418 protein-coding genes, 1 other RNA gene and 6 pseudogenes (2 of these 425 cut by a window edge) are annotated in these 456826 nt (G+C 60.9%); 241 read left to right on the top strand and 184 right to left on the bottom strand.

Features of this window, described 5'->3' with window-relative positions:
* Together DTP52_RS08470 and DTP52_RS08465 are read left to right on the top strand one after the other, a co-directional pair.
* A protein-coding gene (locus DTP52_RS08470; RefSeq protein WP_109752911.1) for a cytochrome c oxidase assembly protein crosses the window boundary here: on the top strand, positions 1 to 115 show its 3' end. It extends 437 nt beyond the left edge of the window; only the last 115 of its 552 coding nucleotides appear in the window; the start codon falls outside the window, past its left edge; the stop codon is at positions 113 to 115.
* Between the two features lie 24 nt (positions 116 to 139).
* Entirely contained in the window at positions 140 to 1027 is an 888-nt protein-coding gene (locus DTP52_RS08465) for a cytochrome c oxidase subunit 3 (RefSeq protein WP_109752910.1), read from the top strand.
* Between the two features lie 7 nt (positions 1028 to 1034).
* Here DTP52_RS08465 and DTP52_RS08460 read toward each other — a convergent pair whose 3' ends face one another.
* Positions 1035 to 1238: a twin transmembrane helix small protein gene (locus DTP52_RS08460; protein ID WP_109752909.1), complete on the bottom strand. Its 204-nt coding sequence runs from the start codon at positions 1236 to 1238 to the stop codon at positions 1035 to 1037.
* Positions 1239 to 1308: 70 nt separating this feature from the next.
* On the opposite strand from DTP52_RS08460, the gene DTP52_RS08455 reads away from it, so the two are divergent.
* Genes DTP52_RS08455 through DTP52_RS08435 form a run of 5 tightly spaced genes read left to right on the top strand, consistent with a single transcriptional unit; the run spans position 1309 to position 5205 of the window.
* Positions 1309 to 2046, top strand: coding sequence for an SURF1 family protein (locus DTP52_RS08455; protein ID WP_109752908.1), 738 nt, complete (start codon positions 1309 to 1311; stop codon positions 2044 to 2046).
* Positions 2012 to 2596, top strand: coding sequence for a hypothetical protein (locus DTP52_RS08450; RefSeq protein WP_109752907.1), 585 nt, complete (start codon positions 2012 to 2014; stop codon positions 2594 to 2596). The genes DTP52_RS08455 and DTP52_RS08450 overlap by 35 nt, the downstream gene beginning before the upstream one ends.
* A 10-nt stretch (positions 2597 to 2606) precedes the next feature.
* Positions 2607 to 3686, top strand: coding sequence for a heme A synthase (locus DTP52_RS08445; RefSeq protein WP_109752906.1), 1080 nt, complete (start codon positions 2607 to 2609; stop codon positions 3684 to 3686).
* The gene (cyoE, locus tag DTP52_RS08440) at positions 3674 to 4573 is read left to right on the top strand and encodes a heme o synthase (protein WP_109752905.1); all 900 of its coding nucleotides are present in this window, start codon (positions 3674 to 3676) and stop codon (positions 4571 to 4573) included. Before DTP52_RS08445 ends, cyoE begins: the two co-directional genes overlap by 13 nt.
* On the top strand, positions 4570 to 5205 hold the full coding sequence (locus tag DTP52_RS08435; protein ID WP_109752904.1) for an SCO family protein: 636 nt from the start codon (positions 4570 to 4572) through the stop codon (positions 5203 to 5205). The genes cyoE and DTP52_RS08435 overlap by 4 nt, the downstream gene beginning before the upstream one ends.
* A gap of 457 nt (positions 5206 to 5662) precedes the next feature.
* Here the strand turns inward: DTP52_RS08435 and DTP52_RS08430 are convergent, their stop codons facing one another.
* From DTP52_RS08430 to DTP52_RS08420, 3 genes are all read right to left on the bottom strand, one after another.
* Positions 5663 to 5905, bottom strand: a complete 243-nt coding sequence (locus DTP52_RS08430) for a hypothetical protein (RefSeq protein WP_109752903.1) — start codon at positions 5903 to 5905, stop codon at positions 5663 to 5665.
* A 12-nt stretch (positions 5906 to 5917) separates the two neighbouring features.
* Complete coding sequence (locus tag DTP52_RS08425; protein ID WP_109752902.1) at positions 5918 to 6397, bottom strand: hypothetical protein; 480 nt, start codon at positions 6395 to 6397, stop codon at positions 5918 to 5920.
* A gap of 338 nt (positions 6398 to 6735) precedes the next feature.
* A complete protein-coding gene (locus tag DTP52_RS08420) occupies positions 6736 to 8928 on the bottom strand; it encodes a TonB-dependent siderophore receptor (protein ID WP_109752901.1) in 2193 nt (730 codons plus the stop codon).
* A 687-nt stretch (positions 8929 to 9615) separates the two neighbouring features.
* Here DTP52_RS08420 and DTP52_RS08410 point away from each other — a divergent pair.
* From DTP52_RS08410 to DTP52_RS31015, 5 genes are all read left to right on the top strand, one after another.
* Positions 9616 to 9978, top strand: a complete 363-nt coding sequence (locus DTP52_RS08410) for a DUF6124 family protein (protein WP_109752899.1) — start codon at positions 9616 to 9618, stop codon at positions 9976 to 9978.
* Positions 9979 to 10142: 164 nt separating this feature from the next.
* The gene (locus DTP52_RS08405) at positions 10143 to 10706 is read left to right on the top strand and encodes an NADAR family protein (RefSeq protein ID WP_109752898.1); all 564 of its coding nucleotides are present in this window, start codon (positions 10143 to 10145) and stop codon (positions 10704 to 10706) included.
* A gap of 141 nt (positions 10707 to 10847) precedes the next feature.
* On the top strand, positions 10848 to 11543 hold the full coding sequence (locus DTP52_RS08400) for a DUF1963 domain-containing protein (protein WP_109752897.1): 696 nt from the start codon (positions 10848 to 10850) through the stop codon (positions 11541 to 11543).
* A gap of 71 nt (positions 11544 to 11614) precedes the next feature.
* The gene (locus tag DTP52_RS08395) at positions 11615 to 12097 is read left to right on the top strand and encodes a hypothetical protein (protein ID WP_109752896.1); all 483 of its coding nucleotides are present in this window, start codon (positions 11615 to 11617) and stop codon (positions 12095 to 12097) included.
* A 707-nt stretch (positions 12098 to 12804) separates the two neighbouring features.
* Positions 12805 to 13011 (top strand): hypothetical protein, encoded by a 207-nt coding sequence (locus DTP52_RS31015; protein ID WP_146206844.1) that lies wholly within the window; start codon positions 12805 to 12807, stop codon positions 13009 to 13011.
* Between the two features lie 172 nt (positions 13012 to 13183).
* On the opposite strand, the gene DTP52_RS08390 is transcribed toward DTP52_RS31015, so the two are convergent.
* The 5 genes from DTP52_RS08390 to def all read right to left on the bottom strand — a co-directional run bounded on the left by DTP52_RS08390 (position 13184) and on the right by def (position 17914).
* The gene (locus DTP52_RS08390; RefSeq protein WP_047229821.1) at positions 13184 to 13495 is read right to left on the bottom strand and encodes a tetratricopeptide repeat protein; all 312 of its coding nucleotides are present in this window, start codon (positions 13493 to 13495) and stop codon (positions 13184 to 13186) included.
* A gap of 175 nt (positions 13496 to 13670) precedes the next feature.
* Entirely contained in the window at positions 13671 to 15044 is a 1374-nt protein-coding gene (gene trkA, locus DTP52_RS08385) for a Trk system potassium transporter TrkA (RefSeq protein WP_109752895.1), read from the bottom strand.
* 25 nt (positions 15045 to 15069) lie between these two features.
* A complete protein-coding gene (gene rsmB / locus DTP52_RS08380; protein WP_109752894.1) occupies positions 15070 to 16380 on the bottom strand; it encodes a 16S rRNA (cytosine(967)-C(5))-methyltransferase RsmB in 1311 nt (436 codons plus the stop codon).
* Positions 16377 to 17336, bottom strand: a complete 960-nt coding sequence (gene fmt / locus DTP52_RS08375) for a methionyl-tRNA formyltransferase (RefSeq protein WP_109752893.1) — start codon at positions 17334 to 17336, stop codon at positions 16377 to 16379. The genes rsmB and fmt overlap by 4 nt, the downstream gene beginning before the upstream one ends.
* Positions 17337 to 17407: 71 nt before the next feature.
* A complete protein-coding gene (gene def, locus DTP52_RS08370) occupies positions 17408 to 17914 on the bottom strand; it encodes a peptide deformylase (RefSeq protein WP_109752892.1) in 507 nt (168 codons plus the stop codon).
* 169 nt (positions 17915 to 18083) lie between these two features.
* On the opposite strand from def, the gene DTP52_RS08365 reads away from it, so the two are divergent.
* From DTP52_RS08365 to DTP52_RS08355, 3 genes are all read left to right on the top strand, one after another.
* A complete protein-coding gene (locus DTP52_RS08365; protein ID WP_109752891.1) occupies positions 18084 to 19109 on the top strand; it encodes a LysM peptidoglycan-binding domain-containing protein in 1026 nt (341 codons plus the stop codon).
* Positions 19110 to 19189: 80 nt separating this feature from the next.
* Positions 19190 to 20284, top strand: a complete 1095-nt coding sequence (dprA, locus tag DTP52_RS08360) for a DNA-processing protein DprA (protein ID WP_109752890.1) — start codon at positions 19190 to 19192, stop codon at positions 20282 to 20284.
* Positions 20285 to 20345: 61 nt separating this feature from the next.
* Positions 20346 to 20903, top strand: coding sequence for an L-threonylcarbamoyladenylate synthase (locus DTP52_RS08355; RefSeq protein ID WP_014335849.1), 558 nt, complete (start codon positions 20346 to 20348; stop codon positions 20901 to 20903).
* A gap of 287 nt (positions 20904 to 21190) precedes the next feature.
* Here the strand turns inward: DTP52_RS08355 and DTP52_RS08345 are convergent, their stop codons facing one another.
* Positions 21191 to 22168, bottom strand: coding sequence for an NADPH:quinone reductase (locus DTP52_RS08345; protein ID WP_109752888.1), 978 nt, complete (start codon positions 22166 to 22168; stop codon positions 21191 to 21193).
* 164 nt (positions 22169 to 22332) lie between these two features.
* On the opposite strand from DTP52_RS08345, the gene hemF reads away from it, so the two are divergent.
* Complete coding sequence (hemF, locus tag DTP52_RS08340; protein WP_109752887.1) at positions 22333 to 23247, top strand: oxygen-dependent coproporphyrinogen oxidase; 915 nt, start codon at positions 22333 to 22335, stop codon at positions 23245 to 23247.
* Positions 23248 to 23260: 13 nt separating this feature from the next.
* Positions 23261 to 24082, top strand: coding sequence for a shikimate dehydrogenase (gene aroE / locus DTP52_RS08335; RefSeq protein WP_109752886.1), 822 nt, complete (start codon positions 23261 to 23263; stop codon positions 24080 to 24082).
* A 129-nt stretch (positions 24083 to 24211) separates the two neighbouring features.
* Here aroE and DTP52_RS08325 read toward each other — a convergent pair whose 3' ends face one another.
* The 3 genes from DTP52_RS08325 to betC form a co-directional block, all read right to left on the bottom strand.
* On the bottom strand, positions 24212 to 25780 hold the full coding sequence (locus tag DTP52_RS08325; protein WP_109752885.1) for a SulP family inorganic anion transporter: 1569 nt from the start codon (positions 25778 to 25780) through the stop codon (positions 24212 to 24214).
* Positions 25781 to 25939: 159 nt separating this feature from the next.
* Positions 25940 to 26860, bottom strand: a complete 921-nt coding sequence (gene choX, locus DTP52_RS08315) for a choline ABC transporter substrate-binding protein (RefSeq protein WP_109752884.1) — start codon at positions 26858 to 26860, stop codon at positions 25940 to 25942.
* A 16-nt stretch (positions 26861 to 26876) separates the two neighbouring features.
* Positions 26877 to 28391: a choline-sulfatase gene (gene betC / locus DTP52_RS08310; protein WP_109752883.1), complete on the bottom strand. Its 1515-nt coding sequence runs from the start codon at positions 28389 to 28391 to the stop codon at positions 26877 to 26879.
* A 114-nt stretch (positions 28392 to 28505) separates the two neighbouring features.
* Here betC and DTP52_RS08305 point away from each other — a divergent pair, with 114 nt between their 5' ends.
* A complete protein-coding gene (locus DTP52_RS08305; RefSeq protein WP_109752882.1) occupies positions 28506 to 29456 on the top strand; it encodes a LysR family transcriptional regulator in 951 nt (316 codons plus the stop codon).
* 5 nt (positions 29457 to 29461) lie between these two features.
* Here DTP52_RS08305 and DTP52_RS08300 read toward each other — a convergent pair whose 3' ends face one another.
* Positions 29462 to 30121 carry an NAD(P)-dependent oxidoreductase gene (locus tag DTP52_RS08300; RefSeq protein ID WP_109752881.1) on the bottom strand — a complete coding sequence of 220 codons (660 nt, stop codon included), beginning with the start codon at positions 30119 to 30121 and terminating at the stop codon, positions 29462 to 29464.
* 85 nt (positions 30122 to 30206) lie between these two features.
* Between DTP52_RS08300 and DTP52_RS08295 the strand changes: the two genes are divergently transcribed.
* From DTP52_RS08295 to DTP52_RS08245, 10 genes are all read left to right on the top strand, one after another.
* Positions 30207 to 30533 (top strand): DOPA 4,5-dioxygenase family protein, encoded by a 327-nt coding sequence (locus DTP52_RS08295; protein ID WP_109752880.1) that lies wholly within the window; start codon positions 30207 to 30209, stop codon positions 30531 to 30533.
* A 390-nt stretch (positions 30534 to 30923) separates the two neighbouring features.
* The gene (locus DTP52_RS08290; protein ID WP_109752879.1) at positions 30924 to 32231 is read left to right on the top strand and encodes a CitMHS family transporter; all 1308 of its coding nucleotides are present in this window, start codon (positions 30924 to 30926) and stop codon (positions 32229 to 32231) included.
* 76 nt (positions 32232 to 32307) lie between these two features.
* A complete protein-coding gene (locus DTP52_RS08285; RefSeq protein WP_109752878.1) occupies positions 32308 to 33075 on the top strand; it encodes a TerC family protein in 768 nt (255 codons plus the stop codon).
* 334 nt (positions 33076 to 33409) lie between these two features.
* Positions 33410 to 35068, top strand: coding sequence for a Na/Pi cotransporter family protein (locus DTP52_RS08280; protein ID WP_109752877.1), 1659 nt, complete (start codon positions 33410 to 33412; stop codon positions 35066 to 35068).
* 186 nt (positions 35069 to 35254) lie between these two features.
* Entirely contained in the window at positions 35255 to 36646 is a 1392-nt protein-coding gene (locus DTP52_RS08275) for a pitrilysin family protein (RefSeq protein WP_109752876.1), read from the top strand.
* Between the two features lie 223 nt (positions 36647 to 36869).
* Entirely contained in the window at positions 36870 to 37895 is a 1026-nt protein-coding gene (locus DTP52_RS08265) for a DUF5924 family protein (protein WP_109752875.1), read from the top strand.
* Between the two features lie 52 nt (positions 37896 to 37947).
* On the top strand, positions 37948 to 39096 hold the full coding sequence (locus DTP52_RS08260) for an ABC transporter permease (protein ID WP_109752874.1): 1149 nt from the start codon (positions 37948 to 37950) through the stop codon (positions 39094 to 39096).
* Entirely contained in the window at positions 39093 to 39896 is an 804-nt protein-coding gene (locus DTP52_RS08255) for an ABC transporter ATP-binding protein (RefSeq protein ID WP_109752873.1), read from the top strand. The genes DTP52_RS08260 and DTP52_RS08255 overlap by 4 nt, the downstream gene beginning before the upstream one ends.
* Position 39897: 1 nt before the next feature.
* Positions 39898 to 40836, top strand: a complete 939-nt coding sequence (locus DTP52_RS08250; protein WP_109752872.1) for an MlaD family protein — start codon at positions 39898 to 39900, stop codon at positions 40834 to 40836.
* Positions 40833 to 41465 (top strand): ABC-type transport auxiliary lipoprotein family protein, encoded by a 633-nt coding sequence (locus tag DTP52_RS08245; RefSeq protein ID WP_109752871.1) that lies wholly within the window; start codon positions 40833 to 40835, stop codon positions 41463 to 41465. The genes DTP52_RS08250 and DTP52_RS08245 overlap by 4 nt, the downstream gene beginning before the upstream one ends.
* A gap of 5 nt (positions 41466 to 41470) precedes the next feature.
* On the opposite strand, the gene DTP52_RS08240 is transcribed toward DTP52_RS08245, so the two are convergent.
* The 5 genes from DTP52_RS08240 to DTP52_RS08220 all read right to left on the bottom strand — a co-directional run bounded on the left by DTP52_RS08240 (position 41471) and on the right by DTP52_RS08220 (position 46048).
* Complete coding sequence (locus DTP52_RS08240; RefSeq protein ID WP_109752870.1) at positions 41471 to 42700, bottom strand: nucleoside recognition domain-containing protein; 1230 nt, start codon at positions 42698 to 42700, stop codon at positions 41471 to 41473.
* A 312-nt stretch (positions 42701 to 43012) separates the two neighbouring features.
* Positions 43013 to 44344 (bottom strand): glutamate/aspartate:proton symporter GltP, encoded by a 1332-nt coding sequence (gene gltP, locus DTP52_RS08235; protein ID WP_109752869.1) that lies wholly within the window; start codon positions 44342 to 44344, stop codon positions 43013 to 43015.
* A gap of 704 nt (positions 44345 to 45048) precedes the next feature.
* Positions 45049 to 45513, bottom strand: coding sequence for an inhibitor of vertebrate lysozyme family protein (locus DTP52_RS08230; protein WP_109752868.1), 465 nt, complete (start codon positions 45511 to 45513; stop codon positions 45049 to 45051).
* A gap of 2 nt (positions 45514 to 45515) precedes the next feature.
* Positions 45516 to 45680: a DUF1328 domain-containing protein gene (locus DTP52_RS08225; RefSeq protein WP_003177151.1), complete on the bottom strand. Its 165-nt coding sequence runs from the start codon at positions 45678 to 45680 to the stop codon at positions 45516 to 45518.
* An 80-nt stretch (positions 45681 to 45760) separates the two neighbouring features.
* Positions 45761 to 46048, bottom strand: coding sequence for a hypothetical protein (locus tag DTP52_RS08220; protein ID WP_109752867.1), 288 nt, complete (start codon positions 46046 to 46048; stop codon positions 45761 to 45763).
* Positions 46049 to 46486: 438 nt separating this feature from the next.
* On the opposite strand from DTP52_RS08220, the gene algB reads away from it, so the two are divergent.
* The gene (algB, locus tag DTP52_RS08215) at positions 46487 to 47833 is read left to right on the top strand and encodes a sigma-54-dependent response regulator transcription factor AlgB (protein ID WP_003196247.1); all 1347 of its coding nucleotides are present in this window, start codon (positions 46487 to 46489) and stop codon (positions 47831 to 47833) included.
* 10 nt (positions 47834 to 47843) lie between these two features.
* Positions 47844 to 49634 (top strand): ATP-binding protein, encoded by a 1791-nt coding sequence (locus tag DTP52_RS08210; RefSeq protein ID WP_109752866.1) that lies wholly within the window; start codon positions 47844 to 47846, stop codon positions 49632 to 49634.
* Positions 49635 to 49640: 6 nt separating this feature from the next.
* On the opposite strand, the gene DTP52_RS08205 is transcribed toward DTP52_RS08210, so the two are convergent.
* The 7 genes from DTP52_RS08205 to DTP52_RS08175 all read right to left on the bottom strand — a co-directional run bounded on the left by DTP52_RS08205 (position 49641) and on the right by DTP52_RS08175 (position 56931).
* Positions 49641 to 51254 (bottom strand): EAL domain-containing protein, encoded by a 1614-nt coding sequence (locus tag DTP52_RS08205; protein WP_109752964.1) that lies wholly within the window; start codon positions 51252 to 51254, stop codon positions 49641 to 49643.
* 75 nt (positions 51255 to 51329) lie between these two features.
* Positions 51330 to 52109 (bottom strand): N-acetylmuramoyl-L-alanine amidase, encoded by a 780-nt coding sequence (locus DTP52_RS08200; RefSeq protein ID WP_109752865.1) that lies wholly within the window; start codon positions 52107 to 52109, stop codon positions 51330 to 51332.
* Between the two features lie 104 nt (positions 52110 to 52213).
* Positions 52214 to 54250 carry a diguanylate cyclase gene (locus DTP52_RS08195; protein WP_109752864.1) on the bottom strand — a complete coding sequence of 679 codons (2037 nt, stop codon included), beginning with the start codon at positions 54248 to 54250 and terminating at the stop codon, positions 52214 to 52216.
* A complete protein-coding gene (locus DTP52_RS08190; RefSeq protein ID WP_109752863.1) occupies positions 54247 to 55125 on the bottom strand; it encodes an endonuclease/exonuclease/phosphatase family protein in 879 nt (292 codons plus the stop codon). The genes DTP52_RS08195 and DTP52_RS08190 overlap by 4 nt, the downstream gene beginning before the upstream one ends.
* Before the next feature lie 15 nt (positions 55126 to 55140).
* Positions 55141 to 55785 (bottom strand): thiol:disulfide interchange protein DsbA/DsbL, encoded by a 645-nt coding sequence (locus DTP52_RS08185; protein ID WP_109752862.1) that lies wholly within the window; start codon positions 55783 to 55785, stop codon positions 55141 to 55143.
* Between the two features lie 197 nt (positions 55786 to 55982).
* Positions 55983 to 56594: a cytochrome c gene (locus DTP52_RS08180; RefSeq protein WP_109752861.1), complete on the bottom strand. Its 612-nt coding sequence runs from the start codon at positions 56592 to 56594 to the stop codon at positions 55983 to 55985.
* A 46-nt stretch (positions 56595 to 56640) separates the two neighbouring features.
* Positions 56641 to 56931, bottom strand: coding sequence for a cytochrome c5 family protein (locus tag DTP52_RS08175; protein WP_003196231.1), 291 nt, complete (start codon positions 56929 to 56931; stop codon positions 56641 to 56643).
* 191 nt (positions 56932 to 57122) lie between these two features.
* Here DTP52_RS08175 and yihA point away from each other — a divergent pair, with 191 nt between their 5' ends.
* A complete protein-coding gene (gene yihA / locus DTP52_RS08170) occupies positions 57123 to 57764 on the top strand; it encodes a ribosome biogenesis GTP-binding protein YihA/YsxC (RefSeq protein ID WP_109752860.1) in 642 nt (213 codons plus the stop codon).
* Between the two features lie 413 nt (positions 57765 to 58177).
* Here the strand turns inward: yihA and polA are convergent, their stop codons facing one another.
* Positions 58178 to 60946: a DNA polymerase I gene (polA, locus tag DTP52_RS08165; RefSeq protein WP_109752859.1), complete on the bottom strand. Its 2769-nt coding sequence runs from the start codon at positions 60944 to 60946 to the stop codon at positions 58178 to 58180.
* A gap of 74 nt (positions 60947 to 61020) precedes the next feature.
* Here polA and DTP52_RS08160 point away from each other — a divergent pair, with 74 nt between their 5' ends.
* Positions 61021 to 61308, top strand: coding sequence for a DUF2782 domain-containing protein (locus DTP52_RS08160; protein WP_014335817.1), 288 nt, complete (start codon positions 61021 to 61023; stop codon positions 61306 to 61308).
* Positions 61309 to 61367: 59 nt separating this feature from the next.
* Entirely contained in the window at positions 61368 to 62318 is a 951-nt protein-coding gene (locus DTP52_RS08155; RefSeq protein ID WP_109752858.1) for a homoserine kinase, read from the top strand.
* Between the two features lie 173 nt (positions 62319 to 62491).
* On the opposite strand, the gene znuA is transcribed toward DTP52_RS08155, so the two are convergent.
* A complete protein-coding gene (znuA, locus tag DTP52_RS08150) occupies positions 62492 to 63421 on the bottom strand; it encodes a zinc ABC transporter substrate-binding protein ZnuA (RefSeq protein WP_109752857.1) in 930 nt (309 codons plus the stop codon).
* A 66-nt stretch (positions 63422 to 63487) separates the two neighbouring features.
* Between znuA and zur the strand changes: the two genes are divergently transcribed.
* Genes zur through DTP52_RS08130 form a run of 4 tightly spaced genes read left to right on the top strand, consistent with a single transcriptional unit; the run spans position 63488 to position 66284 of the window.
* Complete coding sequence (gene zur / locus DTP52_RS08145) at positions 63488 to 63970, top strand: zinc uptake transcriptional repressor Zur (protein ID WP_109752856.1); 483 nt, start codon at positions 63488 to 63490, stop codon at positions 63968 to 63970.
* Positions 63970 to 64752 carry a zinc ABC transporter ATP-binding protein ZnuC gene (gene znuC / locus DTP52_RS08140; RefSeq protein WP_109752855.1) on the top strand — a complete coding sequence of 261 codons (783 nt, stop codon included), beginning with the start codon at positions 63970 to 63972 and terminating at the stop codon, positions 64750 to 64752. The genes zur and znuC overlap by 1 nt, the downstream gene beginning before the upstream one ends.
* The gene (znuB, locus tag DTP52_RS08135; RefSeq protein ID WP_109752854.1) at positions 64745 to 65533 is read left to right on the top strand and encodes a zinc ABC transporter permease subunit ZnuB; all 789 of its coding nucleotides are present in this window, start codon (positions 64745 to 64747) and stop codon (positions 65531 to 65533) included. Before znuC ends, znuB begins: the two co-directional genes overlap by 8 nt.
* A 37-nt stretch (positions 65534 to 65570) precedes the next feature.
* Entirely contained in the window at positions 65571 to 66284 is a 714-nt protein-coding gene (locus DTP52_RS08130; protein ID WP_109752853.1) for a PA5502 family lipoprotein, read from the top strand.
* A gap of 118 nt (positions 66285 to 66402) precedes the next feature.
* Here the strand turns inward: DTP52_RS08130 and katE are convergent, their stop codons facing one another.
* Positions 66403 to 68595: a catalase HPII gene (gene katE, locus DTP52_RS08125; protein ID WP_109752852.1), complete on the bottom strand. Its 2193-nt coding sequence runs from the start codon at positions 68593 to 68595 to the stop codon at positions 66403 to 66405.
* A 210-nt stretch (positions 68596 to 68805) separates the two neighbouring features.
* On the opposite strand from katE, the gene DTP52_RS08120 reads away from it, so the two are divergent.
* From DTP52_RS08120 to DTP52_RS31010, 6 genes are all read left to right on the top strand, one after another.
* Complete coding sequence (locus DTP52_RS08120) at positions 68806 to 69813, top strand: methionine ABC transporter ATP-binding protein (protein ID WP_109752851.1); 1008 nt, start codon at positions 68806 to 68808, stop codon at positions 69811 to 69813.
* Positions 69813 to 70487 carry a methionine ABC transporter permease gene (locus DTP52_RS08115; RefSeq protein WP_003196204.1) on the top strand — a complete coding sequence of 225 codons (675 nt, stop codon included), beginning with the start codon at positions 69813 to 69815 and terminating at the stop codon, positions 70485 to 70487. The genes DTP52_RS08120 and DTP52_RS08115 overlap by 1 nt, the downstream gene beginning before the upstream one ends.
* Positions 70488 to 70566: 79 nt before the next feature.
* On the top strand, positions 70567 to 71340 hold the full coding sequence (locus DTP52_RS08110) for a MetQ/NlpA family ABC transporter substrate-binding protein (protein WP_109752850.1): 774 nt from the start codon (positions 70567 to 70569) through the stop codon (positions 71338 to 71340).
* Between the two features lie 429 nt (positions 71341 to 71769).
* On the top strand, positions 71770 to 73512 hold the full coding sequence (locus DTP52_RS08105; protein ID WP_109752849.1) for an AIPR family protein: 1743 nt from the start codon (positions 71770 to 71772) through the stop codon (positions 73510 to 73512).
* 40 nt (positions 73513 to 73552) lie between these two features.
* Complete coding sequence (locus tag DTP52_RS08100) at positions 73553 to 74605, top strand: FRG domain-containing protein (protein ID WP_218278348.1); 1053 nt, start codon at positions 73553 to 73555, stop codon at positions 74603 to 74605.
* Between the two features lie 165 nt (positions 74606 to 74770).
* Positions 74771 to 75571 (top strand): hypothetical protein, encoded by an 801-nt coding sequence (locus DTP52_RS31010; RefSeq protein ID WP_146206843.1) that lies wholly within the window; start codon positions 74771 to 74773, stop codon positions 75569 to 75571.
* Between the two features lie 150 nt (positions 75572 to 75721).
* Here DTP52_RS31010 and DTP52_RS08095 read toward each other — a convergent pair whose 3' ends face one another.
* On the bottom strand, positions 75722 to 76069 hold the full coding sequence (locus tag DTP52_RS08095) for a DUF6124 family protein (RefSeq protein ID WP_109752847.1): 348 nt from the start codon (positions 76067 to 76069) through the stop codon (positions 75722 to 75724).
* Positions 76070 to 76572: 503 nt separating this feature from the next.
* On the opposite strand from DTP52_RS08095, the gene DTP52_RS08090 reads away from it, so the two are divergent.
* The 5 genes from DTP52_RS08090 (at position 76573) to DTP52_RS08070 (ending at position 80798) form a co-directional block, all read left to right on the top strand.
* A complete protein-coding gene (locus DTP52_RS08090) occupies positions 76573 to 77130 on the top strand; it encodes a hypothetical protein (RefSeq protein WP_146206842.1) in 558 nt (185 codons plus the stop codon).
* Positions 77131 to 77266: 136 nt separating this feature from the next.
* Positions 77267 to 77641, top strand: coding sequence for a lysozyme inhibitor LprI family protein (locus tag DTP52_RS08085; protein ID WP_109752845.1), 375 nt, complete (start codon positions 77267 to 77269; stop codon positions 77639 to 77641).
* A 742-nt stretch (positions 77642 to 78383) separates the two neighbouring features.
* Positions 78384 to 79508 (top strand): diguanylate cyclase, encoded by a 1125-nt coding sequence (locus tag DTP52_RS08080; RefSeq protein ID WP_109752844.1) that lies wholly within the window; start codon positions 78384 to 78386, stop codon positions 79506 to 79508.
* A 429-nt stretch (positions 79509 to 79937) separates the two neighbouring features.
* Complete coding sequence (locus tag DTP52_RS08075) at positions 79938 to 80357, top strand: organic hydroperoxide resistance protein (protein WP_003196182.1); 420 nt, start codon at positions 79938 to 79940, stop codon at positions 80355 to 80357.
* A gap of 33 nt (positions 80358 to 80390) precedes the next feature.
* Positions 80391 to 80798 (top strand): hypothetical protein, encoded by a 408-nt coding sequence (locus DTP52_RS08070; protein ID WP_109752843.1) that lies wholly within the window; start codon positions 80391 to 80393, stop codon positions 80796 to 80798.
* Between the two features lie 116 nt (positions 80799 to 80914).
* Here the strand turns inward: DTP52_RS08070 and DTP52_RS08065 are convergent, their stop codons facing one another.
* From DTP52_RS08065 to DTP52_RS08050, 4 genes are all read right to left on the bottom strand, one after another.
* Positions 80915 to 81703 carry an SDR family NAD(P)-dependent oxidoreductase gene (locus DTP52_RS08065; protein ID WP_109752842.1) on the bottom strand — a complete coding sequence of 263 codons (789 nt, stop codon included), beginning with the start codon at positions 81701 to 81703 and terminating at the stop codon, positions 80915 to 80917.
* A gap of 273 nt (positions 81704 to 81976) precedes the next feature.
* On the bottom strand, positions 81977 to 82702 hold the full coding sequence (locus DTP52_RS08060; protein WP_109752841.1) for a hypothetical protein: 726 nt from the start codon (positions 82700 to 82702) through the stop codon (positions 81977 to 81979).
* A gap of 277 nt (positions 82703 to 82979) precedes the next feature.
* The gene (locus tag DTP52_RS08055) at positions 82980 to 83867 is read right to left on the bottom strand and encodes a lysophospholipid acyltransferase (RefSeq protein ID WP_109752840.1); all 888 of its coding nucleotides are present in this window, start codon (positions 83865 to 83867) and stop codon (positions 82980 to 82982) included.
* Positions 83868 to 83910: 43 nt separating this feature from the next.
* The gene (locus DTP52_RS08050) at positions 83911 to 84468 is read right to left on the bottom strand and encodes a DNA-3-methyladenine glycosylase I (protein ID WP_109752839.1); all 558 of its coding nucleotides are present in this window, start codon (positions 84466 to 84468) and stop codon (positions 83911 to 83913) included.
* Positions 84469 to 84549: 81 nt separating this feature from the next.
* On the opposite strand from DTP52_RS08050, the gene glyQ reads away from it, so the two are divergent.
* From glyQ to DTP52_RS08030, 4 genes are all read left to right on the top strand, one after another.
* A complete protein-coding gene (glyQ, locus tag DTP52_RS08045; protein WP_022641565.1) occupies positions 84550 to 85503 on the top strand; it encodes a glycine--tRNA ligase subunit alpha in 954 nt (317 codons plus the stop codon).
* The gene (gene glyS, locus DTP52_RS08040; RefSeq protein WP_109752838.1) at positions 85500 to 87551 is read left to right on the top strand and encodes a glycine--tRNA ligase subunit beta; all 2052 of its coding nucleotides are present in this window, start codon (positions 85500 to 85502) and stop codon (positions 87549 to 87551) included. The genes glyQ and glyS overlap by 4 nt, the downstream gene beginning before the upstream one ends.
* Before the next feature lie 4 nt (positions 87552 to 87555).
* A complete protein-coding gene (gmhB, locus tag DTP52_RS08035; protein WP_178082468.1) occupies positions 87556 to 88095 on the top strand; it encodes a D-glycero-beta-D-manno-heptose 1,7-bisphosphate 7-phosphatase in 540 nt (179 codons plus the stop codon).
* Positions 88096 to 88175: 80 nt separating this feature from the next.
* Positions 88176 to 88955, top strand: a complete 780-nt coding sequence (locus DTP52_RS08030; protein ID WP_109752836.1) for a 1-acyl-sn-glycerol-3-phosphate acyltransferase — start codon at positions 88176 to 88178, stop codon at positions 88953 to 88955.
* Positions 88956 to 89145: 190 nt separating this feature from the next.
* Here DTP52_RS08030 and DTP52_RS08025 read toward each other — a convergent pair whose 3' ends face one another.
* The gene (locus DTP52_RS08025; protein ID WP_109752835.1) at positions 89146 to 90663 is read right to left on the bottom strand and encodes a PAS domain-containing sensor histidine kinase; all 1518 of its coding nucleotides are present in this window, start codon (positions 90661 to 90663) and stop codon (positions 89146 to 89148) included.
* Positions 90664 to 90904: 241 nt separating this feature from the next.
* Between DTP52_RS08025 and DTP52_RS08020 the strand changes: the two genes are divergently transcribed.
* On the top strand, positions 90905 to 91639 hold the full coding sequence (locus tag DTP52_RS08020) for a response regulator transcription factor (RefSeq protein ID WP_109752834.1): 735 nt from the start codon (positions 90905 to 90907) through the stop codon (positions 91637 to 91639).
* A gap of 108 nt (positions 91640 to 91747) precedes the next feature.
* On the opposite strand, the gene gabP is transcribed toward DTP52_RS08020, so the two are convergent.
* The 5 genes from gabP to dnaA all read right to left on the bottom strand — a co-directional run bounded on the left by gabP (position 91748) and on the right by dnaA (position 99653).
* Positions 91748 to 93142 (bottom strand): GABA permease, encoded by a 1395-nt coding sequence (gene gabP / locus DTP52_RS08015; protein WP_109752833.1) that lies wholly within the window; start codon positions 93140 to 93142, stop codon positions 91748 to 91750.
* Between the two features lie 301 nt (positions 93143 to 93443).
* Positions 93444 to 95861 carry a DNA topoisomerase (ATP-hydrolyzing) subunit B gene (gene gyrB / locus DTP52_RS08010; RefSeq protein WP_109752963.1) on the bottom strand — a complete coding sequence of 806 codons (2418 nt, stop codon included), beginning with the start codon at positions 95859 to 95861 and terminating at the stop codon, positions 93444 to 93446.
* Positions 95862 to 95866: 5 nt separating this feature from the next.
* Positions 95867 to 96970, bottom strand: a complete 1104-nt coding sequence (gene recF / locus DTP52_RS08005) for a DNA replication/repair protein RecF (RefSeq protein WP_003196148.1) — start codon at positions 96968 to 96970, stop codon at positions 95867 to 95869.
* A 13-nt stretch (positions 96971 to 96983) separates the two neighbouring features.
* Positions 96984 to 98087, bottom strand: coding sequence for a DNA polymerase III subunit beta (gene dnaN / locus DTP52_RS08000; RefSeq protein WP_109752832.1), 1104 nt, complete (start codon positions 98085 to 98087; stop codon positions 96984 to 96986).
* 39 nt (positions 98088 to 98126) lie between these two features.
* Positions 98127 to 99653 carry a chromosomal replication initiator protein DnaA gene (gene dnaA, locus DTP52_RS07995; RefSeq protein ID WP_109752831.1) on the bottom strand — a complete coding sequence of 509 codons (1527 nt, stop codon included), beginning with the start codon at positions 99651 to 99653 and terminating at the stop codon, positions 98127 to 98129.
* A 566-nt stretch (positions 99654 to 100219) separates the two neighbouring features.
* Between dnaA and rpmH the strand changes: the two genes are divergently transcribed.
* The 23 genes from rpmH (at position 100220) to DTP52_RS07875 (ending at position 122540) form a co-directional block, all read left to right on the top strand.
* The gene (gene rpmH / locus DTP52_RS07990) at positions 100220 to 100354 is read left to right on the top strand and encodes a 50S ribosomal protein L34 (RefSeq protein ID WP_003213577.1); all 135 of its coding nucleotides are present in this window, start codon (positions 100220 to 100222) and stop codon (positions 100352 to 100354) included.
* Between the two features lie 16 nt (positions 100355 to 100370).
* Positions 100371 to 100772, top strand: a complete 402-nt coding sequence (gene rnpA, locus DTP52_RS07985) for a ribonuclease P protein component (protein ID WP_003207107.1) — start codon at positions 100371 to 100373, stop codon at positions 100770 to 100772.
* On the top strand, positions 100765 to 101010 hold the full coding sequence (gene yidD / locus DTP52_RS07980; RefSeq protein WP_010465488.1) for a membrane protein insertion efficiency factor YidD: 246 nt from the start codon (positions 100765 to 100767) through the stop codon (positions 101008 to 101010). The genes rnpA and yidD overlap by 8 nt, the downstream gene beginning before the upstream one ends.
* Before the next feature lie 2 nt (positions 101011 to 101012).
* Entirely contained in the window at positions 101013 to 102695 is a 1683-nt protein-coding gene (gene yidC, locus DTP52_RS07975) for a membrane protein insertase YidC (RefSeq protein ID WP_109752830.1), read from the top strand.
* Between the two features lie 79 nt (positions 102696 to 102774).
* Entirely contained in the window at positions 102775 to 104145 is a 1371-nt protein-coding gene (gene mnmE, locus DTP52_RS07970) for a tRNA uridine-5-carboxymethylaminomethyl(34) synthesis GTPase MnmE (protein ID WP_109752829.1), read from the top strand.
* A gap of 564 nt (positions 104146 to 104709) precedes the next feature.
* Complete coding sequence (mnmG, locus tag DTP52_RS07960; RefSeq protein WP_109752828.1) at positions 104710 to 106608, top strand: tRNA uridine-5-carboxymethylaminomethyl(34) synthesis enzyme MnmG; 1899 nt, start codon at positions 104710 to 104712, stop codon at positions 106606 to 106608.
* A 5-nt stretch (positions 106609 to 106613) separates the two neighbouring features.
* Positions 106614 to 107249, top strand: coding sequence for a 16S rRNA (guanine(527)-N(7))-methyltransferase RsmG (rsmG, locus tag DTP52_RS07955; protein WP_178082472.1), 636 nt, complete (start codon positions 106614 to 106616; stop codon positions 107247 to 107249).
* 18 nt (positions 107250 to 107267) lie between these two features.
* Positions 107268 to 108065, top strand: a complete 798-nt coding sequence (locus tag DTP52_RS07950) for a ParA family protein (protein ID WP_003207100.1) — start codon at positions 107268 to 107270, stop codon at positions 108063 to 108065.
* Positions 108066 to 108074: 9 nt separating this feature from the next.
* Complete coding sequence (locus tag DTP52_RS07945) at positions 108075 to 108947, top strand: ParB/RepB/Spo0J family partition protein (RefSeq protein WP_060739912.1); 873 nt, start codon at positions 108075 to 108077, stop codon at positions 108945 to 108947.
* A gap of 148 nt (positions 108948 to 109095) precedes the next feature.
* Entirely contained in the window at positions 109096 to 109503 is a 408-nt protein-coding gene (locus DTP52_RS07940; protein ID WP_109752826.1) for a F0F1 ATP synthase subunit I, read from the top strand.
* Between the two features lie 16 nt (positions 109504 to 109519).
* On the top strand, positions 109520 to 110389 hold the full coding sequence (atpB, locus tag DTP52_RS07935) for a F0F1 ATP synthase subunit A (RefSeq protein WP_003187195.1): 870 nt from the start codon (positions 109520 to 109522) through the stop codon (positions 110387 to 110389).
* 131 nt (positions 110390 to 110520) lie between these two features.
* A complete protein-coding gene (gene atpE / locus DTP52_RS07930) occupies positions 110521 to 110778 on the top strand; it encodes a F0F1 ATP synthase subunit C (protein ID WP_003097235.1) in 258 nt (85 codons plus the stop codon).
* Between the two features lie 58 nt (positions 110779 to 110836).
* A complete protein-coding gene (locus DTP52_RS07925) occupies positions 110837 to 111307 on the top strand; it encodes a F0F1 ATP synthase subunit B (RefSeq protein ID WP_003187193.1) in 471 nt (156 codons plus the stop codon).
* Positions 111308 to 111319: 12 nt separating this feature from the next.
* Positions 111320 to 111856 (top strand): F0F1 ATP synthase subunit delta, encoded by a 537-nt coding sequence (locus DTP52_RS07920; protein WP_003187192.1) that lies wholly within the window; start codon positions 111320 to 111322, stop codon positions 111854 to 111856.
* 21 nt (positions 111857 to 111877) lie between these two features.
* Positions 111878 to 113422, top strand: coding sequence for a F0F1 ATP synthase subunit alpha (gene atpA, locus DTP52_RS07915; RefSeq protein WP_024777788.1), 1545 nt, complete (start codon positions 111878 to 111880; stop codon positions 113420 to 113422).
* A 50-nt stretch (positions 113423 to 113472) separates the two neighbouring features.
* Entirely contained in the window at positions 113473 to 114333 is an 861-nt protein-coding gene (gene atpG, locus DTP52_RS07910) for a F0F1 ATP synthase subunit gamma (protein ID WP_072397487.1), read from the top strand.
* A gap of 27 nt (positions 114334 to 114360) precedes the next feature.
* Entirely contained in the window at positions 114361 to 115737 is a 1377-nt protein-coding gene (atpD, locus tag DTP52_RS07905) for a F0F1 ATP synthase subunit beta (protein WP_003187186.1), read from the top strand.
* A gap of 45 nt (positions 115738 to 115782) precedes the next feature.
* The gene (locus DTP52_RS07900; protein WP_058438442.1) at positions 115783 to 116208 is read left to right on the top strand and encodes a F0F1 ATP synthase subunit epsilon; all 426 of its coding nucleotides are present in this window, start codon (positions 115783 to 115785) and stop codon (positions 116206 to 116208) included.
* Between the two features lie 116 nt (positions 116209 to 116324).
* The gene (gene glmU, locus DTP52_RS07895) at positions 116325 to 117692 is read left to right on the top strand and encodes a bifunctional UDP-N-acetylglucosamine diphosphorylase/glucosamine-1-phosphate N-acetyltransferase GlmU (protein ID WP_109752825.1); all 1368 of its coding nucleotides are present in this window, start codon (positions 116325 to 116327) and stop codon (positions 117690 to 117692) included.
* A 206-nt stretch (positions 117693 to 117898) separates the two neighbouring features.
* The gene (locus tag DTP52_RS07890; RefSeq protein WP_106274775.1) at positions 117899 to 118675 is read left to right on the top strand and encodes a DeoR/GlpR family DNA-binding transcription regulator; all 777 of its coding nucleotides are present in this window, start codon (positions 117899 to 117901) and stop codon (positions 118673 to 118675) included.
* A 1-nt stretch (position 118676) separates the two neighbouring features.
* Complete coding sequence (glmS, locus tag DTP52_RS07885; RefSeq protein ID WP_109752824.1) at positions 118677 to 120509, top strand: glutamine--fructose-6-phosphate transaminase (isomerizing); 1833 nt, start codon at positions 118677 to 118679, stop codon at positions 120507 to 120509.
* A 320-nt stretch (positions 120510 to 120829) separates the two neighbouring features.
* Complete coding sequence (locus tag DTP52_RS07880) at positions 120830 to 121291, top strand: helix-turn-helix domain-containing protein (RefSeq protein ID WP_109752823.1); 462 nt, start codon at positions 120830 to 120832, stop codon at positions 121289 to 121291.
* A complete protein-coding gene (locus tag DTP52_RS07875; RefSeq protein WP_109752822.1) occupies positions 121284 to 122540 on the top strand; it encodes a type II toxin-antitoxin system HipA family toxin in 1257 nt (418 codons plus the stop codon). Before DTP52_RS07880 ends, DTP52_RS07875 begins: the two co-directional genes overlap by 8 nt.
* 3 nt (positions 122541 to 122543) lie before the next feature.
* Here the strand turns inward: DTP52_RS07875 and DTP52_RS07870 are convergent, their stop codons facing one another.
* Positions 122544 to 123251, bottom strand: a complete 708-nt coding sequence (locus tag DTP52_RS07870) for an NUDIX hydrolase (protein ID WP_109752821.1) — start codon at positions 123249 to 123251, stop codon at positions 122544 to 122546.
* On the bottom strand, positions 123241 to 123798 hold the full coding sequence (locus DTP52_RS07865; protein ID WP_109752820.1) for a cytidyltransferase: 558 nt from the start codon (positions 123796 to 123798) through the stop codon (positions 123241 to 123243). The genes DTP52_RS07870 and DTP52_RS07865 overlap by 11 nt, the downstream gene beginning before the upstream one ends.
* 182 nt (positions 123799 to 123980) lie before the next feature.
* Here DTP52_RS07865 and DTP52_RS07860 point away from each other — a divergent pair, with 182 nt between their 5' ends.
* Genes DTP52_RS07860 through nadE form a run of 3 tightly spaced genes read left to right on the top strand, consistent with a single transcriptional unit; the run spans position 123981 to position 126708 of the window.
* The gene (locus tag DTP52_RS07860) at positions 123981 to 124628 is read left to right on the top strand and encodes a nicotinamidase (protein WP_109752819.1); all 648 of its coding nucleotides are present in this window, start codon (positions 123981 to 123983) and stop codon (positions 124626 to 124628) included.
* A 9-nt stretch (positions 124629 to 124637) separates the two neighbouring features.
* The gene (pncB, locus tag DTP52_RS07855) at positions 124638 to 125867 is read left to right on the top strand and encodes a nicotinate phosphoribosyltransferase (protein WP_109752818.1); all 1230 of its coding nucleotides are present in this window, start codon (positions 124638 to 124640) and stop codon (positions 125865 to 125867) included.
* A gap of 1 nt (position 125868) precedes the next feature.
* Positions 125869 to 126708 (top strand): ammonia-dependent NAD(+) synthetase, encoded by an 840-nt coding sequence (gene nadE, locus DTP52_RS07850; protein ID WP_109752817.1) that lies wholly within the window; start codon positions 125869 to 125871, stop codon positions 126706 to 126708.
* Positions 126709 to 126711: 3 nt separating this feature from the next.
* On the opposite strand, the gene DTP52_RS07845 is transcribed toward nadE, so the two are convergent.
* A complete protein-coding gene (locus DTP52_RS07845) occupies positions 126712 to 128601 on the bottom strand; it encodes a methyl-accepting chemotaxis protein (protein WP_109752816.1) in 1890 nt (629 codons plus the stop codon).
* A gap of 193 nt (positions 128602 to 128794) precedes the next feature.
* Between DTP52_RS07845 and nudK the strand changes: the two genes are divergently transcribed.
* Positions 128795 to 129391 (top strand): GDP-mannose pyrophosphatase NudK, encoded by a 597-nt coding sequence (gene nudK / locus DTP52_RS07840; protein ID WP_109752815.1) that lies wholly within the window; start codon positions 128795 to 128797, stop codon positions 129389 to 129391.
* A gap of 62 nt (positions 129392 to 129453) precedes the next feature.
* On the opposite strand, the gene DTP52_RS07835 is transcribed toward nudK, so the two are convergent.
* Positions 129454 to 131667 carry an LTA synthase family protein gene (locus DTP52_RS07835; protein ID WP_109752814.1) on the bottom strand — a complete coding sequence of 738 codons (2214 nt, stop codon included), beginning with the start codon at positions 131665 to 131667 and terminating at the stop codon, positions 129454 to 129456.
* 344 nt (positions 131668 to 132011) lie between these two features.
* Here DTP52_RS07835 and DTP52_RS07830 point away from each other — a divergent pair, with 344 nt between their 5' ends.
* Positions 132012 to 132914: a LysR family transcriptional regulator gene (locus DTP52_RS07830; RefSeq protein ID WP_109752813.1), complete on the top strand. Its 903-nt coding sequence runs from the start codon at positions 132012 to 132014 to the stop codon at positions 132912 to 132914.
* A 125-nt stretch (positions 132915 to 133039) separates the two neighbouring features.
* Complete coding sequence (locus tag DTP52_RS07825) at positions 133040 to 133666, top strand: glutathione S-transferase family protein (RefSeq protein ID WP_109752812.1); 627 nt, start codon at positions 133040 to 133042, stop codon at positions 133664 to 133666.
* A 195-nt stretch (positions 133667 to 133861) separates the two neighbouring features.
* On the opposite strand, the gene DTP52_RS07820 is transcribed toward DTP52_RS07825, so the two are convergent.
* Genes DTP52_RS07820 through DTP52_RS07785 form a run of 8 tightly spaced genes read right to left on the bottom strand, consistent with a single transcriptional unit; the run spans position 133862 to position 142865 of the window.
* Positions 133862 to 134992, bottom strand: coding sequence for a glycosyltransferase family 4 protein (locus DTP52_RS07820; protein WP_109752811.1), 1131 nt, complete (start codon positions 134990 to 134992; stop codon positions 133862 to 133864).
* Entirely contained in the window at positions 134993 to 136123 is a 1131-nt protein-coding gene (locus DTP52_RS07815; protein ID WP_109752810.1) for a glycosyltransferase family 1 protein, read from the bottom strand.
* Entirely contained in the window at positions 136114 to 137481 is a 1368-nt protein-coding gene (locus tag DTP52_RS07810; protein ID WP_109752809.1) for a glycosyltransferase family 1 protein, read from the bottom strand. Before DTP52_RS07810 ends, DTP52_RS07815 begins: the two co-directional genes overlap by 10 nt.
* A complete protein-coding gene (locus DTP52_RS07805) occupies positions 137478 to 138743 on the bottom strand; it encodes an ABC transporter ATP-binding protein (RefSeq protein ID WP_109752808.1) in 1266 nt (421 codons plus the stop codon). The genes DTP52_RS07810 and DTP52_RS07805 overlap by 4 nt, the downstream gene beginning before the upstream one ends.
* Positions 138743 to 139540, bottom strand: coding sequence for an ABC transporter permease (locus DTP52_RS07800; protein WP_109752807.1), 798 nt, complete (start codon positions 139538 to 139540; stop codon positions 138743 to 138745). Before DTP52_RS07800 ends, DTP52_RS07805 begins: the two co-directional genes overlap by 1 nt.
* A complete protein-coding gene (locus tag DTP52_RS07795; protein WP_109752806.1) occupies positions 139540 to 140982 on the bottom strand; it encodes a mannose-1-phosphate guanylyltransferase/mannose-6-phosphate isomerase in 1443 nt (480 codons plus the stop codon). Before DTP52_RS07795 ends, DTP52_RS07800 begins: the two co-directional genes overlap by 1 nt.
* Positions 140983 to 140985: 3 nt before the next feature.
* Positions 140986 to 141954 carry a GDP-mannose 4,6-dehydratase gene (gene gmd / locus DTP52_RS07790; protein ID WP_109752805.1) on the bottom strand — a complete coding sequence of 323 codons (969 nt, stop codon included), beginning with the start codon at positions 141952 to 141954 and terminating at the stop codon, positions 140986 to 140988.
* Complete coding sequence (locus tag DTP52_RS07785; RefSeq protein ID WP_109752804.1) at positions 141951 to 142865, bottom strand: GDP-mannose 4,6-dehydratase; 915 nt, start codon at positions 142863 to 142865, stop codon at positions 141951 to 141953. Before DTP52_RS07785 ends, gmd begins: the two co-directional genes overlap by 4 nt.
* 425 nt (positions 142866 to 143290) lie before the next feature.
* Between DTP52_RS07785 and DTP52_RS07780 the strand changes: the two genes are divergently transcribed.
* From DTP52_RS07780 to DTP52_RS07750, 7 genes are all read left to right on the top strand, one after another.
* Positions 143291 to 144901: a glycosyltransferase gene (locus tag DTP52_RS07780; RefSeq protein ID WP_109752803.1), complete on the top strand. Its 1611-nt coding sequence runs from the start codon at positions 143291 to 143293 to the stop codon at positions 144899 to 144901.
* Positions 144895 to 146187 carry a glycosyltransferase gene (locus tag DTP52_RS07775; protein WP_109752802.1) on the top strand — a complete coding sequence of 431 codons (1293 nt, stop codon included), beginning with the start codon at positions 144895 to 144897 and terminating at the stop codon, positions 146185 to 146187. The genes DTP52_RS07780 and DTP52_RS07775 overlap by 7 nt, the downstream gene beginning before the upstream one ends.
* The gene (locus DTP52_RS07770; RefSeq protein WP_109752801.1) at positions 146184 to 147056 is read left to right on the top strand and encodes a bifunctional 2-polyprenyl-6-hydroxyphenol methylase/3-demethylubiquinol 3-O-methyltransferase UbiG; all 873 of its coding nucleotides are present in this window, start codon (positions 146184 to 146186) and stop codon (positions 147054 to 147056) included. Before DTP52_RS07775 ends, DTP52_RS07770 begins: the two co-directional genes overlap by 4 nt.
* Positions 147053 to 148207, top strand: coding sequence for an acyltransferase (locus DTP52_RS07765; protein WP_109752800.1), 1155 nt, complete (start codon positions 147053 to 147055; stop codon positions 148205 to 148207). Before DTP52_RS07770 ends, DTP52_RS07765 begins: the two co-directional genes overlap by 4 nt.
* On the top strand, positions 148201 to 149025 hold the full coding sequence (locus DTP52_RS07760; RefSeq protein WP_109752799.1) for a class I SAM-dependent methyltransferase: 825 nt from the start codon (positions 148201 to 148203) through the stop codon (positions 149023 to 149025). The genes DTP52_RS07765 and DTP52_RS07760 overlap by 7 nt, the downstream gene beginning before the upstream one ends.
* 175 nt (positions 149026 to 149200) lie before the next feature.
* Positions 149201 to 150394 (top strand): DUF3142 domain-containing protein, encoded by a 1194-nt coding sequence (locus DTP52_RS07755; RefSeq protein WP_109752798.1) that lies wholly within the window; start codon positions 149201 to 149203, stop codon positions 150392 to 150394.
* The gene (locus DTP52_RS07750) at positions 150381 to 152531 is read left to right on the top strand and encodes a hypothetical protein (protein ID WP_109752797.1); all 2151 of its coding nucleotides are present in this window, start codon (positions 150381 to 150383) and stop codon (positions 152529 to 152531) included. The genes DTP52_RS07755 and DTP52_RS07750 overlap by 14 nt, the downstream gene beginning before the upstream one ends.
* A 182-nt stretch (positions 152532 to 152713) precedes the next feature.
* On the opposite strand, the gene lpdA is transcribed toward DTP52_RS07750, so the two are convergent.
* Positions 152714 to 154114: a dihydrolipoyl dehydrogenase gene (gene lpdA / locus DTP52_RS07740; protein ID WP_109752795.1), complete on the bottom strand. Its 1401-nt coding sequence runs from the start codon at positions 154112 to 154114 to the stop codon at positions 152714 to 152716.
* A gap of 219 nt (positions 154115 to 154333) precedes the next feature.
* Here lpdA and DTP52_RS07735 point away from each other — a divergent pair, with 219 nt between their 5' ends.
* The 5 genes from DTP52_RS07735 to cfaB all read left to right on the top strand — a co-directional run bounded on the left by DTP52_RS07735 (position 154334) and on the right by cfaB (position 161669).
* On the top strand, positions 154334 to 156295 hold the full coding sequence (locus tag DTP52_RS07735) for a protease modulator HflK (RefSeq protein ID WP_109752794.1): 1962 nt from the start codon (positions 154334 to 154336) through the stop codon (positions 156293 to 156295).
* Positions 156292 to 157332: a protease modulator HflC gene (hflC, locus tag DTP52_RS07730; RefSeq protein ID WP_109752793.1), complete on the top strand. Its 1041-nt coding sequence runs from the start codon at positions 156292 to 156294 to the stop codon at positions 157330 to 157332. The genes DTP52_RS07735 and hflC overlap by 4 nt, the downstream gene beginning before the upstream one ends.
* The gene (gene hflK / locus DTP52_RS07725) at positions 157329 to 158381 is read left to right on the top strand and encodes a protease modulator HflK (RefSeq protein ID WP_109752792.1); all 1053 of its coding nucleotides are present in this window, start codon (positions 157329 to 157331) and stop codon (positions 158379 to 158381) included. Before hflC ends, hflK begins: the two co-directional genes overlap by 4 nt.
* Positions 158378 to 160297 (top strand): heavy metal translocating P-type ATPase, encoded by a 1920-nt coding sequence (locus tag DTP52_RS07720; protein ID WP_109752791.1) that lies wholly within the window; start codon positions 158378 to 158380, stop codon positions 160295 to 160297. The genes hflK and DTP52_RS07720 overlap by 4 nt, the downstream gene beginning before the upstream one ends.
* Before the next feature lie 184 nt (positions 160298 to 160481).
* The gene (gene cfaB, locus DTP52_RS07715) at positions 160482 to 161669 is read left to right on the top strand and encodes a C17 cyclopropane fatty acid synthase CfaB (protein WP_109752790.1); all 1188 of its coding nucleotides are present in this window, start codon (positions 160482 to 160484) and stop codon (positions 161667 to 161669) included.
* Here the strand turns inward: cfaB and cls are convergent.
* A complete protein-coding gene (gene cls / locus DTP52_RS07710) occupies positions 161666 to 163105 on the bottom strand; it encodes a cardiolipin synthase (RefSeq protein ID WP_109752789.1) in 1440 nt (479 codons plus the stop codon). The two genes, cfaB and cls, sit on opposite strands and share 4 nt — an antisense overlap.
* 141 nt (positions 163106 to 163246) lie before the next feature.
* Between cls and DTP52_RS07705 the strand changes: the two genes are divergently transcribed.
* On the top strand, positions 163247 to 163768 hold the full coding sequence (locus DTP52_RS07705) for a DUF3617 domain-containing protein (RefSeq protein WP_053126737.1): 522 nt from the start codon (positions 163247 to 163249) through the stop codon (positions 163766 to 163768).
* Between the two features lie 65 nt (positions 163769 to 163833).
* On the opposite strand, the gene DTP52_RS07700 is transcribed toward DTP52_RS07705, so the two are convergent.
* The 5 genes from DTP52_RS07700 to DTP52_RS07680 form a co-directional block, all read right to left on the bottom strand.
* Positions 163834 to 164709 carry a metal ABC transporter substrate-binding protein gene (locus tag DTP52_RS07700; protein ID WP_109752788.1) on the bottom strand — a complete coding sequence of 292 codons (876 nt, stop codon included), beginning with the start codon at positions 164707 to 164709 and terminating at the stop codon, positions 163834 to 163836.
* Positions 164710 to 164720: 11 nt separating this feature from the next.
* A complete protein-coding gene (locus DTP52_RS07695; RefSeq protein ID WP_109752787.1) occupies positions 164721 to 165587 on the bottom strand; it encodes a metal ABC transporter permease in 867 nt (288 codons plus the stop codon).
* Positions 165587 to 166255 carry a metal ABC transporter ATP-binding protein gene (locus tag DTP52_RS07690; protein ID WP_109752786.1) on the bottom strand — a complete coding sequence of 223 codons (669 nt, stop codon included), beginning with the start codon at positions 166253 to 166255 and terminating at the stop codon, positions 165587 to 165589. The genes DTP52_RS07695 and DTP52_RS07690 overlap by 1 nt, the downstream gene beginning before the upstream one ends.
* Positions 166252 to 167148 carry a GTP cyclohydrolase FolE2 gene (gene folE2, locus DTP52_RS07685; protein ID WP_109752785.1) on the bottom strand — a complete coding sequence of 299 codons (897 nt, stop codon included), beginning with the start codon at positions 167146 to 167148 and terminating at the stop codon, positions 166252 to 166254. The genes DTP52_RS07690 and folE2 overlap by 4 nt, the downstream gene beginning before the upstream one ends.
* Before the next feature lie 116 nt (positions 167149 to 167264).
* Positions 167265 to 167657, bottom strand: a complete 393-nt coding sequence (locus DTP52_RS07680; RefSeq protein WP_109752784.1) for a glutamine synthetase — start codon at positions 167655 to 167657, stop codon at positions 167265 to 167267.
* Positions 167658 to 167801: 144 nt separating this feature from the next.
* Here DTP52_RS07680 and zigA point away from each other — a divergent pair, with 144 nt between their 5' ends.
* Complete coding sequence (gene zigA / locus DTP52_RS07675) at positions 167802 to 169010, top strand: zinc metallochaperone GTPase ZigA (RefSeq protein WP_109752783.1); 1209 nt, start codon at positions 167802 to 167804, stop codon at positions 169008 to 169010.
* The gene (locus DTP52_RS07670; RefSeq protein ID WP_109752962.1) at positions 169010 to 169660 is read left to right on the top strand and encodes a DUF1826 domain-containing protein; all 651 of its coding nucleotides are present in this window, start codon (positions 169010 to 169012) and stop codon (positions 169658 to 169660) included. The genes zigA and DTP52_RS07670 overlap by 1 nt, the downstream gene beginning before the upstream one ends.
* Here the strand turns inward: DTP52_RS07670 and DTP52_RS07665 are convergent.
* Positions 169657 to 170010, bottom strand: a complete 354-nt coding sequence (locus DTP52_RS07665; protein ID WP_109752782.1) for an NADH:ubiquinone oxidoreductase — start codon at positions 170008 to 170010, stop codon at positions 169657 to 169659. The two genes, DTP52_RS07670 and DTP52_RS07665, sit on opposite strands and share 4 nt — an antisense overlap.
* A 27-nt stretch (positions 170011 to 170037) precedes the next feature.
* Between DTP52_RS07665 and DTP52_RS07660 the strand changes: the two genes are divergently transcribed.
* Positions 170038 to 171003: a GTP-binding protein gene (locus DTP52_RS07660; protein WP_109752781.1), complete on the top strand. Its 966-nt coding sequence runs from the start codon at positions 170038 to 170040 to the stop codon at positions 171001 to 171003.
* A gap of 12 nt (positions 171004 to 171015) precedes the next feature.
* Here the strand turns inward: DTP52_RS07660 and DTP52_RS07655 are convergent, their stop codons facing one another.
* Positions 171016 to 171438 (bottom strand): DUF3301 domain-containing protein, encoded by a 423-nt coding sequence (locus DTP52_RS07655; protein WP_109752780.1) that lies wholly within the window; start codon positions 171436 to 171438, stop codon positions 171016 to 171018.
* Positions 171439 to 171557: 119 nt separating this feature from the next.
* On the opposite strand from DTP52_RS07655, the gene pdxY reads away from it, so the two are divergent.
* Positions 171558 to 172430, top strand: coding sequence for a pyridoxal kinase PdxY (gene pdxY / locus DTP52_RS07650; RefSeq protein ID WP_109752779.1), 873 nt, complete (start codon positions 171558 to 171560; stop codon positions 172428 to 172430).
* Positions 172431 to 172512: 82 nt separating this feature from the next.
* On the opposite strand, the gene DTP52_RS07645 is transcribed toward pdxY, so the two are convergent.
* From DTP52_RS07645 to DTP52_RS07630, 4 genes and pseudogenes are all read right to left on the bottom strand, one after another.
* On the bottom strand, positions 172513 to 174690 hold the full coding sequence (locus DTP52_RS07645; RefSeq protein WP_109752778.1) for a lipase: 2178 nt from the start codon (positions 174688 to 174690) through the stop codon (positions 172513 to 172515).
* Between the two features lie 12 nt (positions 174691 to 174702).
* Positions 174703 to 175473: a hypothetical protein gene (locus DTP52_RS07640; protein WP_109752777.1), complete on the bottom strand. Its 771-nt coding sequence runs from the start codon at positions 175471 to 175473 to the stop codon at positions 174703 to 174705.
* Entirely contained in the window at positions 175470 to 176324 is an 855-nt protein-coding gene (locus DTP52_RS07635) for a DUF4123 domain-containing protein (RefSeq protein ID WP_109752776.1), read from the bottom strand. Before DTP52_RS07635 ends, DTP52_RS07640 begins: the two co-directional genes overlap by 4 nt.
* Positions 176321 to 178383, bottom strand: a pseudogene (locus tag DTP52_RS07630) (type VI secretion system tip protein VgrG). The gene DTP52_RS07635 and the pseudogene DTP52_RS07630 overlap by 4 nt, the downstream one beginning before the upstream one ends.
* A 436-nt stretch (positions 178384 to 178819) precedes the next feature.
* On the opposite strand from DTP52_RS07630, the gene tssA (DTP52_RS07625) reads away from it, so the two are divergent.
* The 16 genes and pseudogenes from tssA (DTP52_RS07625) to DTP52_RS07550 all read left to right on the top strand — a co-directional run bounded on the left by tssA (DTP52_RS07625) (position 178820) and on the right by DTP52_RS07550 (position 198622).
* Positions 178820 to 180376 (top strand): type VI secretion system protein TssA, encoded by a 1557-nt coding sequence (tssA, locus tag DTP52_RS07625; protein WP_109752775.1) that lies wholly within the window; start codon positions 178820 to 178822, stop codon positions 180374 to 180376.
* A 32-nt stretch (positions 180377 to 180408) separates the two neighbouring features.
* Positions 180409 to 180912: a type VI secretion system contractile sheath small subunit gene (gene tssB, locus DTP52_RS07620; RefSeq protein WP_109752774.1), complete on the top strand. Its 504-nt coding sequence runs from the start codon at positions 180409 to 180411 to the stop codon at positions 180910 to 180912.
* A 25-nt stretch (positions 180913 to 180937) separates the two neighbouring features.
* Positions 180938 to 182407, top strand: coding sequence for a type VI secretion system contractile sheath large subunit (gene tssC, locus DTP52_RS07615; RefSeq protein ID WP_109752773.1), 1470 nt, complete (start codon positions 180938 to 180940; stop codon positions 182405 to 182407).
* 8 nt (positions 182408 to 182415) lie between these two features.
* Positions 182416 to 182826 carry a type VI secretion system baseplate subunit TssE gene (gene tssE, locus DTP52_RS07610; protein WP_109752772.1) on the top strand — a complete coding sequence of 137 codons (411 nt, stop codon included), beginning with the start codon at positions 182416 to 182418 and terminating at the stop codon, positions 182824 to 182826.
* Between the two features lie 6 nt (positions 182827 to 182832).
* A complete protein-coding gene (tssF, locus tag DTP52_RS07605; protein ID WP_109752771.1) occupies positions 182833 to 184620 on the top strand; it encodes a type VI secretion system baseplate subunit TssF in 1788 nt (595 codons plus the stop codon).
* Positions 184584 to 185582 (top strand): type VI secretion system baseplate subunit TssG, encoded by a 999-nt coding sequence (gene tssG / locus DTP52_RS07600; protein WP_109752770.1) that lies wholly within the window; start codon positions 184584 to 184586, stop codon positions 185580 to 185582. Before tssF (DTP52_RS07605) ends, tssG (DTP52_RS07600) begins: the two co-directional genes overlap by 37 nt.
* 11 nt (positions 185583 to 185593) lie before the next feature.
* Positions 185594 to 188179, top strand: coding sequence for a type VI secretion system ATPase TssH (tssH, locus tag DTP52_RS07595; RefSeq protein ID WP_109752961.1), 2586 nt, complete (start codon positions 185594 to 185596; stop codon positions 188177 to 188179).
* A 10-nt stretch (positions 188180 to 188189) separates the two neighbouring features.
* The gene (locus DTP52_RS07590) at positions 188190 to 189707 is read left to right on the top strand and encodes a sigma-54-dependent Fis family transcriptional regulator (protein ID WP_109752769.1); all 1518 of its coding nucleotides are present in this window, start codon (positions 188190 to 188192) and stop codon (positions 189705 to 189707) included.
* Between the two features lie 53 nt (positions 189708 to 189760).
* Entirely contained in the window at positions 189761 to 189901 is a 141-nt protein-coding gene (locus DTP52_RS07585) for a type VI secretion protein (RefSeq protein WP_109752768.1), read from the top strand.
* Positions 189902 to 189920: 19 nt separating this feature from the next.
* Positions 189921 to 190712 (top strand): annotated as a pseudogene (gene tagH, locus DTP52_RS07580) (type VI secretion system-associated FHA domain protein TagH); the annotation flags it as partial.
* A 59-nt stretch (positions 190713 to 190771) separates the two neighbouring features.
* Positions 190772 to 191275 carry a type VI secretion system lipoprotein TssJ gene (gene tssJ, locus DTP52_RS07575; RefSeq protein ID WP_109752960.1) on the top strand — a complete coding sequence of 168 codons (504 nt, stop codon included), beginning with the start codon at positions 190772 to 190774 and terminating at the stop codon, positions 191273 to 191275.
* Positions 191272 to 192603, top strand: a complete 1332-nt coding sequence (tssK, locus tag DTP52_RS07570) for a type VI secretion system baseplate subunit TssK (RefSeq protein WP_109752766.1) — start codon at positions 191272 to 191274, stop codon at positions 192601 to 192603. The genes tssJ (DTP52_RS07575) and tssK (DTP52_RS07570) overlap by 4 nt, the downstream gene beginning before the upstream one ends.
* 5 nt (positions 192604 to 192608) lie before the next feature.
* A complete protein-coding gene (icmH, locus tag DTP52_RS07565) occupies positions 192609 to 193472 on the top strand; it encodes a type IVB secretion system protein IcmH/DotU (RefSeq protein WP_109752765.1) in 864 nt (287 codons plus the stop codon).
* A 13-nt stretch (positions 193473 to 193485) separates the two neighbouring features.
* Positions 193486 to 196971 (top strand): type VI secretion system membrane subunit TssM, encoded by a 3486-nt coding sequence (tssM, locus tag DTP52_RS07560; protein ID WP_109752764.1) that lies wholly within the window; start codon positions 193486 to 193488, stop codon positions 196969 to 196971.
* A complete protein-coding gene (locus tag DTP52_RS07555) occupies positions 196968 to 197693 on the top strand; it encodes a PP2C family serine/threonine-protein phosphatase (protein WP_249411828.1) in 726 nt (241 codons plus the stop codon). The genes tssM (DTP52_RS07560) and DTP52_RS07555 overlap by 4 nt, the downstream gene beginning before the upstream one ends.
* The gene (locus DTP52_RS07550) at positions 197690 to 198622 is read left to right on the top strand and encodes a serine/threonine-protein kinase (protein ID WP_109752762.1); all 933 of its coding nucleotides are present in this window, start codon (positions 197690 to 197692) and stop codon (positions 198620 to 198622) included. The genes DTP52_RS07555 and DTP52_RS07550 overlap by 4 nt, the downstream gene beginning before the upstream one ends.
* Positions 198623 to 198838: 216 nt before the next feature.
* Here the strand turns inward: DTP52_RS07550 and DTP52_RS07545 are convergent, their stop codons facing one another.
* Entirely contained in the window at positions 198839 to 199198 is a 360-nt protein-coding gene (locus DTP52_RS07545; protein WP_109752761.1) for a DUF6124 family protein, read from the bottom strand.
* Positions 199199 to 199910: 712 nt separating this feature from the next.
* Here DTP52_RS07545 and DTP52_RS07540 point away from each other — a divergent pair.
* Complete coding sequence (locus DTP52_RS07540) at positions 199911 to 201080, top strand: hypothetical protein (RefSeq protein WP_109752760.1); 1170 nt, start codon at positions 199911 to 199913, stop codon at positions 201078 to 201080.
* 199 nt (positions 201081 to 201279) lie between these two features.
* Here DTP52_RS07540 and DTP52_RS07535 read toward each other — a convergent pair whose 3' ends face one another.
* The 4 genes from DTP52_RS07535 to tssI all read right to left on the bottom strand — a co-directional run bounded on the left by DTP52_RS07535 (position 201280) and on the right by tssI (position 208831).
* A complete protein-coding gene (locus DTP52_RS07535; RefSeq protein WP_109752759.1) occupies positions 201280 to 201753 on the bottom strand; it encodes an SMI1/KNR4 family protein in 474 nt (157 codons plus the stop codon).
* A gap of 12 nt (positions 201754 to 201765) precedes the next feature.
* Positions 201766 to 206166, bottom strand: coding sequence for an RHS repeat-associated core domain-containing protein (locus DTP52_RS07530; protein WP_109752758.1), 4401 nt, complete (start codon positions 206164 to 206166; stop codon positions 201766 to 201768).
* 280 nt (positions 206167 to 206446) lie between these two features.
* A complete protein-coding gene (locus DTP52_RS07520) occupies positions 206447 to 206881 on the bottom strand; it encodes a DcrB-related protein (RefSeq protein WP_109752757.1) in 435 nt (144 codons plus the stop codon).
* Between the two features lie 18 nt (positions 206882 to 206899).
* A complete protein-coding gene (tssI, locus tag DTP52_RS07515) occupies positions 206900 to 208831 on the bottom strand; it encodes a type VI secretion system tip protein TssI/VgrG (RefSeq protein ID WP_109752756.1) in 1932 nt (643 codons plus the stop codon).
* 248 nt (positions 208832 to 209079) lie between these two features.
* Here tssI and DTP52_RS07510 point away from each other — a divergent pair, with 248 nt between their 5' ends.
* From DTP52_RS07510 to DTP52_RS07490, 5 genes are all read left to right on the top strand, one after another.
* Positions 209080 to 209514, top strand: coding sequence for a DUF1795 domain-containing protein (locus tag DTP52_RS07510; RefSeq protein ID WP_109752755.1), 435 nt, complete (start codon positions 209080 to 209082; stop codon positions 209512 to 209514).
* Positions 209515 to 209568: 54 nt separating this feature from the next.
* On the top strand, positions 209569 to 210834 hold the full coding sequence (locus DTP52_RS07505; RefSeq protein ID WP_109752754.1) for a PAAR domain-containing protein: 1266 nt from the start codon (positions 209569 to 209571) through the stop codon (positions 210832 to 210834).
* A gap of 19 nt (positions 210835 to 210853) precedes the next feature.
* Positions 210854 to 211117, top strand: a complete 264-nt coding sequence (locus DTP52_RS07500; protein WP_109752753.1) for a hypothetical protein — start codon at positions 210854 to 210856, stop codon at positions 211115 to 211117.
* 118 nt (positions 211118 to 211235) lie between these two features.
* Positions 211236 to 212447, top strand: coding sequence for a PAAR domain-containing protein (locus tag DTP52_RS31480; RefSeq protein ID WP_109752752.1), 1212 nt, complete (start codon positions 211236 to 211238; stop codon positions 212445 to 212447).
* Positions 212440 to 212772, top strand: coding sequence for a hypothetical protein (locus tag DTP52_RS07490; RefSeq protein ID WP_109752751.1), 333 nt, complete (start codon positions 212440 to 212442; stop codon positions 212770 to 212772). Before DTP52_RS31480 ends, DTP52_RS07490 begins: the two co-directional genes overlap by 8 nt.
* 171 nt (positions 212773 to 212943) lie before the next feature.
* Here DTP52_RS07490 and DTP52_RS07485 read toward each other — a convergent pair whose 3' ends face one another.
* The 11 genes from DTP52_RS07485 to tssA (DTP52_RS07430) form a co-directional block, all read right to left on the bottom strand.
* Complete coding sequence (locus tag DTP52_RS07485) at positions 212944 to 214884, bottom strand: type VI secretion system tip protein VgrG (RefSeq protein WP_109752750.1); 1941 nt, start codon at positions 214882 to 214884, stop codon at positions 212944 to 212946.
* Positions 214885 to 215059: 175 nt separating this feature from the next.
* On the bottom strand, positions 215060 to 217738 hold the full coding sequence (tssH, locus tag DTP52_RS07475) for a type VI secretion system ATPase TssH (RefSeq protein WP_109752748.1): 2679 nt from the start codon (positions 217736 to 217738) through the stop codon (positions 215060 to 215062).
* A complete protein-coding gene (tssG, locus tag DTP52_RS07470) occupies positions 217731 to 218783 on the bottom strand; it encodes a type VI secretion system baseplate subunit TssG (protein ID WP_109752747.1) in 1053 nt (350 codons plus the stop codon). The genes tssH (DTP52_RS07475) and tssG (DTP52_RS07470) overlap by 8 nt, the downstream gene beginning before the upstream one ends.
* Positions 218747 to 220606 carry a type VI secretion system baseplate subunit TssF gene (tssF, locus tag DTP52_RS07465; protein ID WP_109752746.1) on the bottom strand — a complete coding sequence of 620 codons (1860 nt, stop codon included), beginning with the start codon at positions 220604 to 220606 and terminating at the stop codon, positions 218747 to 218749. Before tssF (DTP52_RS07465) ends, tssG (DTP52_RS07470) begins: the two co-directional genes overlap by 37 nt.
* On the bottom strand, positions 220603 to 221115 hold the full coding sequence (gene tssE, locus DTP52_RS07460) for a type VI secretion system baseplate subunit TssE (protein WP_003206934.1): 513 nt from the start codon (positions 221113 to 221115) through the stop codon (positions 220603 to 220605). The genes tssF (DTP52_RS07465) and tssE (DTP52_RS07460) overlap by 4 nt, the downstream gene beginning before the upstream one ends.
* The gene (locus DTP52_RS07455; protein WP_109752745.1) at positions 221109 to 221558 is read right to left on the bottom strand and encodes a hypothetical protein; all 450 of its coding nucleotides are present in this window, start codon (positions 221556 to 221558) and stop codon (positions 221109 to 221111) included. Before DTP52_RS07455 ends, tssE (DTP52_RS07460) begins: the two co-directional genes overlap by 7 nt.
* Positions 221555 to 222010 (bottom strand): T6SS effector amidase Tae4 family protein, encoded by a 456-nt coding sequence (locus tag DTP52_RS07450; RefSeq protein ID WP_109752744.1) that lies wholly within the window; start codon positions 222008 to 222010, stop codon positions 221555 to 221557. Before DTP52_RS07450 ends, DTP52_RS07455 begins: the two co-directional genes overlap by 4 nt.
* Before the next feature lie 81 nt (positions 222011 to 222091).
* Positions 222092 to 222580: a type VI secretion system tube protein Hcp gene (locus DTP52_RS07445; protein WP_003206927.1), complete on the bottom strand. Its 489-nt coding sequence runs from the start codon at positions 222578 to 222580 to the stop codon at positions 222092 to 222094.
* A gap of 227 nt (positions 222581 to 222807) precedes the next feature.
* Positions 222808 to 224304 (bottom strand): type VI secretion system contractile sheath large subunit, encoded by a 1497-nt coding sequence (gene tssC / locus DTP52_RS07440; protein WP_063323773.1) that lies wholly within the window; start codon positions 224302 to 224304, stop codon positions 222808 to 222810.
* A 2-nt stretch (positions 224305 to 224306) separates the two neighbouring features.
* Positions 224307 to 224813, bottom strand: coding sequence for a type VI secretion system contractile sheath small subunit (gene tssB / locus DTP52_RS07435; RefSeq protein WP_003177230.1), 507 nt, complete (start codon positions 224811 to 224813; stop codon positions 224307 to 224309).
* Positions 224814 to 224894: 81 nt separating this feature from the next.
* Positions 224895 to 225926, bottom strand: a complete 1032-nt coding sequence (gene tssA, locus DTP52_RS07430; RefSeq protein ID WP_109752743.1) for a type VI secretion system protein TssA — start codon at positions 225924 to 225926, stop codon at positions 224895 to 224897.
* 417 nt (positions 225927 to 226343) lie between these two features.
* Here tssA (DTP52_RS07430) and tagH (DTP52_RS07425) point away from each other — a divergent pair, with 417 nt between their 5' ends.
* The 12 genes from tagH (DTP52_RS07425) to tagQ all read left to right on the top strand — a co-directional run bounded on the left by tagH (DTP52_RS07425) (position 226344) and on the right by tagQ (position 243755).
* Complete coding sequence (tagH, locus tag DTP52_RS07425; RefSeq protein ID WP_109752742.1) at positions 226344 to 227873, top strand: type VI secretion system-associated FHA domain protein TagH; 1530 nt, start codon at positions 226344 to 226346, stop codon at positions 227871 to 227873.
* Positions 227874 to 227941: 68 nt separating this feature from the next.
* Positions 227942 to 228448 (top strand): type VI secretion system lipoprotein TssJ, encoded by a 507-nt coding sequence (gene tssJ / locus DTP52_RS07420; RefSeq protein WP_060740022.1) that lies wholly within the window; start codon positions 227942 to 227944, stop codon positions 228446 to 228448.
* Between the two features lie 15 nt (positions 228449 to 228463).
* Positions 228464 to 229798: a type VI secretion system baseplate subunit TssK gene (gene tssK, locus DTP52_RS07415; RefSeq protein WP_003206916.1), complete on the top strand. Its 1335-nt coding sequence runs from the start codon at positions 228464 to 228466 to the stop codon at positions 229796 to 229798.
* Positions 229799 to 229804: 6 nt separating this feature from the next.
* Positions 229805 to 231124: a DotU family type VI secretion system protein gene (locus DTP52_RS07410; RefSeq protein ID WP_109752741.1), complete on the top strand. Its 1320-nt coding sequence runs from the start codon at positions 229805 to 229807 to the stop codon at positions 231122 to 231124.
* A complete protein-coding gene (gene tssM / locus DTP52_RS07405; RefSeq protein ID WP_109752740.1) occupies positions 231121 to 234621 on the top strand; it encodes a type VI secretion system membrane subunit TssM in 3501 nt (1166 codons plus the stop codon). The genes DTP52_RS07410 and tssM (DTP52_RS07405) overlap by 4 nt, the downstream gene beginning before the upstream one ends.
* Complete coding sequence (gene tagF / locus DTP52_RS07400) at positions 234618 to 235271, top strand: type VI secretion system-associated protein TagF (RefSeq protein ID WP_109752739.1); 654 nt, start codon at positions 234618 to 234620, stop codon at positions 235269 to 235271. Before tssM (DTP52_RS07405) ends, tagF begins: the two co-directional genes overlap by 4 nt.
* Positions 235272 to 236003, top strand: a complete 732-nt coding sequence (locus DTP52_RS07395; protein WP_109752738.1) for a PP2C family serine/threonine-protein phosphatase — start codon at positions 235272 to 235274, stop codon at positions 236001 to 236003.
* The gene (locus tag DTP52_RS07390) at positions 236000 to 239095 is read left to right on the top strand and encodes a serine/threonine-protein kinase (RefSeq protein WP_109752737.1); all 3096 of its coding nucleotides are present in this window, start codon (positions 236000 to 236002) and stop codon (positions 239093 to 239095) included. The genes DTP52_RS07395 and DTP52_RS07390 overlap by 4 nt, the downstream gene beginning before the upstream one ends.
* Positions 239095 to 239811 (top strand): ABC transporter ATP-binding protein, encoded by a 717-nt coding sequence (locus DTP52_RS07385; protein ID WP_109752736.1) that lies wholly within the window; start codon positions 239095 to 239097, stop codon positions 239809 to 239811. The genes DTP52_RS07390 and DTP52_RS07385 overlap by 1 nt, the downstream gene beginning before the upstream one ends.
* Positions 239811 to 241007: an ABC transporter permease gene (locus tag DTP52_RS07380; RefSeq protein WP_109752735.1), complete on the top strand. Its 1197-nt coding sequence runs from the start codon at positions 239811 to 239813 to the stop codon at positions 241005 to 241007. The genes DTP52_RS07385 and DTP52_RS07380 overlap by 1 nt, the downstream gene beginning before the upstream one ends.
* On the top strand, positions 241000 to 242727 hold the full coding sequence (locus tag DTP52_RS07375) for an SUMF1/EgtB/PvdO family nonheme iron enzyme (protein ID WP_109752734.1): 1728 nt from the start codon (positions 241000 to 241002) through the stop codon (positions 242725 to 242727). Before DTP52_RS07380 ends, DTP52_RS07375 begins: the two co-directional genes overlap by 8 nt.
* 86 nt (positions 242728 to 242813) lie before the next feature.
* A complete protein-coding gene (tagQ, locus tag DTP52_RS07370) occupies positions 242814 to 243755 on the top strand; it encodes a type VI secretion system-associated lipoprotein TagQ (protein ID WP_109752733.1) in 942 nt (313 codons plus the stop codon).
* 786 nt (positions 243756 to 244541) lie between these two features.
* On the opposite strand, the gene DTP52_RS07365 is transcribed toward tagQ, so the two are convergent.
* On the bottom strand, positions 244542 to 244925 hold the full coding sequence (locus DTP52_RS07365) for a DUF6124 family protein (protein ID WP_109752732.1): 384 nt from the start codon (positions 244923 to 244925) through the stop codon (positions 244542 to 244544).
* Positions 244926 to 245458: 533 nt separating this feature from the next.
* On the opposite strand from DTP52_RS07365, the gene DTP52_RS07360 reads away from it, so the two are divergent.
* Positions 245459 to 245842: a helicase gene (locus DTP52_RS07360; RefSeq protein WP_109752731.1), complete on the top strand. Its 384-nt coding sequence runs from the start codon at positions 245459 to 245461 to the stop codon at positions 245840 to 245842.
* A 171-nt stretch (positions 245843 to 246013) separates the two neighbouring features.
* Here DTP52_RS07360 and DTP52_RS07355 read toward each other — a convergent pair whose 3' ends face one another.
* The 6 genes from DTP52_RS07355 to exbB all read right to left on the bottom strand — a co-directional run bounded on the left by DTP52_RS07355 (position 246014) and on the right by exbB (position 252837).
* Entirely contained in the window at positions 246014 to 247411 is a 1398-nt protein-coding gene (locus DTP52_RS07355; protein WP_109752730.1) for an aminoacyl-tRNA deacylase and HDOD domain-containing protein, read from the bottom strand.
* Positions 247412 to 247490: 79 nt separating this feature from the next.
* Positions 247491 to 249566, bottom strand: coding sequence for an ATP-dependent DNA helicase RecG (gene recG, locus DTP52_RS07350; protein WP_109752729.1), 2076 nt, complete (start codon positions 249564 to 249566; stop codon positions 247491 to 247493).
* A 9-nt stretch (positions 249567 to 249575) separates the two neighbouring features.
* Positions 249576 to 250496, bottom strand: a complete 921-nt coding sequence (locus DTP52_RS07345) for a hydrogen peroxide-inducible genes activator (RefSeq protein ID WP_109752728.1) — start codon at positions 250494 to 250496, stop codon at positions 249576 to 249578.
* Between the two features lie 182 nt (positions 250497 to 250678).
* Positions 250679 to 251434 (bottom strand): energy transducer TonB, encoded by a 756-nt coding sequence (locus DTP52_RS07340; RefSeq protein WP_109752727.1) that lies wholly within the window; start codon positions 251432 to 251434, stop codon positions 250679 to 250681.
* Entirely contained in the window at positions 251431 to 251859 is a 429-nt protein-coding gene (exbD, locus tag DTP52_RS07335; RefSeq protein ID WP_109752726.1) for a TonB system transport protein ExbD, read from the bottom strand. The genes DTP52_RS07340 and exbD overlap by 4 nt, the downstream gene beginning before the upstream one ends.
* A gap of 6 nt (positions 251860 to 251865) precedes the next feature.
* Positions 251866 to 252837, bottom strand: a complete 972-nt coding sequence (gene exbB, locus DTP52_RS07330; RefSeq protein WP_109752725.1) for a tonB-system energizer ExbB — start codon at positions 252835 to 252837, stop codon at positions 251866 to 251868.
* Positions 252838 to 253025: 188 nt separating this feature from the next.
* On the opposite strand from exbB, the gene DTP52_RS07325 reads away from it, so the two are divergent.
* Both DTP52_RS07325 and DTP52_RS07315 read left to right on the top strand, forming a co-directional pair.
* Positions 253026 to 253883, top strand: a complete 858-nt coding sequence (locus DTP52_RS07325; protein ID WP_109752724.1) for an SDR family oxidoreductase — start codon at positions 253026 to 253028, stop codon at positions 253881 to 253883.
* A gap of 248 nt (positions 253884 to 254131) precedes the next feature.
* Complete coding sequence (locus DTP52_RS07315; RefSeq protein WP_109752723.1) at positions 254132 to 255031, top strand: DMT family transporter; 900 nt, start codon at positions 254132 to 254134, stop codon at positions 255029 to 255031.
* Between the two features lie 51 nt (positions 255032 to 255082).
* Here the strand turns inward: DTP52_RS07315 and DTP52_RS07310 are convergent, their stop codons facing one another.
* The 6 genes from DTP52_RS07310 to DTP52_RS07285 all read right to left on the bottom strand — a co-directional run bounded on the left by DTP52_RS07310 (position 255083) and on the right by DTP52_RS07285 (position 260390).
* Complete coding sequence (locus tag DTP52_RS07310) at positions 255083 to 255823, bottom strand: hypothetical protein (RefSeq protein ID WP_109752722.1); 741 nt, start codon at positions 255821 to 255823, stop codon at positions 255083 to 255085.
* Positions 255824 to 255878: 55 nt separating this feature from the next.
* A complete protein-coding gene (locus DTP52_RS07305; protein ID WP_014340863.1) occupies positions 255879 to 256259 on the bottom strand; it encodes a RidA family protein in 381 nt (126 codons plus the stop codon).
* 37 nt (positions 256260 to 256296) lie between these two features.
* Complete coding sequence (gene spoT / locus DTP52_RS07300) at positions 256297 to 258402, bottom strand: bifunctional GTP diphosphokinase/guanosine-3',5'-bis pyrophosphate 3'-pyrophosphohydrolase (protein WP_109752721.1); 2106 nt, start codon at positions 258400 to 258402, stop codon at positions 256297 to 256299.
* A 60-nt stretch (positions 258403 to 258462) separates the two neighbouring features.
* Positions 258463 to 258726: a DNA-directed RNA polymerase subunit omega gene (gene rpoZ / locus DTP52_RS07295; RefSeq protein ID WP_003177259.1), complete on the bottom strand. Its 264-nt coding sequence runs from the start codon at positions 258724 to 258726 to the stop codon at positions 258463 to 258465.
* Positions 258727 to 258893: 167 nt separating this feature from the next.
* On the bottom strand, positions 258894 to 259514 hold the full coding sequence (gene gmk, locus DTP52_RS07290) for a guanylate kinase (protein WP_109752720.1): 621 nt from the start codon (positions 259512 to 259514) through the stop codon (positions 258894 to 258896).
* A 12-nt stretch (positions 259515 to 259526) separates the two neighbouring features.
* Positions 259527 to 260390 carry a YicC/YloC family endoribonuclease gene (locus DTP52_RS07285; protein WP_109752719.1) on the bottom strand — a complete coding sequence of 288 codons (864 nt, stop codon included), beginning with the start codon at positions 260388 to 260390 and terminating at the stop codon, positions 259527 to 259529.
* 272 nt (positions 260391 to 260662) lie between these two features.
* Between DTP52_RS07285 and rph the strand changes: the two genes are divergently transcribed.
* The 3 genes from rph to gltS all read left to right on the top strand — a co-directional run bounded on the left by rph (position 260663) and on the right by gltS (position 263354).
* On the top strand, positions 260663 to 261385 hold the full coding sequence (gene rph, locus DTP52_RS07280; RefSeq protein WP_003177262.1) for a ribonuclease PH: 723 nt from the start codon (positions 260663 to 260665) through the stop codon (positions 261383 to 261385).
* 30 nt (positions 261386 to 261415) lie between these two features.
* Entirely contained in the window at positions 261416 to 261784 is a 369-nt protein-coding gene (locus DTP52_RS07275) for a DUF4870 domain-containing protein (RefSeq protein ID WP_109752718.1), read from the top strand.
* Between the two features lie 361 nt (positions 261785 to 262145).
* The gene (gltS, locus tag DTP52_RS07265) at positions 262146 to 263354 is read left to right on the top strand and encodes a sodium/glutamate symporter (RefSeq protein ID WP_109752716.1); all 1209 of its coding nucleotides are present in this window, start codon (positions 262146 to 262148) and stop codon (positions 263352 to 263354) included.
* Between the two features lie 96 nt (positions 263355 to 263450).
* On the opposite strand, the gene DTP52_RS07260 is transcribed toward gltS, so the two are convergent.
* Positions 263451 to 264230 (bottom strand): exodeoxyribonuclease III, encoded by a 780-nt coding sequence (locus DTP52_RS07260; RefSeq protein WP_013694557.1) that lies wholly within the window; start codon positions 264228 to 264230, stop codon positions 263451 to 263453.
* An 83-nt stretch (positions 264231 to 264313) separates the two neighbouring features.
* On the opposite strand from DTP52_RS07260, the gene pyrE reads away from it, so the two are divergent.
* Complete coding sequence (pyrE, locus tag DTP52_RS07255) at positions 264314 to 264958, top strand: orotate phosphoribosyltransferase (protein ID WP_109752715.1); 645 nt, start codon at positions 264314 to 264316, stop codon at positions 264956 to 264958.
* A gap of 112 nt (positions 264959 to 265070) precedes the next feature.
* Here pyrE and argB read toward each other — a convergent pair whose 3' ends face one another.
* From argB to coaBC, 4 genes and pseudogenes are all read right to left on the bottom strand, one after another.
* Positions 265071 to 265976, bottom strand: coding sequence for an acetylglutamate kinase (argB, locus tag DTP52_RS07250; RefSeq protein WP_003206871.1), 906 nt, complete (start codon positions 265974 to 265976; stop codon positions 265071 to 265073).
* A 27-nt stretch (positions 265977 to 266003) separates the two neighbouring features.
* Positions 266004 to 267407: pseudogene (locus DTP52_RS07245) on the bottom strand (phosphomannomutase/phosphoglucomutase); the annotation flags it as partial.
* 251 nt (positions 267408 to 267658) lie between these two features.
* Entirely contained in the window at positions 267659 to 268114 is a 456-nt protein-coding gene (dut, locus tag DTP52_RS07240; protein ID WP_003206867.1) for a dUTP diphosphatase, read from the bottom strand.
* Positions 268115 to 268119: 5 nt separating this feature from the next.
* On the bottom strand, positions 268120 to 269328 hold the full coding sequence (gene coaBC / locus DTP52_RS07235) for a bifunctional phosphopantothenoylcysteine decarboxylase/phosphopantothenate--cysteine ligase CoaBC (protein ID WP_109752713.1): 1209 nt from the start codon (positions 269326 to 269328) through the stop codon (positions 268120 to 268122).
* 139 nt (positions 269329 to 269467) lie between these two features.
* Here coaBC and radC point away from each other — a divergent pair, with 139 nt between their 5' ends.
* The gene (radC, locus tag DTP52_RS07230) at positions 269468 to 270142 is read left to right on the top strand and encodes a DNA repair protein RadC (protein ID WP_109752712.1); all 675 of its coding nucleotides are present in this window, start codon (positions 269468 to 269470) and stop codon (positions 270140 to 270142) included.
* A gap of 148 nt (positions 270143 to 270290) precedes the next feature.
* On the opposite strand, the gene DTP52_RS07225 is transcribed toward radC, so the two are convergent.
* The gene (locus DTP52_RS07225) at positions 270291 to 271877 is read right to left on the bottom strand and encodes an ABC transporter substrate-binding protein (RefSeq protein ID WP_109752711.1); all 1587 of its coding nucleotides are present in this window, start codon (positions 271875 to 271877) and stop codon (positions 270291 to 270293) included.
* A gap of 436 nt (positions 271878 to 272313) precedes the next feature.
* Here DTP52_RS07225 and rpmB point away from each other — a divergent pair, with 436 nt between their 5' ends.
* Positions 272314 to 272547, top strand: coding sequence for a 50S ribosomal protein L28 (rpmB, locus tag DTP52_RS07220; protein WP_003177273.1), 234 nt, complete (start codon positions 272314 to 272316; stop codon positions 272545 to 272547).
* An 11-nt stretch (positions 272548 to 272558) separates the two neighbouring features.
* Positions 272559 to 272714, top strand: a complete 156-nt coding sequence (gene rpmG / locus DTP52_RS07215; protein ID WP_003177274.1) for a 50S ribosomal protein L33 — start codon at positions 272559 to 272561, stop codon at positions 272712 to 272714.
* Positions 272715 to 272788: 74 nt separating this feature from the next.
* Here the strand turns inward: rpmG and DTP52_RS07210 are convergent, their stop codons facing one another.
* Complete coding sequence (locus DTP52_RS07210) at positions 272789 to 273043, bottom strand: peptidase inhibitor (RefSeq protein ID WP_232199874.1); 255 nt, start codon at positions 273041 to 273043, stop codon at positions 272789 to 272791.
* 170 nt (positions 273044 to 273213) lie between these two features.
* On the bottom strand, positions 273214 to 273576 hold the full coding sequence (locus DTP52_RS07205; protein ID WP_109752710.1) for a cupin domain-containing protein: 363 nt from the start codon (positions 273574 to 273576) through the stop codon (positions 273214 to 273216).
* A 244-nt stretch (positions 273577 to 273820) separates the two neighbouring features.
* Between DTP52_RS07205 and DTP52_RS07200 the strand changes: the two genes are divergently transcribed.
* Positions 273821 to 275314, top strand: a complete 1494-nt coding sequence (locus tag DTP52_RS07200) for an aldehyde dehydrogenase (protein ID WP_109752709.1) — start codon at positions 273821 to 273823, stop codon at positions 275312 to 275314.
* Positions 275315 to 275506: 192 nt separating this feature from the next.
* Entirely contained in the window at positions 275507 to 276649 is a 1143-nt protein-coding gene (locus DTP52_RS07195; protein ID WP_109752708.1) for an MFS transporter, read from the top strand.
* Positions 276650 to 276677: 28 nt separating this feature from the next.
* Here the strand turns inward: DTP52_RS07195 and DTP52_RS07190 are convergent, their stop codons facing one another.
* Together DTP52_RS07190 and DTP52_RS07185 are read right to left on the bottom strand one after the other, a co-directional pair.
* Positions 276678 to 278243 (bottom strand): phospholipase D family protein, encoded by a 1566-nt coding sequence (locus DTP52_RS07190; protein ID WP_109752707.1) that lies wholly within the window; start codon positions 278241 to 278243, stop codon positions 276678 to 276680.
* Between the two features lie 61 nt (positions 278244 to 278304).
* A complete protein-coding gene (locus DTP52_RS07185; RefSeq protein ID WP_109752706.1) occupies positions 278305 to 279738 on the bottom strand; it encodes a PLP-dependent aminotransferase family protein in 1434 nt (477 codons plus the stop codon).
* Positions 279739 to 279917: 179 nt separating this feature from the next.
* On the opposite strand from DTP52_RS07185, the gene DTP52_RS07180 reads away from it, so the two are divergent.
* Positions 279918 to 280163 carry a DUF1127 domain-containing protein gene (locus tag DTP52_RS07180; RefSeq protein ID WP_109752705.1) on the top strand — a complete coding sequence of 82 codons (246 nt, stop codon included), beginning with the start codon at positions 279918 to 279920 and terminating at the stop codon, positions 280161 to 280163.
* Between the two features lie 113 nt (positions 280164 to 280276).
* Here DTP52_RS07180 and DTP52_RS07175 read toward each other — a convergent pair whose 3' ends face one another.
* Positions 280277 to 281590, bottom strand: a complete 1314-nt coding sequence (locus DTP52_RS07175) for an FAD-binding oxidoreductase (RefSeq protein WP_109752704.1) — start codon at positions 281588 to 281590, stop codon at positions 280277 to 280279.
* 145 nt (positions 281591 to 281735) lie between these two features.
* Here DTP52_RS07175 and DTP52_RS07170 point away from each other — a divergent pair, with 145 nt between their 5' ends.
* Complete coding sequence (locus tag DTP52_RS07170) at positions 281736 to 282089, top strand: YkgJ family cysteine cluster protein (protein WP_109752703.1); 354 nt, start codon at positions 281736 to 281738, stop codon at positions 282087 to 282089.
* Between the two features lie 120 nt (positions 282090 to 282209).
* Here DTP52_RS07170 and DTP52_RS07165 read toward each other — a convergent pair whose 3' ends face one another.
* Positions 282210 to 282698, bottom strand: a complete 489-nt coding sequence (locus DTP52_RS07165; protein WP_003206849.1) for an Lrp/AsnC ligand binding domain-containing protein — start codon at positions 282696 to 282698, stop codon at positions 282210 to 282212.
* Positions 282699 to 282853: 155 nt separating this feature from the next.
* Between DTP52_RS07165 and dadA the strand changes: the two genes are divergently transcribed.
* The 6 genes from dadA (at position 282854) to DTP52_RS07135 (ending at position 288984) form a co-directional block, all read left to right on the top strand.
* On the top strand, positions 282854 to 284158 hold the full coding sequence (gene dadA / locus DTP52_RS07160) for a D-amino acid dehydrogenase (RefSeq protein WP_109752701.1): 1305 nt from the start codon (positions 282854 to 282856) through the stop codon (positions 284156 to 284158).
* Positions 284130 to 284483: a RidA family protein gene (locus DTP52_RS07155; protein WP_109752699.1), complete on the top strand. Its 354-nt coding sequence runs from the start codon at positions 284130 to 284132 to the stop codon at positions 284481 to 284483. The genes dadA and DTP52_RS07155 overlap by 29 nt, the downstream gene beginning before the upstream one ends.
* A 95-nt stretch (positions 284484 to 284578) precedes the next feature.
* Complete coding sequence (gene alr / locus DTP52_RS07150) at positions 284579 to 285652, top strand: alanine racemase (RefSeq protein WP_109752696.1); 1074 nt, start codon at positions 284579 to 284581, stop codon at positions 285650 to 285652.
* Between the two features lie 128 nt (positions 285653 to 285780).
* The gene (locus DTP52_RS07145) at positions 285781 to 286329 is read left to right on the top strand and encodes a cupin domain-containing protein (protein ID WP_109752694.1); all 549 of its coding nucleotides are present in this window, start codon (positions 285781 to 285783) and stop codon (positions 286327 to 286329) included.
* Between the two features lie 182 nt (positions 286330 to 286511).
* Positions 286512 to 286925, top strand: a complete 414-nt coding sequence (locus DTP52_RS07140; protein ID WP_003206840.1) for a cytochrome c5 family protein — start codon at positions 286512 to 286514, stop codon at positions 286923 to 286925.
* Between the two features lie 136 nt (positions 286926 to 287061).
* Positions 287062 to 288984: an acetyl-CoA hydrolase/transferase C-terminal domain-containing protein gene (locus DTP52_RS07135; RefSeq protein ID WP_109752692.1), complete on the top strand. Its 1923-nt coding sequence runs from the start codon at positions 287062 to 287064 to the stop codon at positions 288982 to 288984.
* 108 nt (positions 288985 to 289092) lie between these two features.
* On the opposite strand, the gene DTP52_RS07130 is transcribed toward DTP52_RS07135, so the two are convergent.
* Together DTP52_RS07130 and rep are read right to left on the bottom strand one after the other, a co-directional pair.
* Complete coding sequence (locus DTP52_RS07130; protein ID WP_109752690.1) at positions 289093 to 289665, bottom strand: xanthine phosphoribosyltransferase; 573 nt, start codon at positions 289663 to 289665, stop codon at positions 289093 to 289095.
* 69 nt (positions 289666 to 289734) lie between these two features.
* Positions 289735 to 291744: a DNA helicase Rep gene (gene rep, locus DTP52_RS07125; protein WP_109752688.1), complete on the bottom strand. Its 2010-nt coding sequence runs from the start codon at positions 291742 to 291744 to the stop codon at positions 289735 to 289737.
* Between the two features lie 272 nt (positions 291745 to 292016).
* On the opposite strand from rep, the gene DTP52_RS07120 reads away from it, so the two are divergent.
* Entirely contained in the window at positions 292017 to 293687 is a 1671-nt protein-coding gene (locus DTP52_RS07120) for a bifunctional diguanylate cyclase/phosphodiesterase (RefSeq protein WP_109752686.1), read from the top strand.
* Positions 293688 to 293795: 108 nt separating this feature from the next.
* On the opposite strand, the gene DTP52_RS07115 is transcribed toward DTP52_RS07120, so the two are convergent.
* The gene (locus DTP52_RS07115; RefSeq protein ID WP_109752958.1) at positions 293796 to 295190 is read right to left on the bottom strand and encodes a NorM family multidrug efflux MATE transporter; all 1395 of its coding nucleotides are present in this window, start codon (positions 295188 to 295190) and stop codon (positions 293796 to 293798) included.
* 158 nt (positions 295191 to 295348) lie between these two features.
* On the opposite strand from DTP52_RS07115, the gene DTP52_RS07110 reads away from it, so the two are divergent.
* The 4 genes and pseudogenes from DTP52_RS07110 to DTP52_RS07095 all read left to right on the top strand — a co-directional run bounded on the left by DTP52_RS07110 (position 295349) and on the right by DTP52_RS07095 (position 299893).
* Positions 295349 to 296269, top strand: a complete 921-nt coding sequence (locus DTP52_RS07110; protein ID WP_109752684.1) for a LysR substrate-binding domain-containing protein — start codon at positions 295349 to 295351, stop codon at positions 296267 to 296269.
* A 187-nt stretch (positions 296270 to 296456) separates the two neighbouring features.
* Positions 296457 to 297530, top strand: a pseudogene (locus DTP52_RS31545) (Cache 3/Cache 2 fusion domain-containing protein); the annotation flags it as partial.
* A gap of 42 nt (positions 297531 to 297572) precedes the next feature.
* Positions 297573 to 298433 carry a methyl-accepting chemotaxis protein gene (locus tag DTP52_RS31540; protein WP_370873841.1) on the top strand — a complete coding sequence of 287 codons (861 nt, stop codon included), beginning with the start codon at positions 297573 to 297575 and terminating at the stop codon, positions 298431 to 298433.
* Positions 298434 to 298678: 245 nt separating this feature from the next.
* A complete protein-coding gene (locus tag DTP52_RS07095; RefSeq protein WP_109752680.1) occupies positions 298679 to 299893 on the top strand; it encodes an aldose 1-epimerase family protein in 1215 nt (404 codons plus the stop codon).
* A gap of 6 nt (positions 299894 to 299899) precedes the next feature.
* Here DTP52_RS07095 and DTP52_RS07090 read toward each other — a convergent pair whose 3' ends face one another.
* Positions 299900 to 301393 carry a YifB family Mg chelatase-like AAA ATPase gene (locus tag DTP52_RS07090; RefSeq protein WP_109752679.1) on the bottom strand — a complete coding sequence of 498 codons (1494 nt, stop codon included), beginning with the start codon at positions 301391 to 301393 and terminating at the stop codon, positions 299900 to 299902.
* Between the two features lie 215 nt (positions 301394 to 301608).
* Here DTP52_RS07090 and DTP52_RS07085 point away from each other — a divergent pair, with 215 nt between their 5' ends.
* On the top strand, positions 301609 to 303054 hold the full coding sequence (locus DTP52_RS07085; RefSeq protein ID WP_109752677.1) for an alpha/beta fold hydrolase: 1446 nt from the start codon (positions 301609 to 301611) through the stop codon (positions 303052 to 303054).
* A 150-nt stretch (positions 303055 to 303204) separates the two neighbouring features.
* Positions 303205 to 304482 (top strand): sensor histidine kinase, encoded by a 1278-nt coding sequence (locus DTP52_RS07080; RefSeq protein WP_109752675.1) that lies wholly within the window; start codon positions 303205 to 303207, stop codon positions 304480 to 304482.
* Between the two features lie 7 nt (positions 304483 to 304489).
* Here DTP52_RS07080 and DTP52_RS07075 read toward each other — a convergent pair whose 3' ends face one another.
* Genes DTP52_RS07075 through DTP52_RS07065 form a run of 3 tightly spaced genes read right to left on the bottom strand, consistent with a single transcriptional unit; the run spans position 304490 to position 308097 of the window.
* Positions 304490 to 306124, bottom strand: a complete 1635-nt coding sequence (locus tag DTP52_RS07075) for a GMC family oxidoreductase (protein ID WP_109752674.1) — start codon at positions 306122 to 306124, stop codon at positions 304490 to 304492.
* The gene (locus tag DTP52_RS07070; protein ID WP_109752672.1) at positions 306121 to 306669 is read right to left on the bottom strand and encodes a sugar dehydrogenase complex small subunit; all 549 of its coding nucleotides are present in this window, start codon (positions 306667 to 306669) and stop codon (positions 306121 to 306123) included. The genes DTP52_RS07075 and DTP52_RS07070 overlap by 4 nt, the downstream gene beginning before the upstream one ends.
* A 3-nt stretch (positions 306670 to 306672) precedes the next feature.
* On the bottom strand, positions 306673 to 308097 hold the full coding sequence (locus DTP52_RS07065; protein ID WP_256594245.1) for a cytochrome c: 1425 nt from the start codon (positions 308095 to 308097) through the stop codon (positions 306673 to 306675).
* 423 nt (positions 308098 to 308520) lie between these two features.
* Here DTP52_RS07065 and DTP52_RS07060 point away from each other — a divergent pair, with 423 nt between their 5' ends.
* Entirely contained in the window at positions 308521 to 310161 is a 1641-nt protein-coding gene (locus DTP52_RS07060) for a methyl-accepting chemotaxis protein (protein WP_109752670.1), read from the top strand.
* A gap of 52 nt (positions 310162 to 310213) precedes the next feature.
* On the opposite strand, the gene DTP52_RS07055 is transcribed toward DTP52_RS07060, so the two are convergent.
* Positions 310214 to 310468 (bottom strand): accessory factor UbiK family protein, encoded by a 255-nt coding sequence (locus tag DTP52_RS07055; protein ID WP_109752668.1) that lies wholly within the window; start codon positions 310466 to 310468, stop codon positions 310214 to 310216.
* 414 nt (positions 310469 to 310882) lie between these two features.
* Between DTP52_RS07055 and glnK the strand changes: the two genes are divergently transcribed.
* The 4 genes from glnK (at position 310883) to sutA (ending at position 313653) form a co-directional block, all read left to right on the top strand.
* A complete protein-coding gene (gene glnK, locus DTP52_RS07050; protein WP_002555808.1) occupies positions 310883 to 311221 on the top strand; it encodes a P-II family nitrogen regulator in 339 nt (112 codons plus the stop codon).
* Positions 311222 to 311254: 33 nt separating this feature from the next.
* Complete coding sequence (locus DTP52_RS07045; RefSeq protein WP_025216105.1) at positions 311255 to 312589, top strand: ammonium transporter; 1335 nt, start codon at positions 311255 to 311257, stop codon at positions 312587 to 312589.
* A gap of 212 nt (positions 312590 to 312801) precedes the next feature.
* The gene (locus DTP52_RS07040; RefSeq protein WP_109752956.1) at positions 312802 to 313227 is read left to right on the top strand and encodes a secondary thiamine-phosphate synthase enzyme YjbQ; all 426 of its coding nucleotides are present in this window, start codon (positions 312802 to 312804) and stop codon (positions 313225 to 313227) included.
* A 102-nt stretch (positions 313228 to 313329) separates the two neighbouring features.
* A complete protein-coding gene (gene sutA / locus DTP52_RS07035; protein WP_003206813.1) occupies positions 313330 to 313653 on the top strand; it encodes a transcriptional regulator SutA in 324 nt (107 codons plus the stop codon).
* 330 nt (positions 313654 to 313983) lie between these two features.
* On the opposite strand, the gene DTP52_RS07025 is transcribed toward sutA, so the two are convergent.
* Genes DTP52_RS07025 through DTP52_RS07000 form a run of 6 tightly spaced genes read right to left on the bottom strand, consistent with a single transcriptional unit; the run spans position 313984 to position 318585 of the window.
* On the bottom strand, positions 313984 to 314688 hold the full coding sequence (locus DTP52_RS07025) for an HAD family hydrolase (RefSeq protein WP_109752664.1): 705 nt from the start codon (positions 314686 to 314688) through the stop codon (positions 313984 to 313986).
* The gene (gene xerC, locus DTP52_RS07020) at positions 314685 to 315584 is read right to left on the bottom strand and encodes a tyrosine recombinase XerC (RefSeq protein ID WP_109752662.1); all 900 of its coding nucleotides are present in this window, start codon (positions 315582 to 315584) and stop codon (positions 314685 to 314687) included. The genes DTP52_RS07025 and xerC overlap by 4 nt, the downstream gene beginning before the upstream one ends.
* Positions 315585 to 315586: 2 nt before the next feature.
* Positions 315587 to 316309, bottom strand: coding sequence for a DUF484 family protein (locus DTP52_RS07015; RefSeq protein ID WP_109752660.1), 723 nt, complete (start codon positions 316307 to 316309; stop codon positions 315587 to 315589).
* 13 nt (positions 316310 to 316322) lie between these two features.
* Positions 316323 to 317153 (bottom strand): diaminopimelate epimerase, encoded by an 831-nt coding sequence (gene dapF, locus DTP52_RS07010; protein ID WP_109752658.1) that lies wholly within the window; start codon positions 317151 to 317153, stop codon positions 316323 to 316325.
* A gap of 4 nt (positions 317154 to 317157) precedes the next feature.
* A complete protein-coding gene (gene lysA, locus DTP52_RS07005; protein ID WP_109752657.1) occupies positions 317158 to 318405 on the bottom strand; it encodes a diaminopimelate decarboxylase in 1248 nt (415 codons plus the stop codon).
* A 9-nt stretch (positions 318406 to 318414) separates the two neighbouring features.
* On the bottom strand, positions 318415 to 318585 hold the full coding sequence (locus tag DTP52_RS07000; protein WP_109752655.1) for a lipoprotein: 171 nt from the start codon (positions 318583 to 318585) through the stop codon (positions 318415 to 318417).
* A gap of 184 nt (positions 318586 to 318769) precedes the next feature.
* Between DTP52_RS07000 and cyaY the strand changes: the two genes are divergently transcribed.
* From cyaY to rnk, 3 genes are all read left to right on the top strand, one after another.
* The gene (gene cyaY, locus DTP52_RS06995) at positions 318770 to 319102 is read left to right on the top strand and encodes an iron donor protein CyaY (RefSeq protein WP_109752653.1); all 333 of its coding nucleotides are present in this window, start codon (positions 318770 to 318772) and stop codon (positions 319100 to 319102) included.
* 4 nt (positions 319103 to 319106) lie between these two features.
* A complete protein-coding gene (locus DTP52_RS06990; RefSeq protein ID WP_109752651.1) occupies positions 319107 to 319325 on the top strand; it encodes a DUF1289 domain-containing protein in 219 nt (72 codons plus the stop codon).
* A gap of 309 nt (positions 319326 to 319634) precedes the next feature.
* Positions 319635 to 320045, top strand: a complete 411-nt coding sequence (gene rnk, locus DTP52_RS06980) for a nucleoside diphosphate kinase regulator (RefSeq protein WP_109752647.1) — start codon at positions 319635 to 319637, stop codon at positions 320043 to 320045.
* Between the two features lie 11 nt (positions 320046 to 320056).
* Here rnk and DTP52_RS06975 read toward each other — a convergent pair whose 3' ends face one another.
* The 3 genes from DTP52_RS06975 to DTP52_RS06965 form a co-directional block, all read right to left on the bottom strand.
* Positions 320057 to 322900, bottom strand: a complete 2844-nt coding sequence (locus tag DTP52_RS06975; protein ID WP_109752645.1) for a class I adenylate cyclase — start codon at positions 322898 to 322900, stop codon at positions 320057 to 320059.
* 168 nt (positions 322901 to 323068) lie between these two features.
* Positions 323069 to 323314, bottom strand: a complete 246-nt coding sequence (locus tag DTP52_RS06970) for a TIGR02647 family protein (RefSeq protein WP_003206789.1) — start codon at positions 323312 to 323314, stop codon at positions 323069 to 323071.
* A gap of 266 nt (positions 323315 to 323580) precedes the next feature.
* Positions 323581 to 323865 carry a hypothetical protein gene (locus tag DTP52_RS06965; RefSeq protein WP_109752643.1) on the bottom strand — a complete coding sequence of 95 codons (285 nt, stop codon included), beginning with the start codon at positions 323863 to 323865 and terminating at the stop codon, positions 323581 to 323583.
* Positions 323866 to 323989: 124 nt separating this feature from the next.
* Here DTP52_RS06965 and DTP52_RS06960 point away from each other — a divergent pair, with 124 nt between their 5' ends.
* Entirely contained in the window at positions 323990 to 324649 is a 660-nt protein-coding gene (locus DTP52_RS06960) for a glutathione S-transferase family protein (RefSeq protein ID WP_109752641.1), read from the top strand.
* 128 nt (positions 324650 to 324777) lie between these two features.
* On the opposite strand, the gene argH is transcribed toward DTP52_RS06960, so the two are convergent.
* Positions 324778 to 326172: an argininosuccinate lyase gene (gene argH / locus DTP52_RS06955; RefSeq protein ID WP_109752639.1), complete on the bottom strand. Its 1395-nt coding sequence runs from the start codon at positions 326170 to 326172 to the stop codon at positions 324778 to 324780.
* Between the two features lie 315 nt (positions 326173 to 326487).
* Here argH and DTP52_RS31305 point away from each other — a divergent pair.
* The 8 genes and pseudogenes from DTP52_RS31305 to DTP52_RS06915 form a co-directional block, all read left to right on the top strand.
* Positions 326488 to 326637, top strand: a pseudogene (locus DTP52_RS31305) (sensor histidine kinase); the annotation flags it as partial.
* On the top strand, positions 326634 to 327380 hold the full coding sequence (locus DTP52_RS06945; protein ID WP_109752637.1) for a LytTR family DNA-binding domain-containing protein: 747 nt from the start codon (positions 326634 to 326636) through the stop codon (positions 327378 to 327380). The pseudogene DTP52_RS31305 and the gene DTP52_RS06945, both read left to right, overlap by 4 nt.
* A gap of 137 nt (positions 327381 to 327517) precedes the next feature.
* Entirely contained in the window at positions 327518 to 328459 is a 942-nt protein-coding gene (gene hemC / locus DTP52_RS06940) for a hydroxymethylbilane synthase (RefSeq protein WP_109752635.1), read from the top strand.
* Positions 328456 to 329202: pseudogene (locus DTP52_RS31300) on the top strand (uroporphyrinogen-III synthase); the annotation flags it as partial. The gene hemC and the pseudogene DTP52_RS31300, both read left to right, overlap by 4 nt.
* 36 nt (positions 329203 to 329238) lie before the next feature.
* Positions 329239 to 330372, top strand: coding sequence for a uroporphyrinogen-III C-methyltransferase (locus DTP52_RS31295; protein ID WP_256594246.1), 1134 nt, complete (start codon positions 329239 to 329241; stop codon positions 330370 to 330372).
* Positions 330369 to 331622, top strand: coding sequence for a heme biosynthesis protein HemY (locus DTP52_RS06930; RefSeq protein WP_109752631.1), 1254 nt, complete (start codon positions 330369 to 330371; stop codon positions 331620 to 331622). Before DTP52_RS31295 ends, DTP52_RS06930 begins: the two co-directional genes overlap by 4 nt.
* 302 nt (positions 331623 to 331924) lie before the next feature.
* Complete coding sequence (locus tag DTP52_RS06925; RefSeq protein ID WP_109752629.1) at positions 331925 to 332467, top strand: disulfide bond formation protein B; 543 nt, start codon at positions 331925 to 331927, stop codon at positions 332465 to 332467.
* A gap of 174 nt (positions 332468 to 332641) precedes the next feature.
* A complete protein-coding gene (locus DTP52_RS06915; RefSeq protein ID WP_003206770.1) occupies positions 332642 to 333100 on the top strand; it encodes an Rsd/AlgQ family anti-sigma factor in 459 nt (152 codons plus the stop codon).
* Positions 333101 to 333161: 61 nt separating this feature from the next.
* On the opposite strand, the gene DTP52_RS06910 is transcribed toward DTP52_RS06915, so the two are convergent.
* Complete coding sequence (locus DTP52_RS06910) at positions 333162 to 333827, bottom strand: FKBP-type peptidyl-prolyl cis-trans isomerase (protein ID WP_109752626.1); 666 nt, start codon at positions 333825 to 333827, stop codon at positions 333162 to 333164.
* A 191-nt stretch (positions 333828 to 334018) separates the two neighbouring features.
* Here DTP52_RS06910 and DTP52_RS06905 point away from each other — a divergent pair, with 191 nt between their 5' ends.
* Positions 334019 to 335218: an AlgP family protein gene (locus DTP52_RS06905; protein ID WP_109752625.1), complete on the top strand. Its 1200-nt coding sequence runs from the start codon at positions 334019 to 334021 to the stop codon at positions 335216 to 335218.
* Here DTP52_RS06905 and DTP52_RS06900 read toward each other — a convergent pair.
* The gene (locus DTP52_RS06900; RefSeq protein WP_109752624.1) at positions 335215 to 335679 is read right to left on the bottom strand and encodes a TIGR02444 family protein; all 465 of its coding nucleotides are present in this window, start codon (positions 335677 to 335679) and stop codon (positions 335215 to 335217) included. The two genes, DTP52_RS06905 and DTP52_RS06900, sit on opposite strands and share 4 nt — an antisense overlap.
* A gap of 50 nt (positions 335680 to 335729) precedes the next feature.
* Here DTP52_RS06900 and DTP52_RS06895 point away from each other — a divergent pair, with 50 nt between their 5' ends.
* From DTP52_RS06895 to rhtB, 3 genes are all read left to right on the top strand, one after another.
* Positions 335730 to 337640, top strand: coding sequence for an ATP-binding cassette domain-containing protein (locus DTP52_RS06895; protein ID WP_109752623.1), 1911 nt, complete (start codon positions 335730 to 335732; stop codon positions 337638 to 337640).
* Complete coding sequence (locus DTP52_RS06890) at positions 337640 to 338221, top strand: mechanosensitive ion channel family protein (protein ID WP_109752622.1); 582 nt, start codon at positions 337640 to 337642, stop codon at positions 338219 to 338221. The genes DTP52_RS06895 and DTP52_RS06890 overlap by 1 nt, the downstream gene beginning before the upstream one ends.
* A 103-nt stretch (positions 338222 to 338324) precedes the next feature.
* Positions 338325 to 338957, top strand: a complete 633-nt coding sequence (gene rhtB, locus DTP52_RS06885; protein ID WP_109752621.1) for a homoserine/homoserine lactone efflux protein — start codon at positions 338325 to 338327, stop codon at positions 338955 to 338957.
* Between the two features lie 59 nt (positions 338958 to 339016).
* On the opposite strand, the gene DTP52_RS06880 is transcribed toward rhtB, so the two are convergent.
* The 4 genes from DTP52_RS06880 to DTP52_RS06865 form a co-directional block, all read right to left on the bottom strand.
* Entirely contained in the window at positions 339017 to 339760 is a 744-nt protein-coding gene (locus DTP52_RS06880; RefSeq protein ID WP_109752620.1) for a penicillin-binding protein activator LpoB, read from the bottom strand.
* A gap of 3 nt (positions 339761 to 339763) precedes the next feature.
* Positions 339764 to 340351, bottom strand: a complete 588-nt coding sequence (gene lpoB / locus DTP52_RS06875; RefSeq protein ID WP_109752619.1) for a penicillin-binding protein activator LpoB — start codon at positions 340349 to 340351, stop codon at positions 339764 to 339766.
* A 141-nt stretch (positions 340352 to 340492) separates the two neighbouring features.
* Positions 340493 to 340864, bottom strand: coding sequence for a YcfL family protein (locus tag DTP52_RS06870; RefSeq protein ID WP_109752617.1), 372 nt, complete (start codon positions 340862 to 340864; stop codon positions 340493 to 340495).
* Positions 340865 to 340882: 18 nt separating this feature from the next.
* On the bottom strand, positions 340883 to 342277 hold the full coding sequence (locus DTP52_RS06865; RefSeq protein ID WP_109752955.1) for a COG3014 family protein: 1395 nt from the start codon (positions 342275 to 342277) through the stop codon (positions 340883 to 340885).
* Between the two features lie 314 nt (positions 342278 to 342591).
* Here DTP52_RS06865 and DTP52_RS06860 point away from each other — a divergent pair, with 314 nt between their 5' ends.
* Both DTP52_RS06860 and DTP52_RS06855 read left to right on the top strand, forming a co-directional pair.
* Positions 342592 to 344490, top strand: a complete 1899-nt coding sequence (locus DTP52_RS06860; RefSeq protein ID WP_109752615.1) for a cytochrome c/FTR1 family iron permease — start codon at positions 342592 to 342594, stop codon at positions 344488 to 344490.
* Between the two features lie 155 nt (positions 344491 to 344645).
* A complete protein-coding gene (locus DTP52_RS06855; protein WP_109752613.1) occupies positions 344646 to 345101 on the top strand; it encodes a YaiI/YqxD family protein in 456 nt (151 codons plus the stop codon).
* Between the two features lie 125 nt (positions 345102 to 345226).
* Here DTP52_RS06855 and elbB read toward each other — a convergent pair whose 3' ends face one another.
* On the bottom strand, positions 345227 to 345895 hold the full coding sequence (gene elbB / locus DTP52_RS06850) for an isoprenoid biosynthesis glyoxalase ElbB (RefSeq protein WP_109752611.1): 669 nt from the start codon (positions 345893 to 345895) through the stop codon (positions 345227 to 345229).
* Between the two features lie 123 nt (positions 345896 to 346018).
* On the opposite strand from elbB, the gene DTP52_RS06845 reads away from it, so the two are divergent.
* Positions 346019 to 347254: a sterol desaturase family protein gene (locus DTP52_RS06845; protein WP_109752609.1), complete on the top strand. Its 1236-nt coding sequence runs from the start codon at positions 346019 to 346021 to the stop codon at positions 347252 to 347254.
* Here DTP52_RS06845 and DTP52_RS06840 read toward each other — a convergent pair.
* Positions 347235 to 347858, bottom strand: coding sequence for a DedA family protein (locus DTP52_RS06840; RefSeq protein WP_003206742.1), 624 nt, complete (start codon positions 347856 to 347858; stop codon positions 347235 to 347237). The two genes, DTP52_RS06845 and DTP52_RS06840, sit on opposite strands and share 20 nt — an antisense overlap.
* 205 nt (positions 347859 to 348063) lie before the next feature.
* Between DTP52_RS06840 and hemB the strand changes: the two genes are divergently transcribed.
* The gene (hemB, locus tag DTP52_RS06835) at positions 348064 to 349077 is read left to right on the top strand and encodes a porphobilinogen synthase (RefSeq protein WP_109752608.1); all 1014 of its coding nucleotides are present in this window, start codon (positions 348064 to 348066) and stop codon (positions 349075 to 349077) included.
* Between the two features lie 17 nt (positions 349078 to 349094).
* Complete coding sequence (ppk1, locus tag DTP52_RS06830) at positions 349095 to 351311, top strand: polyphosphate kinase 1 (protein WP_109752606.1); 2217 nt, start codon at positions 349095 to 349097, stop codon at positions 351309 to 351311.
* A gap of 204 nt (positions 351312 to 351515) precedes the next feature.
* Here the strand turns inward: ppk1 and ppx are convergent, their stop codons facing one another.
* The 5 genes from ppx to DTP52_RS06805 form a co-directional block, all read right to left on the bottom strand.
* Positions 351516 to 353018, bottom strand: coding sequence for an exopolyphosphatase (gene ppx, locus DTP52_RS06825; RefSeq protein ID WP_109752604.1), 1503 nt, complete (start codon positions 353016 to 353018; stop codon positions 351516 to 351518).
* Between the two features lie 264 nt (positions 353019 to 353282).
* Positions 353283 to 354017 (bottom strand): amino acid ABC transporter ATP-binding protein, encoded by a 735-nt coding sequence (locus DTP52_RS06820; protein WP_109752602.1) that lies wholly within the window; start codon positions 354015 to 354017, stop codon positions 353283 to 353285.
* On the bottom strand, positions 354004 to 354654 hold the full coding sequence (locus tag DTP52_RS06815) for an amino acid ABC transporter permease (protein ID WP_109752601.1): 651 nt from the start codon (positions 354652 to 354654) through the stop codon (positions 354004 to 354006). The genes DTP52_RS06820 and DTP52_RS06815 overlap by 14 nt, the downstream gene beginning before the upstream one ends.
* Entirely contained in the window at positions 354651 to 355331 is a 681-nt protein-coding gene (locus tag DTP52_RS06810) for an amino acid ABC transporter permease (protein ID WP_109752599.1), read from the bottom strand. The genes DTP52_RS06815 and DTP52_RS06810 overlap by 4 nt, the downstream gene beginning before the upstream one ends.
* Before the next feature lie 21 nt (positions 355332 to 355352).
* On the bottom strand, positions 355353 to 356138 hold the full coding sequence (locus DTP52_RS06805) for a transporter substrate-binding domain-containing protein (protein ID WP_109752597.1): 786 nt from the start codon (positions 356136 to 356138) through the stop codon (positions 355353 to 355355).
* 254 nt (positions 356139 to 356392) lie between these two features.
* Here DTP52_RS06805 and DTP52_RS06800 point away from each other — a divergent pair, with 254 nt between their 5' ends.
* The 6 genes from DTP52_RS06800 (at position 356393) to DTP52_RS06775 (ending at position 362581) form a co-directional block, all read left to right on the top strand.
* Positions 356393 to 357100, top strand: a complete 708-nt coding sequence (locus DTP52_RS06800) for a FadR/GntR family transcriptional regulator (protein ID WP_109752596.1) — start codon at positions 356393 to 356395, stop codon at positions 357098 to 357100.
* A 121-nt stretch (positions 357101 to 357221) separates the two neighbouring features.
* Complete coding sequence (gene trxA, locus DTP52_RS06795) at positions 357222 to 357551, top strand: thioredoxin TrxA (RefSeq protein WP_003206727.1); 330 nt, start codon at positions 357222 to 357224, stop codon at positions 357549 to 357551.
* Positions 357552 to 357792: 241 nt separating this feature from the next.
* On the top strand, positions 357793 to 359052 hold the full coding sequence (rho, locus tag DTP52_RS06790) for a transcription termination factor Rho (RefSeq protein ID WP_003206716.1): 1260 nt from the start codon (positions 357793 to 357795) through the stop codon (positions 359050 to 359052).
* Positions 359053 to 359176: 124 nt separating this feature from the next.
* Complete coding sequence (gene ubiD / locus DTP52_RS06785) at positions 359177 to 360643, top strand: 4-hydroxy-3-polyprenylbenzoate decarboxylase (RefSeq protein ID WP_014340789.1); 1467 nt, start codon at positions 359177 to 359179, stop codon at positions 360641 to 360643.
* Positions 360643 to 361611, top strand: a complete 969-nt coding sequence (locus DTP52_RS06780; RefSeq protein ID WP_109752594.1) for a CDP-6-deoxy-delta-3,4-glucoseen reductase — start codon at positions 360643 to 360645, stop codon at positions 361609 to 361611. The genes ubiD and DTP52_RS06780 overlap by 1 nt, the downstream gene beginning before the upstream one ends.
* A 301-nt stretch (positions 361612 to 361912) precedes the next feature.
* Entirely contained in the window at positions 361913 to 362581 is a 669-nt protein-coding gene (locus tag DTP52_RS06775; RefSeq protein ID WP_109752592.1) for a gamma-glutamylcyclotransferase, read from the top strand.
* On the opposite strand, the gene glpT is transcribed toward DTP52_RS06775, so the two are convergent.
* The gene (gene glpT, locus DTP52_RS06770; RefSeq protein WP_109752590.1) at positions 362557 to 363906 is read right to left on the bottom strand and encodes a glycerol-3-phosphate transporter; all 1350 of its coding nucleotides are present in this window, start codon (positions 363904 to 363906) and stop codon (positions 362557 to 362559) included. The two genes, DTP52_RS06775 and glpT, sit on opposite strands and share 25 nt — an antisense overlap.
* A 330-nt stretch (positions 363907 to 364236) precedes the next feature.
* Between glpT and DTP52_RS06765 the strand changes: the two genes are divergently transcribed.
* Positions 364237 to 364824 carry an energy transducer TonB gene (locus tag DTP52_RS06765; protein ID WP_349306135.1) on the top strand — a complete coding sequence of 196 codons (588 nt, stop codon included), beginning with the start codon at positions 364237 to 364239 and terminating at the stop codon, positions 364822 to 364824.
* Positions 364825 to 364869: 45 nt separating this feature from the next.
* On the opposite strand, the gene DTP52_RS06760 is transcribed toward DTP52_RS06765, so the two are convergent.
* The 3 genes from DTP52_RS06760 to DTP52_RS06750 form a co-directional block, all read right to left on the bottom strand.
* A complete protein-coding gene (locus DTP52_RS06760) occupies positions 364870 to 365145 on the bottom strand; it encodes a bacteriocin immunity protein (RefSeq protein WP_109752586.1) in 276 nt (91 codons plus the stop codon).
* Positions 365142 to 367481 (bottom strand): S-type pyocin domain-containing protein, encoded by a 2340-nt coding sequence (locus DTP52_RS06755; protein ID WP_146206840.1) that lies wholly within the window; start codon positions 367479 to 367481, stop codon positions 365142 to 365144. Before DTP52_RS06755 ends, DTP52_RS06760 begins: the two co-directional genes overlap by 4 nt.
* Before the next feature lie 417 nt (positions 367482 to 367898).
* The gene (locus DTP52_RS06750) at positions 367899 to 368876 is read right to left on the bottom strand and encodes an NADPH:quinone oxidoreductase family protein (RefSeq protein ID WP_109752584.1); all 978 of its coding nucleotides are present in this window, start codon (positions 368874 to 368876) and stop codon (positions 367899 to 367901) included.
* Between the two features lie 150 nt (positions 368877 to 369026).
* On the opposite strand from DTP52_RS06750, the gene DTP52_RS06745 reads away from it, so the two are divergent.
* A complete protein-coding gene (locus tag DTP52_RS06745; protein ID WP_109752954.1) occupies positions 369027 to 369443 on the top strand; it encodes a flagellar basal body-associated protein FliL in 417 nt (138 codons plus the stop codon).
* A gap of 67 nt (positions 369444 to 369510) precedes the next feature.
* Here the strand turns inward: DTP52_RS06745 and DTP52_RS06740 are convergent, their stop codons facing one another.
* The 4 genes from DTP52_RS06740 to DTP52_RS06725 form a co-directional block, all read right to left on the bottom strand.
* Positions 369511 to 370629 (bottom strand): ABC transporter permease, encoded by a 1119-nt coding sequence (locus tag DTP52_RS06740; protein ID WP_109752583.1) that lies wholly within the window; start codon positions 370627 to 370629, stop codon positions 369511 to 369513.
* Positions 370629 to 373352 carry a ribosome-associated ATPase/putative transporter RbbA gene (rbbA, locus tag DTP52_RS06735; protein ID WP_109752582.1) on the bottom strand — a complete coding sequence of 908 codons (2724 nt, stop codon included), beginning with the start codon at positions 373350 to 373352 and terminating at the stop codon, positions 370629 to 370631. Before rbbA ends, DTP52_RS06740 begins: the two co-directional genes overlap by 1 nt.
* Complete coding sequence (locus DTP52_RS06730) at positions 373349 to 374314, bottom strand: HlyD family secretion protein (RefSeq protein ID WP_109752581.1); 966 nt, start codon at positions 374312 to 374314, stop codon at positions 373349 to 373351. The genes rbbA and DTP52_RS06730 overlap by 4 nt, the downstream gene beginning before the upstream one ends.
* Before the next feature lie 81 nt (positions 374315 to 374395).
* Positions 374396 to 374845, bottom strand: coding sequence for an EVE domain-containing protein (locus DTP52_RS06725; protein ID WP_109752580.1), 450 nt, complete (start codon positions 374843 to 374845; stop codon positions 374396 to 374398).
* 195 nt (positions 374846 to 375040) lie between these two features.
* On the opposite strand from DTP52_RS06725, the gene DTP52_RS31175 reads away from it, so the two are divergent.
* On the top strand, positions 375041 to 375187 hold the full coding sequence (locus DTP52_RS31175) for a hypothetical protein (RefSeq protein WP_162893876.1): 147 nt from the start codon (positions 375041 to 375043) through the stop codon (positions 375185 to 375187).
* A gap of 35 nt (positions 375188 to 375222) precedes the next feature.
* On the opposite strand, the gene DTP52_RS06720 is transcribed toward DTP52_RS31175, so the two are convergent.
* From DTP52_RS06720 to DTP52_RS06705, 4 genes are all read right to left on the bottom strand, one after another.
* On the bottom strand, positions 375223 to 375828 hold the full coding sequence (locus DTP52_RS06720) for a 5-formyltetrahydrofolate cyclo-ligase (RefSeq protein WP_109752579.1): 606 nt from the start codon (positions 375826 to 375828) through the stop codon (positions 375223 to 375225).
* A gap of 117 nt (positions 375829 to 375945) precedes the next feature.
* Positions 375946 to 376125: non-coding RNA, 6S RNA (gene ssrS / locus DTP52_RS06715), on the bottom strand.
* Positions 376126 to 376155: 30 nt separating this feature from the next.
* Complete coding sequence (locus DTP52_RS06710; RefSeq protein ID WP_039590276.1) at positions 376156 to 376473, bottom strand: cell division protein ZapA; 318 nt, start codon at positions 376471 to 376473, stop codon at positions 376156 to 376158.
* Positions 376470 to 376679, bottom strand: coding sequence for a TIGR02449 family protein (locus DTP52_RS06705; RefSeq protein ID WP_003177365.1), 210 nt, complete (start codon positions 376677 to 376679; stop codon positions 376470 to 376472). The genes DTP52_RS06710 and DTP52_RS06705 overlap by 4 nt, the downstream gene beginning before the upstream one ends.
* 130 nt (positions 376680 to 376809) lie before the next feature.
* Between DTP52_RS06705 and DTP52_RS06700 the strand changes: the two genes are divergently transcribed.
* The 8 genes from DTP52_RS06700 to gcvH all read left to right on the top strand — a co-directional run bounded on the left by DTP52_RS06700 (position 376810) and on the right by gcvH (position 385887).
* Positions 376810 to 377364 (top strand): YecA family protein, encoded by a 555-nt coding sequence (locus tag DTP52_RS06700; RefSeq protein ID WP_060740134.1) that lies wholly within the window; start codon positions 376810 to 376812, stop codon positions 377362 to 377364.
* Between the two features lie 25 nt (positions 377365 to 377389).
* Entirely contained in the window at positions 377390 to 378724 is a 1335-nt protein-coding gene (gene pepP, locus DTP52_RS06695) for a Xaa-Pro aminopeptidase (RefSeq protein ID WP_109752578.1), read from the top strand.
* Entirely contained in the window at positions 378721 to 379908 is a 1188-nt protein-coding gene (ubiH, locus tag DTP52_RS06690) for a 2-octaprenyl-6-methoxyphenyl hydroxylase (protein ID WP_109752576.1), read from the top strand. Before pepP ends, ubiH begins: the two co-directional genes overlap by 4 nt.
* A gap of 67 nt (positions 379909 to 379975) precedes the next feature.
* Entirely contained in the window at positions 379976 to 381193 is a 1218-nt protein-coding gene (locus DTP52_RS06685) for a 2-octaprenyl-3-methyl-6-methoxy-1,4-benzoquinol hydroxylase (RefSeq protein ID WP_178082470.1), read from the top strand.
* A gap of 225 nt (positions 381194 to 381418) precedes the next feature.
* Positions 381419 to 382423, top strand: a complete 1005-nt coding sequence (locus DTP52_RS06680; RefSeq protein ID WP_109752573.1) for an extracellular solute-binding protein — start codon at positions 381419 to 381421, stop codon at positions 382421 to 382423.
* Between the two features lie 174 nt (positions 382424 to 382597).
* Positions 382598 to 384214, top strand: coding sequence for an iron ABC transporter permease (locus DTP52_RS06675; RefSeq protein WP_109752571.1), 1617 nt, complete (start codon positions 382598 to 382600; stop codon positions 384212 to 384214).
* Positions 384215 to 384369: 155 nt separating this feature from the next.
* Positions 384370 to 385452, top strand: coding sequence for a glycine cleavage system aminomethyltransferase GcvT (gene gcvT, locus DTP52_RS06670; RefSeq protein ID WP_109752569.1), 1083 nt, complete (start codon positions 384370 to 384372; stop codon positions 385450 to 385452).
* Between the two features lie 51 nt (positions 385453 to 385503).
* A complete protein-coding gene (gene gcvH / locus DTP52_RS06665; RefSeq protein WP_109752567.1) occupies positions 385504 to 385887 on the top strand; it encodes a glycine cleavage system protein GcvH in 384 nt (127 codons plus the stop codon).
* Between the two features lie 179 nt (positions 385888 to 386066).
* Here gcvH and DTP52_RS06660 read toward each other — a convergent pair whose 3' ends face one another.
* From DTP52_RS06660 to DTP52_RS06640, 5 genes are all read right to left on the bottom strand, one after another.
* Positions 386067 to 386387, bottom strand: coding sequence for a DUF2388 domain-containing protein (locus tag DTP52_RS06660; protein ID WP_170846005.1), 321 nt, complete (start codon positions 386385 to 386387; stop codon positions 386067 to 386069).
* A 65-nt stretch (positions 386388 to 386452) separates the two neighbouring features.
* On the bottom strand, positions 386453 to 386902 hold the full coding sequence (locus DTP52_RS06655) for an NfeD family protein (RefSeq protein WP_109752565.1): 450 nt from the start codon (positions 386900 to 386902) through the stop codon (positions 386453 to 386455).
* 9 nt (positions 386903 to 386911) lie between these two features.
* Positions 386912 to 387832, bottom strand: coding sequence for an SPFH domain-containing protein (locus tag DTP52_RS06650; protein WP_014340768.1), 921 nt, complete (start codon positions 387830 to 387832; stop codon positions 386912 to 386914).
* Between the two features lie 197 nt (positions 387833 to 388029).
* The gene (locus DTP52_RS06645; protein WP_109752563.1) at positions 388030 to 389814 is read right to left on the bottom strand and encodes a GspE/PulE family protein; all 1785 of its coding nucleotides are present in this window, start codon (positions 389812 to 389814) and stop codon (positions 388030 to 388032) included.
* 144 nt (positions 389815 to 389958) lie between these two features.
* Positions 389959 to 390297, bottom strand: coding sequence for a hypothetical protein (locus tag DTP52_RS06640; protein WP_109752561.1), 339 nt, complete (start codon positions 390295 to 390297; stop codon positions 389959 to 389961).
* A 126-nt stretch (positions 390298 to 390423) separates the two neighbouring features.
* Between DTP52_RS06640 and DTP52_RS06635 the strand changes: the two genes are divergently transcribed.
* Entirely contained in the window at positions 390424 to 390894 is a 471-nt protein-coding gene (locus tag DTP52_RS06635; protein ID WP_109752560.1) for an Lrp/AsnC family transcriptional regulator, read from the top strand.
* 110 nt (positions 390895 to 391004) lie between these two features.
* On the opposite strand, the gene DTP52_RS06630 is transcribed toward DTP52_RS06635, so the two are convergent.
* Complete coding sequence (locus DTP52_RS06630) at positions 391005 to 392372, bottom strand: inorganic triphosphatase (RefSeq protein WP_109752558.1); 1368 nt, start codon at positions 392370 to 392372, stop codon at positions 391005 to 391007.
* Between the two features lie 158 nt (positions 392373 to 392530).
* Between DTP52_RS06630 and argE the strand changes: the two genes are divergently transcribed.
* From argE to DTP52_RS06615, 3 genes are all read left to right on the top strand, one after another.
* Complete coding sequence (gene argE, locus DTP52_RS06625; RefSeq protein WP_109752556.1) at positions 392531 to 393688, top strand: acetylornithine deacetylase; 1158 nt, start codon at positions 392531 to 392533, stop codon at positions 393686 to 393688.
* A 137-nt stretch (positions 393689 to 393825) separates the two neighbouring features.
* Positions 393826 to 395124 (top strand): amino-acid N-acetyltransferase, encoded by a 1299-nt coding sequence (argA, locus tag DTP52_RS06620; RefSeq protein WP_109752554.1) that lies wholly within the window; start codon positions 393826 to 393828, stop codon positions 395122 to 395124.
* Between the two features lie 419 nt (positions 395125 to 395543).
* Positions 395544 to 396863 carry an OprD family porin gene (locus DTP52_RS06615; protein WP_109752552.1) on the top strand — a complete coding sequence of 440 codons (1320 nt, stop codon included), beginning with the start codon at positions 395544 to 395546 and terminating at the stop codon, positions 396861 to 396863.
* Positions 396864 to 396947: 84 nt separating this feature from the next.
* Here DTP52_RS06615 and DTP52_RS06610 read toward each other — a convergent pair whose 3' ends face one another.
* Together DTP52_RS06610 and DTP52_RS06605 are read right to left on the bottom strand one after the other, a co-directional pair.
* Positions 396948 to 397376 carry a DUF86 domain-containing protein gene (locus DTP52_RS06610; RefSeq protein WP_109752550.1) on the bottom strand — a complete coding sequence of 143 codons (429 nt, stop codon included), beginning with the start codon at positions 397374 to 397376 and terminating at the stop codon, positions 396948 to 396950.
* The gene (locus DTP52_RS06605; RefSeq protein WP_109752548.1) at positions 397366 to 397761 is read right to left on the bottom strand and encodes a nucleotidyltransferase domain-containing protein; all 396 of its coding nucleotides are present in this window, start codon (positions 397759 to 397761) and stop codon (positions 397366 to 397368) included. The genes DTP52_RS06610 and DTP52_RS06605 overlap by 11 nt, the downstream gene beginning before the upstream one ends.
* A 336-nt stretch (positions 397762 to 398097) precedes the next feature.
* On the opposite strand from DTP52_RS06605, the gene DTP52_RS06600 reads away from it, so the two are divergent.
* From DTP52_RS06600 to DTP52_RS06570, 7 genes are all read left to right on the top strand, one after another.
* A complete protein-coding gene (locus DTP52_RS06600; protein ID WP_024617266.1) occupies positions 398098 to 398736 on the top strand; it encodes a peroxiredoxin in 639 nt (212 codons plus the stop codon).
* 306 nt (positions 398737 to 399042) lie between these two features.
* The gene (gene ssuE, locus DTP52_RS06595) at positions 399043 to 399636 is read left to right on the top strand and encodes an NADPH-dependent FMN reductase (RefSeq protein ID WP_063323891.1); all 594 of its coding nucleotides are present in this window, start codon (positions 399043 to 399045) and stop codon (positions 399634 to 399636) included.
* Between the two features lie 90 nt (positions 399637 to 399726).
* On the top strand, positions 399727 to 400692 hold the full coding sequence (locus DTP52_RS06590; protein ID WP_109752546.1) for a sulfonate ABC transporter substrate-binding protein: 966 nt from the start codon (positions 399727 to 399729) through the stop codon (positions 400690 to 400692).
* Between the two features lie 24 nt (positions 400693 to 400716).
* Entirely contained in the window at positions 400717 to 401865 is a 1149-nt protein-coding gene (ssuD, locus tag DTP52_RS06585; protein ID WP_109752544.1) for an FMNH2-dependent alkanesulfonate monooxygenase, read from the top strand.
* A 7-nt stretch (positions 401866 to 401872) separates the two neighbouring features.
* The gene (gene ssuC / locus DTP52_RS06580; RefSeq protein ID WP_109752542.1) at positions 401873 to 402655 is read left to right on the top strand and encodes an aliphatic sulfonate ABC transporter permease SsuC; all 783 of its coding nucleotides are present in this window, start codon (positions 401873 to 401875) and stop codon (positions 402653 to 402655) included.
* A complete protein-coding gene (gene ssuB / locus DTP52_RS06575) occupies positions 402652 to 403458 on the top strand; it encodes an aliphatic sulfonates ABC transporter ATP-binding protein (RefSeq protein WP_109752540.1) in 807 nt (268 codons plus the stop codon). The genes ssuC and ssuB overlap by 4 nt, the downstream gene beginning before the upstream one ends.
* 25 nt (positions 403459 to 403483) lie before the next feature.
* Positions 403484 to 403699 (top strand): molybdopterin-binding protein, encoded by a 216-nt coding sequence (locus tag DTP52_RS06570; protein WP_003177394.1) that lies wholly within the window; start codon positions 403484 to 403486, stop codon positions 403697 to 403699.
* A gap of 76 nt (positions 403700 to 403775) precedes the next feature.
* Here DTP52_RS06570 and DTP52_RS06565 read toward each other — a convergent pair whose 3' ends face one another.
* Together DTP52_RS06565 and DTP52_RS06560 are read right to left on the bottom strand one after the other, a co-directional pair.
* Positions 403776 to 404408, bottom strand: coding sequence for a TetR/AcrR family transcriptional regulator (locus DTP52_RS06565; protein ID WP_109752538.1), 633 nt, complete (start codon positions 404406 to 404408; stop codon positions 403776 to 403778).
* A 243-nt stretch (positions 404409 to 404651) separates the two neighbouring features.
* The gene (locus tag DTP52_RS06560; RefSeq protein WP_109752536.1) at positions 404652 to 406028 is read right to left on the bottom strand and encodes a glutamine synthetase family protein; all 1377 of its coding nucleotides are present in this window, start codon (positions 406026 to 406028) and stop codon (positions 404652 to 404654) included.
* 278 nt (positions 406029 to 406306) lie between these two features.
* Here DTP52_RS06560 and DTP52_RS06555 point away from each other — a divergent pair, with 278 nt between their 5' ends.
* The 8 genes from DTP52_RS06555 to DTP52_RS06520 all read left to right on the top strand — a co-directional run bounded on the left by DTP52_RS06555 (position 406307) and on the right by DTP52_RS06520 (position 415487).
* On the top strand, positions 406307 to 407083 hold the full coding sequence (locus DTP52_RS06555) for a gamma-glutamyl-gamma-aminobutyrate hydrolase family protein (protein WP_109752534.1): 777 nt from the start codon (positions 406307 to 406309) through the stop codon (positions 407081 to 407083).
* Between the two features lie 40 nt (positions 407084 to 407123).
* Positions 407124 to 408482, top strand: a complete 1359-nt coding sequence (locus DTP52_RS06550) for a glutamine synthetase family protein (protein ID WP_109752532.1) — start codon at positions 407124 to 407126, stop codon at positions 408480 to 408482.
* Between the two features lie 58 nt (positions 408483 to 408540).
* Positions 408541 to 409905: an aspartate aminotransferase family protein gene (locus DTP52_RS06545; RefSeq protein ID WP_014340744.1), complete on the top strand. Its 1365-nt coding sequence runs from the start codon at positions 408541 to 408543 to the stop codon at positions 409903 to 409905.
* A 197-nt stretch (positions 409906 to 410102) separates the two neighbouring features.
* Positions 410103 to 411200, top strand: coding sequence for a polyamine ABC transporter substrate-binding protein (locus DTP52_RS06540; RefSeq protein WP_109752530.1), 1098 nt, complete (start codon positions 410103 to 410105; stop codon positions 411198 to 411200).
* Between the two features lie 184 nt (positions 411201 to 411384).
* Entirely contained in the window at positions 411385 to 412482 is a 1098-nt protein-coding gene (locus tag DTP52_RS06535) for a polyamine ABC transporter substrate-binding protein (RefSeq protein ID WP_109752529.1), read from the top strand.
* A 61-nt stretch (positions 412483 to 412543) separates the two neighbouring features.
* Positions 412544 to 413686, top strand: coding sequence for an ABC transporter ATP-binding protein (locus tag DTP52_RS06530; protein WP_109752527.1), 1143 nt, complete (start codon positions 412544 to 412546; stop codon positions 413684 to 413686).
* On the top strand, positions 413683 to 414603 hold the full coding sequence (locus DTP52_RS06525; RefSeq protein ID WP_109752525.1) for an ABC transporter permease subunit: 921 nt from the start codon (positions 413683 to 413685) through the stop codon (positions 414601 to 414603). Before DTP52_RS06530 ends, DTP52_RS06525 begins: the two co-directional genes overlap by 4 nt.
* Entirely contained in the window at positions 414600 to 415487 is an 888-nt protein-coding gene (locus tag DTP52_RS06520; RefSeq protein WP_109752523.1) for an ABC transporter permease subunit, read from the top strand. Before DTP52_RS06525 ends, DTP52_RS06520 begins: the two co-directional genes overlap by 4 nt.
* Before the next feature lie 194 nt (positions 415488 to 415681).
* Here the strand turns inward: DTP52_RS06520 and DTP52_RS06515 are convergent, their stop codons facing one another.
* Positions 415682 to 416320, bottom strand: a complete 639-nt coding sequence (locus DTP52_RS06515) for an HD domain-containing protein (protein WP_109752521.1) — start codon at positions 416318 to 416320, stop codon at positions 415682 to 415684.
* Positions 416321 to 416507: 187 nt separating this feature from the next.
* On the opposite strand from DTP52_RS06515, the gene DTP52_RS06510 reads away from it, so the two are divergent.
* Positions 416508 to 417473, top strand: coding sequence for a GlxA family transcriptional regulator (locus tag DTP52_RS06510; protein ID WP_109752520.1), 966 nt, complete (start codon positions 416508 to 416510; stop codon positions 417471 to 417473).
* Between the two features lie 11 nt (positions 417474 to 417484).
* On the opposite strand, the gene DTP52_RS06505 is transcribed toward DTP52_RS06510, so the two are convergent.
* The 4 genes from DTP52_RS06505 to DTP52_RS06490 all read right to left on the bottom strand — a co-directional run bounded on the left by DTP52_RS06505 (position 417485) and on the right by DTP52_RS06490 (position 423267).
* A complete protein-coding gene (locus DTP52_RS06505) occupies positions 417485 to 417826 on the bottom strand; it encodes a carboxymuconolactone decarboxylase family protein (protein ID WP_014340738.1) in 342 nt (113 codons plus the stop codon).
* Between the two features lie 101 nt (positions 417827 to 417927).
* Positions 417928 to 420333, bottom strand: a complete 2406-nt coding sequence (locus DTP52_RS06500; RefSeq protein WP_109752518.1) for a penicillin acylase family protein — start codon at positions 420331 to 420333, stop codon at positions 417928 to 417930.
* A gap of 319 nt (positions 420334 to 420652) precedes the next feature.
* On the bottom strand, positions 420653 to 422767 hold the full coding sequence (locus DTP52_RS06495; RefSeq protein ID WP_109752516.1) for a type III effector: 2115 nt from the start codon (positions 422765 to 422767) through the stop codon (positions 420653 to 420655).
* A gap of 11 nt (positions 422768 to 422778) precedes the next feature.
* Positions 422779 to 423267, bottom strand: coding sequence for a CesT family type III secretion system chaperone (locus tag DTP52_RS06490; protein ID WP_109752514.1), 489 nt, complete (start codon positions 423265 to 423267; stop codon positions 422779 to 422781).
* A gap of 187 nt (positions 423268 to 423454) precedes the next feature.
* Here DTP52_RS06490 and DTP52_RS06485 point away from each other — a divergent pair, with 187 nt between their 5' ends.
* Complete coding sequence (locus DTP52_RS06485; protein WP_109752512.1) at positions 423455 to 424579, top strand: transglycosylase SLT domain-containing protein; 1125 nt, start codon at positions 423455 to 423457, stop codon at positions 424577 to 424579.
* 174 nt (positions 424580 to 424753) lie between these two features.
* On the opposite strand, the gene DTP52_RS06480 is transcribed toward DTP52_RS06485, so the two are convergent.
* On the bottom strand, positions 424754 to 425911 hold the full coding sequence (locus tag DTP52_RS06480) for a serine hydrolase domain-containing protein (RefSeq protein ID WP_109752510.1): 1158 nt from the start codon (positions 425909 to 425911) through the stop codon (positions 424754 to 424756).
* A 144-nt stretch (positions 425912 to 426055) separates the two neighbouring features.
* Between DTP52_RS06480 and DTP52_RS06475 the strand changes: the two genes are divergently transcribed.
* The gene (locus DTP52_RS06475) at positions 426056 to 427270 is read left to right on the top strand and encodes a cytochrome P450 (protein WP_109752508.1); all 1215 of its coding nucleotides are present in this window, start codon (positions 426056 to 426058) and stop codon (positions 427268 to 427270) included.
* Positions 427271 to 427587: 317 nt separating this feature from the next.
* Here the strand turns inward: DTP52_RS06475 and DTP52_RS06470 are convergent, their stop codons facing one another.
* Both DTP52_RS06470 and DTP52_RS06465 read right to left on the bottom strand, forming a co-directional pair.
* Positions 427588 to 428184, bottom strand: coding sequence for a GNAT family N-acetyltransferase (locus tag DTP52_RS06470; protein ID WP_109752505.1), 597 nt, complete (start codon positions 428182 to 428184; stop codon positions 427588 to 427590).
* The gene (locus DTP52_RS06465; RefSeq protein ID WP_109752503.1) at positions 428181 to 428732 is read right to left on the bottom strand and encodes an RNA polymerase sigma factor; all 552 of its coding nucleotides are present in this window, start codon (positions 428730 to 428732) and stop codon (positions 428181 to 428183) included. The genes DTP52_RS06470 and DTP52_RS06465 overlap by 4 nt, the downstream gene beginning before the upstream one ends.
* A 295-nt stretch (positions 428733 to 429027) precedes the next feature.
* On the opposite strand from DTP52_RS06465, the gene DTP52_RS06460 reads away from it, so the two are divergent.
* The 12 genes from DTP52_RS06460 to DTP52_RS31170 all read left to right on the top strand — a co-directional run bounded on the left by DTP52_RS06460 (position 429028) and on the right by DTP52_RS31170 (position 440193).
* Positions 429028 to 430170, top strand: coding sequence for a TyeA family type III secretion system gatekeeper subunit (locus DTP52_RS06460; RefSeq protein ID WP_178082467.1), 1143 nt, complete (start codon positions 429028 to 429030; stop codon positions 430168 to 430170).
* The gene (sctV, locus tag DTP52_RS06455; protein ID WP_109752501.1) at positions 430167 to 432254 is read left to right on the top strand and encodes a type III secretion system export apparatus subunit SctV; all 2088 of its coding nucleotides are present in this window, start codon (positions 430167 to 430169) and stop codon (positions 432252 to 432254) included. The genes DTP52_RS06460 and sctV overlap by 4 nt, the downstream gene beginning before the upstream one ends.
* A gap of 156 nt (positions 432255 to 432410) precedes the next feature.
* Positions 432411 to 433304 carry an FHA domain-containing protein gene (locus DTP52_RS06450; protein WP_109752499.1) on the top strand — a complete coding sequence of 298 codons (894 nt, stop codon included), beginning with the start codon at positions 432411 to 432413 and terminating at the stop codon, positions 433302 to 433304.
* Entirely contained in the window at positions 433304 to 434662 is a 1359-nt protein-coding gene (locus tag DTP52_RS06445; RefSeq protein WP_109752498.1) for a FliI/YscN family ATPase, read from the top strand. The genes DTP52_RS06450 and DTP52_RS06445 overlap by 1 nt, the downstream gene beginning before the upstream one ends.
* Positions 434649 to 435068 (top strand): YscO family type III secretion system apparatus protein, encoded by a 420-nt coding sequence (locus tag DTP52_RS06440; RefSeq protein WP_109752496.1) that lies wholly within the window; start codon positions 434649 to 434651, stop codon positions 435066 to 435068. Before DTP52_RS06445 ends, DTP52_RS06440 begins: the two co-directional genes overlap by 14 nt.
* On the top strand, positions 435061 to 435630 hold the full coding sequence (locus DTP52_RS06435) for a type III secretion protein (RefSeq protein WP_256594244.1): 570 nt from the start codon (positions 435061 to 435063) through the stop codon (positions 435628 to 435630). Before DTP52_RS06440 ends, DTP52_RS06435 begins: the two co-directional genes overlap by 8 nt.
* The gene (sctQ, locus tag DTP52_RS06430) at positions 435627 to 436733 is read left to right on the top strand and encodes a type III secretion system cytoplasmic ring protein SctQ (protein ID WP_109752494.1); all 1107 of its coding nucleotides are present in this window, start codon (positions 435627 to 435629) and stop codon (positions 436731 to 436733) included. The genes DTP52_RS06435 and sctQ overlap by 4 nt, the downstream gene beginning before the upstream one ends.
* Positions 436730 to 437383: a type III secretion system export apparatus subunit SctR gene (sctR, locus tag DTP52_RS06425; RefSeq protein WP_109752492.1), complete on the top strand. Its 654-nt coding sequence runs from the start codon at positions 436730 to 436732 to the stop codon at positions 437381 to 437383. Before sctQ ends, sctR begins: the two co-directional genes overlap by 4 nt.
* A 9-nt stretch (positions 437384 to 437392) precedes the next feature.
* A complete protein-coding gene (gene sctS / locus DTP52_RS06420) occupies positions 437393 to 437647 on the top strand; it encodes a type III secretion system export apparatus subunit SctS (RefSeq protein WP_109752490.1) in 255 nt (84 codons plus the stop codon).
* A complete protein-coding gene (sctT, locus tag DTP52_RS06415) occupies positions 437647 to 438444 on the top strand; it encodes a type III secretion system export apparatus subunit SctT (RefSeq protein ID WP_109752489.1) in 798 nt (265 codons plus the stop codon). Before sctS ends, sctT begins: the two co-directional genes overlap by 1 nt.
* A 15-nt stretch (positions 438445 to 438459) precedes the next feature.
* Entirely contained in the window at positions 438460 to 439560 is a 1101-nt protein-coding gene (gene sctU / locus DTP52_RS06410) for a type III secretion system export apparatus subunit SctU (protein ID WP_109752487.1), read from the top strand.
* A 114-nt stretch (positions 439561 to 439674) separates the two neighbouring features.
* Positions 439675 to 440193 (top strand): type III effector, encoded by a 519-nt coding sequence (locus tag DTP52_RS31170; RefSeq protein WP_178082466.1) that lies wholly within the window; start codon positions 439675 to 439677, stop codon positions 440191 to 440193.
* A gap of 70 nt (positions 440194 to 440263) precedes the next feature.
* On the opposite strand, the gene DTP52_RS06400 is transcribed toward DTP52_RS31170, so the two are convergent.
* From DTP52_RS06400 to DTP52_RS06335, 14 genes are all read right to left on the bottom strand, one after another.
* Complete coding sequence (locus tag DTP52_RS06400; protein WP_109752485.1) at positions 440264 to 440713, bottom strand: type III secretion system chaperone; 450 nt, start codon at positions 440711 to 440713, stop codon at positions 440264 to 440266.
* A 204-nt stretch (positions 440714 to 440917) separates the two neighbouring features.
* Complete coding sequence (locus DTP52_RS06395; RefSeq protein ID WP_109752483.1) at positions 440918 to 441295, bottom strand: transcriptional regulator; 378 nt, start codon at positions 441293 to 441295, stop codon at positions 440918 to 440920.
* A 6-nt stretch (positions 441296 to 441301) separates the two neighbouring features.
* Positions 441302 to 441511 (bottom strand): HrpT family type III secretion system protein, encoded by a 210-nt coding sequence (gene hrpT, locus DTP52_RS06390; RefSeq protein ID WP_024619913.1) that lies wholly within the window; start codon positions 441509 to 441511, stop codon positions 441302 to 441304.
* On the bottom strand, positions 441508 to 443658 hold the full coding sequence (sctC, locus tag DTP52_RS06385) for a type III secretion system outer membrane ring subunit SctC (protein ID WP_109752481.1): 2151 nt from the start codon (positions 443656 to 443658) through the stop codon (positions 441508 to 441510). Before sctC ends, hrpT begins: the two co-directional genes overlap by 4 nt.
* Entirely contained in the window at positions 443651 to 444088 is a 438-nt protein-coding gene (locus DTP52_RS06380; RefSeq protein WP_109752480.1) for a type III secretion system chaperone, read from the bottom strand. Before DTP52_RS06380 ends, sctC begins: the two co-directional genes overlap by 8 nt.
* Positions 444075 to 444299 carry a type III secretion protein gene (locus DTP52_RS06375; RefSeq protein WP_109752478.1) on the bottom strand — a complete coding sequence of 75 codons (225 nt, stop codon included), beginning with the start codon at positions 444297 to 444299 and terminating at the stop codon, positions 444075 to 444077. Before DTP52_RS06375 ends, DTP52_RS06380 begins: the two co-directional genes overlap by 14 nt.
* Positions 444300 to 444683: 384 nt before the next feature.
* A complete protein-coding gene (gene sctL / locus DTP52_RS06370) occupies positions 444684 to 445277 on the bottom strand; it encodes a type III secretion system stator protein SctL (RefSeq protein WP_109752476.1) in 594 nt (197 codons plus the stop codon).
* On the bottom strand, positions 445255 to 445845 hold the full coding sequence (locus DTP52_RS06365; RefSeq protein ID WP_109752474.1) for a type III secretion protein: 591 nt from the start codon (positions 445843 to 445845) through the stop codon (positions 445255 to 445257). Before DTP52_RS06365 ends, sctL begins: the two co-directional genes overlap by 23 nt.
* Positions 445842 to 446729, bottom strand: coding sequence for a type III secretion system inner membrane ring lipoprotein SctJ (gene sctJ / locus DTP52_RS06360; RefSeq protein WP_109752472.1), 888 nt, complete (start codon positions 446727 to 446729; stop codon positions 445842 to 445844). Before sctJ ends, DTP52_RS06365 begins: the two co-directional genes overlap by 4 nt.
* Before the next feature lie 14 nt (positions 446730 to 446743).
* Entirely contained in the window at positions 446744 to 447118 is a 375-nt protein-coding gene (sctI, locus tag DTP52_RS06355; RefSeq protein WP_109752471.1) for a type III secretion system inner rod subunit SctI, read from the bottom strand.
* A 46-nt stretch (positions 447119 to 447164) separates the two neighbouring features.
* Positions 447165 to 448094: a type III secretion protein gene (locus DTP52_RS06350; RefSeq protein ID WP_178082465.1), complete on the bottom strand. Its 930-nt coding sequence runs from the start codon at positions 448092 to 448094 to the stop codon at positions 447165 to 447167.
* A gap of 61 nt (positions 448095 to 448155) precedes the next feature.
* The gene (locus DTP52_RS06345; RefSeq protein ID WP_109752469.1) at positions 448156 to 448365 is read right to left on the bottom strand and encodes a type III secretion apparatus protein RspA; all 210 of its coding nucleotides are present in this window, start codon (positions 448363 to 448365) and stop codon (positions 448156 to 448158) included.
* A gap of 93 nt (positions 448366 to 448458) precedes the next feature.
* Positions 448459 to 449382, bottom strand: coding sequence for a sigma 54-interacting transcriptional regulator (locus DTP52_RS06340; protein WP_109752466.1), 924 nt, complete (start codon positions 449380 to 449382; stop codon positions 448459 to 448461).
* Positions 449383 to 449786: 404 nt separating this feature from the next.
* Entirely contained in the window at positions 449787 to 450362 is a 576-nt protein-coding gene (locus tag DTP52_RS06335; protein WP_109752464.1) for a DUF6436 domain-containing protein, read from the bottom strand.
* 108 nt (positions 450363 to 450470) lie between these two features.
* Here DTP52_RS06335 and DTP52_RS06330 point away from each other — a divergent pair, with 108 nt between their 5' ends.
* Complete coding sequence (locus DTP52_RS06330; RefSeq protein WP_109752463.1) at positions 450471 to 451418, top strand: alpha/beta hydrolase; 948 nt, start codon at positions 450471 to 450473, stop codon at positions 451416 to 451418.
* A gap of 129 nt (positions 451419 to 451547) precedes the next feature.
* Here DTP52_RS06330 and DTP52_RS06325 read toward each other — a convergent pair whose 3' ends face one another.
* Entirely contained in the window at positions 451548 to 452291 is a 744-nt protein-coding gene (locus DTP52_RS06325) for a DUF2059 domain-containing protein (RefSeq protein WP_109752461.1), read from the bottom strand.
* Positions 452292 to 452432: 141 nt separating this feature from the next.
* On the opposite strand from DTP52_RS06325, the gene DTP52_RS06320 reads away from it, so the two are divergent.
* Complete coding sequence (locus DTP52_RS06320; protein WP_109752460.1) at positions 452433 to 453065, top strand: 2OG-Fe(II) oxygenase; 633 nt, start codon at positions 452433 to 452435, stop codon at positions 453063 to 453065.
* 2 nt (positions 453066 to 453067) lie between these two features.
* Positions 453068 to 453559 (top strand): DUF523 domain-containing protein, encoded by a 492-nt coding sequence (locus tag DTP52_RS06315; protein ID WP_109752457.1) that lies wholly within the window; start codon positions 453068 to 453070, stop codon positions 453557 to 453559.
* Positions 453560 to 453758: 199 nt separating this feature from the next.
* On the opposite strand, the gene DTP52_RS06310 is transcribed toward DTP52_RS06315, so the two are convergent.
* Together DTP52_RS06310 and DTP52_RS06305 are read right to left on the bottom strand one after the other, a co-directional pair.
* Positions 453759 to 455132 (bottom strand): GTPase/DUF3482 domain-containing protein, encoded by a 1374-nt coding sequence (locus tag DTP52_RS06310; RefSeq protein ID WP_109752455.1) that lies wholly within the window; start codon positions 455130 to 455132, stop codon positions 453759 to 453761.
* Complete coding sequence (locus DTP52_RS06305; protein WP_109752454.1) at positions 455125 to 456492, bottom strand: DUF2868 domain-containing protein; 1368 nt, start codon at positions 456490 to 456492, stop codon at positions 455125 to 455127. Before DTP52_RS06305 ends, DTP52_RS06310 begins: the two co-directional genes overlap by 8 nt.
* Before the next feature lie 86 nt (positions 456493 to 456578).
* Between DTP52_RS06305 and DTP52_RS06300 the strand changes: the two genes are divergently transcribed.
* Positions 456579 to 456826: the 5' end (the start) of a dihydrofolate reductase gene (locus DTP52_RS06300; protein ID WP_109752452.1), read on the top strand. 265 nt of this gene lie beyond the right edge of the window; the window shows 248 of its 513 coding nt (coding positions 1-248); the start codon lies at positions 456579 to 456581; its stop codon lies beyond the right edge, outside the window.

Here is a 456826-nt window from a genome sequence, read left to right as displayed (position 1 = left end):
GCGCTTCATCGTCGACCGGGACATGCCCAAGGAAGTGAAGCACCTGACGCTGTCCTACACGCTGTTCGATATCACCGCTCGTCATCCACCGGTGGCTCTAAACACTGACCGATAGCGTGCCCGATAAGGAGAACAATAAATGGCAACTCACGAACACTATTACGTCCCGGCCCAGAGCAAATGGCCGATCATCGCCACGGTCGGGATGTTCGTCACGGTGTATGGCCTGGCGACCTGGTTCAACGACCTGAAGGCGGCGCGCCCGGAATCCCATGGCCCGCTGATCTTTTTCATTGGCGGCCTGCTGGTGGCCTACATGCTGTTCGGCTGGTTCGGCGCGGTGGTCAAGGAAAGCCGCGCCGGGCTGTACAGCGCACAACTCGACCGCTCGTTCCGCTGGGGCATGAGCTGGTTCATCTTTTCCGAGGTGATGTTCTTCATCGCGTTCTTCGGCGCGCTGTTCTATGTGCGCAACATCTCGGCGCCTGGCCTGGCGGGCGAAGGCACCAAAGGCCTGTCGCACATGCTCTGGCCGAGCTTCGAGTTCGCCTGGCCGTTGCTGAACAACCCCGATCCGAAACTCTTCCCGGCGCCCAAGGAAGTCATCAGCCCGTGGGGCTTGCCGCTGCTCAACACCGTGCTGCTGGTCAGTTCCAGCGTCACCGTCACCATCGCCCACCACGCCCTGAAAAAAGGCCATCGCGGCGCACTGAAGCTCTGGCTGGCGATCACGGTGCTGCTGGGTTGCGCCTTCCTGGGCTTCCAGGCCGAGGAATACATCCACGCCTACAAGGAACTGGGCCTGACCCTGGGCTCCGGTGTCTACGGCGCAACGTTCTTCATGCTCACCGGGTTCCACGGCGCCCACGTCACCATCGGCACGATCATCCTGTTCGTCATGCTGATGCGGATCATGCGCGGGCACTTCGACAACGAGCACCAGTTCGGCTTCGAGGCGGCGAGCTGGTACTGGCACTTCGTCGATGTGGTGTGGATCGGCTTGTTCGTCTTCGTCTACGTGCTCTGAGGCACGACTACCAGGGTGCGTGAGACACCAACTGGCCGCTGAAAAAACCCCAGGCGATCAAGCCGACGGTGACAGCGGCCAGGCTGACCCTCACCGCCAGGGCGATGACCAGGCGATTGGAATCGCTGTCGTCCTTGACCAGAAAAAACAGGCCGCTGAACAGGCTGGCAATCGTGGCAATCAGCATCAGGACGATGGCTGCTTTTAGCATCAGGGACACTCCGGGGGGACGCGATGCACGTGAGTATAGCTATCCCGTTCGACGGCTTTCGGACGGCGCCATGAAACACTTCCGGCCGGGCATCGTGCCGTCGCTGGTGGTCGCCATTCTGGTGCCCGTGATGGTGTGCCTGGGGTTCTGGCAATTGAGCCGGGGCGAACAGAAGCGTGTGCTCATGGAAAATTATGCCGAGCGCCGCGTGGCCCCGCCGATGGACAGCACCGAGCTTGCGCATACCAGCGATCCGGCCTTTCGCCCGGTCACGCTGCAGGGCCAGTTCGACGGCGAGCACAGCATCCTGCTGGATAACCGCCAGCACGACGGCAAGGTCGGCGTCGAGTTGCTGCAACCGTTCCTCGACCACCGGACCGGGCTGTGGCTGCTGGTCAATCGCGGCTGGCTGCCCTGGCCTGACCGCCGCACCCCGCCGGTCTTCAACACACCGGAACAACCAATAAGCCTACAAGCCTGGGTCTACGTCGCACCCGGCGCGACATTCCAGCTCCACGCCGACCCGGCGGGCGCGCCCTGGCCACGACTGGTCACCGCCATCGAGCCGGACAAGCTCTGGGCCGAACTGGACCGCAACGGCTTCAACTATGAATTACGCCAACAGAGCGGTCCCGGCGCCTACCGGACCGATTGGCCCGTAGTGGCCATGGGCCCGGAAAAACACCTCGGCTACGCCGTGCAGTGGTTCGCCATGGCGACGGCACTGTTCGGCCTGTTCCTTTATCTCGGATGGCACAACGCAGGGAGACACCATGGGAAGCACCATGAATCCAACCAACACGTCTGAGGCGCCCAACCGTCGCAAGGGCCGCGTGCAATTGCTGCTGATCGTGCTCGGGGTGATCGGCCCGATGATCCTGGCCACCGGCATGTACAAATTCCAGTTCTGGGTGCCGGAAAGCCGCAGCTACCACGGCGAACTGATCGGCAACGGCCAGACCCGAGCCGAGATCGGCGTACAGGCCGATGAGCAGCGCTGGCAGATCCTGGTCACCGCACCGCAGGAATGTTCGGTGGATTGCCGGCAACTGGTGTACCTGGCCCGCCAGGTCCAGATCGGCCTGGGCCGCGAAGCCGGCCGCGCCAGCCATGCCCTGGCGGTGACGCAACCGCTGGACGCGGACTATGACGCTCAACTGCAGCGCGAATACCCACAACTGCAACGTTACCCACTGGACCTGCCGGCCTATCAGAAGGGCGCCCAAGGCTCCGGCGGCGCCCAACTGTGGATCATCGATCCCCACAGCAACCTGGTGCTGCGCTACGACGCCCGGGTCAAGGGCAAGGACTTGCTCAACGACCTGCGCCATTTGCTGAAACTGTCGAACATCGGATGAGGGCATCGACATGGCCAAACCTGGATTTCGCCTCGCGCTGTTCGCCACGCTGCTGGCACTGATCGTCGTCCTGCTGGGCGCCTACACCCGGCTGACCCACGCCGGCCTCGGTTGCCCGGACTGGCCCGGCTGCTACGGTTTTATCAGCGTGCCCAAGAGCGAAGCCCAACTGGCCCATGCCGAACTGCATTTTCCCGACGCCCCGGTGGAAGCCCACAAAGGCTGGAACGAGATGGTCCATCGCTACTTTGCCGGGACCTTGGGGCTGTTGATTACCGTGCTGGCTGCCCGGGCCTGGATGAACCGCCGTCACCCGGGCCTGCCATTGAAGTTGCCACTGTTCCTGCTGGCCGTGGTCTTTGCGCAAGCGGCGTTCGGCATGTGGACCGTGACCCTCAAGCTGTGGCCGCAAGTGGTCACCGGGCATCTGTTGGGCGGGTTCGCGACGTTGAGCCTGCTGTTTCTACTCACCTTGCGCTTGTCCGGCGTATTGCCGGCGCTGACCGTGCCCAAGCGCCTGCAACATTGGGCGACGGCCGGGCTGCTGCTGGTGATCGGCCAGATCGCCCTCGGCGGCTGGGTCAGCTCCAACTACGCCGCCGTGGCCTGCATCGATTTCCCCACCTGCCACGGCCAATGGCTGCCACCGGCCGATTTCGCCAACGGCTTCCACCTGACCCAGCACATCGGTCCCAACTACCTGGGCGGGCAACTGGACAGCGACGCCCGCACCGCCATTCACCTGACCCACCGCATCGGCGCGTTGCTGGTGACCGTGGTGCTGCTGGGGCTGGCCTGGCAATTGAAGACCGTCGGCATGACCCGCCTCGCCGGCCTGGTGCTGGCGGCACTGGCGGCGCAGATCACCCTGGGCATCAGCAACGTGCTGTTCCACCTGCCGTTGCCGGTGGCGGTCGCCCACAACGCCGGGGGCGCCGCGCTGCTGCTGACCCTGGTGCTGGTCAACTATCACGCCCGCACCAGCCTGGTCCGGGTCAAGCATCAAGTCCCGCTGCGCTGGCGGTTCAACCCGCATAAACACAGCCCCAGCCCCATAACAATAAAAGGAGAGATGCCATGGCAACCTTGACCGGTGAACGCCACAGCCAAGCGATCTGGCGCGATTACCTGGAGCTGACCAAGCCGAAAGTGGTGGTGCTGATGCTGATCACCTCGCTGGTCGGCATGTTCCTCGCCACCCGCGCCGGCGTGCCGTGGACGGTGCTGGTGTTCGGCAACCTGGGCATCGCCCTGTGTGCCGGCGGCGCGGCGGCGGTCAACCATGTGGTGGACCGGCGCATCGACGCGGTCATGGCCCGCACCCACAAACGGCCGCTGGCCGAGGGACGCATCTCACCGGCCGCCGCGCTGACCTTCGCCTTGGCACTGGCCGTGGCCGGCCAGGCCATGCTACTGGCGTTCACCAACCCGCTGACAGCCTGGCTGACTCTGGCCTCGTTGCTCGGTTATGCGGTGGTCTACACCGGGTTCCTGAAACGGGCGACACCGCAGAACATCGTCATCGGCGGCCTCGCCGGCGCGGCGCCTCCGCTGCTGGGCTGGGTAGCCGCCACCGGTCATGTCAGCGCCGAACCGCTGCTGCTGGTGCTGATCATCTTCGCCTGGACCCCACCGCACTTCTGGGCCCTGGCGATTCACCGCAAGGAGGAATACGCCAAGGCCGACATCCCGATGCTGCCGGTGACCCACGGCGAGCACTACACCAAGATCCATATCCTGCTATACACCTTGGTGCTGCTGGCAGTGAGCCTGATGCCGTTCGTGATCCATATGAGCGGGATGCTGTACCTGATTTGCGCGCTGGTACTGGGTGCCAGGTTCCTGCAATGGGCCGTGGTGTTGTACCGTGGCAGTCGGCCGCACGCGGCGATCAACACCTTCAAGTACTCTATTTACTACTTGTTCCTGCTGTTCATCGCCCTGCTTGTAGATCACTACTTACTGTTGAGCCTATGACTCGAACCCAGAAAACCGTCTTCATTCTCGTGGCCGTGATCGCACTGATCCTCGGCCTGACCATCAATAAAGTGCTGTCCGGTAAAGGCCAGGGCGACCCGACTGCGCTGATCGATGCCGGCATCATCCTGCTGCCCCAGAGCCGCAACCTGCCGGACGTGAAAATGACCGACCAGGACGGCCAGCCCGTGGCGATGGACGGCTTGAAAGACAAATGGAGCCTGCTGTTCTTCGGCTACACCTTCTGCCCGGACATCTGCCCGACCACCCTCGCCCAACTGCGCCAGATCAAAAGCGAACTGCCGCCCGAGGCTGTGGATAAGTTGCAGATCGTATTGGTGAGCGTCGACCCCAACCGCGACACGCCCAAGCAACTCAAGCAGTACCTGGGTTACTTCGATCCGCAGTTCAAAGGCCTGACCGCTTCATCGGTTGAAGACCTGCAGAAACTGGCGAATGCGGTGAGCATTCCGTTCATTCCGGCGGACACCAGCAAACCCAACTACACGGTTGATCACAGCGGCAACCTCGCCGTGATTGGGCCGGACGGTACTCAACGCGGGTTTATTCGGGCGCCGTTGAATAATCAGAAGCTGGTGGCACAGTTGCCGGAGATGCTCAAACGTAAATAGCACTTCCAACGGCATGCCGTTCAGTTAAGCCATGCCGATTCCTTGTGGTGAAGGAATTCATTGTGGCGAGGGGATTTATCCCCGCTGGGCTGCGCAGCAGCCCCCCACCCGAAAGGCTAAATGCGATCAACCTGGCACAACGCGGTGGCTGGATTCAGGGCGAGGTCTTCCTGCCTCCACTCTCTCTGTGGGGGCGAGCCTGCTCGCGATGATATCGACTCGGTTCCAGACCAAAACAGGTCCCCGCATCGCCGGCAAACCCCGCTCCTACAGACCCTGGCTACACCCCTCCACCAAGCCACGCATCCTTGGGGCAGAAACGGAGACAGACCACAATTATGAGACGGTCCGATTACAGGTGAGCGCAAAATCGTGGTCTGTCCCCAGTTTCTTTATAAGGGGACTACTTAAGGAGGCGGAATTATTTTCTGATATTAAATCCGCCCGCCTTTCCTGCTCAGCCAACCTCCTCAAACCGCCGCCGCTTCATGAACAACCCCATCCCTATCGCCACGGCAAAAACCGACAGCAACCCCAGGTCAAACCCCAACACGCGGGTCTGACCGGCCAAAACGCAGCCAACCGCACCCGCCGCCACCAACACCACGCCTAGCCACTTGCGTAGCAGATAGGGTTTGAGGAATCGATCAAGCAGAAAGGACACCACCAAGGCAATGACCAATTGAGTAATTTCGGACATGTACGTCTCCGGTCAGGCCTTGATGATCAATGTCGAGAGGGTGCGTTGCGGGCCGATACCGCCGTTGACCTGCGCCTCGATGCTGACCAGTACGTCGCCAGCATGGTAGGTGGGTAGAATTTGATTGGTATACGTGCGCACACCCATCCCTACAGATGCCGCCACGTAAGAGGGGGCCACGGCCTTGGCGGCGGAAGCGAAGGCCGCGGCTGCAAGGGTGGCGATCGTGGTGCGCTGGGCGTTGAGGGCGTCGCCCTGTTGCCGGGTCAGCGGCTTGGAAATGCCGATCATCATCACGCACGGCAGGTTTTTGGCCTGCATCTTGTCGTACACCTCGACGACCTTGCTGTTGACCTCATAGTGGGCGCTTTTCGCTTCGCCAAAATGCAGCTCCCGCAGGCGTCCACGTTCGCTGTCGGTGAGGGTGATCTGCGAGACGTTGAAGACGATCCCGTGATTGCCCATGTATTGGAAAGTCCCTTCGAACTTCATCGCCCATATCCTTTTGGGGTAAGGTGGCAATTCTCTGCAACGGGCGGATTGGATTCAAATCATTTCGTATCGCTGGATTGAGTAAAACAACCCACCTGCATCGCCAAAACACCCCTCTCCTACAGCCCCCGCCTACAACGCCAATCTAGCTACGCATCCTTGCGCCTTTACCTACAACTACGCCAGAATCCGCCCGCTTGTGCGCCTTGTCCCTGGGTTTTATTGTCTTCCTGCCACTGCCCATCAGTGGTCGGGTTTAGTAGCCCGGAGAAAAGAGGACAGATTTATTACCAGCAAATAAATCTGTCCCCTTTTCACTTAATAAATCCCCTTTTTACTTAGAAATCGATAGTCCCCGAGAACTTCACCAAGCGCGGATCACCCTGCGAAAGGTAGCCGCCGTTTGCCGAGGCCCAGTAGTTCTTATCGGTAATGTTTTCCACGTTGACGCGCAACGTCAGGTCTTTCTCCACGAATTTCATTTTGTAACGTGCGCCAGCGTCGAAACGGTTCCAGGTCGGCAAGCTCAGGTTGTTAGCCTGATCCGCGTACTGCCCGCCAGTACGCAACATCCTTGCGCTGAGCGCGGCCCCTTCGATACCCGGAACGTCCCAATCTACGCTGGCATTGAGCTGAAACGTTGGCACGCCAATGGCGTGATTGCCATCGTTGAGACCGCCAGCGGTTTTTTTCAGCTCAGACGTCATGCGGGTACCGCCAGCCATCAACCGGAGGCCTTCGATGGGTTCGCCGAAAACGCTGAGCTCCAGCCCCTTGTTGACCTGCTCACCATCACGCACATAGAGGCTCTGCGCGTTGTCGACGTAACCATCGGAAGGTTTCTCGATGCGGAAAACACCCAAGTTCGCACCGAAGGTCTGCAGGTCCAGCTTGATGCCCGCTTCCAACTGCTTGGTGCGGCCAGGGGGAAAGGCTTGGCCCAGGTTCGTGATGCCGGTACCGGACGCCACGGGCCCTTTTGCAAGGCCTTCGATTCGGTTGGCGTAGAGCGACACGCTCTGCACAGGCTTGTAGACGATGCCGTAAACAGGCGTGGTAATAGCTTCATCGTAGAGCGCGCTACGACTGCCATCGTTTGCTGGATTGGCTACACCGTTTGAAGTAGTGCCATCGTACTTATAGTTTTCGACACGCAACTGCTGACGACGAACACCATAAGTGACCAGCAATGTGTCATCGAACAAGCCCAGCGTGTCGGAAACCGCCAGGCTGCGGTTGCGGGTTTTGCCGGTCACCCCGGGATCCCCCATTTCACCGCCCGTGCTGGACACCGCCGTCGGCTTAGGCAGCTTGGGGGTGTCGTAGATATTGCTGTTCCCGGTCACGGAACGATAGAACGTGTAGGCGTTTTCCTGCTCGGTCCAGATCGTCGAGCCACCAATCGCAACCTGGTGGGAAACAGGGCCCGTGTTAAAGCGCCCGTTCAACCCGCCACTGAACGATGTGTTGTCTTCATTGTGAGGAATTTCCGAGCCACCGATCGTCGCTACGCCGTTATTGCCGACCAGTGTCGGCGTGGCGTATACCCCGGTTTCTCGGGTGTGCTTTGCACCACCGGCAAGGTATGCGGTCCAGTTTTCGTTCAGATCCCAATCGCCACGAACCATGCCGAAAGTGTCTTCCGTTTCGGAGTAAGTCCAGTCCTGCCCATAATTGTGGCTGGCGTGCGGAGCCGTGGGAATGCGGGTGGCGTTGCCGATATTCACGGAATTACGCAGCCCATTGATACGCTGTTTCTGATACCCGAAATCGGTGGAAACGCGGAAGTTATCACCTTGATAGTCCAGGCCCGCAACGAACAACTTCGTGCGCTGATCCTGGTTGTCGATCGCTGTTTCACCTTCCCGCTGGCTCAGATTCAACCTGGCACCAAAGCGGTTATCCTCGCCGAATCGCTGCCCGATATCCAAATGCTCGCCAATGCGGCCATCGGTGCTGATGTCCTGGGTATAACGACGCGTCGGCACATCCTCTGCGCGTTTGGGCTGCAAGTTGACGCCGCCCCCAAGACCCGAGCCCGTCGGACTGACACCATTGATAAACGCGTTGGGGCCTTTGAACACCTCGACACGCTCGATAGCATCCGTCGACAGAATCTGACGCGGTAAGACGCCATACAGTCCGTTGTAGGAAATGTCGTCGCTGTTAAGCGGCAAGCCTCGAATCACGAACACCTGGGATTGGTTACCAAACCCATAGGATTGACGCACCGACGGATCATTGAGAAGCACATCACCCACGTCTTCAGCTTGTTGATCTTCAATCAACTGCGAGGTGTAACTCGTCATCACGAACGGGACATCCATGTTGTCCTGATTGCCCAACACCCCCATCTGGCCTCCCCTCGCAACCTGACCTCCCGCATAGGGCGTTGGTAGCGTGTTGGAGTTGGGTTTGATCGCACTGGCAGTAACGTCGGTCGCTCCCAATTCAATAGGTTCTGCCGCCTGGGCAAGAAAACTGACTGAGCAGCACGCAGCCAGCAACGTAAGGCGAGATGGAAATAGCATGGAGTGAGTACCTGCGGGGAAACGGGAAACCAATGCAGGTAATGCTAATGATTCGCAGATAGATTATCTATAACGAATGGCACGCTGCCATAAAAGATTTGGAAAGCGGTTTAGTCAGCCCCCGTGGCGAGGGAGCTTGCTCCCGCTCGGCTGCGCAGCAGACGCAAAACCGGACGATGCGGTTTGCCTGAAGAAATGCAGGGGCCTGCTGCGCATGCCAGCGGGAGCAAACTCCCTCGCCACAGGGGACTTATGTCGAGCCGAACACCTAGCCCTGTGGGAGCGAGCCTGCTCGCGATGAAATCGCCCCAGCTCCAGAGCCGAACACCCCACCCACATCACCAAAAACCCTCCCTCCTACAGCCCCCACCTACACCCCTCTATCAAGCCACGCATCCTTGCGCCTTTGCCTACAACTACGCCAGAATCCGCCCGCTTGTGCACCTTGTCCCTGGGTTCTATTGTCTTCCTGCCACTGCCCATCAGTGGTCGGGTTTAGTAGCCCGGTTTACGTCTCGGTGTACAAGTCTCATCGGTCAGGCATTGCCTGTTCTCGATGGTGGCTGTGCGCATGGCACCTTCGGGTGCGCCGGGTTTGACGTAATCACCGGTCTACTAACTTGCGCACAGCCGCCACCCTTTCGTTTAGTAGCGAGAGGGTTGCGGCCTAATTGAGAGATTACGTCAATGTTCAAAACGACCCCGAATCCGCCAGAGGCAGATTCCACTTCTACATCCGCAAAATCGAAAGCCAAACAGCAAGACGAAACCACCAAACGCGTGCTCGATCACTACTTGCTACCGAAATCGGATAAATCCCAAGACGACCCCAAACCGGGGCAGCTATTCACCGTCGTGAAAGGCCTCGATAACGAATGCCTGCTCGCCAACCTCACTGAGACGCTGGCTTCGGCTGATGCGATGGTGAGTGATTTGGCGTTTGATCTGGAGGGATCGAGACGTCATGTGGCGCAGGGGATTCAGCAGTTGATTGAGCTGAGTTCGTTGCTGGCGAACCGGGTATTGGATAACGTGGAGCCGCGGCAATAGGATTTAATTCCTCAACGAAAAAACCCGACGTTTTGCGTCGGGTTTTGTTTACGAAGAGTTGCGCGTATGCATCAATCTGTGGACGTTCGACCTACCAAGCTTCGTGGTTGTCTTGGTCAGCACAGTAGCTGTAACTTCGATCTTCAGTTAACGAGGAAATCTCATTGAACGACTCTGAACATCTGAAAGAACTGTGCGCACGTTTCAACTCTGGAGAACATCTGAGCTTTACGTTTTTCTGGGGGCACCAGCGCAGCAAAACTGTCGTCACGGCGTCGTGCTTCAGCCAATGGTTCGAGGCTGGCTTCATTGTCGAGGGGCAACATTACCCGACGGCCGAACACTTCATGATGGCCGAGAAAGCGGCCTTGTTCGACGATCAGGAAATTCGTGCGCAGGTGCTCCAAGCCCCTACTCCTAATGCCGCCAAAGCACTTGGCCGCAACGTGCGCGGATTCAATGATAAGGTTTGGCTGCAACACCGATACGACATTGTCGTTCGAGCGAACCAGGCCAAGTTCTCTCAGAATCCACAGTTGAACGAATATCTTCTACAAACCGGTTCGCGCGTTATTGTCGAAGCCAGCCCGGTTGATAACATCTGGGGTATAGGGCTCGCACAGGACAACGCAGATGCGAACAATCCGAATCAGTGGAAAGGCTTGAATCTGCTGGGGTTTGCACTGATGCAGGTGCGGGACGGGACTAGTACGCCAGCCCCAAGGTAGTGCCCTGACCTTACTCACGAAAAACGCAAAAAACCTTGGCGAACACAGAGAGCGCACAGAGGGGAGAGATTTATTTTCCAGCAAATAAATCTGCCCCCTTTTCAGTATTAATCCTGTAGTAAAAAGGAGGTTTACATCGCCATGGATATCCAGGAAATCAAGCAACGCCTGGCCCGCCCCGCCGTGAAGCTCATTGCCGGCGGCTTTCGTCCTGCCGGCACCGATGAAGAAAGCTGGCTGGGCAATGTATTCCTGTTCCGACCGGATGAAGAGGTGCCCACTAATCAGGCGGGGCAACAGTTGCTCCCCTATGCGCAGTTTTACCTGCCCGCCCTGCCTATCAATAGCCCTCTGCTAGCAGGGGTTCGTGTGCTGACGGTGTTCATTTCAAACCCGTTCCCCGAGCACTTTGAGCCGATGGGGGATAATTGGGTTATCCGCGAGTACGGGCCGGATGATGTGTTGGTGCGCAAGTCTCTGTCGGTGGCAGGTACGTTCCTCAAACCCTTCCCACTGACAGCGCAAGCGGTGCCGGAGGACTTTCCATTGTGGGATGGCGGTGGTGTCCCGGAGGACCTTGAGCAAGCAATCCTCACGCTGGAACGCGCGGGCAAGATCCAAAGCTATTACGACTTGGTCACCCACACCTACGAACACAAGATCGGTGGTTACCCTTCGTTCTGCCAGTCGGGTGTTGATCCGGGTGAAGGCTTCGAGTTTGTGTTCCAGATTTCATCGGACTCGAAGATCAATCTGAACGTGGTCGACAGTGGGAGCCTGATGTTCTGGAAGCACAATGAAACTGGGGAGTGGGCGCTTTATTACGACTTTTACTAGGAGTCGGGGAACAGGTTTATTTTCAGGAGATAAATCCCTTTTTTGTCATCGCTGATCCTCAAAGGAAATACATGACAACCAAACTGCATACCGGGGCGCACGCGGGCTACCGCACTCTCGACTGGCACGATGGATACGACGTTAACCTGGGTGACCTCATACACCAGCTTCCTCAGCTCGTACATGGGCGTTATGTGGCGATTGCTGCGTCGGATAGCGGGCCCTATAGCCTTAGCGCCGTTGAAATCGCTAGCGGGTGGCAACGTGTAGGTGACTTGGCGATCAGTCCTATCATTACGGATATCGATCAGTTGCCCACGCCGGGCTTTGATGAATGGTACGTTTTTGAGCGCTTGCCTGATCGGGCGAGGCTCTCCAAATTCAGCAACGCTATCGCACTTAAACCGTTCGGAGAGAGCGATAAGGTCGACGCGCTCTGGGCACAAATTGAAGATTTACAACCCGTGCATGCTCTGCTTGGCGCCTGTCGCCTCTTACTGATAACTCAAGACGCAGCAATATATGAGAGCGTGCTTACGTTCTATTCAACCTAAGGGTTGAGGTGTTGTCTTGGGGAAACGGGAACAGACCACGAATATGAAACAGTCCGATTACAGGTGAGCCCAAATCGTGGTCTGTCCCCCGGTTTCTTCTTTCTCGTACACCTTAAAAGCGCAGTGGATAGGCGACCCCAGCGCCACAAGGCCAGTGGAGTTGTCACGTGTGATTTGCATCCAAGAGTTTGAACCGTTCGTCGCCACTGTTATCTCTGACAGGAGACAGCGGCTTTCCTTTAATCTTGAATGAGGGTGCACAGCAGGAAAAACCCTGTATTAAATGTTTCCGTTCAGGGATAGATAGCTTGTGCTTAAAAGATCACACCCAACCCAGTGAGGAATTTTAAATGAGAGTTATTCTGAACGTCGCAGGTCAAGGCTCAGTTGACAGTTCCGCCTTCATCAGCTGGATGCTACCAAGCCCTGGAGATAAGGTCTGGGGATATTGGGGAAATGCAACATATACAGTCAAACAAAGAACATATAATTTCACTAAAGAGGGCACAGGCTCTCACATCTCTATTGAACTTGAATAGGATTAGCTACTATCGGTTGAGCTCAGGAGCGCTACAATATGGAGAGCCATGAGAACTGGATGCATCAGGCGTATAACATAGAGAAGACTCCTGTTCACAGTCACTTCCTTCAAGGATTGGAAGGGTTGTACTAAGGATAATCACAACCAGATTCATGAGGAGCTAAAAATGGCTAATAAAATCACGTTGTCTTATATAGAGCCAAATGGTAATAAATATTATGACACCGCTGCTATCCTCGAAATGATTCCATATCCTGGTGATAACGTTACGGGATTTTGGGAACAAAATTCTTACCGCGTAAAAGATCGAAAACAAGTATTTGATTCGTCAGGTACAGGTTCCCATATTGAAATTCACCTAGAATATACATAACCGCCTATTGATCGAGAGCAGACGCTCTACCATGTTGCCAACTATCCCGAAACCCAAACTTCATTGCTTGCAGTCTTTGTTTCGGCTAAAAGCGGCCAGAGGATTGGCCGCTTTTCTATGAGTGCTTCGCACTCAAGCGGGAGCAAGCTCCCTCGCCACGAGGGGGTGGGTGTCAGGGGTGGCGATCCAGTTTTTTGAGGAACACCGTCATTTCCTTTTCGGCCTGTTTGTCGCCATGGGCGCGGGCGGCTTCAAGGCCTTGTTCCCAGGCTTGGCGGGCGGCTGGTAGGTCGCCTTGGCCTTGATGGGCTTTGCCCAATAGTTTCCATGCAGCCGAATACTTGGGATCGAGTTCGACGCAGCGTTGGAAATGTTCGGCTGCCCGGGCGAATTCGCCGAGGTCCAGGTAGCCCTTGCCCAGGCCGAAGCGCAGCAGTGAGTTATCCACACCCTTGGCGAGCATTTTTTCCAGGGAGTCGAGCATGGGGAAGGTCCTCTGGGGTTGTGTCAGTGATTGGTCTGTCGAGTGTTAGATAGCTATCGCGAGCAGGCTCGCTCCCACAGAGGATCGCCATTGCTCACAAATACTGTGAACACCTCCCCCTTGTGGGAGCGAGCCTGCTCGCGATGAGGCCCTTCCTGTCACTGCATACTTTGGATCAGAAGAAACTCAACCCCACATGGAACAGCTTCTCGACGTCGCGAATGTGCTTCTTGTCCACCAGGAACAGGATCACATGGTCGCCGGTCTGGATCATGGTGTCGTCATGGGCGATCAGCACTTCTTCGTCGCGGATGATCGCGCCGATGGTGGTGCCGGGGGGCAGGCCGATATCGCGGATGGCCTTGCCGATGACTTTGCTGGACTTGGCGTCGCCGTGGGCAATCGCCTCGATGGCTTCGGCCGCGCCGCGGCGCAGGGAGTGCACGCTGACGATGTCGCCGCGGCGCACGTGGGCGAGCAAGGTGCCGATGGTTGCCAGTTGCGGGCTGATGGCGATGTCGATGTCACCGCCCTGGATCAGGTCGACGTAGGCTGGGTTGTTGATGATGGTCATGACCTTCTTCGCCCCCAGGCGCTTGGCCAGCAGCGACGACATGATGTTGGCTTCGTCGTCGTTGGTCAGGGCCAGGAAGATGTCGGCGTCGGCGATGTTTTCTTCCAGCAGCAGGTCGCGGTCCGAGGCACTGCCTTGCAATACCACGGTGCTGTCGAGGGTGTCCGAGAGGTAGCGGCAGCGGGCCGGATTCATCTCGATGATCTTGACCTGATAGCGGCCTTCGATGGCTTCGGCCAGGCGTTCGCCGATCTGCCCGCCGCCGGCGATGACGATGCGTTTGTAGTTCTCGTCCAGGCGACGCATTTCGCTCATGACCGCGCGAATGTTCGCCTTGGCGGCGATGAAGAACACTTCGTCGTCGGCTTCGATCACCGTGTCGCCCTGGGGCAGGATCGGTCGGTCACGACGGAAGATCGCCGCGACCCGGGTCTCGACATTCGGCATGTGCTCGCGCAACTGGCGCAGCTGCTGGCCCACCAGCGGCCCGCCGTAGTAGGCCTTGACCGCCACCAGTTGCGCCTTGCCTTCGGCGAAGTCGATCACCTGCAAGGCGCCCGGGTGTTGGATCAGGCGCTTGATGTAGTTGGTCACCACCTGCTCGGGGCTGATCAGCACGTCTACCGGGATCGCTTCGTTGTCGAACAGGTCGGCGCGGGTCAGGTAGGCCGCTTCGCGCACCCGGGCGATCTTGGTCGGGGTGTGGAACAACGTATGGGCCACCTGGCAGGCGACCATGTTGGTTTCGTCGCTGTTGGTCACGGCCACGAGCATGTCGGCATCGTCGGCGCCGGCCTGGCGCAGCACTGTCGGCAACGAGCCCCGGCCTTGTACGGTACGGATGTCGAGGCGGTCGCCGAGGTCGCGCAGGCGTTCGCCGTCGGTGTCGACCACGGTGATGTCGTTGGCCTCGCTGGCCAGGTGTTCCGCCAGCGAACCACCGACCTGCCCTGCGCCGAGGATGATGATTTTCATCCACTCACTCCCTATCGAATCGGTTTTAACCGCGTGCGGCGGCGATCTTGATCAGCTTGGCGTAGTAGAACCCGTCATGCCCACCTTCCTGGGCCAGCAACTGGCGGCCATGGGGCTGCTTGAGGCCGGCCTGGCTGGCGATGTCCAGCTCCCGGGCGCCCGGGGTGCGGGCGAGGAAGGCGTCGATCACTTCGGTGTTCTCGGTCGGCAAGGTCGAACAGGTGGCGTAGAGCAGCATGCCGCCCACTTCCAGGGTCAACCACAGGGCGTCGAGCAGTTCGCCCTGCAACACGGCCAGTGCGGCGATGTCGTCCGGCTGGCGGGTCAGCTTGATGTCTGGATGGCGGCGGATCACACCGGTGGCCGAGCATGGCGCGTCGAGGAGGATGCGCTGGAACGGTTTGCCATCCCACCAGGTTGCAGTGTCGCGACCGTCGGCGGCGATCAGTTCGGCCTCCAGGCCCAGGCGTTCGAGGTTTTCCTTCACCCGCACCAGGCGCTTGGCTTCCAGGTCCACCGCCACCACGCCGGCCAGCTTTGGCTCGATCTCGAGGATGTGACAAGTCTTGCCACCCGGCGCGCAGCAGGCGTCCAGCACCCGTTGGCCGGGCGCCAGTTCCAGCAGGTCGGCGGCCAGTTGGGCGGCTTCGTCCTGGACGCTGATCCAGCCCTCGGCGAAACCCGGCAGTGCGCGCACATCGCCGGGGGTTTCCAGCACGATACCGTCGCGGCTGTACCGGCACGGGATGGCCGGGATACCCGCCTCGCCCAGCAACGCCAGGTAGGCATCGCGGCTATGGTGGCGACGGTTGACCCGCAGGATCATCGGCGGATGGGCATTGTTGGCCGCGCAGATGGCTTCCCATTGTTCGGGCCAGAACGCCTTCAGGGATTTCTGCAACCAGCGCGGGTGGGCGGTGCGCACCACCGGATCGTGTTCCAGTTCGGCCAGCAGGGTTTCGCTTTCTCGCTGGGCGCGGCGCAACACGGCATTGAGCAGGGCCTTGGCCCAGGGCTTTTTCAGCTTGTCGGCGCAGCCCACGGTTTCGCCGATGGCGGCGTGGGCGGGGACGCGGGTGTAGAGCAGTTGATAGAGCCCCACCAGCAGCAGCGCCTCGACGTCGGCATCGGCGGCCTTGAACGGCTTCTGCAACAGCTTGGCCGCCAGGGCCGACAAGCGCGGCTGCCAACGGGCGGTGCCGAATGCCAGGTCCTGGGTGAAACCGCGATCACGGTCTTCCACCTTGTCCAGCTGGGTCGGCAGGGAACTGTTGAGCGAGGCTTTGCCGTTGAGGACGGCAGCCAGTGCCTTGGCGGCGGCCAGACGTGGGTTCATGAGGCGTCCGCCGCTTGGCCCAGGACCGTGCCGACGGCAAATTTCTCACGGCGGCTGTTGAACAAATCGCTGAAGTTCAGCGCCTTGCCGCCGGGCAGTTGCAGACGTGTCAGGCACAACGCCTGCTCACCGCAGGCCACCACCAGACCGTCCTTGCTGGCACTGAGGATTTCACCCGGTGTGCCCTTGCCTTCGGTGCGGCTGGCGGCCAGCACTTTCAGGGCTTCGCCGTTCAAGGTGCTGTGGCAGATCGGCCAGGGGTTGAAGGCCCTTACCAGGCGCTCCAGCTCGATGGCCGGGCGGCTCCAGTCGATGCGGGCCTCGTCCTTGTTCAGTTTGTGCGCGTAGGTGGCGAGGCTGTCATCCTGCACTTCGCCTTCCAGCGTGCCGGCGGCCAGGCCGGCAATGGCCTGGACCACGGCCGGCGGGCCGATCAGCGCGAGGCGGTCGTGCAGGCTGCCGCCGGTGTCTTCGGCGCTGATGGGGGTGCTGACCTTGAGCAGCATCGGCCCGGTGTCCAGGCCGGCTTCCATGCGCATCACCGTGACGCCGCTCATCGCATCGCCGGCTTCCACGGCGCGCTGGATCGGCGCCGCACCGCGCCAGCGCGGCAGCAGCGAGGCGTGGCTGTTGATGCAACCCAGGCGCGGGATGTCCAGCACCACTTGGGGCAGGATCAGGCCGTAGGCGACCACCACCATCAAGTCCGGCTTCAGCGCCGCCAGTTCGGCCTGGGCTTGGGCGTCGCGCAGGGTCGGCGGCTGCAACACCTCGATGCCGTGCTCCAGGGCCAGTTGCTTGACCGGGCTGGGCATCAGTTTTTGCCCGCGACCGGCCGGGCGATCCGGCTGGGTGTAGACCGCGACGATTTCGTGGGGGCTGGCCAGCAGGGCCTTGAGGTGTTCGGCGGCAAATTCGGGAGTGCCGGCAAAGACGATGCGCAGTGGCTCAGTCATGGGAAGCTCTCAGTTACAAAGCAGTCGCAAAAAGAAAAAGGCTTGCCGCGGCAAGCCTTTGAAGGAGGGCATCAAGCATTCTGGCGATGAAGTTTTTCCAGTTTTTTCTTGATCCGGTCACGCTTGAGGGTGGACAGGTAATCGACGAACAACTTGCCGTTGAGGTGGTCACACTCGTGCTGGATGCACACCGCCAGCAGGCCTTCGGCGATCAGTTCGTAAGGTTGGCCGTCGCGGTCCAGGGCCTTGATCTTGACCTTCTGCGGGCGGTCGACGTTTTCGTAGAAGCCCGGCACCGAGAGGCAGCCTTCCTGGTATTGGTCCATCTCGTCGGTCAGGGTTTCGAACTCGGGGTTGATGAACACCCGCGGCTCGCTGCGGTTTTCGGAAAGGTCCATCACGACGATACGCTTGTGCACGTTGACCTGGGTCGCGGCAAGGCCGATGCCTGGCGCCTCATACATTGTTTCAAACATGTCGTCGACCAACTGACGCACTTCGTCGTCCACTACGGCCACCGGTTTGGCGATAGTGCGCAGGCGCGGGTCCGGAAATTCGAGAATGTTCAAAATGGCCATAAGCTTGATAAATGCACGTGTGAGGTAAAGTCGGGTGGCTGGCCTGGCGTGTCTTGGGATGCAGGCTACCGTTGTAAAACGTTGCTCTTGTGAAGAATAGCGCCTCACGGAGCGAGCCACGGGGGCTCTGGCGTTTTACGCGAACGCACATAATAAAGGGATTCACCGCATGAGGAAATCACTACTCGCCCTGCTGCTCCTGGCCTCGGCCGGTATCGCGCACGGGCAAGTGCAACTTCGGGAAGGTTTTCCCCAGCAATACACGGTGGTGACGGGGGACACACTCTGGGACATTTCCGGCAAATACCTGCGCGAGCCGTGGAAATGGCCGGAGCTCTGGCAGGCCAACCCGCAAATCGAAAACCCCAACCTGATCTATCCCGGCGATACCCTGTCGCTGGTCTACGTCAACGGCCAGCCGCGCCTGACCCTCAATCGCGGCGCCTCGCGCGGCACGATCAAGCTGTCGCCGCGCATTCGCAGCTCGCCGGTGGCCGATGCCATCCCGAGCATCCCGTTGCAAGCCATCAACAGTTTTTTGCTGAGCAATCGCATCGTCGACACGCCTGAGGAATTCAACAAGGCGCCGTACATCGTCGCCGGCAACGCCGAGCGGGTCCTCAGCGGCATGGGGGATCGGGTCTTTGCCCGTGGCTCGTTCGATGCGGGCCAGTCGGCCTACGGCATCTTCCGCCAGGGCAAGGTCTACACCGACCCCGAGACCAAGGAATTTTTGGGCATCAACGCCGACGACATCGGCGGCGGCGAGGTGGTCGCTACCGAAGGCGACGTCACCACCCTGGCCCTGCAACGCACCACTCAGGAAGTGCGCCTGGGTGATCGCCTGTTCAGCGGCGAAGAGCGCTCGATCAATTCGACGTTCATGCCCAGCGCGCCGAAATCGGACATCAACGGGTTGATCCTGGACGTGCCCCGGGGCGTGACCCAGATCGGCGCGCTGGACGTGGTCACCCTGAACAAAGGCCGCCGTGACGGTCTGACCGAAGGCAATGTGCTGGCGGTGATGAAGACCGGTGAAACCGTACGCGACCGCATCACCGGCGAGTCGGTGAAAATCCCCGATGAGCGGGCCGGCCTGCTGATGGTGTTCCGCACTTACGACAAGCTCAGCTACGGCCTGGTGCTGTACGCCTCGCGCTCGTTGGCAGTGCTCGACAAGGTCCGTAATCCATAACGGGTCTCACAAGTTACCAACAGAGTTATCCACAGCTTGTTCCCGTTTGTACGGGGCTTATAACGGTCAAGGATGATCGCATGTCACTACCTGAATCTGCTCCGGTTTCCCCTGCGGAACTGGAGGCCCGGCTACGCCTTCACCGCTTGCCGGAACTGGGACCCAAGCGGTTCATGACCCTGATGGAGGCCTTCGGCTCGGCGTCCAAGGCCATCAGTGCACCGGCCAGCGCCTGGCGCGCATTGGGCTTGCCGCTGGCCTGCGCCGAGGCCCGGCGCAGCCCGGATGTGCGTGACGGCGCCGCCCACGCATTGGCCTGGCTAGAGCGCGCGGGCCAGCATTTACTGATGTGGGACCAACCCGACTACCCGGCGCTGCTGGCGCAAATCAGCGACGCGCCGCCACTGCTGTTCGTCGCTGGCGATGCCACCATTCTGGAAAAACCCCAGCTGGCGATGGTCGGCAGTCGCCGGGCATCGCGGCCAGGCATGGACACCGCGGCGGCGTTTTCCCGAAGCCTGGCCGGGGCCGGTTTCGTCATCACCAGCGGCTTGGCCCTGGGCATTGATGCGGCGGCTCATCAGGCGGCGCTGGATGTGGGCGGGCGCACCGTCGGGGTGCTGGGCACCGGCCTGGAAAATTTTTATCCACAGCGCAATCGTCGGCTGGCGGACGCGATGATTGCCCAAGGCAGCGCGGTAGTGTCGGAGTTCCCGTTGGACGCCGCGCCCCATGCCAGCAACTTTCCGCGTCGCAACCGGATCATCAGCGGTTTGTCCCTGGGTGTGCTGGTGGTCGAGGCCAGTGTCGCCAGCGGCTCGCTGATCACCGCCCGACTGGCGGCAGAACAGGGCCGCGAGGTGTACGCCATCCCTGGATCGATCCATCACCCCGGGGCCCGAGGCTGCCATCAGTTGATCCGCGACGGTGCGGCACTGGTGGAAACCGTCGAGCACATCCTTGAGGCGCTGCGCGGTTGGCAACAGTTACCGCCGGCCTCGGAACCCGTGCCCGTTACCCATCCGCTGCTACGCCTGCTGCATGCCGCGCCGCTGAGCAGCGAGGCGTTGGCCGACGCCAGCGGTTGGGGTTTGCCCAAGGTGCTGGCGGCGCTGACCGAGCTGGAAATGGAAGGACGCGCCACCTGCGACAACGGACGCTGGTTCGCGCGCTAGGTTTTATGAGGAAGATCGGTAAACTGCCCACAGCCTTATTTGCGTTGCGGGAGAATCTTTCATGGTCAACAGTTGGCGTGTGCAACAAGCCGCGCGAGAAATTCGCGCCGGGGCGGTGATTGCCTATCCAACCGAAGCGGTATGGGGCCTGGGCTGCGACCCGTGGAACGAGGAGGCGGTGGAACGCCTGCTGGCGATCAAGTCGCGGCTGCCCGACAAGGGGCTGATCCTGGTGGCGGACAACATCCACCAGTTCGACTTTCTGTTCGAAGACTTCCCCGAAACCTGGATGGACCGCATGGCCAGCACCTGGCCCGGGCCCAATACCTGGCTGGTGCCGCACCAGAACCTGTTGCCCGAATGGATCACCGGCGTGCATGACACCGTCGCGCTGCGGGTCAGCGATCATCCCACCGTGCGCGACTTGTGCTCGTTGGTGGGCCCGCTGGTGTCCACCTCGGCCAACCCGCAAGGGCGCCCGGCGGCGCGCACGCGGATTCGCGTCGAGCAGTATTTTCGCGGGCAGATCGACCTGGTGTTGGGCGGCAACCTGGGCGGGCGCAAGAACCCCAGCGTGATTCGTGACCTGGCGACCGGCAAAGTGGTGCGGCCGGACTAGGCGCGAACACACATCCCCTCTTCGACACAGATCCCATGTGGGAGCGGGCTTGCTCGCGAAGGCGCCGGCACATCCAACATTGATGCAAGCTGACCCACCGCTTTCGCGAGCAAGCCCGCTCCCACAAAGGTTTGTGGTGAACACAGTATTTATGAACACCACAGAATGAATGTGGGAGCGAGCCTGCTCGCGAAAGCGGTGGGTCAGTTAGCATTGATGTTGGCTGACATACCGCTATCGCGAACAGGCTCGCTCCCACAGGTTTTTCAATCCAGGATCACCGAATTTCAGGGCAGGAGAATGGTCGACCCGGTCGTGCGCCGTGCCGACAACTCGGTATGAGCCTTGGCCGCTTCCGCCAGTGGATAACGCTGGTTGATGTCCACCGTGATCTTGCCGCTATTGATCATCCCGAACAGCTCATCGGCCATGCGTTGCAGGTTTTCGGCGTTGTTGGCGTAAGTCGCCAGGGTCGGGCGGGTGACGTACAGCGAGCCCTTGGCCGAGAGAATCCCCAGGTTCACCCCTTCCACCGCACCCGAGGCATTGCCGAAGCTGACCACCAGGCCACGGGGGGCGACGCTGTCCAGGGAGGTCAGCCAGGTGTCCTTGCCCACTCCGTCGTACACCACGGGCACTTTCTTGCCATCAGTCAGCTCCAGCACCCGCTGTACGACGTTTTCCTTGCTGTAGTCGATGGTTTCCCAGGCGCCATGGGCTTTGGCGATGGCGGCTTTTTCCGGCGAACTGACGGTGCCGATCAGCTTCACGCCCAGGGCCTTGGCCCACTGGCAGGCCAAGGACCCCACGCCACCGGCGGCGGCGTGGAACAGGATGGTTTCGCCACCCTTGAGTTCATAGGTCTGGCGCAACAGGTATTGCACGGTCAGGCCCTTGAGCATCACGCCAGCGGCCTGTTCGAAACTGATGGATTCGGGCAGGTGCACCAGGTTGGCCTCGGGCAACACATGCACCTCGCTGTAGGCCCCCAGTGGGCCGCTGCCGTACGCCACCCGGTCGCCGACCTTGAACCGCGTGACATCTGAACCGACCGCCTCGACCACACCCGCGCCCTCGGCCCCCAGTCCCGACGGCAACGCTGGCGGCGGATAAAGACCGCTGCGGTAGTAGGTGTCGATGAAATTCAGGCCGATCGCCTTGTTGTTGACGCGCACCTGCTGCGGGCCCGGCTCGGCAGGCTGGTAGCCGACGTACTCGAGCACTTCGGGACCGCCGTGGGAACTGAACTGGATACGTTTGGCCATCTTCACTTTCTCCTTGTCGCGGGACTTTTAACCAAGCCTTCTATCGGACTCCTAAGCTTGACCGTCGTCAACTGTGGTGTCGGCAAGTGCGGTGGTATCCTGTGCGCCCATTTGCCACCGGCCCGCTATACGCCGCGTAGCGTAGCCCTGAACAAGGTGATGTCATGTCCACTCGCACCGAGGCCGTGAAAGCCTACCTGCTCGACTTGCAAGACCGTATCTGCACCGCCCTGGAAACCGAGGACGGCGGCACTCGCTTCGTCGAAGATGCCTGGACCCGGCCAGCCGGTGGTGGCGGTCGCACGCGCGTGATCGAAAACGGCACGGTGATCGAAAAGGGCGGCGTCAACTTTTCCCACGTCTTCGGCAGTGGCCTGCCACCCTCGGCCAGCGCCCATCGGCCGGAACTGGCCGGGCGCGGCTTCGAAGCCCTGGGCGTGTCGCTGGTGATCCACCCGCACAACCCCCATGTGCCGACCTCCCACGCCAACGTGCGGTTCTTCATCGCCGAGAAGGAAGGCGAAGAGCCGGTCTGGTGGTTTGGCGGCGGCTTCGACCTGACGCCGTACTACGGCGTGGAAGAAGACTGCGTCCATTGGCACCGTGTCGCCGAGCAGGCCTGCGCGCCGTTCGGCCCCGAGGTGTATCCGCGCTACAAGGCCTGGTGCGACAGCTACTTCCACCTCAAGCATCGCAACGAGCCCCGGGGCATTGGCGGCCTGTTTTTCGATGACCTGAACGAGTGGGGTTTCGACACCTGCTTCGCCTTCATTCGCGCCATCGGCGACGCCTACATCGAGGCGTACCTGCCGATCGTGCGCCGCCGCAAGCACGACGCGTTCACCGCCAAACAGCGGGAGTTCCAGGAGTTTCGCCGTGGACGCTACGTGGAATTCAACCTGGTCTACGACCGCGGCACCCTGTTCGGGCTGCAATCGGGCGGGCGTACCGAATCGATCCTGATGTCGCTGCCGCCGCAAGTGCGCTGGGGCTATGACTGGAAAGCCGAGCCGGGCAGCGAAGAAGCGCGGCTGACCGAGTATTTCCTGCAGGATCGCGATTGGCTGGCGACGGCCTGAACGAGGATTATCCATGGACCGCTACGTTGTAATGGGTAACCCGATCGGCCACAGCAAGTCGCCGTTGATCCATCGCCTGTTTGCCGAGCAGACCGGACAAACCCTGGACTACAGCACGCTGCTGGCGCCCCTGGAGGATTTCGTCGGCTGCGCCCGGGAATTTTTCCGCGAAGGTCGTGGGGCAAATGTCACGGTGCCGTTCAAGGAGGACGCCTTCCGCCTGGCCGACAGCCTGACCGAACGCGCCCAGCGGGCCGGGGCGGTCAATACGTTGAGCAAACTGGCTGACGGTCGCCTGCTGGGGGACAACACCGACGGCGCCGGGCTGGTCCGGGACCTGACCGTCAACGCCGGCTTCTGCCTCAAGGGCAAGCGCATCCTGTTGCTGGGCGCCGGCGGTGCGGTGCGTGGCGCCCTGGAACCCGTGCTGGCCGAAGCGCCGGCCTCGGTGATCATCGCCAACCGCACGCTGGAAAAAGCCGAATTGCTGGCCGAGTTGTTCGCCGATCTGGGCCCGGTTTCCGCCAGCGGGTTCGATTGGCTGCAAGAACCGGTGGACCTGATCATCAATGCCACCTCCGCAAGCCTGTCGGGGGACGTGCCGCCGATTGCCACTAGCTTGATCGAGCCCGGCAAGACGGTTTGCTACGACATGATGTATGGCAAGGAACCGACCTCATTCTGCCGTTGGGCCAGCGAACACGGTGCGGCGGTGGCGATGGATGGCCTGGGCATGTTGGCCGAACAGGCGGGCGAAGCCTTCTACCTGTGGCGCGGGGTTCGCCCGGACACTGCGCCGGTGCTGGCCGAGTTGCGCCGCCAGTTGGCACTTTAAGCTGTTGTGGGAGCAAAGCTTGCTCGCGACGCAGGCGCCTCGGTTTCCAAAAGACCGCGTCGTATTCATCGCGAGCAAGCTTTGCTCCCACAAGTCCTCTTGCACCAAGTTTTGTGTGCCTGAGCCTGATCAGTCCTCAAAGTGAATCGGGCACTTCTGCGCCCCCTCCAACTTCAGCAACTCCTCCACCACCTGGGGCCGGGCCATGCGCAAGGTCAGGCTACGTCCTTGGCTAAGCAGGCGCCGGGCTTCCTGATGGAGCATTTCCACGCCGGAATAATCGATGAAGTTGATCTGCTGGGCATCGATGACCACCCGCTGCGCCTGCAACCGTTGCAGGCGCGCTTGCAGGTAATGGCTGGCCCCGAAAAAGATCGAGCCGCCGACCCGCAGGATCTCCGCTTCCCCTTCGCGAAAATGCTGCACTCGCGGCTGCGAGGTGCGCTTGAGGTAAAAGAACAGCGAGGCCAACACACCGGCATAGATGGCGGTTTGCAGCTCCAGCAGCAACGTGGCCAGGCAGGTCAGGCTCATCACCACGAATTCGGCACGGCTGACCCGGTACAACGCGCGGAGGCCGCGATGGTCCACCAGCCCCCAGGCGATCAACAGAATGCTGCCGGCCATGGCTGGAATCGGGATGTGCGCGATCAGATTCGCCCCGGCGACCGCAAACAACGCCACCCACAAGGCCGAGAACACCCCGGCCAACGGCGAGCAGGCCCCGGCTTCATAGCTGAGGCCGGAACGGGTAAAGGAACCGGCTGACAATGACCCGGAGAAAAATCCGCCAACGATGTTGGAAAGCCCCTGCGCCCTCACCTCCTGATTCGCATCGAGCAACTGCCCGGAACGCACCGACAACGAGCGGGCGATGGACAGACTGGTGACCAACCCGAGCATGCCCACCGCGACCGCACCGGGCAGCAGGCGCAGGATCAACTCCAGGTCCAGCGGCAGCGGCGTAAACGGTGGCAGGCGCCCGGCAAAGGCACTGACCAGCGCCACATGCCCGAACATCGCCGGCCACAGCCAGACCACCAGGCTGCTGATGACCAAGGTTATCAACAGGCTCGGCCAACGTGGCAGCAAGCGCTTGAGCACCACACCCAGCACCAAAGTGCCGATTCCCAGCAGCAACGACGGCTTATCCACAGCCTCGATGTGGCTGAGCAACATCAGCAGGCCTTTCAACGCCGTGGCTTCGTTCGGCAGGTCGAGACCCAGCAGGTTCGGCAACTGCCCCAGCGCAATGACCACCGCCGCCCCCAGGGTGAACCCCAGCACCACCGAGTGCGAGACGAAATTCACCAGCGCGCCGAACCGCAACAGCCCCAGCAGCCATTGGAAAATACCGGCCAACACTGTCAGTAACAGGATCAAGGTCACGTAGTCATCAGTGGCGGGCACGGCCAGAGGGCTGACGCTGGCATACAGGACGATGGAAATCGCCGCCGTAGGACCGCAGATCAGATGCCAGGACGAGCCCCACAAACAAGCGATCAACACCGGGACAATCGCCGCGTACAAGCCGTATTCAGGTGGCAAACCGGCAATCAGGGCGTAGGCGATGGATTGCGGCAACGCGAGAATCGCGCCGCTGAGGCCAACGATCAGGTCACGGCCGACACTGGCACGGGTCTGCCGGGGCAGCCAGTTCAGGAAAGGCAAGAGTGAACGGCGCGTGGGGATTGCCATGGGGCCTCAAGGATGGGGTTTGGCGCAAGAGTATCAGGTGAACCAATGTGGCGAGGGAGCTTGCTCCCGCTCGGTCGCGCAGCGGCCGCAAAAATTGGGACCGCTGCGCAGTTCAGCGGGAGCAAGCTCCCTCGCCACAAAAGCGGCTCGCGATTATGCCTAGAGCTTGGCCTTCACCGCCGCCAACGCATCCTTGCCGTCCACCGTCTTCACGCCGTCCAGCCACTTATCCAGCACCGCCGGATTCGCCTTGATCCAGGCCTTGGCCGCATCGGCGTTGCTGACTTTGTTGTTCACCACCTCGGACATGATGCTGTTTTCCATTTCCTGGGTGAAGCTCAGGTTGGTCAACAGCTTGCCAACGTTCGGACAGGCCTGTGCATAACCCTTGCGGGTCAAGGTATAGACGCTACCGGTGTCGCCGAAGTACTTCTCGCCACCCTTGAGGTAGTGCATTTTCAGTTGCACGTTCATCGGGTGCGGGGTCCAGCCGAGGAAGGTCACGAACTTCTGTTTCTTCACGGCCCGGGAAACTTCCGCCAGCATCGCCTGTTCGCTGGATTCCACCAGTTTCCATTCGCCCATGCCGAAGTCATTGGTCTTGATGATTTCTTTCAGGGAGAGGTTGGCCGGGGCGCCGGAACCGATGCCGTAGATCTTCTTCTCGAACTTGTCGGCAAATTTGTTCAGGTCGGCAAAGTTATGCACACCCGCGTCCCAGACATAGTCCGGTACCGCCAGGGTGAATTCCGTACCGTCCAGGTTCTTGGCCAATTGCGTGACATCGCCGGTGGCGACGAACTTGTCGTAGAAACCCTGCTGCGCCGGCATCCAGTTACCCAGGAACACATCCACCTGGCCGTCCTTGAGGCCACCGAAGGTGATGGGCACCGCAAGGGTGTCGACCTTGGCCTTGTAGCCCATCCCGTCCAGCAGGAAACCGGTGATCGCATTGGTCGCGGCGATGTCGCTCCAGCCCGGGTCGGCCATCTTCACGGTTTCGCAGCTTTGCTCGGCCCACGCCGAAACACTGCTCAACGCCAACAGCCCGGCGGTCAGTACTGTGGATAACTTTTGCATGTGCGTGCCCCTTACGTTATTGGTTTTGGCAGGGTTGTGGATAACGGGCCTTGCGCTCCAGATCGTCGAGGTCGATGTGGTTACGCATGTACTGCTGGCTGGCGTCCACCAGCGGCTGGTGGTCCCAGCTCTTGAGTTTGCCCAGGGTCAGCGCCTGGGCGACGAAACGGCGGCGGCGCTGGCTGGCGAGCACCTGTTGGTGAATCGTCGGAATGTCCCATTTGGCGCGCGCCTCGGCGAGAAAATCGGCGAACACGGATTGATGCTCGGGGGATTGGCTGAGATTTTCCAGTTCCTTCGGGTCGTTGCGCACGTCGAACAGCAGGCATGGGTCATCTTCGCTGTAGATGAATTTCCACGGGCCGCGGCGGATCATCATCAATGGGCCGATGGTGCCTTCGGCCATGTATTCACCGAAGACTTCGTCATGCCCGCCCTGCCCTTGCAGATGCGGCACCAGTGAGCGGCCATCCAGCGGCAAGCCCGGCTCCAGCGTGCCGCCGGCCAGCTCCACCAGGGTCGGCAGCAAGTCGGCGGTGGACACGGCTGCGCTCACCCGGCCGCTGGCGAACTGCCCCGGCGCACTGATCAGCAACGGTACGCGGGCAGCCATTTCGAACCAGTGCATTTTGTACCAGAGGCCCTTTTCGCCGAGCATGTCCCCATGATCGCCGGAGAACACGATGATGGTGTCGTCCAGCAAACCGGTGTCTTCCAGGGTTTGCAGGAGTTTGCCGACGTTGCTGTCGATGTAGCTGCAGGCGCCGAAGTAGGCACGACGGGCATCACGAATCTTATCCACAGGCAGTGGCTTGTCCCACAGGTCATAGACCTTCAGCAGTCGCTGGGAATGTGGATCGAGTTCTGTTTGCGCCGGGGTCTGCGGCAAAGGGATGTCGTTGTCGTCATACAAATCCCAGAACGCCTTGGGAATCGTGTACGGGTCGTGTGGGTGGGTCATCGATACGGTGAGGCAAAACGGCTGGTCACCGTCCTCGCGGATGTGGTCGAACAGGTACTGCTGGGCCTTGAACACCACTTCTTCATCGAAATCCAGCTGGTTGGTGCGCACGCACGGCCCGGCTTGCAACACCGACGACATGTTGTGGTACCAACTCGGCCGCACATCCGGCTCGTCCCAGTTCACCGCCCAGCCGTAGTCGGCCGGGTAAATGTCACTGGTCAAGCGCTCTTCGTAGCCGTGCAACTGGTCCGGCCCGCAAAAGTGCATCTTGCCGGACAGCGCCGTGCGATAGCCAAGGCGCCGCAGGTAATGGGCGTAGGTCGGCACGTCCGCCGGGAAATCCGCCGCGTTGTCGTACGCACCGATCTTGCTCGGCAATTGGCCGCTCACCAGGGTAAAACGCGACGGGGCGCAAAGTGGGCTGTTGCAATAGGCGGCGTCGAATACCACGCCCTCAGAGGCGAGGCGCGACAGGTTGGGCAACTTGATCGGTGAAGGGCCGTAGATCGGCAACATTGGCGCGGCCATTTGATCGGCCATGATGAAAAGAATGTTCTTGCGCTTCATGTATTCGCGGCATTCCATAGTAGGCAGTTATGCGACATTGCTGCGATTGAGCATGTAGCCCCCGGGTTTTGGGGTAAAGCCCATACAGGATAATGACTAGGATAAGCACAGCTTATGTATGACGCCCTGGGTGACCTGTCTCTGGAACTGTTCCGCGCCTTTGAAGCCGCGGCGCGCCAGCAAAGCTTCACGGCGGCGGCGATTGAGCTGGGCACCACGCAACCGGCCATCAGCCAACAGATCAAACGCCTGGAAGAGCAACTGGGTACGCGGCTGTTCGACCGCATCTACCGCGGCATCGAACTGACCGAGGCCGGGACGATCCTGTTCGAGCAGGTACAGGCCGGCTTGCAGAGCATCGATGCCGGGTTGAGCGCGATCACCGCCCAACATCAACACGAAGTGCTGCAAGTCGCCACGGACTTCGCGTTCGCCGCCTATTGGCTGATGCCGCGCCTGCATCGCTTTCACGCGGCCAACCCGCAGGTGGACGTCAGCCTGGTGACCAGCGAGCGCAACCACAACATGCTCCGGACCGATATCGACGTTGCCGTGCTATTCGGCGATGGTCGCTTCAAACAAGGCGAAAGTCGCTGGCTATTCAGCGAAGAAGTCTTTCCCGTGTGCAGCCCGCTGCTACTCAAGGAACGCCCCCTGCCCTTGCCCGCCCAGGACTTGGCGGAATTTCCGTTGCTGCACCTGCGCGCGGGTAACAGCAGTAGCTGGTTCGACTGGAGTGGCGTATTTCGCGAGCTGGGCATCACTTCGCCGCCGGCGCCAGGGCAGTTGCGCTTCGACAACTACACATTGCTGATCCAGGCGGCGATTGGCGGCCAGGGCGTGGCCATCGGCTGGCGTCACCTTGTGGATAACTTATTGGCACAGGGGCTGCTGTGTCGTCCGATCGCTGAAACGGTGCTGTCGCGGCTGGGGTATTACGTGGTCTTGCCCCAGCGTAAACGGCGCGGCGTATTGATCAGGCAATTCGTGGATTGGCTGATGGAAGAACAGGCCAACAGTGCCGAGTCGCTGACGGGCTTGCCGCTGCCTTCCATTGCCGTTTAACGCGCCTACACGGCCGCGACAAAGCTGACGTGCTCGCCCACATGCAGGTTCAGATGCAGCTCATCGGCGATGCCGACCGCCACCCGGTTGAGCCGCTCCAGGGATTCGGCCATTCCAGGCTCCAGGCTCGTACTGACTTGGCTGAAATGCTCGATGCCCAAGCCTGGCGCGGCGTAAGGCGCATTGATCAAGGTCCATTGCAAGGTGCTGTTCTTCAGCGCATCGAGCACTTCTTCGGCGGCATGGCGCTGCAAATCGTCATCCGTCGGCTCTTCGTCGAGCACGGCGAAGTCACCCACCAGGAACAGCCGTGGAATATTCACCGCCTGCATGCCGGCGATCAGTGAATCCACAGCCAATACTTGCTCTACGGGGCCGGGAATCAATGTGCGCTCCACTTGTTCGCTGTTCATCGGCAACCCTGGCGCATTCAACAGACACACCACGGCACTGGCGCCGGCCACACTCTGCTTGACCCGCTCGGGGTCGAAAAGATCACCGGTCTTGGTCCGCAAGCCCGGGCGTGGAGCCAGGGCGGTGAGATCGTCGAGAATGGCGATGACTTCGTGCTGGCGCCGTAGCATTTCAGCCATCAACGCACTGCCGAGACTACTCATGGCACCATAGAGCACCACTTTGATGACCGGGGTTTCGGCGTTTTTCATGGCTGTTTTTCCTTTTTTTCCGCGTATAAGGCCTCTGACCCGCGGAAAACGGCGAGGGTTCGGCCTCTTTTTCAAGGAGTGACAGATGCAGCGGATCAAGGGCTACCACGCCCACGTGTATTTCGACGCCAATACCCTCGACCAGGCCCGGGCCCTGTGCGAGGAAGCGGCGCAACTGTTCCCGCTGAAAATGGGCCGCGTCCACCAACGCCCGGTCGGCCCGCACCCGGACTGGAGCTGTCAGCTGGCGTTCGATCCGCAGTACATCGGCGTGGTCCTGCCGTGGCTGGCTCTCAATCGCAAGGGGTTGGTGATTTTCATGCACCCGGACACCGGCGACGACTTGATGGACCACACCGAGCACGCGATCTGGATGGGCGCGGTGCGGCCGTTGAATCTTTCAGCATTTTGATTGACCGGTGGCGCACCGATTTTCTGTGGGAGCAAAGCTTGCTCGCGATGAAGTTGACGCATTCCCGCTTGAGAGCTGCGGCGTTTTTATCGCGAGCAAGCTTTGCTCCCACAAGTAAACCTCGCCCCTCACAGAAAAACTCCATTGTCTGCGGCGAAAGCTTGCTGAAAGCTAGCGCGATTAGGATCGCCCCCACTACCGGCAAAAGACCGGTGGCCAGAGGCGAGCTCCAAAGGCTCGTTCGGCCCCTTTACAACAACAATGGTGATTCTGATGTCCGCTGCTACCCGTCCCGCTGCACCCACTCCATCCGTCCGTCCCGAGCCCTGCATCCTGCGCTGACCCATCCGGTTCGCCTTTGCCCGCCGCGCCACGCCTGGAGTATTTCCTATGCTGACTTTCCTTGGCTTCGCCATGGTCATCACGTTCATGTTCCTGATCATGACCAAGCGCCTGTCCGCGCTGATCGCCTTGATCATCATCCCGATCCTGTTCGCCCTGTTCGGTGGCTTTGCGCCGAAGATCGGCCCGATGATGCTCGAAGGCATCACCAAGCTCGCCCCGACCGGGGTGATGCTGATGTTCGCGATTCTGTATTTTGCCCTGATGATCGACTCCGGCCTGTTCGACCCGGCCGTGCGCAAGATCCTCAAGCTGGTCAAGGGCGACCCGTTGAAAGTTTCGGTCGGTACCGCCGTCCTGGCGCTCGTCGTTTCCCTCGATGGTGACGGCGCGACCACTTACATGATCTGCGTCGCCGCGATGCTGCCGCTCTACAGCCGCATCGGCATGAGCCCGCGCATCATGGCTGGCCTGATCATCCTCGCCGGTGGCGTGATGAACATGACCCCGTGGGGCGGTCCGACGGCCCGCGCGGCCAGTGCGCTGCACGTGGACCCGTCCGACATCTTCGTGCCGATGATTCCTGCGATGGCCGCCGGCGTGGTGGCGATCTTGGTGATTGCCTACTTCTACGGCAAGCGTGAACGGGCGCGCCTGGGTGAATTGCACCTGGTCGGCGACGAGATCGATCACAGCGAAATCAGCGTTTCGCAGTTCCCGGATGCTCGCCGTCCGAAGCTGATCTGGTTCAACGGCCTGTTGACCCTGGCGTTGATGTGCACCCTGATCGCCGGCCTCCTGCCGCTCCCCGTGCTGTTCATGGTGGCGTTCAGTATCGCGATGATCGTCAACTACCCTTGCCTGCAACAGCAGAAGGATCGCGTCGCGGCTCATGCCGGCAGCGTGTTGTCGGTGGTCAGTCTGATTTTCGCGGCAGGTATTTTCACTGGTATCCTGTCCGGCACCGGCATGGTCGATGCCATGTCGAAAAGCCTGCTGGCGGTGATCCCTGATTTCCTCGGCCCGTACCTGGCGGTGATCACGGCGCTGGTAAGCATGCCATTCACGTTCTTCATGTCGAACGACGCGTTTTACTATGGTGTGTTGCCAGTGCTCTCCGAAGCGGCCAGCCACTACGGCATCACCGCGGTGGAAATGGCCCGGGCCTCGATCGTCGGCCAACCGGTCCATCTGCTGAGCCCGCTCGTACCATCGACCTACCTGCTGGTAGCGCTGGCCGGGATCGAGTTCGGCGATCACCAACGTTTCACCCTGAAGTGGGCAGTACTGGTCTGCCTGTGCATACTGGTTGCGGCATTGCTGTTGGGGACTTTCCCGCTGTTCAGCACTCTGTAACTGTAACGGCATCAAACGACTACGCCGCCAGCTCATCGCTGGCGTCGTGGTTTAACACTCGCTCAAAGGAACTCACATGGAATGGCTGACCAACCCGGAAATCTGGGTTGCCTTCTTTACCCTGACCGCCCTGGAAATTGTCCTGGGTATCGACAACATCATCATGATCTCGATCCTGGTCAGCCGCATGCCCAAGCACATGCAGGCGCGCACCCGGATCTTCGGCCTGGCGCTGGCCATGGTCACGCGGATCCTGTTGCTGCTGTCCATCACCTGGGTCATGCGCCTGACCGCCGACTTGTTCGAAGTGTTCGGCCAGGGTATCTCCGGTCGTGACCTGATCCTGTTCTTCGGTGGCCTGTTCCTGCTGTGGAAAAGCTCCCAGGAGATGTACCACGCGCTGGAAGGCGAAGATGAAACCAACGACGAGCCTGCGGGCAAGGGCGGCAATTTCATCTACACCATCATCCAGATCGCGATCATCGACATCGTGTTCTCCCTGGACTCGGTCATTACCGCCGTCGGCATGGTCTCCCACGTACCGGTGATGGTGGCGGCGATCATCGTTGCCGTGCTGGTGATGATGCTGGCCTCGGCCACCATCAGTGAGTTCATCGACAAGCACCCGTCGCTGAAAATGCTGGCGCTGTCGTTCCTGCTGGTGGTCGGTACCGTGCTGATCGCCGAATCGTTCGACGTGCACGTACCAAAAGGCTACGTCTACTTCGCCATGGCCTTCTCCCTGGCGGTGGAAGCCATCAACATCAAGATGCGCACGGCGATTGCCCGCAAGCGCAAGCAGCAGGATCCGGTGAAACTGCGTAAGGATGTTCCGGGCCAGTAAGGGTTGCGGGGCAATGAATGAAGGGGCTTTCGAGCCCCTTTTTCATGCCTGCCGGAAGGTAACCGGATGCAAAACCTGTGGGAGCGAGCCTGCTCGCGATGAGGCCGCAACATTCAATATCTTCATTGGCTAACAGACCGCTATCGCGAGCAGGCTCGCTCCCACAGGGTTTCGTGTCTTTGGTGAATGGTTTTTTATGACAGTTTTGTTTCAAAGCCATCTTTAGCTGTGCAATGCTGGCGCTCGAACCGTTCGGCAACTACAGCTTAAGTACAAGAAAGAAGAATGTGGCATCGTCAATTTGTCCCTTTGGGACGCTAACAGGGGGCTTCTCATGCTGACCCTGCTGAATTTGCTCTCCGCCGTGGCCCTGCTGATCTGGGGCACGCATATCGTGCGTACCGGCATCTTGCGGGTCTATGGCTCGAACCTGCGCCATGTCATCGGCCAGAACATGTCCAGGCGCTGGCTGGCGTTTGTCGCCGGCATCATGGTCACGGCCATGGTCCAGAGCAGCAACGCCACGGCCATGCTCGTCACCTCGTTCGTTGGCCAGGGCCTGATGGCGCTGACCCCGGCCCTGGCGACGATGCTGGGCGCCGATGTCGGCACCGCGCTGATGGCACGGGTGCTGACCCTCGACCTTTCGTGGCTGTCGCCGCTGCTGATTTTCCTCGGGGTGATATTTTTCCTGTCGCGCAAACAGACCCGCGTCGGGCAAATGGGTCGGGTCGGCATCGGCCTGGGCCTGATCATCCTGGCCCTGCAATTGATCGTCGAAGCCGCCGCGCCCATCACCCATGCCCAAGGCGTGAAAGTGATCTTCGCCTCGCTGACCGGCGACATCCTGCTCGATGCCTTGGTCGGTGCACTGTTCGCGATGATCTCCTATTCCAGCCTGGCCGCCGTGCTGTTGACCGCGACATTGGCCGGCGCCGCGGTGATCAGCCTGCCAGTGGCCATCGGCCTGGTGATCGGCGCCAACATCGGCAGCGGCGTCCTGGCATTCCTCAGTACCAGCATGCAGAACACCGCCGGGCGCCAGGTGGCGCTGGGCAGCCTGTTGTACAAGCTGATCGGGCTGTTGCTGATCATTCCAGTGCTCGATCCGCTGGTGGGCTGGCTGGACGGCCTGGATTTCAGCCCTCAGGAAACGGTCATCGGTTTCCATCTGCTCTATAACGCCGTGCGCTGCCTGGTGCTGCTGCCCAGCGTCGCGCCGATGGCCAGGCTCTGCACATGGTTGCTGCCGGAACGTCCGAACACCAACGGCACGGCCACGCCCCGGCATCTGGACCTCGCGGCCCTCGCCACGCCAAGCCTGGCGCTGGCGAACGCCGCCCGGGAAACCCTGCGCATCGGCGACCTGATTGAAAACATGCTCGAAGCCATGCTCGACGTGCTGCGCGGCGAGCAGACCGCGGTCACCCAGGAAGTACGGCGCATGAGTGACGACATTGAGGCGTTGTGCAGTGCCATCAAGTTGTACATGGCGCAAATGCCCCGCGAGGACCTCAGTGAACAGGACAGCCGTCGCTGGGCGGAAATCATCGAGCTGGCGATCAACCTCAAGCTGGCCAGCGATCTCATCGAGCGCATGTTGCGCAAGGTCCAGCAGCAGAAGACCTCGCAACGGCGCTCGTTTTCCGAGGTAGGCCTGGAGGAGCTGGCCGGGCTGCACAGCCACTTGATCGCCAACCTGCGGCTGGGCCTGTCGGTGTTCCTCAGTGCCGATCGGGAAAGCGCCCGCCAGTTGCTGCGTGAGAAACGGCGCTTTCGGGCGCAGGAACGGCGAATGGCCCATGCCCATGTCAGCCGCCTGCAGCGCAAGGTCGTGCAAAGCCTGGAGACCAGTTCCCTGCACCTGGAGCTGATCGCCGACATGAGACGCCTCAATTCGCTGTTTTGCGGCAGCGCCTATGTGGTGCTGGAGACGTCCGAGATCGGCGCGCTGGCGGCGGATGAAATTAGCGACATTACCCATTCGCCGTGAACGACTGGCGCGTTGGTCAGTCAGTAACAATGGCTCGGGCCTGAAACCGTTCACCGGCCCGCCTGCTCCCGCTGTCATGAAAACCCCATAGATTCGATAGGAGGAGCGAGCCGACCCCGGGCGACGATCCGCCGATGATGGCCTGCCCGGCACCATGGATCTCCACTCAGCCGCCAGGAAGCCCTTATGCGTTGTCTGTTGCTCGCCTTTCTTTTGCTCGGCTCATTGCCCGTGGTTGCCCTGGACCGGTTCCAGGTCGAAGGTTATACGTTGCCCAACGGCATGCAGCTGATGCTCAAGCCCGGCACCGAGCGCGGGCATGTGGCGATCCGCCTGGTGGTCGGCGTGGGCCTGGACGACTTCAGTTGCGCCGACAAGGAACTGCCCCATTTGCTCGAACACCTGCTGTTCAGCGGCGTCGACGAGAGTGGCGAAGGCGGCCTGGAGGAGCGCATGCAGGCCTTGGGTGGCGAGTGGAACGCCTTCACCAGCAACGCCGACACCACGTTTGTCATCGAAGCGCCGGCGCGCAACCAACGCAAAGTCCTGGACCTGCTACTGGCGTTGTTGACCCGCACCCGCCTCGATGAAAAAGCCCTGGAGGCGGCCAAGCGGGTGGTGGAACGCGAAGACGGCGGCCACTACACCCATCTGCAACGCTGGCTCGATCATCAGGACCTGGGCCACAAGGCCAGCAATCAGCTCGCAGTCGAGTTGGGCCTGCGCTGCGCGGAACGGGCCGAGGTCGAACACCTCACCCTTGCCCGGCTCAAGCAGGTGCGCAAGGACTGGTATGCGCCGAACAACATGACGCTGATCGTGGTCGGCGATCTCGACCGACTGCTGCCGGCCTACCTGGAACGCGCCTTTGGCGAACTCGAGCCAGTGGAGCCCAGCGTGCACGAGGCACTGCCGCAGATCCGCTACAAAGCGGTCACCAAACGCAACCTGATCCGTGGCCTGGTGGGCAACAGCGCCAAGCTGCATTGGCTGTTCCCGGAGCCGGTGCTGGACGAGCAGCATGACGAAACCTTCGACCTGCTCAAGGATTACCTGGACTGGGCGCTCTATCGCCAACTGCGCCTGGCCCGCGGCCTGTCCTACGGGCCGTGGACCGAGCGCGAGGTGTTCGGCGGCGTCGGCTTCTTCAGCCTGAATGCGGACCTGGCCCGCGAGGATCTACCCCAAGCGGAACAGGCGCTCGAGGAACTGCGTAATACGCTGCTCAAGGATGGCCTCGATCCCGACAGTTTCATGCGCATCAAACGTGCGGCCATCGCGCATCAGACCTGGGCGGTTCAAGGGAACAGCGCCCTGGCCGATTACTATTGGGGCGCCCTGGGTGATTATGAAGACGGCCGCTTCGCCAACCCGGCCGTGCGCTTGCAGGGGGTGAGCCTGGAACAGGCCAACGTGGCCCTGCGTGAACTGCTCAAGGACCCGGGTTACCTGCGTATCGAGAAGCCGTTGCTCAGTGATGATGAGCTCGTGTGGGGGTTGGGCGGTGTGCTGGGATTGCTGTTGCTCGGGTTGGTGGTGTGGCAGGTGCGACGCAGGGCCCGACCGAACGAAGAATGATTCGTGGCGGCCCACATTTGTGGCGAGGGAATCTGTCTGCTGTGTGGGAGCAAGGCTTGCCCGCGATGGACGCGACGCGGTCTTTCCGAAACCGAGGCGTCTGTTTCGCGAGCAAGCTTTGCTCCCACAGCAAATCCCACTTGCCACAAGAGCACTCGTCACATCGATGTCCTGACGATACTCTGTCAAGGATATTTCCTACGACTTACTGTGAAACCACCGAATGCAAAACCTGACGCTCTACGTCCAGCGCATCCTTGAATTGATGAAGCGTTATCCAGGGGTCATTGCGCTCGGTGGTTTCATCTCCGGGGTCGGCAGTTTCATGTTGGTGGACCGCCAGCAGGGCCTGGCGACCTGGATCGCCATCATGATGCTGGTGAGCTGGCTCTGGCTGATGGTCGAGAACAGCATGACCCGGCTGTTCACGCGGATTTTCAAGCGGGAAATACCCCAGCCGCTGTTGCGCTACGCCACGCAGATGATTCACCAGGAGAGCCTGTTTTTCGTCTTGCCGTTTTTCTTCATCACGACCACCTGGAACAGCAGCCAGCTGATTTTCACCGGCCTGCTGACGGTCGCGGCGCTGATCTCGATCACCGACCCGCTCTACTACAAATGGCTGGCACCGCGGCGCTGGGCGTTCCTGGCGTTGCACACGCTGACGCTGTTCGCCGCCCTGCTCACCGCGTTGCCGGTCATCCTGCACCTGACCACCGACCAGAGCTTCAAGCTGGCGCTGGGCATTGCCATGCTGCTGTCGTTTCCCAGCCTGGCCTCGATCTTCCCGATCCGCACCGTGCGCAACGCCTTGGCAATCCTGTGCATCACCTTGGGCATTGGCGCCGCCGGCTGGGTATTGCGCTCCTGGGTGCCGCCGGCCACGCTGTGGATGACCGAAGTGGCGATCAGCACCCAACTGGAGGACCGCACGCCGGGCGCCAGTCTCAAGGAAGTCAGCGCCGCCCAGATTCGCGGCAATGGCTTGTACGCCTACACGGCCATCAACGCGCCGCGTGGGCTCGATGAGCGGATTTATCATGTCTGGCAGTTCAACGGTAAAGAAGTCGACCGCATCGCCCTGGACATCCATGGCGGACGCAAGGAAGGCTATCGCGCCTGGACCCACAAACAGAACTTCCCGGATGACCCGACCGGCAAATGGCAGGTGCGGGTGTTGACGGAAAATGGCCAGATGATCGGTGTGCTGCGTTTCAATGTGAGCGCCGCCACACCCGAAGCAAAATGACCGCGGCCGTGCTATTAGGTAGCGCTGTTCAAGTCGAACGAGCATGGAGCTTATGACCCCAGGATCCCACACCGGCACTGCCCGACTGGATACGTCCGGCTCTGCGGCGAAGCTATGGGTCAGCGGCGACTGGACGCTGGCCCACTACCCGCAGCTCAAGCGCTTGAGCGACTCACTGCGCGGCCAATACGACGAAAACACCCTGATCGACCTCAACGGCCTCGGCGCCCTCGACACCGCCGGGGCTTCGTTGCTGGTGGAGTTGCTGGGTTCCGAACGGCTGGGCAAGACCGCCGAGCACCCCGATTGCAGCTTGCCGGCCGCCGAGCGGGCGCTGCTGCAGACGGTCTATTGCTCGCTGACGGACTTCTGTGTGCCGCTGAAAGAGCCCCAGGTCAGCGTGATGACACAGTTGCTGACGCGCATCGGCCGGGCCGTGGACAAAGTCTGGCAAGACACCCTGCAACTGCTGGGCTTTGTCGGCCTGATCCTGGAAACCCTGGCCCGCAACCTGTTTCGCCCCAAGCGCTGGCGCATGACAGCGATGGTCGTTCACATCGAACAGACCGGCCTGGACGCAGCCCCCATCGTCGCCCTACTGACGTTCCTGGTGGGCGCGGTGGTGGCGTTCCTCGGGGCGACCGTGCTGGCCGACTTCGGCGCCAGCATCTTTACCGTGGACCTGGTGGCGTTCTCATTCCTGCGCGAATTCGGTGTGTTGCTCACGGCGATCCTCATGGCGGGCCGCACCGCCAGCGCGTTTACCGCACAGATCGGCTCGATGAAGGCCAACGAAGAAATCGACGCGATCCGCACCCTTGGCCTCGATCCGGTCGAATTGCTGGTGGTACCACGGGTGCTGGCGCTGTTGGTGGCGCTGCCGATGCTGACCTTCCTGGCCATGCTCTCGGGCATTGTCGGCGGTGGAGTCGTGTGTGCCCTGTCGCTGGGTATTTCCCCGGCCATGTTCCTGTCGCTGCTGCAATCGGACATCGGCGTGCAGCATTTCCTGGTGGGGATGGTCAAGGCGCCGATCTTTGCCTTCCTGATCGCTGCCGTGGGCTGCCTGGAGGGCTTCAAGGTCAGCGGCAGCGCCGAGTCGGTCGGAGCCCACACCACGTCCAGCGTGGTGCAATCGATTTTCGTGGTGATCGTGCTGGATGCCGTGGCCGCGCTGTTTTTCATGGAGATGAACTGGTGAGCCAACCTTTGCGGCCGCCCACCGAGGCGGTGATTCAAGTGCGGGGCCTGTGCAATCGCTTTGGTCGCCAGAGTGTGCATGAAAACCTCGACCTGGATGTGTACAGGGGCGAGATTCTCGCCGTGGTCGGCGGTTCCGGCAGCGGCAAATCGGTGTTGTTGCGCAGCATCGTCGGCTTGAACCAGCCCAGCGAGGGTTCCGTGCGGGTGTTCGGCGAGGACTTGCCGAGCCTGCCCCCGGAACGACGTTCGCGGGTGGAGCGGCGCTTTGGCGTGCTGTTCCAGAAAGGCGCGCTGTTTTCGTCCCTGACCGTGACAGAGAACGTCGCCCTGCCGCTGATCGAACACGCCGGCCTCAGCCGCGCCGACGCCGAGCACCTGGCGGCGGTGAAGCTCGCCCTGGCCGGGCTGCCACTTTCTGCCGCAGACAAGTACCCCGCTTCGCTGTCCGGCGGCATGATCAAGCGCGCCGCCCTGGCCCGGGCGCTGGCCCTGGATCCGGACATCCTGTTTCTCGACGAACCCACCGCCGGGCTCGACCCCATCGGTGCGGCGGCGTTCGACCAGTTGATCCTGACGCTGCGCGATGCCCTGGGCTTGAGTGTGTTCCTGGTCACCCATGACCTGGACACGCTCTACACCATCACCGACCGGGTGGCGGTGCTGGCGCAGAAAAAAGTACTGGTGGCCGATGTCATCGACAAGGTGTCGGAAACCGACGACGCCTGGATTCACGAATACTTCCATGGCCCTCGCGGCCGCGCGGTGCTATCGGCCGCTATACAATCGAACGAGGTCTGACATGGAAACCCGAGCCCATCATGTGCTGATCGGCCTGTTCACCGTCATTGTGGTGGCCGGCGCCCTGCTGTTTGGCCTATGGCTGGCCAAGTCCAGTGTGGACAGCGAGTTCAAGGATTACGAAGTAGTGTTCAACGAGGCGGTCAGCGGCTTGTCCCGGGGCAGTTCGGTGGAATACAGCGGCATCAAGGTCGGCGACGTCGTCAATCTGCGCCTGGACCCGAACGACCCGCGCCGGGTGCTGGCGCGGATACGCTTGAGCGGTGAAACACCGATCAAGCAGGACACCCAGGCCAAGCTGGCCCTGACCGGCATCACCGGCACCTCGATCATCCAGCTCAGCGGCGGCACGCCCCAGAGCCCGGCGCTGACGGGGCACGACGGTGAACCGCCGGTGATCATCGCCGCGCCCTCGCCTATTGCCCGCCTGCTCAACAACAGCGATGACTTGATGACCAGCATCAACCTGTTGCTGCACAACGCCAACGAGGTGTTTTCCTCGGACAACGTCCAACGCCTGGGCAACACCCTCGAACACTTGGAGCAAACCACCGGGGTCATCGCCGAGCAGCGCGGCGACATTCGCCAGGCCATGCAGCAACTGGCGTCCATCGGCAAACAGGCCAGCGCCACGCTGGAACAGACCACGGCGTTGATGCGCAACGCCAATGGCTTGCTCGACGATCAAGGCAAGGCAGCCGTGGGCAGTGCCGGGCAGGCCATGCAATCGCTGGCCCGCAGCACGGCAACCCTCGACAAATTGCTGAACGACAACCGCGACTCGCTGAACAACGGCATGCAGGGCCTCAATGCCCTGGCACCGGCCGTGCGCGAGCTGCGCGAAACCCTCAGTGCCCTGCGCGGCATATCCCGGCGCCTGGACGCCAACCCCAGCGGCTATTTGCTGGGTAACGACAAGGACAAGGAGTTCACGCCATGAAGCCGACCCATCGACTCGTCCGCCCTGCCCTGTTGCTGACAGGGTTCATCCTGCTGGGCGGTTGTTCGATCCTGCCCAAGAGTGAACCTGCGGACATCTATCGCCTGCCCGCCACTCAGGCGTCCAGTGCTCCTGGCGTTGCGGTCAACTGGTCGTTGCGCCTGGCCAGCCCGCAAGCCAGCGAAGTGCTCAACAGCCCGAAAATCGCGGTCATTCCCCAAGGCAATCTGTTCAGCAGTTATGCGGCCTCGCGCTGGAGCGACCCAGCCCCGGTGTTGTTGCGCAACCGCCTGCTCGATGGCTTTGCCCAGGACGGGCGCGTCAGGCTGTTGAGCGTCGCCGACAGTAACCTGCAAGCAGACCTGGAGCTGGGCGGGCAGTTGCAAGCGTTCCAGACCGAATACCAGGGCACGGCGGCCAGCGTGGTGATTCGCCTGGACGCCCTGCTGGTGCGCGGGTTCGACCAACGCATCCTGGCCAGCCGCCGTTTTGAAGTGCACCAGCCGCTGGGCGATACAAAAGTGCCAGCGGTGGTGGACGGTTTTGGTCGGGCTGGTGATCGGCTGACCGCCGAAGTGGTGAACTGGACGTTGGAGCAGGGTCAGCGCTTCGCAACGCCGGCGCCCTGAAGGCCTCAGCCAAAGAACCAGTAGCAGACCCCGATCGCCGACAGCACGCCCGCCAGTTCGGCCAGCAACGCGCAGCCCACGGCATGGCGCGCTCGCTGGATGCCCACGGCGCCGAAATACACCGCCAGCACGTAGAATGTGGTCTCGGTGCTGCCCTGGATGGTCGCTGCCGCCAGGGCCGGGAAGCTGTCCACGCCGGAGGTCTTCATGGTCTCGATCAACATCGCCCGAGCGGCGCTGCCAGAGAACGGCTTGACCATGGCCGTCGGCAAGGCATCGACGAAACGCGTATCCCAGCCGGCCCACTGCACCAGGTGGCGAATGCCGTCCAGGCCGAAATCCAGCGCGCCCGAAGCCCGCAGAACACCCACGGCGCAGAGCATTGCCACCAGGTACGGCAGCAGGTTCTTGGCGACGTCGAAGCCTTCCTTGGCGCCCTCGATGAAGGCTTCATACACCTTGACCTTGCGCAGCGCGCCCACCACCAGGAACAGGATGATCAGGCCAAACAGCGTCAAGTTGCCGAGGATCGATGACAACCCGGCCAGGGCCGTGGCCGAGAGCGTCGCCAGCAGAGCCATGAAACCGCCCAGCGCCAGCGCACCTGGAATCAGGTAGGCCAGCACCACCGGATCCCACAGGCGCAGGCGCTGCATGAACGCCACGGACAGCAGCCCCATCAGGGTCGAGCCCGTGGTGGCGATCAGGATCGGCAGGAACACCAGCGTCGGGTCCGGCGCGCCCTGCTGGGCGCGGTACATGAAGATCGTCACCGGCAACAGCGTCAGTGACGAAGCGTTGAGCACCAGAAACAGGATCTGCGCATTGCTGGCGATGGTCGGGCTGGGGTTGAGGTCCTGCAGGGCGCGCATGGCCTTGAGGCCGATGGGCGTGGCGGCGTTGTCCAGTCCCAGGCCGTTGGCGGCGAAGTTGAGGGTGATCAGGCCAATGGCCGGGTGGCCGGCGGGCACTTCCGGCATCAAGCGCAGGAACAGCGGGCCGAGGGCCTTGGCCAGCCAATCGACGATGCCGGCCTTTTCGGCGATACGCAGAAAGCCCAGCCACAGGGTCAAGGTGCCGAACAGCAGGACCATCACCTCCACCGACAGCTTGGCCATGGCGAAAATGCTTTCCACCATGGCCGCGAAGATCCCGGCATTGCCGCCGATCAGCCACTGCGCCAGCGCCGACACGGCTGCCACGATAAAGAAGCCAAGCCACAGGCCATTGAGCATCGGTTAAATCCCCCGGAAGATGCCGCGAATGATAGCGGGGCTGGCAGAAACGACAAACCCCGGATTGCTCCGGGGTTTGGTCTGTTACTGCCAACGGCGAACTTTGTTGGGACAACTGTCTTGATCAATCAGTAAGACCGAGTCGCCACTTTCGCGAGCAAGCCCGCTCCCACAGGTTTCGAGGTGTTTATGAATAATGTGTTCACCTCGGATCAAATGTGGGAGCGGGCTTGCTCGCGAAGGGGCCGTCACATCCAACCTCTCTCTTGAGCCAGTCGGATCGCCGCACTGCAGCCCCCATAGGGTTGTGAATTAATGGCTGGAAGTTTCCCCCGCCGGCAGCGGCTCCTTGCTGCGCCAGTGCGGCAGGGAGTTCCAGTAGCGCTGGCCCTTGGCATCGTCGTACATGCCTTCCCAACGGGCGATGACCAGCACGGCCAGGGCGTTGCCGATGACGTTCAGGGCAGTACGGGCCATGTCCATGATGCGGTCGACACCGGCGATGAAGGCCAGGCCTTCCAGGGGAATACCCACGCTGCCCAAGGTAGCCAGCAACACCACGAACGACACACCCGGCACACCGGCAATGCCTTTGGAGGTGACCATCAAGGTCAGCACCAGCAGCAATTGCTGGCTGATGGACAGGTCGATGCCATACAGCTGGGCAATGAAAATCGCCGCGATGCTCTGGTACAGGGTCGAGCCGTCGAGGTTGAACGAATAGCCGGTAGGCACCACAAAGCTGCAGATGGCTTTCGGCGCGCCGTAGGCTTCCATCTTCTCGATCACCCGTGGCAGCACGGTTTCGGAGCTGGCGGTGGAGTAGGCCAGTACCAGCTCATCCTTGAAGATGCGCATCAGCTTGAGCACCGAGAAACCGAACAGGCGGGCGATCAGGCCCAGCACCACAAAGGCGAAGAAGGCGATGGCGACGTAAACCAGGATCACCAGTTTCGCCAGCGGCAGCAGGGATGCGAAACCGAAGTTGGCGACCGTCACCGCGATCAGGGCGAATACGCCAATCGGGGCGTATTGCATGATCATGTGGGTGACCTTGAACATGCTTTCCGACACGCCCTGGAACATTTTCACCAGCGGCTCGCGCAGGTCCGATTGCAGGCTGGACAGACCCAGGCCGAACAGTACGGAGAAGAAAATGATCGGCAGCATCTCGCCACGGGCAACGGCGGCGAAGATGTTCGACGGGATCAGGTTGAGGATGGTCTGGACAAACGCATGCTCATGCTGGACTTCAGCGGCGGTGGCCTGGTACTTGGAAATATCCACGGTACCCAGGGTGCTCATGTCGATGCCGCTGCCGGGCTGGAAGAAGTTGGCCAGCAACAGGCCGACGACGATGGCGATGGTGGTGACGATTTCGAAGTAAAGGATGGTCTTCAGGCCAATGCGCCCGAGCTTCTTGGCATCACCGACCCCGGCAATGCCGACGATCAGCGAGGAAATCACGATCGGGATCACGATCATCTTGATCAGACGGATAAAGATATCGCCCGCCGGTTGCAGAACGTTGCTGATCCACCAGGCCTTTTCGGCACTGAAATGGTTGAGCAGCGCGCCCAATGCAATCCCCAGCACCAGACCGATGAGGATCTGCCAGGCGAGGCTTAGTCGTGCCTTCTTCATATCGTTACCCTTACTTCAGTTGGTCTCGGACAGGGGTACGAACGGAATCGTCGATGACAAAACACATTCGCGCCCCTGCCCCCGTATAAGGTCACCCCGAGCGCATTAGCGGCTTACTGGCAGGCGAAAAAAGGCGCAACTATTGCGACGCAAGGGGGGCTCGTCTAATGCCGTAAACGCCTACCCTATGCCGAATCGGCATGAGATTTTTCAAACGAAACCCGCATCCCAACCGGTTCGAATAGGCCATTTATGCAGGCATAAGTGCCGTGAGCCGGCCATTTCAGCGTAGCTGCGCCTTCTCTCGCCAGCGGGGGCAACCAATAAAACGACTGCGAATCGAGACGTGTCCCGTGGGAGAAAACGCGCCGGCATTCTCCGATATACGGTCAGGGAAAGGGCAATAAATCGGCGGGAGGAGACAAAATGCCGCATCGCGCAGCAACCGGTGGCATCCAATCCATCAACCGCTCTGGCACAGGTATTCTGCGTTATAAAGCGCTACGCAAGTTCGCCCAGCCGTAATGGCTTTGCGAACCTGCGTTGCAGCTTTTACCTGACCCGGCCCTTTCGCAGGCACTCCTTGTGCCCGTAGGTCACTCCGACTCTCATCAGTCAGAACGTCCCGGCCCCTTGGTCATGCACTGGCCCTCCTCGGGCCGTGCAGAAGGGAAAAGCAGGGCTGCTTTTCCCATTTTTCAGAATCAGTACCAGTTCGGATCTTGCTTGAGTTGTTCCATTAACAGTTTCTGCATACCTTCGTCGGGCTTGCCGAGGAAACGGTAGTCGGCATGCCGCGTCGGCGACTTGTCGGCCGGCAGCCCCGCAGGGACTTGTACCCACAAGGCGTAGGCTTCGTCCTTGTCGAAGCTGAAGGCGACGATCAGGCGCTGGCTGCGACACGTCGCCTGGGTTTCACACAGGGGTCCCACCAGATACTTGTCGCCATCTTCCTCGACAGCATTCATCTGTTGCGAATCGCCTGACAGGTTCATCACCCATTCGGGCAGGCGTTCTTCTTTTTTCACGACGTGCTGCCAGGTCTCACGGTATTGCGGGTCTGACGCCAGCAACTCGTTGGCCCGCATCTGCCCGTCATTGGCAGCCATTGCCATGGCACTGCCGCCCAACAACAGGGCGGCGGCCAGTCCTTTGAATGGAACGCTCATGGTCAGCCTCGGCCGCGACGGCCAAAGAAGAAGGAAGCGATGAACATCACCAGAAACACGACAAAGAGAATCTTGGCGATGCCCGTGGCGGTGCCTGCGATACCACCGAAGCCCAGTACTGCGGCGATGATGGCAATGATCAGGAAGGTAATTGCCCAGCTCAACATGGTGATTCTCCTTACGCTTTTCTATTTAGTGAGGGTCTGGCGATGATGGTTCCGGCGCGATGGACGACCGGTCCATCGGGTTAAAACACCCAGCGCTCTTCACGTGGCATATCGACCACTGGCTGAGCCTGATCGACATCCATCATGCGCATTGAAGCGGAGGCTTCCGCGACACTGCTGACGGCGCTGAAATGGGTTTGTGGGGCACGATGAATCGACGTCTGTGGCGCCTCTGGCTGTTGACGCTCTTGCCAGAGCATCCATTGCTGGCCTATCACGAGGGTGACCAGCAATGCCAGGGCAGCCCATAAGCCTTGCTGAATGTGCAGAGAAGAAAATCGAAATTGGGCGGCACTTTGACGATTCATCCTGGAATTCCTCCCCACCCGGGTGCGGTGATCTGGTTGAGGCGCTCTAAACGCCACGTTGATCAGGACATTGCAGTCGGCGTGCCAGGATTTTTTATATAAAAAACTATTTAAAATCAGATAGTTACAAAATAGTTATCGGAGGCTGGGAGCGCATCCTGCACGATGGCCCGCGTGGCAGTCGTGCGTATTGCACGAATGAGGGAGAAAAGACGCTAGATTGTTTTTGAATTGCCCGTCAGACGTAGCTGTCGGAATGAGCAATGCGAACCGTCCGAACCACACGAATCATAAAAAAAGGAACTCAAATCAGTCTTTTAGGAGTCAGACGTCCACAGGGGCATACTGCGTGGGTAATATCCCCTCAGAATCGACCATGCAACTTGCCCGATTTTTCTGACACTAATCATCATCATTCATTAAAGGAGCGTAGGAAAAATGGAATCCGCCACTGAGCATCAAGGCCGCATTCTGCTGGTAGACGATGAGTCCGCCATCCTGCGTACGTTCCGATACTGCCTGGAAGACGAAGGCTACAGCGTTGCCACCGCCAACAGCGCCGCGCAAGCCGACGCTCTGCTGCAACGCCAGGTGTTCGACCTGTGTTTCCTCGACCTGCGCCTGGGCGAAGACAACGGCCTGGATGTGTTGGCGCAGATGCGTATCCAGGCCCCCTGGATGCGCGTGGTCATCGTCACCGCCCACTCGGCGGTCGATACGGCAGTGGATGCGATCCAGGCCGGGGCCGCCGACTACCTGGTCAAGCCTTGCAGCCCCGATCAATTGCGCCTGGCGACCGCCAAGCAACTGGAAGTACGCCAGTTGTCGGCCAGGCTCGAAGCCCTTGAAGGGGAGGTGCGCAAGCCCAAGGACGGCCTCGACTCCCATAGCCCGGCGATGAAAGTCGTCCTGGAAACCGCACGCCAGGTTGCCAGCACCGATGCCAATATCCTGATCCTCGGCGAATCGGGCACCGGTAAAGGCGAATTGGCCAGAGCGATCCATGGCTGGAGCAAGCGCGCGAAAAAGTCCTGCGTCACCATCAACTGCCCGTCACTGACCGCCGAACTGATGGAAAGCGAACTGTTCGGCCATAGCCGCGGGGCCTTCACCGGTGCCAGCGAAAGTACGCTGGGGCGTGTCAACCAGGCCGACGGAGGTACGCTGTTTCTCGACGAGATCGGCGATTTTCCACTGACATTGCAACCCAAGTTACTGCGTTTCATCCAGGACAAGGAATATGAGCGGGTAGGGGATCCGGTCACCCGTCGTGCCGACGTGCGGATTCTCGCGGCGACCAACCTCAACCTCGAGGACATGGTGCGCGACGGGCGTTTTCGCGAAGACCTGCTGTATCGCTTGAACGTCATTACCTTGCATCTACCGCCGCTGCGCGAGCGCGCCGAAGACATCCTGACCCTGGCCGACCGCTTCCTGGCCCGCTTCGTCAAGGAATACGCACGCCCGGCCCGGGGCTTCAGCGACGAAGCACGCGAAGCGCTGCTAGGCTATCGTTGGCCAGGCAACATCCGGGAACTACGTAACGTGGTCGAACGCGCCAGCATCATCTGCCCCCAGGAAAAAGTCGAAATCAGTCACTTGGGCATGGCCGAGCAGCCGGTCAACAATGCGCCGCGCATCGGCGCCGCCCTGAGCCTGGACGAACTGGAAAAAGCCCACATCGGCGCGGTGCTGGCCACGGCCGACACCCTCGACCAGGCGGCCAAGACCCTGGGGATCGATGCTTCCACGCTGTATCGCAAACGCAAGCAGTACAACTTGTGAGCAGCACCTCATGAAACTGGCGATGAAGCTGCGCACACGACTGTTTCTCAGTATCTCGGCCCTGATCACGGTGGCCTTGCTGGGACTGGTGCTTGGCCTGGTCAGCGTGATGCAGATGGCCAACACCCAGGAACAATCGGTACGCGACAACTTCATCCTGCTGGACCTGGGCCTCAAGCTGCGCCAGACCCTGGGCGATCAGTTGATTATCATGCTCGACGACAAGCCCGACCTCGCGGCGCTGGAGACATCCAAACAGCAATACCTGGCGTTGATCGACGAGGGGATTGCCCACGAACGGGAACTGGATGAGTCGACGAACAGCTTCAGTAAGGCCAAGGCCGACTACATTGAGTTTCTCGAGGCCTTCACCGCATCTCGCCAGCAGCCGAGTCAGCTCTCGGGCATCAAGGACCTTACCGAAAAATTCAACGTACTGCGCAATGGGCTGATCGAGGGCTATCGCCAGGCCCTGACCAACATCAGTGAAACCCAGGACCGTGCCCGTGAACGGGCGCTGTGGATTTCCGGACTGCTGGGGCTGGTGGGGTTTGCGGTGCTGATCATCGGGTTTATCACCGCCCATGGCATCGCCCGGCGTTTCGGCGCGCCGATCGAGGCGCTGGCGGCAGCGGCGGACGACATCGGCCAGGGCAATTTCGAGGTCACGCTGCCCATATCCTCCGCCGCCGAGCTGAATCTCCTGACCCGCCGCTTCGGCGTCATGGCCCAGGCCTTGCGCGAGCACCAGGCCACCAATGTCGACGAGCTGCTCGCCGGCCAGCAACGCTTGCAAGCTGTGCTCGACAGCATCGATGACGGCTTGCTGATGATCGACCGCCAAGGCCGGCTGGAACACCTCAATCCGGTGGCCCAGCGGCAATTGGGTTGGGATGAGGCGCGCCTGGGCCAAGGACTCGGCGAGGCGCTGGGACGCCTTGAACTGGATGAAGAACTGCACCTGGTCCTGCGTGGCGGAAGCCTGGAGCGCGTGCCGGAGGACCTGAGCATCGAAGTCGATGGCGAGTCGCGGGTGCTGACTTACAGCCTCACGCCGGTCAGCCACACCCAGGGCCACATCCTCGGCGCGGTCATGGTGCTGCATGACGTGACCGAACAACGCGCCTTCGAACGGGTGCGCAGCGAGTTCGTCCTGCGTGCCTCCCATGAACTGCGCACGCCAGTGACGGGCATGCACATGGCGTTCGGCCTGTTGCAGGAGCGCCTGCATTTTCCAGAGGAGTCACGCGAGGCGGACCTGCTCAACACCGTCACGGAAGAAATGCAGCGGCTGATGCAGCTGATCAATGACCTGCTGAACTTCTCTCGCTACCAGAACGGCCTGCAAAAGCTGACCCTGGCGCCTTGCTCCATCGACGATCTGCTGGAAGCCGCCCGGCTGCGGTTTACCAAACAGGCCCAAGCCAAGGGCATCGAGCTGCTCGTGGCGATCCAGGGCCCGCTCCCGCGACTGCATGCCGACGCCGCGCAGCTGGACAGAGTGCTCGATAACCTGATCGACAACGCCATGCGCCACACTGCCGAAAACGGCCAGATTCGCTTGCAGGCCCGACGCCATGGCGAGCGGGTGATCATCAGCGTCGAAGACAACGGCGAAGGCATTGCCTACGGCCAGCAAGGACGGATCTTCGAGCCTTTCGTCCAGGTCGGACGCAAGAAGGGCGGCGCGGGCCTCGGCCTGGCGCTGTGCAAGGAGATCGTCCAGCTCCACGGCGGACGCATGGGCGTTTATTCAAGGCCGGGGCAGGGCACGCAGTTCTACATGGCGCTGGCGGTCTGAGCAGACTCAGGCTTCGTCATCGAAACGGCGCCCAAGCAGGCGGCGGCCACGGGTAATCAGTTCGATGAGCTGCACCGCACTGAGAGCATGGGCGAACAGCCAGCCCTGACCGAACCTCACCCCTTCGCTGCTCAAATAAGAGGCCTGGGCTTCATGCTCGATGCCTTCGGCGATCACCTTGAGTTCCAGCGCATGGGCCATGCGAATGATGTGCGGAGCCACGCCGCTGCTGGCGGCATCGTGGCCCAAGGCATCGATGAAGGCCTTGTCGATTTTCAGGCAGTCCACCGGCAGGGTTTGCAGGTAGGCCAGGCTGCAATAACCGGTGCCGAAATCGTCGATCAACACCTGATGCCCGACATCGCGCAGCGATTGCAGGTTATCCCGGGCGACCAACACATCGATCAGCCCGCGCTCGGTCACTTCGAAGGCGATCTGATGGGCCGACACGCGATGCAGCGCCAGCAGGCGGGCGATCACTTCGCCGATACGCGGCACCATCACATCGCAGGCCGCCAGATTCACCGAGATGTACAACTGCGGATTGGCCCGCAGCAACTGGCCCAATTGATCGAACAGCCGCTGCAAGACGAAATCGGTGATCTGACGGATCTGCCCGGTGTTCTCGGCCATCGGGATAAACAAGTCCGGGCTGGTCAGGGTGCCGTCGGGTCGGCGCCAGCGAAGCAAGGCTTCGGCACCGACGCAATTGCGGCTGTTGAGGTCGAAAATCGGTTGGTAAAGCACCTGCAACTCACCGCGGCGAATGGCCCCGTGCAGTTCGGCATCCATGGATTGGCGCTGGCGCGCCAGCAGAAACACCTGAAAACCAATCCCCAGGCCCAACATCAGGCTGATGGGCAACATCCACCAGGCGTTGGCCGGAACCGTGAAACCGTTGCGCTGGGCAATCAATACCAGTTGATATTCCGGGCTGTCGGTGGGCATCCGATAGATCAGCCGGGTTTGCGTCGCTTGCAAGGCATTGTGGCTTTTGGGTGGCCAAGGCTCCGTGGGCGGCCAGTGTTGAGGGGGGCCCAACACGGGAATGGCTCGCTCGCCATGATCCAGGACCACCAGCAGGCTGCTGCCCGGAGGCAGGTCGACCACGTCGGCCAGATGCCCGCGGGAAGTGGCGACCCGAAAATTGCCGCGCCCCAGCATCAATGCCGCGCGGTCTTCGTTGGGTTCGGTGGTGGTATTGAGCCAGTAACTGTAGGTCGGCCCCCGGAGATCGGGTGGGCGGGTCACCGACAATCCGCTCTGGCGCGGACGATTGGAACAGACGCCGCTGCCATCGATATACACCGCCTCATAAACGAAACGGTAATTGAAACTGACCTCTCGCAAGGTCGCGATCATGTCATCGTCACACCCACGCAACGGCTGGTTTTGCAGGTCGTCGAGGCTTTCGCGCAGTTGCCCGAAAAGCTGTTCCAGCCGTTGCAGAAAGCGCTCGCCCTGGGCATTCATCTGGTCGCTTTCGCGTTGCTGGATCTGTTGCATGACCACGAACAGACTTCCCGCCAGCAGCAGGACGGTACTCAGGGCAGCCGCTATCATCGCCAAAAAAAGCGGGCGATGGAGCCAGCTCTGCAGGGTTTCACGGGCAGCCGTCATCATGGGTAATCCGAAAGTTACCAGTGAGTTATAGCTTCTGATTTGGATTTGGCCCGATTCGTCAGACGGGCGTCATTATTTTGTCTGGTTGAGCACCTGCAGGATCGCCGCGCTTTGCGCGTCCGGCGTGCCATCGAAACGGGTGGGCCGATAATGCATCTGGAAGGCGGCCAGCACATGGTGGGTGGCCACGTCCCATTCGCCGGTCTGCGGCGTCGGGTAACCCAGGCGGGCCAGCTCGGCCTGGAACCAACTGGCAGGCGGCAGCTGTGGCGCGAAGATGGCCTGCTGGCGAGCCACTGCCTGCTCGTCCGGCCAAACCCCCAAGCCGGCTTGCGCCAGGCGCTTCCAGGGAAACAGCGGGCCGGGATCAAGCTTGCGCAGGGGCGCGATGTCGCTGTGGCCGATGATGCTGCGCGGGTTGATTCCGTTGCGCTGGATGATGTCCTTGAGCAATACGATCAAGGCCTGGACCTGGGCTTCGCTGTAGGGATACCAGAGGCGTCCGGTAGGCGTGTCGACGAAACCCGGATTGACGATTTCGATGCCGATGGAACTGGAGTTGAGCCAGGTCCGGCCTTCCCATTCACTTTCCCCGGCGTGCCAGGCGCGTCGACTTTCATCCACCAGTTTGTAGACGGTCGCGCCTTTATCATCGCCGATCAGGTAATGGGCACTGACTTCGCCATGGGTCAGCAGGGCCAGTGAACGCTCCAGGGAAGCCGAGGTGTAATGCACCACCACGAATTGGATGCGGTTGTCATGGTTGACGGAAGGGTGACTGGTGTCGAGCCGCGGGCCGCTGGTGCAGCCGGCCAGGATAAATAAAGAAACAATGAGGGAAAGAAATTTCATGGTGGAGGGCATTACGCGCTGGAAGTAATGCAACAGTGTAACGTATCGCCCCGCGATGATCCGATGCGCGCGCCGATATTAAACAAATTGGAACAATTAGCCTCTCAGCCCAGCTCTACACGGTTGCGCCCGGCATTTTTTGCCCGATAGAGCGCCTGATCGGCTCTTTTAAACACCGAATCACTGTGTTCGCCCGGTTTGAAGGCCGTCAGGCCAATGGATACCGTCACTGTCACCGGCTCCCCCTTGAAATGAAACGGGCAGGCTTCGATGGCCAGGCGCAGCGCCTCGGCCAGCTTCGCGCCGGCGGCCAGGGGCGTGTCGGGCACCAGCAGGACAAACTCCTCGCCCCCGAAACGCGCAATGAAATCGCCGCCACGCAGGCGTTTGCGCAAGACCGAGGCAATGAGTTTCAACACCCGATCCCCGGCCAGATGGCCGTAGTTGTCATTGATGCGCTTGAAATGATCGAGATCGAGCATGGCCAGCAGCAAGCTGTTGCCGTGCTGCTGCCACTGGCCGACTTCATGCTCCAGGCGCTCGGACCAGGCCGCGCGATTGGGCAGCCCGGTGAGCGGATCGACCAGTGCTTTCTGCCGCTGCTCCTCGAGATTCTCCCGCACGACCTGGGCATCCTGCTCCATCAGCGCGACGCGATCGGCCAGGCTTTTCAGGCGCGCCGAGACTTCTTGCTCGCGTTGATCACGTTGCTGGCGGTGTTGATCCATCGTGCCGAGCAAGCCTTCGAGGTGATTCTCGAGCACCTGCTTGAGGCCTTCCAGGTCATCGGCTTGTTGCACGCTGCTTTGCAGGCCGTCTACCTGTTCGCGAATCTGCGTGTCCATTTCCCTGGAGGCCGACAGGTTGTCGGCGTGGTCTTCACTGGCCGCCTGCAGGCTGCTCTGGAATGACTCGAGCCGGTCATTGAGCCGTTGCAGGTACGCTTCGAACTCATGCTGGCCGGTGTCGGTGATAGCCAACATCAATACTGCAAGATCGTCGAGGATCGGCAGCAGCTCGTACCAATTCAAGCCATTTCGCAACCGCTCACGCATGGCTTCGGCTTGTGGCCGATGCCGCTCGGGCAAGGTCAGGTCGCCCAACAGGCCCAACAACGTGTCTTCGATGTGCTTGGCGACCGAACTGTAGGACGGTTCCGGCGAGTCGGGCAGGGCGTACTGGGCGTCAGCCACATCGACGGCTTCCAGCGGCTCGGTGGGCTCCTCTGGAGGTAGCGAGGGGGGCAGGGCCTGTGCAGGCTCCTCGGGCATAAGTTCGTCGGGATTCTCCAGCGCAGGTGCCGCTATCGGAAGTTCTTCGACGACTGGCGTCGGCAATGGCGCGGGTTCGGTTGCTTCATCCGGCTCACTGATGGGCTGAACCACTTCGGCTTCAGGTACGGGAGCGGGCTCGATCTTCGGTGCAGTCGGGACAACCGGTTCGGGCGCTGCCTCCAACGTGGGAGCTTGCTCCGCGACCGATGGCTGCGGTGCTGGTGCTAGCGCGACGGATTCTGCGTCGGTTGCCGGCTCCGGGACTACGCGCACGAACGTTTCTGCCTCAGGCGCTACGCCGGCCTGGGCATGCTCGTGGGGCTGGGGCGCCGCTTCTTCATGGCCTTGGCCACCAAACAGCCGTTGCAGCAGGCCAGGTCGACTCGGTTCGACAGGAGCGTCCAGGGCGCTCAGCGCCTTGCCTTGCAAACCGCTCAATTCGCTGAGCAGCAGCGGAATCTCCCGGGCCTGGCCGACCCGCTCCTCCAACTGCTTGGAAAATTTCTTCAGTGGCCGGCTGACTTCCTTCGGCAGCGGCAGGCTCTGCAACTGGGCAACCAGGGCCGTCAACGCCGTGCTCATCTGCTCGATCCGGGTTTCGCGGCGCTGCTCGGAATCGAGTACGGCTTTCTCCAGGCGCGGCAGCAGGGCGGCGAGACCGGCGTCCATTTCATCGGTGCGCACCACCTCGCGCATCTCTTTCATGCATTGGTCGACAGCTCGGTCAGTGCCCTCGGCGGCCAGGGTACTGCGCACCAGGCCACGACGCAGCAAGTCGAGCCGAGCAGCCCAACGGCGCTCGAGCTTTTCCTGCTGTTCGATACTCTTGAGGTACTTCTCTCTCCAGCGTTCGGCGTCGTCGCTCATTCATCGGATCCGCGAGGGGCAGGACTCAGCGCGGGAAAGGCATCAGCCGTGAGCGAACCAGGCAAACGAATTTCTACCGCGACCGGCAGGTGATCGGAAATGGGTTGGGCCAGCACCTCGACGCGTTCGAGGGTCAGGGTCGGGCTCAACAGGATATGGTCCAGGCAACGCTGGGGACGCCAACTGGGGAACGTCGCTTCCAGCTGTGGAGCGAGCAGACCAAGATCGCGCAGGGGCGAGGTCTGCAGCAAATCGGAGGCATGGGTGTTCATGTCACCCATCAGTATCTGGTGCTTGTATCCACCGATCAGTTCGCGAATGTACGCCAACTGCATCGTCCGGGTACGCGCCCCGAGCGCCAGATGCATCATGACCACCACCAGCGCTTCCGGACCTTCGCCGAACCGCGCGAGGATCGCCCCGCGCCCCTTGGGCCCGGGCAGCGGATGATCCTCGATCGCCCAGGGGCGCAAACGACTCAACACGCCATTGCTGTGCTGGCCGAGCCGTCCGAGGTTGCGATTGAGTTGCTGGTACCAGTAGGGAAAGGCGCCCAGTTGGGCCAGGTGTTCCACCTGATTGACGTAACCTGATCTCAGGCTCCCGCCGTCAGCCTCTTGCAGGGCCACCAGGTCGAAATCTTTCAGCAGGTCGCCGATTTTCTGCAGGTTACCGGCGCGTCCGGTGTGCGGCAGCAGATGCTGCCAGCCCCGGGTCAGGTAATGCCGGTAGCGCTCGGTGCTGATGCCCACCTGGATATTGAAGCTGAGCAGCCGCAAGCGGCTGTCGCCAGGCAGGCCCGTGGACGTGACATGGTGCTCGTTGACCCGCGGTTCATGCAGGCCAACGATGCGTTCGGTACTCCAGCGGGCCATGGGCGTGAGCCGCGCTTAGTTGGCGGCAGCCTTAGGGGCTGCTCGCTCTTTGGCGATCAGCTGGTCGGCCAGTTGCAGCGCTTGTTCGGCACCGCCGGCAGAGCCGATGTCAAAGCGATATTTGCCGTTGACGATCATGGTCGGTACGCCGGTGATTTCGTATTTCTTCGCCAGCTCCCGGGCCTTCTTGATCTGGCCCTGGATGGCAAAGGAGTCGAAGGTGGCGAGGAACTTATCCTTGTCGACGCCTTGGGTCGCGAGGAAGTCAGCCATGTCTTCTTTCTTGACCAGCTTCTTGCCTTCTTTCTGGATGGCATTGAATACCGCCGCGTGAACCTGATGCTCGACGCCCATGGCTTCGAGGGTCAGGAACATCTGGCCGTGGGCGTCCCATGGGCCGCCGAACATGGCGGGGATGCGTACGAAGTTCACATCCTTAGGCAGCTTCTCGACCCATGGGTTGATAACGGGCTCGAAAGCGTAGCAATGCGGGCAGCCGTACCAGAACAGCTCCACCACTTCGATCTTGCCAGGCACGGCCACCGGAACCGGATTGGTCAATTCGACGTAAGGGGCCTTCGATTCTTCCGCGTTGGCTTGGGCGGCCATGCCGAACAGGCTGGCGACGACGAGCGCGGCGCTGGTGATCAGATTACGCATGCTTTACTCCTGGACAATGAGGGGACCTCGCGAGGCCTGTTTTTAAGACTGACCGTGGCGGGTTCTAGTTCGCTAGTGTAACGGCAGCGGCCACAAAAAAGGGCGGCCAAAGCCACCCTTTTGATGCTCGCATCGACAGATTAATCGAGCGTTAACGTTACAAGCGGTGTATCCCCTCGCAACGCTCGCCAATGGCCTTAGTGCAGGCCCTGGATGTAGCTCGACACGGCTGCGATATCTTCGTCGCTCAGCTTCTTGGCGATGCTCTGCATGGGCTTGGTGTCGCCATCGTTGGTCCGGCCGCCTTCTTCTTTGCGGAAATCGGTCAGTTGCTTGCCGACGTACTGGGCATGCTGGCCGCCCAGGTGAGGGAAACCGGCAGCGGCGTTGCCCTTGCCGTCAGGCGAGTGGCAACCGGTGCAGGCTGGAAGCCCTTTGTCCAGGTTACCGCCGCGGAACAGCGCTTCACCACGGGCCACGAGTTTCGGATCGGCAGCGCCGACGCTACCTTTCTGGCTGGCGAAATACGCCGCGATGTCCGCCAGGTCCTGATCGCTCAGGTTGTTCAGCAGGCCGGTCATCTCCAGCACCGTGCGCTTGCCGGACTTGATGTCGTGCAGTTGCTTGTTCAGGTAACGCTCGCCCTGGCCCGCCAGTTTCGGAAAGTTGGGCGCCATGCTATTGCCATCCGGGCCATGGCAGGCCCCGCATACGGCCGCTTTCGCCTGACCGGCAGCGGCATCGCCAGCGGCGTGGGCTACGCCGGATATCCCCAAGGTCAACAGCAGACTCACGATCAGTTTGTTCATCAGCTAATCCAACTACGGCTAAGGGTTAAAGAGTTATGGACCGGGTTCACTCGCTCATCCACTGGATGATGGCTCGGTAATCCTCGGCACTGCAGTCCATGCACAAACCACGCGGCGGCATCGCCTTGAAACCCTGGGTCACGTGTTGCACCAGCGTCTCCATACCTTTCGCCAACCTCGGCGTCCAAGCTTCCTGATCGCCCTTGCGGGGCGCCATGGGGAGTTGGCCGGAATGACAGGCACCACAAACACGGTTGTACACAGCTTCCGGATCCTGTGTAGCCTGAGCGCTGTAAAGCGGCATCAAGACACCGGCAGCTAGCAGCCATTTCGTCATAAAACGACCTTTTCAGGGTTGGGAACGAGCTGCGTTCTAATGCGCAATTTCGGTCGGTCGCTCCCGTGTGCTTCATCCTACGCTGGGACAAAGCGCACACAAAATCTGCGGCATTATATACTGGCGTCACTGAAACGGAAACGACACTGCTTGCCGCGTCCATTCCCGACGCCGCCCACATCGGAAATCCCATGCAACTGAAGAACCCCATCCTTGGCCTGTGCCAACAGTCCACTTTCATGCTCAGCGCCGCCAAAGTCGATCAATGCCCCGACGACGAAGGTTTTGAAGTGGCTTTTGCCGGGCGTTCCAATGCCGGCAAATCCAGCGCGCTGAACACCCTGACCCATGCCAGCCTGGCACGCACTTCGAAAACCCCAGGTCGCACGCAGCTCTTGAACTTCTTCAAGCTAGACGATGAACGGCGTTTGGTCGACCTGCCCGGTTACGGCTACGCGAAAGTGCCGATCCCGCTCAAGCAACACTGGCAGCGCCACCTGGAAGCCTACCTGGGCAGCCGCGAGAGCTTGAAAGGCCTGATCCTGATGATGGACATCCGCCATCCGATGACCGACTTCGACCTGCTGATGCTCGACTGGGCGGTCGCCAGTGGCATGCCGATGCACATCCTGCTGACCAAGGCCGACAAGCTCACCTACGGCGCGGCAAAAAATACGTTGCTCAAAGTGCAGTCGGAAATTCGCAAGGGCTGGGGCGATGCGGTCACCATCCAGCTGTTCTCGGCCCCCAAGCGCATGGGTCTGGAAGAGGCCTACACTGTATTGGCCGACTGGATGGAATTGGCGGACAAGGGCAGCGAAACGGCGGAATAAGCCAAATCGCAGGCAAAAAAAACCCCGGACTTCTTATGGGGAGGGGGAAGTTCGGGGTCCAAGTTCCGGACCGCTAGGGCGGGGTCCAGATATCTGCCAACACTTAACACAACATAGGAGCATTGAAGGGCTTCACCAGCCATTCAAAATCTCTGAGTGGCAATTCACCGGTTTAGTTCAGATTATTTTTGGAAATAGCCTTAGGAAGTTTCCGAACTAATAAACCGGGTGATTCACTGTGGCGAGGGGATTTATCCCCGCTGGGCTGCGCAGCAGCCCCCAAAAAAGCCGAATGCAATCAGCTGACACACTGAGGTGAAAGGTCTTAGGGCTGCTTCGCAGCCCAGCGGGGATAAATCCCCTCGCCACAGGGCTCACCCTATCCCCAGTTCGTTCAGTCCAGCCGTTACGACTCAGTGCGCCTCGTCCCAGTTATTGCCCACGCCCACCTCCACCAGCAGCGGCACGTCCAGGGTGGCGGCGGCGCTCATGTGCTGGCGGATTTCCTCGCGCACCTGATCGACCAGGTCTTCCCGCACTTCCAGCACCAGTTCGTCGTGTACCTGCAGGATAACCTTGGCATCCAGCCCTGACGTGGTCAGCCAGCGATCCACCGCCACCATGGCTTTCTTGATGATGTCGGCCGCCGTGCCCTGCATCGGCGCGTTGATGGCAGTGCGCTCGGCGCCTTTGCGCAGGGCCGGGTTTTTCGCGTTGATGTCCGGCAGGTACAACCGGCGGCCGAAAATGGTTTCGACAAAACCTTGCTCGGCCGCCTGGGCGCGGGTGCGCTCCATGTACGCCAGCACACCTGGGTAGCGGGCGAAGTAGCGGTCGATGTAGGCCTGGGACTGCTTGCGATCGACACCAATCTGCTTGGCCAGGCCAAACGCGCTCATGCCATAGATCAAGCCGAAGTTGATCGCCTTGGCGCTGCGACGCTGGTCATGGGTGACTGCCTCCAGCTCGACACCAAAAACCTCGGCCGCCGTCGCCCGGTGCACATCCAGATTATTGCGGAAGGCATGGAGCAGGCCTTCATCCTTGGCCAGGTGCGCCATGATCCGCAGTTCGATCTGCGAGTAGTCCGCCGCCAACAGCTTGTAGCCTTTCGGCGCGATGAAGGCCTGGCGGATGCGTCGACCTTCGGCGGTGCGAATCGGGATGTTCTGCAGGTTCGGGTCGATGGACGACAGACGCCCGGTAGCGGCCACGGCCTGTTGATAATTGGTATGAACGCGACCGGTGCGGCTGTTGATCTGTTCCGGCAGGCGATCGGTGTAGGTGCTCTTGAGCTTGCTCAGCGAGCGGTACTGCATCAGCACCTTGGGCAGCGGGTAATCCTGCTCCGCCAACTCGGCGAGCACCGCTTCGGCGGTGGACGCCTGGCCCTTGGCGGTTTTGCTGAGCACCGGCAAGCCGAGTTTTTCGTAGAGGATCACACCCAATTGCTTCGGCGAGCCCAGGTTGAATTCCTCGCCGGCGATGGCAAACGCCTCACGCTCCAGCGCCACCAGCTTCTCGCCCAACTCGACACTCTGCACGCCCAGCAGGTTGGCATCGACCAACGCACCCTGGCGCTCGATACGCGCCAGGACCGGCATCAACGGCATTTCGATTTCAGTGAGCACCTTACCCAGGCTCGGCGTGGCCGCCAGCTTCTCCTGCAAGGCCTGGTGCAGGCGCAAGGTCACGTCCGCATCCTCGGCGGCGTAAGGGCCGGCCAGTTCCAGGGAGATCTGGTCGAAGGTCAGCTGTTTGACGCCTTTGCCGGCGATATCCTGGAAATCGGTCTTGCTCTGGCCCAGGTACTTGAGCGCCAGGCTGTCCATGTCGTGGCGGGTCGCGGTGGAGTCCAACACGTAGGATTCGAGCATGGTGTCGAAGGCGATGCCCTGGACCAGGATGCCATTGCCTTGGTCGCCACCGATGGCGCAGTTGGCCAGGATATTGGTTTCGAACTTGGCGTGCTGGCCGACCTTGAGCTTGTTCGGGTTTTCCAGCAGTGGCTTGAGGGCCTTGAGCACCGCATCGCGGTCCAGTTGCTCCGGCACGCCCATGTAGGAGTGGGTCAGCGGGATGTAGGCGGCCTCGAACGGCGCAACGGCGAACGACAATCCCACCAGCTGCGAATGCTGGGCGTCGCTACCGTTGGTTTCGGTGACGAACGCGAACAGCGGCGCTTTGTCGAGTTTGGCCAGCCAGGCATCGAAGCGCGCCTGATCGAGGATGACTTCGTACTTGGCCTCGGCGGCGCCGGGTTGTTCGTCGCTGACTTCAACGATCTCCTGGCCGGCACGCTTGGCGTCGCGCTGGTTTTCTTCGAACCAGCTCTTGAACTCCAGCAACGTGTACAGCTCGGCCAGTTTCTCGTGATCTGGCGTGCCCATTTGCAGGTCGTCGAGACCGACGTCCAACGGCACGTCGGTCTTGATGGTTGCCAGCTCATAGGAAAGGAACGCCATTTCCTTGTGCTCTTCAAGCTTGGCGGCCAGGGTCTTGGCACCACGGATCGGCAAAGTGGCGACGATGTCCAGTTGCGCATACAGCTCGGTCAGGCCGCCATTGACGCCCACCAGCAGGCCGGAAGCGGTCTTCGGTCCGATGCCCGGGACGCCCGGGATGTTGTCGGACGAATCGCCCATCAACGCCAGGTAATCGATGATCTGCTCGGGAGCGACGCCAAACTTCTCCTTCACGCCAGCCACGTCCAGGGCGCTACCGGTCATGGTATTGACCAAGGTAATGTGCCCATCGACCAACTGCGCCATGTCCTTGTCGCCGGTGGAGATCACCACTGGGCGGTCGGCCGCGGCGCTGCTGCGGGCCAGGGTGCCGATTACGTCATCGGCCTCGACGTTGTCCACGCACAGCAGCGGGAAGCCCAGGGCCTTGACGCTGGCATGCAGCGGCTCGATCTGCACGCGCATGTCGTCGGGCATGCTCGGGCGGTTGGCCTTGTATTCGGCGTACAGCGCATCGCGAAATGTCCCACCCTTGGCGTCGAACACCACCGCGAACGGACTGTCCGGATACTGCTTGCGCAGGCTCTTGAGCATGTTCAGCACGCCCTTGACCGCACCGGTCGGCAGGCCTTTGGAGGTGGTCAGCGGTGGCAGCGCGTGAAAGGCGCGGTACAGATAAGAAGAACCGTCCACCAGGACGAGGGGGGCTTGGCTCATGAGCAGGATCAACCTTTTCGGCGGGTCCGGGGCTAGAATAGCGGGACCGTTGACGACAAAGGGACAAGGTTATCATGCGTACACTAAATCGCCTGTTACTGGCTGGCTTGTTTGCAATTACACCGTTGGCCGTCATGGCAGCGGATGACGCACCCTCGGCGGACCCGGACGTCACCATCCGCACCGAAGGTGATAGAACCATTCAGGAGTATCGGCAAAACGGATTTTTGTACGCGATCAAGGTCACGCCCAAGAACGGCAAGCCTTATTTCCTGGTACGCGCCGATGGCACTGATGCAAACTTCATCCGCTCGGACCAGCCGGATATGCTGATTCCGTCGTGGAAAATCTTTGAGTGGTAATACCGCTCGCGACTTCAACCGGCGCCCGCTGAAGGGCGCCCGTACTGGCAGTTTTAACCATGTCTGTGTTCACCCCCCTGGCTCGGCCCGAGCTGGAAACCTTTCTCGCCCCTTACGGGCTTGGCCGTCTGCTTGATTTCCAGGGGATCGCCGCCGGCAGCGAAAACACCAATTTCTTCATCAGCCTGGAGCAGGGCGAATTCGTCCTGACCCTGGTCGAGCGCGGCCCGGTGCAGGAAATGCCGTTCTTCATCGAACTGCTGGACGTGCTGCATGACGCCGACCTGCCGGTGCCTTATGCCTTGCGCACCACCGATGGCGTGGCGCTGCGGGAACTGGCGGGCAAACCGGCACTGTTGCAACCGCGCCTGGCGGGCAAGCACATCAAGCAGGCCAACGCGCAACATTGCGCCCAGGTCGGCGAGTTGCTGGCGCACCTGCACCTGGCGACCCGGGACAAGATGATCAAGCGCAAGACCGACCGCGGCCTGGACTGGATGCAGGAGGAGGGTGCCAAGCTGCTGTCGCACCTCGATACCGAGCCCCGTAGGCTCCTTCAGGTTGCGCTGGACGAAATTTCGTCGCAAAAGGTAGGCATCCTGGCGCTGCCCCGGGCCAACATCCATGCGGATCTGTTCCGCGACAATGCAATGTTCGAAGGCACGCACCTGACCGGGTTGATCGACTTCTACAACGCCTGCTCAGGGCCGATGCTGTATGACGTCGCCATTGCCTTGAACGACTGGTGCTCGGACGACGACGGTGTGCTCGATGGCGCGCGGGCGCGGGCGTTGCTGGGGGCCTATGCGGCGCTGCGACCGTTCACTCCCGCCGAGGCCGAACTCTGGCCGACCATGCTGCGCGTGGCGTGCGTGCGGTTCTGGCTGTCGCGGTTGATCGCCGCCGAATCGTTTGCCGGGCAGGATGTGTTGATTCACGATCCGATGGAGTTCCAGCAGCGGCTGGCGCAGCGGCAGACGGTTCACACACCGTTGCCTTTCGCTTTATAGCAGCAGGCAAGCGCGAATCTGAATGCTCTTGTGGCGAGGGGATTTATCCCCGCTGGGGCGCGAAGCGGCCCTCAAGAAATATCTGCCGCCGCAGCTCATCAGACCGAAAGCAAGGGGCTGCTGCGCAGCCCAGCGGGGATAAATCCCCTCGCCACAGGTTTTGCGTTGGCAGGCTATAGCGACTCCAGGCACCCCGCCAAATCATTGCCCAACTTCTCCAACAACTGCTCATACCCCTGCGCCGTCGCCGGGGTATAGCCGCCCAGTGCATCCAGTTCCGCCAGCTTCACCGGCAACCCGGCCACCAGGGTTTCGGCCAGGCGCGGGCGCAGCGGTGGTTCGCTGAACACGCAGGTCTTGCCCACCGCTTGCAAGCGCGTGCGCATCGCCGCCACGTGCTGGGCACCGGGCTGGACTTCGGCAGCCACGGCGAACACCCCGGCGTGCTTGAGGCCGTAGTTGTCTTCGAAATAATCAAACGCTTCGTGGAACACGAAATACGGCTTGCCCGCGACCCCGGCCAGGCGCGCCTTCAAGCGTGTATCCAGGGCGTCGAGACGCTGGTTGAAACCCTTGAGGTTGCTTTGATAGCGGGCAGCGTTGGCCGGATCCGCCGCGCTCAGGTCAGCCGCCATTTTTGCCGCGATCACCCGCGCATTGAGCGGCGAGAGCCACAAGTGGGCATCCACGCTGCCGGGGCGATGGTCGTGATCGTGTTCATCGCCGTCATGATCATCGTCCTCGTGGGAGGCGCTGTCCTGGGCGAAGTGACGCAACTTGAGCCCCGGCAGATCCTGCACCGCGACGGAGGGCAGGGTACGACCGTTCAACACTCGCGGCAGGAAACCTTCCATGTCGGGCCCAATCCAGTACAGCAAGTCCACTGACTGCACCTTCCGTACGTCGGATGGCCGCAAGGCATAGTGATGCGGCGAAGCACCGGGAGGCAGCAACACTTCCGGAACCGCCACGCCGTCCTGTACCGCAGCGGCAATCAGCTGTAACGGCTTGATGCTGGTGAGCACCTTGACGTCGGCCTGGGCCGGGCCAATCAATAGAAAACTTGCGACAAAAACGACAAAGAGCGAAAAAAATCGGGACACGATGACCACTCGTAGAGGCGAGAACGGGTAACATAATAACGTCTCTCACTAAACTCGTCGCTGCCCATGCCTATTACACCCCTTGCCAGTCGTCCCCACGATCACTCCCACTGCGTGCACAGCGCGCTGTCCGAGGCCGATGCCATCTGCGCGCGCCAGGGGTTGCGCCTGACCGCCTTGCGTCGGCGCGTGCTGGAATTGGTCTGGCAGAGCCACAAGCCGCTGGGCGCCTACGACATCCTCGCCGTGCTCAGCGAGCAGGACGGCCGCCGCGCCGCGCCGCCGACGGTCTATCGGGCACTGGATTTCCTCCTGGAAAACGGCCTGGTACATCGCATTTCGTCGCTGAACGCCTTCGTCGGCTGCAACCATCCGGAGCACGCCCACCAAGGCCAGTTCCTGATCTGCCGCGAATGCCATGCGGCCATCGAGCTGGAGCAGAAGTCCATCAGCGATGCGATCATCGCCAGCGCCAAAGAAGTCGGCTTCGTGGTCGATACCCAGACCGTCGAAGTGGTCGGTCTGTGCTCCGGCTGCCAGGGGGCCTGATGAGCAATGCGTTGATCCGCCTTGAGCAGGTGGCCGTGACGTTCGCCGGGCAGAGCGTGCTGGACAACATCCAACTGAGCGTCGAGCCGGGGCAGATCGTGACCCTGATCGGCCCCAACGGCGCCGGCAAGACCACACTGGTGCGCGCCGTGCTCGGTTTGCTCAAGCCCGACAGCGGCAGTGTCTGGCGCAAGCCAAAGCTGCGGGTCGGCTACATGCCGCAAAAACTCCACGTAGACCCGACGCTACCGCTGTCGGTGTTGCGCTTCCTGCGCCTGGTGCCTGGCGTGGACCGCGCACGGGCCTTGGCGGCGCTCAACGAAGTCGGCGCCGAACAGGTAATCGACAGCCCGGTGCAAAGTGTTTCCGGTGGCGAAATGCAGCGCGTGCTGCTGGCCCGCGCTCTGCTGCGCGAGCCTGAACTGCTGGTGCTCGACGAACCGGTGCAAGGTGTCGATGTAGCGGGGCAGGCCGAGCTGTACAGCCTGATCACGCGCTTGCGCGACCGTCATGGTTGCGGCGTGCTGATGGTGTCCCACGATCTGCACCTGGTGATGAGCACCACCGACCAAGTGGTCTGCCTCAACCGCCACGTCTGCTGTTCCGGGCATCCCGAGCAGGTCAGCGGCGATCCGGCCTTCGTCGAGTTGTTCGGAAAGAACGCACAAAGCCTGGCGATTTATCACCACCACCACGATCACGCCCACGACCTGCATGGTTCAGTGGTCAGTGCCCCTTCTGCTTCCAATCATGTTCATGGAGATGGCTGCAAGCATGGCTGATTTTCTGTTGTACGCCCTGCTCGCAGGCCTGGCCCTGGCGCTGGTGGCCGGCCCCTTGGGCTCGTTCGTGGTCTGGCGGCGCATGGCTTATTTTGGCGACACCTTGTCCCACGCGGCGTTGCTCGGCGTGGCCCTGGGGTTTCTGCTGGATGTCAGCCCCGCGGTGGCGGTGACCGTTGGCTGCCTGTTGTTGGCGGTGTTGTTGGTGACGTTGCAACAGCGCCAGCCGCTGGCGTCCGACACACTGTTGGGCATTCTGGCGCCGAGCACCCTGTCCCTCGGGCTGGTGGTACTAAGCTTCATGCATGACGTGCGAATTGACCTGATGGCCTATCTGTTCGGCGATCTGTTGGCGATCAGTCCGACAGACCTGTCGTGGATCCTCGGCGGCAGCGCGGCGGTGCTGTTGTTGCTGGTGGCGCTCTGGCGGCCCTTGCTGGCCGTCACCGTGCACGAGGAACTGGCGCGCGTCGAAGGCTTGCCGGTGGTGGGTTTGCGTCTGGCACTGATGCTGCTGATTGCCGTAGTCATCGCGGTGGCGATGAAGATCGTCGGTGTCTTGCTGATCACTTCATTGCTGATCATCCCGGCGGCTGCGGCACAGCGTCACGCCCGCTCCCCGGAGCAAATGGCCCTGGGCGCGAGCCTGCTGGGCATGCTCGCGGTGTGCGGTGGATTGGCGTTGTCGTGGTTCAAGGACACCCCGGCCGGTCCGTCGATCGTGGTCAGCGCCGCTGCGTTGTTTCTGCTGAGTTTTGTCCTGCCTCGTAGAGGGGTGTAGACTTGCTCGCTTTTTGCGCAAATAGAGAGTCGCAGGAATGAAGCCGTTCGCCTCCCGTTATCTGCTCCTTGTCGCATTTTCCCTGCTGCTGGGCGCTTGCCAGAGTACACCGCCGGTCATCCAGGCCCCCGATACGCGGGGCCCGGCCATCGCGCAGCTCGAGCAAAGCCTGGCCAGCAATGAGCTGGCCACCGCTGAAGACCAGTTGGCCGCCTTGCAAGCCCAGTCGCCCGAAGACCCGTCGCTGGAACCCTACCAGCGGCAACTGGCCGAGGCGTACTTGCGTCGCAGCCAGATCGATCTGCAAAAAGGCGATGTCAACGCCGCCGCCACGGCCCTGAGCCGTGCCCGAGCCTTGATGCCCAAGGCCCCGGCGCTCACCGGCGAGGTCAACAGCGCCATTGCCGAAGCGCGCAAGGCCGAGCTGGATAAAGCCGAGGCCGCCCTCCAGGCCGCCGAAGCCAAACCGGTCGCCAAAGTGATCGATCCGAGCGCCGAAAGCACCACGGTGGCACTCAACATCGCCGATATCCAGCAACTGCGCCGTCAATTGGATGCCATCGCCGCTGATGTGGTGAATTTTCAATGTGACGTCAGCATCCAGGCGCCACGCACCGATGATTATCCGTGGTTGGCGACGTTGCTGACCAAGCGGGTCAAGAAACTTGATCCTGGGTTTGACCTGAAGTTGCAAAAGCAGATTTTGCGCAGCGTGCCGGCGCAGATGGTTCTAACTCCGCGTAAGCCTTAAAAAGCATCGCGAGCAGGCTCGCTCCCACAGTGATTTTGTGTCGATCACAAAACCCCATGTGGGAGCGAGCCTGCTCGCGATAGCGTCCTACCAGCAAACAATCTCTTTCAGACAACCCTCAAGCCGGAACCGCCTTGGCCTTAGGCTCCCGCGCCCAAACCCGATGCTGAGCAATCGCCGCAAAAAACCGCGAAAAACCGCTCGCCTCCGCGTCTTCGATCAACCCCGCATCCACTTCCAGCTTCAACTCCACCAACAACTGCCGGGCCTCACCATGAAGCCCAATGGCTTTCAGATGCTTGTAGGCCTCCAGCACGTAATGCAACGCCACGCCGTCGCGACTCAAGGCCTTGATCGACTCCGCGCCACCCGGTACGAACACCGCGTCAAAGGCAATCGACGGCAAGCCTTCCATGGACGCATCCACCGCTAGCTTTTTCCCATCGGCCGTAGTCACTGGCGCCGAAGTCGGCCCAAGTACTTTGGCATGGGCGCCCTCAGCCTTCAGGGCTTGCTTGAGCGCATCGATGATCGCGCCATCGACACCGTCGGCCACCAGCACCGCCACCTTGCGGGTCTTGATGTCCCCGGACAGCAGGTTCGCCTGGCTCAAGGCCGGGGACTGCTCCAGCGAAGGCTTCGGTACATCGACGGTGCCGGCGGTGGGTGCCGGCAAGCCGAGGTTCTTCGCGACCCGTCCGGCCAGTTCCAGATCGATGTTGGCGAGGATTTCGTTGACCTGCCGCGCCCGGATGAACTCCCGCTCCACCTTGCCCAGTTCGAAGCTGTAGGCGGCGATGATGTGCTCCTGCTCATGAGGGCTCATGCTCTTGTAGAACAACCGCGCTTGGGAAAAATGGTCGGCGAACGAATCGCTGCGTTGGCGGATCTTGTAGGCGTCGATGCGCTCTGGATAGCTTTCGAAGCCACCGTCCTCAGGGCCGGGCGGGGTTTCTTTCGGCCAACCGCCATCGATGGAGTTCGGCTCGTAGGAAGCGCGCCCCTTGTCGATGGTGCTGCGGTGCATGCCGTCACGCTGGCCGTTGTGCACCGGGGTAATCGCCCGGTTGATCGGCAGCTCATGAAAATTCGGCCCACCGAGTCGGCTGATTTGCGTATCGGTGTAGGAAAACAGCCGGCCCTGCAGCAATGGGTCGTTGGAAAAGTCGATACCCGGCACGATATGTCCGGGGCAGAAGGCAACTTGCTCGACTTCGGCGAAGAAGTTGTCCGGGTTGCGGTTCAACACCATCTTGCCCAGGGGCGTGATGGGAACCAGCTCTTCAGGGATGATCTTGGTCGGGTCGAGCAGGTCGAAATCGAACTTGTGCTCGTCTTCCTCGGCGACGATCTGTACGCCAAATTCCCATTCCGGGTAGTCGCCCATTTCGATCGATTCCCAGAGATCGCGACGGTGGTAGTCGGTATCTTTACCCGCCAGTTTCTGGGCTTCGTCCCACACCAATGAACAGGTGCCGACTGTAGGGCGCCAGTGGAATTTGACGAAGCTGCTTTTGCCTTCGGCGTTGATCATGCGGAAGGTGTGCACGCCAAAGCCCTGCATGCTGCGCAGGCTTTTCGGAATGGCCCGGTCGGACATCGCCCAGATCACCATGTGCGCCGATTCCGGCACCAGCGAGACGAAATCCCAGAAGGTGTCGTGGGCCGAACCGCCGGTAGGTATTTCATTGTGCGGTTCGGGTTTCACCGCGTGGACGAAGTCTGGAAACTTCACCGCATCCTGGATGAAAAACACCGGCATGTTGTTGCCCACCAGGTCGAAGTTGCCTTCGTCGGTAAAGAACTTCACCGCAAAGCCACGCACGTCCCGCACGGTATCGCCGGAACCCCGCGGCCCTTGCACGGTGGAAAAACGCACGAACACCGGGGTTTTCTTACTCGGATCCTGTAGGAAACCGGCTTTGGTCAAGGCCGAGTGCGCATCATAGGTCTGAAAATAACCGTGGGCCCCGGTACCACGAGCGTGGACGATGCGCTCCGGGATGCGCTCATGGTCAAAGTGCGTGATTTTTTCACGCATGATGAAGTCTTCCAGCAGCGAAGGCCCGCGAGCGCCGACGCGAAGGGTGTTCTGGTTATCGGCGATCTTCACGCCCTGATTGGTGCGCAATGCTTGTTCGGTGGCGTCGGAGCGAAACCGTTCCAGGCTCTCGAGCTTGGCGTTGGTGTTGCCGCGATCCAGCGTGTCGGTCCCGGCCAGTTGGCTCTTGTTGACCGTGGGCTTTTCGGTACTCATCAGGCATAACTCCTCTTTGCGATCCCCGCCGTGGCCAGGACTCTTGAGTTCGATACCGCAGGTCGGTACCTGGGCATTTTCGAGTTGCTTAATGAGTGACCGATGCCGTTTGGCTGTGTTCCTTTTTTATGGCCTTTGATCGCGTTATTGCCAAATGACAGGTCCGATCGCAAATAAATGCTAAGAACCTCTATACGGACAGGCTAAAATGCGCGCCCGGCTAACCGCTGACCCTTTTCCAACGCGCCCCACAAGGTTCGCTACGTGATCGAGTTTCAAAACGTTTATAAAACCTACCGGGTCGCCGGTAGGGATATCCCCGCCCTGCATCCGACCAGTCTGACGATTGAGAACGGTCAGGTCTTCGGCTTGATCGGCCATTCCGGTGCGGGAAAAAGTACCCTGCTGCGTCTGATCAATCGCCTGGAAGATTCCACAGGCGGCAAGATCATCGTCGACGGCGAAGAAGTCACCGCCCTGGACGCCAGCGGCCTGCGGCGTTTCCGCCAGCAGGTCGGGATGATTTTCCAGCACTTCAACCTGCTGGCATCCAAGACCGTGGCCGACAACGTCGCGCTGCCACTGACGCTCGCGGGCGAACTGTCCCGCAGCGACATTGACCGCCGAGTGGCCGAGTTGCTGGCGCGGGTCGGGCTGTCCGACCACGCCCGCAAGTACCCGGCGCAATTGTCCGGCGGCCAGAAGCAGCGCGTCGGCATCGCCCGCGCCCTGGCGACCAAGCCGAAGATCTTGCTGTGCGACGAGGCCACCAGTGCCCTCGACCCGCAGACCACCGCCTCGGTGCTGCAACTGCTGGCGGAAATCAACCGTGAGCTGAAGCTGACCATCGTGCTGATCACCCATGAAATGGACGTGATCCGCCGCGTCTGCGATCAAGTAGCGGTGATGGACGCTGGCGTGATCGTCGAGCAAGGCCCGGTGGCCGAGGTGTTCCTGCACCCCAAGCACCCGACCACCAAGCGTTTCGTCCAGGAAGACGAGCAAATCGACGAAAGCGAACAGCGCGACGATTTCGCCCACGTACCCGGGCGCATCGTGCGTCTGACCTTCCAGGGCGACGCGACCTACGCGCCATTGCTCGGCACCATCGCCCGGGAAACCGGCGTGGACTACAGCATCCTGGCCGGCCGCATCGACCGCATCAAAGACACCCCCTACGGGCAACTGACCCTCGCCATCACCGGCGGTGACATGGAGGCGGCGTTTGCCCGCTTCACCGCGGCCGATGTCCACATGGAGGTGCTGCGCTAATGGAACTGTTGAGTTCGTTCTTCTCCAACATCGACTGGCTGGAAATCTGGCTGGCGACGGGCGACACCTTCCTGATGCTGTTCGGTTCGCTGTTGTTTACCGTGCTGCTCGGCCTGCCGCTGGGCGTGTTGCTGTTCCTGTGCAGCCCGCGCCAGTTGCTCGAAGCCCGCGGCGTTTATGCGCTGCTGTCGCTCATCGTCAACATCCTGCGTTCGCTGCCGTTCATCATCCTGTTGATCGTGATGATCCCGTTCACGGTATTGATCACCGGCACCTCCCTGGGCGTGGCCGGCGCGATCCCGCCGCTGGTGGTCGGCGCGACACCGTTCTTTGCGCGGTTGGTGGAAACCGCCTTGCGCGAAGTCGATCGCGGCATCATCGAAGCGACCCAGGCCATGGGCGCGACCACGCGGCAAATCATCGTCAACGCCTTGCTGCCGGAAGCCCGCCCAGGCATTTTTGCAGCGATTACGGTGACAGCGATTACGCTGGTGTCCTACACGGCGATGGCCGGTGTAGTCGGTGCCGGTGGTTTGGGCGACCTGGCGATCCGTTTTGGTTACCAGCGTTTCCAGACCGATGTGATGGTGGTCACGGTGGTGTTGCTGCTGGTGCTGGTTCAGGTCCTGCAAACCGTGGGCGACAAACTGGTTGTGCATTTTTCTAGAAAATAAGGCCTCGCGGCCAATAAACCATGAGCCGGCCATTCGCTGGCAGGCGCCGAGAGCAGGCGCTTCAAAAGGAGTTAGCTGAATGAAGAAACTACTGGTTGCCTTCGCTGCCGCCGCAGCATTTTCCGCCCACGCCGCCGACACCCTGACCGTCGCCGCCACCCCGGTGCCGCACGCGGAAATCCTCGAATTCGTCAAACCGGCCCTGGCCAAAGAAGGCGTGAACCTCCAGGTCAAAGTCTTCACCGACTACATCCAGCCGAACGTACAAGTCGCGGAAAAACGCCTGGACGCCAACTTCTTCCAGCACCAGCCGTACCTGGATGAGTTCAACAAGGCCAAGGGCACGCACCTGGTAAGCGTGGCCGGTGTGCACCTGGAACCCCTGGGCGCGTACTCCAGCAAGTACAAGGCCCTTACCGAACTGCCGGGCGGCGCCAACGTGGTCATCCCGAACGACGCCACCAACGGCGGCCGTGCGCTGTTGCTGCTGGCGAAGGCTGGGGTGATCAAGTTGAAGGATTCGAACAACATCCTGTCCACCACCAAGGACATCACCGAGAACCCGAAGGATCTGAAATTCCGTGAACTGGAAGCCGCGACCATTCCGCGGGTGCTGACCCAGGTGGATCTGGCGTTGATCAACACCAACTATGCGTTGGAAGCCAAGCTTGATCCTTCCAAGGACGCGCTGGTGATTGAAGGTAGCGACTCGCCTTATGTGAATATCCTGGTGGCTCGTGAGGATGACAAGGACAGTGAGGCGATGAAGAAGCTGGTGGCGGCGCTGCATACGCCGGAAGTGAAGGCTTTTATTCTGGAGAAATACAAAGGGGCGGTTTTGCCGGCGTTTTGAGCTGATTGAGTGGTAAAAAAGGGCCTGCATGGGAATGCAGGCCCTTTTTTTTGGGGGGACGTCAAATCATCCGTGGGTTCGCTCCCGATCAGTGGAAAGAGAGACTGCGTCGGGATTACGTCCCCATCGCCCTATCGTGGCCAACGACATCTCCCTTGATTAGCTACTGGATATCAAAGGCTGGCGAGCAGGCCTTCGTTGTCAATGATTTTATGAGGAAGGACTGGCCTGAGAGGAGCGCATTATTAGACTCCTCCGGTTTTCGAAAGCAGATGGAAATCCCAAGCGCTTAGGGCTCAGATAATTTGTATCCCGGTAAATAATGTAGAAGCAGACGCTGGACAGAATGATGGCGAAATAGTAGCGTTCAGTTAGCGGCGCAGAAACAGATGTCTGTGCCAAAAAACTAACTCGCCAAGGACGCGCCCCATGCACCGCATTGTTAACGCCCATTTAAATAACTTTGCCAAAAGCTTTGGATTTGAGTCAGACCCGCAAGATAAACAATTTGAATATTTTTGCAATTATGCGGTGTTGTATTCTAGGTGCGCATCCGGCTTTGATTTAGATGACGTGACCACTAGTTCGGGAGATGACGGCATAGATGGAGTAGCAATAATCTTAGACGAAGAAGTAATAGTCTCAGATGAGGATGCACGTTCAGCTTTTAATACAGAACGCAAAAATCATGACGTGGAAGTTGTTTTCATTCAGGCAAAAACATCCGATGGATTCGACCTTGGAAATTTTTTGAAATTCAAGGAGTCAATTCTACGCTTTCTTAATGAAGAACCGTATCTAGCTACAGATTCAATTCAGAAAAATACTAGAAATGTTTTTGATGAATGCATTGGAAACGTTCCAAAAATTCGTAATGGCAAACCGCGTCTGACCGCACGTTTCATAACTACTGGAAATTACCTTTCCCCGAAAGAGTTTAGCGCTGCTATTATTGCTTTTGAAAATCAAATTAATGATTTTGGCTACTTTTCTGAAGTTGATATAAAGTGTTTGGGGCGTAATGAACTAACGGAGTTGTGGATATCTACCTATTCTGGCATTACAGCACAGCTCCCGCTATTTGGGTCGGCGCCGCTTCCTACAATCGCGGGTATCGAAGAAGCATATTTGGTAGTCGCCAGAGCCGTAGACGTCGTTGCCAACCTGCTAGTCGCTGAAGATGGCAGTTTACGGACTCAAGTTTTCGAAGAAAACGTACGGGCATATTTGGGGGGAGATAATATAGTTAACCAATCAATTGCCGACACGCTTAATAGCAGCACTTCATCCACTAGATTTCCAGTTCTGAATAATGGGATAACCATTGTCAGTCCAGATGTTCGCCTACAAGGCAACACATTACACTTGGAAAATTTTCAAATCGTCAACGGGTGTCAAACCTCAAATATCCTTTATGAGAATAGAGGAAAATATGACGATAAGGTAATGGTTACTCTTAAGGTAATTGAAACCTCCAGCGAAGATGTATTTTCAGAGTTGGTCAGAGCGACAAACAGCCAATCCAAGGTTGATGAAACGCAGTTCTTGACTCTTCGCCCCATAATAAAGCGTGTTGAACAGCTATTTAATTCATTTGAAGGACAGGATGGGCGCTTATACTTCGAGCGCAGAGAGAAACAATATTTCGGGAAAGAAGTGCCTGCTATCCGCACCTTCAATATTAATACTGTAGCTAAGTGCGTTGCCTCAATGTTCTGCCATCGCCCTGACCTAGCTTATCGCTACCCTAAGAAAATGTATGAAAGTCTCTCCGACATTATGTTCGATGAGGAGAACAAGGAAATAATTTTTTATGCGTCATGCTTGACATTGTATCGACTACATTTGTACGTAGCTAGCAGCAACGTCCCCCAAAACATGAGAAGATTTAAATGGCATATCCTAGTTCTGGTATGCACCATTATTGCTGGAAAAGATAAACCGGCGTTGAAATCAAAAAAAATGGACGCCTACTGTCAAAAAATCATCGACAAGCTCACCAAGCCCGGCGAACAAGCACTAGCCCCATTCAAGCAAGCAGTAGAGATTTTGGATACTCTTGGGGAAATTTCAGATGATAGGCTCAAACGACAAGCTGTACTTGATGAAATGCTTGCAGCAATACCCGACCCAACTCCAGTTAAAAAAACTAAACGCCCGGTAAAAGCCTAGGGCTCGGTCAACCTTATTTTCATTCTAAGCGAAGAAGCGGATGGGCCATATTTTTATACAGTATGTTCGTCCCGTTTACTCTGATGTAAAGCGAGCAAAAGCAGGTCGCGGCTTTCCATTGTCTGCTCCCGATAGCTACATTGTTCGTAGGGCTCAACGCTTAATATACCCACCACTTAGTGCATTAAATACATCTGCTGACTATGTAGAATTATTACAAAGGATTCAAATGAGCCCTCTTAAAAAAATTAGTATTGCCGGAACGGAATGGGTCTGCGATGAAGGTACAGGTGTAGAAACACTTCACGTAAAAGACCCGCACGCTTTGATAAAGGCTGCTGGGTATCTAAAGTTCACCCATGCAGGGATACAAAAAAGTGAGGCCATATATTTTCGTGGAGAACGAAAGTTATACGAAAGCCTATCTCCGACTTTATTCCGGGGAATACATCAATCAAAAACGAAAGAAAGAAAAACAATCGCAGTTCAAGATATAATAAAGTCATTTCAAGAAAAATGCAGGATATTTAATTCATTTGGCCAATATTCACACGAGCCGCTTCTACAACATTACGGTATTTCGACGAGCTGGGTTGATGTAGTAGATAACATATGGGTCGCCCTTTGGTTTGCCTGCCATCAGGCAAAATCATCAGGCGAAGGTGGTCACTACTTACATTTTGAGAAGCGGATACCGGCCTCTAGCAGTGACTACGCATACATCTTGCTAATAGGCGCTGACATAGAAAAAAGAAATGGACAAAAGCCAGGTTACTACTTTGGAAAAAATACGGAATTAGTTGATTTAAGAATGGCTGCACCATCGGTTTTTCTTCGTCCACATTCGCAGCATGGACTACTATTCCGATGCAAAGGAGCGGATAACGAAAGGCCTAACGATTACTCTCGGCAAATTCGAGGAATTGTTCGGGTCTCTCTTAAGGATGCCTTGGCCTGGCTTGGCGAGGGAAAAATTGTAGGCACACATTCATTATTCCCACCGCCATTTTATGATGATGGCTATAGAATTCTATTGGAGTCAGGTGTCAGTATCGATAAGAGTATTGGCAGCATTTCTATGGTTGGCGCTTAAATAGCAGTAACCTAACAAACTTAAATAGCAGTAACCTAACAAAAAAGGGAGACAGCAAAAAATTAAACCCCTTGACTTTTGCCGCCACAAAATAAATCCGCTCTTTTTTAATTTTATATACAATAAATTAATATTTTGCTTGGGTACATCCAAAGGAAGGCGCTAGTGATTGATAATAAATTCCCATCTGCGCAAGAGTTCTGCTCAGAGCTACCATTGTATTATTATTATGAAGTCAACGACAGCAATCTTGAAAATTTCGTCTCCTTTGCCCGAAAAACAGCAACCATTGATGTATTTTGTCCTGCATGTTTAAAAGATAGCACTTTTAAGTTGCGGGAGAATAACTACGGTAGAAATAGTATAGATATTGACACGTGGTGGGAATATTATCCATTTTACGAGATGAGATTTATTTGCTCACGAGATCGTGAACATGAAATCAGCTATACGTTTCAATTTGATAAAAATAAGGGGGTGCAGAAGATTGGGCAGTACCCCTCGGTATATGATGTGGCAATCCCTAAAGTGAAAAGCTACAGAAAAGTTCTAGGAGAGGAGCAATATAAGGAGTTCATCAAAGCTATAGGTTTGTTCTCGCATGGTGTAGGAGCCGGAAGCTTAATCTATCTTCGCAGAATTTTTGAAAACTTACTTGAAAAAGCCCATTTGGAGGCAAACCAATCGGAAGAATGGCTAAAGGTCCACTCAGCAACTTATACCAGAGCAACTGTCTCTAAAAAAATCGAAGCTCTCGCTGACTATCTTCCCGAATACTTAGTTGGGAATAAAAAAATTTATAGTATTCTTAGCCTTGGAGTTCATTCGACCCCAGAAGAGGAATGTCTTCATTTATTTCCCTTAATGCGCGTGGCAATCGAATTAATTCTTGATCAAAAAATTCAGACTGCACGACGCAAGCGTAAAGAAGCAGAGATCGCAAGTTTGTTACATCAAATTCCTTAGTTGTTCCTGCCTGCAGGATAGAGGGCTTTAACGCTCCGGAGGACAAAAACTTCTAGCTATATAATGAGATAGCTGAGCAGCAACGTTTATTAATTAAAACAAACCCGACACAAGATGTCGGGCTTGCTTTTTAGGGAGGGTGTTTATCTGCTATCGCGGATCGACGTTATCCAACACTCGATTCGCCAGCAATGAACTCAACTCAATCAACTGTTGAATGCCGAGGAGGATGTGGCGGCGAGGACCTTCCAGGTCAAAGGCCAGGTTGCTGACCATCGCGTCGGCTGCCGCCAGGGTTTCGCTAAGGTTAGCGAGGAGGGATTCGTTGTCGGCGTTTTTTGCGACGGTGAAGAGCTGGCCTGGTTGGGACGCATCTTCGGACTTTTCCGGTTTTGGGAGCAGGTAGTGATCCAGGACGCGTTTGGTGGCTTCGTCGTGCTTTTTGGCCTTGGATTTAGCATGGCCTGTCTCGGGCGGATTTGGAGTAGGTTTGAACATTGGGACTTTCCATAGTAGGGCCGCCACTATCTCGCTACTAAACGAAAGGAGGCAGCTGTGCGCAAGTTAGTAGACCGGTAAAGTCACCAAACCCGGCGCGCCCGAAGGCGCCTTGCGCACAGCCACCATCAAGTGCAGGCAAACGCCTGACTGGATGACACTCATGCAACCGTAGATGACTAACCGAGCTACTAAACCCGACCACTGATGGGCAGTGGCAGGAAAACGATAGAACCCGGAGGCAAGGCGCACAAGCGGGCGGATTCTGGCGTAGTTGTAGGCAATGGCGCAAGGTTAGGTAGCCTGGCGGACGGGGAGTGGTGAGGAGGATAAACAGGGCTTGGTTTTGGCCCGTAAATTGGGGCTAGACGGGTTTACGGTTGAGGTTTGAAGTAGGTGGGGCTGCGTTGCAGCCCAGCGGGAGCAAGCTCCCTCGCCACGAATGTTTGACCGGCTTGGGGATGTTTGGGGATGCTGCAAAACCTTTTTATCCGAATGCACTCATGAATTCATTACGCGAAAACAATCGAAAGCGCTTGATACGACTCATCGACCAGATCCCTGTCGATGAGAATCCCGAGGGCTGGAGTCATATTGCCTCGATAGCCGTCGGCGGGCTGCTATCGGTAGGGTTTTCGCAAAAAGGCCCCTATTTGCTGGTCGTCTCAAGCTCGGGTCGAAGTGTTGTGCACTGCGACACAGGCGAAAAAATTGAGCGCGACTATGAAGAATATGCGGGCTTGAGCGAACTTGGGTTGCATTGCCAGGGCATTGGCGTGATCGCCGATGAAGTCATATCGCTGTGTGGCATAAACGGCGGTGGCTTGCCAACCGGCAACATCGCCGGGGAAGGGCTGGAGCTGGTTTCCCCGGATTGGCCCGAGAACAGCCTTGTTCTGAGCAAACCCTTCAAAAATGCGCTGATTGAGGGTCATCAAGCAGATTGCACGGTGATCTACAGGGACCATGTGAGGGCATTCGGATTTTCTTGGTGTGGGAACTACATCGTTGCGGCGTGCGGCAGCGACCTCGATCTTTGGTCGAGAAAATCAAAGTTGTAGCGCAAGGCAGTCGCGGCCGATCGTGGGCCATGGAAAACATGAAGGCGGTAGGATCCGCTTCATTGTTCGACAACCCTCATGATAAATTCCCCGCCGCGACCTCTAATCAATAGAGGGCATTCAGGGAGAGAAGTAAGTGATCAAGTCTTTGTTGGTTGGGGCATTGCTGGCAATGGCATCAGCATCGGCATCTGCGATGAGTTGCGATAACCCTAGAAATGCCTATGACAGAACCTATTGCGCGTCGCTGAAAATGGTTCAGTCGGATCAGGAAATCAACGAGCAATACAAGAAGACGATGGGTGCTCTGAACCCGGAGCAAAAGAAAAAAGTAAAAGCCGCTCAAATCCAGTGGATCAAAAATCGTGACAGCGCCTGTTCCAACGATGGCCTGCTCTACCTGGACTGTGCCAATGAGAAGACCGAGGCGCGTATCGTCATACTCAAGGCTGTCGAGCGCGAGTGCCGTGCTGCCGGTTGCGATGACGCCAAGCTGTCGCAAGTCGAGTAACCCGTAAACAATGAGCACGTCGGGCTTGCTCTCGCTCATTCAACATAGCGCTCCATCCCTTTTGCACCCGTGACTCACTTGCGGGTCGGAATAAGCTGCGTTTGAGTGGCCGTTTTTGGCCGATAGCAGTCTGCCAAGGGCCGCTGACCTCTATCGCTAAGAAGAAGCGATAGGACAAGCGAAAGTCGTACCCCACGAAAAACCCGACGTAAAGCGTCGGGTTTTTCTTTTGGCGGGATTGATTCCAGCTTGATTGCCTCTTCCTTGTAAAACAGAAGATGCGGTTTGTCTGCGCAATGGTTAAGGCTGCTTTGCATCCCAGCGGGAGCACGCTCTCATGGAACAAATCACAACCTGCTGATTTTAAAAATAAAATTTTCTGCTAAACACAGTTCGACAACGTGATCTCAGTTAGGCGAGCACCTCCCTTTGTGGCGAGGGGATTTATCCCCGCTGGGCTGCGCAGCGGCCCCAAACCCGGCAACTCGGTGTGCCAGAAAGATTGAGTTCACTGCTTTAGGGCTGCTGCGCAGCCCAGCGGGGATAAATCCCCTCGCCACAGGGCCTAGTTCACTGCGCGACAGCGCAGCGTCGAAGACGCGGCGGGGACTCCCTCGCCACTGGGTTCAGTTTTAATCGAGATATTGGAACCTGGTTGGAGCCAAGAGCGTAATTCAGTTGTTTGCGCTAATGGCAGGGTGCCACAATCGTTTTTTTGTTGCGTCATAACCAGGTGGTTCAAATGGATGGCCCAAGATTGCGCAATGGCCAGGATTTTGTAATAGCCGAGCAAGTGCGAACTGACCGCTTGCAGCAACTGTTTCGCCAATCCGTTTCTGCGGTTTTCGGTAGCTACCTCGCAGCCATCATGCTGAGCTGGCTGTGCTGGGATCGGTTTGAGCACAGCGTCATTCTTTGGTGGCTGGCCATCCTGACCGCTTCGACGCTGTTGCGTATCGCGCTATTTGTGGCCTATTTCCGCAGCGACGAAAGTCAGCGCACGCCTCAACGTTGGGAGCGCAAGTACTGGATCACGCTGGTGTCGTCCGCCAGCATCTGGGGCGGAGGCGCATTGGCTGTCATGCCGGCAGACGATCTTTTGACGCAGGCACTGGTCATGCTCTTTGCTGTCGGGATGTCTGTCAGCGCGGTGTCGTGCTACTCGGCCTACCGTGATATGACACTGGTCTCCATCGGCCTGGTGCTGTTGCCATGCACCGCCTGGCTGCTGTTTCAACCATCCCCGATCCAAGTCGGCATGGCCCTCTCGATTCTGGTGTTCGCGGCATTCGCTGCCCGCGCTACGCACAAAATGTCCCAGGCACTGGAAACCGCCTTCCGACTCACCCGTGAAATGGAACAGGCGAACAGCATTTCAACCCGCGCCGCTCAAACCGATGAGCTGACTGGCTTGAAGAGTCGGCGAGCATTTTTCGAGCATGCCCAGCGGCTTTACAACGAATGTAAGGCCAAGCGGCAAGGGTTGTGCGCGGTCATGTTGGATATGGATCACTTCAAGCACATCAACGACACCTACGGCCATCAGGTCGGGGATCAGGTTTTGCGCCAAATGGGGGAGGTCATCAGCTCGTCGTTTCGCACAACGGACATCCATGGCCGGCTAGGTGGGGAAGAATTCGCCATTCTGCTGCCCAACACCTCCATCGAAGTCGCCACCCAGATTGCAGAGCGGCTTATCGATACGCTCGCAGCCTTGGTGATCGAGCCTGTGCACTGCATATCAGCCAGCCTCGGCGTTGCATCGACGGAGGCCTGTAATAAGGATCTCCACAGCTTGATGAACGATGCGGATAAAGCGCTGTATCGAGCGAAGGCGTTGGGGCGCAATCGAGTGGCTGTGGCTTAGTCAGGTTGGCTTTGCATCGTTAGTCGGGAGTTGATCGTCCCCACGCACCGCGTCATGTTCCAGAAGCGGAACGCGGAGCGTCCCCGGCGGCATTCCCACGCAGGAGCGCGGGAACGATTGAAAATCCCATGATTCTGCTTGTGGATTCCCCTCTCTTCGAAGGCCAGCTATTGCGCGGGCCCTGTTGATCCCCCAAACACCTCCTTCGTCCTGGCTCACTTGCGACCCAAACAGGTTGGCGGTACTGCGACGAGAAAATTAATTTCCTTTCAGATCAATTGGTTAATTAAAAGTCGGAAAATTTTCAAAAAATTATCTTGCGCGCAAACTATTTGTTCGTTAATTTTATCGCAACTGGTTAGCGCACAAACATTTAGCGCAATCCAAACCCGACACTCGATCAAACCAATCAGCAAGAGAGGAAACACCATGAACGTTCTCTATACCGCAGTCGCAACCTCCACCGGTGGCCGTGATGGCCGTGCTGTTTCCAGCGACAAGATTCTCGACGTGAAACTGGCCACTCCCAAAGCCTTGGGCGGCGCTGGTGGTGAAGCCACCAACCCTGAGCAGTTGTTTGCCGCCGGCTACTCGGCTTGCTTCATCGGCGCATTGAAGTTTGTCGCCAGCCAGAGCAAACGCAGCATCCCCGCTGACGCCTCGATCACGGCACACGTTGGCATCGGCCAGATCCCTGGTGGTTTCGGTCTGGACATCGACCTGCACATCAACCTGCCGGGTCTGGATCAAGCCGATGCTCAAGCGCTGGTCGACGCGGCTCACCAGGTTTGCCCGTACTCCAACGCGACCCGCGGCAACGTCGACGTCCGTTTGCACGTCACCGTCTAACTCACTCCATCTACGAATAAAAAGGATCAGGACATGAACACTTTCAGCAAAACTCTCGTTGGCTCGCTTCTGGCACTGTCCCTCGGCAATGCGTTCGCGACTTCTTCTGTTCAACCTACGTTCGCTGAGGGTGGTTCTGATCGCCTGATCGAAAAACGTGTGGCTGAAGGCGGCTCCGATCGACTGATCGAAAAACGTGTAGCCGAAGGCGGCTCGGATCGACTCATCGAAAACCGTGTAGCTGAAGGTGGCTCGGATCGACTCATCGAAAACCGTGTAGCTGAAGGTGGCTCGGATCGACTCATCGAAAACCGTGTAGCTGAAGGTGGCTCGGATCGACTGATCGAGAACCGCGTGGCCGAAGGCGGCTCGGATCGACTGATCGAGAACCGCGTGGCCGAAGGTGGCTCGGATCGACTCATCGAAAACAGGGTGGGCTGAACTGTCCCTTCACCGCTCCAAAAATCGGTTGAATCAACCCATGTTGCTTCCAAAAGAAAAAACGCCGCTTATCTCTCATGAGAAAGCGGCGTTTTCTTGCGACCTGTCATAGGACCCTAAACGATGCTATCCACCACACCACCATCCACACGCAACGCCGCACCGGTGGTGGCCGAGGCCTGTTCCGAGCTGGCATAGATGATCATGTTGGCGACTTCCTCGACGCGTGCCGCACGCTGGATGATCGAGGTGCTGCGGTGCTGATTGACGAAATCCGCCGCGACTTTTTCCAGGCTTTCCCCGCTGCGCTCGACATCTGCCTGCAGCATCTGGGCAACACCTTCGGAAAGCGTCGGCCCAGGCAACACCGAGTTCACCGTCACGCCCGTGCCGGCGAGGCGCTTGGCCAGGCCGCGAGCGATTGAAAGTTGCGCGGTTTTGGTGAAGCCGTAGTGGATCATGTCAGCGGGAATGTTTACGCCCGATTCCGACGAGACAAACACAATCCGCCCCCAACCGCGCTCGACCATGCCTTGGGCGTAAGCCCTGGAAACCCGCACGCCGGACATCACGTTGGTTTCGAAGAAGCGCTGCCATTCGCTGTCCGGCGTTTCGAAAAAGTCTTCCAGTTTGAAAATGCCCAGGTTGTTGATGACGATATCGAAACTCGGGTGCTTGGCGATCAGTGCCTGGCAGCCAGGCGCGTTGCTCAGGTCGCCCACAAAACCGGTGGCATTTGAAGCAAGGGCGCCCAAGCGCTGCAACGCGTCCTCCACGCTGCTCTCGCTGCGACCGTTGATGACCACGTGGGCGCCGGATTCGAGGAAGCCTTTGGCTGTGGCAAAACCGATACCGCTGGTGGAGCCAGTGACCAGGACGTGACGTCCGGTGAAGTCGATTTTCATGAGGGGACTCCTTGATTAATGAACCAGAGGAAGTGCGATATGGCTGGCTGGACAGTCATCCGACGGGTTAAGAGATGACTTTGTCATGCCAACGTCGCCGATCGCAGGCCCTTAATCATGGACACGATTGAGGTTTTGCGCCTCTTTGTGATCAATCGACCATCAGGAAGCCGACCACACGGCCAGTTCATAGCCATCCGGATCGACAAGCTCCAACCGGCATTCATGCGAATGTGCCGGCTTCTTCACGAGCAGGCTCGCTCCTACAGGTTTTCAGGCCTGCGCGCTGAATCGCTGGGCTGCACGCCGTTCAAACATCGCCGCTTCCGTCTCTCGCGTAGCGAGTTCGCCTTTGTATGCCAGCTGGTTGAAGAACAACCCGTCCGAAAACTCCTGGGGCGGTACCGAGCCGGGGCGCTTGAGCATCGGCGCCAGGTCGATGGTGTTGGCGAAGTTTTCCTTGGTCAGGTTGTAGCGGCCCAGGTAGCTGCCGGACCAGGGCGAGTCGGCGTCCACCATGTCGATAGAAGCATCGCGGAACGCCACGGCGGCGGCTTTCAGATCAGTGGATTCATTGAGCAGATCGGTCAACCGCTGGGTGTCCGAGCTGCTGAGCTGGCCGGCGGTGTTGAGCACCTTGAGCTTGCCATCGGCCTCGACGGTGAAGCCGTATTTCTTGCCGGCCAAATCCGGATGGGTGGCCGAGAGCGTTGTCTGGAACGTCTCGAAAGAGCTTTTCAGAGTATTTTTCGCGCTCTCGGTGATCGCAGCAAATCGAGGGAAATCTGGCGATTGGGAGCGACCGATCCAGGTTTCGATGACCACTGGCGACTCCACCATGATCTGGGCTTCTTCACTGGGGTGGTAGATAGCCGCTGGGCCGGCCTCTGCCAGCTGCTTTACGGCGTCCGCTGGAGGATTGCTCACCAACTTCTGGTCGGAGCGGGTGAGGTTGGTGTTGGCGGGCGGGATATTGGCAGCGTTCAGGGAGAGTTCCATTTCATCGGTCCATGATTGGCGGATACATTAGGTTATCGACAGCGGGGGACCAAGCTTTAGGAGGGGGCTGTTCTGCGCAGCCCAGCGGGAGCAAGCTCCCTCGCCACAGAAGTTGGATCAGGTAATTATTGTGGCGAGGGGATTTATCCCCGTTCGAGTGCGAAGCGCTCGCCTGTGGATTGTGGCGCTGCGAGGAATAGGGGGGTTGCTGCGCAACCCAACGGGGATAAATCCCCTCGCCACAATTAGGACCCCTTGCAGAATTGATTCCCGGCGTTCAGTACCACCGCGCCTCACCCGGCGGGCGTTTCTTGAAGCGTTTCATGCTCCACATGTACTGGCTCGGGTAGGCCCGCACGTAGCGTTCCACCACTTGGCTCATGGCGGCGCAGGCGGTTTCGGTGTCGGTGCTGTACATCGCGTCCGGGGCGGCTTCGAGGATGACTTTGTAGCCAGAGCCGTCCGGCAGGCGCAGGGCATGGAGGAAGACGCCGACTGCCTTGCCGCCGGCGAGCATGTTCGGTACGAACTTGCTGGTCAGGGCCTGGGTGGCGAAAAAGGGCACGAAGATGCCGGCGGATTCGGCCGGTTCCGGGTCGGCGGGGATGCCCACCTGGCCGCCTTTGCGCACTTCCTTGATGACGCTGAGGATGCCTTCCTTGGTCGATGCGGCGACTTTGTTGCCCAGTTGCACGCGTTGCTTTTGCAGCAATTCATCCACCGCCTTGAGCTTGGGCGGGCGATAGAAAATGATCGGTTTGCACTGGCTGCAATAGAAGTGGTTGAGCACCTCCCAGTTGCCCAGGTGGCTGGTGATGCCCACCACGCCTTTGCCGGAGGCCAGCGCTTCTTTCAATACTTCCAGGCCTTCGACTTCACGCACCAGTTCGATGGAGCGCTGGGCCGGCCAGATCCAGGCGCAGGCGCTTTCGGTCAGGGATTTGCCGATGTCCTTGAGGCTCTGGCCCACCAGGCGTTCGCGCTCGGCCGGGTCCATCTCGGGAAAACATTTGGCGAGGTTGATCCGCACCACATCGCGGGAGCGGTTGGGCAGCTTCCACATGAGCCAGCCAATGGCCGAACCCACCGCTTGCACCGCGCGCCAAGGCAGCAGCGCAAACAACCGCAGAGCGCCGACCAGCAAGGCGCCTTTCAACTTATCCACAGGTCACTCCTGAATGTATGGGCCGTGTTGCGAGCCGGCTATTCTAACCACCGTTTGCCAGCTCGGCGTAGCGGTCGCAGTCCTGGGTGTGGTCCATGACCATCCCCGAGGCCTGCATCAAGGCGTAGCAAATGGTCGGGCCGACGAAGGTGAAGCCGGCTTTTTTCAGGCCTTTGCTCATCGCCAGCGCCTCGGGCGTGATGGCCGGCACTTCGGTACGGTCCTTGAAATGGTTGATGATGGGTTTGTCACCGACGAACGACCAGAGGAACGCCACCGGGTCTTCCAGGGCCAGCCAGGCCTGGGCATTGCGCCGGGCGGCCTTGAGCTTGAGGCGGTTGCGGATGATGCCGGGGTCGAGCATCAGGTCGTCGATTTCCGCATCGCTCATCTGCGCCACCCGTTGCACATCGAAGCCGTACAGCACTTCCCGGTAGCGCTCGCGTTTGCGCAAAACGGTGATCCAGGACAGCCCGGCCTGGAACCCTTCGAGCAAAAGCAACTCGAACAAACCCTGCGCATCGCGCAGCGGCGTGCCCCACTCCTGATCGTGATAAGCCATGTACAACGGATCTTCGGAACACCAAAAGCAGCGTGGCATAAGGCTCCAGGGGGCGTGCGCACGAACGAATCGGGTATACTCCCGCTCTTTAAATCGCAGCCCAAGAAACAGGTGAATTTCGTGAGCCAGCCTACGCCAGCCGTGCGTACCTTCCAAGACTTGATCCTCGCCCTCCAGCAATACTGGGCCGAGCAAGGTTGCGTGGTACTTCAGCCCTACGATATGGAAGTAGGCGCCGGCACTTTCCACACTGCCACGTTTCTGCGTGCCATCGGCCCGGAAACCTGGAACGCCGCTTATGTGCAGCCCAGCCGCCGCCCGACTGACGGCCGCTACGGCGAAAACCCGAACCGTCTGCAGCACTACTACCAGTTCCAGGTGGTTCTGAAGCCGAACCCGGAAAACTTCCAGGAGCTTTACCTGGGCTCGCTCAAGCACGTCGGTCTCGACCCACTGGTGCACGACATTCGTTTCGTCGAAGACAACTGGGAATCGCCAACCCTGGGCGCCTGGGGCCTGGGCTGGGAAGTCTGGCTCAACGGCATGGAAGTGACTCAGTTCACTTACTTCCAGCAGGCCGGTGGCATCGAGTGCTACCCGGTGACCGGCGAAATCACCTATGGCCTGGAACGCCTGGCCATGTACCTGCAAGGCGTGGATTCAGTCTACGACCTGGTGTGGGCCGACGGCCCGTTCGGCAAAGTGACCTATGGCGATGTGTTCCACCAGAACGAAGTGGAGCAGTCGACCTACAACTTCGAACACGCCAACGTCGACAAGCTGTTCGAGCTGTTCGATTTCTATGAAAGCGAAGCCAAGCGCCTGATCGAGCTGGACCAGCCGCTGCCGTTGCCGAGCTACGAAATGGTGTTGAAGGCGTCCCATACCTTCAACCTGCTGGACGCACGCCGGGCGATTTCCGTGACCGCGCGCCAGCAATACATCCTGCGTGTGCGCACCCTGGCGCGTTCCGTTGCGCAAGCCTATCTGCTGGCCCGTGCCAAGCTGGGCTTCCCGATGGCAACCCCGGACCTGCGTGATGAAGTGTTGGCTAAGCTGGAGGCTGCACAATGAGTGCTCAAGATTTTCTGGTTGAACTGGGCACCGAAGAACTGCCACCCAAAGCCCTGAACACCCTGGCCGATGCGTTCCTGGCCGGTATCGACAAAGGCCTGCAAGCCGCTGGCCTGAACTACGAAGCCAAGCACGTCTACGCCGCACCACGCCGCCTGGCCGTGCTGATCACCGCCCTGGCGACCCAGCAGCCGGACCGCAGCATCAACCTCGACGGCCCGCCACGCCAGGCCGCGTTCGATGCCGATGGCAACCCGACCCAGGCCGCCCTGGGCTTCGCCAAGAAGTGCGGCGTGGACCTGAGCGAAATCGATCAGAGCGGCCCCAAGCTGCGCTACAGCCAGAACATCAAGGGCAAGCCGACCGCCAGCCTGTTGCCGACCATCGTCGAAGACTCCCTCAATGACTTGCCGATTCCCAAGCGCATGCGCTGGGCTGCGCGCAAGGAAGAGTTCGTGCGTCCGACCCAATGGCTGGTGATGCTGCTCGGTGACCAGGTCATCGACTGCACGATCCTGGCCCAGAAGGCCGGTCGCGATTCCCGCGGCCACCGCTTCCATCATCCGCAGAGCGTGCGCATCACCTCGCCGGCCAACTACCTGGCCGACCTGCGTGCCGCCTACGTGCTGGCCGACGCCAACGAGCGTCGCGAGCTGATCAGCAAGCGCACCGAGGAGCTGGCGACCCTGCAGGAAGGCACCGCCATCGTGCCCGCCAACCTGCTGGATGAAGTGACCGCGTTGGTGGAATGGCCAGTGCCGCTGGTGTGCTCGTTCGAGGAACGTTTCCTCGAAGTGCCCCAGGAAGCGCTGATCACCACCATGCAGGACAACCAGAAGTACTTCTGCCTGCTGGACGCCGAAGGCAAGTTGCTGCCGCGCTTCATCACGGTCGCCAACATCGAAAGCAAGGACCCGCAGCAGATCATCGCCGGTAACGAAAAAGTCGTTCGCCCGCGCCTGACCGATGCCGAGTTCTTCTTCAAGCAGGACAAGAAACAGCCCCTGGAAAGCTTCAACGAGCGCCTGCGCAACGTGGTGTTCCAGGAAAAACTCGGCAGCGTCTACGACAAGGCCGAGCGCGTATCGAAACTGGCGGCGTACATCGCCCCACGCATCGGCGGCGACGCCCAGCGCGCGGCCCGTGCCGGCATCCTGTCCAAATGCGACCTGTCCACCGAGATGGTCGGTGAGTTCCCGGAGATGCAAGGCGTCGCCGGTTACTACTACGCCCTCAACGATGGCGAGCCACAAGACGTGGCCCTGGCGCTGAACGAGCAGTACATGCCGCGCGGTGCCGGCGCTGAATTGCCGACCACCCTGACCGGTGCGGCCGTGGCCATCGCCGACAAGCTCGACACCCTGGTCGGCATCTTCGGCATCGGCATGCTGCCCACCGGCAGCAAGGACCCGTACGCTCTGCGTCGCGCGGCCCTGGGCGTGCTGCGGATCCTGATCGACAAGCAACTGGACCTGGACTTGAACGACGCCGTGGCCTTCGCCGTCAACGCGTTCGGTAGCAAGGTCAAGGCTGTCGGCCTGGCCGAGGCGGTGCTGGAATTCATCTTTGACCGCCTGCGTGCGCGTTATGAAGATGAAGGCGTCGAGGTCGCGACCTACCTGTCGGTGCGTGCCCTGAAACCGGGTTCGGCCCTGGACTTCGACCAGCGCGTACAGGCGGTGCAGGCGTTCCGCAAATTGCCGGAAGCCGCAGCACTGGCGGCGGTGAACAAACGAGTGTCGAACCTGCTGAGCAAGGCCGAACCTTCGGTCAAGGCCGTTGAAGCACGCTACTTTGATAATGCCGCGGAGTTTTCGCTCCACTCGGCAATTCAACAGGCGTATGCGTCGGTACAACCGCTCATGGAGAAACGCGAGTATGCCGAAGCACTGGCCCGCTTGGCGGCACTGCGCGAGCCTGTCGATGCGTTCTTTGAAGCCGTGATGGTGAATGCGGACAACGAAGACGTGCGCAAGAATCGCTATGCGTTGCTGGCACGTCTGCGCAGCCTGTTCCTCAATATTGCCGATATTTCCGTGCTGGGTTGAGGAGTTGCTGTTGAAACTGCTGATTCTCGATCGGGATGGCGTGATCAATCACGACTCCGACGCATACATCAAATCGGTGGAGGAGTGGTTGCCACTGCCCGGTTCGATCGAAGCCATCGCGCAGTTGAGCAAGGCCGGCTGGACGGTGGCGGTTGCCACCAACCAGTCGGGCATTGCCCGCGGTTATTATGACCTTGCCGTGCTCGAGGCCATGCATGAGCGCTTGCGCGAATTAGTGGCCGAACAGGGCGGGGAAGTCGGGCTGATCGTTTATTGCCCACATGGGCCGGATGACGGTTGCGATTGCCGCAAACCCAAGCCGGGCATGTTGAAGGCCATCGCCGAGCATTATGCTGTGCCGCTGGCGGGTGTGTGGTTCGTCGGCGACAGCCTCGGTGACCTGGAGGCAGCCAAGGCCGTCGACTGTCAGCCAGTTTTGGTTAAGACCGGGAAAGGCGAAAAGACCCTGGGCAAGACTCTTCCGGTGGGCACCTTGATTTTTGACGACCTGGCGGCCATTGCCGCTGAACTTATCCACAATTAGAGCTCCCAAGACATCCTGATCAAGGATTGTTCGGGAAGCGCTTGAACAGGCGGGCATTGCCCGCAACGGTAAACGCCGCTATGTCGATATTGCAGGCCATCAGAACCTTTCTCTTTTACCTGCTGCTGGGCACCAGCTCCTTGCTGTGGTGCACCCTGAGTTTTTTTATCGCGCCGTTCATGTCATTCAAGGCGCGCTATCGCTTCATCAATGTGTACTGGTGCCGTTGCGCACTGTGGCTGAGCAAGGTGTTCCTGGGCATCAGCTATGAAGTGAAGGGCGCCGAGAACGTGCCGGACCGGCCCTGCGTGATCCAGTCCAACCACCAGAGCACCTGGGAGACATTCTTTCTCTCGGCCTATTTCGAGCCGTTGAGCCAAGTGCTCAAGCGTGAGCTGCTGTTCGTGCCGTTCTTCGGCTGGGCCATGGCGATGCTGCGTCCGATCGCCATCGATCGCGACAACCCCAAGGCTGCGCTCAAGCATGTGGCGAAGAAGGGTGACGAGTTGCTCAAGGACAATGTCTGGGTGTTGATCTTTCCCGAGGGCACTCGTGTTCCTTACGGAACGGTCGGCAAGTTTTCCCGGGGCGGTACCGCATTGGCCGTGAACGCCGACCTACCTGTGCTGCCAATTGCACACAATGCCGGCAAATTCTGGCCCAAGGCGGGCTGGATCCGCACGCCAGGGGTCATCACCGTGGTGATCGGCGCGCCAATGTATGCCGAAGGCAGCGGGCCCCGCGCCATTGCCGAGCTTAACGATCGTGTCCAGGCCTGGAATGAACAGACACAACGGGAAATGGGTTCGCTGCCACCGGCGCCGGCCACTCCGGCCAGCACCGATCAGATCGCCGTCTGACATCTGTGGATAACCTGTGTACCGTTTTTTCGAAATCCGTTGCTTTTACGCTGTAGGTATATGTTTTTAATACATATTTCTTAAACACATAAAAGCCATTCCTAGGTGCATAAGTTTTTATAGCACCAAAAATTCACAGTCTTCGGTGGCCTCTACACGTATTGGTAGGAGCCGCCGAACGCTGTAATTTTTACTCTTCCAGCAACGGGAATTTCAGGCTAAACGTAGTGCCTTTACCTACCACGCTATGGCACTCGATTTTCCCCTCGTGATGGTCAACCACGGCCTTGACCATCGACAGCCCCAAGCCAATTCCATCGACCCCTTGGGCCGATGAAAACCGTCGGTACTGACTGAACAGCTCGGGTAACTCTTCGGCGCCGATGCCCTTGCCTTGGTCAGCGACATTGCAGATCAACCAGCCCGACGTGCAATGAACCTGCAGCGAAATGCAGGAGTCTGGCGAGCTGTACTTGATGGCATTTTCCAGCAGATTGAACAGAGCACGGGTCAGCAACGATTGATCCGCCCTCACCATCGCCTCTTCATCCTCTATTTCATGGACCAACTGGATACGCTTTGCCTGGGCGGTGGGCAGTGCCTGGTCGAACACGTCCAGGACCAACATGGCGAACAACGTCGGCTGGAATTGATACGCCTCGGATTCGGCCTTGGCCAATTGCACGAAGCCTTCGGTCAGGTCCAGGGCGCGACGCACCTGGCGCTCGATCTGGTCGAACAACGGATTATCCCCACCAGCCTGGTGCCGCTGCACATCGAGCAGCGCAAGAATCGCCGAATGCGGGGCGCGCAAATCATGGGAGAGGAAACGCAGCATGACGCTGCGCTGTTCTTCCGCTTCACGTTCGGCGCTCAGGTCAGTGAGGCTCAATAACCAGCCAATCGGCGCATCGCCATCAACCGGCAACAGCGCCGCCCGTTCCAGGCGCAAGCTGCGCTCGCGAATGTCGCGAAACTCCACCAAGGGCAATGTGGATAACCGGTGATGCGCCCCATGCTCCAACCCTGGATAGCCCAATTGCCCGAGATGCTCCAGCACATCGCCGCCCGCCAGGCCATGGCCGAACAGCTCGCGCGCCTTGCGATTACCGAGCAACAGCTTGCCTTGGGGATCGCTGATCATGGTCGCCACGGGCAGGTATTCCAGGCCATCGGCAATGAAGCGACGAGTGTCGCGGGTTCGGCTCATGGCTTGCTCCAGGGCCATGATCTGGCCCTGCAAACGGTCGCTACCGGTGTAGGAAGCACGACGACGTTCCGGAAAGACCTTGGGCTCCGCGTCCAGGCGGGCCAGCTCCCAGCCAAAATAAGCCAGCACTACGCTCAGGCGTCGCCAATTCCAGATCAGGTAGCCGAACATAATCCCCAGCACACTGGCCATGGGCGACCACCACCAACCTCGCGCGCCCAGCACGGCGCTGATCAACAAGGCCAGGCTCATGCCACCCACCGTCGTCCACAGGGCCAGGCGCGGGCGCAACAGCAGCAAACCCAATACACAGGCCACCAGACACACCGACACCAGCGCAGCACCTGAACGGTTGCCTGTTGATTGGCTACTCAACGACAACAAGGCTGTCAGAGGCAACAGCAGCAGACTTATCCACAACCACTCTCGCACCAACTGTCGAAACAACCGCTGGACCTGGGTTGGCTCACGACTTTCACGGCGACGCTGGTTACTCATAGGCATCCTGGCCGAATTCAAGGGTTGGGGGATTTCTTCGCAGGCCTGCATCAAGCCCATAGCCGGAAAAGCCCACGACTATAGCGGACTCGATGGGTGGCGCGCTGCTGCCTTTCCCTCTGTGCCGCGAGCCGGTATTGTCGCAGCCAGCGACAGGTCAATGACAACAAATCAGCCGCTGGCTGCCTTTCATTGCCACCTGAAGATGTCCGTTACTCTCGAGATCAAGGAATCGCATTGCATGCGTGTCGCCATACTGGACGATGAACCGGCCGAGCTGCGCCGGGTAGAACAGACATTGCAACAAATCCCCGGCAGGGGCGAGCAAGCCTGGACCCTGCACAGCTTTGAACGAGGCGAGGACCTGTTGCGACAACTGCGCCGGGAAACTTTCGACCTGTTGATCCTCGACTGGCAACTGCCGGACATCAGCGGCCTTTCATTGTTGCGCTGGACCCGCGAGCACATGGATTCGCCACCGGCCGCCATCATGCTGACCAGCCGCGATGGCGAGCATGACATCGTCCAGGCCCTCAACGGCGGTGCCGACGACTATGTGAGCAAACCCTTCAGGCCCAACGAACTCAAGGCCCGGGTCACCGCCGTGCTGCGCCGCCACAACCTGCAACGCGCGCCCGCCAGCGACGTGCTGGTGTTCAACGACCTGGCGTTCGACGACGCCGAACTGACCATCACCCGCGCCGGCATTCCCATCAGCCTGACCGAACGGGAATATCGCCTGGCCCGATGCCTGTTCGCCAACCTGGGCCGGCCGCTGTCCCGGGAGTATTTCTACGAACGTTTCTGGACCCACGAGGAAATGACCTCGTCACGACCGCTCGACACCCACATTTATCGCCTGCGCAACAAGCTCGGGCTGACGGCGGATCGCGGTTGGCAACTGCTGACGATCTACGGGTATGGGTATCGGTTGGAGAGTGTGGCGGCGGGAAGCGAGGCGTCTGTCGCGAGTTAGGGTTGCATCCGTGGCGAGGGAGCTTGCTCCCGCTTGAGTGCGCAGCACTCATCAAAAGGGGCCGCTACGCAGCCCAGCGGGAGCAAGCTCCCTCGCCACAGATGGAGATCACCCTATGGTCTGTACCAAGCTGCCTGTCTTTGTGATCCGGCGACGCTGTATCAGCACGCCGGACAGCACCACCAACACACTCAACAGCCCCGTCGCCAGGATCTCCACACGATGGGCTTCCTGGAACAGCATGATGGTCAGGGCCCCTACGATGAAGACAATCACCGCATAGGTCAGGCCGGGGAACAGCCACATGCTGAAGGCGATTTTTTCACCGCGAGCCATGCGCTGTTTGCGCATACGCAGCTGCGAAATCGCAATGACCAGGTACACCAGCAGCGCAATGGCGCCAGAGCTGGCCAACAGGAACTCGAAGACCGCTGCCGGGGCCACATAGTTGGCGAACACCGCGAGGAAGGCCGCCCCGGTCGACAACATCACGGCCCAGTAAGGCGTGCCGCTCTTGTTGGTGCGCTGGGAAACCGCTGGCGCATCACCGCGTTTGCCCAGCGAGAACATCATCCGCGAAGCCGTATACAGCGCCGAATTCAGGCAACTCGTAACCGCTACCAGAACCACGATATCGACGATCAGCTTGGCGTTGGGGATGCCCATGCGTTCCAGCACCGTCTGGTAGGAACCCACGCTGGCCAGCAGCGGATCGTTCCACGGCACCAGGGCTACGACGATGAAAATGGAGACGAGATAGAACAAGCCAATCCGCCAGATCACCGAGTTGGTTGCCTTGGAAATCTGCTGGCCAGGGTTCTTCGATTCGGCCGCCGCGATGGTCACGATCTCAGTGCCCATGAACGAAAACATAGTGGTCAGAATCGCGCCCAGCACTGCGCCCATGCCGTTCGGCAAGAAACCTTGCGTGTCGAACAGGTGCGAAACACCACTGACCTGGCTGGTAGGCAGCAAGTCGAAGATAGCCATGATGCCGAGGCCAATGAAACCAATGATCGCCACGACCTTGACCAAGGCGAACCAGAATTCGAATTCCCCGTAATTCTTCACGCTGAACAGGTTAGTGACCGTCAGCAGCAGGGTGATGACCAGGGTGAAGGCCCAGATTGCCACGTTCGGGAACCAGGCGTGCAGGATAGTTGCGGCGGCGTTAGCCTCCAGCGGAATGACCAGGACCCAGAACCACCAGTAAAGCCAGCCGATGGTGAAACCGGCCCAATGCCCAATCGCACGGTCAGCATAAGTCGAGAAGGAGCCGGTGTCCGGCGACGCCACTGCCATTTCGCCCAGCATCCGCATCACCAGCACCACCAAGGCACCCGCGGCGGCGTAGGCCAGCAGCACAGCCGGACCCGCCGCTGCGATAGCGTGGCCGGAGCCAACGAAAAGGCCAGCGCCGATCACGCCGGCGATGGATAGCATCGTCACATGACGGGGCTTGAGCCCTTGCTCCAGATGATTGGAAGTTTGCGTACCGCTCATTGAGACTACCCTTGGTATTTGGATTTATTCGTACCGCCTCGTCCCATCGTTTTCTGTAAATTTAAAAAAACGATGTGTAAGTTATTTAACACGCAAGTTTTGCGCCAAAAAACCGCAAGCCCCCGGTATCCGCGGCTCTCGTCCAGTTCCTAACCTATTGAGCAGGAAGGCTTTGTTCCAAAGTGTTACCGAGCTACCCCATTTTCGACCACAGGGTCTGAAAGTGGGCATCGATTTTTGAGCGTAAAAAAAAGCCAACGCATGAGCGTTGGCTTTTTTGGATGTGAGGCGCGCTTAAGGATCAGAAATCCAGGTTGGACACCGCCAACGCATTGCTCTCGATGAAGTCACGACGAGGCTCGACCGCATCACCCATCAGGGTGTTGAAGATCTGGTCCGCGCCAATGGCGTCTTCGATGGTGACTTTCAGCATCCGGCGCGAGCCTGGGTCCATGGTAGTTTCCCACAGCTGATCCGGGTTCATTTCACCCAGACCTTTGTATCGCTGGATGGTGTGGCGCTTGGTGCTTTCGGCCATCAGCCATTCAAGGGCTTCCTTGAACTCGGTCACGGCTTTCTTGCGTTCGCCCCGTTGGATGTAGGCGCCTTCGTCCAGCAGCGTGCTCAGTTGCGCGCCAAGGGATACGACGGTCTTGTAGTCGTTGCTGCCGAAGAAGTCGCGGTTGAAGGTGACGTAGTTCGACAGGCCGTGGGAGATCAGTTCGACCTCCGGCAGCCAGACGTTACGCTCACGGTCTTCGCGCAGGCTGGCTTTGTAGACCAGGCCGGATTTTTCGACGGTGCGCAGGCGAACTTCGTACTGAGCCAGCCAATCCTGCATCGCCGCGTGATCGGACAACTGTTCCATGCTGACCGCTGGCAGGTAGATGAAGTGCTCGGTCAGCTCCTGCGGGTACAGGCGCGACAGGCGCTTGAGGGTCTTCATCACCAGGCGGAAGTCGTTGACCAGGCGCTCAAGGGCTTCACCGGAAATGCCTGGGGCATCTTCGTTCAGGTGCAGGCTCGCGTCTTCCAGGGCCGACTGCGTCATGTACTCTTCCATGGCGTCGTCGTCTTTGATGTATTGCTCTTGCTTGCCTTTCTTGACCTTGTACAGCGGCGGTTGGGCGATGTAGATGTAGCCGCGCTCGATCAGCTCCGGCAACTGACGGAAGAAGAACGTCAGCAGCAGGGTACGGATGTGCGAACCGTCGACGTCAGCATCGGTCATGATGATGATGTTGTGATAGCGCAGCTTGTCGATGTTGTACTCTTCGCGGCCGATGCCACAGCCCAGCGCGGTGATCAGCGTACCGACCTCCTGCGAGGAGATCATCTTGTCGAAGCGCGCCTTCTCGACATTGAGGATCTTGCCCTTGAGCGGCAGGATGGCCTGGGTGCGACGGTTACGACCCTGCTTGGCGGAACCGCCAGCAGAGTCACCTTCCACCAGGTACAGTTCGGACAGGGCAGGGTCCTTTTCCTGGCAGTCGGCCAGTTTGCCCGGCAGGCCGGCGATGTCCAGCGCACCTTTGCGGCGAGTCATCTCACGGGCCTTGCGCGCCGCTTCACGGGCACGGGCGGCGTCGATCATCTTGCCGACCACCAGCTTGGCTTCGTTCGGGTTTTCCAACAGGAAGTCGGAGAAGTACTTGCCCATTTCCTGTTCGACCGCGGTCTTCACTTCGGAAGAGACCAGCTTGTCCTTGGTCTGGGAGCTGAACTTCGGATCCGGCACTTTCACCGAAATGATCGCGGTCAGGCCTTCGCGGGCATCGTCACCGGTAGTGGCGACTTTATGCTTCTTCGCCAGGCCTTCCTGTTCGATGTAGTTGTTCAGGTTACGGGTCAGCGCCGAACGGAAGCCCACCAGGTGAGTACCACCGTCGCGCTGCGGAATGTTGTTGGTGAAGCACAACAGGTTCTCGTTGAAGCTGTCGTTCCACTGCAGGGCGATTTCCACGCCGATGCCGTCTTCACGCTGGACGTTGAAGTGGAACACCTGGTTGACCGCCGTCTTGTTGGTGTTCAGGTACTCAACGAACGCGCGCAGGCCACCCTCGTACTTGAACAGCTCTTCCTTGCCGCTGCGCTCGTCCTTGAGGACGATGCCGACACCGGAGTTGAGGAAGGACAGTTCACGAATCCGCTTGGCCAGGATGTCCCAGCTGAAGTGGATGTTCTTGAAGGTTTCGCTGGAAGCCTTGAAGTGAATCTGGGTGCCGGTGGTTTCGCTGTCGCCAACGATAGCCATCGGTGCCTGGGGCACGCCGTGAATGTAAGTCTGTTCCCAGATCTTGCCGCTGCGGCGGACGGTCAGGACCAGTTCTTCGGACAGCGCGTTCACCACCGATACACCTACACCGTGCAGACCGCCGGAGACCTTGTAGGAGTTATCGTCGAACTTACCGCCGGCGTGGAGGACGGTCATGATGACCTCGGCGGCGGAAACGCCTTCCTCTTTGTGCACGTCTACCGGGATGCCACGGCCGTTGTCGCGAACGGTGATGGACTCATCCGGGTGGATGATGATGCTGATGTCGTCGCAGTGGCCGGCGAGGGCTTCGTCGATGGAGTTGTCGACCACCTCGAACACCATGTGGTGCAGACCGCTGCCATCGTCGGTGTCACCAATGTACATACCGGGACGTTTGCGTACGGCATCCAGGCCTTTCAGCACTTTAATGCTCGTTGAGTCGTACGTATTTTCTTCGCTCAATGCCTTCACTCCCGATGGTCGTGGGTCTGGGTGATACGGCCCTGTTCCACGTGGAACAGAGCGACTGGCGTTTCCGTCTGCCAGCCTTCCCTCAATAATTCGTGGTCTACACAGGTGATGAACACCTGGCAGCGTAAGTCTTCCAACAAGCGGCAAAGCGCGCGACGGTGGGCTTCGTCCAGCTCGGACGGCAAGTCATCCACCAGATAAATACACTGACCGCGACGGGCCTGGCTGACCAGATGCCCCTGGGCTATGCGCAAGGCACACACCACCAACTTCTGCTGCCCCCGGGACAAGATGTCCGCGGCGTTATGGGCGCCCAATCTGAGGCGCAAGTCAGCGCGTTGTGGTCCAGCCTGGGTATGGCCCATCTGCTGGTCCCGCTGCAGCGAGCCGGCCAGTACGGTGCTCAATTCCCGGTCCTTGTCCCAGCCTCGGTAATAGCTGAGCGTCAGGCCCTCAAGCTCAACCAGTTCGCTCAAGGTCTGCTCGAAGACCGGTTTCAAGGCTTTGATGTAAGCGCGGCGGTATTCATCGATTTCAGCGCTGGCCTGGCACAGTTCCCTGTCCCAAACCGCTTGCGAAACGGCGTCAAGTGTACCATGTCGCAGCCAAGAGTTTCGCTGGCGCAGCGCCTTCTGCAGACGCTGCCAAGTGGTCATGAAACGCGGCTCTACGTGAAACACGCCCCAATCGAGAAATTGCCGACGAATCTTCGGCGCGCCCTCCAGCAGGCGGAAGCTGTCCGGGTTGATCAACTGCAACGGCAGGATCTCGGCCAACTGCGCAGCGCTGCGCGCGTTCTGCCCATCGATGCGAATCTGGAACTCACCTTGCCGGTCCCGTGATATCCCCAGGGCGCTGTGGCCGCCTTCGGCCAGCTCCACCTGCCCAAACACCGTGCACGCCAGTTGATCGTACTGGATGACCGGTAACAGGCGGGTGCTGCGAAACGAACGGGCAAGCCCGAGCAGGTGCACGGCTTCCAGGACGCTGGTTTTGCCGCTGCCGTTGGCGCCGTAAAGGATATTGATGCGGGGGGAAGGGGAGAAGGTCACCGGGTGCAGATTGCGCACCGCGGTGACCGAGACGCGACTTAAGGACATCTAGTGGCCAGGATTACAGACGCATCGGCATGACAACGTAAGCCGAATCGTCGTTATCGGACTCCTGCACCAGTGCGCTGCTGTTGGAGTCAGACAGGATCAGACGTACTTGCTCGGTGGTCATCACGCCCAACACGTCGAGCAGGTAACTGACGTTGAAGCCGATTTCCAGGGAGCCGCCGGTGTATTCCACACCCACTTCTTCCTCCGCCTCTTCCTGCTCCGGGTTGTTCGCCTGGATTTTCAGCTGACCATTGGCCAGTTGCAGGCGGATGCCACGGTACTTCTCGTTGGAGAGGATCGCAGTGCGGCTGAAGGCTTCGCGCAGTGCCTGGCGATCGCCCAGTACCAGCTTGTCGCCACCTTTTGGCAGCACACGCTCGTAGTCGGGGAATTTGCCGTCCACCAGTTTCGAAGTGAAGGTGAACTCGCCAGTGGTGGCGCGAATGTGGTGCTGGCCCAGCACGATACTGACGTTGCCGTCCGGCTCGGTCAGCAGGCGGGCCAGCTCCAGGATGCCTTTACGCGGCACGATCACCTGGTGGCGATCCGGCTGACCGATATCGGCCTGCATCGAGCACATGGCCAGGCGATGCCCGTCGGTGGCGACGGCGCGGATGACCCCGGCGGACACTTCAAGGAGCATGCCGTTGAGGTAATAACGCACGTCCTGCTGGGCCATGGCGAAGCTGGTGCGTTCGATCAGGCGACGCAGTTTGCTCTGGTCCAGGCTGCAGGTCAGCGAACCCGGGCCTTCTTCCACAGTCGGGAAATCGTTGGCGGGCAGTGTGGACAAGGTGAAACGGCTGCGGCCGGCCTTGACCACGAGCTTCTGCTCATCGACCTTGATGTCGATCAGCGCGTCGTTGGGCAGGCTCTTGCAGATGTCCATCAGCTTGCGCGCCGGCACGGTGATGGAACCCGGATCGGCCGGTTCTTCAAGTTGCACACGACCGACCAGCTCGACTTCCAGGTCGGTACCGGTCAGCGACAATTGCTGGCCTTCGACAACCAGCAGCACGTTGGAAAGTACCGGCAAGGTCTGGCGGCGTTCGACGACGCCTGCGACCAGTTGCAGGGGTTTCAACAGGGCTTCGCGTTGAATGGTGAAATGCATGGTCTAGTCCCTTGCCTTAATAAGCTGCGCTGGTGGTCATCAAGTGGTCAGTGTACGCAGCAGGTTCTTGTAGTCCTCGCGGATGTCCGCGTCGGATTCCTTAAGTTCGTTGATCTTGCGGCAAGCGTGCAGCACGGTGGTGTGGTCGCGTCCGCCAAACACATCGCCGATCTCCGGCAGGCTGTGGTTGGTCAGTTCCTTGGACAGGGCCATGGCCACCTGGCGCGGACGCGCCACCGAACGCGAACGACGCTTGGACAGCAAGTCGGAAATCTTGATCTTGTAGTATTCAGCAACAGTTCGCTGAATGTTATCCACAGAAACCAATTTGTCCTGAAGCGCCAACAGGTCCTTCAAGGATTCGCGAATCAGCTCGATGGTGATGTCGCGGCCCATGAAGTGCGAGTGAGCGATCACCCGCTTGAGGGCACCTTCGAGTTCACGCACGTTCGAGCGAATACGCTGAGCAATGAAGAATGCCGCATCGTGAGGCAGCTCGACCTTGGCCTGGTCGGCTTTCTTCATCAGGATCGCAACCCGGGTTTCCAGCTCCGGTGGCTCGACGGCCACCGTCAGGCCCCAGCCGAAACGAGACTTGAGGCGTTCTTCGAGACCTTCGATCTCTTTCGGGTAGCGGTCACTGGTGAGAATGACCTGCTGTCCGCCTTCAAGCAACGCGTTGAAGGTGTGGAAAAACTCTTCCTGGGAACGTTCCTTGCGGGCGAAGAACTGAATATCGTCGATCAGCAAGGCGTCCACCGAACGGTAGAAACGCTTGAACTCATTGATCGCGTTCAGTTGCAGCGCCTTGACCATGTCGGCCACGAAACGCTCGGAATGCAGGTACACGACCTTGGCATTCGGGTTCTTCTTTAATAGGTGGTTGCCCACTGCGTGCATCAAGTGGGTCTTACCCAGACCTACGCCGCCATAAAGGAAGAGCGGGTTGTAGCCGTGCTTGGGGTTGTCTGCGACCTGCCAGGCGGCCGCGCGGGCCAGCTGATTGGATTTACCCTCGACGAAATTCTCGAAGGTAAAGGTCCGGTTCAGGTAGCTGGTGTGCTTGAGCGCACCTTCAACCTGGACGGTACGTTGTTCGGCACGCACCGGCGCCTGCTGGGAACTGGCACCGGCCATCGGGTCGAAGCTGTCCCGGGAGGGCTCTTCGCTGACCTCGGCGACCTTTTGTGCGTTGCGTTTGCTCGGGGCAGGCGCGGGCGCCGGGGCAGCATGGTTGTTAACCGGTGCCGTGGCCGCTTGCTGGGCCTGTGACGCGGCGGCTGCCAGTGGCGCATTGGGTGCGGCGCGTGGTGCCGAGCTGCGCTTGCTGCCTATTAATAAGGACAGCGCAGGCGCCATGCCATTGCCATGCTCGTCGAGCAGTTCCATGACCCGGCCCAGGTACTTTTCGTTGACCCAGTCGAGAACGAAACGGTTCGGTGCATAGACACGCAACTCGTCGCCTTCGGCTTCGACCTGTAGTGGACGGATCCAAGTGTTGAATTGTTGGGCAGGCAGCTCCTCGCGCAAAAGCTCCACGCACTGCTGCCAAAGTTCCACTGACACGGATATCCCCTAAGTTGAAAGCCGGTGAGGCAAAAACAAGCGGCCATTGTAGCGAGCAGGCGTCCACTTATCCACATGCAGGTTGCCCATCGCGCATGATTTATCAATGCTTTAACTCAGAAAAAGACGACAGGCGGTCGGTGGATAAGCTCTGTGGATAACCGACCCTGAGGGCATTGCACAAGTGGGGGCGAAAGTCGGTGGATAACCGCCCTGTGGATAACTGACCATTCCACGCACAGCTTATCCGACAGTACAGCACAGGCTTGCCACCGTTTTCCCCTGTAGTTGTCATTCCCTGTACATGGCGGATTACAAGGTCTAGGAATGGTTATCCACAGCTAGGTGCCGGCCTTGCTTTTATAAGCTTTACAGAAAAGCTTTAAATAATTCCCTTCTTTATTTCTATATCTAGCGTGGTGTGATGAATCCGCCCAAGCAGCTGGATATCTATTTAAAGGAAACGCTGGTTGGAAATTGACCTAGAGGCTTGCTTTCTCTAGAATCCCCGGTCTCTTAAAACGGGGGCCATTCCGGCCCGTTGTGGACGAACCAGGTAACACGACATGAAACGTACTTTCCAACCAAGCACTATCAAACGCGCTCGTACCCACGGTTTCCGTGCTCGCATGGCTACCAAGAACGGTCGTGCCGTCCTGTCGCGTCGTCGCGCCAAAGGTCGTGCGCGTCTGGCAGTTTGATAATCCGGCACTGGAGGTGAGTCAGGACTTCAGTCGGGAAAAGCGTCTGCTTACACCCCGGCATTTCAAGGCAGTCTTTGACTCCCCTACCGGCAAGGTTCCGGGGAAAAATCTCCTGCTCCTTGCGCGCAGCAACGATCTCGATCACCCCCGACTAGGGCTGGTTATTGGGAAAAAGAGCGTCAAGCTCTCCGTTCAGCGCAATCGCCTCAAACGTCTGATGCGCGAATCGTTTCGCCTGAACCAGGATTCACTGGTTGGATGGGACATTGTTATCGTCGCGCGCAAAGGTTTGGGTGACGTAGAAAACCCCGAATTGATTCAGCATTTCGGCAAGCTCTGGAAGCGTCTGGCACGCAACAAGCCAGTACCAGCAGTCAACACCGAAACTGTAGGGGTAGACAGTCCCGATGCGTAAACTGGCACTCGTTCCGATCCAGTTTTACCGCTATGCCATTAGTCCTTTGATGGCCAGTCACTGTCGTTTCTACCCCAGTTGTTCCTGCTACGCGTACGAAGCCATAGAAAATCATGGCCTACTGCGCGGTGGCTGGCTGACCTTTCGTCGTTTAGGTCGCTGTCATCCGTGGAATCCCGGCGGTTATGACCCGGTTCCGCCTATCCCTACCTCCCGTTCTTCTTCGATGGCCGAGTAATCATGGATATCAAACGCACGATCCTGATCGTCGCCCTGGCAATCGTGTCCTACGTCATGGTCCTTAAATGGAACCAGGACTATGGCCAGGCTGCCTTGCCGACTCAGAATGTTGCAGCCAGCAATACCGCACCGAGCCTGCCGGATGCCCCTGTTGGCAACAACGCCGCCAACAATGACGACATCCCGCGCGCGGCAAGCGATACCAGCGCTCCTGCCGAAGCCCCAGTGGCCGTAAGCAAAGATCTCATCCAGATCAAGACGGACGTGCTCGAGCTGGCAATCGATCCACAAGGTGGTGATGTCGCCCAGCTGAAGCTGCCGCTGTACCCACGTCGCCAGGATCATCCGGAAATCCCGTTCCAGTTGTTCGACAACGGTAACGAGCGGACCTACCTGGCCCAAAGTGGCCTGATCGGTACCAATGGCCCGGATTCGAACCCGGCCGGTCGCCCGGTCTACTCCGCCGAGAAGAAGGCTTATCAACTGGCTGACGGTCAGGACCAACTGGTCGTGGACCTGAAGTTCAGCAAGGATGGCGTCAACTACATCAAGCGTTTCACCTTGAAACGTGGCCTGTATGACGTAACCGTCTCCTACCTGATCGACAACCAGAGCGCCCAGCCTTGGTCTGGCGCGATGTTCGCGCAACTCAAGCGTGACGCCAGCGACGATCCGTCCTCCAGCACCGCCACCGGTACCGCGACTTACCTGGGCGCTGCCCTGTGGACAAGTTCGGAACCGTACAAGAAAGTGTCCATGAAGGACATGGACAAGGGCCAGCTCAAGGAAACCGTCCAAGGTGGCTGGGTTGCCTGGCTGCAGCACTATTTTGTAACAGCCTGGATCCCGCAGAAGGGCGAAAGCAACGTCGTCCAGACGCGTAAAGACAGCAAAGGCAACTTCATCATCGGTTACACCGGCCCGACATTGACTGCCGCGCCAGGTGCGAAAGCCGAAACCAGCGCCATTCTGTATGCCGGTCCGAAAAGCCAGGCGGTGCTGAAAGAGTTGTCCCCAGGCCTGGAACTGACTGTGGACTACGGTTTCCTGTGGTTCATTGCCCAGCCGATCTTCTGGTTGCTGCAACATATCCACAGCATTGTCGGTAACTGGGGCTGGTCGATCATTTTCCTGACCATGCTGATCAAGGGGATCTTCTTCCCATTGTCGGCCGCCAGCTACAAATCCATGGCGCGCATGCGAGCAGTGGCCCCGAAACTGGCTGCCCTGAAAGAACAACATGGCGATGACCGGCAGAAAATGTCCCAGGCCATGATGGAGTTGTACAAGAAAGAGAAGATCAACCCGCTGGGTGGATGCTTGCCGATTCTTGTGCAGATGCCGGTGTTCCTGTCGCTGTACTGGGTTCTGCTGGAAAGCGTGGAGATGCGTCAGGCACCGTTCATGCTGTGGATTACCGACCTGTCGATCAAGGATCCGTTCTTCATCCTGCCGATCATCATGGGCGCGACCATGTTCATCCAGCAGCAGTTGAACCCAACGCCTCCGGACCCGATGCAGGCGAAGGTCATGAAAATGATGCCAATCATCTTCACCTTCTTCTTCCTGTGGTTCCCGGCAGGTCTTGTGCTGTACTGGGTTGTGAACAACGTGCTGTCCATTACTCAGCAGTGGTACATCACGCGTAAGATCGAAGCGGCTACGAAAAAAGCCGAGGCGTAACTTGCTCTGTGGATAACCACACAAAACGCCCCCTAGTGGGGCGTTTTGCTATCTGCCACTTTTGTCTGGATACCGGTTTATGAGCGCACCGCGTGAAACCATCGCCGCTGTTGCCACCGCCCAAGGTCGCGGCGGTGTCGGCATCGTCCGTATTTCGGGGTCCTTGGCCAGTGTCGCGGCCAAGGCTATCAGCGGTCGTGAACTCAAGCCGCGGTTTGCGCATTACGGCCCGTTTTTCAGTGATGACCAGCAGGTGCTCGACGAAGGGCTGGCGTTGTATTTCCCGGGACCGAATTCGTTTACCGGCGAAGATGTGCTGGAACTGCAAGGACACGGCGGGCCCATCGTGCTGGACATGCTGCTCAAGCGCTGCCTTGAACTGGGCTGTCGCCTGGCCCGGCCGGGGGAGTTCAGCGAACGGGCATTTCTCAACGACAAGCTCGACCTGGCCCAGGCCGAGGCGATTGCCGATCTGATCGAAGCCAGTTCTGCACAGGCTGCCCGCAACGCATTGCGTTCCCTGCAAGGAGCGTTTTCCCAGCGTGTGCATAACCTCACCGAACAATTGATCGGCCTGCGGATCTACGTCGAGGCGGCCATCGACTTCCCGGAGGAGGAGATCGACTTCCTCGCCGATGGCCACGTGCTGAGCTTGCTCGATAAGGTACGCGATGAGTTATCCACAGTGCTTCGTGAAGCCGGGCAAGGCGCCTTGTTGCGCGATGGGATGACTGTGGTGATCGCCGGACGGCCCAATGCTGGCAAATCCAGCCTGCTGAACGCCCTGGCCGGTCGCGAGGCAGCAATTGTCACCGAGATCGCCGGCACCACCCGGGACATTCTGCGTGAACATATCCACATTGATGGCATGCCACTGCACGTTGTGGATACCGCAGGTTTGCGCGACACCGAGGACAAGGTGGAAAAAATCGGCGTTGAACGGGCGCTGAAGGCCATTGGTGAAGCCGACCGGGTATTGCTGGTGGTGGACGCCACCGCGCCGGAAGCGGACGATCCATTTGCCTTATGGCCTGAATTCCTCAAAGTCCGCCCGGATCCGGCAAAGGTCACGTTGATTCGCAACAAGGCCGACCTGACCGGGGAAGCGATTGTTCTCGAGGTCAGCAACGACGGCCATGTGACCATCAGCCTGAGCGCGAAATCGGCGGGCGAGGGCCTGGAACTGCTGCGCGAGCACCTCAAGGCGTGCATGGGCTATGAGCAGACATCGGAAAGCAGCTTCAGCGCCCGCCGGCGGCATCTTGAAGCCTTGCGCCACGCCAGCGCCGCCCTGGAACACGGGCGCGCGCAGTTGACCTTGGCGGGGGCAGGAGAGTTGTTGGCCGAAGACCTTCGCCAGGCACAACACTCCCTTGGGGAAATTACCGGCGCCTTCAGTTCCGATGACTTGTTGGGGCGGATCTTTTCCAGCTTCTGCATCGGTAAATAGCCCCACCTTTCAAACCGGGTTTGTCCTCGAAGCCTATCGAGTCCAACGCAAACCCGGTCGCTCCTTCTCCTTTTTTAGAACGATTGCCCTTGATGGCGGCTTGCCTGTGGGCACCGGCCTGCCCATCACGGCGGCTTTCTGTGGATTAAGCCCTGTGAATAACTGCCACTGAGGTCGGTTGATAACCCCCCTTCAAAACTGAAGATAAGCGCCTCTGTGGATAACAGGCCCATTCATCCACAGGCTTACACCGGTTATCCAAGCCCCTCAATGTCACATGACCACAGGGTTTTGAATCTTTGTACACATTGAAAATAAAGGCTTATAAGACCTTATCCACAGATAGTGAGCTCAGTAAGAATAAACATAAAAACAAAGATTCTATAAATTTCTTTCTTTTTTATTTTTTTAACCGCGAGTTCTCCACAGCTGGTTAAATTTTGTGCAAAGGGTTCTTTAGAAAGGGCGAAGTCCCTATACTTGCCGACCTGGTTCGAAAAACGCCCAGGGCCAGACTCAAAACCTATTCCGAATTACCTGAATAAAGCAGGCACGAGGTGCGTGGTGGATTTCCCTTCCCGTTTTGAAGTGATCGTCATCGGCGGCGGTCATGCCGGTACCGAGGCAGCACTTGCATCAGCACGCATGGGGGCAAAGACCCTGTTGCTGACGCATAACGTGGAAACCCTTGGCGCCATGAGCTGCAACCCTGCCATTGGTGGGATCGGCAAAAGCCACCTGGTCAAGGAAATCGATGCCCTTGGCGGTGCGATGGCCATGGCCACCGATAAAGGTGGTATCCAGTTTCGCGTGTTGAACAGCCGCAAAGGCCCCGCCGTGCGCGCTACTCGCGCCCAGGCCGACCGAGTCCTGTACAAGGCTGCTGTCCGTGAAATCCTGGAAAACCAGCCGAACCTGTGGATATTTCAACAAGCGGCCGATGACTTGATCGTCGAGCAGGACCAGGTGCGCGGTGTCGTCACGCAAATGGGCCTGCGTTTCTTCGCCGACTCCGTGGTGTTGACTACCGGGACCTTCCTCGGCGGACTTATCCACATCGGTTTGCAGAATTTTTCTGGCGGTCGCGCCGGTGATCCGCCGTCGATTGCTCTGGCTCACCGTCTGCGTGAGTTGCCATTGCGTGTCGGGCGCCTGAAAACCGGTACACCACCTCGCATCGACGGCAAGTCCGTGGATTTCTCGGTGATGACCGAGCAGCCTGGCGACACGCCGATCCCGGTGATGTCGTTCATGGGCAACAAGGAACAGCATCCACGGCAAGTCAGTTGCTGGATCACCCACACCAACGCCCGCACCCACGAAATCATCGCGGCGAACCTCGATCGTTCGCCGATGTATTCCGCTGCCGGTGAAATCGAAGGTGTCGGTCCGCGCTATTGCCCGTCGATCGAAGACAAGATCCATCGCTTTGCCGACAAGGAAAGCCACCAGGTGTTCATCGAACCGGAAGGTTTGACCACCCATGAGCTGTATCCGAACGGGATATCCACAAGTCTGCCGTTCGACGTGCAATTGCAGATCGTGCAATCGATCCGGGGCATGGAGAACGCGCACATCGTGCGTCCGGGTTATGCGATCGAGTACGACTACTTCGATCCGCGCGATTTGAAGTACAGCCTGGAAACCAAAACTATCGGCGGTCTGTTCTTCGCCGGGCAGATCAACGGCACCACCGGTTACGAAGAGGCCGGTGCCCAAGGGCTGTTGGCCGGTGCCAACGCAGCGCTGCGCGCCCAGGGCAAAGACAGCTGGTGCCCACGCCGCGATGAAGCGTACATCGGGGTGCTGGTGGACGACCTGATTACCCTGGGTACCCAGGAGCCGTATCGGATGTTCACCTCCCGTGCCGAATATCGCCTGATTCTGCGTGAAGACAACGCCGACCTGCGCCTGACCGAGAAAGGTCGTGAGTTGGGGTTGGTGGACGACGTGCGCTGGGCCGCGTTCTGCAAGAAACGCGAGAGTATCGAGCTGGAAGAGCAGCGCCTGAAAAGCACTTGGGTTCGTCCCGGCACCGAGCAAGGTGATGCCATTGCGGCGAAATTCGGCACGCCACTGACCCATGAATACAACCTGCTCAACCTCTTGAGCCGTCCGGAAATCGACTACGCCGGGCTGGTGGAAGTGACTGGCCAGGGCGCGGACGATCCACAGGTGGCCGAACAGGTTGAGATCAAGACCAAATACGCCGGTTACATTGACCGCCAACAGGACGAAATCGCCCGTCTGCGCGCCAGTGAAGACACCAGGCTGCCTGTGGATATCGACTACACCGGCATTTCCGGGCTGTCGAAAGAAATCCAGAGCAAGCTCGGTGCGACCCGTCCAGAGACCCTGGGCCAGGCTTCGCGCATTCCCGGCGTCACGCCGGCGGCGATTTCCCTGTTGTTGATTCATTTGAAAAAACGCGGCGCGGGCCGCCAGTTGGAGCAAAGCGCTTGAGTTCGATGGTCACCTCGCAACACGCTGAAGAGTTATCCACAGGTGCCCGTCAGCTCGGCGTCAGCCTGACCGAAGCCCAGCATGCGCAACTGCTGGGTTATCTGGCGTTGTTGATCAAATGGAACAAGGCCTACAACCTGACCGCCGTGCGCGATCCGGATGAAATGGTCTCGCGGCATTTGCTCGACAGCCTCAGCGTCATGTCCTTCATCGAAAACGGTCGCTGGCTGGATGTCGGCAGCGGCGGTGGCATGCCGGGAATCCCGCTGGCGATCCTGTTTCCCGGCTCGCAAGTGACCTGTCTGGACAGCAACGGCAAGAAAACCCGCTTCCTGACCCAGGTCAAACTCGAACTCAAACTGGATAACCTGCAAGTTATCCACAGCCGCGTCGAAGCGTTCCAACCTGCGCAGCCGTTCAACGGGATCATCTCCCGGGCGTTCAGCAGCATGGAGAACTTCAGCAACTGGACTCGCCACCTGGGCGACGCCAATACGCGCTGGCTGGCAATGAAGGGCGTTCATCCGGCCGATGAGCTGGTAGCATTGCCGGCAGACTTCCACCTCGATAGCGAACACGCCTTGGCCGTACCTGGTTGCCAAGGCCAACGCCATCTGCTGATACTGCGCCGCACGGCATGATTGGGAACACAAGCAAGAATGGCTAAGGTATTCGCGATAGCGAACCAGAAGGGTGGTGTGGGCAAGACCACCACCTGCATCAACCTCGCAGCATCCCTGGTCGCGACCAAGCGCCGGGTGCTGTTGATCGATCTCGATCCACAGGGCAACGCCACCATGGGCAGCGGTGTGGATAAACATGGCCTGGAAAACTCCATCTATGACGTCCTGATCGGCGAATGCGATCTGGGCCAGGCCATGCACTTCTCCGAACACGGCGGTTATCAACTGCTGCCGGCCAACCGTGATTTGACGGCGGCCGAAGTGGTGTTGCTGGAAATGCAGATGAAGGAAAGCCGCCTGCGCAGCGCCTTGGCACCGATCCGGGAAAACTACGATTACATCCTGATCGACTGCCCGCCGTCGTTGTCGATGCTGACCCTCAACGCCCTGGTGGCGGCCGATGGGGTAATTATCCCCATGCAGTGCGAGTACTTCGCCCTGGAAGGGTTGAGCGACCTTGTGGATAACATCAAGCGCATCGCCGAACTGCTGAACCCGGATCTGAAGGTCGAAGGCCTGCTGCGGACCATGTATGACCCGCGCCTTAGCCTGATGAACGATGTCTCGGCCCAGCTCAAGGAACACTTCGGCGAGCAGCTCTACGACACTGTCATCCCGCGTAACATTCGCCTGGCCGAAGCGCCGAGCTACGGCATGCCGGCCCTGGCCTACGACAAACAATCCCGTGGTGCGCTGGCCTACCTGGCCCTGGCGGGCGAGATGGTTCGCCGTCAGCGCCGTAACCCACGCACCGCTGCAGCCCAGCCAACTTAAGGAAACCCCATGGCCGTCAAGAAACGAGGTCTCGGACGTGGACTGGATGCACTGCTCAGCGGTCCGACTGTCAGCTCGCTGGAAGAACAGGCCGTCCAGGCCGATCAGCGCGAGTTGCAGCATCTGCCCCTGGACCTGATCCAACGCGGCAAATACCAGCCGCGCCGAGACATGGACCCGCAGGCGCTGGAAGAACTGGCCCAGTCGATCAAGAGCCAGGGCGTGATGCAGCCGATCGTGGTCCGTCCGATCGCCAATGGGCGTTTCGAGATCATCGCCGGTGAACGCCGTTGGCGCGCCAGCCAGCAGGCCGGCCAGGAAACCATCCCGGCCATGGTGCGCGATGTGCCGGATGAAACCGCCATTGCCATGGCGCTGATCGAGAACATCCAGCGTGAAGACCTCAACCCGATCGAGGAAGCCGTGGCCCTGCAGCGTTTGCAGCAGGAATTCCAGCTGACCCAGCAACAGGTCGCCGAGGCGGTGGGCAAGTCCCGCGTGACCGTGGCCAACCTGCTGCGCCTGATTGCGTTGCCGGAAGTCATCAAGACCATGCTGTCCCATGGCGACCTGGAAATGGGTCATGCCCGGGCATTGCTCGGTTTGCCGGAAAATCAACAAGTTGAAGGGGCGCGACATGTTGTCGCACGAGGTCTGACTGTGCGCCAAACCGAGGCACTGGTTCGTCAGTGGCTCAGCGGTAAACCGGCCCCCGTCGAAGCCCCCAAAATCGATCCTGATATCGCTCGTCTGGAACAGCGCCTGGCCGAGCGCCTGGGCTCTGCGGTGCAGATTCGCCACGGCAAGAAGGGCAAAGGGCAACTGGTGATCGGTTATAACTCCCTCGATGAACTGCAAGGTGTCCTTGCACACATTCGCTGAAACAATTGCTCTTGTAGCGCGCAGTCGGAAATCACTACCTGACAGTTGAATAGGGGCAGAACCGCCCCTATACTCTGCGCGCATTTTGTCGGCACAAATTATGCCAAGTTATTGAATTATGGCGGCCGACCCTTGGAGAGCAAAAGCGATGGAAACCCGCACGCCAAACCGCTTGCCGTTCCATCGTCTGGCAGTTTTCCCGGTTTTGATGACTCAGTTCATCGTTGTACTGATCGCCGCATTGGCGCTCTGGCAATGGAAAGGAGTCGTCGCCGGATACTCAGGTCTTTGCGGAGGCCTGATAGCCTTGCTCCCCAATATTTACTTCGCTCACAGGGCATTTCGGTTTTCCGGCGCCCGAGCAGCCCAGGCTATCGTCCGGTCTTTTTATGCCGGCGAGGCGGGGAAACTGATTTTGACGGCAGTGCTGTTTGCGCTGACGTTCGCAGGTGTGAAGCCATTGGCACCACTGGCTGTATTCGGTGTCTTCTTGCTGACCCAACTGGTTAGCTGGTTCGCTCCCCTGCTAATGAGAACAAGACTTTCGAGACCTTAGGGCGTTTGAGGCAACCATGGCAGAGACAACCGCTTCGGGCTATATCCAGCACCACTTGCAGAACCTGACCTTCGGTCAGCTACCCAACGGCGGCTGGGGCTTTGCCCACTCCGCAGCAGAAGCCAAGGAAATGGGCTTCTGGGCTTTCCACGTCGATACCCTCGGCTGGTCGGTCGCACTGGGCCTGATTTTCGTTCTTCTTTTCCGCATGGCGGCAAAGAAAGCGACCTCCGGTCAGCCCGGCGCACTGCAGAACTTCGTTGAAGTACTGGTCGAATTCGTCGATGGCAGCGTGAAAGACAGCTTCCATGGCCGTAGCCCGGTGATCGCACCGCTGGCACTGACCATCTTCGTCTGGGTGTTTCTGATGAACGCCGTCGACCTGGTACCGGTCGACTGGATTCCTCAGCTGGCCATCCTGATCTCCGGCGACCACCACATCCCATTCCGCGCCGTGTCGACCACCGACCCGAACGCGACCCTGGGCATGGCGTTCTCGGTCTTCGCACTGATCATTTTCTATAGCATCAAGGTCAAGGGCATCGGCGGCTTCATCGGCGAACTGACCCTGCACCCGTTCGGCAGCAAGAACATCCTGGTTCAAGCCCTGCTGATCCCGGTGAACTTCCTGCTGGAATTCGTGACCCTGATCGCCAAACCAATTTCTCTGGCACTGCGTCTGTTCGGCAACATGTATGCCGGCGAGCTGGTGTTCATCCTGATCGCTGTGATGTTCGGCAGCGGCCTGCTGTGGCTCAGCGGCCTGGGTGTAGTCCTGCAATGGGCGTGGGCTGTATTCCACATCCTGATCATCACCCTGCAGGCGTTCATCTTCATGATGCTGACCATCGTCTACCTGTCGATGGCGCACGAAGAAAACCATTAAGGCCAGTCTCGACTAGTCTGATGTCCTTCCCGGTCAAACGGGAAGGAGCCCGAACCGGGCTGAGAAACGATTTGTTTTACCGCTTTAATCTAAAAAACCTAAACCATACGACGTAAAAGTCGGGAGGAAAGATGGAAACTGTAGTTGGTCTAACCGCTATCGCTGTTGCACTGTTGATCGGCCTGGGCGCACTGGGTACCGCAATTGGTTTCGGCCTGCTGGGCGGCAAGTTCCTGGAAGGCGCAGCGCGTCAGCCAGAAATGGTTCCAATGCTGCAAGTAAAAATGTTCATCGTGGCTGGTCTGCTCGACGCCGTGACCATGATCGGTGTTGGTATCGCTCTGTTCTTCACCTTTGCGAACCCGTTCGTTGGTCAAATCGCTGGCTAATTACTCGGATGTCTCGAGTAGATTGGTGTGATGGACAACGTAACTGCGAGGTGTTGGCGTGAACATTAATGCGACCCTGATTGGCCAGTCCGTTGCGTTCCTGATTTTTGTACTGTTCTGCATGAAGTTCGTATGGCCTCCGGTCATTGCGGCATTGCACGAACGTCAAAAGAAGATCGCTGATGGTCTGGACGCTGCCAGCCGTGCAGCTCGCGACCTGGAGTTGGCCCATGAGAAAGTGGGTCAGCAACTGCGCGAAGCGAAGGCTCAGGCAGCTGAAATCATCGAGCAAGCCAAGAAACGCGGTACCCAGATTGTTGACGAAGCCCGTGAACAGGCTCGCGTCGAAGCTGACCGTGTGAAGGCTCAGGCTCAAGCCGAGATCGAACAGGAACTCAACAGTGTCAAAGACGCGCTGCGTGCCCAAGTGGGTGCCCTGGCCGTTGGCGGTGCTTCGAAGATCCTGGGTGCCACAATCGATCAAAACGCGCACGCAGAGCTGGTAAACCAACTGGCTGCTGAAATCTAAGCGAGGGCGATCATGGCAGAACTGACCACGTTGGCCCGACCTTACGCTAAGGCGGCCTTCGAGCACGCTCAGGCCCACCAGCAACTGGCCAATTGGTCAGCCATGCTCGGCCTGGCAGCAGCGGTGTCGCAAGACGACACCATGCAGCGCGTGCTCAAGGCCCCGCGACTGACGAGCGCAGAAAAGGCCGCCACGTTCATTGACGTGTGCGGCGACAAGTTCGATGCCAAGGCACAGAATTTCATTCATGTCGTTGCCGAAAACGACCGTCTCCCGCTTCTGCCGGAGATCGCCGCTCTTTTCGACCTGTACAAGGCCGAGCAAGAGAAGTCGGTAGACGTGGAAGTGACCAGTGCTTTCGCATTGAACCAAGAACAGCAAGACAAACTCGCCAAGGTTCTCAGTGCACGACTCAACCGGGAAGTGCGCCTGCAAGTCGAGGAAGACAAGTCCCTGATAGGGGGCGTTGTAATCCGCGCCGGCGACCTGGTTATCGATGGCTCGATTCGCGGCAAAATCGCGAAACTTGCCGAAGCATTGAAATCTTGAGTTTGAAGGGGCAGCAGAGCAATGCAGCAACTCAATCCTTCCGAAATAAGTGAAATTATCAAGGGCCGCATCGAAAAGCTCGATGTGACCTCCCAAGCCCGTAACGAAGGCACTGTCGTCAGCGTATCTGACGGCATCGTGCGGATTCACGGTCTGGCCGACGTCATGTACGGCGAGATGATCGAGTTTCCGGGCGGCGTCTACGGTATGGCCCTCAACCTGGAGCAAGACTCTGTAGGTGCCGTGGTATTGGGCGCATACACGACTCTGGCTGAAGGCATGAGCGCCAAGTGCACCGGCCGCATCCTCGAAGTTCCGGTTGGTAAGGAACTGCTGGGTCGCGTAGTCGACGCACTGGGTAACCCTGTTGACGGCAAAGGTCCGCTGAACAACACCGAGACCGACGCGGTCGAGAAAGTTGCTCCTGGCGTGATCTGGCGTAAGTCGGTAGACCAGCCTGTACAGACTGGCTACAAGGCTGTCGATGCCATGATCCCTGTCGGCCGTGGCCAGCGTGAGCTGATCATCGGTGACCGTCAGATCGGTAAGACCGCTCTGGCGATCGACGCGATCATCAACCAGAAAAACAGCGGCATCTTCTGCGTCTACGTGGCAATCGGTCAGAAGCAATCGACCATCGCCAACGTGGTTCGCAAGCTGGAAGAGAACGGCGCCCTGGCCAACACGATCATCGTGGCTGCCAGTGCTTCGGAATCGGCCGCGCTGCAATTCCTGGCACCGTACTCCGGTTGCACCATGGGCGAATACTTCCGCGACCGCGGTGAAGACGCGCTGATCGTCTATGACGATCTGTCCAAGCAAGCAGTGGCCTACCGCCAGATTTCCCTGCTGCTGCGCCGTCCACCAGGCCGTGAAGCCTACCCAGGCGACGTGTTCTATCTCCACTCCCGTCTGCTGGAGCGCGCTTCCCGCGTTTCGGAAGAGTACGTAGAGAAGTTCACCAACGGCGCAGTGACTGGCAAGACCGGTTCCCTGACCGCTCTGCCGATCATCGAAACCCAGGCTGGCGACGTTTCCGCGTTCGTTCCGACCAACGTGATTTCCATCACCGACGGTCAGATCTTCCTGGAATCGGCCATGTTCAACTCGGGCATCCGTCCTGCTGTGAACGCCGGTGTTTCGGTATCCCGTGTGGGTGGTGCCGCTCAGACCAAGATCATCAAGAAGCTGTCCGGTGGTATCCGTACCGCCCTGGCTCAGTACCGTGAACTGGCGGCATTCGCCCAGTTCGCTTCTGACCTGGACGAAGCGACCCGTAAGCAACTTGAGCATGGTCAGCGCGTTACCGAGCTGATGAAGCAGAAGCAATACGCACCAATGTCGATCGCTGACATGGCGCTGTCGCTGTATGCCGCTGAGCGTGGGTTCCTGACTGACATTGAAATCGCCAAGATCGGCAGCTTCGAACAAGCGCTGATTGCTTTCTTCAACCGCGATCACGCCGATTTGATGGCCAAGATCAACGTTAAAGGTGACTTCAATGACGAAATCGACGCTGGCCTCAAAGCCGGTATCGAGAAGTTCAAGGCCACCCAAACCTGGTAAGCCGCAGCGGGAGCCGCAAGGCTCCCGCTTGCTAACCTGATAGGTGTTACATGGCAGGCGCAAAAGAGATTCGCAGTAAGATTGCGAGCATCAAAAGCACGCAAAAGATTACCAGCGCCATGGAAAAAGTGGCGGTCAGCAAAATGCGCAAGGCACAAATGCGCATGGCTGCTAGCCGTCCTTATGCGGAGCGCATCCGCCAGGTGATTGGTCATCTGGCCAACGCCAACCCGGAATACCGCCACCCGTTCATGATCGAACGCGCCATCAAGCGCGTCGGTTACGTTGTGGTGAGCAGTGACCGTGGTCTGTGCGGTGGCTTGAACACCAACCTGTTCAAGGCCCTGGTCAAGGACATGGCGGTAAACCGCGAACAAGGCGTCGAGATCGATCTGTGCGTGGTCGGTAGCAAGGGTGCGGCTTTCTTCCGTAACTTCGGCGGTAACGTCGTCGCTGCTATCAGCCACCTGGGTGAAGAACCGTCGATCAATGACCTGATCGGCAGCGTCAAGGTGATGCTGGATGCTTACCTGGAAGGCCGGATCGACCGCCTGTCCGTGGTATCCAACAAGTTCATCAACACCATGACGCAACAGCCGACCGTGGAGCAGTTGATTCCACTGGTGGCGACCCCGGAACAGGAACTCAAGCACCACTGGGACTATCTCTACGAACCGGACGCCAAGGAGCTGCTCGACGGCTTGATGGTCCGCTACGTGGAGTCGCAGGTCTACCAGGCGGTGGTCGAGAACAACGCAGCTGAACAAGCGGCGCGGATGATCGCGATGAAGAACGCTACCGACAACGCCGGTGATTTGATCAGCGATTTGCAGCTGATCTACAACAAGGCGCGTCAGGCTGCGATCACCCAAGAGATCTCGGAAATCGTCGGCGGCGCTGCCGCGGTTTAACGGTTCAAATATTCAGAGGATCCTGCTATGAGTAGCGGACGTATCGTTCAAATCATCGGCGCCGTTATCGACGTGGAATTTCCACGCGACAGCGTACCGAGCATCTACGACGCCTTGAAGGTTCAAGGCGCCGAAACCACCCTGGAAGTTCAGCAGCAGCTGGGCGACGGTGTGGTTCGTACCATTGCGATGGGCTCCACCGAGGGCTTGAAGCGCGGTCTGGACGTCAACAACACTGGCGCAGCCATCTCCGTACCGGTCGGTAAAGCGACCCTGGGCCGGATCATGGACGTACTGGGCAACCCGATCGACGAAGCTGGCCCGATCGACACCGAAGAGCGCTGGGGCATTCACCGTCCTGCGCCAACCTTCGCTGAGCAGGCAGGTGGCAACGAGCTGCTGGAAACCGGCATCAAGGTTATCGACCTGGTTTGCCCGTTCGCCAAGGGCGGTAAAGTCGGTCTGTTCGGTGGTGCCGGTGTAGGCAAGACCGTAAACATGATGGAACTGATCCGTAACATCGCCATCGAGCACAGCGGTTATTCCGTGTTCGCTGGTGTGGGTGAGCGTACTCGTGAGGGTAACGACTTCTACCACGAGATGAAGGATTCCAACGTTCTGGACAAAGTGGCACTGGTCTACGGCCAGATGAACGAGCCGCCGGGAAACCGTCTGCGCGTAGCCCTGACCGGCCTGACCATGGCCGAGAAGTTCCGTGACGAAGGTAACGACGTTCTGCTGTTCGTCGACAACATCTACCGTTACACCCTGGCCGGTACCGAAGTATCCGCACTGCTGGGCCGTATGCCTTCGGCAGTAGGTTACCAGCCGACCCTGGCTGAAGAGATGGGCGTGCTGCAAGAGCGCATCACTTCGACCAAGCAAGGCTCGATCACCTCGATCCAAGCGGTATACGTACCAGCGGACGACTTGACCGACCCGTCGCCAGCGACCACCTTCGCCCACTTGGACGCCACCGTCGTTCTGTCCCGTGACATCGCTTCCCTGGGTATCTACCCAGCGGTTGACCCACTGGACTCGACTTCGCGCCAGCTGGACCCGAACGTGATCGGCCAGGAGCACTACGACACCGCTCGCGGCGTTCAGTACGTGCTGCAGCGTTACAAGGAACTGAAGGACATCATCGCGATCCTGGGTATGGACGAGCTCTCGGAAGCCGACAAGCAGTTGGTAAACCGTGCTCGTAAGATCCAGCGCTTCTTGTCGCAGCCGTTCTTCGTGGCTGAAGTCTTCACCGGTGCCTCGGGTAAATACGTTTCCCTGAAAGACACCATTGCTGGCTTCAAAGGCATCCTCAACGGTGACTACGACCACCTGCCAGAACAAGCGTTCTACATGGTCGGCGGCATCGAAGAAGCGATCGAGAAAGCCAAGAAACTGTAATCCCGGCGCCCGGCAACGGGCGCTAATTTAGGTTGAGGCAATCAGATGGCTATGACAGTCCATTGCGATATCGTCAGTGCGGAAGGGGAAATCTTCTCCGGTCTGGTCGAGATGGTGGTTGCGCATGGTGAGCTGGGTGATCTTGGTATCGCTCTGGGTCACGCACCGCTGATCACTAATCTGAAACCGGGTCCGATCCGCTTGATCAAGCAGGGCGGGGAAACCGAGGTGTTCTACATCTCCGGTGGTTTCCTCGAGGTTCAGCCGAACATGGTCAAGGTCCTTGCCGACACCGTGCAACGTGCTGCCGACCTGGACGAAGCCTCCGCTCAGGAAGCCGTCAAGGCTGCCGAGAAGGCCCTGAACGAAAAAGGCGCAGACTTCGACTACGGTTCTGCTGCTGCACGTCTGGCCGAGGCCGCAGCCCAGCTGCGCACCGTCCAGCAGATCCGCAAGAAGTTCGGCGGCTAAGCCGTCTGCTTTCTGTGCGATTGATTAAAAAGGGTAGCCTCGGCTACCCTTTTTTCATTTTTCCGACACTCATCATCTGGTCGCAGCCGCTGACCACCCAGGATTGGTAGCCAGTCATGTCTCTCGAAATCGTTATCCTCGCGGCCGGTCAAGGCACCCGCATGCGTTCGGCGCTGCCCAAGGTATTGCACCCGGTAGCCGGCAATTCCATGCTCGGCCATGTTATCCACAGCGCGCGGCAACTTGATCCACAGCGCATCCACGTGGTGATCGGCCATGGTGCCGACGCGGTACGCGAACGCCTGGCGGCGGATGACCTGAATTTCGTCCTGCAGGACAAACAACTGGGCACCGGCCATGCCGTGGCCCAGGCCGTGCCGTTCATCACGGCCGATACAGTGCTGATTCTCTACGGCGATGTGCCGCTGATCGAAGTCGAGACCTTGCAGCGCCTGCTCAAGCATGTCGCGCCACAGCAGTTGGGCCTGCTGACTGTCGAGTTGGATGACCCCACCGGTTACGGCCGCATTGTGCGTAACGCCGACGGCCAGGTGACGGCGATTGTCGAGCAAAAGGACGCCAACGAAGCCCAGCGCGCGATCACCGAGGGCAACACCGGTATTCTTGCCGTGCCGGCTGAACGCCTGGGTGACTGGATGAGTCGTCTGTCGAACAACAACGCCCAGGGCGAGTACTACCTGACCGATGTGATCGCCATGGCCGTTGCTGACGGCCTGGTCGTCGCCACCGAGCAGCCGCTGGACGCCATGGAAGTGCAGGGCGCCAACGATCGCCGGCAACTGGCCGAGCTGGAGCGCCACTATCAATTGCGCGCCGCCCGCCGGCTGATGGCCCAAGGCGTGACCCTGCGCGATCCGTCCCGCTTCGATGTGCGCGGTGACGTCAGCGTGGGTCGCGACGTGGTCATCGATATCAACGTCATCCTCGAAGGCAAGGTTGTCATCGAAGACGACGTGGTGATCGGCCCGAACTGTGTGATCAAGGACAGCACCTTGCGCAAAGGCGTGGTGATCAAGGCCAACAGTCATATCGACGGTGCGATCATGGGCGAAGGCAGCGACGCCGGCCCGTTTGCCCGCCTGCGGCCAGGCTCTGTGCTGGAGGCCCGTGCCCATGTGGGTAACTTCGTCGAACTCAAGAATGCTCACCTGGGCGAAGGCGCCAAGGCCGGGCACCTGACCTACCTCGGTGACGCTGAAGTCGGCGCCCGCACCAACATTGGCGCTGGCACCATCACCTGCAATTACGATGGCGCCAACAAGTGGAAAACCGTATTGGGCGAAGACGTGTTCATCGGCTCGAACAACTCCTTGGTCGCGCCTGTGGATATCTCCAGCGGTGCCACCACGGCGGCCGGTTCGACCATCACGCAGAATGTGGATAACGCTCAATTGGCGGTTGGACGCGCTCGCCAGCGCAATATCGATGGTTGGAAGCGACCAGAAAAAATCAAGAAACCCTGAAGTTATCCACATTCCCCTGTGGGAGCGAGCCTGCTCGCGAAGCGGTGGGTCAGAAGAGCAGTATTGGCTGACTCACCGCTTCGCGAGCAGGCTCGCTCCCACATTTCATTAGGATATTTCTGAATTTTTCTTGTTGCGCCTTGACGATATCGCTCCAATAGGTTTTGATTGCTTACGTTATCTTTCGAATCGAAACTTATCCCGCCATGTCGAAACGCAACACGCCACAACGCCGGCACAACATCCTTGCCTTGCTCCAGGAGCAGGGTGAGGTCAGTGTGGATGAACTGGCCAAGCGCTTCGAAACCTCGGAAGTTACGATTCGCAAGGACCTCGCCGCCCTGGAAACCAACGGCCTGCTGCTGCGGCGCTACGGTGGCGCGGTGCCAATGCCGCAGGAATTGGTGGCCGATAACGGGCAGACCGTCTCCAAGTACAAACTCGCCATTGCCCGGGCCGCTGTGAAGCGGATCCGCGAACATGCGCGCATCATCATCGACAGCGGCAGCACTACGGCGGCCATGATTCCTCAACTCGGCCAACAGCCAGGCTTGGTGGTGATGACCAATTCCCTGCATGTCGCCAATGCCTTGAGCGAATTGGAGCATGAGCCGGTGCTGTTGATGACCGGCGGCACTTGGGACCCTCACTCCGAGTCGTTCCAGGGCCAAGTGGCCGAGCAGGTCCTGCGTTCCTACGATTTCGACCAGCTGTTCATCGGCGCCGACGGCATCGATCTGGTTCGAGGTACCACCACCTTCAACGAACTGCTGGGCCTGAGCCGCGTGATGGCTGAGGTGGCCCGCGAAGTGATCGTGATGGTGGAGGCCGACAAGATCGGCCGCAAGATTCCCAACCTGGAGCTGCCGTGGAGCAGCGTCCATACCCTTATTACCGATGATCGCCTGCCCGTAGAGGCCCGCGATCAGATTCAGGCCCGCGGCATCACCTTGATCTGCGCGCCTGTCAGCCAGGAGAAATAGCATGTGTGGAATTGTCGGCGCCGTTGCTGAACGCAACATCACTGCAATCTTGCTCGAGGGCCTCAAGCGCCTGGAATACCGCGGCTACGACAGCGCCGGTGTAGCGGTGTTCACCAACGACGAGAAGCTCGAGCGCATGCGTCGCCCAGGCAAGGTCAGCGAGCTGGAACAGGCCCTGGAGGCCGAACCGCTGATCGGTCGCCTTGGCGTTGCCCACACTCGCTGGGCCACCCATGGCGCGCCATGCGAGCGTAACGCTCACCCGCACTTTTCCGGCGACCTGGCGGTGGTGCACAACGGCATCATCGAAAACCACGAAGCTTTGCGTGAACAGCTCAAGGCGCTCGGCTATGTGTTCAGCTCGGACACCGACACTGAAGTCATCGCTCACTTGCTCAATCACAAGCTCAAGGACCTGGTGGACCTGACTGTGGCCCTCAAGGCCACCGTCAAGGAACTGCACGGTGCCTATGGCCTGGCGGTCATCAGCGCGAAACAACCCGATCGCCTGGTGGCGGCCCGCAGCGGCAGCCCTTTGGTTATCGGCCTGGGCCTGGGGGAAAACTTCCTGGCCTCCGATCAGTTGGCGCTGCGCCAGGTCACCGATCGCTTCATGTACCTGGAAGAAGGCGACATCGCCGAAATACGCCGCGACAGCGTGCAGATCTGGGATCTGGCCGGCAAAAGCGTGGAACGTGAGACCGTCCAATACCGCGACGGTGCCGAAGCTGCCGACAAAGGCGAGTTCCGCCACTTCATGCTCAAGGAAATCCACGAACAACCGGCTGTGGTGCAACGCACCCTGGAAGGCCGCATGAGCCAGAGCCAGGTCCTGGTCCAGGCATTCGGTCCACAGGCGGCGGAGTTGTTCGCCAAGGTCCGCAACGTGCAGATCGTGGCCTGCGGCACCAGTTATCACGCCGGCATGGTCGCCCGTTACTGGCTGGAAGAACTGGCGGGTATCCCGTGCCAGGTCGAAGTCGCCAGCGAGTTCCGCTATCGCAAAGTGGTGGTGCAGCCCGATTCGCTGTTCGTCACCATTTCCCAGTCCGGCGAAACCGCCGACACCCTGGCCGCCCTGCGCAATGCCAAGGAACTGGGGTTCCTCGCCAGCCTGGCGATCTGCAACGTCGGCATCAGCTCGCTGGTGCGCGAGTCCGACCTGACCCTGCTGACCCAGGCCGGTCGTGAAATCGGCGTGGCGTCGACCAAGGCGTTCACCACGCAACTGGTGGGCCTGCTGTTGCTGACCCTGTCCCTGGGCCAGGTTCGCGGCACCCTGGGTGAAGGCGTCGAGGCCAAGCTGGTGGAAGAACTGCGTCGCCTGCCTGCCCGCCTGGGCGAAGCCTTGGCCATGGACAGCACCGTGGAAAAAATCGCCGAGCTGTTCGCCGAGAAGAACCACACCCTGTTCCTCGGCCGTGGCGCGCAATTCCCGGTGGCGATGGAAGGGGCCTTGAAGCTCAAGGAAATCTCCTACATTCACGCCGAGGCCTACCCGGCCGGCGAGCTCAAGCACGGCCCGCTGGCGCTTGTGGATAACGACATGCCCGTCGTCACCGTCGCGCCGAATAACGAGCTGCTGGAAAAGCTCAAGTCCAACCTGCAGGAAGTCCGCGCCCGCGGCGGCCAGTTGATTGTCTTTGCTGACGAAAAGGCCGGCATGACCAATGGCGAAGGTACCCACGTGGTGCACATGCCACACATCCACGACATCCTGTCGCCAATCCTCTACACCATCCCGCTGCAACTGCTGTCGTACTACGTTGCTGTGCTCAAGGGCACGGATGTGGACCAGCCGCGGAATTTGGCGAAGTCTGTGACGGTGGAGTGAGTCGTCCCTGCTGATTCCAAGTAATAAGTCCTTTCGGGTTTAGCGCTGCTAAACCCGATCATCAAACCAGACACTCCGTACTGTCGAGCCTGGGGTAACCACGCCGCTGCGTGTTACTCCTGCCGTCGCCTTAGCCGTCAGGCCAGTAACGTCTGGGCTGATCCCTTCGATTTAGCAAGCACAGTCTCTATACAAAGTATTTTTTTATTTAGCGCTATTTTTTGAAGAAATACTTTCATAAGCTGCCCTTCCGAGCAGATCTAGGAGAGATGTATGCTAGTATTTTTTCAAATTCATGCAGAAATTGAAAAAATACAGCCATGCCTAAAAAAACCGCACCCCTCATGCCGTCAGCCGAGCGGCTCCTGCGCCAGTTTGGTGAACGCATTGAGCTGGCTCGTAAGCGCCGTAAGATAACGGCGGCGCAAATGGCGGCGCGGGCAGGCATGAGCGCCCCCACGTTGAGAGCGCTGGAGAGTGGCAGCCCCGCTGTGACCATCGGCGCCTACGTTTCAGTGCTAGTAGCCTTGGGGTTGGAGAAGGACCTCGAATTGCTCGCACGCACAGATGAGTTAGGCCGTGATCTGCAAGATGCTGAGTTGAAAGGGCGCTCTGCGGTCGAGCACATCAAGCCAAAAGTACGGCTGCCCAGTGAGTTTCATTGGAACAACCTGGTCAGCGTTTCAGCGAAAGAGAATATTTCTACATCGCCAGCCGCTGACAGTCGGAGCCAGACAAGCTCTGAACTGGCCAAGAAACTTTTAGGGGACGACGATGCCTGAAAGGATTTTCGTCTACGCAGACTGGGATGAAACAGCACCGGTACTGCTTGGGACCCTTCATTCCCGCAGATTGGCAGGATCCGAGCGTATGGAATTTGAATACGCGCGGGCTGTTCTTCAATCCATCCACACTCAAATCGCCATCGACCCTCGGATTCAGCCTTACGAAGGACGGCAATATCCAGCGAGAAATTGCTTTGGGTGCGTATCGGACTCCTCACCTGATCGATGGGGGCGACTGCTGATGGATCGTCGCTTGGAGCGGGATAAAAGAGCAGGAGTTGTACCGCAGGACGCACGGCTATTTGACTCGGACTACCTCATCGGTGTCCACGACGTCTACCGGGTAGGGGGACTGCGTTTCAAAGTCGAGGAAGAGGGAGAGTTCCTTGATGACCATGTGGAGCAAGCCGCCCCACCCATGGCCCGCATGCGTGAGCTTGAAGAGGCTTCGCGTCGATTTGAAGCTGGAGAGGATCGGGGGGCTCAGGGTCAGGACTGGATTCGAATGCTCATTGCCCCAGGTGGCTCCCTGGGTGGAGCGAGGCCCAAGGCAAGCGTAGTAGATGACGATCACGCTCTCTGGATAGGAAAGTTCCCCAGTAATAGAGATACCCACGACGTAGGCGCTTGGGAGATGGTCGTCAACACATTGGCCCAAGGCTGTGAGCTATATGTTGCCGAAGGAAGAGCGCAACGATACGCAAGTGATCACCACTGTTTCATGGTTAAGCGTTTTGACAGAACAGCAGAGGGTGGGCGACTTCACTTTGCTTCAGCGATGACCCTGACGGAGCACCAGGATGGTGATGGGCATGAGACAGGGGCAAGCTATCTGGAGATTGCAGAGGTATTGATAAGGGCGGGTGCCGCACCCGAAGCAGATCTTCGCGAGCTTTGGCGAAGAATAGTCTTCAACATGCTGGTTTCGAATACTGACGATCATCTACGAAACCATGGCTTCCTATTAGTGCCAGGGCGCGGTTGGCGTCTTTCGCCTGCATATGACATGAACCCTGTCCCTGGCGACACTGGCTTGAGGCTCAACGTTTCAGAGGCAGATAACGCCATAGACCTTGATTTGGCAATGAGCGTGGCCGGCTACTTCCGCGTGTCTGCTGACGATGCCAGACAAACCATCGAGAGATTCCAGGGGGTAGTCAGGAAATGGCCCAGAGTCGCGCGCTATCTGGGAATTTCCTCTAATGAGCAGGAGCGGATGGCGCCAGCATTTGCGCTTGCCCGCTAAGCGCTACTCCAGAAAACAACGATCAAACAGGTAAACGCTACCCGGTTTGAGATTTTCCACCGTGCGTTGCGGGCGGCCGCCTTCGCCGCTTTTCTTGCGACCGGTTTCCTGCAGGTAACCGGCCTCGGTCATCTTCAGCAACCGCTGGCGCATGCTGGTCTTGAGCACCGGGCGGTCGAGCACCACGGAGAAAATATTCACCGCTTCCGGCGCGCTGAATTCCGGACCCAGGAACATCAGTGGCAGGCTGCTGTAGAGGGCCTTGGACAACAACCGCTCCTGGACAGCCGCCACCAGGCTGTTGTGATCGAAAGGAAGTTTGATCGAGGCGTCAGCGACGTCCTTGAGGGGGAAAAATCCCTGGTGTTCGGCGAGCTGGACCGCATCGCTGACAATCGCCAGGTAGAACGTCGAGGACGACCAGCAGCGTGGATCGCGGAATGCGTCGCCGACGGTGCCCACCTGTTCGATCCAGGCCAGCGGCATGCCGACCTTGTTTGAATGACGCAGGCGCTCCACGGCGTCGTTCAGTGTGAGGTCTTCGACACCACCATTGACCACGATCCCGGGCAGGGCCCAATGACCGGTGAACGGCTCGGCTTCCCGTCGGTTCAGGAGGATTTCCAGAGCCTGGGTCTCCCGGCAGAAGCGCAGCACACAGAGGTCGATGGTGTGCAGATAATCGCGCGCGGGGGCTGTGTTAGTGGGCATGTCGATTTCCGTGGGTAGCGTAAAGGTCATAGTTTAACGGGTTCATGCCGGGTGCCATCCAGTCGATGGGAAGCGGCTTGCCCAAGGCCAGTCGTTCGCGAACCCCTGTGCTGCGCACGTGGATCTTTTCCTCCACGCAAAGGATGGAAAAACGCTCCAGCAATTCCTGGCCGCGATAGAAGGTCGGCAGCTGATCCGCGACATCCCGACCCACCACCAACGCGATCCGCTTGCCGTCCAGGGCCAGGCTGTCGGCGAGGTGGGCGAGCAGGGTGTAGCTGTAGATTGCGCCTTCAACGCCACGGGCCACGACCTGTTCCACCCGGCTTGCCCGCACTTCGGCGCGGCACAGCGGCTGAACCTTCTCGACGATCGATTCCAGCCAGCTCAGGCGCACCTCATAGTCAACCATTTGCTTGCCGCAGGGATGCCGCAAGCTGGGGACCACCAGCACGCGTCTGGCCTGGCATGAGGCCTCGATCATCACCTGGGCGTGACCGGCGTGAGGAGGGTTGAAGGCACCGCCATAAAGGGCTATCTCGAACATGGCTTATCCTCTATTGGTACATGACATGTACTCTATCAGTAAAATCTTTCTGGTGAAAATCAACTGTTAGCTAAGCCATAGGCACTGATTAGAGAAGGATCAGCAAAAATATTTTCTGCGAGTGGCTTGTTATGAAAGTACATCTTATGTACTCTCGTGGCCATGAAGAGGAGAAACCCAGCATGAACAGCCTGACCCGGAAAACCGCTTCCTTCGATGTCGATGCGCAAAAGAGCTTCACGCCGCTATGCCCCGATGAGCTTCCAGTGCCGGGCGGTGACCAGATTGGCGGCGAGCTGAATTTCATCGCGTCCCTGGCCAGCCTCCGTATCGGCAGCAAGGACGCCCATACGCCCCTGGCCCCGTGGGTAGTCGCCGATCACGCGCAAATGTTCGTGCCCACCGGGCTCGAGCACGCCGACATCACCTGGGTCAGCCACTGCGTTCCTGGTACCGAAGGTTTCGCTTTGCTGGATCAACTGCCGACCCCCTACGACTACGACTATTTCGTCTGGAAGGGTGTCGAGCCGGATTTGCACCCGTACGGCGCCTGCTACCACGACCTGCACGGCAAGCTGTCCACCGGGGTGATCGAGTACCTCAAAAGTCTGGGTGTGGAGCAGGTCATTGTCGGTGGGCTGGCGCTGGATTTCTGCGTCAAGACCACCGCGCTGCAACTGGCCGCCGCCGGCTTCGAAGTGATCATTCACCTTCCGGCCTGCCGGGCCATCAGTGAGGAGGGGGCTCTTCAAGCCATTCACGACATGCAGCAAGCAGGCATTTCGGTTGCCGCGACTCGCGAAGAAACCATCCGCCTGGCAAACGCATAAGGACGAACCATGGACAGTGCATACGATTCAAGCAACGGCGTCATCCAGAGCCTTCTGGATACCGACTACTACACCTTCACCATGATGCAGGCGGTCTTGCACCAGCACCCGAATGTCGAGGTGGAATACCAGTTCATCGTGCGTTCCAAAGAGCGGCTCGGTCACCTGATCCCGGACATTCGTGTGGAGCTGGAGAAGCTCGCCGGGCTGCAGCTGCGCGAGGGGGAGCAGCGGTTTCTGTTCAACAAGCGTTTCCGTGAGTACCTGACACCGGACTTCGAACAGTTTCTCGGCCTGTTTCGCTTCAATTTGCGCTACATACATGTTTCGGAAGTCGACGGCCAACTGCACATCCGCGTCCGTGGGCCGATGCTGCACTGCATCATGTTCGAGCAACCGGTGTTGGCAATGGTCAGCGAACTGCGCAACCGCGAGAAATACCCCGAAGTCGAGTTGGCCGACGTCACCCGCAAGCTGTACCAGAAGTTCGAATGGCTGGAGAAAAATGCCAGTCGTGAAGAGCTCGCCGAGTTTCGCGTTTCAGACTTCTCCACCCGGCGGCGCCTGTCGTTCAGGGCCCAGCGTGAAGTGGTGAATGTGATGCGCAGCGATTTCCCCGGGGTCTTTGTCGGCACCAGTAACGCTCACTTGGCCTACGAGTTCGATCTGCCTCTGATCGGCACCATGGCTCACCAATGGTTGATGGTGCACCAGCAACTGGGGCGGTTACGCGAGAGCCAGAACGCAGCGTTGGAAAACTGGGTGCACGAGTATCGCGGCCGGCTCGGTATCGCCCTGACGGACTGCATCAGCACTGACTTCTTCCTCAAGGATTTCGACCTGTATTTCGCCAAGCTTTATGACGGCCTGCGCCAGGATTCCGGTGACCCGATTGTCTGGGCTGACAAGGTGCTGGGGCGCTACCAGGAACTGGGCATCGATCCACGTACCAAGGACCTGATGTTCTCTGATGGCCTCAATTTCGAAAAGTGCCTGCCGATCCTGCGTCATGTTCGCGGCAAGGCCAAATTCGGTTTTGGCATGGGCACCAGCCTGGCCTGCGATGTCGACGGTGTCGAACCGCTGAGCATCGTCATGAAACTGGTGCGGGTCCACGGCGAGCCGGTGGTGAAGTTCTCCGACGATCCGATCAAGAACGTCTGCGAGGATGCCTCGTTTCTGCGGTACGCCGCCCAAGTGTTCAACGTTGCCCTGATCAATCCACAGTTGGGAGCCTGATATGACTACGCTTGCGCAAGACCGCATTGCCCGGGAACTGGGTATCGACCGCCAACTCACCCGGGGCGACGAAGCAACCGAGATTGCCCGCCGCATCGAATTCATAAAGCAGATATTGCGCGCGTCGGGTTGCAAGTCCCTGGTCCTGGGTATCAGTGGCGGCGTCGATTCGCTCACCGCCGGCCGTCTATGCCAGCTCGCGGTGGAGCAACTGCGGGGTGAAGACTACGCGGCGCGATTTATCGCCGTCCGGCTGCCGTACAAGGCCCAGGCGGACGAACAAGACGCCCAGGCTTCCCTGGACTTCATCCGCCCGGACTCGATCACCACCAGCAACATCGCTGCGTGTGTCGACGGGCTGATGGGCAGTATCGAAATCGATGGCTTGCAGCCTTCGGCCGAGCTCACCGACTTTGCCAAAGGCAACGCCAAGGCCCGGGCACGGATGCTGGCGCAATACGCTATTGCCAATCTGAGCAACGGGTTGGTGGTTGGCACCGATCATGGGGCAGAGGCGGTGATGGGGTTTTTCACCAAGTTCGGCGACGGCGCGTGCGACCTGGCACCGTTGTCCGGGCTGACGAAGACTCAGGTGAGAGGGTTGGCCGACGCGATGGGTGCCCCCGCGTACCTGGTGCGCAAGGCGCCGACCGCGGACTTGGAAGACCTGGCACCCGGCAAGTTGGATGAAGTGGCGTATGGCTGCAGCTACGAGGAAATCGATGCGTATCTGATGGGTGAAGAAGTGTCGCCTCAGGCGCGACAGATCATCGAACGTGCCTATCTCAAAACGGCCCACAAACGAGCATTGCCACGGGTCCCGCCAACCCGATTCCAATGATGTTCAGATTCTGAAGGTGTTGACCATTTGTTGCAGGCGGCGCGACTGGTTTTCCAGTTCGGTGCAGGCCCGCAAGGTGGATTGCAAATTGCCGACCATTTCCTGGTTCAGGTCATTGATGTGGCTGATGTCGCGATCCAGATTGTCCACCACTGAGGTCTGTTCTTCGGTGGCGGTGGCGACGGACAAGTTGATCTCGTCGATCTCGCCGATGCCCAGCAGCACGCGATTGAGTCGCTCGCCCGCGAGCTTGGCGGCACTGACGTTGTCGTCGCTGTGACGCTGGCTTTCGAGCATGGCGCTCACGGCGCTGCCAGCACCTGCTTGCAGCTCCTCGATCATGCTGTGGATTTCCTGAGCTGATTGTTGGGTGCGATGGGCGAGCGTACGTACTTCGTCCGAGACCACCGCAAAACCGCGTCCGGCATCCCCGGCGCGGGCGGCCTCGATGGCGGCGTTAAGGGCCAGCAAGTTGGTCTGGTCGGAGATGCCTTTGATGACGTCGAGGATACGTCCGATCTTCAGCGTTTTTTCATTAAGGCTTTCGATGTCCCGGCGGGTATTGACCACTTGCGACGAGAGCTGCGACATGGCGCTGATATTGCGCTGCACCACAGACTGGCCTTCCTGGGTCTGATCCCGGGTATCCGAGGCGCGGCTTGACGCATGGGCGGCGCTGCGGGCGATTTCCTGGGCCGCGGCCCCCAGCTCATTGATTGCCGTGGCGACGTTATGGGTCAGGGCCGATTGAGTGTCAGAGCTTTTCAGGGAGGCGTTTGACGCCTGGCTGACCTGTGCCGCCAATTGGGTGAGCTGGATACTGGACGCCAGGACTTCCCGGATCGATTGCTGGATACGTTCGACGAAGCGATTGAACCCTCCCGCCATCATGCCGAACTCATCCCGGGACAGGCTGTGCAGGCGCTGGGTCAGGTCGCCTTCGCCATCGGCGATGGATTGCATGGCCAAGCCCATGCTGCGCAATGGTCGCATCAGGGCGTTGATCAACAGGCCTAGCAAACCGACCGTGACCAGCATGGCGATCAATGTGGCGACCAGCGCCGAGGTGCGGAATTCGTGGAGTGCGGCGTAGGCTTTGTCTTTATCCACCGAAAGACCGATGGACCAGTGCAATGAGGGTAGGCCATTGATCGGCGTAAACGTGACGATCCGTGTTCGGCCGTTTTCCTGCACTTCATTCAAGGCGTTGTTGATGCTCGGCGGGCCTTCGGGGAACGCTTGTGTGAGAGTCTTGGTCACCAGTGTGTTGTCCGGGTGCACCAGGATCTTGCCGTCGTCGCTGACCAGGAAGGCATAGCCTATGCCGTTGAGGTCCACGGCATTGATGATTTTCGCGAGCTGCTCCAGGCTCAGGCTCGCACCCAGCACACCGACGGCCTTGCCATTGACCTTGATCGGAGCCGCCTGGGTCATGATCAGATAATCAATACCGGCACCGATGTAGGGTTCGGTCAGCACCGGTTCAAGGGTACGCGCCGCGTCTTTGTACCAGGCGCGCTGGCGAACGTCGTACCCGTCGGGCATTACCCGGTCGGGATGAATAAAGAAACGACTGTCTTCAAGGCCGGCGTAGCTGGCGATGAAGGTCTTTGTAATGATGTCCTGGGAGAGAATCGCGCCAATGGTCTGCGGGGTGGGATTGGCGGCGATGGTTTGGGCGGCACCTTCGATCAATAGGATCCGACCGGCCAGCCAGCTGTCGAGGTTCGCGCCTAGCAACTGGCCGGTGGCTTGTAAGTTGCGGTGCAGTGCTTCGCGGGTGCTGGCTTGCTGGCGATGGTCGTTGAACAACGAGAAAGACAGGAATACCGCCATCACAATGACGCAGGCACCCAGAAGAATCTTGTGCCCGAATTTCAGATTGATGCCCATGAGGAATTCTCGTCTGGTTTGTTTTTTTATGGATGGAACCCCCGCAGGCTCAGGGCTGGTCGAAGATTTAATGAGCGGGCAGATTTTGTCGAACTAGAAAAAACGATGGGCCATCGTGAGTTTTTTTGTGGGTATGAAAGAGGTGCGAATGGAGTTTTCAAAGTGGACCACTGGTCCCGAACGGAGTGGGCAAATGACACAGGCAACCAGCACCAAAGATCGCGTACGCATCAAGCACGTCGAAGTCCTCTCGGACAATTGGTACGTGCTGCGCAAGACCACCTATGACTACCTCGGTCGCAACGGCCAATGGCGCGAGCTGACGCGCGAGACCTACGACCGTGGCAACGGCGCCACCATCCTGCTGTACAGCAAGGCCAAGCAGACCGTGGTACTGACCCGGCAATTCCGCTTCCCGGCCTTCGTCAATGGCCACGATGACCTGTTGATCGAAACCTGCGCCGGCCTGTTGGACAACGACGACCCGCACACCTGTATCCGCAAGGAAACCCAGGAAGAAACCGGCTATATCATCCAGGACGTGCGCAAGGTGTTCGAAGCCTTCATGAGCCCGGGTTCGGTGACTGAGCGGTTGCATTTTTTCGTCGGCGAGTACTTTGACGAAGACAAGCAGCACGAAGGCGGTGGCCTGGAAGAAGAAGGTGAAGAAATCGAAGTGCTGGAGCTGTCCCTCGACCAGGCCCTGGGCATGATCGAGACCGGAGAGATTTGCGACGGCAAGACCATCATGCTGTTGCAGTACGCCAAGCTGCATCGGTTGCTGGATTAGCCCCAGGCCTTCTGTGGGCGGACCTCAGCGCAGCCGTGTTCAAGGGCTGCGCGTTTTTTTGTTCAGCTGGATTGGGCCTCGCTGTCTTCCTGCATATCGTCCAGGTATTGCGGCTGGTCCGTCTGCTCCGGCAGTTCGGTCACGACGCTGAAGTCGCTGATTTCGATGGCGCCGACGCCATGACCGAGCAAATGAAAGGAAAACGCCTTGCGCTGCTGCGGGTTGTCGAAACTGATGTTCATCACCAGCGGCTGGTCGGGTGTCACCGCGACGTCGGTGGGCAGGTCCATCAGCACTTCCTTCTCGAACTCCTTGGCCTTGAGGGAAATGTAGGCGGCATGGTCAGCCTCCACGGTGCGGATGGTCAGGCTGACGCGGGTCTGTGAACCCTTGGGCATTTCCAGGTATTGGGCGCCGATCAGGTTGTCGGTCCAATCGTTGGTGACCTGGGCCGGCAGCGGGATTTTATCCGTGCTGCCGAATTGATAATGCTGGTTCAAGGGTGTGCGCATCAGGGTCTGGCCCAAGGCCATGGCCTGGGCTCCAATCAGCCTGGCGCGCTGGCCGCTGTATTGCCCGCCGTAGGTGGCGCGGTCGGCGATGAAGCCTTCGCTGGTGTAGTAACGGCAATGCTGGAGGAAGTCGCACTCGGTAAACGTGCCCTTGCCGTCGTGATAGCGCAGCTTGCCGTTGGTGAACGACATGATCTCCCGGCCCGTCGGGTAGTCCCTGAACAGCGAGCGGCCGGACAACGACGTGGGCACCGCAAAGCCGAAGTAATCGAGGATCGAGGCGGTCAGGTCGACGTGGCCGTAGGTCCCTGACTTGATCCGGGGCAACGGTTCCGGGGCCAGGGTCAGGTTGAATCCCCAGGACGACGCCAGGCGTACGTCGTCGATGCCGTGGGATTCGTCCGAGGTGATGACCACCAGGGTGTTCTCCAGGATGCCTTGGCGTTCCAGGCCCGCCAGGAAGCTCGCCAGTGCGTCATCCAGATAACCCACCGCCGCCTGCTTGGCGGTGTCGTAGCGTTGCAGGTATTCATCCGGCGCCGAGTAGGGCTGGTGCGTGCCCACGGTCAGCAGGGTCAGCATCCAGGGCTTGTCCGTTTGTTGCAGTTGCCCGACATAGTCCAGCGCGCCTTCGAAGAAGGTCCTGTCGTCCTTGCCCCACGGGAATTCCAGGTAGGCGGGACGAGTGAACCACTCCATGCCCAGGGTCGTGTCGAAGCCGATGTGCGGCATGATCCGATCCTTGGCCATGAACCGCAGGCCCGCGCCCTGGAGGAAATGCGTGGAAAAGCCGTTCTGGCGCAACTGGGCCGGTAGACAGGCCTGGTTGCGCTGGGTCTGGTTGAGCATTTCGACGCCTTTGGGCGTACCGTCGTCGAGTTTGTCGTAGTCGCCACACAGCATCGCGTACAAGCCACGAATGGTCTGATGGCTGTGCAGGACGTAATCGGGGGTGTTCATGCCGCGCTCGGCCCAGGCACTGAGGTGCGGCATCAGGTTCTCCTGATAGCTGCTTTTCAGGGCCTGACGGTTGGCGCTGACGTAGGCCCCGGGAATGCCCTCCAGGGCGATGACCAGGACGTTGCGTGCACGCCCCGGTTCGGCCAGCAACCTGTTGCCATCGAGGTCCAGGCGGGTCAGCCCTGCCATGGCCGGGGCTGGGTCCACTGTATCGCCGTCGAGCCATTGCCGGGCTTGATCCTGCCCGGCGGCGATACCCGCCGTGACGAGTTGGTGAGGCAGGTTGAACACATTCCATTGGTCCGCCTCGCTGGGGCGCCAGGACTGCAACGCGCCGTGGCCCATCAGGAGCAACACGGGCACGGCCCAGGCGTGACGAGGCAAGCGTGGCGCCTGGCGTGGGCGGTGGGTCCATTGGATCGCCAGCCAGAACACCAGCGCGGCCAACTGGAGCGCGGCCAGCCACGGATGAGCGAAGCCGCCGCTGGTGGAATTTTCAACGAACTGCGGGTCGGTCAGATAATGAATGTCCGAAGGATTGGGCATTCGCCCGACCGCGCTGACCAACTCGATGCTGGCCAGGGTCAACGCACTCCAGGCCAGCAATACCGGCAATGCCAGCCACCAGGGGCGACGGTAAAGCAACGCGATCAGTAGCCCACCGATGCCCAGGTCCGACAGATAGCCCAACGGGTCGGACCAGCCCAGGGCCAGGCGCAGGATCATCGGGATCAGCAATACGCATCCGACCAGGGCGATAAGGGGGGCGAGGGGATGGGTTAAGTGGCGGTAAAAAACTTTCACAGCAGGTCTTCCAGTTGAAGCCAATCCATTAAACAGCACGCAAACCCTGTGGGAGCGAGCCTGCTCGCGATAGCGTTGTGTCAGTCGATAAGAATTTGTGCTGATCGACGCTATCGCGAGCAGGCTCGCTCTCACAAAGGGGGTTCTCCCACAGGGTGGTCTTACAGTCATTAAACTGTCACAAAAATGGATGGTACCAAGCACAGTCGCCAGCGGTCGGGCCAATGTCCCAGTGTCCGGCGGCGTTACGCTGTGGTTCACTGGCCCAGGTCTCTACAATGGCCGTGTAGCGCGGCTTTGGGCCGGGTAAAAAACTTGTATCAGGATTTCTCATCGGGGGATGGATGGACAGGTTCCAGGAAATGCAGGTTTTCCTTGCCGTGGCCCAGGAGTCGGGGTTTTCGGCGGCGGCGCGGCGCCTGGGGCTGTCGGCGGCCAGCGTCACGCGGGCGGTGGCGGCGTTGGAGCAACGCATCGGCACGCCCTTGCTGGTGCGCACCACGCGCAATGTGTACCTGAGCGAAGCTGGCCAGCGTTTTCTCGAGGACTGTCGCCGGATCTTGAGCGATTTGCAGGAAGCCGAGGATTCGGCGGCCGGTAGCCACGTCCAGCCCCGTGGGCAGTTGACGATTACCGCACCGGTGCTGTTCGGTCAGTCGTTCGTCACGCCGTTACTGGTGGATTACCTGCAGCGGTTTCCCGAGGTCTGCATCAACGCCTTGCTATTGGACCGCACGGTCAGCCTGGCCGAGGAGGGCATCGACGTTGCCCTGCGTATTGGCGAACTGCCGGATAGCAACCTGCACGCCGTGCGTGTCGGTGAAGTGCGGCGGGTGGTGTGCGGCTCCCCTGATTTCTTCGCGCGCCATGGGCGGCCCCGGCATCCGGATGACTTGGAACGAATGCCCGTGGTGGCGTCATCGGCCATTGGCCAGGTCAAAAGCTGGACCTTCGTCGACTCGGGCCAACCGTTGGCCGTCCGGCCCGTGCCTAGGCTGGTGGTGACGGCCAACCAGGCCGCGATCACCGCCGCCTGCCAGGGACTGGGGATGACGCGAGTGCTGTCTTATCAGGTGGCGGGCAACGTGGCCGCTGGTGAACTGGAAATCGTCCTGGCCGATTTCGAATTGCCGCCTCTGCCGATCCATGTGGTGTACCAGGGCGGACGCAATGCGCCCGCGCGGGTTCGAAGCTTTGTCGACTTCGTCGTCAGTGCGTTGCGCGAACATCCGGCTTTGAATGGCTGAAGCATTATTTCTTTGGGCGAAACAATGGATTGCGTTTCTGGGTGATTCTCTTGTTTTTGCCTGGAGCGGAAGATGACTCCATCGACGCCGTTGTGCTGATGGCGTCACTTGCAGCGGAGTCGACCATGAACCCTATCAAGCACTATCACTTCCCGCTTTCCGGCCATTCCCATCGCGTTCAACTGATGCTTTCGTTGCTCGGGCTACCTGTCGAGGAGATCTTCGTCGACTTGGCCAAAGGGGCGCACAAACAGGCGGATTTCCTGGCGCTCAATGCGTTTGGCCAGGTCCCGGTCATTGACGATGACGGTGTGGTGTTGGCGGATTCCAATGCGATCCTGGTGTACCTGGCGCTCAAATATGGCGAGGGCCGTTGGTTGCCGAGCGATCCAATCGGCGCCGCCCGGGTGCAGCGCTGGTTGTCGGCGGCGGCCGGGCCGATTCATGCGGGGCCGGCCACGGCGCGGCTGATCACGGTGTTTGGCGCGCCCTACAACGCCGAGGACGTGATTGCCCGTTCCCACAACGTGCTGAAAGTCTTTGATCAGGAATTGAGCCGCCGCGCTTTTCTGGCGGGTGACGCTGCGACCGTCGCCGACATCGCCGGCTACAGCTACATCGCCCATGCACCGGAAGGTAATGTGTCGTTGGAGGACTATGCCAATGTACGGGCCTGGCTGGCGCGGATCGAAGCCTTGCCCGGGTTCGTGGGCATGCCGCGTACGATTGCCGGGTTGCAAAAGCAGGCCTGAGCATTTGAATGGGGGGCTGTGTGGCGAGGGAGCTTGCTCCCGCTGGGTTGCGAAGCAACCCCTTGAAAAGGGCGCGCGGTGTGCCTGGCATGGCTGCGGTGTCGGCTTTGGGGCTGCTGCGCAGCCCAGCGGGAGCAAGCTCCCTCGCCACAGGGTGAGCTATGTCCCGGTACAAACACGGATCCAGTTGGGGGATCAGGCGTAGGAAAGCGCCTTTTCCTCCAGCAGTTCCTCGTACAGTCGCACCCACTTGTGGCCCATCTCCTCGGAAGTGAACAACTGCCGGTAACGGGCTTCGGCCCTGGCACCCATGGCCTGGGCTTGTGCCGGGTTTTCCCACAGGGTGCGCATTGCTTCGCGGAACGCCTCGGGATCGCTCGGTGGCACCACCAGGCCGGTTTCGTCGTGGATATTGATGTAGCTGGTACCGGTGCCGATTTCGCTGGAGATCATCGGCTTGCCGAACATCGCGCCTTCGAGCAGGGAGATACCAAAGGCTTCGGAGCGCAGGTGCGAAGGAAACACGATGGCATAACTCAATTCCAGCAGCGCGACCTTGTCTTCGTCCCCCAGGCGTCCGAGGAAATGCAGGTTGCGCAGGCCCAAGGCTTTCGCCTGGGCGTGCAGTTGTTTCTCCAGGGGACCGGCGCCCACGATGACCACGGGGTACTCCACGCCTTTGAGGGCGTCGAGCAGAATGTGCAGGCCTTTGTAGTAACGCATCACCCCCACGAACAAAAAGAACCGCTCCCCTAGTTTTGCCTTCCACTCCGCCATGCGCTCGGGGTCAGGCTGTGGATAACTCGCCTTGTTCAGGCCGTAGGTGATGATCCGGGTCTTGGCGCGATATTCCCTGAGCACATCACTGGTGTGCACATAGTTCGGCGACGCCGCGACGATGCGTTCGGCGCCGTCCAGAAAGCGCCGCATCAATGGGCGATAGAGCTTGAGCAGGTGCCGCTGACGAACGATGTCTGAATGGTAGGTCACGACATAGGGTTTTTTCACGGCGCTGCAAAAGTGCACCAGGTCCATGAATGGCCAGGGGAAGTGGTAATTGATCACGTCTGCTTCAGCGGCCAGCTCACGGAATTTCTTGAATACGCTGTAGGAGAAGCCGGTGGACGCCAGTTGGAAGTTCATTCGGGCCTGATGAACGACATGCTGGCGGATCTTGATCGGCTCGGGGGCCGGCTGGCCGCTCAGGGCCAATACGGTGTTATCGATACCCAACCGGTCAGTGCTGTCGCACAGCTGGAAGATGACCTGTTCTATGCCGCCCATGGAGTCAGGCAAATAGGTTTTGTAAAAGTGCAGGACTCGCATTCAACCTCCCAATACCTGGCGATACGCTTGGGCGGTAACCTTTGCACAGCGTTCCCAGGAAAACAGCGCCGCTTGTTGCAACCCCGCCTCGCGACACGCTTGCCAGTGCGGGTGATCTTCCATCAACCGGCTCATGGCGTCGCGCATGCCTTGCGGATCGTCCGGCTCGCAGTAATTGCCAGCGGGTCCCGCCACCTCGGGCATCGCCGAGTGACGGGTGGTAATCACCGGTGTGCCACTGGCCATGGCTTCAAGCACCGGTAGGCCAAAGCCTTCGTAGTAAGACGGGAAAATCAGTGCCCGTGCTCCCGCCAATAGCTGGGCGACCTGTTCGTCAGGCAGGTAACCCGCCAGGCAAACATGACCGTCAGCCAGGGCGCATTTCAACTCATCATTGAGCTGTGCCTGTTGCCATCCGCTCATTCCTACGATGAACAGGGGAAAGGTCTGACGCACTGATTCCGGGAGCCCGGCATGGGCGCGCAGGGCCAACGACAGGTTCTTGCGGGGTTCCAGGGTGCCGACACAGAGAAAATAACGGCGGTGCTCCAGGCCATGGGCCTTGAGCACGGCGTCAATCGCTTCCGGTTCGCGTGGGTGGAAACGTGCCGCCACCCCCAGCGGCGCGACCCTCAGGCGCTCGGCAGGCAGGCCAAAATGCTGCTGGGCTTCATCGGCGATGAACTGCGAATCGGTCAGGATCAGTTGCGCCTGTTCCACCGCGCGACCGAGCCGTCGCTCGATTTCCTTCAGGCGTGCCGGCGGTTGTGTTTCGGGGTAGCGCAGGTGCGTGAGGTCATGGAGGGTGATCACCATCGGCCCTTCGAAATCCAACGGCCAGAGGCTGGGTTCGTGATACAGGTCGATGGCCTTTGAACGGCCTTGATCGAAACGTTTCTGCTCCAGCCAGCGCCGTGCCTGATAGGCGCCCGGAACCCGTCGCAGCAAGGGGCTTAGCTTTGAATAACCAGGCTTGGCTGTTTGCGGCAATTGCGGGCTCCAGCCCCAGCCGTGGAACAGTGACAGCTGTACATCCGGTTCCCGGGTCAAGGCAGTCGCCAGCTCGGCTACGTAGTGGCCGATGCCGGTGCGTGGTGCCTGGAGAATGCGCGCGTTGAGGGCTATCCGCATGCTGTTTCCCTGTCGGGGACCACTTCACTGATGTGGCACTCGATCCGCTCCACCAATTGCGCACTGGCCTGGCGCCAGCTCAGCCATTGCCATTGATCCAGGTTACGAGTGGCCGGGAATACTCCGGTACGTTCCATCTCGATGACCAGGTTCGCCAGGCTTTGCGGATCGTCGAGATCGAAATAGGTCATGAACTCGCCGCCGATTTCCCGAAACACCGCGATATCGCTGCCCATTGCCGGCAAGCCGCGCTGCATGGCTTCCACCAGCGGCAGGCCGAAACCTTCCACGTAGGATGGGAACACCAGTGCAGTAGAGTGTCGATAGGCGTGTTCCAGGCTTTGGTCCGTCAGGTTGTTGAACATGAACAGGCGGCTGTCGAGTTGTGGATGACGTTGGATACGCTCGATCAGGGGGGCGCATTTCCAGCCGATTTTTCCGACGATGCATAACCGTGCCTGTGAACCGGCGGCCCAGGCCCGCTCGAATGCGTCGATCAGGTAGGCGTGGTTTTTCCGCGGTTCGATGGTGCTGACCATCAGGAACACCGGCTCAGGGCGTTTGAATAGCCGCAGCAAGCTCGGATCGACGGCGTGAGTGGCGTCGATCAGGTCCAGTTCGCTGCCCAGGTGGAAATAGTCGAACCAGCGCTTGCGCACTTCTTGCTCGCCGATGCGCCGGACCATTTCCTGGCGAAGCTGGTCACGAATGGTGGTGGAGATAGCGATATAGCCGTCGGCGGTGCGGGCGATCCAGTCGAACCAATAGTTGAACACCTTGACCAGTCCGGCGTCGCAGAATTGTGGATGGGTCAGGGGAATCAGGTCGTAGATCACCGAGATGATCCCGACGCCATCGCGCTTGAGCTGTTCGGCCAGGGGGAAGAAGCCTGAGTGCCAGGAAGAGTCCAGCAATACCAGTTGATCGCCGGCCCGATGTGCCAGCGGTACGCTGCGCGCCGGCGCTGGCTTGCGCTTGAGGAGGCGATCGAGGATTCGAATGGGCAGGCTCAGGCACCCCAGGGCGAACAGTCGGCAGGCAACGTACAAGAAGCGGCGCGCCCAGATCGACTGGCTGAAGGGGCGCCGCCGTTCGAGGGTCCGCTGCCTGAGCCAGAACAGATTGGCGAACTGTACCAAGCGTGCTCGCAGGCCGGCCAGATCCCACCCATTCGTAGGCAGGGGGGCCAGGCTTTTCACTTCGTACAGCTTGCCCTGCAGCATCGCCACGGGGATGCATTCGCGATCCTGGTCCTTGGCCGGCAATTCGCGAATGACATTGCGCACCACTCGCTGAATGCCGGAGTTGTCATTCGGGTGGTCGTATACATAGGTGCAATCCACCAACAGACGGCTCATGGCAACTCCTTTTGCGGCACCGCTTCGACGGCAGTCTGGCTCGAACGCCGGATGCTGGTTTCGGCCTGGAGCCAGGAACAGCCGACGAAATCCTCCTGGCGATTATTGATGACGTGAAACACCAACCCGTAGTCGCGCCATTCGAAATTACGGTCCAGGTGCGAGTCCAGCCGCGACAGGCTGAGCGCGACGGAGTAATTGCCCTTGCCCAGGCGCATGTCGAAACTGAAGCGGAAGGTGATCTGTTCGCCGGCCTTGAGGTCGGTCACGGCTTTGTCCTGGCGATGGGTGTTGATCCCGTACATGGGCTGGCCAAGTCGGTCCTTGATCAAGAAGCCCAGCACCAGCCGCTCGATGTCCTGGCGGATTTCAACCCGCACTTGCAACACCATGGGCTGGCCGATCTCGGCCACTTCCACCGACTGCCCCTGGCTGTTGAGCAGTTGTACATCGATGATGCCCGCCTCGCCGGTGCCGGAAATGGTGCGCACCTGGCCGTTGGCGAGCATCTCCTGGCGGACCACCTGGCCCTCGCGCTGGGCCAGCATCGCGTTGTAGTAATCCATCACTTCTTCCGGCTTGCCGCGCATGGCCATGCGCCCGTGTTCGAGCAGGATGGCGGTGTCGCAGATCGACTGGATCGCCGAGCGATCGTGAGACACGATCAGCAGCGTGGTGCCGGCCTTGCGGAAGCTGCGGATGCGTTCGAAGCTCTTGTGCTGGAAATAGGCATCGCCCACCGACAGCGCCTCGTCGACGATCAGGATATCCGGGCGCCGGGCGGTGGCGACGCTGAACGCCAGACGCATCTGCATGCCGCTGGAATAGGTGCGCACCGGCTGGTCGATGGCTTCACCGATTTCGGCAAACCCCTCGATCTCGGGCATCAAGGCTTCGATTTCCTCCACCTGCATGCCCAGCAACTGACCGGCCATGAACGCGTTCTGGCGGCCGGTGAAGTCCGGATGAAAGCCCATGCCCAATTCCAGCAACGCGGCGACGCGGCCTTGCAACTGGATGTGGCCGCAGGTCGGTTGGGTGGTGCCGGTGATCATTTTGAGCAAAGTGCTTTTGCCGGCACCGTTGACCCCGACGATGCCGACGGCTTCCCCGGGCTGGATCTCGAAATCCACACCTTGCAGGATCCAGTGCAGTTGATGGCGCGGGCGGGAAAAGGGGATCAGCCATTCGAACAGCCGGCTCCAGCGGTTCGGATACTGCTTGTAGGCTTTGCCCAGGCCGGTGACGCGCAAGTGTCCCATCAGAGTTCATCCACCATTTCACCGCCGCGTCGGCGAAACATGCGCAGGCCCAAGGTGCATAACAGCAGGCCGGCCACCAGCAACGGCACCAGCGAGCTCCAGACCGGCCACTGGTTGTAGAGAAACAGGTTCTGGTAGCTCTGCATCAGGGCGGTCATGGGGTTGAAGGCGAGCAGTTGCTGGATCGACGGCGGCAGGATGGTCATCGGGTAAACGATCGGCGTGAGCCAGAACCAGAATTGCAGGCAAATGCCGAACAACTGCCCGACATCGCGGAAAAACACATTGAGAATCCCCAGCAGCATGCCCAGCCCGGCGGCGAACAGCACTTGCAGGGCCAGCAACGGCACCAATGCCAGCAAGGTCATGCCCGGCCAGCGCCCGGTGATCAGCAGGAAACCGAGAAACAGCCCGAGGATGATCGCGAAGTTGATTCCGGCGTTGAACAGTACGATCACCGGCAGGCAGATCCGGGGGAAGCTGATTTTCTTCAGCAGGTTGGCGTTTTCCAGGAACATGCCCTGGCTGCGCGTGGTGATTTCCGCGAACAAACCCCAGGTCAGTAGCCCGGCACAGAGGTAGACGCTGTAGGCCATGCCGTCTTCCACCCCGGGCAGACGGGCACGCATGATGTGGGAAAAAATCACCGTGTAGACGAGGATCATCGACAACGGGTTGAGCACCGTCCACAACGCGCCGAACAGCGAGTTGCGATAGCGTGCCTGGAACTCGCGCTTGACGCTGCCAAGGACGAAACCGCGGTAGCTCCACAGTGTGCGTTGCAAGGCCAGCAGCATCAGACGGCCCTGCCATAGTGATCTTCGAAGCGGACGATGTCGTCTTCCCCCAGGTATTCGCCGCTCTGGACCTCGATGATGACCAGGTCGATGACACCGGGATTCTCCAGGCGGTGCTTGTGGCCGGCGGGGATGAAGGTCGATTCGTTCTTGGCGACCAGGTGCGAGCCCGAGCCGTTGTTGGTGACCTTGGCCATGCCCTCGACCACCACCCAGTGTTCGTTGCGATGGTGGTGCATTTGCAACGACAGCGACGCGCCAGGCTTGACCACGATGCGCTTGATCTTGAAGCGTGGCCCCTCTTCGAGGACGGTGTAACTGCCCCATGGCCGGCTGACCGTGCGGTGCAGGCGATAGGCTTCGTGGTCCTTGTCCTTTAGCTGCCGGGCGACGCGGCGAACATCCTGGGCGCGGTCGGCATGGGCCACCAGCACGGCATCGGCGGTGTCGATGATGATCAGGTTTTCCACGCCCAGGGCGGCCACCAGACGGCCTTCGCTCTGGACGAAGTTGTTCTGGCTGTCGATAAACAGGGCCTCGCCGGTGGCGCGGTTGTTTTGTGCGTCGGCGGGTACCAGGTCGGCGACGGCGCTCCAGGAACCGATATCGCTCCAGTCGAAGGCGGCCGGAATCACCACGACATTGGCGGAGCGCTCCATCAGGGCATAGTCGATGGAGATGTCTGGCATTTCGGTGAAGTGCGCCGCGGATAATTCCTGCTGCACACAACCTGAGGTTTCCACCGCGGTACTGGCCGTGACACAGGCGCGCGCCTGTTCCAGCAGCTCGGGGGCGTGGGCTTGCAGCTCCGCCAGCAGGGTCTTGACCGAGAAGCAGAACATTCCCGAGTTCCACAGGAAGCGACCGCTTTCCAGATATTGCGTGGCGGTCTGCAAGTCGGGTTTCTCAACGAAACGCACGACCTTGGCAGCGCCCTTGGTATCCAGGGGCTTGCCTCGTTCGATATAGCCGAAGCCGGTTTCCGGCGCCGAGGGCAGCACGCCGAAGGTCACCAGATGGCCGTTTTCAGCCAGTTCCACCGCGTGTTCCACGGAGGCCTTGAAGGCGGCCTCGTCCTGGATCAGGTGGTCGGCAGGCATGACCACCAGGATCGCGTCGTCACCGTGCTGGGCCTGCACCGCGAGGGTGGCCGTGGCAATGGCCGGCGCGGTATTGCGCCCTGTCGGTTCCAGCACGAAGTGACCGCGATAACGCTCCAGGTGAGCGCTTTGATAGTGATCGCGGCTCTGGAAGTAGTACTCGCGATTGGTGACGGTGACGATGTCGCCGCGGCCATCGAACAACCCCGCGGCGCGCCGATAGGTCTTGCCCAGCAGCGACTGGCCATCGGGCAAGATCATGAAGGGCTTGGGATGACCCTCGCGGGACACCGGCCACAATCTCGTCCCGGCACCGCCGGAGAGAATCACGGGAATGAGCATGGCCTACTCCTTGGCGACGCGTTTCATGTCCGCATCCATCATCATGCGGATCAGGGTGTCGAGGTCGGTCCGGGGTTTCCAGCCCAGGACGCGTTGTGCCTTGGCCGGGTTGCCGAGCAACACCTCGACTTCGGCCGGGCGGAAAAACGCCGGGTCGATCTTGACGAAGTCACGGTAGTCGAGGCCCACGTGGTCGAAGGCAATCCTGCACATCTCGCGCACGGTGGTGGTGACGCCGGTGGCTACCACGTAATCGTCGGGCTTGTCTTGTTGCAGCATCAGCCACATGGCCTCGACGTAATCGCCGGCAAAGCCCCAGTCGCGCTTGGCGTCGATATTGCCCAGGCGCAATTCCTGCTGTTTGCCCTGCTTGATGCGCGCAGCGGCGTCGGTGACCTTGCGGGTCACGAACTCGATGCCGCGCAGCGGTGATTCGTGGTTGAACAGGATCCCGCTGCTGGCATGCAGGCCGAAGCTTTCCCGGTAGTTGACGGTGATCCAGTGGCCATACAGTTTCGCCACGCCATAGGGGCTGCGCGGGTAAAACGGGGTGTGTTCGTCCTGTTGCTCGGCCTGGATCAAGCCGAACATTTCGCTGGTGGAGGCTTGGTAGAAACGGGTATGCACACTGAACTGGCGAATGGCTTCGAGCAGGTGGGTGACCCCCAGCCCGTCGACGATTCCGGTGGTCACCGGCTGGTCCCAGGAGGCCGCGACGAAACTTTGCGCCGCCAGGTTATACACCTCGTCTGGCGCTGACTTGATCACAGCCCGTTGTACCGAGCAGGCATCGGCCATGTCACCGTCCAGGTAAACGATGTCCTGTTCGATGCCCATCTCTCGCAGCCGCCAGCGCGAGTCACTGCTTCGTCGCGCCACCAGGCCGTGGACCTTGTAACCCTTGTCGAGCAGCAACTTGGCCAGATACGCGCCGTCCTGGCCGGTGATCCCTGTGATCAATGCACTTTTCATTCTTGTTGTACCCGTATCTCCCAGTCGGACAGGATCGCCCGCAAGGATTGTTGTGTTGTTGTTTCAGGCGTCCATCCGGTGGCCTGTCGTAGCTTGGCTGGGCTACCACAGACACGACGCTGTTCTGCGCGACGAAGACGCGCAGGGTCCTGGATCAGTTGCACATCGACCTGGGCGATATCGCCCAGTTGTTCGATCAGGCTGCGAATGCTCTGCTCGCGGCCCGAGCAGATGTTGTAGATCTGCCCCGGGACGCCTTTGTCCAGGAGGGTCAGGTAGGCCGAAATCACATCGCCGACATCGAGGAAGTCGCGTGTCACGTCGATATCGCCCACCTGTAGCCGAGCCGGTTGCAGGCCCAGCTTGATCCGGCTGATTTGCCGGGCGGCGCTGGCAATGACGAAGCTGTCCTTCTGACCGGGACCGATGTGATTGAACGGGCGGGCCACCAGCACCGGCCAGCCTTCGCTCATGCCCCATTGCAGGCTCAGCAGTTCGGCCGACAGCTTGCTCACGGCATACGGGTTGCGTGGAGCGGGCGGTTGCAGTTCGGTGATTGGCAGTTGCTCTTCGCTGACCTGGCCATAGACATCACCGGAGCTGACATACAGGAACGTTCCGGTGAAACCCCGGGCCTTGAGGGCCTGGAGCAGGTTCAAGGTGCCCAGTAGGTTGATGTGCAGGGTGCGCGCCGGATCGCGGAAGGCTTCCGGGACAAATGTCTGGCCCGCCAGGTGGATCACGGCGTCGGGAACCTCGGGCCACAGGCCTTCCAGGGTCTTGGCATCCGTCAGGTCGTAGCGGGCAGCGACAGGCATGACCTGCCACGCCGAATCATGACCGTTCAGTCGAGATTTGATGTGACGTCCCACGAAACCGTTGAGGCCCGTAACGAACAGACGTTTTTTCAAGCACCAGCTCCCTTGACGGTTGCTTCGTCTATTGCGAACTGAGTGGGAAATTTCCGTAAGATCGGGGAAAAATCACTCAACGTTCAGCCTAGAGAAGCATTTGTTGTAGTTGTTTGGTTGCCAATCTGTGCCAATTTTGTCGCAATTTCAACAGGGCAAACCGTGACTGGTCAGTTCTCATATTTATAGACGGTTTATTCTCGCCAAGCGGTTCACGAACCCTTGGCGGATGTGTTTAGAATGCCCCTCGTCACGCTGCCCCTGGCGCCGATCTTCGGATCGCCCCCGGGGGCCTGACCACAAAAAAACAAGAACGAGACGGGTAGCAAGACGAACGACGAGCGGCGGCCTCCGGACCGGTTCGATGCGTGACTCGACCGTCATGAAGTGGGGCTGCCGGGATGGCGGCGCCATGATGGGATGCCATGAATTTCATTCTTTACTCGGACGTAAACGATCACTCCATCAGCCAGAGCCTCGGTCGCCCTGAGTACAGCTATTACTTCGTGCTCAAGGCCTATCGTCCCGTGCTGGAAAGCCTGGGGCCGGTGCATGTGGTGTCGTCGGTCGCCGAGGTCGATCCGCTTTATCAAACGTTGCAGCAGGCTGGGCAGGACTGCTTGTTCCTGTCGTTTTCCCCTCCGCACAAGACGCCGCTCGACCTGCTTTGCCCGATGGTCTGCGTGGTGGCCTGGGAGTTCGATTCGATCCCGGCCGAGCACTGGGACGACGACCTGCGGCATGACTGGAGCCGCACGCTGGCTCGTCATGGCCGGGTAATTACCCTGTCCAGCCACACAGCCGAGGCGATCCGCCGGACCTTGGGCGAGGATTTCCCGGTACTGGTATTGCCCACGCCGCTGTGGGAGCGTTTCGCGGCGGTTCGTGAGCAACACCCGAGCTTGCCGATCAACCCGGGAACGACCTTGCAGATCAAGGGCTGCATCATCGACAGCCGGCCGCTCGGGCTGTCGGCTGACGGCTTGATCGCGCCGATCTTCGAAGAGACGCCTGAGCCAGAACCGGAACCAGAACCGATCATCGAACCGCCGCCCCTGACTTGGCGGCGGCGGGCATTCGTTTCCCGCCATTACCTGCGTGAAGTCATCCGTGCTTTTACCGGCAAGACCGAGCAGGGCCCCGTGTGGCTGTTCAAGCACAACCTGTTGTGCTGGTATCGCGAGGCGGTCCGCGACCTGGTACCGGTGCCGGTACGCGTTGCGATCAGCAGGATCCTGAGAGGGCCGGCCCCGCCGCCGGTGTTCGTCGAGGAGCCCACTCCCGAGCCCGCGCCACCGGAACATCCCCAGGCCATCCTGCCGGACACCAGCCAGGTGGTGGAGACCGACGTCAGCGGGGTGGTGTACGTCAGCGTGCTCAACCCCGATGACGGTCGCAAGAACTGGCATCACTTGATCACCGCCTTTTGTTGGGCCCTGCGCGACGTCGAGGACGCCACGCTGGTGCTGAAAATGACCCAGAACGACCTGTCGACCTACTACGTCGAGCTGCTGACGCTGCTGTCCCAACTGTCGCCGTTCAGTTGCCGGGTGGTGGTGATGCACGGTTACCTGGAAGACGAACAATTCGCGCGGCTGTATGGCGCCGCGAGTTTCTACGTCAATGCGTCCCGCTGCGAAGGCCTGTGCCTGCCGTTGATGGAGTTCATGTCCTGCGCCCGCCCGGTCATCGCACCGGACCACACGGCGATGCGCGATTACATCGACGCCGAGGTGGCCTTCATCGTCAAGTCCAGCCGCGAGCCGACCATCTGGCCGGAAGACTCGCGCATCTTGTATCGCACCCTGCGCCATCGGCCTGACTGGGGTTCATTGAAGCTCGCCTACCAGCAGAGCTACGCCATGGCCAAGCACCAACCGCAGGCCTATCAGGCCATGGCGGTTGCCGCGAACGAGCGGATGCGTCGCTATTGTGCGTTCACCCCGGTACAGCAGCGCCTGGCGGATTTCCTGGCTGCGCCGGGCTGTGACGAAAGGTTGCCGCTGGTGGTCCAGGCAGGTACCGCCTCATGCTGATCATCATTTATTCGGAAACCAACCAGAGCAACATCCTGGAAAACCTCGGCAAGCCCGAGTACAGCTATTACTTCGTGCTCAAGGAGTTTCGCCCGGTGCTGGAGCGGTTGGGGCGGGTCGTCGAAGTGACTCGGCCTGACGAAGAGGTCGATCAGCTGTACGCCGATTGCCTGGGGCGGGGCGAGGATTGCGTATTCCTGTCGTTTTCACCTCCTCATTGCACCGCCGCCCACTACGCCTGCCCGACGATTCCAGTGTTCGCCTGGGAGTTCAGCACCATTCCCACCGAAAGCTGGCAGGGCGAGCCCCGGCACGATTGGCGGGTGGTTTTGGGCGCAACCGGCATGGCGATTACCCATTCCAGTTTCACCGTCACGTCCGTTCGTGAGGTGATGGGCGTGGACTTCCCCATCGCCGCCATCGCGGCGCCGGTATGGGACCGCTTTGCCGCTCGCGGCGCGATGCTGGCCCAGCGGCCGACGGTGGATCACATGCGCCTGCAATTGCGTGGCCTGTTGATCGACAGCCGCACCACGGATCTGCGGCCTTATGGCCCGCCGGCGCACCAGGCCGGTACGCCGCTGGTGCTGGACGGTCCGGCCCAGGATTGCGAGTTGCTCCTGGACGGCGTGATCTATACCTCGGTGTTCAACCCTTACGACGGGCGCAAGAACTGGAAGGACATGATCAGCGCGTTTTGCACGACGTTCCGCGACGTTGCCGACGCAACCCTGGTGCTCAAGCTGACGCATCACGACGTCACAGCCGCGCTCGTCGACATGCTCCATCACGTCTACAAGAACCAGTCGTACCGCTGCCGCATCGTGCTGATACATGGCTACCTGGCGGATGCGGACTACGAGCGGCTGGTGGAAGCCACCCGGTATGTGGTCAACAGTTCCTATGGCGAAGGACAGTGCTTGCCGTTGATGGAGTTCATGTCTTGCGGCCGTCCGGCGATCGCGCCGCTGAACACGGCCATGGCCGACTACATCGACCACGATAACGCCTTCGTGGTGGATTCCACCGAGGAACTGACTGCCTGGCCCCACGACCCGCGTGCGGCGTACCGGACCCTGCGTTATGTCACCGATTGGGACTCGCTGTGTTCGGCCTACCGCGCCAGTTATGACGTGGCTAAAAACGACCCCGAGCGTTATCGCCGCATGTCGGCCCACGCCGTGCGCAGCCTGGAGAAGTTCTGCAGCCAGGCCAACGCCGAGCAGCGTTTGCGGGCGTTTTTCGAAGACCTGACTGAGCGGCGCCGGAACGCGCAGCAGCCATGATCCGGCGATGGCTGGCCGGGTTCAGACCCGCGGTGGAGCCTTCACCACTGCCGGCGGTGGCCGTTTCGCCCCGGGATGTTGGCCTCTACGACGCGATGCTGGATGGCTGGTTTCGCAGTGAAACCGGCGAATTGCTCAAGGGTTTTGCCATCACGGCCGCCGATACCTTGCTGGATGTCGGTTGCGGCGAAGGTGTGGCGACGCTGTTTGCGATGCGCCAGGGCGCGTCCGTGATCTTTACCGACAGCGAACAGGACAAGGTGCGCGACCTGGCCCGCCAGGTTGAGACCCAGGCCGTCGCGCCGTTCCTGGGCCTGGTCAGTAACAGCCTGCCGCTGCCCTTGGCCGATGGCTGCGCGAACAAGATCGTCTGCATGGAGGTGCTCGAGCATATCCATGAGCCAGAGCCGTTCATGGCCGAACTGGTGCGCATGGGCCGGCCAGGGGCGCAGTATTTGCTCAGCGTGCCGGCGTCGGTGGGCGAACATTTGCAGCAAGGCATCGCACCGCCGGGCTACTTTCGAGCGCCCAACCATGTGCAGATTTTCAGCGCCGAGCGATTCGCTGCGCTGGTGGAGGAGGCCGGGCTGGTGATCGAGCATCGCCAGGCCAGCGGGTTTTTCTGGGTCATGGGCATGATTTTCTTCTGGGCCAGCGAACAGGCGGCAGGCCGGGACCTCGAGGGTGCCGTGCGCGACCGTATCCAGGCACCGTATCCCGCGTTGATGGAGCGCTGGGCGAGCCTCTGGCAGGGCTTGTTGGCGCAGCCCGACGGCCTGGCGATCAAGCAGGTGCTGGACCGGTTCATGCCCAAGAGCCAGGTCATCATCGCGCGTAAACCCGATCCTTTCTCCGGGAGTACTTCATGAGCAGCAAGCGGATCATGGACATCGAGTTGCTGCGCGCCGTCGCGGTGATCGGCGTGTTGTTCCATCACCTGCAAGGCATGCCGTTTCCTGGTGGATGGCCGCGTCTGGCAGCCCTGGCCGAGAGTTTCCAGCTGTGGTGGGGCGTGGATCTGTTCTTCGCGATATCCGGGTTCGTCATCGGTCGCAGCCTGATCCCGCAATTGCGTCGCTGCGACAGCCCTCGGCAATTCTGGGCCGTCACCCGGGAGTTCTGGATTCGCCGGGCGTTTCGCCTGCTGCCGTCGGCCTGGCTCTGGCTACTGCTGGTGTTGTTCGCGGTGTTCTTCCTGAACCGCTCCGGCGCGTTTGGCTGCGTGCAGGCCAACCTGCAGGCGACCCTGGCCGGTTTCCTGCAATTCGCCAACCTGCGTTTTGCCGATGCGTTCATGCGGTATGAATACGGCGCGAGCTTCGTGTACTGGACGCTGTCGTTGGAAGAGCAGTTCTATTTGATCCTGCCGCTGCTGGTGTTCGTCTCGCGCCGCTATCTGGTGTGGGTGCTGCTGGCTGTGGTGCTGGTGCAGTTTTTCACCTGGCGGGCGCTGTGGTTGTCGGTGATTCGTACCGATGCCTTGGCGTTGGGGGTGTTGTTGTCGATCTGGAGCCTGCGGTCCAGCTATTGGCGCTTCGAGCCCACATGGTTGCGCCGCCCGCCCTTGGGGGTGTTGTTGGTACTGGCCCTGGGCAGCGTGATGGCCTGGATCGCGACCGAGCACTTCAATTTGTCGTTCTACCGGCTCGGGGTCATTGCTGTGCTCAGCGCCGTGCTGGTCTGGGTGGCCTCTTACGATCGGGATTACCTGTTGCCCCGCAGCCGATTGAAAACCGCGCTGACCTGGGTGGGCAGTCGTTCCTATGGGATCTACCTGATCCACATCCCGGTATTTTTTCTGCTGCGCGAGTTGTGGTTTCGTTTCGCGCCCTTGGGTTCGCCGGACCCGGCCAGCCATCCCTGGCTGGCCCTGGCTTGCGCCCTGTCGCTGATCGGGCTGTTGAGCGAACTCAACTACCGCTGGGTCGAAATGCCCATGCGCAATCGTGGCGCCCAACTGGTTGAACGCCTGTCCGCCGCCCGAACTGTCCTTCCTGTCTCTGGAGCCCCGTCATGCTGAGCCTTTTGAAGAAACTCACCACGGGCACGCCCGCGCCTGCCGAGCCGGTGGCCGACAAGGTCGATCCGTACATGCTCGGGCTGCACGATGCGATACTCAGCGGCTGGTTCAACCAGCAAACCGGCGAACTGTTCACCGGTTTCCCGGTGACGCCTGAAGACACGCTGCTGGACGTGGGCTGCGGCGATGGCGGCAACGTGCATTTTTGTGGGATGCGCGGGGCGAAGATCATCATCGCCGACATCGATGCGGCCAAGGTCGAAGCCACTCGCCAGCGCTTGAGCGACACTCCCGCGCGGGAAGTCGAGTGCCACGTGACCGACTGCAACCCGCTGCCGATTGCCGACGCCACGGCCACCCGGGTGGTGTCCACCGAAGTCATCGAGCATGTCGACGACCCGGCGCAGTTTCTCGCCGAGCTGGTACGGGTCGGCCAGCCCGGCGCGCTGTACCTGCTGAGCGTGCCGCACCCCAGTTCCGAAGACCTGCAAAAAGACATCGCCGCGCCGGAGTATTTCCGCAAACCCAACCACATTCGCATCATCAGCGAAGAGCAGTTCAAGGCGATGGTCAGCGACGCTGGACTGGAGGTGTTGAGCCACAGCCAATACGGTTTCTACTGGTCGATGTGGATGCTGTTGTTCTGGGAGGCCAAGGTGGATTTCAGCAACGCCGACCACCCGTTGCTCAATCATTGGGCCGACACCTGGCAAGCCGTGCTGAACTCGCCCCGTGGCGCGCAGATCAAGCAGGCGTTGGACGCGGTGGTGGCCAAGAGTCAGGTGATTATTGCGCGTAAGCCTGGTGGCCTTTCATAACACTCATTGTGGCAAGGGCGCTTACTGTGGCGAGGGAGCTTGCTCCCGCTGGGTTGCGAAGCGACCCCTTTTGGTGGGTGCTGCGCACCCAAGCGGGAGCAAGCTCCCTCGCCACAGAGTTTCTCTTCGACGCGGGTGGCGGTAATCTGCCGGGCTTTATGGGTGGTAAGGCTTCATGACGTTTCTTTTCCGGCTCTCCCTGGCCCTCGCCATGTTGCTTTTGGGGGGCTGCGAAAAGCCTCCAACCCCGGCCCTCGATCAACAGGTCTATATCTGGCAACGCCAATGGACGCCTGCCCATGAGTTGGCGCTGCGCCAAAGCCAGGGCGATTTTTCCGCGCTGCGGGTGCTGGCGTTGCAGGCTTTTCCCGGAGCGGGCTGGAGCCGTGCGCGGATCGATCCGGCGCTGCTCAAGGCTGACGGCCGTCCGCCGATCGCCGTGATTCGCCTGGACGGCCAGCTCAAGGCCTTGGATCAGGACGAGGTGATCGCGCAAATCCAGCAAGTGCTGAGTGATTGGCAAGCCCAGGGCTTGGCGCCGATAGGGATAGAGATCGACCACGATGCCGGCAATGCACGGTTGCCGGCCTATGGAAAGTTTCTCGGGCAACTGCGGCAAGTCCTGCCCGCCAATCTGCGGCTAAGCATCACGGCGCTGCCGGCCTGGCTCGACAGTCCAGCATTGCCGGGGCTGTTGGAAGCGGTGGACAGCAGTGTGTTGCAGGTCCACGCGGTGAGCGACCCACGGCAAGGACTGTTCGATCCGAAACAGGCCCGGCACTGGGCGCAACGCTGGGGCAAGGTCACCCAGAGGCCGTTTTATCTGGCCCTGCCGGCCTACGGCGTGGCGCTGCTGACCCAGGAGAGCGGCGTGCCGGTGGTGGAAAGCGAAGTGCCGATCGATCGCGGTGGCGAGCGGCGTGAGCTGCTGGCCGATCCGCAGCAAGTGGCCGGGCTTGCGGCGGATTTGCGGGCTGATCCGCCGCCACATCTCGCCGGGCTGATCTGGTTTCGCCTGCCCTTGGCCGGCGACCGACGGGCGTGGAGCCTGACCACACTCGGCGCCGTCGCCCGGGGCGATCATCTGGACAGTCGCCTGGCGTTGCAGTGGGGAGAGCAGGGCGGTTTGTACGATATTCGTCTGGTCAACCAGGGCAATCTCGACAGCCCCTGGCCCCAGCGTCTGACGCTCGCCGTGGGCGCGTGTGACGGCGTCGATGCCTTGGCCGGTTATACATTGCAACAAACCCCCGGACTGCTTACCTTCACCCGCATTCAGGAAGGCCGCTTGGCGGCCGGTAGCCAACGGGCAATCGGCTGGGCGCGCTGTACGAAAATCGACCAAGGAGGTTTCAATGTTTACCCGTAAGTGGCCTCGTCACCTGCTGTGCCTGAGCCTGTGCCTGCCGCTGGGCCCGGTGCTGGCCTGCGGGCCGGATTTCCCGATGCGCCTGCTGGATAACCGCGCCCAATCGCTGGCCGAATTGCCCGAAGGCAGCTTTCGCTTCGAGGTCAGTCGACTCGGCCAGGCGATTGCCGGGCTCAAGCCAGCCACCGAGGCGACGCGCAACCCGGATTACAGCTATGACGATCAGTCTTCCTACGTTGAACAACGCACCAAGGCCGAGCAGATTGGCCTGACCCCGCCGCAGCAAGCGGTGGTGGAGCGCCTGCGGGCCTTGACCGATGTAGACCAGGTGGCAGCCGAAGCGGCCAACCTGCCCGATGAGCTGCGTCTGTATGCCATTGGCGCGGCGGCTTTTAACATCGGTGAGCATCAGCGCGCCGTGGAAGCGTTCCAGCAGCTGCTGGCATTACCGGCCGACCAACGTCGGTTGCGCAGCACCTGGGCCGCGTACTCCCTGGGCCGGGCATTGTTCGCCGTGAGCACCGAGGCTGGCAGCGGTGACCCTGTGGTCTTGCAGGACCAGGCGCGAGCTGCGTTTCGCCAGGCCCGGGAAATGAGTATTGCCGGCTTCAGCGATCCGCTGGAGCTGGGCATCGCCAGCCTTGGCGAAGAAGCCCGGGTGGCCTACACCGCTGACGACTGGGACAGCGCTATCGGCCTGTACGCGACCCAGAACCTGCAAGGATCTGCGGTCGGCTACAGCTCGTTGCTGCAATTGGCTGGTGATTTGAGCGTCCAGCCCGATGAGCGCTTGAGCGAATTGCTCAAGACTAAGGCGGTGCAGCGGCTGGTCACCGCCTACTTGCTCAGCCGCGTCGGCTGGTGGGACGGAGAAGAACCCTCGGGCGAGAAAAGGCTCTTCGAGCTGTTGCAGGCCAACGCCCGGGACAACCTGGACGACTCCGACCGTTTGGCGGCGGTGAGTTACCAGCACGGCGATTACGCCAGCGCCCAGGCTTTTGTGCAAAAAGCCGCTGACACCGGCCTGGCCTGGTGGGTGCGGGCGAAGCTGGCATTGCGCGATGGCGACAAGGTGGCCGCAGCGGCGGCTTATGCCAAGGCGGCCCAGGCCTTTCCGAACGATGAATCCTGGGGGCCGCGGCGCACAGCGGATTGGAATTTCGAGTCGGTGCAGCCCAAGTGCCGGGTCGAAGGGGAAAGCGCGATCCTGGCCTTGCAGCGGGGTGATTACCTGCAAGCCTTCGATCAGCTCTATCGCGGCCAGAGCAACTATTGGTACGACGCGGCCGCAGTGGCCGAGCGTGTGCTCACGGTGGATGAGCTCAAGCAGTACGTCGACGCCCAAGTCCCGGCGCCACCGGCGTTGAGCCAGGAGGATCGGGACAACTACGTGCCGCTGCCGGTGGCCGCGAGCCTGCGCAATCTGCTGGGCCGTCGCTTGCTGAGGGAAGGGCGCTTCGATGAGGCACCGGCTTATTTCGATAACGCGGACCTGCAGAACAAGGCCCGTGCCTATGGGCAATTGCGCCAGGATGCCGAGTCCAAATGGTGGCCAACCCGGCGGGCCGAGGCGTATTTCCATGCGTCCCGGATGGCTCGCGAGTGGGGCATGGAACTGCTTGGCTATGAGATGGCGCCGGATTACGCCAGCCTGGGAGGCAACTACAGCCTGGAACCGGTCGAGCTGAGCGTCGGACCGCTGGTGGCCGAAGGCGAAGTCCAACGCCAGCAAGCCAGCGCGGCGCAGCCGGATGTGCGTTATCACTATCGCTTTGTCGCCACGGCGCTGGCCAGCCAGGCTGCGGATCATTTGCCGCATACCAGCCAGGCGTTTGCGGCGGTGCTGTGCAAAGCGGTGGGGTACAACTCCAGCCTCGAAGAGCAAAGCGCGTTGTATCAACGCTATGTGAAGGAAGGTCCCTATGTGGATTGGGCCGGGGATTTCGGTCATCAATGCCAGGAGCCGGACTTCGGCAAAGCGAACAAACGCTACGTGACCCAGGCCCTGGACCCGATTCGTTCGGCGCTGCGACCTTACAAGGTTTGGCTGGAAGTGGGCGGGGCCGTGCTGGTGGTGGCAGTGGCGTTGGGATTGATCAGTCGGCGCCGGCGCAAGGCGCGGATGGCGGCCAGCTAAGCTAACGGCCAGCCGAACACAGCCTGTGGCGAGGGAGCTTGCTCCCGCTGGGTGGCGCAGCCGCCCCAAATGGGCTGACGCGATTTTCAGGCAAATCGCATCAGCCGGTTCTACGACGGCTTCGCCGCCGAGCGGGAGCAAGCTCCCTCGCCACAGGTGTTCATTCCCGCTTTGCGTCGTCCCTACATCTGCGTCGCCATCCCCTCCACATTCATCGCCGCCTGGCGCAATGCCTCCGAGCGGGTCGGGTGTGGGTGGCAGGTCAGGGCGATGTCCTCGGCCGAGGCACTGAACTCCATGGCCACGCAGTATTCACCGATCATCTCACTGACGCTCGGACCCACCAGGTGCACGCCCAGGACTTCATCGGTACGTTCATCGGCCAGGACTTTGGCGAACCCTTCGGTCTCGTGGTTGATCTTGGCCCGGCTGTTGGCCGTGAATGGAAACTTGCCGACCTTGTAGGCGCGGCCTTCGGCCTTGAGCTGTTCCTCGGTCTTGCCGACGCTGGCCAGTTCCGGACGGGTGTAGATGACGCTGGGAATCAGCGCGTAGTTGACCTCGGCGGCCTTGCCGGCGATCTGTTCGATGCAGGCCATGGCTTCGTCCTCGGCCTTGTGGGCCAGCATCGGTCCGGACGTCACATCGCCGATCACCCAGACACCCGGTGCTTCGGTGCGGTGATGCTGGTTGGCGAGCATGCCGCGCTGGTCAGGGCTCAGCCCGACGTTCTCCAGCCCCAGCCCTTGCGTGTAAGGCCGTCGACCGATGGCGACCAGCACGTAATCGGCGTCCAGGGTCTGTGATTCGCCGCCCGCCGCCGGTTCAATGTGCAATTGCACGCGGTCGGCCGAAGCAGCGGCGCCCGTGACCTTGGAACTCAGCTTGAACTGGATGCCTTGTTTACCTAAGGCGCGCTGCAAGGTCTTGCCGGCCTCGCCATCCACCCCCGGGCAGATGCGGTCGAGATATTCCACCACGGTGACCTGGGCACCCAGGCGTCGCCAGACCGAGCCCAGTTCGAGGCCGATGACGCCGGCGCCGATCACCACCAGATGCCGGGGCACCTCACTCAGGGACAAGGCGCCGGTGGAGTCGAGGATGCGCTGGTTATCGATTGTCACGCCTGGCAGGGGCATGGGCTCCGAGCCGGTGGCGATGACGATGTCCTTGGCGCTGAGTTCGGTCTTGGTGCCGTCGTCGCTGGTGACGGTCACTTTGCCCGGCCCATCGATGTGGCCCCAACCTTTGATCCAGTCGACCTTGTTCTTGCGAAACAGAAATTCGATGCCCTTGGTCAGGCCCGCCACGCTTTCGTCCTTCTGCTTCATCATTTGCGCAAGGTTGAGGGTGGGGCTGACTTCAATGCCCAGGTTGGCGAACTCCGCTCCTGTGGCGGCCTCGTACAGTTCCGAGGCGTGCAGCAATGCCTTGGAGGGCATGCAGCCGACGTTCAGGCAGGTGCCGCCGAGGGTGGCTCGGCCTTCGACACAGGCGGCTTTCAACCCTAGCTGCCCGGCCCGAATTGCCGCGTTATACCCTCCGGGTCCGCCACCTAGAATGACCACATCGTAATTGCCCATCGCTGTTCTCCCGCTTGGCCTGATAAAAAATTATGCTCGTAATATGAGCGTTTCCAGAGATTTCGGTCAAGGCTTAAGTCAAGAGGTCGGCGCGGACCTTGTCATGAAGAATTCAAAACGGAAATTTCACAGGAACCGTTATAAGGTAACGGCATATAACGGAGTGTCGGTGGCATCTGTCACGGGCCGGATTTTGATCGCCACGAGTGCTGGGGTGGTATGCAAGTCGATCTTGATGTCGAAGGGGCACAGGTGGCCGAATGGCCGCGTTTTCAGCGAGCGTCGTTCCAAGGGCGCCGCTTGAAGCAAATCGCCTTCGCCCTGGGAAGCGTGGCGGGTTTGGGCCTGGTGCTGGCATTTTTTATCGGGGTGTTTTCACCGCAATCGCTATGGCCGGCTCTGCTGGTCAGCCAAGCGGCGGGACTCTTGGTGTTGGTAGCAGGTTTGCAATCGGCCTGGTGGGTGTCGCAATGGCGTAGCAGGGCGCTGTTGCCGGTTGTGGATAACTTGCCTGCGCAAAGCGAGCCTGTTGATAACTTGGGTTGGTATGAGCGACTGCTGGAGCGAATCGGCGCGCGCTGGGTCGGCCTGCTCAAGCAAATCGGTGCGCCTGCGTTGTGGCTGGCCGGTTGGGCAGTGCTGGTGTTGCTGAGCCTGGAGCAAGCCTGGAACTTGACGCTGCCCGCTGCCGCCCTCGGTGTCTCGGCCAGTGTGGGGGCGGTGCTGTCGTTGCTGTTGGCGTTCGGATTACTGGTGTTCGAGCGGCAATTGGCCCAGCAATCCCCCGTGGAATGGCCGGAAGCGCCGCCGTTGGCGCAACTGACGCGAGTGGCGATCATCGTGCTGGTGCTTGGCGCCTTGTGCCTGTTGTTCGCCGCAGAAACGTCCATCTGGCCGATGCGCCTGGCGGTGTCGATGGGGCTGTTGCCGGGGCTGGTGGCGGCAGAGTTGTTGCTGCGCGCCGTGCTGTCGTTATTCATCCCGCGCCGGGACGCCCTGGAACCGTCGCTGTTGGGCCGAAGTGTCATCGCCGATCTGCTGCGTTGGCCACCGCAACCGTTGCTCGCTTTGCAACATGAACTGCACAACCGTTTTGGCATCGACCTGCGCCAGATCTGGGCCTTCAGTTATATGCGCCGGGCTTTTTTTCCAGTGTTGGCGCTGGTGGCGTTGGTGGGCTGGTTGTTGACGGGCGTGCACGAAGTGCCACTGCAGGGGCGTGGCATCTATGAGCGTTTTGGTAAACCGGTGGAGGTCTTCGGCCCGGGTTTGCATGTTGCGTTGCCTTGGCCGTGGGGCAGGGTGCTCAACGTCGAGAATGGCGTTGTGCATGAACTGGCGACCAGTGTCGTCGATAGTCGGGCGGTTGCCGAGGCTGAACCGGCGGAGGGGCCGGCTCCGGCAATTGCCAATCGGCTGTGGGACGCCAGCCATGTGAACGACAAGTCCCAGGTCATTGCCAGCCGCCGTGCCGACCAGCAGAGCTTCCAGATCGTCAACATGGATGTGCGCTTTGTCTATCGCATCGGCCTGACTGACGCCGCAGCACTGGCGGCGACCTACAACAGCGCCGATGTGCCGACGCTGATCCGCAGTACCGCCAGCCGCATCCTGGTGCATGAGTTCGCTTCACGCACGCTGGACGGTTTGCTGGGCGCGGACCGTGTCAGCCTGGCCGACGAAATCGGTCGCGCCGTCCAGGCGGACTTGCAAGCGCTCGATAGCGGTGTGGAAATCCTCGCGACGGTCGTGGAGGCGATTCATCCGCCGGCCGGTGCGGCCAATGCCTACCACGGCGTGCAGGCGGCGCAGATCGGCGCTCAGGCGCTGATTGCCCGAGAGCGTGGCGCGGCGGCGGAACAGACCAACCAGGCACAACTACAAGCCAGCATCGCCCATGACCAGGCTAATGCCACTGCTCGGGAAATCAACGCGACCGCCCAGGCCGCCGACTTGCGTTTCAACGCTGATCGCAAAGCCTACGCCACGGCGGGGCACGCTTTTGTGCTGGAACATTATTTGAGCCAACTCAGCCAGGGCCTTGGCAAAGCCCAGTTGCTGATTCTCGATCACCGCCTGGGCGGCAGCGGCAACGCGCCGACTATCGACTTGCGAACCTTCACGCTGCCGGCAGACCCCGCGTCGCCGCGTAACCCTGTCCAGCCAGGAGCTGCCCATTGAGCCAGTCCTCTTCACACGGTCACCACGACCACGCCGGTCACGATCACGGTCATGCCGGTCATCATCATGGACATCATCACCACCATCATGGCGATCCGCAGCAAACCGGTCCGTTCCCCTGGCGGCGGATGGGCTGGGCGGTGCTGCTGGTGGCGTTTGCCGTGGCGGCTGCGAGCCTGGTGCAGGTGCGCTCGGGGGAGGCCACCGTCATCACCCGTTTCGGCAACCCGGCACGGGTGCTGCTGCAACCCGGTCTCGGTTGGCGCTTGCCGGCGCCGTTCGAAGCGGCGATCCCGGTGGACCTGCGATTACGCACCACCTCCAGTGGCCTGCAGGATGTCGGTACCCGTGATGGGCTGCGGATAATCGTCCAGGCGTACGTGGCTTGGCAGGTGCAGGGCGACCCCGACAACGTGCAGCGTTTCATGCGCGCAGTGCAAAACCAACCAGACGAAGCTGCGCGGCAGATCCGCACTTTCGTCGGCTCGGCGCTGGAAACCACGGCCGCCAGTTTTGACTTGGCGAACCTGGTCAACACCGATGCCAGCCAGGTGCGCATCGCCGATTTCGAAGCGCAGTTGCGTCAACAGATCGATCAACAATTGCTTACCACTTATGGCGTGCGGGTATTGCAAGTTGGCATCGAGCGCCTGACTTTGCCCTCGGTGACGCTGACGGCGACGGTGGATCGCATGCGGGCCGAGCGCGAGACCATCGCCACCGAACGCACTGCCATCGGCAAGCGCGAAGCGGCGCAGATTCGCTCCGCCGCAGAACGTGATGCGCGAGTCGTGCAGGCTGACGCTACCGTGAAGGCTGCCGATATCGAAGCGCAGTCGCGGGTAGAAGCGGCCGAAATTTATGGCCGGGCCTACGCTGGCTCTCCACAGCTCTACAACCTGCTACGTTCGCTGGACACCTTGGGCACCATTGTCAGCCCAGGCACGAAATTGATTTTGCGCACCGATGCCGCGCCATTCCGTGTCCTGGTGGATGGTCCTGTTTCCGTGGAAGGCAAAGGTGGAACACAACCATGAGTTTGGTTCCACGTGGAACAAACGAGTTATCCAGCCCGTGGATTCAAGCCGGGCGCCTGGCGTTTCTGGCGCTTTACGCCGTCACGGTGCTGGCCGCATTGGCCTGGGTCTTTTCCAACGTGCGGCAGATCGATCCGCAGAATCGCGCGGTGGTGCTGCACTTTGGTGCCTTGGATCGAATCCAGAATGCCGGCCTCTTGTTGGCGTGGCCGCGTCCTGTGGAACAGGTGATCCTGCTGCCAGCGGCGGATCGAGTGCTTGAGCGGCGAGTGGAAAATCTGCTGCGCTCGGATGCGGCCCTGCAGGCCGACCGGGTGGCCAGTTTCGCCACGCCGGTCAGCGATGCGTTGGCCGGCTCTGGTTATTTATTGACCGGCGATGCCGGTGTGGTGCAGTTGGATGTGCGGGTGTTCTACAAGGTCACCGACCCTTACGCCTTCGTCTTGCAAGGTGAACATGTCCTGCCGGCCCTGGACCGGCTGGCGACCCGCAGTGCCGTGGCTCTGACCGCGGCCCGGGACCTGGACACCATCCTGGTGGCGCGCCCCGAACTGATGGGCAGCGACAACCAGGCTGCCGAGCGTCGCGAACGCTTGCGGGGTGATCTGGTGCAGGGTCTTAACCGACGCCTGGCTGACCTGGCGGCGACAGGGCAGGGGCTGGGCATCGAAGTGGTGCGGGTCGATGTGCAATCGAGTCTGCCCGGGCCGGCGGTGAGTGCGTTCAACGCGGTGCTGACCGCTAGCCAGCAGGCCGACAAAGCCGTGGCCAACGCCCGGACTGAAGCGGAAAAACTTACTCAGTCCGCCCGTCAGGACGCCGACCGCGCCGTGCAAGTCGCCCATGCCCAGGCCAGCGAGCGCCTCGCCAAGGCTTCGGCCGATACGGCCACGGTACTCGGCCTGGCGAAGACCCAAGGCAGCGATCCGCAAATGCTGCTGCGCCTGTATCGCGAACGCATACCGGCCATCCTTCGCCAGGCCGGTTCAGTGACCACGGTCGATCCGAAAGACGATTCCCGCCTGATCATCCAGGGAGCCGGCCAATGACCGCTCAAACCCCTGCGGTACCGATGTTGTCCTCGACCGAACAGCGCGTCGCCGCTCGGCAATTGACCTTGGCGATGCTCGCCCTCGGCCTGCTCGCATTGGGCCTGGTATGGCGCGCCTGGTCGCCGGAGCAGAGCGGTGTCAGCCAACTGTTGTTGGGTTTTGCCTCGCTGCTGGTGGCGGTGCCGGTGATGCGTTCGGCCTGGTACAGCTTGCGATACCCGAGCCTGCACGGGATCACTGACCAACTCATCGCCCTGGCGATGCTCGGTGCCTGGGCCACCGGCGATCTGCTGACGGCGGCATTGTTGCCGATCATCATGATCTTCGGCCATGTGCTGGAAGAGCGCAGTGTCATCGGTTCCCAGGAGGCGATCCATGCCCTGGGTCAACTGACCCGCAGCCAAGGTCGCAAGGTGCAAGCCGACGGTTCCATCATTGATGTCGACAACGCGACGCTTCGAGCCGGCGATATTGTGGAGGTGCGTGCCGGCGACCGGGTGCCGGCCGATGGCCGGGTGTTGTCCGGCCAGGCCAGCCTCGACACTGCGCCCATCACGGGTGAGTCGGTGCCGTTGGAGGCTGTGGTCGGCACTGAAGTCTTCGGTGGCGCGATCAACCTCGATGGCCTGCTGCGCCTGGAGGTGACCCGTACCGGTGAAGAATCCACCCTGGGCAAAGTCATCGCCCTGATGCAAAACGCTGAACGCTCCAAGCCACCCATCACACGCTTGTTGGAGCGTTACGCCGGCAGTTACCTGGTATTGGTGCTGCTGCTGGCGGCGGTGACCTGGTTCGTGACCAACGATGCCCAGGCGATGCTGGCGGTATTGGTAGCTGCCTGTCCTTGTGCGTTGGTGCTGTCGGCGCCGGCCACCGCCATTGCCGGAATCGCGGTGGCGGCGCGCCACGGGATCCTGATCCGCAGCTCGGCCTTCCTGGAAGAGCTGGCGGACCTGACCTCGTTGGTGGTCGACAAGACCGGTACCTTGACCTACGGCGTGCTGCGCCTGCAATCCATTGAACAGGCCCAGGATGCTCACGCACCGTTGCTGCTACCGTTGGCCGCCAGCCTCGGTTCGGCCAGCAGCCATCCGGTCAGTCGCGCGTTGGCAGGGTTGGTGGAACAGGAAAACTGCCTGCCGCTGACGGATATCCATGAGCGCCAAGGGCTGGGTGTGGTCGCCATGACCGCGCAGGGTGAAGCGGCGCTTGGTCGGCCAGAATTGTTTGCACAGCTGGGGATTCAAACATCAGCGGTCCCTGAACACGACGGTCCGATTGCCGGCCTGGCCCTGGACGGGCAATTTCTCGCCTGGCTGTTGTTGGCCGACAGCGTCAAGCCGGAGGCACGGGTTGCCATGGCCGAGCTGCGCGAGCTGGGTCTGGGGCGTCAGTTGCTGTTGACCGGCGACCGCCAGAGCGTGGCCACGACCCTGGCGCGGGATGTCGGTATCGGCGATCTGCAAGCCCAGGCTTTGCCGGAAGACAAACTCAAACGGGTCATGGCCGAAATCGACCATGGTTTCCGCCCTATGGTGGTGGGCGATGGCATCAACGATTCCCTGGCGCTCAAGGCCGGGGTGGTGGGCGTCGCAATGGGCGCGGGCGGTGCGGACATCGCCCTGGCATCGGCAGACATCGTACTGATCGGCAGCGACCTGCGGCGCCTCGGCACTTGCGTGCGATTGAGTCGCCAATGCCGGCGCACGTTGCAGGTCAACGTGATCATCGGCCTGGGCTGGACGCTGGCAATTGTCGCCTTTGCCGCCTTCGGCTGGCTCGGCGCGGCGGGGGCGATGATCGCTGCGTTGCTGCACAATCTCAGTACCCTGCTAGTGTTAGGTAATGCGGGGCGATTGTTGCGGTTCCAGGAGCCACTGCTGAAAATCCAGGCGAAGGGAACCGTTGGATAACGCTCGGCGAACTGTGCATCACCCTTGCAGTCTCTGTTGGAGAGGGCGTACCCATACTGGCCGTACCCGGCACAAGGAGTGAATTTGGGACAGTGATAGAGAAAGGCTATAAATTCGATAGCCTGCTATTTTTCTATGATGGTCTACCCTCATTTCAGACGTCTGGAAAAAGGGGGGATTACTCATGCTCGCGCAACTTCCACCGGCCTTACAGAATCTGCATTTGCCGCTTCGGCTGCGGCTCTGGGACGGCCATGAATTTACCCTGGGTGCCGATCCCAGTGTCACGATCGTGGTCAAGGACCCACAAATGGTCGCGCAATTTACTCATCCCAGCCTGGACGCGCTGGGAGCGGCGTTCGTTGAGGGCAAACTGGAGCTCGAAGGTCCGATCCACGAAGTCATTCGGGTCTGCGATGAGTTGAGCCAGGCATTGGTCGAGGACGATCCCGACAACCAGCCGGTGCGCTCGGTCCACGACAAGGAAGCCGACGCCAAGGCGATCTCCTACCACTACGATCTTTCCAACGCGTTTTATCAGCTATGGCTCGACAGCGACATGGCCTATTCCTGTGCCTATTTCGAGACGGGCAGCGAAACCCTCGAACAGGCCCAGCAAGCCAAGTTCCGCCACCTGTGTCGCAAGCTGCGACTGCAACCGGGTGACTACCTGCTGGATGTCGGTTGCGGATGGGGCGGCCTGGCGCGTTACGCCGCGCGGGAGTTCGGTGCCAAGGTCTTCGGCATTACCCTGAGCAAGGCGCAGCTGACGCTGGCCCGGGAACGGGTCAAGGCCGAAGGCCTGGAGGACCAGGTCGAGTTGCAACTGCTGGATTACCGCGATCTGCCCCAGGACGGCCGCTTCGACAAAGTGGTCAGCGTGGGTATGTTCGAACATGTCGGCCACGCCAACCTCGAGCAGTACTGCAAGACGCTGTTCGGCGCCGTGCGCGAGGGGGGACTGGTGATGAACCATGGCATCACCGCCAAGCACACCGACGGGCGTCCGGTCGGGCGCGGCGCGGGCGAGTTCATTGAGAAGTACGTATTCCCCAACGGCGAGCTGCCGCACCTGTCGATGATTTCCGCCCACATCAGCGAAGCGGGACTGGAGATCGTCGACGTGGAAAGCCTGCGCCTGCACTACGCGCGTACCCTCGATCACTGGAGTGAGCGCCTGGAAGACAACCTCGAAGCCGCGTCGAAGGAAGTACCGGAACAGGCACTGCGGATCTGGCGCTTGTACCTGGCCGGCTGTGCCTACGCGTTCGCCAAGGGCTGGATCAATCTGCACCAGATCCTGGCGGTGAAGGCCCACGCTGACGGTAGCCACGAATTACCCTGGACCCGCGACGACATCTACGCGCCTTAAAGTATCGGGGAAATAAGCCGGGCGACCCGCATGCCGACTTTCTGAAGGCGATGGGTTTCCCGGCTTTCCTGTATGTCGATTTCCTGGGCCTGGGCGAAGTCCTGCTCAAGCATTTGCTCGACCTCGGTGGCGAACGGAATGTCCACGGTGAGCAGCATGACTTCGAAGTTCAAGCGGAACGAACGGTTGTCCAGGTTCGCGCTGCCGATGGCGCTGATTTCCCGGTCGATCAGCACAACTTTCTGATGCAGGAAGCCCGGCGCATAACGGAACATACGCACCCCGGCCCGCACCGCTTCAAACGCATACAGGCTGGACGCGGCGTAGACGACTTTGTGGTCGGGTCGCGAGGGCAGCAGGATGCGCACGTCGACCCCGCGCAGTACCGCCAGGCGTAAGGCCGCGAATACCGCCTCGTCAGGGATGAAGTAGGGCGTCGTGATCCACACGCGTTCGCTGGCTGCGTGAATGGCCTCGACGAAAAACAGTGAGCAGGTTTCGTAGGCATCGGCCGGGCCGCTGGCCAGCAACTGGCAAAGCACCCCGTCGTCTGGATAGCTGTCGGGCAGGATCAACGGTGGCAGCGAACGGGCCGCCCAGAACCAGTCTTCAGCGAAGGATTCTTGCATGCTGGCCACCACCGGCCCGCGCACTTGCACATGGGTGTCGCGCCACGGCGCCAGGGGCGGTTTCTGGCCCATGTATTCGTCGCCCACGTTGTGTCCGCCGACAAACCCCAGCACACCGTCCACTACCACGATCTTGCGGTGGTTGCGAAAGTTGACCTGGAACCGGTTGAGCCAGCCGCTGCGGGTGGCGAATGCTTTTACATGGACCCCACCGTCGCGCAAGGCCTGTACATAGCGGTGGGGCAGGGAGTGGCTGCCGATGCGGTCATAGAGCAAATACACAGCCACGCCTTCGGCGGCTTTCTTCAAGAGCAGGGTTTGCAGGCGTTGGCCGAGACGGTCGTCATGGATGATGAAAAACTGAATCAGCACGGCCTGTCGAGCCTGCTCGATGGCCTGGAAAATTGCCTCGAACGTGGCAGGGCCATTGATCAGCAAACGCACCTGGTTATTCGCCAGGCACGGTGTGCGTCCCAGTTTTGGCATGGCCCGTAACGAGGCGTAGGCCTGGGAGGCGCGGGCGGTCAGGGCTTCTTCGACCCAGGGACGCCAGTTCAGCTCGGAGATTGCCCTGCGCATCTCTTCGTTGGCTTGGCGGCGAGCCTTGATGTAACCATCGAACGTGCTGCGGCCAAACACCAGATAAGGAATCAACGTCAGATAGGGAATGAACGTCAGCGACAGGGCCCAGGCAATCGAGCCTTGGGCCGTGCGCACCGTCAGGACGGCGTGGACGGCGGCGATGGAACCCAGGGTGTGAAGCAGCGCGATCAAGTAACCGAAAACATGCGGGCCAAAATAATCCATGGGGCAGCCTTGCTCCGGAAGTTTCAATGCTTAACAGACCATGTTCCATGGCGAATGTCGCTATTTAATTCACTCGTCCCGAGCCTGAACCGAAGCCTGTGGGCGGCGTCTAACGGCCACTTGTCCTCTGGAGTTTATGCAATGAATGTTCGTCTGCTGGGTGTGGCCTTGGCAATTGGTTTGTCGGTTCCGATGGCGGCTCAGGCGCAGATGCTCCAGCCGGGTTTGTGGGAACTGACCACCAGCAACATGAAGGTCGATAACCAGAACCTGCCGGATCTGCAACTGATCCTCGGCCAGCTGCAAACCCAGATGACCCCGGAGCAACGGGCGATGCTGGAAAAACAGGGCATCACCATGGGCGGTAAAGGCATTCGTGTCTGCCTGACCCCGGCGCAGGTACAAACCAATGACATCCCGCTGCAAGACCCGCAATCGGGGTGCAAGCAGCAGATCACCGAGCGCACCGGCAATCAGTGGAAGTTTCGCTTCAGTTGCCCGAAAGCCCAGGGTAACGGGGTAGCGACGTTCCAGAGCGATCGTGAATTCACCACAAAGGTCAACGGCACTTTCAATGCCACCGGCATCCAGCAGAACGGTAGCCTCGACACGCGCGCGGTGTGGCTGGGGCAGGATTGCGGGACGGTCAAGCCGAGGGCTTGAACCTCGTTTGAAGTAATCGCGTGGGGCAACCTGTGGGAGCAAATCTTGCTCCCACAAATGCCTGATCAAGGCCGACTCAATGCCTCATACAACGTGTTGAGGTTGTATTCGAAAAGGCCGGTGAAGGTGCTGGCCGGTCCGCTGGCTGCGAGGGCGTCGGAGTACAGCGTACCGCCGATGTGGGCGCCGCTCTCGTCGGCGATCTGCTTGAGCAAGCGCGCATCCTTGATGTTTTCCATGAACACCGCTTTGACCTTCGCTTGACGGATCTGGGTAATCAGCGCCGCGACTTCTGCCGCCGAAGGTTCACGTTCCGTGGACAATCCCTGGGGGGCCATGAACTCAATGCCATAGGCCTGGCCCAGGTAACCGAAGGCATCGTGGGAGGTCACGATCTTGCGATTACCGGCCGGCAATGTGCCGAGCTTGGCCTTGGCTTCGGCGAGCAGGGCGTAGATTTTCTTCAGGTACGCCTGGCTGTTGCGCTCGTAGTCAGCCTTGTTGGCCGGGTCTGCAGCTTCCAATGCCTTGGTGATGTTGCTGACATACAGCTCGGCGTTCGCCAGGTTGTGCCACGCATGCGGGTCGGGGACGGTCTCGCCATCCTCATCCAGTGACCGCGGGATTACGCCGCGGCTGGCGCTAATCACCGGCGCGCTGGTTTCGGTGCTGGTCACCAGGCGATCCAGCCACGGCTCGAAGCCCAGTCCATTCTTGATGATCAGTTTTGCCTTGAGCAATGCCTTGGCGTCGTCTGGCGTCGATTCGTAGGTGTGTGCATCGGCGTCCGGCCCGACCATGTTGGTGATTTGGATATGCTCACCGCCGACCTGTCGGGTCATGTCGGCGAGGATGCTGAAGCTGGTCACCACCTGGAGCTTTTCGGCGGCGGACGCGGACATGGACAGCATCAGACTGATTAGCACGAGCAGAACGCGCATCGGGAAACACCTCATTGGGATGTGAGCAAAGGCGGGCGGCGCAGCAAGCCGTGCACCGGACCAAATACCACCGACAGCAGGTACAACGCACCCGCCACCAGTACGATGGACGGTCCGCTGGGCAGTGAGTAATAGAAGGACAACAACAGGCCAAGCCACACGGAGAGGCAGCCAGACAGTGCCGCTATCAACATCAGGAGCGGCAGGCGACGGCTCCAGAAGCGCGACGCAGCAGCCGGCAGCATCATCAGGCCGACCACCATCAATGCGCCAATGGCCTGGAAGCCGATCACCAGGTTCAACACCACCAGGGTCAGGAACACGCCATGGGCCAACGGGCCGAGACGGCTGACGGTTTGCAGGAACAGTGGGTCGAGGGTATCGAGTAGCAACGGTCGATAAATCAGCGCCATCGCCAACAGGCTGGCTCCTGAAACCCACAGCATGCCGGTGAGCGTCGGGCCGTCTACCGCCAATGCCGAGCCGAACAGCAGGTGAAGCAAGTCCAGGCGTTTACCGGCCATGCCGAGGATCAACACGCCGGCCGCCAAGGAAATGGGATAAATCGCCGCGAGACTGGCGTCCTCCCTTAGACCGGTACGCCGGGTAATCCAGGCGGCGAGCCCGGCCATGCTCAAGCCCGCGCCCAGGCCGCCAACGGTCAAGGCAGGCAGGCTCAGCCCGGCAAACCAGAAACCGAGGGCGGCGCCAGGCAGAATGCCGTGCGCCACGGCGTCACCAATCAGGCTCATGCGTCGAAGAATCAGGAATACACCCAATGGAGCCGTGCTACACGCCAGTACAAGACCGCCAAGCAAAGCCCTGCGCATGAAGACAAACTCTTGAAACGGTTGCCAGAGATGAGAGGCCGCAAGCATCAGGCCACCCACGTCTGAGGTTGTTGGGCGATCAAGTCGACGCTGCGCCCCAGCACGCAGCCCGTGCTACGAATCAGCAGGGTATGGGGGATGTGTTGGCGTACCGCTGCCAGATCATGACAGACCACCACGACGGTCCGGCCCGCGGCATGCCAGCGATGTATGTGCTTCCACAACAGCGCTTGGCCTTGTTCATCCAGGGCGGCGTGGGGTTCGTCGAGCAACAGCAGCGGCGCTTCGGCCAGGCTCAAGCGAGCGAGCAGGGCACGTTGCAGCTCGCCTCCAGACAACGCCATTAACGGCCGATGTTCGAGGCCGGTCAGCGCCCAGTCGGCCAGTACGTCCTGGAGCAACTGCCTGCGTATGGCCGGTGTGTGTTGATTACCCCAAGAGCCGGCGGCCACCAACTCCTGCAAACTGATGGGGAATTGCCGATCCAGATGTTGCTGCTGCGGCATGAACGAAACCCCGCCGCGCCGCGGAACATCCAAGGTAACTTTACCGGATAGCGGTTTTTGCAGCCCTGCGAGCACCTTCAACAGACTGCTTTTTCCAGAGCCGTTGGCACCGATGATCGCCGTGAGGCTGCCGGCCGGTCGCTCCATGGCCAGTGGCGGCGTGAGAGGTTGTCCGGGAGCACCCCAGCGTAGCGCTTGGCAGTTGATCATGACGCGCCTCGGGTCCAGCGACTTTGCGCCACGGCGTCATGGGCGTGCAGGCTTTCGGCGTGAACGACGCGTACATCCAGGGCAACGATGTCGGGGGAGCGACTCAGGGCTGTACTTAATCGCCGTGCGGCGTCTTCGCAGAACATCAGGTTTTGTCCATTGGCCAGGGCGAATGCCTGTTCATCGGCGCGCTTTACTGCGGTCTGGACAGCGGTGCCGAGGGCTGCTTCGGCTTCATTGATGAGCGACAGCAGCGGCAATTCGTTTGCGTTGGCGTTCAGGCGTAGGGTCAGGGTAGCGGTGCTGCGCTGACTATGAGGGGTAGCGACAATGCCGTTCGATGAACCCAGCCAGGACAGGATTTCGGCATGCTCGAGTTTCTTGTTGGCGAAGTCGTCGACGAACTGCTGCTGGATTAACTGTCGAGCAAGCGCGGCTGAACAGGGACAAGTCGAGGAATAAGCGATCTGAATTTTCAGTTCCACGTGGAACATTTTGTTTTTCAGATGAGCTTCGATGCTCACTGGATAGCTTTTCCAACCCACCAGCGGGCTGATTAACGCCGGACGTTTGAGGAGCAGATCTGTATGCACACTGAGTGATGCCGCGTGGGACAAGCCCTCATGGCTATCGAGAAATTGCTGCAGTATTCGGCGCAACAACGCTGGCGAAAGTGCCGTCTCTTCAAGCAGTTCAAGCGCCAGGTATAAGCGCGACATGTGAATGCCGCGCGCCTCACCGTTATCGAGGCTGACACCCGCGTCGGCCAATGCACTCAGACGCTGGCCGTCAATCAACACCGGCGTTGCGATGCCACACATGCCCACCCAATCAAGAGGTAGGGTTTGACGTGAAGCCTGCGCAGCGACGTCGGGCAGGGTTAACGCGTTCATGGTCAAGGTCCATCGAAGGTTCAAAATTAGATGTTATAGTATAACGGTTAATTTTAAGAAACCTTTTCCATGAAAGGAGTTTCATCTCGCCAAGCGTTCGCGTTCCACGTTAAACATCAGCGAGCAGAGTCCTGGCAGCCGTTCATGCGTCCGCATACAAATGCGCCCGCGCTCCCGCCTGAGCTTGAGAAACGATTGAGGGTCGTCCAGCCCACACGCCGGCTGTACCCGACCCAACTTTCTCCATCCGATGCCAAGCCAGTAAAAAATGTGAGCTGACCATAACGGCTATTCGTTTGCGCCCAATAGCGGTGACTGGCTGCTTCAAAACCTCGCAAATAAATGGTGTTTCCAGCCGTCGCGACGCTATAGGCATTGCCTTGGCTATCCACACACGCCAGCAAATTCGCACTGCGGGTGCAGTTCGCCAGGAGCGGGCTTTGGGCCGAAGCGCTTAACACCCACAGCAACAACGAGCTCGCCAATACCAATTTCAGAAGATTGCGCATGGATTGATCTCAGACCAATGGGGGACGGCGGGACTGGTTGAATTGTGTTGTTATACTATAACATAAAAATATCTGGATCCTGAACCAAGCCAACCCCTGGAAACGAGCCGTAATCGAAGCGGCCGCCCGATGAGGATATACCTGATGCCCAATCGTCTTCCTGTAACCGTCCTTTCCGGATTCCTCGGTGCCGGTAAAAGCACGTTGCTCAACCACGTCCTGCGTAATCGCGACAATCTGCGAGTTGCCGTGATCGTCAACGATATGAGCGAGATCAACATCGATGGCAGCGAAGTCCAGCGCGATGTCACCCTGAGTCGTTCCGAAGAGAAACTGGTGGAAATGAGCAACGGCTGCATCTGCTGCACGTTGCGCGAAGACTTGCTCGAAGAAGTCGGCCAGCTCGCCAGAGAGGGGCGTTTCGATTATCTGCTCATCGAATCCACGGGCATATCCGAACCGCTGCCAGTGGCGGAAACCTTCACCTTTCGTGATGAAGATGGCCGAAGTCTGGCCGATGTGGCGCGACTCGACACCATGGTGACGGTGGTCGACGGGGTGAATTTCCTGCTGGATTACCAAGCCGCCGACAGCCTTGCGTCACGGGGCGAAACCCTGGGTGAGGAGGATGAACGCTCGATCACCGACCTGCTGATCGAACAGATTGAGTTTGCCGACGTGATTCTGATCAGCAAAATCGACCTGATCAGCCAGCATGATCGGGAAGAATTGATCGCGATTTTGCAGCGCCTCAACGCCCAGGCGCAGATCATTCCCATGGTCATGGGGCAGGTGCCACTGGGCAGGATCCTCGACACGGGCCTTTTCGACTTCGAGCGCGCGGCCCAGGCGCCTGGCTGGCTACAGGAACTACGTGGTGAGCACGTGCCAGAAACCGAGGAATATGGCATCGCCTCGACCGCCTATCGGGCACGTCGGCCGTTTCATCCCGAGCGGTTCTTCAACTTTATCGACCGCCCATGGCCCAACGGCAAGCTCCTGCGCTCGAAAGGTTTCTTCTGGCTGGCCAGCAAACCTGAGGAGGCGGGCAGTTGGTCCCAGGCCGGCGGCTTGATGCGGCATGGCTTCGCCGGGCGCTGGTGGCGGTTCGTGCCGAAAAACCAATGGCCGCAGGATGAGGAAAGTACAGCAGCGATCATGAAGCACTGGCTCGCCGCCACGGGCGATTGCCGGCAGGAGTTGGTGTTCATCGGTCAGGACATCGACTTCAGCCAGCTCACCGCCGAACTGGACGCGTGCCTGCTCACCGATGCGGAAATGGCCCTCGGCGTTGAAAACTGGCGCTTGTTGCCGGATCCATTTGGCCCATGGCATGAAGAGGTCGCAGCATGATGCTGGCGCCCAGTCTTAAGAGGGCCACGCGAGCACGACAGGCCCACGGTGATACGCCAGGGATCTTCACGCAGATCCTGGAAGACGGCACCAACCTGGCGGTCTGGCAGCGTCAACTTCCCGCACACATCAGCGATTTTGCGGCCATGGTGTTGGCGATGGACCAGCCGCTGGCAGAATCACGCGTGCTCGACCTGCCGGAAGAAGATACCCCGCCGGCGCTACAGGGCCTGGCGGCAGGCTTCAGCGACCTGCAAGGCTACGAGGGCTTCATCGCCGATGTCACCTGGCTGGTCAGTGCGTTTGCCTGCCTGTTGGGTGCGCAACGTGTCGGCTTGCGCTTGCGCACGCTGGACAAGGCAATGTGCCCGCGCTTTCACGTTGACCACGTGCCGGTGCGGCTACTGACCACCTATGCCGGAGTCGGCAGCCAGTGGCTCAAGGAAGGCGCCATGGACCGCCGTCGCCTGGCACAGCCTGAGGCCGAACCCGTTGATCCGCAGGTCATCCAACAGTTTTGTTGCGGTGATGTCGGGTTGCTCAAGGGCGAAAAATGGCACGGTAACGAGGGGCTTGGCTTGATCCATCGCTCGCCGGAGCCCGCGCCGGGAGAGCGTCGGTTGATCCTCACGCTGGATTGGCTGGCCTAAGGTTTGAGCCAAGTGCCCTGGCTTTGCCCTTCGCAAAATGGCTGCAGATAAGCGGCATCGGTCGCTACGCCGTAATAGTGAATATCCTGGCGGTAAGGCATATTGGCGACTTGGGCGTTGCTGCAAACGCCGAACGCGCCGCCAGGGCACTGATCGACGTATTGCACCTCGACCTTCTGGCCGGCAAGGTTTGGCTGGCAGAAGCCCTCGGCAAACAGCTTCTGCGGAATGCTGCGGTTCTGCTGGCAGACTTTCACATCGAGCCGCTCTGCCTGGCTGTGAACCACACAGGCTTGCGCCAGTGCCTGGTTCGACGTCAGTGCCAGTAACAACCAGCCGATCATTCGCATTTTCACCTCCATCGAAAGCCGTCGATTATGTTGCAGCACATCCCCACCCATGTCATCGCCGGCCCCTTGGGCGCCGGCAAGACCAGCCTGATCAGGCACCTGTTGGCCCAGCGCCCGGCCAATGAGCGCTGGGCGGTGCTGATCAATGAGTTCGGTCAGGTCGGCCTGGATGCCGCCTTGCTGACCCAGGCTGGCGATGGTATCGCACTGGGCGAAGTGGCCGGTGGCTGCTTGTGCTGCGTCAACGGCGCGCCGTTCCAGATCGGTCTTGGGCGTTTGTTGCGCAAGGCCCGCCCGGATCGGCTGTTCATCGAACCCTCGGGCCTGGGTCATCCGGCACAGTTGATGAGGCAATTAAGTGAAGCTCCCTGGCTCGGCGTGCTGGCGGTGCAACCCTGCGTGCTGGTGTTGGATGCCCGGGCGATGGCCGACGGCAAGCCCTTGCCCGACGCACAGCAACAGACCCTCGCGGATGCCGGGCTGCTGGTGCTGAACAAGTCCGAAAGCCTCACACAAGCCGAGCGCGACCAAGTGACGGCGCAACTCTCGGGGCGTGCGCTGTATTGGACACAACACGCTGCGCTGCCGATCGAGCGATTGCCAGGCCATGCGGCTCGGGGCAGCGGAGCTGTGGATAACTTGAATTTACCCAAGAGCCTGGGCCAGATACCGGCCATCTGGCCTGACCCGACGCAACCGATCTGCCTGTATCAGCAGCAGGAAGGTGGCTGGAGCATTGGTTGGCGCTGGCACCCAAGCCAGCCATTCGACGCAGCGGCGCTGACGCGCTGGCTACAAGGCCAAGACTGGAAACGGGCGAAGATGGTTATCCACAGCCGCGACGGTTGGGTTTCAGCCAATGCGTTGGAGGGGGCGGCACTGGGCTGGCAAGCCAGTGAATGGCGCCAGGATTCTCGGATCGAGCTGATTTTCGATCAGCCGCAAGACGTTGATCGCCTGCAAGCCGGTCTGGCGAATTGTCGGCATCGCTGAGTCAGCGCTGTTTCAAGGCTTCCACTTGTTGTGTTCCTGGCGCCACTGGCTCAACTCGATGATCTCAGCCCTGGGCCGGGTCTGGACCGCTTCAATCGGCGGTGGCGGGGCTTCTTCGAAGGGCATCGGGTAGGGGGCCAGCTCGATGTACGCGCTGTGGGCGCCAAACTGGGTAATGGTGCCCAAATGGCGGCTTTCACCGGTGACGGTGAATTCGAAGGTGTAGACGCGTGCCAGGCGTCGTCGTCCGCTGGCATCCTTCACGAAACCGATTTTTTTCAGCGCTACGTTGCCGTCCAGCAGCTCGATCTTGAGGTTGGCACAATGCTGCATGACCCTCGCCAAGGCCCGTTCGCGCAAGCCATGGTTGTGCCACAGCCAGGCGCCGCCGGTAGCCAGCAGCATCAGCACGAAAATATTTCCAAGGGTCAGCATGAACGAAGTGCTCCAACAAGTTGCGGTCAGCTTAACTGTGTCGCTGGTCTGTCGTACAGGCTGCGTTTAGTCGCATACTGCGCGGCTTGAATTTCAATCGTTTTACGGAAACTTCCCGCATGAAACGTACACCTCATCTGCTTGCCATCCAGTCTCACGTGGTATTCGGTCACGCTGGCAACAGCGCGGCCGTATTTCCGATGCAGCGGGTCGGGGTGAACGTATGGCCGCTCAACACCGTGCAGTTCTCCAACCACACCCAGTACGGGCAGTGGGCCGGCGAAGTGCTCGCGCCAGAGCAGATCCCGGCCTTGGTCGAAGGCATCGCGGCCATCGGTGAGCTGGGTCAATGCGATGCGGTGCTGTCCGGTTACTTGGGCAGCGCTGCCCAGGGGCGGGCGATCCTGACGGGCGTGGCGCGGATCAAGTCTGCCAATCCCAAGGCGCTGTACCTGTGCGACCCGGTCATGGGGCATCCGGAGAAGGGCTGCATCGTGGCGCCCGAGGTAAGCGAATTTCTCCTCGAAGAGGCCGCTGCCGTGGCAGACCTCATGTGCCCGAACCAACTGGAGCTCGACAGCTTTTCGGGGCGCAAGGCGCAGTCTTTACTGGACTGCCTGGCCATGGCCCGGGCGTTGCTGGCCCGTGGGCCGAAGGCGGTCCTGGTCAAGCACCTGGCCTACCCTGGCAAACCCGACGACAGCTTCGAAATGCTGTTGGTGACCGACGAGGGCAGTTGGCACCTGCGCCGTCCGCTGCTGGCGTTCCCGCGTCAGCCGGTGGGCGTGGGCGACCTGACGTCTGGGTTGTTCCTGGCGCGGATATTGTTGGGCGACAGCCTGGTGGCCGCGTTCGAATTCACCGCCGCAGCGGTGCATGAGGTGCTGCTGGAGACCCAGGCCTGCACGAGCTACGAGCTGCAACTGATCCGCGCCCAAGACCGGATCGTCCATCCACGGGTACGGTTCGAGGCTGTGCCGATCAATATGTGATCAAACAGGGCTCACCCAGGTGGGAGCGAGCCTGTTCGCGATAGCGGCGGCGCAGCCGTCGTAAACCGTTTGGCCCTGCCGGTCAGACGATGGAATCGAGATCCAGCACGTAGGGTTTACCAACAGCGTACCCGTGAGCGCCGCAGATCAATTCACTGTCGTCATCCAAGGGCGGCGCCATAGCCAGTGGTTCGGCCACTCGGTTTTCCGGGTGGGCCTGCCAGCGAGCCAGGTTGTGTGCCAGCTGTTCGGGGTGTTCCGACAAGCTCCCGTAAACGTCTTTTTCACTGACCGACGCGGTACGCAGCGTAGCCAGGCGCGCACGGGTGCTGTGCAGCTTGTCCACCTCACGGATGAGCGCAATGTTGATCGATCTGTCGCTACGACCATTGGGTGCTGCTCGTCCAGCCAGGTAGCGCTCTTCATCGCGCAATTGTTGGGTAACCCGCGTCAGAGCATGATCGATCCATTCATATTCGCGTTTTGTCACCAGTGTGCTTGCGTTGCTGTGCGCTTGCTGCCAGCGGCGCAAGGTCGCCCAGCAAGCGGGAATGTAGCTGGGGAGCATGAAGTGATCGCCGGTCTGGATGAGTTGCGCCAGTAATGCCGGACGGTTCGGTAGGCCATGTTTATGCTTTAGGGCGACTTCGCAGGCGGCGTGTTGGGTGATGGTGTCGCAATGGGGCATCCACAGGATCGAAGAGCGTTCCTTGCGATCGAACTCCACCGGCAGGAAGTGCCGCAAGATGCCGTGGTGTTCGTAGGGCTCGCCCGTCAAGTTAGTGATGCCCGCCACGAACACGGAAAGGCCGACTGGTACGTTGGCGAACGTAAGGGCCAACCCTGTGCCATAAACACTGCCCTTGGTATTCATCCAACTGCCGGGCACGCTGGGTATCGGGTCGTTGTGGTTGACCATTCGGTAATGCACCAGGGCTTCGGCGTTTTTTGTGAAGGTGGCGTCGGCGGCTCGGGGGGCGCCATAGGTGTAGAGCTGGAGGGTGTAGCCTTCCGGTCTGCGCCGCAGCATCTCTGAAAGTAGTAACGCCACCGCGCCTCCCAGGCTGTGGCCGCAGATCAGCAGTTTTTGCCCTGCGTAGAACCTGTCCAGATAACTCGTCACGAAGGCCGCAGTTGTTTTGGCGGCGCCATAGAACCCTCGATGCACCTGGCCGACCCCTTCTTCAAACGGTACTTGGAGCGCATCGGCGTCGCGCAGGAAGTCTGCGGGTTGCTGGGTGCCACGTACTGCAATCAGGATCAGTTCGTCGTTGTGGGTGATGTAGGCCTGGGTATCAGTGCTTTCTTCTTTGTCGGTGTCGTCGAGAAAATGGACTTTGGCGGGATGCTCCTGATGTACACCCAATTGCGGATCGTTGACCGCGTAGAGGGCCGGGTCGAACGGCACGATCTCCAGGCGTTTGGAATAGGGCACCTCCTCGTACAGTGGATAGTAGGGTTTTGTTTGTTCCGGATAGAACTTCCCGAGTTCCTCGAACTTCGCCAAGGCGTCGGCGAACCAGTTGCCCACGCTTGGTTGCTCGGTGAAGCTCACCGGTGTTTTTATCGGAGCTTTGTCAGGCGTCTGGCCGAAGGGGCAATAGGTCAAGGTCGACATGAGCGCCAATTGGTACAAGTTGAGCGCACAGAATTCGGGAGCGGTGGACAGCATGGGCCGCAAGGCGCGCAACGGTCGAACTTCAAGCACCGTGTGTTTTTGCGGCATCAAGGTCACGCCGAGCTTGCCATGCTCGCCCATCAGACGTGCCGGCCCTGCAGGGAGTGGATAATGGCGGTACACCTCGGGAGGCAAATGCGCGACGTACTTGACCAGGTGCCGTACTTCCACTTGGAAGAAGTCGTCTGCACAGGCTTGTGCGGGATTTTCCCGGGTGCGCGTGGCGTTTGGGTTCAGGTAACGGGTTTGCTCGGCGCGGACTTGTAGTTCGGTGATCTTGAGAGGGTAGTGCGGTCTTGTTTGTAGAAATGAGTAGACCTCTTCAAACCCCTGATACGTCTGATCAAAAAGCAGGGCAATTGGTCCTGCATAGTGGTTGCTAACCTTGCCGACACCCATGACATCCAGGTTGCCAGGGTATTTTTGTCCTTCTGAATCGGTAGCGACATAAGCCAGCCCTGCATAAGGCTCACCAGAGCCAAACTCATCGACGAGCTGAAAACTGCTCCACTTACCCCCCACAGGGCAGGTCAGATTGCGATGGCTCAGCCGTGACTCCAATTCTTTTTGCAATGACGTCATACGCGGATCTCCTTATTCCGTACAACCGGGGTAAATAGTGCATCTCTGTCCGTCGGGCATTTGAAAACCGCTGAAGTCCTGGTAATTGCCATAACAAAATGCGTACTGGTCCTCAAAGTGCTTGCCCAGGCAGCGTTTCCAACCGTTAGGCACTTTCACCCAAGTGTCTCCAATGGCGGGTCTTTCCTCGTCCGCCAATTTGATTTTCATCCTCACGGTCTTACCCGGCAGTTGATCCAGGGTGTACGCCGAGAAAGGACGCCCACGCCCAAGCTCGCCCTGTGGGTTGGTTTTTTTGCAGTCGAGGATTTTTCTGAGAATGCGGGGCTTGCCTGAAGTACGGAACAGCCACTGGCATTGGCCGTAAAAAGTGCTTTCACCCGCTTCGCTGAACATGCCTTTGTATTGCGCTTCCAGCTCATCGCGAATCACCACGTTGGCTGAATCGTGACTGATATCGCTCCAGTCCTTGCCATAGGCGGAATAGATTTCGAGCTCAATGCGGCTGATCACCAGGGGGCAACCCATACGGGTTCGGCGAATAACGATTTCGGAATCAGGCTTGTACGCCTTACGCCACTCCCTATTGAACACAGGCGCTTTGTTATACCGGGTCTCGACGGTACAGGTTTCACCTGGCGCAGGTACGTAGTACACCGCAGCTTCGTAGGCAAAATCGGGCGGCAAATCTGCCGTAAAAGTAAACGTGTTCGGCTGTGTGTTGACGCACCCCGCCGACATCGCCAGACCGCTCAAACTTGCAATGCGCAAAACCTGTTTCATAGCGGCGCATCTCCCTGCCAGAACGCCGCCATCAGGCGCACCCGTTCAAAATGCTCATCGGGACTTTCAGCTGGGCGTACTTGCCAGTACGACACCGGAGTATCGGTGGGTGCTTGCAGGCGCTGAGTCAGCAAGAACTCCAACTGCTCAGGTGCTTGCCAGTGCCAGGCCTCGGCCTGATCGAGCGTGGCACGCAACCACACCTCCGGGTCCTGTTGCTCGGCCAGTGTGGCGAAGGCCAGGATATGCTCGGCCAGCAGGAAGCGGCGGGCATTGAGGAGGCGAGTCTGCATCGCTTGTTGCGGGGTAACAGGCACCTGCAGCCAAAGAGGCAAATCGGGCACCGGGTATGTCCCAGGGGCCGGGTTATAGGTGCTTGACCAGCGAGTGCCCTGCCAATAGCAGACACTGATCGCTGGCCCAAGGTAGGCCGGATAGGCTTCAACGGGCAGGTGCTTGAGCGCCCGGGCCAAGACACGGTTGTCATGGAAGCGGTACAACGCCTGATGGGGGCGCTCTCCGATGACCAGCCGTTCACGCCAGTGCTCCACCAGCGTTGGCAGGCCCCCTTTTGGAAGGCTGGCGAGCCATCCCCAGTGGCTGTCCGGCCGGTTGAGCAATTCATTGATGTGCTCGTCGCCGGGCCGATCGAAGGTGAAGACAAAGGGCCCGGCGTCAGCGAGATCAGCGACCAGCGTTTGGCCGTACACGCTCAGGTACTGGTCGGGGCGACTGTTCTTGAGCATTGCCTGGCGCGTGTGGTGTTCATTTTCTGAGTCCAGGACGACACACAAGGCGTGGCCGAGGCGTTGCTGTTCGATCAACCATTGATGGGGGAATGAGCGAGTCATGCGGCGGCCACTTCCGTTGGGCAGAGCCCTCCGCGGCAGGCCTCGCAGATCGGACAAAAATCCAATCCCGCTGCTTGGCTGGCCGTTATCAGCGAGCGTTGAGTGGGGGCGAACACTGGGGCTGGCGCCGCCAAGGGATCCGTCAAGCCAGGCGCAAATGATGAGGCGGTGGCGCCGACCATGGGGGCGCCGCCGAGCTGGATTTCACTGCTGCTGTAGACACCGCTGTGGTCGATCACGATGTGCTGGCCTCCGGCTTTCAAACTGAGGTTGCACCTGCTTCAAGGACCACATGAGCGCCTGCCTTGATCTGTATTTGCTGTCCGGTCTCGACCACCAATGTCTGATCGACGCGGGTGTGGCGGTTGGTGACGCGCAGGTAGTCATTGCCTTCGACTTGGACCGTGCGGTCGGCGGCGGTGGTCCGATGTTCCTCGGCGTGCAGGACGGTGAAGCTATTGCCCTTGATGGTCTCCCGCCGCTCGTTACCAATCTCCAGTCGGCTGTCGTTTTCGATCTTCTGTTCCATGTCACGCTGGGCACGCAGATAGATCAGTTCCTGACCGGCGCGGTCTTCCAGGTGCAGCTCGTTGAAGCCTTTGTTGCCCGGCGAGCTGCAAGAACGAAACACGGTGCGGGTCTTGTGCGCAGGCAACGGGTAGGGCGGAGCGTTGGCGCTGTTGGTCAGGCATCCGCTGATCAAGGGCTTATCGGGATCGCCTTCCATGAAGGTCACCAACACCTCCATGCCCACCCGTGGGATCGTGACGCCCCCGTAGCTGTTGCCCGCCCAATTGGAGGCGACTCGTAACCAACAACTGCTGCCATCGTCGAAGTGCCCCGCACGATCCCAGAAAAACCTGACCTTGACCCGGCCATACGGGTCGCAGTGGATCTCTTCATCCTTGGGCCCCGTGACGATTGCCGTCTGGCTGCCCCATACACGTGGTTTTTGGTAAACCCGCTGCGAACGAAAGACCGCATCCCAAGGCGTGGAAACGAAGTGATTGCGATAGCCCTGATAGAAATGATCCGCAGTCCTGCCAGTGTCGCTGGGCGTTATTTCCTCAAGCACCTGCGGCTGTTTGCCTTCGTGATGCACTTCGGTCAGGAGCCATAGATCATTCCATTCCTGGCGTGGGTGCTCACTCAAGCTCAGGAAGTGCCCCGTCATCAGTGCTGGCTGATTACTCTTTCCTTCGGCTTGGCAGTAGTCGGCGCGATGGCGTTCCAAGGCGCGGCGGCTCAGCGACTTGCCGCGTTTTTCCTGGGTAAAGTCACCGGGATAATCATAGGCCTCCAAGTCTGGCCTATTTTTTTTGATACCAGGCTGACAGCTAGTCTCCAGTAGGAATGTCGATTTCTTGAAATCGTAATCACGGCGCGTGACGCGACTGGTCCGGGTCTCCAGTCGCAGGCCAAATCGATGGATGACCGGTTCCTCGCTAGCCATGCCGCTGCCGTGTTTGTAAACAGTGCGGCCTTCAAGTCGGGGAAAGACGGTCTGGTCATCACCAAATACCAGGTAGTGACCGGAGTCACTGTGCTGGAAGTGATAATGCAAGCCTTCTTCGTGACACAGGCGCTCGATGAAGTGCAAGTCAGATTCGCGATACTGCACGCAGTAGTCACGAGGCGGATAACTTGCACTCAACTGGAAGCGATGAGCATCGGTGAGGATGCCGTGTTCCTTGAGGATCAATGTGATGATCTGCGGCACGCTGACCTGTTGAAAAATGCGCTGGTTAGTGCGGTGCTCCAAGTAAGCCAGTCGTGGAGCCACTCTTATTTTGTAATGCGTCAAGCGTTTACCGCTGTCACCTTGTTCAACACGATAAATCAGCCCGTGAACACCGTGCCCCTGTTTATTGAATGCAAGAAATACCTGCTGGTTTAACAAGTTCTCCAAGTCCATATCGCGTTGTTCACTGACGAGCTCGATATCGAACGAATAAGGTGTGCTGATGGCTTCGCAGCCTTCGAAGGCCAACACTTGAAGGTCATATTCGAGGTCAGGAATGGTGAGATGGAAGTCGTGTAAATCAGGGGTGTGGAACATACGAGGGTCCTTGGGCGTTGGCTTTGACTCCTGATTACATTGAAGCAGTCCTGCTGGGTGCGTGCGCAGAGGCCCGTAAAAAAAGAAAAGGATGTAGGAGTTCTCTTCGCAGCAAGTAAGAGTTGAGAGCGAAATGATTTGAAGTGGTTTTTAGGAGGTTCGATTGTGTATTCAGCCTTGACAGAAAAAACTTTCGCATTGGGGATTTTCGAAGGGGTAATTTTTTGAAAAAAAGGAAAGTTCCTACTTTTTTATGTTTAAAACCTTGGCATGCTTCGCAGCGTTCGGTTGATTGAAGGCGATGTGAGTTTTGTGGGTATGCCTTGATTGCACTTTTGCGAAACTTCCTACAAGCGAAGCCGAACATTTACCTTGATTAATCATGTCGCCAAAACTACCCGTGTCACAAACTGAACTGTTCTTAACAGGGTCGTGAATGTCGTATTCCGGAAAACTGTCCGCTCATTATCTGGCTCTTGCCAAAACTCCCATTTCCCAAGAGGACTTTGCGGGTGCGGATGTGCGTTTTTCGAATGAATACGAGGCGTTGGAAAGCGAGCTGGGCAAAGCCCAGTCGATGCACGAGAGCGGCCAGGTCGACTGGTTGAAGATCCGTGAAGGATGTGAAGCGCTGTTGCGTACCGAGTCGAAGGATTTGCGGGTGGCGGCCTGGTTGGTTTGGGCGCTGTATCAGCGTGAGTCTTTCCAAGGGCTGCTTGCCGGCCTCTGTCTTTTGCAGCACTTGTGTAAAGACCATTGGCCTGAGATTCATCCGGCCAAAAATCGAACCCGTGCCGCCAGTATCAATTGGTTGGTGCCACGCTTGGAGCAGGTGTTGGGCGATGACGTGGCGATCAAGGAGCAGTTGCCGCTGTTCCGTCATCTGACACAACAGCTTGAGGGGCTCGACGCCGCTTGCACTGCCCACTTAGGGGATGACGCTCCTCTGCTACTGCCGTTGTGTCGGCGCCTCAACACAATGATCCAGCGTGCCACTGACAACCTGCCGCAGGCGGGTGCCCTCGGGACGGTAGTGGCTCAGGTGAAGCAAGTTGCCACCCAACTGCTCACGCCCGGCGCTCCGATCGAAAACGAAAAAGAAGCCCACAAGGCCTTACGCGCCCAGCAGGAAAGCGCGGCTTCGTTATGCATCTGGTGGCTCAAGCAAAAAGCGACCGACGTTCGCGCCCTGCGTCTGAATCGTACTTTGACCTGGCTGACCATTGACGTCATGCCCGAGCGCAACGCCGAGCAGATCACGCCGCTGCGTGGGCTGCCGGCGGACAAACTCAAGGCTTATCAGGACAGCCTGCAACGGGGCGATTACGCGAACCTGCTTGTGGAGATCGAGGCCAGCCTGGCGAAGGCACCGTACTGGCTCGATGGCCAGAGGCTTGCCTGGGAGTGCCTGCAAGGGCTGAATGCCGAGTTGGCCATGCGTGAAGTGGAGGTCCATCTCGCACTATTCATCCAGCGCCTGCCGGGCGTTATCGAATTGCGCTGGCATGACGGTGTGCCGTTCGCCGATCCGGCCACCCGGGCCTGGATCGCTGCCCAGGTCATGCCTCACCTGCAAAGCCCCGGCGCGACACACGAAGTCGATGTCATTCACAACGATGCGCCTTGGGAGCTGACGCTGGAAGAAGCCCAGTCGATCCTGCCCAAGGATGGCCTCAAGCCCGCCGTCCAATTGCTCAGGCAAGGCATGCAAAACGCCCTTGGGGCACGCGAGTGTTTCCTCTGGCGGTTCGCGATGGCTCGCTTGTGCTTCTCGGCCAGGAAATACGAACTCGCCAAAGTCCAGCTGGAGGCCCTCGACCAGACACTGCAACACGCAGGCCTGAATACCTGGGAGCCCGCCCTGGAGTTGCAGGTGCTGCATTTGTTGCACAGCTGCTGCGAGTTATTACCCCAGAACCACTCCATACGCGAGTGCAAGGAAGAAACCTATCGCAGGTTGTGTCACCTCGACCTCGAACGGGTCATTGAATAGGCCTTCGGGTCGCAAATTGTAAGGAGAAAGTCATGGCCAAAGAAGGCTCGATCGCCCCTAAGGAACGCATCAACGTCACCTTCAAGCCTGCCACTGGCGGTGCCCAGGAAGGAATTGAACTGCCATTGAAACTCTTGGCGATCGGTGATTACACCCACCGCAGGGACGAACGCAAGATCGAGGACCGCAAGCCGATTGGCATCGACAAGATGAGCTTCGACGAAGTGTTGGCCAAACAGGAGCTGAACCTGACCCTGAGCGTACCGAATCGTCTTCAGGACGGGAGCGAAACTCAAGAGTTGGCCGTACAACTGCGTGTGAACTCGATGAAGGATTTCAACCCGGCGAGCCTGGTCGAGCAAGTGCCGGAGCTCAGCAAACTGATGGAACTGCGTGGCGCCCTGGTTGCGCTCAAAGGGCCATTGGGTAACGCACCGGCGTTTCGCAAGGCCATCGAGGGCGTACTCGCCAATGACGATTCCCGCCGCCGCGTACTGGATGAGCTGGGTCTGAACACCACAGCGAAGAGCGCTTGATTCTTTCAGCCAAGGAAGCCGAAACATGAGTACCCATGCAGTACAGAAGCAGGGCCAGAACAACGCCACCATTCTTGAAAGCATCATCGCCCAGACTCACCTGACTCCGGACGATGACGCCTACGACATTGCCAAGCGCGGCGTGTCTGCGTTCATCGAAGAGCTGCTCAAGCCGCAAAACAGCGGTGAGCCGGTCAAGAAGGCCATGGTAGACCGCATGATCGCCGAGATCGATGCCAAGCTCAGTCGCCAGATGGACGAAATCCTCCACCACCCGCAATTCCAGGCATTGGAGTCGGCATGGCGCGGTTTGCAACTGCTGGTGGACCGCACCGACTTCCGCGAAAACATCAAGATAGAAATGCTCAACGTTTCCAAGGACGACTTGTTGGACGACTTCGAGGATTCGCCAGAAGTCATGCAGTCAGGCCTGTACAAGCATATCTACACCGCTGAATACGGTCAGTTCGGTGGGCAGCCGGTAGGAGCGGTCATCGCTAACTACTTCATGTCCCCAAGCTCGCCGGACGTGAAATTGATGCAGTACGTGTCCAGTGTCGCCTGCATGTCCCATGCGCCGTTCATCGCAGCGGCCGGTCCGAAGTTCTTTGGCCTGGAGAGCTTCACTGGTCTGCCGGACCTCAAGGACTTGAAAGACCACTTCGAAGGTCCGCAATTCGCCAAGTGGCAGAGCTTCCGTCAATCGGAAGATGCTCGCTATTTTGCTCTGACCGTCCCGCGCTTCCTGTTGCGCAACCCCTACGATCCGCAAGAGAACCCGGTCAAGGCGTTCGTCTACAAGGAAACCGTTGCCAACAGTCACGAGCACTATCTGTGGGGCAACACCGCCTATGCATTCGGTACAAGGCTGACCGACAGCTTTGCCAAGTTCCGCTGGTGCCCGAACATCGTCGGTCCTCAAAGCGGTGGCGCGGTTGAAGACCTGCCATTGCATCACTTCGAAAGCATGGGCGAAATCGAAACCAAGATCCCGACCGAAGTGCTGGTGTCCGACCGGCGCGAATACGAATTGGCCGAGGAGGGCTTCATCTCCCTGACCATGCGCAAAGGCAGTGACAACGCTGCGTTCTTCTCCGCCAGTTCCGTGCAGAAGCCGAAGTTCTTTGGTATCGGCGCCGAGGACAAGCATGCAGAGCTGAACTACAAGCTTGGCACTCAGTTGCCATACATGATGATCGTCAATCGGCTGGCTCACTACTTGAAGGTCCTGCAGCGCGAGCAATTGGGGTCATGGAAGGAGCGCACGGACCTGGAGCGCGAGCTCAACAACTGGATCCGCCAGTACGTGGCCGACCAGGAGAACCCTAGCGCCGAAGTCCGTGGCCGCCGTCCGCTGCGTGCAGCGAAGATCATTGTCAGTGACGTGGAAGGTGAGCCTGGCTGGTATCGCGTTGGCCTGAACGTACGGCCTCACTTCAAGTACATGGGCGCCGATTTCACGCTGTCGTTGGTTGGCAAGCTGGACAAGGTGTAGGCGCGCTCATGACGTATGGCAGCCTTTTCGAGCGCCTGGCAGGTGATTCTGAAAAGCGCGCGGGTTTGAACCGCGAGGTTTGTGTCGTGACATCGGTGGCTGCGCATCTGGCCAAGATGCTCAGCACCCGGGCGGGTAGCGTGCAGACACTCTCCGATTATGGGCTGCCGGACCTCAATGACATGCGCTTGAGCCTGCACGACGCGAGGAGCCAGGCCCGCAAGGCGATCGAGATCTTCATCAAGACCTACGAGCCACGCCTCAGGAATGTCTGTGTCGTTTCAATGCCCAGTAACGCCGATCAACTTCGCCTGTCCTTCAGCATCGACGCTTTGCTGGACGTGGAGGGGGTCAGGCGGCAGGTCAGTTTTTCCGCATGCCTGGACGGCAGCGGCCAAGTCAAGGTCAGACAAGGATAGCCATACATGTCGTTCAATCATTACTACCAGAGTGAGCTGACGGCGCTCCGCCAGCTGGGTCGGTGTTTCGCCGAACGTAACCCAGCGCTGGCCCCCTTTCTGGGGCAGGCCGGACGGGACCCGGATGTGGAGCGGCTACTGGAGGGGTTTGCCTTTCTGACCGGGCGACTGCGCCAGAAGCTCGATGACCAATTGCCGGAGCTGAGCCATTCGCTGATGCAGCTATTGTGGCCGAACTACATGCGGCCATTGCCAGCCTTCAGCATCTTGCAGTTCGATCCGCAGCGGCGATCCGGCCCCGCGTTGCGGGTGGAACGCGATACGCCGGTCGAAAGTAAACCTGTCCAGCAGGTGCGTTGCCGTTTCCTGACGTGTTACCCGACCGAGGTGCTGGCGCTTGATCTGACCAGGTTGAGTTATTCAGTGAAAGGGGATGGGTCGCTGTTGAGCCTGCGTCTGGAGATGTGTTGCGACGGTCATTTGGGCGAACTGCAACTGAGCCATTTGCGTCTGCACCTGACCGGCGAGCGTTACATCAGCCAGATGCTCTACATCAGTCTGTTGCGCAACCTCGAGGGTATCGAGCTGATTCCGCTGGACGGCGCTGGCGCAGCTTTGCAGGCGGCAGACGGCAGCCCAATGACGTTCAGGATCCCAGCCGCTCGTGTCCAGCCAGTAGGCTTTGCCGAAGAGGAAGCGCTGATCCCGTATCCGCTGAATACCTTTCGCGGCTATCGCTACCTGCAGGAATATTTCGCTTTCCAGGACAAGTTCCTGTTCGTCGATATCCATGGCCTGGACGTGATCAACATTGCACCGCACAGCAGTGTCGAACAGATGCGGGGCCTGGAACTGCGCTTCGATATTGGCAAAAGTGGTATCCAGCGGATGCGTCCGACACTGGATAACATAAAGCTGTACTGCACGCCGATCGTCAATCTGTTCAAACATGACGCGCAGCCGATCCGCCTGGACAGCAAACAGGACGAATATCTGCTGCTGCCGGCCGATTATGACCAGGAGCACTGCGGCGTGTTTTCGGTCGAAAGCGTCACTGGCTGGAACCCCGGCGGCCTGGGTTATCAGGCCTATGTGCCGTTCGAATCCTTCGAGCATGATTCAAGCTTCGATGTGCCCCACAGCAGACCCTACTACAGCGTTCGTCAGCGTCCTTCATTGCTGCACGGTGGCCTGGACACCTGCCTGGGCTTCGGTGTCCGCCACACTCACCTCCATGAAACCCTGTCTATCGAGTTGATGTGCACCAACCAGAACCTGCCGCGCCAGCTAAAGCCGGGTGACATCGACCAGCCCGGTGAGAAAAGCCCTGAATCACTGAGTTTCCGCAACATAGGTCCGGTCACTTCGAGCTTCGCCCCTCCGCTCAATCGCGATTTCCTCTGGAAGCTGATCAGCAACATGTCACTCAACTACCTGTCGCTGGCGGACGTCAATGCGCTCAAGGTGATTCTCGAAACCTATGATTTTCCGCGTTACTACGACGAACAGACAGAGAAGGTCAGCAAGCGTTTGCTGGACGGGCTCAAGTCGATCAGGCACCAGCATGTCGACCGTCTGCACCGGGGCTTGCCGGTTCGTGGCTTGCGCACCGAGCTGACCATCGACCCGCAGGGTTACATCGGCGAGGGCGACCTGTTCGTCTTCGCGTCGGTCCTCAACGAGTTTTTCACGCTTTATGCCAGCCTCAATTCGTACCACGAACTACGGGTGAACAGCACACAAGGAGAGGTCTACCAATGGACACCCCGCATGGGCCAGCAGCCGCTTCTATAAGCGTGCTGACACGAGGGATACGCGAGTACTCGCTATTTCAGGCCGTGTTGTTGGTCGTTGATCGGCTGCGCGAGGTTCATCCAGCGCTCGATGATGACGCGCTGTATGACCGGCTGGAATTCCGAGCCAACCCAAGCCTGGGGTTCCCCGCCAGCGACATTGATCGTGTGGAGTTTTTCGAAGAGCACGGCCAGGTGCGGGCGCGCCTGAGCATGAATCTGGTCAGCCTGGTAGGGGCAGGGTCGCCGCTACCGGCGTTCTATGGTGAACAGGCCTTGGGGGATGGCAATCCGACGCGCGACTTTCTCGACGTTTTCCATCACCGCCTTCAACGGCTGATGCTACCGATCTGGCGCAAGTATCGTTATTGCGCAAGCTTTCAGAGCGGTGCTCAAGACCCGTTTTCCGAGCAGCTGTTTGCGCTGATCGGCCTGGGCGGCGAAGACATTCGCAAGGCCAGCCAACTGAACTGGAAGCGTCTGCTGCCGTACCTGGGCCTGCTGAGTCTTCGTGCTCATTCGGCGGCTCTGATAGAGGCCGTGCTGCGTTATTACTTCAAGCATGCCGAACTGAACCTTGAACAGTGCATCGAGCGGCGCGTGGACATCCTTGGCGAACAGCGCAATCGCCTGGGGAGCGCCAACAGCCTGCTGAGCCAAGACCTGGTGCTCGGCGAACGGGTGCGCGACCGCAGCGGCAAGTTCCGGATCCATATCAGCGAACTGGATTGGCAGCGTTTTCACGAATTCCTGCCCATCGGCACCGGTTACCAGCCGTTGTGCTCGCTGGTGCGATTCACCCTGCGTGATCCCCTCGAATATGACATTCGCCTGGTCCTGCGCCAGCAGGAAATTCGTGAGCTGTGCATGGGTGAACAGAATACCTGTCGCCTGGGATGGACCAGTTGGCTGGGGCACGAGCGCGCCGATGGCGTAGTGATCCTCGGCAGCAAAATTCACTAGGAATGGATGACATGATCAACGTAGACCTTCAGCAACTGATTCAGGCATTGGACGCCGAAACCAGGAGCGATCTGGAGCGCTCGGCCGAGCAATGCATCGCGCGTGGCGCAGACAAGGTCCTGGTGGAAGACTTGATGCTGGGCTTGCTGGAGCGTCCGCAAGGCCTGCTCGCGCGAGCCTTGCAAGATGCCCAGGTCAGCGCGGGTGAACTGAGCGCCGCCCTGCAACCACGGATGGGGCACAGTGCTTCGCGCAACCCGGTATTCGCCCCAGCGCTGGTGCAATGGTTACAGGATGCCCTGCTGGTGGCCAATCTCGAGCTGGGCCTTAGCCAGGTCGGACAAGCCGCGTTGATCCTGGCGTTGCTGCGCAACCCGCTTCGTTACGCAGGGAGTGCTTATCATGCGCTGCTCACCCGGCTGAATATCGATCGGTTGAAAGATTTCGCCTTGTCGCAACAGGCTCAACCGGTCGCCGATCAGACCGCCAAACCGGGCGACTCCCTGCTGGCGCGCTTTACCCATGACCTGACTCGGCAGGCCCGCGAAGGCCATCTCGACCCGGTGCTTTGTCGCGACGGTGAAATCCGGCAGATGATCGATATCCTCGTTCGTCGCCGCAAGAACAACCCAATCGTGGTCGGTGAGGCTGGAGTGGGCAAGACCGCCATCGTCGAGGGGCTGGCGTTGCGCATCGCCGCAGGGGAAGTACCGTCAGTGCTCGAAGATGTCGAGCTGCTTTCGCTGGATATGGGGCTGCTGCAGGCCGGCGCCGGCATCAAGGGTGAATTCGAGCGTCGTCTCAAGGGGGTGATCGACGAGGTCAAGACTTCGCCGAAATCCATCATTCTGTTCATCGATGAGGCCCACACCTTGGTTGGTGCGGGCAGCAGCGCGGGGGCCGCCGATGCGGCCAACCTGCTCAAGCCAGCCTTGGCCCGGGGCGAGCTGCGCACGATCGCGGCCACTACCTGGACCGAGTACAAAAAATACTTTGAGAAAGACCCAGCCCTGGCCCGTCGTTTCCAACCGGTGCAATTGCACGAGCCCACTGTCAGCGAGGCGGTGACCATCCTGCGTGGCCTGGCCCGCGTCTACGAGAACAGTCACGGCATTTACCTGCGTGATGACGCGGTGGTCGCGGCGGCGCAATTGTCGGCCCGCTACCTGGCTGGTCGTCAGTTGCCAGACAAGGCTGTGGATGTACTGGACACCGCCTGCGCTCGCGTACGCATCAGCCTGGCCGCTGCGCCGCAAAGCCTGGAGCGAATACGCAGCGAGCTGGCCGAAGGCGAGCGTCAGCGCCAGGCGCTGCGCCGTGATGGGCAGGCCGGTTTATCGATCGATCTTCAGGCGCTGGAAGCGCTGGAGGCCCGCCTGGAGGCCATCGAAGACGAGTGCCGAGCGCTGGAAACCCAATGGACCGAGCAACGTATTCTTGCGCAACGCCTGTTGTCGCTTCGTCAACAATTGGCCAGGGCACGGGAATCCGAGCAGGATCAAACCCACGGTGTCGAAGCCCTGGAAGCGGCGCTGCATGAAACACACGGCACGTTGGTGGCTGCGCAGGCTCAGGAGCGCTTGGTCAGCTTCGAAGTTTGCCCGCGACTGGTCGCCGAGGTCATCAGTGCCTGGACCGGTGTACCGCTGGCGCAACTGGCCCGAGAGCACAATTTGAAAGTCGCCAGTTTCGCGGCGGACCTGCGTGCGCGTATTCGTGGTCAGGAGCCAGCTGTACAGGCGCTTGATCGCGCGATGCGTGCCGCCGCCGCAGGCCTGAACAAACCCGACGCCCCAGTGGGCGTGTTTCTGCTGGTGGGGCCCAGTGGCGTCGGCAAGACTGAGACGGCGCATGCCCTGGCCGACTTGCTCTATGGCGGTGATCGTTTCATCACCACGCTCAACATGACTGAATTCCAGGAGAAACATACCGTTTCGCGGTTGATCGGCGCACCGCCGGGCTACGTTGGTTTTGGCGAAGGTGGCATGCTCACCGAAGCCGTGCGGAAAAAGCCTTATTGCGTGGTGCTGCTCGATGAAATCGAAAAAGCCGACCCGGATGTGTTGAACCTGTTCTACCAGATATTCGACAAAGGCTTGGCCAACGATGGGGAAGGGCGGGAGATTGATTTTCGCAATACCTTGATTCTGATGACGTCGAACCTGGGCAGTGAGCGCATCGACGAACTGTGCGAAAACGGCGCACACCCGAGCGCCGAAAGCCTCGAAGAGTCCATTCGCCCGATCCTCAGTAAACATTTCAAACCCGCTCTGTTAGCCCGCATGTGCGTGGTGCCGTACTACCCGGTCAGCGGGCCGGTGTTGCGTGAGCTGGTGACGATCAAACTCGACCGCATGGGCGAGCGGCTGCGCCGTCGTCACTTGGGCTTCAGTTACTGCGGCCAACTTGTGAACCATCTGGTCGCGCGTTGCAGTCGCAATGATCGCGGCGCACGACTGATTGACCAACTGCTTGACCTGCACCTGATGCCGCTGGTTGCCGACCGGTTGCTCGCGGCCATGGCCGGCGACGAACAGCTGCGGCATGTACACGCCGTGCTCAACGACGATGCCAGCATTGCGTGTGAGTTCTCCTGAGGTGGGTGCGATGTTCAAGAAACTCTCGCAACCGCTGGACTATGCCGAGGCACTTTTGGCGCAGTTTTCCAACCTTTCACGCTTGGTGGACGGTGCTGAGCTGGTGGGGAATTTCATTCAGGGGGTTGCGCGGCTCAGTGGCTGTGAACTGGTGCAGTTGTACCTGCTCGATGCCACTCGCGCCCGCCTGGAAATGAACACCGAGTATCTGGAAGGCCTGGTGCAATTTCGTGACCCGCAAAGCCTGTCCTCCGATTATCACGCTGAGCAATTGTTGCAATTTTCCCTACGCCAGAACCGTGTGGTATGCCTCGGCGCGCTAAGTGACAGTGTGCACGAAACCCGTTTTCTGCCCGCGCGGGCCACACCATGGCAGTCGCTGCTTTGTGTGCCCCTGGTCGACCCGCAGGATGAGGTTGGTGGCTTGTTGTTGTGCGCCAGCAATCAGCACCTCGACTTGCATGGGGTCGCTGAATCCCTGGGACGTCTTGGGACCTTTACACTTGGTCAGATGCATCTGTTGCAGCGCCTGCGCGGTCCTGTCGACGAGTCGGTGTCCGATGCCACAAGCTTGCCGAGCGGTATCAGTTACGGCCTGATCGGCAAGAGCGTCGCCATGCGCAAGACCTGCTCGTTGCTCAGTAAAGTACTGCATAGCCCCTATACCGTCCTGCTGCGGGGTGAGACCGGTACCGGCAAGGAAGTCGTGGCCCGGGTCCTCCATGATTACGGTCCGCGTCGATCCAAGGCGTTTATCGTGCAGAACTGTGCGGCGGTTCCCGAGAACTTACTGGAGAGTGAGCTTTTCGGCTATCGCAAGGGCGCGTTCACCGGTGCCGACCGAGACCGTGCCGGGCTGTTCGACGCGGCCAACGGCGGCACGCTGTTGCTCGATGAAATCGGCGATATGCCGTTGTCCCTGCAAGCGAAGTTGTTGCGAGTGTTGCAGGAAGGGGAAATCCGGCCGTTGGGTTCCAACGACACTCACCATGTCGACGTGCGCATCATTGCCGCCACTCATCGCGACCTGAAGCAGTTGATGGAGGAGGGCAAGTTCCGCGAAGACCTGTATTACCGCCTTGCGCAGTTTCCAATTCAGTTGCCAGCGTTACGTCAGCGCGACGGCGACATCATCGAGCTGGCGCGGCATTTTGCCGACAAGGCTTGCACACTCCTGAGGCGCGATCCGGTGCGCTGGTCAGACGCGGCACTCGATCACCTGGCTGCCTACGACTTCCCGGGAAATGTCCGTGAACTCAAGAGCATCGTGGAAAGGGCCGTGCTTTTGTGCGAGAGCGGCGAATTGCTCGTCGAGCATTTTGCGCTGCACATCCAGACCCCATCCGAGCGCGGCCGCGTGAACCTGCGTGAGCGGATGGAACAGATAGAACGTGGCCTGTTGATCGATTGCCTGCGCGAGAGTGCAGGCAACAAGACACGTGCCGCCCGCGAACTCGGCCTGCCGCTGCGCACGCTGATCTATCGTCTCGCGCGCCTGAACGTTCAGCGCAGTGATTTCAATGATTGATCCTTGCCCCTCATACCCATCCCAGCCGGCCCTTCATTACTGGAGAAGTTTCCATGCCTTTCTTTACCTGGCGAACCGTTCTGCTGACGCTCCTGATGTCATTCACCCTCGGCGGTTGTAGTGGCAACTACAAATTCAACGACAGTGATTATCGCCCTCTGGGTGATCCACAGGCGATCAATCGCGGCAAGTGACCCAAGGAGCCGTTAAGAGATGGATCTTGTTTTTGAAATGCTGAACGCCAACCAGTTCGTCCCTGTACAGCTGTGTCACAAGACCTTCGGGCCGGGCGGCGGAGTAATAGGACGGGGCGAGGGTTGCCATTGGATGATCCCCGACCGCGACCGCCTGCTGTCCAAGTGTCACGCGCAGGTCAGCTTCCGCGAGGGCGCGTTTTTCCTGACCGACACCAGTGGTAACGGTACGATCCATCGCGAAAGCGGCGCGCGCCTGCCTAAGGGCGAACCGGTCCGGATACAGGACGGAGACGCCTACATCATGGGTGATTTCGAGATCCTGGCGCGGCTGGTCGCCGGGCCGTCGAACAGCTTTGCCGAAGTCAGCCGCTCAATGCCGGTCGACAGTCTTATTCCCGACGATGCCTTCCTGGAACTCGACCCGCTCAAAGCGCTGGATCAACAGGAGCGGCTCTCGCTGGACATCGACGAGCTGATAAATCCTGCGGCGGTACCACCGGACACCCTTGGACGTGCGGATTATGCGCGTATCGACAGGGAAAGCCTGCTGTTGCCGGAGCTGGTCGAAGAGCCAGTTGAGCCAAGGCCTGCGCCCGTCCCGCCCGCCAACGCTATTGATCACTCGCACGACGTTTTTTGGCAGCGCTTCGGTACCGCCTTGGGCATGGATCTCGAAGGCCTGGACAGCGAGGCCCGCGAAGGTCTGGCGATCAACGCCGCGCTGTTGCTCAAGCAAAGCATCCAGGGTTTGCAACAGAGCCTGCGTACTCGCTCGGAGCTGAAAAGCGAACTGCGCCTGACCCAGACCTATGAAGAACAGGTTCGTCTGATTGCCGGCCTGCAAATCGATCACCACGGATGACGTTCATGTCCCACTGCACGATGCACTTATCCAAGCCTTTGACGGCGCTGGCCATGACCTTGTTGTTGGCCGGCTGCACCACGCTGTCGCCCTTTTCGACGATGACCAAGCTCAACCTCGCCCTGACGGCCAGTGAGCGACTCAACCCCGATATCAATGGGCGACCATCGCCGGTGGTGGTGCGGCTGTTCGAACTCAGGCATCCGGTGGCTTTTGAAAACTCAGATTTCTTCAGCCTCTATGAACGTGCGAGGGAAACACTGGCCCCTGACCTGGTTTCCAGCGAAGAGCTGGAACTGCGTCCAGGTGAAACCGTCGAGCTCAGGCTCGGTCTCTCTGGGGATAGTCGTTACGTCGGCATACTCGCGGCGTACCGTGACCTGCCACAGGTTCGCTGGCGCTACACACTGCCAGTGGCTGCGACGCAGTTGACCGAAGCGAACCTGACCCTTGACCAGGATGGGCTTGCCAACACGCTTGAAAGACAGGCCGGGGCAGATGACCGATGAATCACGATAAAGTCATCTGGCAAGAAGGCATGTTGTTGCGCCCGCAGCATCTACAGCACAACGATCGCTACATCGACCACCAATTGAAGGTCCGTACCCGGTTGCTCGGCAGTTACGCCTGGGGATTCCTGGCACTGGAAATCGATGTGCAGTTTCTCAATATGGGTCAGCTGGTAGTCAGCCAGGCCAGCGGGGTGCTACCGGACGGCAGTCTGTTCGAACTAGGTGGCAACGCCGAGCCGCTGGCGCTGGAAGTACCGTCCAATACCAGCAATACACCGATCTACCTCGCGCTGCCATTGGTGACCGGCAATCACATCGAGTCCCGTCGTCCAGAGCAGTCTGACGTGTTGGCACGCTACACCATCTACGAGACACAAGTGACCGACTCCAACGCCGGGGATTGCGGCGGGAGCCAGATCAGTTGCGGAAGGCCGGACCTGCGCCTGCTGTTGGGCGAGCAACAGAGCGACCATGCGTTTGTGAAGCTCAAGCTCTGTGAGGTGCTGGATACCACGGCCGATGGTGTGATCAGGCTCGATCCGGACTTTGTACCGACCTTCATCCAGGCACGCTCATCCCATTACTTGCTGTCGTGCCTCAAGGAGATCATCGGCATGCTTGCTCATCGGGGCGACAGCCTTGCCGAGCGGATCCGTTTCAATGGCAAGGCAGGTGGCGCGCAAGTCGGCGATTTCATGATGCTGCAACTGATCAATCGCAGTGAATTGCTGCTGCGTCATTATCTGGACCTGGAGCAAGTACATCCTGAAACGCTGTACCGAATGCTGCTGGCCCTGCTGGGTGACCTGGCGACGTTCTCCAGCGACAGCAAACGCCCACCGCTGACCCACCGCTACCAGCACAGCAACCAAGGCGCGTGTTTTCGAAGCCTGATGCAAGCGATCCGCCAGGTTCTATCGATGGTGCTCGAACAGCACGCGATCGAGCTGCAATTGCAGCCGCGCCAGTATGGAATTATCGTCTCGCCAGTGCAGGATCTCTCCCTGCTGGATACGGCTTCGTTCGTACTGGCGGCAAGTGCCAACTGTGACAGCGAAGAACTGCGCCATCGATTGCCGTCGAACCTCAAGGTTGGCTCGGTGGAGCGTATCCGCCAGTTGGTCAACCTGCATCTGCCCGGTATCAAGATCAGGCCTCTGCCCGTGGCTCCGCGGCAGATCGCATTTCACGCCAACAAAACCTATTTCATCCTTGAACCCAATACCGAAGACCTGGCGCAACTGAAGCGATCCGCAGGCTTTGCGTTCCATGTTTGCGGTGATTTCGCTGAGCTTGAGCTGAATTTTTGGGCCATCAGGAATTGAACGAAATGGATAAGGAAAATCCTCAGGACGAAACGACCGTCCTGCTCGACCATCATGGACAACGTCCTGCTTCCGGGCCCTTGACCGATGCTGCTTCGCCGCCGCGTTTCGAACAGTTGCAAGAGCGGATGATCTACGCCGCGCACCTGCCACGTTCCCAGTCACTCAATGTCAGCCTGAATCCGCTGGTCGCGGCGGCGTCCGGATTGCTTTCGCAAATGGTGCAGCTCAAACACGGCCGCGCACGCGAGGACCTGCAAGCCCTTAAAGGGGAACTGAAGCGAGGTCTGGAGCAATTCGAAGCCTGTGCCTTGCAGGGCGGTGTTGAAAACAGTCAGTTGATCGCCGCGCGTTACGTGCTCTGCTCAGTGATCGATGAGGCGATCGTCACCACGTCGTGGGGTCAAGGAGGCGGCTGGTCACAGATAAGCCTGCTCAGCACTTTCCACAACGAAACCTTCGGCGGCGAGAAGGTCTTCCAGTTGCTTGAGCGCCTGTCGAAAAACCCTATCAAGCACCTGCCGACGCTTGAACTGTTGTATCTGTGCCTATCCCTGGGCTTCGAGGGTAAGTATCGGGTTCAGGCCCGCGGGATGCTCGAACTCGAAAGCCTGCGCGACGCCCTGTACCGGCTGATTTGCCAGACCCGCGGCGACATTCCCCGCGAACTGTCACCTCGCTGGGAAGGATTCGATGGCGCGCGACGCAGTCCGGTGCGCATTGTCCCTGCCTGGACAGTGGCGGTTTTTACCTTGGTCTGCCTGGGAGTGATGTACTCGAGTTTCGCCTGGGTATTGAACGAGCAACGCCAAAGCGTACTGCAACCTTATCAACTGTCAGAGCCGGCCGCCGCTCGGCCGCTGCCGTAAACAGGGACGTGTCATGAAATTGCTTTTCAGGAAAGCCGGTGCCTGGGTGCGCCAGACGTGGATTTGGACGCTGCTGCTGGTGCTTTGTGTTGCGCTGCTGGTGTGGTTCGCCGGGCCACTTCTGGCCGTCAATGACTACAAGTTTTGGGCAAGCCCGACGGCGCGATTGCTGACCATCAGCGTGCTTCTGCTGGGCTGGGGCCTGGTCATGGTTTTCGTCAATGGGCGCGCCGGTTCAAGCGCCAATGCCCAGCAAGACGCCTCCGGGCATGCGCGGGCCCTGTACCAGGCCAGGATTGATGAGCAGCGCGAAGTACGCTCGCGCTTCAAGCGGGCTTTAACCTCGCTAAGGTCCTCAAGCGTCTATCCTGGCCGCAGTGACCGCTGGCGCAACGATCTGCCGTGGTATCTGCTGATAGGCCCGCCCGCCAGCGGCAAAACCCGTCTGTTGGATTGTTCAGGCCTTGAGTTCCCTCTCGACAGGCTTGAGCGCAAGCCAGTCGGCGACATATCGGGTACCCGTCATTGCGATTGGTATTTTGCCGAGCACGCCGTGCTGATCGACACCGCCGGGCGCTACCTGACCCAGGCGGACAGTGATATCGATAGCAGCGCTTGGGCCGTATTGCTCGAACTGCTGCGCAAACGTCGCCGCAGTCGTCCGTTGAACGGGGTACTGGTGACGGTTCCGACCGAGATCCTGTTGCTGGGCAGCGAAGATGAAATGACCACGCTGGCGTGCCAGATTCGTGGCCGCTTGCAGGAACTGCAAAGGCGGCTGCACATCGATGTCCCGATTTACCTGGTCCTGAGCAAAGCGGACAGCGTGCCTGGCTTCAATGAATTTTTTGATTCGCTGACGCGTGAGGAAAACGACCAGGTGTTGGGTGCGAGCTTCAGTCGAGACCAGCGGGGCAGTGACGTAGCCGTGTTACGTGCCGAGTTCGAGGCGCTGCTGCATAGACTCAACAGCCAGATGATCATGCGCATGCATCAGGAGCGCGACCCGCTACGCCGTAGCTGCATGCTTGATTTTCCTCACCAACTGGGACAACTCGGCGCCGGGCTTTGTTTGCTGGTCGAGCAGGCGTTTACTGGCAACGTCGGTACGCTGCGTGGTTTCTATTTGACCTGTGCATTGCTGCCGGGTCGAACAATGGAGCTGACTGCCGAACCCGGCAACGTGGCTTTGCGCGCCAGTAATACCGTGTCTGGTCGACGCTCGCGGTTCATTCATCATTTGATCAGCCGGGTGATTTTTCCGGAAGCCGATCTGACTGACCTCGTTCAGCGCGAACGCCGTCGTATCCATTGGAGACAGCGGGCCTTGTACCTCGGGGCGCTGACAGTCGTTGGCCTGTGCGGGCTGTTGTGGGCGAACGGTTTTTCGGCCAACCACGAGCGTCTGGATAGCTTGCGTATGCTGGCGCAACACTGGGACCAGCAGCAATCGGTCAAAGTGAACGCTGATGACTGGGCCGCAATGCTCGAGTCACTGGATATTCGTTTCGACGCCACCCGGGTTTTCCCACCCTACAGGGCCGTGCCATTGTACGAGCGTGCCGGCCTGTACCAGGGCGATGCGAGCAACCCTGCGGTGACCGAGGCCTATGAGCGTGAATTGCAGGCGCAACTGTTGCCGAAGGTTGCGCAGAGGCTGGAAGAGCAAGTCCGCAACAACTGGAGTGACCGCGAGCAATTGCTCAACAGCCTGCGCGCGTACTTGATGCTGGGTCTGCAAGAGCGTCGAGATGTTGCCTGGCTCAAGGATTGGCTGGCCAACGATGGGTCACTTCGTTACCCCGGCAACACGGCGCTACAGGAGGGCCTGAATGCTCACTTCGCGCGCCTGTTGGAGCTACCCTTCATTCATGCACTCAATGAACCGCTGGTAGCCCAGGCCCGAGAGGCCCTTCGTCGTGAGTCCTTGGCCGCCGTCGTGTACAAAATGCTGCACGAACAGGCCAGCCATCTACCGCCATATCGACTCGGCCAACACTTGGGTTCACAAGGAGGGCTGTTGGTCGGTACCGATCGTGTGATTCCTGGTTTTTATACCCGCCAGGGTTACGAACGTTACTTTTCGGTTCAGGGGACGGCGCTGATCAGCGAATTGTTGCAGGACAACTGGGTATTGGGTGAAGGCGAGGGCCTCAGCGGCATGGACATGCGTCGCCTGATGGTCGAACTGGAACAGCGGTATTTTCGTGACTATGCCGACCACTGGAGCGAAGCGGTCGGTCAGATCACCCTGCAAACCGTCAGCAATGCGGCTGAGGGCGCCGAGCAACTCGCGGGGCTGACTTCGGCTCATTCACCGATTTTGCGGATGCTGGTGCAGGTGCGCGAAAACACTCGACTCCAGGCGGTTGTCGAGCAACTCGACGACCTGACGCAAGCGGCCGGAAAGGGCGAACATGCCGTTACAAAACTAGCCGCTGTGGCAGGGAAAGCTTCTGCGTCCCTGACCGAACATCTGCCGGACAACGCACAAAAATCCTTGCGACGGCGTTTCGAACCGCTGCATCGCCTGCTGGATGGAGAGGGCGGGCCCACGGCTGATCTGGTCCAGGTCTTGCGGGCCCTTGATGAGGTGCAATTGCAATTGGCGAACCTGGCCCGAGCCAGTGCACCGGAACAAGCGGCGTTCGAATTGGCCAGGCACCGCATGGGCGGCGGGCGAGATGCGTTGAGTCACCTGCGCAGTGCGTCTGCTCGCCTGCCGCGGCCAATCAGTGGGTGGTTCAACGTGCTGGCCGAGGACAGCTGGCGTTTGGTGCTCAGCGATTCTTATCGATACCTGAACCAGCGTTATCAGAGCGAGCTGTACAGCTTTTACGGCAAGGCAATCGACAAGCGATACCCGTTCAGCGCCCACAGTGCCAGCGACGTGGCGCTCAATGATTTCCGAGAATTCTTCAAGGACCAAGGCATCGTCGGTCGCTTTTTCGACAATTATATGCAGCCCTTCGTCAGCGGTCCGGCGGGAGACTACCGCCTGCGCAGTATCGACGGGCAGAGCTTGCCGATCTCCCGGGTCTATCTCGATCAGATGGCAACAGCGCATACCATTCGCCGGAGCTTTTTCGCCGAAAACCCGACCGAGCCACAAGTGCAGTTCCAGCTTGAGCCGTACACCCTGGACCCGGCAGTAAGCCGTGCTGAATTCCGCTTTGGCGACCAGATGCTTGAATATCGCCACGGTCCGATCCTGCCGGTGGCGTTTACCTGGCCAAGCGACGCGCAGAATGGCCGAACCGCGCTGGTGCTGGACAAAATGGTTGGGCGAGGCGTGGGTATCGAGAAAAATACCGGGCCATGGTCGCTGTTTCGTTTGTTCGATTTGATGCAGAGCGAATACCTGACCGGGCGCGATGTACGCGTCTTGAAGGCGGATCTGGGTGGCCTGCGCGCCAATTATTTGCTGACGAGCCAGCGCACACCGAACCCTTTCGACATGAGCGTGCTCCGCACATTTCGTCTGCCGGTGCAGCTTTGATGGTGGCTAGTCCCTGGTACAGCGCGGCGCGCACCGACCCGGGCAAAGCCCGCGCACGTAATGAGGATGCTTTTCTCGACTGCCCACAACAGGGAGTATGGGGGGTGGCTGACGGCATGGGTGGCCACTCGGGCGGTGACATCGCCAGCCAGATGATCGTTGCCAACCTGACGGAACTGCCACTGTACCGGGACTTGGGGGAGCGTTCGAAAGCGGTGCGCCAATGCCTGCGCTGGATCAATCGACGACTGAGCCAGGAGCTTACCGTCACCGAAGATCGTCTCGGCATTATCGGCAGCACCGTGGTGGTGCTGTTGCTGGAAGGAAACCGCGGGGTCTGCATTTGGGCTGGTGACAGCCGTTGTTACCTGTGGCGCGGTCGACGCTTGTACCAACTGACCAAGGATCACTCGCTGCAACAGCAACTGATCGACAGGCAACACTTCAGCCGCGATGAGGCCTGCGCCCACCCTGCGGCCAAGGCACTGACCCGCGCGGTCGGTGCCGCGCCGGAGTTGACGCTGGAGGTGCTGGAGCTGGACGTTCAGCCGGGTGATACGTTTTTGCTGTGCAGTGATGGCCTGTACCAAGGCCTCGGCATAGAGGCCCTTGGCAGAGCCTTGGACCTGGCTTCGCCTCGTAGGGTGTTAGAGCATCTTTTTGACGACGTTTTGCGTGGCACGGCGCCGGATAACCTGACGGCCGTGGTGATCCGCCCGTGAGTGAAGAGGGTGCCTATCCCACGTATTTCGCCTTCGCCAACGCTGCACCTACTGCGATATCCAGCCAGCGTTGCATCAGCGAAACACCGGACATACTCGCAGGCCGCTATCGCCTGGAACGCTTGCTTGGCGCTGGCGGCATGGGCGTTGTTTACCGCGTACGGGATTTATTGCACGAACAATACGCTGATCCTGACCCGTACCTTGCCTTGAAGATGCTCAGTGAAGCATTCGACGAGTCACCTGATGCCAGTGCGTTGCTCTACAGCGAGTTCGCCCTGACGCGGCGATTGCATCACCCGAATATTCTGCGCCCCTACACCTTCGAAGTGGATGCAGCCCAACGACGGGCCTTCATCACCATGGAGCTGATGCGTGGCCTGACCTTGGACAAACTGCTTTGTGAACGGCCCCAGGGGGTGCCTTGGCCTGAACTGAAGGCTATCGCCGTGCCGCTGCTTGATGCACTGGCCTACGCCCACAGCCGCGGCGTACTGCATGGCGACATGAAGCCTAGCAACATCATGTTGAGCGAAGAAGGCCTGCGCCTGTTCGACTTCGGTTTGGGCCTGGTCGAGGAGGGGCCTTCGCAGCATCTGCCAAACCTGAATCGTGAACGCCTTAACGCTTGGACGCCCGGTTACGCGGCACCTGAACTGCTCGAAGGTGCGCCTCTGTCAGCCGCTGCCGATGTCTACGGTGTGGCTTGCGTGCTGTATGAACTGGCGAGCGGCAAACACCCATTCCGACGCTTACCCGCCACCCAGGCTCGCGATGCTCGGTTGGAGCGCTCACTCAAGGCGCCGCGCAACCTGCCCAGACACAGCTGGCCGGCGCTGCGTATGGCGCTGGCGTTTGATCCGGGGCAGCGGCGTATTGGCGCGGCTCGATTGCGTGATGTCTTGGGTGGTGTGTTGTCCTGGTGGTGACCCTCTCCCTGTGTGCGAGCCTGCTCGCGAAGGCGGCAGTACATACATAACTGGCCTCAAGATGTACGCGGTCCATGGCGAGAAAGGTTGCTCCCGCTCGGCGGCGCAGCCGTCGTAGACCAGTTAGAGCGGTCGGTTTGGAAGACTGCGCCGGCCTTTTGGGACTGCTGCGCAGCCCGGCGGGGATAAATCCCCTCGCCACGGGTGGTGTAGCGGCTAGCGTGGGTCGACGTTATCCAGCACCCGGTTCGCCAGCAATGAACTCAGTTCGATCAGTTGCTGGATGCCGAGGGCGATGTGGCGGCGGGGGCCTTCGAGGTCGAAGGCCAGGTTGCTGATCATCGCGTCGGCTGACGCCAGGTTTTCGCTGAGGTTGGCGAGCAGGCATTCGTTGTCGGCGTTTTTTGCCACGGTGAATAGCTGGCCCGGTTTGGATGCGTCTTCCGAGTTTTCCGGTTTTGGTAGGAGGTAGTAATCCAAGGCGCGCTTTTCTGCTTCGTCTTGTTTCTTCGTTTTGGATTTAGCGGACGCAGAGCTTTGATCTGCTTCGGGAGGATTCGGTGTGATTTTGAACATGGTGGAGCTCCTTTCGTAAGAGGAACCGTCACCGTCTGCCGCCAAGCAGATGGGGTGACGGATTACACAAGGTTGGCGGACCGGAACGAAAGGAACCCGGCATCCCCGAAGGGATCCTTGCGCAACCCGCCATAACATAGGAGTGCCAATGCCTGAGGCATCGCAATCATATTAAGGGGCTGTTGCACCTTTCGTGTACCGGGCCGCCAAACCCGACCACTGATGGGCAGTGGCAGGGAAACGATAGAACCCGGGAGCAAGGCGCACAAGCGGGCGGATTCTGGCGTAGTTGTAGGCAATGGCGCAAGGATGTGTAGCTGGGTGGAAGCGTTGTGGAGGGAGAATAAACAAGGCTTCGTATTGCCCTGGAATTCATGGTCAGAGATTGCTCTCGCACCGGTGATGCAGTGGTTTTTCTGTAGGAATGTGTCGTCATTTTTGGGGCGGCTTCGCCGCCCAGCGGGGCGGTGCGACGTTTTGCTAAATCCCCTCGCCGCAGGTTGATGGTGTGGCGGCTAACGTCGGTCGACGTTATCGAGCGTTCGATTCGCCAGCAGTGCATCTGCTCTCCCTTTTTCCGGTCTCGACCCATGGCAAAGCAGCTTGATCCCGTTCGATCAGCAGCAAGGACCAATCAGGTTCTTGAGTTTTAATCATTGACGTCTATACCGGTGATGGCGACATGCTATTTCTTCATGTCCCTCGGAGGCGTATGCACTTCAAGACGTTCATCTCTCTTTTCCCCGTTCTGGCGCTTATCGGAGGGTGCAGTGCTTCCAGGCCGGAGTCGGGCACGATGCTCAAGACTTGGTCAGAGAGCGTGGCGAACCTGGGTGTTAGAGCGGTATATCCGTTGCAGGAGGGGCTGTATCCGGGAAATTTTCTTTTGGTCCCCACCTACCCCGGGAAAAGCCGTTCTGATGAAAAGCCTTCGGCGTTTTACACCTATTACCCGGCGCCAGTAGGGTCGTTGGATCTGTGCAAACTGTATCTGTCGATCCGCAGTGCCCCGGAGTTGCCGCAAATCTCTGGCTACCCGGTCAAGGGCGGGGAGCCGGCAGGGGAGAAGACGGTAGCGCCCTGGCAGCCGACGGCTATCAACTATTCGCACTTCAAATGCAGCGGCTATAAAGAGGCGGACTTCAGAGTCAACCGCGTCACGGCGTTCCCGGCTTTTCAGTTCGGGTCACGTGTCGAGTCGGGAATGGGTGCAAATGTGATGGCGGGAACGGTGGGGGCGAAGGGCAGTGTGGTGGGCAAGGATGATTACCTTATGACGGTCTCGGTGCCGAGTGTCACGGTCATAAGGGTGGACGTTCCTGATCTTCTGAGCGCCTTGGGCGGCAATGGCTTCAAGACAAAGGACGGGTTTGGCAACTTACAAAGCGTTGTTGCCCGGATGATGCAGCTTCAAACTTTCGTCGACAAACAGGGCAATAGCTCGAAACCGGAGCTGCTGCTGGTTTCGGAAGTGTATTACGCGAACGCGATCGATATTTCCGTCACAAGCTCAGCGGGCCAGTCGGCGCAACTCGCCGTTAGCACTCAGGCTTTGGTCGAGCGGTTTGAAAAGCTGGCAGGTTTGCGTGATCAGATGAAATTGATGATGAAGGAGGCTCCTGCCACGCAAGGTAGCAGTCAGGGCCAGCCGAATACACAGACTCAGCAAACGGCCATGAACGAGCTTGCCCGGGAAATTGGCGAAACCGAGGCTGAGGTGGACAAGCTATCCAAAGCCCTTTTACCGGATGCGCCGGGGGTTACAGGTGCGGTGAAATCTGTTTCCAGCTCGGGCGTGACGTTGACCCAAGTCTTTCCGCGCCCGATGGCGATTGGGTATCGGGCCATAGGGCTCAATCCGGATCAGTTGATTGGTAAATGATCTTCAAGCAGCAAAAGAAACTGGCGCAGCGCCGGGAACGTCACGCTGCCAGCAAAATGATGCGGTTTGTCGGTGTTCCCTTAGGCCCGGCTTCCCGGTCCAGGTTCTGCCCCTGAAACCGCAGGTTGCCGCCCAGCGGGAGCAAGCCCCCTCGCCACGGGATTTGCGTTTCGGAGCAAATCCTGTGGCGTTCCCTGATTTATTCCTCGTCCAAATCTTCCTCATCGATCAGCCCTTGAACGAAGCGGAGGAAGTTCGAGCAAATAGGCTTCTCGGATTCAGCCTGGTTCTCTTCTGGGCTGAGGTCACTGTCAAACGTGTCAGTCGTGAAATAACTGATGGCCCCCGAATCAAGGTTCAAGCAAAAGAAATTGCCACCCAGGTCGTCTGCGAAAGGAAGGAGATGTGCAGGCAGAACTTGTTTCTTCAGCATCAATTGGTAGGTGGACAGTAGCGTGGGTTCACCGTAGGTAATCGGCCTGAAAGAGGCGACTTCGATGGGGTCGAAAAAGTCTTCGCTGACCCAATAAGCTCGTTCCGGCATGCCGCCGTTGTACTTGAGGTAATGGTTTCGAAAGGGAACCGGTAGCTTCTTGCCGATGGCGGACTCCAGCTGGTCCAGATCCGCTGAGGTAATGGCCTTTTCGTAATCTGAGAATTTGTTTTCAAGCATCGAAATCTCCAATCATGAGCAGCGCCCAGGTTTGACTTTAGTGTTGGGAATTTTGTTGGCGAGCCAGCCTTTCTTGGACGCTGCTAGGACTGATTCGCTGCTGTCGTAATTAACTTTGAAATGTTTCTCATATTGTGCAACTGAACCGCCATGGGGATAGGTGGCTTCATGGGCAGATTTCCTGACAAGCTGCATCGTTGTGTTACCCGTTTTAGGGTCGAAGTCATCAACGTGGTGCCAGGTATAGTCCTTCTTGGCACTCCTTGGAATACCGGCTTCTTTATAGGCTTGAGTAAAGTCACGCGACCTGGAGCCTTGCATCTTGATCGTCACGATATTTTTTTGTGCGCCTTTAATCGGATACAGATCACTGCTTCCCGTGAAATCTACCCCGGCATACGCCCAGCCCCATGGATCCGCCCAACCGATAGGGTTCGGAGCGTATTGGTAAAGATTGAGTCCACCTTCCAACCCAATCGGATCCGGCGTAGTAAACCGCCCCACATCCGGATCATAAAACCTGAACGTATTGAAATGCAGCCCGGTTTCCCGGTCCAGGTATTGCCCCTGGAACCGCAGGTTCTGCTCTTCGATGTAATACGGCTCACGCACTTCTTCCAGCGTATTGCCCCAGACCCGATACGTGGCCTGCCACACATTGTGCCCGTCGGCTTCGGTGAGTTGTTCCGGCAGGCCGTTGAGGTCGTTGTGGTAGTAGCGGATCTTTTGCAGCGGGCCACTGCCGTCGACGCGGGCCAGGGGTTCGTAGCCGTCGTCTTCGTAGAGGTACAGGCTGGTTTGCTGGTGACGGTGTTCCTGCAACAGGCGCAGGCCGTCCCAGGTGAAACGGGTTTCGCCCAGCGGGTAGCCGTGGCTGTCGTGTTCGGTTTTTTCGATGCGCCGGCCCAGCGGGTCGTAGACCATTTTCACCACGCTGCCGTCGTCGTTACGCACTTCAATCAAACGGCTGTTGGCGTCATAGGCGAAGTGTTGCACGCCGCGTCTGGCGCTGCGTTTTTCGATCATCCGGCCGAAGGCGTCGTAGCGGTAGCGTTTGTCCTGGTAGGTCAGCAGTTTGTTGTGCACCACCAGCCCGGCCCCAGGGGCCGGGCCGTCCAGCAGGTTGGCGGCGGCGTCGTAGGTGAAGGTCTCGCGCTGGCCGTGCAGGCTGTCCTGGCTGGCGATGATGCGGCCGGTGGCGTCGTAGTGCAGGAGCTGGCGCTGTTGTGCGGTGGGTTGCTGGTCGAGTTTGCCGATGAGGTGGTCGGCGGGGTCGTACTCGAAGTGTTTTTGCACCGCCGCCGGCAGCAGCGAGGGTTGGCTGCTGTGGCGGCGTTGTCGCGCGCGCAGGCGGCCGCTGCGGTCGTATTCGCTGCGGGTGCTGATCTGCCCTTGGGTGCGCAGCACTTCGCGGTGCAGGCGGTCGCGTTCGAAGTCGCTGATGACCTGGCCGTCGAGGTTGATCTGGTGCAGGTGGCCGCTGCCGTAGTACAGGCGGTTGACCCAGCGGCCATCGGGCAGTTGGGTCTGGATCAGGTTGCCGAGTTCGTCGTAGTGGTGTTGCAGGCTGCCGGCGGCGCTGTTTTCGGCGAGCAACTGGCCGAGGGCATCGTAGGCGAAGCTCAGGGTTTGCGCGTTGCCCTGCAGGTCGGTGAAGGTGACGGCGGTGAGTTGGTCCAGCGGGTCGTAGGTGTACTCGGTGCGGCCATCGTCGGTGGTTTTGGCGATCAGCCGGCCCGCGGCGTCGCGTTCCAGGCGATGGACGATGGGGGCCGGCGGCGCTTCAGGAATGATCGCCAGGCCCGTGCCGTACGGTGCCGGAAGTGCCGTCACCGCCGCGACGTTGTCGAGGCGGTCGTAGCTGTAGCGCTTGGCGCTGCCATCCAGGTCTTGTTGTTCGGTCAGCCGATCCCCGGCATCCCAGGCGAACCGGTAGCTTTCGCCATTCTCGTTGGTCAGCGCTTGCAGGCGGCCGAAGCTGTCGTAGGCGAACTGCACTTGCCGGCCCTGGGCGTCGGTGCGTTGGCGAACCTGGCCGCGGCGGTTGTGTTGGTAGAGCGTGGTGTGCCCGGCCGGGTCGGTGTAGCCAGTGAGTTGGCCGGCGGTGTCGCGCTGGTAGTGCTCGGTGCGGCCGTCCGGCAGTTGGCTGCTAAGCAAGCGCCCCTGGGCGTCGTAGCTGAACTGGGTGCGTTCGCCGAGGGCGTCGGTGATGGTTTGCAGATAACCGCGCGTGTCGTAGCTGAAGCGGGTCGGGTAACCCGAGCAATCGACGTGTTCCACTAATTGGCCGAACGGGTTCCAGCGCAGCTTCTTGCTCTTGCCAGTGGCGTCGATGATTTCCACGACCTGGCCGTGGGTGTCGTAGCGGTAGCGGGTGACATGCCCCAGCGGATCGGTTTCGGCGATGTAGTTACCGCGCTGATCGTAGCGGTACTTCCAGCTATTGCCGGCGGCGTCGGTGTCCACCAGCGGCAGGGCCCAGTGTTCGAGCCAGAGGGTGGATCCGCTGCGGCCCAACGGGTCGGTTTCGCTGATGAGGTTGCCGGCTTCGTCGTAGCTGAATTGGAACTGGCCGCCCTGTGGATCGGTGGCGCTGAGCAACTGGCGCTCATCGTTCCATTCGAACAACCAGGTCTGGCCGAGGTTGTCGCTGAATTGGATGATCTGGTGCTGGCTGTTCCAGTGCCGGGTGCTGACGCGTTGCAGGCTGTCGCTGATGCGGGTGATGCCGGCCTTGAGGTCATAGTCGAACTGGTAGGCGTCGCCTTCGTCGGTCCAGTGCCGCACCACGCGCCATTCCTGGTCTTCGATCAGCGCCCATTCGTAGAAGCAGCGCAGGCCGGTGGGCAACTGATGCTCGACCATGCGTTGCCCGGCGTCGTAGCTGAAGCGCCGTTGTACCTGGCCGGTGGCGTCGCGTACTTCGGTAAGGCTGTTCGCCGCGTCGTAGGCGTAGCTGACCAGTACTTCCCGCGTCTGGTCGGGGTAGAGGCGTTCGATCTGGGTGACGCGCTCGCCTTCGCGAATCAGCTCGACATGCACCAGGTCGAAAGTGTCGCGTAGCCGCACCAGGCGCCCGGCGGCGTCGTAGTCGAGGTGGATGCGGTTGTCGTTGCGGTCACCCAGTTGGCTCAGGCGCAGGTGGGATGGGTTGGCTGGCGAAGGTTCGAACAAACGGTACAGGCCGTTTTCGCTTTCGATCAGCAATTGCCCGTTCACATGACGGCGCACGGCCAAGCCTTCGCCGGCGCTGAACACCGCGCCGCCCAACGGGATGGAGCCCATGTCGATAGGGCGGCCCTGTTCGTCGGTGTAGACCAGGGTTTCACCGCCATCGGGGTGGGGCAGGATTTGCACCTGGATTTCGTAGGCGACGCTCCAGCCGGCGCCGAACAGGCTGTCGCGGCGCTCGTCGCGGCTGTTGTAGACGCGCTGCCAGTCAATCGGCAGGATGCCGGGCAAGACGAAGTCCAGTTCTTCAGCGCCGCCCAGCACTTTGGCGCCCGTGGCGGCATGCACCGGGTTCGACGAACCCATGGCAGCGTTGGCGGCCGCGTTCGCCGCGCTGCTGGCGGCCATGGACACCGCGCCGCCCACCAGCATGCACGGCAGTTTGCTGAAGAACTTGCCCTTGCCGCCCTTGAGCATCAGTAGCGCCGTGACCGCCAGGCCCACGCCCGGGGTCTTGCCGCTGCGGATCTCGCGCACCACCACCGAACCGCCGCCAATGGTCACGTTGGGCGAAATCAACCCGGACGACACCACCGTCGCATCGCAGGTGCTGCGGTCGCCGCTGCGCACGGCGGGCTGGCCGTTGATGGTGACTTTGTCCGAGCCTTCGGCCATGAACTGCGGTGGCATGGGTGGGTGCTTGGTGCAGATGACCAGGTCTTCCGGTCGGGTCTCCGTACCGGGGGCGGGCGAGGCGACAGTGGGACGCCACATCTGCGAAAAGAAATTCCCGGCCATGTCCAGGTAGCTAGGCTCTTCTTCCGGCTCGGGCATTTCCAGTTCGGTGCCGGCCGGCGCGACATGGGAAACTACCGCTCCGGCGGCGCGGGCCGAGGGGATGTTGTTGGTAAAGGTGTCCTTGGAGCCGGTGAGGATGTTGGCCTGCACCGTGGGCGGAAAGAGGGCGTTGCCGATGCTCTCGCATAAATTGCTCAGGCCTTTGTCGGCCCCGGTCTTGCTCATGGCCAGGCCGACGATGGTGCCCACCACCAGGCCCAGGACGAAGCAGCCCAGGCCACCGGTGACGACGGTGATGCCCGTGGCCGCGACCACGGCGGCGGTCGCCAGGGCGGTGATCGCGATGTTGGCCGCCACCTCCAATACGCCGCCAAGAATGTCGGCCATCATCGAGGTGTGGTTCAGTGCATCGCCCAGGCGGGCGGCCCAGAGCGCGTCAGACATGCAGGGCGCTCAGGTGGTTGATGACCGTGTGTTCAAGCAATTTGATGCCTTCCATTGCGCCTGTTGTCCTTTGTGGGTTACGGCATGCTCGTTAATGCCATTTTCAGGCGCTTGATCCGCTTCGGTTTGTCCCTGTGGGAGCGATGATGCCTTCCACTTCCTTGACGCCACCAAACCCCTGTGGGAGCGAGCCTGCTCGCGATGGGGCCCTTTCAGTCAACCTCATCAGTGCCTGACCCACCGCTATCGCGAGCAGGCTCGCTCCCACAGGGATGGGGTGTCAGGCCGGAGTGTCGAACACCAGCGACCCCTTGATCGTCGCCCAATGCGCCGCTTCGGCATCGCCCAGTTTCTCTGCTTTCACGTAACTCAGGGCAAGCATCTTGCGAGTGCCGGGCAGTACCAGCGCGAGCTGATATTGGAAAACCTTTTCGTTGCCCTTGTTGAACTGGCTGCGCAATTCGATGGCTTCGACTTCCTGGTTGGCACCCACGCGTACGGTCGCGCCCGGTTGGCAGCGCAGTTGCTGGACCTGTTTTTCCAGGCGCTTGAGCTGGTCGTCGAGGTTGCTTTGCAGGGTCTCGCCCTCGGCCAGCAGGCTGCGGCTGACAATCAAGGAGGTGCCCAGCTCGGGGAACTTGAGAATGTTGATCGTCGCGTCCAGCAACTCGCTTGGCGGCAGCTGGAGCTGGAATTCATTGAGACGGTAAGTCATGGCGCATAAATCTCGAAGTTAGCCCTTGGGGAACGCGGCGCTGATGTTGGCATCGATGCTGCCCTTGACACCCTGGCCGTCCGGCGTGGCACCCGGGCCGCCGCCGTTGTTCAGGTGCAGCACGCCGCCGGTGTTGAACTCGGCATCGCCGCTGGCGTAGAAGCTGATCTGCACGCCGGTCAGGTTGATCTGGCCGCTGGCGTTGAGCTCCAGGATGCTTTCACCGCACACCAGGCGCAGGTTCTCGCCCACTTCGATGACGTAGCTCTGGCTGATGCTGTCGGTCTTGCGCTGGCCCACCGAGAGGATGTCCTCCTGCTTGACGATACGCAGGCGGTTGTTGCCGATGGTCACCGTCTCGTTGTGGCCGATGCTTTTGTTGCGGTCGTGGCCGACCGAATGGCTTTCATCCACCTCGACCACGATGTCCTGGTTACGCTCGGCGTGGATGTACAACTGCTCGGCGCCTTTCTTGTCTTCCATGCGGATTTCGTTGAAATTCGCTGGCGTGCCGCCCTTGCTCGAACGGCTTTTCATGCCGCTCTGGGTCGCGTTTTCCGGCAGGTCGTAGGGCACGGTCTGCTCGGCGTTGTAGACGCGACCGGTGATGATTGGCCGGTCCGGGTCGCCTTCGAGGAAGCTGACGATGACTTCCTGGCCGATGCGCGGGATCTGCATCGAGCCCCAATTCTTGCCGGCCCACGCCTGCGACACACGAATCCAGCACGAGCTGTTTTCGTTGGATTGGTCGTGCCGGTCCCAGTAGAAATGCACCTTCACCCGGCCGAACTGATCGGTCCAGATTTCCTCGCCCTTGGGGCCGACTACCAATGCGGTCTGCGGACCTTTGACAATAGGGCGGTGGGTGGTCGCCAACGGGCGATAGCTTTGCTGGGCATCGATGCAGGTCAGGCTGCTTTCGAACTGTGCGCTCGGCGCGCCGCCGTTGGTTTCGCCGCTTTCCTGGGAAATGTAATAGCGGGCCCCGACGATCAGGTATTCGCGGTTCTGGTCCTGGCGGCTGAAGCCGGTAAGCGTGAACAGATGCCCAGAGCCCAAGCCTCGCGCGTTACCCGCCAGCTCGACCTGTTCGTGCAGGGTCTGCAAGGCTTCGATGCGGGTGCGGGCGTAGTGTTCGCCGTCCTGGCTCTGCACATAAGTGCCAGGGTAGTCGTACAGCGGATAGTCGCCGGCGGTGTGCGGGCGGGGCATGGCCGAGCGTACGTCGATGCGCGCGCTGGGGCGCTGGAAATCGTAGTCGTTGAGCTCCAGCGAACCGGGCTGGACTTCCTGGGCCAGGTGCCAGTCGTGGATGTGGTCGCGTTCGCGCTGCTGCTCATTCTTCGGGTAGTAAGGCACCGAGCCGTAGCCGGGGGCCGTGGTGTGGGCGCCGTAGGCGTCGGCCAGTACCAGCACATGCCGGCCCTGCTCATGACGGAAAAAGTAATAGATGCCTTCCTGTTCCATCAGGCGGCTGACGAAGTCGAAGCTGGTCTCGCGATACTGCACGCAGTATTCCCACTCGCGGTAGGACTGGCTCAAGGCGTCTTCGAAATCGGAAAAGCCCAGGTCGCGGAACACCTGCTTGATGATCTGCGGGATGGTCAGGTTCTGGAAAATCCGGCAATCGGAAGTGCGGGTCAGCAGCCACAACCACGGACGCAAAGTCGCCTGGTAGCTGGCGAACTGGCCCTGGTCGACGTTCTGGCTGCAGCGGGCGACGATGCCATGGAAGTGCCGCTCGCCACCGCCATCGAGTTGCAAGCTCACGCACATGGGCTTGCCGAGCAACTGGTTGAGGTCGATGGCGTTGTCCAGCGAATGCAGCTGCAACTCGTAGTTGAACAGCCTGCCCAGCTCTTCACCGCCGCCCATGTCCTTGAGCAACAGCACCTCGGGTCCCAGGGGGCTGGTGATCTTGGCCAGGCGTGTGGCTTGGTTGAATAGCATCGGTTGTCCTTATCGCTGTCGCAGTCCATTTGACGCTGCGCAAGATTGCCGGCTTTTGACGTTGAAGATCAAGCGATCACGCCCTTTGACAGCGCGTGCACAGGCATGAAATCGCCAGAGTAGTGACGCTGATCGCATAATGTAGTTCGTTACTTGGGGCAGAGGAACCCGGTTCTTGATTGTTACCAGGCATTACTTGAATATCTGCTCCTTCGCGCGTCACCTCACGTCCATGGAAAGCGATTACTGTGACCTCTTACCGCATTCAAGAAGCCGATCTCGAAATCCCCGATGCCTGGCAGGACCAGAGCATCAATATTTTCAAGCTGCCGGCAGTCGGCCCTGCTAAAGAAGCCAGTTTCGTCATCAGCCGCGATGCCTCCCAGGGCGACGCGCCATTTGCGGAATACGTCGACCGCCAGCTCAAAAGCGCAGAGCAGCAACTGCCCGGCTTCAAGCTGGTTCAGCGCTGGGACACGGTGCTGCAGGGGCACACCACCACATTGCTGGATTACACCTGGCAACGCGAAGGGCGCGAACTGATGCTGCGCCAGGTGTTCATCGAGCGTAAGCCATCGGTGTTGATCACCACCTTGACCACCACACCGACCGACTTCGCCTATCACGAGCCGGCCTGGAAGCTGGCGATGCATTCGTTCAAGCCACAGCCTCCGATTGTCTGAGCATCGACACGTCCCACTGAGCAGTCATACGAATCAGTAAGGTAGATGCGCGCAATGGATGCACAGGCTGCAGCACGTCTGGGTGACGAAATAGCCCACGGGTTCGGGTTGGCCGCGATGGTCGCCGGAGCCGTGGCCGGTGCCTTGATTGGCGCCGCGGTCGTTGCCGCGACTGTCGCCACGGGCGGCGTGGCCCTGGCGATCATGGCCGGCTCGATTGCCGCGGGCGGCTTGTCGATGTTCCAGATCGTCAAGGGCCTCTCCACCATCTTCAACCTGCCCGAGCCCACCACGGGGGCGTTGATAATGGGCAGCTTCAACGTCTACATCAACGACCGCAATGCCATGCGGGCGGGCGAAGACATTTCGTCTTCCTGCACCGGGCTGCCGATGAACCATCCGATCTGGCCCTTTCCGGTGCTGATCGCCGAAGGCAGCGCCACGGTCTTCATCAACGGCAAACCGGCGGCGCGCCTGCACAGCAAAATGGTCTGCGGTGCCCATATCAAGAGCGGCAGCCCCAATACGTTTATCGGCGGGCCGACGGTGTCGGTGGCGTTTGTCCTGGATCTCGAAGGGTGGATGCATACCGGGTTGGAAGTGTTGGGGTTGTTGGCCGCCGGTGCTGCGTTGGTCATGGCGGCCATGGCGGGTATCGCCGTCCTCGTCGAATTCGTGGTGATAGGCGGGCTGATCCTGGGGGGCATGGAGCTTCTCGGCGATTTGGGCGACCGCCTGGGGCCAGGCTATCGGGACCTGCTGCAAGGTGTCGCCGGCATGGCCATGCTGGGGTTGAGCCCGAAAATGGCGAAGGCAGCCAAGCCTGCCGAACTGCCGCCGCCCAAGTACAAGCCTGGCGTGACCGAGGCCGACATCCTGGCCATGCCGAAGGGGTCTCGACCCGATGCCGACACGTACCTGTCACCGCAGTATGTGAAAGAACACTTGGCCCAGTTCGAGAACGGTGCCTCACGCTTCACTACGAAGGCCAACCTGGACAAGTACGGCATCGCCCAGCGCGACGGCACGACGTTCCTGATGCCCAAGGCTGAAGCCGATCAATTGATTGCCAATGCCAAGGGCGACAAGAGGGCATTGGAGAAGGCGCTTGGGCTTCCAGAAAATACCCTGGAAAGTAGTACCCTTGTGCGGGTCGATATTCCCGCGCCTAAAGACATGAACCTGCGGATTCCTTCAGGTAACGAGGCCGGTGCCAACGAGTTCTGGATTCCTGGCGGCAAGCTGCCGACCGGCGCCAGCGAGGCGGTCATCGATGCCGGAGGCATTTTGCCCAAAGACTTCAGTTGGACGCCATTATGACGGTAGAGGTAGGCAAGTCATGAAATTTCAAGATGTTCTGGTCAGTCGCGAACACATGTTCTCCGTGGGCATCGAGCAGGACTCGGGTCGGTTCTACGTGTCCATACCGGTCAGCAACGGCATGGCCGACTACGAGGAATATTATGAAATCAACCAGGCGACCTTTGAGCTGTTCAGGCGTGACCCGGATGCCGCGCTGCCGTTTGTGGCGCGTTGCAAAAAGCGCGAGCTGGACGAGCTGTTGATTGTCCAACCTGGAACGAACCGCGGCACCGCCATCTGATCGTCGAAGGGCAGGGGAGGCCGGCGATGCGCTTGCTCAAATCCCGCCCATCGAACGTCTGAGTCATCAATACGTCTCTCTGTGCAGTCATACAAAATCAGTAAGGTAGATGCACGCAATGGATGCACAGGCTGCGGCACGTCTGGGTGACGAAATAGCCCACGGGTTCGGGTTGGCCGCGATGGTCGCCGGTGCCGTGGCCGGTGCCTTGATCGGTGCTGCGGTCGTTGCCGCGACTGTCGCCACGGGCGGCGTGGCCCTGGCCATCATGGCCGGCTCGATTGCCGCGGGCGGCTTGTCGATGTTCCAGATCGTCAAAGGCCTCTCCACCATCTTCAACCTGCCTGAGCCCACCACGGGGGCGTTGATAATGGGCAGCTTCAACGTCTACATCAACGACCGCAATGCCATGCGGGCGGGCGAAGACATTTCGTCTTCCTGCACCGGGCTGCCGATGAACCATCCGATCTGGCCCTTTCCAGTGCTGATCGCCGAAGGCAGCGCCACGGTCTTCATTAATGGCAAACCCGCCGCACGTTTGCACAGCAAAATGGTTTGCGGCGCGCACATCAAGACCGGCAGTCCCAATACGTTCATCGGTGGGCCGACGGTGTCGGTGGCGTTTGTTCTGGATCTCGAAGGCTGGATGCACACCGGGCTGGAGGCGTTGGGGTTGTTGGCGGCGGGCGGAGCCTTGTTGCTTGCGGCTTTTGCCGGAGCCGCCGCTTTCTTCGGCGCCCTGGCCGTCGGTGGTGCGCTGTATGTCGGCATGGAACTGCTGGGGGATTTGGGCGATCGTCTCGGCCCCGGATATCGGGACTTGTTTCAGGGGGTGGCAGGGATGGCCCTGCTCGGTGCCGGGCCGAGGCTGGCACGCAGGCCCATGACTGCGGCCGAGCGGACGATCTTGGCTCGTCAGCGACAGGAACAGATGCTCAAGGACAATCGAGGGTTCAACATTAGCCCGACGGCGTGGGACGCCTATCCGACGATTGGCCGGGCCGGTACTTTTGTTTCTGATAAGAAAGGCATCACCGATGTTATTGGAAATTTCTCGGGGCGTTCCAAGGTGACCATCAGTGGTAAAAAAGCGGCGGAACTGGAACGCGCCTTTGGTTTGGAAAAAGATGCGCTTAAAGGCGGCTTCAAGATCAGGCAGGTCGATGATCTCGTGGGGCGGATGCCGAGAAGCCCGATGGAAGGAAACCAGTATTTCCTGGGGCCAGGTAAACACTTGCCGGGTGGCGCCCCGGAGATGGTCGTCGAGTCGATTCCGACAAAGGATGCGAACGGCATTAAAACTTTAACCGAGGTATTTGTCAGTGATTAATGATGTGCTGAAAGCGTACGTGGAAAAAGCGGACGGCGACGTGATTCGTGTTCAAGTCATCGATAACGCGTTGGATTCGCCCCTACGCGCTATCGGGTTTTCGACTGCGGCGCAGAAAGACATCTACGTTTTGCAGGTCGCGGACAACAGGCAGAAGGCTAAGGTATTCGACGCACTCCGTTCACTGGGCGTGGCCTTTTCGGCGGGCAAGGAGTGGTGTCCCTCCGAAGTTTTTGAATATCTTCGTGACGAGCAATTGCTGAGCGGTAAATATTTGCGAGTCGCGTGGACGCAGCCCGGTCAATACCGGCTTACGAATGAGTGAAATTTCAATATACCCTGGTCCATCGCGAACATAGGTTCTGCGTGGGTGGTAACGATGAACCCGTGGCGAGGGAGCTTGCTCCCGCTGGGCTGCGTAGCAGCCCTTTTTGGTGAGCGCTTCGCACTCAAGCGGGAGCAAGCTCCCTCGCCACGGTTGTTCCGGCCGTGAACCTCAGCCCTTGGCTTTTGCCGGAAAAAAAGCTTTCACCGCCGCATCGATCACTCCCTTGATGCCTTTGCCCTTGGGGTCTACGGCGCTTGCGCCTCCGGAGTTGAGGTCCAAACGCCCGCCGGTGTCGATGTTGCCATTGCCGCTGGCGTAGATGTTGAACGCCGTGCCCGAGATGTTGATCTCGCCACTGGCATTGAACTCCAGCACGCTTTTGCCGCACACCAGTCGAATCTGCGAGCCCGCTTCCACGAGGTATTGGGTACTGATGCTGTCGCTCTTGGCTCCGCCGACGAGCAATGCATCGTTGCGCTGTACCGCTCGCAGTCGGTCCTCGCCAATCCGTACGGTTTCGTTGTGGCCGATGCTTTTGTTACGGTCGTGGCCGACCAAATGGCTTTCATCCACCTCGACCACGATGTCCTGGTTACGCTCGGCGTGGATGTACAGTTGCTCGGCGCCTTTCTTGTCTTCCATCCGAATTTCGTTGAAATTCGCCGGCGTGCCGCCCTTGCTCGAACGGCTTTTGGTGCCGCTTTGAGTGGCGTTGGCGGGCAATGCATAGGGCACGGTCTGTTCAGCGTTATACACACGGCCGGTGACGATGGGCCGGTCGGGATCGCCTTCGAGGAAACTGACGATCACCTCCTGCCCAATGCGCGGGATCTGCACCGAGCCCCAATTCTTCCCGGCCCAAGCCTGCGACACACGAATCCAGCACGAGCTGTTTTCGTTGGACTGGTCGTGACGGTCCCAATAGAAATGCACCTTCACCCGGCCGAACTGATCGGTCCAGATTTCCTCGCCCTTGGGGCCGACCACCAACGCAGTCTGCGGACCTTTGACGATAGGACGGTGGGTGGTCGCCAACGGGCGATAGCTTTGCTGGGCATCGATGCAGGTCAGGCTGCTTTCGAACTGTGCGCTCGGCGCGCCGCCGTTGGTTTCGCCGCTTTCCTGGGAAATGTAATAGCGGGCGCCGACGATCAGGTATTCGCGGTTCTGGTCCTGGCGGCTGAAGCCGGTGAGGCTGAACAGGTGCCCCGAACCCAGGCCCCGGGCGTTACCCGCCAGCTCGACCTGTTCGTGCAGGGTCTGCAAGGCTTCGATGCGGGTGCGGGCGTAGTGTTCGCCGTCGGTACTTTGCACGTAGGCGCCAGGGTAGTCATACAACGGATAATCGCCAGCGGTATGTGGACGCGGCATGGCCGAGCGCACATCGATGCGCGCGCTGGGGCGCTGGAAATCGTAGTCGTTGAGTTCCAGCGAACCGGGCTGGACTTCCTGGGCCAGGTGCCAGTCGTGGATATGGTCGCGTTCGCGCTGTTGCTCATTCTTGGGGTAGTAGGGCACCGAGCCGTAGCCAGGGGCCTTGGTGTGGGCGCCATAGGCGTCGGCCAGCACCAGCACATGCCGGCCCTGTTCATGGCGGAAGAAGTAGTAGATGCCTTCCTGCTCCATCAGGCGGCTGACGAAATCGAAGCTGGTCTCGCGATACTGCACGCAGTATTCCCACTCGCGATAAGGCCGGCTCAAGGCGTCTTCGAAATCGGAAAAGCCCAGGTCGCGGAACACCTGCTTGATGATCTGCGGGATGGTCAGGTTCTGGAAAATCCGGCAATCGGAAGTGCGGGTCAGCAGCCACAGCCATGGGCGCAGGGTGGCCTGGTAGCTGGCGAACTGGCCCTGGTCGACGTTCTGGCTGCAGCGGGCGACGATGCCATGGAAGTGCCGCTCGCCACCGCCATCGAGTTGCAGGCTCACGCACATGGGCTTGCCGAGCAGCTGGTTGAGGTCGATGGCGTTGTCCAGCGAATGCAGCTGCAACTCGTAGTTGAAAAGCCTTCCTAATTCTTCACCGCCGCCCATGTCCTTGAGCAACAGCACCTCGGGTCCGAGGGGGCTGGTGATCTTGGCCAGGCGTGTGGCTTGGTTGAATAACATCGAGTGTCTCGTGCAGGTTGTAATTGCTGAAGCAACGCAATCCCAACTGTGGGAGCGAGCCTGCTCGCGATGGCGGTGTGTCAGTCAACATTGATGTTGAATGTAACTCCGCTATCGCGAGCAGGCTCGCTCCCACAGGGATATCTGCCACAGAAGTGACTGTGTTCCTGTCAGGTCAGGCCGCGTCGCTGAAATCGTACTGCAATTCGTTATCCACGGCGCTGATCCGCACGCCCGCCAGGGCCTTGCCTTCGAGCATGCGGGTCAGGAACTCGCGGCTCATGTCCGGCAGCAGGCTGTTGGTCAGGATGGTGTCGATCATGCGCCCGCCGCTTTCGGTTTCGGTGCAGCGCGAGACGATCAGGTCGATCACCGCGTCGTCGTAGTCGAAGGCCACCTTGTGGGTGCTCTCCACACGCTTCTTGATGCGGTTGAGTTGCAGGCGGGTGATGGCCTTGAGCATCTCGTCGCTGAGCGGGTAGTACGGAATCGTCACCAGGCGACCGAGCAGGGCCGGCGGGAAAATCTCCAGCAGCGGCTGGCGCAGGGCCTTGGCGATGTCCTCCGGCTCGGGCACGTTTTGCGGGTCTTTGCAGACGTCGGCAATCAACTCGGTGCCGGCGTTGGTGGTCAGCAGGATCAAGGTGTTCTTGAAGTCGATCACTCGGCCTTCGCCGTCCTCCATCACGCCTTTGTCGAACACCTGGAAGAAGATTTCATGCACGTCCGGGTGGGCTTTTTCGACCTCGTCCAGCAGCACCACGCTGTACGGTTTGCGCCGTACGGCTTCGGTCAGCACGCCGCCTTCGCCGTAGCCGATGTAGCCCGGTGGCGCGCCCTTGAGGGTGGACACGGTGTGGGCTTCCTGGAACTCGCTCATGTTGATGGTGATGACGTTCTGCTCGCCGCCGTACATGGCTTCGGCCAGGGCCAGGGCGGTTTCGGTCTTGCCCACGCCGGAGGTGCCGGCGAGCATGAACACACCAATCGGCTTGCTCGGGTTGTCGAGGCCGGCGCGGGAGGTCTGGATGCGCTTGGCGATCATCTGCAAGGCGTGGTCCTGGCCGATGATGCGTTTCTTCAGGTGCTGGTCGAGGTTGAGCACGGTCTCCAGCTCGTTGCGAGCCATGCGGCCCACCGGGATACCGGTCCAGTCGGCGACCACCGAGGCCACGGCCTGGTAGTCCACGGTCGGCAGGATCAGCGGGGTTTCACCTTGCAGAGCGGTCAGGCGCTGCTGCAGGTCCACCAGTTTCTCGCGCAGTTCGTGGCTGGTCTCGCTGCCATCCTCGCTGTCCACCACGCCGACGCGCTCGCGCAGGGTGGCGCGGGTGGCGAGCAGTTCGTCGACCAGGGTTTTCTCTTCGGCCCAGCGGCTTTCCAGCTCGGCCAGGCGTTCGCGCTCGCTGCTCAGCAGGTTTTCAGTCTGGGTCTGGCGGCTGCCGATGACCACGCCAATCGCGTGTTCACGGGCGATGATTTGCAGCTCGGTTTCCAGCGCTTCGATGCGCCGACGGCTGTCGTCCACTTCGGCCGGCACGGCGTGCAGGCTGATGGCGACGCGGGCGCAGGCGGTGTCCAGCAGGCTCACGGATTTGTCCGGCAACTGCCGTGCGGGAATGTAGCGATGGGACAGCTTGACCGAGGCTTCCAGGGCTTCGTCGAGGATCTGCACCTGGTGGTGTTTTTCCATGGTCGAGGCCACGCCACGCATCATCAGCAGGGCCTTGTCTTCCGACGGCTCGGCCACTTGCACCACTTGGAAACGCCGGGTCAGGGCCGGGTCTTTTTCGATGTGCTTCTTGTACTCGGCCCAGGTCGTGGCGGCCACGGTGCGCAAGGTGCCGCGGGCTAGTGCCGGCTTGAGCAGGTTGGCCGCGTCACCGGTACCGGCGGCGCCCCCGGCACCCACCAGGGTGTGGGCTTCGTCGATGAACAGGATGATCGGCTTGGGCGAGGCCTGGACGTCTTCGATAACCTGGCGCAGGCGCTGTTCGAATTCGCCCTTCATGCTTGCGCCGGCCTGCAACAGGCCAACGTCGAGGCTGCGCAGTTCCACGTCCTTGAGGGCCGGCGGCACGTCGCCAGCGACGATGCGCAGGGCAAAGCCTTCGACCACGGCAGTCTTGCCCACGCCGGCTTCACCGGTGAGGATCGGGTTGTTCTGCCGGCGGCGCATGAGGATGTCCACCAGTTGGCGGATCTCTTCGTCACGCCCGACGATCGGGTCGAGCTTGCCGCTGCGGGCCTGTTCGGTGAGGTCGACGGTGAAGCGCTTGAGGGCTTCCTGCTTGCCCATGGCGCTAGGGGCCATGGCGCCGCTGGCTTCGCCGGGCACGGCGCCGGCATTGAAGCCGTCGCTGGCGGTCAGGGCGTTTTCCGGTGAGTCGCCGACGTATTCGTCAAAACGCTCGCTCAAGGCTTCGACCTTGACCTTGTCGAACTCCGACGACAGGCCCAGCAGCGCATGGCGCAGGCTTGGTGTCTTGAGAATGCCCAGCACCAGGTAACCGGTGCGCACCTGGCTTTCGCCGAACATCAGGCTGCCGTAGACCCAGCCGCGTTCCACGGCTTCTTCCACGTGAGAGGACAGGTCGGTGATCGACGTCGAGCCCCGTGGCAAACGGTCCAGCGCTTCGGTCAGGTCACGGGCCAGGCGCGCCGGCTCGATGTTGAACTGACGGATGATGCGATGCAGGTCCGAGTCCTGCAGTTGCAGCAACTGATGAAACCAGTGGGCCAGTTCCACATAAGGGTTACCGCGCAACTTGCAGAACACGGTGGCGGCTTCGATGGCTTTGTAAGCCACGCTGTTGAGTTTGCCGAACAACGCGGCGCGACTGATTTCACCCATGCTCATGGCTCCTTGAGGTCTGTGAGGTGTTGGCCTGTTCGGCGTAATGCCGGGCCAGTATTAAATCGTTGGCATCTGTTTCGGGACGTCCCAGCCAGGTGTTGAAACCCAGGCGGAAATGACCGTTGAGTTGTAGCGCCGGGACTTCAGGCTGTTCCAGGACCAGGTTCAGGTCCCAGTCCAGTTCGTGGCCCAGGTATTCGGCGACCCAGGCCACCAGCTCGTTGAACGGCTGGCTGCCGGGCAGCATGCCCATGTAGTCGACGAGCTTGAGTGGCCCCAGGCGAATGCGGAATTTGTGCTGGCGATCCCACACGTAGCGGCCCAGGCAGAAGTCCACGCCCAATTGATGAGCGCTGACACCGACGCGGCTACGTTCCGGCAGTTCCAGCCATTGGCCGACGTACTCTTCGATCTCCACCGGCAGGCCGAAGTACTCGCTGAGAATTGCCTTCAAACCGTCCGGGTAACGGGTTTGTGCCGCCAGGTGGCCGCTGTAGTGCAGCTTCGCCGTGTCGGGGATCAGCCCTTGGTTGAGCAGGCTCGGCATGCCCCGGCCGCTGAGGGCGGCCAGGCGCGCCGACCAATAGTCATCGTCCGGGCGGTCATGGCTGACCGTTGGCCGCGCTTCGGCCCAGGCCCGGTAGAACAGGCTGAGCAGGCGATGGTGAAACACATCGAGGAAGCGTTTGCTGGTGCTGTCGGCGTTGTTGCGCTGGCGCTCGCGCACGTACTCGGTGATGTGCAGCGGCATCGGGCCGTTGGGGCCGCCAAGGCCGAAGAAGAATTGCTCCAGGCGCGCCGGTACACCGTCGCCGCCCGGTTGCACCGAGGCGAGGGTGGCCGGGGCGAAGGTGCAATCGGCCTGTTGCCCGAGGCGCAACGGGTCATCGGCCAGGCGCAGGGAATGGCCCAGGCGCGGCAGCTCGGGGGATTCGCACTCGATGCGCCGCAACGCCTGGAAGAAGTCGTATTCCCAGGGCTCCTGGTGCATCGCTTCCAGGGTACTCACAGGGTCGGACGACGTCCGGGCTTGGCTTTCCATCGCATGATCTCGCCGCGTTCGGTGGTACGGATCACCGTCTCGGTAAAACTGTTGATCGACACGTAGCGTGCCAGGAAGCGCTCGAACACGGCGCCGAGCAGGAACACCCCGGTGCCGCGAAACGCGTTTTCATCGAATTCCAGGGTGATCTCCAGGCCCCGACCGAACACGATCGGGCCGGGCATTGGCAAGCGCCGGGTGCAGGCCTTGCTGCTGACTTCGCGCAGGCCTTCGATCTGCAATTGCAGCGCCGCGTCGTTGCTGTCGCCGTACAGGCGCAGCAATTCGCGCAGGGCGGCGGCGCCTTGACCTTGTTCGCTCAACGACAAATAGTTCAGCGACAACTGGCTGATCAATCGCCAGGCCTTGGCATCGTGGGCATGGCTGGCCCGTGGGCGACTCGGCCCGGCCACGCAACGCACCGCACCAACCGGGGCGCTGTCGGCCAGGGTGAAGTCGGTCTTGCCGCTGCCCACGCTCATGAACAGCGGCAGGTCGCGGTTGGTGCACAGCGCGGTCACGCCCAGTTGGCGCAGGTCGTGGCGATAGGGCGCTTGCTGGCTGTCCACGAGGCTGACGAAGGTTTCGCTGCCGATGTAGGTCGAGCGTGGGCCGTTGCGCCGTTGGTCGCTGGACAGCACGCGCGGCTCGCGCCGTACGGTGTAGTAGGCCTGGTCGCGGCCGTAGCGGGACGGATCGCGCACGGCGTAGAACGGCAGGAACGGCTGCTCCGGCCCAGTGCCGTGGCCGGTGAGGCCGCTCAGTGAGTGCACCTCGAAGTCCATCGGCCGGGTGCGGTCGGCGATCACGTGGTGCTCGTTGACCCGCTCCGACAAGTGAATGCGATCCAGGCGCTTGGGAAACAGGTTGATGGCCGGGGTGCAGAACGGCAGGAACTGCGAAGCACCGACGCTGCCTTCCAGGCTTGGGTCGTGGCGGTCGAACAGCACGATCAACTCCAGCTCCTGGCCGTCGCAACGCTTGACCGCGCGGCTCAACTGGGTGAAGTCGACAAACAGGAAGCGGTGGGGCAGGGCGAAGTATTCCTGCAACAGGCGATAGCCCTGGAAGGCCCGCGGCACCACCGGCAGCGCGGCGTCGGCATCGTCGAAGCCACGTGAGCGCAGCGCGTCTTGCGGCAGGCGTTCGACCCAATTGCCGCCGGGCTTGCGGGCGAACACTGCGCAGGCGTTGCCCAGCAGTTGCTCGTAGAGGCGGAAGGGTTGCTCGTCGGCGCCGCTCAAGTACAGCGGCAGGTTGTCCAGGGCCAGGCTGTTGAACGGCAACTCGGCGCCGGTGCGCAAGGTGATGCGCAGGCCGGCCTTGGCTTTTGGTTCGCTGGCGGCCAGGCGCCCGAGCACGGCGGACGGGTTGCCAAAATATTCGGCCTGGCTGACCTGCAACGGCCACAACGTTACCGCGTGGGCGGTGCGGTACTCGCAGCAGGTCTGGGTTTCGCGACCCAGGGCCGCACGCAGGACTGTATCGCGCGGCAGCGGGAAACCACTGCTCAGCGAGCCTTCGTCCGGGTCGGCCTGCATCTGCACCACGGTCATCGACGGTGTTGGCGCCAGGTAATGCGGGTAGGCGATTTCCAGCAGGTTGTGGGTGAAGGTCGGGTATTCGGCATCGAGCTTGAGTTGCACCCGCGCCGTCAGGTAGGCAAAGCCTTCCAGCAGGCGTTCGACATATGGGTCGGCGCAGTCCATGCCGGACAACGTCAGCCGACTGGCGATCTTGGGGTATTCCTTGGCGAACTCCGCCGCGCTTTCGCGCACGTGGTGCAGTTCCTGGTTGTACAGCTCCAGCAGGCGCGGGTTCATGAGCGTCTCCGCTGGTCGGCATTGACCACGCGCACGTGGCCGGTTTCCAGGTCCAGGTCGGTTTGCAGCATCAGGCGCAGCGGCACGGGCTGGGCCCAGAGATCGCCTTCGATCTCGAAACTCAGGGCGTTGTGGTTCATCTCGGCGGTTGCCCTGGCACGCACGCGTAGGGTGTGGCGCAGGATCCGCGGTTCGAACGTGGCGATAGCCTGGTGGATCAGCGTTTCCAGGGCCGAGACGTCGACGTTCGACGCACTGTTGCCGGCCAGGGCCGGCAGGCCGAAATTCACCACCGAGGTGCCCGCCGGGGTATGCAGCGTGGCATCGGCGCTGAGCAATGAGGTGGTGTTGAGCAGCCAGGCCAGGTCACGCAGCACCGAGGCTTTCAATTGGGTCAGGGAGAGCACGCGCTTGTCGGCGCTTTCCTTCGGGTTGGTCGGATCGTCGTCGGTCAGCCGGTCCAGCAGGGACGGTTGCAGGCGATCACGGGTGGCGATTTCGGTTACCAAGTGAATAGGCCCGTGTAATTCTTCTGGTCACCTGTGCCGCGCATGCAGCTGGCATTGCGGGCGATTACCGAGGGTTCGAGTTGCCCATTGATCTGGCGTATGGCGCGGTACTCGGAGCGGCATTCCTGATTGTTTTGAGGGCCACCTGCCACATGGACAACGATGACAATGGGCACGTTGCCGAAGGTTTCGACGTGGGGTTTGCCTTGTCGATCGACCGTGAATTGGCAGGGCCACGCCAAGTCGAGTGGCATCAGGGTCTGGTCGGGCTTGCGCAGCGCGCAGCGCGCCTGGTCACTCTCCAGCACCAGGGTTTGCCCGCCCATCGAGACGACATGTTCCACCGCTGCGGTGGACGCTGCCGACGGAGATTGCTGCTGGGCACAGGCGGTCAGGCTGGTTAGCAGGCAGCCGACCCATATCGCGCAGTGAGCCTTGGTCATAGGAGCTCCCAGAACCAGATCGCTCGGGATCGATAGGCCGGATCGTCATACCCGAGGGTCAGGCCACGGTTCCAGAGATCGATATGATCGCCGGTGCGACTTTCCGAGGACTCTCCCATTTGCGGGAAACAATCCTTGAAGAAAATCAGGCCGGTCTTGTCTTGCAGCTTGCGTCGGTCCGCGGCAGTTCCGCCGAGGATCAACGGGCGTCCCAGGTGATGTTTCCACAGCCAGTTCGCCAGCGATTCGGCGCCCCTGGCGTGTTCATGGGCACACTTGGGTTCGGTGTAGGTGGACTTGTTGACCTTGATGGTCAGCTCGGTATTGAGCGTGATGCTCATGCGAATCGCACATTGGTTTGCCCAGGGTCCGTCGCAAGGTTTTGCATCAGGATGGGCCACCAGCAGATCGGAATACGCTTTCCACAAATTGACAAACGAAGGCTTGGCCATGACTCAGATACCGGGTGGAAAAGAATTGGATTCGAGCAAGCACCAAACACCCCCGGCGCGTGGCGCCGGGGGCGCGTTCGATTAAACCTTGACGTTCTGACGGATGTTCCAGCCGAACTTGACCGGACCGCCTTCCTTGGTGCCGTCGGCTTTCTGTGGCTGGTAGTCCACCAGCACCTTGGCGAAGTTCAGGGTGACGTTTTCGGTCAGGCGATCATCGCCACCCGAGCCGCCGGTGCTCAGGGAAGTGACCAGCACTTCTTCCAGGTTGATGATCATGTACTCGACCTGGCTTTCACCGCCGGCCTTGCGTACGGTCAGCTTGACCTTGTCGATGTGCTTGCCGCTGGCGCAGTGCATCATCAGGTTCGGCGACGCCTTGTCGACGTACTTGGTCAGGGACAGGTCCTGGACGTTGACCTTGCCCGCACCACCGCCGCTGCCCACGTGCATGTTGCCGGACTGGGACATGCCCCAGCTCCAGTTCAGGACATCGATCTCGTCCTTGTGGGCCTTGTCCATGGACTCGCCCTTGATGTCGCCGATCTTGATGAAAATATCAACAGCCATGTTTTCTCCCTGTGTGGTTTCTAACCACATTGTTTGGTTGACGCTGACCTTGCGAAATCTGTTTCTCCGAGCGGAGTCAGGGTGATCTCCAAGCTGCTGAAGATCCCCTGTGGGAGCGAGCCTGCTCGCGATGGCGGCGTGTCAGGCAACGCATGTAGCGACTGATCCAACGCTATCGCGAGCAGGCTCGCTCCCACATTTCTTACTGCGTACCGTTCAACTGGTTGTTACGCGCCCTTGGCCGACGGCAGTTTCGATACCAGGCGCAGCGACACGGTCAGCCCTTCGAGCTGGTAGTGCGGGCGCAGGTAGAACTTGGAGTTGTAGTACCCCGGGTTGCCTTCGACTTCTTCCACGATCACTTCAGCGGCAGCCAATGGATGCTGGGCCTTGGTGGTCTCGGTGGAGTGCGCCGGGTCACCGTCGACGTAGTTGAGGATCCAGTCCTGCAACCAGCGCTGCATCTCGTCCTTCTCTTTGAAGGAACCGATCTTGTCGCGCACGATGCACTTCAAGTAGTGAGCGAACCGGCAGGTGGCGAACAGGTACGGCAGGCGCGCGGCCAGGTTGGCGTTGGCGGTGGCGTCCGGGTCGTCGTATTCGGCCGGTTTCTGCAACGACTGGGCGCCGATAAAGGCAGCGAAGTCAGTGTTTTTCTTGTGCAGCAGCGGCATGAAACCATTCTTCGCCAGTTCCGCTTCGCGGCGGTCCGAGATGGCGATTTCGGTCGGGCACTTCATGTCCACGCCACCGTCATCGGTCGGGAACGTGTGGGCCGGCAGGTTTTCCACTTCGCCGCCAGACTCAACGCCACGGATGCGCGAGCACCAGCCGAAGTGTTTGAACGAACGGTTGATGTTCACCGCCATCGCGTACGCGGCGTTGGCCCAGGTGTACTTGGAGCTGTCGGCGCCGTCGGTGTTTTCTTCGAAGGCGAAGGCTTCCACCGGATCGGTCTTGGCACCGTACGGCAGGCGCGCCAGGAAGCGCGGCATGGTCAGGCCGATGTAGCGCGAGTCTTCCGATTCACGCAGCGAGCGCCAGCCGGCGTATTCCGGGGTGGTGAAGATCTTGGTCAGGTCGCGCGGGTTCGACAGTTCCTGCCACGAGCCCATGCCCATCACGGTCGGCGATGCCGCCGCAATGAACGGGGAGTGCATGGCCGCGCAGACTTTCGAAAGCTCGCCCAGCAGTTCCACGTCCGGTGGCGACTGGTCGAAGTAGTAGTCGCCCACCAGGCAGCCGTAAGGCTCGCCGCCGAACTGGCCGTATTCTTCTTCGTACATCTTCTTGAAGATCGGGCTCTGGTCCCACGCGGTGCCCTTGAATTTCTTCAGGGTCTTGTGCAGGTCGGTCTTGGAGATGTTGAGCACGCGGATCTTGAGCTGCTCATCGGTCTCGGTGTTGTTGACCAGGTAGTGCAGGCCACGCCAGGCGCTTTCCAGCTGCTGGAAGTCGGGGTGGTGGATGACCTGGTTGACCTGGGCGGTGAGCTTGGCGTCGATGGCGGCGATGATCGATTCGATCGACTTGATGGCGTCGTTGGACACCAGGTCGGTCTGCGCCAGGGCCTGCTCGGCCAGGGTGCGCACGGCCGTCTCGACGGCTTCGCGGGCGCGCTCGGTCTTGGGCTTGAACTCTTGCAGCAGCAGCGAGGCGAACTCGCTGGTTTCTTCGGTGGCGCCCAGGTTTTGCACGCCTTCGCGGGCTGTATTGTCAGTCATGATCATTGGTCCTGTGCTGGCTTCGGCGCGCTCGCCAGGGCCTGCAACAGCGCTGGGTCCTTGATCGCCTTCATGATGATTTCTTCGGCGCCGGTCTTGCCGTCCATGTAGGTCAGCAGGTTGGCCAACTGGGTGCGCGCTTCGAGCAATTTGTTCAGCGAGTCGACCTTGCGGGCTACGGCCGCCGGACTGAAGTCGTCCATGCTTTCGAACGTCAGGTCCAGGCTCAGGTTGCCTTCGCCGGTCAGTTCGTTAGGCACATGGAACGCCACGCGCGGCTGCATGGCCTTGAGGCGCGAGTCGAAGTTGTCGACGTCGATCTCGAGGAACTTGCGGTCGGCCACCGGTGCCAGAGGCTCGGCGGGCTTGCCGGCGAGGTCGGCCATCACGCCCATGACGAAGGGCAACTGGACCTTTTTCTCGGCGCCGTAGAGCTCGACGTCGTACTCGATCTGCACTCGAGGCGCGCGGTTGCGCGCGATGAATTTCTGAGAACTTTGCTTCGCCACGTTGCTGCTCCTGGTCGCTTGAGCGACGGTGTTGGCGTCATCGGGGGTACCGGTGACGTGACTGCGTGATCCGCTCGCTTTTTATTCGCTGTCTGGGCCGCGCAGGTTTTCAAATTGGCTCATGCCGTCGGGAATCAGGTTGCGCACGATGGCCGCGAAGTCGGCGTGCACCAGATTCTTGGCCCGGTTCAACAGCACCGGCAGCGGGCTGGAGGGCTCATGACGGGTGTAGTAAGCGAGAATCCGGTCCAGGCTGCGCAGCACGTCGTCGCGGTTGTTGATTTCGCCGCTGACGGTGCTGGTATTACGCGGTGCGCTTGTGACACTTGCATGTTCAGTTGGCGCCGCGCTGATTTCGTTGACAGGCTCGGACAGGGCGCTGTCGCCGCTCTGTGGGGCGAACTGGCCGAGAATCTGCAGGGCCATCTTCAGCGGTTGCTTCAACGGGCCAAGGTCCACGCCTTGGGCGGAACCGACCTGGTCGCTGACCTGCTGCTCGATGGCTTCGGCGGCGCTGCGGGCTTCCAGCAGGGCGGCACGGGTGATTTCCAATTGCTCGGGGTCGCTGTCGAGCAGGGCCCCGGCGAGCTGTTCGGCGCCGAGGTTTTCATCCGGGAAACTTTGCAGGCCGCTGGCGTTGGCGGCGGCGCGCAGGCTGACGGCCCCGAAGGTCCGCGAGCGGGCCAGGAGGCTTTCACGTAGCAGGCGAATGGTGACATCGGACGTCAGGCCGGCGAGGGCATTGATGCGCACGGTGGGGTCGTTGTCGTCATCGGCGTCCAGGCGCGGATGCAGCTCGGCCCAGTATTGCTTGAGCAATTCGCTGATCAACGTCAGCGAGCGGGCGAGCCCCGGAATGCCTTCCAGGGCCAGGGAGCTTTGCAGCAGGAAATGGGTGATGCGCAGGTCTTTGCTGCGTTGCAGCAAGTCCAGGCTCTGCTGCTGGATGCTGCGCCACTCAGGAGGTTCGGCAGGCAGGATCGAATCGCCCATGCTGCGCTCGGGTTGGCCCCGGGAGTCGCGTTCCAGGCGCAGGAAATCCGCGTCATATTCCAGATCTTCACCGCACGGCGAAGTCGCGGAAACGGCGGCGAGCAACAAAGGCACATCCACTTGGATCGATCTCCCTATCACCCGCTTGAAGAAGTCGGGCAGTTCACACGCAAGTTTCGGATGAAACTTCACATGTTCCTTGACGATAATGGCCCTTTAGATTCGCAATGATCTTAAAGTGCCATCATCTATATTCAAGAAGTTGTGCATTTTTGGTGTAGTACTTATCGCTTGTCAAGGTAAGCTATTTCACCAGTGTAGCCCCTCTGTAACAGTTGTGATGCGCTTAACAGCCTGCCCGACCCAGTGGTCGAAGCGGCAACTGACGTGGGGTTTTTGTCACGCAAGCCGGTTATGATCAGCAATCATGCTGGCAAAAAGCCGTTTCGCGGTGGTTGGCAAGGTTGTGGGTGGGTAGTCAGGGCCTGAATCCTCACGTAACCCGCCCGCGCGCGATGTATTCAGCAAGGAGGCAAGATGCCGCTGTGTTTGACTATCACTAGTTATCACAAGATCACCCCAGGCCAGTGTTCTGAAAAGTCCATGGATCAGGGAGTGATGGCAATTGGCCGCAATATCGATAATGACTGGGTATTACCGGACCCCGAGCGTCTGGTTTCCGGCAAACATTGCGTTATCCAATACAAAGACGGGCGTTATTATTTAACCGATAACAGCACTAATGGTGTGGAATTGGTCAAGGCCGGCGTGCGCCTGCGCAAGGGCAACAGCGAGCCACTGCAAGACGGCGAAGTGATCCGCATCGGTGATTATGAAATCCAGGCGCGCGTCGATTTCAACCTGCCGGTCACCGACAGCAACCCGTTCGCCGAATCGCCCAGCAGTTTTGAGGCCTTGATGGGGCGCCAGGGCGCCGCCGCGCATACGCCGTCGCCGCTTCATACGCCATCGCCGATTCAAGTGGCTTCGCCTGCGCATTTCCAGGGTGGCTCGGCCATGGACACCTTGCCGGACCTGTTCGATTTCTTGAGCCCGTCCAGTGTCCCGCCCGCCACCCAGCCTGACCATGTTCCGGCCGAGCAACACGATTTCCGCCCACCGACACCGATTTCCCGACCGGCCCCGCCGCCTGTGGTCGAACCCGTGATGCCGCCGCCTGCCTCGGTGATTCCGGATGACTGGGACCCGTTCAGCGACAAGCCTGTGCCTGCGCCAGTGGCGGTGGCCCCGCAGCCCGTGGCCCCGCCGCCTGTGCCGCTACCACCTGTGATTGAGCCGGTCGCGACGCCTGTTGCGCAGGCTCCGCTCGCCGACATCTTTGCTGAAATCAGCGCACCGCCGCCGGCCTCCGTGCCTGAAGCGTCGGTCACCCGTGTCGAGCCCCCGGTCGCAGCTCCAGTTGCTCCAGTTGCTCCAGTTGCTCCAGTTGCTCCGGTTGCCCCGGTCGAGGCCAACCAACCCGACTTGCTGCAGGCGTTCCTGCGCGGTGCCGGGCTGGACCAGTTGCGCCTGGACAAGGCCCAGGCCGAAGCGCAGATGGAAAGCATCGGCCGCAGTTATCGGTTGATGGTCGAAGGCCTGATCGATGTCTTGCGCGCCCGCAGCAGTCTCAAGGGCGAGTTCCGCATTCAGCAGACGATGATCCAGCCGGTGGAAAACAACCCGCTGAAATTCGCTCCCAATGTCGATGAAGCGCTGCTGTTGCTATTGCGCCACGGCAATCAGGCGTTCATGGCCCCGGACGCGGCGGTGCGTGACAGTTTCGATGACCTGCGTGCCCACCAACTGGCGGTGATGGCCGGTGTGGAAGCGGCGATCAAGCATCTGCTGGCGCGCTTCGAACCGGCGCAACTGGAAGAACGCATGGCCAAGCCCGGTGGGCTCTCGGGTATTTTCAGCGGCTCGCGACAGGCCCAGTACTGGCAGCAGTTCACCGAGCTCTACAGCAACATTTCCCGGGAAGCCCAAGAGGATTTCCAGGACCTGTTCGGTCGCGAGTTCAGCCGCGCCTACGAAGAACACAGTACGCGACAGCGACGCCGCTGAGCGGCGCCGTCCCATAACAAGATTGATCGACACACAACGGATAGCTCAAACGTCATTGAGGACGCAGGATGATTCCCAGGTTTTTACTCGCAGTCGCCACCGCGCTTCTGCTGACGGCGTGCGCCAAGGATGCGGCCAACCCCCAGCCCGAAGAAGCTGAGGCCGACACCGCCGCCATCGAGCTGCATTTCCATGCCATTGCCGGCCTCAACCCCGGCGCCACCGGCCAGCCGGCCCCGGTCCGGGTGCGCATTTTCGAGTTGAAAAATGCCGCGACCTTCGGCCGTTCCGATTATTTCGCCCTGGCCGAAAGGGCCCAGGCAACCCTGGGCGCCGACCTGATCGACCAGGACGAGGTGCTGATCCAGCCCGGCCAGCAACTGAGCCTGCAACGCGACCTCGACCCGGCCACACGGCACATCGGAATACTGGTGGGCTATCGCGAGCTGGACCAGTCGCTGTGGCGCACGGTGATGAACGTCCCGGCCCGCGAATACACCGAATACCAGATCAGCCTCGATGTGCGCGCCGTGCGCAGCGCCGTCGTCGTCCCCCCATCCAGCCCTGCCCAATAAGCAATCGGAGCCCCCATGTCCTGGAACAATCGCGTGGTCTGGTCGGAAGGCATGTTCATTGGAACGCAGCACTTCCAGCAGCATGACCGTTACCTGGAAAACCTCATCGACGCACGCAGCCGCCCGTTGTCGGCCGGCGCCTGGGGTTTTTCCGAATTGCTGATCGACCAGGGCCTGCTGGCCCAGGGCAAGCTGGCGATCATTTCTGCCCGCGGTCTGTTGCCGGACGGCACGCCTTTCAACATTCCCCAGGATGACCTGGCGCCTACACCGCTGAACGTCGACGACAATCTGCGCGATGGCCTGGTGTACCTGGCCTTGCCGCTCAAGCGCGCCGGCGCCCGTGACACCGTGGATGAAGGCGAAGACCTCGGCGCCGCGCGTTATGTGAGCCAGGTCTGCGAAGTGCGCGACGACAATGCACCGTTCGAAAACCGCGCGCCGGTCGCCCTCGGCTCCCGGGCCCTGCGGTTGTTGACCGAGCAGGATGGCATTGGCGACTACGCCGCCATCGGCGTGGTGCGCATCAAGGAAAAGCGCGCCGACCGCGCCCTGGTGCTCGACGATGCCTACATCCCACCGTTGCTGGATGTCATTGCCTCCAAGCCGCTGGCGGCGTTTCGCAGCGAACTGCTGGGCCTGCTGCATCAACGCGGCGAAGCCCTGGCCGGGCGGGTGGTGGCGTCCGGTGCCGGTGGCGCCTCGGAGATTGCCGACTTCATGCTGCTGCAACTGGTCAACCGCGCCCAGCCGCTGATCCAGCACCTGAGCCAGTTGAGCCCGCTGCACCCCGAGCGTTTCTACAGCGAACTGGTGAGCCTGGCTGGGGAGTTCTCCACGTTCACCGCCTCCGGGCGACGACCGCAGCAATACCCGCCTTACCAGCACGATGACCTGGCGCTCAGCTACGCCCCGGTGATGCAGGCCCTGCGCGAAGCCCTGTCGATGCTGATCGACAGCAAGGCGACGCCGATTCCGATTGTCGAGAAAGCCTACGGCATCCATGTGGCGATGCTGGCCGACAAGACCTTGCTCGACAGCGCCAGCTTCATCCTGGTGGTGCGCGCCGACGTGCCGGCCGAAACCCTGCGCGGCCGCTTCGGCCAACAGAGCAAAGTCGGCTCGGTGGAGCACATCCGCGACCTGGTCAACCTGCAACTGCCGGGCATCGGCCTGCTGCCGTTGCCGGTGGCGCCACGGCAGTTGCCGTACCACGCCGGCTCCACCTACTACGAACTCGACCGGGGCAGCGACCACTGGCAACAGTTGAGCAACTCCGGCGGCTTTGCGTTCCACATCGCCGGCCAGTTCCCAGGGCTGAACCTGGCTTTCTGGGCGATCCGAGGATAAACCGCGATGAGCAACGACGATCGTACCCAGTTCATGCCGACGCCCGGTGGCCGCGGCGCCGATCCATTTCGCCCGGACCCTGGCCGTCCGGAGCCAGGTCGCCCACAGCCTGCGTCCGCGCCGCTGTCGATGCCGGCCGCACCGGTGCTGACCGGCAAGGCCGAGGGCCTCAACCCGCTGGAGAGCGCCGCCGGCCCGCTGCTGGCCTTGCTGACGCGCCTGCGCAACACCATCGCCCATCCGGCACCGGCCAGTTTGCGCGCGCAACTGCTGGCCTACCTGCGCCAGTTCGAAGAGCGCGCCGAGGCCGCCGGCGTGGTGCGCAACGACGTGTTGCTGGCCCGTTACGCCTTGTGCACCGCGTTGGACGAAGCGGTGTTGAGCACCCCGTGGGGCGGCACCAGTGACTGGGGCAAGCAAAGCTTGTTGATCACCGTGCACAACGAAGCCTGGGGCGGCGAGAAGGTCTTCCAGCTGCTGGAGCACTGCCTGCAAAGCCCCCGCGAGCGCTTGTATCTGCTGGAGCTGTTGTACCTGTGCATGTGCCTGGGTTTCGAGGGGCGCTACCGGGTAATGAACGACGGTCGCAGCCAATTGGAAGCCTTGCGTGAGCGCACCGCTGGCGTGATCCGCAGCGCCCGTGGCGACTACGAGCGCGAGCTGTCGCCGCACTGGCGCGGCGTTACCGTGGCCCGCGACCGGTTGGCGCAATTCATGCCGCCGTGGATCGCCGTGGCCATCGGCGCGGCGCTGTTGCTGGCGCTGCTGTTCGGCCTGCGCATGAAGCTGGCTTCCGATGCCGAGCCGGTGTTCAAGAACATTCATTTCCTCGGTGAGATCCCGGTGCAGACCATCGACCGTCCCGTGGTGCAGCCCAAGGTGGTCGAGCGACCACGCCTGGCCGGTTTCCTCGCCGATGAGATCAGGGCCAACCGCATTGCGGTGGAAGACGCCGTCGATCGCTCGGTGGTGACCATCCGTGGCGATGAGTTGTTCGCCTCGGGCAGCGCCAGCATCAAGGACGATTTCCAGCCGTTGATGCTGCGCATCGCTGATGCGGTGCGCAAGGTCAAGGGCCAGGTCCTGGTGACCGGGCACAGCGACAATCGGCCGATCGCCACCCTCCGGTTCCCGTCCAACTGGGCCTTGTCCGAAGCGCGGGCCCAATCGGTGCTGCAAATTCTTTCGGCCAAGACCGGGCAGCCCGAGCGCTTCAGCGCCGAAGGCCGCAGCGACACCGAACCGTTGGCGTCCAACGCCACCCCAGAGGGGCGTGCGCGCAATCGTCGGGTTGAAATCACAGTATTGGCGGAGGGGGTCGAGTGAAGGCGTTTTTCAGTTTTATGACCCGCTGGGTCATTCCGTTGCTGGGGCTGGTCGCCCTGAGCCTGATCATCTGGTTCGTTGGCCCGCTGCTCGATTGGCTGGTGCCCGAAGGCCGGCGCTGGGCCTTGATCATCCTGGTGTTTGCGGTGTGGATCGCCTACCGGGTGTTCCGCATTATCCAGGCGCGCCGGCAGGCCGCCGAAGTGATGCGCAGCCTGGCCGCGCAAACTCCGCCCGATCCCACCAGCATCGCCACCGCCGAAGAGCTCGAAACTCTGCGCCAGCGCATGGACGAAGCCCTGGCCCTGCTCAAGAAAGCCAAGCTGGGCGGTGATGAGCGGCGCAACCTCTACGAGTTGCCGTGGTACGTGATCATCGGCCCGCCGGGTTCGGGCAAGACCACCGCGCTGGTCAACTCGGGGCTGCATTTCCCGCTGGCCGCGCAACTGGGCGCCGGTGCGGTACGCGGCGTCGGCGGTACGCGCAATTGCGATTGGTGGTTCACCGACCAGGCTGTCCTGCTCGACACCGCCGGCCGCTACACCACCCAGGACAGTGACGCGACCATCGACAAAGCCGCGTGGCTGGGTTTCCTTGGCCTGCTGAAAAAACAACGGGCCCGGCGCCCGATTGACGGTGCGTTTATCGCCATCAGCCTGTCCGACCTGTTGCTGGGCAGCGACGCCGAACGTGCCGCCCATGCCGCGGCGATTCGCTTGCGGATCCAGGAGCTGTACACCCAATTGGGCGTGCGTTTCCCGATCTACCTGATGCTGACCAAGCTCGACCTCGTGCCCGGGTTCATGGAGTACTTCGATACCCTGAGCAAGGAAGAGCGCGCCCAGGTCTGGGGCATGACCTTTGCCCTGGACGATGGCAAGAGCAACGACAGCCCGCTGGCGCACCTGCAAAGCGAATTCACCGGCCTTGAGCAGCGCCTCAACGACCGTCTGGTGGAACGCCTGCAACAAGAGCGCGACCCGGCGCGGCGCGACCTGATCTACGGCTTCCCGCAGCAGTTCGGTGCCTTGAAAGATTGCCTGCAAAGCTTCCTCGAAGGCGTGTTCAAACCCAACGCTTTCGAAGAGCGCGTGTTGCTGCGCGGCGTGTATTTCACCAGCGGCACCCAGGAAGGCAGCCCGATCGATCGCCTGATCGGCTCCATGGCCCAGAGCATGAACCTGGACCGTCAGCACCTGGCACGCCAGACCGGCACCGGGCGCAGTTACTTCATCGAAAAACTCTTCACTGCCGTGGCGTTCGCCGAGCGCGGGCTGGTGGGCGTCGATCCGAAAGTCGAGCGTCGGCGCAAATGGATCGCCCGCGGTGTGCTGGCTTCCACCGTGGTGTTGGTGCTGGTGGTCAGCACGTTGTGGTGGGTCAGCTATCGCGCCAACCAGGCCTACATCGCCCAGGTTGACCAGAAAGTCGCACCCCTGGGGCAAACCGTGCAGAACCTCAGCCCGGCGCAACGGGATGTCCTTGCCGTGTTGCCGTTGCTCAACGCCGTGAAACACCTGGCCGACGACGCCCCGAGCTGGGCCGAAGGCCTGGGCCTGTATCAGGGCGACATGCTCGAAGCCGAGTCCGGCAGCGTCTATCGCAAGTTGCTGATCGCCGTGTTCGCCCCACGCCTGCTGACGCGCATCGAAGAGCAACTGCACAGCGGCGGCAATTCGGACTTCCTCTACGAAGGCTTGAAGGCCTATCTGATGCTCGCCGACACCGAGCATTACGATGCCGACTTCATCAAGGCCTGGATCGCCCTGGATTGGGACCGCAGCCTGCCGCGCGACTTGCCGGCCGAGCAGCGCCAGGCCCTGACCGCGCATTTGCAGGCACTGTTCGAGCGGCGTCCGCCGCTGGCGCGCCTCGACCCGCGCCTGGTCGAAGACCTGCGCCGGCAGTTGCAGCAATTGCCGGTGGCCCAACGTGTGTATGACCGGATCAAGCGCCAGAAACTGCCTGAAGGCATCCCGGACTTCCGCATCAACGAAGCCGCCGGACGTGACGCCGCGCTGGTGTTCAGCCGCAAGAGCGGCAAGCCGTTGGGCGAACCGCTGAGCGGGTTCTTCACGGTCAAGGGCTATCGCCAGGGCTTCTTGCTCACCAGCCTGAGCCAGACCGGCACCCTGGCCGAAGAGCAATGGGTGTTGGGCCACGAAGAGGCCGATCAGCAGAACGTCGCCAGCCTGGCCGCCGATGTACGTCGCCTGTATTTCCAGGACTACCTGCGCCAATGGGACGCCTTGCTGGCCGACATCGATTTTGTGCCGATCACCAGTGTGGCCCAGGCCGCCGATGTGCTGCGGGTGATTTCCGGCCCGACTTCACCGTTGAAAAAACTGTTGGTGGCGGTGGCGAAGGAAACCGACCTGCAACAGGATGAACGCCTGCTGGCCGCCCAAGGTGCGCCAGTGGAAGGCGGTGTGGACAAGCTCAAGGAGCGCCTGGGCAGCTTGCTCGGCCAGGAGCAGGCAACGCAAAACGCACCGGCGCAAAGCGATGACCCGATCACCGCGCACTTCGCCGAGCTCAACAGCATTGTCAGCAAAAGCGAAGGCGAACCAGCGGCCATCGACGGCTTGCTGGCAGACATGAACGCCTTGTACGTGCAGGTCAGCGCCATGGTCGGTGCCAGTGGCGACGCCTTGCTCGGCGAAGCCAAGAACCAGGCAACAGCCGCCGCTACGCGCGTCAGCCTTAATGCCGAACGCCAGCCGCCGCTGGTGCAGGGCCTGGTCAAGTCGGTGGTCAATTCCACCACCAACAGCATGATGGGCGGGGTGCGCAATCAACTGAACGCCGCCTGGACCAGCGAAGTGGTGAACATCTATCGCCAGTCCCTGGCCGGGCGCTATCCGATGTCGCCGGGCAGTGCGCGGGACGCCACCCTCGATGACTTTGGTCAGTTCTTCGGCGTTGGCGGGGTGATGGACAACTACTTCCGCAAGTACCTGCAGCCCTACGTCGACACCTCGACCCCGACCTGGCGCTGGCAGCCGGGCGCGGCGCAGAAGCTCGGCATCGCCCCTGGCGTGCTGCAGACCTTCCAGCGCGCGGCGACCATTCGCGATGCGTTCTTCCGTTCCGGCGGCACGCAGCCGATGGTGCGTTTCGAGCTCAAGCCAGTGGCGATGGACTCGACCATCACCCAGTTCCTGCTCGACCTCGACGGCCAACAACTGAGCTACGACCACGGCCCGAGCCGCCCGACCGCCATGCAATGGCCCAACCCGGGCAGCATCGGCGTGGTGCGGATCTCGATCATGCCGCCGTCGTCCAGCGGTCGCTCCGGCATCACCCTGGATGGGCCGTGGGCCTGGTTCCGGCTGCTGGAGCAATCGGACCTGACCGCCGGCAACTCGCCGGATCGCTTCAACCTGCGGCTGCGGGTCGATGGCGCCAGCGCCTCTTACGAGTTGCGGGCCAACAGCGCCTTCAACCCGTTCAAGAGCCGGGTGCTCAGCGGCTTCAGCCTGCCGGAGCGGCTATGAGTACGCCGGGCTTCTACGGAAAACTGGCCAGCCGCGGCGACTTCGTCAGCCGTGGCTTGCCCCAGGGGTTTATCGGCCCATGGGATTCGTGGCTCGCGGCGGGTTTGCTCGCCAGCCAGAGCAGCCTCGGCGAGCGTTGGCTGGACGCCTATCTGGTCAGCCCGCTGTGGCGCTTCATGGTCGCGCCCGGGGTGTGTGGCCCGGACGCCGCCGTCGGTGTGGTGATGCCGAGCATCGACCGGGTCGGCCGTTATTTCCCGCTGACCGTCGCGGTATTGCTGGAGCCCGACGCGGACCCGGCGTCGGTGGTGGGCGGTGCGGACGAGTGGTTCGAGCGGGTCGAGAACCTGTTGCTGAGCACGTTGAGTGTGGAGGCCAGTTTCGAGGCGTTCAACGAACAGCTGGAGACCCTCGGCAGCCCGATGTATTTGCCGCGCACGTCCAGCAGCCGCTTTGCCAGCCTGCATCGCTTCGATGCCACCGACCCGCAGCAGCGCATGAGCGCCCTGGCCGAGGCGGCTTGCGAAGGTGTGAGCCTGTGGTGGGGCCAGGGATCGGAGCGAATTGCCCCGGGTTTGATGCGCTGCCAGGGTTTGCCGGCAGCCGCTGATTTTGCGCAATTTTTGCTCGGCCAAGAAGGTGTTGTGTAGATGCGTCCAAGTGCCGGAAAAGCAATCAAGTCAGCAAGCAAGAGCCATGTCGGGATGGTCCGCCAGGTCAACGAAGACGCCTGCCTGGACCTGCCGGAAAACGGCCTGTGGGTCGTGGCCGACGGCATGGGCGGGCACGCGGCGGGCGATTACGTCAGCAGCCTGATCGTCGACAGCCTGCGCAGCATCGCCGTGGGCCGCTCGCTGGACGAATACGTCGCGGCGCTGCAAAGCGACCTGCTGCGGGTCAACGCCGCCGTGCGGGAAGAAACCGCCAACCGTGGCGTGACGATGATGGGCAGTACCGTGGTGGTGTTGGCCGTCCGCGATCTGCGCGGCATGTGCCTGTGGGCCGGTGACAGTCGTTTGTATCGCCTGCGCGACGGCGTGCTCGAAGGCATCTCCCGGGACCACAGCTACGTCCAGGACTTACAGGACAGCGGCCTGCTCAGCGAAGCCGAGGCGCGGGTGCATCCACGGGCCAACATCGTCACCCGGGCCATTGGCGTCGAGGCGCAACTGAACCTGGCGCTGACTGAACTACTGCTGGTGCCTGGCGACAGCTACCTGCTGTGCAGCGACGGGCTGACCAAGACGGTGGAGGACGACGAAATCCGCGAAGTATTGAGCCACGACGAACCCGGTGAAATTGCCAGCAGCCTGGTGTCCCTGGGCCTGATGCGCGGCGCGCCGGACAACATCACCGTGGTGGTCGTGAAGGTGCCGTCATGAGCTTGACCCTGAACATTGTCATCCCCGGCTACGACATCGAAGGGCCGATCGGCGAAGGTGCGATGGCCAGCGTGTACCTGGCGACCCAGCGTTCGCTGGAGCGCAAGGTGGCGTTGAAGGTCATGGCCGCCGCGCTGGCCGCCGACCCGACGTTCTGCGAGCGTTTCCTGCGCGAAGGCAAGACCCTGGCGCGCTTGTCGCACCCGCACACCGTCACCATCCATGACATCGGCAACGTCGGTGAGCTGTATTACATGGCGATGGAATACCTGCCCAACGGCACGCTCAAGGAGCGTATCGCCGATGGCCTGTCGCCGGAGCAGGGCCTGACCTACATTCGCCAGATCGCCTCGGCCCTGGGTTATGCCCACGGGCTGGGCCTGGTCCACCGTGACGTCAAGCCGGCCAACATCCTGTTCCGCGCCGACGGCACGGCGGTGCTCTCGGACTTCGGCATCGCCAAGTCCCTGGACGACCGCACCCAGTTCACCCAGGCGGGATTCGCGGTCGGCACGCCCAGCTACATGAGCCCGGAACAGGCCCGCGGGCAGGACATTGATGGCCGCGCCGACCTGTATGCCCTGGGCGTGGTGCTCTATGAAATCCTCGTCGGCAAACTGCCGTATACCGGTAACGATGCGCTGTCCACGGCCCTGGCCCACCTGACCGAACCGTTGCCGGAATTGCCGGTGCACCATGGCCGTTACCAGGATGTGCTGCGCAAGCTGCTGGCCAAGGATCCGGCGGAGCGTTTCCCGGATGCGGCGGCGTTGCTGCGGGCGCTGGATAACCTGCCTCAGGAATCGGAAGCGACTCTGATCCGGCCGTTGTCGTTGCAACTGCCGGAAACCCCCAAGCCGGTTGATGACTTGGCGGGTTTGACGCCCATGTCCATCGACATTCCCAGTGGCCCGGCTTACTCACCGCCGCAGTCTCAACCGCAGCCCAAGCCCGTTCCGCCGCCAGTAAAACCGGTGGTTCAATCCTCGGTGTCGGAGCAGCGCAAGGGGCCGGTGTTCGCCCTGGCCGCGGTTGCGGTTGCCGTGGCGCTGGCGTTGGGGGGCGCGGGTTATTGGTGGTTGGCCGGTGACGATGGCAAAGAGGTGAAGACGCCAGTGGCCACGAACACTTCGGTCAAGCCGCCGGAAGTGAAGCCGCCGAAGACCCCGGAAGTGCCAGCGGTCAAGCCACCCGTTGCCCCTCCGGCTCAGCCGCCCGTGGCGACCGAGGCCGATGGCGGCCAGCGTCCGCTGTTGATGGCCGGCAAGAAAACCCTGTTCCAGCGCGTGCTCAGCAAACCGGGGGCGAAGCTCGCCGACGCACCGGGCGCTGCGCCGGGTAAGGCGCTGCCGGCGTTTTCCGTGCTGTACGTGTATCAGCGCAAGGATGTGGACGGCAGCGCGTGGGTGCGTGTCGGCGCCGCCACCGATGGGCGCAGCGACGGCTGGTTGCCCGCGGCCCAGGTCAGCGACTGGAAGCAAAGCCTGGTGCTCAAGTTCACCGAACGTTCCGGCCGGGCGCCGGTGATGTTCCTGCGTCAGCCTGGCGAAGTGGAAAAACTGCTGGCTAACCCTTCGGCGGCCAAGAACGTGCTGCTCAAGGCCCAGCAGAGCCCGCAAGAAGAGCAGCAAGTGCTGGCCCTGGAACCGGCCGCCAGCGCCGTGCCGCAGAGCCAGTTCTATCTGTTGCCGATCTTCGATTCCCGCGAAAGCATGGATGATAACGGCCAGCCGGTGCAGTTACTGAATGTCGCTTCCATCGATCCTGGCAACACCCCCAAGGCTTCGAGCAACACGCCGATCACCACCGCCAACGCCGACGCGTTCCGTACCGCCGTGGTGCTGGTGGTGGACACCACGGTGTCGATGCAGCCCTATATCGACCAGGTCCGCGACGTGGTCCACGAGCTGCAGACCCGCATCGCCGAGCGTGGCGAGTTGGACAGCGTCAGCTTCGGCATGGTGGGTTTCCGCAGCAGCATCAAGAAAACCCCGGGGCTGGAATACGTCGCCAAGACCTTGATCACTCTGGAACAGGGTCGCGACCCGCAACGCTTCATGGAGCTGGCGCGGCAGGTCAAGGCGTCCACGGTGTCGAGCCATTCGTTCAACGAAGATGCGTTTGCCGGGGTCATGGAAGCCGTCGAAGGCATGGACTGGTCCGGTTACGGCGGGCGCTTGATCCTGCTGGTCACCGACGCCGGTGCCTTGCGCAAGAACGATCCGTTTGCCGCCACGCAAATGAACGAGGCCGAGGTGCGCCAGGCGGCGCTGGGCAAGCAGATCAAGATATACGCCCTGCACCTGCTCAGCGACGCCGGCAAGAAAACCCACGCCGGCGCCCAGAGCCAGTACCGCACCTTGACCGCCGACGCCAACCCGCAGATCGGCGACCTGTACATTCCAGTGCCGGGCGCCGACGTGCGCAAGTTCGGCGAGCGGGTCGACGAGATCGGCTCGGTGTTCGCCGACCTGGTCCATCAGGTGCGCAGCAACAAGCCGCAAGCCGTGCCGCTGCTGAGCGCCGCGCCGAGCCTGGCCGACAAGTCGGCCGCGATCGGCTACGCGATGCACATGGACTTTCTGGGGCGTAAATCCGCCAGCCAGGCGCCGCAACTGGTCAGTGCCTGGACCGCCGACCGTGACCTGACCAACCCGGCGCTGCCGGCGTTCCAGGTCTGCGTGATGCTGACCAAGCTGCAACTCAACGACTTGCAGCAATCGCTGAAGCTGATCGTCGACGCGGCCCGCAAGACCCAGAGTTCGCCCAAGGATTTCTTCCAGGAAATCGCCAGCGCCAGTGCCTACATGAGCCGCGATCCGTCGGCCTTGCGCAAGGGCGGCAACCTGGCCGACGGCGGGATTCTCGGCGAGTACCTCGAAGGGCTGCCGTACCGCAGCAAGTCGCTGAACATGACCCAGGACTTGTGGCTGTCCTTGAGCGTGGCCGAGCAGGAAGATTTCATCGACGAGTTGGATTCGAAAATCCGTCTCTACGAAACCTTCCACAACGACGTGGCGAACTGGGTGCGCTTCGGTGATGCCGAGCCGGGTGACGCCTTGTACCGCGTTCCGTTGTCGACGCTGCCGTGATGCTGGACATGAGCGCAGTGCACAAAAGCCGGGGCGCCGGCAGCCAGCGCTACAGCCTGGTGATTCCACGGCTACAACTGCGCGGCGGTGAACAACTGGCGGTGGTCGGGCCCAGTGGCTGTGGCAAGAGCACTTTGCTGGATCTGCTGGCGCTGGTGCTGGCACCGGATCAGGCTGGGCGGTTCGACTTCAGCCCTGCCAATGCGCCCCTGGACATCGCCAAATTGTGGCGTGGGTCGCAACAGGGCACCTTGGCCGAGCTGCGCAGTCGTCACCTGGGTTATGTTCTGCAAACCGGCGGCCTGTTGGGCTTCCTGGACGTGCGCGGCAACATCGAGTTGTCGCGAAAACTGTTGGGTTTGAAGGATGACGGCAGCGTGATGCGCCTGGCTGGGCAGTTGGATATTGCCGATCAACTGGACAAGAAACCGGCGGATTTGTCCGTCGGCCAGCGCCAGCGGGTCAGCTGTGCCCGGGCGCTGGCCCATGCTCCGCGGCTGTTGCTGGCCGATGAACCGACCGCCGCCCTCGATCCGCTGAACGCCGAGCGCGTCATGCAGTTGCTGGTGGCCCAGGCCCGTGAGCACGGCGTGTGCTGCGTGGTCGCCACCCACGACGAAGCGCTGGCCCGTGCCAGCGGTTTGCAGGTGCGCCGCATCAGTTGTCGCCGCGATGCCGACGGCGGTGTCACCGCCACCCTCGGGGAGGCTTGCTGATGCGCGGCGCGCTGGTGGCTTCCCTGGCCTGGCAGGATTACCGCAACGATGCCTGGCTGTCGGCCTGTTCGGTGCTGGCGCTGGTGGCGGTGGTGGCGCCGTTGCTGGTGCTGTTCGGCCTGAAGTTCGGTCTGGTCAGCAGTCTCACCGAACGCTTGCAGAACGATCCGGCCACCCGGGAAATCATCCCCTTGGGCGGCGGTCGCTTCAGTGCCGAGTTCGTCGAGCAATTGAGCCTGCGCGGCGACGTTGCTTTTGCCTTGCCGCGTACTCGACAGATCGCCGCTACGGCGGATTTGAGCAGCGATGCGTCGGTGGTCACGGTCGAGATGATTCCCACCGCGGCCAACGATCCGTTGTTCGATCACCTGCCGGTGCCTCAGGGTTTGGATCAAGTGGTGCTCAGCCAGACTGCCGCTGAAAAGCTCGGCGCCAAGCCCGGTGATTGGTTGCAGGCCAGTTTTGGCCGGCAGGTGGCCGGTCGCAGCGAGGCGCAGCGTACGCGGGTGCAGGTGTTGCACGTGTTGCCGTTGGAAGCCTTTGCCCGCGATGGTTTATTCGCACCCCTGGCGTTGCTGGAGGCGGCCGAGGATTACCGCGACGGTCGTGCCGTGCCCGCGTTCGGCTGGCCGGGTGATGCGGTTGGCGTGAGCGGGCAGCGGGTCTACCCGGCGTTTCGTCTATACGCCCGCAACCTCGGCGACGTCGAGCTGCTGCGTCAGTATTTCGCTGGGCAGAACCTGCTGGTGTCGACCCAGGCCCAGACCATCGCACAAGTGCAATCGTTGAGCCGCAATCTGTCGATCGTCTTCTGGATCATTGCCGGGTTGGCGTTGGCCGGTGCGTTCGCGGCGATTTTTGCCGGCGCCCTGGCGGCGGTCGAACGCAAGCGCAGGGAGCTGTCGGTGTTGCGCCTGCTGGGGGTTTCCACGGCGGCGCTGTTGTTATTTGTAGTGTTGCAGGCGCTCTACAGCGCCACCTTTGCGGCCCTGTTGAGTGCCGGGCTGTACGGCCTGGCGCAGTCGGGCCTGAACCACTTATTTGCGCAGATGCCCGGCGAGTACGCCAGCCATCTGCTGGTGCGTCATTACGCGTTGGCCCTGGTGGCCGTGCTCGGCGTCAGCGCCGTGGCGGCGGCTTGTGGTGGCTGGCGCGTGGCGCGCATCCAGGCGTGTGAAGGAATTCGCGATGTATAAGTTATTGGGCGCCGCCGTGGCGCTGAGCCTGGCCGGTTTGGTCTGGGCCGATGAAGGCAGCGACAAGCTCGACAATCCCAAGCCGTTGCCCGATGACGTCAGCCTGCCGCTGCCGTGCGAAGGGCAGATGGTGTTCCGCTACGTCTATATCCTCGCCCAGGGCACCCTGGATGACCGTGAAATCAGCCTCGGCTATCCGTTCAGCGAGGGCGAGGCCGGTTACCAGCAGTCGTTCATTTCCGGCTACCGGCGCGACTTCATCAACGGCCAGTTCACCCTCAAGGACCTGCCCACAGACTGGAACAAAACCATCACGCCGTTGATGCCCAAGACCGACGCCAAGACGCCGCTCAAACCGATGCTGTACTTCATCGGCAAGTACGAAGTCACCGCTCGCCAATACGCCCAGGTCATGGCCCAGGCGCAATCGTTGGCCAGTGGCGAGCCGGCCCCGGCCTGCGAAACCTTGCAAGCCGATTTGCCTCAAGGCGTGGCCGGGCGTTTGCCCAAGGTGAAACTGTCGAAGTTCGAGGCTGAGCGTTTCTCGGCGGTGTACAGCGCCTGGCTGATGAAATACCACAAGGACCTGCTGCCGGTGAGCGGTCGCGGCACCTCCGCCGAAGACGGCGGGCTGGGTTTCGTACGTTTGCCCACTGAAGTGGAGTGGGAATTCGCCGCCCGTGGCGGTCAGGCCGTGAGCCGTCAGGACCTGGAAGGGCGCCTGTTTCCCCGGCGCCTGGAAGGCAGCGAAAGCGACGGGCCGCTGGCCGATTGGGCGGTGTTCAACCAGGTCGCTGGCGGCACCGGCCAGGCCGCGCGGCTGATGCCCATCGGCACCAAGCTGCCGAACCCCATCGGCCTGTTCGACGTGGTCGGCAACGCCGCCGAAATGGTTCAGGAATCCTTCCAGCTGGTGCATGCCGGTCGCCGTCAGGGCGCCTATGGCGGCTTCGTGGTAAAGGGCGGTAATTACCTGGAAGGCGAGGGCACGCTGTTCACCGGCATGCGCCGCGAATATCCGTTGTTCGCCGCCGATGGCACTGAGCAAAGCAACGAAACCACCGGTTTTCGCGTGGCCGTCGGGGCGTTGTCGGCACCGCGTTCGCGCTACAAGGAATTGTTTGCCCAGTGGCAGAAAGAAGGCCGGCTGGCGTCGCTGACCGATGCCATCGACGATGCCGAAGACCCGACCAAACGCCTGGACAGCATCATCGCCGCCAGTGTCGACCCGCGCCTGCAAGCCGAACTGGGCCTGGTCAACGAAGAACTCAAGCGCAACGTCTCGCTCATCGCCCAGCAGCGCGAAGAAGCGGCCGGCAACCTGATTCAGTCGTCGGCCCTGGTGGCCGAGACCGTCAACAACTACAACATTCGCCTGACCAATCTGCAGAACAGTCGGCAAGTCGCCCTGGATGCCAAGGACGAGGCCAGCGCCCAACTGTTCGCCACGGCCATCGACAACGGTCGCAGTGCGCTGGATGGCGCGGTGGCGATCTACATCGACAACCTGGCCACCGGCACGCGCTACACCGATGCCGTGATCCAGGCGCAGTTTCAACGCATCAAGGAGGAACTGGAGCGCAAGCCGGTACTGGGCAAGAGCCTGGTGGCGCGCGCAACGTTATTCGTTCGTCACGTCGGGGACTATCGTCAGCAAAAACGCGCCGACCCGGCGGTGATATTGAAGGAATTGCTCGCATCGAACGCTCAGCGGTCTTGAGTATTCGTTGTCAGCGAGCTTGGAAGGGACTCAGGCGGCGATAGGGCCGAGCTGAGCTGGTCAAAACTTAAAACGAGAACACAACTATGCTTTTCTCCCGTAAACCTTTTGCTTCGGGTTCCAAGCGTCACTTGCTGATGGTCGCTGTCGGCTTCAGTACCGTACTGACCGGCTGCGCCACGTCGCCGACCTCCAAGGTCGCCTCGAGCACCAAGGTCGAGTACTACCCTAACTGCTACGAGCCGGTGCAGCACCTGCGCTCCACCGAAGGCAACATGACCAAGTCCGTGGTCACCGGCGCAGCCGTCGGCGCGGTGGGTGGTGCGCTGCTGGGCGTCCTGACCGCCGACAAGGAAGATCGTGGTCGCAACGCCGCCATCGGTGCTGCTGGCGGCGCCCTGGCCGGTGGTGCAGCCGGTTACTACACCGAGCGTCAGAAGCAGATCGCCGATGACAACCAGCGCATCGCGTCCTACGCCGCCGACGTCAACAAGAGCGTCTCCGACATCGACCGTAGCACCGCCTACGCCCGGACTTCGCAGCAGTGCTACCAGAATGCGTTCAGCAAACTGGTTGCCGATCGCAAGGCCAAGACCGTCAACGACACTGAAGGTCGCAAGCGCCTGGCGGAAATCGTCGCTGGCCTGAAAGAGTCGAACGACCTGATCGTTGCGGTCAACGGTAAAGCTTCCGAAGACTTGAACAATTACACCCAGGCCTATGAGAAAGATCTGCAGCAAGTGGGTGTGCAGCGTACTGACGTGGTGACTGTGGCTACTGCTGACACTACGCCGGTCGTGGCTCCGACCAGCACCAAGAAAAAGAACAAGAACGTACAACCGGCGAAGAAGAAAGACCTGCCGACTGTGCCTAAGGAAGCGGTGACCACCGAGAAGACCCTGCAGACCGCCAAGGCCAAGCAGGATGAAAGCAAGCAGGTTGCCAGCGCGGGTACCACTCAGGTCAACAGCATGTGCAAGAACCCGGACCTGGGCGATTGGGCGCCGGTTCCTTGCCCGAATGTTTGATTGAGTGACTGTGGCTGATCATTGATCAGCCGCCAAAACCTGTGGGAGCGAGTTTGCTCGCGATAGCGTTGGTTCAGTTGGCCTTGATGTCGACTGACACTCCGCCATCGCGAGCAGGCTCGCTCCCACTTTTGTTTTGTGCTGGCTGAAATATCTGTGCCATCTCCTCAATCCCCTGTGGGAGCAAAGCTTGCTCGCGAGGCGGCCTTATAGCCGACCTGTCTCTCCCGGTTGTACTTCGATCAAACTGTGGGAGCGAGCCTGCTCGCGATGGCGGCCTGACAGCCGGCCAGGATTTTGTTGACCGGGTACATATCCATTGCTGCGGTAACGGCGGCTGGCGGTTACGCCCTTACGGCGTGTCACTTTTGGCAAACGCCCCAAAAGTAACCAAAAGGTCTTGCCCCACCACTCGGCACCTCGCCTAGGCTCGGTGTGCCCTCACTCCGGCATTGCTCCGTGGGCCCGCCGCGAAGGGCCATCCATGGCCCAGCGCGGCTATCCCGGCATCCATGCCGGGATGCCCACTCCGCAATACCTGCGTTCGGCCATCGTGGTTAACGGGGCGCCGAAATCAACGTCCACCGCGAGGCGGCCTTACAGCCGGCCTGACTCTTGCGGGCGGTGTACACCCATCAGACCTGTTTGAGCAGAACCTGTGGGAGCAAAGCTTGCTCGCGAGGCGGCCTTACAGCCGACCTGTTTCTCCCGGATGTGCCCCCGATCCATTTGTGGGAGCGAGCCTGCTCGCGATGGCGTCGGCTCAGCCTGCCTCAATGCAAAGCTCTACCCGTTGGCGCCAGGCGTCGCCGTTTCCTTTGCTTCCAAATGATCCAACGCCCGCTCAACCAACAACTGCACCCCATCGGCCATGCGGCTGATTGCCAGGGCGACGCAGCGGCGTGAGTCATCCACGTCGTCGGCCAGGTCGGCAGCAATGGTGCTGATCGATTGCAGGTCTTCGGAGGCGTTGGCCAGCAGGGTTTCAGTGTCGATGTGAGGGGAGACGATGAATAGTTGGTTTTTGTCGGGTTCAGGTGGGGAGGAGGGCTGGGGCTTGAGGTAGTAGTCGAGGGCGCGGGTGGCGGCGTCTTCGAGCTTTTTTTCTTCCTGCGCTTCGACGCGGGATTTGTGGCCGCTTTGCGGCGGATTAGGAGTGACCTTGAACATAAATTTATCCGATATGTAATTGAATGAAGGCTGACACCTTTCGTTGCACCGAAAGAGGTGGCAGCTGTGCGCGGGTGTGCAAGACCGGGCATATCGGACCCCGGCAGACCTCGAGAGTCTCCCGCGCGCAGCCGCCATAAACGCGCCAATACGAGCATGAGCCGTTTGACGTGGCAGTTGCGCGCCGATATGTACCGGACTTGCACGTCCGTGTCACCGTTTTTTGCGATGACGAACAAAGGTTAGCGACGCTCGAAAGCACTGCCTAGTTCATGAACAGCCCGGCGTGTTGAAGGAAATGTCCGAGGGTTTGGCGGGGGAAAAGGACGAAAAGATCGCAGCCTTCGGCAGCTCCTACGGAAATGGGTGTAGGAGCTGCCGAAGGTTGCGATCTTTTGATCTTTGATTTTGTGACTTGGCAGTCATCTTTCGCGAAAACAAGCTTATCTTCCGCTAAAGCGATCCGATGATGGCGTTACGCCGAAGAATCGCTAAACTGCCAGCCATTCATCTTTCATCACGAGGCGGTGCCCATGAAATTTCGTTTTCTGTTGTGGATGCTGGGGTTGTTGATGGGCAAGGCCAGCCGGACCAATCCGGCGTTCCAGCAGCAGTTGGGCGATAAGGAACTGGTGTTTCAACTGCAAACCCTGGACGGCAAGGTCGCCCGGCATTTCACCGTGAAAAACCAGCGCATCACCAGCCGGTCCGGCACTTACCCGGAGCCTGCCTTCGCCATCGCCTTCAAGGACGCCGCCTATGGCTTCGCCACGATGCAGGCCAAGAACAAGCAACTGGCGTTCATGACGGGGATTCAGGACAAGTCGATCCAGATCAAGGGCAACCCGGCGTTGGTGATCTGGTTTCAGGGGCTGACCAAGTATTTGAAGCCGAAGAAGGCGAAAGCGAAGGTTTGAGCGGTTGCTGATATCTGTGGCGAGGGGATTTATCCCCGTTGGGCTGCGAAGCAGCCCTGAAACCTGCTATCCCGGTTATGCAGGCTCACCACAGTCAGTCTTTTGGGCCTGCTTCGCAGTCCAGCGGGGATAAATCCCCTCGCCACAAAGCTCAGTTGCCTGCATCAGCGGTCAGTGGCTGAACTGCGAAGCCAGTTCCCGCAACAACACTTCAGCCTCGAGCACTTTGCTGACCACGTCATTGACCTTGTCCCGAGACAGGCCTACGCGTTCGAGCAGTGCATCGGGGATTTCCTCGTCCGGGCCGGAGCCGATACCGCGCGAGCGCAGCAGGCGCACGGCCAGGCACACCAGGTTCGGGTAGGCGGCGTATTCGCCGTCGTAGTGCGGGTCGTGCTGGAAGCGCAGGGCGGTGGCCAGTTCGTCGGGCATGTCCCAGTAGCGCATCAACCAGGCGCCGATCTGCTCGCGACTGATGCCCAGCAGGTGCTGTTCCACGTAGCTGTGGCACAGGTGCGGGTTGACCTCCAGGTGCCGGCAGATCAGCGAGAAGTGCGGTGGGAAGACGTGGGCCAGCAACAGGTAGCCGAAGTTGTGCAGCAGCCCGGACAGGTAGGTCAGGCCGCCTTCCGGGCGCTGGGCGCGGGGCATGGCGCGGGTCAGGCCTTCGATGACGGCGGCGGTGTAGATCGACTGGTGCCAGTACGGCGTGGTGTGTTGCGGGTGGTCCTTGGGCAGGCTCAGGGTCTTGCCCAGGGCCAGGCCCAGCGCCAGGTTGATCACCAGGTCGAAGCCCAGGACGCGGACGATGGCGTCTTCTACCGAGCGAATCTTGCCGGGCGAGGCGTAGTAGGGCGATGCGGCCCAGCTCACCACTTGCGCGGCCAGGGCCGGGTCGGTTTCCACGACACCGGTGATGTCGTCGATGGTGGCGTCGGGGTCGACCCGCAGCTTGATGATTTTTTGCGCGGTTTCGGCCAGCGGCGGGATCTCGATGGTTTCTTCCAGCCGTTGCTGGATACGCCGGGCGGTGAATGCCTGCACAGCCTGGGTGATTTCCGCGCGGTCGTCGTGCGGGCGGTCCAGGTTGGGGGTGATGTTGCTCACGGCTTCGCCGAATGTCGCGGCGCTGGCCTTGGTGAGCATGGTCTTGAACGCTTCGCTGGTGACTTCCAGCAGCAATCCTGGCTCGCCGGAGTTGATCAACAGCTTTGGTTCGCGCAGCAGGCTTTCTTCGTACAGGCACGGCGAGCTGGTCAGTGCCGGCAGGCCGGGCAGCAGGCTCAGGCTGTGTTTGCCGAGCATGCGCTCCAGGCGTTCGGTCGGCACCGCCGTGAGCTTGCGGCCGGTGAGTTCGGCCAGGCGATTGAGGTCCAGCAGCTGGCTTTGCGGAAACAGCACCATGAGCGCGCCAACGGCATCGTGCAGCAACACTGCCTGCACTTTGCGGGCGGGGTTGAGGCCGGGGCGTTCGAGCACTTCGTCAAAGCCGATGCCTAATTTCTCGAGCAGCAGCCGAATAACAGACGGAGCGTGCGGGGATTCGGGGACGAGGGCAGCTTCTGTCATGGTCTGTATCCGTTTTCCTACAAGTTGGTCAGTATAACCAGCTTGTCCAGTACGCGCGTCCGGAAAACTGAGCGCGTGCTCACACTTGGCCGTATTGCTGCCCATGACGTAGCCAGCGATCCAGCAGCGGGCTGACGTGGTCGGGCCAACGTTCCAGTAGCGCCTGGGCGGCGTCGCGTACGGCAGGGAGCAGATCGGCGTCGCGCATCAGGTCGGCTACCTTGAATTGAAGCAGACCGGTCTGGCGTGTGCCGAGCATTTCACCGGGGCCGCGCAATTCGAGGTCTTTTTCGGCGATGACGAAGCCGTCGTTGGTTTCGCGCATGATGCCCAGCCGCTGCCGACCGATCTGCGACAGTGGCGGGTGATACAGCAGCACGCAATGGCTGGCGGCGCTGCCCCGACCGACGCGGCCGCGCAACTGGTGCAACTGCGCCAGGCCCAGGCGCTCGGGGTTCTCGATGATCATCAAGCTGGCGTTGGGTACGTCCACGCCCACCTCGATCACCGTGGTGGCGACCAGCAGTTGCAGGGCGCCGGCCTTGAATTCAGCCATGACGGCGGCTTTCTCGGCGGGTTTCATGCGCCCGTGGATCAGCCCGACCTTCAACTCGCCGAGGGCGGCGGTGAGGTCTTCATAGGTGGTTTCAGCGGCCTGGCAGGTCAGTTCTTCCGACTCTTCGATCAGCGTACACACCCAATAGGCCTGGCGCCCTTCGGCGCAGGCGCTGCGTACGCGCTCGATCACTTCGACCCGCCGGGTATCGGTGACCAATACGGTATTGACCGGCGTGCGGCCCGGCGGTAGTTCGTCGAGGATCGAGGTGTCGAGGTCGGCGTAGGCGCTCATGGCCAGGGTTCGCGGGATCGGCGTGGCGGTCATGATCAACTGATGTGGACACATCCGGCCGCCCACGCCTTTCTGCCGCAGGGCCAGGCGCTGTTGCACGCCAAAACGGTGCTGTTCGTCGATGATCACCAGGGCCAGGTTCTTGAACTGCACTTCGTCCTGGAACAGCGCATGAGTACCGACCACCATGGGTGCGCCTTCAGCGATCTGTGCCAGGGCGGCTGCGCGATTCTTGCCCTTGAGCTTGCCGGCCAGCCAGGCGACTTCGATACCCAGCGGTTCGAGCCAGCGTTGGAAGGTGATGAAATGTTGTTCGGCGAGAATCTCGGTGGGCGCCATCAACGCCACCTGGTAACCCGCCTCCAGAGCCTGGAGCGCGGCGAGGGCGGCGACCACGGTCTTGCCGGCGCCGACATCGCCCTGGATCAGCCGCAGCATCGGCTCGGGCTGGCTCAGGTCGTAGGCGATTTCGTTGCCGACCCGCTGTTGGGCGCCCGTGGGGGTGAAACCAAGGTTGGCCAGGTAGCGAGCCGGCAGATCCTGGGCCTTGGGCATGGCCGGGGCGCGCAGGGAGCGCAGGCTTTCCCGTAGGCGCTGCTGCGACAGCTGGTGGGTCAGTAGTTCTTCGAACGCCAGGCGATGCTGGGCCCAGTGATGGCCGAGGGCGAGCTCGTCCACGTCGGCATCGGCGGGCGGGTGGTGCAGATAGCGGATCGCATCGGCCAACGGCGCCAGTTGATAATCCCGGGCCAGCTCCGTGGGCAGCCAGTCGGGCAGGCTGCTGGGGCCGAGCAGGGTCAGGGTTTGCTGGCAGAGCTGGCGCAGGCGTTGTTGAGTCAGGCCTTCGGTGAGCGGATAGACCGGGGTCAGGGTCTCGTCCACCGGTGGCGGTTCGTCGCCGGTGATGCTGCGGTATTCCGGGTGATAGATCTCCAGCCCCGACGCGCCGGGCCGCGCCTCACCGTAGCAGCGCACGCGAGTGCCGCGCTTGAGGCCTTCCTTTTGCGCATTGCTGAAGTGATAGAAGCGCAGGCTGAGCCCGCCGGTACCGTCCTGCAGGCGCACCACCAGGCTGCGGCGCCGGCCCATGACCACGTCGGCGCCGCTGACGGTGCCTTCGATCACCGCGTCCTGCCCTGGCCGCAAATGGCCGATGGGCACCACGCGGGTGCGGTCCTGGTAACGCAGGGGCAGGTGGAACAACACGTCCTGGAGATTTTCCAGGCCGACCTTGGCCAGTTTCTCGGCCATGGCTTCACCGACACCCTTGAGTGCCGTGACCGGCACTTTCGACAGCTCAGTCATGGCCGTGGCTTACTTGCCAGCGGGCGGCTTGGCCACAGAGCACAGGCGAATCGAGTCCGCGAGGATCTCGATGGCCTTGGGCCGTGGGAAACTGGCGCGCCAGGCGATGGCCACGGTGCGGAATGGCGCCGGTGGCGTCAGCGGGCGGACTTCGATCACGCCGGGGGCATAGTGATGACTGTCCACCGCCGACAACGGCAGGATCGAAATGCCCAGGCCCGAGGCGACCATGTGACGGATGGTTTCCAGGGAGCTGGACTCCACCGTGGTGTGCTTGGCGCCTTCGCCGCCCTTGGTCAGGGTCGGGCAGGCTTCGAGCACCTGGTCGCGGAAGCAGTGGCCTTCGCCCAGCAACAGCAGGCTCTTGTCGTTGAGCAGGGCAGCGTCGATGTTCTTTTTCTGAGTCCAGGGGTGCTGGGCCGGCATCAGGACGTAGAACGGCTCGTCGTAGAGCGGCAGGGTCAGGACGTCGGCTTCGTTGAACGGCAGGGCGATGATGATCGCGTCCAGCTCGCCGTTGCGCAGCTTGTCACGCAGCACATGGGTGAAGTTTTCTTCGATGTACAACGGCATCTGCGGGGCAACCCGGTGCAGTTGCGGGATCAGGTGCGGGAACAGGTACGGGCCGACGGTGTAGATCGCGCCGACTTTCAGCGGGGCGGTCAGTTGGTTCTTGCCGGCCTGGGCCAGTTCGCGAATGCCCTGGGCCTGCTCCAGGACCTTTTGTGCCTGGGCGACGATGCCTTCGCCCACGGGGGTCAGGCGCACGGCGCTTTTGCTGCGCTCGAAAATCAGCACACCGAGTTCGTCTTCAAGCTTTTTCACACCCACCGACAGCGTCGGCTGGCTGACATGGCAACGCTCGGCCGCATGGCCGAAATGCTGCTCTTGGGCGAGGGTCACGATGTAGCGTAATTCTGTGAGGGTCATGGCGAGCGTCCGTGAAGTTGCGAGCCAAGCATACCGGCTGCAATCGATAGACGCACGTTATCAGACTGGGGGCGCGGTGTGACACTGTCTAATGCGTATTACCTGTGGGAGCGAGCTTTGCTCCCACAGGTAATACCTTTGCCCTCGATTGCCAGCCCTATTGCAGGGGCTGGTAATCGAGATCAACGCCGGCGCTTGTCGATGGAGTACACGAACGGTGCCGTCAGTTCGATGGTGCCGTTGGTCAGCAGCTCCGCCGGCGGCTTGGGCAGCGGTTGGGCTTTGCGGATCATTTCCAGGGTGGCCCGGTCGAGCAAGTCGGTGCCGGAGCTGCCCACCAGTTCGAATGACAGCACGTTGCCTTCGGCGTCCACCACGAAACGCAGGCGGTTGGTGCCTTCCTTGTTCATCTGCTGGGCCCTGGGCGGGTACTTCTTGTACTTGCCCAGGTGCGCCAACAGCGTGCCTTGCCAATTAGCCTTGGCAGCCGATTGCGCAGGCGACGGGCCAGGCGCCGGTTGCGCGGACTTCTCGGCCAGTGACTGAGTCGGCGGGGTGTCGCTGGGCTTCTGCTCCGACGGCTGTTCCTTCGGCGGCTCGGGCTTTTTCTCCACCGGTTTGGGCTTGGGCGGTTGCGGCTTGGGCTTGGGCTTGACCGGCTTGGGCACGGAAATCTCCGGCTTCGGCGCTTCGGCCAGCTTGGGCAGCGGCAATTCTTCGACCGGCTCGGGAGGTTGCGGCGGTGTGACGACTTTCGGCGGTGCCGGCGGTGGCGGGGCCGGCACTGGCGCCAGCTCGACCATCATCGCCTGGGGAGGCAATTCAATGGGCGGGCGCGAGGTCCAGTTCAGCGCCAGGGCGATGGCGAGCGCATGCACGCCCAGCACCACCACCAGGCTACCGCTGTAGCGCGTCAGCTTTTGGCGCATCGTGATCATTTCTGCCGCGCCGTCTCGAGTCCGACCAGGCCGATCTTCAGGTAGCCGGCGCTGCGCAGCGTGTCCATCACGCTCATCAGGTCGCCGTAGTCCACGCCTTTATCGGCCTGGAAGAAGATCGTCGTATCTTTCTTGCCTTGGGTCCTGGCGTCGAGGGTCGCGCCGAGGGTTTCGGCCTTGACCTCGTCTTCGCCCAGGAACAGGCGCTGGTCGGCCTTGACGCTGAGGAACACCGGTTTTTCCGGCCGTGGCGAGGGCTTGGCCGTCGATGCCGGCAGGTCAACCTTGATGTCCACGGTGGCGAGCGGGGCGGCGACCATGAAGATAATCAACAGCACCAGCATCACGTCGATGAACGGCGTGACGTTGATTTCGTGGTTTTCGGCCAGATCGTCGTCTGCGCCTTCTTTCAAATGCAGGCCCATGGCCGATTACCCCACTTTCACCATGTGCGGTTGCGAGCCGCGCTCGGGCGGCAGGTGGTCGAGGTCGCGGCTGACCAGCAACAGGACTTCGGCCGAGGCGTCGGAAACCTGGGCCTTGTAGCCGGCAATGGAGCGGGCGAAGACGTTGTAGATGACCACGGCCGGGATCGCCGCGACTAGGCCCAATGCCGTTGCCAGCAGGGCTTCGGCGATGCCGGGCGCGACGACGGCGAGGTTGGTGGTCTGGGTCTTGGCGATGCCGATGAAGCTGTTCATGATGCCCCACACGGTGCCGAACAGGCCGACGAACGGCGCGGTGGAGCCGATAGTGGCGAGCACCCCGGTGCCGCTGCTCATGTTTCGACCGCAAGCGGCAACCAGACGCTCTAGGCGGAAGCTCACGCGCTCCTTGATGCCTTCTTTCTCGCGGCTGTTGGCCGACAGGCGCATCTCTTCGAGCGCGTCATGCACCAACAGGTTGGCGAGAGTGCCTTCCTTCGCGGCGGTGGCGCTGGCTTCCTTGAGGGTGGTGGCTTTTTTCAGGGCGGCGATTTCACCGCGCAAGCGACGCTTGGCCCCCAGCAGCTCGAAGCCTTTGGCAATCCAGATGGTCCAGGTGATGATCGAGGCGATGGCCAGGCCAATCATCACGATTTTCACGATGATGTCGGCGTTCTTGTACATGCCCCATGGCGACAGGTCATGGGCCATGCCCAGGGAGTTGTCGGCTTCGAGCACTTCAGGTGCATCGGCCTCGACGGCCTGGGCCGGGTCGGTGGCGACGGGCGTCGCAACGGGAGCGGCCGGGTCGGCAGGCGCCTGTACCGCCGCCGGCGCGGTGGCCGGGTTCGTGGCAGGTGTCTGTGCATCGGCGAAGGCGGCGGTGGGAGCCAGCAGCAGGCTGAACAGCAGGGCGGCTACCGTGCTCCAGGCACGAGGTCGATTGGTTGGCGAAGCGGGGGATAGAGAGCGTTTCATGCTGGCCGGACCTGAGAGGAAAAAGAAGGTTGATGTTCTTCCAGGCCTCGTGGGCCGAGAACAAAAGTGGTGGGCATTATTGCAATTAATTCTTGTTAACAAAAGTAATACAGTTACTTTTTTTGTCGCATGGCTAGCCGCTCGTCCCCTGCGAAGGCTAGTCTGAGGCTTTGCCAGAGGAGTTCTTGATGTCCGCGCCTTCTGTTTTGATCGCCGGCTGCGGTGATATCGGCGGCCGCCTGGCCAGCCAGTTAGTGGCCGAACACTGGCAGGTCCATGGCCTGCGGCGTACGGTTTCGAGCCTGCCTACTGGCGTCATCGGGGTGGCGGGGGATTTGTTCAGCGAGCAATGCCCCGCCGACTGGCCCACGGGGTCGCTGGATTACCTGGTGTACAGCGCCGCGGCCACCGACCATGACGAAGCGGGCTATCGCGCGGCTTACGTCGAAGGTTTGCAGCATGTGTTGGGTTGGTTGAAGCAGCACGGCCAGCGGCCCAAGCGTCTGCTTTTTGTGTCCAGCAGCAGTGTTTATGGGCAGCAGCAGGGCGAATGGGTGGATGAAACCTCGCCAACTGTCGCTGGCGGTTACTCCGGTCGGCTGATGCTCGAAGCCGAGCAAGTGGCGCTGGACAGCGGCATCCCGGCCAGCCGCGTGCGCCTGACCGGCATCTACGGCCCGGGACGTGAATGGCTGTTGAGCCAGGTGCGTCAGGGCTATAGCGTGGTGGAAGATCCGCCCCTGTACGCCAACCGCATCCACGCCGACGACGCGGCGGGGCTGCTGGCCTTCCTGCTGGAGGCCGATCGCCAGGGCAAAGCCCTGGACGACTGCTATATAGGCGTCGACGACGCTCCCGCCGCGCTGGCCGACGTGGTGGGCTGGTTGCGTGAATACCTGGGCGTTACCCAATGGGCCGAAAACGCCAGCGTCCGCCGCGCCGGCAGCAAGCGCTGCAGCAACGCCCGGGCGAAGGCCTTGGGCTGGACGCCGCGTTATCCGAGTTTTCGCGAGGGGTATGCGGCGATTCTCGAAGGGCGCTGCTGACACGGGCCCGCTCGGCGTGTGCTCGATGATGTGGTTCGGCGCCAAGGGCTAGTCCTCTATGGGCTCTTGCCGTCCTGAGTACTTTCCAGGCCTTGACTTGGTTCATCGAGCTCGCCGAGCATTATCCGTTGCTTGCCAAAACCAAGAGTGATCTGCAGGCCACCCGCAACCGTTTCAGTCATCTTTTGCGTCGTCGATGTGGGCCAACATCCTATCGAACGACCTAGCAGCGACAAGGACCGTCATCAATGCAAGCCAGTTTCAGCAAAGGCGTTATCTTTGCACTCTCCGCCGCCGCACTTAACGCCACGATAGGCGTGCTCAGCAAAGTGCTCATGAGCAATGGTTTCACCGCCAGCAGTGTCGCCGTCATAAAGACCGTCCTGGGTTGTCTGCTGCTCTCGGCCTTGCTGCTGTTTATCAAGCGTCCGGCGACGAGGGCCAAATGGACCCAGGCGGCGATCTGCGCGTTTCTCGGTATCTTTGTGCTGTTCCACTTCGAAACGGCTGCCTATCGGCATTACGCTGCGGCGGGTGTAGTCGTGATGCTGATGGCCAGTGCTTCCATTTCCTCGATTGTGCTCGGACGCATAATCCTCAAGGATGCGATCACCGCGAACTCCACTGTGGGTGCCGCCTTGGCGATCGCCGGAATCGCGGTGATCTTTGGTGCCGATCTGCGGCAGGGCTTCACGCTCCAAGGCGTTGCGCTCGCGTCCATGGCGGGCTGCGGCTATGGGGCGTTTTCGGTAGCCATGAAACGGATGGGCGTGTCCGGTGGGCTGCACTTCACTCGTCAGTTGCTGTTCTTCGGCAGTCTGTACTTGCTGATGCCGGCTTCGGCCGACGGCTTCGTGATCGGTGAGCTGTCGCCCTGGGCGATTGCCGCATTGCTGGCGCTGGCCGCGCTGCCAACTATCCTCGGCTTTTTCTGCACCACCAAGGCAATCGAGTACCTCAAGCCATCCCAGGTGCAAGCCTTGGAGCTGACCGAGCCGCTGTTCGCCGCACTGCTGGCATTTGTTGTGCTCAATGAAGTGCCGCGCGAAAGCCTGTACCCGGGTGCACTACTGATCATCATTGGGCTGTGTTTCTCCAATGAGCTGATCCGTCTGGGTAGAAAAAAACCTGTTCCGTCTCGCGCGTGAACCTTTGCCGGGAGGGGGCGCTCGTACAGTTATTTCAAAGCGCCCTATCTCTTACTGCTTTTCCAGCAACCACTGCCGAGTGCCCGGCGTGAACGAAGGCATTTCATCGGCCAGCGCCGCGTTGACGGTCTGGAAGATTTCCAGCTTCTTGCCATCGCGGGCGAAGATCCAGGTGTTGCCCTGGCCGTTCTGTTGCAACCAGATGTTGTCGTTGCCACCGCTCATGGAGGCGCAATCGCCGGCCAGGCACAAGGCGTAGCGATCGGCACCCGGCAGGCCGCTGACCCGGCCGTCGGGTTGGAATTGCACGCTGGCGCCTTGGCCGGGGCCGTTGACGATGTTCCAGGTGCCACCGAGGTAGGCGGCATACAGCGCGCGCTCGAAACTGGCGCCGATTGGCGCGCCTTCCGGCACCTGGATTGTCGCGCGGTCGAACACTTGCTGTGGCTCGTTCTCGGTGGCGGCCTGGCTCAACTGGTTGCCGTCACGCTTGAGTTCGCTGGCGGAGCTGCCGTAGAAATCGACTTTCCACGCGCCGTCTTCTTCGCCCAGCAATTTGCCTTCGACGTTTTCAAAACCGTTGGTGTAGCGCGCCTGACCGGCCCGGGTGTTGACGTCCCATTCCAGGTTCGGGCCATAGCCCTGCAGCGCTTCGCGAAGCGGGCCGCCCTTGGCGGCGGCGTCGATGGCTGCCTGGTTGATCCAGGTGCCGCTGATGTCACGGTCGGCTGGGTCGCTGGCGCAGCCGCCCAGAAGCAGGGCTGCCAGCGAGAGAGCAAGCGCTTTGCGCATGGTGGAATCCTTTCAAGACGAAAACGGCGCAGCGGGAGACGCTGCGCCGGCCTTATTACTCGATGACCAGGATGGCATCCATCTCAACCTGCGCACCCTTTGGCAGGGCTGCCACGCCGATGGCGGCACGGGCAGGGTAAGGTTGGTCGAAGTACTTGCCCATGATCTCGTTGACCTTGGCGAAGTGGCTCAGGTCGGTGAGGAAGATATTGAGCTTGACGATGTCCTTGAACGAACCGCCAGCAGCCTCGGCCACGGCCTTGAGGTTTTCGAATACCTGCACGGTCTGGGCTTCGAAGCCTTCCACCAGCTCCATGGTTTTCGGGTCCAGCGGGATCTGGCCCGACATGTACACGGTGTTACCGGCCTTGATCGCCTGGGAATAGGTGCCGATGGCGGCTGGGGCCTTGTCGCTGGTGATAACGGTCTTGGTCATTGATGACTCCTTGTAAGCAATAGGCCTGTACGCGACGCTATGCGCGCATCCGGGTGATGCGGATGACGCCGGTCAGGGCACGCAGTTTCTTGATCACGCGGGCCAGGTGCACACGGTCGTGCACGCTGACCACCAATTGAACGACGCTGATGCGGCCATCGCGCTCGTCCATGCTGATTTTTTCGATGTTGCCGTCGGCGGCGTTGACGCTGCTGGCCAGCAGGGCGATCAGGCCGCGCTGGTGTTCCAGCTCGACCCGCAGCTCGACGTTGAATTCGCCGGTGACATCCTTGGCCCAGGAGAGCTGGATGCATTTTTCCGGGTTGTGGCGGATTTCGCTGATGTTGCGGCAGTTGTCCAGGTGCACCACCATCCCTTTGCCGGCAGACAGGTGGCCGACAATCGGGTCGCCCGGGATCGGCGTGCAACACTTGGCATAGCTGAGCACCAGGCCTTCGGTGCCGCGAATCGCCAGCGGGCCTTCGGGGCTTGGCAACTGTTCGCCCTCGCCGAGCAGGCGGCGGGCGACGACATAGGCCATGCGATTGCCCAGGCCGATGTCTTCCAGCAGGTCTTCGATCAGTTCGAGGCGGTATTCGTGGAGCATCGCTTGCACGCGCTCGGCCGGGATCTTGTCCAGCGCGCTGTCGAAACCGTTCAGCACTTTGTTCAGCAGGCGCTCGCCAAGGCTGATGGATTCGGAGCGGCGTTGCAGTTTCAAGGCATGGCGGATGTGTGTGCGGGCTTTGCCGGTGACCACGAAATTGAGCCACGCCGGGTTCGGCCGGGCGCCGGGCGCGCTGACGATTTCCACCGTGGAGCCGCTTTGCAGCGGTTCGGACAACGGCGCCAGGCGGCGGTTGATCCGGCACGCGATGCAGCTGTTGCCGACGTCGGTGTGTACCGCATAGGCAAAGTCCACGGCGGTGGAGCCTTTGGGCAGCTCCATGATCCGGCCCTTGGGCGTGAAGACGTAGACCTCGTCCGGGAACAGGTCGATCTTCACGCTCTCGATGAACTCCAGGGAATTGCCGGCCCGCTGCTGCATTTCCAGCACGCCCTTGACCCATTGCCGGGCGCGGGCGTGGGTGCTCTTGGGCTGTTCGTCACCGCTGGATTTGTAGAGCCAGTGGGCGGCGATGCCGTTGTTGGCCATTTCTTCCATTTCACGGGTGCGGATCTGGATTTCGATCGGTACGCCGTGCATGCCGAACAGCGTGGTGTGCAGCGACTGATAGCCGTTGGCCTTGGGAATTGCGATGTAGTCCTTGAAGCGCCCCGGCAACGGTTTGTACAAATTATGCACAGCGCCGAGTACGCGGTAGCAGGTATCGACCTTGTCGACGATGATCCGGAACGCATAGACATCCATGATCTCGTTGAAGGCCCGACGCTTGCCGCGCATTTTCTTGTAGATGCCGTAGAGGTGTTTCTGCCGCCCGCTGACTTCGCCTTCGATGCCGTCGATGGCCAGGCAGTGGCTCAGGGACTCTTCGATCTTGTTGACGATTTCCTTGCGGTTGCCCCGGGCGCGCTTGACGGCCTGGTTGATCCGCGCCGAACGCATCGGGTGCATGGCCTTGAAACCGAGGTCTTCGAACTCGATGCGGATCGCATGCATGCCCAGGCGATTGGCGATGGGCGCATAGATTTCCAGGGTTTCCTTGGCAATGCGCCGGCGTTTTTCGCCGGAGAGGACTTCCAGGGTGCGCATGTTGTGCAGGCGGTCGGCGAGCTTGACCAGGATCACGCGGATGTCGCGCGCCATGGCCATGGCCATTTTCTGGAAGTTCTCGGCCTGGGCCTCGGCCTTGGTCTCGAAGTTCATCTGGGTCAGTTTGCTGACCCCGTCGACCAGTTCGGCCACGGTTTCGCCGAACTGCGCTTGCAGCGCTTCCTTGGCAATGCCGGTGTCTTCGATCACGTCATGCAGCATCGCCGCCATCAGGCTCTGATGGTCCATGTGCATGTCGGCAAGAATGTTCGCCACCGCAAGCGGATGCGTGACGTACGCCTCGCCGCTGCGGCGGCGCTGGCCGTCGTGGGCTTGTTCGGCGTAGAAGTAGGCTCGGCGGACCAGATTGACCTGGTCCGTGCCGAGGTAGGCCGATAAGCGATCGGCGAGGGCGTCTATGCTCGGCATGATGATGACTCCTGCCGTTTGCTGTGACCCCGCGCCGTGCTACGTCGACCAGGCATAGGCTTAGACCGCCTCGTTGGACTCGTCCTCGAACGCTGCGAACAGCGGTTCGTCTTCGACGATTTCAGCGTTGGCGATGAACTCGTAGCTCATCAGGCCTTCGGCGATTTCACGCAGCGCTACCACGGTAGGCTTGTCGTTTTCCCACTGGACCAACGGCTCTTTGCCACCGGTGGCCAGTTGACGGGCACGCTTGGTAGAGAGCATGACCAGCTCAAAGCGGTTTTCCACGTGTTCTAGGCAGTCTTCAACGGTTACGCGGGCCATGGTATTCCTCGGAGCGAATGCAATATGCGCGCTGCCCGGTTGGGCGAGCGGACTCGACAGTTTAAAAAAACACCAGCGTTTAGGGAAGCGCTGATTTTTTAACCAAACCCCTCGGCGCGCTGCGAGTACCAATGTAAAGCCGTCGCAGCGGTTTTGGGAAGGGCTGTTCAGCCCAGCAGTTCGGCCAATAGTTTGCCGAAACGTTGCTGTTGGCGTTTCTGCTGCAACTGGCTGGCGCGGAAAATCGCCTTCAGGTCGTCCAGTGCATGGGCGAAATCGTCGTTGATGATCAGGTAATCATAGTCGACGTAATGGCTCATTTCGCTGACCGCTTCGCGCATCCGGCCTTCGATGATTTCGTCACTGTCCTGGCCACGGTTGGTCAGGCGCTGGCGCAAGGCCTGCTGGCTCGGCGGGAGGATGAAGATCGAACGGGCCTGGGGCATCAGCTTGCGCACCTGCTCGGCGCCTTGCCAATCGATCTCCAGGATCAGGTCGTGGCCTTCGTCGAGGGTCTGCTGCAGATAGCTTTGCGAAGTGCCATAGAGGTTGCCGAAGACTTCGGCGCGCTCCAGGAAGTCGCCGTGCTCGGCCATCCTCACGAATTCTTCGCGATCGACGAAGTGATAATTCACGCCGTTGACTTCGCCCGGGCGCATGGCGCGGGTGGTGTGCGAGACCGAGACGCGGATCTGCGGCTCGGCATCGACCAGTGCCTTGACCAGGCTGGTCTTGCCGGCGCCCGAGGGCGCGGAAATGATGTAGAGAGTGCCGGTGCTGTGGGTCATGTCGGGTTAGCCTTACTCAATGTTCTGCACTTGTTCGCGCATTTGCTCGATCAACACCTTGAGGTTGACCGCAGCCTGGGTGCTGCGCGGGTCGAAGGCTTTGGAGCCCAGTGTATTGGCTTCGCGGTTGAGTTCCTGCATCAGGAAGTCCAGGCGGCGACCGGCCGCACCACCGGACTTGAGCACCCGGCGAACTTCGATGATGTGGGTGCTCAGGCGATCCAGTTCTTCGGCCACGTCGCTCTTTTGCGCGAGCATGACCATTTCCTGCTCCAGGCGCTGCGGATCCAGCTCGGCCTTCATGTCGGCGAAGCGATCGAGGACTTTCTGGCGCTGGGTAGCGAGCATCTGCGGGACCAGCTCGCGCAGGGTGCTGACGTCTTCCTCAATGGAGGTCAGGCGCTCGTTGATCAGCCGGGCCAGCTCCGCGCCTTCGCGCTCGCGACCGGCCTTGAGTTCCTTGAGCCCTTCATTGAACAGCGCCATCGCCTCGGCGTTCAGCGCTTGCGGGTCGCTCGCATCACCCACCAGCACGCCGGGCCAGGCGAGGACTTCCAGCGGATTCAGGGCCGCAGGGTTCTTGATCAGGCTGGCAACGGTTTCGGCTGCTGCGACCAGTTGCGCGGCGCGCTCGCGGTCCACTTGCAGGGCTTTGCCAGTGCTTTCTTCGGTGAAACGCAGGGTGCATTCCAGCTTGCCCCGGGACAGGCCCTGGCGCAGTGCCTCGCGCACGCCGCCTTCGAGGTCGCGAAAGGATTCAGGCAGGCGCAGGTGCGGCTCCAGGTAACGGCTGTTGACCGAGCGCAGTTCCCAGCTCAGCGTGCCTTGGACCCCGGCCTTTTCGACGCGGGCGAAGGCGGTCATGCTGTGCACCATGGAGGTTCCTCGCAATGCAGGCCGGCACGACGGTGGTCGTGGGCCTGGGATCTGTAAATAAAAGCCCAAGGGCAGCAAAGGCGCAGGATTGTAGCGCAGTGAGCCCCTGGCCCCAAACCGGGCATGTGACAAAGCGCTGCAACCCGTCGGGCGGGCCTTTGAGGGGCTTCGCTCGTGTCGGCTTTTAGAGCTGCGCTACGTTTAACTGCCCTATGACGGTTCACGGCTCTATAATGCTCGGCAGTTTTCCGTCCTCTGTACAGGTGTTCCCTATGAAACGTCCAAGTGGTCGCGCTGCCGATCAGCTTCGCTCGATCCGCATTACCCGCAACTACACCAAACACGCCGAGGGATCTGTACTGGTCGAATTCGGTGATACCAAGGTCATCTGCACCGTCAGCGTCGAAAACGGCGTGCCACGGTTCCTCAAGGGCCAGGGCCAGGGCTGGTTGACCGCCGAATACGGCATGCTGCCGCGCGCCACCGGCGAGCGGAACCAGCGCGAGGCCAGCCGTGGCAAGCAGGGCGGTCGTACCCTGGAAATCCAGCGCCTGATCGGCCGTTCGCTGCGCGCCGCGCTGGACATGTCCAAGTTGGGCGATGTGACGCTGTATGTCGATTGCGACGTGATCCAGGCTGACGGCGGTACGCGTACCGCGTCCATCACCGGGGCCATGGTCGCCCTGGTCGATGCCTTGAAAGTGATCAAGAAGCGCGGCGGCCTCAAGGGCGGCGACCCGCTCAAGCAAATGATCGCCGCCGTTTCCGTGGGTATGTACCAGGGTGAACCGGTGCTGGACCTGGATTACCTGGAAGATTCCGCCGCCGAGACCGACCTGAACGTGGTCATGACCAGTGCCGGCGGCTTCATCGAGGTTCAGGGCACCGCCGAGGGTGCACCGTTCCAGCCGGAAGAATTGAACGCTATGCTGGAGTTGGCGAAGAAAGGCATGAACGAGATCTTCGAACTGCAAAAAGCCGCGTTGGCTGACTGATCGATCCACGCTTCAGACAAGGAGAGTGTCATGAGTGATGAGCAAGTCCTGCTGCCCCAGCCGAGCAAAGAGGCGCGTCAATGGGCAATGTTTTGTCACCTGTCCGCCTTGTTGGGGATCTGGATTCCGTTCGGTACGCTGATCGGGCCGCTGGTGCTCTGGCAGCTCAAGCGCGAGTCCGACCCGTTCATCGACGCCCAGGGCAAGGAAGCGTTGAACTTCCAGATCACCGTTGCCATTGCTTCGGCGATCTGCCTGCTGCTGATGGTCGTGGTGATCGGCTTCTTCCTGTTCGGCCTGGTGGCCATCGGTGCGTTGGTGTTGACCATCATCGGTGGCGTGAAGGCCAATGAGGGGCAGCCGTATCGGTATCCGTTTACCTGGCGCTTGGTCAAATAACGATCAAGGCTTCGATTCAAGAACAATGCCCCGACTTATCGGGGCATTGTTTTTTATAAAAAATGTTTCTCTCCATATACGGCATCCAATTGCCTGGCGCGTTATCGTGCGCGTATATGTATTGCTCTTAAACTTTTAGTCACAACTCACGAAGTTCCAATGCGGTCCATGTGCTTGGCAATAGCGCTCGTCGATTGATAGAGTTGCCCCACGTTATATTCCCTCAGAAATATTTCGATATATTCAGACCATTGAAGGTCCTTGAATTCAAAGCCAATCAATGCTGAGGCAATCAACCTGTTCAAGCGGCGTGCCCAGGTAAAAAGTTCGCCCCTGAATATATACCCGAAGATAAACATTCATGTTTCAACTCGATTTCTATGGAACACTTGTCGCCGCCTCTTTAGTGCTGTTACTGGGGCGTGGGCTTGTTACGCGTGTTGGTTTTCTACGCGCCTACAATATCCCTGAGCCTGTGGCGGGTGGCCTGGTAGTTGCCTTGGCCCTGTTGGCTTTGCGGGGGCTTGAAGTTGAAGTTCGATTCGATACTTCACTGCAAACACCGTTGATGCTGGCGTTTTTTGCCACCATTGGCCTGAGTGCGGACTTCGCCAGCCTGAAGAAAGGCGGGCGGGTCGTGGGCATTTTCCTGTTAGCGGTTGTCGGGCTGCTGCTGGTCCAGAACGCCATGGGCATCGGGCTCGCAAAAGCGCTGGGGCTCGATCCGCTGATGGGGTTGCTGACAGGCTCGATCACCTTGTCGGGCGGTCACGGGACCGGCGCAGCGTGGGGGACGGTGTTCAGTGAGAAGTTCGGCCTGGCCTCCGCCTCCGAGTTGGCGATGGCTTCTGCGACGTTCGGCTTGGTGTTGGGTGGCTTGATCGGTGGTCCGGTCGCTCGCCTGCTCATCAAGCGTGTCCAGTCACCCGGCTGCCTTGAGCCAGAAAAGCCCCGGGTGCCCAAGGGCTTCGAGCAGCCGAACAAAGAGCGCTCGATCACGCCGTTTTCGTTCATCGAGACGCTCGCCCTGATCGCGGTCAGTCTGTTGGCCGGTACGCTCTTGAATGATCAGCTCCACGAAACGGCTTTCGAATTGCCGACGTTCGTTTGCGTCTTGTTCGTGGGAGTGGTCCTACGTAATGGGCTTTCGGCACTGGGCCTGTATCAAGTATTCGAGCGAGAAGTGTCCGTGCTCGGCAATGTCAGCCTGTCGCTGTTCCTGGCGATCGCCTTGATGTCACTCAAGTTGTGGGACCTGGCCTCACTGGCCTTGCCGATCTTTATTATCCTGGCGGCCCAGACATTGGTCATGGCGCTATTCGCGATTTTCGTGACGTTCAGGCTCATGGGCAGTCATTACGATGCCGCGGTATTGGCGGCAGGGCATTGTGGTTTCGGGTTGGGTGCCACGCCGACGGCCATCGCCAATATGCAGGCAGTGACGCAGCGCTACGGACCTTCGCAGATAGCGTTCCTGGTGGTGCCCATGGTGGGGGCGTTCTTCATCGATATCATTAACGTCATCGTCATCAAGTTGTACCTTGCCCTGCCGTTTTTTGCCGCGGCTTGATGTTCGACGCGTTAGCGTGCTCCATGAAAAATGCCCGTCTCTTGCGAAACGGGCATTTTCTTTAGGCAGTCGACCTGCGGGATGTCGCGGATAGACTTAGATGGTCAGGGTCCAGTCGTAATCCACGATCAGCGGCGCATGCTGCGAGAACCGTGGCTGGCGCGGCAGACGGGCGCTGCGTACGAAACGGCGCAGCCCAGGCGTCAGCAACTGGTAGTCGAAACGCCAACCGAGGTTGAGCATCTCGGCCTGCTCGTTGTCCGGCCACCAGCTGTACTGATCACCTTCACGGCTGACTTCACGCAGGGCATCGACATAGCCCATGTTGCCAATGATCTCGTCCATCCAGGCCCGTTCCGGCGCCAGGAAGCCAGGAGATTGTTGGCTGTCGCGCCAGTTCTTGATATCCAGCTTCTGTTGCGCCACGTACAGCGAGCCACAATAAATGTACTCGCGACGTTTGCGCCGCTGTTTATCCAGGTAACGGGCGAAATCGTCCATCAACTTGAATTTCTGATTCAAATCTTCATCGCCGTTCTGCCCCGAAGGGAGCAGTAAGGTCGCGATGCTGACCTTGTCGAAATCGGCTTGCAGGTAGCGCCCGTAGCGGTCCGCCGTCTCGAAACCAAGACCGTTGATGACAGCCTTCGGTTGCAGCCGCGAGTACAAAGCCACGCCACCCTGGGCGGGGACTTCGGCATCGCAGGCATAAAGGAAGTAACCATCCAGTTGGAAGGCTGCATCGTCAAGTTCAAAGGCGGAGGCGCGGGTGTCCTGCAGGCAGATGACGTCGGCATTCTGTGCTTGCAGCCAACTGAGCAAACCACGCTCGACTGCAGCCTGAATACCATTGACGTTCACACTGATGATCCGCATAAATGGCCCCAAAAATCACGTGCGTGTATGATACACGGCGTGTACCTATTTAGCTAAATCCGCGGTATTTGAGGCTTTTTTTCATGCAGGCGTATCAGCGCGATTTCATTCGTTTTGCCATCGATCGCGGCGTTTTGCGCTTCGGTGAGTTCACCCTCAAGTCTGGGCGCACCAGCCCGTACTTCTTCAATGCTGGCCTGTTCAACACCGGTACAGCCCTGGCGCAGTTGGGCCGTTTCTATGCGGCGGCCATCGTCGAGAGCGGCATCCCGTTCGACGTGCTGTTCGGCCCGGCCTACAAAGGCATCCCGCTGGCCGCCACTACTGCCGTCGCCCTGGCCGAACACCACGGCCGTGACTTGCCTTGGTGCTTCAACCGCAAGGAAGCCAAGGCCCATGGCGAAGGCGGCAGCCTGGTGGGCGCGCCACTGACTGGCGAAGTATTGATCATCGACGACGTGATCACCGCCGGCACCGCGATCCGCGAAGTGATGCAGATCATCGGTTCCCAGGAAGGCGCCAAGGCCGCCGGCGTGCTGATCGCCCTGAACCGTCAGGAGCGCGGCAACGGTGAACTGTCGGCGATCCAGGAAGTGGAGCGCGACTTCGGCATCCCGGTGATCAGCATCGTGTCGCTGAACCAGGTGCTGGAGTTTTTGGCCGACGATCCGCAGCTCAAGCAGCATTTGCCGGCGGTCGAGGCTTATCGGGCGCAGTTCGGCGTCTAATAGACCTGCGCAATCTCCCTGTGGGAGCGAGCAAGCTCGCTCCCACAGGGAGGAAGGCAAAAAAAGACCCCGCTCAACCAGGTTGAACGGGGTCTTTTTTTACAGGAATCGCTTAAGGACGCTTGCGATTACTGATCAACGTACCCACGCCGGTATCAGTGAAGATTTCCAGCAGGATCGCATTCGGCACCCGGCCGTCGATGATCAGCGAGCTGCCGACGCCGCCCTGTACCGCTTCCAGCGCGCAACGAATCTTGGGCAGCATGCCGCCGTAGATGGTGCCGTCGGCGATCAGGTCGTCAACCTGCTGGGTCGACAGCCCGGTCAGGACCTTGCCCGACTTGTCCATCAGGCCGGCGATGTTGGTCAGCAGCATCAGCTTTTCAGCTTTCAGTGCTTCGGCAACCTTGCCCGCCACCAAGTCGGCGTTGATGTTGTACGACTCACCGTTGGCGCCCACGCCGATTGGCGCGATGACCGGGATGAAATCGCCCTTGACCAGCAGGTTCAGCAGGTCGGTGTTGATGCCGACCACTTCGCCCACGTGACCGATGTCGATGATTTCCGGCTGGGTCATTTCCGGGGTCTGGCGGGTGACGGTGAGTTTTTTCGCCCGGATCAGCTCGGCGTCCTTCCCTGTCAGGCCAATGGCGCTGCCGCCGTGGCGGTTGATCAGGTTGACGATGTCCTTGTTGACCTGGCCGCCCAGGACCATTTCCACCACATCCATGGTCTGCGCGTCGGTGACGCGCATGCCATCGATGAAGTGGCTCTCGATCGACAGGCGCTTGAGCAGGTCACCGATCTGCGGGCCGCCGCCGTGTACGACCACCGGGTTGATGCCCACGGCCTTCATCAGCACGATGTCGCGGGCGAAGCCGGTTTTCAGCTCCTCGCTTTCCATCGCGTTGCCGCCGTATTTGATCACCAGGGTCTTGCCGACGTAGCGTCGGATATAAGGCAACGCTTCGGACAGGACCTTGGCGGTGTTGGCGGCGGCTTCGCGTTCGAGGGTCATTCAGGGCTCCGGTAGTGCTTCAAAAAATCAAAACGGTAGTTGGAGATCAGGTGCAACACGTTTGAGTTGGCTGTGGAACACATCCTTGATGCGCTGCAGTTCGGTTTCGTTGTCGGCCTCGAAACGCAGCACCAGCACCGGTGTGGTGTTGGATGCGCGAACCAGGCCCCAGCCGTGGGGATAGTCGACCCGCACACCGTCGATGGTGGTCAGTTCGGCGCCTTCGCCCCATTGAGCGTCGTGCAGTGCATCAATGATGCTGAATTTGCTCTCTTCGGTCACATGGATATTGATTTCTGGCGTAGAAATATCGTTCGGGAAGGTCGCGAACAGCTCTTCGGCCGTGGATTTCTCCTTGCTGAGGATTTCCAGCAGGCGCGCGGCGCTGTAGATACCGTCGTCGAAACCGAACCAGCGCTCCTTGAAGAAGATGTGGCCGCTCATTTCGCCGGCCAGCAGGGCGCCGCTTTGTTTCATTTTCTTCTTGATCAACGAATGACCGGTTTTCCACATCAATGGACGACCGCCATATTCCTTGATCAACGGCACCAGGCGACGGGTGCACTTAACGTCGAAGATGATTTCGGCGTTCGGATTGCGCGCCACCACGTCGCGAGCGAACAGCATCAGCAGGCGGTCGGGGAACACCACGCTGCCGGTATTGGTCACCACGCCCACGCGGTCGCCGTCACCGTCGAAGGCCAGGCCCAGGTCGGCGTTGGTTTCCTTGACCTTGGCGATCAGGTCTTCGAGGTTTTCCAGCTTGCCCGGGTCCGGGTGGTGGTTAGGGAAGTTGCCGTCCACGTCGCAGAACAGTGGGATGACTTCGCAGTTCAGGGCTTCGATCAGTTGCGGGGCGATCACGCCGGCCGCGCCGTTGCCGCAGTCGACCACCACTTTCAGGCGGCGGGCGAGTTTCACGTCCTTGACGATTTCGTCGTTGTAGCGCTCGAGGATATCGACTTTGGTGATGCTGCCCTGGCCGCTGCTCAGGTCGTTGGTCTTGAGGCGGGTGTGCAGGGCCTGGATCTGCTCGTTGGCGAGGGTGTCGCCGGCGATGACGATCTTGAAACCGTTGTAGTTCGACGGGTTGTGGCTGCCGGTGAGCATCACGCCGGATTTACCGGCCAGCACGTTGGCGGCGTAGTACAGCGCCGGGGTCGGCACCAGGCCCACGTCGCTGACGTGGCAGCCGCTGTCGGCAACGCCTTTGATCAGTTGTTCGACCAGCTCGGGGCCCGACAGACGGCCGTCACGGCCGACACACACGTTCGGTTCGCCCTGGGCCAGGCTCTGGGAGCCAATGGCGCGGCCGATCCAGTAGGCGGTTTCGGCGGTGAGGGTTTCCGGTACCACGCCACGGATGTCGTAGGCGCGGAAGATGCTTTCAGGGAAGATCGGGGCGATTGCGGCTGGGGTGTTCATGGGCGGGGCGCTCTATCAGGAAGGTGACTGGACAGGCCGACGATGGGCGTCGGCAGGCTCAAGCTGAAGGGTATGACGGCGTTTTTGACAGAGAGTTCGTGGTGGGAAAATGCCATGAGACAGCGTTACCCCGGTCTCGCTCGCCTAATACATTGATTCCGGGTGGGAAACCTAGCAGAAAGCCATTGCGCATTTTTTGTCCTGAAATAGAAGCTTAATAAACGGGCCGGGCAGGACGCCCGGCCTGAAACCGCCGGTCAATGGCTGCCGGAATGCCCGAAACCACCGGCACCGCGCTGGCTTTCGTCGAATTCTTCGACCAATTCGAAGTGGGCCTGGACCACCGGAACCAGCACCAACTGCGCGATGCGTTCGCCCACGGCAATGTTGAACGCCGTCTGGCCGCGGTTCCAGCACGAGACCATCAGTTCGCCCTGGTAATCGGAGTCGATCAGGCCTACCAGGTTGCCCAGCACGATGCCGTGCTTATGGCCCAGGCCCGAGCGTGGCAGGATCAGCGCGGCCAGGCCCGGGTCGCCGATATACACCGACAGGCCGGTAGGGATCAGCAGGGTCTGGCCCGGTTCCAGGATCGTGTCCTGCTTGAGCATGGCCCGCAGGTCGAGGCCGGCGGAGCCCGGTGTGGCGTATTGCGGCAGCGGGAATTCGTTGCCGATGCGTGGGTCGAGGATCTTGGCTTGTAGAGCGTGCATGAAAATTAAACCTGGTTTAGCCGTTCGGCGATAAAAGTGATCAGTTGGCGAGCGATCTTGCTCTTGCTGGTCTGGGCGAAAAGTGTGGCGTGCAACTGACGATCGATCACGCTGCAGGCGTTTTCTTCGCTGTTGAAGCCGATGCTCGGGTTGGCGACGTCGTTGGCGACGATCAGGTCCAGATTCTTGTCCTTGAGCTTGCGCGCGGCGTAATCGAGCAGGTGTTCGGTCTCGGCGGCGAAGCCGACGCTGAACGGGCGGTCGGGGCGGGTGGCGATGCTGGCCAGGATGTCCGGGTTGCGCACCATTTGTAGTAGCAGGCCGTCGCCGCTTGTAGGGTCTTTCTTCAATTTTTGCGGGGCGACTACTTCCGGGCGGTAGTCCGCTACCGCCGCCGAGGCGATGAACAGGTCGCACGGGATGGCTGCTTCGCAGGCGGCGAGCATGTCCCGGGCGCTGACCACGTCGATGCGGGTGACCCGGTCCGGCGTCGGCAAATGCACGGGGCCGGTGATCAGCGTTACCCGGGCGCCGGCTTCCACGGCGGCTTCGGCCAGGGCGAAGCCCATTTTTCCGGAGCTGTGGTTGGTGATGTAGCGCACCGGGTCGATGTTTTCCTGGGTCGGCCCGGCGGTGATCAGCACGTGCTTGCCGGTCAGGGCCTGGCGCTGGAAGCAGTCGGCGGCGCACTGGGCCAGGTCGGTGGCTTCAAGCATGCGGCCCATGCCGACATCGCCGCAGGCCTGGCTCCCGGAGGCCGGGCCGAAGACCTTCAGGGCGCGGCTTTCCAGCAATTGCAGGTTGGTCTGGGTAGCCGGGTCGCGCCACATGGCCTGGTTCATGGCCGGCGCGACGGCGACCACGGCGTCAGTGGCGAGCACCAGGGTGGTCAACAGGTCATCGGCGATGCCCTGGGCCAGGCGGGCGATCAGGTCGGCGGTAGCCGGGGCGATCAGCACCAGGTCGGCCCATTTGGCCAGTTCGATATGGCCCATGGCCGCCTCTGCCGCCGGGTCGAGCAAATCCAGGTGGACCGGGTGCCCGGACAGGGCCTGCATAGTCAGCGGGGTGATGAATTCAGCGCCGCCGCGGGTCATGACGACCCGCACTTCCGCGCCCTGGTCGATAAGCCTGCGAACCAGCTCGGCGCTCTTGTAGGCGGCAATGCCGCCGCCGACGCCCAGAACGATGCGTTTCCGATACAGCCGCTGCATAGGCCTGCCTTTCGATTTCAGTGGTCAGTGCGAGGCGACCCCCTTGGCCGCTGCCAGGGGCAAATCGCCTGCAAAAAAGATGGGCTACGATATCACAGCGACCGCTATGGAACAGCGGTGCCACAATCAGGGAGATGTCATGAGTATTCGGGATTGGCCGACGGCCGAGCGGCCGCGGGAGAGGTTATTGGAGTGGGGGGCGGCGAGTCTTTCGGATGCCGAGCTGTTGGCGATTTTCCTGCGCACGGGGGTGTCCGGGAAAAGTGCGGTGGACCTGGCGCGACATCTGCTGCATCAGTTCGGCGGCCTGCGGATTCTCCTGGAGGCCGATCTGCGCACCTTCAGCGCGCACCTGGGCCTGGGGCCGGCGAAGTTCGCGCAGTTGCAGGCTGTGCTCGAAATGGGCCGTCGGCATCTGGCCGAAAACCTGCGACGAGATTCTGTACTGGAAAGTCCGCTGGCAGTGCGGGACTACCTCAAGGCCATGCTGCGCCACGAGCCCCATGAGGTATTTGGATGTCTTTTCCTGGATTCCCGGCATCGGGTGCTGGCATATGAGGCGTTGTTTCGCGGCTCCATCGACAGCGCCAGCGTCTATCCCCGGCAGGTGGTCAAGCGTGCCCTGGCCCATAACGCCGCCGCATTGATCCTGTGCCACAACCATCCCTCCGGCAATACCGAGCCCAGCCAGGCCGATCGGGTGCTCACTGAACGGCTTCAGGAGGCGCTGGAACTGATCGATGTGCGGGTGCTCGACCACTTCATCGTTGGCGATGGGGAGCCGCTGTCGATGGCGGAGTATGGGTGGATGTAGGCCCGGTCAGGCTTGAATAATCCCTTGTGGGAGCAAAGCTTGCTCGCGATAGCGGTTTTACAGCCAACACAAGGGTTGTATGTGATGACGTCATCGCGAGCAAGCTTTGCTCCCACAGGCTCCCCCGGCGGGGCTCTGGGGGCCGGGGTTACTTGAGGCTGACTTTGGAGTAATCCTGCCGCCCAAACGGGCTGACCGCATAACCCTGCACATCCTTGCGGGTCAGCGCGAACGCCGTTGGGTGGGCCAGCGGCAGCCACAGGGCCTGTTGCTGGATCTGCGCCTGTGCCTGTTCGTAGAGCTTGGCACGCACACCCTGTTCGCCGGTGGTCTTGCCGGCGCTGATCAGTTTGTCCAGGTCCGGGTTGCAGTAGCGGGCGAAGTTGGTCCCGGACTTGACCGCTGCGCAGGAAAACTGCGGTGTGAGGAAGTTGTCCGGGTCGCCGTTGTCGCCCGCCCAGCCCATGAACAGCAGGTCATGTTCGCCGGCTTTGGCGCGGCGGATCAGTTCGCCCCATTCGATCACGCGGATTTCGGCCTGGATGCCAATTTCCGCCAGGTCGGACTGCAGCAGTTGCGCGCCGACGCTGGGGTTGGGGTTCAGCAGGCTGCCGGATGGACGAGTCCAGATGGTGGTCTGGAAACCCTCCTTCAAACCGGCCTTGGCCAGCAATTCACGAGCCTTGGCTGGGTCATGGGTGTAGCCCGGCAGGCTCTTGGCATAGCTCCAGGTGTTCGGCGGGTAGGGGCCATTGGCGGCTTCGGCGGTGCCTTCGAAGACAGTCTTGAGGTAGCTGGCCTTGTCGAATGCCAGGTTGATGGCTTGACGCACCTCAGGTTTGTCCAGCGGCGGATGCTGGCTGTTGATCGCCACGAACGCGGTCATGAAGGCGTCGGTCTGGGCCACGCTCAGCGTGGGCTCCTGGCGGGCGGCCTGTACATCCAGTGGCTTGGGTGACAAGGCGATCTGGCATTCATTGCGCCGCAGTTTCTGCAGGCGCACGTTGGCATCCGGCGTGATCGCGAAAACCAGCGGGTCCACTTGGGGCTTGCCGCCAAAATAATCAGCGTTGGCCTTGTAGCGAATTGAGGCGTCTTTCTGGAATCGGTTGAAAATGAATGGGCCGGTACCGATCGGTTGGCTGTTGAGTTTTTCCGGTGTGCCGGCCTTGAGCAACTGATCGGCGTATTCGGCCGAATAGATGGAGGCAAAGCCCATGCTCAACGTCGCCAGGAAGGTCGAATCCGCGTGATCGAGGGTGAAGCGAACGGTCAACGGGTCCAGTGCGTCGATTTTCTTGATCAGAGCGGGTAGCTGCATGGACTGGGCGTGGGGGAAACCACTCTGCGCAACCTTGTGCCAAGGATTCGCCGGGTCGAGCATGCGTTCGAAGCTGAATTTCACATCTTCGGCGGTCAGGTCGCGGCGCGGCGTGAAGTACTCGGTACGATGGAACTTGACCTGTGGGCGTAGCTTGAACAGGTAGGTCAGGCCGTCGGTCGAGACTTCCCAGTGCTCGGCCAGGCTGGGGACCACCTTGCCGCTGGCGGTGTCGAAATCCACCAGGCGGTTCATCAGCACGTCGGCAGAGGCGTTGGTAGTCGTCAGGGAGTTGTACTGGACGACATCGAACCCTTCCGGGCTGGCTTCGGTGCAGACGCTCAGGGCGGCGGCCAAGGCCTGCGGGGTAATCAGCAGAGGGGCGAGCAACAATGGTAGGGCAGCGAGGCGCATGGTCGGTTTCCTGTGCAAGTCGAAGGCCCATCTGCGAGTGCAGTCTGGAAAAGGCCTACCCTAGTGGGCTCGTCGCTAAATGACTATCCCCTTTTTGCATTTTCCGGCACTCTGCGCCGGCGCGTTGATGGCTCAAAACCGTCGCGGGTGAAAAAAACCTGCGCGCAGCGACGAGTGGTAACGGGCCGCGCCGGCCTTTACTCCAGCCGTCCGGGGCGGTTGCTCGAGCATTCCCGGTGAAGACAAATCACATCGGCTGTTGTTGCGCTGTGGTCTTTCTGGTATAAAGCAGCGCTCTTTTCTAGGGGCCCGGTTCCTTCACTGTAGGTGTAGCCGGTAAGACCCTTAAAGAAACGCGGCGCCTGGCGCCAAATGACTGAGAGATTAAGCGGCCAACCCATGCCGGGTTGGGCATGTGGTTTTAGAGGGCTGAGGCATGTCGAGAGTCTGTCAAGTTACCGGTAAGGGTCCGGTGACTGGGAATAACATTTCCCACGCAAACAACAAAACCCGTCGTCGTTTCCTGCCGAACCTGCAGCATCACCGCTTCTGGGTTGAAGAAGAGAAACGTTTTGTGCGTCTGCGCGTATCTGCCAAGGGCATGCGCATCATCGACAAGCGTGGCATCAGTGTCGTGCTGGCCGAACTTCGTCGCGATGGCAAGGTTTAAGGGAGCTAATCATGCGTGAATTGATTCGTTTGATCTCGAGCGCCGGTACTGGTCACTTCTACACTACCGACAAGAACAAGCGTACTACCCCGGACAAAATCGAGATCAAGAAATATGATCCGGTTGTTCGCAAGCACGTGATCTACAAGGAAGGCAAAATCAAGTAATTGATTTTTCCCTTCTTACGAAAAAGGCCCGTATCGCGAGATACGGGCCTTTTTTGTTGTGCGTGTGAAGTCGATCAGCCGCAGTTGATGCTCACAATGATCCTGTCGGCATTGGTGTGCAGGTTGATGCGTCGCGGGCGCAGATCCCAGCTCGTAGGATACTTCGGGCCCGTGGCGCGCACGGGAGCCCCATTGGCCAGGGCGCGAACTTCTTCAAGCAGTTCAGGGGTGCATTTTTGGCCGATGGTGTATTGGGCGATGGCGAGATCGCATTGATCGGTCGGCATGGGAATGACGACGGTGTCGCCTTGATCGGGTAAGACGGGCATGTTGCCTCCTTGCAAATAGTCATAGAGTTGGGGCGCTCACCTGTCGGCTCGGCCGCACGTCCTGTGCGTTGCCGTTGTGACGATAAAATGCGTGGCGCCCGGGGGGCAGTTTCATCTGCAGTGGTGGTCACCGACCAGCGAAAGAGTGTCAGCGGCTTTTTCAGCGGGGCTCAAGCCTTCTGCTCGAAGACCACATAGATCTTGCGGCACGGCTCCAGCACTTCCCAGGTGCCCTTGAACCCCGCTGGAATGACAAAACGGTCGCCGGCCCGCAAGGTCTTGGCATTGCCATCGTCGTCGCGCAGCACGGAAACGCCCTGGACGATCTCGCAATATTCATGCTCGGTGTAGTTGACCATCCACTGACCGACGGCGCCTTCCCATACGCCCGCATTCATTTGCCCGCAGGGGCTGCTGTAGTGGTTGAACACGGTTTGTTCGGGATCGCCCTTGAACACCTTGGCCGCGTCCGGGCGATAGCGTTCGGCAGGGGTATTGGCCTGGCTGAAATCGACGATGTCCTGAATGCTCATGCGGTAGATCCCGGTGATGGCTTGGAAGGTTTCGAGTCTATGTTTATTAAAACGAACATCGCAAGGCCGTTTACCGGCGTTATGTCAAATATATTGAAACATGACCAGCCGCTGGTTTAGGGTGGCGGGTGCCCTGTGCCGAAGATAGCGCCGAAAACAGCGCGGGAAACAGGCTGGCCGGGCAGAATTCGTTGAGCGCTGCGCATTGCGCGGCGTTCTTACTCAATAAGAGGAGGACACACGCATGACCACCCTGACTCGTGCCGATTGGGAACAACGCGCCCGCGACCTGAAGATCGAAGGCCGCGCCTTTATCAACGGCGAGTACACCGATGCGGTGTCCGGCGAAACCTTCGATTGCCTCAGTCCGGTCGATGGCCGCCTGCTCGGCAAGATCGCCAGCTGTGACGTTGCCGACGCCCAGCGTGCCGTCGAAAACGCCCGCGCCACTTTCAATTCCGGCGTCTGGTCGCGCCTGGCGCCAAGCAAGCGCAAAGCCACCATGATTCGTTTCGCCGGCCTGCTCAGGCAGAACGCCGAAGAGTTGGCCCTGCTCGAAACCCTGGACATGGGCAAGCCGATCAGCGACTCGCTGAACATCGACGTCCCAGGCGCAGCTCAAGCGTTGAGCTGGAGCGGCGAAGCCATCGATAAGCTCTACGACGAAGTGGCGGCCACCCCGCACGATCAGTTGGGCCTGGTAACCCGTGAGCCGGTGGGCGTCGTGGGCGCTATCGTGCCGTGGAACTTCCCGCTGATGATGGCCTGCTGGAAGCTTGGTCCGGCGCTGTCCACCGGCAACTCGGTGGTGCTCAAGCCGTCGGAAAAATCCCCGCTGACCGCCATCCGTATCGCTGCCCTGGCGATCGAAGCCGGCATTCCGAAAGGTGTGCTGAACGTACTGCCGGGCTACGGCCATACCGTCGGCAAGGCCCTGGCCCTGCACATGGACGTCGATACCCTGGTGTTCACTGGCTCCACCAAGATCGCCAAGCAACTGATGATTTACTCCGGCGAATCCAACATGAAGCGTGTCTGGCTGGAAGCCGGCGGCAAGAGCCCGAACATCGTGTTTGCCGATGCCCCGGATCTGCAAGCCGCTGCCGAATCCGCCGCCAGCGCCATCGCGTTCAACCAGGGCGAAGTCTGCACTGCCGGTTCGCGGCTGTTGGTGGAACGCTCTATCAAGGACACCTTCCTGCCGCTGGTGATCGAAGCCCTCAAGGGCTGGAAGCCTGGCAACCCCCTGGACCCAGCTACCAATGTTGGCGCACTGGTGGACACTCAGCAGATGAACACTGTGCTGTCCTACATCGAGGCCGGTCACAGCGACGGCGCGAAGCTGGTGGCCGGTGGCAAGCGCATTCTTGAGGAAACCGGCGGCACGTATGTCGAGCCGACGATTTTCGATGGCGTGAGCAACGCGATGAAAATCGCCCAGGAAGAGATTTTCGGCCCGGTGCTGTCGGTCATCGCCTTCGACACGGCCGAGGAAGCCGTGCAGATCGCCAACGACACGCCGTACGGCCTGGCTGCGGCGGTATGGACCAAGGACATTTCCAAGGCCCACCTGACGGCCAAGGCCCTGCGCGCCGGCAGCGTCTGGGTCAACCAGTACGACGGTGGCGACATGACCGCGCCGTTCGGTGGCTTCAAGCAGTCGGGCAACGGTCGCGACAAGTCGCTGCATGCGTTCGACAAGTACACCGAGCTGAAGGCGACTTGGATCAAGCTGTAACGGTGATGGCCCCCAGGGTGACCGGGGGGCTTCATGCAGTGTTGATCTCCCTGTGGGAGCGAGCCTGCTCGCGATAGCGGTATGACAGTCGACGATTCAGTTGAATGTTGCTCCGCATCGCGAGCAGGCTCGCTCCCACATTGTTTTATGGTGATGCCTGAAAAATCGATAACTCTCCACAGGAGCGTGGAAATGCGTTGGGCGACTTATTTCGCCGTGTTGGCGTCTGTCCTGAGTGTCGGCCTGGCCCTGGGCGTAAGCATGCCGCTGGTGTCGCTGCGACTCGAGGGCTGGGGCTATGGCTCGTTCGCCATTGGCGTGATGGCTGCGATGCCGGCTGTCGGGGTGTTGCTCGGGGCCAAGGTGTCGAGTCGGTTGGCGACGCAGTTCGGCACGGCGAGGTTGATGCGCCTGTGCCTGTGGGGTGGGGCGCTGTCCATCGGATTGCTGGCGCTGTTGCCCAGCTACCCGGTCTGGTTGGTGCTGCGCCTGGTGATTGGCGTGGTCCTGACCCTGGTGTTCATTCTCGGCGAGAGCTGGATCAACCAACTGGTCATTGAGCAATGGCGCGGACGGCTGGTGGCGCTTTATGGCAGTAGCTATGCCCTGAGCCAGTTGGCCGGCCCGTTGCTGCTGGGAGCGCTTGGAACCGATCATGACTACGGCTTCTGGGTGGGTGTCGGCCTGCTGTTGATCGCACCCTTGCTGTTGCTGGGCCGCAGCGGGGCACCGAGTAGCGAGGCCGGCAGCGTCACGTTTGGCGATTTGTGGACGTTTTGCCGAGGTTTGCCGGCGATTGCCTGGGCGGTGTCGTTGTTCGCTGCGTTCGAGGCGATGATCCTCACGTTGCTGCCGGTCTACTGTTTGCGCCAGGGCTTCAGCGCTGACATTGCGTTGGCGATGGTCAGCACCGTGGTGGTCGGCGATGCCTTGCTGCAATTGCCCATTGGCGCCCTGGCCGATCGAGTGTCTCGCCGGGCGCTGTTGACGGGGTGCGCGGTGGTACTGACGTTATCGAGCCTGGCGGTTCCGCTTTTGATCGATACCCTGTTGATCTGGCCGCTGTGGGTGCTGTTCGGCGCCAGCGCGGGAGGTTTGTTCACCTTGTCGCTGATCCTGATCGGCGAGCGTTACCGCGACGATGCACTGGTACGGGCCAACGCTCATGTCGCGCAGTTGTGGGGGCTCGGTTGCCTGATCGGCCCGCTGGCGGCGGGAGCGGGCAGCCAATGGATCAGTGGGCATGCGCTGCCTTTGTTCATGGCGGCGGGGGCGTTCGGCTTGGTGATCCTGCTGTTGCGCCAAGGGGCATTCGGGGCGACACAAACGGCCTGAACATCCTTGCCACAAAAGCGGCCCGGGCCTAAAGCATCCGCTCCAACCCGATGGTCGTGGCGAACCAGGCATTGAACCGGCGCCACCAACTGCCCGGTTCGCGGCCCAGGTCGTGGGTCTGGCCGTTGTCTTCGGTGGTCCATACGAGCTTGTCATTCTCCAGCCGAGCCTGATAACTCAGCGCTGGCGCCATGCCCTGCAAGGCCAGCTCGCGGACTTGGCCGGCAAGCTCCGGGCTGTCCACCAATACGCCGACCTCGGTGTTCCACAGCACCGAGCGCGGGTCGAAATTGAACGAGCCAATGAAGGACTTTTGCTGGTCGAAGATGATCGCCTTGCTGTGCAGGCTGGAATCCGATTCGCCGTAGGATTTGCTGTAGAACAGGTGAGGGCTGCTGCCTTTGTCGCCCGGTTGCCGTCGCAACTCGAACAGGCGCACGCCATGTTCCAGCAGCGCCCTGCGATACGGCGCATAGCCGCCATGCACCGCTGGCACATCGGTCGCTTCCAGGGAGTTGGTCAAGAGACTCACCGACACCCCGGCATCGGCGCGGCTGGTCAGGTACACCAAACCTGGCTGGCCGGGGACGAAGTAGGCGGAAATCATGATCAGTTCCTTGCTGACCCCCGTCAGTTCGGGCCCCAGTTGCGTGGTCAGCAACAGTTGCGGATCCGGCTCGTCCTTGGCCAGCACTTTGCTGGGCGCGTCCCACAGCGCCTGGTTCCAGGCCCAGATCAACTGGTCACGCCAAGTATCCAGGCGCGGCTGGGTCTTGTAGGCGGTCAGTTGCTGGTAGAGCGCGTGGTTTTCCTTCTGGGTCTGCTCCAGGGACTCTTGCAGGCGCAGGCGGCTGTTGGCTAGGTCCTTGGGCGTGGGGCGAGGAGACAGAAACTGTTCGATGGGCTTGCTCAGGGCGCTGTTCCAATATTGGTCGAAACTGTGCCCCAGTTGTTCGGCCACCGGCCCGACGCCGAGCAGGTCGATGTCGGTAAAGTTCAGGTTGGGTTCGGCGTCGAAATACTCATCGCCCAGATTGCGGCCGCCGACGATGGCCATGCTGTTGTCCGCCAGCCACAGCTTGTTGTGCATCCGTCGATGCTGCAACGACAGGTTGAACAGGCGCCCGAGGCTACGAGTCACGCCGGTGGCGCGGCCCAGGTGCAGGGGGTTGAACAGGCGAATCTGGATACGCGGGTGAGCGGCGAGGGTCGCGATAATCTGATCCTGGCCGTCGCTGGTGGTGTCGTCCAGCAGGATGCGCACGCGCACGCCCCGGTCGGCGGCCTTGAGTAGTTCATCCACCAGCATCCGCGTGCTGATACCGTCGTGGACGATGTAATACTGCAGGTCCAGGCTGCTTTGAGCATGACGGATCAGCTCGGCCCGGGCGGTGAAGGCTTCGGTGCTGTCGGAGAGCAACCGAAAGCCGGAACGGCCTTCATGGGGCGCGGCTTGGGCCTGGACCGAGCGGCCGAATGAGGATTCGGCGGCTGGCAACGCTTGGGAAGGCTCGCGGCTGATATCAAAACTGGCGCAGCCGCCCAGCAGCGAGGCGACTAACAAAAGCGAAGGCAGGATCGATCTGGATCTCACGTAGGAGCGTTCCGCTTGTTTGCGTTGATCGGCTGTTGGGTACTGCTTCCCTGGATAAAGTTCAGACGACGTCGCGCTGGGTTTCGTTCAACAACGCGATGGCAGCGGCGCCCACTTTGCGTACGGCCTCTTCGATCTGCGCCGTTGGCTTGGCAGCGTAGTTCATCCGCAGACAGTTGCGGTACTTGCCCGATGCCGAAAAGATGCTGCCGACTGCGACCTGCACGCCTCGGTCCAGTAGGACCCGATTGAGCTTCAATGTGTCGAAGCCTTCCGGCAACTCGACCCACAGCATGAAGCTGCCCCGCGGGCGACTGGCACGGGTGCCCGACGGAAAGTAGCGGCTGACCCAATCGATCATCACGTCGCGATTGCGCTGGTATTGCGTGCGCATCCGGCGCAAATGGGGTTCGAAATGTCCGCCCTTGAGAAATTCGGCAATGGCAATCTGCGGCTGTGGCGCGGTGGAGCCGGTGCTGATGTATTTCATGTGCAGCACCCGCTCCAGATACCGGCCCGGCGCGACCCAGCCAATTCGCAGGCCTGGGGCCAGGGTCTTGGAAAAAGAACTGCAGAGCAGGACGCGGCCGTCTTCATCGAAGGACTTGATGGTGCGTGGGCGAGGGTAGGTGTAGGCCAATTCTCCATACACATCATCCTCGATGATCGCCACGTCGAAACGCTGTGCCAGGTTCAGCAGCGCGCGTTTATTAGCGTCGGGCATGATGTAGCCCAGCGGGTTGTTACAGCTGGGGGTCAACTGTATGGCCTTGATGGGCCATTGCTCCAGCGCCAGTTCCAGTGCGTCCAGGCTGATGCCGGTGAGCGGGTCGGTGGGGATCTCCAAAGCCTTCATGCCCAGGCCCTTGAGAGTTTGCATGGCTCCATGAAAGCTGGGTGAGTCCACCGCGACGATATCGCCTTGTTCGCAGGTGGCGCGGATGCTGACCGACAGGGCCTCATGACAGCCGGTGGTGACGATCAAATCGTTGGGGCCCAGTTGGCAGCCGGAATCCAGCGACAGGCGGGCGATCTGTTCGCGCAACGCGAGGTTGCCATAGATGTTGTCGTAATACAGGCCGGGCATGTCTTGTCGGCGGCTGATCTGCGCCAGGCTGCGCAGCAGCGGTTTCATGGTCGGCGAATTGATATCCGGCATGCCGCGTCCCAGTTGCACCACGTCCGGGCGGGGTACGGCGCGGATCAGTTCCAGCACCTGGTCCCACTGGGAAATATCCACTGGACGCTGGGCCGGACGGCCTACCACCGGCAGGTCTGGCAGTTCGCGACCCACAGGTACGAAATAGCCGGACTTGGGTCGCGGCATTGCCAGCCCGCTGTCTTCCAGCACGCGATAGGCCTGCTGCACCGTACTCAAGCTGACCCCATGTTCCGTGCTCAATGCCCGCACTGAGGGCAGCCGGTCGCCGGGACGGTAGAAGCCCTGTTCGATGCGGGTGCCGAGCAGTTCGGCGAGGTTCACGTAGAGGGTCATGGTGCACTCCCGATGAGATGGACAACTGCAACCGATACAGTTTGGTTGGAAAATGACGATTCAGTGGCGCAGAAACCGAATCTGTATGCTTATAAAATAAATAGGTTGAATCTGTATTGCTTTTGACTGTCCGCGCATCATGAAACCTCTGGCTACCCAAGTAAACAGGAGCGATCAAAATGAACGGCTTGAGCGATGTGCGGCTGACGTTACACAGTCAGGAACTGGCGGCAGGGCAGGAGAATGGGCTGCGCGACGCAATGTTGCGCAATGCGCCGTCCGACCTGAGCCGCTGGGCCCTGTTCTGGCATCGTCTGCATACACGCAAAGCCTTGTTGGAACTTACACCCGAACAGTTGCGTGATATCGGGCTGAGTAGGGAGCAGGCATTGGAGGAGGGGCTCAGGCCGTTCTGGCGGCTTTGAAGTGGTACCGGCCCTGAGACGGTTATCGCGGCCAAGCCTTGCTCCCACAGATTGAAAGGGTCTGTGGGAGCAAGGCTTGCCCGCGATAGCGTCGTCAGTCGTGGTGAAGCTCTTTAAACCAACTCTTTCAACCGATGCCACAACATCCCCAGTGCCAACAGCGGCGAGCGCAGGTGCTTGCCGCCGGGGAAAGTCATGTGCGGGACCCGCGCGAACAGATCGAAGCCACTGCTGTGCTGTCCGCTGATCGCTTCGGCCAACAATTTGCCGGCCAGGTGCGTGGCGTTCACGCCATGGCCGGAATAAGCCTGGGCGTAATACACATTGGGCTGGTCCTTGAGCCGGCCGATCTGCGGCAAACGGTTGGCTCCGATGCCAATCATCCCGCCCCATTGATAATCGATTTTCACCTGCGCCAATTGCGGGAACACCTTGAGCATTTTCGGACGCATGTAGGCGCCAATGTCCTGCGGGTCCCGGCCGGAATAGTGGCAGGCCCCGCCGAACAACAAGCGTCGATCCGCCGAAAGCCGGTAGTAGTCCAACGCCACGCGTTGATCGCAGACCGCCATGTTCTGTGGCAATAACGCCTGTGCCTGGGCCTGGCTCAAGGGTTCGGTGGCGATGATGTAGCTGCCGGCCGGCAGCACTTTGCCGCCCAGTTGCGGATTGAGTCCATTGAGGTAGGCGTTGCAGCCCAGTACCAGCGTCTTGGCGCGAACCGAACCCTGCTGGGTGTGCACCTTCACTTCAGGGCCGTAGTCGATACGCGTGACTGCCGATTGCTCGAACAGCCTGACTCCCAGTTGCTGCGCGGCGGCGGCTTCGCCCAGGGCCAGGTTCAGCGGATGGAGATGGCCCGAGCCCATGTCGATCAACCCGCCGACGTAGCGATCCGAACCCACGACGCTGTGCATTTCGTCGGCTTGCAGCAGCCGGGTCTGGTGGCGATAGCCCAGGCTGCGCAGCTCTTCGGCATCTTCGGCGAAGCCTTCCAGGTCGCTGGGCTTGTTGGCGAGGTCGCAGTAACCCCAAGTGAGGTCGCAAGGGATCTGAAAACGCTCGACACGTTGTCGGACGATTTCCACGGCCTCAAGGCCCATGAGCTTCATCTGGCGTACGCCGTCGGCACCAATGATCGGCTCGAACTGATCGAGACCATGGCCGACGCCGCGAATCAGTTGACCGCCGTTACGCCCGCTGGCGCCCCAGCCGATCCTGTGCGCCTCCAGCAGCACTACGCTCAGGCCGCGCTCGGCCAGTTCGATCGCCGTGTTCAACCCGGAAAACCCACCACCCACGACGCAGACATCCGTCACCAACTCACCCTGCAATACCGGATGGTCCGGTTGCGGCAGGCTGCTGGCGGCGTAATAAGAGGCGGCGTGCGCGTGGCTCGGGACAGGTTGCTGAACACGGGCGTTCATGTGCGTAATCCTGATTATTGTGTTTGAGAAATTTTACGGAGCATAAGCCGGGGATTCCTCCCTGGGCAACACCGGTCGGTTGGCGCTGTCTGGCTCGTGGCTTTTAAGGCAAAATCCCGGACCATCTTCCCCGGTGGCCGCCTCGATGAGCTGCAACAGTCAAAAAATCCGCACGCTTCGCCAGCAGATTCCCACGTTCGAGTGCGTGCCGGGTTGCCATGACTGCTGTGGTCCGGTGACCACCTCGCCCGAGGAAATGGCCCGCTTGCCCCGCAAGACTCGCGCCGAACAGGACGCGGCCATGGACGCGCTCGACTGCGTGCACTTGGGCCCCAACGGTTGCACCGTGTATGACGAGCGACCGCTGATCTGTCGGCTGTTCGGCACCACGGCGACCCTGCCATGCCCCAATGGGCGGCGGCCGGTGGAACTGATTCATCCGCGGGTCGAGCAGCAGATTCATGAATACATGGCCAGCAACCGGCAGGTGTTGGTCTAGCAGGCAGCGATACCGAGTCGCGGCCTTCGCGAGCAAGCCCGCTCCCACAATGGATCTCTGTGTGGGGGCGAGCCTGCTCGCGAAAGCGGCCGTCCAGATAACCATTGCCTTAAGCCAGGCTCAATCCGGAATCGGCAGGTTCAAGCTCTCCTTCACCTCTTCCATGACGATATAGCTCTTGGATTCGCGCACATGGGGCAGCTTGAGCAGGATGTCTCCCAGTAGCTTGCGGTACGAAGCCATCTCGGAAATCCGTGCTTTCACCAGATAATCGAAATCCCCTGACACCAGGTGACATTCCAGCACGTGAGGCAGCTTCAGCACTGCGCGCCGGAATTCTTCGAACGTATCGCCGGATTTGTAATCGAGGCTGATCTCGACAAACACCAGCAGGCTACCCTTCAAATGTTGAGGGTTGAGCCGGGCGTTGTAGCCCATGATGATGCCCTCGCGCTCCAGGCGCCGTACCCGCTCGGTGCAAGGCGTGGTGGAAAGGCCGACCTTTTCTCCCAGCTCGGTGAAGGAGATTCGTCCGTCCGCCTGAAGGATGCGCAGGATGTTGCGGTCGATCTTGTCCAGCTCGCGTTTGGTCTGGGTGTTGGTACGCACAGGGGATGCGCCTCCGTAAAAAGGGTTATTGCCGAGAATTCTCGCCAAATATAGGCATTTATATAGTGAAAAGCACTGGCTAATCTTTCTTACACTGCGCCCATCTGAGCTATGTACAACAAACGTCAGCGGTTATCCGCGATGAGGGCATCAACATGCGCGTTCTGGTATTGGGTAGCGGCGTCATCGGTACCGTCAGTGCTTACTATCTGGCCCGGGCCGGATTCGAAGTGGTGGTGGTCGACCGTCAGCCAGCGCCTGCGATGGAAACCAGTTTCGCCAATGCCGGCCAGGTGTCGCCGGGGTATGCCTCGCCGTGGGCCGCGCCGGGCGTACCGCTCAAGGCCATCAAATGGCTGCTGCAGCGCCATGCGCCGCTGGCGATCAAGGCCACTGCCGACATTGACCAATACCTGTGGATGGCACAGATGCTGCGCAATTGCACCGCCAGCCGCTATGCCATCAACAAGGAGCGCATGGTGCGCCTGTCCGAGTACAGCCGTGATTGCCTGGACGAGCTGCGCGCCGAAACCGGCATTGCCTACGAAGGCCGCAGCCTGGGGACTACACAGTTGTTCCGCACCCAGGCCCAGCTCGATGGCGCGGCGAAAGACATCGCGGTGTTGAAAGAGTCCGGCGTACCGTTCGAAGTGCTCGACCGTGCGGGCATCGCCCGGGTCGAACCGGCCCTGGCCAATGTCACCGACATCCTGGCTGGCGCCTTGCGCCTGCCCAACGACCAGACTGGCGATTGCCAGATGTTCACCACGCGCCTGGCGGAAATGGCGACGAAGCTGGGTGTGCAATTTCGCTTCGGCCAGGATATCCAGCGCCTGGACTTCGCCGGTGACCGCATCAACGGTGTCTGGATCGACGGCAAGCTGGAAACCGCCGACCGCTATGTGCTCGCCCTGGGCAGCTATTCGCCGCAACTGCTCAAGCCCCTCGGGATCCGCGCACCGGTGTATCCGCTCAAGGGTTACTCCCTGACCGTGCCGATCACCAATCCGGCGATGGCGCCGACTTCGACCATCCTCGACGAAACCTACAAGGTCGCGATCACCCGGTTCGACAACCGCATTCGGGTGGGCGGCATGGCGGAAATCGCCGGTTTTGACCTGTCTCTCAACCCGCGTCGGCGCGAAACCCTGGAGATGATCGTCAACGACCTTTATCCTCAGGGCGGCAATCTGGCCGAGGCGAGTTTCTGGACCGGCCTGCGCCCGACCACCCCGGACGGCACGCCGATCGTGGGTGCCACGCCCTTCAAGAATCTGTTCCTGAACACTGGTCACGGCACCCTCGGGTGGACCATGGCCTGTGGTTCCGGTCGCCTGTTGGCCGACCTGATGGCGAAGAAAAAACCGCAGATCAGCGCCGAAGGCCTCGATATTTCCCGTTATGGCAGCAAACACCAGGAGTCTGCAAAACATGTCAATCCAGCGCCAGCTCACCAATGACCGCATGAGCCAGGTTGTCGTGCACAACGGCACCGTTTACCTGGCGGGGCAGGTCGGCGACGACATGAGCGCCGGTATCGAGCAGCAGACCCGTGAGACCCTGGCCAACATCGAGCGCTTGCTGGACTTGGCCGGGACCGACAAGAACCGTCTGTTGTCGGTGACGATCTACCTGAAAGACATCGAGGCGCACTTCGAAGGCATGAACGCCGTCTGGGACAAATGGTTGCCCAAAGGCGTCGCCCCGGCCCGCGCCACGGTGCAAGCCAAGCTGTGCGAGCCGGAGATTCTGGTGGAGCTGTCCGTCGTGGCTGCGCTGCCGTAATACCGGCCAAACGATCCCTCTCCCGGCGCTGTTGGTGGTTATGCTGTCAGCCGGCGCCGGTTTTTTATTCAATGACCGCCTAGAAGTCTGCCGCCATGCGTCCAGCCCGTGCCCTGATCGACCTTCAAGCCCTGCGTCACAATTACCAATTGGCCCGCGAAGTCACCGGGGCCAAGGCCTTGGCGGTGATCAAGGCCGACGCCTACGGGCACGGTGCGGTGCGTTGCGCCGAGGCGCTGCAGGAAACGGCGGACGGGTTCGCCGTGGCCTGCATCGAAGAAGCCCTGGAACTGCGAGCCGCCGGGATCCGTGGGTCGATCCTGCTGCTGGAAGGGTTCTTCGAAGCCGATGAACTGCCGCTGATCGTCGAGCACGATTTCTGGTGCGTGGTGCATTCGTTGTGGCAGCTCGAAGCGATTGAAAAAGCCGCGCTGAGCCAGCCGATCACTGTCTGGCTCAAGCTCGATTCGGGCATGCACCGGGTTGGCCTGCATCCGGCGGACTACCAGGCCGCCTACCGTCGTCTGCTTGCCAGTGGCAAGGTGGCGAAGATTGTCTTGATGAGCCACTTCGCCCGTGCCGATGAGCTGCACGATCCCAGCAGTACCGAGCAACTGGCGATATTCGACAAAGCCCGCCAGGGCCTGGTGGCGCAGATCAGCCTGCGCAACTCACCGGCGGTATTGGGTTGGCCGCAGATCCCCAGCGACTGGGTGCGCCCGGGCATCATGCTCTACGGTGCCACACCCTTTGACGAGCCCAATGCCGTCGCCTCGCGCCTGCAACCGGTGATGACCCTGGAGTCGAAGATCATTAGTGTGCGCGAATTGCCCGCCGGCGAACCGGTGGGCTATGGTGCCCGTTTTGTGACCACGCAACCGACCCGGGTTGGCGTGGTCGCCATGGGCTATGCCGACGGCTACCCACGCCAAGCCCCCACCGGTACTCCGGTGCTGGTGGAGGGGCAGCGCAGCCAGTTGGTCGGGCGGGTGTCGATGGACATGCTGGCTGTCGACTTGACCCATATCCCCCAGGCCGGGCTCGGCTCGACTGTGGAGTTGTGGGGCAAGAACATCCTCGCCAGTGACGTCGCCAAGGCCGCCGACACGATTCCCTATCAGATTTTCTGCAACCTGCGGCGGGTGCCACGGCTCTATTCCGGGCATTGACGCACGGCGCGCGCTACCGAAAGTCGCTTCACCGCACAGGATTCGGGTCAAAGTGTTGTAAATACTGAACGCTGTCGCCATGATAACGCTCACTTTCCACACAACCTGATTCCCTGGAGGCTCCAGCATTGGACGTCGGTGAACGACTGCAAGCCATTCGTAAACTCAAAGGCCTTTCCCAGCGTGAACTCGCCAAGCGCGCGGGCGTCACCAACAGCACTATTTCGATGATCGAGAAGAACAGCGTCAGCCCCTCGATCAGCTCGCTGCGTAAGGTCCTTGGCGGGATTCCCATGTCCATGGTCGAGTTTTTCTCCGAAGAAATCCTTCAGGAGAAACCGACCCAGATCGTCTACAAAGCCAACGAACTGATCGACATCTCCGACGGCGCCGTGACCATGAAGCTGGTGGGCAGGGCACACCCGAGCCGGGCGATTGCCTTCCTCAACGAAATCTATCCGCCGGGCGCCGACACCGGCGAAGAGATGCTCACCCATGAGGGCGAGGAAACCGGGATCCTGGTGGAAGGGCGGCTGGAGCTGGTGGTCGGTGTCGAGACCTTCGTACTCGAAGCTGGCGACAGCTACTATTTCGAAAGCACCAAGCCCCACCGTTTCCGTAATCCGTTCGATGTGCCGGCGCGACTGATCAGCGCAGCCACACCGGCCAATTTCTAGAAAAAGGGCGCCAGGCCCGCCGGGCAAAGGCACACGGAGAATGTGCCGACATTGCAAACAAGACCCTTACGACTTTGGGGTTGTTTCAGTGTGACGGGCTTACCGCTATACTTGCGCCCGCCTGCAAACCGTGGCCGCAGGCGTGACTAGCCACCATTGAGGGTGTACGCGTGAACCTAATTATGAAAATGCTGGCTGCACCAGCAACCGTATTGGCCCTATGGGCAGTCAGTGCCCAAGCGGCGACCACCGACGAAATCGCCAAGCGCCTTGAACCGGTCGGCCAGGTCTGCGTTCAGGGGAAAGAATGCAAGGGCATGGAAGTTGCCACTGCCGCTGGCGGCGCGGGTGGTGCCAAGAAGCCGGCTGATGTGATTGCGAAACACTGCAACGCTTGCCATGGCACGGGCCTGCTGGGTGCGCCGAAAATCGGTGACAAGGCTGCCTGGAAAGAGCGCGCCGATCACCAGGGCGGTCTCGACGGCATCCTGGCCAAGGCCATCACCGGCATTAACTCCATGCCGCCAAAAGGCACCTGCGCCGATTGCTCGGATGACGACCTCAAGGGCGCCATCAAAGAGATGTCTGGCCTGTAATACGCCGACATCCTTCACAAAAAAGCCGCTTACGAGCGGCTTTTTTGCGTCCGCTGTTTTGCCAGGGCTGTTCATCGCAACCAAGACGCGGCAAGCTCGGTCCAACCCACATTCATGGAATGTCCAGGAGGGTCCGATGGTGCAGTTGTGTTCAATCGAACAGGCGGTGGATGACGTGCTCGAGCGCCTGCCCGCGCATATTCACCTCGGCATGCCCCTGGGGCTGGGCAAACCCAACCTGTTCGCCAACGCGTTGTACCGGCGCATCGCACAACTGCCCGAGCGACAGCTGACCATCTATACCGCCCTGAGCCTGGGCCGGCCGAACCTGGGCGATGGGTTGCAGAAACGCTTCCTCGAACCCTTTATCGAACGGGTCTTCGGTGATTACCCCGAACTGGATTACCTGGCCGACCTGCACCACGACAGCCTGCCGGCCAATATACGGGTCGAGCAGTTCTTCATGCAGCCCGGCAGCCTGTTGCACAGCGCGTCGGCCCAGCAGAACTACGTCAGCAGCAACTACAGCCACGCGGCCCGGGACATCAACGCGGCCGGCTTGAACCTGGTGGCGCAGTTGCTGGCGAGCGACCCACAGCACCCGGATCGCCTGAGCCTGAGCTGCAACCCGGACATCACCCTGGATCTGCTGCCGATGATCGCCAAGCGCCGGGCGGCCGGGGAGACCATCCTCCTGGTCGGCCAGGTACATAACGATTTGCCCTACATGCCGGGCGACGCGGAAGTCGGCATCGACACTTTCGACCTGCTGATCGACGAGAAGGACAATCACACATTGTTCTCTACACCGAACATGCCGGTGGGCTTCCAGGATCATCTGATCGGCCTGCACGCCAGTACCCTGGTGCGCGACGGCGGAACGCTGCAGATCGGCATCGGCTCCATGGGTGATGCATTGACGGCGGCCCTGCTGGCGCGCCAGGCCGATAACGCTGGTTACCAGGCGTTGCTGGCGGACCTGAACCTTAGCCAGTGGGCGCAACTGATCGAGCGCGAGGGCGGCGTCGAGCCGTTTGCCAAAGGGCTGTACGGTTGCAGCGAAATGTTCGTCAACGGTTTGCTGGTACTGGCCGAGGCCGGGATCATCCGGCGCAAGGTCTACCCCGACGAACCGACCCAGGAACGGGCCAACGCCGGGACCCTGGACGAGGCGGCGCAACCTGACGGCATCTGCATACACGGCGGATTCTTCCTCGGCCCGCAAAGTTTTTACGACCGTCTGCGCGAGTTGCCGCAAAGCCGTCGTCTCGAATTCAACATGACCCGCATCAGTTACATCAACGAGTTGTATGGCCAGGAGCAACTCAAGCGCCTGCAGCGCCTCGATGCCCGTTTCATCAACACGGTCTTCACCATGACCCTGCTGGGGGCCGGGGTGGCCGATCAGTTGGAAGATGGGCGGGTGCTCAGCGGCGTGGGCGGGCAGTACAACTTCGTCGCCCAGGGTCATGCGCTGGAGGGCGGGCGTTCGATCCTGCTCCTTCGCAGTTGGCGTGAGGCCGGAGGCGAGATCAGCTCGAACATCGTCTGGGAGTACGGCCATTGCACGATTCCCCGGCACCTGCGCGACATTGTGGTGACCGAGTACGGCATTGCCGACCTGCGGGGCAAGACCGATGCCGCGGTGATCGAGGCGCTACTGAACATCAGCGATTCACGTTTCCAGCCGGGATTGATCGAACAGGCGCAAAAAGCCGGCAAGTTGCCGAAGGATTTCCGTCTCGACCCACGATTCGCGGACAACACCTCGGAACGTTTACAGGCCATCCAGGCGCGGCACCCGAATCTATTCCCGGAGTACCCGCTCGGGTGTGATTTCGACGCCATAGAGCGGGACCTGTTGCGGGCGCTGAACTGGCTCAAGAGCAAGTTCAAGCTCACCGAGATTCTGGAGTTGGGCAAGGCGGCGCTGGATGCGCCGCAGCCCTGGGAGTTTGCCGGGCATCTGGAGCGGATGCAGCTGACCAATCCCGAAGGACTGAAGGAGGAGTTGTTCCAGCGGTTGTTGCTTGCCGGGCTCAAGGCCACCGCGCCTTAACGGTGCGCACATTCCACTGTGGGAGCGAGCCTGCTCGCGATAGCGGTCTGTCAGGCACATTGATGTGACAGACAAATCGCTATCGCGAGCAGGCTCGCTCCCACAAGGTTATTCGATGAAGGTTACGACGCCGTCCGCCAGGGACTTCACCCGGGCCAACGATTCGACGCGATAGCCCTGGGCATCCAGTTCCGCGCGCCCCCCCTGGAACGACTTCTCGATCACGATCCCCAGCCCTGCGACGGTGGCGCCGGCCTGTTTGATGATGGAGATCAGCGCCTGGGAGGCTTTGCCGTTGGCGAGGAAGTCATCGATGATCAACACCCGGTCGCTGCTGGTCAGGTGGCGCGGGCTGATGGCGACGGTGCTTTCGGTTTTCTTGGTGAACGAATACACGGTGGCCGACAGCAGGTTCTCCGTCAGGGTCAGGGACTGTTGCTTGCGAGCGAAGATCACCGGCACGCCGAGGTTCAGCCCGGTCATGATCGCCGGGGCAATGCCCGAGGCTTCGATGGTGACGATCTTGGTGATGCCCGAGTCCTTGAACAGCGCCGCGAATTCATCGCCGATCAGCTTCATCAACTGCGGGTCGATCTGGTGGTTGAGGAACGCGTCGACTTTCAGAACCTGGTCGGAAAGCACGATGCCTTGCTCGCGAATTTTCTGGTGCAGGGCTTCCATGAAGCCTCCTCTGGTGACGTCTTCAGCGTCTGGATTGGGTAAAAAGCGTGGTGGAAAAAATAGTCGATTCTAGCGCTTTAACATCGCGCGTATATCCGCCAGGGCGCTGTTGCCGCGCACGACTTTGACTTCCGTCGGCGTGTCGTCGTTGCCTTCCCAGGCCAGGTCGTCCGGCGGCAGTTCATCGAGAAAGCGGCTCGGGGCGCAGTCGATCACTTCGCCGTATTGCTTGCGCTTGGCGGCGAAGGTGAAGGCCAGTGTCTGGCGCGCCCGGGTAATCCCGACGTAGGCCAGGCGCCGTTCTTCTTCGATGGTGTCGGCCTCGATGCTGGAGCGGTGTGGCAGGATCTCCTCTTCCATGCCCATGATGAACACATAGGGGAACTCCAGGCCCTTGGAGGCGTGCAGCGTCATCATTTGCACGCCTTCGGCGCCGTCTTCCTCTTCCTGCTGGCGCTCGAGCATGTCCCGCAGTACGAGTTTGCCGATGGCGTCCTCGACCGTCATGTCGCCGTCTTCGTCTTTTTCCAGGGTGTTCTTCAAAGCCTCGATCAGGAACCAGACGTTACCCATGCGGTAATCGGCAGCCTTGTCGCTGGAGCTGTTGGTGCGCAGCCAGTTCTCGTAGTCGATGTCCATCACCATGCTGCGCAGTGCCGAGATCGGATCTTCCCCGGCGCACTGCTCGCGGACCTTGTCCATGAAGCGCTTGAAGCGCGCCAGGCGATCGGTGAAGCGGCTGTCCAGATGCTCGCCCAGGCCGATTTCGTCGGTGGCGGCGTACATCGAGATCTTGCGCTCGGTGGCGTAGTTACCGAGCTTTTCCAGGGTGGTCGAACCGATTTCCCGGCGCGGCACGTTGATGACCCGCAGGAAGGCGTTGTCGTCGTCCGGGTTCACGATCAGGCGGAAGTAGGCCATCAGGTCCTTCACTTCCTGGCGTCCGAAAAAGCTGTTGCCCCCCGACAGGCGATAAGGGATCTGGTGATGCTGCAGCTTCAGCTCGATCAGCTTGGCCTGGTAGTTGCCGCGATACAGGATCGCAAAATCGCTGTACGGCCGGTCGGTGCGCAGGTGCAGGCTGAGGATTTCCATGGCCACGCGCTCGGCTTCGGCGTCTTCGTTGCGGCAACGGATCACGCGGATCTCGTCACCGTGGCCCATTTCGCTCCACAGTTGCTTTTCGAACTCGTGGGGGTTGTTGGAAATCAGCACGTTGGCACAGCGCAGGATGCGGCTGGTGGAGCGGTAGTTCTGCTCCAGCATCACCACTTTGAGCGATGGATAGTCTTCCTTGAGCAGCATCAGGTTTTCCGGCCGCGCGCCGCGCCAGGCATAGATCGACTGGTCGTCGTCGCCTACCACGGTGAACTGGTTGCGTTTGCCGATCAGTAGCTTCACCAGCAGGTACTGGCTGGCGTTGGTGTCCTGGTATTCGTCCACCAGCAGGTAGCGGACCTTGTTCTGCCATTTTTCGAGGATGTCGGCGTGGTCCTGGAACAGCTTGACCGGCAACAGGATCAGGTCGTCGAAATCCACCGCGTTGAACGCCTTGAGCGTGCGCTGGTAGTGGGTGTAGACGATGGCGGCGGTCTGCTCCTTGGGGTTGCGGGCGTTTTCCAGGGCTTCTGGCGGCAGGATCAGGTCGTTTTTCCAGGCGCCGATCATGTTCTTGATCTCGTCCACGCCGTCGTCGCCCGAGTATTCCTTCTGCATGATGTCGGTCATCAGGGCCTTGACATCGGTCTCGTCGAAAATCGAGAAGCCCGGTTTGTAGCCCAGTCGCGCGTGTTCCTTGCGGATGATGTTCAGGCCCAGGTTGTGGAAGGTACAAACCGTCAAGCCACGGCCCTCACCGGCGCGCAGCAGGCCGCCGACCCGCTCCTTCATTTCCCGGGCGGCCTTGTTGGTGAAGGTCATGGCGACGATGTACTGGGCGCGGATGCCACAATTCTGGATCAGGTGCGCGATCTTGCGGGTGATTACGCTGGTCTTGCCGGAGCCTGCGCCGGCGAGCACCAAAAGAGGGCCGCCGACATAGTTCACGGCTTCTTGCTGCCGGGGATTGAGTCGGGACATGACAGAGTCAGGGATTCGTTTGCGAAATGGGCCGGCATTTTAACAGGCTCAGAGAATTGTGCTGCTCTGTCCGACTTGTGACGCACACCGCATTGTCATTTGCCGCTTCTGCTACTTTCACGCAGGATGTGGGGCCAATTGCGTCCAGCACAGGATTTCGAGTGGAAAAAACCACCGAAAGCGCGTGTTTGAGAACCATTGGCATTGGTCATTGCCCATCGGCGCGTCATAATGCCCGGCGCCTACCACCTTGCAGAGTCTAGGGAGTCAGCTTGTCAACGCCTGTCGAACCCTTGCGTTTGCTGTTATTGGCCCAAGAGCCTGCGTGGTCAGCAATATTGCGCGAGTGCCTGGCGCCCATGGGGCCCTCGGTCGTGTTGATCAGCGCCCCGAGCTGGGAGTCAGTCAGCAGCCTGTTCGAAGATAACCGCAACGCGGTACTGCTGACCGTTGCGGCGTTACAACCGGCGCCGGGCCGTTGCAGCCTGCCCACTATCCTGTTGCTTGAGCACGAACCGGCGCTGGCCCCCGACGGCGTCAGCGACTGGTTGGTGCGTGATGCCCTCGACACCGCGACCCTGCGTCGTTGCCTGCGCCATGTGCGCGAACGTGGCGTGCTGGAAAACACCTTGCAGCGCCTTGCCGAACAGGACCCGTTGACGGGCATTGCCAATCGCCAGGGTTTCCAGACGCTGCTGGCGGCACGTCTGGCGGAAAACGATGGCCGGGGCCTGGCCCTCGGTCACCTGGACCTGGACAACTTCCGTCACGCCAACGACGCCCTTGGCCATCAGGCCGGTGATCGCTTGATCCTGCAAGTGGTGTCGCGACTCAAGAGCTCGCTCGAGGCCGGCGATCAATTGGCGCGCTTGGGCAGCGATGAATTCGCCCTGCTGATCGACACCCGCCGCGCGCCACAACGGGCCGAGTGGATGGCCGAGCGCATTACCGAAGCCTTGGCCGAGCCCTATTGGGTGGACGGTGAAAGCCTGCTGATCGGTTGCAGCCTGGGCGTTGCCCACGCTCGTGCCCAGGCCGGCGCCGATCCGCTGATGTGGCACGCCCACATCGCCATGCAGCAGGCCAAGAGCACCCAGGGCTGCACCTTTCATATCTTCAACGAGCGCATCAACCGCAACGCCCGCAGCCTCGCCGACCTGGAAAGCGAACTGCGCCGGGCACTGCGCCGTGACGAGTTGGAGCTGCATTACCAGCCACGGCTGAACCTCGATGGCGGCCACATTGTCGGCCTCGAAGCGTTGGTGCGCTGGCGTCATGGCGAACGCGGATTGTTGCCACCGAGTGAGTTCGTGCCGCTGGCCGAACAGAGCGGCCTGATCGTGCCACTGGGCTACTGGGTGATTTCCCGGGCGCTGCGGGACATGCAGGCCCTGCGCGAACGGGGGCTGGCGCCGTTGCACATGGCAGTCAACCTGTCGTTCCGGCAGTTCCAGGACAGCCAGTTGCTGCCGACCCTGAGCCGACTGATTGCCGAACGGGGGGTCGAGGCGCAATGGCTGGAATTCGAACTCACCGAAACCGCCGTCATGCGCCGCAGCGAGCTGGTCAAGCAGACCATGGATGCCCTGGGCCGCCTGGGGGTGCGCTTCTCCCTGGACGACTTCGGCACCGGGTTCTCCTCGTTCGTGCACCTCAACAGCCTGCCCATCGCCTTGCTCAAGATCGACAAGAGCTTCGTCGGCGGCATGGAGCAGCGCGAAGAGAATCGCAAGCTGGTGCACGCCATGATCAACCTGGCCCACAACCTCAACCTGGAGGTGGTGGCTGAAGGTGTGGAAACCCGGGAGCAACTGGACCTGCTGCGCGGCTTTGGTTGCGACCAGGTACAGGGCTTTTTGATCAGCAAGCCGTTGCCGCTGCCTGAATTGGTTGAATACCTGACATTCGATGGCAATCAGCAGTCCACACTGGAAATGAGCTAATACAAATTCCTGTGGGAGCGAGCCTGCTCGCGATAGCGGTAGACCAGTCGGCAGCTATATTGACTGACACATCGCCATCGCGAGCAGGCTCGCTCCCACAAGGGATGCTCATTCAGTCTGAACGACCTCGAAACGTTGCTGCCCAGGCTCACTGCGAATCATCCGTTTCATTTTCCATTCAAACGCCGCTGTCAGGCTCACGGCCGCGCAGGCCAGCCCCAGGGCCAGGCCCCACCAGACGCCGGTCGGCCCCCTGTTGAGGTGAAACGCCATCCACCACGCCGCCGGCGCGCCAATCAGCCAATAGCATCCCAGGCCCACCAGGAAGGTGGTCTTGGCGTCCTTCAGTCCACGAATGCAGCCCATGGCAATGGTTTGCGTGCCGTCGAACAGCTCGAACCATGCCGCCACCGCCAGCAGGCTTACGGCCAGGTTGATCACGTCGCGGAACGCCGGGTCGTCGTGGTCCAGGAACAGGCCGACCAATTGATGGGGCAGCAACCAGAACACCATGGCGAACGCCAGCATGGCCGCCGCGCCAAAGCCGATCCCGACCCGACCGGCCAGGCGCGCCATCAGCAACTGCCCGGCACCGTAGTGCTGACCGATGCGCATGGTGATGGCGTAGGACATCCCCGCCGGCACCATGAACGCCACCGAGACGATTTGCAGGGCGATCTGGTGGGCGGCCAACGGTGTGCTGCCCATGGTGCCCATGCACAGCGCGGCGAACGCAAACAGCCCGACTTCCACCGCGTACGTGCCGCCAATCGGCAGGCCCAGGCGCCACAGTTCCTTGAGGTATTGGCGATTGGGCCGCGACAGGCCGTCGAGCAGGGGGTAGGCACGGTAGGCCGGGTGCCGATGGATGTGCCAGGCCAGTGCCAGGGCCATGCAGTTGGCGACGATGGCCGTGACCAGGCCGATCCCCATCAAGCCGAGTTTCGGCAGGCCGAACATGCCGGTGATGAGCGCGTAGTTGAGCAGGAAGTTGGCCACCGTGCCGCCGAGGCTGATCACCATGACCGGTGTGGCTCGGCCAATGGCGCTGGTGAAGCCGCGCAGGGCCATGAAGCTCAGATAGCCGGGCAGGGCGAACGGCAGCGCCAGCAGGAACTGTCCGGCGGAGAGTACGTTGGTTTCGGTCTGGCCGAACATCAGCAGTACGGGCTTGAGGTTCCACAGCAGCAACCCGGCCATCAGCGCCATCAGCCAGGCCAGCCACAGCCCGGCCTGGGTCAGCCGGGTCGCGCCTTCGACATCGCCCGCGCCCTGGCGGATCGCGACCAGGGTGCCCACCGCGGCGATCACGCCAATGCAGAAGATCGACACGAACGAATAGGTGGCCGCCCCGAGCCCGCCGCCGGCCAGGGCTTCGGGGCTCAGGCGCGCCATCATCACGGTGTCGGTGAGCACCATCAGCATGTGCGCCAACTGTGAGGCAATCAACGGCCCCGCCAGCCGCAGGATGGCCCAGAGTTCGGTACGCACAGGATGCCGCATGATCATCACGCTCCATGTTCAAACAAGGCAGTAAAGCGACGATTCTCGGCGCTCTCGGCCGATTGCACAAAAGGATAAAAAAGATCGCTGGCATGATTAAAACTCATGCTGGATGGGTTTCTGGTAGGGTTGGCAAACAACGCCATGGAGCTTTTGCGATGTCTCGTCGTCTTCCGCCTCTTTATGCGCTGCGGGCATTCGAAGCCGCGGCGCGCTACAGCTCGTTCACTCGGGCCGCTGAAGAGCTGTCGATCACCCAGAGCGCGGTCAGCCGGCACATTCGCACGCTGGAAGATCACTTTGCCTGCCGGCTGTTCCAGCGCAGCGGGCGCAACCTGCAACTGACCGAGGCGGCGCGGTTGCTGTTGCCGGGGGTACGTGAGGGCTTCATGGCGCTGGAGCGGGCCTGTCATACCTTGCATGGCGAGGATGGCATCCTGCGCATGAAAGCGCCTTCCACACTGACCATGCGCTGGTTGTTGGCGCGCCTGAGTCGCTTCCGGCATTTGCAGCCCGGCAACGAGGTGCAGCTGACCAGTGCCTGGATGGACATCGACTCGGTGGACTTCAACGTCGAGCCCTTCGATTGCGCCGTATTGCTGGGCAACGGGCACTTTCCCGCGGACTGGGAGGCCAGTTTGCTGTTTCCCGAGGAGTTGATCCCGGTGGGCGCGCCGAACCTGTTGAATGACCAGCCCTGGGATGTGGCGCGGTTGGCCAGCGCTGAATTGCTGCACCCCACGCCGGATCGCCGGGACTGGCGCAACTGGCTGCAACGCATGGGCCTGTCCGACAAGGTTTCGCTCAAGGGGGGACAGGTGTTCGATACCCTGGAGCTGGGCATGATCGCGGCGGCACGCGGCTATGGTGTTTCCATGGGCGACCTGCTGATGGTGGCCGAGGATGTCGCCCAGGGGCGCCTGAGCTTGCCATGGCCGACCGCAGTCGCCAGCGGTGAACACTATTACTTGGTCTGGCCAAAAACCCGTCCGGGTGGTGAACGTTTGCGCCGGCTCAGCGACTTCCTTCAGGGTGAAGTAAAGGCCATGCAATTACCCGACGTCGAGCGCCTGGGCTGAAACGTTGTAGTTGGCGTGATAGCCGCTTGGCATTAATCCTTGCGAACCGCTCAAGTATTTGGCTTTGCCGCCGAATCCGTGAGCATGGAACCTTCGTGCAGAAAGGGCCAACTTTCACCTCACCCGAATAGAATGCCGAGCGTGCGAGCGTGATCAGGATGATCCGGTCTCTCGGCCAGGAGCCGTCATGTCTCAACCCCGTGCCCGGATCGCCTCACAGCTAGGCCTTGCCCTCGCTGTGATATTGGCGATCGTGATCTCCGGCAGTACCGTTTTCGCCCTGCGTTCGCTGGACACTGCCAACCTCGCCACCCGTGAAGAGCACCTGGCCAGCGAAGCGCGTCTGATGGCCGATCAGCTCAATACGTTCCACAGCACCTTGCGCGAGAGTACTCAACGGTTGGCCGGCCTGTTCGAAAAGCGCTTCAGCGCCGGCCTGAGCGTGCATCCGGACCAGCCGGTGACGGTGGCGGGCGTACAAACCCCCGGCTTGAGCCTGGGCGGCGAAGTGTTGAACAACAACTTCAAGGAAGTGGATGACTTCAAAGCGATGACCGCCGGGGTTGCCACGGTTTTCGTGCGCAGCGGCGACGATTTCATCCGCGTCAGTACCTCAGTCAGCAAGCAGGACGGTACGCGGGCCATCGGTACCGTGCTCGACCGTGCCGGCCCTGCCTACGGTCCGGTGATCAGCGGGCAGAGCTACATCGGTCGAGCCCTGCTTTTCGGACGCTTCTACATGTCGCAGTACACGCCCGTACGCGACAGCAGCGGCAAGATCATTGCCGTGTTGTACGTAGGCTTCGACTACACCGACGCGCAGAATGCGCAGTTCGAGAACCTCAAGCGCTTCCGCATCGGCCAGACCGGTTCGCTGGCCTTGCTGGATGAACAGAACAAATGGCTGGTGCCGCCGGCCGGCGTGCAGGCGCTGGACCAGGCGAGCGCGACCATCGTTGGGCTGGTCAAGAAACCGGGCAAGGGGGCGTTCTGGACCGATACCGCCGAAGATTTCTACAGCGTTGCCGTACCGTTCGAGGGCGGGCCGTGGGCGGTGGTGGCGAGCATGCCGAAAGCCGAGATTCGCGCCGTGACCTGGAGCGTCGGTACTCAGCTGGCCATTGGCAGCCTGCTGGCGATGTTGTTGGCGGTGGGCTCGGCGATGTGGCTGTTGCGTAGCAAACTGGCGCCGCTCGGCGATCTGGTTCGCCAGGCCGAAGCCTTGGGTGCTGGCGACCTGAGCGTGCGCTTGAATGTGTCGAGTCATGATGAGATCGGTCAGTTGGCCCGTGCCTTCAACCAGATGAGCCAGGCCTTGTCGACCATGGTCGAGCACATCCGCAAGGCCTCCCAGGAGGTCAACAGCCGCGCCCAGGCGCTGTCCGGATTGTCCAGTGGGGCGTATGAAGGCATGGAGCAGCAGTCCGGCGAAATCACCAGCATGGCCGGCGCGGTGGAAGAGTTCAGTGCGACCTCATTGAACATTGCTGACAACATGGGCAACACCGAGCGCCTGGCCCAGGAAAACGCCCAGCAAACCCGCATTGGCCGGACCTCTATGGATGAAGCGTCGTCGTCCCTGGAACAGATCGCCGGTGCGCTGAACAGCACCGCCACGGTCATCAATACCTTGGGCCAGCGTTCGCAGGAAATCGGCGGTATCGTTGGCGTTATCACCTCGATCGCCGAGCAGACCAACCTGCTGGCCTTGAACGCCGCCATCGAAGCCGCCCGCGCAGGCGAGCAGGGCCGTGGTTTTGCCGTGGTGGCCGATGAAGTCCGCAGCCTGGCATCTCGCACCCGCCAGGCCACCGACGAAATTTCCAGCATGATTAACAGCATCCAGCAGGAAACCGGCAATGCCATCAGCACGATGGAGCAGGGCAACCTGTTGATGCAGGAAGGCCTGTCGCGCAACGCCAACGTGGCCTCGGCCCTGGCGCGCATCGACGAGCAAAGTCGCTCGGCCGGCCAGCAATTTGCCGCGATTACCACCGCCACCCAGGAACAAAGCAGTACTGCGACCTTGCTCAGCAGTAACCTGCAAAGCATCGCCATGGCCAACAGCGAACAGCGGCAAGTGGTCTCGAACCTGGCACTCACCGCCAAGGAACTGGAAAAACTGGCCCAGGACCTGCGCCAAGAGGTCGATCGGTTCCGCTGAAGCGTCTTGCACCGCTGTCACGAGCAAGCTCACCCAGACCTCCTGTGAGTGAGCTTGCTCGCGATGACGGCAGCCCCGTCAACATCATCTCAATCTGATCCACCGCTATCGCGAGCAAGCTCGCTCCCACCGAAAGCTTCCAACCCGCTGGTCGTTGCTTTTTAAGGATATTGCTGTTTTTAAGCTTGCTGAAACGTTTCTTCAAGTCTATAAAAACCGCACAACTCCAATAAAAGGTCGTGACCATGACTCCGCTCAAACTCCTCGTTACCCTTGGCGCTCTAAGCGCTGCCTCCCATGCGATGGCTTGGGATTACGTCCTGCTGGATACGGATAAAGCCGCTCAACCCTGGCAAATCACCAGCCAGCAACTGGGCGTGAAGACCGGCAAGCCCTTTTCCGTGACGATGCGCACCTTGCACGGTGGCCGCCAGGAAGGCGTCAGCATCGTCGACATCGACAACGGTACCCTGAAGCTTTCCGTCGTCCCGACCCGCGGCATGAACGTGCTGCAGGCTTCGGTCGGGAATGTGCGCATGGGCTGGGATTCGCCCGTCAAGGAAGTGGTCAATCCGGCGTTCATTGAGCTCAATGGTCGAGGCGGACTGGGCTGGCTCGAAGGTTTCAATGAACTGGTGACTCGCTGTGGCTACGAATGGGTCGGCCATCCCGGCATGGACAATGGTGAGCTGCTGACCCTGCATGGTCGTGCAGCCAACATCCCGGCCAACAAGGTCACTTTGCACATCGATGAAAAACCTCCGTACGCCATCACATTGCGAGGCGAGTTGAAGGAGCAGGCCTTCAAGAAGGTCGATTTCTCGGTGCAGACCGAACTGGTCACCGAGCCCGGTAGTGTGGCTTTCACCCTCAACGATACGCTGACCAACAACGGCGACTATCCAAAGGAATACCAAGCGCTCTATCACAGCAACTTCAGCACGCCGTTCCTGGAGCAGGGCGCTCGTTTCGCGGCACCGGTCAAGCAGGTCTCGCCGTTCAACGACAAGGCCAAGGGCGACTTGCCCGATTGGCAAACCTACCGGGCCCCGACCAAGGATTACGACGAAACCGTCTATAACGTCGTGCCCTACGCCGACGCCAAGGGCGACACCCTTACCGTGCTGCATAACAAGGCCGGCAGCCTCGGGGTATCGGTGGGCTTCAACACCAGCACGCTTCCCGTGTTCTCCCTGTGGAAAAACACCGATACCCAGGGCCAGGGCTACGTGACCGGGCTGGAGCCAGGCACCAGTTTTTCCTATAACCGCCGGTATCAGCGACCACTGGGCCTGGTTCCCATGATCGCGCCGAAAGAGCACAAGCAGTTCCAGATCCACTACAGCCTGCTGGCGGATAAGGGCGCCGTGGATAAAGCCCTCAAACGCATCGATGAAATCCAGGGTGGCCGGGAAACCGAGGTGCGGGGTACGCCGCTGGTGGACCTGAGCAAGCCGTGACGCACTTCAGGGCGTAGCGGGCCGATACTGCAACGCCTCGGCCAAGTGCTCCCGACTGATCCGATCCACCCGCTCAAGGTCTGCCAACGTACGGGCGACCTTGAGCAGGCGGTGGGCGGCGCGCAGCGACAGGGTCAGTCGTTCGCAAGCGGTTTCCAGCCAGGTTTCATCGAGTGCGGATAGTTTGCAATGCCGACGCAAGCCCGGCAGATCCAGGAATGCGTTGGCACAGCCCTGGCGTTTTTGCTGGCGTTCCCGGGCTTCGGCCACGTGCTCGGCGACGGTGGCCGTATCGGCACCGGGTTCGCTTTTGGGATTCAACGCCGTGGCCTCGCGGGCGACCGTCAGGTGCAGGTCGATGCGGTCCAGCAGGGGGCCGGAGAGCTTATTGCGGTAGCGCTGCACCATGTCTGGCGTACAGGAGCAACGGCCGCTGGGCTCGCCTAGGTATCCACAGGGGCAGGGATTCATTGCTGCCACCAACTGGAAACGCGCCGGGAAGCGGACTCGGTCGCGGGCACGAGAAACCACGATGTGCCCAGACTCCAGCGGCTCCCTCAAGACCTCCAGCACCCGGCGGTCGAACTCTGGCAGTTCATCTAAAAACAACACGCCATGGTGGGCGAGGGTGATCTCCCCTGGCTGCGGTTTTGACCCGCCACCCACCAGCGCGGGACCGGAAGCCGAGTGGTGGGGCTGGCGAAACGGCCGTTGCGGCCAATGGTTCAACGGCACGCAACTGGCCACCGACTGGATGGCCGCGACCTCCAGGGCCTCACTTTCCGCCAACGGCGGTAACAGCCCCGGCAAACGGCTCGCCAGCAGTGTCTTGCCGGTGCCCGGTGGCCCGCTGAACAGCAGGTTATGAGCTCCCGCGGCGGCGATCAGCAGTGCCCGCTTGGCCCCGGCCTGGCCTTGCACTTCATTCAGGTCGGGGTAGGGTTTGCTGGCCGAGAGCAGTCCATTGGAAACGAAAGGCTCGACCGGCGTGTGACCGTTGAAATGCGCCACCGCTTCGAGCAGATGATCCACGGCGATCACCTTCAGCCCCGAGGCCAGGCAGGCTTCCTCGGCATTGGCCCGTGGTACCACCAGCATGCGCCCGGCCTTGCGCGCCGCCAGTGCCGCGGGTAACACCCCGCGCACCGGACGCACCGCGCCGGACAATGCCAGCTCACCGAGGCATTCCACATCGTCAAGCGTCAGGGTTGGCACCTGCACGCTGGCCGACAGGATCCCCAAGGCAATGGCCAGGTCGAAGCGCCCGCCGTCCTTTGGCAGATCTGCCGGAGCCAGGTTCAGGGTGATGCGCCGCGCCGGGAAATTCAGCCCCGAATTGATGATCGCGCTGCGCACCCGATCCTTGCTTTCCTTTACCGCCGCCTCTGGCAGGCCCACCATCGTCAGCGATGGCAAGCCGTTGGCCAAGTGAACTTCAACGGTAACGGCAGGAGCCTCGACCCCGACTTGGGCGCGGCTGTGGACAATGGCGAGCGACATGAATCGTTCCTTGAGTGAAGGGGGCGCCGCGTCCTGCGGCTCTTGAAGATTAGTCGTGCAGATGCGCTTGGGCGCGGCAATTGAAGGGGGAATTTTGGCAGGATGTTGCGCAGTGCCGATCAGCCTGCGATTTGGCTAATGGAAGGCGAGTGGCATGATGCCATTAAGCCCCCAATTCTCTTCTACACTTCTGGAACTTAAAGGGAGGGGATCGCATGAAGCTCTTGACTTGGCTGATAACGATTGTTGTGTTGGCGGGGTGTGCAGGTCATAAGGGGACGGATTACCAGAATGCCAAAATGCACATGCTTTACATCGATGGGGATGGAAATCTCATTGATCCAAACCAAAAAACAATCATCGGTGAGCCAGGTGATCTGGCGAAGACAAAAGCCGATGAGAAGGCATATCTCGAGAACATTTTGCAGAACTATACAGCGCTGCGGAACAGGGATAAGAAATTAAGAATTACCTTGTTCATACATGGCGGACTGAACAATTTTTCTACAGCGGTCGATCGTCCCGAAAGAATGGTGGACGAGATGCTTGCGGATCATCAGTATCCGATTTTTATTGCCTGGAATTCAGACTTTTGGCCCAACTATGCCGATCATCTGTTTAGAATTCGAAAAGGCCTGAATAGGCCGGTACTCGGTGCGATGACCTCGCCCGTTGTATTGATCGAGGATTTAGGGCGATCCTTGGTCAGGGTTCCATCTTCGTTATACAAGGAGATTTCAGACCCTCTCGCGGTTTCCAAAAGCGTCAATAGTGTCGATGAAGCGAATTACCAGGAAAGAGTTGATAAACTGGACGACATGGGGTTTCAAATAAGTAATCCACCGCCCCATGTCGGTGTTGGCAGTGATTACTACACCGTGTGGAATCCGGTCAAGCTGGGGGTAGCCCCCTTGGTCGACGGCTTCGGAACCGGGGCATGGGATGGAATGCTTCGTCGTACTGACCTGGTGCTGACTAAAAATATTGCGTTTGAAGGCGACTTAATCACAGAACCCGATAAAGAGTTCAAGGGGCCGGTTCGCTACGCTGATACGGCCGTTACCGCACTTCTTCATCGTTTGGAAAAAAAAGGCAATCAACAAGGTTCTTCATACCCCGTTGATGGGAGTGAGATAAATATTGTTGGCCACAGTATGGGGGCCATTGTCGCGGTTAATATACTTGCCAGGCATCCGGATCTTAACGTGAACAATCTGGTTTTCATGGGCGCTGCGGCTCGGGTGAAGGAGGTCGAAAATGTCGTTGTGCCTTGGTTGGTGACAAGGCCTGAAGTGGACTTCTGGAATTTGAGCCTGGATCCATACAGGGAAGTCGGTGAAAATTTCTTTTATGACTTCATCCCGCGCGGGAGTCTCTTGAACTGGATTGACTATACGTTTGGCGAGGTCAATTCATTCAAGGACCGAACAGCCGGGTCTTGGTGGAATATGACTCGGCTGGCTGAAGATGTTTTCCCCAATGCCCAGGTTGTCGATGATGTGGCGTGTTACCGACCACTGCGCAACAGGGTGCATTTAACTCGCTTCCCTATAGACAATCACGGCAGGTGGCCACAGAAGCATGGGGAGTTTGCCGACTACAAGTTCTGGCGGGAGAGCTATTGGATGGCTGAGTCTGCAGTGAAGCTGGACAGGCCATAGAGGTTCACGGTGGCCCCTTACGCTTTCTTCACCATCACGGGGGCCCCAAAAGCCCCCTCGGGGGCAAATTGTCCGAGGCCAGCGCTCTGCTAGACTGCGATTTGCCCAGTCGGCACTTGGCTGTATCAACGGCACAGGGAGGAAGTGGCCATGAACGATCTGCTGGCTCTGTTAACCGACAAGCGTTTCATGCCCCACGGGCATTGCTATATGTGGCGTCCGGACCTGCTGTGGACCAATGTGATCGCCGACGGCTTGATCACTTTGTCCTACGTCACCATTCCCTTCACCCTCCTGTACTTTATCCACAAGCGCAAAGATGTGCCGTTCGATTGGATGCTGGCGGCCTTTGGCGTGTTTATCCTGGCCTGCGGCACCAGCCATGTGATGGAGATCCTGACTATCTGGCAGCCCTATTACTGGCTGTCGGCGCTGGTCAAGGTGATCACCGCGATTGCCTCCGTGATTACCGCCATCCTGCTGGTCCGGTTGGTGCCGGCGGCGCTGAAGATTCCCAGCCCGCAGCAATTGGCCAAGGTCAACGACGAGTTGCGCGAGGCGCAGGCCGAACTGGTCACCACCGCCCGCCGGGCCGGCATGGCGGAGATCGCCACCAACGTGCTGCACAACGTGGGCAATGTGCTCAATAGCGTCAACGTGTCAGCCCAGGTCCTGTACGAGAAGGTGCATACATCCAAGGGCCCAGGAGTAGCCAAGGTCGTCCAACTGATGAGGGAGCATCCCGATGACCTCGGCGATTTCATCAGCAGCGACCCTAAAGGTCGCGCGCTACCCGACTATCTCGACAAACTGGCCGATGCGCTGGCCATCGAACAGCAGGCGATGATCGCCGAGTTGGCGCAGTTGACCCGCAGAATCGACCATATCAAGGAAATCGTCGCCACCCAGCAGTCCTACGCCGGCAACTCCAGCGTATTGGAGCCGGGCTCGCTGCGAGAGTTGGTCGAGGATGTCGTACGCATTTGCGATGTATCCCTGACCCGCCACCACATCACGCTGATCAAGGAATTCATCGATATCCCGCAAATGCCGCTGGACAAGCACCGAGTGCTGCAGATCCTGGTCAATCTGATCAACAACGCCAAGCAGGCGCTGGACGCGGGTACGAATCGGCCGCCGCAGATCATCCTGCGCCTGAAGGTCGTTGACGATGGGCGTGTGCGGGTCGAGGTCGAGGACAACGGCGAGGGGATTGCGCAGGACAACCTGGAGCGGGTGTTCGAGCACGGCTTCACCACGCGTGTCGACGGCCACGGTTTTGGTTTGCACAGCTGCATTCTGGCGGCGCACGAGATGGGCGGCGATCTGACCGCGCAGAGCGCCGGGCCGGGCCGCGGCGCGCTGTTTAGCCTGGAACTGCCGCTGGCACTGACCCCGGCCCACTCTCAGCGGGCGGCGGAGGGTTGAACAGGCCCTACACCTCCCTCAGCAATTGATCGGCGATCCGTATGCTCAGTGCGGCCCCTGTCAGCGTGGGGTTCACGCAGGATGATGACGGCATCACGCTGGTCCCGGCGATAAACAGATTGGCGTGGTCGTGGCTGCGGCAGTCGCGGTCGACCACCGAGTTTTTCGGATCGTTACCCATGATGGTGGTGCCCATGATGTGCTGACGGTTCTGGAAGTTGACGTCGGTGCTGAGGATGTCGGCGTCGAGCAGGTGGGCGAACTGCTTGAGGTCCTCCAAGGCCTTTTCCTTGCCCGCGTGCCAGTAGTCGGGAACGCTGTAGTAGATCTCCGGCACCGGCAGGCCAATCGCGTCGAAGCGGGTCTTGCTCGGAGTGACGCGGTTTTCCGGCAGCGGCAGGGTTTCGAAGTCCACTGCCCAGTTCAAGGAGCGCGCCGACTGCAGGCGGATCTGTTCGTCGAGCTTGGAGCCCAGCACGCCCTTGGCGATCAGGTTGGTGGTGATCTGCGAGGTGGGCACCGTGTTGCGCACCTTGATCTTGTAGCTCGGGTAATCCTTGCGGAAGGCGCCGTCGCGGCTGTTCAGGTAGACCAGCAACTGGGTCGGTCCCTCGCCGGGCCACATGTCCTCCTTGGTCATCACGTTCATGCTCACGCCGGTGTGGTCCATCAGGTTGCGGCCGACCTGGTCGGAGGTGTTGGCGATGCCGTTGGGGTATCGCTCGGACGTGGACATCAGCAACAGCTTCGGCGATTCGATGCCATAGGCCGCCAGCACGAAGTAGCGGGCGGTCAGGCGATGCTGGGTCTTGTCCGGGCGCATGTACCAGATCGCGGTGATCTTGCCGTCGTCACCGGCCTCGATCCGGTACACCACCGAGTTGTCCAGGACCTTGGCGCCATGGCGCTCGGCCTCGTCGATGTGCATCGAACCGTCGTACTTGGCGGCAATCGGGCAGACCGGGTTGCAGTTGTTGTTGCCCGCGCACGGCGGACGCTTGCCATAGGGGCGGGTGGCGCGTCCGTTGGGTTCGAGGATCGGGTTGTAGCCGCCCTTGCTCAACAGGCTCGAGAGACGCTTGAACATGTAGCTGGGCTTGAGGCCTTCCATCGGGTAAGGGATTGAGCGCGGTGGATAGGCCGCGCCACCCTGGCCGCTTTCATCCTGGCCGTCGACCCCGGACACACCCAGCTCGGTCTCGGCGCGGGCGTAGAAAGGCTCCAATTCGTCATAGCTGATTGGCCAGTCACGCCCGCGCCCGTAGAGGGCGTTGAGGCGGAAGTCGTTGGGCAGCATGCGCCACAGCGAGGAACCGAAGTGCCAGGTGGTGCCGCCGACCACCCGCAGGTAGGAGGTGTTGTACTTCACCGGGCCGACCTGCTGCAGGTAGTCGCCATAGGTGGAAGGTGCGTGGGGCAAGCTTGGATAGGGCGAACCGGCGCCTTGCAGCTTGGCATTGGCCAGTGAGAGCTTGACCGGCGCATTGCGGAAGGTTTCGACGATGTCGCGGCGGTTCACCCGCGGGCCCGCTTCGAGAACGATCACGGACTTGTTCGACTTGGCCAGCTCGCTGGCAATCAAGCCACCCATCACGCCGGAGCCGATGACGACCACATCGGCGTCGTAAACAACGCTGCTCATAGTTTGAAATCCTGCGTGTCGGCTGGCTTGGCGCCCCAGGAGTCGGGGCCGCCACCGTAGGTTGGAATGATGAGAATGCCGTGGGTCGGGCGATACATCAGCGCCTCGGAGTAACTGATCAGTTCGGCATCGGCGAGCTCGCCGACGATGCCCAGGTACCAGGCCGAAATGATGCTGGTGGCCGTCGCTTTCAACGATGGGTCCGGGTTGGCCTGGGCCAGGTATTCATCCACATGCTTGAAGCCCTGCCCGTCGACCAGTTGCCTGAGGGCGCCGACATTGCCACTGAAGTTCGGTGCGCGCCGGCTCAGGGCGCGGTAGTAGCGCGCCGCCAGGACCGGGTTGACCGGACGGCTGACCAGGAATTGCGACAGGGCGATAAAGTCCTGGTCGCCCTCGGCCATCACCGATTGCCAGGGGCCGAGGCCTCCGACCAAGGCCACCAGGCCCAGGGTGACCGACCCGCGCAGCAGGCCGCGGCGGGATAGGTGGTTGGTGGGGGTAGATGAAACGGGCATGTGTTTGTCGGTCATTGAAGTGTCCATTGTTCAGGCCTCCTGCAGCCGGCGACGAGCCTTGAGCCTGTAAAGCCCCAGGAGGATCAGCAGGCCGAGCACAACCAGTGCCGGTACGCTGTAGCGTGCCAGCACTGCGATGGGGGCCTTGGGTCCGCCTTCGCGAACCTGTGCCACATCGGCGGCAGTCACGTTCAATCCGGCGTTGCCGTAGCGGGACAGGACGTAGTTGCTGACATCGGCGATCTGCTGGTCGTCGAGACGATCGGTGAACAGCGCACCGGGACCGAAGGCCGGCATGTCGATTGCCACGCCGTCGACTTCGCGATGCACGCCGTAGACGATCGTCGCGATCAGGTTGTCGCGGCGGCTGGTCGCGGTGTTGTGGAACAGTGACGGATATTCACGGGTGCCCTCGCCGTTGGCCTGGTGACAGTTGGCGCAGGTGCCGCTGAAGATGTGCCAGCCCGGATGATCCTGCGGTTTGCCGCCGCGCAGGGTGAGTTCGTCGTTCGAGGCTTGGCCGAAGGTATGGCGGGCCTGGCGTTCGCCGGTAGCGATCGGTGGGGTCTGCAGCAGATAGGCCGCGATGGCCTTGAGGTCATCTTCGCCAAGGTACTGCAGGCTGTGCTCGACCGCTTCGGCCATGGGCCCGGCAGCTTGCGCCTTGCCCTCTACATGGCCGCTGCGCAGGTAGGCAACGAGCTCATCGCTCGACCAGGCACCGATCCCGCTGGTCTTGTCCGAGGTGATGTTGGGTGCATACCAGGCTCCCAGTGAACCGCCGGAAAGCGCCTTGGCGTTATCCGCTGCCATCAGGGCATTGCGCGGGGTATGGCAGGTGTCGCAATGGGCCAGTGCATTGACCAGGTAGCCACCGCGATTGACCTGAGCGGACTTGCCCGGATCCGCCTCGAAGCGTTTCTGGCTATGGAACAGGGCGTTCCAGCCGAGCATCGAGGCGCGGATATTGAACGGAAAGTCGAGTTCGGTCTTGGGACTGGGCGTATCCACCGGCGTGACTTCATCCATGAAGTACTGGTACAGGGCGGCAACGTCGCTGTCGGTCATCTTTGCGTAGGAGGTGTAGGGCATCGCCGGGTACAGGTGGGTGCCGTCCGGGGTCACGCCGTCGCGCACGGCGCGGGCGAAGTCTGCCTGAGTGTATTGGCCGATGCCGGCGGTCTTGGAAGGGGTGATGTTCGTTGAGTAGATGACGCCCATTGGCGAGTTGAGTGGATAACCGCCGGCAAAGGGCTTGCCGCCGAGGGTGCTATGGCAGGCCACGCAATCGGCGGCCACTGCCAGTCGCTTGCCGGGCGAGGCGCTGGTATCGAGCGTTTCGCCATGGGCTGCCAGGCTGATCGTTATCAGGGCCAGGCACTCTGCAAGCTTCTTCCTCACGGGTTTGGCCTTGCGCACACCGGGCAATGGCTGACCCATCCTCTGCGGATGCATGTGTAACTCCTCACGGTGGGGCTTCGATGCACGTTCTTAGGTTCATTTCATAGAAATTGCCTAAGTCATACGATGTCTTATGTTGTGATCAATGTGTCACATGATGTAACATTTCTCAAGAAATATGGCTATAAGCCATCATTTAATTTTTTCATTAAATGTCTCTATCTCAAGTATTTCAGAAGATATTTGGCCTATGGCGTTGTGAGCGCAATGGGCAAAAAAGCGAGGAGGTCGCTCCATCAAGTTTGAAGGCGAGCAGGGAATTTAGCTTGTACGTTTGTGATGTTGTACGACGTCTTGCTCGAGGTTCATATCAGCGGCGATGGAGTCTGGACACAGGCCCTTTACCTGGCGTTACGCGGGGCAGGGAAATGCACACATAGCAGGGCTGCTGGACCAGCATCCCGTGAGGATCCACCGATGAACTGGCTCAATGACGCAAAATTATCAACCAAACTGATCACCTCGTTTTTCCTCTGCGCCCTGATTACGCTCGCCGTGGGCATGCTTGGCGTCAGTGGGGTTTCCGCACTGTCGACACGTTTGCAGGGGGTGTTCAACAACAACCTGGTCTCGGTCGCCAATACGTCGCAGACCAAGACCAAGGCGGTCGGCCAGACGCGCGACATGTACCGACTGTATGTCGCTACCGCCGGCAATGCTCCGCAGAGCATGAAGGATGAGTTTCTCGCTTCGATGAAAGCCAATCAGTTGGCCAGCGAAAAGGCTTTCGCCGATTACCGCAAAGGCAACCTGGCTGAAGACGAGCGCATCGCTGGCGACCAGATGGCCCGGGATTGGCCGGTCTACCAGGCCATGGTGCAGCAGTACGTGGCGATGATGGCGGCTGGCGACCTGGAGAACGGTCGCACCCTGTTGCTGGGTGACCTGCAGAAGACTTATCGCAAGGTGATGGACCAGTTGACCATCATGATCGACTCCAATGACCGTCAGATCAGCGAAGACGCCAAGGCCGCCACGCAGCAGGAGGCGACGGCCAAGACCGTGCTGTACAGCGGCATTGTCGTGGCGTTTATCGCCGCGCTGCTGTTGGGCATGTTTATCAGTCGCCTGATCAGTCGACCGATTGCCACGGCGGTCGATTGCGCGCAACGCATCGCCCAGGGCGACCTCACTCAGCACATCACCAGCAACAGTCGCGACGAGGCCGGCCAGTTGCTCAAGGCCTTGGGCGATATGCAGACGAGTTTGAAGGCCACCATCCAGCAGATTGCCAACGCTTCGGACCAATTGGCGTCTGCCGCCGAGGAGCTGACGGCGGTCACCGATGATGGCAGTCGTGCCTTGATCCGGCAGAATGACGAAATCCAGCAGGCCGCCACCGCCGTGACCGAAATGACTTCGGCGGTTGAGGAAGTGGCCCGCAACGCGGTCTCCACTTCACAGGCTTCGCAATCGACCAGCACACAGGCCAGCGAGGGACGTGATCAGGCCCGTAGCGCGGTGCAGGCGATCGACACTGCAACCCAGGAAATAACCTCGTCCACCGGGCTGGTCAGGGATCTTGCCGTTCAGGTACGCGATATTGGCAAGGTGCTGGATGTGATCCGCGGGATCGCTGAACAAACCAACCTGTTGGCGCTCAACGCGGCCATCGAGGCGGCCCGCGCCGGGGAGCAGGGACGTGGTTTTGCCGTGGTGGCCGATGAGGTTCGTGCCCTGGCGGCACGCACCCAGGCGTCAACCGGTGAAATCGAGAGCATGATCCACGCGGTGCAGGACCGTGCCGACAGCGCGGTCGATGCCATGGGCAAGAGCCAGGCGCTGGTGACCGAGACCCAGAGCCTGGCCCGGGCCACGGGCGAGGCACTGGAGCAGATCGCCGACGGTATTGCGCAGATCAATGACCGTAACCTGGTGATTGCCACGGCGTCGGAGGAGCAGGCCCATGTGGCCCGTGAGGTCGATCGCAACCTGGTGAATATCCAGGATCTCTCTACCCAGACCGCCGCTGGGGCAAACCAGACCAGTGCGTCGAGCCAGGAGCTGTCCAACCTGGCCCTGTCATTCAATACCCTGGTCGGTCGTTTCCGCCTCTGACCCTTGGGTTGAATACGCCTGGGCTGATGCCGGGCGTATGGCCCGAAGGTGCCTATTCCTGGGCCAGTCGCGCTTCCAACTCCGCGACCTTGGCCTCCAGGCTTTCGAGCCGCGCCCGGGTCCGGGCCAGCACGACCATCTGGCTGTCGAATTCTTCCCGGCTCACCAGGTCCAGTTTGCTGAACCCGCTTTGCAGCAGCGCCTTGAACTGGCTTTCGATTTCGCTCTTGGGCAGCGGCGTGTCACCACTCAAGATACGGGAGGCATGGCCGCTCAGGGCGTCGAGGAGGTCTTTGGGCGCAAGCATGGGCAGGTGTCCTGGAAACAATGGCGGGCAGTGTACCACGCAGTGTCTATAGTCAATTTGCAAGCAAGGATGCACGCTTTTCGCGCACGAGGCCGGGCATCGTCGCACTGTTGTTGTGCGTATCGCTGCGGTTCGTGGGGCGGAGCAAGCGGGCACGGTGGGTAAGAGACTGAAATCAGAGGGTTTGGGTACAGATGGCAAGGTTTCTGCTTAGAGGCTGATGACCCATGCACTGATGCAGTCGCTGTGACGAATGCAGTGCAGCAGGCGGAACGGGGAGTTTCGTCAGGATCGGTTAACTGGCACCTGTCGGGCAACTTGGGCCGACGATGCGTTACAAAGCCAGGCACTGCGCTTAGACTTGAGTCGGGTTTGTTTTCCTGGGGCAAGTCCACCAATTCGGGAGAAAGTTTCATGAAGCTAGTCACTGCCATCATCAAGCCGTTCAAGTTGGACGACGTGCGCGAGTCGTTGTCCGAGATCGGCGTGCAGGGCATTACCGTTACTGAGGTCAAAGGCTTCGGTCGGCAGAAAGGTCACACCGAGCTGTATCGCGGCGCGGAATACGTGGTCGATTTCCTGCCCAAGGTGAAGATCGATGTCGCCATTGACGACAAGGATCTTGACCGGGTGATCGAGGCAATCACCAAGGCCGCCAACACCGGCAAGATCGGTGACGGGAAGATCTTTGTGGTCAATCTGGAACAGGCTATCCGCATCCGTACCGGCGAAACCGATACCGACGCCATCTAAGCCGCCAAACCCAACGCCCCAGGAGAAAACAATATGACTCTGCGTAAATTCGCAGGGCTAGGAGCCCTGTTGTCCTTCGCAATGCCAGGCCTGGCCATGGCAGAAGAAGCGGCAGCCCCAGTCCTGAACTCCGGCGACACCGCTTGGATGCTCACGGCCACGATTCTTGTACTGTTCATGACCATTCCCGGCCTGGCACTGTTCTACGGTGGCATGGTCCGGTCGAAAAATCTTCTTTCCGTGATGATGCAGTGCTTTGCCATTACCGGTCTGATCAGCGTCCTGTGGGTCATCTATGGCTACAGCATCGCGTTCGACACCACCGGCATGGAGCAGGGCGTCGTCAACTTCAACTCCTTTGTCGGCGGCCTGGGCAAAGCGTTCCTGGCAGGCGTCACCCCGTCCAGCCTGACCGGCCCGGCGGCGCTGTTCCCTGAAGCAGTGTTCATTACCTTCCAGATGACTTTCGCCATCATCACTCCAGCGCTGATCGTCGGTGCGTTTGCCGAGCGGATGAAGTTCTCCGCCATGCTGGTTTTCATGGGCGTATGGTTCACCCTGGTGTATGCACCGATCGCCCACATGGTCTGGTCCGGTAACGGCGGCCTGCTGTGGGACTGGGGCGTGCTGGACTTCGCTGGCGGCACCGTGGTGCACATCAACGCCGGTATCGCCGGCCTGGTGGCGTGCCTGGTACTGGGCAAGCGCAAAGGCTTCCCGACCACGCCGATGGCGCCGCATAACCTGGGCTATACCCTGATGGGCGCGGCGATGCTGTGGGTTGGCTGGTTCGGCTTCAACGCCGGTTCCGCAGTTGCTGCCAACGGCACCGCCGGCATGGCGATGCTGGTGACCCAGATCGCTACCGCCGCGGCGGCGCTGGGCTGGATGTTTGCCGAGTGGATCACCCACGGCAAGCCAAGCGCACTGGGCATCGCCTCGGGCGTGGTGGCCGGCCTGGTTGCAATCACCCCGGCTGCCGGCACCGTGGGCCCGATGGGCGCCCTGGTCATCGGCTTGGCGGCGGGCGTGGTGTGCTTCTTCTGCGCCACCACCCTCAAGCGCAAACTCGGCTACGACGACTCCCTGGACGCCTTCGGCGTGCACGGCATCGGCGGTATCCTCGGCGCGATCCTGACCGGTGTGTTCGCGGCACCGGCACTGGGTGGCTTCGGCACCGTGACCGATATCGGTGCGCAAGTGTGGATTCAATTCAAGGGCGTGGCTTTCACCGTGGTCTACACCGCGATCGTCACCTTCATCATTCTCAAGGTGCTGGACGCCGTCATGGGTCTGCGTGTCTCCGAGGAAGAAGAGGCCGTGGGCCTGGACCTGGCCCAACACAACGAACGTGGCTACAACCTGTAAGCACACGCAATAAAAAATGCCCGGTTCGCCGGGCATTTTTTTGTCTGGAATTTGTCACTGCTCACAGGACGCGGCGGTTTTCCCGACGCCTTTTGTTGTGGATGCGACATGGGGTTTTGTACCGCCAAAGGCTTACACCGAAGCAAGAATATTAGGCCCTTTGTTTTTTCCCAGAGCGCGCTAGAATGCGCGCCGAACGTGCGGAGATCTGTATGTGGCAACAGACGCTGATAACCCTGCGGGCAAGGCCCCGGGGCTTTCATCTGGTGACGGACGAATTGCTTGCCGGCCTGCCTGAACTCCAGGCGTGTCGTGTCGGTCTGTTGCATCTGTGGCTGCAGCATACCTCGGCTTCGTTGACCATCAACGAGAACGCCGATTCGGCGGTACGTCGAGACTTCGAACGATTTTTCAATCGGCTGATCCCACAAGGAACCGCCGACTATGAGCACAACGACGAAGGCCTGGACGACCTCCCGGCGCACTTCAAGGCCAGTGTGCTCGGTTGCCAGCTCAGCCTGCCGGTCACGGCAGGACGGTTGGCATTGGGTACCTGGCAAGGTGTTTATCTGGGCGAGCACCGTGATCACGGTGGTGCTCGTAAAGTCCTCGCCACCTTGTACGGTGAAGGGGCATAACCGCTGATTGCCGGCGGATGTTGAATTTTTTCTGGCAGCCTTCGAACAGATGGCGAAGCTGGGCTATAACTAATCTGCTTTTCGCAAGTCATGAGGTAGAACATGAGCGACGATGATCTGGAAAACGACGACCTCGAAGTGGGCGACGAAGACGAGACCGAAGAAGGCCTTGAAGCGGCGGCTGAAGACGTAGCCGACGATGATGGGGCCGATGTTCCGGTTCCTACCGCCAAAGGCAAGGCCAAGGCCGCGGTGTCGGTCGACGAGTTGCCGAGCGTAGAGGCCAAGAACAAGGAGCGTGATGCGCTCGCCAAGGCCATGGAGGAATTCCTGGCCAGGGGCGGTAAGGTGCAGGAAGTGGAGGCCAACGTGGTCGCTGATCCGCCCAAGAAGCCGGACAACAAGTACGGCAGCCGCCCTATCTGAGCTTCTGCTTCTTGCTTGCTGAAAAAGCCCGCCGTCGCTGCGGGCTTTTTCATGGGCCAGATAAAGTCCCGGACCTGTGGGAGCGAGCCTGCTCGCGATAGCGGTAGGTCTGCTGGTATTGATGTTGGATGTGCCGCCGCCATCGCGAGCAGGCTCGCTCCCACAGGGTTTTGTGCCGGGCGCGGAGCCGCAGGACACAGCGGATCCAGGGTGGGAGCGAGCCTGCTCGCGATAGCGGTGGGTCTGCTGGTATTGATGTTGGATGTGCCGCCGCCATCGCGAGCAGGCTCGCTCCCGCAAAGGGGCGTTGGCGGCTACAGAGCCGTGGGTTCAGGGTTGGCTATGCCAACCTGCCAGCAACCCCGGCAGTTCGGTCAGGCTGCGAATCTCCGCATCTGGCGCATGGTCGGCCTCCCAGGCCTTGCCCGTCGGGTTGAACCACACCGCGCGCAGGCCGGCCTGTTGGGCGCCGGCGATGTCATCGCCCGGGTGATCGCCAATGTGTACGGCGGTCTGCGCCGTGGCACCGCCGCGTTGCAGGGCTTCGTGGAACAGCCGGGCGTCAGGCTTGGCGATGCCGATGTCTTCGGCGCACAAGGCGAACTTGAAATAGTCCGCCAGCCCCAGGCGCCGCACGTCGGCATTGCCATTGGTGACCACGCCAAGGGCGAAATGATTGGCCAGGATCTCCAGGGTGGGCTGCACCTCGGGGAAAACCTCCAGTTGATGACGGGCATGCAGGAACGTCTCGAATGCCTCGTCCGCCAGCTCAGACGCTTGCCACTGATCGTAGCCGGCCTCTTGCAGTGCGCGGAACAGCACCCGTCGGCGCAATGCGCTGATGCGATGCTTCAGGCCGGGCTCTTCGCGCAAGACTTGCTCGCGAATCGAAAAAAGATGCTCCACCGGTACGCCGCCCAGGTTCGGTGCGTTGTCGGTCAGCCATTGGCGGAGTACGGCTTCGGCGCTGGCGATCACCGGGGCGGTATCCCACAGGGTGTCGTCCAGGTCGAAAGTGATGAGCTCGATGGTCATGATTCGTCGCCCTTGATGCGTTTGGCCCTGGGGTGGGCACTGTCATAGACCGTCGCCAGGTGCTGGAAGTCCAGATGGGTATAGATCTGTGTGGTCTTGATGTCCGAGTGGCCGAGCAACTCCTGGACGGCGCGCAGGTCCTGGGACGATTCCAAAAGATGGCTGGCGAAGGAGTGCCTGAGCATGTGTGGGTGCAGGTTCTGTCCCAGCTCGCGTTCACCGGCGGCCTTGACCCGCAACTGAATCGCCCGCGGGCCCAGGCGCCGCCCTTGTTGGCTGACGAAGACCGCGTCGTCGGCGGGGTTGGTCAGCGCCCGCAGCGCCAGCCACTGCTCCAGGGCTTCGCGGGCCTTGCGGCCGACGGGCAGCAGGCGTGTCTTGCTGCCCTTGCCGAGCACCTGGACCATGCCATCGGCCAGGTCCAGTTGATCCAGGTTAAGCCCCGTCAGTTCCGAAAGCCGCAGGCCGGAAGAATAGAACAGCTCGAGAATCGCCTGGTCGCGTCGTGCCAGGAAGTCATCCTCGACGGCGCCTTCAAGCAATTGCAGGGCGCGGTCGGTATCGAGGGTCTTGGGCAGCCGGCGTTCGCCCTTGGGCGGCGCCAGGCCGGTGGCCGGGTCGTGATCGCACAAGCCTTCGCGGTTGAGGTAGTGATACAGGCCACGCACCGCCGACAACAGCCGCGCCAGGCTGCGGGAGGATTGCCCCTGTTGATGCAGGCGGGCGACCAGGCTGCGCAAGCGCTGGATGTCCAGGGCCGCCCAGCTGCCGATGTTCTGCTTCTGGCACCAGCCCAGGACTTTTTCCAGGTCGCGGCGATAAGCCGACAGCGTGTGGGGCGACACCTGGCGCTCACTGCGCAGGTGTTCGCAGTAGGCGTCCAGTTGCCGTTCCATCATCAGCGTACCGAGCGCAGCGAGCCGGCGACCCTTGGCAGCACCCGGCCGGTGACTTCGGCGATGTAGCTCAAGAACAGCGTGCCCACCGAACTCTTGTAGTGCTGCGGATCGCGGCTGGCGATGGCCAGCACGCCGTGCACGCCCTGGTGGGCGATGGCGACGACGGCGGTGGAGCCGATCTGCTTGCGTTGTTCTTCGCCGAACAGGAAGTCCAGCTCATGCTCGCGCAGGCTGCCGCTGACGCTTTTGTTTTCCGTGAGCAGGCCGCCGATGGCTGTCTGCGCTTCGGCGTGGGTTACCCAGCGGCCCACCGGCATGGCGTTGTCGCCAAACAGGATCAGGCTGACGAAGGGCACCTGGAAATCCTGGCGCAGGCTGTCTTCGACACTCATGACCAGGTCTTCGAGGGTGCTGGCGTCCATCAGGGCCAGGATCAGCCGACGGGTCTTGTCGAAAAGCCGGTCGTTGTCCCGGGCCACGTCCATCAGGTGCGAAAGACGATGGCGCATTTCGATGTTGCGCTCGCGCAGGATTTTCATCTGGTGTTCCACCAGCGACACGGTATCGCCGCGCCGGTGGGGGATGCGCATCGTCGCAAGCAGTTCTTCGTGCTCGACGAAGAAATCCGGATGAGCCTCCAGATAGGCCGCCACGGCCGCGGCTTCTGGAAGGCTGGGGGATTCGTCGGGCTGTGGGGCTGGAACCTGTGGCTGGTCGGTCATGGGTTTGGCTCACTCAAAGACGAACTTGTCCTTCGTATACGCGCACTGCCGGGCCGGTCATCATCACCGGTTGGCCAGGGCCCGCCCATTCGATGGACAGGCGCCCGCCGGGCAGGTCGATCAACAATGGCGAATCCATCCACCCCTGGCTGATCGCAGCGACTGCAGCGGCACAGGCGCCGGTACCGCAGGCCTGGGTTTCCCCGGCGCCGCGTTCCCAGACGCGCAATTGTGCACGATGGCGGTCGATGACTTGCAGAAAACCGACGTTCACCCGTGCGGGGAAGCGCGGATGATGCTCGATTTTCGGCCCCAGCTCATGCACCGGGGCACTGTTGATATCGGCCACTCGCAGCACGGCGTGGGGGTTGCCCATGGAGATCGCCGCCAGTTCCACCGGGGTGCCGTCGACGTCCACCTGATAGCTCAACGCTTGGGCCGGTGCCTGGAAGGGGATGTCTGCTGGCACCAGGCGCGGAGCGCCCATGTTGACGCCGATCTGGCCGTCGCTGCGCACATCCAGCTCGATGATGCCGCTCTTGGTCTCGACGCGGATATGTCGCTTGGCGGTCAGGCGCTTGTCCAGCACGAAGCGGGCGAAGCAGCGCGCGCCGTTGCCGCATTGTTCCACTTCCGAGCCGTCGGCATTGAAGATCCGATAACGGAAATCCACGTCCGGGTTGTTGGGCGCCTCGACGATCAGCAACTGGTCGAAACCGATGCCGGTGTGCCGGTCACCCCATTGCTTGGCATGCTTGGGCAGGATGTGCGCGTGCTGGCTGACCAGGTCGAGGACCATGAAGTCATTGCCCAGGCCGTGCATCTTGGTAAAACGCAGCAGCATGGTTTTACTCCGGCAGCAGGCTTTCGCCGGCAAACAACTCGGCTACCGTCTCGCGGCGACGCACTTCGAATGCCTGATCACCGTCCACCAGCACCTCGGCGCAGCGGCCGCGGGTGTTGTAGTTGGAACTCATGACAAACCCGTAGGCACCGGCCGAATGCACGGCCAGCAGATCGCCTTCTTCCAGTGCCAGCTCCCGGCCCTTGGCCAGGAAGTCGCCGGTTTCGCAGATCGGCCCGACGATGTCATAGCTGCGGGTCGCGGTGTCGCGAGGGCGCACGGCGGTGACGTCCATCCAGGCCTGGTACAGCGCTGGGCGGATCAGGTCGTTCATCGCCGCATCGACGATGGCGAAATCCTTGTGCTCGGTGTGCTTGAGGTACTCGACCTGGGTCAGCAGCACGCCGGCGTTGGCCACGATGTAGCGGCCCGGTTCGAACATCAGCGCCAGGTCACGGCCTTCCAGACGCTCGCGCACGGCCTTGATGTAGTCGGCCACCAGTGGCGGCTCTTCATCGCGATAGCGCACGCCGACACCGCCGCCCAGGTCGATGTGACGCAGGTAGATGCCGCAATCGCCGAGGCGGTCGACCAGCGCCAGCAGGCGGTCGAGGGCGTCGATGAACGGTTCCAGGGTGGTCAGTTGCGAACCGATGTGGCAATCGACGCCCAGTACTTCCAGATTCGGCAGTTGAGCGGCGCGCACGTACACGTCTTCGGCGTCGGCGATGGCGATACCGAACTTGTTTTCCTTGAGACCGGTGGAAATGTACGGGTGGGTGCCAGCATCGACGTCCGGGTTCACGCGCAGGGAGACCGGTGCGCGAACACCCAGCTCGGCGGCGACGATTTGCAGGCGCTCGAGCTCATCGGTGGATTCGATGTTAAAGCAGTGCACGCCCACTTCCAGGGCGCGGCGCATGTCTTCGCGGGTCTTGCCGACACCGGAGAACACGATCTTGTCGGCGCTACCGCCAGCGGCCAGCACACGCTCGAGCTCGCCACCGGAGACGATGTCGAAACCGGCACCCAGGCGCGCCAGGACATTGAGCACGCCCAGGTTGGAGTTGGCCTTGACGGCGAAACACACCAGGTGCGGCATGCCGTCGAGGGCATCGGCGAACGTCCGGTACTGGGCCTCGATGTGGGCACGGGAATAGACGTAGGTCGGCGTGCCGAAACGTTCGGCGATCGCGGACAGGGCAACCCCTTCCGCGAACAGCTCCCCGCCACGGTAGTTAAAAGCGTCCATGGCGTTCCCTTAGTAAGTGGTGTGGGTGTCGTGCGCGTGGGATTTGGCTTGCGACGACTTGGCCTGCTCTTCAGGGGACTTGCTGTCATCAGGCAGGTACAGCGGACCTTTTTGACCACAGGCTGTCACGAGGCAGGCAACCGCGACGAGCGCAGCAAGGGAAGAGATCAGGCGCTTCATGGCGAAATCCTTGAAAATGCTTTAATTGCGCCGGAGTATACCGGCCACCCGGCAGCTTGCCTATGCAACGGGCCGCCCGTCCGGCGGCACTGTGGTTGCTGATCGGTATATCCTTTGCATTCGCCGGGCGGCGTCCGTATCTTGCGGCGCTTGAGCATGAGCAGACATTTTCGAGGTTGCCGCAATGAGTTTGACTGAAGCCCGTTTCCACGACCTGGTCGATGCGACCCAGCAAACGCTGGAGGATGTGTTCGATGACAGTGGCCTGGACATTGACCTGGAAATCTCCGCCGGTGTACTCACCGTCAAGTTCGAAAACGGCAGCCAATTGATCTTCAGTCGCCAGGAGCCGTTGCGGCAGTTGTGGCTGGCGGCGGTGTCCGGTGGCTTCCATTTCGACTACGACGAGGAAAGCGAGCGCTGGATGTGCGACAAGAGCGAAGAACAATTGGGCGAGATGCTCGAGCGCATCGTCGATCAGCAGGCTGGCGTGAAACTCGATTTCGAAGGCCTGTGACGGCGTGAGCCAGACAGCCCAGGCGCGCCCAGCCAAGCCGCTCTACAGTAATGTCAGCCCCGCGGTGCCTTCGCCGTGTACCGGCGTGTGCAAGCTGGATGAACAGAAGTTCTGCCTCGGTTGTTTGCGCCACGTGGAACATATCCGCGAATGGCGCTCGGCCGACGACGAGCGGCGGCGGGTGATCTGTGCCGAGGCGGCTAAACGCAAATCCCTGGTGTGATCATTGTGGCGAGGGACGGGAAGTGTCGCATCGCCCCGCTGTGTGGGAGCAAGGCTTGCCCGCGATGGAGGCGACGCGGTCTTTCAGAAGTCGAGGCGCCTGTTTCGCGAGCAAGCTTTGCTCCCACACTCCCCTCGCCACAGTAACTCTGCCCCCTCATGACAATGGGCAGATCCTGCCTGACTTGTTTATTTATTGAGCTGTGATAGTGTCCGGCTACGCCTCAACCCATCGAGGCCCGTGAAAACCCCGTCTTTTTGTGGCGGGGTTTTGCTTTTTTTGTGCAGAAGAAAGGAGTCTGCCTGGATCATGACCGCACCTTCCATCACCCTTACCCGCCTGGACGTACAGCGTCTGGAACGCCTGATCGACAGTCTTGATGAAACGCTGCCGGGCGTGATTGCGTTGCAAGCTGAACTGGATCGCGCCGAGAACGTGGTGGGCCACGAAGAAGTACCTGCCGATGTCGTGACCATGAACTCGCGTGTGCACTGTCGCGAAGAAAGCAACGGCAAGGATTATCACCTGACCTTGGTCTATCCACAGGACGCCAATGCCGACGAAGGCCGGATCTCGATCCTGGCACCGGTGGGCAGTGCATTGCTGGGCCTGAAGGTCGGCCAGCACATCGACTGGCCGGCTCCGGGTGGCAAGACGCTGAAGCTGACGTTGCTGGAGGTCGAGTACCAGCCTGAAGCCGGCGGTGATTTCCACCTCTGAGCGCCGGTGCTTCAGACCAAGGCCAGCGCCTCGTTCAGCGCGCGTTCCAGGTCGGCCTTGTAGCGCAGGTACAAATTGCTTGAGCAGGACCCGTCGCCCACCAGGCCCGAGAGGTCCAGGTCGGTGATGTAGCAGCGATAGCGCTGGGCTTCGCGGCGCTGTTCAACGATCTCCCTGGCGACCACGCGGAACAGTTGGTCGCCATGTTCCAGTTCGGAAAACTCCTGCTGATCGCAGTACAGAGTGACATGCACCTGCCCGTGCGCCGCTTTGCCGATGATCGCCTGGACGTCATAGAACGGCTTGTTGACCGGTGTCTGGGGCGCTTGCCGCGCTTCGATCCGCCGCGCCCGGCCGTTGCCTGAGGGCAGTAACTGGTAATACAGGGTTTCCAGGGTCAGCGGTTGGGCGGCGTCCAGCGGCAGCAGGGCGTCGCGACGGTACAGCACCGATTGCAAGAAACGCTGCAAAGGCACCAGCAGGCTTTGTTCGTCGTGATAAGGCACATGTTGCTGCCACAGCGCGTTGAATTCATCGAGCACGTACAGATCGGCTTCGTCCTCGCTGACGCGATAGAACACCTGGATGCACTCGGGCTGCCCCATGGGCAGGATCAGCGCCAGGTCATGGTCTTCCAGGGCCATCGGGTCCAGTTGCAAGGGGCTGTAGGCCGTCAGTTCCTCGCCCAGGTAATCCATCAGCGCCGACAAGCTGCCCAGTGCCACGTGATTGACCTGGCCGGGCACCAGCTCCAGCACGTGATAGTGCTGCTGGACCTGAAGCAGGTAGCGGTGATTGAGCCTGCTCAACAGCAGGGTCTGCGCCGTTTCGATGACTTCTTCGACGCGCCGGGCAATGAATTGGGCGCGATTGTGGCAGAAGCAGCGCACCTGCAAGCGTGGCTGGCGCTGGGTGACGGGCAGGTCGTTGAGGTAATCGCGCAGGCAGTCGAGCAGGGCGTGTTCGCCGTCGAAACGGTTGACCAGCACCTCATTCCAACTGTTGAGCGTGACCTGGTCGAGGGTCAGCACCAGGTTCTCGCGGACCCCGGCATAGCTCAGGGAGTCGGTGCGCTCGGTAGTCATCAGGATATTCAGGTCGCGGTGGTGCTTGAGCGGATCGACGCCGACGTTCACCAGGATCAGCACTTCGCTGGGCACGCTGGCGCGCAGCAGTTGCGCTTCATCCACCGTGGCCAGGGGCAGGGCGATGGTCTGTTGCAGGCTGCCCAGCAGGTTGAATAGTTCGAACTCGCTCAGGTCGCTGTCGCCGGGGTGCAGCGCCAGGCGTGTGCTGCTGTCGATCACGCCGTTGCGATGGCACCAGGTCAGCAGTTCCAGCAACTCGCGGCAGCGCTTGATCGGCGCGAAGTTCTCCCACTCCAGGGCGTTGAGGCTGCCGTTGTACAAGCCCCACTGGTTCTGCCCCGGTTCTTTCTTGTTCGGCGACTGCACCAGTGTCAGGGTATCTTCGGCCAAGTCCGGCGCAATGCCGGGGTTGATGAACTCGACCTTGTCGGCCTTGCGCTCGAAGGCGGCATACAACCGCCGGCCAAGCACATTGAGATCGCGCTTGTTGATCAGGCTGACGGTTTTTTCGGTGCGGGCGAACTGGGTCAGGAAGCGGTAGCTGTGGGTGAGTTCGTTGACCAGTGCCCGCCGCTCGTGGCTGACCTGACGGACTTTCCATTGGCTGCGGCTGTCCAGCAGCGCCAGTTGCCGTTGGTCCCAGCCCCATTCCCGGGCCAGTCGTTCGAGCAGTACCCGCTGCCAGCCGCTGCTGCGCGCCTGGCCGGTGAGCTTGCGATTGACCTTCAGGTACAGCGCGCGGCGGATCAACTCCAGGCGTTCGGGTTCGCCACGGGCATTGAGGTATTCCTCGATGCGACGGTAAACCAGCATGTACGGGTCCAGCTCCTCCAGGTCCAGGCGATTGGCAAACACGGCTTGCTTGAAGCGCAGGCTCAGGCAGCGCACGTTCGGGTGTTCGCTGGCATAGACCTCGGTCAGCAGCAGCTTGAGCACGGACTTGTAAGGCGACTCGATACCTTTGAAGAGCTGCCAGAGCCCGGCACCGACGAATTCACCCGGCGGAATGTAGGCCAGGTGCCCCAAGTCCAATGTTTCATCCGCGCGAATGAAACGCTTGGACATCAGCGTATGGGTGTACTGCTCGTAATTCTCTTCTTCATAGACCGGCACCAGCCACCAGATCGGCGTGCGCCCGGCCAGCCAGATCGCGGTGCGGTAGAACTCGTCCAGCAGCAGGTAATGCTGGGTGGTGCCGCAATCGTCGGAGCTGAGCTGGTTGTCCCGCTCGCCCCGCACGAAGCGCGCCGGGTCGATCAGGAAAAAGTGGGCTTCGGCGCCCTGGGTCGCGGCCCAGATCTCCAGCAACTGACATTTCTTGCGCAGCTCGGCCAGTTCATCGTCGCTCAGGTCTGGCCCGTGGCACACCCATACATCCATGTCGCTCTGGTCGGCCTGGGCCAGGGTGCCGAGGCTGCCCATCAGGAACAGGCCAAGGATCGGTCGCGGCGGGTTGCTGCCGTGCCGGGGCTTGTAGGAAAACGAGCGGGTCAGCCGCTGGGCTTCGGCAAGGACATTGGCGTCAGGCTCGTAGTTCGACAGCCCGGCAGGGGTACTGCCGGAAACGTAGCCAGGTAGCAGTGGGTGGTTGACGTGAAAAAACAGCGGCAGCAACGTCAGCACGCCTTGCTGGCGGGGCGACAAGCCTTCGAGGGCGCGCTCCATCCGTACGGTGTTGAGCTTGAGAAAACGTGCGCGCAACTGGCTCAAGACCTTGCGGTCGATTCCCTCGTCCAGATCGGGGCGTATTTCGTGATTGCGGGTCATGTCTGCTCAAACCGGCTCGCGGCGTCGAACGTGGGGTGATGGCAGGTTAGCGCCCGGTCTTGGGAATACTTAAGGTGAAAACAGGATTCGGATGCCAGTTTTTTTACGCAGGGCACCCGTGCGCCTGCGGAAATCCCGGCAAAGGAGATTTCCGTGGGCGGCAGGGGGTCAGGCGGCTTCTTGGACGCTGAGTATCGTCAGGACGGTTTGTACATTTTGGGCGGCATCTCGTCCCAGGCTTGTCAGGTAGCCACCATCGGGCTGGGTGATCAGTTCTTTCTCGAACAGGCGTTGGGCAGCGGCAATCGCTTTAGGGGCAGCGGTCTGATGAATTTTCAGGCCTTCCTGGGAACTGTCCAGGTTGAAGAGTGCAAGGATTTCCAGTTCGGCAACCAACTCAGGGGTAAGCGACATAAGGACTCCAGACTTTCTAGGAATTTGGTCGACAGCGTTACTAAGGTGAGCGCACTCGGCCGAGCTGTCCAGTCTCAGAGGCATGCTTTTTTTGTTTGGGGTGAGGGGGGCCAGTGTTCTGTCAGGCAAATACACCCGTGGCGAGGGGATTTATCCCCGCTGGACTGCGCAGCAGGCCCAAAATCGTAATGAGGCCAATTTTTTAGGGCCGCTTCGCGCCCCAGCGGGGATAAATCCCCTCGCCACAGGGTGTGTTTGCCTGTCGTTCAGTTCTTTTCCGGCGGCAACTCAGGCAAGGCGCGCAAGGCGGCTTCGTACCACTCGGTATTAAACGCACGATCCTCTTCCAGGATCGCATCGATCTCCACCGCCAGCACATGGGCCATCAGGTTGAGGATGTCTTCGCGCTCATAACCCACCAGGGTCAACTTATTGAAAGTGGCCTTGGCCGCTGGCGGGTTTTCACTTTCGATCTGGTTTTCGATGGCCTGGATCAGCGTGTTCTCGACGAATTCTTCTTCGTCGCTGTCGATGTCGGTTGGCTCGCTCATGGCAGGCTCCTTTGAGAAAGGCCGCCAGTTTACCTGCATTCAGCGGCGTGATGCGCCTGGCAAGAAATGCCCCGGCGGTCTATAACGCAAGGCTGCCAACCCCGCACGGCCTGGAGGCTTTGTAATGCTCAAGCTTTATGGTTTCTCTGTCAGTAACTACTACAACATGGTCAAGCTGGCGCTGTTGGAGAAGGGCGTGCCCTTCGAAGAAGTGCAGTTCTACGGTAGCCAGACCCCTGAAGCCCTGGCCATCAGCCCCCGCGGCAAGGTGCCAGTGCTGAAGACCGAGCAGGGCTTTATCAACGAGACCAGCGTCATCCTCGAATACATCGAGCAAACCCAACCGGGTAAGGCCCTGCTGCCAGCCGACCCGTTCGAGCGCGCCCAGGTATTGGCCTTGTGCCGGGAAATCGAGTTGTACATCGAGCTGCCGGGACGAGCCTGTTATGGCGAGGCGTTTTTCGGCATGTCGGTCGCCGACGCCATCAAGGAAAAGTCCAGGGCCGAATTGCTGCTGGGGTTCGCCTCGCTCGGCCGCCACGGCAAATTCTCGCCTTATGTGGCAGGGGATAGTCTGAGCATTGCCGATCTGTATTTCTTCTACAGTCTTTCGCTGGCCCTGCAGGTGGGCAAGAAACTCTTCGATATCGATTTGCTCGCGGACATGCCGGCGGCCAAGGCACTGATGGAGCGTTTGGAGCGGAACCCGAACGTGCAGCGGATCGCTGCGGATAGAGAGGCAGCGATGCCGGATTTTTTGGCGAAGATCGCTGCCAAGAAGTGAGTTTTGTGCTGTTTTGAAGTGAGTTATCGCGAGCAGGCTCGCTCCCACATTTGATCTCCATGTTCACAAATCATGTGTTCACTGAAGTTCCACTGTGGGAGCGAGCCTGCTCGCGATGCTTTTGGCTTTTAGCGGCTGGCGAGCAACGCCTGGCCGCGTACCACCGCTGCCTTGACCTGCGCCGGCGCGGTGCCACCGATGTGGTCACGGGCATTGACCGAGCCTTCGAGGGTCAGCACGGCAAACACGTCCTGTTCGATCTGGTCACTGAACTTGCGCAGCTCGTCCAGGCTCATTTCCGCCAGGTCTTTGCCACTGTCCACGCCGTACTTCACGGCATGACCAACGATTTCGTGGCAGTCGCGGAACGGCAGGCCACGGCGCACCAGGTAATCGGCCAGGTCCGTGGCGGTGGAGAAGCCGCGCAGAGCCGCTTCGCGCATCACCGCGTGCTTGGGCTTGATGGCCGGGATCATGTCGGCGAAGGCGCGCAGCGAGTCGCGCAAGGTGTCGGCGGCGTCGAACAGCGGTTCCTTGTCTTCCTGGTTGTCCTTGTTGTAGGCCAGCGGCTGGCCTTTCATCAGGGTCAGCAGGCCCATCAGAGCACCGAACACCCGGCCACTCTTGCCACGCACCAGCTCTGGCACGTCGGGGTTTTTCTTTTGCGGCATGATCGAGCTGCCGGTGCAGAAGCGGTCGGGCAGGTCAATGAACTGGAATTGCGCACTGGTCCACAGCACCAGCTCTTCGGAGAAGCGCGACAGGTGCATCATCGCGATGCTCGCGGCGGCACAGAATTCGATGGCGAAATCGCGGTCCGAGACGTTATCCAGCGAGTTGCCGCCGACGGCGTCGAAGCCCAGCAACTGCGCGGTGTATTCACGATCGATCGGGTACGTGGTGCCGGCCAGCGCGGCGCTGCCCAGGGGCATGCGGTTGGTGCGCTTGCGGCAGTCCACCAGGCGCTCGTAGTCGCGGCTGAGCATTTCGAACCAGGCCAGCATGTGATGCCCAAATGTTACAGGTTGGGCGGTCTGCAGGTGCGTGAAGCCCGGCATGATGCTCTCGGCCTCGCGCTCGGCTTGCTCCAGCAGGCCTTTTTGCAGGCGGGTGATTTCGGCCAGGATCAGGTCGATCTCGTCGCGCAGCCACAGGCGGATGTCGGTGGCGACCTGGTCGTTGCGGCTGCGGCCGGTGTGCAGTTTCTTGCCCGTCACGCCGATGCGGTCGGTCAGGCGCGCTTCGATGTTCATGTGCACGTCTTCAAGGTCGACGCGCCAGTCGAACTGGCCGGCCTCGATTTCCGCCTGGATGGTCTTCAGGCCGTCGATGATGCTGTCGCGCTCGGCATCGGTCAGCACGCCGACCTTGGCCAGCATGGTGGCGTGGGCGATCGAACCCATGATGTCGTGGCGATACAGGCGCTGGTCAAAGTTGACGGAGGCGGTGAAGCGGGCGACGAAGGCGTCGACGGGTTCACTGAAGCGGCCGCCCCAGGACTGATTGGTCTTGTCAGTGCTCATGAATTCGCTCGTGATCGGCTGTGGAGAAATTAGCGGTTAAAGGCTGCGGCGGATGATAGCAGGGTTGCCGGGACTGGCGCTGGCACTGGTCGGCAGGTTTTTCGATAGAACCCTGGGATCCAACAGGGGTTTGGCACAACGATATTTTTCGATTGAGCAATATCGTCGTGGCAACCGTCTACAGTGGACTGTAGGACTTTTGCTTTTCCATCCATGGCGCAGCGGGCGATAGATTAAGAAGGGGGGCTCATATTGGTCAGATCGACAGTTAACAATCCCTACGGCGACGCCGTGCGACAACGGGCCTCGGGCATCGGTCGTCAAGCGCTGGTAAAGATAGGCAACCGCCTCGCGGCACTTTTTGGCCCTCGAGCGAGTCTTAGCGTGGATCGCGGTGACGGATGTCACTTCCCCTGTCTACGCTATCCTTGTGCGAGACTCACGCAGGAATCCAGCGCAATATGAATGTCCTGATCGTTGATGACGAACCACTGGCCCGCGAGCGCCTGAGCCGAATGGTTGGCGAGCTCGAGGGTTACAGTGTCCTGGAGCCGAGCGCCACCAATGGCGAAGAGGCATTGGCCCTTATTGACAGCCACAAGCCGGATATCGTGCTGCTCGACATTCGCATGCCTGGCCTGGACGGCCTGCAGGTCGCGGCGAAGTTGTGCGAACGAGAGTCGCCGCCCGCCGTGGTGTTCTGTACCACCCGGGACGATTTTCCGCCCGAGGTGCTGCAAGCCGGTGCCGTGGGGTACCTGGTCAAGCCGGTGGCGTCCGAGGCGTTGCTCGAGGCCTTGCGCAAGGCCGAGCGGCCCAACCGCGTGCAACTGGCGGCGCTGACCCGTCCCGCCGCCGAAAGCGGCAGCGGCCCGCGCAGCCATATCAGTGCGCGCACCCGCAAAGGCATCGAGCTGATCCCGTTGAACCAGGTCGTCTACTTCATTGCCGACCATAAATACGTGACCTTGCGCCATGAGAGTGGCGAGGTGTTACTGGATGAGCCACTCAAGGCCCTCGAAGACGAGTTCGGCGAGCGTTTCGTACGCATCCACCGCAACGCCCTCGTGGCCCGCGAGCGTATCGAGCGTTTGCAACGCACCCCCCTTGGGCACTTCCAGCTGTTCCTCAAGGGCCTCAATGGCGATGCGCTGATTGTCAGCCGGCGGCACGTGGCCGGGGTTCGCAAGATGATGCAGCAGCTTTAGCGCGGCGGTCCAAGGCGTTCAACGCGTTTCATTTCCAGGATTTGGCGGCCAGGGAGGCCTTGGGGTCGTGATTCAAATCAAAGCGGTTTTGACTGAGCTGTTATTATCTGCCGTATCTTTTAAGTACGGATTGATCCATGTCCCCTCGCGAGATCCGCATCGCCACCCGTAAAAGCGCCTTGGCCCTGTGGCAGGCCGAATACGTCAAAGCCCGCCTGGAAACGGCCCATCCCGGCCTGATCGTGACCCTGGTGCCCATGGTCAGTCGCGGTGACAAGCTGCTGGACTCGCCGCTGTCGAAGATCGGTGGCAAGGGCCTGTTCGTCAAAGAGCTGGAAACCGCGTTGCTGGACAACGAAGCCGACATCGCCGTGCACTCGATGAAGGACGTGCCCATGGACTTCCCCGAAGGCCTGGGCCTTTTTTGCATCTGCGAACGGGAAGACCCCCGCGATGCGTTCGTCTCCAACACGTTTTCCAGCCTTGAAGCGTTGCCTGCCGGAAGTGTGGTCGGCACTTCCAGCCTGCGTCGCCAGGCACAGTTGCTGACTCGCCGTCCGGACCTGCAAATCCGTTTCCTGCGCGGTAACGTCAACACGCGCCTGGCCAAGCTCGATGCCGGTGAGTACGACGCGATCATCCTCGCCGCCGCCGGCCTGATTCGCCTGGGCTTTGAAGATCGCATCACCTCGGCCATCAGCGTCGATGACAGTCTGCCGGCCGGTGGACAAGGGGCGGTGGGCATCGAGTGCCGCAGCGCCGACAGCGAAATCCACGCCCTGCTGGCACCGCTGCACCATGCAGACACCGCCACGCGAGTGTTCGCCGAGCGTGCCCTCAACAAACATCTCAATGGCGGTTGCCAGGTGCCGATCGCCTGTTACGCCGTGCTGGAAGGCGAACAAGTCTGGTTGCGCGGCCTGGTAGGAGATCCCAACGGTGGCCGGCTGCTCAGCGCCGAAGCCCGGGCGCCGCGCCACGATGCCGAGGCGTTGGGCGTGCGGGTGGCGCAAGACCTGCTGGGCCAGGGCGCAGGCGACATCCTCAAGGCGGTCTACGGCGAGGCCGGCCACACGTGACGGGCTGGCGGCTGCTGCTCACCCGGCCGGCGGACGAGTCGTCGGCGCTGGCGGCTGTCCTGGCCGAAGCGGGAGTCTACAGCAGCAGCCTGCCCTTGCTGGATATCGAGCCGGTCCCGCTGTCCGAGGCCGGGCGAGCGATACTCCAGGCGCTGGACCAATACTGTGCCGTGATCGTGGTCAGCAAACCTGCCGCACGCCTGTGCGTCGAGCTGCTGCGCCAGTACTGGCCCCAGCCTCCAGACCAACCATGGTTCAGTGTGGGCGCCGCCACCGGACAGATCCTCATCGATGCCGGCCTCACGGTTTTTTATCCCGATAACGGCGACGACAGCGAAGCCTTGCTGGAGCACTTGGTCTTGCGCCAGGCTATTGCGCGGCCTGAACCCAAGGTTTTGATTGTGCGGGGCGAAGGCGGGCGTGGCTTGCTGGCAGAGCGTTTGCGCGAGCAAGGTGCTAGTGTCGATTATCTGGAGTTGTACCGCCGCCACTTGCCCAATTACGGCGAAGGGGCGTTGCCGGCGAAAGTTGAAGCGGAACGCTTGAACGCACTGGTGGTCAGCAGTGGGCAGGGCTTCGAGCATCTGCAGCGGCTGGCCGGCGATGCGTGGCCGGCCCTGGCGCGGTTACCGTTGTTTGTTCCAAGCCCAAGGGTTGCCGAGATGGCGCGTGCCGCCGGGGCCCGAACAGTTGTGGATTGCCGTGGCGCCAATGCCGCGGCTTTGCTGGCGGCGCTACGGGAACACTCCGTGCCGTTTTCTAATGCAAAGGATGGATACGTGAGCGAAACAGCCTTGCCAAAAGAAGATCTAGACCAGCCAGCGATCGATGCGCCGGTTGAAACTCCGCCCCCGATGGCGCCGCGGCGCGGCAACGGGCTGGCCATTGTTGCCTTGCTGCTCGGGGTCGCCGGCGTAGCCGTAGGCGGTTGGGGCGTGTGGCAGGTGCGTCACCTGCAAACCAATAACCAGCAGCAGTCCGCCCAGGTCCAGGCGCTGAACGATCAGGCCCAGACCCTCAAGCTCAACGAGCAACGCTTGAGCGAGCGCCTGGCGCAATTGCCCCCGGCCGAAGAGCTGGAGGAGCGGCGGCGCCTGGTGGCCCAGTTGCAAGGTGACCAGCAGCGCCTGAACCAGCGCCTGGAAACCGTGCTCGGTGCCAGCCGCAAGGATTGGCGCCTGGCCGAGGCCGAGCACCTGTTGCGCCTGGCCAGCCTGCGTCTTTCGGCCCTGCAAGACATCAACAGTGCCCAGGCGCTGGTCCAGGGTGCTGACGAAATCCTGCGCGAGCAGAACGACCCCGGTTCGTTCGCCGCCCGCGAGCAACTGGCCAAGACCCTCGCCGCGTTGCGCAGTACCGAACAACCGGATCGCACCGGCCTGTTCCTGCAACTGGGTGCTCTGCGCGACCAGGTGCTGCAACTGACCGAGCTGGCCCCCGAGTACAAGGACCGTGGTGAATCCCTGCTGGGCCTGACCGCCGATGGCGATGGCGCCAGTCGTTGGGCGCAGTGGTGGGACCAGATCTCGCGCTATATCCGTATCGACTTCAACGCGGATGAGAATGTTCGTCCGCTGCTGGCCGGGCAAAGCCTTGTGCAAGTGCGCCTGGCCTTGAGCCTGGCGCTGGAGCAGGCGCAATGGGCCGCCCTCAATGGTCAGGCGCCGGTATACACCCAGGCGCTGACCGAGGCACGGGACGTGTTGAAGAACAACTTCAACCAGGACAACCCGCAAAGCAAAATCATGCTTGAACGCGTAGGTGAACTGTCCAAGCAACCGGTGACGGTGGTCACCCCGGACCTGACAGGCACGCTGAGCAGCGTCCAGGCTTACCTCGAGCGTCGTAACCTCAATGCCCAGGAATCGGTCAAGCCGCTGCCCGCGCCTGGCGCGCAGGAGGCCAAGCCATGAAGCGTCTCTACGTGATTCTGTTCGTGGTCATCGCTGCCGCTGCTTTGCTGGGCGTGGCGATTGCCGAGCATTCGGGTTACGTGCTGGTGGCGTACAAGAACTTCCGTTATGAAGCGGGCCTGTGGGTCACCCTGGCCTTGGTGGCAGTGCTCTGGCTGGTGTGGCGAGGCCTGAGGGCGTTGATCGGCCTGGTGACCACGTCCAGTGGCGTGGTCAACCCGTGGTCGCGGCGCAACCGCAGCCGGCGGGTGCAAGTGGCGATCGAGCACGGTCAGTTGGATCTGGCCGAAGGTCGCTGGGCCAGTGCTCAGCGACACCTGCATCGCGCCGCCGAAGCCGAGCGCCAGCCGCTGCTGTATTACCTCGGTGCCGCCCGCGCGGCCAACGAACAAGGTCTTTACGAACAGAGCGACAGTTTGCTGGAGCGCGCCCTGGAGCGTCAGCCCCAGGCGGAACTGGCCATTGCCCTGACGCACGCGCAACTGCAGACCGATCGCGGTGACACGGACGGCGCCTTGAGCACACTGCAGGCCATGCACGAGCGCCATCCCCATAACGTCCAGGCCCTGCGCCAACTGCAACGCCTGCATCAGCAGCGCGGCGATTGGTCGGCGGTGATCCGGCTGTTACCGGAGTTGCGCAAGGACAAGGTCCTGCCGCCGGCTGAATTGGCTGAACTGGAACGTCGCGCCTGGGGCGAAAACCTCACCCTGGCAGCCCACCGCGAGGAGGACGGCAGCGTCGGTTTGCAGTCGCTCAATCGCGCCTGGCAACAACTGACCTCGGCCCAGCGCCAGGAGCCGGCGCTGGTGCTGGCCTATGCCGAGCAACTGCGCCAGTTGGGCGCGCAGGTCGAGGCCGAAGAGGTGCTGCGAGGTGCGCTCAAGCGTCACTATGACAGCCATCTGGCGCGCCTGTACGGGTTGGTTCGTGGCAGTGATCCGAGCCGCCAGTTGCAAGCGGCCGAAGGTTGGCTCAAGGACCATCCGGCCGATCCAAGCCTGCTGCTGACCCTGGGGCGTCTATGCCTGCAAAACAGCTTGTGGGGCAAGGCGCGGGATTACCTGGAAAACAGTTTGCGCGTCCAACGTAATCCCGAAGCCTGTGCCGAACTGGCGCGGTTACTGGCGCAACTGGGGGACGCCGAGCGCAGCAATCAGTTGTTCCAGGAGGGGCTGGGGCTGTTGGATGAGCGTCTGTTGGCCGCACCGTTGCCGGTTCCGATCCCGGCTAAGGTCATGTCCACTTGAGATGAGACATTGCGGTGCCCCCATGGTTGGAAGCAAAGCCTGCTCGCGAAACCGGTGCCTCGGTTTCTGAAAGACTGTGTCGTCTTCATCGCGGGCAAGCCTTGCTCCCATAGGTGATATCTGTTTGTTTCTGGGGCTTTGGCCATGCCTTCAGCAAAGTCCTACAGCTGGGTGCGCTGAATCCTCTTCGACCTGTCGGGAATTCCCTACATCCCTGGTGAAGTGTCTGCGCGGGCCTGCCTTGAAAGGCCCGAGGGCTTTCCTCTACCGTAACTACTTGTCTCTTCTGTTACGGAACCGCCATGTCTTTGGCCAGCTCACGCTTCTTGTTTCTCATGGCTTCCATCGCCGCGGCCCTGGCTTTGGGCATCGCCACTTATCTGGAGTATTCGGTCGGCCTGATGCCTTGCAGCCTGTGTGTCTTGCAGCGGTTGTGCCTGATGCTGTTCCTGGCGAGCAACCTCGTGGCATGCGTACACGGTCCAGGGCAACGAGGCAGTCTCCTGTATGGGGCGGCGGGGTTGGTTTTTGTGGTGGGGGGGATGACCCTGGCATGGCGCCAGGTTCTGATACAGAGCCGTTCGTTCGAACCGTTGCCCGACTGTATTGCCCAGCTCAAGCCGGCGGATTCCTGGTGGTGTGCGTTGCACCGCGTCCTTGATGGCGCTGTCGATTGCGCCAATATCACCTGGACGCTGTTTGACCTGAGCATCCCCGAATGGAGCCTGTTGTTTTTCCTCGCGGTATCCAGCGCGATGACCTATCTGCTGCTGCGCCTTGTCTGGAGTGCTCTGGTACGACCGCTTCGCGACGATACGTCGCAGTTGGTCCGGGCCCTGGATTAAACACTTGTATGAACTTTATCTCCTGCGTACCTTGAAGCCATTGTCGTGCGGGCATAATCTGGCCCGCACGTGTTATTGGAATTGTGCCGCTCGATCATGTTGTGTCTGGCTTGTCCCTGATCATCAGGCGTGCACAGGCTGCGAGTGGCATGACTCACAAGGGAAGAAATCACCATGCTCGAAAGTTGTCAGAATGCGCAGGAACGCTGGGGTGGAGTGCATCTGCTGATCGATCGCTGGTTGCAGGAGCGCCACGAATTGGTTCGGGCCTATGATGCCCTCGGCGATAAGCCTGAAGCGCTGAGCGAAAGCCGCAAACCCTTGCAGGAGTTCTGCGGTGTGCTGGTCGACTATGTGTCTGCCGGTCATTTCGAGATCTACGAACAACTGACGGGCGAGGCCAAGGCTTTCAACGACAAGCGTGGCCTGGAGCTCGCCGAGCAGATCTACCCGCGCATCGATGTCATCACCGAAAAGCTGCTGGCGTTCAACGACCTATGCGATGAAGGCAAGTGCGTCGCGGAAAAATTCAAGGAGCTGGGCGGCTTGCTGCACGAACGTTTCGAGTTGGAAGACTGCCTGATCGAAGTGCTGCACAACGCCCACAAGGAAGAAGCTGCGGTCCAGGCCTGAGAGGGTTTCGCGGTCATGAAAAAACGGTGCGCATTGCGCACCGTTTTTCGTTGGGCCAGGGTCAGATGGTCGCGCCCAGCAACTCGATTTCAAACACCAGTGGCGTGAACGGCGGGATCACATCTCCTGCCCCTTCGGCGCCATAGGCCAAGGACGAAGGGATCACCAAGCGCCATTTCGCACCTACCGGCATTTGCGGCAGTGCAGTGCGCCAGCCGTCAATCACGCTGTCGAGGTTGAACCACTGCGCCTGGCGGTTGGAGTCGAATACGGTGCCGTCCGGCAATCGACCGGTGTAAAGCACCTGGACTTTGCCGTGAGGGCCGGCCTTCGCGCCGTGGCCTGGCTTGATTTCGGTCAACAGAATGCCGTCGGCGAGTTGCTGGACACCGGGTCGGTTCTTTTCTTCGTTGAGAAATTTCTGCTCCGTTTTCAGCGCGGCTTCAATCTGCGGCGTGGTCGATGGTGCATTCAATTGTGCCTGGTGCTCGGCCAGGATCTGTTCGATGCGTTCATCTTCCAGGGCCAGCGGCTTGCCCAGGTAGGCCTGTTGCAAACCCTCGACCAAGGCTTTGATCTGCAGGTCCGGCACGTCCTGGCGCAGGCGTTCACCGAGGCTGGCGCCCAGGCTATAAGCCAGATCGTGAGCATCGTTTGCGCTGGTTTTTTCAACGGCCTGGACCGTGGAGCAAACCATGCACAGGAATAAAAACAGGTGACGCGACATGTGTGCTCTCCGGCCTCGAATCGAGGAATTATGCCAGTGCCGATCTCTATAAAGGTGGATTGCCTGGACGCTGACGCAGAAGATTTTTCGTCTCTTGCAACGCAACGTCTTATGTAGTGTCAACATGCCCTAGCGGCGGTTGTAGCAGAGGTCTAGTATGAGCCGCACTTACGTCAGTCAGGAGGTAAACCATGTCGGCCACCAAGAAGCCTGTAAACACTCCGTTGCACTTGCTCCAACAACTCTCGGGCAGCTTGCTCGAACATTTGGAAAATGCCTGCTCCCAAGCTCTGGCTGATGCTGAGAAACTGCTCGCCAAGCTGGAAAAACAACGCGGCAAAGCGCAGGAAAAACTGCACAAGTCGCGCACCAAACTGCAAGACGCAGCCACCGCTGGCAAGGCCAAGGCGCAAGCCAAGGCCAAAGATGTCGTGAAAGAACTCGAAGACCTGCTTGATGCCTTGAAGGATCGTCAGTCCGAAACCCGTGCCTACATTCTGCAACTCAAACGCGATGCCCAGGAAAGCCTGAAACTGGCCCAGGGTGTCGGTCGTGTGCAAGAAGCCGCAGGCAAGGCGCTGACACTTCGTGCTGCCAAGCCTGCCGCTGTATCGGCCAAGAAGCCGGTGGCTAAACCCGTTGCGGCAAAAGCACCGGCCAAAGTCGCTGCCAAGCCTGCCGCCAAGGCACCGGCCAAAGCTGCCAGCAAGCCTGCCGCCAAACCCGTCGCTGCCAGTGCTGCAAAACCTGCGGCCAAAAAACCAGTCGTCAAGGCGGCTGCCAAGCCTGCCGCAAAAACCGCGGCCGCTAAACCTGCTGCCGCCAAGCCCGCTGTAAAAGCTGCTGCTAAACCTGCTGCTAAACCTGCTGCTAAACCTGCGGCAAAAGCTGTAGCCAAACCTGTCGCTAAAACCGCCGCCGCCAAACCTGCCGCGACGAAAACCGCTGCCGCTAAACCCGCTGCAAAAGCGGCTGTGAAATCCACTGCCAAACCTGCCGCCGCCAAGCCAGCTGCCAAGCCTGCGGCAACCAAAACGGCTGCTGCCAAGCCTGCTGCGAAAACGGCCGCCAAGCCAGTCGCTGCCAAAGCCCCCGCCAAAGTGGCGGCCAAACCCGCTGCCAAACCGGCTGCTGCTAAAGCGCCTGCCAAACCAGCTGCCGCGAAGCCGACCGCTGCCAAACCTGCCGCCAAACCAGCGGCCAAACCAGCGGCGAAACCTGCCGTGAAAAAACCAGCCGCTGCAAAACCCTCGACTGCACCAGCAGCCAAGCCAGCGACGCCGGCTCCGACTGCGGCACCTGCTCCAACCGCCAGCACTCCGGCCGCGGCGCCCAGCCCATCCGCCGCCGTTGCGCCGAGCACCAGCAGCACCCCAACCAGCGCTTCCTAAGTGCCGGACACCGCGACGCGCAGCTGATGCAGCGCGTCGCGGCTCGCTGGTCCGGCATTCGCCGCCAGCCCTTGCAGCCATTGCGCTGAATCGTTCTGTTGTGCTCCAGGCCAATCCTTGGCCAGCGCTTCCAATCGTTCCAGCAATTGCCGTTCGGCTGCCAACTCCAGTTGCTTGACCTGTTCGCGCAGGTCATTGAGTGCCGTGTCCTGGAGGGCGCCGGTTTTCCATTGGCTGCGAAGCGTGCGCAGGGGCCGCACCACCTCGGCATCCCACGGTTCGGCCAATTGTCGAAGCTGGCGCAGCCTTTGCTCATTGCAGGCCACGCCGCGCTGCGCCAGCCACAGGCCGCAAAGCAGCAGGCAGACGTTGGCGCCGGCGTCCTGCGACGCCAGGCAGGCAGGCTCTACGCCAGGCTTGGCATAGAGGTCGAGGGAAAAACTCCACAGGTCAGGGGACATCGTGCTACTCGCGCCAGTTGCGAGCGAAGCTGGTAGACTCCGCCGCCATTATGATCCGACTTCAGAACCTGACTTTACAGCGTGGCCCGCAACGTCTGCTAGAAGACGCCGAGCTGACCCTGCACGCCGGCCACAAAGCCGGCCTCATCGGCGCCAACGGCGCCGGCAAATCGAGCCTGTTCGCCTTGCTGCGCGGCGAGTTGCACCCAGACTCGGGAGATTGCCTGCTGCCGGCCGATTGGCGTATCGCCCACATGCGCCAGGAGGTCGACACCCTCGAGCGCCTGGCAGTGGACTACGTGCTCGATGGCGACTTGCGCCTGCGCCAGGTGCAACGTGACCTGGCTGCCGCCGAAACGGCCCACGACGGTGCCGCACAGGCCCGCCTGCACGCGGAACTCGACAGTGCCGACGGCTACACCGCCGATGCCCGCGCGCGCAAATTGCTCGCCGGCCTGGGCTTTACCAATGAGCAGATGGATCGCCAGGTCGGGGATTTCTCCGGTGGCTGGCGGATGCGCCTGAACCTGGCGCAGGCCTTGATGTGCCCTTCGGATCTGCTGTTGCTCGATGAGCCGACCAACCACTTGGACCTCGACGCCATCATCTGGCTCGAAGACTGGCTCAAGAGCTACCCGGGCACGCTGCTGCTGATTTCCCACGACCGTGACTTCCTCGACGCCGTGGTCGATCACGTCGCCCATGTCGATCAGCGCAAGCTGACCTTGTACCGCGGTGGCTACAGCGCCTTCGAGCGCGCTCGTGCCGAACGCCTGGCCCAGCAACAGCAGGCCTACGAGAAGCAACAGGCACAGCGGGCGCACATGGAAAGCTACATCGCCCGCTTCAAGGCCCAGGCCACCAAGGCCCGCCAGGCCCAGAGCCGGATCAAGGCGCTGGAGCGGATGGAAGAGCTGTCTGCGGCCCATGTCGATTCGCCGTTCGATTTTGTCTTTCGCGAATCGACCAAGATCTCCAGCCCGTTGATCGACCTGTCCGACGCGCGCCTGGGCTATGGCGACAAGACCGTGCTGGAGAAGGTCAAGCTGCAACTGACCCCGGGTGCGCGGATCGGTCTGCTGGGCCCCAACGGTGCCGGTAAGTCGACCCTGATCAAAAACCTTTCCGGCGAACTCGAGCCGCTGGCCGGGCGCCTGACCCGTGGCGAGAACACTGTGGTCGGCTACTTCGCCCAGCATCAGCTTGACTCCCTGGATTCCAAGGCCAGCCCACTGCTGCACTTACAACGCCTGGCGCCCACCGAGCGTGAGCAGACCCTGCGTGACTTCCTCGGCGGTTTCGACTTCCGCGGCGCACGTATCGACGAGCCGGTGCTGAATTTCTCTGGCGGCGAAAAGGCGCGCCTGGCGCTGGCGTTGATCGCCTGGGGTCGGCCGAACCTGTTGCTGCTCGACGAACCGACCAACCACCTGGACCTGGAGATGCGCCTGGCCCTGACCATGGCCTTGCAGGAGTTCAGTGGTGCGGTGCTGGTGGTGTCCCACGATCGGCATTTGCTCAAGAGCACCACGGATAATTTCTTCCTGGTGGCCGACGGCAAGGTCGAGGAGTTCGACGGCGATCTGGAGGACTACGCCCGTTGGCTGGTGGAGTACCGCCAGCGCAACGCGCCGGTCAGCAGCACACCGGTCAACCCGGACAAGACCGACAAGAAAGCCCAGCGCCAGGCCGCTGCCGCATTGCGCCAGCAACTGGCGCCGCACAAGCGCGAGGCCGACAAGCTCGAAACCGAGTTGGGCAAGCTGCATGAAAAACTGCAAAAGATCGAAACCAGCCTCGGCGATAGCGGTCTTTACGAGGCGGCTCGCAAGGATGAATTGCGTGACCTGCTGGCGGAGCAAGCCAAGCTGAAGGTTCGGGAAGCGGAGCTCGAGGAGGCGTGGATGCAAGCGCTGGAACTGCTGGAAAACCTGCAAGCGGAGCTGGAGGCGTTGTCCTGATGGAAGCGTTGGCGTTGCCTGTACCTGTCATGTGGATCGAGCCGATCTGGCTCGGTGTGCAAATCCTGCTGATTCTGCTGGCCGGTTATGTCGCGCAGCGTGTCGTGGCGCGGGCCCTTACAGGCCTGGGTGAGCGTTACCCATTTCCGCCGCAGTTGGTGATCATCCTGCGAGGTGTGCTGCGCTGGTTGATCATGGGTAGCGCAGTGCTGGTGGTGCTCGAACGCCTGGGCGTCTCGGCGACGGTACTGTGGACTGCATTGTCGGGTTTTGTCGCGGTGGCAGCGGTGGCGTTCTTCGCCATCTGGAGCGTGTTGTCGAACCTGTTCTGCGCCGTGTTGATCTACACCGTCGGACCGTTTCGCCTGGGCGATGTGGTCGAGCTGGTGGACACCACCGACAAACCCGGCATCAAGGGACGCGTGGTGGCGATCAACCTGCTCTACACCACGCTGATCGAAGCCGAGGAGCTCGGCACCGGCAGCGCCATGGTGCAAGTACCCAACAGCTTGTTCTTCCAGCGCTCGGTGCGCCGCTGGCGTGGCAGCGAGGCGTTTCCGGTCGGCGGCTTCGTCGAGTAATTCGGCCTTGGCCCGATGGGTTGTCCTTGCAAAAAAGCGGTAGTCAAGCGCGCGGCGGCGCATTAGCTTAGTCGTTTTCGACGAGTCTGAGCCGAGGTGTGCGATGGTGCTGGAAACATGGCTGGCGTTTTTCGCCGCATGCTGGGTGATCAGTCTTTCCCCGGGCGCCGGTGCCATTGCATCGATGTCCAGTGGTTTGCGCTACGGTTTTTGGCGTGGCTACTGGAATGCCCTGGGCCTGCAACTGGGCCTGGCATTGCAAATCGTGATCGTCGCCGCCGGTGTTGGCGCGATCCTCACTGCGTCCGCCACCGCGTTCTATGCGATCAAGTGGTTCGGCGTGGCCTATCTGGTTTACCTGGGTATCAAGCAGTGGCGCGCCATCCCCGGCGATATCAGCGATGAGGCCGTTGTGCGGCCGATCGGCAATCCTCTGGCGCTGGTGTTTCGAGGCTTCCTGGTCAACATCAGCAACCCCAAGGCCCTGGTGTTCATGCTGGCGGTGCTGCCGCAGTTCATCGATCCCCATGCCCCCTTGCTCAAGCAATACCTGATCCTGGGCGTGACCATGATTTGCGTCGACCTCATCGTCATGGCCGGATACACCGGGCTGGCGTCCAAAGTCCTGCGTCTGTTGCGCACACCCAAGCAGCAACGGCGGATGAACCGCGTCTTCGCTGGCCTGTTCATCGGTGCGGCGGGTTTTTTGGCGACGATTCGCAGGGCTGCGGTTTAACACCGAACGAAACCTGTGGCGAGGGGATAAATCCCCTCACCACAAATCCGCTGAATCCTTCAGCGCAAAATCACCGGCGCGCTATCGCGTGGCAGGTTGTTGCGTTGTGCAGGCTCGCGGGGTTGTTCGTAGCTCGGCCCACCCAACTGTTCGCTCAACTGCCGTGCCACGTCTTCACCCAAGGCCTTGGACACATCGCGCACCACCCGTGGCCGGTTGAGGCTGATGTGCACGTCCCGGTGGTTCAACAGTTTGGTGTCCTGGCCTTCGCCCATGGCCGTGAAGGCCGAGGTGATTTCGTAGGTCTTGGTGTTGATCAGGCTGAAGTCCGCCACCAGGGTCAGCGCAAGTACGGCCGAGTAGCTGTCGGTATTGGCCAGTTCGTTGATGTCGCGGGTGAAGTCGATGTCCGACACCGTGCCGAACAGCACGTAGTCGGCACCCTTGAAGTTCCCGGCCTTGATGCGCTTGATCACGTCATAGACGTCGCCGTTGGACGCCGCCGTGTGGGGCGTGCCCTGGGTCAGCTGGAACATCCCGCTGCGCAGGATCTCGCCCTTGATGTCGCCAGTGAACTTGCGCAGCTCGCCCTGCTCGATGTAGCTGCTGGTGGCTTCCATCTCGTCGTAGCTCGAGGAAGCGCTGGCGCTGTAAGGGTTCGCCTGGAAGTTGCTCTGCGCTGAAACGGTGTGGATGTATTCCTCCACTCGCTCCTGGTACGCAAGGTCGGTCACCGCGACTTTGGGGGCCGCCTGCGCGCCAAATGCGCAGGCCAGGGCCATGATGCCTATCCATGTGCGCATGGCTTAGCGCTCCGTGGTCTTGCGGATTTCTTTTTCGTCCATCCACTCGGCCAGACCGCTCTCGACGTCGATCAATTGCAGGCTGAATTTGTAGAAGACGTCCTTGTAGTCGCTGCTGCGCTTGACGATCGAGCTGATAGAACCCTCGAGACGGTACTTGGCGGCGATCATGTTGCCGGTCTTGGCCACGGTGCTTTTCTTGTACAAGCCGCTCTGGTTCTGCAGTTTGAGCTGGTCGACCTGGCTGTCCATGGCGGTGTTGTCGCTGGCGAAACGGGCAGCGCCGGTTTTCATCAGCTGGGTCTTGATGCTGGTGGTGATTTCGCGGGTGTCGATGTATTCGCTGGTCTTGTTCTTCACGTCATAGACCTGGACCACCGGACGCCCCTGCAGGATGCCGGACTGGGCCAGGGAGCGGGTCATGGACTCGGCGATCATTTGCAGGTCGGTGGAGCCGAACTCGTTGGTCACGGTTTCCACGGCCTTGGTATCGCCGTAGCTGATGTTCTTGTTGCCCAGGACCGGCGAGTTGTTGGCGCAGCCGCTGACCAGCAGGACGGCGAGGGCGATGGACGAAATGCGTACGAACATGTGGGGTCTCTCGAAAACTGGATAAAAGGTCTGTGGCGAGGGGATTTATCCCCGTTCGAGTGCGCAGCGCTCGCTGAAAATTGGGGCTGCTACGCAGCCCAGCGGGGATGAATCCCCTCGCCACAGGAATGTGCATCTGTCTTATGGGGTATTGATTTCCAAACGGAAATCCACCGCCTTGGGCGTCGGTGCGATGGCCGGCAGGAAGCTGGTCTGTTCGCCGTACAGCGTCAGGCTTTTCCAGGTTTCTTCCTCGGCGATCGGGAAGCCTTCCGGCCCCAGCCAGGCAAAGCGGTAGTACATCGTCTTGTTGTTGTAGCTGGTGTTGCTCAGCTGGACATTGACGGTCAGGTAGCCGTTTTCCCGGGCTACGCGCATGGCGCCAACCACGATGTTCTTGGTCTTGCCCATCGCCACGACCTTGCTGGCGGCGCTGCCCGGCTCCGGTGGCGGCGGGGTGGCGCAACCGGCCAGCAAGACCAGGGCGCCGACGGCGATCAGTTTTAAACGCATGTGAACAAGACTCCGTTCTTAAGGTTGCTTGAGGGCAATGGCGGTCGGGTTGGCGCTGGGCATTACCTGGGCAGCCAGGCCACCGGCGAACACCTGGTTCCCCACTGCTCGCAGGCTGATGACCTGGTAGCGCTGGTCGACGGTGACCTTGACCACCGAGCCGCCCACCGAACTTGGCAAGGTGACCTGGTGTTCGCCTTTCTTCAGGCGCAGGCGCACCACCTGGGTGTAGTCGGGCAGGGTGCGCCAGGTCCGGGTGTCAGCGCCTTCGAGTACCGCCGAAGTGAGGCCGACGGCCAGGCCGGCCAGTGGGTTGGTATCGTTGATCTGCTTCTGCGCCACGCCACGGGTGATGGCGCGCACGGTGGTGCGCAGGATGATGCCCGGCATGTCGTCGCGCAGCGCGCGGCGGGACATGGCGGTGGTGCTGTTGAGTTGGGTCAGGTCCAGCTGACGACCGTCGACACCGATCTGGCCGACGGGGGCAGTGGAGGTATCAGGCTTGATCACAGGGAACGACAAAGGCGTGATGACCAGGTTGCCGCTGATCGGCAAGGGCAGGGGAATGCGGATCGAATCCCGGGACGGTGCCAGGCCACTCTGCACCACGATCAGGATGTCGCTGTCATCGTTCTTGGCGGCAGGCTTGTCGAGGTTGAGCAGGGCTTGCTCCAGCAGCGGCGTGTTGGGGCGCAGTTCGGCGGCCTTGCGATAACCCGGCGCGGCCAGGTCTTTTTCACCGAGGGCTTCATAGACGAAGCCGGCCAGGTAATGGCTGAACGCGCTCTGGTAACTGTTTTTCAGGCTGACCACTTCCGGGGCGTCGAGGCTGGCCACCGGATAACCCTTGAGGTCCTTGTATTCGGTCTTGACCCCTTGCTTCTCGGCGTCTTCCTCGCGCTTGAGGTATTCCTTGTCCCGCAGGTCGGCGATCACCGCTTCGCGTTCGTGGGTCTTCTTGATCTGGGTCCGCGCGCCGTCGAAGTCATTCACGGCCAACAGGTTCAGCGCCATCTGCGTGGTCAGCATGACCTTTTCGTAGTCGTAGCCTTCGTAGCGGCGGACTTTATCGTTGACCAGGAAGCTGCCGAACTGGGCCAGGTACTTGGCCGTGTCGAGTTTGACCGCATCCTCCCACTGGCCAACCTGCTGATCGGCGCTGGTCCAGGCCACCTGGCTGCCGGACAAGTCGCCCTTGGCACGCAGCAGCTCGCCCTTCTCGAAGTAATACAGCAGGTCCTTGTCCTGGCTGCTGTTGTTCTTTTCCAGCAGGGTCAATGCCGCGTCGACGTTGCCGGACGCCAGTTGCTGGTTGGTCTGGGCCAATTCGCTGTCGTAGTTGCGAAAGGCCGAGCAGCCGGACAACAAGGTGATCGCACCGAGGGCGACCGAAAAAACGGCACGGGATGCCATGAACATTTCTTCCCTGAGTAACAGCCGGGGTGTGCGGGTCGGGCTGGAGCGATCCCACGGACAAGCGTCGGGACGCTGTCAGTTCCTCATAAAAGGAGGAGCTTTTATGCCGTCGAATAATAAGAAGGCGGGCGATTATAAACATGGCGCTTGGCTATGTAATGGCTTTTCAATCTCTAAATGCTGTTTTTGTGACATCACTTACAAAGCATGAATATCCGATGAAAATGTGCCGCCAAAACACATCAGCTCTTGAGCCAAAGCCATTGGAAGTGAACAATGTGTTACTTCTTATTTCCAACTGAGAGTCATTCATGACTGCGCCGTTCCGTTTCCTGGCTTGGCTTGCACTGCCATTGCTTGCGCTGTGCAGCACTCCGCTGCTGGCCGACACCGTCGAGGGTGCTCCCCAGGCCCTGCATTTACTGGATTACATCGGGGCGGATTACCCGGCGACAGTCGAAGCGGGCAAGGTCATCGAAAACGGGGAATACCGCGAGCAGCTGGAATTCATCCAGGTGCTGGAAGGGTTGATCGCCGGGCTGCCAGCCAAGCCGGAGAAGATTGAGCTGGTCCAAGGCATCGGCGCCTTGCGCGGTGCGATCACCCAGCGCCAGGACGGCGGTGATGTCGCCCGCCTGGCGCGGCAACTGGGTGCCAGGCTGGCGGTGGCGTATGAAGTCAGCCAGGCGCCGGTCATCACCCCGGATCCTTCCCGCGGCGCGCCGCTATACGCGCAGAATTGCTCGGTATGCCACGGTGCCAACGGTGCCGGCGACGGTCCCGCCGGTGTCGGCCTGGAGCCGCCGCCCGCCAACTTGCGCGACGTCCAGCGTCTGGATCGCCTGAGTCTCTATGCGATCTACAACACCCTCGGCATGGGCATCGAAGGCACCGACATGCCGGCCTTCGCCGATCAGCTCGACGACCGTCAGCGCTGGGACCTGGCGACCTACATCGCCAGCTTCAGCGCCGACCCGGCGGCCGCGAAGAGTGAACAGACCTACAATCTTGCTGACCTTGCACGTCAGACCCCGCTGGAAGTCCTGGCTGCGCAAGGTCCGGCGGCAGCGGCCACCTTCCGTGCCCAGCGTGCCCAGCCACCACAGGTGCAGCGCGGCCCGGCGCAGTTGCTCGACTACACCGCCGCCACCCTGGACAAAAGCATCGCGGCGTATCGTGCCGGTGATCACGACCAGGCCTATGACCTGTCGGTAGCGGCTTACCTGGAAGGTTTCGAGCTGGTGGAAAGTTCGCTGGATAACGTCGATGCCAACGTGCGCAAGGACACCGAAAAGTCCCTGATGGCCTACCGACAATCCTTGCAGGACGGTTTGCCGGTGGAAGAGGCCGTACAGCGTCTGGACGCGGCCAAGGCCAAGTTGAAGGCGTCCGCCGACCTGCTGGGCGGCGATGGCTTGAGCTGGTCGCTGAGCTACATCTCCGGGTTGCTGATTCTGTTGCGCGAAGGGCTGGAAGCGATCCTGGTATTGGCGGCGATCCTGGCGTTCCTGCGCAACACCGGCCAGCAGTCGGCCGTGCGCAGCGTCAACATCGGTTGGGGCTTGGCGCTGTTGGCCGGCCTGGCGACCTGGGGGCTGGCGGCGTATGTGATCGACGTCAGCGGTGCCCAGCGTGAATTGCTCGAAGGCGCGACGGCGTTGTTCGCCAGTGTGATGGTGCTGTGGCTAGGGGTGTGGATGCACGACCGGCGCCACGCAGCGGCCTGGCAGGATTACATCAAAAGCAGCCTGGTAGGCGGTGGTGGTCGCTTTGGCTTTGCGATCCTGGCGTTCTTCTCGGTCTATCGTGAACTGTTCGAAGTGATCCTGTTCTACGAAACCCTGTGGTTGCAGGCAGGCCCCGCCGGGCACAACGCGGTGTTGGCCGGTGGCGCGACAGCGCTGGTGTTGCTGGTGGGGCTGGCCTGGGTGATCCTGCGCGGCTCGGCGAAACTGCCACTGGCGCTGTTCTTCAGCATCAACGCGGCACTGTTGTGTGCACTGTCGGTGGTATTCGCCGGGCATGGCGTGAAGGCGTTGCAGGAAGCCGGGATCTTCGGCACCCATCCGGTGGCGTTCTTCGACTTCGACTGGCTGGGCATTCATGCCGATGCCTATTCGCTGACCGCTCAAGTGGTGGCGATCCTGGCGATCGTGGTGCTGTATGGGCGCAGTTGGGTGGCGGAGAAGCGTCGGGTCCAGGTCTCCTGAAAAGCATTCGCTGCGCTCATGATCGCGGGCAAGCCTTGCTCCCACACAAGCTTTTCTCCCGCAGGCTATGGGAGCAAGGCTTGTGGGAGCAAGGCTTGTGTGGGAGCAAGGCTTGCCCGCGATGCTTTTCTTTTCAATTTAGAGGAAACCATTCAATGCGCGTATGGATCGACGCCGACGCCTGCCCCAAGGCCGCGAAGGAATTGGTGGTCAAGTTCGCCCTCAAGCGCCGGTTCGACGTGGTGCTGGTGGCCGGTCAACCGCAGATCAAGCCGGCCCTGGCCTGTGTGAAACTGATCGTGGTGCCCAGCGGCCCTGACGCGGCGGACGATTACCTGGTGGAGCATGCCGAGCCGGGTGAACTGGTGATCTGCAGTGATGTGCCCTTGGCCGATCGGTTGGTGAAGAAGGGCGTCGCGGCCCTGGATCCGCGAGGCAAGGAGTTCGATGCCCAGAACATGGGCGAGCGGCTGGCGGTGCGCAACCTGTTCACCGATTTACGTGAACAGGGCCACGTGGGCGGCGGCCCGGCAGCGTACAGCGAGCGGGACAAGCAGGGGTTTGCCAATGCGCTGGATCGGATCCTGACGCGTTTGGCCCGAATGCCATAAACCCTGCGCATAACCCCCTGTGGGAGCGAGCCTGCTCGCGATGGCGGTGGATCAGCCAATCAACATGTTGCCTGTGCCGGCGCTATCGCGAACAGGCTCGCTCCCACAGGAAAGAGTCGGCGGTGTCAGGCGTCGTTCTCGTGCGTCAGTTCCAATACCCGGTCCACCAGCTTGTTGATGCCCGAGGCCGCTTCGCTGATGTTCTGCGCCAGCATGTAGGCCGGGGTGCTGACCAGTTTGCGCGCGCGGTCTTCGACGATGTCGGTCACCGCGCAGTCTTCATGAGTGCCGCCCATTTTGCCCACGGCTGCCGCCGTGTCCGGGTCGTTGCCGATGGTGCAGGTCACCCCCGGGCCGTAGATCTTTGCCGCCAGGGCCGGGGAGATGCAGATCAGCCCGACCGGTTTGCCCGCCTCGGCAAAGGCCTCGGTCAAGGCCAGGACCTCTGGTTGGACGGTGCAGCCCGGGCCTTCGACGGCAAAGTTGGAGAGGTTTTTCGCCGAGCCAAAACCACCGGGTACGATCAGGGCGTCGAAGTCCTCGACCCGGGCTTCACGCAAATCCTTGACGTTGCCACGGGCGATCCGTGCCGATTCCACCAGCACGTTGCGGCTCTCGGGCATTTCCTCGCCGGTCAGGTGATTGATCACATGCAATTGGGCAATGTTTGGAGCGAAGCACTGGACCTGTGCCCCGCGCTGATCGAGGCGCAGCAAGGTGATCACGCTTTCGTGGATCTCGGCGCCGTCATACACGCCACAGCCGGAAAGGATCACTGCAATTTTTTTGCTCATGGGCTTTTCTCCAGATTCATGGCGTTAAATGTCTACTAATTTGTCACTCGTTGCCATAGGGGGATCGGCCAGCTACACCTAATCTGCCGATTGTCTCCCTGTCTTGCATGCCCGGGTTGCGTCATGAACTTCATCCTGTATGCCGTGCCGTTCTTCTTCGTGCTGATCGCCGTCGAGTTGCTGGCAGATCGCTGGCGGGGCGTGAGCCACTACCGCGTGGCAGACGCGATCAACAGCTTGAGCACCGGCGTGCTGTCGACCACCACCGGTTTGCTGACCAAGGGTGTGGGGTTGGTGACCTACGCCTTCGCGCTCGAACACTTGGCGGTGATTGAATTGCCCGCCGACCAGGCCTGGGTCTGGGTGATGGCTTTCGTCTCCTACGACTTCTGCTATTACTGGCTGCACCGCATGGGTCACGAACGCAACATCCTCTGGGCCGCCCATTCGGTGCACCACCAGAGTGAGGACTACAACCTTTCCACCGCGCTGCGCCAGACCAGCACCGGCTTCCTGCTGAGCTGGATCTTCTACGTCCCGCTTGCCGTACTGGGCGTGCCGCTGATGGTCTTCGTCAGCGTCGCGGCGTTGAATCTGCTGTACCAGTTCTGGGTCCACACCCAGCACATTCCCAAGCTCGGCTGGTTGGAGTGGTGCTTCGTTACGCCGTCCAATCATCGCGCCCACCATGCACAGAACCCTCTCTACATGGATCGCAATTACGGCGGGGTGTTCATTATTTGGGACCGTCTGTTTGGCACCTTCCAGGAAGAAGACGACAACGAGCCGGTGGTTTTTGGCGTGACCACGCCGCTGGCCAGTTGGAATCCGTTGTGGGCCAACCTGCAGTTCTATGCGCAACTGTGGGCCGATGCGCGGCGGGCCGGGCGTTGGTGGGACAAACTGCGGATCTGGTTCATGCCCACCGGTTGGCGTCCGGCGGACGTCGCGGCCAAGTACCCGCTGAACAAGCCGGACCTGAGCCAGTTCCGCAAATTCGAAGTGCCATTGGACGCACGCCAGCAGTGGTACGTGGCGCTGCAGTTCTGCGCCTACATTGCCCTGGGCAGTTATTTGATGAATCTTGAAACCAGCCTGCCGGTTGCCGCTCTGGTGCTGGGTTGGGGCGCGGTGGCGTTCGGTCTGTTCGTGTTGGGCGTGGCCCTGGAGAATCGCCCGTGGGCGCTGAGGCTGGAGCTATTGCGGCTGGCCTCGAACCTGCCGCTGGTGTGGCTGGCGCCACTGGCCGGGTTGTGGCCGGCCAGCCCCGTGGCGTGGGTCGGGCTGCTCAGCTACAGCCTGCTCAGCGGTATCGGGCTGTATTGCTGCCGCGCCCGGTTTACTCGGTGGGCGTCGTAGGTTCGCCGGACCGGGCTTGTTCCAGGCGTTCGGCTTCGAGGACTTTCCTGGCCAGCCGGGCATTCTTGATCCGTCGGCGCAGCCACAGGACCAGGCCCAGCACCAGCAGCGCGCCGAGTACCCACAACTCATACTTCTTGATGCTGCCCAGCATGCCTTCGAGCACCGCGCCGAAATGGTACGCGGCAGCGGCCAACGCCGTGGCCCAGATCGCCGCACCGATGCCGTTGAGCAACAGGTAGCGGCCCGGCGGATAGCCTGACAGGCCGATCGCCACCGGCATCACCGTGCGCAGGCCATAGACGAAGCGAAAGCTCAGGACCCAGATGTCCGGATGTCGGCGGATATGCTCCAGCGCACGATCGCCCATCAACTGCCAGCGCGGCTTGCGCGCCAAGAGTTTGCGGCCGTGCTTGCGGCCCAGGAAATACCACAGCTGATCGCCCGCGTAGCTGCCGCAGAACGCCACGACCACCACCAGGTTGATGTCCATATAGCCACGGAACGCCAGGAAACCTGCGAGCACGAGGATGGTTTCGCCTTCGAAGAACGTGCCGATAAACAGGGCCAAGTAGCCGAAGTCGTGCAGAAATTGTTGGAGCATTGTCTGGGTGCTGGCGAAATGAACGCGCAGCCTAACCCTTCAGGCACATTCAGGAAAGTATCGAAATGTGTCTCGACGTGAACAATTCCTACAAAGACAATAACTGCGACGACAGGACGCAGGTGCACATAACTGTAATGTCTTCGTCATAATGGGCGCTTATAACTGTCACGCTCGCCCGTCAGCACGGGCTCAGGAGTCTGCCGTGAGCTTTACCCCCGCCAATCGTCTGTTCCCTGCCACCCGCCTGCGTCGCAACCGCCGTGATGACTTCTCTCGTCGGCTGGTACGTGAAAGCGTGCTGACGACCAATGACTTGATCCTGCCGGTGTTCGTGCTGGACGGTGAGAACCGTCGCGAAGCGGTGGCGTCGATGCCGGGGGTGGAGCGCCTGACCATCGATCTGCTGCTCGAAGAAGCCGCCCACTGGGTCGAGCTGGGCATTCCGGCGCTGGCGCTGTTCCCGGTCACGCCCCCGACGCTCAAGTCTCTGGACGCCGCCGAGGCCTGGAACCCCGAGGGCATCGCCCAACGCGCGACCCGTGCCCTGCGCGCGCGCTTCCCCGAGCTGGGGGTGATTACCGATGTGGCGCTGGACCCGTTCACCACCCACGGGCAGGACGGCATCCTCGATGAAGAAGGCTATGTGCAGAACGACATTACCGTCGATGCATTGGTCAGGCAGGCCCTGTCCCACGCCGAGGCCGGTGCCCAGGTGGTAGCGCCGTCGGACATGATGGACGGACGCATCCAGGCGATCCGCGAAGCCCTCGAGGTGGCCGGTCACGTCAATGTGCGGATCATGGCCTACTCGGCCAAGTACGCCAGCGCCTATTACGGCCCGTTCCGCGACGCGGTCGGCTCGGCCCTGAACCTGGGCAAGGCCAACAAGGCCTCTTATCAGATGGACCCGGCCAACAGTCAGGAAGCCTTGCACGAAGTGGCGGCTGACTTGTCAGAAGGGGCAGACATGGTCATGGTCAAGCCGGGCATGCCTTACCTCGACATTCTTTGCCGGGTCAAAGACGAATTCAAAGTACCGACCTTTGTTTATCAGGTCAGCGGCGAGTACGCGATGCACATGGCCGCGATCCAGAACGGCTGGTTGGGCGAAGGGGTGATCCTGGAGTCCTTGACCGCTTTCAAACGCGCAGGCGCTGATGGCATCCTGACTTACTTTGCCGTGCGCGCCGCCCAATTGTTACGAGAGCAGAAATAGCCTCCCAGGAACTTGCGATGAATACCGAAGGACTCTCCGAAGTTGCCGTAAAAGACGCTCAACCCGTGGTCGAGCAAATAGCCGAGACGCCGCCGGAGATGGAGCCCGCTCCACCGGCCGTCATCGAGCCTGCCCCGGCCCCGGCGATTGTCATTCCCAACCTGGATGACAGCAGCCTGTACATCCATCGTGAGCTGTCGCAACTGCAGTTCAACATCCGCGTGCTGGAACAGGCGCTGGACGAGTCCTACCCGCTGCTGGAACGGCTGAAATTCCTGCTGATCTTTTCCAGCAACCTGGATGAGTTTTTCGAGATCCGCGTCGCCGGGCTGAAGAAGCAGATCACCTTCGCCCGTGAACAGGCTGGCGCCGACGGCTTGCAGCCGCACCAGGCCCTGGCGCGCATCAGCGAACTGGTCCACGGCCATGTGGACCGTCAGTACGCGATCCTCAACGACATCCTGCTGCCGGAGCTGGAAAAGCACCAGGTGCGCTTCATCCGCCGCCGCAACTGGAACACCAAGATCAAGACCTGGGTGCGCCGCTATTTCCGCGACGAGATCGCGCCGATCATCACGCCGATCGGCCTCGACCCGACGCACCCGTTCCCGCTGCTGGTGAACAAGAGCCTGAACTTCATCGTCGAGCTGGAAGGCATCGACGCCTTCGGTCGCGATTCCGGTTTGGCGATCATCCCGGCGCCACGCCTGCTGCCGCGCATCATCCGCGTGCCGGAAGACGTCGGCGGTCCTGGCGACAATTATGTGTTCCTGTCGTCGATGATCCACGCCCACGCCGATGACCTGTTCCAGGGCATGAAGGTCAAGGGTTGCTACCAGTTCCGCCTGACCCGTAACGCCGACCTGTCGGTGGACACCGAGGACGTCGAAGACCTGGCCCGTGCCCTGCGTGGCGAGCTGTTCTCCCGTCGCTACGGTGACGCGGTGCGCCTGGAGGTGGCCGATACCTGCCCGAAACACCTGTCCGACTACCTGCTCAAGCAGTTCAACCTGCATGAGACCGAGCTGTATCAGGTCAACGGCCCGGTCAACCTGACCCGGTTGTTCAGCATCACCGGCCTGGACAGCCATCCGGAACTGCAATACCTGCCGTTCACGCCGCAGATCCCGAAACTGCTGCAAAACAGCGAGAACATTTTCAGCGTGATCAGCAAGCAGGACATCCTGCTGCTGCACCCGTTCGAGTCGTTCACGCCGGTGGTCGACCTGCTGCGCCAGGCCGCCAAGGACCCACACGTCCTGGCGGTGCGCCAGACCCTGTACCGCAGCGGTGCCAACTCGGAAATCGTCGACGCCCTGGTGGACGCGGCACGAAACGGCAAGGAAGTCACCGCGGTGATCGAATTACGCGCGCGCTTCGACGAGGAATCCAACCTGCAACTGGCCAGCCGCCTGCAAGCGGCCGGCGCGGTGGTGATCTACGGTGTGGTCGGCTTCAAGACCCACGCCAAGATGATGCTCATCCTGCGCCGTGAAGCCGGTGAAATCGTGCGTTACGCCCACTTGGGCACCGGTAACTACCACGCCGCCAACGCCCGCCTGTATACCGACTACAGCCTGCTGACTTCCGACGATGCCTTGTGCGAAGACGTCGGCAAGCTGTTCAGCCAGTTGATCGGCATGGGCAAGACCCTGCGCATGAAGAAACTCCTGCATGCGCCATTCACCCTGAAAAAGGGCATGCTCGACATGATCGCCCGGGAGACGCAGTTCGCCCTGGACGGCAAGCCGGCCCACATCATTGCCAAGTTCAACTCGCTGACCGATCCGAAGATCATCCGTGCGTTGTACAAGGCCAGCCAGTCGGGCGTACGCATCGACCTGGTGGTGCGTGGCATGTGCTGCCTGCGGCCGGGCATCCCGGGGGTTTCCCATAACATCCATGTGCGCTCGATCATCGGCCGCTTCCTGGAACATACCCGGGTGTTCTACTTCCTCAATGGCGGCGAGGAACAGATGTTCCTGTCCAGCGCCGACTGGATGGAACGCAACCTCGACAAGCGGGTCGAGACCTGCTTCCCGGTGGAAGGCAAGAAGCTGATCCTGCGGGTCAAGAAAGAGCTGGAAAGCTACCTCACCGACAACACCCACAGCTGGAGTTTGCAGTCGGATGGTCGTTACATCCGCAACACGCCGACCGGCAACCAGAACCCGCGCAGTGCCCAGGCGACCTTGCTGGAGCGCTTGAGCAGCCCGGTGTTGGCGGTTCGTTAAAAAACGGTGGAAGGGGGGCAGGCTCAGCTTTTGTGGCGAGGGAGCTTGCTGTGGCGAGGGGATTTATCCCCGCTGGGTCGCGAAGCGGCCCCAAAGAGTTGAAGGTAATTAGCCTGACAAAACGGGTAGGCAGGCTTTAGGGCTGCTTCGCAGCCCAGCGGGGATAAATCCCCTCGCCACAAGAGATCTGTGTTGTTGCTGGATTCAGTGGATGTTCAGCACAATCCCAACCCGGGTCAGCCAGTCGGCTTCCTGGGCGAAGTCGGCCTGGGTCAGTTGGTTTTCTTCCAGCCAGCCTTCAGGAAACAGCACATCCAACTCATCGCCATCGGCCCGCAAGACAACCTGCGGCATTTCCTGGGTGCCACGAATGTGGTGGAACAGGATCGCAAAGCGCAGTAGCACGCACAGGCGAATCAGCTTGATGCCGTCATCGCCGAACTCGGCAAATTTATCCTTGGGAATGTTGCGTCGATGGCCGCGTACCAGCAGCGCGAGCATTTGCTGGTCTTCCCGGGAGAAACCGGCCAGGTCCGAGTGCTCGATCAGGTAGGCGCCGTGCTTGTGGTAGTGATAGTGAGCGATGTCCAGGCCCACTTCATGCACTTTGGCGGCCCAGCCCAGCAGTTCGCGCCATACTCCGTCGTTCAGATCCCAGTCATCGGCCACCTGGTCGAAGGCATGCAACGCCTTGCGCTCGACCCGTACCGCCTGTTCCTGATCGACGTGATAGCGTTCCATGAGCGAACCCAGGGTGCGCTCACGAACGTCTTCGTGGTGATGACGCCCCAGTAGGTCATACAGCACGCCTTCGCGCAGGGCACCCTCACAGTGGTCCATGCGTTGCAGTTCGAGAGCGTCGAAAATCGCTTCCAGAATCGCCAGGCCCGCCGGGAAAATCGCCCGGCGGTCGGGCTTGATGCCTTCGAAATCGATCTTGTCCACATCGCCGAGCTTGAACAGTCGGCGCTTGAGCCAGGCCAGGCCCTCGGCATTGACTTCGCCGCTGCCATGTCCGCCGGCCTTGAGTGCCAGGCCAATGGCGCGAATGGTCCCCGAGGAGCCGATGGCCTCATCCCAGGTCAGGCGGTGCAGGGCGTGTTCGATGCTCATGATTTCCAGGCGCGCCGCCGTATAGGCCTGGGCATAGCGAGCCGGAGTGATCTTGCCGTCGCGGAAGTAGCGCTGGGTGTAGCTGACGCAGCCCATCTGCAAGCTTTCGCGCAGCAGCGGCTCGAAGCGCTGGCCGATGATGAATTCGGTACTGCCGCCGCCGATGTCTGCCACCAGGCGCTTGCCGGGGGTGTCGGCCAGGGTGTGGGAAACGCCGAGGTAGATCAGGCGGGCTTCTTCACGACCGGAGATGACTTCCACCGGATGGCCAAGGATTTCTTCGGCGCGACGGATGAACTCGCCACGGTTGCGCGCCTCGCGCAGAGCGTTGGTGCCCACGATCCGCACCGCGCCCAGGGGCATACCGTTGATCAGTTGGGCGAACCGCTTGAGACAATCGAGCCCGCGCTGGATGGATTCTTCGCTCAGCTTGCGCTCTTCGTCGATACCAGCGGCCAGTTGGACCTTCTCGCCGAGTCGCTCAAGAATGCGGATTTCCCCGTTCTGGGCCTTGGCGACGACCATGTGGAAGCTGTTGGAGCCCAGGTCTATGGCAGCGATCAGGGACAGATTCTTGGCTTGGGATGGCGGCATGGGCAAAAAGTCTCGGTCGATAACCTCGCCATCCTGCCACGATCGACCGCTTACGCCAACGCGCCTGATCCAAACCCTTGAGCCAGAGCAGCTTGCAGGGGGGGCTTAGTGGCGAGGGAGCTTGCTCCCGCTGGGCTGCGCAGCAGCCCCAAAACCAATCAACCCGGTACACCAGAAATACATGGGCGGGCAGATCCTGCGATTGCTGCGCAATCGAGCGGGAGCAAGCTCCCTCGCCACAGGAGCCTCTTTAGGCAGCGAAGATCAGGCGTGTTCAACCGTCCCGATAAAGTTTGCCAGCTCCGCCGTCTGCGGATTGGCGAACAGCACCTTGGGATCGCCCACCTCATGCACCTTGCCCTGGTGCATGAACACCAGCTTGTCGCCCACTTCCCGGGCGAAACGCATTTCATGGGTGACCATGATCAGGGTCATGCCTTCCTTGGCCAGTTGCCGCACCACGCTGAGCACCTCATTGACCAGTTCCGGGTCCAGGGCCGAGGTGATTTCGTCGCACAGCAGCACTTTCGGCGACATGGCCAGCGCGCGGGCAATCGCGACCCGTTGCTGCTGGCCGCCGGACAAGCGCTCCGGGAAAGCATCGAACTTTTCGCCGAGGCCGACCCGTTCCAGCATCTGCCGAGCCAGCTCGGCGGCCTTGGCCTTGGGCACTTTTTGTACAACCTGCGGCGCGAGCATCACGTTCTCGCCGACGGTCAGGTGCGGGAACAGGTTGAACTGCTGGAACACCATCCCGACTTTCTGTCGCAGGCTGCGCAGGTCGGCGCGGGCGGCATCGAGGTATTCGCCGTCGACTTCGATCACGCCGTCGTTGATCGATTCCAGGCCATTGAGGGTGCGCAGCAAGGTGGATTTGCCCGAGCCGCTGCGGCCGATGATCGCCACCACCTGGCCTTCCTCGACACTCAGGTCGATGCCTTTGAGCACGTGGTGATCACCATAGTATTTATGCAGGGCGGTAATTCTAAGCAGAGGCATGCAGTCTCCTTTCCAGGTAGCGCGCACTGAGGGACAAGGGGTAGCAGAGCAGGAAGTAACCCAGGGCGACCAGGCCATACACCATGAACGGCTCGAACGTGGCGTTGGCGAGCATGCCGCCGGTCTTGGTCAGTTCGGTAAAGCCAATGATCGAGGTCACCGCGGTGCCCTTGACCACTTGCACCGAAAAGCCCACGGTCGGCGCCACGGCGATGCGCAGGGCCTGGGGCAGGATCACGTAGCGCAACTGTTCCAGCGGATTGAGGGCCAGGCTCGCCGAAGCTTCCCACTGGCCGTTGGAAATCGAGTCGACACAACCGCGCCAGATCTCCGCCAGGTAGGCGCTGGTAAACAGCGTCAAGGCAATCGCCGCCGCCATCCACGGGGAAATCTCCACCCCGGCCAGGGCCACGCCGAAGAACACCAGGAACAGTTGCATCAACAACGGCGTGCCTTGGAACAGCTCGATGTAGGTACGGGCGATGTTGCGGGGCAGGGCGCGCTTGGAAATGCGCAACACCATGATCAGCAGGCCGATCACGCCGCCGCCGATAAACGCCACCAGCGACAGTGCCAGGGTCCATTGCAGGCCGGTGAGCAGGTTGCGCACCACGTCCCAGAAAGTGAAATCGCTCATGGGCGGCTCCCGGTGCTGCTCTTGTACAGGCAGCGGCGACCCACCCAGTTCAGGAACTGGCGGATCAACAGTGCCATGCACAAATAGATCAACGTGGTCAGCGCATAGGTTTCAAAGGCGCGGAAGTTGCGCGACTGAATGAAGTTGGCGGCGAAGCTCAACTCTTCGGTGGCGATCTGCGAACAGACCGCCGAGCCGAGCATCACGATGATGATCTGGCTGCTCAGGGCTGGCCAGACTTTGCCCAGCGCTGGCAGCAGCACCACGTGGCGGAAGGCTTCGAAGCGGCTCATCGCCAGGGCCGCGGCGGCTTCCAGTTGCCCGCGCGGAATGGCCTGGATACCGGCGCGGATAATCTCGGTGGAGTAGGCGCCGAGGTTGATCACCATCGCCAGCACTGCGGCCTGCCATTCGGAAATCTGCAGGCCCAGGGACGGCAAGCCGAAGAAGATGAAAAACAGCTGCACCAGGAACGGCGTGTTGCGGATCAATTCCACGTAGACGCCGAAGATCGCCGCGAACGGGCGAATATTCCACGCCCGCACCACGGCCCCGACGATGCCCAGGCCGACCCCGAGCAACGCGCCGATGGCCGTCAGTTCCAGGGTGAACAGCGCGCCGCGCAACAGCAGCTCGGTGTTTTGCACCACCGGCAGAAAATCGAACTGATAAGCCATGCTCAGCCTCTCAAGCGACGGTCAGAGATCGGCCGGCAGCGGCTGCTTGAGCCAGGTCTGGGAATTTTTCTCCAGGCTGCCGTCGGACTTGGCGGTGGCCAGGATCTGGTTGACCTTGTCCAGCAGCGCCGGCTCGTTCTTGTTCACGCCCACATACACGGGCGAGTCCTTGAGTTTCACCTTCAGTGCCGGGACACGCTTGGGGTTGCGTTCGCTGATGGCGACCATCACCACGTTGCCGCTGGCGATCAGGTCGACCTGGCCGGCCAGGTAGGCGGCGATGGTCGAGTTGTTGTCTTCGAAGCGCTTGATGGTGACGCCTTCGGGGGCGACCTTGGTCAGCTCGATGTCTTCGATGGCGCCACGGGTGACGCTGATGGTCTTGCCCTTGAGGTCATCCAGGCCATTGATCGCCGCGTCGGGCGGACCGAACACGGCCAGGTAGAACGGCGCATAGGCGCTGGAAAAGTCGATGACCTTCTCACGCTCCGGGTTCTTGCCCAGGCTGGAAATCACCAGGTCGACCTTGCCGGTGGTCAGGAACGGGATGCGGTTGGTGCTGTTGACCGGCGTCAGTTCGAGCTTGACCTTGAGCTGGTCGGCCAGCAGCTTCGCAGTGTCGATGTCCAGGCCGCGGGGTTTCATGTCCGGGCCCACCGAGCCGAATGGCGGAAAGTCCTGGGGCACGGCGACCTTGAGGGTGCCACGCTTGACCACGTCTTCCAGGCCATCGGCGTGGGCGGGTAGCTGGCAGAGCATCAGGCTGGCAAACAGGGCAGTGAGCAGGGCGCTGCAACGCTGAATCATGGCGAATCTCCGCAATCGGTGATGTGATTTCTGCGTTCGGACAGAGCACAGGCCATGCCAAGCAAGCTTTTATTCAGCCAAAGCCACGGAATTGCTGGTTTTTAGCGGTCTTACTGGTCTGAACAGTTGCGGCCCATTTCGCACCTTTATCGGGCGTCGCTATTTGTCGCCGAACCCTGCTGGGGCACGACTTGCCGGGCGCGACGAATAGCTTTACAACTAGCCGCTCACTGGCCCGGTTCGTCTGAAAAATCATGAATTCCATCGCTCGTGCCGTTCCTGAAGTGGCCCTGCAAGCCATCCGCAAACTGATCGTCGATGAAGGCTTCGGCCCGGGCGATGCGTTGCCGTCGCAACGGGACCTGGCGCTGCAACTGGGCGTGAGCCGGGCGTCGTTGCGCGAAGCGCTTTCGTCCCTGAGTGCCCTGGGCATGATCAGCGTGCAACCGGGCAAGGGGGTGTTCGTGCAGGCACCGGTGGAGGCTCCACGCAACGAATCGGCGCCGGGCTGGCCCTTCGCGGCCCAGGCCTCGCCGGTGGATATCTTCCAGTTGCGCTACGCCCTGGAGGGCTTCGCGGCGGGGTTGGCGGCGGTAACGCTGAGCGCCGACGAGCTCGACGCGCTGCAAGACAATATCGAGGCCATGCGCCGGGAATTGAAGATCGGGGATTTCGACGCCGCTGCACGACTGGATTTCGAATTTCATCGACGGATCCTGTTGGCCAGCGGCAACCAGGCGATGCTGAGCATCCTCACCGCCAGCGCCGACATCTTCCTGGAAAGCCAGAAACTACCGTTCATCAGGGCGGAGCGGGCGATGGAGACCTGGCAGGAGCATCGCAAGATCCTTCGCGCCCTGGCCCGTCGCGCTTCGGGCGCCGCGCAAAAAGCCATGCAGGAACATGTACGTAACGCTGCGCTGCGTACCGGGATTTCCTTCGTTGCCCCCACTGCTTCGTGACGGCGGCGATACCCAACGCCATTGACCGCCATAGCGAGACTCAATCAACTGCGGCTTCCTGAACCTGGGAAGGGCCGCTATGATGGGCCACGTTTTTTTGCTGACAACCCCGGAGATTTCCATGAGCAGCGATCTGATCAAACACGTTAGCGACGCTAGCTTCGAGGCTGACGTACTCAAGGCCGAAGGCGCGGTACTGGTCGACTATTGGGCTGAGTGGTGCGGTCCCTGCAAAATGATCGCCCCGGTCCTGGACGAGATTGCCGAGACCTACAAAGGCAAGCTGACCGTTGCCAAGCTGAACATCGATGAAAACCAGGAGACTCCGGCCAAGCACGGCGTGCGTGGTATCCCGACGCTGATGCTGTTCAAGAACGGCAACGTCGAAGCCACCAAAGTGGGTGCGCTGTCGAAGTCGCAACTGGCTGCTTTCCTCGACGCCAACATCTAAGCGCCGAATGCCACTGAAAAAGCCCCGCAAATCGCGGGGCTTTTTCGTTATTCGGGGCTAGACGCTTGCAAACCCAGGTGGTACATTCGGCCCCGCACTGGTTTCTCCATTGCCCCCTGCAAGCCGTCGCCGACGCTCTCCTTTCGAATAAGTACGCGATCCTGTCGCCTTCTCTGCGGCGCGGCCTCATTAAGCCAAAAGCTTAATTTCCCCCCTCCATAAATGATTACGTCATTCCTATATGAATCTGACTGAACTCAAGCAAAAGCCGATTACCGAACTGCTCGAATTGGCCGAACAGATGGGCATAGAAAATATGGCCCGTTCGCGCAAGCAGGACGTGATTTTCTCCCTGCTCAAGAAGCACGCGAAAAGCGGCGAGGAAATCTCCGGTGATGGCGTGCTGGAGATTCTCCAGGACGGCTTCGGCTTCCTTCGCTCCGCAGACGCTTCCTATCTTGCCGGCCCAGACGATATCTACGTCTCGCCGAGCCAGATCCGTCGCTTCAACTTGCGCACCGGTGACACCATCGTTGGCAAGATCCGCCCTCCGAAGGAAGGCGAGCGCTACTTCGCGCTGCTCAAGGTCGACACCATCAACTTCGACCGTCCGGAAAACGCGAAGAACAAGATTCTCTTCGAGAACCTGACCCCGCTGTTCCCGACCGTGCGCATGAAGATGGAAGCCGGCAACGGTTCCACCGAAGACCTCACCGGTCGTGTCATCGACCTGTGCGCACCCATCGGCAAAGGCCAGCGCGGCCTGATCGTGGCGCCGCCGAAGGCGGGCAAGACGATCATGCTGCAGAACATCGCGGCCAACATCGCCCGTAACAACCCTGAAGTTCACCTGATCGTGCTGCTGATCGACGAGCGTCCGGAAGAAGTGACCGAGATGCAGCGCACCGTGCGCGGCGAAGTGGTCGCCTCGACGTTCGACGAGCCGCCGACCCGCCACGTGCAGGTTGCCGAAATGGTGATCGAGAAGGCCAAGCGCCTGGTCGAGCACAAGAAAGACGTGGTGATCCTGCTGGACTCCATCACCCGTCTGGCCCGTGCCTACAACACCGTGATCCCGAGCTCCGGCAAGGTGCTGACCGGTGGTGTCGATGCCCATGCGCTGGAAAAACCGAAGCGTTTCTTCGGTGCCGCACGGAACATCGAGGAAGGCGGTTCGCTGACCATCATCGCCACCGCGCTGGTTGAAACCGGTTCGAAGATGGACGAAGTGATCTACGAGGAATTCAAGGGCACCGGCAACATGGAGCTGCCTCTGGATCGTCGTATCGCCGAGAAGCGTGTGTTCCCGGCCATCAACATCAACCGTTCCGGCACGCGCCGCGAAGAGTTGCTGACCGCCGACGACGAGTTGCAGCGCATGTGGATCCTGCGCAAGCTGCTGCATCCGATGGATGAAGTCGCCGCCATCGAGTTCCTGGTCGACAAGCTGAAGACGACCAAGACCAACGATGAGTTCTTCCTGTCGATGAAACGCAAGTAAATCGCCAAGACAGGCCAGCAAGAGCCGGGGAAACCCGGCTTTTTGCTATCTGTGCATTCACTATTCTGGACGGGCGGCGTTAAACTCGGGCCCCCGAACGCCACGGCCACCATGAGGCTTTTGCATGCAGTATCGCGATTTGCGCGACTTTATCAGCGGTCTGGAACAGCGCGGCGAACTCAAGCGCATCCAGGTGCCGGTGTCCCCCGTCCTGGAAATGACCGAGGTCTGCGACCGCACCCTGCGCGCGAAAGGCCCGGCGCTGTTGTTCGAAAACCCGACGGGTTATGACATTCCAGTGCTGGGCAACCTGTTCGGCACGCCGGAGCGCGTGGCCTTGGGCATGGGGGCCGAAGCCGTCAGCGAACTGCGCGAAATCGGCAAGCTGCTGGCGTTCCTCAAGGAGCCCGAGCCGCCGAAAGGCCTGAAGGACGCTTGGTCCAAGCTGCCGATTTTCCGCAAGATCATTGCCATGGCGCCCAAGGTCGTCAAGGACGCGATCTGCCAGGAGGTGGTGATCGAGGGCGACGATGTCGACCTGGCCATGCTCCCGGTGCAGACCTGCTGGCCGGGCGACGTGGGGCCGCTGATCACCTGGGGCCTGACTGTCACCAAAGGCCCGAACAAGGACCGCCAGAACCTGGGCATCTATCGTCAGCAGGTGATTGGCCGCAACAAAGTCATCATGCGCTGGCTGAGCCATCGCGGCGGTGCATTGGACTACCGCGAGTGGTGTGAAAAACACCCCGGCCAGCCATTCCCGGTGTCGGTAGCCCTGGGCGCGGACCCGGCGACCATCCTCGGCGCCGTCACGCCTGTGCCGGACAGCCTCTCCGAATATGCGTTCGCCGGCCTGTTGCGCGGCAACCGTACTGAGCTGGTGAAGTGCCGTGGCAATGACCTGCAAGTACCGGCCACCGCCGAGATTATCCTCGAAGGGGTGATCCATCCCGGCGAAATGGCCGATGAAGGCCCGTACGGCGACCACACCGGCTACTACAACGAAGTCGACAGCTTCCCGGTGTTCACCGTCGAGCGCATCACCCATCGGATCAAGCCGATTTACCACAGCACTTACACCGGCCGTCCGCCCGATGAACCGGCCATTCTCGGCGTGGCGCTGAACGAAGTGTTCGTGCCGATCCTGCAGAAGCAGTTTCCGGAAATCACCGATTTCTACCTGCCGCCGGAAGGCTGTTCGTACCGGATGGCCGTGGTGACCATGAAGAAGTCGTATCCGGGGCACGCCAAGCGGGTCATGCTTGGGGTCTGGTCGTTTTTGCGACAGTTCATGTACACCAAGTTCGTTATCGTCACCGACGACGATATCAACGCACGGGACTGGAACGACGTGATCTGGGCCATCACCACGCGCATGGACCCCAAGCGCGATACGGTGATGATCGAGAATACGCCGATCGACTACCTCGACTTCGCCTCGCCGGTGTCTGGCCTGGGTTCGAAGATGGGGCTCGATGCCACGCATAAATGGCCCGGTGAAACCACTCGTGAGTGGGGCCGGGTTATCGTCAAGGATGAAGCCGTTACCCAACGGATCGATGCCATCTGGAATCAGTTAGGAATAGATTGATGCGTGTAACCTTGCAGCCTTCCGGGGCGGTGCTGGAGATACGGCCCGCCGAGCGGATTCTCGATGGCGCGCGGCGCCTGGGCTACGAATGCCCGCAAAGCTGCCGCAACGGCAACTGCCACGTCTGTGGTGCGTTGCTGGTGGAGGGCCGTGTGGAACAGGCTGGCGAGGTGCGCGATCACGGTGAGATCTTCACCTGCATCGCCGAACCGCTGGAGGACTGCGTGGTGTTGTGGGATGGCGTGCTGGCGCCGGGTGAACTGCCGGTACGCAACCTGGCGTGCCAGGTGATCGAGTGTGCCGACGTGGGGGGCGATGTCTGGCGAGTGCGCCTGCGTGCGCCGGCGGGCAAGCCACCGCGTTATCACGCCGGGCAGTACCTGATGATCGAACGGGAAAACGGCGAAAAATCGGCGTTCTCCCTGGCCTCGGCGCCGCATTCCGGGCGCGAACTGCAGTTGCATGTATTGGTGCGCGAAAGCAGTGCACAGGCGCTGCTGGAGCAACTGCGACGCAACCCCAGCGTGCGCGTCGAAATGCCTTTTGGCGACACGCATTTGTCCGAGCTGCCGGACGGCCCGTTGGTGCTGATCGCCGCCGGCACCGGCATGGCGCAGATGCACAGCCTGATCGAGCATTGCCGGGCCGCGGGTTTCAAGCATCCGGTGCATCTGTATTGGGGCGTGCGGCGGCCGGAAGATTTCTATGAAATCGAGCATTGGGATGAATGGAAAAAACTGCCGAACCTGTTCCTGCACAAAGTCGTCAGCGATTTGTGCGGTTGGGAAGGGCGCTGCGGGATGCTCCATGAAGCCGTGTGCGAGGACATCAGCGATCTTTCCGGCGTCCACGTCTATGCCAGTGGCTCGCCGGCCATGATCTACGCCACGCTCGATGCGCTGGTGGAAGCCGGGATGGACGCCCACCAGATGCGTGCCGATGTGTTTGCGTATGCGCCGCGGGCATAAACCGCACCCCCTCCCTCTTGAGAAGTGCTTTTGTGGCGAGGGAGCTTGCTCCCGCTGGGCTGCGTAGCGGCCCCGACACTTTGCGGTCGCTGCGCAACCGAACGGGAGCAAGCTCCCTCGCCACTGTCCACTCATCGATATAACTTCATATATTTCGTTTCGATATTTAGTCCTTGGGCCAGATACCGATAACGTATATAGGGAGTGGATGGCATTTAACTTGCCTTGATCCCCGTGAACGTCAACCCCATGACGTCCCCCATTTACTTTTCAACCTGCGAGGAGCCAACCGCTACCGGCCATGACCGCTATCGAATCCGCCATTACCTGTGCCTTGTACCCACCAAGGCTCGACCTGGGGCCTCAACTGACCCGTGAGCAATTGCTCGCCTCGATGCAATCGACCATGAGTCTCCACCAGGGCGGTCCGGTCTGGCTGTTCGCGTACGGTTCATTGATCTGGCGGCCGGAATGCACGGCGGTGGAGCGGATGCGTGGCCGGGTCCATGGTTATCATCGCGGTTTGTACCTGTGGTCTCACGAACACCGTGGTACGCCGGAATTGCCGGGGTTGGTGTTCGGGCTGGATCGCGGCGGTTCGTGCAGCGGTTTCGCCTACCGGTTGCCGCAGGAGAATCTCGAGGATTCGCTGTTTGCCCTCTGGCAGCGCGAGATGCCGGTCCCGTCCTATCGCCCGCACTGGCTCAGTTGCCGTCTCGAGGATGGCAGCCGGGTGCAAGCCTTGGGGTTTGTATTGGAGCGGCACCTGCCCAGCTATGCCGGCAACTTGCCGGACCATGTGCTGAGCCAGGTGTTCGAAAGCGCTTGCGGGCGTTACGGCACCACTCGCGATTACGTCGAGCAGACCATCCACGCCCTGCGTAGCCACGCCATGCCAGATCGGAATCTGGAGGCGCGGCTCAAGCGCTGCAAATCAGCGCTGGATCAGGCCACCGCTTCGCGGCTCTGACTGGCGATTTGCTTGTGCCACAAGGTTGGCGCGAGGAATGCCATCGCCAGCAGGCAGGCACCGATCAGCAGCACAAAACCACCGTCCCAGCCGAAATGATCCACGGTGTAGCCCATGGCGGCACTGGCCGCGACCGAACCACCCAGGTAACCAAACAAGCCAGTGAAGCCTGCGGCGGTACCGGCGGCTTTCTTCGGCGCCAGTTCCAGTGCCTGCAAACCGATCAGCATCACCGGGCCGTAGATCAGGAAACCGATGGAAACCAGGGCGATCATGTCGACGGTCGGGTTGCCGGCCGGGTTCAGCCAGTACACCAGCGTTGCCACGGTCACCAGGGCCATGAACACCATGCCCGTCAGGCCACGGTTGCCGCGGAAGATCTTGTCCGACATCCAGCCACACAGCAGTGTGCCGGGAATACCCGCCCACTCGTAGAAGAAATAGGCCCAGGAACTCTTGTCCACGGTGAAGCCCTTGGCTTCCTTGAGGTAGGTCGGCGCCCAGTCCAGCACGCCGTAGCGCAGCAGGTAGACAAATACGTTGGCCATGGCGATGTACCAGAGCATTTTGTTGCGCAGCACGTATTTGACGAAGATTTCCTTGGCGCTGAATTCGTTCTCGTGACTGGCGTCGTAGCCTTCCGGATAGTCGTTCTTGTATTTCTCGATCGGCGGCAGGCCCACCGATTGCGGGGTGTCGCGCATGGTCACGAAGGCGAACACGGCAACGGCGAGCGCTACAGCGGCGGGCACATAGAAGGCCGCGTGCCAATCATTGAACCAGCCCATTCCCAGCAGGAACAACGGGCCGATCAGGCCGCCGCCGACGTTGTGTGCCACGTTCCACACCGACACCACGCCGCCGCGTTCTTTCTGCGACCACCAATGCACCATGGTCCGTCCGCTTGGCGGCCAGCCCATGCCCTGGGCCCAGCCGTTGATGAACAGCAGGATGAACATCATGGTCACGCTGGAGGTTGCCCAAGGCGCGAAACCGAACACGAACATCACCCCCGCCGAGACCAACAAGCCGAAGGGCAGGAAGTAGCGTGGGTTGGAGCGGTCGGACACCAGGCCCATCAGGAACTTCGACAGCCCGTAGGCGATGGCGATGGCCGACATGGCCAGGCCCAGCTGGCCACGGGTGTAACCCTCGTCGATCAGGTACGGCATGGCCAGAGAGAAGTTCTTGCGCAGCAGGTAATAGCCGGCGTAGCCAATGAAGATCCCGGCGAAGATCTGCCAGCGAAGGCGTCGGTAGGTGCTGTCTATTTTTTCATCAGGCAGGGCTGCCTGATGGGGGGCGGGACGAAAGAAAGCAAACATTCAAGTGCTCCAGGTTCTTGTTATGGTGGCGGATGCGAATGTTACAGTTTCGTTACCGAAAATAGCATTGCTCGTTGTCGCATAAACAGCGGAAATTTCGATTAGTCATGTTCTTAAGTGAACATATTGCTCAGGCATAAGCGAAGGGCGCCGTAGGAAATGTCTTCGCAAAGCCCTTTCATGCCCCGTATCGGTGAAAACGGGGCAAAGCGGTGGGAAACATCCTTCGCCCAAATGGGAAGTCTCGCTATAGGGCCCATGAGTCATGGTCTTTACCCTTTACGTCTCTGAATTCAGGTGAGGGGTAGGGGTATGAGGTGGTGTGTGGTGATGCTGTTGCTGTGCTTGTCAGGCATGAGCGGGGCAACTGAGGTGTTGCTGGTGCCCGAACACAATCCGAAGCCGGATTACCCGACGTCCCTGTACCAGAAGGGGATAACGGGTGTGGCCCGGATCGGTTTCATGGTGCATGCCGATGGCCGTGTCGATGAGATCGCGATCCTGCACAGCGATCATCCGGAATTTGCCGAGGCCGCACGGGAGGCCGTGAGCCAATGGCGCTTCAAGCCCTGGACGGTGGATCACGAACACCCGGCGCAGACGCAGGTCGTAGCGCCTTTCGAGTTCCGCCTGGATGGCTTGCAACTAGATGCCAATAAATGGATCAAGACCTGGAAATGCTCGGACATCAACGCACACGCCAAGGACCAGCTATGGGTACAGGACTTGCTCCCGTTCCACTACACGCGCCTTTACCTATCCAATGCGTTTCTCGTTAAACAGCTACCGGAAACCGAGCGCCTGGCCTTGATCGCCCGGTTCAACAGGCTCTTGCCTTCAATTGTGCAGCGCTGCGGGAGTTTCCCTGCAGCACGGTATATGCGGATGCTGCCGAAGGAGATTCGCGAATTGCTTTAGTCTTGGTAGTGAGGGGCGTCATCGCGAGGGTGATGACGCCATTGTTTACTCTGGCTTGAAACCGGGTTTTCCGTTTTGTTCTCGCCAGATTTTAATTTCATTCAGAATTCCTTCCGGACTGTCTTCTCGACCTTGTTTAGGGTAGAAAATAAGTGCGGATTTTTCCGGGTGCTCAGTAACCTTTTCAAAATGCTTTACAAGTTTACTGGTGTACTCACCGAGCTCATCTCCAGTAAGTTGGTTATTGTCTTCGAAAAATTCCTTAAGAAAGGATAGGAACTCCGCTTCGGTATAGTCCTCGGTTTTTTCTTTAAAGATCATGGCTTCGTTCCTTTTTTGTGAAGCTCAACGTGTTTTTTAGGTGTCATGATGCTTAGATTGTCCAAATCGTAAACTGCTCCGCCCTTGGAAATCAATTGTATATGATGAATTTCAAATTTGTTCCTTTCACCTGCGTGGCCGTCTGGAGTTGTGAACGGGGCAGAGCCATTACGCATTAGTTTCAGATTGGATCTACTAAACTGTTTTGATAGTTTTTCATCATCGGCTACCCACCTCCAAAATTTTTCTCGGAAGGCATCAAAGTCTCTGAAGTCCTGACCCCGAAGTAGATCTGCTATCTCGCGAGGAATGGGGGCACCAGCGCCGTGCTCGCTACTTCCTAGCCAATCTTCCCCAACCTCCGCACCTGCTCCAGTCACTGTCCCTGGCTCATAACGCGGCCCGGTACGACTCGCCATGACATAGACTGGCTGAATTCCCGATTCCATTGGGAATACCAGCACATAATCGTCAATGTCAGCGTCATCGCAGGTTGGATGCTCGTTTATTCTTCCCTCTATCTGGGTAATTCTGGCCCCTGGAAGGATCTTGATTTCCTGCTGCGTCGCAGGTAACTCGGTTGATCCAAGAAGGTTATCCCCTGGTGGGTTGTTTGGTGTCCAAGTCAGCGTTCTTGGAAGAATCCCTTCTGTGGTAAAAGTGAAAAGATTGGTGTTTGGATCAAGTGTTACGTATCTGATCCGAACCTCGCTGGATAAATTTCCACCGGTCGGTGAAAGATAAAGCTGAGTATGCTCCCCACGAACCGATGACACGACGCGAAGCGGTAAATGGTCTGTTTCAGTATTTGGGGTTAGTTTGAAATTCTCATCCAGTTGGGACAGCGGAATGCTAATCACCACTGGATTACGCTGAAGCTCGCTATTGCCGATTGTCGGAGAATAGGATATTGCCACGCCAAATACCGCCAATGGACCACCCGCCAGGGTGGCACTCGCTTTCTTCAGTAGATCGATGGCGCCTTGCAGCGAAACGGGTGAACCCTCAAACCCAGCGATCAGGCCATCGGGAGTCGTCATGAGTGGCCGCGCAGAGGCCATCGCGCCGCTGACGGTGGATAGCTGTATATTTTCGATGTGATGTTTCAACCGAAAAGTCGCGTCGATATCGGCTTGTGCTTTACGCAGCGACGTCTTTCGTGAATCACTCCGCGATACATTGTAAAGATCGCCCGCTGCATGCTCTGCTTCGGTTGCGTCCTGGTGCGCGATAGACAGTTCCCGATGTTTTTGCTGCATCCAAGGCAGTTTTTGATTGATGTCTTCAGGCTGGGCGTGGTTGAACTGATGGAGCAGCTCATTGAAACGGTCCGCCAATGCCGCCGCGATGTTCTGTTTTCGTTCTTGTTCGGCTCGTTGCGCCGCAGCTCGGGCTTGCGCTTGCTTTAGTGCTTGTGCTTTTTTCTCGGCTGCAACGCGTAGCTGTTCTTGTAAGCGTTCGGCTGCTAAAGCCCGGTCGATGAGTCCGGTAAAGGCGTTAGTTGTTTTTATTAAATGTCGAACGGATTCTGAGTGAAGAAGAGATACATGATAATCCTGCCATCGCTTTCCTAAATTTGTTTTTGCCTGTAGCGCAACAAGATTGTTGAGGGCTTCGAGTTCAGGTTTGCTCAAGGGAGGCTTGATGTTCGGATTGGCTTTCGCAAAAGCGGCGATAGCTGCTCGCTCAGTTGTAATGATCTTGGTTAAGGCTGCTTTGTAGTTTCTAAGCGACTGGGAGGTGGTTAGCCCGCCTGTTGCGCCCAGTGTCGATGAGACTTTGTTTAGTAAGAGGCTTGGTAGAAGCTGGAGGTGAATGTTTTTTTCTTGATTGATAATCCTAAGGTTTTCATTTACTGCTGATGCGGAGTCCTTTTGCCCAGCTATGACAGCAGCCTGCTCGACTTTTTTTGATGCCTGTTCCAGTTGTCCAGCAAGAATGTCTTTTTGCAATGAAAGCCGTTTCAGCTCTAACGCTGATCGGTACGCGTTATCGATCGCTGAGTAAGCGACGACGATATTGGGTGGGGAGGTTTGCAGGCTTTCCATTATTCTTTTGAAAGACAACTCCTTCATCAGGAAGAATGGATTGTGACCATACAGCGAGTAAGCGCTTTTGGTGCGTGCCTGATACTCGGACTCTTTGGACTGAATAACCTTTAGCGTTGCCTCTTGCTCAGTCTTTGCTTTTTCCAACGGTGAAAGTGGGCGGGCGCCTATCGCTGATCTTTTTGCCTGTTCGAGTTCTTTTGTAGTTATTTCGGTAAGTTTTATGAAAGTGTTGCGATACTCGGCATCGATGACTTCGCTATACGCTCTCTCATAATGTCGTCCCACGCGTAGGGGATAGACGCGTTGTGTCTCTTTGAACTTCTAGTGACCCCTCTAGGAGGTCCCTCGTACGGCCCCCAAGCTCCTTGGAAATATCCCCCAGTGAAATTTTTACCTTTGATCGATAAAGGACCGATTTCGTATGAGCCGGGTCCCAATTGTTTATGAGGCCCTAAATATGTATTTGCATCGCACATATGACTTATCCATGTCAGCTTATCCGTTACTGAATGGCGCCCTGCTGCTGCGGGGTGCTGTTGTGTGCGAAGAAGGTTTGCGTATTTTTTCGGCGAGGATGCGGTATATATCTACCGCCAAATCAGTTTTTATTTATGCTGCTGAGAATTCCAGTGGGGGGTAATTAAAAAGAAAAAGGCCAGAGCCACCTCATCGGTGGCTCTGGCCTTTTTGTCCGGCGCTGTTTCAACGCACCTGCACAACCACCTTCCCCACCGCCTTGCGCTGCCCCAGGTCATTGATCGCCTGGGCGGTGTTGCTCAGCGGGTACACCTGTGACACCAGCGGCTTGAGCTTGCCCTCGGCGAACCAGCCGAACAGTTGCTGGAAGTTGGCGGCGTTGTCCTGGGGTTGGCGTTGGGCGAAGGAGCCCCAGAACACGCCCACCACGGCGGCGCCCTTGAGCAGGGCCAGGTTCACCGGCAGTTCGGGGATGCGCCCGCTGGCGAAGCCGACCACCAGCAGCCGACCGTTCCAGGCGATGGCACGGATGGCCTGGTCGAACAGGTCGCCACCCACCGGATCGTAGATCACGTCGGCACCCTGGCCGTCGGTGAGGCGCTTGATTTCATCCTTCAGGCTGGTTTCGTTGTAGTTGATCAGTTCATCGGCGCCGGCCGCTTTTGCCACAGCGAGTTTCTCCGCGCTGCTGGCGGCGGCGATCACCCGGGCGCCCATGGCCTTGCCGATTTCCACGGCCGCCAGGCCGACACCGCCGGAGGCGCCGAGCACCAACAGGGTTTCGCCGGGTTGCAGGTTGGCCCGTTGCTTTAGGGCGTGCATCGAGGTGCCGTACGTCATGCTGAAAGCGGCCGCGGTGTTGAAGTCCATGGACGCGGGGATCGGCAGCACGTTATAGCCAGGCACCGCCACCTGTTCGGCAAAGCTGCCCCAGCCGGTCAGCGCCATCACCCGGTCGCCAACGTTCAAGTGGCTGACTTTCTCTCCCACCTCGCTGACGACACCCGCCGCTTCGCCGCCAGGGGAAAACGGGAAGGGTGGCTTGAATTGATATTTACCCTCGATGATCAGCGTGTCAGGGAAATTCACCCCCGCGGCATGCACGTCCAGCAGCACTTCGTTCTTCTTCGCGATGGGGCTGGCGACGTCTTCCAGCACCAGCGATTCGGCGGGGCCGAATTCTTTGCACAGCACGGCTTTCATCAGGGCTATTCCTTTGGGAGTGATGGCCGATAAGTGTAGGTGTGAGAGACAACGGGTCAACGAGCATGCCTCGCCCTGATAGCCGGCCATAAGCTTGTGCTTGAACGGCGGGGCGGTATGCTGGGCCGCAAACCGGATGAGGAATCAATTGTGAAAGCGTGGATCATGTTGATGCTGGCCCTGTCGTTGCCTGTGGCGGCGATGGCCGAAGAGGCCAAGGAAGCGAAAGAGGGCGAGGCGCCGAAAGTCAGCTACATCACCCTCAGCCCGCCGTTCGTGGGCAATTATGGCCTGGACGGCACGGCAAAGCTGAAGGTCTACAAGGCCGATGTGGCCCTGCGCGTGACCGGTGACGCCGCGGCTGCGGCGGTCAAGGCCAACGAGCCGCTGATTCGTAACCAGCTGGTGGCGTTGTTCGCCCAGCAGACCACCGAGACGATGAACAACCTCGAAGCCAAGGAAAAATTGCGCCAGGAAGCGTTGAAGCAGACCCAGCAGGTCATGAACGACGAAACCGGCAAGCCGATGGTCGACGATCTGTTGTTCAACAACCTGATCATTCAATAAACCGCCTTTATCGCAGCCTTTGGCAGTGCCCGGATATCCAGGCGCCGCCAACGGCTGCTTTTTTTCGTCAAGACGCCAGGCTTTTCCGAAACCGGCCCAGGGCGATTGCAAAGAACAACAACCCGATGGCCGCCAGTGCCAGCAGGTCTGGCCAGATCACGCCAAGGCCGGCATCACGGAACAGGATCGCCGCGCTGAGGCTGACGAAATGCGTCGAGGGTGAGCCCTGCATCACCCATTGCAACCATTGCGGCATGCTGTCCAGCGGTGTACTGCCGCCCGACAACAGCAGCATCGGGATGATGACCGGGATCGCCAGCAAACCGAATTGCGGCGTCGAACGGGCGAGGGTGGCGAGGAAGACGCCCAGTGAGGTGCTGGCGAACAAGTAGAGTGCGGTCACCAGCAGGAAGAGCACCATGGAGCCGGCGAGTGGAACCCCCAGGGCGAACTTGACGATGATTTCCAGCGACGCCCAGGTGCACAGCACCACCACCAGCAGGTTGCTCCAGATTTTCGCCAACATGATTTCCAATGCTGTCAGCGGCAGCACCAGCAAGTGGTCGAGGGTGCCGTGCTCGCGCTCGCGCAGCAGCGCCGTGCCCGTCAGGATGATGGCCAGGATCGTGATGTTGTTGACGATCTGGATCACCGCCAGGAACCAGCCACCTTCCAGATTGGTATTGAACAGCGAACGCGTGGTCAGCCTCACGGGCGTTGCTTCGCTCGTTTGTGCCTGGCCGGCGTAGGTCGTCAGTTCCTGTTGGAAAATCCGTCCGATGTAGCCGGCCCCCATGAACGCCTGGCTCATGGCCGTGGCGTCGACGTTGAGTTGCAGCGTCGGTTCGCGTCCTGCGAGCAGGTCGGCCTGGAAGTTGGCGGGCACGTTGATGACAAAGGTGTAGCGGCCACTGTCCATGACCTTGTCCAGTTCGGCGTAGGGCAATGCCACAGGGCTCTGGAACTCCGGCGGTTGCAGGACCTGGGCCAGTTGGCGCGAGAGATGGCTCTGGTCTTCGTCCACTATGGCGACACTGGCGTTGTGCACGCCGATCACTGAGCCGGCGGCCGGCATGTAGATCGCCACGGTGAAGGCGTAGCCCAGGAACAGCAGTAGAACGGAGTCGTAGCGCAGGCTGGTCAGTTCCTTGAGCCCAAGACGCCAGATATGTGAAAGCGTGTGCATCAGGCCTCCTGCTTTTTCAGCATGATCAGGCTGAGCCCGGTGAAGCCCAGGAAAAACCCGCCCAGCGTCAGGCATTGCGGCCATAGCTGGCGCAGATCCAGGGCCTTGGTGAAGGTGCCGACAGCGATATCCAGGAAGTAACCAGCGGGAAACAACTGGCCCATCACCGAAGCGGCACCCTCCAGGGATGAGCGCGGCACGATCAGCCCCGAGAACTGGATGGTCGGCAGGCTGGTGATGATCATGGTGCCGAGGATCGCCGCGATCTGGGTGCGGGTGAACGCCGAGATCAGCAGCCCCATGCTGGTGGTCGCCAGTACATAGAGCAGGCCGCCCACCGCCAGCGTCAGGCCGCTGCCCTTGAACGGCACACCGAACAGCCAGCGGTTCATCGCTGTCAGCAGGGCGAGGTTGATCAGGCTGACCGCCAGGTAGGGCGCTTGTTTGCCCAGCAGGAATTCCAGGCGGGTCAGCGGCGTGGCGTAGAAATTGGTGATCGAGCCCAGCTCCTTCTCCCGCACGATGCCCAGCGCCGTCAACATGGCCGGAATGAATGCCAGGATCAGCGCCATGACTCCTGGGCCGATGGCGTTGACGCTGACCACATCCTGGTTATAACGAAAGCGCGTCTCCAGCTTCGCACTGGGTTGCCGGATGGGCGCGCGGCTGCTGGATTCAACCAGTTGCTCAAGGTTGGCCTGGTGCACCGCCTGGACGTAGTTGCGACTGGTCTCGGCCCGAAACGGTATGCCGCCGTCCAACCAGGCGCCCACCGTCGGCTGGCGGCCGGCGTAAAGGTCACGACCGAAACCGGGGGGGATTTCCAGGGCCAGCTTGATCTCCGAGCGCTGCAAACGTCGATGCAGCTCCTTCGCGTCGCGGATGATCGGCTGCTCCTCGAAGTAGCGTGAGCTGCGGAACGCTTCCAGGTAGGCTCGGCTTTGCGGGCTCTGATCCTGGTCATACACGGCGAAGGCCAGTTTCTCCACATCGAGGGAAATACCGAAGCCGAAGACCACCATCATGAACAAGGCGCCCAGCAAGGCGAATGCCATCCGCACCTTGTCGCGCAGCAGCTCCTTGCCTTCCCGGCTGGCGACGGCCCACAGGCGACCGAGGCTCAGGCCGCGCCGGTCCCGGGGGGCGCTGGCGCTGTCGAGGGTCACGGGGGCGGCGTCTTGTTGCGTCTGGCCCTGGGCGTTTTCCAGGCAGGTGACGAACGCGGCTTCCAGCGTCTGCCCGTTGAACTGCGCCTGCAAGGCCGCTGGCGTGTCGCAGGCCAGGACCCTGCCGGCATGCATCAGCGAAATGCGATCGCAGCGCTGGGCCTCGTTCATGAAGTGCGTGGAAAGGAAAATCGTCACGCCCTGTTCGCGAGACAACTCGATCAACAGCCGCCAGAAATCATCCCGCGCCGCCGGATCGACACCTGAGGTCGGCTCATCGAGAATCAGGACTTCCGGGCGATGCAACACCGCCACCGCCAAGGACAGACGCTGGCGCAGGCCCAGAGGTAGCGCGCCGGACGTTTGGTCCGCCAGTTCCTGGAGGTTGAAGCGCTGGATCAGTTCGTCGATGCGCTGGCGGCTGTCCGCAGTGGGCAGATCGAACAGCTTGGCGTGCAGTTCCAGATTCTGGCGCACGCTCAGTTCGCCATAGAGCGAAAAGCTCTGGGACATGAACCCCACTCGCTTGCGGGTGGCGAGGTCCTTGGCGTTGACCGGGTTGCCCAGCAGCCGGGCACTGCCTTCGCTGGCGGGGATCAGCCCGGTCAGCACCTTCATGGTGGTGGTCTTGCCGCAACCGTTGGAACCCAGGAAGCCAAAGATTTCACCGCGACCAATCGCGAAGCTGACGTTATCGACAGCGGTGAAATCGCCGAAGCGCAAGGTGAGGTTGTGGGCCTGGATGGCAATGTCGGTAGTGTTGGCGGTCCTGGGGGGGATCACCAGCGGTTCGGCGTCATGGCCGCTGTCGCCCTGGAAATGGGTGAAGGCCGAATCGAGCTTGCCGTCCGGTGAAACCTTGGCCAGTTCCGCACTCAAGCCCTTGGCGATCAAGCGACCATTGTCGAGCATCAGGCAGTGCTCGAATTGCTCGGCCTCTTCCATGTACGCCGTGGCGACCAGCAGGGTCAGTTGCGGCCGTTGTCGGCGCACGTCCTCGATCAGTTCCCAGAAGCGTCGGCGGGACAGCGGGTCCACACCCGTGGTGGGTTCATCGAGAATCAGCAGATCCGGTTCATGGATCAGCGCGCAACACAGGCCGAGCTTTTGTTTCATGCCGCCAGACAGTTTGCCCGCCGGGCGGTCGGCAAAACGCTGCAGATCGGTGGCCAGCAACAAGGTGCCCATGCGTTGTTCGCATTCAGCCCGTGATAGCCCGAACAGCGTGCCGAAGAACTGAATATTCTCGCGTATCGACAGGTCCGGGTAAAGGTTGCCCCCCAGCCCTTGAGGCATGAAGGCAATGCGTCGGTAGAGGGTGCTGCGATGGCGTCGATCATCGATCGAGGCGCCGAGCACGTCCAGTTGGCCGTGCTGGAGCTTCTTCACCCCGGCAATCAGACCCAGCAGGCTCGATTTGCCGGCACCGTCCGGGCCGATCAGGCCGCAGCGAGTGCCGGCGGGCAGGCTGAAGGTAATATCGCTCAGCGCCACATGCTGGCCGTAGCGGTGTTCGAGACCCGAGGCGCGCAATGCCTCGTCGGCGGGGGCGCTCATTGCAAGTTGGCCGGCCAGTCGATGGGGGCGGTGCGTACATAGCCGGCGCCGGGCATGCCGGGTTTGGCCTGGGGCACTTCGCCGGGGCGGGTCAGGCGGACTTTGACGCGGAACACCAGTTTCTGCCGCTCATCACGGGTCTCGACTTCTTTCGGGGTGAACTGGGATTTGGCCGCGACGAAGCTGATCTTGGCTGGTAACGGTCGCTCGGGCAGGGCGTCGAGCAACAGCCGCGCTTCGTCGCCCACTGCCAATTTCCCCGCTACCGACGCCGGCAGATAGAGGTTCATGTATTGGTCGTTCGGATCGATCATCAGCAATACTCGACCGCCTGCCCCCAGCACTTCACCGGGCTCGGCCAGGCGCAACTGGATCACACCGTCGAGGGGCGCGCGCAACGTACTGTCATCTATTTCGCTGGTGAGCTGGGCCACCTGGGCCAGGGTCGCGCCGATGGCCGCATTCGCTGCCGATACCTGGGCCCGGGCGGCGTTGACCGCAGCGTTGGCGGTGTCGACGCTGGCTTGTTGCTGGTCGAGGACCTGGCCGCTGGCGTAACCGCGCTTGAACAGTTCCTGGGTTCGCTTGAGTTCTTGATGGGCGAGCAATTGTTCGCTCTGGCGCAGTTGCACGTTGGCTTCGGTGGCGGCGAGGTTCTGCCGGGCCCGCACGACTTCGGCCTCGGCCTGGTTGCGCTGGGCCTCCAGGGTGCGGGTGTCCATGCGCGCCAGCACTTGGCCCTTGATGACGTTGTCGCCTTCGTCGACCTGAACTTCGGCCAGGCGCCCGGGAGTCTTGCTGGCGATCTGGACCTCGGTGGCCTCAAGGCGGCCGTTGCCTATGCTCAGGCCTTCCGGCAGGCGATCGTGGCGCGATTTCCAATAGCCGAAACCGCCGGCGGCCAGCAACACGGTCATCAAGGCGAGGGCAAAAAAGCGAGAGGTACGATGGTTCGTCGACATGTCCGGCATCCTGCGGCTGTAGCATCGAAGTCTGCAGGATCAACGACCGACCGCGCTTGATATCCATCAACTCATCGGCGATCAGCGTAGCGCAATGACCGCTGCCCATTGTTCGGCCGTGACAGGCATCACCGACAGCCGCGAGCCTTTCTGCACCAGCGGCATTTCAGCCAGGGCAGTCTGTTGCTTGAGGTAGTCGAGCTTCAGCACGCGGGGGAAGGTCTCGACATGGGCCACGTCGATCGCGGTCCAGGGGTTTTTATCCGGACTGGCCTTGGGGTCGAAGTAATGGCTGTCGGATTCCAGCGCTGTTGGGTCAGGGTAGGCCGCGCGGACGATCCGGCCGATTCCGGCAATGCCTGGCTCGGGGCAACTGGAGTGGTAGAAAAAGAACGCATCGTCCACCGCCATGGCCCGCAGGAAATTACGCGCCTGGTAGTTGCGAACCCCGTCCCAGCGGGCCTGGCCGAGTTTTTCCAAACCTTGGATGGATAATTCGTCGGGCTCGGATTTCATCAGCCAATAGGCCATGATTGCTACTCCTTGGCGGTGTTGAAAAAAATAGTTCAGCGATTTTATGACAAACCGACAGTCGGTTGACGCCAGAGTTTGCGTGTCGCCGCAGGTTGCCGCAAAATGCCGGCCTTCCAAGCTTGACGCTGCTGCACGGCCAATAAGAAAACCGCTGCTGTCATCGTGTGTGATATGCCTTGAGGGGGGCAATCGATGAAACGCAAACCGGATTTGTTGTGGATCTTGGTCATTCTGTTCGGTCTGGGTGTCGTGACCACGGGTTACGCCCAAAGCCTGTGGGCCAACAAGACCGAGGCGCCGGTGGATATCACCCAACCCGCGCCATCGCTCAAACGCTGAGCCTGCTTTCCTGGCGCCGCTGATTACCGCGGCGCCTACCCCGCGATATACCAATGCCTGTCGCTGACCGTTCCCTGCAGCGGCACGTCCCAGCTTGCCTGCGCCAATCGTTCGACTTTCTGGCATTCATGGGCCAGCCCCAATAGCGTCGGCTTGCGCCACTGCTTGCGTCGCGCCAGATACGCCAGGCTACGGTCATAAAAGCCACCGCCCATGCCCAGCCGGCCTCCCGCATCGTCGAACCCCACCAGTGGCAACAACACCAGATCCAATGTCCAGACCTTGCGCTGTCGGGCGATGTTCTTGCGCGGTTCAGGAATACGAAAGCGGTTGGGCTGCATTTTTTCGCCGGCGTGGATGCGCTGGAACACCATCTTGGTCTGTGGCCACGGGCTGAGCACCGGCAGATAAGTGGCCTTGCCCCGGCGCTGGGCCGCGCGCAGCAGCAGGCGCGGGTCGATCTCACCGTCGTTGGGCAGGTACAGGGCGATGTGTTTCGCACGGCGAAACAGCGGATGCTGGGCCAGTTGTCTGTACAGCCCGCGGGCGGCTTGCCGTTGCTGGGCGGGTGTCAGGGCACGACGGGCCTGGCGCAGCAGGCGTCGAAGTTGCGGGCGGGGCAGCAGCGCGGGTTCGGTCATATCGATGCTTCACGGAGTCGGCGACGGAGCACAGCGTAACCGCAAAACAGGACGCTCAGAAATGCCTGCGCCAGAAACGACAATGCCAGTCCGCATGGACTGGCATTGTCTGGAGTCAGGCTCCCCGGATGAACCGCTGTCGGCTTAGCCCTTGAACCCGAAAGTTCAAGGTGGAAGTTGCAGGGGGCGTTAAGGCTTTCCGTCAAGCGGACATGCACACCGGCCCCAACGTGCAACCCCCGTGGTTGTGCGTATCGGCTCAGGGACATCACCAACTGGCAAGCACCCCAGGGAGTGAGGCGAGTATACCCCAGGCAGCCTCGCGAATCAGCCCTTGCTGACGTCTGGATCGGTGGCGAGCACCAGATCCACCCGATCGAGCAGGTCGCGCACCTGTTCACGGGTCGAGCCGCTGACCTGTACGTCTGGCGTATCCTGGCGATGCAGCAGGTCGTGGGTGATGTTCAAGGCGGCCATCACGGCGATGCGGTCGGCGCCGATGACTTTGCCGCTGCTGCGGATCTCGCGCATCTTGCCGTCCAGGTAACGGGCGGCGCTCACCAGGTTGCTGCGCTCTTCCTGGGGGCAGATGATCGAATATTCTTTGTCGAGGATCTGCACGGTAACGCTATTGCTTGAACTCATGAGTCTTGCTCCAGGGCCTTGAGGCGCGAAATCATCGATTCGACCTTACGCCGGGCGATTTCGTTTTTTTCAATGAGGTGCGCGCGTTCCTCGCGCCAGGTCTTTTCCTGAGCTAATAGGAGTCCGTTTTGGCTCTTAAGTTGCTCGACCCGGTCAATTAGCAACTCGAGTCTGGCCATCAGCGCTTGCAGGTCGGTGTCTTCCATTGTGTCCACTGAAGATTGTGTCTGATGGAGGGATGTAGGTCGTACAGCCTCTGATAGTCTTGGCGAGTCTGTCGATGTAGGATACAAGGCCTCCATTCTAGACATAGCGCCGTCTGGCGCCTAGCTGCCCATGCCCATTCAGAATTCCCCGTATCAAGCATTCGCCACCCTGCTGAGCACCAGCGGTCATCCTGTCTCGCCTGCCGAACTGCATGGCCTGCTGCTCGGTCGCAGTTGCGCCGGCGCCGGTTTCGATGCCGACGGCTGGTTGGCCGACGCCGCCGAGCTGCTGGAAGGCGAGCCGGCGGACAACGTCCGTAACGCGCTCATCGGCCTGCAGGAAATGGTCAAGGGCGAACTGACCAGCGACGACATGACCGTCGTCCTGCTGCTGCCCACTGACGACGCCCCCCTGGCCGAACGCGCCGCTGCGCTGGGCCAGTGGTGCCAGGGCTTCCTCGCCGGCTTTGGCTTGACCCGCCGCGAATACGCCTTGAGCGAAGAGGCCAAGGAAGTGTTGCAGGACTTGGCGGCGATCTCCCAGGTCCAGGATGCCCTGGAAGAGTCCGATGACGGCGAAAGCGACTACATGGAAGTAATGGAGTACCTGCGGGTCGCGCCATTGCTGCTGTTCACCGAGACCAAGAAAACCGATGCAGCGGCCCCCAAGCCATCCTTGCATTAATTTTTAGAGGGAACACCGTCTGCCCATGATTCATATCCCGAAATCGGAATACAGCCGTCGCCGCAAGGCCCTGATGGCGCAGATGGAACCCAACAGCATCGCAATCCTGCCCGCCGCCGCCGTTGCGATCCGCAACCGTGACGTCGAGCACGTCTACCGCCAGGACAGCGACTTCCAGTACCTCAGCGGCTTTCCCGAACCGCAAGCGGTGCTGGTGCTGATGCCCGGTCGGGCCCATGGCGAATACATCCTCTTTTGTCGCGAGCGCAACGCCGAACGTGAGTTGTGGGATGGCCTGCGCGCCGGCCAGGAAGGCGCGATCCGTGACTACGGTGCCGACGACGCATTTCCCATCACCGACATCGACGACATCCTGCCGGGCCTGATCGAAGGCCGCGACCGGGTGTATTCGGCCATGGGCAGCAACCCTGAATTCGACCGACACCTGATGGAGTGGATCAACGTGATTCGCTCCAAGGCCCACCTCGGTGCCCAGCCGCCGAACGAATTCGTTGCCCTGGATCATCTGCTGCATGACATGCGCCTGTATAAATCGGCGGCAGAAGTGAAAGTGATGCGCGAAGCGGCGCGGATTTCCGCCCAGGCGCATGTCCGGGCGATGCAGGCGGCTCGCCCGGGGCTGCATGAATTCAGCCTCGAAGCCGAGCTCGATTATGAGTTCCGCAAGGGCGGGGCGAAGATGCCGGCCTATGGCTCGATCGTCGCGTCGGGGCGCAACAGCTGCATCCTGCATTACCAGCAGAACGACGCGCCGCTCAAGGATGGCGATCTGGTGCTGATCGACGCCGGCTGTGAAATCGACTGCTATGCCAGCGATATCACCCGTACCTGGCCGGTCAGTGGCAAGTTTTCACCCGAGCAGAAGGCGATCTACGAAGTGGTGCTGGCCGCCCAGGAAGCCGCGTTTGCCCAGATCGCGCCGGACAAGCATTGGAACCAGGCCCATGAAGCGACAGTCCGGGTCATTACCGAAGGCCTGGTGCGCCTGGGGTTGCTGCAAGGCGAAGTGGACGAGCTGATCGCCAGCGAAGCCTACCGGGCGTTCTACATGCACCGCGCCGGCCACTGGCTGGGCATGGACGTGCATGACGTGGGCGAGTACCGGGTCGGCGGCGAGTGGCGGGTACTGGAGATCGGCATGACCCTGACGGTGGAGCCGGGCATCTACATCAGCCCGAACAACCGCAGCGTAGCGAAAAAATGGCGCGGCATTGGCGTGCGCATCGAGGATGACGTGGTAGTGACCAAAACCGGTTGTGAAATCCTGAGCCAGGGCGTGCCGAAAACGGTCGCCGACATCGAGGCCCTGATGGCCGCCGCCCGGACTCAAGCGGCATGAGCCGGGTCAACCTGGCGATCATTGGCGGCGGCCTGGTCGGTGCGAGCCTGGCCCTGGCGCTGCAGGCCGGTGCCAAGGCCCGGGGCTGGAAGATCATGCTGATCGAGCCCTTCGCCCCCGGCCATGCCTGGCAGCCGAGCTACGACGCCCGTTCTTCGGCGTTGTCCTACGGGGCCCGGCAGATCTATCAACGCTTGGGCGTCTGGCAGGAAATTTCCCGTCGCGCCGAGCCGATCAAACAGATCCACGTGTCCGATCGCGGGCGATTCTCCACGGCGCGCCTGTCGGCCATGGAAGAAGGCGTGCCGGCCCTGGGTTACGTGGTGGAGAACGCCTGGCTCGGACAGTGCCTGTGGCAAGCTCTGGACAACGAAGTGGTCAGTTGGCGCTGCCCGGCGCAGGTCACTCGGATGGAACCGCTGGTCGGCGGTTATCGCCTGACCCTCGACGACGAAACCACCCTGGAGTGCGACCTTGCCGTACTGGCTGATGGCGGCCGCTCCGGGCTGCGCGAGCAACTGGGCGTCGGCGTGCGTAATCGGCCTTATGACCAGAGTGCATTGATTGCCAACATCACCCCCAGCGAAGCCCACAACGGCATGGCCTTCGAACGCTTCACCGATGACGGCCCGATGGCCTTGTTGCCGCTGCCGGAGAATCGTTGCGCGCTGGTCTGGACCCGTCAGGGCATGGACGCGCAACGGCTGGCGGCCCTCGACGAGCGCAGCTTCCTCAGCGAATTGCAGGGTGTGTTCGGTTATCGCCTGGGTACGCTGAAGCAGGTGGGCGTGCGACATCTGTATCCGCTGGCACTGGTGGAGGCCGAAGAGCAGGTACGTCCGCACTTGGCGATCCTCGGCAACGCCGCTCACAGCCTGCACCCGATTGCCGGGCAGGGGTTCAACCTGTCCCTGCGCGACGCCCAGGCCCTGGCCGATGCCTTGCTCGACAGCGAAAGCGAGCCTGGGGATTTTGCCGTGCTGCAAGCCTACCGCGAGCGCCAGCGAATGGATCAGGCCCTGACCGTCGGGTTTTCCGACCAGGTCACGCGCTTGTTCGCCAGCAGCCTGCCATTGGTGTCCCTGGGGCGTAACCTCGGCCTGCTGGGCCTCGACCTGCTGCCTCCGGCCAAGCGTTGGTTCGCCCGCCAGGCCATGGGGCTGGGGACACGTCCCGATGTTTGAGGACGGGGCTGTCATTTCTTTTCATGGGCGGCTGATGTCGCCAGCAAAACAGGCTTAGAGCATGGAATTGCGTGCAGATCTGCTGATTGTCGGCGCCGGTATGGTCGGCAGCGCCCTGGCGCTGGCGTTGCAGGGCAGTGGCCTGCAAGTGCTGCTGCTCGACGGCAGCCCGATGAGCGTCAAACCCTTCGATGCCCAGGCCGCGTTCGAGCCCCGGGTCAGTGCCTTGTCGACGGCCAGCCAGCGGATTCTCGATCGCCTGGGCGTCTGGGACGGTATCACCGCCCGGCGGGCCAGCCCCTACACCGATATGCACGTCTGGGACGGCAGCGGCACTGGGCAGATCCATTTTTCGGCCGCCAGCCTGCATGCCGAGGCGCTTGGGCACATCGTTGAAAACCGCGTCGTGCAGGACGCCTTGCTGGATCGATTGCATGACTGCGACCTGGGCCTGCTGGCCAATGCCCGGCTGGAACAGATGCGCCGTTCCGGTGACGACTGGCTGCTGACCCTGGCCGATGGCCGTACCTTGCGAGCACCGCTGGTGATTGCCGCCGACGGCGCGAATTCAGCTGTGCGGCGCCTGACCGGTGTGGCGACGAGGGAATGGGATTACCTGCACCACGCCATCGTCACCAGCGTGCGTAGCGCCCGGCCCCATCGAATGACGGCATGGCAGCGCTTCACCGACAACGGTCCGCTGGCGTTCCTGCCACTTGAGCGTGATGGCCAGCACGACTGGTGCTCGATCGTCTGGTCCACCACCCCTGGTGAAGCGCAACGCTTGATGGCGCTCGACGACACAGCGTTCTGCAACGAACTGGAACGGGCCTTCGAAGGCCAGCTCGGTACGGTCGTGAGTGCCGACCCGCGACTTTGCGTGCCCCTGCGCCAACGGCATGCCAAGCGTTACGTGGCCGAAGGGCTGGCGCTGATCGGCGACGCCGCCCATACCATTCACCCTTTGGCCGGGCAGGGCGTGAACCTGGGTTTCCTCGACGCCGCCGTACTGGCCGAAGTGCTGTTGCAAGCGGCTGGACGTGGCGAACGGCTGGCGGATGTGAAGGTGTTGAGCCGCTACGAGCGGCGACGCATGCCCCATAACCTGGCACTGATGGCGGCCATGGAGGGGTTCGAGCGGTTGTTCCAGGCCGATCCGTTGCCGGTGCGCTGGTTGCGTAATACCGGGCTGAAGCTGGTAGACCGCATGCCTGAGGCCAAGGCGCTGTTCGTGCGCGAAGCGCTGGGGTTGATTGGGGATTTGCCGGATTTGGCCAAGGCTTAGATTTTTGTTGGGGCCAAAGGCCTCATCGCGGGCAAGCCTTGCTCCCACTGGTGTGCATTGTGGGACGAGCTTTTGTGGGAGCAAGGCTTGCCCGCGATTGCGGATGCAAAAACACAGTACATCTCATAGCTGCAACATTTGGAAATGTGTCCACCCACTGTTCGATTGAGAAGCCAAATGTGAGTCCTTATCATTTGCGCACTTCATCCTCGAGAGACCGCCCCCATGTCGGCACCCAAGCGCCTGCTGTCCGCCCTCGCCTTGACCCTGATCGGTACGACTGCTGCCCAGGCCGCCGATGAGGTGGTGGTCTACTCCTCGCGTATCGACGAGCTGATCAAGCCAGTCTTCGATGCCTATACCAAGAAGACCGGCGTGTCGGTGAAGTTCATCACCGACAAGGAAGCGCCGCTGATGCAGCGGATCAAGGCCGAAGGCGAGAGCGCCACCGCCGACCTGCTGCTCACCGTCGACGCCGGCAACCTCTGGCAGGCCGAGCAGATGGGCATTCTCCAGCCGTTCACCTCCCCGGTGATCGACGCCAACATCCCCTCTCAATACCGTGCTTCTTCCCACGCCTGGACCGGTTTGAGCCTGCGGGCCCGGACCATTGTCTACTCCACCGACCGGGTTAAACCGAATGAATTGACCACCTATGAAGCGTTGGCTGGCAAAGAGTGGGAAGGCCGCTTGTGCCTGAGGACCTCGAAAAAGGTCTACAACCAGTCCCTGACCGCCACGCTGATCGAAACCCACGGCGCGGAAAAAACCGAGGAAATCCTCAAGGGCTGGGTCAGGAACCTGTCCACCGACGTGTTCTCCGACGACACTGCACTGCTTGAAGCGATCAATGCTGGCCAGTGCGATGTCGGCATCGTCAACACCTACTACTACGGCCGCTTGCACCAGCAGAAGCCGGACCTGAAGGTGAAGCTGTTCTGGCCGAACCAGGCCGACCGTGGCGTGCACATCAACCTTTCGGGTATAGGCTTGACCAAGCATGCACCGCATCCGGAGGCCGCGAAGAAGCTGGTGGAATGGATGACCACGCCAGAGGCGCAGAGCATCTTCGCCGACGTGAACCAGGAGTTCCCGGCCAATCCGAAGGTGGAGCCTTCCAGGGAGGTGGCAGCCTGGGGCAAGTTCAAGGCCGATACCCTGCCGGTGGAAGTCGCGGGTAAACGCCAGGCTGAAGCCATTCGCATGATGGATCGCGCTGGCTGGAACTGAGACCAGTCCTGTTCAGTTCATTGATAACATGTGGCGAGGGAGCTTGCTCCCGCTGGAGGGCGAAGCCCTCCCAGAGTATCTGCGGGCCATGGTCCGGAACTTTGGGGGCTACTTCGTAGCCCAGCGGGAGCAAGCTCCCTCGCCACGTGACTATTTGTTTAATGAGAGTTTTCCTTGGCCCACCCCGCCCAACGCCGCTGGTACCCCCTGGTCTTCGCCATCGCCGCGCTGGTCCTGTTGCCCCTGAGCGTCCTGCTGCTGTCCTGGCAGAGCATCGACCAACAGATCTGGTCCCACCTGTGGGACACCCAGATGCCACGTCTGTTGGGCAATACCCTCACATTGATCCTCGGGGTGGGTTTCGGGGTGACGTTACTGGGTGTCAGTCTCGCCTGGCTCACCAGCCTGTGTGAGTTCCCGGGGCGACGTTGGCTCGACTGGGCGTTGATGCTGCCGTTCGCGATTCCGGCCTACGTGTTGGCGTTTGTCTTCGTTGGCCTGCTGGATTTTGCCGGCCCCGTGCAGACGCTGATGCGTGAATGGTTCGGCAGCGGCCTGCGCCTGCCCCGGGTGCGCTCCACCGGCGGGGTGATCCTGGTGCTGGTGCTGGTGTTTTACCCTTACGTCTATCTGCTGGCGCGCAGTGCCTTCCTGGCCCAGGGCAAGGGCTTGATGGAAGCCGCCCGGGTGCTGGGGCAGTCGCCGTGGCAGGCGTTCTGGCGCGTGGCGTTGCCGATGGCCCGGCCGGCTATCGGTGCGGGCGTGGCGCTGGCGCTGATGGAAACTCTGGCGGATTTCGGCGCGGTATCGGTCTTCAACTTCGACACCTTTACCACCGCCATCTACAAGACCTGGTACGGCTTCTTCAGCCTCTCCAGCGCCGCCCAACTGGCCAGCCTGTTGTTGCTGGCAGTGATGCTGGTGCTCTACGGTGAACGCCGGGCCCGCGGTGCCCACCGAGCCAGTAACGAGCGGCCCCGGGTTAAGGCTCTGTACACGTTGCGCGGCCTCAAGGCCGTGGCAGCCAGCAGTTGGTGCTTCCTGGTCTTTGCCTGTGCATTTGTCATTCCGGTGGTGCAGTTGGTGGTGTGGTTCTGGCAGCGCGGTCGCTTTGACCTGGACGAGCGTTATGCCGGGCTGATCCTTCACACCCTCTACCTGGGAGGCCTGGCCGCCCTGATCACCGTTTGCGTCGCCTTGTTGCTGGCGTTCGCCCGGCGGCTCGCGCCGACCCGCCCCATTCGTGCTGGCGTCGGCCTGGCGAACCTGGGCTATGCCTTGCCCGGTTCGGTGCTGGCGGTGTCGATCATGCTTGCATTCAGCTTTCTGGACCGTGAGCTGGTCATCCCGCTGTCGACCTGGTTCGGCGGTGCAGGCAAGCCGTTGTTGCTGGGCAGCCTGTCGGCACTGTTGCTGGCGTATCTGGTGCGCTTCCTGGCCGTGGCCTACGGACCGTTGGAGAGCAGCCTGGCGCGAATTCGCCCGTCCTTGCCCGAAGCGGCACGCAGCCTTGGGGTCAGTGGGCCACGACTGTTTTTCAAAGTGTATCTGCCGTTGCTGTTGCCCGGCACCTTGAGCGCGGCGTTGCTGGTGTTCGTCGACGTGCTCAAGGAAATGCCCGCGACCCTGCTGATGCGCCCGTTCGGCTGGGACACGCTGGCGGTGCGGATCTTCGAAATGACCAGCGAAGGGGAGTGGGCCCGGGCCGCGCTGCCGGCGCTGACCCTGGTGTTGGTTGGGTTATTGCCGGTCATCGGATTGATACGACGTTCGGCCCATCGAAACAGCTAGGTGCCAGTCCTACCTCATGCGGCTACAATGCGCGGCATTCGGTGCGGTCCGTCTGTCGGACCGGGCAACTGAGAGCGTCAGAAAACTCCTTTTTTCAGGCGTTCGCGCTACGCAGTGCCCGTCCGCACCTTCGCCAAGCCCGGAAGGAGAAACCCATGGGACAGCGTACGCCTCTGTATGACCTTCATCTCGCCCTCGGCGCGAAGATGGTCGATTTTGGCGGTTGGGATATGCCTTTGCACTACGGCTCGCAAGTCGAAGAACACCATCAGGTGCGTCGCGACTGCGGTGTGTTCGATGTCTCCCACATGACCGTGATCGATGTCGCAGGCGTCCAGGCCAAGGCCTGGCTCCAGCGTTTGCTGGCCAATGACGTCGATCGTTTGCAGGACGCAGGAAGTGCCCTGTACAGCGCGATGCTCAACGAGCGCGGCGGCATCGTCGACGACATGATCGTCTACCGTGTCGAAGACGGTTATCGGCTGGTCTTCAACGCCTCGACCCGCGATCAGGACCTGGCCTGGATGCAGGCACAGCTCGGTGACTACGATGTGCAGCTGCATGAGCGACCCGAACTGGCGATGCTGGCGATCCAGGGCCCCCAGGCCCGGCAGAAGATCGCTGAACTGGTGACGCAACAGCGTGGGCAAATCATCCAGCAACTCAAGCCTTTCGAAGGTCGCGCCGACGGCGAATGGTTCATTGCCCGGACCGGCTACACCGGCGAGGATGGCCTGGAAATCGTCCTGCCTGCCCAGGAGGCGCCGAGTTTCTTCAACGACCTGGTAGGTGCCGGCATTTCGCCCATCGGCCTCGGCGCCCGCGATACCTTGCGCCTGGAGGCCGGCATGAACCTCTACGGCCAGGACATCCACCAGGATGTTTCACCGTTGGCCTCGAACATGGCCTGGAGTATCGCCTGGGAACCGGCGAACCGTCAGTTCATCGGGCGCAGTGCGCTGGAAACCGAGCTTGCCAGCGGCGTGCAGCACAAACTGGTCGGGCTGGTGCTGGAAGAACGCGGCGTTTTACGCGCCCATCAGGTGGTTCGCATCGCCAATGTTGGCGAAGGGGAGATCACCAGTGGTAGTTTTTCTCCTACGCTTAGCAAGTCGATCGCCCTGGCACGTGTTCCGATGGCTACCGCCGACCGTGCCGAGGTAGAAATTCGCGGCAAGTGGTATCCGGTACGGGTGGTCAAGCCGACCTTCGTCCGCCATGGCAAAACCCTGATCTAACCTTTTGCGGCGGGCCGCTGGCCGCTGACACTTCTCTTGAGGACACAGAGTATGAGTTTTATCCCTACCGATTTGCATTTTGCCGAAAGCCATGAGTGGGCACGCCTGGAAGCTGACGGTAGCGTCACCGTGGGCATCAGCGATCATGCGCAGGAAGCCTTGGGCGATGTGGTATTTGTCGAGTTGCCCGAGGTTGGTAAGGTGTTTTCCGCAAATGACCAGGCCGGTGTGGTTGAGTCGGTCAAGGCCGCTTCCGATATCTATTCCCCGATTGCAGGTGAAGTGATCGCGGTCAACGAGGAGTTGGGCGGTTCGCCGGAACTGCTGAACTCCGAGCCGTACAGCGCCTGGATCTTCAAGCTCAAGCCAGAGAACAAGGCCGACCTGGACAAGTTGCTCGACGCGGCCGGCTATAAGTCCGCTATCGGCGAATAACCCGGATCTAATGTGGGAGCGGGCTTACTCGCGAAAGCGGTGTGTCAGGTTCAGTATTGTTGACTGATACGCCGCTTTCGCGAGCAAGCCCGCTCCCACAGGATATTGGGGGCAGCCTTGGGATGTTCACCGGGCAAAAAAATGCCGCTCATCGAGCGGCATTTTTTATGGGCTGGGAATCAGTCCTGGGCGACGGCGTTTTTCGCCAGGATCGCGTTGGCCAGCTCCATGTCGGTGGCTTGCAGGCCTGGATTGTCGGCACGAACTTTTTGCATCGCCGCTTCCAGGTAGGGGCCACGAATACCGCCATCACTGGCAACGAAGCTACCGGCATCGTCCTGGGCAGCGACGATCAGCTTGTGATCCTTGAAGGTCAGGTAGGTGGATCCGGTGGTCGCGCCGGATGAGATGACGTTACGCCAAAACGTGTCGGCCATTGCCGAGCCAACAGGAAGAGACAGCAAGGCTAGGGTAGCGACAGCAAGTTTGAGACGCATGATAGGTGACTCCACTGGGTTAACTATGACTTTGGATTACCTGCGCCTCTATTCAGTTCCATGACTTGTCAGTCAGCCCGTTCCACCTGCAGCACCGCGCCTTCCTGTGCCACTACCCTGACCCGCGTGCCAACGGCCGACTCGGGCCCCTTGGCCAGCCAGACACTGTCGGCCACCTTGATCTTGCCACGGCCATCGACAATCGCTTCATGAACCGGGAAAACCTTGCCGATCAGCTCCTGGCCGCGCAGGTTCAGGTGCGGCTGGTCGCTTTGGCGCACAGCGCTGCGCTGGCGCTGCCACCAGTACAGTGCCGTTGCGATGGCGAACAGGCCGAACAACAGGAACTGCATCTCCCACGACATCTGCGGCAGGATGAACGTGAGCACGCCGACCGCGGCGGCGGCCATGCCGATCCACAGCAAGTAGCCGCCGGCGCCGAACACTTCAAGGATCAGCAGGATGACGCCCAGCGCCAGCCAGTCCCAATACGACATGTGTTGCAGGAACTCCCACATAGGCGCGCCTCAGGCTTTCTTGCTGTCGAAGGTGGCCCTGACGATCTCGCCGATGCCGCCGACCGCACCGATGACCTGGCTGGCTTCCAGCGGCATCAGAATCACCTTGCTGTTGTTGGCCGAAGCCAGCTTGCCCAGCGCATCGATGTATTTCTGCGCGACGAAATAGTTCACGGCCTGGACATTACCGTCGGCAATCGCCTGGGACACCACCTGGGTGGCCAGTGCTTCGGCCTGTGCCTGACGCTCGCGGGCCTCGGACTCCAGGAACGCGGCCTGGCGGCTGCCCTCGGCCTCGAGGATTTGCGCCTGCTTCTTGCCTTCGGCGGTAAGAATCGCCGACGCTCGCAGGCCCTCGGCTTCGAGGATCTGGGCACGCTTGATACGTTCGGCTTTCATTTGTCCCGACATGGCGGCCATCAGGTCGGCCGGTGGGCTGATGTCCTTGATCTCGATCCGGGTGATCTTGATGCCCCATGGCGCCGTGGCTTCATCGACGGTGCGCAGCAGTTTTTCGTTGATACCGTCACGCTGGCTCAGCATCGCGTCCAGCTCCATGGACCCCAGCACGGTACGGATGTTGGTTTGCAACAGGTTGCGGATGGCGTGTTCGAGGTTGTTGACCTCGTAGGCCGCCTGGGCCGTATTGACCACCTGGAAGAAGCACACGGCGTCGATCTGCACTGTGGCGTTGTCGGCGGTAATGACTTCCTGGGGCGGGATGTCCAGTACGCTTTCCATGACATTGATCTTGCGCCCGATGCGATCCATCACCGGGATGATGATGTTCAGGCCGGGCTTGAGCGTGTTGGTGTAGCGCCCGAACCGCTCGACAGTCCATTGGTAGCCCTGGGGCACGACCTTGAAACCCATGAACAGGATGGCGACCACGAGGCCGATGAAAAGTAGAAGTACGCTACCGATCTGCATGACGGTTCCCTGTGCGAATTGAGATGGACCTGCGAGCCCTGAGTGTAGGGCAAGCGGCCACTATCTTCCCTATGTGGGAGCAAAGCTTGCTCGCGATGCAGGCGCCTTGCTTCCCAGGGAGACCGCGTTATCTTCATCGCGGGCAAGCCTTGCTCCCACAGCGGGGATAAATCCCCTCGCCACAGGTGCTGCCACAACTATTTCTGCTCGCTCTGTGGCGTAACCCGCAGCACTTCCTCGACTGTGGTCAAGCCAGCCGCCACCTTTTGTGCCCCCGACAAGCGCAGGCTGCGCATGCCTTCCTTGAAGGCCTGGCGGCGCACCGCCAACAGGTCGGTGTCGGGGTGGATCAAGGCCTTGACGCTGTCGGTCAGTTGCATGATTTCGTAGACGCCGGCGCGGCCGCGGTAACCGGTGTCGCGGCATTCCAGGCAACCGACGGCTTGTTGGGCATTGCTCGGCAGCGGTGCCTGCCAGGGCCGGGTCAGGGTCTGCCAGTCATCTTCATCCAGGGTCAGGGGGGCCTTGCACTGCGGGCATAGGGTGCGCACCAGCCGCTGGGCCATGACCCCGAGCACGGTGGCCTTGATCAGGTAATGGGGCACACCCAGCTCCAGCAGGCGACTGATGGCGCTCGGCGCGTCATTGGTGTGCAGCGTCGACAGCACAAGGTGCCCGGTGAGCGCCGCCTGGATCGCCATTTCAGCGGTCTCCAGGTCGCGGATCTCGCCGATCATGATGATGTCCGGGTCTTGTCGCATCAGTGCCCGCACCCCGGCAGCGAAGCTCAGGTCGATGTTGTGCTGGACCTGCATCTGGTTGAAGGATGCCTCGACCATTTCAATCGGGTCTTCGATGGTGCAGAGGTTCACTTCCGGCGTCGCCAGTTTCTTGAGGGTGGTGTAGAGGGTGGTGGTCTTGCCGGAACCGGTAGGCCCGGTTACCAGGATGATGCCGTTGGGCTGGCGGGTCATGTCCTGCCAGCGGCGCAGGTCGTCGGCGGAGAAACCGAGCTGGTCGAAGTCCTTGAGCAACACTTCCGGATCGAAGATCCGCATGACCATTTTTTCGCCGAACGCCGTGGGCAAGGTCGACAGGCGCAATTCCACTTCGCCGCCGTCCGGGGTCTTGGTCTTGACCCGGCCGTCCTGGGGTTTGCGTTTTTCCGCGACGTTCATCCGCCCCAGGCTCTTGAGGCGGCTGACGATCGCCATCGTGACCTGCGGCGGGAACTGATAGACGGTGTGCAGCACCCCGTCGATGCGAAACCGTACGGTGCCCTGCTCGCGGCGCGGTTCGATGTGGATATCACTGGCGCGCTGCTGGAAGGCGTACTGGAACAGCCAGTCGACGATATTGACGATGTGGGCGTCATTGGCGTCCGGCTCCTGGTCGCTGGCACCCAGGTTGAGCAACTGTTCGAAATTGCTCAGGTTGCTCGGCTGCTGGTCGACCGTGGTGGCGCCGCTGACCGATTTGGCCAGGCGATAGAACTCCACGCTCAAGCGCTGGATGTCCACCGGGTTGGCGACCACCCGCTTGATCGGCAGCTTGAGCACGTGGGTCAGGTCGGCTTCCCAACTGCTGACGTAAGGTTGTGCGCTGGCGACGGTGACGGCGTCACGATCGACCGCCACCGCGAGGATCTTGTGACGCTGGGCAAAGGCATAGGACATCAAGGGCGTCACGGCCGCGACGTTGATTTTCAACGGGTCGATGCGCATGTAGGGCTGGCCGGCCTGCTGGGACAACCATAGGGTCAGGCTCTCCAGGTCCAGGCGCTTGCCGGGGCGGCTGAGGTCGTCCAGGTGCTGGTTGGCGATGAACTCCAGGGGATGCAACTGGGCATTGGCGCTGTGGCGTCGGCGGGCGTTAAGCGCGGTTTCGGCTGAATCCTGGCTGATGAAGCCCTGGGCGACCAGTTGGCGCAGCAGATCGTTGAGGTCCAGCCAGCGGTCCTGAGTGGCGTGTTTGGTGGACATGCGGGTTCCTATTGGACAATTGCAGCAAAGCCGCGATACAGACGCTTCGGCGTCCTCGCTCGGTGTGCAAAAGAATAGTCCCGACCCTATGGACCGTTGGGCCACTACCCGACCAATGCATTGCGAAATCTTGCCCGTGGAGGTTCATCCCGCTGCTTGGGCCGGCCCAACCCGTGCAATATCAGCATCTTGCAGGTCCACCGAGCAGACGCTGATCAAGTTACGTAATTTCTCCGCGATGACTTGGGCACGGTGCCAGCTCAGCCCGTCCATGACGATGTCCAGCGACAGCAGATCGTCGAGGCGCTCGACATGAACCTGCTGCGGCGTCAGGCCCTGCAAGGCAAACAGGTTCAACGCCCGGCACAGTAAATCCGGCTCGGCTTCGGCCAGCAGTTGGTACCGCGCCCGGCAATGGGTATTGGCGGCGTGCCAGGCATCGGCGCGGGTCGGGGCAAGGGCAACGGCTTCGAGTGGGGGCATGTTCGGTCTCCTTGGGGGCGGGAGAAATATTTACATGCGCCGTGGGGTATTTCTTATCTAAGATGCGTGAAATTGGCGGTGTTTCGAATTGCCTGATTCTCTAAATCAATCATTGTGGGTTTGATTATGCATAGTGAGTTGGACGCCTACGACCGCAGGATACTGGCACTGCTGCAAGAAGATGCCTCGCTGTCCAGTGCGCAGATCGCCGAGCAGGTGGGTTTGTCGCAATCGCCGTGCTGGCGGCGGATCCAGCGGATGAAGGAGGAGGGCATCATTCGTGGTCAGGTGACGCTGCTGGATCGCAAGAAAATCGGCCTCAATACGCAGATCTTCGCCGAAATCAAACTCAACGCCCATGGACGTTCGAATTTCACCGAGTTCACCGAGGCGATTCGCGGCTTTCCCGAGGTGCTGGAGTGTTACGTGCTGATGGGCTCGGTGGATTTCCTGCTGCGCATCGTCACGGCGGACATCGAGGCCTACGAGCGATTTTTTTTCGAGAAGTTGTCGATGGTGCCGGGGATTCAGGAAGTGAACTCGATCGTGGCGCTGTCGGAGATCAAGTCGACGACGAGTTTGCCGGTGGTGCGCTGAGCTGTCCTGCGGTGTCTGTGCTGGCCACATCGCGAGCAGGCTCGCTCCCACAATGGATCTTCGGCAAATAGAGATCCCATGTGGGAGCGAGCCTGCTCGCGATGGCGATGTTACAGACGCAGCAAAGTCTTCCAAGCCCGATTCTGGTAAACCGCAATCGCCTGTTGCTTGCGTGCATCCAGCGTTTCGTCGGTGATCGGCTGGTTGGCCAGTTGCGCCAGTTTGTTCAACTCGCCGTAGAGGCGGTCCATTTCCGGGATTTCCAGCACATGACGGGCGTGGTGGAGCCAGGCCTGGATGCGTTCGATGCGCGGCAGTTGCTCGGCGAGGTCTTCCGGCTGCTGCTGATAGCGTTGCAATTGCAGGGACGAGGACTCTTCGCCCAGCAGGCGCGACAGCCAACTGCCCAGTTGCGCCGCGCCCTGGCGATTGCCACGGGTGTTGCGCTCGGCGGCCCAACTGCGAGCCAGCAGCCAGCGTGAGGTGTTGAGGGAAAACAGGCCCCAGCGCGGGTCTTGCAGCTCTTCGAGGAACTGTTCCGGCGCGGCCTTGCGCACGTCTTCATCATCCAGGCCGGCCTGGACCAGCGGGCGCCAGTCTTCCAGCAACGCGTCCAGGGCCAGGCGCAAGTCGTGGGTCGATTGGCGCGGCGCGGCCTGGCCGAGGCTGCTGAGCAGGGCGCGCAGTTCGGCGAGGTTTTCCACCCAGTCCTGCAACAGGCGCCAGTGGCCGTTGAAGCGGTATTGCTCGGCCAGGCGCTGGCTGCTGCCGAGCAAATGCCAGCTCAGCGCGGCGAAGGCGTCGTCCAGCGGCGTTTCGGCGGTCAGTTGCGGGGCCGGCAGGCTCAGGGCATAGCTGCCTGCGTCATACAGGCGATAGCCACGCTCGGCCTTGCTGATGTCGCAAGGCATCAACGGCAGGGTCGCGGCCAGTTCGGCTGCCAGTTCCAGCAGGGCGGCGGGTTCGCCTTCGCGCAGCTCCAGCTCCAGCTCGCAGATCTCTTCCTTCTGCTTGCCGACCACGACATGGCCCAGGTCCAGGGCGGCTTCGATGACCACCTTGCTTTTGCCACGGCCCCAGGCGATTTCAGCGCGTTCGCGAACGAAATCGGTGGTGAAGATGGCCTTGAGGGTTTTCTTGTCCAGTTCGGTCAAGGCCTCGGGCCAGCATTCGCCGTCGAGCTTCTTCAGGTCGAGCTTGGCCTTGGGCAGGTGCCAGTCGTACTCATTGCGCTCGGACAGGCCGGCGACGCTCTGGCCGCGGGTCTTGAGGGTCTGGATCACGTCTTCGCCGTCGCGACGCAAGCGCAGGGCGACCTTGGCCCGGGCCAGGTCACGCTCTGGCGTGTCGAAATACTGGTTCATCAGTTCGTGGCGTTCCCAGCCACTCTTGTTGCGTTTTTTCAGCAGCGGATGCTCGCGCAAGGCTGCCAGGGTCTCGCGGCTGACGCGGAGTTTGATTTCGGTTTCTTTCTGCATGGCCGGAAAATCCAGGGATCGGGTGTGCAGCCGGGGGAAGGTGTGGCTGCCAAGGTCGTGCAGTGTACAGGACTCGTCCACCCTAGGTGCTGCGGCGGTTTATTCCTTGCGCCAGATGGTTCTATGATGGACATCAATCTGTAAGCCCGGAGTCAGCGATGCCTTTGCCGTCCATGAAAGATCAATTCGCTGCCCTGATCGCCGCGCCTTCGGTCAGTTGTACCCAGCCTGGGCTCGACCAGTCCAACAGCACCGTGATCGAGCTGTTGGCAGGCTGGCTCACGGAGCTTGGGTTCTCCTGCGATATCCAGCAGGTCAGCCCGGGCAAGTTCAACCTGCTGGCCAGTTTCGGCAGCGGTCCCGGCGGCCTGGTGCTGGCGGGTCACAGTGACACCGTGCCGTTCGACGCCGCGCTTTGGCAGACCGACCCGTTGAAGCTCACCGAGGTCGATGGCCGTTGGGTCGGCCTGGGCAGTTGTGACATGAAGGGTTTTTTCGCCCTGGTCATTGAAGCGGTCAAGCCGCTGCTGGACCAACCGTTCAAGCAGCCGCTGCTGATCCTCGCCACCTGCGACGAAGAAAGCTCCATGGCCGGCGCCCGGGCCCTGGCCGATGCCGGACGACCACTGGGGCGCGCGGCGGTGATTGGTGAACCGACCGGCCTGCGGCCGATTCGCCTGCACAAAGGCGTGATGATGGAGCGCATCGATATTCTTGGGCGCAGCGGTCATTCCTCCGACCCGAGCCTGGGCCACAGCGCGCTGGAAGCCATGCACGATGCCATGGGCGAACTGCGTGGCCTGCGCCTGCAATGGCAGCGTGAATTCCGTAACCCGCAGTTCACCGTACCGCAGCCGACCCTGAACTTCGGCTGCATCCACGGCGGCGACAATCCCAACCGGATTTGCGGGCAGTGCTCCATGGAATTCGACCTGCGGCCCTTGCCCGGCATGGACCCGCAAGTGTTGCGTGCGGCGATCCAGCAGAAGCTCGACCCCATCGCCGAGCGCCATAAGGTCAAGATCGACTACGCCCCGCTGTTCCCCGAAGTGCCGCCGTTCGAGCAGGTCGAGGACTGCGAACTGGTACGGGTGGCCGAGCGACTCACCGGCCATCGAGCCGAAGCAGTGGCGTTCGGCACCGAAGCGCCTTATCTTCAGCGCCTTGGCTGCGAAACCCTGGTACTCGGTCCTGGCGATATCGCCTGTGCCCACCAACCGGGCGAGTACCTTGAAATGTCACGTTTGCAACCTACCGTACAGCTGTTGCGGCAGTTGATCGGTCATTACTGTCTGACGCCGGCCACGGCCGGTTAAATTGCCCCCTTGCGGGCCCGTATTCATCACATGAGGAGAGCGCGCGTGTCGCCAAGCCTGTTCCGACGATAACCACCAGCCCGTTGTGCGTTCTGTTTCGTCTTTTTTTGGCTGTTATTTATTACAGGTCCAGGTTCATGCCCGAATACGTCAATTGGCTTCGTCACGCTTCGCCCTACATCAACGCCCACCGCGATTGCACCTTCATCGTCATGCTGCCCGGCGACGGGGTGGAACACCCTAACTTCGGCAATATCGTCCATGACCTGGTGCTGCTGCACAGCCTCGGCGTGCGCCTGGTGCTGGTCCACGGTTCGCGCCCGCAGATCGAGGCCCGCCTCGCTGCACGGGGGCTGACGCCCCATTATCACCACGGCATGCGCATCACCGATGCCGCCACACTGGAATGCGTGATCGATGCGGTCGGCCAGTTGCGCATCGCCATCGAGGCACGCCTGTCCATGGACATGGCGTCCTCGCCCATGCAGGGCTCGCGGCTGCGGGTCGCCAGCGGCAACCTGGTCACCGCACGTCCCATTGGTGTGCTCGAAGGCGTGGATTATCACCACACCGGTGAAGTGCGCCGGGTCGATCGCAAGGGCATCAATCGCCTTTTGGACGAACGCTCCATCGTGCTGCTGTCGCCGTTGGGATATTCACCCACCGGGGAGATCTTCAACCTCGCCTGCGAAGACGTCGCCACCCGGGCGGCCATCGACCTGGCGGCCGACAAGCTGCTGCTGTTCGGGGCCGAGCAGGGGCTTATCGGTGAGGACGGGCGGCTGGTTCGCGAATTGCGTCCGCAACAGGTTCCGGGCCATATGCAGCGCTTGGGTAGCGACTATCAGGCCGAACTGCTGGATGCGGCGGCCCAGGCCTGTCGTGGCGGTGTCGCGCGCAGCCATATCGTCAGTTATGCCGAGGACGGTGCGCTGCTGGCTGAGCTGTTCACCCGCGATGGCAGCGGTACGCTGGTGGCCCAGGAGCAATTCGAAGTGGTACGCGAAGCGGCCATTGAGGATGTCGGCGGGCTGCTGGACCTGATCAGCCCGCTGGAAGAGCAGGGGATCCTGGTGCGTCGCTCCCGCGAAGTGCTGGAGCGCGAGATCGAACAGTTCAGCGTGGTCGAACGCGAAGGCATGATCATCGCCTGTGCGGCGCTGTACCAGATCGCCGATTCGGATGCCGGGGAGCTGGCCTGCCTGGCAGTGAACCCGGAGTACCGCCACGGTGGCCGGGGCGATGAGCTGCTGGAACGGATCGAAACCCGGGCCCGCGCCCAAGGGCTCAAGACGCTGTTCGTACTGACGACCCGGACTGCCCACTGGTTCCGCGAACGCGGTTTCGAGCCCAGCAGCGTCGACCGTCTGCCGGCCGCGCGGGCGTCGCTCTACAACTATCAGCGTAATTCGAAGATCTTCGAAAAAGCGCTCTGAGCGACCCGTCTAAAAACCCGTGCTGCCGCGGTCTTCTTGATTTCAGACAATGAGCGACTAGTCTGGGAGGGCTCAAGATCGCGGCATGTACGAGCGTTGGTACGCCTGACCACCGTTGCGACGAAACACGCTTCAGGATTCCTCAACGGCGCCGATAAGCCTTGTCTCGGCTTGATGACGCTTTGATGGCAACCATATGTCGAAAAGAGCTGAAAACTGTTGAAACAATTCTTTTTGGAATTATAGAGAATCCATTATCCTGCGGACCGGTGCAGTGGGGGTTAGACCATAGTCGTACTCACAAATGGTTACGATTGACTTGTCAGTCACGGTCTGGCGCTAATCGCGCATCCGCGGAATCCGGGCGTTCGATCCGGAACCAAAGACACACAAGAATTAGAAAACGAGAGGAGCGAAGCATGAAGAAGTCCACCTTGGCCCTGGCTGTGGCCGTTGGGGTTTTGGCGCAGCAGGCAGGCGCCGCTGGTTTTATCGAAGACAGCAAAGCGTCTGTCAGTTCTCGTACGTTGTATTTCAATAACGACAACCATGAAACGGGTAGCGAGGATCTGCGCGAAACGGGCACCGGCCTCAAGTTCGACTACAAGTCCGGCTTCACGCAAGGTGTCGTGGGTTTCGGTATCGACGCTCAGGCACTGGTTGGTATTCGTCTCGATGGCGGTCGTGGCCGTAACAACGGTTCCTATATGCCAGCTGATACGGATGGTTCGGCGGTACATGATTGGAGCCGTCTGTCCGGTAACGTAAAGGCGCTTTTCTCCAAGACCGAGGCCCACCTGGGCGGTGCCCTGGCGCCTAACCTGCCGATCCTGGTTTCCAACGACAGCCGTCTGCTGCCGCAAACCTTTGAAGGTGGCACCATCACCTCCAAGGAAATCGACAGCGTCACTTTCAACGCTGGTCAGTTGGAACACGCCACAGGTCGTGCATCGAGCAACAGCACCGGCCTGGCAGTGGCGGGCGGTACCCAGGACAGCAACCAGTTCCGCTTTGGCGGTGCTGACTGGAAGGTCACCAAAGACCTGACGCTGCAGTACTACTACGCCAACCTGCAGGATTACTACAAGCAACACTTCCTGGGCGCGGTGCATGTTTTCCCGATCAGCGAAGGTCAATCCTTCAAGACGGACCTGCGTTACTTCGACAGCAGTTCCGATGGTCGCAACGGCGACGCGGGTTATCGGTTCAACAACAACGGCGGTTATGCCAAGCATGCGGGCGAGGTCGATAACAAGACCTGGAGCGCCATGTTCACTTACACCCTCGGCGGCAGCGCCTTCCTGCTGGGTCACCAGCAAGTCGGTGATGACGGTGGCTTCGTATACCTGAACCAGGGCAGCGTGGTTAACGGCAACGGTCGTCCCGAAGGTGCCGGCGGCGCGAGCTTCTACCTGTTCACCGACAGCATGATCAACGGGTTTGTCCGCGCAGGTGAAAACACCACCTTCGGCCAATACTCCTATGACTTCGCTTCCTTGGGCGTTCCAGGCCTGAAGGCCTCGGTTGCCTATCTGCGTGGTGACGACGTCAAAACCGCCAACGGCGCAAGCGATTACTCCGAGTGGGAACGCGACATGCGTGTGGATTACGTAATCCAGCAGGGCGCGTTGAAAGGCTTCGGCACTACCCTGCGTCAGGGTACCTACCGTAGTAGCGGTGCAGGCGACAGCCAGGATCAGACCCGCCTGATCTTCAACTACACTTACAACTTCATGTAAGACGTAGCGAAGTAAAAAAAGCCCCGCCCGGCAGCACGCCGGGCGGGGCTTTTGCGTTTTTGGCTCAACGAGCCGGAGCTCGCTTTATACCTTGGACTCCAGCGCGTCCTTACGCAGAATGAATGCGCTGAACGCTAGAAAATCATCCAGATGTCCGGTGATGATCGCGACCATGATCGGCAGTTGCAGGGCTTGGTAGTCATGCACGGCGATATTCCTGAAACCCACCATGTTCTTCAGGTTTTTCACCAGACCCTCTTGCATCCAGCCCCCTTGGAAAAGCAACTCGAATGTATCGCGGGCACTTTGCGGGACACCCAGTCGTTCACGGCGAATCAAATGCTGTCCCATATCCAGTGCCGCTTCACACGCACGCTGAATGTTCAGGACTGCCGAATCCTGGCGAGTGAAGTCGGTGGCAAACGTAGCGGGATCCTTCTCGTATTCCTCCCGTACCCTGGCGACGCAACGTTCGATACTGGCGGCTTTATTGATCAGTACGTCATCGGCCATACACGCTGCCTTCTTCCTGAATATCCTTGAGCAATCCCGCCCGAGCTTCATCGAGAGCGGTTTTTTCGCTGAGAATGAAACACTCGAACAATCCCGCCTGTACGTCTCTGGCCCAGAGTCTCTGGCCTCGGGTCACGATCTGGTATTGCATGACGGTCGTTGCCGCGCGTAGATCGATCAGATCCACCGGACTGCCGGCGATATCCGCCAAATCACCTGAAAGTTGCCATAACGACACAGGATCAACTTCGCCGGACAAGAGCACAGCCAAATCGACATCACTGTCAGGCCCAGCGGTGCCCTGTGCATGGCTACCGAACAGGTAAACCGCCAGCAGTCCAGGGAGATGGTTTTGCAGATGAGTCAGCAAGGCTTGAGTGTTCATCCTGCCTATCCTAGCCGCTCGTCCTGAAATCGCCTCAATAATTTCCGTAGTGTGGGTACAAAACAAAAAAAGCCCCGCCCGGCAACAAGCCGGGCGGGGCTTTTACGTTTTCGAGTCGGGCCCACCCCTGTAGCCTTCCTCGAAACTTCTCCTCTTTCAGCAACTCGAGGCCTTCTCGAAACCTCGGAATCGATCTTGGGCCGGTATGCGGAATGGTGCCAGTGAACAGTTTTTTATATTCACTAAAGATCTAGATAAATGGATATTTATTCTTTTTAAAGCAATCAAAACCGGTGCAAAGTTGGGCTCACAACAACCTCATCCAGGAGCCGCACCATGAGCCTCAGACTTGGCGACATCGCCCCCGACTTCGAACAGGATTCCAGCGCCGGCAAGATTCGCTTCCACGAATGGCTCGGCGACAGCTGGGGTGTGCTGTTTTCCCACCCGGCGGACTTCACGCCGGTATGCACCACCGAGCTGGGCCTGACCGCCAAGCTCAAGGACGAATTCGCCCAGCGCGGGGTCAAGGCCATTGCTCTTTCGGTGGACCCGGTGGACTCGCACCACAAGTGGATCGAGGACATTAACGAGACCCAGAACGCCGTGGTCAATTTTCCGATCCTGGCTGATGCCGACCGCAAGGTGTCGGACCTGTACGACTTGATCCACCCCAACGCCAGCGACACCTTGACCGTGCGTTCACTGTTCGTGATCGATCCGAACAAGAAGATTCGCCTGACCATCACCTACCCGGCCAGCACCGGGCGCAATTTCAACGAAATCCTGCGCGTGATCGATTCCCTGCAACTGACCGATAACTACAAAGTCGCCACCCCGGCCAACTGGCAGGACGGTGATGAAGTGGTGATCGTGCCGTCGCTCAAGGATGAAGAGGAACTCAAGCAGCGCTTTCCCAAGGGCTACCGCGCCGTGAAGCCCTACCTGCGCCTCACCCCGCAGCCCAATCGCTGACGCAAAACCTGAACCTGTGGGAGCGAGCCTGCTCGCGATAGTGGTCTATCAGTCGACATCGCTGCTGGCAGATCCGACGCCATCGCGAGCAGGCTCGCTCCCACAAAGGGATTTCTGTGCACCAAGGGTTTTGGCCGTTCCGACGGCCTTTTTTAATGCCTTGAATAAGGCAATTTATATATCTCCATATCGAATAACCAAATGAATAAATATGATTTAAAGATATATGAATCCCCTGTTATGGTTTGACCCATGCAGCGAGATCGCCCGCCGCGAATCGCACGTGACAGTTAAGGAATGGTAGGCATGTTGGTCGTCTCACTTGGTGGCAGTCCCAGCCAACGCTCCCGCTCCGGGGTGCTGCTGGAGCGCTCGCAACGCTGGTTGCAGCAGCAAGGTGTGGAGGTGGTGAGCTATCAGGTGCGCGATTTCCCGGCCGAAGATCTGCTTCATGCCCGTTTCGATAGCCCGAAGGTGGTCGATCTGCTCCAGCAAATCGAAAATGCCGACGGCCTGTTGATCGCCACGCCGGTGTACAAGGCGTCTTTTTCCGGTGCGCTGAAGACCGTGCTGGACTTGCTGCCTGAGCGCGCCCTGGCCCATAAAGTGGTGTTGCCGATGGCAACCGGCGGCAGCATCGCCCACATGCTGGCGGTGGATTACGCCCTCAAGCCAGTGTTGTCGGCGCTCAAGGCCCAGGAAATGCTCCACGGGATCTTTGCCGAAGACAGCCAGATCGCTTATGGCGAAGGCAGCGCCCAGGCGCAGTTGGCGCCGGCCCTGCAACAGCGCCTGGACGAAGCGCTGGAACAGTTTTTCAGCGCCATGGCCCGTCGGCCCAGGCCGCTGGACCCCAGTGTATTGAACGAACGTTTGTTGAGTGCTCGCTGGAGCATTTGAACCCGGAACACCACTGATTCACTCACCTTACTCAGCCGCCAACGGCCAAGCAGGTGCAGCCAAAACCCCACAGCAAAAAGGAGAGGCGCCATGCGCACTGTCATTTTGCGTCGCGGGCTGGTCGCTCTGTTTGCTGCGGCTGTGTCCCTCGGCGTCATCACCCAAGCCCAAGCCGAAACCTTGCGGATCGGTTATCAGAAGTACGGCACCCTGGTGCTGCTCAAGGCCAAGGGCTCATTGGAAAAACGTCTCGCCGCCCAAGGCGTGGATGTGCAATGGACTGAATTCCCCGGCGGTCCGCAGCTGCTGGAAGGCTTGAACGTCGGTTCCATCGACTTCGGCGTGACCGGTGAAACCCCGCCGGTATTTGCCCAAGCCGCAGGCGCTGATCTGCTCTACGTCGCCTACGAACCGCCAGCGCCTACCAGCGAGGCGATCCTGGTGCCCAAGGGGTCGGCGATCCAGTCGGTGCAAGACCTCAAGGGCAAGAAAGTCGCGTTGAACAAAGGCTCCAACGTCCACTACCTGTTAGTGCGGGCGCTGGAGGATGCCGGCCTCAAGTATTCCGACATCCAGACCGTTTTCCTGCCGCCGGCCGACGCCCGCGCCGCATTCGAACGTGGCAGCGTGGACGCCTGGGTGATCTGGGATCCGTACCAGGCTGCCGCTGAACAACAGTTGCAGGCACGCACCCTGCGTGATGGCAAAGGCATCGTCGATAACCACCAGTTCTATCTCGCCACCAAACCCTATGCGCAAAAAAATCCCCAGGTCATCACGACGCTGGTGGAAGAAGTGCGCGCAGTGGGGGAGTGGTCCAAGGCCAACCCTGAAGACGTGACCAAGCAGGTATCGCCACTGCTCGGCCTACCGGCGGACATCACCCTGACGTCGGTGAAACGCCAAGGCTATGGGGCGTTGTTCCTCACGCCGGAAGTGGTGGCGGCGCAGCAGAAAATCGCCGACAGCTTCTACCAGCTCAAATTGATTCCCAAGCCCTTGAGCATCAAGGACGTGATCTGGACGCCGCCGGCGGCCGTTGCGAAAGCGCAGTAATTCGATTCCTTAGGAGACCACTCCATGAGCCTCAATATTTTCTGGTTCCTGCCTACCCACGGCGACGGCCATTACCTTGGCACCGCTGAAGGCGCCCGCGCCGTCGATCACGGCTACCTGCAGCAGGTCGCCCAGGCGGCGGATCGACTGGGTTTCGGCGGCGTGCTGATTCCCACCGGGCGTTCCTGCGAGGATTCCTGGCTGGTGGCCGCTTCGTTGATTCCGGTGACCCAGCGCCTGAAGTTCCTCGTTGCCCTGCGCCCCGGGATCATTTCCCCGACGGTGGCGGCGCGCCAGGCCGCGACCCTCGACCGGCTGTCCGGCGGACGTGCGCTGTTCAACCTGGTGACTGGCGGCGACCCGGACGAACTGGCTGGCGACGGCTTGTTCCTGGACCACGAGCAACGCTACCAGGCGTCAGTGGAATTCACCCGCATCTGGCGCCGGGTGCTGGAAGGCGAGACTGTGGATTATGACGGTGAGCACATCAGCGTGAAGGGCGCCAAGCTGCTCTATCCGCCGATCCAGCAACCGCGTCCGCCGTTGTATTTCGGCGGCTCGTCGGAAGCTGCCCAGGACCTGGCCGCCGAACAGGTGGAAATGGTGCTGACCTGGGGCGAGCCACCCGCAGCCGTCGCGCAAAAGATCGAACAAGTGCGGGCCAAGGCCGCGAAGCTCGGCCGTACCGTACGCTTCGGCATCCGTCTGCATGTGATCGTGCGGGAAACCAACGCCGAAGCCTGGCAAGCGGCCGACCGGCTGATCTCTCACCTGGACGACGACACCATCGCCCGCGCCCAGGCCTCCCTGGCGCGCTTCGATTCGGTGGGCCAGCAACGCATGGCCGCCTTGCATGGTGGCAGTCGCGACAAGCTGGAAGTCAGTCCCAACCTCTGGGCCGGTGTCGGCCTGGTGCGCGGCGGTGCCGGAACGGCGTTGGTGGGTGATGGCCCGACCGTGGCGGCGCGGGTCAAGGAATACGCCGACCTTGGCATCGATACCTTCATCTTCTCCGGTTATCCACACCTGGAAGAGTCCTATCGCGTGGCGGAACTGTTGTTCCCGCACCTGGACGTGGAGCGCCCGGAGTTGCCGAAGAGCCAGGGCTATGTGAGCCCGTTCGGTGAAATGGTCGCCAACGATATTCTTCCCAAAGCCGCGTCCCAGAGCTGAGGCGGCCATGAAGAAAATTATCCACAATCTCGCGCCCTGGGCGGTGCCGCTGCTATTGCTGGCGGTTTGGCAACTGTCGGTGTCGGCGGGTTGGTTATCCACGCGGATCCTGCCGGCACCCGTGGCGGTGATCGAAGCTGGGGTGAACCTGGTGCGCAGTGGCGAAATCTGGACGCACCTGGCCATCAGCGGCTGGCGGGCCGCGGTCGGTTTCCTGATTGGCGGCGGCATCGGCCTTACCCTGGGCTTTATCACCGGCTTGTCGAAATGGGGCGAACGCTTGCTGGACAGCTCCGTGCAAATGGTCCGGAACGTCCCGCACCTGGCGCTGATTCCGCTGGTGATCCTGTGGTTCGGCATCGATGAGTCGGCGAAGATTTTCCTGGTGGCGCTGGGCACGCTGTTTCCCATCTACCTCAACACCTATCACGGGATTCGCAACGTCGATCCGGCGCTGGTGGAAATGTCCCGCAGCTATGGCTTGTCCGGCTTCAGCCTGTTTCGCCAAGTGATCCTGCCGGGCGCCTTGCCTTCGATCCTGGTGGGCGTGCGGTTTGCCCTGGGCTTCATGTGGCTGACGCTGATCGTGGCGGAAACCATCTCGGCCAGTTCCGGTATTGGTTATCTGGCGATGAATGCCCGGGAGTTCCTGCAGACCGATGTGGTAGTGCTGGCGATTCTCCTGTACGCCGTGCTGGGCAAATTGGCCGATCTTGCCGCCCGCGGGCTTGAGCGAGTCTGGCTGCGCTGGCATCCGGCGTATCAAGTGAACAAGGGAGGTGCCGCATGACCGCCCAACAACCTCCGCGCCTGCTGCGAGGCATTCCGCTGGCGGTGCGCAAGCTGCAAAAAACCTTCGGCTCGCGCCAAGTGCTGCGTGACATCGACCTGCATATCCCGGCCGGGCAGTTCGTGGCCGTGGTTGGTCGCAGTGGCTGTGGCAAAAGTACTTTGCTGCGCTTGCTGGCCGGCCTCGATCAACCCACCGACGGCCAATTGCTGGCGGGTTCGGCACCGTTGAGTGCCGCGCAACAGGACACGCGGTTGATGTTCCAGGAAGCGCGATTGCTGCCCTGGAAAAAAATCATCGATAACGTCGGCCTCGGGCTAAAGGGCAACTGGCGTCCCCAAGCGTTGCAAGCACTGGAAGCGGTGGGTTTGGCCGACCGCGCCCATGAGTGGCCGGCGGCGCTTTCCGGCGGACAGAAACAGCGGGTGGCCCTGGCCCGTGCGCTGATTCATCAGCCACGCCTGTTGCTGCTCGACGAACCCTTGGGGGCGCTGGACGCCCTGACCCGTATCGAAATGCAGCAACTGATCGAAAACCTCTGGCAGCAGCATGGCTTCACCGTGTTGCTGGTGACCCACGACGTCAGCGAGGCGGTGGCGATTGCCGACCGGGTGGTCCTGATCGAGGACGGCCAGATCGGCCTCGACCTGGCTATCGACCTGCCACGCCCACGGGTTCGCGGCTCTCATCGCCTGGCGAGCCTGGAAACCGAAGTCCTCAACCGAGTGCTGTCCTTGCCCGGCCAACCGCCGGAACCCGAACCCGTTTCACCCTTGCCCACGCAACTGCGTTGGGCGCAATAACTTCATCCAGACAGGAATCGACACCATGACTATTAAAGCCATCAACGTACGCAACCAGTTCAAAGGCACCATCAAGGAAATCGTCGAAGGCGACGTGCTGTCGGAAATCGATGTGCAGACCGCTTCGGGCATCGTCACTTCGGTCATCACCACACGCTCGGTCAAAGAGCTGGAGCTGGCGATCGGCAGCGAAGTGATCGCCTTCGTCAAATCCACCGAGGTGTCTATCGCCAAGTTGTGAGCGATGCTCCACCCACAGCCCCGGACGGCGTGAGCCCTTCGGGGCTTTTTCGTTCCCGCGCTCTGGGTGGGAACGATCAATCAGGGCGCTTGGGCAAATACGGTGGCAGATACAGCCCCAGGTACGCATCGAACACCCGCATGCCTTCTTCGGCCATGCGCGGGGTGATCTGGCCGTGTTGTTGTACCGAGCGCGCATAGACACGGTCGCCCAGCTCCATGGCCAGGGCGAACACGTCGACGTCGCCGGGCAGGCTTGGCAGCTCGAAATGGTGGTCGAAAACCTTATGCATCAGGGCGCCCAGTTCGAGGTCATGCTGACGGTCGGCCTGGGTGACTTCGGTCAGGCCATGCTGGGTCAGGATCAATTGGCGGGCGGCGGCGTCCTGGCTGTAGATGGTCAGCACGCGCTGCTCCACCAGCCGTGACAGGTCGTGCCAATGGTTCAGCGCGGCATGGTCGATCGGTGCTTGCAGGCAGGCGCGAAAGGCGGCGTGGACGTCGGCGGTCAGGGCTTCGAGCAGGGCCGGGACGCTGGCGAAGAAGTGGTACACGGAAGAGGGCGGGATCCCGGCGCGCTCGGCGACGCTGTAGATCGACAGGCTGGCCACGCCTTCGGCGGCAAGCAGCGCACGGGCGGCATCCAGAATGGTGTCGATCCGGGCCTGGCTGCGTGCGCGGGGTTTGCGGGGTGTGGCGATGCGTGTCATGAAGCTCTCCTGCGGGGCTGCCGGGCATTGTACGAGTCGATTTCTGTGTTGTCTGCCGAGCCCTCATCGCGGGCAAGCCTTGCTCCCATAGAGCAATACATTGTGAATCAGGTCAAATGATCACAAAGAACCCCTGTGGGAGCTGAGCTTGCTCGCGATCCGCCGAAGGCGGCCATTCACCCAAATACATAAAAAAACGCCGCAGGCCATAAGGCCTGCGGCGTTTCTTTTTACCGCAACCGCTTACACGGTATGCAGGTACCAGTTGTACTCAAGGTCGGAGATGGAGTGTTCGAACTCCTCCAGCTCACTCTCCTTGCAGGCCACGAAGATATCGATGTATTTCGGGTCGATGTACTTGGCCATGACTTCGCTGTCGTCCAGCTCGCGCAGGGCATCGCGCAAGTTGTTCGGCAGGCTTTGCTCGTTCTGCTCGTAGCTGTTGCCTTCCACCGGCGCACCGGGCTCGATCTTGTTGACCAGGCCGTGATGCACGCCCGCCAACACGGAGGCCATCAGCAGGTACGGGTTGGCGTCGGCGCCGGCAACGCGATGTTCCAGGCGCACGGCATCGGCCGAGCCGGTAGGAACGCGCAAGGCCACGGTGCGGTTGTCCAGGCCCCAGGTCGGCGAGTTCGGCACGTAGAACTGTGCGCCGAAACGACGGTAGGAGTTGACATTCGGGCAGAGGAAAGCCATCTGCGCGGGCAGGGTCTCGAGCACACCGCCGATCGCGTGACGCAGTGCGGCGTTCTGCTCGGGATCCTCGCTGGCAAAAATATTCTTGCCCTCTTTATCCAGGATCGAAATGTGGACGTGCAGACCATTGCCCGCCTGGCCCGGATACGGCTTGGCCATGAAGGTGGTGTCCATTTCATGGTCGTAGGCGATGTTCTTGATCAGGCGCTTGAGCAGGACCGCGTAGTCGCAGGCCTTGATCGGGTCGGCCACGTGGTGCAGGTTCACTTCGAACTGCGCCGGGGCACTTTCCTTGACGATGGCGTCGGCGGGAATGCCTTGCTCCTTGGCCCCTTCCAGAATGTCCTGGAGGCAATCGACGTATTCGTCGAGGTCATCGATCAGGTAGACCTGTGTCGAGTGCGGGCGTTTGCCGGAGATCGGCGAGCGGGGCGGTTGTGGGCGTCCATTCACGTTCTCCTGGTCGATCAGGTAGAACTCCAGCTCGAATGCGGCGCAGATGGTCAGGCCCAGTTCATCGAACTTGGTCACGACCTGGCGCAGGACTTCACGCGGGTCGGCGAAGAAAGGCTCGCCTTCGAGTTCGTGCATGGTCATCAACAGTTGCGCGGTGGGGCGCTTCTGCCAAGGCTCGTTGCACAGGGTGTCAGGGATTGGATAGCAGATTCGGTCAGCATCGCCGATGTCCAGGCCCAGGCCGGTGCTTTCCACCGTAGAGCCATTGATATCCAGGGCAAATAAGGAGGCCGGCAGGTTGATGCCTTTCTCGTAAACCTTGTGGAGGCTGGTGCGTTCTATGCGCTTGCCGCGCACCACACCATTCATATCCGCAATCAGAAGGTCAACGTACAGAACCTCAGGATGTTCCTTAAGGAACGCGTTCGCTTCGTTAAGCTGAACGGCACGCGGGGGTACCGACATGATGCAACACCTTTGTTGTTAAAAATATCAATCATTGATCTCTTCGAAACCCAGTCAACCCGAACGGCATGCCGAAGTCAAGCAGGGCCTTTTTTGCCCTAAAAAAGCACCTGTGGGGCTTTTTTGAGGCAATTTAGGGCGTTTTTTCCCCTTTGTCGGGCTTGGCGCCCGCAGGCTTGAGCGGGCCGTGTTGTATTTTTTACGGGGGTGTTGTGTAAAAAAATGAACAAGGCTAAGCTCGATTCAAACCCATAACAGCAATAATACCGGGGTGCTTCATGTCTCGCCTGCCGTTAATCGGCGTCACCACCTGCTCCAGGCAGATTGGTCTGCATGCGTATCACATCAGTGGCGATAAATATTCCCGGGCTGTCGCGACAGCCGCCAAGGGCTTGCCAGCGCTGATTCCGTCCCTGGCGGATCTGTTCACGCCGTCCGATATTCTGGACGCCCTGGACGGCATTCTTTTTACCGGCTCTCCTTCTAATGTAGAACCTTTTCATTATCAGGGCCCCGCCAGCGCGCCGGGCACTGCTCATGATCCTGCACGGGATGCCACCACCTTGCCGCTGATCCGCACCGCTGTCGCTGCCGGCATTCCGGTGCTGGGCATCTGCCGTGGGTTCCAGGAGATGAACGTAGCCTTTGGCGGCAGCCTGCATCAGAAAGTTCATGAAGTCGGAACCTTCATCGATCATCGTGAAGACGACACTCAAGCGGTGGATGTCCAATACGGTCCTGCCCACGCCGTGCATATCCAGCCCGGCGGTGTACTGGCAGGCCTGGGTCTGCCCCAACTGATAGAGGTCAACTCGATCCACAGCCAGGGCATCGAGCGGCTGGCGCCCGGGTTACGGGCCGAAGCGGTGGCGCCCGATGGCCTGATCGAGGCTGTTTCGGTGCCAGGAGGCAAGGCTTTTGCTTTAGGTGTGCAATGGCACCCTGAATGGGAGGTAAGCTCTAACCCGCACTACCTTGCGATTTTCCAGGCATTTGGCGATGCCTGCCGAGCAAGGGCAACACAACGCGACGCCGATGCGTCAAACAACGCCTGACGACTAATAGCAGTCAGGAAACTCACGCCTAGAGGCATTTATGAGTAACAACCTCGACCAGCTCACCGATTGGTTGAAAGACCATAAGATCACAGAAGTCGAATGCATGATTGGCGACCTGACCGGTATCACCCGGGGCAAGATCTCGCCGACCAACAAGTTCATCGCCGAGAAAGGCATGCGCCTGCCCGAGAGCGTTCTGCTCCAGACCGTTACGGGCGACTATGTCGAAGACGACATCTATTACGAACTGCTCGACCCAGCCGACATCGACATGATCTGTCGCCCGGACGAGAACGCAGTGTTCCTTGTGCCCTGGGCCATCGAGCCCACCGCCCAGGTCATTCACGACGCCTACGACAAGCAGGGCAATCCCATCGAGCTGTCGCCGCGCAACGTGCTCAAGAAGGTGCTCAAGCTCTACGCCGACAAGGGTTGGCAGCCGATCGTCGCGCCGGAAATGGAGTTCTACCTGACCAAGCGCAGCGACGACCCGGACTTTCCGCTGCAACCGCCCATTGGCCGTTCCGGCCGCCCGGAAACCGGTCGTCAGTCTTTCTCGATCGAAGCGGCCAACGAATTCGACCCGCTGTTCGAAGACGTCTATGACTGGTGCGAATTGCAGGAGCTGGACCTCGATACCTTGATCCACGAGGACGGTACGGCGCAGATGGAAATCAACTTCCGTCATGGCGATGCCCTGTCCCTGGCCGACCAGATCCTGGTGTTCAAGCGCACCATGCGCGAGGCGGCGCTCAAGCATGACGTGGCGGCCACCTTCATGGCCAAGCCCATGACCGGCGAGCCGGGCAGCGCGATGCACTTGCACCAGAGCATCATCGACAAGGAAACCGGCAAGAACGTCTTCTCCAATGACGACGGGACCATGAGCGATCTGTTCCTGCACCACATCGGTGGCCTGCAGAAGTTCATTCCCGAGCTGTTGCCGCTGTTCGCCCCCAACGTCAACTCGTTCCGCCGCTTCCTGCCCGACACCTCGGCACCGGTGAACGTGGAGTGGGGCGAAGAGAACCGCACCGTGGGCCTGCGCGTGCCGGATGCCGGGCCGCAGAACCGTCGGGTGGAAAACCGCTTGCCGGGCGCCGATGCCAACCCGTACCTGGCGATTGCCGCCAGCCTGCTGTGTGGCTTCATCGGCATGGTCGAAGGCATCAACCCGAGCGCGCCGGTGGTGGGCCGAGGCTACGAACGCCGCAACCTGCGTTTGCCGCTGACCATCGAAGACGCTCTGGAACGCATGGAAAACAGCACCACCATCGAGAAATACCTGGGCAAGAAATTCATCACAGGCTACGTCGCGGTCAAGCGGGCCGAGCATGAAAACTTCAAGCGCGTGATCAGTTCGTGGGAGCGGGAATTCCTGCTCTTTGCCGTCTGAAGCGCCGGGCGGAGCTGCCTGAGGCAGCTTCGCCCCCACCGATAACAGGAGAATTGGCATGACCCGCAATAACCCGCAAACCCGTGAATGGCAGGCCCTGAGCAACGATCACCACCTGGCGCCGTTCAGCGACTTCAAGCAGCTCAAAGAGAAAGGCCCGCGCATCATCACTCACGCCAAAGGCGTGTATCTCTGGGACAGTGAAGGCAACAAGATCCTCGACGGCATGGCCGGGCTCTGGTGCGTGGCCGTCGGTTACGGTCGCGAAGAACTGGCCGATGCCGCCAGCCAGCAGATGCGCGAGCTGCCGTACTACAACCTGTTCTTCCAGACCGCTCACCCGCCGGTGCTGGAATTGTCCAAAGCCATCGCCGACATCGCCCCTGAAGGCATGAATCACGTGTTCTTCACCGGCTCCGGCTCCGAAGGCAACGACACCATGCTACGGATGGTCCGCCACTATTGGGCAATCAAGGGCCAGCCGAACAAAAAAGTCATCATCAGCCGCAAGAACGGTTATCACGGCTCGACCGTGGCCGGCGCGAGCCTGGGCGGCATGACCTATATGCACGAACAGGGCGACCTGCCGATCCCGGGCATTGTCCACATCGCCCAACCCTACTGGTTCGGTGAAGGCGGCGACATGAGCCCCGAAGAGTTCGGCGTCTGGGCGGCCAACCAGTTGGAAGAAAAGATCCTGGAGATCGGCGTGGACAACGTCGGTGCCTTCATCGCCGAGCCGATCCAGGGTGCCGGCGGCGTGATCGTGCCGCCCGACAGCTACTGGCCGCGCATGAAGGAAATCCTCGCCAAGTACGACATCCTGTTCGTGGCCGACGAAGTGATCTGCGGGTTCGGCCGTACCGGTGAGTGGTTCGGTACCGATCACTACGGGTTGAAACCGCACATGATGACCATCGCCAAGGGCCTGACCTCCGGCTATATCCCCATGGGCGGCCTGATCGTGCGCGACGACGTGGTCGCGGTGCTCAACGAAGGCGGTGACTTCAACCACGGGTTTACCTATTCCGGTCACCCGGTGGCCGCTGCGGTGGCCTTGGAAAATATCCGCATCCTGCGCGACGAAAAGATCATCGAGCGTGTCCATGCTGAAACGGCACCCTATTTGCAGAAGCGTTTGCGGGAGCTGAACGATCATCCGCTGGTGGGTGAAGTGCGCGGGGTCGGTTTGCTGGGTGCGATCGAACTGGTCCAGGACAAGGCCACGCGCAAGCGCTACGAAGGCAAGGGCGTGGGCATGATCTGCCGGCAGTTCTGTTTCGATAACGGGCTGATCATGCGCGCGGTGGGTGACACCATGATCATTGCGCCGCCACTGGTAATCAGCAAGGCCGAGATCGATGAGTTGGTGACCAAGGCGCGGCAATGCCTGGACCTGACGCTCAGTGCGTTGCAAGGCTAAGTGCTAGGCTCTGAGCGAGGTGCCTGCAAGGGCCTCGCCCGGCGTGAACAAAAGGCCGGGCTTGTGTTGAAAGCCTGCCCTGTAACTTGCCAGACTACCGCCTGTTCAAGTTGCCAGAGAGTCGGCTACTGAACTGTGGCTAAGAAGAATAACTGGAGCACTTTTTCATGAAGGCATTAGGCATGAAGACATTAGGTATGAAGATAGCTGGCAAGACCCTCCTCGCCATGTCCCTGATGGGCGTGATGGCGGGTGCCGTTCAGGCGGACGATAAAGTGCTGCACGTCTACAACTGGTCCGACTACATCGCGCCGGACACTGTTGCCAAGTTCGAGAAAGAAACGGGGATCAAAGTTGTCTACGACGTGTTCGATAGCAACGAAACCCTGGAAGCCAAGTTGCTGGCCGGCAAGTCCGGTTATGACATCGTGGTGCCGTCGAACAACTTCCTGGCCAAGCAGATCAAGGCCGGTGTCTACCGGGAGCTGGACAAGTCCAAGCTGCCGAACTGGAAGAACCTGGACACCGACCTGCTCAAGGCTGTCGGCGATGCCAGCGACCAGGGCAACAAACATGCCTTCCCTTACATGTGGGGCACCATCGGCATCGGTTACAACCCCGAGAAGGTCAAGGCCGCATTGGGCGTGGACAAGATCGATTCCTGGGACACCCTGCTCAAGCCGGAGAACATCGCCAAGCTCAAGAGCTGCGGCGTGAGCTTCCTCGATTCGCCAACCGAAATGATTCCGGTGGCCCTGCATTACCTTGGCTACCCGACCGACACCCAGGACAAGAAGCAACTGGCCGAGGCCGAAGCGCTGTTCCTCAAGTTGCGTCCATCGATCGGTTACTTCCACTCGTCCAAATACATTTCCGACCTGGCCAACGGCAACATCTGCGTAGCCGTGGGCTACTCGGGTGATATCGAGCAATCCAAGAGCCGTGCTGCCGAGGCTGGCGGCAAAGTGAAAGTGGCCTATACCATTCCCAAGGAAGGTGCCGGTTCGTTCTACGACATGGTCGCCATTCCCAAGGATGCCGAGAATGTCGAAGCCGCCTATAAATGGATGAACTTCATCATGCAGCCGGAAATCATGGCGGAGATCACCGACAACGTGCGCTTCCCTAACGGCAACAAGGCTGCCACCGCTTTGGTGGACAAGGAAATCTCCGGTGACCCGAGCATTTATCCATCGGATGAAGTGAAGGCCAAGCTGTATGCCATCAGCGATCTGCCGTCCGCGACCCAGCGGATCCTGACCCGCAGCTGGACCAAGATCAAATCCGGTAAGTAAGCCGGCCGGAAGCATCTTCCTGTTGTCGCTGTCATCGCGGCGGCGGCAACAGGAGCAATTAAATAACTAAAAGTTTTGCTGGATCGGTTTATCGAGGGTAAGTTGCGCGCCGGTTTTGTTGCAGGGCCTCTCTTGGCCAAGTGACGGGGGCAACTTGGGCCCAACTATTTAAGAGGACCTCCACGTGCCAGTCTTTTCTTTGTTACGCAACGCCTTGCTGGCCGGTGCCGGCCTGACGCTCGCCGTCAGCGTCCAGGCTGCCTCCACCGTGCATATTTATAATTGGTCGGACTACATCGGCGAGACCACCCTGGCGGATTTCGAAAAAGCCACTGGCATCAAGCCGGTGTATGACGTGTTCGACTCCAACGAAACCCTGGAAGGCAAGTTGTTGGCCGGGCGTACCGGGTACGACGTGGTCGTGCCGTCCAACCACTTCCTGGGCAAGCAGATCAAGGCCGGGGCGTTCCAGAAGCTCGACAAGGCGCAGTTGCCCAACTACGCCAACCTCGACCCTGCGCTGCTCAAGCGCCTGGAAAAGAACGACCCGGGCAACCAGTACGCCGTGCCTTACCTGTGGGGCACCAACGGCATTGGCTACAACGTCGAGAAAATCAAGGCAGTCCTGGGCGTCGAGAAGATCGACTCGTGGGCCATGCTGTTCGAGCCGGAAAACATCAAGAAGCTGTCCAGCTGCGGCGTTTCGTTCCTCGATTCGGGCGACGAGATGATCCCGGCGATGCTCAACTACCTGGGCCTGAACCCCAACAGCGAAGACCCTGAAGACTACAAGAAGGCCGAGGCCCAGCTCCTCAAGATCCGGCCTTACGTGACTTACTTCAATTCCTCCAAGTACATCTCCGATCTGGCCAACGGCGAGATCTGCGTGGCCGCCGGCTTCTCCGGCGACATCTTCCAGGCCCGCGCCCGCGCCAGCGAGGCCGGCAAAGGCGTCGAAATCGCCTACGTGATCCCCAAGGAAGGCGGCAACCTCTGGTTCGACATGCTGGCGATCCCGCGTGATGCCACCAACGTCAAGCAGGCCCATGCCTTCATCAATTATGTGCTCAAGCCTGAGGTGATCGCCCAGGTCAGCGACACCGTCGGTTATGCCAATCCAAACCCGAAGGCTGGCGAGCTGATGGACCAGAAAGTACGCACCGATGAAGCGGTTTATCCACCGCAAGCGGTCGTCGACAAGCTCTACGTCAACTCCGAGTTGCCGCCCAAGATCCAACGACTCATGACCCGCAGCTGGACCAAGGTCAAGTCGGGTAAATAACGTCAACACTCTTAGGTTCGTCCGCGTGGGGCGAACTGCAAATTCTGTGGGAGTTTCGTAAATGGCAGTTGCCTCCGGCGCCTATAAGAAAGCCCTCGAGGGCGACCAGACACCCAAGCAGGTGCTGGTCAAAATCGACCGGGTCACGAAGAAGTTCGACGAGACGATTGCCGTGGACGATGTGTCCCTGGAAATCAAGAAAGGCGAGATCTTCGCCTTGCTCGGCGGTTCGGGATCGGGCAAATCCACCTTGCTGCGCATGCTGGCCGGTTTCGAGCGGCCCACCGAGGGAAGGATTTTCCTCGACGGCGTGGATATCACCGACATGCCGCCCTATGAGCGGCCGATCAACATGATGTTCCAGTCCTATGCCTTGTTCCCCCACATGACCGTGGCGCAGAACATCGCCTTCGGCCTGCAACAGGACAAGATCCCGAAGGCCGAGATCGATGCCCGCGTGGCCGAAATGCTCAAGCTGGTGCAGATGAGCCAGTACGCCAAGCGCAAGCCGCACCAGCTTTCCGGTGGTCAGCGCCAGCGCGTGGCCCTGGCCCGTTCCTTGGCGAAGCGGCCAAAGCTGTTGCTGCTCGACGAACCGATGGGTGCCCTGGACAAGAAGCTGCGCTCGCAAATGCAGCTTGAACTGGTGGAGATCATCGAGCGGGTCGGCGTGACCTGCGTCATGGTGACCCACGACCAGGAAGAGGCCATGACCATGGCCGAACGCATCGCGATCATGCACCTGGGCTGGATCGCCCAGATCGGCAGCCCGATCGACATCTACGAAACCCCGACCAGCCGGCTGGTCTGCGAGTTCATCGGCAACGTCAACATCTTTGAGACCGAAGTGGTGGACGACGCCGAAGGCCACGCGGTGCTGACTTGCAAGGACCTGGACCGCAACATCTACGTTGGCCACGGCATCAGCACCTCGGTGCAGGACAAGTCCGTGACCTACGCCATTCGCCCGGAAAAACTGCTGGTCACCGCCGAGCAGCCGACTTGCGAAAACAACTGGTCCAGCGGCAAGGTCCATGACATCGCCTACCTGGGCGGTCACTCGGTGTTCTACGTCGAATTGCCGAGCGGCAAGCTGGTGCAGTCCTTCGTCGCCAACGCCGAACGCCGTGGCCAGCGGCCGACCTGGGGCGACCAGGTGTTCGTCTGGTGGGAAGACGACAGCGGCGTGGTGCTTCGCTCATGAACATGCGCAAATTCAAACGCCGACTCGACCGAATAACGCCCGGTGGCCGCCAACTGGTCATCGGGGTGCCCTTCCTCTGGCTGTTCCTGTTCTTCATGCTGCCGTTCTTCATCGTCCTGAAGATCAGCTTCGCTGAAGCCGATGTGGCCATTCCGCCGTACACCGAGATCTACAGCTACGTCGACCAGAAACTGCAGGTGCTGCTCAACCTCGCCAACTACGCGATGCTGAGCGAGGACGAGTTGTACATCGCCGCCTACCTCGGCTCGCTGAAAATGGCCCTGATCAGCACGGTCTTGTGCCTGCTGATCGGCTACCCGATGGCCTATGGCATCGCCAACGCCCGTAAAGAGATGCAAACGGTGCTGGTGCTGCTGATCATGATGCCGACCTGGACCGCGATCCTGATCCGCGTCTATGCGTGGATGGGCATCCTCAGCAACAACGGCTTGCTCAACGGCTTCTTGCTGAGCATGGGCTGGATCAGCGAACCGCTGCAAATCCTCAACACCAACCTGGCGGTCTATATCGGCGTCGTCTACTCCTATCTGCCGTTCATGATCCTGCCGTTGTACGCCAACCTGGTGAAGCATGACCCCAGCCTGCTGGAAGCCGCGTCGGACCTGGGTTCGAGTACCTTCAACAGTTTCTGGAAAATCACCGTGCCGCTGTCCAAGAACGGCATCGTCGCCGGTTGCATGCTGGTGTTCATCCCCGTGGTGGGCGAGTTCGTGATCCCGGAACTGCTGGGCGGCCCGGAAACCCTGATGATCGGCAAAGTGCTGTGGCAGGAATTCTTCAATAACCGCGACTGGCCGGTGGCATCCGCCCTGGCAGTGGTGATGCTGGCGATCCTGATCGTGCCCATCATCCTGTTCAACCGCAGTCAGGCCAAAGAAATGGAGGGCAAGGAATGAAGCGCTTCAGTTTTTCAAGCCTGATGCTGGTGCTGGGTTTGCTGTTCATCTACGCACCGATGCTGATCCTGGTGATCTTCTCGTTCAACGCCTCGAAACTGGTGACGGTATGGGGCGGTTGGTCGATCAAGTGGTACGTCGGCCTGTTGGACAACACTCAGTTGATGGGCTCGGTGGTGCGTTCGCTGGAAATCGCCTGCTACACGGCGATTGCCGCAGTGGCCCTGGGTACGCTGGCGGCTTTCGTGCTGACCCGCATCACCCACTTCAAGGGCCGCACGCTGTTCGGTGGCCTGGTCACTGCGCCGTTGGTGATGCCGGAAGTGATCACCGGCCTGTCGCTGTTGCTGCTGTTCGTGGCCATGGCACAGATGATCGGCTGGCCCCAGGAACGTGGCATCGTCACGATCTGGATCGCTCACACCACGTTCTGCGCGGCCTATGTGGCGGTGGTGGTCTCGGCGCGCTTGCGTGAGCTGGACCTGTCCATCGAAGAGGCGGCCATGGACCTCGGTGCGCGGCCATGGAAGGTGTTCTTTTTGATCACCATCCCGATGATCGCGCCGTCACTGGCGGCGGGGGGCATGATGTCCTTCGCGTTGTCCCTGGACGACCTGGTGCTGGCGAGCTTCGTTTCCGGCCCTGGTTCGACGACCTTGCCGATGGAAGTATTCTCGGCGGTACGCCTGGGGGTAAAACCGGAAATCAACGCCGTGGCGAGCCTGATCCTGCTGGCCGTGTCGCTGGTGACCTTCCTGGTCTGGTACTTCAGCCGTCGCGCCGAAGAAAATCGCAAGCGCGCGATCCAGCAAGCCATCGAAGAAAGCGCCGCCGACTCCTGGAAACAACCGGAAGTCCGCCGGGCCGAGACCGCACCGGTCTGACCCGAGACTGGCGCCTAATGTGGGAGCGGGCTTGCTCGCGAAGACGGAGGTACATCCAACATTCATGTTGGCTGATGCATCGCTTTCGCGAGCAGGCTCGCTCCCACAGTTTTTTGTTCGCCTACAAATCCGCGGTCGAACGCAGATCCCATTGTGGGAGCGAGCCTGCTCGCGATAGCGGTGGGGCGTGCTGGCTACGAATGCCAAGGCGAAGTACGGATCACCTCCACGAAGTTCATCGGTTTGAACCCCGGCTCCTGATCCACCAGCACATCGGTCTTCACATTGCCAAAGGTGGTCTGCGGACGATGCCGCAAACCGTTGGCGAAGGCGCAGATGATGCACTCCTTGAACCCTTCCCCACGCGGATGAGCGTGCACCACGGCGTCGCGCTGTGCGGCGGGAAACGCGGCGTAGTCCATGCCCAGCACGTCCATTTCCACGCCAGCGGTCACCAGGGCCACCGTGGGGCGCAGATGTTTGGGTACGCCCGGCGTAGTGTGCAAGGCAATCGACAGCCACACCTGCTCAATGTCGTCATCGCTCAACCCGTAGGGCTTGAGGAACGCCGCGGCCGCGTTCGCACCATCCACTTCGAAGCGCTCATCATCGCTGCGATAACCCTCCACCAGGCCCAGGTCGTGGAACATCGCACCGACATACAGCAACTCCGGGTCATAGGCCAACTGCCGACGCTGGCCACTCAAGGCGCCGAACAGAAATACCCGGCGGGAGTGGTGGTACAGCAAGTCGGATTCGATATCGCGGATGTATTCGGTGGTGGCGCGGGCGAGGGTGCTGTCGGGGATCTTGATGCCGGCGATGCTGTTCATGCTGTTCTCCTCTTGACGATGGGCCAGTGCGGCGCCGAGGGTTCCAGTCTGTTCGCCGCAAGGTAGCCGGACAATGTTCCCATGGCTGCGATCCTTGCCAATAAACCTGGGTTTCGTGCCAGATGGCTTCCGGGACGCGAATTGGCTAGGGTGCTGGAGTCGTTCCACTCGAAGGCAAGCGAGCACCATGCAGAAAGTCGTCGCCGTCGTGGTATTCCCTGGCGTCCAGTCGCTGGACGTTACCGGGCCCATGGACGTGTTCAGCGAAGCCAATCGGTTCCTGGTCGCCGAGGACCACTATCGGCTTGAAGTGATCGGCGCCGAGCGAGGCGCAATGTCCTGCTCCAACGGCTTGTCCCTGAATGCCCATCGGCATTTCAGCGAGGCTCGGCAGGCCTACGACTTGCTGTTGGTCGCGGGCGGGCCGCAGCTGCCGTTCATGCACCTTGGGGCAGGATTCGATGCCTGGCTGCGGGAGGCCTGTGGACGGGCCCGGCGCTTTGGGTCGATCTGCAATGGCGCTTTCATGCTGGCCCGGGCTGGATTGCTGGAGGGGCGGACCGTCACCACCCATTGGGGTGACGCCGCGGCGCTGGCGCAGCTGTGTCCCTCGACCCGGGTCGAAGCGGATCGTTTGTATGTGCAGGATCGCCAGCTCTACACCTCCGCCGGGGTCAGCGCAGGCATCGACCTGTCGTTGTTCCTGCTGGCCCAGGACCATGGGCCGGACGTGGCGCTGAGTGTCGCCAAGCGGCTGGTGGTGTTTACCCAGCGCGCGGGCGGGCAGTCGCAATTCAGTCCTTTTCTCGCACCCCACGCTGAGCCGACGTCCACCGTGGCCCAGGTCCAGGCCTATGTACTGGCGCACCTGAACGGTGACCTGACCATCGCCGACCTGGCCAATGCCGTGAACATGAGCCCGCGCAGCTTCTCTCGGGTGTTCACCCGGGAAGCGAAGGTCACGCCAGCGGAGTTCGTCGAGCAGGCCCGGGTGGACGCGGCGCGGGTAATGCTGGAAAGCACCCGCGCCCCGCTCAAGACCGTGGCCTGGCAATGCGGCTTTCGTGATGCCCAGCACATGCGCAGCGTATTCAATCGCAGGCTGGGCGTGACGCCGCAGCGATTCAGGCTGAATTTCGGCGCGCTGGCGTAGGTGTCAGCCCCTCACTTCTTCAACGCGTCATGGGCTTCCAGGGCTCGCAGGGAGTAGATGTACGCCGCGCCGGCATTCAATGACACGGCGGTGGCCAGGGTGGCGGCGATTTCTTCGCGGGTGGCGCCGGCCTTGATGGCGGCGTCGGTGTGTACGCCGATGCAACCGTCACAGCGCGTAGTGATGGCCACGGCGATGGAGATCAGTTCACGGGTCTTGGCATCGAGCACGTTGTTTTCAGCCGCGGCTTCGTCCAGGGCCATGTAAGCCTTGACCATCTTCGGATTGCTCTTGCCCAGGGCGCCAAAGGCGCTCTTGATGGTGGGCAGCAGTTCGGACCAGTTATTGAACATAGCGTTGACTCCTATGGAAGAGACGGGATTTAGCCCCTGTAGTCTTGACCATCCATGACGATCAAGCCCGGGTGGTGATGAAAAAGACCTGCGCGCCCGATTCAGGGCGCCCGGGCCGGCAGCAGTTTCAAGGTGCCATGGGTATTGGCCGTCACTTCTTCCTCGGCCAGGTGCGCCTGGTGATACAGCCCCTCGATGTAGGCCTCGGCCTGGTCCTCGTAATGCCTGTCGAACGGCACGCCGCTCTGGCCGACAGGGTTGATGGTGACGCTGTGGCTCGGGTCGGCGAAGTCGATGATGCGCCGGGTCGAAGGCCCGTAGGTCACTGGCCACGGTGCCGGGCCGATCTTGGCGGAGAGGTTGTTGGGCACTTCGTGGGTGCCCGGCGCGGCGAACGGGCCGACGTTGAAGATCTGGTCCAGGGGTTTCTGCAGGCCCAGCGGGTGGCCATGGGTCAAGGTGTGGGCCTTGCCCCATTGCCATTGCGTGGCGTCTTCGCCGAGGGTGGCCTTCAGGTGAACGAGGCTCTTGTCCCAGGCCTTTTTCACGGTGTCGGCGCGGGTCTCCGTGCCAAGGGTCGTGCGATCATCCCACCATGGAGAGTCCCCGGAGGCCGCCAGGCGTGGCAGGGCCGCGTCGATCACCCGGGTCGACAGTGCGGCGTCGAAGAAACCGTCGCCCAGCTCATCGCGCAGGGCCGCGTCGGCCAGGTTGAACAGGAACTGGTTGAACAGCGTTGCACTGGTGGAGTCCAGTGGGTAATCGCCCGGCCACTGTGCCAGTTGCTCTACCCATTTGCGCTCCTGAGGGTCGCTGACCACGTCACGCAACACCGGCAACAAAGGCGCAAGCAGGCGAGGGCCGTAGGCGGTGGTGGTGCCCAGTTGCAGTTTCTGGGTGGTTTCCAGGTCCCATTTCGCCTGCTTGTCGCTGAGCTGATGGTTGAGTTGCTGGCCACGGTCGGCGAGGTTGTAGTAACCGGGGATCTCGATGCCGCTGGCTGGCACCGGCTGGAAATTGGCCGAGATGATGTAGCCCCGCGCCGGGTTCTCTTCCTGCGGGTTGCTGCTGAATGGATAGAAGCCTTCCTTTTCCGCCTCCGGGCTGCTGCCATCGAGGATGAAGCCGGGCTTCACGCCGGCCGGCCGCTTGGGCAGTTGCGCGGCGGCCCACCAACCGATGTCCCCCTTGGCGTTGGCCCACACCACGTTCAATCCCGGTGCGTGGATCTTGGCCGAAGCGCCACGGGCCTTGGCGAGGGTATCGGCGCGGTTGAGCTGGTAAAAGGCTTCGAGGATCGGGTTGCGGCTTTCCAGGAACCCCCACCACATGGCGACCGGGGTCTTGCCGGCGTTCGCACCGAGGGCATCGTTGACGATCGGGCCGTGGGGCGACTGGCGCAGCACCAGCGTCACCGGCGCCTGCCCCTTGACCGCGATCTGCTGTTCGCTGCGGGTCATGTCGACCCATTGGCCGCGATACCAGACCTGCTCGGGATTGTCCGGGTTGACCTTCTCGGCGATCAGATCCAGGTCGTCGTTCTGGAACATGGTGATGCTCCAGCCGAAATCCCGGTTCATGCCCAGCGTCGCAAAGGGCAGCAATGCTTGGTAATGCCCGTAGAGTTCGAAACCCGGCGCCGACAGGTGCGCCTCGTACCACACCGACGGCGCGGAAAAACGAATGTGCGGGTCGCCCGCCAGTAAAGGCTTGCCGCTGTGGGTGCGGCTGCCGGAGACCGCCCAGGCATTGCTGCCTTCGAACTGCGGCAGGCCGTTGTCGGCCAGGGCCTGCTCGCTCAGGCGGGCCAGGGCGTTGAGGTCTTTCCAGTCGGCGCCGGCCAAGGGCAGGCCGCCCTTGCGACCTTCGGCCAGCACGCCCTGGGGCTGCCAGTCGAGGTCGAAAATGCTCAGGTAATTGGCCCCCAGCACATCGCGTACGTAGGTCAGCAGGGGTTCGGTACGAAACGCGGCGGCGAAGCTGTAGGCCATGTAGCCGGTAATGCTCACGGTGTCTTCGGCGGTGAAGGGGCGCTTGGGAATGCCCAGCACATCGAATTCCACCGGCCGGGTGTGACTGTCCTGATAAGCGTTGATCCCGTCCAGGTAGGCTTGCATGGCGATCCAGGCCGGGGATTGTGGATCCTGTTCGGTCACATAGGTCGCGGCGCGCTCGCGGATGCGCAGGCTGCGCATCAACTTGTCGGTGTCGAGCAGTTTGGGGCCCAGCACCTCGGCCAGCTCGCCACGGGCGAGGCGACGCATGATCTCCATTTGAAACAGCCGGTCCTGGGCATGGACATAGCCGAGGGCGCGGTACAGGTCGGTTTCGTTTTCGGCGCGGATATGCGGCACCCCGCGTTCGTCGTAGCGCACCGTCACCGAGCCATGCAGCCCTTGCAACTGCACCGTGCCCTGGCGGGTGGGTTGCTTGCTGTAGAGGTAGCCGCCCGCGACGATGATCGCGGTGACGACCAGTGACAGGAAGGCGATGAGGGTGCGCTTCATGGTGATTCCTTATTCTGGTGACAGCGGTCCCATGGTCTCGCTGTTGATTCCCTGTTTAGCATACGGCTGCTTCCCGGCGTATCGCCCGTCGGAGGGATTTGCACCAGACCGTCGTGCGGGTCGGAGTATAAGCGGCGCGGAGAATCACAAGGCTATCGTTGATCGGCACAGTAATCACGTCTGCCGTCGTCGAAGCGCAAAGGGATGTGAGTCGGCGTGTGTCGCGAGGGCCGGCCGCAGGGGGCTCCTGCGGCCGGTTATAGAAGGGAGGTTTCAGCCGTTGACCGTCGAGCCATCGAAGGAAGGCCCGACGGGTTCATCAGCTTGGCCGGGGGGTAGGTGCAGTTTCATTGGACGGCCCGCCCTGGGGCCGCGCTTCGCCGCGTTCCGCCAGCTCCATATTGTCGCCGGCGCCAGGATTTTTAGGCCGTGTTGCCATGCTCTGAATCTTGTCGGCCCCCAGGTTAAGCCCGGCGATAGTGGCTTGCGGAATGATCTGGGTAAGGCCGCGCGTCACGTGGTAGGTGTTTTCAAGGTCCCGCCGCCAGCCTGCGGGCTGGGTGTGGGGCAGGCTGTCCCGGTTTGGATGTGCAACGTTTTGCAGCGGTACCTTGGCTCGCTGGGTCAGGTCGTCTTTGCCGGCCAGCGCCTTGTTTTCGAGCGGTGCCGCCACGCTATTGGCAAAGAATGGGAGCAGGGTCAGGCCGGAGGAGAAGAAGGTCGTGACGATCTGCTCCATTTTTTCCCGCACTTCCGGATCCTCACCCACCGCGGCGGCGTCGCCCACCGCCGTGCGCATGGCGATCCCTTCGCCCACGCCGACGATCCGGTTGGTGAGGTCGCTGACATTGGCCATGTTGAGTGGGTTGAGCTTTCCTGTCGCTTCGGAAAACGCCTTGGGCAGGAGTTCGCTCCAGTTGCGGTTTTCCTTGGTGACCCGGTAGGTAGGAATCTCCTCGTCACCATGGGTCTGGGCGTATTTTGCCACGGCCTGGCCGCCGGCCATGAAGGTGCCGCCTACGGCGGAGGCCGCTGTGCGGGCGACGATGCCACCAGCGTTGACTGAGGTGAACTGGTCGATGGTGTCCCGCACTGCGTGAGCGGCACCGAAGGCGAGGTAGCCGGTGAAGTCGCCGCTCGCGGTGCCGAAGTTGTTCGCGTTCTGCTTGAGCGTGAATTCGTTGCGCTGTTGCTCCTGCGCGAGATTGCGCGCATTGAGTGCAGGGTTGGCGACCCGCTGCCCGTTCTGCGTGACGACTTGCAAGGCCTTGGGGTACACCGCCAGCGGATCGACCTTTGCCAGACCCGCGCCGATGGTCTTGTCGACCACGACCTGGACGAATGGACGGATGCCGTCGCTGATCACTTTGTGTGCGGTGCCAAGGACAGTCGAGGTCGCCGCGACATGCTTGCCGTAGGAGGCGTCGGCCATTGTCTCATCGATCGACGCAGTGATTGCGCCAAAGTGGCCCGCAGAGGCCACGCCCTGCGGGATCCCCGCCCCGGCGAACACCGCCAGGCCGGTTACAAAACCGCTCGTGGTCTTGAGGTCAGCAACATAGTCCTGGCGTCCGACGTTCTTCAGCGCCGTGTCCAACGTTTCGTTTTTCTTCGTCGCTTTAGTCAGCTCGCTAGGCTTGCTGTCCTCATTTTCCTGAAAGTCTTCAAACTCCTCCTGAACCTTGAGCAGCTGGTTCAGTTCAGTGGTCGCCTGGTCTCGTTCGGGCTGGGAAAGGCCCTCGTTGTTCATTGCACTGCGCGTATGCTCGATTCGGCTTTCCATGAAGGTATTCAAGCGCGTGGGCAGCTCTTGCGTCATGGCTTGCATGACGCCCTTTGCGTAACCGCGGAAGGCGTCATGACTGTTTTGCAGAGGCTGGCGATCACCTTCCGGTGTGTTGTCGATCACTTCCTGGCATAACGAATGGTAGGCGCCGAGGGTATCGCCCACGCGTGCGCAGTGTTTGTCCCAGACCGCGCCGAAGCCACCGCTTTCCTTCCTGTCCTTGTCGTTCTTTCCCAGGTACTCGTTGAAGTCCTGGACGAATGCTTCGGTTTCTTCCTGGCCCGACAGCATCGGGTGAGGCGTGCCGCCGAGTTCGGCCAGGTGCTTTTGTATGTCTTGATAGCTTGTGCCGGGCGCATAGCCCAATGCCGTGCCTTCCAGGGTCATGTGCTCGCGTGCATAGCCGATGGGGTCGCTTTCGGGGTTTTTCTTGCCGAGGCTGTTGACCAGCCCTGTCAGGCGTTGCTGCCGGGTCCTGAGTGTTTGCTGGGTCTTGTCGGTCGCTTGTCCTTCGAAGTGATAAGGCACCAGGGGATTGGTGGAGGGGCGAACCTGTTCGGACAGGCTGGTTCCCACCGGCATTATGCGGTCGTCCTGCTGGTGCAACGCCGCCGAGCCGGTGCTTCGTCCTACTGATAAATCTGGCATGTCGTGCTCTCCTAGATTGACAGGGCGCTGTTGAGCCCGGTGCTACGGGGGGTGGGTTTGTGCTGGGTAGCCTTGGCGGCGTCGTTTGGGCTGGCGCCGTCGAAGAAGTAGCCATCTCGCCAAATCAGCGCCATTTCAGCGGCACCGCCCATCAACCCGAGCAGGCGTTCGGCCGCGAGGTTTTCCAGGGGAACGTGGCCGATCAGGATCACCTGTTCGCTGTCGCGGTTGTAAGACAGGGACGGGCAGAACGCCCCGCTCAGCAGGTACAGGTTGGTTTCCAGCAACCGTTGCAGGACCGCTTCGCGATTCGCCACGGGCAACGGCCCGAAGCTGCAGTAGATGAAGACATCTCCCTCGCCCACGCCAGGGGTGTGTTTCAGGGAAAAGTCGACATCCTTGACCGACAGGTTCGCCTGTTCGTAGAACGCTGACGGGGTTGGAATCATCGTGAGGGCGCAAAGCTGATCGATCAGCTTGCAATAGGTGGGTGACGCCATGATTGACCTCGTATTGTCATCCAGGCGCCGACGAGCGCCTGCTGCCCATGGTGAGTGACACCTGCGGCATTTCGGTTCCAACCGAGCGCCGCTGCCGCCCGATGCCGGCGCGCCGGGTGACCTGCGTGGAACCGCTGCCCTGTGATCTGCCACCCAATGGCGCCACCTCATTCAAGGTTGACCGCCCATGTCCCGATCACTTGCACCTTTGCCGGCCCTTCGATTCGTCCCCAAAGGGTTGTCCATGCTGGCCATGGGGACCTTACTGTATGGCTGCCAGCACCTCGAACCGCAGTTGACCATCGGCGATCCTTACGCCAACGAGCCTTACCGCTCGCAACTGCGCTGGTTGGAGCCGGCGCCTACGGACACCATCATCCAGATCGGCGAGTTAGCCCCGCAAAGCGGCGGTAGCCTGTGGGCGCGCATGCGCCAGGGGTTTTCCTTGCAGGCCAAGACCCAGGGCGTAGCGCGCGTCGATGAGCAGCGCCGCTGGCTGATGGATCGCCCGGCTTTTCTCACCCAGACCGGGCGTGCCGGCAGCCGTTACCTGCACTTCATCGTTGGCGAGCTGAACAAGCGCAACATGCCGCTGGAACTGGCACTGCTGCCGGCCATCGAGAGCGGGTTCAATCCGAATGCCCAATCACCGGCCCAAGCCTTGGGCCTATGGCAATTCATTCCCGCCACGGGGCGCCGCTACCAATTGCAGCAGCGAGGCGATTACGACGAGCGCCGGGACATTCCGTCATCGACGCGGGCTGCCCTGGATTATTTGTCCTACCTGCACGATTACTTCGACGGCGACTGGCTGCTGGCGCTGGCGGCCTACAACGCCGGGGAAGGGCGGGTGCGCGACGCCATCACGCGCAATCGCGCCCGTGGCCTGGCGACCAACTATTGGAACCTGTCGTTGCCCGGCGAGACCCAGAACTATGTGCCGCGGTTGCTGGCGCTGTCGCAACTGGTGAATGCACCCGCGGACTATGGCGTGAGCCTGGCGCCCATCGCTGACCAGCCGTACTTCCAGATGGTTGCCTTGGCGCAGCCTGTGGACCTGGCGCACCTGGCGCTGTTGTCCGGTGTTCATGAGCGAGAGTTGCGCATGCTCAACCCTGCCGCGCGTGGCCGGGCCAGGGGGCGCTTGTTGATGCCCCTGGAAGCGTCGCGCAGGTTGCTGGCTCAACCGGACATGATCGGCAAGGCGGCGCTGCCCCACGTGGCCGGTAGCGAAGAGCAAGTGGTCGCCGCACCCGATACTGGAGGGGCCGAGCCGCAGGTGGCGGAGGTGGCCGCGCCGCCAGGAGTTTGAGCCGATCATCCCCCCATATCGATCGTTCCCACGCTCTGCGTGGGAATGCATCCTGTGACACTCTGCGTCACCTTCCAGAAGCGGAACGCGGAGCGTCCCTGGCGACATTCCCACGCAGGAGCGTGGGAACGATCGATCCGCGCCAGCCGGGCTACTGATTCTTCCATCCGGGATCTACAGGCAGCCCATCGCGACATTGGCCAAGCCGCGTGCGCGGGGGTCCATCAAGACGTAGGAGCCAATGGTGTTGCAGGCGAAGCCGAACGCCACCCCGCGTTCAGGGTCGGCAAAGCCGATGGTGCCACCGGCGCCCATGTGGCCGAACGCTTCGTTGCCCATGCCATAACTGCCGTTCGCCACATCCGGCTGGTTGAGCATGACGCCCAGGCCAAAACGGGTTGGAGTCTGGATGGTCGGGTCGTACTCGGCGCTGTGTTCGCACAGCATTTCGTTGAGCAGCGGCGACTCCAGCAGGCGCCCGTCGAGCAGGCCGGTGTAGAACGCCGCCAGGCTGCGGGCATTGCCGTGTCCGTTGGCCGCCGGCTGGGTCATGCGTTTCCAGCCGGGTTCGTTACTGCGCCCCAGCACCATCGGCGGGTTGGCAAAGGCCAGGGCGCTCATGGCGGTCGGCGCGGTGAGCACGTCGTTCAGCACCCGGCCAAAGGCCTCATCGTCGATCTCGTCTTTGGTGCGCGCCATGTAGGCGCAGCGAGCGATGGTCGCGTCGTCCAGACCGATGTGGAAATCCAGCCCGAGCGGCACTGCCACGCGTCGGTGAATGCTTTGCGCCGGCGTCAGGCCATCCACCCGGCGTAGCAGCTCGCCGAGGATCCAGCCGAACAGCAAGGGCGAATAGGTCTGCTGTTCCCCCGCCGCGGCCCAGGGATGCTCCTCGGCGATCAGGTCCGTCATGGTGTTCCAGTCGTAGAGGGTTTCCGGTGCGAGGGGCGTGCGCAGCGCCGGCAGCCCGGCGCGGTGGCAAAGCACCTGGCGCAGGGTGATCGACGCTTTGCCGGCGTTGGCGAAGGCCGGCCAGTAGTGGCAGATCGGCGCGTCCAGATCCAGGCGCCCTTCACCGACCAGTTGCATGATCGCTACCGCCGTGAAGGGCTTGGTGCAGGAAAACAGATTGAGCAGCGTGTCGCGCTGCCAATGGCTGTCCGGTTCCGGCCCGGCAATGCCGGCCCACAGGTCGATAACGGTTTCACCGTCAATCTGGATGCAAAGGGCGGCACCGCGTTCGAAAGGGCTTTGCATCAGCCGGATAAACGCCTCTTTGACCGGTTCGAAACGAGTGTCGCATTGACCATGGATAGCAAGTGCACGCGTCATGTCAGCTCCACGCAAGGGTTGGTGTTTTTCCTTGAGTGACGCTGGTCGTGCAAACGGTTCACCGACAGGTCCGGATCCCACAGGGATCTTTTTGGTCAGCCCTGCCACTCAAGGAGCAACGATTCATGCCCCCGGAGAGTGTTCATGGCTTACGAGCGTACCCTTGATTTCAATAGCGACGCGTTTCGCGGCGAGGCCTATCGGCATTATGCGGCGCTGCGCCAGGCGGCCCCGGTGTTCCTCAGCCAGGCGCAAGGGCAGTTGCCGATGTGGTACGTCACCGGAGCCCGGGAGGTCGAGGAGGTGCTGCTGGATAACGAGCGCTTCGCCCGTGACCCGTCGCGGATCGATGCGCAGTTCGCCGCGATGCTCGGTGGCGAGCAATCGATCGCGTTCCTTAACGAACACATGCTCAACCGCGATGGCGACAGTCATCGCCGCTTGCGTCGCCTGGTCAACAAGGCCTTCACGTTGAAGGCGGTGAACGCCCTGCGGCCGCGTATCGAGCAGATCGCCGAGACGTTGCTGGAGCCCGTGCGGTCGAGCGGGCGAATGGACGTGGTGAGCCAATATGCATTCCCGTTATCGATCACCGTCATCGCCGAATTGCTTGGCGTCCCCGCGCAAGACCGTGACGATTTCCGCCGCTGGTCCCACATGATCGTCCAGCAAGTGGGCCACGACCTGAGCGAGTTGCAGCGTTGCTACAACGAATTCGCCGGCTACATGCTTGCGTTGATCGACCAGCGTCGGGCGCAGCCGGGCGACGACCTCGTTTCGGCGTTGGTGCAGGTCGAGGAAGAGGGCAGCAGGCTCAGCCAAAGTGAGCTGTGCAGCATGATCGCTTTGTTGATCATCGCCGGGCACGAAACATCGGCGTCGATGATTGGCAATGCCGTGCACATGCTCGTGCAGCACCCGAAGGCGCTGGCGCGCTTGCGTGACGACCCGGCGCTGATGCCCGGCGCGGTCGAAGAGCTTTTGCGCTATGACTCGTCGGTGGAGCGGGCGATGGTCCGCTTCGTCACCCGTGACACCGAACTGGGCGGGCAGCGTTTGTTGCGCGGGCAACTGCTGATGGCGGTGGTGGGGTCGGCCAATCGTGACGAAGCCCTGTGTGCAAATCCTGACACGCTCGACATCGCTCGCCCGGTCTGCCCACATATGTCTTTCGGCAAGGGCACTCACTACTGCCTGGGCGCCTCGCTGGCCCGGCAGGAGCTGGAAATTGCATTGAATACGCTTCTTCGGCGTTGCCCCGGGCTGCAATTGGCGGTCGATCCCGGCGCCGTGCGTTGGCGCTACGTACCCAACTTCAGGGGGCCGGAGGCGTTGCCGGTGTGTTGGTCGGTGGACTGAAGCGGTTGCTTGCCGGGAGAAGCCCTGGTGACGGTGCATGCGGTTTACTTGAGAGGGCGTATGAATGTGTGGCGAGGGGATTTATCCCCGTTGGGCTGCGAAGCGGCCCTGAAGCCTGCCGCCGTGGCGTGCCTGGCTGGTCGCAGTCAACCTTTTTGGGGCTGCTGCGCAGCCCGGCGGGGATAAATTCCCTCGCCACAATGGACCGAATAAGCCCTGGGTGAATAACGTTGTTTGTGACCTGTGCAGAAAGTGGCACAGGCCTTTGCCGGATAGAAAAACGGCTCGTCCGACGTCCCGCCGGACGAGCCGTGGACTCACGCCAGGCTGGCCTCCTCGTTTTGCGCCGGCGCTGAAAGGGTGGTGGGTATCGTGTCGCTTGGCGTCAGGTGCAGTCCATAAAGCACGACGTCGGCACGGTTATCCGCGAACCGGGCGATCCCTGGAAAGCGTCCCCATTGCGTCGCGCCAAGCCCTTGTACGCCGCGTTTGCTGGCCTCGTTGTGCTCGATGATCCAGGCCACCAGCGTCTCGAAACCATACCGTTTGGCCAACACCACCGCGGCTTGGCCAAGGCGAATGCCGACGCCGCTGCCGATGTGGTCGTTGCGCACGTAGATCGACACTTCACCGGTCAATCGACAGGCCTGGGCACCCCAGCAAAAGCGATTGACGATCAACCAGGCGACGACTTCGCCAGCGCGTTCGAGCACGTAGATCGGATCGCCCTCCTTGACGAAACAGTCGACGAAGAACGTCATTTCCTTCAGGGAAAACGCTCTGAGTACAGGGGAACTGGTCCCCCCCAGAGCGCTTTCGTTGAAGATATCTGTCATCACCGGCAAGTCGTCGGGGGTGTAGCGGCGCACGCCGCGTGGCAGGTCGGGCCGGCTGTTCAAACGATTCTGAGTCATGGCCGGGCTTCTCCGTAGACGCTTCGCTTGAGTTGTTCACGCGCGCGAAACAACCTTGAACGCACGGTGCCAATGGGTACGCCCAGCCGTTCGGCAGCGTCGCGATAGCTGCTTTCGGTGTCCACGGCGGTCCACAGGGTATCGCGCATGTCCTTGGGCAGTGCGTCCATGGCGATCAGCGTACGGTCCAGCAACCGACGGTTGTCGCACAGTTCACTCAGATCAATGTCGTCACTGGACTCGTTGAACTCGCTTTCATCGAAAGTGCTCAGCGGCGGCTGTGCGTAGAAGCGGCGGAAATGGTTGCGGATCAGGTTCAGGGCGATACCGCACAACCAAGTGTCCTGCTTTGCCAGCCCTTTGAACTTCTGCTGGTTACGCCAGGCTTCCAGGTAGGTGAGCTGGATGATGTCGTCGGCGTCGTCTTGGTTGAGTACGCGTTTTTGCACAAACAGACGCAGTTTGCGTTCCTCGCCGAAGCAGATGCCTGGCGCACCCGTGGGTGCCGGGGAGGTTTGCGGGGGGGCCATGAGATTCAGGCTGTTCATCAATAAATCCCTCTGAGTAGGTTCCGTAGCGTCGATGCAAATGTCGACGTTTCCCCTGTCAGCAGGACCTGTGCCAAGCCAAATTTGTTAGTTATCTGTTTGATAAATAAGTGTTTTTATCTAGTGCTTTTGCTCTATTTGTGCAAGGGCATGCACAGCCGTCCCAAGCCCCACTGCATGAAATTGCACCGAGCGAACGCTTGGTCGGGAAGCTCTCTCGAACCGGTCAGAAAAGGCCATGGCCGCCGATGGAACCGAATGCCGGATCACCGCCACCCACTGAGCGTCCGAAACCATGCTCACGGCCATCATGAAAGTAGAAGCCCCGACCAATGCGCGTATTGCCGTCAATCTTGCCCAGGCCGCTTCGGCCGTCGTGGGCATGGGCAAGCCTGTCGAATCGTTCCAGGCCGTGCAGTCCAATTCGATGGAAGAGGTCGGCATGACCTTCAGCCATCACGTGGAGCGCAATACCAAGGCGCTGAGCCAGCGGCGCATTCGCAATGCTCGCAGTGAGGTGGGCCAGGTGCGGGTCGAGACGCGCGAGCAGTTGGAGGAGTGGTACGACCAACTCGGTCATCCAGGCAAGCAGAGCCTGGGGGCTATGGCCGCCCAGGCGGGTCTGTTGTTGTGTGGCGAGCCGGTGCTTGAAGAAGTGGTGCAGTCCACTGGTGGAGACCCGGCCCGTACCGACCTGATCCTGCAACAAACATTGCGCGATGCCGAGGTGCAAGGGCGTCTCGTCGAAGCCCAGCGCGCTCGCGATTACCTGCAGCTATTGCGCGAGCGTTATGGCGCGCAGATCCAGGCGGGCATGAACATCGCCGAGGCATTGCGCGCTGCGGGCGGCGATCCCGAATTGCGCCAGGCGGTACGGCGGCTCTACTACGACACCGTGGTGCTCAAGCAGTCATTGCCCACCATGATGCAAGCATTGCTTGGCCTGTTTGGCGAGGCGGCGTTCGTGCCGGGGCTGGACATGATGCGCCGGGCACTGGCTGACGACATCGCCGCGCATACGCCTTCACGCCCTACCGCGCTGTTGCGCACGTTGTTGATCGGCCTGGCGGCCTCGACGCAACTGGGCAGTGTCCTGCACAGCTGTCGCCGTTTGCTGGAGCAACTGGCCTACAGCTGTCCGGCCAGCCAGCTCACCGCCGTGTTGTTGCTCCAGCGCATGCTGGGGTTTGTCAGCAGTGGCCTGTCAGCGGCGGAAGTGCGGCGCATCGGGCGTGAGCTGGGGGGCGACCAGGAGCGCGACCAACTGGTCTCCCTGAACGGTCTGTATCCCTTGCTCAAGCGTTTGCCGCTCCCCCTCTGGCGTGATGGCAAAAGCCGACAGACCGCGTTGAAGAATCTGTTGGTGCTGCTCGATGAGCGTTCCCGTGGCGAGCCCCGAAGCCAGACCGCCGCGCCGGTGATTGGAGCGCGCTCATGATCGCCCTGTTGAACAAAGTCGCCAACGAAGCGGTGCGGCGCATCGAGGTGGTCGGGGCGTTCGTGGTGCTGGGCATTGTCTTCATGCTGATCCTGCCCTTGCCGACCGCGGTGGTCGATGCGCTGATCGCGATCAACATCTGTATCTCCTGTCTGCTGATCGTGCTCTCGCTGTACCTGCCACGGCCGCTGGCGTTTTCCTCGTTTCCGGCGGTGCTGCTGTTGACCACGTTGTTCCGGCTGGCATTGTCGGTGGCGACCACCCGATTGATCCTGCTCCAGGGCGACGCCGGCCATATCGTCCAGGCGTTCGGCAATTTCGTGGTGGGCGGCAACCTGGCGGTGGGGTTGGTGATCTTCCTCATTCTGACGGTGGTCAACTTCCTGGTGATTACCAAGGGGTCGGAGCGGGTCGCCGAAGTGGCGGCGCGTTTCACCCTGGACGCGTTGCCGGGCAAACAGATGTCCATCGACAGCGACCTGCGGGCGAACCTGATCGATGTCAGCGAAGCCCGGCGGCGGCGCGAGGAATTGAACAAGGAAAGCCAGCTGTTCGGTGCGATGGACGGGGCGATGAAGTTCGTCAAGGGCGACGCCATCGCGGGCTTGGTGATCGTCGTGATCAACCTCATCGGCGGCTTTTCGGTCGGCATGATGCAGCACGACATGGGCGCGTCCGAATCGATGCACCTGTATGCCGTGTTGACCATCGGTGATGGTCTGATCGCGCAGATTCCGGCACTGCTGATTTCCCTCACCGCGGGCATGATCATCACCCGGGTGTCGCCGGAAGGGCAGCCGGCGGGTAGCAGCGTGGGCAAGGAAATCGCCCAGCAGTTGACCGCCGAACCCAAGGCCTGGGTGATCGCGTCGGTGGGCATGCTCGGCTTTGCGGCCTTGCCCGGCATGCCGACGCTGGTGTTCATTGTCATTGCCCTGATCACCGGCACCGCAGGCATCCTCCAGTTGTACGCGCGTGCCCGGCAGGCACGCCAGGGCGACCAGCCGACGGAGGTCATCGCCCCGGCACAAAACGGTGCCGAAGACCTGCGCAGCTTCGACCCGACCCGAGCCTATCTTTTGCAGTTTTCCAAAGCCATGGAAGGCAACGCGGCGGCCGAGGACGTCATCCAGGCGATCCGCAAGAAGCGCAATGCCCTGGTGGCTGGCTTTGGCCTGACCCTGCCGCCCTTTGAGATCGAATACAGCGTGCTGCTGGAGGACGACGAGTTCCGCTTCTGCGTGCACGAGGTGCCGATGTTGCGCGCCACTTTCGGTGAACGTGTGGCCGTGGCGCGCGGGCCGCTGCCGTTCGAACCGCGCGACGTGCAGGTCGGCAGCGAGGTGCGTGACGAGCATCAGTGGCTATGGCTGACGCCTGACGATCCGCTGCTGGCGGACGAGCGAGTGGAGGCGGTGCCTGCCGGCGAATTACTGGTGGAACGGATGAGCCGCGCCATGTTTGCCACGGGCCCGCAATTCCTGGGACTCCAGGAGAGCAAGTCGATCCTCAGTTGGCTCGAAGCGGGTCAGCCCGAGCTGGTGCAGGAGCTGCAGAGAACCATGCCATTGGCCCGTTTCGCCGCCGTGCTCCAGCGCCTGGCCGGCGAAGGTGTCCCGCTGCGAGCGGTGCGTCTGATCGCCGAGTCCCTGATCGAGCATGGGCAGCACGAGCGTGACGTCGGTGCGCTGACCGACTACGCACGCATCGCCCTGAAGTCGCAGATCTATCACCAGTACCGCGACGAAGACGGCCTGCACGTGTGGCTGTTGACCCCGGAAACCGAAGGCCTGTTGCGCGACGCGCTGCGCCAGACCCAGACGGAAACCTTTTTTGCCCTGGAAAGCCTGCATACCCGCGCCTTGGTCATGCAGTTGCGCGAAGGCTTCCCGTTGCGCGCCAAGCGCGTGGCCGTGCTGCTGGTGGCGCAAGACCTGCGGGCACCGCTGCGCGATTTGTTGCGCGACGAATTCAATCACGTGCCCGTGCTCGCTTTCAGCGAGTTGCACAGCAATGCCCAGGTCACCGTGCTGGGGCGTTTTGACCTCGAGCAGGAAAAACTACAAGTGGAGGACGCGGCGTGACGGCAGGTCTTGGCGCGCCGGCAGCGCAGCCTCCACGTAACGATGCAAATCCAGGTGCGGTCGATGGCCTGGCTGTGACAGAGGACGGGCGCCGCCGGTGCCCCGTCGTACAACCGGAATGTGGGCGAGCGTCTGTCGCCCCTTGAGGAACTGGCCATGTTCGAACTGCGTGTCTTGAGTGGTCTGCACCGAGGTGCGGCGTTGCCGCTGGTGGGCGAGCAATGGGTGATCGGGGCGGCGGAGGATGCCGACCTGGCGCTTTACGATCCGGGCATCTGTGGGCGTCACGTTGGCCTGCGGCAGGTGCAGGGCCAATGGCTGCTGGAGCTGCTGGAGGGGACGGTTTGCGATGGACAAGGCCAACCTTGGGCGCCGGCCGAGCCCTTGCAGAGCAATGCCCCGTTTGCCGTGGCAGGCGTCTGGCTGTGCCTGGCCCCGGCCGATCAGCCCTGGCCCGAAGAGGCGGCGTTGGATGACGCTGCGCATCTGACGACGGCGCGGGAAACCCCGAAACCCGTCGTGCGGCCATCGTGGCCCAAGCGCCTGGCAATCGCCGCGGCGGTGATCACTGTTGCCTCCAGCGCCTGGGCCTTTACCAGCCAGCCGGCGCAGCCTGTGGCGCGCAGCCCGGCCCAGCAGCTCAAGCACAGCAAAGTGGCATTGGACAATGTCGAGGCGGTCCGCCTGGAACTCGATCGCATGTTGCAGGAGCGTGATCTGGGCGCTGGTGTGCGGGTCGAGAGCCAGGGTGACCAGTTGGTCCTGATGGGCGAACTGCCGCGCCAACGCCTGGCGATGGTCGAGCGCTTGATCGAGCGTTTCCACGATCGTTACGAGACGCCAATCGGGATCACGGCCAGCGTGAAGGAGCGACTGACGCAACTGCCGTTCCAGATCGCCCAGATCGTCGGTGGCAAGCGTGGCCATGTGGTTACGGCCGATGGACGTCGGCTGTTCCTGGGCGACCAGATCGATGGCTTGCGCTTGACCGCCATCGACAGCGGCAAAGTCACCTTCGAGGGTGACCAACGCTACGAGGTCACGTGGTGATGACGCAGGCGGCCATCGCGCGACTGGCGGCCTGGGAGGCCGGGCAACTGGCGCACCTGCGTCGCTTCGCGCCGGTCATGGTGCGTGGGCGGGTGCAGCGGGTCAGCGGCATCCTGTTGCAGTGCCGATTGCCAGGGGCACAGATCGGCGACCTCTGCCGAGTCGAGCGCGACGCCCGGGAGCCGCTGCTCGCCGAGATCGTCGGCTTCGACCAGCACGATGCCTTGCTCAGCGCCCTGGGCGGCCTGGAAGGCGTCCGGGTCGGTGCGGCGGTGGAGCCGTTGGGCATGCCCCATCGGGTGTGCGTGGGGCCGCAGTTGCTGGGCCAGGTGTTGGATGGCTTCGGCCGGCCGCTGGTGGACGGCGGCGCCGGGGCGTTTGCCGGACCACACGTGCTGCAAGCTTCACAGGTGATTGGCGAGGCCCCGGCGCCCACCGCGCGGCCGCGTATCCAACGGCCCTTGATGACCGGCGTACGGGCCATCGACGGGCCGCTGACACTGGGTGAAGGCCAGCGTGTGGGGCTGTTCGCCGGCGCCGGTTGCGGCAAGACCACGCTGCTGGCGGAAATTGCCCGGAACGTTGACTGCGATGTCATCGTCTTCGGCCTGATCGGTGAGCGTGGGCGCGAACTGCGCGAGTTCCTCGACCATGAGCTGGATGATGAACTGCGTGCCCGTGCGGTCCTGGTGTGCGCCACCTCCGACCGATCGAGCATGGAACGGGCCCGTGCGGCGTTCACCGCGACAGCCTTGGCCGAGGGCTTTCGTGCCCGAGGCCAGCGCGTCCTGTTGCTCATCGATTCGCTGACCCGCTTCGCCCGGGCCCAACGTGAAATCGGCCTGGCCGCCGGCGAGCCGCTGGGGCGCGGCGGCCTGCCACCGTCGGTCTACAGCTTGCTGCCGCGCCTGGTCGAGCGCGCCGGGTTGACCAACGAGGGCGCCATCACCGCGTTCTACACGGTGCTCATCGAGCAGGACTCCATGAACGATCCAGTGGCCGATGAAGTGCGGTCGCTGCTCGACGGTCACATCGTGCTGTCGCGCAAGCTCGCCGAGCGCGGCCACTACCCGGCTATCGACGTGCTGGCCAGCCTGTCGCGAACCTTGGCCAACGTGGCCGAGGCAGAGCACCTGCGGGCGGGCATCAATCTGCGTCGATTGCTGTCGGCCTATGAGCAAATCGAACTGATGTTGCGCTTGGGCGAATACCAGGCCGGCGCCGACCCTTTGACCGACCTGGCGGTGGAGTCCCATGGAGCACTGGACGCCTTCCTGCGCCAGGACCTGCGTGAGCCGGAGCCGTTCGCGTCCACGTTCGCTCACCTGCAGCAGTTGACCGCTTATGTCCCGGGTTGATCTGGACGCCCTGGCGCCGATTCGCCGCCACCGTGAAGCGCAAGCCGAACGAGTATGGCGCCAACAGCGTGAGCTTTTGCGCGAGCGCGAAGCGGCGGTGGTCGCCGCGCGGGCGCGCATGCAGGCGACCAGCGAGCAGCAGACGGTGCAGCGCGAAGCGTTGTATGGCGAGCACTGTGGCCGGGCGCTGAGCGTGAGTGAACTCAATGCCTGGAGTACCCAGGAGCGACGTTTGATCGGCGAGCTGGCCGAGCAAGCGCAGGCATTGCAGGCACTGGACGCTGAACAGGCGCAGCAGGCACAGCACACGGCCGCCGCCCAGCAGCGGCTACAAGGGCGCCGGCGTGATCTGGAAAAGCTCAGCGCAATGATGGAGCACTTGGTGGAGATCCCCAGCGATGAATGACCGTACCGTGCGCAGTGGGCCGACACCGCACAACAACCCCCCGGCCGCTCCCGTTCGGCATTCGCCTCGGGCGTATGAGCAACCGCCCGCCCAGGTGAGCCGGGCCATCCGTCCGGCGGCGCGTGACTCTGTGTCTACAACCGGGCGCGACCTCGAGGTGATGGCAGGAAGCAGTGACGGCTATTGGTTTCGCCAGTGGGTCGATGCGCCACGGGGCGGTACCCAGGACGACACCGCGGGCACCGGTTCGCTGGCGGGCCTGGTCAGTTTGGAGAACAGCGAAGTGGAGGCGTTTGTCGACCAGCTCACGCCACGCTTGCGCGCCACGCTCGACCAGCAATTGGACCTGCTGCTGCACCTGCCCAATCTGGGCCGCATCAAGGTGTCCGCCCGGCGGCTGGGCGGGGCGTCCGGGTGGGACATCGGCCTGAACAGCGAAAATGAAGACGTACAGGCGCGGTTGTCGAGTCGAGCCGGCCGCCTCGAAGACGCGCTGACCCAGAGCCTGGGCCAGCCGGTGAGCGTGCGCGTGGCGCGGGAAGAAGAGGCAGGCGCGATATGACCGTCCATGCACTGGCGCTACCGCTTGTGGGCATCGAGGACGCCACCGCCCGGCGGCTATTGGGGATCGGCGTCAGTTTGCCCTTCGAGGTGGCGGGTGACACGGGCCTGCTGGAACTGACCCCGGGCGGCGACGTGGCTGGGGGGGCGCCGTGTGCGCTGGCCTGTGCCCATGGTGTCTTCACCCTGGATGAGCCTGGCGCGGTGCTCAGCCTGTTCGGGGAATGCCCGGTGGTCCTGCCTGCCGAACCCGGCCCGGACGACACGTGGTTCTGGTCGCTGTTCCAGCAAACCCTGAGCGAGCCCCTGCGCCTGGCATTCGGCTTTCTCAAGCCAACGGCCGAGCCTGCCGTGCCCGGCATCGCCTGCCGGCTCGACATGAGACTGGGGGCGGCGCGCGTCAGGAGCCATCTGCAAATGCCCGGTTCGGTCCTGCTGGGGCTGCTTCGCGCCGCCCCTTGGCAGCGGCGTACCGCACCAGGGATCGACGGTTTTGCGCTGCATGTTCCGCTGGAACTGGGACGCCTGGCACTGGCTGCCGGGCAGTTGGCGGCGCTGCGTCCCGGTGATGTGCTGGTGCCGGAAACCGCCTTGTTCGACTCATCCGGCCAAGGGCTGATTCGCCTGGGCCGGCATTGTTTGCAGGTGCGGGTACACAGCCGTGCCGCACCGTTGCGCCTGACCTTGCTCGCTCTGGAGGAGACCGTTATGAGCACCACCGCCGACACCGACATCCTGACGCCGGACTGGGACGATACCGCCCGCTACGAACCTGAGGCCCAGGCCCCCGAGGCGGCCGATCAACCGGCGTTGGACTATGCCGCCGCTGAAACCGAGGAGGCGCCGATGATGGAACCGGCTGCTGCCGATCTGCCCGAGCGCTTCGACGACCTGCCGCTGGCGCTTACGATCCGCTGCGGTCACTTGAGCCTGACCCTGGGCGAACTGCGCAACCTGGCGCCCGGCGCGGTGCTGCAAGTGCAGGGCGTGACACCGGGAACAGCGGCGCTGTTCTATGGCGAACGGGCCCTGGCCCATGGCGAGCTGGTGGAGGTCGATGGCCGGTTGGGCCTGCAGATCGCTCGCGTGGATGTGGCTGGATGAGCTTCCAGGGGGTCGACCCCTTTCTGCTGGCGCTGTTCATCGGTGGGATCTCGTTGGTCCCCCTGCTGCTGATCATCTGCAGTGCCTTTCTCAAGATAGCCATCGTGCTGACGATCACCCGTAACGCCATCGGCGTGCAGCAAGTGCCGCCCAATATGGCGCTGTATGCCATTGCGCTGGCCGCGACGCTGTTCATCATGGCGCCGGTCGGCCACAACATCGCCGAAGAGTTGAAAGAGCGACCGTTGGATTTCAGCAGTACCGAGGCGCTGCAAGGTTCTGCCCTGAACGCGATAAAGCCGTTGCAAGCCTTCATGTCGCGCAATACCAACCCGGACATCCTCGCCCACCTGCTGGAAAACACCCAGCGGATGTGGCCCAAGGAGCGTGCCGAGCAGGCCAGTCGCGACGACCTGATGCTGCTCATCCCGGCGTTCATGCTGTCGGAGCTCGAGGCCGGCTTCCAGATGGGCTTCCTGATCTACATCCCGTTCATTGTCATCGACCTGATCGTATCCAACCTGCTGCTGGCGCTGGGCATGCAGATGGTCGCGCCCATGACCATTTCATTGCCGCTCAAGCTGCTGGTTTTTGTCCTCGTGCAGGGCTGGACGCAATTGCTCGACAGCCTCTTCTATTCCTATCTTTGAGGACGTGCGATGGACGCGCTGACGTTGTTTAAGGAAGGCATGTTGCTGGTGGTCCTGCTCTCCGCGCCGCCCTTGATCGTGGCGGTGATCGTCGGCGTGTTGACCTCCCTGGTGCAGGCCTTGATGCAGATCCAGGACCAGACCTTGCCCTTCGGCATCAAGCTGGTGGCGGTCGGGCTGACCTTGCTGGTCACCGGTCGCTGGATCGGCGTGGAATTGCTGGGACTGCTGCGCCGGGCACTCGAAATGATGGCCAACACCTGATGACGGCCCAGGCTTTCGTCCCGTACTTCGACTTGCTGCTGTCGATCGCGCTCGGCATGGCGCGCATTTACCCGGTCGCTTACCTGGTCCCGGTGTTTTGCTTCCAGCACCTGCGAGGCTTGCCGCGCCATGCCGTGGTGTTTGCCCTGGGCATGTTGCCGGCGCCCGGTATTCGCCAGGCGCTGATCGACGCCCAGGTCAATTGGCTGTCCCTGGCCGGTCTGATGTTCAAGGAGCTGGTGCTGGGTTTCTTGCTCGGGGTGCTGCTGGCGATGCCGTTCTGGTTGTACGAATCGGTGGGCGCCTTGCTGGACAACCAGCGCGGCGCGCTCATCGGTGGTCAGTTGAACCCGGCGCTCGGCACCGACACCACCCCCCTGGGCCACCTGTTCAAGGAGATGACGATCCTGCTGCTGGTCGCCACCCTGGGCATTGGCACGTTGACCCAGGTGATCTGGGACAGCTACCTGGTGTGGTCACCCACCGTCTGGTTTCCATTGCCTGGTGCGGATGGCTTCGGCGTGTTTCTCGGGCTGCTCGCCGAAATGTTCATGCACATGATGCTCTACGCGGCGCCCTTTATCGGCTTGCTGTTGCTGGTGGAGTTCAGCCTGGCGCTGCTCAGCCTGTATAGCCCGCAATTGCAGGTATTCGTCCTCGCCATGCCGGCCAAGAGCCTGATCGGCCTGGGCTTCCTGCTGTTCTACCTGCCCACCCTGTGGGACGCGATGACGGGCCGTCTTGGCCGCTATGGCGAAATCCGGCATCTGCTCCATTTGTTGTTGCAGGCGCCCTGAAGGAGGGCTTCGCCCATGAGCGAAGACAGTGGCGAAAAGACCAAGCGGGCGACGCCCAAGAAGATTCGCGACGCGCGCAACAAAGGCCAGGTCGGCCAGAGCCAGGACTTGAGTAGCCTGCTGGTGCTCGCGGCGATCACCGAAGTGGCATTGACCCAGGCCGACGACAGCATGCAGGCGTTGGAAGACCTGGTGGCGTTCCCGCTGCACCGGCTGGATGCCGACTTCGTACGGGCCTTCGAGGAAACCTTGGCCCATGCTGGAGGCGTGCTGCTCAATTTCACCTTGATGACCGTGGGGCTGGCGATCGTCACGCGCCTGGTGGCCGGTTGGATACAGTTCGGCTTCCTGTTTGCCCCCGAAGCCCTGCAGCCTGACCCGAACCGCTTGAACCCGATGAACCAGGCCAAGCAGATGTTCTCCGGCCAGGCGCTGATCAACCTGTTCATGGGATTGGTCAAGGCCGTGTTTATCGGTAGCGTGATTTATCTGGTGACCCTGCCGGCACTCGGCTCGTTGATCAGCCTGGTCAACGGTGATTTGCACAGCTATTGGCGCGGGTTGGCCAGCCTGTTTCGGCACATCATGCACGTTTGCCTGGGTGTATTGCTGGTGCTGGCGATTCTCGACTTTGGCCTGCAGAAATATTTCTTCGCCAAGCGCCTGCGCATGAGTGAGGAGGAGGTGCGCAAGGAGTTCAAGGAAATGGAAGGCGACCCGCACGTGAAAATGCATCGCCGCAGCCTGGCCCGGCAATTGGTCGACCAGCCCGTCAACAAAGAAACCAAGCCGGTGGAGGAGGCCGACATGCTGGTGGTCAACCCCACCCACTTTGCCGTGGCGCTTTTGTATCGCCCCGAGGAAACGCCGCTGCCGCAACTGATCGTCAAAGGCGTCGATGCCGAGGCCCGGGCAATGATCGAACGGGCCAAGGCGGCGCGGGTCCCGGTCATCCAGTGCATCTGGCTGGCACGAACGATCTACCGCGAAGACGTCGGCGGTTATATCCCTCGGGAAACGCTCCAGGCGGTTGCGCACATTTATCGGGTGTTGCGCGAGCTGGATGACGAGGCCAAGGGCGAGGTGATCGAGATTCCGGAATTGAACCTGCGTTGAGGTCGATGGAACCGATGCACATGTGGTTGCCACTCAGGTAGTGAGCCAGGTTCGTCCGGCCGATACCGGCCTGCCGACAGTGCTCACCACACATCGACTCGTGGAGGATTTTCCATGCCTGATCCCAGTTCCCTGACGAACCCCCTAAGGGGCACAGGTGCCCTGCACGGCGCCGACAGCTTATCGCCCTCGCGCTCGCCCTCGCTGAGCCAACGACCCCGTGAGGCGCAGCAGCGCCAGGGCAGCCAAAGCCTGCACACACGGGGACGCTCCTCCTCGACGCCCCCTGCGGTGCATCAACGTGGCCGTACCCGCACGCGGGACGCCGACCACGCGGCGGCGCCGAATGAAGCTCAACCGCTGGATGACGCGCAAACGTCCAGCGCCACTTCGGCATCGCGCACTCCGGACTCTTTCATGAGCGAGATGGAAACCCGTCAAAAGGAGTTGATGGAAAAGCAGTTCGATATACAGATGAAGATGGAAGAGCGCCAGAGCGCCATGATGCTGATTAAAAGCTCCGCCGACATGGCCAAGCTGATGAGCGATACGGTGACCGAGGTGACCAAGGGCTTCATGGACAGCGCGAGGAAAGTCATGCAGGAGGGTGGCGAGGCGATGAAGCTTCGATAAGGTGGAGGGTGTACATCGACCCCGGGGGTGTTGTCCGATGGGGCCGATGTGCATCTGCACCAACCACCGTCTACCCCAGTCGGGTGCGGCTTGCGTTCAGCGAGGCCGGACGCGGGCCACTGGGCATTGCAGGCACCGCCAAGCGCGCACGAACCTCGCCGACCTGGGCGATGAAACCCACGATCCAATGGCAGAACCGCGCCTCGTCGAGCATCGCCAGCGGGCAATGGGCGCACAGGCGAACGCTGCCCTTATCGTCCAGCGCCAGCCAGCTGCCGCCGAGCAGGTCCAATCGAAAGTTGAGCTCCAGCAAGCGCTTGTGCAGGCCGGGGGCGTGGGCAGGGACATCGATCGAGCAATGAAGGATAGCGACGTCGCCGTGATCGGGCAGCTCGATGACCACGGCTTCGCGGTTGCTCGTGTCATACAGCGCACACACGCCACCTTCCAGTTGCAAGTCCGCATGCAGGTGTTGCGCGAGGGCCGAGATCAAGCGCTGGGCAAGCGGTGCGACAGTCATGGAAACCTCCCTCAATGCAAAAAATGTCATGAACCGTTGTGGCGAGGGGATTTATCCCCGCTGGGCTGCGAAGCAGCCCTGAACCTGCCACCGTGGTGTATCAGGTTGATGTGATCAGCTCTTTGGGGCTGCTACGCAGCCCAGCGGGGATGAATCCCCTCGCCACAGGTTAAACATGTCCCCAAAGAGGGGTCATCGTGTCGTTCAATAAGTGACCGAGTAATCGTCGAGCTCCTCCAGGCCCAGCAGCGACAACTGCCTGGACTGGATTTCATCGAGCAGTTCAGTGGACAGCGGCGCCTCGGGCAGTGCCTGCCAGACCACGAGCGCTCGCTGTGGATCGAGAAACACGAACAGCTGCGCGTAGTCGGTCGGGTGGGCGAAGCGCCGTTCGAGCGCATGCTGGATCTGGTTTGCGCGTAGCGCCTGGCTTTGTATCTGTAAGGCGAGCCCGACGCTATGAGGCTCGCGTCGCAGACAGAATTCAATGCCCGGGGCTATTTCCCAATACGTCGCGATGCCGGCGATGATGTTCTTCTGGAAGGCCTGGCGAGTGCTCACGCTGTGTACCGAAAAAGACATAGCGTTTCAGTTCTCCAATGGGACGACCGTATGGTCCAGTGGGTGTTCGGGGGAGCCAAGGCCGCCGCGCATGCCGGGCGACCACCAGATCACCAGCCGACCGTTGTCCGGTTCGGCGCGGCTGCAGGCATCGCCCTGGCAGCCCGAGCGGTTCGCGCAGCCGGCGAACACCGGCAGGCTCAGCAATAAAACGAGCAACAGTGGCGTGCGACTCATGGCAGGGTCCTCGCGCTGGTTTGCAGAAGAGAAGGGCGCTCGCCGCCTGGCGTGCGCGTGGGTTGTTTCATGACCACGAACACTTCGGTTTCCTCGCCGGGCTCGAGCCACACCTTCGGCCAGGCGGAGGTGGCCAGGGCCCAGCGGCTGCCGCAGCTCGCCTCGTCGAAGCGCAACCGCTGCTGGCCGTCGTTGCGTACCACGCCCACGGCGATGCCGTAATCGGCACCTGCGAACCATTGCGCCCGTGCAGCGTCCAGCGATAGCCCGGGTTGCAGCGCGCACAAGGTGTCGGGCGAATAAGGAATCGACGCAGCCTGCTTGAACGTGGCCGGAATGTTGCCGTCGGCGAGTTGGGCGAGCACATCGCTGACTTCGATACGGCCGATGGGACGGGTGCCGTTGCGACGCTCTTCCAGGCGGGCCATGGCGCTGTCGACCTGTTCGCGATCAAGGGCGGAGATATAGCGGGCCGGGTCGACCTGGTCGCCGATCAGGCGCGGTGTCAGGATGAAGACCCGTTCGCGGCGGCTGGTCTCGCGGGTGGTCGAGGAAAACAGCAGCGGCCCGATCAGCGGGATGCGACCCAGCCATGGCACCCGTTCGAGGTTGTCGCCGGTCTCTTCGGTATGAAATCCGCCGACCACCAGCGACCGGCTTTCCCCCATGACAGCCTGGGTGCTGACCACGCCCCGACGTACGCTGGGCGTCTGCTGGCCGACCTCCGAGGGTTCGATGCGGCCGTCTTCGATGTCCAGGGACATCTGGATCTGATTGCGCCCCCCGGTCTCGATGGCATGGGGCACGACCTGCAAGCTGGTGCCCGCCGTGATCGGCTCGACGGTGGCTACGCGCTCGCCGATGGCGGAGATGTACTCGGTGCGGCTGAAGTCGATGACCGCCGGCTGGTTCTCCAGGGTCAGAACCGATGGGTTCGCCACCACCGAGGCCAGGCCACGGCCCTCCAGGGCACGCAGTTGCGCGGAAAAATCGCCGTAGTCCTGAATGAACACCGTCGAGCTGGCGCCGGGGCGAATCATCGAGGCTCCACCGATCAGATCGCCGCTCTCGACGTTCCAGTTCGAGGCCAGCTCGGCCAGTTGCGTGCGGTCGATGTCGAGGATGATCGCGTCGATCTCCACCAGCTTGCGCGGTACATCCACATCGCGAATCAACGGCGTGTAGATTTCCCGCCGCTTGGGCGCGTCGTAGATGAGCACCGCGTTGTTGCGCACGTCGGCCTCGACGCGGATCTTGCCCCGGCCGCCTCCACCGCCGCTCGCGCCAGACGGTACGCGGTTGGTGTTCGGGCGCCCCATGCCGTTCAATGCCAATTGTTCGATGTTGCCCATGGTCGCCGATTGCTGGGCCTGCATGTTCTGGAACGACGCTTGGGGCGAGGCCGTCTGCATGCCGCCCGACACGGCGCTGCGGCTTTCCAGCAAACCTTTCAGGATGCTGGCGACTCCGGGAATGACCAGTGTCTCGCCGCGGTACTTGACGTTGCGGTCGGCGGCGGTGGCATAGCGCAATGGGAAGCTGATCACTTCCTGTTTTTCCTCGGGGGTCTTGCGTGCTTCGGCAAACTGCGTCACCAGGCGTACATAGCGTTCCGGGCCGGATACCAGGACCACGCCTTCGTCGGGCAATTCACCCCAGCCGAAACGCGAATCCAGCAGGCCGATGTCGGTCAAGGCTTGCTTCATGTCCGGTACGGCGTCAGCGGACACTTCCAGGCGCGTGGAGTCCTGGTTCTGCAAGGGGCTGACGTACAACGTGTTGCCGTACATGAACCACTGGAAGCGATTTTCCAGGCCGAGCCTGTCGAGGAACGCCTGGGGACTTTCAGCGCGCATCCGCCCGTCGACGGTGCCTTTCACCGTGCCATCGATCACCAGTTGCACCGCGAAGGTGTTGGCGAAATCGCCGAGTACCTTGGCCAGCGGTGTGCTCTGGGCGTCGTAGGCGTAAGGCGTGTTCTTCCAGTCGGTCGGTATGGCCGCCTGTGCCGGCAGGCCCGCGCCCAGCGCACCGATCAATGCCAGTGCGACCAGCGAAGGTTTCGCCCAGCGGCGTGGGATCGACTGGCCAAGGTGTACCCTGCCTGCGGTCATCAAGCGGTACGGCGTAAGCCACCTGTTAGGCATGGCGGTTTCCTGTTCCGAGCAAGTGAGAGTGCGAGAGGCGTCGCGCTACAGGCGCCGCAGCGGCACGTTGGTCTTTATTGAGAATGGATTGCCAGGTATCGCGCTGGTTGAGCAGTGCTTCGAGTGCCTCGATGAGGTCGTCGATGTGCCCGTCCGGCGCCAGTTGCGTCAGCAGCCATAAACGCCCGTCCTGCGGCGAACGGGCCAGCGCGCCGGGAAATCGCGAGAGGCTTGGGTGCGCCAGCCGAAGCAGGTCTTCCAGAACCACCTCATGGGTCATCGGGACGGTCAGCTCGACCGATACCAGCAAGGCCTCGTCGAGCTTGCTGAAGGTCGCCTCGCCATCGTCGATGACAAGGCCGAAGTGCTCCGGGCCATCGACGCTGGCGCTCCAGCGGGTGAGCTGTGTTCGCAGCTCATGGCATTGCATCGATGATCGCCTTGGCGAGGTTGTGATGGGCAGTGGTCTGTTGAGTCGCTGCGTTCACCGCGACGGACATGCCGTTCATGCTGGTCAGGAATGAATGCATGTCGTCGAGCGACTGCGTTTCTGCCGCGTTCATCGCAGCGTTGTTGACGTTGTCGGTCGCGCGTTGGAAGTAGGTGTCGAGGCGGCGCTGGACGGCATCGGCGGAAGACATGGGCGGTTCCTCTGGGTTAGGCATGTTCACGATGTGAGTGGTGGTCATGCCATTGGCGGTTCCGCGCAGATGAGGAAAAAAACCTGGGGAAGTGTGGTTTGCTTGTGATGATGGTGGGTCAGCTTGCGGTGATGTTGGATGTGCCGCCGTCTCGCGAGCAGGCTCGCTCCCACAGTTTTTCCGGGTGTTCACAGACATCGCAGCCAGCACAAATCCCCTGTGGGAGCGAGCCTGCTCGCGATAGCGTTGGGTCAGCTTGCGGTGATGTTGGATGTGCCGCCGTCTCGCGAGCAGGCTCGCTCCCACAGTTTTTCCGGGTGTTCACAGACATCGCAGCCAGCACAAATCCCCTGTGGGAGCGAGCCTGCTCGCGATAGCGGTGGGTCAGTTTGCAGGGATGTGTGGTGGATCAGGCAGGCGCAAGGCTTTGACAGCGGAGGGCCAGTCGAGCAGGAATGTGCCGCCTGGCGTTTCCAGCTTCAGTTGATGTCGTTCCATGTCGGCATCCGCCACCGGTGTCCAGGGGCGCTTGCCATTGGTGCCCAGGCTCTGCGTCAGGCTCGCCAGGTCTTCGGGATGGCAGCGGAGGGTGGCGCTGACCGGGTCGTCCTGGCGCGACGCCAGTTGGCGGACGAGCGCATCGATACGTGCCTGCTCCGGGACCTCGTTCAACAGCGTCCCCAGGGCTTCGTTGACCAGGTGTGCGGCGCTTGTCTCGATCCGCTCCCACATGGCTTGGCGCTGGGCTTCCCAGGCGGCGAGCAAGGTCTCGGCCTTTTCCCAGAATCGAGCTTGAGCCTCAAGCACGGACGCGTCCGCCTCTGTGCTGGCGCGTTCAAGCCATTGCGCAACCTGGGCCTGGGCCTGTTCGAGGACGACCTGCGCGCGGGCACAATCCACCAGGGTTTCGCGGGCGATATAGGGCTGCGACAGGCTTTGGCCATCGGGGCGCAGTTCAAGCGAACGCCGAGCGAGCATCGTGTTTCTCCGTTTGGATAGGGGCCGGGGCTGCCAGGCTTTGCTCAGCCTTCCAGCAGGCGGACTGCCAAAGCGTGTTCAGCTTGGCGGCTGGCGGTTGAGGGGCGCTCACCGATTCGATGGTGATGATTCTGTCGCGTGGGAACGCCAGGCGCGCACGTTCCCAGACCCGTTCACCCAGCCAGGCGCGCAGCAGTGCGAGCGGATCCTGGCCTTGTTCGAGCCAGTGTCCCGGCCGCAGGGCTTTGGCGGTGCGCTCGCACCAGGCCCGGTCTTGCGTGGAAAGTGCCGGCGTTGCCGTTAACGGTGCGCAAGTGCTCGCCACCAATTCGCAGGCAAGGAACAAGGTCCGCGGTGTACCGCAGAACAGTGATTGCAGCGCCGGATTGGGTTGGGGTGGCATGCACGGGGTCATGCCGAAGCTACGTGCAAGCGCGGCATGGTGCCCCCGGGCGAGGGCGTCGATTTGCGGTGCGGTCAGCAGGCAAAGCGTCGATGAATACCAGTCCCGGTCTGCTTCGCGCCAAGCCAGGCTCCACCAGCGAACCCATTCAATTTCCGCCGTCATGCGGCGGTACCGTTACTGCCGGGCTTGGCCCCCGGGGGGGTCACGGCAAACAGCCCAGGTGTCGCACTGCCTTGAGGTGCGGCGGGCGCTCCGGCTGGCTTGGCGAGCTTGTGCTCGAGAAACCGTGGCAGCACCAACACGCCCTGGCGCCATAGTCGATAGAGGCCATAGAGGGCGCCCATCAGGATGGCGAGCAAGGCGATGCTTGCCGCCACGGTCACCGCTCGCCAGTAACCGATGTCATCGGCCTGCATGAGAAAGGGGCCGAAGTACGCCATCTTGCGCTGTTCCTGATAGGGTGCGGCGGGCACGAATACCACCGATAACTTGGTCGGGTTCTGAGTGGCGTCGGCCATGCCGGGAATCCCGCTGGCGACCAGGTTACGCACACGCGGGGTAATGCTGTCGGGGTCCAGGGCACTGGTGTGCTTGATGAAGACCGAGGCCGATGCGGGCTGGACCGGCTCACCCGGGGCCACCCGTTCCGGCAGGACCACATGGACCCGGGCGAGCACCACGCCATCTATTTGTGAAAGCGTCGATTCGAGCTCCTGGGACAGCGCGTAGATGTAGCGGGCACGCTCTTCCATCGGCGTGGAAATGACTCCCTCCTTGCGGAAGATCTCCCCCAGGCTGGAGCGGGACCGACGCGGCAGGCCGGCGGCTTCGAGGACTTGGACGGCGCTGTTCATGTCGGCAGGCTCGACCAGTACGGTCAGTCCGTCTTTATCGACTTGCTTGCTCGCCTCCACGTTCTTGTTCGCCAACTCGGCGATCACTTCGTTGGCATCCTGTTCGGAAAGATGGCTGTGCAGCGCCGTCCGTTCGTCACAACCGGTGAGCAGCAGACACAGCAACAGTGTTGAGAACGCGCGCATGGACATGACCGGCCTTCCCTTTACTGAAGATTGGTGAGCTTCTCGATGGCCTGGGAGCCTTTGCTGACTATTTTCGCGGTCATCAGGCTTTCCAGGTGGAAGGATGATAATGACCGGTTCGACTGCAACATATCTTGCGGGTCGGCGGTGCGGACGGCCTTGATCATGTCGCGGTTGGCGCGATCATCCAGACGCTGCAATTCGCCGGAGCGACTCGACAACGAGTCAATGATGCGTGCCGCGACATTGTTTTCGCTGTCCGGGGCGGGGGCTTTCTCGCGCATTTGTGCGTTGAACCAACTGACATCGCTGGTTTCGGCACTGGCCTGTGGCCTGGCGCTCGTTTTGGCGGAAGTGGAGGCGAGGTTGCTGGGGTCGATGGCATGTACGTCCACGGAATATCTCCTGTTTCAATGGCTGGAATTCAAAGAGCGGGTGCCTTCAGGCGCACATCAGCCTCAAGACGTTGCGAGCGCTACCGGTGACGCTCAGGTGAAACTCGATTTCTTCCCGGCTGCGGCGCACGCGCTGGCGTATCGGGGCCTGTTGGCCGGCAAGGCGGGCCAGGGCGAAATCCAGCTCTTCCAGGGCAAGCTGGAACAAGCGAGTTTCGCGAGCGTCCAGTGCCGTGCCGCGGGCAATGCGTTCGGTCCATGTCCACCGTTCTGCATCGAGGGTCGCCGGTGGGGGATAGCGCGTCGGGTGCTGGTCCATGAATGCCGCGATCTCGAACAACAGGTCCTGGTCGTCCGGTTCATAGCGCGCCTGGCCGTCATCTTCGTCGATGTCCAGTAGCGTCAACAGTTTCCTTCGGCCCAGGACCGCGATGATCTTGAGCAGCAGCGACAGGCTCGCGTCATGACGACCGCGCCGCGTGGCGTGATCGCCCTCCATTTCCCAGGCACCGAACAACGCGCCACAGAAGGGGTTGTTGGCACTGCCGAAATCGCTTTGGCTGTCCAGATCATTGTCACCGATGGGTTGCCGGCGATGGGCGAACATCTGGGCCAGATCGTTGAACAGGTCTTCATTGGAATAGGCGTCATCGATGTCCACGTCGAGATTGGAACCGGTGCCGCTGTTGATCTCTTCCAGGATGTCTTCCAGCACCAGGCGCAAAGGGTCTGCGGTCTCTGCGGCCAATCTGTCCTGGGGGTTGCGCCAGCCAAAGCGAGACTGTCCGCCCGTCGAACCCTGTTCGTCGCCCCACTGGACGAGCGACTCCCGCAACCGGTCGCCGGCCCCATGCAATGCCAGGTGCTCGGCGACCACGTTCGCCAGGCCCGGTGGAGTCTGGGCAGGGCGCCGCGTGGGCTCGTCATGGGACAGGTCTCTGAGAGCACGAAGGCTGTCTGGCAAGTCAATGTGCATAGGGCCTCCTGCGCATCGCGCTTGAGGTTGCCCCGCCGAAGCGGGGACTGAAGCGGATGGGTCAGAAACGTATGCCTTTGGATGCCTCCCCCATGGCGGTGATGGCTTTGGTTGCGGTGTCCATCGACCCTGCCGCGATTGCGTTCATGGTGTCTGCGACCAGTTTCTTCTGGTCGAATTCGGATTTCATGGTTGTCATCGCAGCCGAGGTCGCGTCCATCTGCTGCATGGCAGCCGTGGAAGCCGCGAGAGAAAGTCCACCAAAACTCATAGTCGTATCTCCGGGTTGTGGAATGGCGAGACGATCGTGAGCGTCTCGATGGTTAAGTGGCGACCGTTGCGTAAACGGTTCCACCGATCCCACTCAACTCGTCGATATTTGCAGGCACTTCATTCGGTAATACAGGGTGCGCCGGGCGATACCCAGTTCGGCGATGACCTTGTCGATGCAATGATGGTGGCGGCGCATGCAGTCCTCGATGAGGATTTTCTCGAACTGCTGCAGGTGTTCCTTCAACTTGAGCGTTGAACTGTTGTGTTCCAGTGGTTCTGCGCGGGGCAGTGCCGGCAAGCCAAGCACATATCGCTTGGCGGCGGATTGCAGCTCGCGGATGTTTCCTGGCCAGGCGTAGCCGAGCAGTTGGCGCAACAGCGCGGGTGAGGGGGCGACGTAGGGCCGGTCAAGTGCCTGGGCCTCCCGCCGCACCAGCGATTGGAACAGCGGCACGATGCGTTCCTTGCGGCTGCGCAGAGGGGGCAGCTTGAGGCTGATGATGTTCAGGCGAAAATAAAGGTCCCGGCGAAACTCGCCGCGTTCGACCATTTCCCCCAGTGGACACTGGGCGGAGGCGATGACCCGCATGTTCACCGGGATATTCTGGGTCGAGCCCAGCCGCTGGACCGTCCTCGACTCCAGGACACGCAGCAGCTTGGCTTGCAGGCCCAACGGCATGCTGTCGATTTCGTCCAGGTACAACGTGCCGTTATGCGCGGCTTCGACGAACCCCGCGCGATTTTGGCTGGCGCCGGTATACGCGCCGGTATTGGCCCCGAAGAGCTGGCTCTCGGCGAGTGTTTCGGGGATGGCGGCGCAGTTGATCGCAACGAACTTGCCGGAGCAACCCGACATGCGATGGATCTTTTCTGCCAGCGTGTCTTTACCGGTGCCAGTTTCGCCGCGCAGCAGCACGTCGATCATGAGCGGGGCGACACATTGGACAAACGCCTCGAGGTTGAGGGCGTCTTCTTTATGGGGATTGGAAAGTGCAGCGCATAGCAGCTTTTGCATCACTGACGATTCCATTCTTGTTTGGTTTAGGAAGGTCGACAAGTTGAAAGATGAAAAGGCGTGTGAAACTTCCTCGAGTTAGCGCCGCCGCGCGACTGCACTGGAAATCAACATTTTGTTGGTTACGAGGTTTAGAGAAGAGATTAAAAAAAAGTTCATGCTGGCACGGCCGCTGTTAATCGATTCAGCTAAACGGTCGGCACGCGCCAAATGCCCTGCACAACCCGCCTGGCACGGGGCACAGGCCGAAAAGGAGGGGCAATCGCGTCTTTGGGAAAAATTGGATCCGACAAACGGTTCAGCTCAGGCCCTTACTTTGAGTAAGAGCTCTAGAGGCGAGTACTGGGCTTAACTTTGTGGCGTCGCCCAAGAGCAAGCCGGCAATACGTGTTGTAGTTAATTTGTCAGTTTGAAACCGACCATGGGCAGTAACAGCCCACCGCCAACGTGTGAGTAGCATCAACTTCCCGGCCAATGCTCAATGCCTCCAGAATCGGTTCGATGAAGCTGTTGCTCGAGTTGCAGGTCAGGCCTTCGCTGTAGGGGCCGAAGTACGCCAGTTTGCCGCTGCGATCCCAGATTGCCACGGCCGGGCTGGCGGGAATCTGGTTCGATCCGGGAAGCGCCGGGAGGGTTTTCAAGCTGCTCAACGTGGCCGGCAGCCGACCTTGGCTGCCGGCTTTTTGTACCGCATAAAATTCGACGCCTTGCGGTACATATTTATCGATCAGCTCGGAAAGGTGCTGCTGGTTGCCGACGTTGCACGGACATGCCGGGTCCCAGAAGTGCACCAGGCGTATCGCGCCAGGGCCGGCCAGATCGACAGGCAGGCGTAGAGGATCGCCGGAAAACACCGCGGTGTGTTGGCTGAAAGCCCGCAGGAAACGGCCCTGGAACCAGTCGTAGGCCGCCCACAATACGATGGCGCATCCGAGGGCAAGCAGGCTGGCGAGCAAGGTCGTGCGGTGGGATGGGCGCATGGAGTCGATCCTCTGAAGCCGCGTAGCTTGCCATGCCTGCCGCGACAGATGAATATCGCAGGCTTGTAAAGTCTGTTTCGCGCGATGCGCCCATGCCTGGAAACCTTGATGCCTGCCACTTTCGACCCCGATCTCCTGCGTGCCAGCCTGCAACCCTTGGCACAGTGGCAACCCCTGTCGGAACAAGCACAGGCTTATCAACGGTTCTATGGGCTGGACTTCCCCCAACGTGCGTTGCGCAGGGGGTTGGGGTGTTTCGAGATAAAAGGCTATGAACTGGTCAGCCAGGTCTGGTGGCCGGAAAAAGCCGTGGCAACGATGTTCGTGTTCCACGGTTACTACGATCACATGGGGCTGTACCGGCACTTGATCGAATGGGCCCTGGAGCAGAAATTCGCAGTGATCGCCTGCGACCTGCCGGGCCACGGCCTGTCCAGTGGCGAACGCGCCAGCATCGAGGATTTTGCCGAGTACCAGGCCACCTTGCAGGGCCTGTTGGCCGAGGCCGGGACGCTGGACCTGCCGCAACCCTGGCACCTGTGCGGCCAAAGCACCGGCGGGGCCATCGTCGTCGATCACGTGCTTAACCAGGGCGCACAGAGCCCGGCCCAGGGCCAGGTCATCCTGCTGTCACCCCTGGTGCGGCCGCGGGCCTGGGGTTGGTCGCGCCTGAGTTATTACCTGCTCAAGCCGTTCGTGACCGGTATCGCCCGGCGTTTCAGCGAGAACTCCACCGACCCGCAGTTCCTGCCCTTCCTGCAAGCCGACCCGTTGCAACCTCTGCGCCTGCCCACCGCTTGGGTGGGTGCGTTGGGGCAATGGATCAAGCGTATCGAAGCCGCCCCGAGCAGCCCACGCCAGCCGTTGATCGTGCAGGGGCAGGCGGACATGACGGTGGATTGGGTGCACAACCTGCAAGTGCTGCGCAGCAAGTTCGACCGGCCGCAGATATTGATGTTGCCCGAGGGGCGTCATCATTTGGCGAATGAGGCGCTGGCGATGCGGCAGGAGATGTTTGGGTTCCTGAGCAAGCGGATGAGCCGGGTTCGGCGGTGACTGGGTTATTGCCATCGCGAGCAAGCTCGCTCCCACAGGGTATTTAAGTGAACCCAGGTTTTGTGATCGTCGCAGACCCAGTGTGGGAGCGAGCCTGCTCGCGATAGCGGTGTCAGGGGCACAGAAGAGCTACTGCCCGAGATTCTGCCCCACCGCCAACCCCGCCCGAATCGCTGCCAAAGCCGCCTGATAATAAGCCTGGCCCTCGGTCGATTCGGCGAAGGTGGCGAACTCTTCCAGCTCGGTATCCGTGAGGTCACGGTAGACGTACAGCAGCGTGTTGTTCAGGTCCGCGCCGATCTGTTCCATCAGCCGTTGGCGCTGGCCGTTCAACATGCCCTGGGCCTGACCAGCGCCCAAGAGCCCCGGGATCATCGAACTCAGGCTGTCGGCTGCCACGCCGGCGATCGCCAGGCTGACTTCGGCGCCGGCCTCGCGAGCGGGCAGGGCCTGGGCCAGGTGACCGATGATCAACAGGCGGTTGTCGCTGGCTTGCATCTTCGGCAGGCCCTTGGCGTTTTTCGCCAATTGATCGCGTCGGGTCGCCAGCAACTCGGCCGCCACGACCTTGCGGCCCAAGGGTGATTGGAAAAAGTTCAGGGCCGCTTGAGGGTCGCGAAGATTCTTGCGCATTTGCGCCTCGGCCCGCTGGTCCATGGCCTGGGGGGCGAAACGTTGATTGCTGTTGTTCACCAGCGCCTGGAACACCGCCGGCGGCAGGCTGCTCTGGTAGCGCTGCTGGGCGGCGCTCAAGGCATCATTGAAATGCGCCCGCTGTTCCGGCCAACCGGCGACCTTGTACAACTGGTCGTAGCTGTCTGCCCAGGCGGGCAAAACGCAGAACATCAACAGTGAGAAAAGCAAACGGCGCATAGGGACTCCTGTCAGCAGCCGACTATTCTCCGTGGGGTGTGGGGTCTTGTCGAGAATTCGTATCAAGTTCGTACGGCGGTGCTATCTGGCGGCAAAAAACCTGCCGAGCGTCGCTGTCGGTTTTGCAGGCACAGGCATACTATGCGCGCCATGCAAATACCTTCTGATCACCCGCTGCTGTTACGTATCGTCGACGACCTGGCCGAGCGCGGCTGGTCGCAGCAGAACCTCTTCCTGCCGCAGGCGCTGACCCGTGCCCTGGCGGCCGAATGCCGCCAGCGTGCCGCCGAGGGCGAACTGGCTCCGGCAGCGGTCGGGCGCGGGCCGTTCTCGGAGATCCGCGAAGGCATCCGGGGTGATCGCATCCAGTGGATCGAACCCGGCCAGGCGCAAGCCTGCGACCAATACCTGGTGCTGATGGACAGCCTGCGCGAGGCGATGAATCGAGGGCTGTTCCTGGGCCTGGAAGATTTCGAAAGTCACTTCGCCCTCTATCCTCCGGGGGCGTTCTACCTCAAGCACGTCGACCGCTTTCGCGATGACGACCGGCGCGCGGTGTCGGCGGTGCTCTACCTCAACGACGATTGGTTGCCGGAACACGGCGGCCAGTTACGCATGTACCTGGACGATGGCGTGGAGCACGACGTGGTGCCCATTGGCGGTTGCCTGGTGGTGTTCCTGTCGGGCGACATCCCCCATGAAGTCCTGCCCGCCACCCGCGATCGCCTGTCCTTGACCGGTTGGTTCCGCCGTCGCGGCAACGAGTTGTTCTGACGATGGAAAAGATCCTGGTCAGTCGCTGCCTGCTCGGGCATCGCGTGCGCTACGACGGCGGTGCCAGTGGGCCGTTCGATCAACTCCAGCAATGGCTCGACGAGGGGCGGGTCGTGCCGTTGTGCCCGGAAGTCGCCGGCGGCTTGCCTACGCCTCGGGCGGCGGCGGAGATTCCTGGCGGGCAGGGCGGGCAAGTGCTCGACGGCCAGGCGGCGGTGATTACCACCGAAGGCGAGGATGTGAGTGCGCAGTTTCTGTCTGGTGCGAATCAAGCGCTGGAATTGGTGCGTACCCATGGCATCCAGATCGCCGTGCTCAAGGCCAACAGCCCGTCGTGCGGCAACCTGTTGACCTATGACGGGACGTTCAGCGGTGTGAAGGTCAGTGGTGAAGGCGTGACGGCGGCGTTGCTCAGGCGCCATGGCGTGCGGGTGTTCAATGAGTTGGAATTGGCTGACGCGGCAGCGGCCCTCAAAGCCTTGATCAACGACTGATTGATTGCTTTTGTGGCGAGGGAGCTTGCTCCCGCTGGGCTGCGAAGCGGCCCCAAAATGCCTGGACGCGGTTGGCCTGACACAGCGAGGTGTCAGGTTTCAGGGTTGCTTCGCAACCCACCGGGAGCAAGCTCCCTCGCCACAGGGTTTGTGTGCTTGCCAAAGGATTTTGTGTACGTGGCCACAGGCGCTGTGTCGCTTAGAGCCGCTGCGCCAACTGCTCAATCTGCTCCTGCCGCTCCGACTGGCTCAACCGTGCCTGGGGATTGAGAGATGACCACTGCGGATGCGCCCGGGCCTTGTTCAGGGCTTCGGGCAGCTTGCCTTCGCGCCAGGTCTTGTCCTGGGGTGTGGCGATGCGGATGCTGTCCATCGCCGCGTGGCCGCGTTGGTTGAGAGCTTGCAGCAGTTGGCGTTGGCGCAGGGCCAACAGGCGCAGCACGCTGTCGTCCACCGTCAGTTCCCGTTGCCCCTTGAGCTTGCCTATCAGCCGGTTGCCATAGCTGCGGGCGGTTTGCAGGGTGCCGCCGACAATGGCCCCGGCCAGGGCGGCGGCGCCAAGAGTCAGGCCGCCCACCAGCAAGTCGACGCCGGCCCCGGCCGCCGCGCCCGCCGCGATCCCGCCACCGACCCGCACGCCCAGTTGCTTGAGGGTCTCGGGGTTGAACAGGTCGTCGCCCCAGCGCCCGTCGAGCAGCGGCAGATCGCTGGCGGCAGCGTCCAGGGGCCTGAAAGCGTAGAGCTTGAGCAGGGCCTCGACGCAACGCTGTTCGCGCTGGCGCACCGCGTTGCGCAGTTCACTGATGGCTTCGCGTTCCAGTTCGGCGTCGCTGGCTACGCTGCGGCGGCAGGCGGCGCAGTCGATCAGCAGTTCGGCGATCAAGCGTCCCGCACTCTGTTGACGGGCCAGGCGTTGGGCCTGTTGGTCAGTGACCAGGCGTTCCAATTGCCCACGGGCACTTTCCAACAACAGTGCGAGGCTTTCATACAGGCGTCGCTCGCCGTCCTCGGGCGGGGCGACGCTGTCGAACCGTACCAGGGCGTGCAGGCCCAGGCGCGCCAGGGCTTCGCGCCAGTCGGGCTCGCGATGGTGGGCGCTGCTGACGAAATTCAATACCGGCAGCAGCGGCTTGCCACAACTGGCGAGGACTTCCAGCTCATCGCGGTACTTGGCCAGCACCGGCTCCCGGGCATCGATCACATACAGCCCGGCATCGCTGGCGAGCAGTTGCCGCAGCACCTTGGCTTCCTGTTCGAAGCGCTGCCGGGCCTCGCTGCCCTCGAGGAAACGGGCCAGGCGCGCCGGGCCGTCCAGGCGTTCACCCGGGCGCTCCAGGCGCTCGAGGTAATCGAGCAGGGCGATGGCGTCCTCCAGGCCCGGTGTGTCGTACAGCTCCAGCAGCGCTTCGCCGTCCACCGACAAACGCGCACCCTCGACATGCCGGGTGGTGCTCGGGCGATGGGACACCTCGCCGAAGCCGACGTCGCGGGTCAAGGTACGCAGCAGCGAGGTCTTGCCCACATTGGTGTGACCGACCACGGCCAGCTTCAGCGGCTTCATGGGCTCAGTCATGGCCGGTCTCCAACCAGTTCAAGGGCATGCAGTCGGCGAAGGGCAGCTGCAACTGTTGCAGCGCAGTGTGCCAGTCCCCCAGGCGTTCGGCGTCCAGCGCTTCGCCGGGCGGCGCCTGCAACAGCCAGACGCGGGTGGCGCTGGCGCTGCGGGCCAGCTCGGCGATCAGCGCCAGGCTGCCGCGATCCGGTGAGCGGCGTGGGTCACAGGCAATGGCCAGTCGTGCCGGAGGAAAGCGTGACAGTTGTTCGAGGAGTTTGTGGCGCGACTCGCGGCTGTCGAGGATGCCGGCGTTTTTCACGGTTTCGGGCAGCTTGGGCGGCCAGGGTCGGTCGTCCAGTTCGATCGCCACCAGCAGCGCGCCGTCGCTGTCCATTGCACTGACCGCATTTTCGATGGGGTGCAATTGCGCGGGTGCGGCGTCGTTGACCCCCAGGCGCTCGCTGCTGGGCATCAGCCGTTCACGCAATTGGGCGTAGCCCGGCAGGTTCAAGTCCAGGCGCAGCGTGGCCCGACCACGCCGCCAGTGCCACAGACACAGCAGCGCCAGGCCCAGGCGCGGCACTACGCCATAGACCAGCAGCACGCCCACCAGCCAGGCGGCCCAGGCCTGGCGGGCGCTCTCGATGTTCAGCGCGGTGTCGCCACTGGCGCGGATCATCTCCACTGTTGGCACACTGAAGCCCAGCTGGGCAGGCAGCGCGCCGAGGGCTTGGGTCATGGCGACGAAGGTTTCGCCACCGAGAATCGTGGTTTCCCAGACGAAGCCGTAGCGCCGGGTCGCCATCAACATCAGTACGATGACCAGCGCACTGAGCATCGCCAGCAGCCACAGGCCGTTGACCAACACGCCGAGTGCCCAGCGATTGAGTTTATGCCTTTGCAGCAACAGCAGCAGGGCTGGCGCCAGTTGGGCGGCCTTGGCATCGCGGGCGAGTTTTTCGCTGAGCCACAGCCACAGGCGCCCCAGTGCGGCACCTTGCTCACCGGCGAAGATCAGGCCCAGGGCCCAGGAGATGAGCAGAATCAGATTCAGCCCCAAAAGGCTGCCCAGGGCCCAGAACACGTTGACCGGGGTTTGCCCGTCGCCGAGTGCGGCAAACCCCAGGCCGGCACCACTGATGATGGCGAGCAGCGCCAATGCGATCAGCGCCAGGCGCGCCCCTTGCAGCCAATGGCGCAGGGCCTCGGTGAGGCCATCGCGCTCGGCCAGCCAGCGGGCGCGGTGGCGGATGCGGGTGGCTAAGTTGCCGCCTGATGCGCGGGCCAGGCGATTGGCTTCCTGGTCCTCGAGCGGGCCGGCGTGTTCTTCACGCAGGCGTATCGTCTCGGTCAACCAGAGGTTCTGCAGTGCTGTCACGGGTGCTTCCGTTGCTCGAATGAGGGTTGAGCATAACCGCTGTGATGCCTGTCGGGGTACGCCGAGCCTCTGGTATCCTCGCGGCCATGAACAAAACTCTCCCCTTAAGCCTGATCGCAGCCCTCGGTGAAAACCGTGTGATCGGCGTCGACAACAGCATGCCCTGGCACCTGCCAGGGGATTTCAAATACTTCAAGGCCACCACCCTGGGCAAACCGATCATCATGGGGCGCAAGACCTGGGACTCCCTTGGTCGACCGCTGCCGGGGCGCTTGAACATCGTGGTCAGCCGTCAGCCGGACTTGGTGCTGGAGGGCGCCGAAGTGTTTTCCTC

Source organism: Pseudomonas sp. 43mfcvi1.1 (assembly GCF_900115935.1).
GTDB lineage: Bacteria > Pseudomonadota > Gammaproteobacteria > Pseudomonadales > Pseudomonadaceae > Aquipseudomonas > Aquipseudomonas bijieensis.
This window is presented reverse-complemented; position numbering and strand designations above follow the sequence as displayed.

Coding starts and splice junctions, on each gene's coding strand:
- DTP52_RS08465 (WP_109752910.1), top strand. CDS start 140: ATGGCAACTCACGAACACTATTACGTCCCGGCCCAGAGCAAATGGCCG.
- DTP52_RS08460 (WP_109752909.1), bottom strand. CDS start 1,238: ATGCTAAAAGCAGCCATCGTCCTGATGCTGATTGCCACGATTGCCAGC.
- DTP52_RS08455 (WP_109752908.1), top strand. CDS start 1,309: ATGAAACACTTCCGGCCGGGCATCGTGCCGTCGCTGGTGGTCGCCATT.
- DTP52_RS08450 (WP_109752907.1), top strand. CDS start 2,012: ATGGGAAGCACCATGAATCCAACCAACACGTCTGAGGCGCCCAACCGT.
- DTP52_RS08445 (WP_109752906.1), top strand. CDS start 2,607: ATGGCCAAACCTGGATTTCGCCTCGCGCTGTTCGCCACGCTGCTGGCA.
- cyoE (WP_109752905.1), top strand. CDS start 3,674: ATGGCAACCTTGACCGGTGAACGCCACAGCCAAGCGATCTGGCGCGAT.
- DTP52_RS08435 (WP_109752904.1), top strand. CDS start 4,570: ATGACTCGAACCCAGAAAACCGTCTTCATTCTCGTGGCCGTGATCGCA.
- DTP52_RS08430 (WP_109752903.1), bottom strand. CDS start 5,905: ATGTCCGAAATTACTCAATTGGTCATTGCCTTGGTGGTGTCCTTTCTG.
- DTP52_RS08425 (WP_109752902.1), bottom strand. CDS start 6,397: ATGAAGTTCGAAGGGACTTTCCAATACATGGGCAATCACGGGATCGTC.
- DTP52_RS08420 (WP_109752901.1), bottom strand. CDS start 8,928: ATGCTATTTCCATCTCGCCTTACGTTGCTGGCTGCGTGCTGCTCAGTC.
- DTP52_RS08410 (WP_109752899.1), top strand. CDS start 9,616: ATGTTCAAAACGACCCCGAATCCGCCAGAGGCAGATTCCACTTCTACA.
- DTP52_RS08400 (WP_109752897.1), top strand. CDS start 10,848: ATGGATATCCAGGAAATCAAGCAACGCCTGGCCCGCCCCGCCGTGAAG.
- DTP52_RS08395 (WP_109752896.1), top strand. CDS start 11,615: ATGACAACCAAACTGCATACCGGGGCGCACGCGGGCTACCGCACTCTC.
- DTP52_RS31015 (WP_146206844.1), top strand. CDS start 12,805: ATGGCTAATAAAATCACGTTGTCTTATATAGAGCCAAATGGTAATAAA.
- DTP52_RS08390 (WP_047229821.1), bottom strand. CDS start 13,495: ATGCTCGACTCCCTGGAAAAAATGCTCGCCAAGGGTGTGGATAACTCA.
- trkA (WP_109752895.1), bottom strand. CDS start 15,044: ATGAAAATCATCATCCTCGGCGCAGGGCAGGTCGGTGGTTCGCTGGCG.
- rsmB (WP_109752894.1), bottom strand. CDS start 16,380: ATGAACCCACGTCTGGCCGCCGCCAAGGCACTGGCTGCCGTCCTCAAC.
- fmt (WP_109752893.1), bottom strand. CDS start 17,336: ATGACTGAGCCACTGCGCATCGTCTTTGCCGGCACTCCCGAATTTGCC.
- def (WP_109752892.1), bottom strand. CDS start 17,914: ATGGCCATTTTGAACATTCTCGAATTTCCGGACCCGCGCCTGCGCACT.
- DTP52_RS08365 (WP_109752891.1), top strand. CDS start 18,084: ATGAGGAAATCACTACTCGCCCTGCTGCTCCTGGCCTCGGCCGGTATC.
- dprA (WP_109752890.1), top strand. CDS start 19,190: ATGTCACTACCTGAATCTGCTCCGGTTTCCCCTGCGGAACTGGAGGCC.
- DTP52_RS08355 (WP_014335849.1), top strand. CDS start 20,346: ATGGTCAACAGTTGGCGTGTGCAACAAGCCGCGCGAGAAATTCGCGCC.
- DTP52_RS08345 (WP_109752888.1), bottom strand. CDS start 22,168: ATGGCCAAACGTATCCAGTTCAGTTCCCACGGCGGTCCCGAAGTGCTC.
- hemF (WP_109752887.1), top strand. CDS start 22,333: ATGTCCACTCGCACCGAGGCCGTGAAAGCCTACCTGCTCGACTTGCAA.
- aroE (WP_109752886.1), top strand. CDS start 23,261: ATGGACCGCTACGTTGTAATGGGTAACCCGATCGGCCACAGCAAGTCG.
- DTP52_RS08325 (WP_109752885.1), bottom strand. CDS start 25,780: ATGGCAATCCCCACGCGCCGTTCACTCTTGCCTTTCCTGAACTGGCTG.
- choX (WP_109752884.1), bottom strand. CDS start 26,860: ATGCAAAAGTTATCCACAGTACTGACCGCCGGGCTGTTGGCGTTGAGC.
- betC (WP_109752883.1), bottom strand. CDS start 28,391: ATGAAGCGCAAGAACATTCTTTTCATCATGGCCGATCAAATGGCCGCG.
- DTP52_RS08305 (WP_109752882.1), top strand. CDS start 28,506: ATGTATGACGCCCTGGGTGACCTGTCTCTGGAACTGTTCCGCGCCTTT.
- DTP52_RS08300 (WP_109752881.1), bottom strand. CDS start 30,121: ATGAAAAACGCCGAAACCCCGGTCATCAAAGTGGTGCTCTATGGTGCC.
- DTP52_RS08295 (WP_109752880.1), top strand. CDS start 30,207: ATGCAGCGGATCAAGGGCTACCACGCCCACGTGTATTTCGACGCCAAT.
- DTP52_RS08290 (WP_109752879.1), top strand. CDS start 30,924: ATGCTGACTTTCCTTGGCTTCGCCATGGTCATCACGTTCATGTTCCTG.
- DTP52_RS08285 (WP_109752878.1), top strand. CDS start 32,308: ATGGAATGGCTGACCAACCCGGAAATCTGGGTTGCCTTCTTTACCCTG.
- DTP52_RS08280 (WP_109752877.1), top strand. CDS start 33,410: ATGCTGACCCTGCTGAATTTGCTCTCCGCCGTGGCCCTGCTGATCTGG.
- DTP52_RS08275 (WP_109752876.1), top strand. CDS start 35,255: ATGCGTTGTCTGTTGCTCGCCTTTCTTTTGCTCGGCTCATTGCCCGTG.
- DTP52_RS08265 (WP_109752875.1), top strand. CDS start 36,870: ATGCAAAACCTGACGCTCTACGTCCAGCGCATCCTTGAATTGATGAAG.
- DTP52_RS08260 (WP_109752874.1), top strand. CDS start 37,948: ATGACCCCAGGATCCCACACCGGCACTGCCCGACTGGATACGTCCGGC.
- DTP52_RS08250 (WP_109752872.1), top strand. CDS start 39,898: ATGGAAACCCGAGCCCATCATGTGCTGATCGGCCTGTTCACCGTCATT.
- DTP52_RS08245 (WP_109752871.1), top strand. CDS start 40,833: ATGAAGCCGACCCATCGACTCGTCCGCCCTGCCCTGTTGCTGACAGGG.
- DTP52_RS08240 (WP_109752870.1), bottom strand. CDS start 42,700: ATGCTCAATGGCCTGTGGCTTGGCTTCTTTATCGTGGCAGCCGTGTCG.
- gltP (WP_109752869.1), bottom strand. CDS start 44,344: ATGAAGAAGGCACGACTAAGCCTCGCCTGGCAGATCCTCATCGGTCTG.
- DTP52_RS08230 (WP_109752868.1), bottom strand. CDS start 45,513: ATGAGCGTTCCATTCAAAGGACTGGCCGCCGCCCTGTTGTTGGGCGGC.
- DTP52_RS08225 (WP_003177151.1), bottom strand. CDS start 45,680: ATGTTGAGCTGGGCAATTACCTTCCTGATCATTGCCATCATCGCCGCA.
- DTP52_RS08220 (WP_109752867.1), bottom strand. CDS start 46,048: ATGAATCGTCAAAGTGCCGCCCAATTTCGATTTTCTTCTCTGCACATT.
- algB (WP_003196247.1), top strand. CDS start 46,487: ATGGAATCCGCCACTGAGCATCAAGGCCGCATTCTGCTGGTAGACGAT.
- DTP52_RS08210 (WP_109752866.1), top strand. CDS start 47,844: ATGAAACTGGCGATGAAGCTGCGCACACGACTGTTTCTCAGTATCTCG.
- DTP52_RS08205 (WP_109752964.1), bottom strand. CDS start 51,254: ATGACGGCTGCCCGTGAAACCCTGCAGAGCTGGCTCCATCGCCCGCTT.
- DTP52_RS08200 (WP_109752865.1), bottom strand. CDS start 52,109: ATGAAATTTCTTTCCCTCATTGTTTCTTTATTTATCCTGGCCGGCTGC.
- DTP52_RS08195 (WP_109752864.1), bottom strand. CDS start 54,250: ATGAGCGACGACGCCGAACGCTGGAGAGAGAAGTACCTCAAGAGTATC.
- DTP52_RS08190 (WP_109752863.1), bottom strand. CDS start 55,125: ATGGCCCGCTGGAGTACCGAACGCATCGTTGGCCTGCATGAACCGCGG.
- DTP52_RS08185 (WP_109752862.1), bottom strand. CDS start 55,785: ATGCGTAATCTGATCACCAGCGCCGCGCTCGTCGTCGCCAGCCTGTTC.
- DTP52_RS08180 (WP_109752861.1), bottom strand. CDS start 56,594: ATGAACAAACTGATCGTGAGTCTGCTGTTGACCTTGGGGATATCCGGC.
- DTP52_RS08175 (WP_003196231.1), bottom strand. CDS start 56,931: ATGACGAAATGGCTGCTAGCTGCCGGTGTCTTGATGCCGCTTTACAGC.
- yihA (WP_109752860.1), top strand. CDS start 57,123: ATGCAACTGAAGAACCCCATCCTTGGCCTGTGCCAACAGTCCACTTTC.
- polA (WP_109752859.1), bottom strand. CDS start 60,946: ATGAGCCAAGCCCCCCTCGTCCTGGTGGACGGTTCTTCTTATCTGTAC.
- DTP52_RS08160 (WP_014335817.1), top strand. CDS start 61,021: ATGCGTACACTAAATCGCCTGTTACTGGCTGGCTTGTTTGCAATTACA.
- DTP52_RS08155 (WP_109752858.1), top strand. CDS start 61,368: ATGTCTGTGTTCACCCCCCTGGCTCGGCCCGAGCTGGAAACCTTTCTC.
- zur (WP_109752856.1), top strand. CDS start 63,488: ATGCCTATTACACCCCTTGCCAGTCGTCCCCACGATCACTCCCACTGC.
- znuC (WP_109752855.1), top strand. CDS start 63,970: ATGAGCAATGCGTTGATCCGCCTTGAGCAGGTGGCCGTGACGTTCGCC.
- znuB (WP_109752854.1), top strand. CDS start 64,745: ATGGCTGATTTTCTGTTGTACGCCCTGCTCGCAGGCCTGGCCCTGGCG.
- DTP52_RS08130 (WP_109752853.1), top strand. CDS start 65,571: ATGAAGCCGTTCGCCTCCCGTTATCTGCTCCTTGTCGCATTTTCCCTG.
- DTP52_RS08115 (WP_003196204.1), top strand. CDS start 69,813: ATGGAACTGTTGAGTTCGTTCTTCTCCAACATCGACTGGCTGGAAATC.
- DTP52_RS08110 (WP_109752850.1), top strand. CDS start 70,567: ATGAAGAAACTACTGGTTGCCTTCGCTGCCGCCGCAGCATTTTCCGCC.
- DTP52_RS08105 (WP_109752849.1), top strand. CDS start 71,770: ATGCACCGCATTGTTAACGCCCATTTAAATAACTTTGCCAAAAGCTTT.
- DTP52_RS08100 (WP_218278348.1), top strand. CDS start 73,553: ATGGGCCATATTTTTATACAGTATGTTCGTCCCGTTTACTCTGATGTA.
- DTP52_RS08095 (WP_109752847.1), bottom strand. CDS start 76,069: ATGTTCAAACCTACTCCAAATCCGCCCGAGACAGGCCATGCTAAATCC.
- DTP52_RS08090 (WP_146206842.1), top strand. CDS start 76,573: ATGAATTCATTACGCGAAAACAATCGAAAGCGCTTGATACGACTCATC.
- DTP52_RS08080 (WP_109752844.1), top strand. CDS start 78,384: ATGGATGGCCCAAGATTGCGCAATGGCCAGGATTTTGTAATAGCCGAG.
- DTP52_RS08075 (WP_003196182.1), top strand. CDS start 79,938: ATGAACGTTCTCTATACCGCAGTCGCAACCTCCACCGGTGGCCGTGAT.
- DTP52_RS08070 (WP_109752843.1), top strand. CDS start 80,391: ATGAACACTTTCAGCAAAACTCTCGTTGGCTCGCTTCTGGCACTGTCC.
- DTP52_RS08065 (WP_109752842.1), bottom strand. CDS start 81,703: ATGAAAATCGACTTCACCGGACGTCACGTCCTGGTCACTGGCTCCACC.
- DTP52_RS08060 (WP_109752841.1), bottom strand. CDS start 82,702: ATGGAACTCTCCCTGAACGCTGCCAATATCCCGCCCGCCAACACCAAC.
- DTP52_RS08050 (WP_109752839.1), bottom strand. CDS start 84,468: ATGCCACGCTGCTTTTGGTGTTCCGAAGATCCGTTGTACATGGCTTAT.
- glyS (WP_109752838.1), top strand. CDS start 85,500: ATGAGTGCTCAAGATTTTCTGGTTGAACTGGGCACCGAAGAACTGCCA.
- DTP52_RS08030 (WP_109752836.1), top strand. CDS start 88,176: ATGTCGATATTGCAGGCCATCAGAACCTTTCTCTTTTACCTGCTGCTG.
- DTP52_RS08025 (WP_109752835.1), bottom strand. CDS start 90,663: ATGAGTAACCAGCGTCGCCGTGAAAGTCGTGAGCCAACCCAGGTCCAG.
- DTP52_RS08020 (WP_109752834.1), top strand. CDS start 90,905: ATGCGTGTCGCCATACTGGACGATGAACCGGCCGAGCTGCGCCGGGTA.
- gabP (WP_109752833.1), bottom strand. CDS start 93,142: ATGAGCGGTACGCAAACTTCCAATCATCTGGAGCAAGGGCTCAAGCCC.
- recF (WP_003196148.1), bottom strand. CDS start 96,970: ATGTCCTTAAGTCGCGTCTCGGTCACCGCGGTGCGCAATCTGCACCCG.
- dnaN (WP_109752832.1), bottom strand. CDS start 98,087: ATGCATTTCACCATTCAACGCGAAGCCCTGTTGAAACCCCTGCAACTG.
- rpmH (WP_003213577.1), top strand. CDS start 100,220: ATGAAACGTACTTTCCAACCAAGCACTATCAAACGCGCTCGTACCCAC.
- yidD (WP_010465488.1), top strand. CDS start 100,765: ATGCGTAAACTGGCACTCGTTCCGATCCAGTTTTACCGCTATGCCATT.
- yidC (WP_109752830.1), top strand. CDS start 101,013: ATGGATATCAAACGCACGATCCTGATCGTCGCCCTGGCAATCGTGTCC.
- mnmE (WP_109752829.1), top strand. CDS start 102,775: ATGAGCGCACCGCGTGAAACCATCGCCGCTGTTGCCACCGCCCAAGGT.
- rsmG (WP_178082472.1), top strand. CDS start 106,614: ATGGTCACCTCGCAACACGCTGAAGAGTTATCCACAGGTGCCCGTCAG.
- DTP52_RS07950 (WP_003207100.1), top strand. CDS start 107,268: ATGGCTAAGGTATTCGCGATAGCGAACCAGAAGGGTGGTGTGGGCAAG.
- DTP52_RS07945 (WP_060739912.1), top strand. CDS start 108,075: ATGGCCGTCAAGAAACGAGGTCTCGGACGTGGACTGGATGCACTGCTC.
- DTP52_RS07940 (WP_109752826.1), top strand. CDS start 109,096: ATGGAAACCCGCACGCCAAACCGCTTGCCGTTCCATCGTCTGGCAGTT.
- atpB (WP_003187195.1), top strand. CDS start 109,520: ATGGCAGAGACAACCGCTTCGGGCTATATCCAGCACCACTTGCAGAAC.
- atpE (WP_003097235.1), top strand. CDS start 110,521: ATGGAAACTGTAGTTGGTCTAACCGCTATCGCTGTTGCACTGTTGATC.
- DTP52_RS07920 (WP_003187192.1), top strand. CDS start 111,320: ATGGCAGAACTGACCACGTTGGCCCGACCTTACGCTAAGGCGGCCTTC.
- atpA (WP_024777788.1), top strand. CDS start 111,878: ATGCAGCAACTCAATCCTTCCGAAATAAGTGAAATTATCAAGGGCCGC.
- atpG (WP_072397487.1), top strand. CDS start 113,473: ATGGCAGGCGCAAAAGAGATTCGCAGTAAGATTGCGAGCATCAAAAGC.
- atpD (WP_003187186.1), top strand. CDS start 114,361: ATGAGTAGCGGACGTATCGTTCAAATCATCGGCGCCGTTATCGACGTG.
- DTP52_RS07900 (WP_058438442.1), top strand. CDS start 115,783: ATGGCTATGACAGTCCATTGCGATATCGTCAGTGCGGAAGGGGAAATC.
- glmU (WP_109752825.1), top strand. CDS start 116,325: ATGTCTCTCGAAATCGTTATCCTCGCGGCCGGTCAAGGCACCCGCATG.
- DTP52_RS07890 (WP_106274775.1), top strand. CDS start 117,899: ATGTCGAAACGCAACACGCCACAACGCCGGCACAACATCCTTGCCTTG.
- glmS (WP_109752824.1), top strand. CDS start 118,677: ATGTGTGGAATTGTCGGCGCCGTTGCTGAACGCAACATCACTGCAATC.
- DTP52_RS07880 (WP_109752823.1), top strand. CDS start 120,830: ATGCCTAAAAAAACCGCACCCCTCATGCCGTCAGCCGAGCGGCTCCTG.
- DTP52_RS07875 (WP_109752822.1), top strand. CDS start 121,284: ATGCCTGAAAGGATTTTCGTCTACGCAGACTGGGATGAAACAGCACCG.
- DTP52_RS07870 (WP_109752821.1), bottom strand. CDS start 123,251: ATGCCCACTAACACAGCCCCCGCGCGCGATTATCTGCACACCATCGAC.
- DTP52_RS07865 (WP_109752820.1), bottom strand. CDS start 123,798: ATGTTCGAGATAGCCCTTTATGGCGGTGCCTTCAACCCTCCTCACGCC.
- DTP52_RS07860 (WP_109752819.1), top strand. CDS start 123,981: ATGAACAGCCTGACCCGGAAAACCGCTTCCTTCGATGTCGATGCGCAA.
- pncB (WP_109752818.1), top strand. CDS start 124,638: ATGGACAGTGCATACGATTCAAGCAACGGCGTCATCCAGAGCCTTCTG.
- nadE (WP_109752817.1), top strand. CDS start 125,869: ATGACTACGCTTGCGCAAGACCGCATTGCCCGGGAACTGGGTATCGAC.
- DTP52_RS07845 (WP_109752816.1), bottom strand. CDS start 128,601: ATGGGCATCAATCTGAAATTCGGGCACAAGATTCTTCTGGGTGCCTGC.
- nudK (WP_109752815.1), top strand. CDS start 128,795: ATGACACAGGCAACCAGCACCAAAGATCGCGTACGCATCAAGCACGTC.
- DTP52_RS07830 (WP_109752813.1), top strand. CDS start 132,012: ATGGACAGGTTCCAGGAAATGCAGGTTTTCCTTGCCGTGGCCCAGGAG.
- DTP52_RS07825 (WP_109752812.1), top strand. CDS start 133,040: ATGAACCCTATCAAGCACTATCACTTCCCGCTTTCCGGCCATTCCCAT.
- DTP52_RS07820 (WP_109752811.1), bottom strand. CDS start 134,992: ATGCGAGTCCTGCACTTTTACAAAACCTATTTGCCTGACTCCATGGGC.
- DTP52_RS07815 (WP_109752810.1), bottom strand. CDS start 136,123: ATGCGGATAGCCCTCAACGCGCGCATTCTCCAGGCACCACGCACCGGC.
- DTP52_RS07810 (WP_109752809.1), bottom strand. CDS start 137,481: ATGAGCCGTCTGTTGGTGGATTGCACCTATGTATACGACCACCCGAAT.
- DTP52_RS07805 (WP_109752808.1), bottom strand. CDS start 138,743: ATGGGACACTTGCGCGTCACCGGCCTGGGCAAAGCCTACAAGCAGTAT.
- DTP52_RS07800 (WP_109752807.1), bottom strand. CDS start 139,540: ATGCTGCTGGCCTTGCAACGCACACTGTGGAGCTACCGCGGTTTCGTC.
- DTP52_RS07795 (WP_109752806.1), bottom strand. CDS start 140,982: ATGCTCATTCCCGTGATTCTCTCCGGCGGTGCCGGGACGAGATTGTGG.
- gmd (WP_109752805.1), bottom strand. CDS start 141,954: ATGAAAAGTGCATTGATCACAGGGATCACCGGCCAGGACGGCGCGTAT.
- DTP52_RS07780 (WP_109752803.1), top strand. CDS start 143,291: ATGAATTTCATTCTTTACTCGGACGTAAACGATCACTCCATCAGCCAG.
- DTP52_RS07775 (WP_109752802.1), top strand. CDS start 144,895: ATGCTGATCATCATTTATTCGGAAACCAACCAGAGCAACATCCTGGAA.
- DTP52_RS07770 (WP_109752801.1), top strand. CDS start 146,184: ATGATCCGGCGATGGCTGGCCGGGTTCAGACCCGCGGTGGAGCCTTCA.
- DTP52_RS07765 (WP_109752800.1), top strand. CDS start 147,053: ATGAGCAGCAAGCGGATCATGGACATCGAGTTGCTGCGCGCCGTCGCG.
- DTP52_RS07760 (WP_109752799.1), top strand. CDS start 148,201: ATGCTGAGCCTTTTGAAGAAACTCACCACGGGCACGCCCGCGCCTGCC.
- DTP52_RS07755 (WP_109752798.1), top strand. CDS start 149,201: ATGACGTTTCTTTTCCGGCTCTCCCTGGCCCTCGCCATGTTGCTTTTG.
- DTP52_RS07750 (WP_109752797.1), top strand. CDS start 150,381: ATGTTTACCCGTAAGTGGCCTCGTCACCTGCTGTGCCTGAGCCTGTGC.
- lpdA (WP_109752795.1), bottom strand. CDS start 154,114: ATGGGCAATTACGATGTGGTCATTCTAGGTGGCGGACCCGGAGGGTAT.
- DTP52_RS07735 (WP_109752794.1), top strand. CDS start 154,334: ATGCAAGTCGATCTTGATGTCGAAGGGGCACAGGTGGCCGAATGGCCG.
- hflK (WP_109752792.1), top strand. CDS start 157,329: ATGAGTTTGGTTCCACGTGGAACAAACGAGTTATCCAGCCCGTGGATT.
- DTP52_RS07720 (WP_109752791.1), top strand. CDS start 158,378: ATGACCGCTCAAACCCCTGCGGTACCGATGTTGTCCTCGACCGAACAG.
- cfaB (WP_109752790.1), top strand. CDS start 160,482: ATGCTCGCGCAACTTCCACCGGCCTTACAGAATCTGCATTTGCCGCTT.
- cls (WP_109752789.1), bottom strand. CDS start 163,105: ATGGATTATTTTGGCCCGCATGTTTTCGGTTACTTGATCGCGCTGCTT.
- DTP52_RS07705 (WP_053126737.1), top strand. CDS start 163,247: ATGAATGTTCGTCTGCTGGGTGTGGCCTTGGCAATTGGTTTGTCGGTT.
- DTP52_RS07700 (WP_109752788.1), bottom strand. CDS start 164,709: ATGCGCGTTCTGCTCGTGCTAATCAGTCTGATGCTGTCCATGTCCGCG.
- DTP52_RS07695 (WP_109752787.1), bottom strand. CDS start 165,587: ATGCTTGCGGCCTCTCATCTCTGGCAACCGTTTCAAGAGTTTGTCTTC.
- DTP52_RS07690 (WP_109752786.1), bottom strand. CDS start 166,255: ATGATCAACTGCCAAGCGCTACGCTGGGGTGCTCCCGGACAACCTCTC.
- folE2 (WP_109752785.1), bottom strand. CDS start 167,148: ATGAACGCGTTAACCCTGCCCGACGTCGCTGCGCAGGCTTCACGTCAA.
- DTP52_RS07680 (WP_109752784.1), bottom strand. CDS start 167,657: ATGCGCAATCTTCTGAAATTGGTATTGGCGAGCTCGTTGTTGCTGTGG.
- zigA (WP_109752783.1), top strand. CDS start 167,802: ATGCCCAATCGTCTTCCTGTAACCGTCCTTTCCGGATTCCTCGGTGCC.
- DTP52_RS07670 (WP_109752962.1), top strand. CDS start 169,010: ATGCTGGCGCCCAGTCTTAAGAGGGCCACGCGAGCACGACAGGCCCAC.
- DTP52_RS07665 (WP_109752782.1), bottom strand. CDS start 170,010: ATGCGAATGATCGGCTGGTTGTTACTGGCACTGACGTCGAACCAGGCA.
- DTP52_RS07660 (WP_109752781.1), top strand. CDS start 170,038: ATGTTGCAGCACATCCCCACCCATGTCATCGCCGGCCCCTTGGGCGCC.
- DTP52_RS07655 (WP_109752780.1), bottom strand. CDS start 171,438: ATGCTGACCCTTGGAAATATTTTCGTGCTGATGCTGCTGGCTACCGGC.
- pdxY (WP_109752779.1), top strand. CDS start 171,558: ATGAAACGTACACCTCATCTGCTTGCCATCCAGTCTCACGTGGTATTC.
- DTP52_RS07645 (WP_109752778.1), bottom strand. CDS start 174,690: ATGACGTCATTGCAAAAAGAATTGGAGTCACGGCTGAGCCATCGCAAT.
- DTP52_RS07640 (WP_109752777.1), bottom strand. CDS start 175,473: ATGAAACAGGTTTTGCGCATTGCAAGTTTGAGCGGTCTGGCGATGTCG.
- DTP52_RS07635 (WP_109752776.1), bottom strand. CDS start 176,324: ATGACTCGCTCATTCCCCCATCAATGGTTGATCGAACAGCAACGCCTC.
- tssA (WP_109752775.1), top strand. CDS start 178,820: ATGTCGTATTCCGGAAAACTGTCCGCTCATTATCTGGCTCTTGCCAAA.
- tssB (WP_109752774.1), top strand. CDS start 180,409: ATGGCCAAAGAAGGCTCGATCGCCCCTAAGGAACGCATCAACGTCACC.
- tssC (WP_109752773.1), top strand. CDS start 180,938: ATGAGTACCCATGCAGTACAGAAGCAGGGCCAGAACAACGCCACCATT.
- tssE (WP_109752772.1), top strand. CDS start 182,416: ATGACGTATGGCAGCCTTTTCGAGCGCCTGGCAGGTGATTCTGAAAAG.
- tssF (WP_109752771.1), top strand. CDS start 182,833: ATGTCGTTCAATCATTACTACCAGAGTGAGCTGACGGCGCTCCGCCAG.
- tssG (WP_109752770.1), top strand. CDS start 184,584: ATGGACACCCCGCATGGGCCAGCAGCCGCTTCTATAAGCGTGCTGACA.
- tssH (WP_109752961.1), top strand. CDS start 185,594: ATGATCAACGTAGACCTTCAGCAACTGATTCAGGCATTGGACGCCGAA.
- DTP52_RS07590 (WP_109752769.1), top strand. CDS start 188,190: ATGTTCAAGAAACTCTCGCAACCGCTGGACTATGCCGAGGCACTTTTG.
- DTP52_RS07585 (WP_109752768.1), top strand. CDS start 189,761: ATGCCTTTCTTTACCTGGCGAACCGTTCTGCTGACGCTCCTGATGTCA.
- tssJ (WP_109752960.1), top strand. CDS start 190,772: ATGTCCCACTGCACGATGCACTTATCCAAGCCTTTGACGGCGCTGGCC.
- tssK (WP_109752766.1), top strand. CDS start 191,272: ATGAATCACGATAAAGTCATCTGGCAAGAAGGCATGTTGTTGCGCCCG.
- icmH (WP_109752765.1), top strand. CDS start 192,609: ATGGATAAGGAAAATCCTCAGGACGAAACGACCGTCCTGCTCGACCAT.
- tssM (WP_109752764.1), top strand. CDS start 193,486: ATGAAATTGCTTTTCAGGAAAGCCGGTGCCTGGGTGCGCCAGACGTGG.
- DTP52_RS07545 (WP_109752761.1), bottom strand. CDS start 199,198: ATGTTCAAAATCACACCGAATCCTCCCGAAGCAGATCAAAGCTCTGCG.
- DTP52_RS07540 (WP_109752760.1), top strand. CDS start 199,911: ATGCACTTCAAGACGTTCATCTCTCTTTTCCCCGTTCTGGCGCTTATC.
- DTP52_RS07535 (WP_109752759.1), bottom strand. CDS start 201,753: ATGCTTGAAAACAAATTCTCAGATTACGAAAAGGCCATTACCTCAGCG.
- DTP52_RS07530 (WP_109752758.1), bottom strand. CDS start 206,166: ATGTCTGACGCGCTCTGGGCCGCCCGCCTGGGCGATGCACTGAACCAC.
- DTP52_RS07520 (WP_109752757.1), bottom strand. CDS start 206,881: ATGACTTACCGTCTCAATGAATTCCAGCTCCAGCTGCCGCCAAGCGAG.
- tssI (WP_109752756.1), bottom strand. CDS start 208,831: ATGCTATTCAACCAAGCCACACGCCTGGCCAAGATCACCAGCCCCCTG.
- DTP52_RS07505 (WP_109752754.1), top strand. CDS start 209,569: ATGGATGCACAGGCTGCAGCACGTCTGGGTGACGAAATAGCCCACGGG.
- DTP52_RS07500 (WP_109752753.1), top strand. CDS start 210,854: ATGAAATTTCAAGATGTTCTGGTCAGTCGCGAACACATGTTCTCCGTG.
- DTP52_RS31480 (WP_109752752.1), top strand. CDS start 211,236: ATGGATGCACAGGCTGCGGCACGTCTGGGTGACGAAATAGCCCACGGG.
- DTP52_RS07485 (WP_109752750.1), bottom strand. CDS start 214,884: ATGTTATTCAACCAAGCCACACGCCTGGCCAAGATCACCAGCCCCCTC.
- tssH (WP_109752748.1), bottom strand. CDS start 217,738: ATGGGTGAAATCAGTCGCGCCGCGTTGTTCGGCAAACTCAACAGCGTG.
- tssG (WP_109752747.1), bottom strand. CDS start 218,783: ATGGAAAGCCAAGCCCGGACGTCGTCCGACCCTGTGAGTACCCTGGAA.
- tssF (WP_109752746.1), bottom strand. CDS start 220,606: ATGAACCCGCGCCTGCTGGAGCTGTACAACCAGGAACTGCACCACGTG.
- DTP52_RS07455 (WP_109752745.1), bottom strand. CDS start 221,558: ATGACCAAGGCTCACTGCGCGATATGGGTCGGCTGCCTGCTAACCAGC.
- DTP52_RS07450 (WP_109752744.1), bottom strand. CDS start 222,010: ATGGCCAAGCCTTCGTTTGTCAATTTGTGGAAAGCGTATTCCGATCTG.
- DTP52_RS07445 (WP_003206927.1), bottom strand. CDS start 222,580: ATGGCTGTTGATATTTTCATCAAGATCGGCGACATCAAGGGCGAGTCC.
- tssC (WP_063323773.1), bottom strand. CDS start 224,304: ATGACTGACAATACAGCCCGCGAAGGCGTGCAAAACCTGGGCGCCACC.
- tagH (WP_109752742.1), top strand. CDS start 226,344: ATGCCGCTGTGTTTGACTATCACTAGTTATCACAAGATCACCCCAGGC.
- tssJ (WP_060740022.1), top strand. CDS start 227,942: ATGATTCCCAGGTTTTTACTCGCAGTCGCCACCGCGCTTCTGCTGACG.
- tssK (WP_003206916.1), top strand. CDS start 228,464: ATGTCCTGGAACAATCGCGTGGTCTGGTCGGAAGGCATGTTCATTGGA.
- DTP52_RS07410 (WP_109752741.1), top strand. CDS start 229,805: ATGAGCAACGACGATCGTACCCAGTTCATGCCGACGCCCGGTGGCCGC.
- tagF (WP_109752739.1), top strand. CDS start 234,618: ATGAGTACGCCGGGCTTCTACGGAAAACTGGCCAGCCGCGGCGACTTC.
- DTP52_RS07395 (WP_109752738.1), top strand. CDS start 235,272: ATGCGTCCAAGTGCCGGAAAAGCAATCAAGTCAGCAAGCAAGAGCCAT.
- DTP52_RS07390 (WP_109752737.1), top strand. CDS start 236,000: ATGAGCTTGACCCTGAACATTGTCATCCCCGGCTACGACATCGAAGGG.
- DTP52_RS07385 (WP_109752736.1), top strand. CDS start 239,095: ATGCTGGACATGAGCGCAGTGCACAAAAGCCGGGGCGCCGGCAGCCAG.
- DTP52_RS07380 (WP_109752735.1), top strand. CDS start 239,811: ATGCGCGGCGCGCTGGTGGCTTCCCTGGCCTGGCAGGATTACCGCAAC.
- DTP52_RS07375 (WP_109752734.1), top strand. CDS start 241,000: ATGTATAAGTTATTGGGCGCCGCCGTGGCGCTGAGCCTGGCCGGTTTG.
- tagQ (WP_109752733.1), top strand. CDS start 242,814: ATGCTTTTCTCCCGTAAACCTTTTGCTTCGGGTTCCAAGCGTCACTTG.
- DTP52_RS07365 (WP_109752732.1), bottom strand. CDS start 244,925: ATGTTCAAGGTCACTCCTAATCCGCCGCAAAGCGGCCACAAATCCCGC.
- DTP52_RS07360 (WP_109752731.1), top strand. CDS start 245,459: ATGAAATTTCGTTTTCTGTTGTGGATGCTGGGGTTGTTGATGGGCAAG.
- DTP52_RS07355 (WP_109752730.1), bottom strand. CDS start 247,411: ATGACAGAAGCTGCCCTCGTCCCCGAATCCCCGCACGCTCCGTCTGTT.
- recG (WP_109752729.1), bottom strand. CDS start 249,566: ATGACTGAGCTGTCGAAAGTGCCGGTCACGGCACTCAAGGGTGTCGGT.
- DTP52_RS07345 (WP_109752728.1), bottom strand. CDS start 250,496: ATGACCCTCACAGAATTACGCTACATCGTGACCCTCGCCCAAGAGCAG.
- DTP52_RS07340 (WP_109752727.1), bottom strand. CDS start 251,434: ATGATCACGATGCGCCAAAAGCTGACGCGCTACAGCGGTAGCCTGGTG.
- exbD (WP_109752726.1), bottom strand. CDS start 251,859: ATGGGCCTGCATTTGAAAGAAGGCGCAGACGACGATCTGGCCGAAAAC.
- exbB (WP_109752725.1), bottom strand. CDS start 252,837: ATGAAACGCTCTCTATCCCCCGCTTCGCCAACCAATCGACCTCGTGCC.
- DTP52_RS07325 (WP_109752724.1), top strand. CDS start 253,026: ATGTCCGCGCCTTCTGTTTTGATCGCCGGCTGCGGTGATATCGGCGGC.
- DTP52_RS07315 (WP_109752723.1), top strand. CDS start 254,132: ATGCAAGCCAGTTTCAGCAAAGGCGTTATCTTTGCACTCTCCGCCGCC.
- DTP52_RS07310 (WP_109752722.1), bottom strand. CDS start 255,823: ATGCGCAAAGCGCTTGCTCTCTCGCTGGCAGCCCTGCTTCTGGGCGGC.
- DTP52_RS07305 (WP_014340863.1), bottom strand. CDS start 256,259: ATGACCAAGACCGTTATCACCAGCGACAAGGCCCCAGCCGCCATCGGC.
- spoT (WP_109752721.1), bottom strand. CDS start 258,402: ATGCCGAGCATAGACGCCCTCGCCGATCGCTTATCGGCCTACCTCGGC.
- rpoZ (WP_003177259.1), bottom strand. CDS start 258,726: ATGGCCCGCGTAACCGTTGAAGACTGCCTAGAACACGTGGAAAACCGC.
- gmk (WP_109752720.1), bottom strand. CDS start 259,514: ATGACCCACAGCACCGGCACTCTCTACATCATTTCCGCGCCCTCGGGC.
- DTP52_RS07285 (WP_109752719.1), bottom strand. CDS start 260,390: ATGGTGCACAGCATGACCGCCTTCGCCCGCGTCGAAAAGGCCGGGGTC.
- rph (WP_003177262.1), top strand. CDS start 260,663: ATGAAACGTCCAAGTGGTCGCGCTGCCGATCAGCTTCGCTCGATCCGC.
- DTP52_RS07275 (WP_109752718.1), top strand. CDS start 261,416: ATGAGTGATGAGCAAGTCCTGCTGCCCCAGCCGAGCAAAGAGGCGCGT.
- gltS (WP_109752716.1), top strand. CDS start 262,146: ATGTTTCAACTCGATTTCTATGGAACACTTGTCGCCGCCTCTTTAGTG.
- DTP52_RS07260 (WP_013694557.1), bottom strand. CDS start 264,230: ATGCGGATCATCAGTGTGAACGTCAATGGTATTCAGGCTGCAGTCGAG.
- pyrE (WP_109752715.1), top strand. CDS start 264,314: ATGCAGGCGTATCAGCGCGATTTCATTCGTTTTGCCATCGATCGCGGC.
- argB (WP_003206871.1), bottom strand. CDS start 265,976: ATGACCCTCGAACGCGAAGCCGCCGCCAACACCGCCAAGGTCCTGTCC.
- dut (WP_003206867.1), bottom strand. CDS start 268,114: ATGCACGCTCTACAAGCCAAGATCCTCGACCCACGCATCGGCAACGAA.
- coaBC (WP_109752713.1), bottom strand. CDS start 269,328: ATGCAGCGGCTGTATCGGAAACGCATCGTTCTGGGCGTCGGCGGCGGC.
- radC (WP_109752712.1), top strand. CDS start 269,468: ATGAGTATTCGGGATTGGCCGACGGCCGAGCGGCCGCGGGAGAGGTTA.
- DTP52_RS07225 (WP_109752711.1), bottom strand. CDS start 271,877: ATGCGCCTCGCTGCCCTACCATTGTTGCTCGCCCCTCTGCTGATTACC.
- rpmB (WP_003177273.1), top strand. CDS start 272,314: ATGTCGAGAGTCTGTCAAGTTACCGGTAAGGGTCCGGTGACTGGGAAT.
- rpmG (WP_003177274.1), top strand. CDS start 272,559: ATGCGTGAATTGATTCGTTTGATCTCGAGCGCCGGTACTGGTCACTTC.
- DTP52_RS07210 (WP_232199874.1), bottom strand. CDS start 273,043: ATGCCCGTCTTACCCGATCAAGGCGACACCGTCGTCATTCCCATGCCG.
- DTP52_RS07205 (WP_109752710.1), bottom strand. CDS start 273,576: ATGAGCATTCAGGACATCGTCGATTTCAGCCAGGCCAATACCCCTGCC.
- DTP52_RS07200 (WP_109752709.1), top strand. CDS start 273,821: ATGACCACCCTGACTCGTGCCGATTGGGAACAACGCGCCCGCGACCTG.
- DTP52_RS07195 (WP_109752708.1), top strand. CDS start 275,507: ATGCGTTGGGCGACTTATTTCGCCGTGTTGGCGTCTGTCCTGAGTGTC.
- DTP52_RS07185 (WP_109752706.1), bottom strand. CDS start 279,738: ATGACCCTCTACGTGAACCTCGCCGAACTGCTCGGCACCCGCATCGAA.
- DTP52_RS07180 (WP_109752705.1), top strand. CDS start 279,918: ATGAACGGCTTGAGCGATGTGCGGCTGACGTTACACAGTCAGGAACTG.
- DTP52_RS07175 (WP_109752704.1), bottom strand. CDS start 281,590: ATGAACGCCCGTGTTCAGCAACCTGTCCCGAGCCACGCGCACGCCGCC.
- DTP52_RS07170 (WP_109752703.1), top strand. CDS start 281,736: ATGAGCTGCAACAGTCAAAAAATCCGCACGCTTCGCCAGCAGATTCCC.
- dadA (WP_109752701.1), top strand. CDS start 282,854: ATGCGCGTTCTGGTATTGGGTAGCGGCGTCATCGGTACCGTCAGTGCT.
- DTP52_RS07155 (WP_109752699.1), top strand. CDS start 284,130: ATGTCAATCCAGCGCCAGCTCACCAATGACCGCATGAGCCAGGTTGTC.
- alr (WP_109752696.1), top strand. CDS start 284,579: ATGCGTCCAGCCCGTGCCCTGATCGACCTTCAAGCCCTGCGTCACAAT.
- DTP52_RS07140 (WP_003206840.1), top strand. CDS start 286,512: ATGAAAATGCTGGCTGCACCAGCAACCGTATTGGCCCTATGGGCAGTC.
- DTP52_RS07135 (WP_109752692.1), top strand. CDS start 287,062: ATGGTGCAGTTGTGTTCAATCGAACAGGCGGTGGATGACGTGCTCGAG.
- DTP52_RS07130 (WP_109752690.1), bottom strand. CDS start 289,665: ATGGAAGCCCTGCACCAGAAAATTCGCGAGCAAGGCATCGTGCTTTCC.
- rep (WP_109752688.1), bottom strand. CDS start 291,744: ATGTCCCGACTCAATCCCCGGCAGCAAGAAGCCGTGAACTATGTCGGC.
- DTP52_RS07115 (WP_109752958.1), bottom strand. CDS start 295,190: ATGCGGCATCCTGTGCGTACCGAACTCTGGGCCATCCTGCGGCTGGCG.
- DTP52_RS07110 (WP_109752684.1), top strand. CDS start 295,349: ATGTCTCGTCGTCTTCCGCCTCTTTATGCGCTGCGGGCATTCGAAGCC.
- DTP52_RS31540 (WP_370873841.1), top strand. CDS start 297,573: ATGAGCCAGGCCTTGTCGACCATGGTCGAGCACATCCGCAAGGCCTCC.
- DTP52_RS07095 (WP_109752680.1), top strand. CDS start 298,679: ATGACTCCGCTCAAACTCCTCGTTACCCTTGGCGCTCTAAGCGCTGCC.
- DTP52_RS07090 (WP_109752679.1), bottom strand. CDS start 301,393: ATGTCGCTCGCCATTGTCCACAGCCGCGCCCAAGTCGGGGTCGAGGCT.
- DTP52_RS07085 (WP_109752677.1), top strand. CDS start 301,609: ATGAAGCTCTTGACTTGGCTGATAACGATTGTTGTGTTGGCGGGGTGT.
- DTP52_RS07080 (WP_109752675.1), top strand. CDS start 303,205: ATGAACGATCTGCTGGCTCTGTTAACCGACAAGCGTTTCATGCCCCAC.
- DTP52_RS07075 (WP_109752674.1), bottom strand. CDS start 306,124: ATGAGCAGCGTTGTTTACGACGCCGATGTGGTCGTCATCGGCTCCGGC.
- DTP52_RS07070 (WP_109752672.1), bottom strand. CDS start 306,669: ATGGACACTTCAATGACCGACAAACACATGCCCGTTTCATCTACCCCC.
- DTP52_RS07065 (WP_256594245.1), bottom strand. CDS start 308,097: ATGCATCCGCAGAGGATGGGTCAGCCATTGCCCGGTGTGCGCAAGGCC.
- DTP52_RS07060 (WP_109752670.1), top strand. CDS start 308,521: ATGAACTGGCTCAATGACGCAAAATTATCAACCAAACTGATCACCTCG.
- DTP52_RS07055 (WP_109752668.1), bottom strand. CDS start 310,468: ATGCTTGCGCCCAAAGACCTCCTCGACGCCCTGAGCGGCCATGCCTCC.
- glnK (WP_002555808.1), top strand. CDS start 310,883: ATGAAGCTAGTCACTGCCATCATCAAGCCGTTCAAGTTGGACGACGTG.
- DTP52_RS07045 (WP_025216105.1), top strand. CDS start 311,255: ATGACTCTGCGTAAATTCGCAGGGCTAGGAGCCCTGTTGTCCTTCGCA.
- DTP52_RS07040 (WP_109752956.1), top strand. CDS start 312,802: ATGTGGCAACAGACGCTGATAACCCTGCGGGCAAGGCCCCGGGGCTTT.
- sutA (WP_003206813.1), top strand. CDS start 313,330: ATGAGCGACGATGATCTGGAAAACGACGACCTCGAAGTGGGCGACGAA.
- DTP52_RS07025 (WP_109752664.1), bottom strand. CDS start 314,688: ATGACCATCGAGCTCATCACTTTCGACCTGGACGACACCCTGTGGGAT.
- xerC (WP_109752662.1), bottom strand. CDS start 315,584: ATGGAACGGCAACTGGACGCCTACTGCGAACACCTGCGCAGTGAGCGC.
- DTP52_RS07015 (WP_109752660.1), bottom strand. CDS start 316,309: ATGACCGACCAGCCACAGGTTCCAGCCCCACAGCCCGACGAATCCCCC.
- dapF (WP_109752658.1), bottom strand. CDS start 317,153: ATGCTGCTGCGTTTTACCAAGATGCACGGCCTGGGCAATGACTTCATG.
- lysA (WP_109752657.1), bottom strand. CDS start 318,405: ATGGACGCTTTTAACTACCGTGGCGGGGAGCTGTTCGCGGAAGGGGTT.
- DTP52_RS07000 (WP_109752655.1), bottom strand. CDS start 318,585: ATGAAGCGCCTGATCTCTTCCCTTGCTGCGCTCGTCGCGGTTGCCTGC.
- cyaY (WP_109752653.1), top strand. CDS start 318,770: ATGAGTTTGACTGAAGCCCGTTTCCACGACCTGGTCGATGCGACCCAG.
- rnk (WP_109752647.1), top strand. CDS start 319,635: ATGACCGCACCTTCCATCACCCTTACCCGCCTGGACGTACAGCGTCTG.
- DTP52_RS06975 (WP_109752645.1), bottom strand. CDS start 322,900: ATGACCCGCAATCACGAAATACGCCCCGATCTGGACGAGGGAATCGAC.
- DTP52_RS06970 (WP_003206789.1), bottom strand. CDS start 323,314: ATGTCGCTTACCCCTGAGTTGGTTGCCGAACTGGAAATCCTTGCACTC.
- DTP52_RS06965 (WP_109752643.1), bottom strand. CDS start 323,865: ATGAGCGAGCCAACCGACATCGACAGCGACGAAGAAGAATTCGTCGAG.
- DTP52_RS06960 (WP_109752641.1), top strand. CDS start 323,990: ATGCTCAAGCTTTATGGTTTCTCTGTCAGTAACTACTACAACATGGTC.
- argH (WP_109752639.1), bottom strand. CDS start 326,172: ATGAGCACTGACAAGACCAATCAGTCCTGGGGCGGCCGCTTCAGTGAA.
- DTP52_RS06945 (WP_109752637.1), top strand. CDS start 326,634: ATGAATGTCCTGATCGTTGATGACGAACCACTGGCCCGCGAGCGCCTG.
- hemC (WP_109752635.1), top strand. CDS start 327,518: ATGTCCCCTCGCGAGATCCGCATCGCCACCCGTAAAAGCGCCTTGGCC.
- DTP52_RS06930 (WP_109752631.1), top strand. CDS start 330,369: ATGAAGCGTCTCTACGTGATTCTGTTCGTGGTCATCGCTGCCGCTGCT.
- DTP52_RS06925 (WP_109752629.1), top strand. CDS start 331,925: ATGTCTTTGGCCAGCTCACGCTTCTTGTTTCTCATGGCTTCCATCGCC.
- DTP52_RS06915 (WP_003206770.1), top strand. CDS start 332,642: ATGCTCGAAAGTTGTCAGAATGCGCAGGAACGCTGGGGTGGAGTGCAT.
- DTP52_RS06910 (WP_109752626.1), bottom strand. CDS start 333,827: ATGTCGCGTCACCTGTTTTTATTCCTGTGCATGGTTTGCTCCACGGTC.
- DTP52_RS06905 (WP_109752625.1), top strand. CDS start 334,019: ATGTCGGCCACCAAGAAGCCTGTAAACACTCCGTTGCACTTGCTCCAA.
- DTP52_RS06900 (WP_109752624.1), bottom strand. CDS start 335,679: ATGTCCCCTGACCTGTGGAGTTTTTCCCTCGACCTCTATGCCAAGCCT.
- DTP52_RS06895 (WP_109752623.1), top strand. CDS start 335,730: ATGATCCGACTTCAGAACCTGACTTTACAGCGTGGCCCGCAACGTCTG.
- DTP52_RS06890 (WP_109752622.1), top strand. CDS start 337,640: ATGGAAGCGTTGGCGTTGCCTGTACCTGTCATGTGGATCGAGCCGATC.
- rhtB (WP_109752621.1), top strand. CDS start 338,325: ATGGTGCTGGAAACATGGCTGGCGTTTTTCGCCGCATGCTGGGTGATC.
- DTP52_RS06880 (WP_109752620.1), bottom strand. CDS start 339,760: ATGCGCACATGGATAGGCATCATGGCCCTGGCCTGCGCATTTGGCGCG.
- lpoB (WP_109752619.1), bottom strand. CDS start 340,351: ATGTTCGTACGCATTTCGTCCATCGCCCTCGCCGTCCTGCTGGTCAGC.
- DTP52_RS06870 (WP_109752617.1), bottom strand. CDS start 340,864: ATGCGTTTAAAACTGATCGCCGTCGGCGCCCTGGTCTTGCTGGCCGGT.
- DTP52_RS06865 (WP_109752955.1), bottom strand. CDS start 342,277: ATGGCATCCCGTGCCGTTTTTTCGGTCGCCCTCGGTGCGATCACCTTG.
- DTP52_RS06860 (WP_109752615.1), top strand. CDS start 342,592: ATGACTGCGCCGTTCCGTTTCCTGGCTTGGCTTGCACTGCCATTGCTT.
- DTP52_RS06855 (WP_109752613.1), top strand. CDS start 344,646: ATGCGCGTATGGATCGACGCCGACGCCTGCCCCAAGGCCGCGAAGGAA.
- elbB (WP_109752611.1), bottom strand. CDS start 345,895: ATGAGCAAAAAAATTGCAGTGATCCTTTCCGGCTGTGGCGTGTATGAC.
- DTP52_RS06845 (WP_109752609.1), top strand. CDS start 346,019: ATGAACTTCATCCTGTATGCCGTGCCGTTCTTCTTCGTGCTGATCGCC.
- DTP52_RS06840 (WP_003206742.1), bottom strand. CDS start 347,858: ATGCTCCAACAATTTCTGCACGACTTCGGCTACTTGGCCCTGTTTATC.
- ppk1 (WP_109752606.1), top strand. CDS start 349,095: ATGAATACCGAAGGACTCTCCGAAGTTGCCGTAAAAGACGCTCAACCC.
- ppx (WP_109752604.1), bottom strand. CDS start 353,018: ATGCCGCCATCCCAAGCCAAGAATCTGTCCCTGATCGCTGCCATAGAC.
- DTP52_RS06820 (WP_109752602.1), bottom strand. CDS start 354,017: ATGCCTCTGCTTAGAATTACCGCCCTGCATAAATACTATGGTGATCAC.
- DTP52_RS06815 (WP_109752601.1), bottom strand. CDS start 354,654: ATGAGCGATTTCACTTTCTGGGACGTGGTGCGCAACCTGCTCACCGGC.
- DTP52_RS06810 (WP_109752599.1), bottom strand. CDS start 355,331: ATGGCTTATCAGTTCGATTTTCTGCCGGTGGTGCAAAACACCGAGCTG.
- DTP52_RS06805 (WP_109752597.1), bottom strand. CDS start 356,138: ATGATTCAGCGTTGCAGCGCCCTGCTCACTGCCCTGTTTGCCAGCCTG.
- DTP52_RS06800 (WP_109752596.1), top strand. CDS start 356,393: ATGAATTCCATCGCTCGTGCCGTTCCTGAAGTGGCCCTGCAAGCCATC.
- trxA (WP_003206727.1), top strand. CDS start 357,222: ATGAGCAGCGATCTGATCAAACACGTTAGCGACGCTAGCTTCGAGGCT.
- rho (WP_003206716.1), top strand. CDS start 357,793: ATGAATCTGACTGAACTCAAGCAAAAGCCGATTACCGAACTGCTCGAA.
- ubiD (WP_014340789.1), top strand. CDS start 359,177: ATGCAGTATCGCGATTTGCGCGACTTTATCAGCGGTCTGGAACAGCGC.
- DTP52_RS06780 (WP_109752594.1), top strand. CDS start 360,643: ATGCGTGTAACCTTGCAGCCTTCCGGGGCGGTGCTGGAGATACGGCCC.
- DTP52_RS06775 (WP_109752592.1), top strand. CDS start 361,913: ATGACCGCTATCGAATCCGCCATTACCTGTGCCTTGTACCCACCAAGG.
- glpT (WP_109752590.1), bottom strand. CDS start 363,906: ATGTTTGCTTTCTTTCGTCCCGCCCCCCATCAGGCAGCCCTGCCTGAT.
- DTP52_RS06765 (WP_349306135.1), top strand. CDS start 364,237: ATGCTGTTGCTGTGCTTGTCAGGCATGAGCGGGGCAACTGAGGTGTTG.
- DTP52_RS06760 (WP_109752586.1), bottom strand. CDS start 365,145: ATGATCTTTAAAGAAAAAACCGAGGACTATACCGAAGCGGAGTTCCTA.
- DTP52_RS06750 (WP_109752584.1), bottom strand. CDS start 368,876: ATGAAAGCCGTGCTGTGCAAAGAATTCGGCCCCGCCGAATCGCTGGTG.
- DTP52_RS06740 (WP_109752583.1), bottom strand. CDS start 370,629: ATGCACACGCTTTCACATATCTGGCGTCTTGGGCTCAAGGAACTGACC.
- rbbA (WP_109752582.1), bottom strand. CDS start 373,352: ATGAGCGCCCCCGCCGACGAGGCATTGCGCGCCTCGGGTCTCGAACAC.
- DTP52_RS06730 (WP_109752581.1), bottom strand. CDS start 374,314: ATGTCGACGAACCATCGTACCTCTCGCTTTTTTGCCCTCGCCTTGATG.
- DTP52_RS06725 (WP_109752580.1), bottom strand. CDS start 374,845: ATGGCCTATTGGCTGATGAAATCCGAGCCCGACGAATTATCCATCCAA.
- DTP52_RS31175 (WP_162893876.1), top strand. CDS start 375,041: ATGAAACGCAAACCGGATTTGTTGTGGATCTTGGTCATTCTGTTCGGT.
- DTP52_RS06720 (WP_109752579.1), bottom strand. CDS start 375,828: ATGACCGAACCCGCGCTGCTGCCCCGCCCGCAACTTCGACGCCTGCTG.
- DTP52_RS06710 (WP_039590276.1), bottom strand. CDS start 376,473: ATGAGTTCAAGCAATAGCGTTACCGTGCAGATCCTCGACAAAGAATAT.
- DTP52_RS06705 (WP_003177365.1), bottom strand. CDS start 376,679: ATGGAAGACACCGACCTGCAAGCGCTGATGGCCAGACTCGAGTTGCTA.
- DTP52_RS06700 (WP_060740134.1), top strand. CDS start 376,810: ATGCCCATTCAGAATTCCCCGTATCAAGCATTCGCCACCCTGCTGAGC.
- pepP (WP_109752578.1), top strand. CDS start 377,390: ATGATTCATATCCCGAAATCGGAATACAGCCGTCGCCGCAAGGCCCTG.
- ubiH (WP_109752576.1), top strand. CDS start 378,721: ATGAGCCGGGTCAACCTGGCGATCATTGGCGGCGGCCTGGTCGGTGCG.
- DTP52_RS06680 (WP_109752573.1), top strand. CDS start 381,419: ATGTCGGCACCCAAGCGCCTGCTGTCCGCCCTCGCCTTGACCCTGATC.
- gcvT (WP_109752569.1), top strand. CDS start 384,370: ATGGGACAGCGTACGCCTCTGTATGACCTTCATCTCGCCCTCGGCGCG.
- gcvH (WP_109752567.1), top strand. CDS start 385,504: ATGAGTTTTATCCCTACCGATTTGCATTTTGCCGAAAGCCATGAGTGG.
- DTP52_RS06655 (WP_109752565.1), bottom strand. CDS start 386,902: ATGTGGGAGTTCCTGCAACACATGTCGTATTGGGACTGGCTGGCGCTG.
- DTP52_RS06650 (WP_014340768.1), bottom strand. CDS start 387,832: ATGCAGATCGGTAGCGTACTTCTACTTTTCATCGGCCTCGTGGTCGCC.
- DTP52_RS06645 (WP_109752563.1), bottom strand. CDS start 389,814: ATGTCCACCAAACACGCCACTCAGGACCGCTGGCTGGACCTCAACGAT.
- DTP52_RS06640 (WP_109752561.1), bottom strand. CDS start 390,297: ATGCCCCCACTCGAAGCCGTTGCCCTTGCCCCGACCCGCGCCGATGCC.
- DTP52_RS06635 (WP_109752560.1), top strand. CDS start 390,424: ATGCATAGTGAGTTGGACGCCTACGACCGCAGGATACTGGCACTGCTG.
- DTP52_RS06630 (WP_109752558.1), bottom strand. CDS start 392,372: ATGCAGAAAGAAACCGAAATCAAACTCCGCGTCAGCCGCGAGACCCTG.
- argE (WP_109752556.1), top strand. CDS start 392,531: ATGCCTTTGCCGTCCATGAAAGATCAATTCGCTGCCCTGATCGCCGCG.
- argA (WP_109752554.1), top strand. CDS start 393,826: ATGCCCGAATACGTCAATTGGCTTCGTCACGCTTCGCCCTACATCAAC.
- DTP52_RS06615 (WP_109752552.1), top strand. CDS start 395,544: ATGAAGAAGTCCACCTTGGCCCTGGCTGTGGCCGTTGGGGTTTTGGCG.
- DTP52_RS06610 (WP_109752550.1), bottom strand. CDS start 397,376: ATGGCCGATGACGTACTGATCAATAAAGCCGCCAGTATCGAACGTTGC.
- DTP52_RS06605 (WP_109752548.1), bottom strand. CDS start 397,761: ATGAACACTCAAGCCTTGCTGACTCATCTGCAAAACCATCTCCCTGGA.
- DTP52_RS06600 (WP_024617266.1), top strand. CDS start 398,098: ATGAGCCTCAGACTTGGCGACATCGCCCCCGACTTCGAACAGGATTCC.
- ssuE (WP_063323891.1), top strand. CDS start 399,043: ATGTTGGTCGTCTCACTTGGTGGCAGTCCCAGCCAACGCTCCCGCTCC.
- DTP52_RS06590 (WP_109752546.1), top strand. CDS start 399,727: ATGCGCACTGTCATTTTGCGTCGCGGGCTGGTCGCTCTGTTTGCTGCG.
- ssuD (WP_109752544.1), top strand. CDS start 400,717: ATGAGCCTCAATATTTTCTGGTTCCTGCCTACCCACGGCGACGGCCAT.
- ssuC (WP_109752542.1), top strand. CDS start 401,873: ATGAAGAAAATTATCCACAATCTCGCGCCCTGGGCGGTGCCGCTGCTA.
- ssuB (WP_109752540.1), top strand. CDS start 402,652: ATGACCGCCCAACAACCTCCGCGCCTGCTGCGAGGCATTCCGCTGGCG.
- DTP52_RS06570 (WP_003177394.1), top strand. CDS start 403,484: ATGACTATTAAAGCCATCAACGTACGCAACCAGTTCAAAGGCACCATC.
- DTP52_RS06565 (WP_109752538.1), bottom strand. CDS start 404,408: ATGACACGCATCGCCACACCCCGCAAACCCCGCGCACGCAGCCAGGCC.
- DTP52_RS06560 (WP_109752536.1), bottom strand. CDS start 406,028: ATGTCGGTACCCCCGCGTGCCGTTCAGCTTAACGAAGCGAACGCGTTC.
- DTP52_RS06555 (WP_109752534.1), top strand. CDS start 406,307: ATGTCTCGCCTGCCGTTAATCGGCGTCACCACCTGCTCCAGGCAGATT.
- DTP52_RS06550 (WP_109752532.1), top strand. CDS start 407,124: ATGAGTAACAACCTCGACCAGCTCACCGATTGGTTGAAAGACCATAAG.
- DTP52_RS06545 (WP_014340744.1), top strand. CDS start 408,541: ATGACCCGCAATAACCCGCAAACCCGTGAATGGCAGGCCCTGAGCAAC.
- DTP52_RS06540 (WP_109752530.1), top strand. CDS start 410,103: ATGAAGATAGCTGGCAAGACCCTCCTCGCCATGTCCCTGATGGGCGTG.
- DTP52_RS06530 (WP_109752527.1), top strand. CDS start 412,544: ATGGCAGTTGCCTCCGGCGCCTATAAGAAAGCCCTCGAGGGCGACCAG.
- DTP52_RS06525 (WP_109752525.1), top strand. CDS start 413,683: ATGAACATGCGCAAATTCAAACGCCGACTCGACCGAATAACGCCCGGT.
- DTP52_RS06520 (WP_109752523.1), top strand. CDS start 414,600: ATGAAGCGCTTCAGTTTTTCAAGCCTGATGCTGGTGCTGGGTTTGCTG.
- DTP52_RS06515 (WP_109752521.1), bottom strand. CDS start 416,320: ATGAACAGCATCGCCGGCATCAAGATCCCCGACAGCACCCTCGCCCGC.
- DTP52_RS06510 (WP_109752520.1), top strand. CDS start 416,508: ATGCAGAAAGTCGTCGCCGTCGTGGTATTCCCTGGCGTCCAGTCGCTG.
- DTP52_RS06505 (WP_014340738.1), bottom strand. CDS start 417,826: ATGTTCAATAACTGGTCCGAACTGCTGCCCACCATCAAGAGCGCCTTT.
- DTP52_RS06500 (WP_109752518.1), bottom strand. CDS start 420,333: ATGAAGCGCACCCTCATCGCCTTCCTGTCACTGGTCGTCACCGCGATC.
- DTP52_RS06495 (WP_109752516.1), bottom strand. CDS start 422,767: ATGCCAGATTTATCAGTAGGACGAAGCACCGGCTCGGCGGCGTTGCAC.
- DTP52_RS06490 (WP_109752514.1), bottom strand. CDS start 423,267: ATGGCGTCACCCACCTATTGCAAGCTGATCGATCAGCTTTGCGCCCTC.
- DTP52_RS06485 (WP_109752512.1), top strand. CDS start 423,455: ATGTCCCGATCACTTGCACCTTTGCCGGCCCTTCGATTCGTCCCCAAA.
- DTP52_RS06480 (WP_109752510.1), bottom strand. CDS start 425,911: ATGACGCGTGCACTTGCTATCCATGGTCAATGCGACACTCGTTTCGAA.
- DTP52_RS06475 (WP_109752508.1), top strand. CDS start 426,056: ATGGCTTACGAGCGTACCCTTGATTTCAATAGCGACGCGTTTCGCGGC.
- DTP52_RS06470 (WP_109752505.1), bottom strand. CDS start 428,184: ATGACTCAGAATCGTTTGAACAGCCGGCCCGACCTGCCACGCGGCGTG.
- DTP52_RS06465 (WP_109752503.1), bottom strand. CDS start 428,732: ATGAACAGCCTGAATCTCATGGCCCCCCCGCAAACCTCCCCGGCACCC.
- DTP52_RS06460 (WP_178082467.1), top strand. CDS start 429,028: ATGCTCACGGCCATCATGAAAGTAGAAGCCCCGACCAATGCGCGTATT.
- sctV (WP_109752501.1), top strand. CDS start 430,167: ATGATCGCCCTGTTGAACAAAGTCGCCAACGAAGCGGTGCGGCGCATC.
- DTP52_RS06450 (WP_109752499.1), top strand. CDS start 432,411: ATGTTCGAACTGCGTGTCTTGAGTGGTCTGCACCGAGGTGCGGCGTTG.
- DTP52_RS06445 (WP_109752498.1), top strand. CDS start 433,304: ATGACGCAGGCGGCCATCGCGCGACTGGCGGCCTGGGAGGCCGGGCAA.
- DTP52_RS06440 (WP_109752496.1), top strand. CDS start 434,649: ATGTCCCGGGTTGATCTGGACGCCCTGGCGCCGATTCGCCGCCACCGT.
- DTP52_RS06435 (WP_256594244.1), top strand. CDS start 435,061: ATGAATGACCGTACCGTGCGCAGTGGGCCGACACCGCACAACAACCCC.
- sctQ (WP_109752494.1), top strand. CDS start 435,627: ATGACCGTCCATGCACTGGCGCTACCGCTTGTGGGCATCGAGGACGCC.
- sctR (WP_109752492.1), top strand. CDS start 436,730: ATGAGCTTCCAGGGGGTCGACCCCTTTCTGCTGGCGCTGTTCATCGGT.
- sctS (WP_109752490.1), top strand. CDS start 437,393: ATGGACGCGCTGACGTTGTTTAAGGAAGGCATGTTGCTGGTGGTCCTG.
- sctT (WP_109752489.1), top strand. CDS start 437,647: ATGACGGCCCAGGCTTTCGTCCCGTACTTCGACTTGCTGCTGTCGATC.
- sctU (WP_109752487.1), top strand. CDS start 438,460: ATGAGCGAAGACAGTGGCGAAAAGACCAAGCGGGCGACGCCCAAGAAG.
- DTP52_RS31170 (WP_178082466.1), top strand. CDS start 439,675: ATGCCTGATCCCAGTTCCCTGACGAACCCCCTAAGGGGCACAGGTGCC.
- DTP52_RS06400 (WP_109752485.1), bottom strand. CDS start 440,713: ATGACTGTCGCACCGCTTGCCCAGCGCTTGATCTCGGCCCTCGCGCAA.
- DTP52_RS06395 (WP_109752483.1), bottom strand. CDS start 441,295: ATGTCTTTTTCGGTACACAGCGTGAGCACTCGCCAGGCCTTCCAGAAG.
- hrpT (WP_024619913.1), bottom strand. CDS start 441,511: ATGAGTCGCACGCCACTGTTGCTCGTTTTATTGCTGAGCCTGCCGGTG.
- sctC (WP_109752481.1), bottom strand. CDS start 443,658: ATGCCTAACAGGTGGCTTACGCCGTACCGCTTGATGACCGCAGGCAGG.
- DTP52_RS06380 (WP_109752480.1), bottom strand. CDS start 444,088: ATGCAATGCCATGAGCTGCGAACACAGCTCACCCGCTGGAGCGCCAGC.
- DTP52_RS06375 (WP_109752478.1), bottom strand. CDS start 444,299: ATGTCTTCCGCCGATGCCGTCCAGCGCCGCCTCGACACCTACTTCCAA.
- sctL (WP_109752476.1), bottom strand. CDS start 445,277: ATGCTCGCTCGGCGTTCGCTTGAACTGCGCCCCGATGGCCAAAGCCTG.
- DTP52_RS06365 (WP_109752474.1), bottom strand. CDS start 445,845: ATGACGGCGGAAATTGAATGGGTTCGCTGGTGGAGCCTGGCTTGGCGC.
- sctJ (WP_109752472.1), bottom strand. CDS start 446,729: ATGTCCATGCGCGCGTTCTCAACACTGTTGCTGTGTCTGCTGCTCACC.
- DTP52_RS06350 (WP_178082465.1), bottom strand. CDS start 448,094: ATGCACATTGACTTGCCAGACAGCCTTCGTGCTCTCAGAGACCTGTCC.
- DTP52_RS06345 (WP_109752469.1), bottom strand. CDS start 448,365: ATGAGTTTTGGTGGACTTTCTCTCGCGGCTTCCACGGCTGCCATGCAG.
- DTP52_RS06340 (WP_109752466.1), bottom strand. CDS start 449,382: ATGCAAAAGCTGCTATGCGCTGCACTTTCCAATCCCCATAAAGAAGAC.
- DTP52_RS06335 (WP_109752464.1), bottom strand. CDS start 450,362: ATGCGCCCATCCCACCGCACGACCTTGCTCGCCAGCCTGCTTGCCCTC.
- DTP52_RS06330 (WP_109752463.1), top strand. CDS start 450,471: ATGCCTGCCACTTTCGACCCCGATCTCCTGCGTGCCAGCCTGCAACCC.
- DTP52_RS06325 (WP_109752461.1), bottom strand. CDS start 452,291: ATGCGCCGTTTGCTTTTCTCACTGTTGATGTTCTGCGTTTTGCCCGCC.
- DTP52_RS06320 (WP_109752460.1), top strand. CDS start 452,433: ATGCGCGCCATGCAAATACCTTCTGATCACCCGCTGCTGTTACGTATC.
- DTP52_RS06315 (WP_109752457.1), top strand. CDS start 453,068: ATGGAAAAGATCCTGGTCAGTCGCTGCCTGCTCGGGCATCGCGTGCGC.
- DTP52_RS06310 (WP_109752455.1), bottom strand. CDS start 455,132: ATGACTGAGCCCATGAAGCCGCTGAAGCTGGCCGTGGTCGGTCACACC.